The organism is Granulosicoccus antarcticus IMCC3135 (assembly GCF_002215215.1).
Lineage (GTDB): Bacteria > Pseudomonadota > Gammaproteobacteria > Granulosicoccales > Granulosicoccaceae > Granulosicoccus > Granulosicoccus antarcticus.
On record NZ_CP018632.1, the window covers coordinates 5572954 to 6034326 of the forward strand.

Annotated in this window: 385 protein-coding genes, 12 tRNA genes and 2 pseudogenes (2 of these 399 cut by a window edge); 135 read left to right on the forward strand and 264 right to left on the reverse strand. The window is 53.0% G+C overall.

Translation table 11 applies throughout. The features are described from left to right. The 3 genes from IMCC3135_RS24175 to crcB all read right to left on the reverse strand — a co-directional run. On the reverse strand, positions 1 to 1359 hold the 5' portion of the coding sequence (locus IMCC3135_RS24175; RefSeq protein WP_088919927.1) for an AMP-dependent synthetase/ligase. 594 nt of this gene lie to the left of the window's left edge; the window shows 1359 of its 1953 coding nt (coding positions 1-1359); its start codon is at positions 1357 to 1359; its stop codon lies beyond the left edge, outside the window. Positions 1360 to 1382: 23 nt separating this feature from the next. Further along, positions 1383 to 2699: a serine--tRNA ligase gene (serS, locus tag IMCC3135_RS24180; protein WP_088919928.1), complete on the reverse strand. Its 1317-nt coding sequence runs from the start codon at positions 2697 to 2699 to the stop codon at positions 1383 to 1385. Between the two features lie 123 nt (positions 2700 to 2822). Further along, on the reverse strand, positions 2823 to 3218 hold the full coding sequence (gene crcB / locus IMCC3135_RS24185) for a fluoride efflux transporter CrcB (protein WP_157736242.1): 396 nt from the start codon (positions 3216 to 3218) through the stop codon (positions 2823 to 2825). 46 nt (positions 3219 to 3264) lie between these two features. Between crcB and IMCC3135_RS24190 the strand changes: the two genes are divergently transcribed. Beyond that, positions 3265 to 3837 carry a DUF4124 domain-containing protein gene (locus tag IMCC3135_RS24190; RefSeq protein WP_205737699.1) on the forward strand — a complete coding sequence of 191 codons (573 nt, stop codon included), beginning with the start codon at positions 3265 to 3267 and terminating at the stop codon, positions 3835 to 3837. On the opposite strand, the gene IMCC3135_RS24195 is transcribed toward IMCC3135_RS24190, so the two are convergent. Next, the gene (locus IMCC3135_RS24195; RefSeq protein ID WP_088919931.1) at positions 3819 to 4304 is read right to left on the reverse strand and encodes a DUF1249 domain-containing protein; all 486 of its coding nucleotides are present in this window, start codon (positions 4302 to 4304) and stop codon (positions 3819 to 3821) included. The two genes, IMCC3135_RS24190 and IMCC3135_RS24195, sit on opposite strands and share 19 nt — an antisense overlap. Positions 4305 to 4566: 262 nt before the next feature. Here IMCC3135_RS24195 and infA point away from each other — a divergent pair, with 262 nt between their 5' ends. Continuing rightward, positions 4567 to 4785, forward strand: a complete 219-nt coding sequence (gene infA, locus IMCC3135_RS24200) for a translation initiation factor IF-1 (protein WP_088919932.1) — start codon at positions 4567 to 4569, stop codon at positions 4783 to 4785. A gap of 184 nt (positions 4786 to 4969) precedes the next feature. On the opposite strand, the gene clpA is transcribed toward infA, so the two are convergent. The 12 genes from clpA to IMCC3135_RS24260 all read right to left on the reverse strand — a co-directional run bounded on the left by clpA (position 4970) and on the right by IMCC3135_RS24260 (position 20437). Continuing rightward, the gene (gene clpA / locus IMCC3135_RS24205; RefSeq protein ID WP_088919933.1) at positions 4970 to 7255 is read right to left on the reverse strand and encodes an ATP-dependent Clp protease ATP-binding subunit ClpA; all 2286 of its coding nucleotides are present in this window, start codon (positions 7253 to 7255) and stop codon (positions 4970 to 4972) included. 75 nt (positions 7256 to 7330) lie between these two features. Further along, positions 7331 to 7648: an ATP-dependent Clp protease adapter ClpS gene (gene clpS / locus IMCC3135_RS24210; protein WP_088919934.1), complete on the reverse strand. Its 318-nt coding sequence runs from the start codon at positions 7646 to 7648 to the stop codon at positions 7331 to 7333. Between the two features lie 572 nt (positions 7649 to 8220). Next, entirely contained in the window at positions 8221 to 10194 is a 1974-nt protein-coding gene (locus IMCC3135_RS24215; RefSeq protein ID WP_088919935.1) for an O-antigen ligase family protein, read from the reverse strand. Then, a complete protein-coding gene (locus IMCC3135_RS24220) occupies positions 10163 to 10984 on the reverse strand; it encodes a polysaccharide deacetylase family protein (protein WP_088919936.1) in 822 nt (273 codons plus the stop codon). Before IMCC3135_RS24220 ends, IMCC3135_RS24215 begins: the two co-directional genes overlap by 32 nt. Beyond that, positions 10981 to 12126, reverse strand: coding sequence for a glycosyltransferase family 2 protein (locus IMCC3135_RS24225; RefSeq protein WP_088922047.1), 1146 nt, complete (start codon positions 12124 to 12126; stop codon positions 10981 to 10983). The genes IMCC3135_RS24220 and IMCC3135_RS24225 overlap by 4 nt, the downstream gene beginning before the upstream one ends. Before the next feature lie 2 nt (positions 12127 to 12128). Then, the gene (locus IMCC3135_RS24230; RefSeq protein WP_088919937.1) at positions 12129 to 13604 is read right to left on the reverse strand and encodes an oligosaccharide flippase family protein; all 1476 of its coding nucleotides are present in this window, start codon (positions 13602 to 13604) and stop codon (positions 12129 to 12131) included. Between the two features lie 13 nt (positions 13605 to 13617). Continuing rightward, on the reverse strand, positions 13618 to 14553 hold the full coding sequence (locus IMCC3135_RS24235) for a polysaccharide deacetylase family protein (RefSeq protein ID WP_088919938.1): 936 nt from the start codon (positions 14551 to 14553) through the stop codon (positions 13618 to 13620). A gap of 33 nt (positions 14554 to 14586) precedes the next feature. Then, positions 14587 to 15855, reverse strand: coding sequence for a glycosyltransferase family 4 protein (locus IMCC3135_RS24240; protein ID WP_088919939.1), 1269 nt, complete (start codon positions 15853 to 15855; stop codon positions 14587 to 14589). Continuing rightward, positions 15852 to 17270, reverse strand: coding sequence for a porin family protein (locus tag IMCC3135_RS24245; protein WP_088919940.1), 1419 nt, complete (start codon positions 17268 to 17270; stop codon positions 15852 to 15854). Before IMCC3135_RS24245 ends, IMCC3135_RS24240 begins: the two co-directional genes overlap by 4 nt. A gap of 41 nt (positions 17271 to 17311) precedes the next feature. Beyond that, positions 17312 to 18184, reverse strand: a complete 873-nt coding sequence (locus IMCC3135_RS24250; RefSeq protein ID WP_088919941.1) for a CpsD/CapB family tyrosine-protein kinase — start codon at positions 18182 to 18184, stop codon at positions 17312 to 17314. Next, complete coding sequence (locus tag IMCC3135_RS24255; protein ID WP_088919942.1) at positions 18184 to 19755, reverse strand: XrtA system polysaccharide chain length determinant; 1572 nt, start codon at positions 19753 to 19755, stop codon at positions 18184 to 18186. The genes IMCC3135_RS24250 and IMCC3135_RS24255 overlap by 1 nt, the downstream gene beginning before the upstream one ends. Positions 19756 to 19810: 55 nt before the next feature. After that, on the reverse strand, positions 19811 to 20437 hold the full coding sequence (locus tag IMCC3135_RS24260) for an XrtA/PEP-CTERM system exopolysaccharide export protein (RefSeq protein ID WP_088919943.1): 627 nt from the start codon (positions 20435 to 20437) through the stop codon (positions 19811 to 19813). 298 nt (positions 20438 to 20735) lie between these two features. Here IMCC3135_RS24260 and IMCC3135_RS24265 point away from each other — a divergent pair, with 298 nt between their 5' ends. Continuing rightward, entirely contained in the window at positions 20736 to 21377 is a 642-nt protein-coding gene (locus IMCC3135_RS24265) for a J domain-containing protein (RefSeq protein WP_088919944.1), read from the forward strand. 119 nt (positions 21378 to 21496) lie between these two features. Here IMCC3135_RS24265 and IMCC3135_RS24270 read toward each other — a convergent pair whose 3' ends face one another. Continuing rightward, positions 21497 to 22927, reverse strand: a complete 1431-nt coding sequence (locus IMCC3135_RS24270; protein WP_157736244.1) for a TIGR03013 family XrtA/PEP-CTERM system glycosyltransferase — start codon at positions 22925 to 22927, stop codon at positions 21497 to 21499. A 230-nt stretch (positions 22928 to 23157) separates the two neighbouring features. Here IMCC3135_RS24270 and tviB point away from each other — a divergent pair, with 230 nt between their 5' ends. Together tviB and IMCC3135_RS24280 are read left to right on the forward strand one after the other, a co-directional pair. Beyond that, complete coding sequence (tviB, locus tag IMCC3135_RS24275; RefSeq protein ID WP_088919946.1) at positions 23158 to 24438, forward strand: Vi polysaccharide biosynthesis UDP-N-acetylglucosamine C-6 dehydrogenase TviB; 1281 nt, start codon at positions 23158 to 23160, stop codon at positions 24436 to 24438. A gap of 67 nt (positions 24439 to 24505) precedes the next feature. Then, positions 24506 to 25513 (forward strand): NAD-dependent epimerase, encoded by a 1008-nt coding sequence (locus IMCC3135_RS24280; RefSeq protein WP_088919947.1) that lies wholly within the window; start codon positions 24506 to 24508, stop codon positions 25511 to 25513. Between the two features lie 2 nt (positions 25514 to 25515). Here IMCC3135_RS24280 and IMCC3135_RS24285 read toward each other — a convergent pair whose 3' ends face one another. After that, complete coding sequence (locus tag IMCC3135_RS24285; protein ID WP_088919948.1) at positions 25516 to 26334, reverse strand: YdcF family protein; 819 nt, start codon at positions 26332 to 26334, stop codon at positions 25516 to 25518. Between the two features lie 232 nt (positions 26335 to 26566). Here IMCC3135_RS24285 and IMCC3135_RS24290 point away from each other — a divergent pair, with 232 nt between their 5' ends. The 3 genes from IMCC3135_RS24290 to hflD are packed head-to-tail and all read left to right on the forward strand — an operon-like array spanning position 26567 to position 29376. Beyond that, positions 26567 to 27544, forward strand: a complete 978-nt coding sequence (locus IMCC3135_RS24290) for a LysR family transcriptional regulator (RefSeq protein WP_088919949.1) — start codon at positions 26567 to 26569, stop codon at positions 27542 to 27544. A 51-nt stretch (positions 27545 to 27595) separates the two neighbouring features. Then, a complete protein-coding gene (gene mnmA, locus IMCC3135_RS24295) occupies positions 27596 to 28726 on the forward strand; it encodes a tRNA 2-thiouridine(34) synthase MnmA (protein WP_088919950.1) in 1131 nt (376 codons plus the stop codon). Between the two features lie 23 nt (positions 28727 to 28749). After that, complete coding sequence (gene hflD, locus IMCC3135_RS24300; RefSeq protein WP_088919951.1) at positions 28750 to 29376, forward strand: high frequency lysogenization protein HflD; 627 nt, start codon at positions 28750 to 28752, stop codon at positions 29374 to 29376. A 70-nt stretch (positions 29377 to 29446) separates the two neighbouring features. On the opposite strand, the gene acnB is transcribed toward hflD, so the two are convergent. Together acnB and uvrB are read right to left on the reverse strand one after the other, a co-directional pair. Further along, the gene (gene acnB, locus IMCC3135_RS24305; protein ID WP_088919952.1) at positions 29447 to 32053 is read right to left on the reverse strand and encodes a bifunctional aconitate hydratase 2/2-methylisocitrate dehydratase; all 2607 of its coding nucleotides are present in this window, start codon (positions 32051 to 32053) and stop codon (positions 29447 to 29449) included. A 228-nt stretch (positions 32054 to 32281) separates the two neighbouring features. After that, entirely contained in the window at positions 32282 to 34306 is a 2025-nt protein-coding gene (gene uvrB / locus IMCC3135_RS24310) for an excinuclease ABC subunit UvrB (RefSeq protein WP_088919953.1), read from the reverse strand. 116 nt (positions 34307 to 34422) lie between these two features. Here uvrB and IMCC3135_RS24315 point away from each other — a divergent pair. Continuing rightward, positions 34423 to 34498 (forward strand) — tRNA-Asn (locus tag IMCC3135_RS24315). 461 nt (positions 34499 to 34959) lie between these two features. Here IMCC3135_RS24315 and IMCC3135_RS35645 read toward each other — a convergent pair. The 13 genes and pseudogenes from IMCC3135_RS35645 to thrS form a co-directional block, all read right to left on the reverse strand. Continuing rightward, a pseudogene (locus IMCC3135_RS35645) lies at positions 34960 to 35220 on the reverse strand (transposase); the annotation flags it as partial. Between the two features lie 189 nt (positions 35221 to 35409). Further along, a complete protein-coding gene (locus IMCC3135_RS24330) occupies positions 35410 to 37245 on the reverse strand; it encodes a hypothetical protein (RefSeq protein WP_088919956.1) in 1836 nt (611 codons plus the stop codon). An 81-nt stretch (positions 37246 to 37326) separates the two neighbouring features. Continuing rightward, positions 37327 to 37527, reverse strand: a complete 201-nt coding sequence (locus IMCC3135_RS24335; protein ID WP_088919957.1) for a hypothetical protein — start codon at positions 37525 to 37527, stop codon at positions 37327 to 37329. Between the two features lie 328 nt (positions 37528 to 37855). Then, complete coding sequence (locus IMCC3135_RS24340; protein WP_157736245.1) at positions 37856 to 39070, reverse strand: hypothetical protein; 1215 nt, start codon at positions 39068 to 39070, stop codon at positions 37856 to 37858. Positions 39071 to 39132: 62 nt separating this feature from the next. Then, positions 39133 to 39209 (reverse strand) — tRNA-Pro (locus tag IMCC3135_RS24345). 101 nt (positions 39210 to 39310) lie between these two features. Beyond that, a complete protein-coding gene (locus tag IMCC3135_RS24350; protein ID WP_088919959.1) occupies positions 39311 to 39670 on the reverse strand; it encodes a MerR family transcriptional regulator in 360 nt (119 codons plus the stop codon). Further along, positions 39654 to 39950, reverse strand: a complete 297-nt coding sequence (locus IMCC3135_RS24355; RefSeq protein ID WP_088919960.1) for an integration host factor subunit alpha — start codon at positions 39948 to 39950, stop codon at positions 39654 to 39656. The genes IMCC3135_RS24350 and IMCC3135_RS24355 overlap by 17 nt, the downstream gene beginning before the upstream one ends. Before the next feature lies 1 nt (position 39951). After that, a complete protein-coding gene (gene pheT, locus IMCC3135_RS24360) occupies positions 39952 to 42396 on the reverse strand; it encodes a phenylalanine--tRNA ligase subunit beta (protein ID WP_088919961.1) in 2445 nt (814 codons plus the stop codon). A gap of 12 nt (positions 42397 to 42408) precedes the next feature. Beyond that, positions 42409 to 43398 (reverse strand): phenylalanine--tRNA ligase subunit alpha, encoded by a 990-nt coding sequence (gene pheS / locus IMCC3135_RS24365; protein ID WP_088922048.1) that lies wholly within the window; start codon positions 43396 to 43398, stop codon positions 42409 to 42411. A 163-nt stretch (positions 43399 to 43561) separates the two neighbouring features. After that, positions 43562 to 43936, reverse strand: coding sequence for a 50S ribosomal protein L20 (rplT, locus tag IMCC3135_RS24370; protein ID WP_088919962.1), 375 nt, complete (start codon positions 43934 to 43936; stop codon positions 43562 to 43564). An 11-nt stretch (positions 43937 to 43947) separates the two neighbouring features. Beyond that, on the reverse strand, positions 43948 to 44151 hold the full coding sequence (rpmI, locus tag IMCC3135_RS24375; protein ID WP_088919963.1) for a 50S ribosomal protein L35: 204 nt from the start codon (positions 44149 to 44151) through the stop codon (positions 43948 to 43950). Positions 44152 to 44303: 152 nt separating this feature from the next. Then, entirely contained in the window at positions 44304 to 44822 is a 519-nt protein-coding gene (gene infC / locus IMCC3135_RS24380) for a translation initiation factor IF-3 (protein WP_088919964.1), read from the reverse strand. 3 nt (positions 44823 to 44825) lie between these two features. Next, positions 44826 to 46763, reverse strand: coding sequence for a threonine--tRNA ligase (gene thrS / locus IMCC3135_RS24385; protein ID WP_088919965.1), 1938 nt, complete (start codon positions 46761 to 46763; stop codon positions 44826 to 44828). Positions 46764 to 47006: 243 nt separating this feature from the next. On the opposite strand from thrS, the gene IMCC3135_RS24390 reads away from it, so the two are divergent. The 3 genes from IMCC3135_RS24390 (at position 47007) to IMCC3135_RS24400 (ending at position 49800) form a co-directional block, all read left to right on the forward strand. Next, a tRNA-Val gene (locus IMCC3135_RS24390) sits at positions 47007 to 47083 on the forward strand. Between the two features lie 70 nt (positions 47084 to 47153). Continuing rightward, complete coding sequence (gene purB, locus IMCC3135_RS24395; protein WP_088919966.1) at positions 47154 to 48518, forward strand: adenylosuccinate lyase; 1365 nt, start codon at positions 47154 to 47156, stop codon at positions 48516 to 48518. Positions 48519 to 48636: 118 nt separating this feature from the next. Next, on the forward strand, positions 48637 to 49800 hold the full coding sequence (locus IMCC3135_RS24400) for a cupin domain-containing protein (protein WP_088919967.1): 1164 nt from the start codon (positions 48637 to 48639) through the stop codon (positions 49798 to 49800). Positions 49801 to 49845: 45 nt separating this feature from the next. Here IMCC3135_RS24400 and IMCC3135_RS24405 read toward each other — a convergent pair whose 3' ends face one another. The 9 genes from IMCC3135_RS24405 to IMCC3135_RS24445 form a co-directional block, all read right to left on the reverse strand. Next, a complete protein-coding gene (locus tag IMCC3135_RS24405; protein WP_088919968.1) occupies positions 49846 to 50241 on the reverse strand; it encodes a response regulator in 396 nt (131 codons plus the stop codon). A 19-nt stretch (positions 50242 to 50260) separates the two neighbouring features. Next, entirely contained in the window at positions 50261 to 50557 is a 297-nt protein-coding gene (locus IMCC3135_RS24410) for a hypothetical protein (RefSeq protein ID WP_088919969.1), read from the reverse strand. 12 nt (positions 50558 to 50569) lie between these two features. Continuing rightward, positions 50570 to 50935, reverse strand: coding sequence for a response regulator (locus tag IMCC3135_RS24415; protein WP_088919970.1), 366 nt, complete (start codon positions 50933 to 50935; stop codon positions 50570 to 50572). 167 nt (positions 50936 to 51102) lie between these two features. Continuing rightward, positions 51103 to 51885 (reverse strand): 3-deoxy-manno-octulosonate cytidylyltransferase, encoded by a 783-nt coding sequence (kdsB, locus tag IMCC3135_RS24420; RefSeq protein WP_088919971.1) that lies wholly within the window; start codon positions 51883 to 51885, stop codon positions 51103 to 51105. 27 nt (positions 51886 to 51912) lie between these two features. Then, complete coding sequence (lpxK, locus tag IMCC3135_RS24425) at positions 51913 to 52971, reverse strand: tetraacyldisaccharide 4'-kinase (RefSeq protein WP_157736246.1); 1059 nt, start codon at positions 52969 to 52971, stop codon at positions 51913 to 51915. Between the two features lie 73 nt (positions 52972 to 53044). Then, complete coding sequence (gene msbA, locus IMCC3135_RS24430; protein ID WP_335589279.1) at positions 53045 to 54787, reverse strand: lipid A export permease/ATP-binding protein MsbA; 1743 nt, start codon at positions 54785 to 54787, stop codon at positions 53045 to 53047. A 138-nt stretch (positions 54788 to 54925) separates the two neighbouring features. Next, on the reverse strand, positions 54926 to 55342 hold the full coding sequence (locus IMCC3135_RS24435) for an ExbD/TolR family protein (protein WP_088919974.1): 417 nt from the start codon (positions 55340 to 55342) through the stop codon (positions 54926 to 54928). Continuing rightward, positions 55339 to 55968 carry a MotA/TolQ/ExbB proton channel family protein gene (locus IMCC3135_RS24440; protein ID WP_205737700.1) on the reverse strand — a complete coding sequence of 210 codons (630 nt, stop codon included), beginning with the start codon at positions 55966 to 55968 and terminating at the stop codon, positions 55339 to 55341. Before IMCC3135_RS24440 ends, IMCC3135_RS24435 begins: the two co-directional genes overlap by 4 nt. Further along, a complete protein-coding gene (locus IMCC3135_RS24445; RefSeq protein WP_088919975.1) occupies positions 55956 to 58478 on the reverse strand; it encodes a DNA internalization-related competence protein ComEC/Rec2 in 2523 nt (840 codons plus the stop codon). Before IMCC3135_RS24445 ends, IMCC3135_RS24440 begins: the two co-directional genes overlap by 13 nt. Before the next feature lie 107 nt (positions 58479 to 58585). On the opposite strand from IMCC3135_RS24445, the gene IMCC3135_RS24450 reads away from it, so the two are divergent. Continuing rightward, entirely contained in the window at positions 58586 to 59155 is a 570-nt protein-coding gene (locus tag IMCC3135_RS24450) for a DUF2062 domain-containing protein (protein ID WP_088919976.1), read from the forward strand. Between the two features lie 83 nt (positions 59156 to 59238). On the opposite strand, the gene lolD is transcribed toward IMCC3135_RS24450, so the two are convergent. Both lolD and IMCC3135_RS24460 read right to left on the reverse strand, forming a co-directional pair. Continuing rightward, complete coding sequence (gene lolD / locus IMCC3135_RS24455) at positions 59239 to 59937, reverse strand: lipoprotein-releasing ABC transporter ATP-binding protein LolD (protein ID WP_088919977.1); 699 nt, start codon at positions 59935 to 59937, stop codon at positions 59239 to 59241. Continuing rightward, positions 59930 to 61180 (reverse strand): lipoprotein-releasing ABC transporter permease subunit, encoded by a 1251-nt coding sequence (locus IMCC3135_RS24460; protein ID WP_088919978.1) that lies wholly within the window; start codon positions 61178 to 61180, stop codon positions 59930 to 59932. Before IMCC3135_RS24460 ends, lolD begins: the two co-directional genes overlap by 8 nt. Positions 61181 to 61348: 168 nt before the next feature. Here IMCC3135_RS24460 and mfd point away from each other — a divergent pair, with 168 nt between their 5' ends. From mfd to IMCC3135_RS24490, 6 genes are all read left to right on the forward strand, one after another. Further along, on the forward strand, positions 61349 to 64810 hold the full coding sequence (mfd, locus tag IMCC3135_RS24465) for a transcription-repair coupling factor (RefSeq protein WP_088919979.1): 3462 nt from the start codon (positions 61349 to 61351) through the stop codon (positions 64808 to 64810). Positions 64811 to 64847: 37 nt separating this feature from the next. Beyond that, the gene (locus IMCC3135_RS24470) at positions 64848 to 65615 is read left to right on the forward strand and encodes a CsiV family protein (RefSeq protein WP_088919980.1); all 768 of its coding nucleotides are present in this window, start codon (positions 64848 to 64850) and stop codon (positions 65613 to 65615) included. A gap of 153 nt (positions 65616 to 65768) precedes the next feature. Further along, positions 65769 to 66464, forward strand: coding sequence for a glycine zipper 2TM domain-containing protein (locus IMCC3135_RS24475; protein ID WP_157736247.1), 696 nt, complete (start codon positions 65769 to 65771; stop codon positions 66462 to 66464). Between the two features lie 33 nt (positions 66465 to 66497). Further along, entirely contained in the window at positions 66498 to 66785 is a 288-nt protein-coding gene (locus IMCC3135_RS24480; protein WP_088919982.1) for a hypothetical protein, read from the forward strand. A 1-nt stretch (position 66786) separates the two neighbouring features. Further along, positions 66787 to 67524 (forward strand): response regulator transcription factor, encoded by a 738-nt coding sequence (locus IMCC3135_RS24485; protein WP_088919983.1) that lies wholly within the window; start codon positions 66787 to 66789, stop codon positions 67522 to 67524. 39 nt (positions 67525 to 67563) lie between these two features. After that, positions 67564 to 68886, forward strand: a complete 1323-nt coding sequence (locus IMCC3135_RS24490; protein WP_088919984.1) for an ATP-binding protein — start codon at positions 67564 to 67566, stop codon at positions 68884 to 68886. Positions 68887 to 68955: 69 nt separating this feature from the next. On the opposite strand, the gene IMCC3135_RS24495 is transcribed toward IMCC3135_RS24490, so the two are convergent. The 5 genes from IMCC3135_RS24495 to IMCC3135_RS24515 form a co-directional block, all read right to left on the reverse strand. Then, positions 68956 to 69777, reverse strand: a complete 822-nt coding sequence (locus tag IMCC3135_RS24495) for a class I SAM-dependent methyltransferase (protein ID WP_088919985.1) — start codon at positions 69775 to 69777, stop codon at positions 68956 to 68958. A 45-nt stretch (positions 69778 to 69822) separates the two neighbouring features. Further along, the gene (locus tag IMCC3135_RS24500) at positions 69823 to 70599 is read right to left on the reverse strand and encodes an ABC transporter permease (protein WP_205738165.1); all 777 of its coding nucleotides are present in this window, start codon (positions 70597 to 70599) and stop codon (positions 69823 to 69825) included. 86 nt (positions 70600 to 70685) lie between these two features. Beyond that, positions 70686 to 71615, reverse strand: a complete 930-nt coding sequence (locus tag IMCC3135_RS24505) for an ABC transporter ATP-binding protein (protein WP_088922051.1) — start codon at positions 71613 to 71615, stop codon at positions 70686 to 70688. Positions 71616 to 71709: 94 nt separating this feature from the next. Next, complete coding sequence (locus IMCC3135_RS35050; RefSeq protein ID WP_236994839.1) at positions 71710 to 72675, reverse strand: lytic transglycosylase domain-containing protein; 966 nt, start codon at positions 72673 to 72675, stop codon at positions 71710 to 71712. A 194-nt stretch (positions 72676 to 72869) separates the two neighbouring features. Beyond that, the gene (locus tag IMCC3135_RS24515) at positions 72870 to 73436 is read right to left on the reverse strand and encodes a cob(I)yrinic acid a,c-diamide adenosyltransferase (RefSeq protein ID WP_088919986.1); all 567 of its coding nucleotides are present in this window, start codon (positions 73434 to 73436) and stop codon (positions 72870 to 72872) included. A 106-nt stretch (positions 73437 to 73542) separates the two neighbouring features. Between IMCC3135_RS24515 and IMCC3135_RS24520 the strand changes: the two genes are divergently transcribed. From IMCC3135_RS24520 to IMCC3135_RS24535, 4 genes are all read left to right on the forward strand, one after another. Then, entirely contained in the window at positions 73543 to 73899 is a 357-nt protein-coding gene (locus IMCC3135_RS24520; RefSeq protein WP_088919987.1) for an HIT domain-containing protein, read from the forward strand. A 7-nt stretch (positions 73900 to 73906) separates the two neighbouring features. Beyond that, entirely contained in the window at positions 73907 to 74773 is an 867-nt protein-coding gene (locus tag IMCC3135_RS24525) for an AAA family ATPase (RefSeq protein WP_088919988.1), read from the forward strand. Positions 74774 to 74776: 3 nt separating this feature from the next. Next, positions 74777 to 76000 (forward strand): vWA domain-containing protein, encoded by a 1224-nt coding sequence (locus IMCC3135_RS24530; RefSeq protein WP_088919989.1) that lies wholly within the window; start codon positions 74777 to 74779, stop codon positions 75998 to 76000. Positions 76001 to 76166: 166 nt separating this feature from the next. Further along, complete coding sequence (locus tag IMCC3135_RS24535; RefSeq protein WP_157736248.1) at positions 76167 to 77864, forward strand: hypothetical protein; 1698 nt, start codon at positions 76167 to 76169, stop codon at positions 77862 to 77864. A gap of 100 nt (positions 77865 to 77964) precedes the next feature. Here the strand turns inward: IMCC3135_RS24535 and IMCC3135_RS24540 are convergent, their stop codons facing one another. Continuing rightward, positions 77965 to 79674 carry a response regulator gene (locus IMCC3135_RS24540; protein ID WP_088919991.1) on the reverse strand — a complete coding sequence of 570 codons (1710 nt, stop codon included), beginning with the start codon at positions 79672 to 79674 and terminating at the stop codon, positions 77965 to 77967. Positions 79675 to 79847: 173 nt separating this feature from the next. Between IMCC3135_RS24540 and IMCC3135_RS24545 the strand changes: the two genes are divergently transcribed. Further along, complete coding sequence (locus IMCC3135_RS24545; RefSeq protein ID WP_088919992.1) at positions 79848 to 81089, forward strand: cytochrome P450; 1242 nt, start codon at positions 79848 to 79850, stop codon at positions 81087 to 81089. 14 nt (positions 81090 to 81103) lie between these two features. Here the strand turns inward: IMCC3135_RS24545 and moeA (IMCC3135_RS24550) are convergent, their stop codons facing one another. The 3 genes from moeA (IMCC3135_RS24550) to gshA are packed head-to-tail and all read right to left on the reverse strand — an operon-like array spanning position 81104 to position 84617. Continuing rightward, positions 81104 to 82399 (reverse strand): molybdopterin molybdotransferase MoeA, encoded by a 1296-nt coding sequence (moeA, locus tag IMCC3135_RS24550; protein WP_088919993.1) that lies wholly within the window; start codon positions 82397 to 82399, stop codon positions 81104 to 81106. Then, a complete protein-coding gene (gene mobA / locus IMCC3135_RS24555) occupies positions 82396 to 82983 on the reverse strand; it encodes a molybdenum cofactor guanylyltransferase MobA (RefSeq protein WP_088919994.1) in 588 nt (195 codons plus the stop codon). Before mobA ends, moeA (IMCC3135_RS24550) begins: the two co-directional genes overlap by 4 nt. Continuing rightward, entirely contained in the window at positions 82983 to 84617 is a 1635-nt protein-coding gene (gene gshA, locus IMCC3135_RS24560; RefSeq protein ID WP_157736249.1) for a glutamate--cysteine ligase, read from the reverse strand. Before gshA ends, mobA begins: the two co-directional genes overlap by 1 nt. A gap of 51 nt (positions 84618 to 84668) precedes the next feature. On the opposite strand from gshA, the gene IMCC3135_RS24565 reads away from it, so the two are divergent. Genes IMCC3135_RS24565 through sbcB form a run of 3 tightly spaced genes read left to right on the forward strand, consistent with a single transcriptional unit; the run spans position 84669 to position 87446 of the window. Beyond that, positions 84669 to 85442 (forward strand): alpha/beta fold hydrolase, encoded by a 774-nt coding sequence (locus tag IMCC3135_RS24565; protein WP_088922053.1) that lies wholly within the window; start codon positions 84669 to 84671, stop codon positions 85440 to 85442. Then, positions 85435 to 86007, forward strand: coding sequence for a DUF2058 domain-containing protein (locus IMCC3135_RS24570; RefSeq protein WP_088919996.1), 573 nt, complete (start codon positions 85435 to 85437; stop codon positions 86005 to 86007). The genes IMCC3135_RS24565 and IMCC3135_RS24570 overlap by 8 nt, the downstream gene beginning before the upstream one ends. Next, entirely contained in the window at positions 86001 to 87446 is a 1446-nt protein-coding gene (gene sbcB, locus IMCC3135_RS24575; RefSeq protein WP_088919997.1) for an exodeoxyribonuclease I, read from the forward strand. The genes IMCC3135_RS24570 and sbcB overlap by 7 nt, the downstream gene beginning before the upstream one ends. 59 nt (positions 87447 to 87505) lie before the next feature. Here sbcB and IMCC3135_RS24580 read toward each other — a convergent pair whose 3' ends face one another. Then, positions 87506 to 87871: a hypothetical protein gene (locus IMCC3135_RS24580; protein ID WP_157736250.1), complete on the reverse strand. Its 366-nt coding sequence runs from the start codon at positions 87869 to 87871 to the stop codon at positions 87506 to 87508. 275 nt (positions 87872 to 88146) lie between these two features. Between IMCC3135_RS24580 and IMCC3135_RS24585 the strand changes: the two genes are divergently transcribed. After that, a complete protein-coding gene (locus tag IMCC3135_RS24585; RefSeq protein ID WP_088919999.1) occupies positions 88147 to 88854 on the forward strand; it encodes an arginyltransferase in 708 nt (235 codons plus the stop codon). A gap of 79 nt (positions 88855 to 88933) precedes the next feature. Here IMCC3135_RS24585 and IMCC3135_RS24590 read toward each other — a convergent pair whose 3' ends face one another. Both IMCC3135_RS24590 and IMCC3135_RS24595 read right to left on the reverse strand, forming a co-directional pair. Then, positions 88934 to 90214, reverse strand: a complete 1281-nt coding sequence (locus IMCC3135_RS24590) for an adenylate/guanylate cyclase domain-containing protein (protein WP_088920000.1) — start codon at positions 90212 to 90214, stop codon at positions 88934 to 88936. Positions 90215 to 90249: 35 nt separating this feature from the next. Then, positions 90250 to 91068, reverse strand: a complete 819-nt coding sequence (locus IMCC3135_RS24595) for an inositol monophosphatase family protein (protein ID WP_236994649.1) — start codon at positions 91066 to 91068, stop codon at positions 90250 to 90252. 276 nt (positions 91069 to 91344) lie between these two features. Between IMCC3135_RS24595 and IMCC3135_RS24600 the strand changes: the two genes are divergently transcribed. Beyond that, the gene (locus tag IMCC3135_RS24600) at positions 91345 to 93354 is read left to right on the forward strand and encodes a UvrD-helicase domain-containing protein (protein ID WP_088920001.1); all 2010 of its coding nucleotides are present in this window, start codon (positions 91345 to 91347) and stop codon (positions 93352 to 93354) included. A gap of 191 nt (positions 93355 to 93545) precedes the next feature. After that, entirely contained in the window at positions 93546 to 95975 is a 2430-nt protein-coding gene (gene lon / locus IMCC3135_RS24605; RefSeq protein ID WP_088920002.1) for an endopeptidase La, read from the forward strand. A gap of 82 nt (positions 95976 to 96057) precedes the next feature. Here lon (IMCC3135_RS24605) and IMCC3135_RS24610 read toward each other — a convergent pair whose 3' ends face one another. The 3 genes from IMCC3135_RS24610 to xerD form a co-directional block, all read right to left on the reverse strand. Beyond that, positions 96058 to 97104: a DUF3187 family protein gene (locus IMCC3135_RS24610; protein ID WP_157736251.1), complete on the reverse strand. Its 1047-nt coding sequence runs from the start codon at positions 97102 to 97104 to the stop codon at positions 96058 to 96060. Between the two features lie 28 nt (positions 97105 to 97132). After that, on the reverse strand, positions 97133 to 97885 hold the full coding sequence (locus tag IMCC3135_RS24615; RefSeq protein ID WP_088920004.1) for a DsbC family protein: 753 nt from the start codon (positions 97883 to 97885) through the stop codon (positions 97133 to 97135). 151 nt (positions 97886 to 98036) lie between these two features. Then, complete coding sequence (xerD, locus tag IMCC3135_RS24620) at positions 98037 to 98999, reverse strand: site-specific tyrosine recombinase XerD (protein WP_088920005.1); 963 nt, start codon at positions 98997 to 98999, stop codon at positions 98037 to 98039. A gap of 15 nt (positions 99000 to 99014) precedes the next feature. Between xerD and moeA (IMCC3135_RS24625) the strand changes: the two genes are divergently transcribed. Beyond that, positions 99015 to 100268 carry a molybdopterin molybdotransferase MoeA gene (gene moeA / locus IMCC3135_RS24625; RefSeq protein WP_088920006.1) on the forward strand — a complete coding sequence of 418 codons (1254 nt, stop codon included), beginning with the start codon at positions 99015 to 99017 and terminating at the stop codon, positions 100266 to 100268. A gap of 118 nt (positions 100269 to 100386) precedes the next feature. Here moeA (IMCC3135_RS24625) and IMCC3135_RS24630 read toward each other — a convergent pair whose 3' ends face one another. After that, positions 100387 to 100899, reverse strand: coding sequence for a histone H1-like repetitive region-containing protein (locus tag IMCC3135_RS24630; protein WP_088920007.1), 513 nt, complete (start codon positions 100897 to 100899; stop codon positions 100387 to 100389). Between the two features lie 419 nt (positions 100900 to 101318). On the opposite strand from IMCC3135_RS24630, the gene IMCC3135_RS24635 reads away from it, so the two are divergent. Then, a complete protein-coding gene (locus tag IMCC3135_RS24635; RefSeq protein WP_088920008.1) occupies positions 101319 to 101735 on the forward strand; it encodes an RDD family protein in 417 nt (138 codons plus the stop codon). 53 nt (positions 101736 to 101788) lie between these two features. Here IMCC3135_RS24635 and lptG read toward each other — a convergent pair whose 3' ends face one another. Both lptG and lptF read right to left on the reverse strand, forming a co-directional pair. Beyond that, positions 101789 to 102916 (reverse strand): LPS export ABC transporter permease LptG, encoded by a 1128-nt coding sequence (gene lptG, locus IMCC3135_RS24640; protein WP_157736252.1) that lies wholly within the window; start codon positions 102914 to 102916, stop codon positions 101789 to 101791. Next, positions 102916 to 104037, reverse strand: a complete 1122-nt coding sequence (gene lptF / locus IMCC3135_RS24645) for an LPS export ABC transporter permease LptF (protein ID WP_088920010.1) — start codon at positions 104035 to 104037, stop codon at positions 102916 to 102918. Before lptF ends, lptG begins: the two co-directional genes overlap by 1 nt. Before the next feature lie 159 nt (positions 104038 to 104196). On the opposite strand from lptF, the gene IMCC3135_RS24650 reads away from it, so the two are divergent. From IMCC3135_RS24650 to IMCC3135_RS24660, 3 genes are all read left to right on the forward strand, one after another. Continuing rightward, the gene (locus IMCC3135_RS24650; protein WP_088920011.1) at positions 104197 to 105687 is read left to right on the forward strand and encodes a leucyl aminopeptidase; all 1491 of its coding nucleotides are present in this window, start codon (positions 104197 to 104199) and stop codon (positions 105685 to 105687) included. A gap of 4 nt (positions 105688 to 105691) precedes the next feature. Next, a complete protein-coding gene (locus tag IMCC3135_RS24655; protein ID WP_088920012.1) occupies positions 105692 to 106126 on the forward strand; it encodes a DNA polymerase III subunit chi in 435 nt (144 codons plus the stop codon). Between the two features lie 120 nt (positions 106127 to 106246). Beyond that, the gene (locus IMCC3135_RS24660; protein WP_088920013.1) at positions 106247 to 109045 is read left to right on the forward strand and encodes a valine--tRNA ligase; all 2799 of its coding nucleotides are present in this window, start codon (positions 106247 to 106249) and stop codon (positions 109043 to 109045) included. A gap of 113 nt (positions 109046 to 109158) precedes the next feature. On the opposite strand, the gene IMCC3135_RS24665 is transcribed toward IMCC3135_RS24660, so the two are convergent. From IMCC3135_RS24665 to IMCC3135_RS24675, 3 genes are read right to left on the reverse strand one after another with little or no spacing between them, the layout of a single operon-like run. Then, complete coding sequence (locus IMCC3135_RS24665) at positions 109159 to 109413, reverse strand: DUF2970 domain-containing protein (protein WP_088920014.1); 255 nt, start codon at positions 109411 to 109413, stop codon at positions 109159 to 109161. An 18-nt stretch (positions 109414 to 109431) separates the two neighbouring features. Beyond that, a complete protein-coding gene (locus IMCC3135_RS24670; RefSeq protein ID WP_157736253.1) occupies positions 109432 to 110172 on the reverse strand; it encodes a hypothetical protein in 741 nt (246 codons plus the stop codon). A 19-nt stretch (positions 110173 to 110191) separates the two neighbouring features. Continuing rightward, positions 110192 to 112138: an ATP-binding cassette domain-containing protein gene (locus IMCC3135_RS24675; RefSeq protein WP_088922055.1), complete on the reverse strand. Its 1947-nt coding sequence runs from the start codon at positions 112136 to 112138 to the stop codon at positions 110192 to 110194. A gap of 150 nt (positions 112139 to 112288) precedes the next feature. Here IMCC3135_RS24675 and IMCC3135_RS24680 point away from each other — a divergent pair, with 150 nt between their 5' ends. From IMCC3135_RS24680 to IMCC3135_RS24690, 3 genes are read left to right on the forward strand one after another with little or no spacing between them, the layout of a single operon-like run. Beyond that, positions 112289 to 112885, forward strand: a complete 597-nt coding sequence (locus IMCC3135_RS24680) for a LemA family protein (RefSeq protein ID WP_236994650.1) — start codon at positions 112289 to 112291, stop codon at positions 112883 to 112885. 43 nt (positions 112886 to 112928) lie between these two features. Then, positions 112929 to 113858: a TPM domain-containing protein gene (locus tag IMCC3135_RS24685; protein WP_088920017.1), complete on the forward strand. Its 930-nt coding sequence runs from the start codon at positions 112929 to 112931 to the stop codon at positions 113856 to 113858. 2 nt (positions 113859 to 113860) lie between these two features. Next, the gene (locus tag IMCC3135_RS24690; RefSeq protein WP_157736254.1) at positions 113861 to 114514 is read left to right on the forward strand and encodes a TPM domain-containing protein; all 654 of its coding nucleotides are present in this window, start codon (positions 113861 to 113863) and stop codon (positions 114512 to 114514) included. 24 nt (positions 114515 to 114538) lie between these two features. Here the strand turns inward: IMCC3135_RS24690 and IMCC3135_RS24695 are convergent, their stop codons facing one another. Together IMCC3135_RS24695 and galU are read right to left on the reverse strand one after the other, a co-directional pair. Then, a complete protein-coding gene (locus IMCC3135_RS24695; RefSeq protein ID WP_088920019.1) occupies positions 114539 to 115783 on the reverse strand; it encodes an MFS transporter in 1245 nt (414 codons plus the stop codon). 140 nt (positions 115784 to 115923) lie between these two features. Then, complete coding sequence (gene galU / locus IMCC3135_RS24700; RefSeq protein ID WP_088920020.1) at positions 115924 to 116841, reverse strand: UTP--glucose-1-phosphate uridylyltransferase GalU; 918 nt, start codon at positions 116839 to 116841, stop codon at positions 115924 to 115926. 143 nt (positions 116842 to 116984) lie between these two features. On the opposite strand from galU, the gene fdxA reads away from it, so the two are divergent. Continuing rightward, positions 116985 to 117308 (forward strand): ferredoxin FdxA, encoded by a 324-nt coding sequence (fdxA, locus tag IMCC3135_RS24705; RefSeq protein WP_088920021.1) that lies wholly within the window; start codon positions 116985 to 116987, stop codon positions 117306 to 117308. Between the two features lie 195 nt (positions 117309 to 117503). Here the strand turns inward: fdxA and alr are convergent, their stop codons facing one another. The 8 genes from alr to rnr form a co-directional block, all read right to left on the reverse strand. Continuing rightward, positions 117504 to 118685 (reverse strand): alanine racemase, encoded by a 1182-nt coding sequence (gene alr, locus IMCC3135_RS24710; RefSeq protein WP_088920022.1) that lies wholly within the window; start codon positions 118683 to 118685, stop codon positions 117504 to 117506. A gap of 16 nt (positions 118686 to 118701) precedes the next feature. Beyond that, the gene (dnaB, locus tag IMCC3135_RS24715; RefSeq protein WP_088922056.1) at positions 118702 to 120078 is read right to left on the reverse strand and encodes a replicative DNA helicase; all 1377 of its coding nucleotides are present in this window, start codon (positions 120076 to 120078) and stop codon (positions 118702 to 118704) included. A 441-nt stretch (positions 120079 to 120519) separates the two neighbouring features. Next, positions 120520 to 120972, reverse strand: coding sequence for a 50S ribosomal protein L9 (gene rplI, locus IMCC3135_RS24720; RefSeq protein WP_088920023.1), 453 nt, complete (start codon positions 120970 to 120972; stop codon positions 120520 to 120522). Positions 120973 to 120986: 14 nt separating this feature from the next. Beyond that, positions 120987 to 121856 carry a hypothetical protein gene (locus IMCC3135_RS24725; RefSeq protein WP_157736255.1) on the reverse strand — a complete coding sequence of 290 codons (870 nt, stop codon included), beginning with the start codon at positions 121854 to 121856 and terminating at the stop codon, positions 120987 to 120989. Positions 121857 to 122144: 288 nt separating this feature from the next. Continuing rightward, a complete protein-coding gene (gene rpsR / locus IMCC3135_RS24730) occupies positions 122145 to 122369 on the reverse strand; it encodes a 30S ribosomal protein S18 (RefSeq protein WP_088920025.1) in 225 nt (74 codons plus the stop codon). 19 nt (positions 122370 to 122388) lie between these two features. Beyond that, positions 122389 to 122814, reverse strand: a complete 426-nt coding sequence (gene rpsF / locus IMCC3135_RS24735) for a 30S ribosomal protein S6 (protein WP_088920026.1) — start codon at positions 122812 to 122814, stop codon at positions 122389 to 122391. A gap of 134 nt (positions 122815 to 122948) precedes the next feature. Next, positions 122949 to 123701 carry a 23S rRNA (guanosine(2251)-2'-O)-methyltransferase RlmB gene (rlmB, locus tag IMCC3135_RS24740; protein WP_088920027.1) on the reverse strand — a complete coding sequence of 251 codons (753 nt, stop codon included), beginning with the start codon at positions 123699 to 123701 and terminating at the stop codon, positions 122949 to 122951. Between the two features lie 5 nt (positions 123702 to 123706). Next, entirely contained in the window at positions 123707 to 127411 is a 3705-nt protein-coding gene (gene rnr / locus IMCC3135_RS34800) for a ribonuclease R (RefSeq protein WP_088920028.1), read from the reverse strand. 155 nt (positions 127412 to 127566) lie between these two features. Between rnr and IMCC3135_RS24755 the strand changes: the two genes are divergently transcribed. Together IMCC3135_RS24755 and IMCC3135_RS24760 are read left to right on the forward strand one after the other, a co-directional pair. After that, positions 127567 to 127651 (forward strand) — tRNA-Leu (locus tag IMCC3135_RS24755). Positions 127652 to 127877: 226 nt separating this feature from the next. Beyond that, positions 127878 to 128966 (forward strand): hypothetical protein, encoded by a 1089-nt coding sequence (locus IMCC3135_RS24760; RefSeq protein ID WP_088920030.1) that lies wholly within the window; start codon positions 127878 to 127880, stop codon positions 128964 to 128966. 194 nt (positions 128967 to 129160) lie between these two features. On the opposite strand, the gene IMCC3135_RS24765 is transcribed toward IMCC3135_RS24760, so the two are convergent. The 7 genes from IMCC3135_RS24765 to hfq form a co-directional block, all read right to left on the reverse strand. Next, positions 129161 to 130468, reverse strand: coding sequence for an adenylosuccinate synthase (locus tag IMCC3135_RS24765; RefSeq protein WP_088920031.1), 1308 nt, complete (start codon positions 130466 to 130468; stop codon positions 129161 to 129163). A 103-nt stretch (positions 130469 to 130571) separates the two neighbouring features. Continuing rightward, positions 130572 to 131792, reverse strand: coding sequence for an ATP phosphoribosyltransferase regulatory subunit (locus IMCC3135_RS24770; protein WP_236994651.1), 1221 nt, complete (start codon positions 131790 to 131792; stop codon positions 130572 to 130574). A gap of 3 nt (positions 131793 to 131795) precedes the next feature. Further along, positions 131796 to 131981 carry a DUF2065 domain-containing protein gene (locus IMCC3135_RS24775; protein WP_088920032.1) on the reverse strand — a complete coding sequence of 62 codons (186 nt, stop codon included), beginning with the start codon at positions 131979 to 131981 and terminating at the stop codon, positions 131796 to 131798. Between the two features lie 94 nt (positions 131982 to 132075). Further along, the gene (gene hflC, locus IMCC3135_RS24780; protein WP_088920033.1) at positions 132076 to 132957 is read right to left on the reverse strand and encodes a protease modulator HflC; all 882 of its coding nucleotides are present in this window, start codon (positions 132955 to 132957) and stop codon (positions 132076 to 132078) included. After that, positions 132954 to 134159 carry an FtsH protease activity modulator HflK gene (gene hflK, locus IMCC3135_RS24785; protein ID WP_088920034.1) on the reverse strand — a complete coding sequence of 402 codons (1206 nt, stop codon included), beginning with the start codon at positions 134157 to 134159 and terminating at the stop codon, positions 132954 to 132956. Before hflK (IMCC3135_RS24785) ends, hflC (IMCC3135_RS24780) begins: the two co-directional genes overlap by 4 nt. Before the next feature lie 39 nt (positions 134160 to 134198). After that, positions 134199 to 135560 carry a ribosome rescue GTPase HflX gene (gene hflX, locus IMCC3135_RS24790; RefSeq protein WP_088920035.1) on the reverse strand — a complete coding sequence of 454 codons (1362 nt, stop codon included), beginning with the start codon at positions 135558 to 135560 and terminating at the stop codon, positions 134199 to 134201. A gap of 56 nt (positions 135561 to 135616) precedes the next feature. Next, positions 135617 to 135859 (reverse strand): RNA chaperone Hfq, encoded by a 243-nt coding sequence (hfq, locus tag IMCC3135_RS24795; RefSeq protein WP_088920036.1) that lies wholly within the window; start codon positions 135857 to 135859, stop codon positions 135617 to 135619. A gap of 258 nt (positions 135860 to 136117) precedes the next feature. Between hfq and IMCC3135_RS24800 the strand changes: the two genes are divergently transcribed. The 8 genes from IMCC3135_RS24800 (at position 136118) to IMCC3135_RS24835 (ending at position 145903) form a co-directional block, all read left to right on the forward strand. Continuing rightward, the gene (locus tag IMCC3135_RS24800) at positions 136118 to 136966 is read left to right on the forward strand and encodes a choice-of-anchor H family protein (RefSeq protein ID WP_157736256.1); all 849 of its coding nucleotides are present in this window, start codon (positions 136118 to 136120) and stop codon (positions 136964 to 136966) included. A 144-nt stretch (positions 136967 to 137110) separates the two neighbouring features. Further along, positions 137111 to 139012, forward strand: a complete 1902-nt coding sequence (locus IMCC3135_RS24805) for a propionyl-CoA synthetase (RefSeq protein ID WP_088920038.1) — start codon at positions 137111 to 137113, stop codon at positions 139010 to 139012. Continuing rightward, positions 139009 to 140541 carry an acyl-CoA carboxylase subunit beta gene (locus tag IMCC3135_RS24810; protein ID WP_088920039.1) on the forward strand — a complete coding sequence of 511 codons (1533 nt, stop codon included), beginning with the start codon at positions 139009 to 139011 and terminating at the stop codon, positions 140539 to 140541. Before IMCC3135_RS24805 ends, IMCC3135_RS24810 begins: the two co-directional genes overlap by 4 nt. A gap of 8 nt (positions 140542 to 140549) precedes the next feature. Next, positions 140550 to 142568 (forward strand): acetyl-CoA carboxylase biotin carboxylase subunit, encoded by a 2019-nt coding sequence (locus IMCC3135_RS24815; protein ID WP_088922058.1) that lies wholly within the window; start codon positions 140550 to 140552, stop codon positions 142566 to 142568. Positions 142569 to 142581: 13 nt separating this feature from the next. Beyond that, positions 142582 to 142998, forward strand: a complete 417-nt coding sequence (gene mce, locus IMCC3135_RS24820) for a methylmalonyl-CoA epimerase (protein WP_088920040.1) — start codon at positions 142582 to 142584, stop codon at positions 142996 to 142998. A gap of 66 nt (positions 142999 to 143064) precedes the next feature. Then, positions 143065 to 143493, forward strand: a complete 429-nt coding sequence (locus IMCC3135_RS24825) for a VOC family protein (RefSeq protein ID WP_088920041.1) — start codon at positions 143065 to 143067, stop codon at positions 143491 to 143493. Between the two features lie 188 nt (positions 143494 to 143681). Then, complete coding sequence (ccmI, locus tag IMCC3135_RS24830; protein WP_088920042.1) at positions 143682 to 144962, forward strand: c-type cytochrome biogenesis protein CcmI; 1281 nt, start codon at positions 143682 to 143684, stop codon at positions 144960 to 144962. Between the two features lie 95 nt (positions 144963 to 145057). Then, positions 145058 to 145903 (forward strand): DMT family transporter, encoded by an 846-nt coding sequence (locus tag IMCC3135_RS24835; RefSeq protein ID WP_088920043.1) that lies wholly within the window; start codon positions 145058 to 145060, stop codon positions 145901 to 145903. An 86-nt stretch (positions 145904 to 145989) separates the two neighbouring features. Here IMCC3135_RS24835 and IMCC3135_RS24840 read toward each other — a convergent pair whose 3' ends face one another. From IMCC3135_RS24840 to hrcA, 5 genes are all read right to left on the reverse strand, one after another. Further along, entirely contained in the window at positions 145990 to 146868 is an 879-nt protein-coding gene (locus IMCC3135_RS24840) for a carbon-nitrogen hydrolase family protein (protein WP_205737701.1), read from the reverse strand. Between the two features lie 137 nt (positions 146869 to 147005). Continuing rightward, entirely contained in the window at positions 147006 to 148148 is a 1143-nt protein-coding gene (gene dnaJ, locus IMCC3135_RS24845) for a molecular chaperone DnaJ (RefSeq protein ID WP_088920044.1), read from the reverse strand. Between the two features lie 213 nt (positions 148149 to 148361). Further along, positions 148362 to 150296, reverse strand: coding sequence for a molecular chaperone DnaK (gene dnaK, locus IMCC3135_RS24850; RefSeq protein ID WP_088920045.1), 1935 nt, complete (start codon positions 150294 to 150296; stop codon positions 148362 to 148364). A 214-nt stretch (positions 150297 to 150510) separates the two neighbouring features. Next, complete coding sequence (gene grpE / locus IMCC3135_RS24855; RefSeq protein WP_088920046.1) at positions 150511 to 151218, reverse strand: nucleotide exchange factor GrpE; 708 nt, start codon at positions 151216 to 151218, stop codon at positions 150511 to 150513. Positions 151219 to 151269: 51 nt separating this feature from the next. Beyond that, positions 151270 to 152328 (reverse strand): heat-inducible transcriptional repressor HrcA, encoded by a 1059-nt coding sequence (gene hrcA, locus IMCC3135_RS24860; RefSeq protein ID WP_088920047.1) that lies wholly within the window; start codon positions 152326 to 152328, stop codon positions 151270 to 151272. 128 nt (positions 152329 to 152456) lie between these two features. Between hrcA and ispG the strand changes: the two genes are divergently transcribed. From ispG to meaB, 3 genes are all read left to right on the forward strand, one after another. Next, positions 152457 to 153674, forward strand: a complete 1218-nt coding sequence (ispG, locus tag IMCC3135_RS24865) for a flavodoxin-dependent (E)-4-hydroxy-3-methylbut-2-enyl-diphosphate synthase (RefSeq protein WP_088920048.1) — start codon at positions 152457 to 152459, stop codon at positions 153672 to 153674. Positions 153675 to 153761: 87 nt separating this feature from the next. Then, a complete protein-coding gene (gene mnmC1, locus IMCC3135_RS24870) occupies positions 153762 to 155048 on the forward strand; it encodes an FAD-dependent 5-carboxymethylaminomethyl-2-thiouridine(34) oxidoreductase MnmC1 (RefSeq protein WP_088920049.1) in 1287 nt (428 codons plus the stop codon). Further along, positions 155045 to 155872 (forward strand): methylmalonyl Co-A mutase-associated GTPase MeaB, encoded by an 828-nt coding sequence (gene meaB, locus IMCC3135_RS24875; RefSeq protein WP_205737702.1) that lies wholly within the window; start codon positions 155045 to 155047, stop codon positions 155870 to 155872. Before mnmC1 ends, meaB begins: the two co-directional genes overlap by 4 nt. A 115-nt stretch (positions 155873 to 155987) precedes the next feature. On the opposite strand, the gene IMCC3135_RS24880 is transcribed toward meaB, so the two are convergent. Beyond that, a complete protein-coding gene (locus IMCC3135_RS24880; RefSeq protein ID WP_088920050.1) occupies positions 155988 to 156356 on the reverse strand; it encodes a DUF2288 domain-containing protein in 369 nt (122 codons plus the stop codon). 7 nt (positions 156357 to 156363) lie between these two features. Continuing rightward, positions 156364 to 156996 carry a DUF2959 family protein gene (locus tag IMCC3135_RS24885; RefSeq protein ID WP_205737703.1) on the reverse strand — a complete coding sequence of 211 codons (633 nt, stop codon included), beginning with the start codon at positions 156994 to 156996 and terminating at the stop codon, positions 156364 to 156366. 209 nt (positions 156997 to 157205) lie between these two features. Here IMCC3135_RS24885 and IMCC3135_RS24890 point away from each other — a divergent pair, with 209 nt between their 5' ends. Beyond that, the gene (locus IMCC3135_RS24890; protein WP_088920052.1) at positions 157206 to 157733 is read left to right on the forward strand and encodes an adenine phosphoribosyltransferase; all 528 of its coding nucleotides are present in this window, start codon (positions 157206 to 157208) and stop codon (positions 157731 to 157733) included. 55 nt (positions 157734 to 157788) lie between these two features. Here IMCC3135_RS24890 and IMCC3135_RS35650 read toward each other — a convergent pair whose 3' ends face one another. Continuing rightward, positions 157789 to 158367 carry a ComEA family DNA-binding protein gene (locus IMCC3135_RS35650; RefSeq protein WP_418251406.1) on the reverse strand — a complete coding sequence of 193 codons (579 nt, stop codon included), beginning with the start codon at positions 158365 to 158367 and terminating at the stop codon, positions 157789 to 157791. 176 nt (positions 158368 to 158543) lie between these two features. On the opposite strand from IMCC3135_RS35650, the gene IMCC3135_RS24900 reads away from it, so the two are divergent. Next, positions 158544 to 159812, forward strand: a complete 1269-nt coding sequence (locus IMCC3135_RS24900) for an O-acetylhomoserine aminocarboxypropyltransferase/cysteine synthase family protein (RefSeq protein WP_088920053.1) — start codon at positions 158544 to 158546, stop codon at positions 159810 to 159812. A gap of 102 nt (positions 159813 to 159914) precedes the next feature. Here IMCC3135_RS24900 and IMCC3135_RS24905 read toward each other — a convergent pair whose 3' ends face one another. The 4 genes from IMCC3135_RS24905 to IMCC3135_RS24920 form a co-directional block, all read right to left on the reverse strand. Further along, positions 159915 to 162329, reverse strand: a complete 2415-nt coding sequence (locus IMCC3135_RS24905) for a beta-mannosidase (protein ID WP_418251450.1) — start codon at positions 162327 to 162329, stop codon at positions 159915 to 159917. Continuing rightward, on the reverse strand, positions 162326 to 163228 hold the full coding sequence (locus IMCC3135_RS24910) for a phytanoyl-CoA dioxygenase family protein (protein ID WP_088920055.1): 903 nt from the start codon (positions 163226 to 163228) through the stop codon (positions 162326 to 162328). The genes IMCC3135_RS24905 and IMCC3135_RS24910 overlap by 4 nt, the downstream gene beginning before the upstream one ends. 192 nt (positions 163229 to 163420) lie before the next feature. Beyond that, complete coding sequence (locus tag IMCC3135_RS24915) at positions 163421 to 163882, reverse strand: methyltransferase family protein (protein ID WP_088920056.1); 462 nt, start codon at positions 163880 to 163882, stop codon at positions 163421 to 163423. A gap of 62 nt (positions 163883 to 163944) precedes the next feature. Beyond that, on the reverse strand, positions 163945 to 164982 hold the full coding sequence (locus IMCC3135_RS24920) for a COX15/CtaA family protein (protein WP_205737704.1): 1038 nt from the start codon (positions 164980 to 164982) through the stop codon (positions 163945 to 163947). A gap of 216 nt (positions 164983 to 165198) precedes the next feature. Here IMCC3135_RS24920 and IMCC3135_RS24925 point away from each other — a divergent pair, with 216 nt between their 5' ends. The 3 genes from IMCC3135_RS24925 to IMCC3135_RS24935 are packed head-to-tail and all read left to right on the forward strand — an operon-like array spanning position 165199 to position 168872. Further along, positions 165199 to 165852 (forward strand): DUF3047 domain-containing protein, encoded by a 654-nt coding sequence (locus tag IMCC3135_RS24925; RefSeq protein WP_157736257.1) that lies wholly within the window; start codon positions 165199 to 165201, stop codon positions 165850 to 165852. A gap of 45 nt (positions 165853 to 165897) precedes the next feature. Further along, positions 165898 to 166584, forward strand: a complete 687-nt coding sequence (locus tag IMCC3135_RS24930) for a Rieske (2Fe-2S) protein (RefSeq protein ID WP_088920059.1) — start codon at positions 165898 to 165900, stop codon at positions 166582 to 166584. Then, positions 166581 to 168872 (forward strand): cyclic nucleotide-binding domain-containing protein, encoded by a 2292-nt coding sequence (locus tag IMCC3135_RS24935; RefSeq protein ID WP_088920060.1) that lies wholly within the window; start codon positions 166581 to 166583, stop codon positions 168870 to 168872. The genes IMCC3135_RS24930 and IMCC3135_RS24935 overlap by 4 nt, the downstream gene beginning before the upstream one ends. Here the strand turns inward: IMCC3135_RS24935 and IMCC3135_RS24940 are convergent. From IMCC3135_RS24940 to IMCC3135_RS24985, 10 genes are all read right to left on the reverse strand, one after another. Then, positions 168838 to 169665 carry an ankyrin repeat domain-containing protein gene (locus IMCC3135_RS24940; RefSeq protein WP_088920061.1) on the reverse strand — a complete coding sequence of 276 codons (828 nt, stop codon included), beginning with the start codon at positions 169663 to 169665 and terminating at the stop codon, positions 168838 to 168840. The genes IMCC3135_RS24935 and IMCC3135_RS24940 overlap by 35 nt on opposite strands. A gap of 12 nt (positions 169666 to 169677) precedes the next feature. Then, the gene (locus IMCC3135_RS24945; RefSeq protein ID WP_088920062.1) at positions 169678 to 170229 is read right to left on the reverse strand and encodes a hypothetical protein; all 552 of its coding nucleotides are present in this window, start codon (positions 170227 to 170229) and stop codon (positions 169678 to 169680) included. Between the two features lie 166 nt (positions 170230 to 170395). Continuing rightward, positions 170396 to 171553, reverse strand: coding sequence for a formate dehydrogenase subunit gamma (locus IMCC3135_RS24950; RefSeq protein ID WP_236994652.1), 1158 nt, complete (start codon positions 171551 to 171553; stop codon positions 170396 to 170398). A 5-nt stretch (positions 171554 to 171558) separates the two neighbouring features. Further along, positions 171559 to 172149, reverse strand: coding sequence for a formate dehydrogenase FDH3 subunit beta (gene fdh3B, locus IMCC3135_RS24955; protein WP_088920063.1), 591 nt, complete (start codon positions 172147 to 172149; stop codon positions 171559 to 171561). A gap of 13 nt (positions 172150 to 172162) precedes the next feature. Next, positions 172163 to 175078 carry a formate dehydrogenase subunit alpha gene (locus IMCC3135_RS24960; protein ID WP_088920064.1) on the reverse strand — a complete coding sequence of 972 codons (2916 nt, stop codon included), beginning with the start codon at positions 175076 to 175078 and terminating at the stop codon, positions 172163 to 172165. A gap of 33 nt (positions 175079 to 175111) precedes the next feature. Then, positions 175112 to 175342, reverse strand: coding sequence for a twin-arginine translocation signal domain-containing protein (locus tag IMCC3135_RS24965; RefSeq protein WP_088920065.1), 231 nt, complete (start codon positions 175340 to 175342; stop codon positions 175112 to 175114). A gap of 59 nt (positions 175343 to 175401) precedes the next feature. After that, positions 175402 to 176034 (reverse strand): TorD/DmsD family molecular chaperone, encoded by a 633-nt coding sequence (locus IMCC3135_RS24970; RefSeq protein WP_157736258.1) that lies wholly within the window; start codon positions 176032 to 176034, stop codon positions 175402 to 175404. Positions 176035 to 176263: 229 nt separating this feature from the next. Next, positions 176264 to 177919: a 4Fe-4S binding protein gene (locus IMCC3135_RS24975; RefSeq protein ID WP_088920067.1), complete on the reverse strand. Its 1656-nt coding sequence runs from the start codon at positions 177917 to 177919 to the stop codon at positions 176264 to 176266. Continuing rightward, a complete protein-coding gene (locus IMCC3135_RS24980; protein WP_088920068.1) occupies positions 177916 to 178704 on the reverse strand; it encodes a DUF3306 domain-containing protein in 789 nt (262 codons plus the stop codon). Before IMCC3135_RS24980 ends, IMCC3135_RS24975 begins: the two co-directional genes overlap by 4 nt. Positions 178705 to 178735: 31 nt before the next feature. Continuing rightward, on the reverse strand, positions 178736 to 179275 hold the full coding sequence (locus IMCC3135_RS24985; protein WP_088920069.1) for a DUF3305 domain-containing protein: 540 nt from the start codon (positions 179273 to 179275) through the stop codon (positions 178736 to 178738). Positions 179276 to 179497: 222 nt separating this feature from the next. Between IMCC3135_RS24985 and IMCC3135_RS24990 the strand changes: the two genes are divergently transcribed. After that, positions 179498 to 180379 (forward strand): formate dehydrogenase accessory sulfurtransferase FdhD, encoded by an 882-nt coding sequence (locus IMCC3135_RS24990; protein WP_088920070.1) that lies wholly within the window; start codon positions 179498 to 179500, stop codon positions 180377 to 180379. Between the two features lie 12 nt (positions 180380 to 180391). Then, positions 180392 to 181360: a helix-turn-helix transcriptional regulator gene (locus IMCC3135_RS24995; protein ID WP_088920071.1), complete on the forward strand. Its 969-nt coding sequence runs from the start codon at positions 180392 to 180394 to the stop codon at positions 181358 to 181360. Positions 181361 to 181407: 47 nt separating this feature from the next. Here the strand turns inward: IMCC3135_RS24995 and IMCC3135_RS25000 are convergent, their stop codons facing one another. From IMCC3135_RS25000 to nth, 4 genes are all read right to left on the reverse strand, one after another. Further along, on the reverse strand, positions 181408 to 183591 hold the full coding sequence (locus IMCC3135_RS25000) for an HD domain-containing protein (RefSeq protein ID WP_157736259.1): 2184 nt from the start codon (positions 183589 to 183591) through the stop codon (positions 181408 to 181410). A 220-nt stretch (positions 183592 to 183811) separates the two neighbouring features. Further along, entirely contained in the window at positions 183812 to 185947 is a 2136-nt protein-coding gene (locus IMCC3135_RS25005) for a sensor histidine kinase (protein ID WP_088920073.1), read from the reverse strand. Beyond that, the gene (locus IMCC3135_RS25010) at positions 185928 to 187337 is read right to left on the reverse strand and encodes a sigma-54-dependent transcriptional regulator (protein WP_205737705.1); all 1410 of its coding nucleotides are present in this window, start codon (positions 187335 to 187337) and stop codon (positions 185928 to 185930) included. The genes IMCC3135_RS25005 and IMCC3135_RS25010 overlap by 20 nt, the downstream gene beginning before the upstream one ends. Beyond that, positions 187334 to 187987 (reverse strand): endonuclease III, encoded by a 654-nt coding sequence (nth, locus tag IMCC3135_RS25015; protein WP_088920074.1) that lies wholly within the window; start codon positions 187985 to 187987, stop codon positions 187334 to 187336. The genes IMCC3135_RS25010 and nth overlap by 4 nt, the downstream gene beginning before the upstream one ends. A 301-nt stretch (positions 187988 to 188288) precedes the next feature. Here nth and IMCC3135_RS25020 point away from each other — a divergent pair, with 301 nt between their 5' ends. Next, positions 188289 to 189470 (forward strand): hypothetical protein, encoded by a 1182-nt coding sequence (locus tag IMCC3135_RS25020; protein ID WP_157736260.1) that lies wholly within the window; start codon positions 188289 to 188291, stop codon positions 189468 to 189470. Here IMCC3135_RS25020 and IMCC3135_RS25025 read toward each other — a convergent pair. From IMCC3135_RS25025 to lexA, 4 genes are all read right to left on the reverse strand, one after another. Continuing rightward, complete coding sequence (locus tag IMCC3135_RS25025; protein ID WP_088920076.1) at positions 189460 to 189870, reverse strand: hypothetical protein; 411 nt, start codon at positions 189868 to 189870, stop codon at positions 189460 to 189462. The genes IMCC3135_RS25020 and IMCC3135_RS25025 overlap by 11 nt on opposite strands. Positions 189871 to 190073: 203 nt before the next feature. Beyond that, a complete protein-coding gene (locus tag IMCC3135_RS25030; RefSeq protein ID WP_088920077.1) occupies positions 190074 to 190292 on the reverse strand; it encodes a penicillin-binding protein in 219 nt (72 codons plus the stop codon). Continuing rightward, a complete protein-coding gene (locus IMCC3135_RS25035; RefSeq protein WP_088920078.1) occupies positions 190276 to 190692 on the reverse strand; it encodes a DUF427 domain-containing protein in 417 nt (138 codons plus the stop codon). Before IMCC3135_RS25035 ends, IMCC3135_RS25030 begins: the two co-directional genes overlap by 17 nt. Before the next feature lie 20 nt (positions 190693 to 190712). Next, positions 190713 to 191450 (reverse strand): transcriptional repressor LexA, encoded by a 738-nt coding sequence (lexA, locus tag IMCC3135_RS25040; protein ID WP_088920079.1) that lies wholly within the window; start codon positions 191448 to 191450, stop codon positions 190713 to 190715. A gap of 116 nt (positions 191451 to 191566) precedes the next feature. On the opposite strand from lexA, the gene IMCC3135_RS25045 reads away from it, so the two are divergent. Both IMCC3135_RS25045 and queG read left to right on the forward strand, forming a co-directional pair. Then, a complete protein-coding gene (locus IMCC3135_RS25045; RefSeq protein ID WP_088920080.1) occupies positions 191567 to 192382 on the forward strand; it encodes a cupin domain-containing protein in 816 nt (271 codons plus the stop codon). A 3-nt stretch (positions 192383 to 192385) separates the two neighbouring features. Continuing rightward, complete coding sequence (gene queG, locus IMCC3135_RS25050) at positions 192386 to 193456, forward strand: tRNA epoxyqueuosine(34) reductase QueG (RefSeq protein ID WP_088920081.1); 1071 nt, start codon at positions 192386 to 192388, stop codon at positions 193454 to 193456. Here the strand turns inward: queG and IMCC3135_RS25055 are convergent. The 4 genes from IMCC3135_RS25055 to IMCC3135_RS25070 form a co-directional block, all read right to left on the reverse strand. Then, on the reverse strand, positions 193451 to 193957 hold the full coding sequence (locus tag IMCC3135_RS25055; protein ID WP_088920082.1) for a GNAT family N-acetyltransferase: 507 nt from the start codon (positions 193955 to 193957) through the stop codon (positions 193451 to 193453). The genes queG and IMCC3135_RS25055 overlap by 6 nt on opposite strands. Positions 193958 to 194047: 90 nt before the next feature. After that, positions 194048 to 195385 (reverse strand): replication-associated recombination protein A, encoded by a 1338-nt coding sequence (locus IMCC3135_RS25060; protein WP_088920083.1) that lies wholly within the window; start codon positions 195383 to 195385, stop codon positions 194048 to 194050. Then, positions 195375 to 196061 carry an outer membrane lipoprotein periplasmic chaperone LolA gene (gene lolA, locus IMCC3135_RS25065; protein ID WP_088920084.1) on the reverse strand — a complete coding sequence of 229 codons (687 nt, stop codon included), beginning with the start codon at positions 196059 to 196061 and terminating at the stop codon, positions 195375 to 195377. The genes IMCC3135_RS25060 and lolA overlap by 11 nt, the downstream gene beginning before the upstream one ends. A gap of 224 nt (positions 196062 to 196285) precedes the next feature. Continuing rightward, the gene (locus IMCC3135_RS25070; RefSeq protein WP_205737706.1) at positions 196286 to 199309 is read right to left on the reverse strand and encodes a DNA translocase FtsK; all 3024 of its coding nucleotides are present in this window, start codon (positions 199307 to 199309) and stop codon (positions 196286 to 196288) included. A gap of 184 nt (positions 199310 to 199493) precedes the next feature. Here IMCC3135_RS25070 and trxB point away from each other — a divergent pair, with 184 nt between their 5' ends. From trxB to aat, 3 genes are all read left to right on the forward strand, one after another. After that, the gene (trxB, locus tag IMCC3135_RS25075; protein WP_088920085.1) at positions 199494 to 200453 is read left to right on the forward strand and encodes a thioredoxin-disulfide reductase; all 960 of its coding nucleotides are present in this window, start codon (positions 199494 to 199496) and stop codon (positions 200451 to 200453) included. Between the two features lie 105 nt (positions 200454 to 200558). Next, on the forward strand, positions 200559 to 201815 hold the full coding sequence (locus IMCC3135_RS25080) for a GNAT family N-acetyltransferase (protein ID WP_157736261.1): 1257 nt from the start codon (positions 200559 to 200561) through the stop codon (positions 201813 to 201815). 6 nt (positions 201816 to 201821) lie between these two features. After that, entirely contained in the window at positions 201822 to 202523 is a 702-nt protein-coding gene (gene aat, locus IMCC3135_RS25085; protein ID WP_088920087.1) for a leucyl/phenylalanyl-tRNA--protein transferase, read from the forward strand. 75 nt (positions 202524 to 202598) lie between these two features. On the opposite strand, the gene thrC is transcribed toward aat, so the two are convergent. Together thrC and IMCC3135_RS25095 are read right to left on the reverse strand one after the other, a co-directional pair. Continuing rightward, positions 202599 to 203741: a threonine synthase gene (thrC, locus tag IMCC3135_RS25090; protein WP_088920088.1), complete on the reverse strand. Its 1143-nt coding sequence runs from the start codon at positions 203739 to 203741 to the stop codon at positions 202599 to 202601. 103 nt (positions 203742 to 203844) lie between these two features. Next, complete coding sequence (locus IMCC3135_RS25095) at positions 203845 to 205176, reverse strand: homoserine dehydrogenase (protein WP_088920089.1); 1332 nt, start codon at positions 205174 to 205176, stop codon at positions 203845 to 203847. A 68-nt stretch (positions 205177 to 205244) separates the two neighbouring features. On the opposite strand from IMCC3135_RS25095, the gene IMCC3135_RS25100 reads away from it, so the two are divergent. Then, positions 205245 to 205631 (forward strand): Mth938-like domain-containing protein, encoded by a 387-nt coding sequence (locus IMCC3135_RS25100; protein ID WP_088920090.1) that lies wholly within the window; start codon positions 205245 to 205247, stop codon positions 205629 to 205631. Between the two features lie 118 nt (positions 205632 to 205749). On the opposite strand, the gene rpoS is transcribed toward IMCC3135_RS25100, so the two are convergent. From rpoS to surE, 4 genes are all read right to left on the reverse strand, one after another. After that, positions 205750 to 206736 carry an RNA polymerase sigma factor RpoS gene (rpoS, locus tag IMCC3135_RS25105; protein ID WP_088920091.1) on the reverse strand — a complete coding sequence of 329 codons (987 nt, stop codon included), beginning with the start codon at positions 206734 to 206736 and terminating at the stop codon, positions 205750 to 205752. A gap of 144 nt (positions 206737 to 206880) precedes the next feature. Next, positions 206881 to 207885, reverse strand: a complete 1005-nt coding sequence (locus IMCC3135_RS25110; RefSeq protein ID WP_088920092.1) for a peptidoglycan DD-metalloendopeptidase family protein — start codon at positions 207883 to 207885, stop codon at positions 206881 to 206883. Positions 207886 to 207972: 87 nt separating this feature from the next. After that, positions 207973 to 208614, reverse strand: a complete 642-nt coding sequence (locus IMCC3135_RS25115) for a protein-L-isoaspartate(D-aspartate) O-methyltransferase (RefSeq protein WP_472343594.1) — start codon at positions 208612 to 208614, stop codon at positions 207973 to 207975. Positions 208615 to 208640: 26 nt separating this feature from the next. Next, entirely contained in the window at positions 208641 to 209390 is a 750-nt protein-coding gene (surE, locus tag IMCC3135_RS25120) for a 5'/3'-nucleotidase SurE (protein WP_088920093.1), read from the reverse strand. Positions 209391 to 209487: 97 nt separating this feature from the next. Here surE and IMCC3135_RS25125 point away from each other — a divergent pair, with 97 nt between their 5' ends. Beyond that, complete coding sequence (locus IMCC3135_RS25125; protein WP_157736262.1) at positions 209488 to 210444, forward strand: hydrolase; 957 nt, start codon at positions 209488 to 209490, stop codon at positions 210442 to 210444. Here IMCC3135_RS25125 and IMCC3135_RS25130 read toward each other — a convergent pair. Genes IMCC3135_RS25130 through IMCC3135_RS25145 form a run of 4 tightly spaced genes read right to left on the reverse strand, consistent with a single transcriptional unit; the run spans position 210425 to position 213567 of the window. Next, the gene (locus IMCC3135_RS25130) at positions 210425 to 211075 is read right to left on the reverse strand and encodes a histidine phosphatase family protein (RefSeq protein ID WP_157736263.1); all 651 of its coding nucleotides are present in this window, start codon (positions 211073 to 211075) and stop codon (positions 210425 to 210427) included. The genes IMCC3135_RS25125 and IMCC3135_RS25130 overlap by 20 nt on opposite strands. Beyond that, positions 211066 to 211833, reverse strand: a complete 768-nt coding sequence (gene cobS / locus IMCC3135_RS25135) for an adenosylcobinamide-GDP ribazoletransferase (protein WP_088920096.1) — start codon at positions 211831 to 211833, stop codon at positions 211066 to 211068. The genes IMCC3135_RS25130 and cobS overlap by 10 nt, the downstream gene beginning before the upstream one ends. Positions 211834 to 211882: 49 nt before the next feature. Then, on the reverse strand, positions 211883 to 212929 hold the full coding sequence (gene cobT, locus IMCC3135_RS25140) for a nicotinate-nucleotide--dimethylbenzimidazole phosphoribosyltransferase (protein ID WP_088920097.1): 1047 nt from the start codon (positions 212927 to 212929) through the stop codon (positions 211883 to 211885). 5 nt (positions 212930 to 212934) lie between these two features. Then, positions 212935 to 213567, reverse strand: a complete 633-nt coding sequence (locus IMCC3135_RS25145) for a PilZ domain-containing protein (protein WP_088920098.1) — start codon at positions 213565 to 213567, stop codon at positions 212935 to 212937. A gap of 55 nt (positions 213568 to 213622) precedes the next feature. On the opposite strand from IMCC3135_RS25145, the gene IMCC3135_RS25150 reads away from it, so the two are divergent. Beyond that, positions 213623 to 213699, forward strand: a tRNA-Arg gene (locus IMCC3135_RS25150). Positions 213700 to 213780: 81 nt separating this feature from the next. Here the strand turns inward: IMCC3135_RS25150 and IMCC3135_RS25155 are convergent. Further along, entirely contained in the window at positions 213781 to 215031 is a 1251-nt protein-coding gene (locus tag IMCC3135_RS25155) for a M20/M25/M40 family metallo-hydrolase (RefSeq protein ID WP_205737707.1), read from the reverse strand. 112 nt (positions 215032 to 215143) lie between these two features. Further along, positions 215144 to 216058: a DMT family transporter gene (locus IMCC3135_RS25160; protein ID WP_088920100.1), complete on the reverse strand. Its 915-nt coding sequence runs from the start codon at positions 216056 to 216058 to the stop codon at positions 215144 to 215146. A 41-nt stretch (positions 216059 to 216099) separates the two neighbouring features. Between IMCC3135_RS25160 and IMCC3135_RS25165 the strand changes: the two genes are divergently transcribed. The 3 genes from IMCC3135_RS25165 to lpxB all read left to right on the forward strand — a co-directional run bounded on the left by IMCC3135_RS25165 (position 216100) and on the right by lpxB (position 222037). After that, entirely contained in the window at positions 216100 to 218955 is a 2856-nt protein-coding gene (locus IMCC3135_RS25165; RefSeq protein WP_088920101.1) for a family 20 glycosylhydrolase, read from the forward strand. A gap of 381 nt (positions 218956 to 219336) precedes the next feature. Next, complete coding sequence (locus IMCC3135_RS25170) at positions 219337 to 220827, forward strand: M12 family metallopeptidase (RefSeq protein WP_088920102.1); 1491 nt, start codon at positions 219337 to 219339, stop codon at positions 220825 to 220827. Between the two features lie 34 nt (positions 220828 to 220861). After that, positions 220862 to 222037 (forward strand): lipid-A-disaccharide synthase, encoded by a 1176-nt coding sequence (lpxB, locus tag IMCC3135_RS25175; RefSeq protein WP_088920103.1) that lies wholly within the window; start codon positions 220862 to 220864, stop codon positions 222035 to 222037. An 85-nt stretch (positions 222038 to 222122) separates the two neighbouring features. On the opposite strand, the gene lpxA is transcribed toward lpxB, so the two are convergent. The 13 genes from lpxA to rpsB form a co-directional block, all read right to left on the reverse strand. Then, positions 222123 to 222893 (reverse strand): acyl-ACP--UDP-N-acetylglucosamine O-acyltransferase, encoded by a 771-nt coding sequence (gene lpxA, locus IMCC3135_RS25180; protein ID WP_088920104.1) that lies wholly within the window; start codon positions 222891 to 222893, stop codon positions 222123 to 222125. After that, the gene (gene fabZ / locus IMCC3135_RS25185; RefSeq protein ID WP_088920105.1) at positions 222890 to 223333 is read right to left on the reverse strand and encodes a 3-hydroxyacyl-ACP dehydratase FabZ; all 444 of its coding nucleotides are present in this window, start codon (positions 223331 to 223333) and stop codon (positions 222890 to 222892) included. Before fabZ ends, lpxA begins: the two co-directional genes overlap by 4 nt. A gap of 27 nt (positions 223334 to 223360) precedes the next feature. Further along, positions 223361 to 224374, reverse strand: a complete 1014-nt coding sequence (gene lpxD / locus IMCC3135_RS25190) for a UDP-3-O-(3-hydroxymyristoyl)glucosamine N-acyltransferase (RefSeq protein WP_088920106.1) — start codon at positions 224372 to 224374, stop codon at positions 223361 to 223363. Between the two features lie 21 nt (positions 224375 to 224395). Next, positions 224396 to 224929, reverse strand: coding sequence for an OmpH/Skp family outer membrane protein (locus tag IMCC3135_RS25195; RefSeq protein ID WP_157736264.1), 534 nt, complete (start codon positions 224927 to 224929; stop codon positions 224396 to 224398). Between the two features lie 101 nt (positions 224930 to 225030). Beyond that, on the reverse strand, positions 225031 to 227367 hold the full coding sequence (gene bamA / locus IMCC3135_RS25200; protein ID WP_157736265.1) for an outer membrane protein assembly factor BamA: 2337 nt from the start codon (positions 227365 to 227367) through the stop codon (positions 225031 to 225033). Then, positions 227364 to 228734 (reverse strand): RIP metalloprotease RseP, encoded by a 1371-nt coding sequence (rseP, locus tag IMCC3135_RS25205; protein ID WP_088920109.1) that lies wholly within the window; start codon positions 228732 to 228734, stop codon positions 227364 to 227366. Before rseP ends, bamA begins: the two co-directional genes overlap by 4 nt. 31 nt (positions 228735 to 228765) lie before the next feature. Further along, complete coding sequence (gene ispC / locus IMCC3135_RS25210) at positions 228766 to 229950, reverse strand: 1-deoxy-D-xylulose-5-phosphate reductoisomerase (RefSeq protein ID WP_088920110.1); 1185 nt, start codon at positions 229948 to 229950, stop codon at positions 228766 to 228768. Beyond that, entirely contained in the window at positions 229941 to 230759 is an 819-nt protein-coding gene (locus IMCC3135_RS25215) for a phosphatidate cytidylyltransferase (RefSeq protein WP_088920111.1), read from the reverse strand. Before IMCC3135_RS25215 ends, ispC begins: the two co-directional genes overlap by 10 nt. After that, on the reverse strand, positions 230752 to 231492 hold the full coding sequence (gene uppS / locus IMCC3135_RS25220; protein WP_257790395.1) for a polyprenyl diphosphate synthase: 741 nt from the start codon (positions 231490 to 231492) through the stop codon (positions 230752 to 230754). Before uppS ends, IMCC3135_RS25215 begins: the two co-directional genes overlap by 8 nt. A gap of 76 nt (positions 231493 to 231568) precedes the next feature. Further along, positions 231569 to 232126 carry a ribosome recycling factor gene (frr, locus tag IMCC3135_RS25225; RefSeq protein WP_088920113.1) on the reverse strand — a complete coding sequence of 186 codons (558 nt, stop codon included), beginning with the start codon at positions 232124 to 232126 and terminating at the stop codon, positions 231569 to 231571. Positions 232127 to 232143: 17 nt separating this feature from the next. Next, positions 232144 to 232869: a UMP kinase gene (pyrH, locus tag IMCC3135_RS25230; protein ID WP_088920114.1), complete on the reverse strand. Its 726-nt coding sequence runs from the start codon at positions 232867 to 232869 to the stop codon at positions 232144 to 232146. A gap of 219 nt (positions 232870 to 233088) precedes the next feature. After that, on the reverse strand, positions 233089 to 233958 hold the full coding sequence (gene tsf / locus IMCC3135_RS25235) for a translation elongation factor Ts (protein WP_088922065.1): 870 nt from the start codon (positions 233956 to 233958) through the stop codon (positions 233089 to 233091). Positions 233959 to 234122: 164 nt separating this feature from the next. Then, a complete protein-coding gene (rpsB, locus tag IMCC3135_RS25240) occupies positions 234123 to 235013 on the reverse strand; it encodes a 30S ribosomal protein S2 (protein WP_088920115.1) in 891 nt (296 codons plus the stop codon). A gap of 208 nt (positions 235014 to 235221) precedes the next feature. Between rpsB and map (IMCC3135_RS25245) the strand changes: the two genes are divergently transcribed. The 4 genes from map (IMCC3135_RS25245) to IMCC3135_RS25260 all read left to right on the forward strand — a co-directional run bounded on the left by map (IMCC3135_RS25245) (position 235222) and on the right by IMCC3135_RS25260 (position 240759). After that, positions 235222 to 235989 (forward strand): type I methionyl aminopeptidase, encoded by a 768-nt coding sequence (gene map, locus IMCC3135_RS25245; protein WP_088920116.1) that lies wholly within the window; start codon positions 235222 to 235224, stop codon positions 235987 to 235989. Between the two features lie 92 nt (positions 235990 to 236081). Beyond that, complete coding sequence (gene glnD / locus IMCC3135_RS25250) at positions 236082 to 238781, forward strand: [protein-PII] uridylyltransferase (RefSeq protein ID WP_088920117.1); 2700 nt, start codon at positions 236082 to 236084, stop codon at positions 238779 to 238781. Positions 238782 to 238817: 36 nt separating this feature from the next. Then, positions 238818 to 239957, forward strand: a complete 1140-nt coding sequence (gene dapE, locus IMCC3135_RS25255; RefSeq protein WP_088920118.1) for a succinyl-diaminopimelate desuccinylase — start codon at positions 238818 to 238820, stop codon at positions 239955 to 239957. A 16-nt stretch (positions 239958 to 239973) separates the two neighbouring features. Next, entirely contained in the window at positions 239974 to 240759 is a 786-nt protein-coding gene (locus IMCC3135_RS25260; protein WP_088920119.1) for an enoyl-ACP reductase FabI, read from the forward strand. Positions 240760 to 240888: 129 nt separating this feature from the next. On the opposite strand, the gene mscL is transcribed toward IMCC3135_RS25260, so the two are convergent. Further along, positions 240889 to 241275 carry a large-conductance mechanosensitive channel protein MscL gene (mscL, locus tag IMCC3135_RS25265; protein WP_088922066.1) on the reverse strand — a complete coding sequence of 129 codons (387 nt, stop codon included), beginning with the start codon at positions 241273 to 241275 and terminating at the stop codon, positions 240889 to 240891. A 237-nt stretch (positions 241276 to 241512) separates the two neighbouring features. On the opposite strand from mscL, the gene IMCC3135_RS25270 reads away from it, so the two are divergent. Beyond that, the gene (locus IMCC3135_RS25270) at positions 241513 to 241833 is read left to right on the forward strand and encodes a DUF2470 domain-containing protein (protein ID WP_157736266.1); all 321 of its coding nucleotides are present in this window, start codon (positions 241513 to 241515) and stop codon (positions 241831 to 241833) included. An 86-nt stretch (positions 241834 to 241919) separates the two neighbouring features. On the opposite strand, the gene IMCC3135_RS25275 is transcribed toward IMCC3135_RS25270, so the two are convergent. From IMCC3135_RS25275 to IMCC3135_RS25355, 17 genes are all read right to left on the reverse strand, one after another. Beyond that, positions 241920 to 243854: a SurA N-terminal domain-containing protein gene (locus tag IMCC3135_RS25275; protein ID WP_088920121.1), complete on the reverse strand. Its 1935-nt coding sequence runs from the start codon at positions 243852 to 243854 to the stop codon at positions 241920 to 241922. Between the two features lie 180 nt (positions 243855 to 244034). Continuing rightward, positions 244035 to 244111: transfer RNA gene (locus tag IMCC3135_RS25280), tRNA-Asp, on the reverse strand. A 6-nt stretch (positions 244112 to 244117) separates the two neighbouring features. Next, positions 244118 to 244193: transfer RNA gene (locus tag IMCC3135_RS25285), tRNA-Val, on the reverse strand. A 7-nt stretch (positions 244194 to 244200) separates the two neighbouring features. Continuing rightward, positions 244201 to 244473 carry an HU family DNA-binding protein gene (locus IMCC3135_RS25290; RefSeq protein ID WP_088920122.1) on the reverse strand — a complete coding sequence of 91 codons (273 nt, stop codon included), beginning with the start codon at positions 244471 to 244473 and terminating at the stop codon, positions 244201 to 244203. Positions 244474 to 244796: 323 nt separating this feature from the next. Next, complete coding sequence (gene lon / locus IMCC3135_RS25295) at positions 244797 to 247184, reverse strand: endopeptidase La (RefSeq protein ID WP_088922067.1); 2388 nt, start codon at positions 247182 to 247184, stop codon at positions 244797 to 244799. A gap of 365 nt (positions 247185 to 247549) precedes the next feature. Continuing rightward, the gene (clpX, locus tag IMCC3135_RS25300) at positions 247550 to 248845 is read right to left on the reverse strand and encodes an ATP-dependent Clp protease ATP-binding subunit ClpX (RefSeq protein WP_088922068.1); all 1296 of its coding nucleotides are present in this window, start codon (positions 248843 to 248845) and stop codon (positions 247550 to 247552) included. 164 nt (positions 248846 to 249009) lie between these two features. Continuing rightward, complete coding sequence (gene clpP, locus IMCC3135_RS25305) at positions 249010 to 249627, reverse strand: ATP-dependent Clp endopeptidase proteolytic subunit ClpP (protein WP_236994840.1); 618 nt, start codon at positions 249625 to 249627, stop codon at positions 249010 to 249012. Positions 249628 to 249743: 116 nt separating this feature from the next. Beyond that, entirely contained in the window at positions 249744 to 251081 is a 1338-nt protein-coding gene (gene tig / locus IMCC3135_RS25310; RefSeq protein WP_088920124.1) for a trigger factor, read from the reverse strand. Positions 251082 to 251183: 102 nt separating this feature from the next. Next, positions 251184 to 251267, reverse strand: a tRNA-Leu gene (locus tag IMCC3135_RS25315). A 133-nt stretch (positions 251268 to 251400) separates the two neighbouring features. Further along, positions 251401 to 251476: transfer RNA gene (locus IMCC3135_RS25320), tRNA-His, on the reverse strand. A 61-nt stretch (positions 251477 to 251537) separates the two neighbouring features. After that, positions 251538 to 251614: transfer RNA gene (locus IMCC3135_RS25325), tRNA-Arg, on the reverse strand. 38 nt (positions 251615 to 251652) lie between these two features. Then, positions 251653 to 251729 (reverse strand) — tRNA-Pro (locus tag IMCC3135_RS25330). Between the two features lie 154 nt (positions 251730 to 251883). Further along, a complete protein-coding gene (gene iscX / locus IMCC3135_RS25335) occupies positions 251884 to 251991 on the reverse strand; it encodes a Fe-S cluster assembly protein IscX (protein ID WP_205737708.1) in 108 nt (35 codons plus the stop codon). A 149-nt stretch (positions 251992 to 252140) separates the two neighbouring features. Continuing rightward, positions 252141 to 253364, reverse strand: coding sequence for an IscS subfamily cysteine desulfurase (locus IMCC3135_RS25340; protein WP_088920126.1), 1224 nt, complete (start codon positions 253362 to 253364; stop codon positions 252141 to 252143). 131 nt (positions 253365 to 253495) lie between these two features. Then, positions 253496 to 253954 (reverse strand): Fe-S cluster assembly transcriptional regulator IscR, encoded by a 459-nt coding sequence (gene iscR / locus IMCC3135_RS25345; RefSeq protein WP_088920127.1) that lies wholly within the window; start codon positions 253952 to 253954, stop codon positions 253496 to 253498. Positions 253955 to 254066: 112 nt separating this feature from the next. Continuing rightward, the gene (cysE, locus tag IMCC3135_RS25350) at positions 254067 to 254765 is read right to left on the reverse strand and encodes a serine O-acetyltransferase (RefSeq protein WP_088920128.1); all 699 of its coding nucleotides are present in this window, start codon (positions 254763 to 254765) and stop codon (positions 254067 to 254069) included. A 128-nt stretch (positions 254766 to 254893) separates the two neighbouring features. Further along, entirely contained in the window at positions 254894 to 255691 is a 798-nt protein-coding gene (locus IMCC3135_RS25355) for an RNA methyltransferase (RefSeq protein WP_088920129.1), read from the reverse strand. Positions 255692 to 255785: 94 nt separating this feature from the next. Between IMCC3135_RS25355 and IMCC3135_RS25360 the strand changes: the two genes are divergently transcribed. After that, the gene (locus IMCC3135_RS25360; RefSeq protein ID WP_088920130.1) at positions 255786 to 256607 is read left to right on the forward strand and encodes an inositol monophosphatase family protein; all 822 of its coding nucleotides are present in this window, start codon (positions 255786 to 255788) and stop codon (positions 256605 to 256607) included. A 370-nt stretch (positions 256608 to 256977) separates the two neighbouring features. On the opposite strand, the gene secF is transcribed toward IMCC3135_RS25360, so the two are convergent. From secF to aroA, 13 genes are all read right to left on the reverse strand, one after another. Further along, on the reverse strand, positions 256978 to 257916 hold the full coding sequence (gene secF / locus IMCC3135_RS25365) for a protein translocase subunit SecF (RefSeq protein ID WP_088920131.1): 939 nt from the start codon (positions 257914 to 257916) through the stop codon (positions 256978 to 256980). A gap of 106 nt (positions 257917 to 258022) precedes the next feature. After that, on the reverse strand, positions 258023 to 259840 hold the full coding sequence (gene secD, locus IMCC3135_RS25370) for a protein translocase subunit SecD (protein WP_088920132.1): 1818 nt from the start codon (positions 259838 to 259840) through the stop codon (positions 258023 to 258025). A gap of 34 nt (positions 259841 to 259874) precedes the next feature. Beyond that, positions 259875 to 260198 carry a preprotein translocase subunit YajC gene (gene yajC / locus IMCC3135_RS25375; protein ID WP_088920133.1) on the reverse strand — a complete coding sequence of 108 codons (324 nt, stop codon included), beginning with the start codon at positions 260196 to 260198 and terminating at the stop codon, positions 259875 to 259877. A 114-nt stretch (positions 260199 to 260312) separates the two neighbouring features. Beyond that, positions 260313 to 261428: a tRNA guanosine(34) transglycosylase Tgt gene (gene tgt, locus IMCC3135_RS25380; RefSeq protein ID WP_088922069.1), complete on the reverse strand. Its 1116-nt coding sequence runs from the start codon at positions 261426 to 261428 to the stop codon at positions 260313 to 260315. Between the two features lie 23 nt (positions 261429 to 261451). Then, complete coding sequence (gene queA, locus IMCC3135_RS25385) at positions 261452 to 262561, reverse strand: tRNA preQ1(34) S-adenosylmethionine ribosyltransferase-isomerase QueA (RefSeq protein WP_088922070.1); 1110 nt, start codon at positions 262559 to 262561, stop codon at positions 261452 to 261454. Between the two features lie 144 nt (positions 262562 to 262705). After that, a tRNA-Leu gene (locus tag IMCC3135_RS25390) sits at positions 262706 to 262792 on the reverse strand. Between the two features lie 64 nt (positions 262793 to 262856). Then, entirely contained in the window at positions 262857 to 263453 is a 597-nt protein-coding gene (locus IMCC3135_RS25395; RefSeq protein ID WP_088920134.1) for a phosphoribosyltransferase, read from the reverse strand. Next, positions 263450 to 264250: an orotidine-5'-phosphate decarboxylase gene (gene pyrF, locus IMCC3135_RS25400; protein WP_088920135.1), complete on the reverse strand. Its 801-nt coding sequence runs from the start codon at positions 264248 to 264250 to the stop codon at positions 263450 to 263452. Before pyrF ends, IMCC3135_RS25395 begins: the two co-directional genes overlap by 4 nt. After that, positions 264247 to 265416, reverse strand: coding sequence for a tetratricopeptide repeat protein (locus IMCC3135_RS25405; protein ID WP_157736267.1), 1170 nt, complete (start codon positions 265414 to 265416; stop codon positions 264247 to 264249). The genes pyrF and IMCC3135_RS25405 overlap by 4 nt, the downstream gene beginning before the upstream one ends. A 108-nt stretch (positions 265417 to 265524) precedes the next feature. Continuing rightward, positions 265525 to 265860 carry an integration host factor subunit beta gene (locus IMCC3135_RS25410; RefSeq protein WP_088922071.1) on the reverse strand — a complete coding sequence of 112 codons (336 nt, stop codon included), beginning with the start codon at positions 265858 to 265860 and terminating at the stop codon, positions 265525 to 265527. Between the two features lie 181 nt (positions 265861 to 266041). Next, positions 266042 to 267721: a 30S ribosomal protein S1 gene (gene rpsA, locus IMCC3135_RS25415; RefSeq protein ID WP_088920137.1), complete on the reverse strand. Its 1680-nt coding sequence runs from the start codon at positions 267719 to 267721 to the stop codon at positions 266042 to 266044. Positions 267722 to 267908: 187 nt separating this feature from the next. Further along, positions 267909 to 268589 (reverse strand): (d)CMP kinase, encoded by a 681-nt coding sequence (gene cmk, locus IMCC3135_RS25420; RefSeq protein ID WP_088920138.1) that lies wholly within the window; start codon positions 268587 to 268589, stop codon positions 267909 to 267911. 20 nt (positions 268590 to 268609) lie between these two features. Further along, entirely contained in the window at positions 268610 to 269953 is a 1344-nt protein-coding gene (aroA, locus tag IMCC3135_RS25425) for a 3-phosphoshikimate 1-carboxyvinyltransferase (RefSeq protein ID WP_088920139.1), read from the reverse strand. Positions 269954 to 270161: 208 nt separating this feature from the next. Here aroA and fur point away from each other — a divergent pair, with 208 nt between their 5' ends. From fur to IMCC3135_RS34805, 7 genes are all read left to right on the forward strand, one after another. Next, a complete protein-coding gene (gene fur / locus IMCC3135_RS25430; RefSeq protein ID WP_088920140.1) occupies positions 270162 to 270611 on the forward strand; it encodes a ferric iron uptake transcriptional regulator in 450 nt (149 codons plus the stop codon). Positions 270612 to 270794: 183 nt separating this feature from the next. After that, positions 270795 to 271043, forward strand: coding sequence for a (2Fe-2S)-binding protein (locus tag IMCC3135_RS25435; RefSeq protein ID WP_088920141.1), 249 nt, complete (start codon positions 270795 to 270797; stop codon positions 271041 to 271043). A 139-nt stretch (positions 271044 to 271182) separates the two neighbouring features. Beyond that, positions 271183 to 271668: a bacterioferritin gene (gene bfr / locus IMCC3135_RS25440; protein ID WP_088920142.1), complete on the forward strand. Its 486-nt coding sequence runs from the start codon at positions 271183 to 271185 to the stop codon at positions 271666 to 271668. A gap of 105 nt (positions 271669 to 271773) precedes the next feature. Then, positions 271774 to 272520: a MotA/TolQ/ExbB proton channel family protein gene (locus IMCC3135_RS25445; RefSeq protein ID WP_169727525.1), complete on the forward strand. Its 747-nt coding sequence runs from the start codon at positions 271774 to 271776 to the stop codon at positions 272518 to 272520. Then, on the forward strand, positions 272507 to 272911 hold the full coding sequence (locus IMCC3135_RS25450) for an ExbD/TolR family protein (RefSeq protein ID WP_088920143.1): 405 nt from the start codon (positions 272507 to 272509) through the stop codon (positions 272909 to 272911). Before IMCC3135_RS25445 ends, IMCC3135_RS25450 begins: the two co-directional genes overlap by 14 nt. Continuing rightward, positions 272911 to 273396, forward strand: coding sequence for an ExbD/TolR family protein (locus tag IMCC3135_RS25455; RefSeq protein WP_088920144.1), 486 nt, complete (start codon positions 272911 to 272913; stop codon positions 273394 to 273396). The genes IMCC3135_RS25450 and IMCC3135_RS25455 overlap by 1 nt, the downstream gene beginning before the upstream one ends. A 10-nt stretch (positions 273397 to 273406) precedes the next feature. Further along, positions 273407 to 274045 (forward strand): energy transducer TonB family protein, encoded by a 639-nt coding sequence (locus tag IMCC3135_RS34805; protein WP_088920145.1) that lies wholly within the window; start codon positions 273407 to 273409, stop codon positions 274043 to 274045. A 25-nt stretch (positions 274046 to 274070) separates the two neighbouring features. On the opposite strand, the gene IMCC3135_RS25465 is transcribed toward IMCC3135_RS34805, so the two are convergent. Continuing rightward, positions 274071 to 275093 (reverse strand): extracellular catalytic domain type 1 short-chain-length polyhydroxyalkanoate depolymerase, encoded by a 1023-nt coding sequence (locus IMCC3135_RS25465; protein ID WP_088920146.1) that lies wholly within the window; start codon positions 275091 to 275093, stop codon positions 274071 to 274073. A 44-nt stretch (positions 275094 to 275137) separates the two neighbouring features. Next, the gene (locus tag IMCC3135_RS25470; protein WP_169727526.1) at positions 275138 to 275551 is read right to left on the reverse strand and encodes a CopG family transcriptional regulator; all 414 of its coding nucleotides are present in this window, start codon (positions 275549 to 275551) and stop codon (positions 275138 to 275140) included. A 370-nt stretch (positions 275552 to 275921) separates the two neighbouring features. On the opposite strand from IMCC3135_RS25470, the gene IMCC3135_RS25475 reads away from it, so the two are divergent. Beyond that, entirely contained in the window at positions 275922 to 276785 is an 864-nt protein-coding gene (locus IMCC3135_RS25475; protein ID WP_088920148.1) for a ferredoxin--NADP reductase, read from the forward strand. 227 nt (positions 276786 to 277012) lie between these two features. After that, positions 277013 to 278107 carry a hypothetical protein gene (locus IMCC3135_RS25480; RefSeq protein WP_088920149.1) on the forward strand — a complete coding sequence of 365 codons (1095 nt, stop codon included), beginning with the start codon at positions 277013 to 277015 and terminating at the stop codon, positions 278105 to 278107. Between the two features lie 24 nt (positions 278108 to 278131). On the opposite strand, the gene IMCC3135_RS25485 is transcribed toward IMCC3135_RS25480, so the two are convergent. From IMCC3135_RS25485 to IMCC3135_RS35060, 4 genes are read right to left on the reverse strand one after another with little or no spacing between them, the layout of a single operon-like run. Beyond that, positions 278132 to 278815, reverse strand: a complete 684-nt coding sequence (locus tag IMCC3135_RS25485; protein ID WP_088920150.1) for a Fe2+-dependent dioxygenase — start codon at positions 278813 to 278815, stop codon at positions 278132 to 278134. 3 nt (positions 278816 to 278818) lie between these two features. Then, positions 278819 to 279973, reverse strand: a complete 1155-nt coding sequence (locus tag IMCC3135_RS25490) for an alpha-hydroxy acid oxidase (RefSeq protein WP_088920151.1) — start codon at positions 279971 to 279973, stop codon at positions 278819 to 278821. A 4-nt stretch (positions 279974 to 279977) separates the two neighbouring features. After that, positions 279978 to 282419: a TonB-dependent receptor gene (locus IMCC3135_RS25495; RefSeq protein WP_088920152.1), complete on the reverse strand. Its 2442-nt coding sequence runs from the start codon at positions 282417 to 282419 to the stop codon at positions 279978 to 279980. Between the two features lie 14 nt (positions 282420 to 282433). Continuing rightward, entirely contained in the window at positions 282434 to 282844 is a 411-nt protein-coding gene (locus IMCC3135_RS35060; RefSeq protein WP_236994653.1) for an energy transducer TonB, read from the reverse strand. Between IMCC3135_RS35060 and IMCC3135_RS35065 the strand changes: the two genes are divergently transcribed. Beyond that, complete coding sequence (locus IMCC3135_RS35065; RefSeq protein ID WP_236994654.1) at positions 282832 to 283212, forward strand: hypothetical protein; 381 nt, start codon at positions 282832 to 282834, stop codon at positions 283210 to 283212. The genes IMCC3135_RS35060 and IMCC3135_RS35065 overlap by 13 nt on opposite strands. A 198-nt stretch (positions 283213 to 283410) precedes the next feature. On the opposite strand, the gene IMCC3135_RS25505 is transcribed toward IMCC3135_RS35065, so the two are convergent. From IMCC3135_RS25505 to gyrA, 11 genes are all read right to left on the reverse strand, one after another. Continuing rightward, positions 283411 to 283839 (reverse strand): ExbD/TolR family protein, encoded by a 429-nt coding sequence (locus IMCC3135_RS25505; RefSeq protein WP_088920154.1) that lies wholly within the window; start codon positions 283837 to 283839, stop codon positions 283411 to 283413. 2 nt (positions 283840 to 283841) lie between these two features. Next, a complete protein-coding gene (locus tag IMCC3135_RS25510; protein WP_088920155.1) occupies positions 283842 to 284249 on the reverse strand; it encodes an ExbD/TolR family protein in 408 nt (135 codons plus the stop codon). Further along, on the reverse strand, positions 284246 to 285007 hold the full coding sequence (locus IMCC3135_RS25515) for a MotA/TolQ/ExbB proton channel family protein (RefSeq protein ID WP_157736269.1): 762 nt from the start codon (positions 285005 to 285007) through the stop codon (positions 284246 to 284248). Before IMCC3135_RS25515 ends, IMCC3135_RS25510 begins: the two co-directional genes overlap by 4 nt. A 548-nt stretch (positions 285008 to 285555) precedes the next feature. After that, positions 285556 to 287184 (reverse strand): TRAP transporter large permease, encoded by a 1629-nt coding sequence (locus IMCC3135_RS25520; protein WP_088920157.1) that lies wholly within the window; start codon positions 287182 to 287184, stop codon positions 285556 to 285558. Further along, a complete protein-coding gene (locus IMCC3135_RS25525; RefSeq protein ID WP_088920158.1) occupies positions 287184 to 288032 on the reverse strand; it encodes a TRAP transporter small permease subunit in 849 nt (282 codons plus the stop codon). The genes IMCC3135_RS25520 and IMCC3135_RS25525 overlap by 1 nt, the downstream gene beginning before the upstream one ends. A 114-nt stretch (positions 288033 to 288146) precedes the next feature. Then, entirely contained in the window at positions 288147 to 289181 is a 1035-nt protein-coding gene (locus IMCC3135_RS25530; RefSeq protein WP_088920159.1) for a TRAP transporter substrate-binding protein, read from the reverse strand. Positions 289182 to 289319: 138 nt separating this feature from the next. After that, entirely contained in the window at positions 289320 to 290006 is a 687-nt protein-coding gene (locus tag IMCC3135_RS25535) for a FadR/GntR family transcriptional regulator (RefSeq protein ID WP_205737709.1), read from the reverse strand. A 206-nt stretch (positions 290007 to 290212) separates the two neighbouring features. Continuing rightward, positions 290213 to 291061 (reverse strand): prephenate dehydrogenase, encoded by an 849-nt coding sequence (locus IMCC3135_RS25540; protein WP_088920161.1) that lies wholly within the window; start codon positions 291059 to 291061, stop codon positions 290213 to 290215. 36 nt (positions 291062 to 291097) lie between these two features. Then, complete coding sequence (gene pheA, locus IMCC3135_RS25545; protein ID WP_088920162.1) at positions 291098 to 292231, reverse strand: prephenate dehydratase; 1134 nt, start codon at positions 292229 to 292231, stop codon at positions 291098 to 291100. Then, positions 292228 to 293322: a 3-phosphoserine/phosphohydroxythreonine transaminase gene (gene serC, locus IMCC3135_RS25550; protein WP_236994655.1), complete on the reverse strand. Its 1095-nt coding sequence runs from the start codon at positions 293320 to 293322 to the stop codon at positions 292228 to 292230. Before serC ends, pheA begins: the two co-directional genes overlap by 4 nt. A gap of 23 nt (positions 293323 to 293345) precedes the next feature. Further along, complete coding sequence (gene gyrA / locus IMCC3135_RS25555) at positions 293346 to 296039, reverse strand: DNA gyrase subunit A (RefSeq protein ID WP_088920164.1); 2694 nt, start codon at positions 296037 to 296039, stop codon at positions 293346 to 293348. 511 nt (positions 296040 to 296550) lie between these two features. On the opposite strand from gyrA, the gene ubiG reads away from it, so the two are divergent. From ubiG to IMCC3135_RS25610, 10 genes are all read left to right on the forward strand, one after another. Next, positions 296551 to 297279 carry a bifunctional 2-polyprenyl-6-hydroxyphenol methylase/3-demethylubiquinol 3-O-methyltransferase UbiG gene (ubiG, locus tag IMCC3135_RS25560; RefSeq protein ID WP_088922073.1) on the forward strand — a complete coding sequence of 243 codons (729 nt, stop codon included), beginning with the start codon at positions 296551 to 296553 and terminating at the stop codon, positions 297277 to 297279. 30 nt (positions 297280 to 297309) lie between these two features. After that, positions 297310 to 298260 (forward strand): isoprenoid biosynthesis enzyme family protein, encoded by a 951-nt coding sequence (locus IMCC3135_RS34305; RefSeq protein ID WP_157736270.1) that lies wholly within the window; start codon positions 297310 to 297312, stop codon positions 298258 to 298260. 88 nt (positions 298261 to 298348) lie between these two features. Next, complete coding sequence (gene cydD, locus IMCC3135_RS25575) at positions 298349 to 300037, forward strand: thiol reductant ABC exporter subunit CydD (RefSeq protein ID WP_157736271.1); 1689 nt, start codon at positions 298349 to 298351, stop codon at positions 300035 to 300037. Further along, on the forward strand, positions 300034 to 301713 hold the full coding sequence (gene cydC / locus IMCC3135_RS25580) for a thiol reductant ABC exporter subunit CydC (RefSeq protein ID WP_088920168.1): 1680 nt from the start codon (positions 300034 to 300036) through the stop codon (positions 301711 to 301713). Before cydD ends, cydC begins: the two co-directional genes overlap by 4 nt. A gap of 117 nt (positions 301714 to 301830) precedes the next feature. Continuing rightward, positions 301831 to 303456, forward strand: coding sequence for a cytochrome ubiquinol oxidase subunit I (locus IMCC3135_RS25585; RefSeq protein WP_088920169.1), 1626 nt, complete (start codon positions 301831 to 301833; stop codon positions 303454 to 303456). Next, positions 303453 to 304604 carry a cytochrome d ubiquinol oxidase subunit II gene (cydB, locus tag IMCC3135_RS25590; RefSeq protein ID WP_088920170.1) on the forward strand — a complete coding sequence of 384 codons (1152 nt, stop codon included), beginning with the start codon at positions 303453 to 303455 and terminating at the stop codon, positions 304602 to 304604. The genes IMCC3135_RS25585 and cydB overlap by 4 nt, the downstream gene beginning before the upstream one ends. A 54-nt stretch (positions 304605 to 304658) precedes the next feature. Then, complete coding sequence (gene cydX, locus IMCC3135_RS35655; protein ID WP_088920171.1) at positions 304659 to 304817, forward strand: cytochrome bd-I oxidase subunit CydX; 159 nt, start codon at positions 304659 to 304661, stop codon at positions 304815 to 304817. A 128-nt stretch (positions 304818 to 304945) separates the two neighbouring features. Further along, positions 304946 to 305740, forward strand: a complete 795-nt coding sequence (locus tag IMCC3135_RS25600) for an SDR family NAD(P)-dependent oxidoreductase (RefSeq protein ID WP_088920172.1) — start codon at positions 304946 to 304948, stop codon at positions 305738 to 305740. Further along, positions 305737 to 306546, forward strand: coding sequence for a carbon-nitrogen hydrolase family protein (locus IMCC3135_RS25605; RefSeq protein ID WP_088920173.1), 810 nt, complete (start codon positions 305737 to 305739; stop codon positions 306544 to 306546). The genes IMCC3135_RS25600 and IMCC3135_RS25605 overlap by 4 nt, the downstream gene beginning before the upstream one ends. After that, positions 306543 to 308198 (forward strand): flavin monoamine oxidase family protein, encoded by a 1656-nt coding sequence (locus IMCC3135_RS25610; protein ID WP_088920174.1) that lies wholly within the window; start codon positions 306543 to 306545, stop codon positions 308196 to 308198. The genes IMCC3135_RS25605 and IMCC3135_RS25610 overlap by 4 nt, the downstream gene beginning before the upstream one ends. Positions 308199 to 308269: 71 nt before the next feature. Here the strand turns inward: IMCC3135_RS25610 and IMCC3135_RS25615 are convergent, their stop codons facing one another. Both IMCC3135_RS25615 and IMCC3135_RS25620 read right to left on the reverse strand, forming a co-directional pair. Continuing rightward, complete coding sequence (locus tag IMCC3135_RS25615; protein ID WP_088920175.1) at positions 308270 to 309760, reverse strand: S8 family peptidase; 1491 nt, start codon at positions 309758 to 309760, stop codon at positions 308270 to 308272. Beyond that, entirely contained in the window at positions 309760 to 310068 is a 309-nt protein-coding gene (locus IMCC3135_RS25620) for an HlyU family transcriptional regulator (RefSeq protein ID WP_088920176.1), read from the reverse strand. The genes IMCC3135_RS25615 and IMCC3135_RS25620 overlap by 1 nt, the downstream gene beginning before the upstream one ends. 41 nt (positions 310069 to 310109) lie before the next feature. Between IMCC3135_RS25620 and IMCC3135_RS25625 the strand changes: the two genes are divergently transcribed. Continuing rightward, positions 310110 to 310637 (forward strand): methylated-DNA--[protein]-cysteine S-methyltransferase, encoded by a 528-nt coding sequence (locus IMCC3135_RS25625; protein ID WP_088920177.1) that lies wholly within the window; start codon positions 310110 to 310112, stop codon positions 310635 to 310637. Here the strand turns inward: IMCC3135_RS25625 and IMCC3135_RS25630 are convergent. Next, positions 310600 to 311238 (reverse strand): transglycosylase SLT domain-containing protein, encoded by a 639-nt coding sequence (locus IMCC3135_RS25630; RefSeq protein ID WP_205737710.1) that lies wholly within the window; start codon positions 311236 to 311238, stop codon positions 310600 to 310602. The two genes, IMCC3135_RS25625 and IMCC3135_RS25630, sit on opposite strands and share 38 nt — an antisense overlap. A 43-nt stretch (positions 311239 to 311281) precedes the next feature. Between IMCC3135_RS25630 and IMCC3135_RS25635 the strand changes: the two genes are divergently transcribed. The 3 genes from IMCC3135_RS25635 (at position 311282) to IMCC3135_RS25645 (ending at position 313240) form a co-directional block, all read left to right on the forward strand. After that, a complete protein-coding gene (locus IMCC3135_RS25635; protein WP_236994656.1) occupies positions 311282 to 311596 on the forward strand; it encodes a DUF1653 domain-containing protein in 315 nt (104 codons plus the stop codon). Between the two features lie 100 nt (positions 311597 to 311696). Next, positions 311697 to 312326, forward strand: a complete 630-nt coding sequence (locus IMCC3135_RS25640) for a hypothetical protein (RefSeq protein ID WP_088920179.1) — start codon at positions 311697 to 311699, stop codon at positions 312324 to 312326. A 422-nt stretch (positions 312327 to 312748) separates the two neighbouring features. Continuing rightward, a complete protein-coding gene (locus IMCC3135_RS25645) occupies positions 312749 to 313240 on the forward strand; it encodes a hypothetical protein (RefSeq protein WP_088920180.1) in 492 nt (163 codons plus the stop codon). Positions 313241 to 313253: 13 nt separating this feature from the next. Here the strand turns inward: IMCC3135_RS25645 and prmB are convergent, their stop codons facing one another. After that, entirely contained in the window at positions 313254 to 314150 is an 897-nt protein-coding gene (prmB, locus tag IMCC3135_RS25650) for a 50S ribosomal protein L3 N(5)-glutamine methyltransferase (protein WP_236994657.1), read from the reverse strand. Positions 314151 to 314260: 110 nt separating this feature from the next. Between prmB and IMCC3135_RS25655 the strand changes: the two genes are divergently transcribed. Together IMCC3135_RS25655 and asd are read left to right on the forward strand one after the other, a co-directional pair. After that, complete coding sequence (locus tag IMCC3135_RS25655) at positions 314261 to 314950, forward strand: SCO family protein (RefSeq protein ID WP_088920182.1); 690 nt, start codon at positions 314261 to 314263, stop codon at positions 314948 to 314950. 221 nt (positions 314951 to 315171) lie between these two features. Further along, positions 315172 to 315810 (forward strand): annotated as a pseudogene (asd, locus tag IMCC3135_RS25660) (archaetidylserine decarboxylase); the annotation flags it as partial. Here the strand turns inward: asd and IMCC3135_RS35660 are convergent. The 8 genes from IMCC3135_RS35660 to IMCC3135_RS25700 all read right to left on the reverse strand — a co-directional run bounded on the left by IMCC3135_RS35660 (position 315742) and on the right by IMCC3135_RS25700 (position 325446). Then, positions 315742 to 316317, reverse strand: coding sequence for a hypothetical protein (locus IMCC3135_RS35660; protein ID WP_418251407.1), 576 nt, complete (start codon positions 316315 to 316317; stop codon positions 315742 to 315744). The pseudogene asd and the gene IMCC3135_RS35660 sit on opposite strands and share 69 nt — an antisense overlap. Next, the gene (gene epmA, locus IMCC3135_RS25670; RefSeq protein ID WP_088920184.1) at positions 316298 to 317296 is read right to left on the reverse strand and encodes an EF-P lysine aminoacylase EpmA; all 999 of its coding nucleotides are present in this window, start codon (positions 317294 to 317296) and stop codon (positions 316298 to 316300) included. Before epmA ends, IMCC3135_RS35660 begins: the two co-directional genes overlap by 20 nt. 32 nt (positions 317297 to 317328) lie before the next feature. After that, positions 317329 to 317895, reverse strand: coding sequence for an elongation factor P (gene efp, locus IMCC3135_RS25675; RefSeq protein ID WP_088920185.1), 567 nt, complete (start codon positions 317893 to 317895; stop codon positions 317329 to 317331). 104 nt (positions 317896 to 317999) lie between these two features. Further along, a complete protein-coding gene (gene htpX, locus IMCC3135_RS25680) occupies positions 318000 to 318875 on the reverse strand; it encodes a protease HtpX (RefSeq protein ID WP_088920186.1) in 876 nt (291 codons plus the stop codon). 104 nt (positions 318876 to 318979) lie between these two features. After that, on the reverse strand, positions 318980 to 321202 hold the full coding sequence (parC, locus tag IMCC3135_RS25685; protein ID WP_088922075.1) for a DNA topoisomerase IV subunit A: 2223 nt from the start codon (positions 321200 to 321202) through the stop codon (positions 318980 to 318982). A gap of 109 nt (positions 321203 to 321311) precedes the next feature. After that, a complete protein-coding gene (gene pgi / locus IMCC3135_RS25690; protein WP_088920187.1) occupies positions 321312 to 322964 on the reverse strand; it encodes a glucose-6-phosphate isomerase in 1653 nt (550 codons plus the stop codon). A 44-nt stretch (positions 322965 to 323008) separates the two neighbouring features. Next, positions 323009 to 323686: a VOC family protein gene (locus IMCC3135_RS25695; protein ID WP_088920188.1), complete on the reverse strand. Its 678-nt coding sequence runs from the start codon at positions 323684 to 323686 to the stop codon at positions 323009 to 323011. 167 nt (positions 323687 to 323853) lie between these two features. After that, positions 323854 to 325446 (reverse strand): SLC13 family permease, encoded by a 1593-nt coding sequence (locus tag IMCC3135_RS25700; RefSeq protein WP_088920189.1) that lies wholly within the window; start codon positions 325444 to 325446, stop codon positions 323854 to 323856. A gap of 173 nt (positions 325447 to 325619) precedes the next feature. Between IMCC3135_RS25700 and IMCC3135_RS25705 the strand changes: the two genes are divergently transcribed. Next, positions 325620 to 326123, forward strand: coding sequence for a hypothetical protein (locus IMCC3135_RS25705; RefSeq protein ID WP_088920190.1), 504 nt, complete (start codon positions 325620 to 325622; stop codon positions 326121 to 326123). 55 nt (positions 326124 to 326178) lie between these two features. On the opposite strand, the gene IMCC3135_RS25710 is transcribed toward IMCC3135_RS25705, so the two are convergent. Beyond that, the gene (locus IMCC3135_RS25710; protein ID WP_205737711.1) at positions 326179 to 327108 is read right to left on the reverse strand and encodes an AraC family transcriptional regulator; all 930 of its coding nucleotides are present in this window, start codon (positions 327106 to 327108) and stop codon (positions 326179 to 326181) included. 101 nt (positions 327109 to 327209) lie between these two features. Between IMCC3135_RS25710 and IMCC3135_RS25715 the strand changes: the two genes are divergently transcribed. Beyond that, complete coding sequence (locus tag IMCC3135_RS25715; protein ID WP_205737712.1) at positions 327210 to 327767, forward strand: cytochrome P460 family protein; 558 nt, start codon at positions 327210 to 327212, stop codon at positions 327765 to 327767. A 73-nt stretch (positions 327768 to 327840) separates the two neighbouring features. Continuing rightward, positions 327841 to 328407 carry a hypothetical protein gene (locus tag IMCC3135_RS25720; RefSeq protein WP_088920191.1) on the forward strand — a complete coding sequence of 189 codons (567 nt, stop codon included), beginning with the start codon at positions 327841 to 327843 and terminating at the stop codon, positions 328405 to 328407. Between the two features lie 76 nt (positions 328408 to 328483). Here the strand turns inward: IMCC3135_RS25720 and IMCC3135_RS25725 are convergent, their stop codons facing one another. The 10 genes from IMCC3135_RS25725 to IMCC3135_RS25770 form a co-directional block, all read right to left on the reverse strand. After that, positions 328484 to 329476 carry an alcohol dehydrogenase catalytic domain-containing protein gene (locus IMCC3135_RS25725; RefSeq protein WP_088920192.1) on the reverse strand — a complete coding sequence of 331 codons (993 nt, stop codon included), beginning with the start codon at positions 329474 to 329476 and terminating at the stop codon, positions 328484 to 328486. 6 nt (positions 329477 to 329482) lie between these two features. After that, entirely contained in the window at positions 329483 to 330235 is a 753-nt protein-coding gene (locus IMCC3135_RS25730; RefSeq protein WP_088920193.1) for an SDR family NAD(P)-dependent oxidoreductase, read from the reverse strand. Between the two features lie 27 nt (positions 330236 to 330262). After that, positions 330263 to 331387, reverse strand: a complete 1125-nt coding sequence (locus tag IMCC3135_RS25735; RefSeq protein ID WP_088920194.1) for an alpha-hydroxy acid oxidase — start codon at positions 331385 to 331387, stop codon at positions 330263 to 330265. 57 nt (positions 331388 to 331444) lie between these two features. After that, the gene (comE, locus tag IMCC3135_RS25740; protein WP_088920195.1) at positions 331445 to 331999 is read right to left on the reverse strand and encodes a sulfopyruvate decarboxylase subunit beta; all 555 of its coding nucleotides are present in this window, start codon (positions 331997 to 331999) and stop codon (positions 331445 to 331447) included. A gap of 2 nt (positions 332000 to 332001) precedes the next feature. Next, positions 332002 to 332499 (reverse strand): sulfopyruvate decarboxylase subunit alpha, encoded by a 498-nt coding sequence (gene comD / locus IMCC3135_RS25745; protein WP_088920196.1) that lies wholly within the window; start codon positions 332497 to 332499, stop codon positions 332002 to 332004. Positions 332500 to 332546: 47 nt separating this feature from the next. Then, on the reverse strand, positions 332547 to 333848 hold the full coding sequence (gene hisD, locus IMCC3135_RS25750; protein ID WP_088922078.1) for a histidinol dehydrogenase: 1302 nt from the start codon (positions 333846 to 333848) through the stop codon (positions 332547 to 332549). 11 nt (positions 333849 to 333859) lie between these two features. Further along, complete coding sequence (locus IMCC3135_RS25755) at positions 333860 to 335191, reverse strand: TRAP transporter large permease (RefSeq protein ID WP_088920197.1); 1332 nt, start codon at positions 335189 to 335191, stop codon at positions 333860 to 333862. 11 nt (positions 335192 to 335202) lie between these two features. After that, on the reverse strand, positions 335203 to 335718 hold the full coding sequence (locus IMCC3135_RS25760) for a TRAP transporter small permease (protein ID WP_088920198.1): 516 nt from the start codon (positions 335716 to 335718) through the stop codon (positions 335203 to 335205). A 93-nt stretch (positions 335719 to 335811) separates the two neighbouring features. Next, entirely contained in the window at positions 335812 to 336966 is a 1155-nt protein-coding gene (locus IMCC3135_RS25765; RefSeq protein ID WP_088920199.1) for a TRAP transporter substrate-binding protein, read from the reverse strand. Positions 336967 to 336971: 5 nt separating this feature from the next. Then, positions 336972 to 337304 carry a hypothetical protein gene (locus IMCC3135_RS25770; protein ID WP_157736272.1) on the reverse strand — a complete coding sequence of 111 codons (333 nt, stop codon included), beginning with the start codon at positions 337302 to 337304 and terminating at the stop codon, positions 336972 to 336974. An 82-nt stretch (positions 337305 to 337386) separates the two neighbouring features. Here IMCC3135_RS25770 and IMCC3135_RS25775 point away from each other — a divergent pair, with 82 nt between their 5' ends. After that, entirely contained in the window at positions 337387 to 338406 is a 1020-nt protein-coding gene (locus tag IMCC3135_RS25775; protein WP_088920201.1) for a LacI family DNA-binding transcriptional regulator, read from the forward strand. 3 nt (positions 338407 to 338409) lie between these two features. Here IMCC3135_RS25775 and IMCC3135_RS25780 read toward each other — a convergent pair whose 3' ends face one another. From IMCC3135_RS25780 to hflK (IMCC3135_RS25795), 4 genes are all read right to left on the reverse strand, one after another. After that, the gene (locus IMCC3135_RS25780) at positions 338410 to 338592 is read right to left on the reverse strand and encodes a hypothetical protein (protein WP_088920202.1); all 183 of its coding nucleotides are present in this window, start codon (positions 338590 to 338592) and stop codon (positions 338410 to 338412) included. 135 nt (positions 338593 to 338727) lie between these two features. Next, the gene (locus IMCC3135_RS25785) at positions 338728 to 340080 is read right to left on the reverse strand and encodes a TAXI family TRAP transporter solute-binding subunit (RefSeq protein WP_088920203.1); all 1353 of its coding nucleotides are present in this window, start codon (positions 340078 to 340080) and stop codon (positions 338728 to 338730) included. A gap of 12 nt (positions 340081 to 340092) precedes the next feature. After that, positions 340093 to 341070: a protease modulator HflC gene (hflC, locus tag IMCC3135_RS25790; RefSeq protein ID WP_088920204.1), complete on the reverse strand. Its 978-nt coding sequence runs from the start codon at positions 341068 to 341070 to the stop codon at positions 340093 to 340095. Then, positions 341067 to 342128 (reverse strand): FtsH protease activity modulator HflK, encoded by a 1062-nt coding sequence (hflK, locus tag IMCC3135_RS25795; protein ID WP_088920205.1) that lies wholly within the window; start codon positions 342126 to 342128, stop codon positions 341067 to 341069. The genes hflC (IMCC3135_RS25790) and hflK (IMCC3135_RS25795) overlap by 4 nt, the downstream gene beginning before the upstream one ends. A 200-nt stretch (positions 342129 to 342328) precedes the next feature. On the opposite strand from hflK (IMCC3135_RS25795), the gene IMCC3135_RS25800 reads away from it, so the two are divergent. Next, positions 342329 to 343213, forward strand: a complete 885-nt coding sequence (locus IMCC3135_RS25800) for a dienelactone hydrolase family protein (protein ID WP_088920206.1) — start codon at positions 342329 to 342331, stop codon at positions 343211 to 343213. Between the two features lie 49 nt (positions 343214 to 343262). On the opposite strand, the gene IMCC3135_RS25805 is transcribed toward IMCC3135_RS25800, so the two are convergent. Then, a complete protein-coding gene (locus tag IMCC3135_RS25805; RefSeq protein WP_088922079.1) occupies positions 343263 to 343814 on the reverse strand; it encodes a DUF1415 domain-containing protein in 552 nt (183 codons plus the stop codon). A 41-nt stretch (positions 343815 to 343855) separates the two neighbouring features. Here IMCC3135_RS25805 and dapC point away from each other — a divergent pair, with 41 nt between their 5' ends. The 3 genes from dapC to IMCC3135_RS25820 all read left to right on the forward strand — a co-directional run bounded on the left by dapC (position 343856) and on the right by IMCC3135_RS25820 (position 346620). Next, on the forward strand, positions 343856 to 345046 hold the full coding sequence (dapC, locus tag IMCC3135_RS25810) for a succinyldiaminopimelate transaminase (RefSeq protein WP_088920207.1): 1191 nt from the start codon (positions 343856 to 343858) through the stop codon (positions 345044 to 345046). A gap of 61 nt (positions 345047 to 345107) precedes the next feature. After that, positions 345108 to 345941 carry a 2,3,4,5-tetrahydropyridine-2,6-dicarboxylate N-succinyltransferase gene (gene dapD / locus IMCC3135_RS25815; protein ID WP_088920208.1) on the forward strand — a complete coding sequence of 278 codons (834 nt, stop codon included), beginning with the start codon at positions 345108 to 345110 and terminating at the stop codon, positions 345939 to 345941. A 253-nt stretch (positions 345942 to 346194) separates the two neighbouring features. Beyond that, positions 346195 to 346620 (forward strand): rhodanese-like domain-containing protein, encoded by a 426-nt coding sequence (locus tag IMCC3135_RS25820; protein WP_157736273.1) that lies wholly within the window; start codon positions 346195 to 346197, stop codon positions 346618 to 346620. 54 nt (positions 346621 to 346674) lie between these two features. Here the strand turns inward: IMCC3135_RS25820 and IMCC3135_RS25825 are convergent, their stop codons facing one another. Continuing rightward, positions 346675 to 347559 (reverse strand): hydrogen peroxide-inducible genes activator, encoded by an 885-nt coding sequence (locus tag IMCC3135_RS25825; RefSeq protein ID WP_205737714.1) that lies wholly within the window; start codon positions 347557 to 347559, stop codon positions 346675 to 346677. 102 nt (positions 347560 to 347661) lie between these two features. Between IMCC3135_RS25825 and IMCC3135_RS25830 the strand changes: the two genes are divergently transcribed. Further along, positions 347662 to 348105 (forward strand): Dps family protein, encoded by a 444-nt coding sequence (locus IMCC3135_RS25830; RefSeq protein ID WP_088920211.1) that lies wholly within the window; start codon positions 347662 to 347664, stop codon positions 348103 to 348105. Positions 348106 to 348182: 77 nt separating this feature from the next. Here IMCC3135_RS25830 and IMCC3135_RS25835 read toward each other — a convergent pair whose 3' ends face one another. Next, positions 348183 to 349865 carry an acyl-CoA synthetase gene (locus IMCC3135_RS25835; protein ID WP_088920212.1) on the reverse strand — a complete coding sequence of 561 codons (1683 nt, stop codon included), beginning with the start codon at positions 349863 to 349865 and terminating at the stop codon, positions 348183 to 348185. Between the two features lie 141 nt (positions 349866 to 350006). Further along, positions 350007 to 350348 carry a LysR substrate-binding domain-containing protein gene (locus IMCC3135_RS25840; protein ID WP_205737715.1) on the reverse strand — a complete coding sequence of 114 codons (342 nt, stop codon included), beginning with the start codon at positions 350346 to 350348 and terminating at the stop codon, positions 350007 to 350009. A gap of 107 nt (positions 350349 to 350455) precedes the next feature. Between IMCC3135_RS25840 and IMCC3135_RS25845 the strand changes: the two genes are divergently transcribed. Together IMCC3135_RS25845 and IMCC3135_RS25850 are read left to right on the forward strand one after the other, a co-directional pair. Next, positions 350456 to 350695, forward strand: coding sequence for a VOC family protein (locus IMCC3135_RS25845; RefSeq protein ID WP_157736274.1), 240 nt, complete (start codon positions 350456 to 350458; stop codon positions 350693 to 350695). A gap of 207 nt (positions 350696 to 350902) precedes the next feature. After that, positions 350903 to 367246 carry an Ig-like domain-containing protein gene (locus IMCC3135_RS25850; protein WP_169727527.1) on the forward strand — a complete coding sequence of 5448 codons (16344 nt, stop codon included), beginning with the start codon at positions 350903 to 350905 and terminating at the stop codon, positions 367244 to 367246. 301 nt (positions 367247 to 367547) lie between these two features. Here IMCC3135_RS25850 and IMCC3135_RS25855 read toward each other — a convergent pair whose 3' ends face one another. The 6 genes from IMCC3135_RS25855 to IMCC3135_RS25880 form a co-directional block, all read right to left on the reverse strand. Beyond that, a complete protein-coding gene (locus IMCC3135_RS25855; RefSeq protein ID WP_088920216.1) occupies positions 367548 to 369371 on the reverse strand; it encodes a putative bifunctional diguanylate cyclase/phosphodiesterase in 1824 nt (607 codons plus the stop codon). Positions 369372 to 369391: 20 nt separating this feature from the next. Next, a complete protein-coding gene (locus IMCC3135_RS25860; protein ID WP_088920217.1) occupies positions 369392 to 372352 on the reverse strand; it encodes a hybrid sensor histidine kinase/response regulator in 2961 nt (986 codons plus the stop codon). After that, positions 372349 to 386829 carry a DUF4347 domain-containing protein gene (locus IMCC3135_RS25865; RefSeq protein ID WP_088920218.1) on the reverse strand — a complete coding sequence of 4827 codons (14481 nt, stop codon included), beginning with the start codon at positions 386827 to 386829 and terminating at the stop codon, positions 372349 to 372351. Before IMCC3135_RS25865 ends, IMCC3135_RS25860 begins: the two co-directional genes overlap by 4 nt. 12 nt (positions 386830 to 386841) lie before the next feature. After that, positions 386842 to 387687: an efflux RND transporter periplasmic adaptor subunit gene (locus IMCC3135_RS25870; protein ID WP_088920219.1), complete on the reverse strand. Its 846-nt coding sequence runs from the start codon at positions 387685 to 387687 to the stop codon at positions 386842 to 386844. A 73-nt stretch (positions 387688 to 387760) separates the two neighbouring features. After that, positions 387761 to 389986, reverse strand: coding sequence for a hypothetical protein (locus IMCC3135_RS25875; RefSeq protein WP_169727528.1), 2226 nt, complete (start codon positions 389984 to 389986; stop codon positions 387761 to 387763). Next, complete coding sequence (locus IMCC3135_RS25880) at positions 389923 to 391680, reverse strand: efflux RND transporter periplasmic adaptor subunit (RefSeq protein WP_157736276.1); 1758 nt, start codon at positions 391678 to 391680, stop codon at positions 389923 to 389925. The genes IMCC3135_RS25875 and IMCC3135_RS25880 overlap by 64 nt, the downstream gene beginning before the upstream one ends. A gap of 360 nt (positions 391681 to 392040) precedes the next feature. Here IMCC3135_RS25880 and IMCC3135_RS25890 point away from each other — a divergent pair, with 360 nt between their 5' ends. Then, positions 392041 to 392397: an ArsC family reductase gene (locus tag IMCC3135_RS25890; RefSeq protein ID WP_205737716.1), complete on the forward strand. Its 357-nt coding sequence runs from the start codon at positions 392041 to 392043 to the stop codon at positions 392395 to 392397. A 10-nt stretch (positions 392398 to 392407) separates the two neighbouring features. Here the strand turns inward: IMCC3135_RS25890 and IMCC3135_RS25895 are convergent, their stop codons facing one another. Beyond that, entirely contained in the window at positions 392408 to 393118 is a 711-nt protein-coding gene (locus tag IMCC3135_RS25895) for a pirin family protein (protein ID WP_236994658.1), read from the reverse strand. Between the two features lie 122 nt (positions 393119 to 393240). On the opposite strand from IMCC3135_RS25895, the gene IMCC3135_RS25900 reads away from it, so the two are divergent. Further along, positions 393241 to 394161 carry a LysR family transcriptional regulator gene (locus tag IMCC3135_RS25900; protein WP_088920223.1) on the forward strand — a complete coding sequence of 307 codons (921 nt, stop codon included), beginning with the start codon at positions 393241 to 393243 and terminating at the stop codon, positions 394159 to 394161. Positions 394162 to 394172: 11 nt separating this feature from the next. On the opposite strand, the gene tsaB is transcribed toward IMCC3135_RS25900, so the two are convergent. From tsaB to guaB, 6 genes are all read right to left on the reverse strand, one after another. After that, positions 394173 to 394889 (reverse strand): tRNA (adenosine(37)-N6)-threonylcarbamoyltransferase complex dimerization subunit type 1 TsaB, encoded by a 717-nt coding sequence (tsaB, locus tag IMCC3135_RS25905; RefSeq protein WP_088920224.1) that lies wholly within the window; start codon positions 394887 to 394889, stop codon positions 394173 to 394175. After that, complete coding sequence (locus IMCC3135_RS25910) at positions 394886 to 396841, reverse strand: ATP-dependent DNA helicase (RefSeq protein WP_088920225.1); 1956 nt, start codon at positions 396839 to 396841, stop codon at positions 394886 to 394888. The genes tsaB and IMCC3135_RS25910 overlap by 4 nt, the downstream gene beginning before the upstream one ends. Positions 396842 to 396891: 50 nt before the next feature. Then, positions 396892 to 397392, reverse strand: coding sequence for a hypothetical protein (locus tag IMCC3135_RS25915; protein WP_088920226.1), 501 nt, complete (start codon positions 397390 to 397392; stop codon positions 396892 to 396894). Positions 397393 to 397436: 44 nt separating this feature from the next. Then, entirely contained in the window at positions 397437 to 398024 is a 588-nt protein-coding gene (locus IMCC3135_RS25920; RefSeq protein ID WP_088920227.1) for an OmpA family protein, read from the reverse strand. 281 nt (positions 398025 to 398305) lie between these two features. Then, complete coding sequence (guaA, locus tag IMCC3135_RS25925) at positions 398306 to 399880, reverse strand: glutamine-hydrolyzing GMP synthase (RefSeq protein ID WP_088920228.1); 1575 nt, start codon at positions 399878 to 399880, stop codon at positions 398306 to 398308. Positions 399881 to 399885: 5 nt separating this feature from the next. Next, positions 399886 to 401346: an IMP dehydrogenase gene (gene guaB, locus IMCC3135_RS25930; protein WP_088920229.1), complete on the reverse strand. Its 1461-nt coding sequence runs from the start codon at positions 401344 to 401346 to the stop codon at positions 399886 to 399888. Positions 401347 to 401428: 82 nt separating this feature from the next. Between guaB and xseA the strand changes: the two genes are divergently transcribed. The 7 genes from xseA to acs all read left to right on the forward strand — a co-directional run bounded on the left by xseA (position 401429) and on the right by acs (position 411070). Beyond that, positions 401429 to 402766, forward strand: coding sequence for an exodeoxyribonuclease VII large subunit (gene xseA / locus IMCC3135_RS25935; RefSeq protein WP_236994659.1), 1338 nt, complete (start codon positions 401429 to 401431; stop codon positions 402764 to 402766). Positions 402767 to 403222: 456 nt separating this feature from the next. Next, positions 403223 to 403639, forward strand: coding sequence for an RNA polymerase-binding protein DksA (gene dksA / locus IMCC3135_RS25940; RefSeq protein ID WP_236994843.1), 417 nt, complete (start codon positions 403223 to 403225; stop codon positions 403637 to 403639). Positions 403640 to 403650: 11 nt separating this feature from the next. Continuing rightward, positions 403651 to 404541, forward strand: a complete 891-nt coding sequence (gluQRS, locus tag IMCC3135_RS25945; protein ID WP_088920231.1) for a tRNA glutamyl-Q(34) synthetase GluQRS — start codon at positions 403651 to 403653, stop codon at positions 404539 to 404541. Continuing rightward, positions 404538 to 404738 (forward strand): UTP--glucose-1-phosphate uridylyltransferase, encoded by a 201-nt coding sequence (locus IMCC3135_RS25950; RefSeq protein WP_088920232.1) that lies wholly within the window; start codon positions 404538 to 404540, stop codon positions 404736 to 404738. Before gluQRS ends, IMCC3135_RS25950 begins: the two co-directional genes overlap by 4 nt. Next, positions 404728 to 407661, forward strand: a complete 2934-nt coding sequence (locus IMCC3135_RS25955) for a sensor histidine kinase (RefSeq protein ID WP_088920233.1) — start codon at positions 404728 to 404730, stop codon at positions 407659 to 407661. Before IMCC3135_RS25950 ends, IMCC3135_RS25955 begins: the two co-directional genes overlap by 11 nt. Beyond that, positions 407658 to 408980 (forward strand): sigma-54-dependent transcriptional regulator, encoded by a 1323-nt coding sequence (locus tag IMCC3135_RS25960; protein WP_088920234.1) that lies wholly within the window; start codon positions 407658 to 407660, stop codon positions 408978 to 408980. Before IMCC3135_RS25955 ends, IMCC3135_RS25960 begins: the two co-directional genes overlap by 4 nt. A 137-nt stretch (positions 408981 to 409117) precedes the next feature. After that, entirely contained in the window at positions 409118 to 411070 is a 1953-nt protein-coding gene (gene acs, locus IMCC3135_RS25965) for an acetate--CoA ligase (RefSeq protein ID WP_088920235.1), read from the forward strand. Between the two features lie 54 nt (positions 411071 to 411124). On the opposite strand, the gene IMCC3135_RS25970 is transcribed toward acs, so the two are convergent. After that, on the reverse strand, positions 411125 to 411634 hold the full coding sequence (locus IMCC3135_RS25970) for a TlpA family protein disulfide reductase (RefSeq protein WP_157736277.1): 510 nt from the start codon (positions 411632 to 411634) through the stop codon (positions 411125 to 411127). Further along, the gene (gene msrB, locus IMCC3135_RS25975) at positions 411631 to 412032 is read right to left on the reverse strand and encodes a peptide-methionine (R)-S-oxide reductase MsrB (RefSeq protein WP_088920237.1); all 402 of its coding nucleotides are present in this window, start codon (positions 412030 to 412032) and stop codon (positions 411631 to 411633) included. The genes IMCC3135_RS25970 and msrB overlap by 4 nt, the downstream gene beginning before the upstream one ends. Before the next feature lie 51 nt (positions 412033 to 412083). Here msrB and IMCC3135_RS25980 point away from each other — a divergent pair, with 51 nt between their 5' ends. The 5 genes from IMCC3135_RS25980 to rfbG are packed head-to-tail and all read left to right on the forward strand — an operon-like array spanning position 412084 to position 416322. Beyond that, positions 412084 to 412626: a Smr/MutS family protein gene (locus tag IMCC3135_RS25980; RefSeq protein ID WP_236994660.1), complete on the forward strand. Its 543-nt coding sequence runs from the start codon at positions 412084 to 412086 to the stop codon at positions 412624 to 412626. A gap of 3 nt (positions 412627 to 412629) precedes the next feature. Continuing rightward, a complete protein-coding gene (locus IMCC3135_RS25985; protein ID WP_088920238.1) occupies positions 412630 to 413940 on the forward strand; it encodes an NAD(P)H-dependent oxidoreductase in 1311 nt (436 codons plus the stop codon). Between the two features lies 1 nt (position 413941). Further along, positions 413942 to 414715 (forward strand): glucose-1-phosphate cytidylyltransferase, encoded by a 774-nt coding sequence (gene rfbF / locus IMCC3135_RS25990; protein WP_088920239.1) that lies wholly within the window; start codon positions 413942 to 413944, stop codon positions 414713 to 414715. A gap of 3 nt (positions 414716 to 414718) precedes the next feature. Beyond that, positions 414719 to 415243 (forward strand): dTDP-4-dehydrorhamnose 3,5-epimerase, encoded by a 525-nt coding sequence (rfbC, locus tag IMCC3135_RS25995; RefSeq protein ID WP_088920240.1) that lies wholly within the window; start codon positions 414719 to 414721, stop codon positions 415241 to 415243. Positions 415244 to 415254: 11 nt separating this feature from the next. After that, complete coding sequence (gene rfbG / locus IMCC3135_RS26000; RefSeq protein WP_088920241.1) at positions 415255 to 416322, forward strand: CDP-glucose 4,6-dehydratase; 1068 nt, start codon at positions 415255 to 415257, stop codon at positions 416320 to 416322. Positions 416323 to 416337: 15 nt separating this feature from the next. On the opposite strand, the gene IMCC3135_RS26005 is transcribed toward rfbG, so the two are convergent. Beyond that, on the reverse strand, positions 416338 to 417228 hold the full coding sequence (locus tag IMCC3135_RS26005; protein ID WP_088922084.1) for a DMT family transporter: 891 nt from the start codon (positions 417226 to 417228) through the stop codon (positions 416338 to 416340). A gap of 120 nt (positions 417229 to 417348) precedes the next feature. Between IMCC3135_RS26005 and IMCC3135_RS26010 the strand changes: the two genes are divergently transcribed. Continuing rightward, a complete protein-coding gene (locus tag IMCC3135_RS26010) occupies positions 417349 to 417918 on the forward strand; it encodes an exopolysaccharide biosynthesis protein (RefSeq protein WP_088920242.1) in 570 nt (189 codons plus the stop codon). Positions 417919 to 417921: 3 nt separating this feature from the next. Here IMCC3135_RS26010 and IMCC3135_RS26015 read toward each other — a convergent pair whose 3' ends face one another. After that, positions 417922 to 418485 (reverse strand): NADPH-dependent FMN reductase, encoded by a 564-nt coding sequence (locus IMCC3135_RS26015; RefSeq protein ID WP_205737717.1) that lies wholly within the window; start codon positions 418483 to 418485, stop codon positions 417922 to 417924. Positions 418486 to 418555: 70 nt separating this feature from the next. Here IMCC3135_RS26015 and IMCC3135_RS26020 point away from each other — a divergent pair, with 70 nt between their 5' ends. Continuing rightward, positions 418556 to 418951 carry a YkvA family protein gene (locus tag IMCC3135_RS26020; protein ID WP_088920244.1) on the forward strand — a complete coding sequence of 132 codons (396 nt, stop codon included), beginning with the start codon at positions 418556 to 418558 and terminating at the stop codon, positions 418949 to 418951. Positions 418952 to 419030: 79 nt separating this feature from the next. On the opposite strand, the gene IMCC3135_RS26025 is transcribed toward IMCC3135_RS26020, so the two are convergent. The 5 genes from IMCC3135_RS26025 to IMCC3135_RS26045 form a co-directional block, all read right to left on the reverse strand. Beyond that, a complete protein-coding gene (locus IMCC3135_RS26025; protein ID WP_088920245.1) occupies positions 419031 to 420674 on the reverse strand; it encodes an HNH endonuclease signature motif containing protein in 1644 nt (547 codons plus the stop codon). A 136-nt stretch (positions 420675 to 420810) separates the two neighbouring features. Further along, the gene (locus tag IMCC3135_RS35075; RefSeq protein WP_236994661.1) at positions 420811 to 421647 is read right to left on the reverse strand and encodes a hypothetical protein; all 837 of its coding nucleotides are present in this window, start codon (positions 421645 to 421647) and stop codon (positions 420811 to 420813) included. 72 nt (positions 421648 to 421719) lie between these two features. Next, on the reverse strand, positions 421720 to 423708 hold the full coding sequence (gene scpB, locus IMCC3135_RS34810; RefSeq protein WP_236994662.1) for an SMC-Scp complex subunit ScpB: 1989 nt from the start codon (positions 423706 to 423708) through the stop codon (positions 421720 to 421722). Between the two features lie 43 nt (positions 423709 to 423751). Next, on the reverse strand, positions 423752 to 424675 hold the full coding sequence (locus IMCC3135_RS26040) for a segregation and condensation protein A (protein WP_088920246.1): 924 nt from the start codon (positions 424673 to 424675) through the stop codon (positions 423752 to 423754). Between the two features lie 75 nt (positions 424676 to 424750). Continuing rightward, positions 424751 to 425374, reverse strand: coding sequence for an L-threonylcarbamoyladenylate synthase (locus tag IMCC3135_RS26045; RefSeq protein ID WP_088920247.1), 624 nt, complete (start codon positions 425372 to 425374; stop codon positions 424751 to 424753). A 139-nt stretch (positions 425375 to 425513) separates the two neighbouring features. Between IMCC3135_RS26045 and IMCC3135_RS26050 the strand changes: the two genes are divergently transcribed. After that, a complete protein-coding gene (locus IMCC3135_RS26050) occupies positions 425514 to 426389 on the forward strand; it encodes a peptidylprolyl isomerase (RefSeq protein ID WP_088920248.1) in 876 nt (291 codons plus the stop codon). Between the two features lie 12 nt (positions 426390 to 426401). Here IMCC3135_RS26050 and IMCC3135_RS26055 read toward each other — a convergent pair whose 3' ends face one another. Further along, a complete protein-coding gene (locus IMCC3135_RS26055) occupies positions 426402 to 427577 on the reverse strand; it encodes a glycerate kinase type-2 family protein (RefSeq protein ID WP_088920249.1) in 1176 nt (391 codons plus the stop codon). Continuing rightward, complete coding sequence (locus IMCC3135_RS26060) at positions 427574 to 428782, reverse strand: O-succinylhomoserine sulfhydrylase (protein ID WP_205737719.1); 1209 nt, start codon at positions 428780 to 428782, stop codon at positions 427574 to 427576. The genes IMCC3135_RS26055 and IMCC3135_RS26060 overlap by 4 nt, the downstream gene beginning before the upstream one ends. Before the next feature lie 102 nt (positions 428783 to 428884). Here IMCC3135_RS26060 and IMCC3135_RS26065 point away from each other — a divergent pair, with 102 nt between their 5' ends. The 3 genes from IMCC3135_RS26065 (at position 428885) to IMCC3135_RS26075 (ending at position 432346) form a co-directional block, all read left to right on the forward strand. Then, the gene (locus IMCC3135_RS26065; protein ID WP_088920251.1) at positions 428885 to 429694 is read left to right on the forward strand and encodes a hypothetical protein; all 810 of its coding nucleotides are present in this window, start codon (positions 428885 to 428887) and stop codon (positions 429692 to 429694) included. After that, on the forward strand, positions 429691 to 430944 hold the full coding sequence (locus tag IMCC3135_RS26070; protein WP_088920252.1) for a L,D-transpeptidase family protein: 1254 nt from the start codon (positions 429691 to 429693) through the stop codon (positions 430942 to 430944). The genes IMCC3135_RS26065 and IMCC3135_RS26070 overlap by 4 nt, the downstream gene beginning before the upstream one ends. Positions 430945 to 431098: 154 nt before the next feature. Further along, complete coding sequence (locus IMCC3135_RS26075) at positions 431099 to 432346, forward strand: HD-GYP domain-containing protein (protein WP_169727529.1); 1248 nt, start codon at positions 431099 to 431101, stop codon at positions 432344 to 432346. Positions 432347 to 432378: 32 nt separating this feature from the next. Here IMCC3135_RS26075 and purF read toward each other — a convergent pair whose 3' ends face one another. The 15 genes from purF to leuC all read right to left on the reverse strand — a co-directional run bounded on the left by purF (position 432379) and on the right by leuC (position 449304). Further along, entirely contained in the window at positions 432379 to 433878 is a 1500-nt protein-coding gene (gene purF, locus IMCC3135_RS26080) for an amidophosphoribosyltransferase (RefSeq protein WP_088920254.1), read from the reverse strand. Between the two features lie 5 nt (positions 433879 to 433883). Beyond that, positions 433884 to 434393, reverse strand: coding sequence for a CvpA family protein (locus tag IMCC3135_RS26085; protein WP_157736278.1), 510 nt, complete (start codon positions 434391 to 434393; stop codon positions 433884 to 433886). Positions 434394 to 434469: 76 nt separating this feature from the next. Further along, entirely contained in the window at positions 434470 to 435075 is a 606-nt protein-coding gene (locus IMCC3135_RS26090) for an SPOR domain-containing protein (RefSeq protein ID WP_088920256.1), read from the reverse strand. A gap of 22 nt (positions 435076 to 435097) precedes the next feature. Beyond that, positions 435098 to 436369: a bifunctional folylpolyglutamate synthase/dihydrofolate synthase gene (locus IMCC3135_RS26095; protein WP_088920257.1), complete on the reverse strand. Its 1272-nt coding sequence runs from the start codon at positions 436367 to 436369 to the stop codon at positions 435098 to 435100. Then, complete coding sequence (gene accD / locus IMCC3135_RS26100) at positions 436341 to 437234, reverse strand: acetyl-CoA carboxylase, carboxyltransferase subunit beta (protein ID WP_088922085.1); 894 nt, start codon at positions 437232 to 437234, stop codon at positions 436341 to 436343. The genes IMCC3135_RS26095 and accD overlap by 29 nt, the downstream gene beginning before the upstream one ends. A 113-nt stretch (positions 437235 to 437347) precedes the next feature. Then, positions 437348 to 438163, reverse strand: coding sequence for a tryptophan synthase subunit alpha (trpA, locus tag IMCC3135_RS26105; protein WP_088920258.1), 816 nt, complete (start codon positions 438161 to 438163; stop codon positions 437348 to 437350). Next, complete coding sequence (gene trpB, locus IMCC3135_RS26110; protein WP_088920259.1) at positions 438160 to 439389, reverse strand: tryptophan synthase subunit beta; 1230 nt, start codon at positions 439387 to 439389, stop codon at positions 438160 to 438162. The genes trpA and trpB overlap by 4 nt, the downstream gene beginning before the upstream one ends. 24 nt (positions 439390 to 439413) lie before the next feature. Then, the gene (locus IMCC3135_RS26115) at positions 439414 to 440061 is read right to left on the reverse strand and encodes a phosphoribosylanthranilate isomerase (RefSeq protein WP_088922086.1); all 648 of its coding nucleotides are present in this window, start codon (positions 440059 to 440061) and stop codon (positions 439414 to 439416) included. Positions 440062 to 440143: 82 nt separating this feature from the next. Next, positions 440144 to 440941 carry a tRNA pseudouridine(38-40) synthase TruA gene (gene truA / locus IMCC3135_RS26120; RefSeq protein WP_088920260.1) on the reverse strand — a complete coding sequence of 266 codons (798 nt, stop codon included), beginning with the start codon at positions 440939 to 440941 and terminating at the stop codon, positions 440144 to 440146. Between the two features lie 20 nt (positions 440942 to 440961). Continuing rightward, the gene (locus IMCC3135_RS26125) at positions 440962 to 444318 is read right to left on the reverse strand and encodes a motility hub landmark protein FimV (protein ID WP_088920261.1); all 3357 of its coding nucleotides are present in this window, start codon (positions 444316 to 444318) and stop codon (positions 440962 to 440964) included. Between the two features lie 134 nt (positions 444319 to 444452). Beyond that, the gene (locus IMCC3135_RS26130) at positions 444453 to 445475 is read right to left on the reverse strand and encodes an aspartate-semialdehyde dehydrogenase (RefSeq protein WP_088920262.1); all 1023 of its coding nucleotides are present in this window, start codon (positions 445473 to 445475) and stop codon (positions 444453 to 444455) included. Beyond that, positions 445472 to 446572 carry a 3-isopropylmalate dehydrogenase gene (gene leuB, locus IMCC3135_RS26135; protein WP_088920263.1) on the reverse strand — a complete coding sequence of 367 codons (1101 nt, stop codon included), beginning with the start codon at positions 446570 to 446572 and terminating at the stop codon, positions 445472 to 445474. The genes IMCC3135_RS26130 and leuB overlap by 4 nt, the downstream gene beginning before the upstream one ends. A gap of 14 nt (positions 446573 to 446586) precedes the next feature. After that, a complete protein-coding gene (locus IMCC3135_RS26140; RefSeq protein ID WP_205737720.1) occupies positions 446587 to 447246 on the reverse strand; it encodes a glutathione S-transferase family protein in 660 nt (219 codons plus the stop codon). Then, positions 447243 to 447887: a 3-isopropylmalate dehydratase small subunit gene (gene leuD, locus IMCC3135_RS26145; RefSeq protein WP_088920264.1), complete on the reverse strand. Its 645-nt coding sequence runs from the start codon at positions 447885 to 447887 to the stop codon at positions 447243 to 447245. The genes IMCC3135_RS26140 and leuD overlap by 4 nt, the downstream gene beginning before the upstream one ends. Before the next feature lie 13 nt (positions 447888 to 447900). Further along, positions 447901 to 449304 (reverse strand): 3-isopropylmalate dehydratase large subunit, encoded by a 1404-nt coding sequence (gene leuC / locus IMCC3135_RS26150; RefSeq protein ID WP_088920265.1) that lies wholly within the window; start codon positions 449302 to 449304, stop codon positions 447901 to 447903. A gap of 110 nt (positions 449305 to 449414) precedes the next feature. Here leuC and IMCC3135_RS26155 point away from each other — a divergent pair, with 110 nt between their 5' ends. After that, on the forward strand, positions 449415 to 450290 hold the full coding sequence (locus IMCC3135_RS26155) for a LysR family transcriptional regulator (protein ID WP_088920266.1): 876 nt from the start codon (positions 449415 to 449417) through the stop codon (positions 450288 to 450290). Here IMCC3135_RS26155 and map (IMCC3135_RS26160) read toward each other — a convergent pair whose 3' ends face one another. From map (IMCC3135_RS26160) to IMCC3135_RS26180, 5 genes are all read right to left on the reverse strand, one after another. Next, positions 450291 to 451037, reverse strand: a complete 747-nt coding sequence (gene map / locus IMCC3135_RS26160) for a type I methionyl aminopeptidase (RefSeq protein ID WP_088920267.1) — start codon at positions 451035 to 451037, stop codon at positions 450291 to 450293. A 114-nt stretch (positions 451038 to 451151) separates the two neighbouring features. After that, the gene (locus IMCC3135_RS26165) at positions 451152 to 452183 is read right to left on the reverse strand and encodes a GIY-YIG nuclease family protein (protein ID WP_088920268.1); all 1032 of its coding nucleotides are present in this window, start codon (positions 452181 to 452183) and stop codon (positions 451152 to 451154) included. Between the two features lie 352 nt (positions 452184 to 452535). After that, positions 452536 to 454377 (reverse strand): putative bifunctional diguanylate cyclase/phosphodiesterase, encoded by a 1842-nt coding sequence (locus IMCC3135_RS26170; protein WP_088920269.1) that lies wholly within the window; start codon positions 454375 to 454377, stop codon positions 452536 to 452538. Further along, on the reverse strand, positions 454374 to 457334 hold the full coding sequence (locus IMCC3135_RS26175) for an ATP-binding protein (protein ID WP_169727530.1): 2961 nt from the start codon (positions 457332 to 457334) through the stop codon (positions 454374 to 454376). The genes IMCC3135_RS26170 and IMCC3135_RS26175 overlap by 4 nt, the downstream gene beginning before the upstream one ends. Before the next feature lie 2 nt (positions 457335 to 457336). Further along, positions 457337 to 461373, reverse strand: partial view of a cadherin-like domain-containing protein gene (locus IMCC3135_RS26180; RefSeq protein WP_088920271.1) — the end only. The gene runs 5425 nt beyond the window's last position; 4037 of the gene's 9462 nt are visible here — the last part of the coding sequence; its start codon lies beyond the right edge, outside the window; it ends in the stop codon at positions 457337 to 457339.

A 461373-nucleotide genomic window follows, 5' to 3' on the forward strand; every position in this document is an offset into this window, starting at 1 on the left:
TGCATCACCGGTATACACCCAGCCATCCGCGGTCTTGGTCTCGGCCGTGGCTTGTTCATTCTGGTAATAACCCATGAAGACACCTGGCGATCGATACAGCACTTCACCATTATCTGCAATGCGAATCTCGACATCGATGGCAGGTGTTCCGACGGTGTCAGCATCAATCTGACCATCGGGCTGAGCCGTGATGTAGACACTGGCTTCTGTCTGCCCATACAACTGCTTGAGATTGATACCCAGCGAGCGATAGAAACGGAAAATATCCGGGCCAATCGCCTCTCCGGCGGTATAGGCCACCCTGACCTTTGACATGCCCAGTCGGTTCTTGAGCGGTGCGTAAACCATCAGATCACCCAGCGCATAATGCAGACGAGACAGCAACGGCAAACCCACCCCGTTCAGCACGTTTTCCCCATGCCGCTTTGCCACCTTGATGAAATGATCAAACATGACACGCTTGGGTCGGCTTGCATCTTCCATCGCGACCATGATGGTGGTCAACAAGGACTCGAAGACCCTGGGGGGTGCGAAGAAATAGGTTGGCGCAATCTCGCGACGATCAGCCGTAATCGTATCCAGGCTTTCCGGACAGCAGACACAGTATCCAGCCGTTAATGATTGTCCATAGCTGAACACATGATCACCCACCCATGCCAGTGGCAGGTAGGCAATGGTTTCTTCATTGACGTCCAGTTTGTCGAACGTATTCGCATTGATGGATGTCACGATCAGATTGCGATGGGACAGCATGACCCCTTTGGGTCGCCCGGTGGTACCCGAGGTGTACAGCATTACGCACAGCTCATCGCTGACCAGCTTGTCAATCCCGGAACGCCACTCAACAGCCTGGTGTCTATCCCTTTCCAGCGTTTGTTTGCCACGTTTCTGAACCGCATCGATTGACAGAACCTGCTGTGCATCATAGTCACGCATGCCACGCGGCTCATCATAGAAAATCTGTTCCAGCAACGGTAACTGGTCCTGCACAGACAGAACCTTGTCGACCTGCTCCTGATCCTGACAAACGGCAAAACGCACACCGGCATGCTCCAGAACGAAGACCATCTCCTCGGCAACAGCGTCTGCATACATGGGGACCGGGATAGCACCAATGGATTGAATGGCCGCAAATGACCAATACAATCGGGGACGGTTGGCGCCAATAATCGCAACCTTGTCCCCCGGTTGCAGATCCAGGTCTCTGAGACCTAGTGCATAGATCTGGACCTCGGTACAGACGTCGGCCCAGGTCCACTCACGCCAGATACCCAGATCCTTGTGTCGCATTGCCACACGATTGGCGTAATGCTCAGCGTTCCTGAGTAGGTAATGCGGCAAACTGGGCAGTGCGTGCATGGAATATCAGTTATTAACAAACGTCACGGCAAGAGTACCCTAGTGACACCTCCAGTGTAAGCCTGCAGAGCTTCAGGCACCTTTACACTGCCATCTTCCTGCTGATAGTTTTCCATGATGGCAATCAGGGTTCTGCCTACCGCCAGACCTGAGCCATTGAGCGTATGCAGCAATTCTGGCTTGCGTGTTTCCGGATCTCGGTAACGGGCCTGCATTCGTCGGGCCTGGAAATCGGTGCAATTACTGATGGAAGATATCTCTCGGTACGTCTGCTGACTGGGCAGCCATACTTCGATGTCGTGTGTCTTGGCAGCAGCAAAACCGATGTCGCCACCACATAGAATAACCACACGGTACGCCAAGCCCAGTTTCTGGAGAATGGCTTCAGCGTGCCCGGTCATCTGATCCAGCGCTGCGAAGGATTCGTCAGGGTGAACGATCTGCACCATTTCGACCTTCTCGAACTGATGCTGCCGAATGAGGCCACGGGTATCACGCCCATAGGAGCCCGCCTCAGAACGAAAACAGGCACTGTGACAGGTGTAACGCACGGGCAACTCACTGGCCTCCAGAATGGTATCTCGTACGGTATTGGTGACCGGCACTTCTGAAGTAGGAATCAGATAGTAGTCAGATCCCGCAGCGCCTGCCTCTGCCTGTGTTTCAGCATCGCCCCATACCAGCCTGAACAGATCTTCCTCAAACTTGGGAAGCTGGCCGGTGCCTTTGAGCGAATCGGCATTGACCACATACGGCACGTTGATCTCTGTGTAGCCATGCTCACGTGTATGCACATCCAGCATGAATTGAATCAGAGCCCGGTGCAGCATCGCAAGCTCGCCTCGCAGTACCGCAAAGCGTGAACCGGTCAACTTGGTCGCTGTCTCGAAGTCGAGTGCACTGCGGCGCGCACCAATATCAACATGATCCAATGGCGGGTAGCTGAACTCCTGCGGCACACCCACTTTGCGCATTTCCACATTCTCTGATTCGTCACGACCAGGTGGAACGCTGGCATCCACCAGATTGGGCAAGGTCAGCAAAATGGCATCAAAATCGGCCTGAACAATCGCAAGCTCTTTCTTGGCTTGCTCCAGTTCATCGCCCATGCGTGTGTTTTCAGCCAGCAGCGGCGCGATATCCTCGCCCCGCCCCTTTGCCTGACCTATCGATTTGGCTCGCGCATTACGCGTCGCTTGCAACTCCTCACTGTGCTGTTGCAATTGTTTACGTTTTTGATCAAGTACCGAAATCGCATCCTGATCCAGGGTGAAATTACGAACACTGAGTCGTTCAGCAACAGCTGGCAAGTCATTCCGAAGCAGTTTAGGGTCGAGCATGTGGCGATGGATTCTCTCAGAAATGTCGATCTTGAAGGTTCAGCGGAAAAAGCGGCAACGATTCCCGACTACACAGTATATCAGCGCATCCTACAGGCGCCAGCAAGGCGAAATACTCGTCAATCAATTGACCAGCAACCAACGTGTGAGACCCGCTCCGATAAAGACGGCCAACAACGATCCGAGCACATTAACGGTAACGTTCAGTGCCGCCAGCCCCCCATTCCCGCCTTCGAAGAGTCGTAGGGTCTCGACTGAAAAGGCTGAGAACGTGGTGAAGCCTCCCAGAAAACCGACAATCAGCAACAGCTGCAGTGGCGTACCGAACACCCCTCGGCTCCAGAACCAGGTGGCAATGACACCCGCAACGAATGCCCCTAACAGGTTAGCCGTCAAAGTAGCCAACGGAAATCGCACCACCTCCCTGGCGAGCCACAGGCTCAGGGAGTAGCGCAAACAGGCACCCGTCGCGCCTCCTATCCCCACATAAATGAAATTCAGACCTTGATTCATCGGCATCGACTTTGCATTGATAAAGAGGAACTTTAGCGCAAAACCCATGACCATGAATCGTCGAATCAGCCTGTTGTTCTTGCTGGCCAATGTCTCTGTGGTTTTCGCACAACCGCTCTACAAGTGGGTAGAGCAAGACGGGACCATCACGTTTTCACCAACCCCACCTACCGGCGGCACCAACTTCGAAAAAATCGATGTGGTGAACCCGGCCTCCTCTTCTCCGGTGCTTGAAGCCGCACCAACGGCTGCCGCGCAGAGCGCAACACCGCCCCCCATACCCGCGCCTGCCAAGGCAATGCCACGCATGGAGTACGCACCTGGTAATCCACGTGATCTACCCGAAGCGATCAGTCGTAGCCCAGCGACCACAGCCGTTCAGCCGGTAACCTCCGGGATTGCCGTTACCCGACAGCTTGGTGCTACCGCAGTGGATGCCGACACAGATCAGTCAGCCAGTACAAACGCGGCAACCTACAAGCAGAGCCGTTGTCAGGATTTGAAGAAAAGGGTGACATCGCTGGAAAGACGCATGAAGTCTCGCCTATCGCCTGAGGATATGGACAATACGGTTATCTACATGGCGCGCTATCAACGCAGCCACGATCAGTACTGCTCGCAATAGTCGGCAGGCACTTCGATGCTTGCGCTGTGTTCACCAAACTGGTGACCCTGGCGCAGGCAGTAACTCAGCCACTTCTGCAGAAACCGGTTCAACCGTCGCCCCTCTTCCAGGTCACGTCTTCGCCGTATTTCGATACGACCTTCGGGCATCAGCCCGCTCATAACCTCGCATGTTCGCGCATCATGATATAGCCGTATGGCCAGATCAGGCTCGCGCTCGCTCCTGCCACGCAGACTGTTATCCGGAAAACGATAGGTCAGCCTGAACGTCGAGGTGTAGCGGCTATGCTCCAGCTCACCGAGCTCCAGCACCATCGCACCAGGCACTTGGGACAGGAATGATCCATGCCCCATGCTTTTCAATTCTGGCGCAAGCAGGCGCATGAGCATGTAATTTTGCTCGTAGAGATCCATCAGTGAGGCAAAACGGCCACTGTGCCGTGGCTTGTGCAGTAGAGTGGTATACATCAGGCGTATTATGAGAGGCTACTGCCATCAGTTCAAACGAATAATTCGCACTGTCAGCAATCAACTGGAAGCGTTATTGATAGAAATAGAGCTTCCGCGCTTGTAATATTGGAGCTTTGGCAGCATATTACGCGGCTCAGGCGTGGCTTGATTATTGCCAATATACTTCCGCAAGCTTGCAGTGGGCGGTATTTTGGTGATAATGGCCCCCAGCAAATACCCTGTCCACGTCCCTACCTGATGAAGGCAAACCAGAGATTTAATGGCTAAAGAAGAACCCATAGAGATGGAAGGCGTGGTTGTAGACACCCTCCCAAACACCATGTTCCGAGTGGAACTAGAAAACGGACATGTGGTTACAGCTCACATTTCCGGGAAAATGCGCAAGCACTACATCCGCATACTCACCGGCGACAAAGTCACTGTACAAATGACTCCGTACGATCTGAGTAAAGGACGTATCACGTACCGTAGCCGTTAATCCGGCAAAGAACTACCAAGATTCCGGCAAGGCCACCATGGACTGCGTACTGCGCAAGGTGGCCCTGCCTTAACCTGTTCTACTTTCCGGTAACGCTAGTGGCTCTGGGCTACTGTTTCATCTTGTCGATTTGACTGGTGAGATCCGACTGTGCCTGAAAGACACTGCCGGACCTCATACTGCCTCAGGGTGAGACAGGCGTTGCTTCCTTGCTTTCCTTGCTTTCAAATTCAAAGGCAAGATCGCCCTTCTCGTCGAGAATGACGTTCACTCGACCACCGCGACTGAGCTTGCCGAACAGTATTTCGTCCGCCAGGTGCTTCTTCACGTTCTCGCTGATGAGTCGTGCCATGGGACGAGCCCCCATCCGCGCATCGAAGCCATGCTCGGCCAACCAGGCTTTGGCCTCGGGATTGAAGTCGATTGACACGTTCTTCTCTTCAAGCTGGGCTTCCAGCTCGATGATGAATTTGTCTACGACGTTCAGAATGATGCTCTTGTCCAATGGCTTGAACTGGATAATGGAATCCAGGCGGTTACGAAACTCTGGAGAGAATAATTTGTTGACCGCCTCACTGCCGTCTGTAGTGTGATCCTGTTGCGTAAAACCCATCGTGCTTCTGGAAATGGACTCGGCACCCGCATTGGTCGTCATGACCAGAATGATGTTCCGGAAATCTGCCTTGCGGCCATTGTTATCCGTCAATGTTCCGTGATCCATAACTTGCAGCAGCAGGTTGAATACATCCGGATGTGCCTTCTCGATTTCATCCAGCAATACCACCGCATGCGGGTTCTGGATAACGGAATCTGTCAATAATCCGCCCTGATCGAATCCGACATAGCCCGGAGGCGCACCAATCAGACGCGATATCGTGTGTCGCTCCATATACTCGGACATATCGAAACGAATCAGCTCGATACCCATGATTTTCGCCAACTGCTTGGTTACTTCGGTTTTACCAACGCCCGTGGGTCCTGCAAACATGAAACTGCCAATTGGCTTGTCTTCCGGGCCCAGACCTGAGCGTGACATCTTGATGGCGGCACCCAGCGACTCAATGGCCTCATCCTGACCAAAAACTGTCATGCGCAGATCTCGCGCCAGTGTCTTGAGCTTGTCAGTGTCGGTTGAGGAGACGCTTTTTTCCGGAATTCGAGCAATCTTGGCGACAATAGCCTCGATATCCTTGACCGTAATCTGTTTTTTACCTTTGGTTGCCACCCCTTTCACACGGTGATTCGCACCCGCTTCATCGATGACGTCAATTGCCTTGTCCGGCAGAAAACGATCGTTGATGTAGCGACCCGATAATTCGGCAGCCGTCTTCAGAGCATTATTGGAGTACTTGACCTCATGGAACTCCTCATAGCGTGACTTCAGGCCCTTGAGAATTTCGAATGTCTGATCAACTGACGGTTCAACGACATCGATTTTCTGAAAACGACGCGACAAGGCGCGATCCTTTTCGAAGATGCCACGATATTCCTGATAAGTAGTCGAACCGATGCACTTCAACTCGCCCGTCGCCAACATGGGCTTGAGCAGGTTTGAGGCATCCATGACACCACCAGAAGCCGCACCGGCACCGATGATAGTGTGAATTTCATCAATGAACAGGATAGCGCCTGGCTCTTTCTTGAGCTGATTGAGAATGCCCTTGAGGCGCTTCTCAAAATCTCCGCGATACTTGGTGCCAGCAACCAGTGCACCCAGATCGAGTGAATAGATCACCGCATCTGCCAGTACATCCGGCACCTCTCCGTCAACAATTCGCTTGGCCAGACCTTCTGCAATGGCCGTCTTGCCAACACCCGCCTCACCAACCAGCAATGGGTTGTTCTTGCGTCGACGACACAGGACCTGAGAAGCACGCTCGATCTCGTGATCACGACCGATAAGCGGATCGATTTCACCAGCCTGCGCTTTCAGGTTCAGATTGGTTGCAAATTTGTCCAACGGCTTGGAATCGCTTTCACCCTCCTCACCCGAGTACTCCGAATTGCTTTCTTCGGCCTCTTCCGGTTCTTCCTGAGAATTCTTGGCAATTCCGTGCGAGATGTAGTTCACAACATCCAGCCGCGTAATGTTCTGCTTGTTCAGCAAATAAACAGTCTGTGAGTCCTGCTCGCCAAAAATGGCAACCAGAACATTGGCACCGGTCACCTCTTTCTTGCCAGAACTCTGGACATGAAAGACGGCTCGCTGCAAAACTCGCTGAAAACCCAGTGTAGGCTGGGTTTCACGAGTATCGTTCTCATCGAGTAACGGCGTATTGACGTCGACAAAACTATCCAGTTCGTCGCGCAGGGTTTCAAGATCACCGCCACAGGCGCGCAGAACTTGAGCGGCTGTAGGATTGTCAATCAGGGCAAGCAGAAGATGCTCGACAGTCATGAATTCAAAGCGGCGTGCGCGGGCTTCCTTGAACGCGTTGTTGAGGGTGAATTCGAGCTCTTTACTCAGCATTTTTGATCGTCCACTCTTGATACTTCGTTCTGTTGCAGCAACAAGCCATAGCAGTGCCTGGCGCGTTACTAGTAATTACACTTTTTCCATTTCACATAACAAAGGGTGATTTCGCTCCCTTGCCAATTGCGTCACTTGAGCAACCTTCGTTTCGGCAATCTCTCTCGTAAACACCCCACACACACCTTTACCTTTCTGATGAACATGCAACATGACCCGTGTGGCCTGCTCCTTGTCCAGCTTGAAAAACACCTGAAGTACCTCGACAACAAATTCCATCGGCGTGTAGTCATCGTTCAGTAATACCACTTGCCAGAGCGGTGGCTTGGCAAGTTTCGGCTTCGCAGTCTCTACTGCCAATCCGCCATCCTTATCTGTGTCTTCTGTACTCATTTACTAGTTCCACGAGATCGATTCATCTGACTTAAACTCAATAACTTCATCACTGACAGAAAATTTACATCAGGGTTCAGCCATTACGATCACGCTTGAAACAAGGATCGCAATATTCGTACCCCAACAACATGGTGTCTTATAAACGTAACTCAATTGCCACCTTGTTCACGCTTACTTCACTCACAAGTTAACCCGCTGGCAGGTAAAAGTGTAGTCCTGCTGAATGACTCGGAAGTCGAAATAGCTCACGAAACGACCAGGAGTGCCAGACAGCTCAAAGATTCCGACTGTCAAATGACAAGCTATGGACGAAAATGGCAACAAGAAAGAGCCAGATTGGATGCGCCCAATCAAGGGCATCTGGCTAGGAGTGCTCTGGCCCGAGTGTATTGTCAAGGCTGGAGCAGCGATGGATATTGTCATCCGCAGTGCATGGCGACCATGGACGTCCTCATCCACGGTGCGGGGCAGCTCTGGACGTCCTCACTCGCGAGCGGGATGCCCGGCAGCTATAGCATCGCCAGGCGGTATGAATCCATCAAATGGTAGAACCGAACCTCGTTCAGAGCCTAACGCCCAGGCGGTCGCTGTCCGGCACCACGTCGTCGAGCTGCCCGTGGCCTTTTGTCTGCCTCTGGACTATCGGAATCACCATCCACAGTGTCTTTGTCCGAGCCTTCAATGGCCGCCTCTGCAGCCTGAAAGGCTGCGGCTCCGCGCATACCTGTTCTATTCCGGCTTTTTTTGCGACGAAAAAGGCTAAAACTTTCGTCCTCCTTCCCCGCCGTCTCTACCTTGTCCTCCTTCCTGAGACGATCCTTGCGTGAGCCTGAGTCATTCTCGATAAAGGCATTGGTACGAGGTGGCTTGGGATCACGAACATTTTCCGCCGCAATCTGAGCCTCAGTCATTTTCTGCTTGAGCACCTGCATGACTACCAGCATTGCCCAGAAATTGGCTGTGAAATTCAGTGAAACGGCGCGCGAGCCAAAAATGCAAACCACTGCAAAGCAAGCGGTAGCCGATGCACCTCCGATACCTATTGCCTTGATGAACCGGTCGTGTTTGTTTCTGGAATGCAAGCGGCCCAGGTTGAAACTGTAGGCCAGAATCAGCAGAAACAGCGCCAGTGAGGGCAGCCCCATCTGTGAACCAATATACAGATACATGCTGTGCGGATCGCTCTCCACGACAGGAATTTCGGTGTAATCCTCTTTCAGGTAAGGAAATCCCTTGAAGCCCTTGCCCCAGATAGGGTCTTCCAGAATCATCTGGGCACCCGCTCTCCACATCACCAGACGTGTCGATGAGCTCTTGTCCAGTTTTTCCTCTTCAGGCGCCGACGAGCCAGCATCTTCAGAGGTAAGGCTGCCCATACGAGCAACGATGGACTCGGGAATAACACTAGGGAAAATCAGCAAGAAACACAATACGAGCGCCGTCCAGAGGGCCAGGAAACCGCGTCCCTTGTACCATCCGGCCACAAAGCCACCCAGCAACATTGCCAGATAGGCACCACGAGAAAAGGTTGTAATCAACACCTTGACGGCGAGCAGAAAATAAGGCGCCAACAACCAGGCCCGCAGATCCTTGATATAGATGAAAAAGATGGAGACCAGTGGCAATAAGGTATAAGCCACGAAACCACCAAAGTTGTTCGACTGCAGCTGGGGGCCTCCGATACGACTTTTCTCGATAGTCGAACGACCCATCTTCTCAAGCATTTCCGGCACCGCATACAACACCACCAACACCGAAGCGATCAGTATGTACACCACACATCGCTTGGCAGACTCTACATCTCGGACACACATCAACAAGATGAAGTAGAAAATGAACTGATCGACCCAGGCCTTGTAGCTTAAAAGTTCGTTGTAGATGAAAAACGTACGTCCGCCGGGCAAAAAGGTGATCGTGATCGCCGAAAGTGAACTCAAAATGGCAAAAGTGACAACCAGTGCGGTGCCGGGAGGCCAATCACTGAGCTTCTGTCGCAGCGCCGAGGCTCGCAGCATAGCTGCAAACAAACCGAGCAAAATCAGCATGTTAGTACCGTTGACTCCGGGAGCCAGAGGTACAACAAACACCTTTGAAAACGGCAGATAAATGATCATGCAAGCGACCACCAGCTCCACGCCTTTCAGCGCACTCAATCCAACAATCAGCCCCAGACCCACTGCAATAGGGTAAAGGATGGAGGATGGCCAGTTACCACCGGTTATCGTTATGGCCAGAACCAGCAAAGCTGGCATCGCCAGAAAACTGAGCACCGGTATCAAGCCTTCCATGGCGGGCCAGCCTGCAATGGCATCGCCCGCCTCTGCGGCCTTTCGCTCCAACCTCAGCGAGTAACGCGAAGCCTTGCGTTGCACGCGAGAAGACTCGCCAGCCCCACGTCGCCACAAACGTCTGGTTCTACCTTTGCGTGACACCTTCTCGGCACTGTCGGCAGCGACAGCACCAGGCGCGCGAGTTTCTCCGTTGGCGTTCAGGCCATCGGAGAACTCGTCGTCAACGTGCTGAGAGGATTTTGTAAAGGCCATGATAGAGCCGGTTGCCTAATAAGCGTCGTACCAGAAGTTTGATCTGGCCACGCCGCCGGTGACGCCTGAAATAACTCTCATCAGGCCTGGTCATACGTTCAAATTCTTCCAGCGTTGTATTTCTGCGGACAGCAACCCTAGAAATCGGGTTTTGCTGTTGCTGGACCAAAAGTGTCTGTTCATCAATATCAACACTGGGCGTCTCGGGCGAATTGAAACACAACGCCTCGCTTACTGTACCAATCTCGGACCCGAACCATTGTCGGTATCCTGCCGCCTTCAACAAATCCAGTGTTTGCTCATTATATCGGCCACCGGGGAACGATATTGACTGACAGCTCATGCCGGTCAACAACTCCAGGTGCGTGCGACTGTCAACAAGCTCGGTGCGCGATTCATCGACAGTCAGATCGTCAAAAAATTGATGCGTCACGCCATGACTGCCGATACTCATCCCTGGCATCTGCGCCAATCGACGCAACTGCTCGCCACTCATGAATCCGGATCGCTGATCAATGAAATTGCTGGTGATAAAAAAATAGGCACTCATACCACGAGCCTGCAGCAAGGGTGCAGCAATATCCAGATTACTCTGATGGCCATCATCAAAGGTAATGATAATGTCCGGTACAGAAGAATCTGAATCGAACAGACCCACGTTTTTCGCCTTGAGAAGGTCTAGCTGGGCGATGAAATTCGCCTCACTGACTGCATAGGGCAAATCTTCCTGATCAATCGCAGTCGTATCCTCGCCTCGATAAAGCGCGTGGTACATCAGAACAACACTCATGATGTCTTCCACCTGACCGCACTACCTCCCCCCTGTGACGCTCGCCAGGCACCTATAACCGCTGCAACGTTCAACTGCAGGAATATCTTGATGATGCTAGTGAGGCGCGTATCCAACCCCAGAACACCCAGTAAACCCAGAGAGTAGAAACATATTTGCACTAACAACATGGCGCTCAGAAAGGGGGTGTTGCCAGCCACACTGGCAAACAAGGCCAGCATCAGTGCATAGGGCACGAGCAACCTGAACACCTTGTGGGATAGAAACTGCCACCAGATCGGATTGATGCGGGGATCGAACAACCAGCTGTGTCGCGAGAATGACTGAAAATTTCCAGTCAGTGTCCGCACCTTGCGTTTGAACTCTCTGGAAGAATCTGCTTCGGCTTGATCAAAAATCTGTGCAGCCGGCTCCAGCACGGTCCGTTTGCCCAGTTTTAGCAACGAGATCGGTGTATCAAAATCATCCAGCAAAGCATCAGCTGGCAACGGTTGATAATCCGCACGCCGGATAGCGTAAAGAGCCCCCGTGGCGCCAGTGGTCGAAAACAGGTGGCTTTCGTTGTCGCGAATCCACTTTTCATATTTCCAGTAGAGACCCACATTCGCCGCTTCCCGCCCCAGATCATCATGCAACACCAACTCTCCGCTGACGACACCGATGCTCTGTTCCTGAAGACGATTGACCAGCGCACGTATCGCCGCCGGTGCAACTGATTGACGCGCGTCCATGAATACAACGATATCGCCACGAGCACGCGACACTCCAATGTTCAGAGCTGTCGGCTTACCGGCAGCCGCGCCATAGTGATAGAGTTGCCACCGCTCGTGGCTCTCACAGGCATCACTGAAAATATCCACGGTATCGTCGGTGGAACCATCCGATACAAAAATACATTCCAACAGATGCTCCGGGTAATCCAAGGCTTCCAGAGAGGCAATTTTTCCTGGCAAGTTGCCAGCTTCGTTATGAGCCGCAATGATAATGCTGACGCTGGGAAGCTGATCCTCAGAAGGGGGCAGCGGATTATTAGCCTGCCCCAGCACCACCCTCGCTCGATTAGCTCGTAAATGCAGCACAAGCGGAAATCCCAGATAGGTATACAGGCAGAACAACGTAGCAGCCAGAAATATGTAAGTCATGTTCAGGCTCTCCTCAGCCATTTATTCAGATTGAGACTCAGCCATTGCCTGAAGCCAGCATCCACGAACCACAGTAACGCCAGCAGAATGCTGCTACCCAAAACTCCCTTTATCAGGAAATCTGCAACATCAGAGCCGAAAGTCATCGGATTCAGTACCAGAAATACAGCACCGCTTGCTGCCAGAATCTGCAGGGGAATACGCAACTTGATCGCAAAATCTACATGTTTGAATGCCTGACTCCCTACACCCGCCATGAAGATCACATAGGAAATAATCGTCACGATCGCAGCCCCCGTTATCCCGAAACGCGGAATCAACAGAACATTCAGCGACAGGTTGATTACTGTGGCAACCAGGCTCCAGCCCATCAACACCTTGGTGTTCTTGAATATATAAAGACCGGCAGCCAGAAAGTGCATGGTGCCCTCGAGCCAGAAACTGATAGCCACATACGGAATGATGACGGTTCCAGGGCTGTATTTATCACCAGCCAGAAAGCTGAGCAAATGCGGACTGGTCAGTGAGAACATGGCAATAAAGGGTATACCAACAACCATATAGAGATGAAAACCACTGGTCAGAAACTTCTGCGTTGCCACCCTTCCGTCCGACTCCCACAACTGCATATAGGCCGGCTTTACCGCTTGAATCAGAGTTGCCAGAATAATAATATCTATATAAGCAGTCAGGTTATAGGACGCTGAATATTGCCCCAGAGCGCTGACACCCATTATTGATTCGATCAGATATCGATCACTCAACCTGAGCACCAGCCCCAGGGACTCCAGCATCATCAGCGGCAGACCATACATAAGCAGTGCCTTGGCCAGCTTCATGGACACATCCGACATGCGGAATTCAAAATCGGGAAGGTAGTGATATGCCGTATATATTACGCCCACAAGCTCGGCAATCAACAAACAACTGATCACCGACCACGGATCCAGATCGCCAAGTAGCAGCAGCACCAGGATCAAGGACAGATTCAGAAAGCGCGACACACTCTGAGCAATGGCAACGACCCCACTTCGCTGCTGGGCACGCAGAAAATTCATGACGCCGCTACCTAGCAAACGGATGAATACGATAATGGCAGCCAGTGAGAATAATGAGGCAATGTTGTCGTTCTGCAAAACATTGGGCAGGATGACAAAGCCACTGAACAACCACAGAGCAGTCGCCATGGCAGCCAACGCGAAGAACACCATACTGACGGTGCTGTTCATCTGACCAACCGTAAAGCCAATATTGCCGTTTTTTATCTGCGAGAAAAATCGAATCACTGAGTGCTGAACACCCAGCTTGCCAATGGCAATACAGAGCGTAAGACTGGATGTGACCAGGCCCACGACTCCGTAATCCGCCACACTCAGATTACGCGTCAGGATTGGGAAACTCACCAAGCCAACAACCGCAGAAATGATTCCAGCGGTTGCGTAATTTCTCAAATGACGCAACATCCCTACTTCGACCATGTTTTTTACTCAATCAGGCCGTTTGAAATAAATCATTGAGTGCGGACAACGGAACAAACTGCCCGCCCTCCTCTGCACACCATTGCAATGCTGCCTGCATATCGTCAATAAAACGTTTGACGTCATCAGCCGATTGCGGATAAGGCGATGCCTTCTCGATCACTTCCATGGAATGGAACATCATGTTGATCGACAAGACACGCTCATTACGGTGCTTCTTCATTTGATATCTGACAATCTCTTTCATCTGCTCGACAGAGGCAAACCAGGGTCGAAACCATCGAGGATCACGGAACAGACGGGGTTTGACCGTCACGGGTACTTCAAGCAGTCGCCCTGGCGTGCAAGGTCCAGCAGAGGAAATACTGCCAGGCGCCGGGAAATAGGGTTGCTCCGGGGACTTCCGAAAATCCACAACTGCGTTCGGTTCACGCCATCGAATATATGGCGTAACACTGGTGTCTACCTTATAGCCCAGCTTTTGCAGACTGTTGATCGAGTCTGCCGAGGCGCCATAGCGTCCGGCCCTGAAACTGGTCGGAGAATAACCCAGCTGCTGCTCGAACAGGCGCGTCAGGTTGGCCAGTTTCTGATATTCCACATCAGGGGCATAGCTGCACTGGAAATCCGGACTATCTACTCCTGCATAGTCATGGAATTTCTTTTCTGGCTCGATGAACGCTGCATGCAGGTGAGTTCCATATTCGTAATTGCCGGCAAGTTTGCGTAGCGTCTGAACACTCTGTGAGTCCTCCAGCACCTCTACCGTCAACAGATAAGTGGGAATGGCACCAACGGCTTCGAATGCGGGCTGCAGCCTGTTGGGCAGACCCTCGTTGATAGAGTCGAACGCCAACGGGTTTGAGCGTATCCATGCCGGGTCGTGATCACACTCGGTGTCAATAGACACCGATACGACCAGCTTTTCGATTTTACTGCCATTGATCATCGGTAAGCCAGACTCAAGCAATCTGTCCGGCCCCTAAACATGATACAGCTCCGCCAGACTCTCTGTGACGTGATCAAAACCAAAGCGATCCACGATTAGCTGGCGCCCATGAAGCGCGACTGATGCGCGTAAGACTGGCTCATCAATCAGGCGTTGAATCTGCTCTGCCAACATGCCAGCGTCTCCCGGCGGAAACAGCAAACCGGTCACATCCTGCTCCACCAGATCATTGTTACCACCAATATCAGACGCAACTACCGGCCGCTGCTCGACCATCGCTTCCATGACAGAGTTCGGCAATCCTTCTGCAAACGATGGTTGTACATAGATGTCAAGATTCTGAAAGAACGGACCGGTTTCCTCGACAAGTCCCAGCCAATGAATGTTTTCACCGATTCCAAGGGAGTCTGCCTGTTTGAGCAATGCCGCCGACGTTTCGCCACTTCCAGCGATCGATAGCTGCAGTTTTTGATGTGGATTATTTTCGAGTAGCAACGCAAAGGCATCCAGCAAGACATGTACGCCCTTCACTTCTCGCAGACGGCCGCAATAGCCGATAGTCAACACATCGGATGCAAGAGGCTGTACAGGCGGATTACTGGTGTCAATGCCGTTGGGCACAAACTTGATTTGTTCATTCCGAAAACCAGCATCCAGAAGTTTTTCACGAGTCTGATCACTGATTGTCTGAACAAAATCCACCTGCTTCAAGCCCAGGCGAATCAGAAAATTAAGCGGCATGAAGCGCCGTCTCTGATCCAGCACGCCACCTTCAAACTCATAGAAGCCTGAAATTTTGGTTGTCACTGGAAGGCCGGTCCAGCGCCTGGCAAAACCCGCCGAGGCAGCCAGCAAATGAGTAATGTGAATATGCAGTGCATCGAAGCGATGTCGATTGAGGTACAGGTAGCGTGCAAACCACACCATCAGACACAATGAACCGACCCAGCGAATATGGGGATAGTCGACGCGCTTGACGGTAAAGCCATGAAAAGTTTCTTCCAGCGACTGACTCGTCAACACCCTGGGAGTCACAAACTCCACCAGAGCGCCTCGTTCTCGCAATGCAATGGCAAGCTTCAAAGCCTGGTTCTCGGCACCACCGAGCCCGGGAAAACGACTATCGACTGCGAATAACAGACGCAACCCCGCGAAAGGAGCATCAGCCTCTGTCGTATTGTGCGCATCTGCACCGTCAAGCTCTGATGCGATTGCCGCAGCTGCTATTGGAGTTTCCGTTGCTGCTGGCGTGCCGGACCTGTCAACGCCCTCACGCCCGGCAGCATTGTTGGAACCAATCATTGAAGTAGTGACTTTAACTCAACCGTCAAATCCTGACTCGCTCTTGAAGGAGGCGCCCAGCGCAAGCCGATAACGACACGATTTTCTGTGATATCGACATCCTCTTCAACGCCTACTCCGGTGTTGAACCGGGTCAGCACGCCATCTGCAGAATCGTGGATAAGACCCGCCTCAAGCTCAAAACTGGTGGTCAGACTGTAGATAAGCTGAGCCGACGCCAGTATCGAATCAGTCTCATCGACGCGATTGTCATAAGTCTGTCGTTCGTAATTGATTGAAAACTCACTGGTGAGCCGGGAAGACAGCCTGCGAGACAAGGCGGCATAGGCAAAACTCTGCAACTGATCTTCACTATCCGCACTCAAACCCAGCTGCGAATCAACATCAATAAATTGATAATCCTTCTGCGAAACTCCGACGCCAAGATCCAGACTGGTATTTGTCGACTGATAGGCATACCCAACATCCAGGCGAGTCTCTTCAAAGAAACCTGCCGCTTCGGGCTGTACACCCACGCCATCGCTACCACTTGCAATCAGGCTTTCAACGGTGCTGAGTGTCTGATCATTGAGATCACGAGTCAGACTTGCCGAAAAAGAGGTTTTAGGTCCCAGCTGGCGAACCGCTCTCAGCTGTGCATTCAACCCATTCAGTGACTCTTCGTCTGCATCATAACGAGTGACACCCAGCTCTCCGTACAGCTCAAGAAAACCACGCGACCTGCTGGTATAGACGGCAACAGTGGATCGGTTGAAATCTTCCTGTGCACTCAGATTGATATTATCGGTTTCGTCGGACGCTTCCGTAAACACATTCCCGGCACGAATACCCAGATAACTTCCTGGCGTGGTATCACGCTCATAGCTTGCATTGGCCGTATAAAGCGTTTCCAGCACATCGCTGTCTTCTGTCTGATTGACGTAAAGCAACCTTGCACGGGTTCGACTCCAGCCCTCAACGTCATATTCGAAACTGGGTCCTGTAACAAAAACGTTGCGTCGATCAATAGTTGTATCGTCAATCGTCTGGATCGCATTGTCAGCTCGCACACCACCCAGAATATCGCCCACGTACCAGCGCCACGAACGCGGAGTCAGAGCGAATTCAGCGGCCCCCAGAAAGCGGGTTATCGTATCAACTGAGGTATCGTCATCGGTCACGATACGGCGTGTATCAATCTCGCCGGTAAATGCAGCGTCCACCATACGGCTACGCTGCTCGCCATAGACACCGAGCACAACCCCGGTAGTCAGCCCGTCTTCTTCATCAGGGCTATTGACACCGTCAACGTTATCGCTGGACTCAAGTGTTAACAGGCCCTCGAATCCGAGATTGAGAGAATGGGCGGTTGCCGGGTACAGCAAAACCACGAGCACGGCTGGACACCATGCAAGATACTGTTTTCGATCAGACACAGTCTTCCTTTATTTTCGCTGAGGCGTATGAATTGACGCAGTCAGTCTGGTTGGTTGTTGATGACTATGCCCGCAAGTTTGCGTTCATCGATTTCGTCAATGATGGAGTCCAGTGTTCCTGGTGTCACACCACCGTATGGAATGACCAGAACCGTATAGTCACAAATCTCGGACAAGATGCGTGCATCGGCGGATGCCGATATCGACGGACCATCAACTATCACAAAACGGTTGTCGTAACGCTCCTTGATATCCAGCATCAACTGCTTGTAGCGCGCGCTGGTAAAATGCTCTGCACTTATTTCATTATGGTTGCCAATCGGCACGACTCGCATGCGAGGAATACCACTGGGGTTGACAATATGCTCGATACCCAGCTCGGGTCTCTCCAGGTAATCAAGGAGACCATGGGCATCTTCCCGTCCGATCAGTTTCATCAGTTTGTGCAGAATAGGTGTCTGCAGGTTCGCCTCAACCAGCATCGACGTCTTGGCTGTGTCGAACGCAATAGTGGCCGCAAGATTCAAGCTGACAAAACTGCCGCCGCCTTCCGGCAACACAGAAGTGACCAACACACTGAAGTTGGCTTCCGGCTTCAGGCTGTAGAGTTTGGTTCGCAGCTGGCGCATGGCATCTACCATGTCCCGGTTCTTTGAACGCGGATGGATGATGCCAAGCAGATCCAGCTGACGATCACTGAACAGCTTCGCCTCTTCCATATTGGCCAGATCAGCACGCGCACGATCAGCCAGGCCGACTGAATCGTTAGCTGCGCGCAGCTGATTACTGCTGCCCCCTGCGGAGCGGCTCAGCGGAACCATTGAACGGCCGCTCTTGCGGTCACGTCGTTCCGACTTGCCTTGTTGCTGATCCAACATCGACCTGACATTGGCAATTTTTGCACGGTCCGTCATTACAGAGCTCCTCCAGAGGATGCTTCCATTGTGTATTTGATCACAAATACGAGGACATACAGCAGACATACGAATATCACGGTGCTGATGATGACTGCAGGCCGGCTAAAGAACGGTGTCTTTTCGTTCGGCGATGGCATATGCGGAACTGTCGTCAGCAACGGCAACTGCAACAAATCTGTCACTGCAGAGGCTGTTCGTATACGCGGATCCATCTTGAGAAAAACAAACAGATAGAGGAATGGAAGAACGCTGGCCATGGCAATGCCTGCGACCACAATATGAAGGAATCGCAACCCATTAGGACGAGCCGGAAAGTTGGCAGGCTGAGCAATACGATACAGCACGCCTTGCTTCTCGGCACCCAGAGTCATGGTCAGACGTGCATTTTCCTGCTGACTCAAAAGATCCTCATAAAACTTCTTGTTGATTTCATAATCTCGCGTCAGCTGCGAAAGTTCTCGTTCAACCTGAGAACTCTGTGTTGAACGCTCCTTCTCCTTAGTCAGCAGCACATTAAGCTGACGCATGCGTGATTGCTGCGCATCCGCTTCTGCAGATGTACGTGCCAGATCACTGCGCAGTTGCTGATAAACAGGACTCAGATTGGAAGAACCTGTGAAGGAATTCCCACCTACATTGAAAACTGACTGACCACCACTCTGGGAATTGGTTTGTTCACTGCGTCGCTGTGCTTGTGCCTTCACGTCTTCGATCTGTTGCCGTAATCGCACTATGTCCGGATAATCATCCGTATAAGACAGACTCAACACATCGATTTCCGACTGCAAACGACCAATCTGCTCTCGCGTCTGACCTATCTGGTAATCCCGGGCAATTGTTGAGGATTCACTCGACAATTCGGCCTGCAAGGTACGCCTGCGCTGATCTGCCTGGGCAAAAATCAGAGAGGTCTGTTCCAGATCTCGCTGCAATTCGACAATACGAGCGTTGACGTTGCCTTCAGTCGTCGCACTCATACCTGGATGCTGACTACGAAAGCTCTCCAATCGACCCTCTGCATCTTCCAGCTTGTCTCGGTAAGTTGCGACCTGGCTGGTAATGAACTCGAATGCTTCCGTTGTTTCTTCGGTGGAAGAGTTCATGGTTTTCTGCAGGAACAATTCTGCGAACAGACTGGTTGTCTGAAAGGCTATTTTCGGATCATCGTGCCAGTAATCAATTTCCAGCAGCTGATTGTTGCGATTGAATACATTCGTCGCATCAGTCAGATCTTCTCGATATTCCTCGCGCTCGGCAGGAGTTGTGTTTGCATTGGTGAAACCGACCGTATCCAGCACCGTGTCGAGAATATCCAGAGCAAACAGCTCTTCCTTGGCAACATTCGCCTTGTCGCGGTTGACGGTACTGTTGGTACCAATGATAGGGGCAACGATATTGCTATCGTCAACGTAGAGCTGTACGAATGATGTGTATTTCTTCTGCCACATGAAACCGGTCAGCAAGAAGACCAGGCTTATCGCAATGAAAATGGATAGCAACGTGCCACTACGGGCATTTGCTTCCCGCGAAAGCAGTGGCAACATCTCATCAAGAGTTATGTTACTCATAAGGTTCGGTTAATCAAGAGTCGGGCAAGGCTTTGCATAGGTCATTTAAATCAGATCAGAAACGTCGTTCAGGGATGGTGATGACATCACCAGGTACCAATGGGTAGTTGGTCTCCAGAATGCCCTCTGAAAGAATATCTGTCAGATAAACGTTGTAAACTCGTGCTACACCATCGGTCGTACGATAGAGTTTGGCAGAGTTGGGTGATGAGAACTCGTTCACTCCACCAGCTTCCAGAACAAGATCAATCACCGTCATGCCGTCACGATGTGAGATGGATTTGGGTTCTGCCACACCACCCACTACGCGAACTCGATTCTGGAACTCAGCACTGGGTATTTCCTCAACGATGACTGACACCTTGGGTGTGCGAATGAATTTGGTCAACTTGCGCTCCGTCTCTTTCGAGACTTCTGCCGGTGTTCGACCACCAGCCAGTACATCGCCAACCAATGGTACGGATATATAACCGTCAGGCCGAACCGGAACTCTGACCGAAAGGTCAGGATTTTTCCAGACACTGACGCTCAGTACATCACCTGTACCCAGGCGAAATTCTGGCGCAGCACTTGCCTGAATTTCAGGTGGGCGCTCATCTTCGCTCAAAGGTCCGCGAGAAGTCGCACAACTGGCGAGCATATAGGTCAATAAAAGGAGCGTTATGGCACGCGTAGTGTTCATTTAGAAAAGTGCCTCCCGGACACGTCCAGGTTCATGGATTTGACTGTCTTCGACTGAGAAGCCAGCAAGCATCACCATTTACCTGATTTTTGAGTTCTTGATAACTGTTATCGACTGCCGCAGAGATGACTTGACGCGGTACAGCCTTCGTAGTAGCTCAAGTTTATCCGTTAAAACTATCGGCAATGGCAACTCCACCACAAAAGTTACAGAATTTAATGAGTCCAAACGTTCACAACTCGCCAGATTACCTATTTTTCACCGCTGCTCCATATTAAACGACGGTAAGCTTGCTTATATGAACGAACAACAACCCCGTACACGGGATTTCAAGCTCGATTACACTTTGCTGGAACTGGATGATCGCGCGGATTGGGAAATAGTGCGGGCGAATTATCGACGCCTGGTACATATGTGGCATCCTGACCGATATGCGCAGCGCCCACGCGAACGCATACATGCACAGCAACAATTCATTGCACTAACCAAGGCCTATACGCAGCTGCGGACATTCCACAGAGTGCATGGACGGCTTCCATTCGAACCCATCAAGAAAAGCACTTCAGACGAGAACATGACGACCCGCAATACCGTTAAAGAACCCAATAACAAGAATAAAACCAGCAACGCTGCCGATCAGCAACAAAATGCAGAAACGACGGTTGAAGGTGTTGAATCTGGCATGCTCGCACGTGAAGCCAACACTGGCGCCAAGTCTGAAGCAGGCACTTCGGCTCGTGCGATATGGATGCTGGCTGGTTGCGCCATCATGATAGCCACGCTAGGCGTGTTTTTCATTATTGACCGCAAGGCTAATCAGGAAATCATCGAGCAAGGTAGAGAAGCCATTCGCGATGCACCACCTAGCGACTTCATGCCCAGCGCATCTGAAATTCGCAGATCCGAAGCCAAAGGCGCCTTTGTCCAGCCGACAAAATAGAACGGTCAGGCAAACTACACTCTGGCGCTATAGCCGCGACCATACGGCTTCTCCTCAACGAGGATGAAATCGTATAGTCGCCTCGCCCTTCCCTTGACAGGTCCGGATCGACTCTCGTTTCAGCGTGCGCCTTTGCCGAACAGCACGACTTCGGCGGTCTGACACAGAATCAGCATATCCAGAAATATCGTGTGATTCTTGATGTAGTAAAGATCAAACTCCTGCTTCTGAACCGAATCCTTCATGGATGCACCATACGGATAGCAGACCTGCGCCCAACCCGTAATACCCGGCTTGACCGCATGACGCTCGCGATAGTAGGGAATGGTTTCACTTAGCTGTTCGACAAAGTGCGGCCTTTCCGGGCGAGGCCCGACGAAGCTCATATCACCACTAAGTACATTCAGAATCTGCGGTAATTCATCGATGCGCGTCTTGCGCATGAAATTCCCCACCCGAGTGACTCGACTGTCGTTTTTTGTTGCCCATTGCGCCACTCCACCACTCTCGGCGTTAACGCTCATACTGCGAAACTTCAACACCTCAAACGGCTCGCCCAGAAAACCAACGCGGGTTTGCCGATACAGAACCGGTGCATCCATTCCGTCCTCGATCTTGATGGCTATCACGGCAAACAACATGAATGGCCACGTAATAGCCAGAATAAATGCACTGGCAATGAAATCGAATATCCGTTTACTGACATCCCGCACGGCTCCTCGCTGAAAACCGTCCGAATAGATCAGCCAGTCAGGACGCAGAATATCCAGAGGCAGCTTGCCTTGCTCACGCTCGAAAAAACTGAGCAGATCAATGACATCCAGACCATGGAGTTTGCACTCCAGCAATTCTTCCAATGGCAGGCCCGAACGCCTCTCGTCTGCAGCCACCACGATCTCGTCTACATTGTTGGCTATAGCAAAATCCAGCAGGGAACTCCCCTCCAGATCGAGCACGCTAGCACTGTCGACAACAACCATAGCGTCGGTATTCAGCTTGACATAGCCCACCACCCTGAATCCGCGTCTATCGACACGGCGTCGCAATCTGCGGGAAATCGACGCCGCTTTTTCACCAGCACCCAGCACCAGTACTCGAATTTTAAGAATGTCCTTGTCTACGTAGTAGAAGAACATTGGCCTGATTGTTCCAACCACAAAGAATGCGATGAGAATAGCCAAACCAAAAACACCACGGCCAAGATACAAATGCGGTATCAGGTAGTAGAGCAAGGCGAGAATGGCAGCACCACATGCAAAACCAATGACCGAACGCAGAAACACCCCCAGGATGCCGCCGCGAAACCGGCTCTGATACAACCCCATTGCCATCATGGTGACGGGCATAACAAGCCCGAATAGCATGGATGTAGCGAATGGAGAGCGAATACTTGAGACCTCGGTAATCTGAGATCCGTCGAAGCGCACGTAAACTGCAACAAACACGGCAGCCACACAAATGCAGAACTCCATCAGTGCGAGCAGCAAGAATGGAACGCGTAGGTGCATCTTGAAGAATTTGAACGTACCCAAGGTCTTGAACGTGCCCATTAGATGGTGAAGTGTCCCCATTGTAAGGCAGGCATTTGTATTTAGTAGGTAAGGACACAAATTCTCACGAATGAATTATCAACTCCTCAAGTACGCTTGTAACGATGAAGCGGGTCGCAGACATGAAATCAATACAGAGCTGAATTCAGAGTAAAGGTGCAAAACCCGTATAATCCACGCCAAAACCCACTGCGACCGGCGACTAGCCAGCAGCACATCAGGACCCATAAATGTTTCAGATCAGTGACAACGATACGATAGCGGTAATTGGCCTCGGCTACGTTGGACTACCACTTGCCGTCGAATTCGGCAAGAACACACAGACAATCGGATTTGATATCCATGCTGCTCGTATCAAGGAGCTGCAGTCCGGGCACGACCGCACACTGGAGGTCTCTGCTGAAGAAATGCAAGGCTCCCCCAAGCTCTCCTATACCAGCACTCTGGAAGATCTTGCCCAATGCAAGGTTTTCATCGTCACCGTACCCACCCCCATCAACAAGCACAAACAACCCGATCTGACACCCCTCATACGAGCCAGCGAGTCCATCGGCAAGGTTATGCAAAAAGGCTGCGTGGTCATTTATGAATCCACCGTCTATCCCGGTGCAACCGAGGAGGTCTGCGTCCCCATTCTTGAACGCGTCTCGGGCATGACATTCAATACTGATTTTTACGCAGGCTATAGCCCTGAGCGTATCAATCCGGGCGACAAGGAGCATCGTGTCAGCACGATCATGAAAGTGACTTCAGGCTCGACGCCGGAAGTGGCAGAAGCCGTGGACACCCTGTACCAACGCATCATCACTGCCGGCACTCATAAAGCAAGCTCCATCAAAGTGGCGGAAGCTGCCAAAGTAATTGAAAACACGCAACGTGATCTCAACATCGCTTTGATTAACGAACTGGCCCTCATTTTCGATCGACTGGACATTGACACACTGGAAGTTCTGGAGGCCGCTGGTACAAAATGGAATTTCCTGAATTTCCGACCCGGTCTGGTGGGCGGTCACTGCATCAGCGTTGATCCCTACTACCTGACTCACAAAGCTCAGGAGATCGGCTATTACCCGCAAGTCATCCTGTCAGGCCGCCAGATCAATGACGGCATGGGTGCCTTCGTGGCTGAGCGAGTCGTGAAAATGCTGACACAACGACGTATTCATGTAGTCGGCTCCAACATTCTGATACTAGGCCTGGCGTTCAAGGAAAATTGCCCCGACCTTCGCAATACACGCGTTGTCGACATCGTTCAGGAACTGGTTAACTATCACGCCAATGTCGATGTCTATGACCCGTGGGTAGATCCTGCAGAGGCACAACACGAATACGGCATCACACCCATCGAAAGTCCTGCAGAAGGACATTATGATGCGATCATTCTAGCTGTCGCTCACGAGCAATTCGTCGCCCTGGGAAGTGAAGCAATACGCAAGTTCGGCAAGCCTGATAACGTGCTTTACGACATCAAGAGCATCCTTCCCAAGGATTCTGTCGACGCCCGTCTCTAGCCCTGCGCAGCCTTACTAACACCAGCCCAGCCCATCCAGTTAAACGTCAGCAACTTCTGATCTCCTCATGAAAATTCTCATTACAGGCACAGCCGGCTTCATTGGCTCCACCTTGGCTCTGAAACTAATGGAGCGCGGTGACGAGGTCATCGGCGTCGACAACGTCAATGACTACTACGACGTAAACCTTAAACTGGCCCGGCTGGAACGCGTCAAGGCACATGCAGGCTTCACGGAAGTTCGTGGAAACCTGGAAGACGCCGCTCTGATGAGCGAAACCTTTAAAAAGCATCAACCACAACGTGTCGTCAATCTGGCGGCTCAAGCAGGTGTTCGCTATTCACTGGAAAATCCACAAGCTTATATAGATGCCAATATCGTTGGTTTCACCAATATTCTGGAAAACTGCCGCCACAACAAGGTCGAGCATCTGGTCTATGCCTCCAGCAGCTCGGTTTACGGCAATCACACCGATATGCCGTTCTCGATCCACAAGTCAGTTGATCATCCCGTCAGCCTGTACGCTGCCACCAAGAAGGCCAATGAACTCATGGCGCATACTTACAGCCATCTGTTTCAGCTGCCAACCACAGGATTGCGTTTTTTCACCGTCTATGGACCGTGGGGTCGACCTGACATGGCGCTATTTCTGTTCACAAAGAACATCCTGGCCGGCAAGCCTATTGATGTATTCAATTACGGCAAGCACAAGCGCGACTTCACTTTCGTCGAAGACATTGTCGAAGGCGTCATTCGGACACTCGATAATGTAGCGACTCCTGACGAGGCCTGGGACAGCAACAACCCCGATCCGGCAACCAGCTCAGCCCCCTACCGGGTGTACAACATCGGCAACAACAAGCCTGTCGATCTGGAGCACTACATCAGCACACTGGAAGGCTGCCTGAACCGGACCGCCGAGAAAAACCTCCTGCCACTACAGGCTGGTGATGTTCCCGACACCTATGCCGATGTCAGCGACTTGATCAAAGATGTCAACTACAAGCCAAGTACATCAGTTGAAGAAGGCATCGGACGCTTTGTCGACTGGTATCTGGACTACTACAAAGTCTAGACTTATAGCCAGCCCTTCAGCCTATAGGCAAGTAAAGCCACCGCCTCATGCAATAGCAGGTCAAAGCGTGCAATGGCGGTGGATTGAGGCATCAGAGCATAGGCAGGCACAGCTTTGATGGCCTGCACGTCCACACTAACCGGGCAAACCCTGATTCCAGAGGCGGCAAACACGTTTCGAAAGGTGTTCAGTGCTCGCGGCATGTGCATCGCCGAAGTGACCAGACGTACGGGGCCTGTGACTGTTTCATCAACCAGCAATGCAGCGACATTCAGGGCATTCTCTCGTGTATTGGACGATCCGGACTCTTGGGTGATGCGCTCGACGGCCACACCCAGTTGCTGAAGATAGGCTGAAATGACCTCAGCCTCGGCTATCTGTCTGACAGCGCCACCTGCCACGATGATATGCGTATCTGACTCTTTCTGACTCAACAGCATTCGGGCCGCAGCAGTTGCACGCGACAAGGTAGCAGGGCTCATGCGTTCAAATTCGCCAACGTTGCGTATACGCGAATCGACGCCGCCTCCCAGTACGACCATATGGCTCCCAGTCTCGCAACTGACCCCTTCCAGGTAGGGATCTTCCATCAGTGCGATGAGTGGATTCACGATGACAGGAGCTGAGCAGACGAGGAAGACCCCCACCCACAAACCCAGCATCACCAATGGCCAGACGGGTACCTTGCGAGATGATGAAGAGCCGCGACGACTACGCGCCCGACTTCTTGTCTTTATGCTTAGTGCAATCAGCAATACCAGTGAAAACAGAAAAAGTAGCGCCACAGGATCGATGACCCAGGCCCTGAATAAACTGCCCATACGAAAATTCCCGAACGTGAAAACGAAAGAGTGCTACTTGTGCCTCTCTAATCGCGCACATCCTACCCTGTCAATTATTCCTGCTGTCGATTTAATCGATTGCTATCCGAGCACCAATTCAGTGCAAATTGCGGATTAAAAATTGTGCAATGCACAAAAATACGACACAAAGCTTGCTTTTCAAAACAATACTATTCAGTATTATCATTGGTAATTTAAATATTGACTCATCATGGTCAGCGCAGACAGCCCCAATCTCAATCAGCTTCGCCAACTTCGCGCTTTCTGTAATGCCGCACAGACCGGCAGCGTCTCCAAGGCAGCTCAGCGCCTAAAACTGAGCCAGCCATCCGTGTCTTTGCAAATACAGGCACTGGAAAAGGAGTTGGACACCTTACTGTTCGAACGTTGCGGCCCAAAAATCCGCCTGACACCCGCGGGTGAGCTGCTACTGGAAATGGCACAACCTCTGGTGGACGGATTTGCACGGCTTGCCGACAGTTTTTCGGCACGTCTGGGTGACGTCAATGCAGGCCCTCTTGAAATAGCCTCCGGCGAGGCCACCTTGCTCTACATTCTGCCTGAAATCATCAAGTCTTTTTCTGATGACTATCCGCAGATCGATGTGCGGCTCCACAATGTCACCGGACACGATGGCATGGCCCTGCTACGCGCCGACGAGGTGGACTTTGCAGTGGGCTCGATGATTGATGTGCCAGACGATCTGGTGTACCACCCGATCTACGATTACAAACCAGCGCTGATCATGTGTAAAGATCATCCGCTGGCAGACAAAGAACACATTACACTGGAAGACATCAGTCCTTTCGGATTGATTCTGCCACCACGCCATTTGAGCACCTGGAACGTTGTCGATCTGGTGTTCCAACAACACGGAGTCCCCTACACCGTCGCACTGGAAGCCGGTGGCTGGGAAGTCATCAAGCGCTATGTCGAAATCGGAGCGGGTATCAGCATTGTGACCAGCATCTGTCTGCGCGGTTTCGAGAATCTGACCGTCAAGCCCATGGACGAATATTTTCCTAACCGCAGTTATGGCGTGGTCGTCAGGCGTGGCAAATTTCTCTCGCCACAGGCCAAACAGTTTCTGGAACGGATGGATCACGATTTCTTTGCCCGCCATACAGCACCACCGCCCAAACGCAAGACCAGCCAGCGCAGCAACGACACCTTGATCACGAACCTTTGACATCGGTCCGAAACACCTCCAATACCAACCTTCTGCAACTCTCTCAGTACCATGAACCCAACCGTTGACCCCTCGCACCTGGCCGCGCAGTTTCGCCAGGACCGGCAACAAATGCATGTCATCGTCGGCATGTCCGGTGGTGTTGACTCATCAGTGGCCGCTCTACTCCTCAAACAGCAGGGCTACCAGGTATCGGGCATCTTCATGCAGAACTGGGAGGATGATGATGAACACTGCACCGCCAGACAGGATTACCGCGATGCAGCCTCTGTTGCCGCCCGACTGGGCATAAAACTGACGACAGTCAACTTCTCAGATGAATACTGGGAACGCGTGTTTGCCCACTTCCTTGAAGAATATAGCGCCGGTCGCACACCCAATCCCGACATCCTGTGCAACAAGGAAATCAAGTTCAAAGCCTTTCTCGATCATGCAAGAGACCAGGGTGCAGATGCGATTGCAACGGGTCACTACGTTCGCTCAGGTGGCGACAATGAGTCAGTTGCCCTGTTGCGAGGTCTGGATACAAACAAGGATCAAAGCTACTTCCTGTACACACTGAATCAAGAGCAGCTCAGGCCCAGCCTGTTCCCCATCGGTGAAATGGAAAAACCGAAAGTCCGGGAGCTTGCACAGCAAGCAGGTTTTCATGTCCACAGCAAGAAAGACAGCACCGGTATCTGCTTCATCGGCGAACGTAAATTCAGCAGTTTTCTGGCTGAATACCTGCCCGCGCAACCCGGCGATATCGTCAATGACAACGGCGACTTGATGGGTCGTCACAACGGACTGATGTTCTACACACTGGGTCAGCGTCAGGGCCTGGGGATCGGCGGAATGAGCAATTCAGACGAATCCCCCTGGTATGTTCTGGACAAGAATCTAGGCGAAAACCGTTTGGTTGTTGGTCAGGGACACAACCATCCGACTCTGTTTCGTTCAGAGTTGCAGGCACATAACGTACACTGGGTGCATGGACAGCCTTCTGCTTCAAGTTTTCGCTGCACGGCCAAGGTGCGTTATCGACAGCAAGATCAGGCGGCAACAGTGACCGTTCGCGAGGACGGTACGCTGCACATAGACTTCGATGAGGCCGTCAGGGCAGCCACACCCGGCCAATCTCTGGTACTTTACGACCAACAGGTGTGCCTCGGCGGCGCCATTATCAGCGACCTTGCCTGATCGCACGACCTATACTCACAATCATGACATCCTTAGCAACCACTGAAAACCAGACGCTGGCTTTGGCCGGCATCTTCCAATCCGTTCACTTGTGCAAGACACTGGCGACAACCGGCACCGCAGACAAGGACGAGCTGGCGGGAACATTACGTTCCATCTTGACGCTCTCCAGCGATCGCGTCATTGATGCCTATGGTGGCAGTGCCCAGAATATTGCCACCGGCTTGCGAATTTTGAAAAGCCAGCTTGGCGGTAACAACGAGTCTCGTGATCTGGACATTGCCCGATATGCACTAGCGCTTATTCAGCTGGGCACCAATATCCTGCACGACGAAGATACGGTCGAACAGCTTCGCATCGGCATCAGCCGGACGCAGTCCATGGACATGGAAATCGATGACTCGGCCATGATCAGCAATCTGGCCAATCTGTATCGCAGCAGCATCAGCCATCTAAGTCCTCGAATCATGGTCAGCGGCGATCCTGATTTTCTGAACGATAACGAGGTTGCATCAACCATTCGTGCAGCACTTCTTGGCGGAATTCGATCGGTCGTACTGTGGCGTCAATGCGGAGGCTCACGGCCCAAACTGTTGTTCAGCAGAACCCAATACCTGAAAGAAGCCGACTTGCGACTCCAGCGACTGTAGTTCAGATCAAGTTGGTTGTTGGTTGACGACGCTCTCGTAGAAGAGCGTCGCCTGGTTCAGCTCATGATTGTTAGCTGGCCATTTGAATGGATACCGGAATATCCTTGAACTTGACCTTGGCCTCTTCAGCTGAATGCTGAAACTCTGCAATCTCATTGAAGTTGAGGTAACGATAGACCTCATCTCCCATGGCTTCCAGATCCTTGACGTAGCTCATGTACTCCTCCACCGTCGGCAATCGCCCCAGCAGGGCTGCAACGGCTGCCAGCTCTGCTGAACTCAGATAAACGAATGCACCGGCACCCAGACGGTTCGGAAAGTTACGCGTAGAAGTAGACACCACCGTAGCGCCTGGCTTGACCCGAGCCTGATTACCCATACACAGGGAACAGCCTGGAATTTCGAGTCGCGCACCTGCCGCACCAAAAATATTGTAGTAGCCCTCCTCCTTCAGCTGGTGCTCATCCATACGCGTTGGCGGTGCAATCCAGAGAACGGTATCGACATACTGGCCGGACTTTTCAATCAACTTACCCGCAGCCCGGTAATGACCGATATTGGTCATGCATGAACCGATAAACACTTCATCCACTTTCACGCCCTGAACTTCAGACAGCGGCTTCACATCATCTGGATCGTTCGGACAAGCCAGTAAGGGCTCCTTGATTTCATTCAGATCGATTTCAATGATTTCGGCATACTCAGCGTCCGCATCGGCTTCCAGCAGTGTCGGGTTCTCCAACCATTCTTCCATCTTGCGGGCACGACGTTCCAATGTGCGCGCATCCGCGTAGCCGCCGTCAATCATCCAGCGAAGCAAAGTGATATTGGAGGTGATGTATTCCTTCAACGGTTCGATGTCCAGCTTGATCGTACAACCACCAGCTGAACGTTCTGCCGTTGCATCAGCCAGCTCAAAGGCTTGCTCCAGCTTCAGATCCTTCAGACCTTCAATCTCGACACAGGCGCCCGAGAAGACGTTCTTCTTGCCCTTCTTCTCAACCGTCAGCAGGCCACGCTTGAGCGCCGCATAGGGGATGGCGTTGACCAGATCACGCAAAGTAATGCCTGGTTGCATGGTGCCTTTGAAACGCACCAGCACAGACTCAGGCATGTTCAGAGGCATGACACCGACTGCCGAGGCAAAGGCAACCAGTCCGGAACCTGCCGGGAATGAAATACCCATGGGAAAACGGGTGTGCGAATCACCACCGGTACCGACAGTATCAGGCAACAGCATGCGGTTAAGCCAAGAGTGGATGATACCGTCACCGGGACGCAAGGACACACCACCACGAGTCGACATGAAGTCTGGCAGAGTGTGGTGCGTGCTCACATCAATGGGCTTGGGGTAGGCCGCGGTATGACAGAACGACTGCATGACCAGATCAGCTGAAAAACCCAGACAAGCCAGATCTTTCAGTTCGTCACGAGTCATCGGACCCGTCGTATCCTGGGAGCCCACCGTCGTCATCTTTGGCTCACAGTACTGGCCGGGACGAATGCCAGCAACACCACAGGCCTTGCCGACGATTTTTTGGGCCAGTGTGTAGCCTTTGCTGCTTGCCTCGGTCGCGCCAGGACGCTTGAACACCGTACTGACCTCCAGACCCAGAGATTCACGAGCCCGATCTGTCAGACCACGCCCGATAATCAAGGGAATGCGTCCACCGGCCCGCACTTCATCCAGCAACACCTCGTTGCCATACTCGAAAGTGCTGAGCACTTCGTTGCTATCGTGTCGAGTCAGCTTCTGCTCGATCGGATAGATATCGATGACATCGCCCATTTCCATACTGTTTACATCGCACTCAATCGGCAATGCGCCTGCATCTTCAAGTGTGTTGTAGAAGATCGGGGCAATTTTGCTACCCAGTACAAACCCACCATCACGGCGATTGGGAATGAACGGGATATCGTCGCCCATATGCCACAGAACCGAGTTGGTGGCAGACTTGCGCGAAGAGCCGGTACCAACAACATCACCGACATAAGCCAGCGGAAAACCCTTGCCCTTGAGCTCTTCGATAGTTTCCAGCGGCTTGTCAGTAAATCCCTCGCGTTCAAACTTCAACATGGCCTTGGCATGTAGCGGAATATCCGGTCGGCTCCAGGCATCGACTGCTGGCGACAGATCATCGGTATTGGTCTCCCCTGGCACCTTGAAAACCGTCACGGTAATTTTTTCGGGAACATCGTCTTTTGACAGAAACCAATCGGCATCAGCCCAGGATTGCAGCACGCTCTGAGCAGCCGCATTACCATTTTTGGCTTTCTCTTCGACGTCATGAAAGGCATCGAACATAAGCAAGGTATGCGAAAGCGCTTTGGCGGCCGTCTCGGCCAGTTCAGCATCATCCAGCGCCCCGATCAGCGGCTGGATGTTGTAGCCACCCAGCATGGTTCCCAGCAGCTCAACCGCGGAAACTCGACTGATCAATGGCGAACTGGCCTCACCCTTGGCCAGTGCCGCCAGAAAGCCGGCCTTGACGTAAGCCGCCTCATCAACCCCGGCAGGAATACGTTGTACCAGCAGATGCAGCAGAAAATCTGCTTCACCCGCAGGCGGAGATTTCATCAGCTCAACAAGACCAGCAGCCTGCTCTGCATTCAGCGGCTGGGGCACCACGCCTTCAGCCTCACGCTCAGCAACGTGTTTGCGATACGCTTCTAGCATTTTCCAATCTCCTCGATCTGACGGCGATGCGAGCACCGCACAAGACTATGACTGTTGGCAACTCGTGATTGCCGGTTCTTGACAAAAACGTGGCTCAGAAAACCACTTCCTGTGTGTTCCAACCTTAGGGCTGGAGACAGAATAAAATCATATTTCTGTCCCAGCCCTTAGCGACCGCAAGGCTCTGCAGCCGTTGCCTCGCCATTCGATCACCCGAACTCGGTCACATCAGCCTTCCTTGAAAACCACTTCCCTGACCTGCTCAAGTTCATCTCTAAGAGCTGCGGCACGCTCGAATTCCAGATTACGCGCACATTCGTACATTTCCTTTTCCAGCTCCTTTATGCGTTTAGCTGCCTGTGCCGCCGACAAATTCTCGATCTTTGCCACACTGGCCGTCTTCGCACTTTTTCCTGTTGCTGATCTTCCACGCCGCTTGTCTCCCTGCGAGGAACCACCCGCCTCCATCACATCGTTGATGGACTTGGTAATACCCACCGGCGTGATGCCATGATCCAGGTTGTATCGAATCTGAACCTCGCGACGACGATTGGTTTCATCGATAGCGCGCTGCATCGACCCTGTCAGATTATCTGCGTACAGAATCGCTTTGCCGTGCAAGTTACGCGCGGCTCTGCCAATGGTTTGTATCAACGATCGTTCGGAGCGCAGAAAGCCCTCCTTGTCGGCGTCCAGTATTGCCACCAGTGAGACTTCCGGCAGATCGAGTCCCTCGCGCAACAGGTTGATTCCGACGATGACATCGAAAACACCCAATCGCAAATCGCGAATGATTTCGCTGCGCTCGACGGTATCCACGTCGGAATGCAGATAACGCACCTTGACATCATGCTCACCAAGAAAGTCGGTCAGATCCTCTGACATGCGCTTGGTTAGCGTGGTGATCAGCACCCGCTCATGGCGAGAGACTCTGTCATGAATCTCCGACAGCACATCTTCAACCTGAGTCCGGGCCGGACGAATTTCCACATCAGGGTCAATCAGACCCGTTGGCCTGACGACCAGTTCCACTGTCTGGTCTGCATGATCGCGCTCATAGTTGCCAGGAGTTGCCGATACAAAGATTGTCTGCGGTGACAACAACTCCCACTCCTCGAATTTGAGCGGCCGGTTATCCAGTGCCGAGGGCATTCGGAATCCGAAATTGACCAGATTTTCCTTGCGTGAACGATCACCTTTGTACATCGCACCCAACTGCGGCACCGTGACATGACTTTCATCGATGAACAGCAGACTGTCCTCCGGTAGATAGTCGAACAGACACGGCGGTGGCTCACCAGGAAGCCGGCCAGACAGGTAACGTGAATAGTTCTCGATACCAGAGCAGTAGCCCAGCTCGTAGATCATCTCCAGATCGAACTGCGTGCGCTGCTGAAGCCGCTGGGCCTCCACAAGCTTGCCGGCAGCAGTCAGTTGCTCCAGCCGTTCGCGCAATTCATCCTTGATCAGGTCCGTTGCATCCAGCAGGCGCTCTCTTGGCGTGACGTAATGGGTCTTCGGATATATCGTCAGCCGCGGCACCTTCTGCACAACCTCCCCGGTCAGAGGGTCGAAAAAACTCAGAGCCTCGATCTCGTCGTCAAAAAGCTCTACACGGATTGCATTCCTTTCCGAATCTGCCGGGTATACATCGATGATCTCTCCACGTACCCGGTAGGTACCGCGTTTGAGCTCCGTATCATTGCGGGTGTACTGCAACTCGGCGAGGCGTCTGAGTACATCGCGCTGATTGACGATCTCCCCCCTTTTAAGGTGCAGCACCATCTTGTGGTATTGCTGCGGATCTCCGAGGCCGTATATGGACGACACAGTGGCCACGATAACGGTGTCCCGGCGCTCGAACAGCGCCTTCGTTGCCGACAGTCGCATCTGTTCGATATGCTCATTGATGGATGAATCCTTTTCAATGAACGTATCGCTGGCCGGCACATAGGCTTCTGGCTGGTAGTAATCGTAATAGGAGACAAAATACTCAACCGCGTTGTTGGGGAAGAACTCCTTGAACTCACCATACAACTGAGCGGCCAGCGTCTTGTTCGGTGCCAGCACGATCGCAGGGCGCTGCTTTTGCTGGAGAATATTGGCAATCGTGAACGTCTTGCCCGAGCCTGTGACACCCAGCAACGTCTGATAAGCCAGACCGTCATCAATACCAGCAACCAGCTTTTCAATGGCTTCTGGCTGGTGTCCTGCCGGCTTGTAGCTTGTGTGCAGGTCAAATTTGATGGACATGAATCTCCAGAAAGCGCATCAGATCACCAATTGTACCTTCAAGCTGAAGATTGATTGAAAAAATACAAGCCAAACGGTTGACCTACCGAAAAATAGTCTTTACAATTCGACTCGATTCCCTGGTAGCTCAGTTGGTAGAGCAAATGACTGTTAATCATTGGGTCGGCGGTTCGAGCCCGTCCCAGGGAGCCAAGTCAATTGTAAATAGCCCTATTTGTTTAGGGCTTTTTGCTTTCTGGCTTTTGCTAAATCACTATCTTAAAGACTAGCACCTCCCCCGCTCAACAGATTGATAGTGGATTGCACCACGTATCAATCACTGGTGAGCACAGCCTGAGCACACGGCACTGCTTCAGAGGCGCCCGGGAGAATATGCGCCGACGACCACTCGCAAACATCCCAGCACACCTATTGATGATTGGGCGAGCCCACTTCACGTTGGGACAGACTCTATTGGCTGATTTTCATGGCGCTAACGATAGGTGCCTGGGTAGCACGGCAGCAGCCGTCAGGCATGAGCTTGCCACCGGCGAACAAGTCGGATGTGCTTTCCACTCGCAAAAGGCGAGTGAGAGCGTCGCCTGACTGGAGAAGTGGCTCGACAAGAATCCAACGGCAAGTACAGGGGATCGGGCTACCGCCTGGATGAACGGTTAGTTGCTGCCACGATCGGCGGGACTTTGAAGAAAGCCGATAATGTAGGAGGTAGCTATGGGTAACCGTTGCAGTTGTTGTTTTGGCCATAAGGTACGGAAGCCGTGGGACTTTCTCATGGTGAATTTTGGTTTGTTGTTGAAGCCTTCGACCACGCCGCTGGAGAGCTGGCCATTAGCCTTGAACCAGCTCATCAGAAGTGGCCGATGATTGCGCAATGTTTTGGCCATTTTCTCCATCGGTTCGATCTTGAATCGCGCGGCTCGAGTGCACTAGGCAGTGGGCAATGCAAGGTAACCAACGATTAAGGCCTGCGAAAGCTCTGCGCTATACCAAGCGCATCGACAGGCACCAATTTTCTAACATTCATCCTCCCTTCCAGCATCGCATGTCGGCATTGCTGCTCGAGGCTATGAAACGACGATAGCCATCAAGCAGCACACAACCGACTAGGGAAGAAAATCCTCCGCATAGATAAACTCAAGCTCTTTCTCGAACGGATTGTAGGATTGAGCACTCAGCTCTTCACTATCGTAAATACCCTTGCGTGCTAACTGATGTGATACCACTGAACCATCACCTACATACTCATCGACCTGCAGGGTTTGAGCATCGCTGGCGCTATAGTTAAGTACAAATTCACGCCCTTCGTTACCGACCGAGATCGTCGCACCACCGTCTTGAAAATATTGACCGTTGAACCCCGATGCGTAGAACTGCTCACCCTCAACCGTTGTGAGACCGGCCGGGACCAACACCTCAGGAGGCGAGCCATAATAAAATGCAACTCCTGACACAACTGCGGATTCAAATCCATCGGCGTTCATCCTGGACGATGTCAATTCATATTCGCCCGTTGATTCATTGAATGACCTGGCGGCCTGCAACACCCAATCATCAACGATAGACTTGGGGAAACTCGGATAATCAGCTCGCATACCAAGCACAAGCATCGAGTTTTGTTGATCATAGGCCGAATAGTCAAGGGCAGATGCCTCAATCGTTCCAGCTTCATCACGATAATCTACCTGATAGAATGTCACTCCACGTGGAAAATCCTCTTCGTTCAGAGCGCTAAAAGCGCCTGAGAAACTCCGTCCGTTATCCCTACAATCTGCAAAATAGGTGAATTCATCGCGTATCTGCTTACTCGTATAAAAATAACCACCCTCTGGACATTCAAAACGATAATCAAGTAATGAGGGGGCCCACTGGCCTATTGACAAGCCATTGAAGTCTGGAGTGAGTTCCGCTGGACGATCACTGCCATCGCTGGCGTACTTTATATAGTCCAGCTCACCCGCATCTATCTTCTGCAGAACATCAATCGCAAATTTCTCGATTAATTTGAATGGCTTCAAATTCTGCATCGTATAGTACTCATCAACCAGCCCTTCAACATCAATTGACTCTGGAGCAGAGGCCCCGCTGGCGACAGTAACACCGACGAACCTCTCTCCGGTGGTGTGATTGATAACGATGTATTGCCCTGCCTCAGCCATTGTGCATGAACGCCCACCCTCACAATAGGTCGGCGTGCTGTAGATGCCTTGCACTTCATACCAGCCATCATCTGGCCATGAGATAACGTTACCTTCGACTTGAATTCTTGAGGGGTCTCCGTCGGCAACATCGTCTTTAACGACAATATTGTCAAAACGCTCCCCCGTTGTATGATTGATTACCAAGTAGCTTCCCGGACTAACATCACAGCTACTTCCGCCACTGCAGTAGGTCGTCGCACCATCTATCGACTGCACCTGATACCAGCCGTTATCCGGCCAGAAGATTCGGCCATTTCCAGATCGAATATCCGCATCACCAGGCACCTCCTCTCCGATAACGTTGATACCACTGAAACGCTCGCCCGTTGTATGGTTGACTACCAAGTAGCTCCCCGGGTCGACTTGACAACTACTTCCACCATTGCAGTAAGTAGTCGCACCATTTGTCGATTGCACCTGATACCAGCCGTTATCCGGCCAGGTAATAACGTCGCCTACAACCCAAACCCCACCATTGACAGGCACCACTTCACCACCTACGACAACGTCACTGAATGATTCACCCGTGGTGTGATTTATCACCTTATACCTGCCCGCCCCTACCTCACACGAACTTCCGCCATTACAGTAGATTATTGCACCATAGGGGGATTGCACCTGATACCAGCCATCATCCGGCCAGGAAATGATATTACCCACGACTGTAGGCGCCGCATTGACAACCTGTGCAGCAAACAGGACACCTGCAGCAAGCAGCAATTTTCCATGGAATTTTTGCATGAACAAACTAGCCACCACTTTTTAGAATGAACCCACAAGCTACCAGAGTAGGTATGACAAGAGAACGTACCTTCAGCGGTACTAGTACCGACGTACGTTCATGAGCCACTTGATAGTGCGGACTCTGGCTTGCAGTTTGCCGCCGGGGGACATTCGGAGTGAGGAGCGAAGCAGCGGTGTTGTGTCATCGCTTGCCTCGGCATCACTAACCAACTTGATTTGCATGAGACCATCATCGGCGGGGATCACCAGATTCAAGCTCGGCTCAACCAATCGATTCATCTGAAGAGCACGAGACAATAGGTGTTACCAGACATGCTGCCAAGAGAATATGATTAACGCCATCAGGTACTCGCAATATGTCCCTGAAAAGCGTCACTCCCAATCTAACGGATAATTTAGATTATAGGAGCGACTGAACACATCACACAACTCAGAAGACACGGCACGGATGGCTTCTGCATTCGCTTTGTTGCTCAGGAACAACTCTGAGAACCTGCCCCAGAATTTCTTGTGGTTTTTAACGAGAGATTATTCACAGGAAACAAGATATTGAAGCTGGCGGAGCTGGCATTAGACCAGCTCTCGACAACACCCCAGATTCAGCAACTCAGGAGCTACGCGTCTGATTCAATGATTTGAGCAGTTCATCCACGGCATCACGGCGAACTTGATCGTCAGTACGCGCCGAATCGGCCTGCGATGGATTCAAGCCGGGAACCGACTGGCCATTCACACCTTCAACGGCAGGTTGGCGCAGCATGGCTTCGCGCTCACGCAGATAACGATCATAGTGCTCATCGCGCTCTACTTCGGCTTGAGGTTCGGCCTCAGACACTACAGGCCGCTCATCAGCCAACTCGCTGTGCGGCTGCTGAACCTGGACAGGCACTTCAGCTGCAACAACCGGCACCACCTTCTCAGGCACTACCATTTTCTCAGGCACTGCAGCGGCCGTTGTGGCTGGCGCTGGCGTGCTCTTGACCGGCTCCATCAAAATGGCACCGCTTTCCAGTGACAACAGCGCACCTTGGTGCATGGTATCGCTGATGTCCTTGAGATCTTTGTTTGAAAAATTACCCAACGATGCCAGCGTATTGAGGTCATCGAAAATTGGCAGAGACTGAACCACAACGTCAAGATCAATATCCTGATCGGAGTCGATATCAGCCAGAGCGGCAGGGATCGAATCGATAACTGCAAAGACCGCAGCAACACTGTCTTTTTCGCCCGTGAACTGCAGCTCGCGATCTTTCTTGCGCTTGCTACCGATGCTGTCCAGACGAAGATCCATAGCCGGCTTGCGAGCAATACTGGCGCAAGCCGAGTACAGCATGTCGATGCCGTCGATAGCACGTGCAATACGATCTGGGTCAGATGCCCGCTCACCTGCGTCGGTCAGGCGGATATGCAGACGACCTTCGCCTGATTCCAGCGCCTCGGCGCGTGCGGAATCATCCTTGACAGTACCGAGCAACGAAACCATTGCAGGCAGATGACTACTGGCAAACATCACACGACTTGCCAGTCGGACAATTTCAGCTTGTTGTTGACGTGGGTCGTCTACGTTACTCAGCAAATTTTGCCAGTAATCAGTAGAACCCAGGGATTCAAGATGCAGGCAATTGACAACCCGCCTTTCTGACGCCGACATGGCATCAAAGCGATCCAGTATGAGAGCACCAGCATGGCCCAAACGCGCCGCTGCTGCTGTACGCTGGTCACCCTTGGCCGATCGGTATTGATCAACTACCGCCCGGATTTCGGACTTGTTGAGAATATCGACTATTTTACTAACGGCCATGCGCAGATCGTCTGCGTGCATGTTGGACTCCATTGACACCTGACTACCCAAGGTAATCGGCAGACTTTTTGACTCCTGAAGACTGGTCGGGGCGAGAGGATTCGAACCTCCGACCCCCACAACCCCATTGTGGTGCGCTACCAGGCTGCGCCACGCCCCGCCAGAGCCACGAATTCTAACGCATACGAAGACTTATTTGTGAGCTCTGCATGAAATATTCACGACATTGAGAATTATTTTTTCCGCAAGCCTACTGAAAACCTAACCAGTTCTCAAAATTCGTAGCAGATCTTCCAACTCGGAACGTAGCTGTCTGATCATCTGCTGTGATTGAGTATTATCATCCTTGACCAGATCACCCGCCAGATGCTGACGAGCACCACCAATAGTGTAGCCATCCTGATACAGCAGGCTACGTATCTGACGAATCAACATCACATCGTGTCGTTGATAATAGCGACGATTACCACGGCGCTTGACCGGCTCCAGCCCCGGGAACTCCTGCTCCCAGTAGCGCAGCACGTGCGGCTTGACCATACACAAGTCGCTGACCTCACCAATGGTGAAGTAGCGCTTGTTGGGTATGGTCGGGAGTTCGTTATTGTTACTGATTTCCAGCATAAGCTTCTACGCGTGCCTTCAGTTTTTGCCCAGGTCGGAACGTAACCACTCGTCGGGCAGAGATAGGTATCTCCTCACCTGTCTTGGGGTTACGTCCTGGCCGTTGGCTTTTATTACGCAAGACAAAATTGCCGAAACCCGACAATTTGACGTCGTAACCGCTTTCCAGCGCTACCCTGACCTCTTCAAAGAAGTGCTCGACGAACTCCTTGGCCTCACGCTTGTTGAGTCCAAGTTCATCGAACAACATCTCTGCCATTGCTGCCTTTGTTAGCGCCATCTCATACCCTTAGAATCGCCCCGTGTGCGATCTCAAGTGCAGCGACGATCTTGGCGACCACCTGCTCCACTTCCGCGTCTTCTAGAGTGCGCGAAAATCCTTGTAGAATCAAGCCTAAGGCCATGCTTTTCTTACCTTCCGCCACCTTCTCCCCCTGGTAGACATCGAAGACTCTGACGTCTTGCAGTATAGCGGGCGCCTGTTCACGAATAACTTCGATGATGGACTGGCAAGTGACCGACTCGTCCACTAGCAGCGCCAGATCACGGCGAACTTGTGGAAATTTGGACATCGGCTTCGCCTTCGGCACACTTGCCAGAGACAGTGCATGCAGAGACAACTCGAAAACCACGGGCATAACGCTCAGATCGAGTGACTGCTGCAATGCCGGATTCAACGCCCCCACATAACCTACCAGCACACCGTTAACTTCCATACCGGCGCGCTGACCTGGATGCAACATGGCCAGATCAGTAGGCACGTAGGCAATACTGACCCCGTTAGCCTGAGAGAACATTGCCTCAAGATCCGCCTTGATCGAGTAGAAGTCTGCCTCCCTTACCGTTGCGTTCCAGTTTTCGGCAGACAGTCGTCCAACCACCAGTCCCGCGATCATGTTTTGTTGCTGAACACCGGTATCGCTTTGCAGATCCGCACCATGATCTGCGGACAAATAGGCGTCCAGCCCCGCAGTCGATGCCCCCTCATTGTTGGACAAAAAACGCAAACCCGTTTCAAATAATGACATCGAACTGATCTGCCGCGACAAATTGCGCTGCATTGTTGACACCAGACCACCCACAAGCGTGGTACGCATGACGCCCAGCTCGGATGAAATGGGATTAGCCAAGGGCAGTGCTTTCAAATCAGGGCGCAAGAGCTCCTGCCGGGCGGCTTCAACAAAACTGTAAGTGACCACTTCCTGATAGCCACGATTCACCAGCAAGCGTTTGGTTGCCATCGGTGACACTGCGCTTTCGGGCACTGCACGCAAAACAGGTCGATAAGTGGGCGAGGTTCTTGGCAGCGAGTCATAACCAAGAATACGGGCGACCTCTTCAATATAGTCCTCCTCGATAGCCAGGTCATAACGGTAGCTGGGGGCAGATACCTGCCAACCGTCCGCCGTCGTTTCATTGCGAATACCCAGACGCGTGAAAATCATCGAAACAGTGGCAACCTCGGGATTGATACCCAGCACCCTCTGCAAACGTGCTCGGCGCACCAGCACATCCAGACGAGCTGGCATGCGCGCATCATCCTGCCAATCCGTGATCGGACCGGCCTGACCACCGGCGATGGCACGCATCAGCCCCGTGGCATATTCCAGAGCCTCGCGCTGACCAGCAGGGTCCACACCTCGCTCGAACCGATGCGCAGACTCTGTATGACTGGCGTAACGACGTGGCTTGCCGGCAATGATCTCAGGCAAAAACAGCGCACTTTCAAAAAAGATACGCGTGGTTTTCTCGTCTACCGACGTTGATTCTCCCCCCATGATGCCAGCGATACCAATCGGACCACGATCATCAGCAATGATCGTTGTATCCTCATCCAGCGCTACATCCCGACCATCGAGCAACACCAGTCGCTCACCCGCTCGTGCGAGTCGCACCTGGATGCCTCCCTGCAATTTGTCAGCATCAAAGGCATGCATGGGCTGACCCAGCTCTTGCATGACATAGTTGGTGATATCCACGGCAGGACTGATGGCGCGCACACCGGCACGGCGCAAGCGTTCGATCATCCAACCAGGAGTGGCACATCCGGGCGTCAGCTGGGTAAGCATGCGGCCAGTGAAACGCACACAAGCACTTTGCCCATCCACAACGACAGAGTGCTGATCATCCACTTCCACCGGCGTTTCATTGATTTCCCGCACTTGCAGCGCCAGATCGTTCCGCGCACACAGATCCCGAGCGATACCGCGAATACTCAGACAATCACCACGATCCGGGGTCAGGTCGATATCAATGATGGAGTCGTCCAGCTCCAGGTAGGCAACAAGATCAGTACCGGTAACCGCATCATCGGGCAACTCCATGATTCCGTCGCGCTCTTCCGACAAACCCAGCTCGGCCGCCGAACACAACATCCCCATGGAGACCTGCCCACGTAGTTTGGCTTTTTTCAGTTTTGTCCCATCAGGCATTCTGCCACCAACCTGTGCCAGCGCGGTGGTCAGACCTGCACGCGCATTAGGCGCACCACAGATCACTTGAATCAACTCTTCCGCACCGCAATCAACTTCACAGACGCGCAATCGATCGGCATCCGGATGCTGTTGAATATTCACGATGCGGGCAACTACCACCCCCTTGAAGTCAGGCGCAGCCGATACGATTTCATCGACTTCCAGACCCATGAAAGTGAGCTGCTCACCCAGACCCTGTGTATCAACAGGTGGGTTGACCCACTCTCGCAGCCATTTCTCACTGAATTTCATGTGATTTCTCGCTTAATGGAACTGGGAAAGAAAGCGCAGATCGTTCTCGAAGAACTGCCGCAGATCAGTAACGCCATACCTGAGCATGGCAAGTCGCTCAACACCGATACCAAAGGCATAACCGGTGAATTCCTCTGTATCGATACCCACTGAGCGAAACACTGATGGATGCACGATTCCAGAACCCAGCACTTCAATCCATGGACCCTTGTTGATCCTGATATCCACTTCTGCCGATGGCTCCGTGAAAGGAAAATAGGAAGGTCGAAAACGAATTTCACAATCGTCCTGATCGAAGAACAAGGTCAGAAAGGCTTCCAGATGACCCATCAGATCGGTCAATGCAATATCTCGATCAACCAGCAGACCTTCAACCTGGTGAAACATCGGAGAATGCGTCATATCCGAATCACAGCGATAAACCCGCCCTGGCGCTATGACACGAAGTGGCGGCTCCACCGACTTCATATAGCGGATTTGCACAGACGATGTATGCGTGCGCAGCAGTCGGTTGACGTCAAAGTAGAAAGTATCGTGCATGGCCCGCGCCGGATGATGAGCCGGTATGTTCAGTGCCTCAAAGTTATGATAATCATCTTCAACTTCAGGCCCGATGGCGGACTCAAATCCCAACTGGCCAAAAAGTGCCGATACGCGTTCAATTGTCAGCGTAACCGGATGCAATCCCCCAGACAACGATCCGCTGCCCGGCAGCGTGATATCCAGTGCGTCAGCCGCCAGCTTTTCTGCCAGCGCTGCATCGTCAAGAACAAAGCGACGCGCATCTATCAACGCCTGAACAGCCTGCTTGGCTTTGTTGACCGCCTGCCCTGCAGCAGGTTTTTCCTCAACAGGCAGTGCGCCGATTGATTTGAGCACGCCAGTCAGCCTGCCCTTCTTGCCAAGCAGCTCGACGCGTACCGCCTCCAGTGCCTCCAGGGACGCTGCATCGCCGACCATATGGTCAGCCTCGGTTATCAAGCTATCTAGGTCCAGTGACATTGGTTGATTCATCCCGTGTCGTCGTTGGATTGGGAAAGCGGCTCTTGCAAGTCGCCACAAAAAAGGGGAATACCGCACTAAGTCGGCATTCCCCCGGTCGATAAAGCCAGGCTTACAACCACCCTGACTACATTACTGCGTAGTCAGGGCAACCTGAGCTATCTCAGGCAGGCAGATTGACTGCAGGCAAGGCGGCTTTTGCTTTATCGACAATCGCTACAAATGCTGCATCGTCAGAAAAAGCCAAAGCAGCCAGCATCTTTCGATCTACTTCGATACCGGCAATCTTCAGACCCTGCATCAGGCGGCTGTACGTAATGTCGTTAGCACGAGCAGCAGCATTGATTCGTGCAATCCACAAACGACGGAATGTACGCTTCTTTGCTTTACGGTCACGATAAGCATATTGACCTGCTTTCGTAACTGCCTGCTTGGCAACACGAAAGACACGACTGCGTGCACCGCGGTAGCCTTTCGCCTGCTTGAGGATTTTCTTGTGACTTGCGCGCGCCGTGACGCCGCGTTTAACTCTTGGCATTGCTCAGATTCCTAGCGAAGGTTGGGTAACATGCGTTTGATCAGGACCACATCGTTCTGATGAACCATGTCTCCACCACGTAGATGACGCTTACGCTTGGTGCTTTTCTTGGTCATGATATGGCGCATGTGTGAACTCTTGCGCTTGTAACCACCTGAACCTGTGCGCTTGAACCGTTTTGCGGCTCCGGACACGGACTTTTGCTTGTTGGACACTGTTTGACTCCTGAAATTGAAGGGGTACAAAACCCCGAGTGACAAACACCGGTGACGTCGTAGTGTCGGTACGTCAACGCGGTGGAAAAAGGGCCGGATCAGAACTGCACAAAGAGTAAACCCTATATGCCTTCCGAACCCAGCCGCCTATCTTAATGCTTTTTGGGCGCCATTACCATGACCATTTGCCGACCTTCGAGCTTCGGGAACTGCTCGACAGTACCTAATTCGGACAAATCCAGCTCGACACGCTTCAATAGCTTGGCACCAAGTTCACGGTGAGCCATTTCACGACCTCGAAATCGCAGCGTTATCTTGGTCTTATCGCCCTGCTCGAGAAATTTGACAAGGTTACGCAGTTTGACCTGGTAATCGCCATCCTCTGTACCCGGTCGAAACTTTATTTCCTTGAGCTGAGCCGTCTTCTGCTTCTTGCGACCAGCATTCTGCTTCTTGTTAGCTTCGAACTTGAATCGACCGTGATCCATGATCTTGCATACGGGCGGCGAGACGTTTGGCGAAATTTCCACCAGATCCAGATTGGATTCACGCGCCGTTGCCAACGCCCTCTCCAGAGGAACCACTCCCACCTGCTCACCTTCAGCAGATATGAGTCTGACCTCCGACACGTCGATCTCGTCGTTTTTCCTATTTACTTTTTTAGCAGAAATACCTCATCCCTCCTGAGCGGCTGTACCAACAGCTTGGCCGCGATTTACGACTTCTTGTTCAAGCATCAAATTGAGTTCATCCAAAGTTAAAACACCCAGATCTTCGCCGTTACGAGTTCTTACGGCAATAGACCGACTTTCCACTTCCCTGTCTCCAGCTACCAACAAATAAGGCACCCGCTGGAGTGTCCATTCGCGAATCTTGAAGCCGATCTTCTCATTACGGAGATCAGTCTGCACGCGTATCCCACTATTTTGCAACACTTCGGCCACTTCTTCAATGAATTGTGACTGCTTGTCCGTGATATTCATGACAACCGCCTGCACTGGCGCCAGCCATAACGGCAGTCTTCCTTCAAAATTCTCTATAAGAATACCGATAAAGCGCTCGAAGGAGCCCAGTATTGCTCTGTGTAACATCACGGGAACCTGACGGTCTCCGTGTTCGTCAATATAACTGGCATCAAGCCGACCAGGCATTGAGAAATCCACCTGCATCGTGCCGCACTGCCACACCCGACCGATACAATCCTTAAGGGAGAATTCTATCTTGGGACCGTAGAAAGCACCTTCACCGGGCAACTCTTCCCATGGCAGACCTTTGGCATCCAGCGCATCAGCCAATGCTTTTTCTGACTTATCCCATGCCTCATCACTGCCCACACGCTTGGGCGGCCTTGTCGACAGACGATAAATAACATCCGTAAAGCCGAAATCCTCATAAACAGTATGCAGGAAGTCGATGAAATCACCGACCTCTTCCTGAATCTGCGCCTCCGTGCAAAAAATATGTGCATCGTCCTGAGTAAAGGCGCGGACCCGCATGATGCCATGCAGTGCACCTGACATCTCATTGCGATGGCAGGAACCAAACTCTGCCAGTCGCAGCGGCAGGTCACGGTAACTCTTGAGCCCCTGATTGAATACCTGGACATGACAAGGGCAATTCATAGGCTTGACAGCATACCGGCGATCGTCGGTTTCTACCGTAAACATGTCATCACCGAACTTGTCCGCATGCCCACTCTTTTCCCATAGGGAAAAATCAACCACTTGAGGTGTGCGTATTTCCTGGTAGCCATGTGCAATCTGTTGCGCACGCATATAGTTTTCAACCGCCAGGTAGACCGCCCAACCCTTGGGGTGCCAAAAAACCATTCCTGGGGCTTCATCCTGCAGATGAAACAGATCTTGCTGTTTGCCAATCCGGCGATGATCCCGCTTCTCAGCTTCTGCCACGTTGTGCAAATGCGTCTTCAGCTCTTTCGGGTTCGCGAAAGCGGTACCGTAGATTCGTTGCAACATGGTGTTGTTGGAATCACCACGCCAGTAGGCCCCCGCAAGCTTCGTCAGCTTGAATGCCTTGAGATGAGAGGTGTTGGGTACATGCGGACCACGGCAAAGATCAGTGAAATCTCCTTGTGCATATAAAGAGAGGGTTTCACCAGCTGGAATGCTTTCGATGATTTCAGCCTTGTAGTCCTCACCAAGACCTTTGAAATAAGTAATGGCTGCATCACGATCGATCGTTGAGCGTTCAACCGGAAATGCCTTCTCTGCAAGTTCCTTCATGCGCTCTTCGATCGTCACCAGATCTTCTGGCGTAAAGGATCGTTCGTAATCGAAATCGTAATAGAAGCCATCTTCAATGACCGGCCCGATCGACACTTGTGCCGATGGAAACAACTGTTTTACCGCCTGCGCCAGCAGATGAGCGGTGCTATGTCGCAAGAGTGGTAAGGCTTCTTCGCTTTTATTGGTAACAACTGACAAGGTTGCATCACTTGTCATTTGATGACTGGCATCAACCAGCTCACCATTGACGATACCGGCGAGCGTGGCTTTTGCCAGGCCAGGGCCAATATCGGCAGCGACATCCATAACGGATACCGCTTCAGGGTACTGACGAGTACTGCCGTCAGGCAATGTAATAACGGGCATTTGGATCTCCAGTGGTGACCGATACGAGAGGTCACTTAAGTTATCAGTGGTGACCCCTACGCAAGGCCACGTGTGATCGTGAACGGCGATGTTACTGCAATTCGCCAGCCTGGTGGCTGCTTGCCTGTCTGACAGAATGAACAGAAAACTGCGAAATCAGTGAACGTGATGAAAATAAGCAAAATAATATTGCACCAGGTGTTGACCGGAGCGATTCGCTTCCTTACACTACGGCCCAACGGCAGGCGCGTAGCTCAGTTGGTTAGAGCATCACCTTGACATGGTGGGGGTCGTTGGTTCGAATCCAATCGCGCCTACCAATTTTTTTCTTATTATGTTGTGTCTTTTACGTTGTGATTGGCCAACGTATATCACCAAGTTGCAAACTTCGTGTCTCTGAACGAACTTACGGCCGTATCCCCAATCGACGGCCGCTATGCGTCCCGAACCGCCCCTCTCCGAGAATGCTTCAGCGAATTTGCGCTGATTCGAGAACGGGTCCGAGTCGAAGTACGCTGGCTCCAGGCATTGGCCGACAGCCCCGATATTCCCGAACTCCCCCCTATTTCAGAAGAGTCGCGTCAAGCCTTGCTGGCGATTGGCGAGATCAACCTTGAAGATGGCGCTGCGATCAAGACCATTGAGCGCACCACAAATCATGATGTAAAGGCCGTCGAGTATTTCATCAAGCAACAGCTTGAAGCCTTGCCTGAACTGGCCGCCAAAAGCGAATTTGTACATTTTGCCTGCACATCCGAAGACATAAACAACCTCTCTTACGGTTGCATGTTGTCACGCTATCGACAGGACAACCTGCTACCCGCCTGTGATTCGGTAATCACTCTCTTGACGCAATTTGCGCATGAGCACGCTGATATACCGTTGCTGAGCCGAACCCACGGCCAGACTGCCAGCCCCACGACTCTGGGCAAGGAATTTGCCAATGTAGTCGCTCGCCTGCAACGACAGCGCAAGACGATTGCTTCGGTAGAATTACTCGGCAAGATCAACGGTGCCGTCGGCAATTACAATGCTCACATCAGTGCCTATCCTGATCTGGACTGGGCAGCTTTTGCCGAACAGTTCGTCACCAGCCTGGGCCTGGAATTCAATCCTTACACCACTCAGATCGAACCGCACGACTGCGTGGCAGAACTGTTTGATGCTGTATCGCGATTCAATGTCACATTGATAGATCTGTGCCGCGACTGCTGGGGCTATATCTCTCTGGGGTATCTGTCGCAGAAACCAGTTGCTGGCGAAATCGGTTCTTCCACCATGCCACACAAGGTCAACCCGATCGACTTTGAAAATGCCGAAGGCAACTTAGGTCTGGCCAACGCCATGTTTGACCACCTGAGTCGAAAACTGCCTATCTCCAGATGGCAACGGGACCTTACTGACTCGACCGTCTTGCGCAATCTTGGGGTCGGTGCTGGATATACGCAGATTGCCATTGACTCACTACTCAAGGGCATGAGCAAACTTGGCGTAAACCAACAGTCCATTGCAGCCGATCTGGACGCTGCCTGGGAAGTACTGGCCGAGCCGGTTCAGACCGTCATGCGACGTCATGATGTGCCCAACGCCTACGAAGCGCTGAAGGAACTGACCCGTGGTAACGCCATGAATGAGGCCTCCATGCGCCAGTTCATTGAAGGCCTGCAGATACCCGATGCCGATAAACAGCGCCTGCTGTCTCTGACGCCAGCGACTTATACCGGCCTTGCCGCTGAATTAGCTCGCAAAATCTGAGATTGCTTCTGCAGAGCCAGCAATGCTGGCTCTGCTATCTGCTATGCCCGCACAACTGCTCGGATGTGTTCGTCTTCTTCAGGCCAGGCCTGATTGACATCAGCTGGATACCTCGCTCATGCCCTACTCCCACATTCAATGGCCTGAAGGGCTGGATGAAGCACGTTTTCTTGCTGAGTACTGGCAACAAAAACCGCTGTTGATCAGACAAGCCTTACCGGACTTCGAAACACCTCTTCCCGCTGATGAACTGGCTGGCTTGTCGCTTGAACCGGAAACCACACCTCGCCTGATAACACAGGATGGCACGGGTGCCTACCATCTGGAGCACGGCCCGTTTGAGGCAGATCGTTTCGAAACATTAACCGGCAACGACTGGTCATTACTGGTTACCGATGTTGAAAAACATCTGCCAGACATTCTCCATTACTTGCAGCCATTCGGCTTCCTTCCTGGCTGGCGCATAGATGATCTGATGATCAGTTACGCACCGTTGGGAGCTTCGGTGGGCGCACACATCGATGAATACGATGTTTTTCTCTTGCAGGCAAGCGGCGCTCGACGCTGGTCCATAGAAGCACCGGCTGCAGCAAGCTACGAATTGGTGCCGGACTCGGAGCTCAAATTACTCTCATCATTCAAAGCCACTGATACCTGGGAGCTTGAGGCTGGCGATCTTTTGTACCTGCCACCCGGCGTCCCGCATCATGGTGTGGCAAGTGCCGAACCTTGCACAACCTGGTCGATAGGGTTTCGCGCGCCAACAACGGCAGATTTCGTCATGCGCATGGCAGAGATGATCTGCGAAAAACTGCCCAAACAGCGCTACACCGATGCGCCACTGACACCCGCAACACCCGGTGAAATAGACGGTAACGCATTGGCACGCTTTGCTGATATCTGGAACCAGGCAATCGGCTCGAACAAGGAAACTCTGGCCATGATGACCGGACAGTTTCTGACAGAGTCTGCCAACGTAAGTAATACGTCGCGTGTCGATGATGACGAATCACTGGATTCTTTCGCTGATGATTACTGGCAGGCAGCACCGTTCAGTCGTTTTGCCTGGCGATCACTTTCAGATGACAATAGTGACAATGCGACTGTGCAACTATTTGTCGATGGTGAAGCGCATCAATGCAGCCGCCGATTCGCGATCGAGCTGTGTCGTGCTGGCAATAGCATAAACAGTACCGATCATCAGCTATCGACAGACGATGCCACTCTACTGAGACAGCTGGCTTTCGAAGGATCTCTGATGAGGCAAGAAGACGAAGAGTAGAGGCCTGAAGCAAACTCTCAATGTGCCGGTATACTTCACGAACCTCTAAAGGCTCTCAGGCTTTAGCTGCTCGCCATGGTTTGACACTTTCTGGATATAGTCGATCAACTCAATGGATTTGAACGGCTTTTCGAAAAGCTCCAGGGCTCCTGCGGCAATCGCGCTTTCACGAAGGCCTGGTTGCTTGCTGGCAGTCATGATGATTTTCTTGATTGATGCGGTCCGAACATCTTCGGAAAAATGTCCCATCACTTCAAAACCGGTACCGTCTGGCAGGTTGTAGTCAATCAGCGCTAAATCCGGCGGGTTCTCACGGGCGACACGGCATGCCTCTCCCCTGTCATGCGCAACATTGACCTCATAACCTTCAGCTTTCAAGCGTATCTTCAGCGCCAGGGCAATGTACATGTCATCCTCGACAAGAAGGATTCGATTAAGCATTCACTTTTTGCTCGTTTAGCTATGGACTGCGGACAAGCCTGTGCAGCAATTCGGTCAATTTTTCGGACGACAATTGCAGCATGGGGAGACATTGATCAAGGTCTTCTTCGAAAATCTCCTGAACCTTTAATCGAACAGAAGTCTCGTACTTCATGCCATTGATCTCTGCTTGATTACAGTCCATCGGCGTAATGGATTTCAACAGCTCAGTAAGCTCTAGCAGAGACACATGCACCTCATGCTGCAAGCCGCCATGGTTCACCATAGCGGCTCGTACATCATGCAGAAGAATTGCTTTTTGTTCAGCGGTATCCATCAGCCAGACCGATCAGTGAGCCAAACTGTCAATGGCTTCAACCAACTGAGCGGCCTGAAAGGGTTTTTCCAGGTAACGACTATCGTGATAGGTAGACGCCCGTTCACGCATGGCAGGGTCTTTGCTAGCAGTTATGAAGATGATCGGAGTTGAACTCAGAGAAGCAGATGCACGCAAGCGATCGGCAACGACAAAGCCACTACCACCAGGAAGATTGATATCCAGCAGAATGACTTCCGGTTGACACCGTACCGCCGCCTTCATTGCATACACTGCGTCGGCAGCAGAATCGACAAGATAGCCCATGGATTTCAGGCGTAACGATAGAGCCATCGAAATTTTCTTGTCGTCCTCAACCAATAAGATTGTGTTTGTCATATTGTTCTTATTCTTAGCCCAACACAGGTGCGTGATTAGCGCTTGAAAGGGCTAACGGCACACAGACACCTGTCCTGAGCGCAGAATCTGACTGCGTCACGCATTTAGCTCATTGCATGACTACATTCTGGGAGCTGGCTCTCTGAACACGATGAAACCAATCGTCTTCAGTGCATTTCGAATTGTGATGCAAGTAACGGCTCCAGCACAGCGACATCATCAGGGTGATCAATTCCTCGCGCACTACTCGCCTCTACTTCCCCCACATGAATTCGCCCCCCATGATAGAGAACTCGCAGCTGCTCCAGCTGCTCTTCAAGCTCCAGTGTGCAGGCTTTCAACTCATGATAATCCAGCAAATAGCCGCACCGATAAGCATAGAGACCAATATGCAAAAAGGCCGCGGGGAAGCTGTCCGCTGCTCCATCGTCGGTTACTGACAAGTCGCGACGCACTGGAATCGATGCCCTGCTGAAGTACAAAGCCATGTCACGTTTGTCTCGAACGACTTTGACACGATTGGCATCTCGATAATCTTGTACATTCTGAATCGGCATGCACAAAGTCGCCATATCGGCCTCGGCAACCCGCTCCAGATTGCCAGCCAGAAGGTCGAGATGATGGGCAGGCGTTGCCGGCTCATCTCCTTGCAAGCCCACAATCACGCGGCCCTGATCCCAATTTCTGACTCGTGCCACTTCGGCAATGCGATCGGTGCCACTCGGATGATCCGGATCTGTCATCTGGACATCCACTCCGGCCTCGACACAGACGGCCCGTATGCGCTCATCATCAGTTGCAACAATCACCGATTCGGCAGCGGACTCCTGCGCTCTGGCAATGGTATGCAGAATCATCGGTTTACCATTAAGCAGGTGCAACGGTTTGCCCGGAAACCGACTCGAAGCATAGCGTGCAGGTATGACGATCGTATAACTCTGGCCACTCATTGCTCAGAATTCCTCACACAAATGACATCACTCACGCAATGATTGCTCCAGGTTGTCGATTGCCGCGGCAAGTTCAACACTAAGGTTGACTCGTGTTCGCACCTCATGGACAGAATGCGGTAAGTCTGTCAGGCCAGTCAACTTCACAGCGTCCTTGGCAGTCACGAGCACCGGCATATCATCAGAGAAACTCACATCTGCCAGAGTAAACTCATGATGATCAGGCAAGGGATGTGGCTCAACCAGCAACCCCGCGGCCTCCAGACTATTGAAAAACCGCTGGGGATTACCAATGCCTGCAACGGCGTGAACTCTCTGACCACGCAGAGAATCCAGAGTCAGAGAATGACCGGAAACCAGATTAAGCAGCTCTGCTGGCACCAATTGGAAACACTGCTGCGACGAGGCTTGCAAGACGTTTCCCACATCACCCTGTCTCAACGATTGATGCAGATTGCCAACAACCTCATTACCATTTCCAGTAAACGGCAACTGAATGGCGACCAGATCAGCGCTTGCAATTTGTTGCGCTGATTCACGCAAGGGACCCGCTGGTAATAACCAGCCATTACCCAATCCACGTATGCCATCAAAGACCATGATGTCAGCGGTGCGAGCCATCGCCAGATGTTGCAGCCCATCATCGGAAAATATCAGATTGGCGTCTGTATGCTCTGCCAGGTATTCAACGGCCGCAGCCCGGTTCACGCACACGCACACAGGAACACCGGTTTGCCGATACAGCATGACTGGCTCATCACCAGCAGTGGCAGCAGTATCTTCGGCATTGAGCAAATAGGCCTGTTCGTGCCTTGTTCCGCCGTAACCTCGACTGACGATGGCAGGTCTCCAACCGGCGCGCTGAAATCTTTCGACCAGAGTGGCACATAACGGCGTCTTGCCAGTACCCCCTACGGACAGGTTGCCCACCACGATCACCGGCAGCCGCGAATCATGACGCTTGATCAGCCCCCGCTCGTAAGCCAGGCGGCGTAACCGCAGAAGCAAACCATAGACAAGCGATATCGGCCAGAGCAGCCGGGCAAACCAGTCGCGTGTCTGCCAGCTTTGTTCAATTCGACTCACAGGCAAACAGCAGTCCGGGTCCGGGTCCGGGTAGTCGAGAATTTTCTGTTACTCAGGTGAGCAGTCCTCTGCATCACCGAAACTGCAACTGGTGCAACTTGAAGTAGTGCGACTTTCTGGCCAGCAGCTCCTCATGGGTACCCACTTCCACGATCTCACCACGATCCATCACAACAATACGCGTCGCCTGTTCGATCGTGGACAGCCGATGTGCGATGACAAGTGTGGTCCGCCCTTCCATCAGCGCGTCCAGGCCTTGTTGCACCTTTCTCTCCGACTCTGTATCCAGTGCTGAAGTTGCTTCATCAAGAATCAGGATAGGCGCATTCTTCAGTAGTGCTCGCGCTATCGCCACACGCTGCTTCTGACCACCGGACAGCATGACACCGTTCTCACCCACCATGGTGTCGTAGCCTTCGGGCAATCTTGAAATAAAATCATGTGCATGCGCCGCCCTGCAGGCCGCATGCAGAGTTTTTTCGTCAATGGTGTCTCTGCTGCCATAAGCAATATTGCTCGCGATCGTATCGTTGAACAGCATGACATCCTGACTGACTGTCGCAATACGACTGCGCAAAGAGGCCAAGGTATAGTCCTCCACCGAAGCTCCGTTCACCAACACCGCACCACTTTCCAGCTCATACAATCTGGGCAACAGGTTGACCAGTGAGGTCTTGCCACTGCCGGACTCCCCGACAAAGGCCACAGTCTCACCGCTGGCTATGGTCAGATCAATCTTGCTCAGTACTGCCGGCTTGTCTTTCTGATAACGCAGATGAACATTGCGATATTCGATACTAGCAATGTTCTCTTCAAGCTTCTGTGTTCCATGATCATGCTCAGACTCCAGATCCAGTATGGCAAACAGGCTCTCGCCAGCAGCGATGCCTTTCTGAATCTGGCTATTGAGTGAAGTCATGCGCTTGAGTGGAGCGAACAGCAGCAGCATGGCCGTAATGAACGACATGAAACTACCGACCGAAATTCGATCGTCTGCATCGCCACTGGAGGCAATATAGACAATGACAGCCAAAGCCAACGCCACCAGCAGCTGAACAATGGGCTCATTCATGGCCTTGACCATGGTCTCCTTCATGTTGAAGGCGCGATTGCTTTCATTGGCCAGCTCGAACGATTGCATCTCTTCTTGCTGACCACCAAAGATCTTGATGACCCGAGCCCCTTCCACCGCTTCCTGGATGACGTGACTGACATCGCCCATGGAGCCCTGAATACTACGACTGATGGATCGGAACTGCCGACTGACACGAGCGACGATAACGCCGATGATCGGGCCAATGATCAGAAATGCCAGAGATAACTGCCAACTTTGATAGAACATCAGGCCGAACAGACCGATGGCTGTCAGAGTATCGCGAACCATGACCGTCAACGAACTGCTGGCCGCATTGGCAACCATCTGGCTATTGAAGGTAATGCGTGAAATGAGCTCACCTGATGAAGCTCTATCGTAAAAAGAGGTAGGCAAAGTCAGGTACTTTTCGAATATTTCACTGCGAAGCTGCTTGATCACTCGCCAGCCTATCCATGCAATGTAATAGGTAGAGGCGAAGCCTGCGATGCCGCGCACCAGAAATATGCCAATGATCAACAGCGGCACCATCAGAATCGAGCGCTTGTCCTGCTCGACAAAACTGCCATCCAGCATGGGCTTCATGAGCGCCGCAAAGGCAGTATCGGTTACCGCATAGCCAACCATGCCGATAACGGCAATGATGAATTCGCGCCGATAAGGCCGGACGTACGCCAACAGCCGCTTGTAAGTCATGCTGCCTGCTACAGATTCAATTTCCACGACTTATACCGCCAAGGTCAGACCGTGACGTACAAACGTTCCGGTGATTAATATCGTAAGCAAGCGTGGGAAATCTCTGGGCATGACGTTATTTGATTGGCGGGCACTATTGAGTGCCCACTATGCCAGTAAATTAACCTAGTCGGTACTTCGTGATGTCGCAATGGACATCTTGAGCATACCAAGCTGGCCTGCAGCATCCATCGCCGTAACGACAGATTGATGAGGAGCCTGAGCATCAGCACGTATCGTCAATGGAATGTCACGCTTGCCACCTGAGATCTTGTACAGGGCATTTTGCACCGTCGCCACATCCGAGTTGACCAGTTCCTGGTCATTGATGAAATAGTGCCCCGCTGCATTAATCACTATTTCGATTCGATCCTGAGATGATTCGGTTTCAGTATCACTTGCGCGCGGAAGCTGCAGGGATATCTCCGACTCCTTCTGGAAGGTGGTGGATACCATGAAAAATATCAGCAGCAGGAACACCACATCGATCAACGGTGTCAGGTTGAGTTCCAGCTCCTCGCGTGGTTCTCGTTTGAACTTCATCCCTGCGCTACTCTCGCCTGCGACTGTCGCTTCTGCAGAACATCAACCAGTTTCAGCGATTCCTTTTCCATATCCACTACAAGGCCATCGACCTTACGGCGAAAATAACGATGAAACATCAATGCCGGTATGGCCACCATCAGGCCACCAGCCGTGGTAATCAAGGCTTGTGAAATACCGCCAGCCAGCTGCGCCGGATTGCCAACACCCACAGTTGTAATGTTGGTAAACACGCTGATCATGCCGATGACAGTACCCAGCAAACCGAGCAGTGGCGTGACCGCGGCAATGGTACCCAGAGCATTCAGATAACGCTCCAGCTCGTGAGCAACATGCCCGCCTACTTCTTCTATGGATGCCTTCATGACCTCACGATCGTGGCTGCGATTATGCAGTCCAGCCGCCAGCACTCTCCCCAGAGGAGATGCTTGCTGTATCTCGCGAATCTTGTCTTCTGTCAACTGACGAGTACTTGCCATGCGCCAGACATCGGCGACCAGATTGACAGGCAATACTTTGTCATTTCGAAGTGAAAAAAAACGCTCTCCGATAATGGCCAGTGCAATTACCGAACTCGCAACAATCGGCACCATCAACCAACCGCCAGCAGTAACTATTTCCCACACAGTGTCTGTCCCTTATGCGCAAGTGAAAACAAGCGCAACGCTTGAGACTGTTCCGAAAACCTCTCAGAACAGGCTGTATTTACGATTCCGTGCCAGAAGCTACGGTGTGAACGCCACCAGGTTGATGGCGGGTGGTCGACGCCCGACCGGTCAAACGAAAAAGATACTGCACCCTCCGTACCAGTAATGTAGGGCATTGCACCAACTAATTCATAACGTGATTGTACATCGGCATGAGGAAAACCATAACGATTGCCTTGCCCTGATGGAAAAACAATATGTAATGGCCTCAGAGTTTCAAGCAGGTTACTTGTTGAAGACGTATTACTACCATGGTGTGGAGCGACCATGAGATCTATGTTCAATGGCGAAAACGCCGAGCCCGACTGGCCTTGCAACACACTACGCAAGCGTCTGGCCAACTGCGCCTCCCCCGCCGCCTCGATGTCACCAGTGAGCAAGACTCGACTGGCTCCATGATGTACCAGTAACACACAGGAAAGATCGTTATCCGAACCTTTATCCGATGCTGCCGGATGCATCAGGCTGAAAATCGTAGCACCATCCTGCCACTGCATGCCAACCCGACAAGCTTCGCCCTTCAAGTCCGCACGTATGTGACGAATATCTGACGGATCAATCATCGTCGCTAACGGCACGCTGCTGATCAGACGAACATCAGGATAACGATTCAGAACATCGCTGACTCCGAAAGCATGATCTTCATCGCCATGAGAGACAACCAGCGTATCGATACGCCGCCTGCCACGAGAATGCAGGAATGGCACTACGACGGCTTCGAACATACTCAGATCACTTGAGACCTTGCCACCCGTATCAAACAGCAACGTCTGCTGCTCACTGAAAACCAGCACTGCCAGACCTTGCCCGACGTCCAGCACATGAGCCTCGAAGCCGTCCATCGGCGGACGATATACATTGAACAGCAAGGCAGGCATCAGCATGGGTACCGCCAGCCATCGCCACCCTAACCCTCGCGGGGCCAACAATAGCAACAGCCCTGAAAGACACAGCAAGGCAACACTCAGAGATGGCATCACCAAGGTCACTGAGCCTGCCACAAACTCCATTATCCATCGCAGCAACACCAGTAATCCTTCGATGGACCATTGGGCCAGCATCAGCACACTGTTACCCAGCTCCGGAGACAGCAAGCTCCCAAGCAGCGCAAGAAAGCACAAGGGAACTACAATGATGCCGACCCACGGAACAGCCACCAGGTTGGCCAATGGCGCGATCAACGAACCTGTTTGAAAGAACCATGCGGTCACTGGCAACAGCAACAAACCCAACAGGATGTGCATATGCAACGCATGTGGAAGCTGCATCAAGATGCGTTTTCCAAATGTGGTTTCTGTCTCCTGATCCATACTCGGCGCTGCTCTCTGGCGGCCGTGGTGCAAGTAGAACAATGCTGCCACAGTACCGAAAGATAACCAGAAACCGACGGATAGTACTCCCAGTGGATTGTGCAAAAGCACCGCCAGCAGCGCCAGACAAAGACCTGTGGTGGTTCCAAGCACTCTGAACCGCAAGCCTGCAAATACCCATACCGCCAACATGATCACGGCACGCTGTGTCGGTAACCCGAAGCCTGCCAGCAACGCATAGACGATAGCGATACCCAGACTGAACAGCAGGCCAATATCACGTGGGTCCAGGTTCGGAAAACGGAATCGGATAGCAGTAAGGTGGCGCAACATTCGACCACTGATCCATCTTGTCGCCACAAAAACCCAGCCTGCCAGCAAGCTGATGTGCAAGCCGGAAATAGCCAACAGGTGGGCTGTGCCCGTCTGCCTCAGTAAATCCCAGACCTCATCAGTTACTGCGTGCCTCACGCCAAGCGTGAGAGCCTGCACCAGAGCAAGCTGGTCGTTGCCCGCCGGCAATTCGCTCAAGTTATAAGCCAGTTTTTCACGCAAGGCTGCCACACTGCCTGAACTCGCTTCGTGCAGGCGCAACGCCTGTGGAGAATTCCTGACATAGCCTCTCGCATGAATACCTGAAGCCAGAGCCCATTGAACGCGATCAAAGCCACCAGGATTGCGCAAGCCCGTCATGGGCCGAAGTCTGGTCGTGAGCTCCCACGTTTCGCCAGCGTGTAATTCAGACGGAGACCCATACCAACTCAATTGCAGGCGGCGTGGCCCGAGAGGCAAGGTACAGGATCGGCACTGCGTCACAATTGCTTCAAAGCGCAGACGCCGAGCGTCTCGCTGCGGTACGCTAGAGACTTGAACGACCAGACGAACATCCACCCCAAGCTCTTCAAGGCGTAGTTGCCGGACCGAGAGCTCCAGGAAGGTAGCACTGAGCATGAGTATTGCGAACAGACAGCCGAGTATTGCCGCTCTGAAACGTGTGCAATAGAGGAACGTCAGAAACATTGCCAGCGACATCAACACAATCGACATTGGCGTCGGTATCGATCTGAGCCGCAAAATGACAACCACGCCAATCAGACAGGCAACCGCGAACAGGCGCATCAGCGAGTTCCCTCGTTTGCCACAGCCGGCCAAAAATAGCTTAATAATTGCCGAGTTTGGTCGTTACCGTAAGCAATCCTGCCTGATTTCCCACAGGTTCTCCGACGATGACCAGTAACTGGTTGAGAGATCACCTGCCCGATGCCACCTCGGTGCGCCGCAAGCTGCACATGCAGCTGGGCGGCTCCGACACTCATCCAGATGCATGCCGAGCCTGGATAAGGAATACTTTTGCCCAACCGACCGTCTGGCACCTCAATCGTCGTTCGGTAGCCGGGGGCGTTGCGGTGGGTCTGTTTATCAGCTGGATTCCCATCCCGCTGCAAATGCTGCTGGCAGCAGTCATTGCCGCCGTGTTGCGCGTCCATGTGCCTGTCTCCGTGGTCATGGTGTGGTTCACCAATCCTTTGACCTTTGCCCCCCTACTTTATGCAGCCTGGCGCAGCGGGTCAATGATTCTTGGCAAACCGGTTCTTGCTGAACCACTGAGCTTCTCTACCCACAGCCTGCTGATCAGTGCCGGTCAGGCCTGGCCTACCTTGCTGACGGGCATGCTGTTTTGTGCCTGCGTATCCGCGGTACTGGGTTTCACCATAACCATGCTTGTCTGGCGTATCCACGCCCTGCGCCGCTGGCGCCAGAGACCCCATCGTTGGGACAAATCAGGCTCAGACTGACAGTTCTGCCCCAGGACGTGATCCAGAGCAGTGGACCAGAACATCGCTCCGAGACTGGATTTCCTGCTGGACGTAAAACGAGGTTAGTCCAGCGAATGCTCTTGCAAGGTGCCATGGGTCAGCTTCAGAACCCGGTCCATCCGGCCTGCCAATCGACTATCGTGAGTCACCACCAGAAAGCTGGTGCCCAGCTCATGATTGAGCTCTAACATCAATTCATAGACGCGCCCGGCTGTGTCTTCATCCAGGTTGCCGGTCGGCTCATCCGCCAACACAACGTCAGGGCTAGTTACCAAAGCTCGTGCAATGGCGGCCCGTTGACGCTCGCCACCTGACAACTCGGCAGGCTTGTGACGCAAACGCTCTCCCAGACCCACTCTTTCAAGTAGCTGCGCGGCCTGCGCCGAGGCGGCCTTTTTGGTTTCACCACGGATCAATAACGGCATGCTGACATTCTCCAGAGCACTGAATTCCGGCAGCAAATGGTGAAATTGATACACAAAACCCACAGAGCGGTTACGTAATCGTCCCCGCGCCGCCTGCTTGAGCTCTGCGATATTCTGACCTGCCAGGTGAATCGTGCCGGAGGTGGGCGTATCCAGACCGCCAAGCAGATGCAGCAACGTGCTCTTGCCGCTGCCCGAGCTACCGATGATCGCCACCCGTTCAGCACGCCTGATGCTCAGCGATACAGACCGCAAAACATCTACCGAGAGGTCTCCCTGCCGGTAACTATGACTCAGCTCGCAAGCTTCCAGTACGATGTCCGTTTTCTCACTCATAAGCCAGTGCTCGCGCCGGGTCGGTACGTGATGCACGCCACGCCGGGTAGATAGTTGCCAGCAACGACAGACCAAAGGACATGAGCCCCACTTTGATGACATCGGCGCTGCGTAAATCGGATGGCATCTTGTCGATGTAATACACCTCAGGATTAAGCACCGGGCCGGTGAAACGCTCGATAAATGGCACCACTACATCGATATTGCTGGCCAGTGCCACGCCCCCAAGCAGCCCTGCTACCGTACCCAGAACACCAATCAAGGTGCCTTGCACGACAAAAATTGACAAGATACTGGCCGGTGATGCCCCTTGTGTTCTCAGTATGGCGATATCCGCCTGCTTGTCTTGCACCAGCATGACCAGAGTAGAGATGATGTTGAACGCCGCCACTGCGACAATCATTGACAGAATGATGAACATCATGGTTTTTTCCATCTTTACGGCCATGAAATAGTTGGCATTCTGCTGTGTCCAGTCGCTCACGAAATTGTCATAACCAAGCTCACTCTGCAGATCGCGGGAAACCTGAGGGGCAAGACTGGTATCAGACAGCTTCAGACGTACGCCCGAGTACTGATCATTCATCTTGAACAGCTTGGCACTATCCACCGCGTGCATCACCGCCAGATTTCTGTCGAACTGGAACATTCCGAACCGGAAAATACCGGTAACAGTAAAACGTTTGACACGCGGCACGAACCCCATGGGGGTCACGTTGGCTTCAGGCGTGATAACCATGATCTTGTCGCCGACGATAGCTCCCAGATAAGAGGCCAGATCAGCCCCCAGTAGAAGCCCGTACTCACCAGGCTGCAAGGCCACATCCAGAGATTCGACGTACTCCAGCCGATCACCCAGCTCAGATACCTTGCCTTCTTCCTCGGGTAACACGCCGCGAACCAATGCTCCGGTGGAGCGTCCGGCATGCACCAGCATCACCTGACCTTCGACATAAGGGGCTGCACCGATGACTTCCGAGTGCGCGGAGGCGATATCCGCAATTTCCTGCCAGTTTTCCAGAGAGTCACCCAGCCCCGTTACCGTGGCATGGGACGAGGCCCCGACAATTCGTTCACGCATCTCCTTCTCGAAGCCATTCATGACCGAAGTCACAGTAATGAGCGCAGTCACGCCTAGCATGATTCCAAGAATCGATACCAGAGAGATGAATGAAATAAAATGATTTCGCCGTTTGGCTCGCGTATAACGCAGACCGACGAACAGTTCGTATGGTTGAAACATGACCTGTTGGAGCCGCTACCGTAGACAAGGTTCGCGGATAGTGTAGTGAATTGACAGGCAGGCAGGCGTTCCGATTGAGTAAATGACGCCTGCAAGTCCCGAACGGGGTAAATATGGGACAATCAGCCCTGCAACGTTCCCGCCAGACAGACTGATTCCACGAGGTTCATGAGCACTATTGACGAACCGGCACTGCTGCTATCAGCAGACGCCGCACCCAAGTCCCATTGGGGCAGACTATACGGCGCCTCTGAATCACTCGCTATTGCCGAGCACGCCCGACGCTGCGACGATTTGCTGGTAATCATTGCCCCCAGCACCACCGAACTTCTGCATCTGGAGGTGGAGCTGAGGTTTTTCGCAGGCGCCGATCTACCGGTGCACCTGCTCAGCGACTGGGAGACCTTGACGTACGACCGCGTGTCGCCGCATCAGGACATCATTTCCCAGCGCATCCGAACCCTCTACTCCCTGGGTGATGCACGACAAGGCATTTTGCTGCTGACCGCGGCAGCTTTGATGCAGAGACTACCACCGCGAAGTTTCCTCGATCAGCATGCGCTGATCATCAGGAATGGCGACACACTGGCGCTGGACGAATTCCGCTCCAGACTGGTTGATGCCGGCTACCGCCTTGTGACTCAGGTCGAGGAGCATGGGGAATTTGCCGTGCGTGGCTCCATCCTGGATCTGTTCCCGATGAGCAGTAACCTGCCCTATCGTGTTGAGTTCTTCGATGATGAGATAGAAACGATTCGAACCTTCGATGTCGACACCCAGCGCGGTCTGGACAAGGCTCAGGAGATCGAACTATTGCCGGCCCATGAGTTTCCACTCAATGAGGCTGGAATCGCTCTGTTCAGACGCCAGTACCGCAACTCATTTGCCGCCGAGAGCAAAAACACGCCGATCTATCGGGAAGTCAGCGAAGGCCGTGCGCCATCAGGCATCGAGTATTACATGCCGCTGTTTTTCGAAGAGACCTCGCAACTGTTCCACTATTTACCCGAATCTGCCAGCTTCATCATGCTTGATGGTGCGGCCGAGGCCTTTCAGAGCTTCGAAAACAACACGCTCGACCGATACGAACAGCGACGCCACGATGTAGAGCGTCCGATTCTGCCACCTGCAGAGATATATCTCAGCGCTGCGGATATTCATATCGAGCTGAGCAAGCGCAACACGATCAATACGCAACGCTATCAGATCGAGAAGATCGGCAGCGACAGCATCAATCTGGCCACTGAAGCTCCCGGACTCTACCCGCTGGACCCTCGCGGCGAACGCCCCATGGGCGCCTTGCAGGATTTTCTCGGCAAGTTTCCGGGTCGTGTGTTGTTCGTTGCCGAATCCACCGGACGCCGGGAAGCCTTGCTCGACCAACTGGTCGGCAACCGTCTGCAACCTGAAACGGTTGATAGCTGGGATGCTTTTCTGCGCAGCGAACGCACGCTATGCCTGACCACCGCAGCGCTGGATCGAGGACTGCAGTTGCCAGAGGCTCGTGTGGCGATGATTACCGAGTCGCAGCTTGGCTCGGGAAGAATCAAGCGCCGCGAGCGACGCAGACCAACGCGTGACTCCGAAGCCATTATCTCCAACCTGACGGATCTGAACCTGGGTGCACCCGTCGTCCATATTGACAATGGTGTCGGCCGCTACCTTGGCTTGACCTCGTTGACACTGGGAGATGTCACCAACGAATATCTGACCATTCAGTACGCAGGTGATGACAAACTTTATGTGCCTGTTGCCTCTTTGCACCTGATCAGTCGCTATGCCGGCGCCAGCGAAGAGTCGGCTCCCTTGCACAAGCTGGGCACCGACACCTGGCAGAAAGTTCGTCGTAAAGCGGCCGAAAAAGCCTACGATGTCGCAGCCGAGCTACTGGAAATCCATGCTCGCAGGGCGGCGCGTCAAGGCTTTGCCTTTCCAGAAAATTCCGACAACTACACACAATTCAGCCTGGCCTTCCCTTTTGAAGAGACTCCTGATCAGCTTTCGGCGATTGAGGCGGTGGTGGCGGATCTACGCTCGCCGCAACCCACCGATCGCGTTGTCTGTGGCGATGTCGGCTTCGGCAAGACAGAAGTGGCCATGCGTGCTGCCTTTGTTGCTGTAGATGCCGGCAAGCAGGTCGTTGTGCTGGTACCGACCACCTTGCTGGCCCGACAACATCATCAGAATTTCATGGATCGCTTCGCTGACTGGCCGGTGCAGATCGAATCGCTGTCACGTTTCGAGACGGCCAAGGAACAGAAAGCCATTCTGAAAAAGCTCGAAAGTGGCGGTGTTGACATCATCATCGGTACCCACAAACTACTGAGCAAAGACATCAAGTACCAGAATCTGGGCCTGGTCATCATCGACGAGGAGCACCGTTTCGGGGTACGCCACAAGGAACACATGAAGGCGCTGCGTTCAGAAGTGGATATCGTCACCCTGACTGCCACGCCCATTCCGCGCACGCTCAACATGGGCCTGGCGGGCATGCGTGACCTGTCCATCATAGCCACCCCACCCCAGCATCGTCATGCCATCAAGACCTTTGTCGGTGAATGGTCCGATGTGCAGATTCGCGAAGCTTGTGAGCGAGAGCTGGCTCGTGGTGGTCAGATCTATTTTCTGCACAATGAAGTCCAGACCATCGAACGCATTGTCGAAGATCTTGAACGAATTGTCCCCAGTGCTCGTATCAATTTTGCACACGGCCAGATGCGTGAGTCGGACCTGGAACAGGTCATGAGTGACTTCTATCATCAGCGCTTCAATATTCTCGTGGCGACCACCATCATTGAAAGTGGTATCGACATTCCCAGTGCCAATACCATTCTGATCAATCGCGCCGACAAACTGGGACTGGCTCAGCTACATCAGTTGCGCGGCCGCGTCGGGCGCTCACATCATCGCGCCTACGCCTACCTGTTGACACCTCCCAAAGGTTCCATGACGAGCGATGCAGAAAAGCGTCTGCAAGCCATAGAATCACTGGAAGATCTGGGCGTCGGCTTTACCCTGGCAACGCATGATCTGGAAATTCGAGGTGCCGGCGAGCTGCTGGGCGAAGGCCAGAGCGGGCAGATCCAGGAAATCGGTTTCACTCTGTACAGCGAACTGCTGACGCGTGCGGTCAAGGCACTCAAAAGCGGCAAACTGCCAGACTATGACAAACCTCTTGCACATGGAACAGAAGTCGATTTAGGCGTCCCTGCCCTGTTGCCTGAGGATTACGTTCCAGATGTCCATCAGCGTCTGATCATGTACAAACGCATCTCCAATGCAGTCGATAGTGACGCATTACGTGAACTGAAGATCGAATTGATCGATCGCTTCGGCCTTCTGCCACCACAAACCGATAGACTGTTTGATGTCATGCGTCTGCGTCAGCGTTGCGAACAACTGGGCATAGAGAGACTTGAACTGAACGCCGCCGGCGGACGCATCGTCTTTTCACCGGAGCCCAAAATAGATCCAATGGCATTGATACAGACCATCCAGCGCCATAGCAGTACTTACCGATTCGATGGTAAGCAGGTATTGCGCATCATCAAGAGCTTCGAAGAGTCCAGCGAAGCCCAGGCATTCCTGAACGAGCTGCTCGATACACTGGCATTGCCAGAGGCCGCATGATGTTCAGTGTCCACAAACAGAGACCCGATCAGACAGAATGAGAATCACCACTATCACCAGATACCTGCGGCAAGCCGCGCAACTGCTTGTCATCAGCTCCCTGCTCATGACAGGCATCGCGCACGCTCGCGACTACCAGATTGAAGTCGTTCTGTTCGAGAACGTCGATGGACGCGATCTGACCGCCGGCGGTCTGTACTTTCCGAAACTCGGACGCAGCCTGCGTCTGGGCACAGAGGATGCCGTTGCCGCCGGGTTTATCCCACTCGAACAAAATTTGAGTCTTGCAGAAAATGCCAAATCCATCGCAGCTTCACGCCGCTACCGACTGATTCGGCATCTGTCATGGAGACAACCCGGACTGGCTGTGGATGATGCCATTCCCGTACGCATCAGCCTGGGAGAAACAATACCGCTTTATCTGCCTGGATCCATCAGTGAATATCAGGATTTCATCCCAGCCTCCGCAGATACCTCCCCGGAGCGCGAGCGTAAGATAAACACAAGTACCGTCAACGGCAGTATCAAGGTTCATCTTGGCCGCTTTTTGCATATGGACGCACAGCTGGTATTCACGGACATCGAGACCCAGCAGAGTTTCCGTCTGTCACAAAGCCGAAAAATGCGCAGCCGTGAGCTGCACTATATCGACAATCCGCGATTTGGCATTCTGACCCGAATTCTGCCGATTGAAGATCCAGAAGGATCGGTACCAGAGGCTGAGTCCACAGACAATGACGAACCCATCGAATCGGCACCGGAATTTATTGACGAAAACAACCGCGAGCCGGGACCTGAAGAATAACGGTAATGTGAACTCTCTATCAAAATGGTTATCTACCACCACGCTTCACCGGTGTACTAACCGCTATTAAGTCTGGGTTCAGGACCCGGGCGGTATTGTCCGATTCAAGTCGTGACATTGGTGTCAGCGATCAGTCGTCATCAGGAGCAGAGCATGAATCCAGCACTTCCATCCAAGCGGGCAGATAGACTACCCGGCTCAATCAGCACAGCGCGCAAGCTTTTTCTCAGCGCCTTCTTGTCTACCAGTCTGATCGCCATGTCGGCCTCCACGCAGGCCAGTGACCGTCGGGTCGCCACCGAGCGTTTTACCGAGTATGCGCCAGTGGTTGATGTACAGCCCATCTACAAGAAAGTACGGGCCCGAACTCCTCGTCAGGAATGCTGGACCGAGCAACAGCAAGTGCTCGTCGGTTATGAAGATGTCGTCATTCGTGATGGATCCCGATCCGACAATCACCGTTCACAGAATTCAACAGGCAATGTCATTGTTGGCAGCGTCATCGGTGGTGTCATCGGGAATCGGTTAAGTCGTGGACAGAGTAGCCATTCACGTACTGGTGCTACCGTAGCCGGAGCCATCATTGGTGGAGCCATTGGTAACGAGGCCAGCAATGGCGTGTCACGGCATCGAAGCTACGAGCGAGCACGGCATGTAGAGTCACGCCCGATTTATGAAACACGACCGGTGGAACGCTGCAACAACACAGTAAAAGCCCACTCGGAGCAGCAATTGCAGTATTACAACGTCACCTATCGATACAAGGGACGGGAATTCGTGACTCAATTGCCACGCGACCCGGGCGATCGTATTGAATTACAGGTATCTGTTTCTCCGGCTCGTCGATAGAGCCGGCATCCGGTTTCACAGGCCCCACACTCTATGCATCTGCCAACACACATCCTGCCTTCCAAGCAACGGACGAAATCTGTTGTGCTGGCTCTCTGCCTGCTGCTGGTCATGCTGAGTATTTTTCCCGGCACACCCGCTCAGGCAGCAGATGCTGCAAACCGGCAACAAGCCATCGAGATTGCGCGACAGCAAAATGGAGGAGATGGAAAGGTGCTGGGTGTTCAGACCATGTCAGATGGCAATGGCCAGACCATCTTTGCCGTCAAAATCCTGAGCAACGGGCGTGTGCGCGTGTTTCGTATCAGGCAGGCGAAATAGAATGCGTGCACTGATCGTTGAAGATGAAACCACCCTGCGAGAGCAGTTGGTGAACGAGCTACGCACACAGGGTTTCGCCATTGATGAAACCGGTGACGGTGAGGAAGGTCTTTACCTTGCGCTGCATATGCCAATCGATATTGCCATTATCGATCTGGGTCTACCCGGTCGAGATGGTCTGTCCCTGATCAGAGCCTTGCGTCAGCAAGACAGGACCTACCCCGTTCTGATACTGACCGCCCGTGATCGCTGGCAGGACAAGGTTGATGGACTGGAAGCTGGCGCAGATGATTACCTGACCAAACCTTTTCACATCGAAGAACTGTTGGCACGCACTCGCGCCCTGCTGCGACGCACAGGCGGCTGGAGCGACTCGGTCATGCATTTCGAACGCATGAGCATCAACACACGTACCCAGCAGGTGTCCGTTGATGAAAAACTGATAGAACTGACAGCCTACGAATATCGCGTACTGGTCTACCTTGCGACTCAGGATGGCAGTGTCATCAGTAAATCCACACTACTCGATCACCTCTACGACGAAGATACGGACCGTGACCCCAATGTACTGGAGGTCTTCATTCGCAGACTTCGCCAGAAGCTTGATGCCGACAAGACATTGAATCCGATTGAAACCTTGCGTGGTCGCGGCTACCGACTGGCCCTGTCACGCAAGCAGGAACAGTCGTCCGAGACATCGCCTGAGACTTCGCCCGAATCACCATCCGATTCCACTTGAGCTCTTTTCTGTCACAGCCGCTAGCCATATCACCCACTCGTGCAATCCATCACCTCTCGCCTGGTAATCGGCACCAGCCTGGTACTCACCGTATTCGTGGTACTCACGGCGCTGTCGGTTTCCTACTCTGTTCACCAGCGAGCAGAAACCGCCCGCTTTGATCGACTGCAGGGGCTTGTCTACGGCATTCTTGGCGCGACTGAGATCAGCGACAACGCCAGGCTCACCGTCAATTCGTCCGCATTGCCAGACCCACGACTCAATCAGGCGACCAGCGGCCTGTACGCAGAATTGATGAGCATCGATGGAAAGCGACTGTGGCAAAGCACCTCGACTGCCAGCTGGGTACCCGACTTTGTGTCACGTCCTATTGGCGACTGGATGTTTGAAAATGTCGAGCGCCGTGGTTACCCTCCTCTGCATCGCTTACAACTGGCTACCGCCTGGGAGCTGGACAACGGCACAGAGCTACCCTTCACGGTTCATGTCGTGGACGAGGCTGACAATCTCACAAGCCAGCTCAAACGCTTCGATCAGACACTCTGGGTGAGCTTGATGATATCGGCTGTCGCTCTGCTGATTGTTCAGCTGCTGGTTTTACGCCAGTCACTCAAACCGCTACGCAATATCGCAGAAGAGCTCGAACAGATCGAACGCGGAGAGCGAGATGCTCTGAGTGAGTCGGTCCCACGCGAGCTCTCCGCGATGACCTCCGGGCTGAACACACTGCTTCGTACCGAGCGAGAACGTCATGCCCAGTATCGTCACATGCTCGATGACCTGGCTCACAGCCTGAAGACACCCCTGACGGTACTGCGCAACCTGCTCAAACCCTCTCTGGCTGACAGCGACACCATTCAGGACCAGACCCGGCTCATGCAGACATCAATCGAACGGCATGTACAACGCGCCAATCTGCGCAGTCCTCGCTACCTGGCACCAGCGATTCCGCTCCGCCCGGTAATCGAACGCATGGCCGGTTCCCTGAACAAACTCTACGATGCATCAACCGTTAGTTTCGTCATCAAGGTCGACGCCTATTTTCTGGTTCGAATGGACGAAGCCGACTTGTTCGAAATATTTGGCAATATCCTGGAAAACGCCTGTAAATACGGTGCTCACAATATCTTGATTGCCGGTACAGCCGAATCACGCTGTCTGAGCATTGATGACGACGGACCCGGCTTTCCCGATATGGATTTGCAACAACTGGTGCGTCGGGGCGTCAGGGCTGATAGTCAGACGCCGGGAACGGGCATGGGGCTGGCTGCAGCGGCACAGTTAATGGCCAACCACGGCGGCCGACTGGAACCGGGGCACTCTGCCAATGGCGGTGCCAGGATTGAACTATGGTTTGTCTGATCCGCCCTCTGAATAGCTTTTATCAAGAGGGTGTACTGCAGAGTCAGCAGACCCTGCAGTAACGATCAGTCAGGGCTTGGCGATGATATAACCGAGCCAGCAGGCGTAGTCCTCTGCCTCATCGGTGGCCACATACTCATCCAGTGCCTCATCCGTTTCAGCATCGAATTCCTGTCGATAGACGATGGATTCACTGAATCCTGCCTCAGCCAGAATTTCTCGCAGCTCACGAGCACCCCAGACACGCCAGGTATAGCTGAAGGCTTCCTTTAGCTTGGACTTGTCAGGGAAGTGGAAATGTATATGGCACTTCAGCTCGTTGGTGATGGCGTTGAATTCAGCTTGTTCCCAGATGTATTTGAAACCATCCACTTTGCGCTTCTCCTTTTGAGTCTGATAGCACTCAGAGCCACCGAACACATCGAGAAAAAGCAGACCATCTTCATTCAAAGCTTCACGGGTGCGCTTGAAGTAGGCCAGCATGGTGGCCCGCTCCTGAAAGAACCAGTAACTGAAATTGTAGGCCTGCAGCACATCCACTTTTTCCGTGGAAACTCTCAGCACATCATCTTCGATCAGTTCGAGTCTTTGCTGCTGCGCCACAGTCAGCTTCGCAATATTGTTCTTGCGCGACCAGTCAAGGACTTCAGGGTCGATATCGACAGCGATGGCCGTATTGCCACGGCGGCGTTTGACCCACTGACAGGAGGATATGGCCGTACCGGCAAAATCCTCTCGCATTGACTTGGGCTTGCGTCCACGAATCTTCTTGAAAGTATCGTCAATGAAGTCCAGCTCGAAGTCCGGATTCTGAACGGAAGCCTGATAGAGCAGATGGCGATCCGCCTGCTCTGCCATGGTCGGTTGTACTACCTTTTCTGCCTTGGCCATGAATGGGTATCCGAAGGAATGGTTGTTGAGGCTTGTTACGACGAACTAGTGTTTTATACCAATACCGCGGTTGAGCAGCATCATGGCAATGGTACCCAGACTTGCAATGAAGATCAGTATCACGAAAAAGCTTGTCCAGATCGGAATGTCACTGGCACCCAGAATGCCGTAGCGAAAACCGTTGATCATGTACAACATCGGATTGAACATGGACAGGGTTTGCCAGAAAGGCGGCAGCATGCTGATTGAATAGAAAACACCACCGAGATAGGTCAACGGCGTCAGGATGAAATTGGGAACGATGGAAATATCGTCGAAGGACTTCGCAAATACTGCATTGATCAGACCACCGAGTGAGAACATCATGGATGTCAACACTGCCACGACAATCGTGACAAGAGGATGAACCGGGCTGATATCGGAAAAAAACAGGGACACAATGGCGACCAGCGAGCCTACCAGCAGGCCACGTGCCATACCACCGCAGACATAACCGGTAACGATGGTGATATTACTGACCGGCGATACCAGAAGCTCTTCGATGTAGTACTGCATTTTGGAACTGAAGAATGAGCTGACAACATTCGAATAGGAATTGATGATAACCGCCATCATGATAATGCCCGGCACAATGAAATCGATATACCGGAACCCGTCCATATCACTGATACGCGAACCAATCAGACTGCCGAAAATCAACATGTAAAGCACAGCGTTGATTGAAGGTGGAATGATGGTTTGCACCCAGATACGGGCAAAACGCCGGATTTCCTTGCGGACAATTGTCTGAAACGCAATGCGGTTGACCGCTATCAGGTCCAGAGCGTACTTGTCTGTGCCACTCTCGGACTGTCCACCTGATTGATTGCCCACTGCAGAAGCCTGATCTTTGCTACCTGATGATTCACTCACGCGCCTGCCTCCGGTTTACGACTGACCAGGCGCAGGAAAAATTCCTCCAGGCGATTGGTCTTGTTACGCAGGCTCGTCACCTCGATCCCATTGGCGCTCAAGCGACTGAACAGTTCATTGAGAGTATGGCCATGAGGAACATCAACCTCGATTCGGTTCTGATCTCGCAGCCTGACGGTATAGGGTGAAAGATCGGGTGCGACATCCGGATCGTTCTGGATATCCATGACGAACGTCTCCATCATCGAACGGCTCAACAGTTGTGAGACAGCCCCTCTTTCCACAATTTCACCGCCATCAATAATCGCAACATTGCGACACAATGCCTCGGCCTCTTCCAGATAGTGGGTCGTCAGAATAATGGTCGTACCATGCTGCTCATTCAATTCTGTCAGAAAGGACCACATGGAGCGTCGAATCTCAAGATCGACACCCGCAGTCGGTTCATCCAGAATCAGCAATCGGGGTTCGTGCATGAGCGCCCGTGCAATCATCAGGCGTCTTTTCATGCCTCCTGAGAGCTCTCGTGCAGGAGCCTTTCTCTTTTCCCACAGATCCAGCTTCTTTAGGTAGTACTCTGCCCGGGTCAATGCGACACTGCGGCTGATACCATTGTATCCGGCGACATTGAGAACCGTGGGCAACACAGGTTCAAAGACATTGAAGTTGAATTCCTGAGGCACCAGACCGATACTCGCCTTGGCGTATTCGGGCTCTTTGTCGATATCATGACCAAAGACTCGGACGGTTCCCGCAGTCTTGTTGACCAGTGAACTGATGATACCGATAGCGGTAGATTTACCGGCACCGTTAGGGCCCAGCAGAGCGAAGAAATCCCCATCGGGAACATCGAGATCAATCCCTTTCAGGGCATGGACTTTTTCGCCATAGGTCTTGGTCAGACCGGCAATGGACAGGGCATTCATGAGCATCAGGGGATTACGGCTTGAGCAAGACTCAGTTTATCAGCAATAGCTGATGACTCGAATCAGGATGGTGTAACTACACAATGTACCTTTATCAGCGTGATGCGAGCTGAGTTGCCGCCACGTAGCGCCGGTAATGCGCCTGGACCTTCTGGACGTAGGCCTGCGTTTCGGCAAATGGGGGTACACCCTTATATCGACGGACATTACCCGGACCTGCATTATAGGCTGCGAGTGCCAATTCAAGTGTGTCGAACTGTTCTTGCAAGGCGGCGATATAGCGAACGCCGGCGCGCAAATTATCCATCGGATCCAGAGGGTTCTTGACCTTGAGCCATTGCGCTGTATCAGGCATCAGCTGCATCAGGCCCAACGCTCCAACCGGCGACACCGCCTGGCTGTTGAAACACGACTCTTCGGTCACGATCGCCTTGATGAGGCTGACACTGACATCGTATTCAAGGGAGGTTTCCAGTATCAGTGATTCGAAACGATCGGCACGCCTGGCAACCGACTGAGGCGACAAGCCCATGCATCTGACGTGCGCTATGGGTTCTTGCAGCTGGCCTTCCTGCGCGCTGTCACGCCAGGTGATCATCGGGTTCCAGTTTGATACTACATCAGGTGTGAAGCTCACCAGATGTACTTTTTTGTCATGCGTCCTGATATCCGGAAAGCCGACACCATAGAACCGTTCCGGCATCGGGCTTTGCAAATCGGCGAGCACGCGATCTGGAGAATACCGGCCTGGCGACGCCCATTCACGATAACTGACCTCACCCAGCACTGGATCCAGCAGCGCCTCTGTCACGAAGCTTGCCAGTCGACGGACGGGGACAGCAATGAGCGGTTTTGCCGAGACGTTGTTCTGCAGAGCGGTAGGTTCTTTGATGAAAACAACAGGCTGCTCGACTTCCCAGAGCTTGCGGGTAACGCTGGAGTTCCCATCGCCTAGCGGCGCAGGCTTTGAAAAACCCGCCAACGCCATGACAGCCATGCACAGCACGACGTTGCGAATGATCTTCACAGTGTCGGTTTTCTGTCGAAAATTAAATGGCATCGTCACGGCTTGCAGCGTCTTCCTCTTCAATAATATTTGACGGTGCTTGCACCACCCGTCAATGAGGATCGATCGCGAAGGCCAGATGACAAATGGGGTATCTGAAATCGGCTGGACTTCCTCAAGATCGCTATTGTGAACGACTTGAGCATGTAACGCTCAACTAACCTATCCAAACTCTTGTGAAGCGGCTGTCAGCTGCTCAGTTCGATAGGCGAACGATCTTTCTGCCAGAGCACCTCACTGCCGCCCTGATGCCGTGCCAATACTCTAGCGATAACGAATAACAAGTCAGACAGTCGGTTCAGGTACTTGAGACTGAATGGCGGTACGCTCTCCACGCGCTGCAATGATACGACCAGACGTTCAGCCCGACGACACACAGTACGAGCCAGATGGCAGCTGGCGGCTGACTGACTGCCACCGGGTAAAATGAAATCCTTCAGAGCAGGCAGATCAGCGTTGAAATGATCCAGAGTCTGTTCAAGCCAGTCGATGTGGGTTTGCTGGATTGCCTGATGACCCGGGATACACAATTCGCCCCCCAGATCGAACAGATGATGCTGAATTTCATGCAACACCCTGGCAACGATTTCCGGCACATCCTGCGCCAGCACCAGGCCGATTACGGAGTTCAGCTCATCGGTGGTACCGTAGGCATCAACCCGTATGCCATCCTTATCGGTTCGGCTACCATCACCCAGACCGGTCGTCCCGTCATCACCGGTGCGTGTATAGATTTTCGACAGTCTGTTTCCCATGAAATATCTCTGCAGTTGCACAACCGAATTACTCGGGAACGGCGAAGGCCGTTGCGAACACCGCACAGTATAATGCCAAGTGACCCGGCACCTCGAGAATACCCCCATGATTGAAGAAACAATATTCAGCAAGATCATCCGCAAGGAACTGCCCTCCGACATGCTCTATCAGGATGAGCTGGTGACCGCATTTCGTGACATCAACCCGCAACGACCCACACACGTCCTCATTATCCCGAACCGTCACATTCCGACGGTTGACGATGTCACCCCCGAGGATGAAGCTGCGATGGGCCGAATGATCAGCGTGGCGCGCAAGATTGCACGCGATGAAGGCATTGATCAGAAAGGCTATCGCCTGATCATCAACTGTGGTGAGCATGGTCGCCAGGAAGTTCCGCATATCCACATGCATATGCTGGGTGGCGATGATGTCGGCCCCATGCTAAGCCGCAAAGACTGATAAACCGATGAAAGATTCACTACCCAACAACGCAGACAGCACCTATATCACCACCGGTGATCTGCAAGAAGCCATTGATGCCGCCCTGATTCTGGAACGCCCGCTACTGATCAAGGGTGAACCCGGCACGGGCAAAACAGAACTGGCCATTGACGTCGCTCGCCGACTCAACGCTCCCCTGCATACCTGGCATATCAAGTCGACGACCCGCGCGCAACAGGGCTTGTATGAATACGATGCCGTGTCCCGGCTACGAGATTCGCAACTGGGAGACGCCCGAGTCGAAGATATCGGCAACTACATCGTTCGAGGCGTGTTGTGGGATGCCTTTGTCAGCGATGAGCGCTGCGTGGTACTCATTGATGAAATCGACAAGGCCGATATCGAATTTCCCAACGACTTGTTGCAAGAACTGGATCGCATGGCGTTTGAAGTCTACGAGACCCGCGAAACAATAAAAGCCCGTCAGCGACCGCTGATCATCATCACCAGCAACAACGAGAAAGAACTACCTGACGCTTTCCTGCGCCGCTGCTTCTTTCATTACATCAGCTTCCCCGACAGGCAGACCATGCAACGCATAGTCGATTCGCATTTTCCGGACATCAAGCCCGATTTGCTGAGTGCTGCCATGGAAGTATTCTTCGATCTGCGTGAGGTGCCCGGATTGAAGAAGAAGCCGTCCACATCCGAATTACTGGACTGGCTGAAACTGCTGATAGCGGATGATCTGCCTGCCGATGCTCTGGGAGCTGACGACATTCGTACCGTGCTACCCAAAATGCACGGAGCGCTGCTGAAGAATGAGCAGGATGTGCATCTGTTTGAACGCATCATTTTTCTGCACAAGCAGCAGCAAAACAGAAAACGCTGAATCATGTTGCTTGAACTGCACGACCGGCTACGCCAGGCCGGCCTACCCGTCTCCATCGGCGAATGGTTGACCCTGATGCAAGGGCTGCAAGCCGGTGTCGGTACGATGAACATCGACCGGTTCTATTCGTTCGCGCGTCTGTGCCTGATCAAGAATGAAGCTCATTACGATCGTTTCGATCAGGTTTTCTCACAGTACTGGGCCGGCCAGGAACAACAGTTCGAGCAATTGCTGGAATCATTGAAAAGTCCCATTCCCGAAGAATGGCTGCGCCAGATGGATCGCAACAAGCTGAGCGAGGCACAACGTGCCGAAGTGGAAGCACTTGGCGGATGGGATGCCCTGATGGAAACTCTGGCAAAACGCCTGCAGGAACAAAACGAGGAGCATCACGGCGGCAATCGCTGGATTGGTACCGGCGGCACATCCCCCTTTGGTCAGGGAGGCTACAACCCTGAAGGCATTCGCATAGGCAACGATGCACCTCGGCAGGGCCGTGCCGTCAAGGTGTGGGAACAGCGGCGTTATCAAGACCTGGATGGTGATCGCGAAATCGGCACACGTAATTTCAAGATGGCCCTGCGAAAACTCAGACGTCTGGCACGCGATGGAGGCGCCGAACGCCTGGACCTGGACAAGACCATCCGGGCCACGGCCAACAACGCAGGATTGCTGGATATCCATATGCGTGCAGAGCGCCGCAATGCCATCAAGGTGTTGCTGCTGATCGATATCGGCGGCTCAATGGACTACCACGCGCAGCTCTCTGAAACGCTGTTCTCTGCTGCCCGATCGGAATTCAAACGCCTGGATACCTACTGGTTTCATAACTTTGTTTATGAGCGTGTCTGGCAGGACAACGCTCGCCGCCACACAGTGCAAACCTCGACCCTCGAGCTGATTCGCACTTATGGACGTGACCACCGACTGATCATCGTTGGCGATGCCACCATGAGTCCCTACGAAATCATGGTGCCTGGTGGCAGCGTCGAGCACTGGAACGAGGAGCCGGGAGCTATCTGGCTCAAGCGTCTGCAACAGGCTTTTCCACATTGCGTCTGGCTGAATCCGGAAAACCCGGATTGGTGGCATACGACACCTTCAGTACAGATGACTCGGGAGCTCATGGGCGAACGCATGTTTCCCATGACCGTTGACGGACTGCAGGAGGCAATCAATGCGCTGAAAACGCCCATCACGCCCCCTGCCCTCAATCTGCCAGGCTAGGAAGTCTGCGCCGTACAATAAGGAACATTTCTTGCTGTAGTTCAGACCGGGCGAGTCAGGTAACGCTTCGGACAAATCATACAGACGGCTAAAACCGAATACTTGTTTCCGCCGAAGTCACCTGCCTCGCCCATCCTTCATCCTTGACGGTAGCAAGGCTATGCGCATGATGCGATCCATCGACCTGTTGCAAGGGCCGTGCTGGCCCATGCTGTGCTGTGCGCTGCTTCTAGGCGCCTGTGAGCACAGCCAGCAAGACAAACACAACGATCCTTTGTCAGAGCCTGCCCAGGCTTCAGCAAACCCCGATTTGACACCTGCAGCCCTCTCGCCCCTTGAGGATCTGGACGGTGACACTCTTATCCCTCCCAAGCAGCCCGAACTACTGATCTCAGCTCAAGCCGGTGTACTGAACCTGCAATGGCAGCCCATTGACGCTCAGAACAGCGCCCGTCTGTATCTTCACGACCCTTTGAGCGGCGGGGAAACACTCGTCCATGAAATCAACGATCCGACTGTCCGGACCTGGCAATTGCCAAGTGCCACCCACCGCAGAGCCTGGCATCGACAGCAGTACCGGATTGAACTATGCACACCGGACGATTGCCTCAGCTCTCCCAGAATGCCTCTTTCGGGGCTGGCGGCTGAAACAATCAACTCTCTGTCACCCGCCGTTTTCATCAAGGGTGAACGCTATGGAGAAGATATCGCACTTAATCGCGATGCCTCGCTAGCGGTACTGACACTACCGCTTGAGGGAAGCCTCGACATTCAGGCTCGTGTCAAAGAGCAATGGGGGAGCATACAATCAGTCTCACTCGACGCTCTGGATCTATCCGCAAGCCGTACGCTGCAGGTGGCACTATCGGACTCGGGCGATACGGTAGCGGTATTCGTATCCGACAGCGAGAGCTCAGACTCCCAGATCCGAATTCTTGAACGCCTTGGAGAAGCGTGGCAGCAGATTGCCCAATGGTCTCTGGAGCTGCAAAACCTCGACAATATTGCACATCAGGCGCTCACTTTATCCTCAGATGGTGAGCAGCTTCTGCTACATCACGACAACACTTTGGCGATTTTTCGTCAATCAGATATGGGCTGGTCTGCGGTTGCACACACTATCGCAACTAACAATGCCGACGAGCCACCCTCTTCCGGGTCCGGGTCCGGACCAGAACGGTTGATGGCCAGCACGGCAAACACGGATATGTCGCGTGTATTCACCGTCACCGAACATAATCAGTTGCTTTATCTCAACATCTGGACGATGTCCTGGAATATCACGGATTGGATACGCAGCGCTCGTTTCCAACTGCAGAACCTTGATTCAGATTCACAGCTTGCCATTATCAGCAATACCAACGGCTCGACTGTGAGCATTGCCGGCTGGGAAGATAGCGCATTGTCCAGCCCTTCCCTTGTCATGTGGCGATACGCTGTCGACTCCACAGCTGTGGAAGGCTCAGCTGATCCCGCATTCGATCTCAGAGCGACTGACTCTTTGCGTGCGCCACTACGTGTACCACTGCATTCGCCACCTGCCAATCATTCCAATTCCAGACTGATATTTGCAGCTGATGCTGCTCTTGGTATCGTTGCATTGGGATGGCATGCAGTGGACGACTCGGATTCAAGCACCGGCATTACAGCCGATGCGGCGCTGAGTACCTATCTTTTCAACCCCCAGAGCAGACAGTGGCTATCGGCACTGGAGCTGCCAGAAAACCTGCCAACGCTTGCCAAACAATCCTTCGCCACAGCACTTGCTCTATCGGCTGATGGCAGCACCATGATGATGGCTAGCAAAGCTGGCACAACCGACCCGAACCGAAGCCGCGCTGGCGAAGTTCTGATCATGCGTTAAACCAGGCACCTGGAGCAAGCTCAAAAGCGACAACACACGTGCCATGCCTGCATTAAAGGACTGACTTTGCACCCGAGTGGACCCTGCCACTGCAGGCCCTTTATTTTGTAGGATATGCGTTCAGCATGCGTCGCAGATCCATCAACAGAATCTGATCAGGCCCCTTGGAACTGACCAGCTCAACCCCTTTGAATACATGTTTGAGCAGAGTTTCCATCGAGTGCCCCTTTTTGTCGACCAGGCTCAACAAACTACCCGAACAGGTCAAGCCAAGAGTCTTGTCTTCGTGCTCTAGCTCTATGCACAGCTGCATGATTTTTCGTACCAGCAGATACACCTGCGTCTCTTCACGGTGGCGCAACAAAAATCCGAAACGGTTCCCAGTCAGCTTGGCAACATGTGCAGGGCGTTTGTGAATTCCCTGTAGCAACGCCTCCACTCTGGCAAACAGCGCCGGGTACTCATTCGCCTTGTGAATCTGACCCGAGACGTCCTGTACGAAGACGTCCATCACCATCAGGCTGACTCTGTCATCCAGATTTCCGGCATTGCTCAGGTACCACTGCATCTGCCTGATAAAAGGCTTGCTGGAAGGCTCCAGCATCAGTGGATTATTCAACGACTCGGTACCGGGTGCCTGACTGTTACCCACCTTTTTCTCAGCCTTGCCAGCACTGCTTGCGATAGGAATCTGTGCCCGGGCAAAACGCAGCAAACTACGTCCGGCTGGCTGAGTGAGAATATGCTGGTAATCAATGCTGATCGTTTTGCCACCAGGCAAACGCCAATTGGCTGAATGCTGCTCTTCACCGGCACTCTGAGGCCCACCAGTCTCCAGTAGCGCTTCGCACTGTTGCCCTATCAGCAACTTGCGATTGTCCAGATACAATTCTTGCAAACCTGCATCGTTGACATAACTGATGCGATGATCAGAATCTATCACTAGCACAGCACCGGCCATGGTCTCCAGGGCCTCTTCCAGCAAAGCACACTCAGCTTGTAATCCGCGACGCTGACGTACAAAGCGACTGATGGCATCGATTCGGCTCAGAAGCAGCTCACTGGACTCGTTCTTGAACATACATTCCACGGCACCTGCCCGCAGGCTTCGTTTGATGATGTGGTCGCTATAGGTTCCCGTTAGTACCGTGCAGATGATATCGCCGACAGCCTCGCTGGTCACCAACTCGCGACACAACAGGTCTCCCGTCGTTTCAGTCAGATAGAAATCCAGAATGGCAATATCGACAGGCTCGGCAGTCGCTTGCTGTATGGCTTCCACCTGTGTCGCGGCCAGACTGACACGATAGCCCTGCAATTGAAAAAGATCACGCAGTGAGTAACGGATAGTGGCTGAATCGTCCACGATCAATAGATGAATGTCACTGTTGTCGACCCTGCCGGGAAACGCAACCGTATCGTCGGCGTCAATTTCGATCAAACGTTGCAACAGAGCTTCGAGCCTCTGATATTCTTTCCAGGGCAGCACTGCGGTGTGCTCGCGCTCTGCCACCCAGGCACGTGTTTCAGCCCGCATATCGGTTGACATGACAACCACTGGCAGCTCTTTGTAAGCAGACTGCTCCAGCAAGCTGGCCAGCTCATCTGCCTCAATTTGAGGTGCAGTGGGCCAACCAAACAACAAACCGGTGTATTCGGTTCCGAACTGCTGGTATTGCTTGTCTAATGCCTCAACAGCGCCCTTGTAGCTCTCTGTTGCATCCACGACAAATCCCAGCGACTGCGCGTGCTTGTCAAGTACGTAGCGCATGGTGGCAGAAGGCTCTACCAGTAATAGTCGATTCGTCATGAGACTGTTCGTCTGATCATAGGCCTTGAACGATAATCCGCGAAAACGGATTCAACGCCCTGTTTGGCGGGATTACAGCAGGGTTGCAAGATGTGCACTAGGTTACCGATGTTCGGCTGTCGATAATTGCCTTTGCCCGTGATTCAACTCACAGTTTAGCTCTATCATAAGGTATGAACACTCAGCACTCTCCAAAAAATACCATTCGTCAGGATCCTCGTCAGCCTGAATTCGTACAGAACCCCTATTCTCTGTATCAGCAAATGCATGATATGGCTGGTCCGGTTTTCTGGGAAGATTACGGTTTCTGGTGCCTGGCAGACTTCGCATCGGTCAATGCCGTGCTACGTGACCGGCGTTTCGCCCGCTTGCCACCGCCCGATCAACCGCTTGCCCCACTGCCCGAACACATGGCCGAATTCTCGGCCGCAGAAAAGCACTCGTTACTGGCACTGGAGCCCCCCGACCACACACGCCTGCGAAAGCGCGTCAACCGTGCCTTCGTGAACCGGCAGGTTGAGCTAATGACAGCCGATATTGAAGCATCTGCAAATCGTCGCATTGACGCTTTCGAACAAGATGGAAATGTTGAGCTGCTATCTAGCTATGCGACGCCCATTCCACTATCCGTTATCACCCAGCTACTGGGAGTACCTGACTCCGCCGGAGATCGACTGATCGATTGGTCGCATGCCATGGTCAAGGTTTATACACTGACTCAGACTCCTGAAGAAGAACGTCAGGCTAACCAGGCTGCAGGTGAATTCCGGGCATTTTTGCGAACCGTCATCACTGACAAGCGCAGCCAGCCTGGTGAAGACCTGCTTTCACACCTGATTGCACCAGACCCCAAGGGCGAGACACTCAGTGATGATGAAATCATCTCTGTCGCCATTCTGTTGTTGAACGCAGGCCACGAAGCGACGGTACATCAACTGGGTAATGCCGTACACACGCTCACCAGACAATACCCGCTGGGAAAGCCAAGACAGGCACTACTGCAACTACTGGCAGATCCTGCCAGCGCCGATGCCGTGGTCAACGAATGCATGCGATTTGACGCACCATTGCACCTGTTCATGCGTTTTGCCCAAGAGACCATCGAACTGTCTGCCGATGTGACGCTACAAGCTGGTGATCAGGTTGGCCTGCTGCTCGGGGCTGCCAATCGGTGTCCACAACGCTTCAGTCAGGCTGACACGTTCATGCCATTACGACAGGATGCAGGCAATCTGTCATTGGGTGCCGGTATCCACTTTTGTATCGGAGCCCCACTGGCCAGGCTGGAATTGCGTATCGCCCTACAGGTCCTGTTCAGTCGTCTGCCGACACTGATTACGACAGGAACGCACGAATATCTGGATGCCTATCATTTTCATGGGCTCCGTCAACTGGAGCTAAGCTGGCAGGCGTAATTATTTCACGACCTCTAACCAGGCAAAAGACCATGAAACGGCTGTACCTGCACCCGATCGCCAGCTTGCACACCATCAATCTCGCTGGCGATCACAATCAGACAGTTCGCCAGGCTCATTGAACTCAATCGCCCTGCGCCCTGTTTGCCGGTACTTTCAACGACCAGTTCGCCCTGCGAGTCCAGACTCATGACACCTCGCTGGTACTCCACACGCCCGGCAGACTTTCTGAGACTGGACAAACTGCGTGCAGGTAATAGCAACGGATCCAGCTCACTCATGCCCGCCAGGTGCTTCAATGCCGGTTGCACAAACTCCAGAAAGGTCACCATGACCGCGACCGGATTACCCGGCAAGCCGAAAAATGCGGCTGAACCGATCTGTCCGTAAGCCAGAGGTCGCCCCGGACGCATGGCAAGCTTCCAGAAGCTTACCTGCCCGATATCATGGAAGGCGCGAGTCACATAATCTGCCTCACCCGCCGACACACCACCTGAGGTGATGACAACATCGGCTGCTGCCGCAGCATCCAGCATGGCTTGCCGGGTGTCCGCCTCGTTATCTCTGACAATCCCCATATCGATGAAGTCAACATGCAGGCCAGCCAGCAAGGCCGCCATGGTATAGCGGTTGCTATCGAACAACATGCCCGGCTCAAGATCGGTGCCGGCTTCATGTTCCTCAAGAGATCTAAGCTCATCACCTGTTGAGAAAAACGCCACCTTCAATGGCCTGATGACACGAACATGTGCAATTCCCAGCGATGCCAGCACACCGATATCAGCGGCCTGCAGCTTGCGACCTTGTTGCAGGATTACCTGACCACGGGCCACATCTTCACCCGCCTGACGAACATTCTTGCCGGCCACCACATGATGATCAATATCGATAGAACCTGCTTCGGAGTCAGACGCTTGCCGAGCTCTGACGTGCTCCTGTATCACCACGGTGTCACAGCCTTCAGGCATGATGCCACCGGTAAAAATGCGTACCGCCTGGCCGGTTTCTACGCGAGTGTCAAAGGGCTTGCCGGCCCAGGCAGTACCAATGACAGTCAGTGCAGCTTCGCCATTATCGGGAATACTCGTCCGTGAAAGTGCATAGCCGTCCATTGCGGAATTGGCCTGTGGCGGGACATTAACCGCCGAGGTGACATCCTCAGCCAGAACCCGATTCAGCGCTTGTGCAATGTGCAGCTCCAGCGACTCGTCAATCGGTTGCAAGCTGGCAAACAGGCGGCGGCGCGCCTCTTCAACCGGCAATAACGCAGGCTCGAGAACATCATCACAAGATGGCTGTTTTTCAATCATCGCAACATACCCTGTTCTGTAGCCAATCGCTCTTCTTCAGTATTTATATTACGAAACGACTCGATAAAATCACCGGCAGGCACTTCCTGTACTTTCAGTTCATCGAACCAACGATCGATCTTGCGCTGCCCAGAGGCAAGAAACAGATCCAGAGACTCTTTGACACGCCGATGTACGACCACGAAAATAGGCTGTAAACGCTCACCATCGTGCGGTACTGACAGGTCGGCATCTGTTTCAATGCACGCTGACAGAAGCGCCTGGAACAACTCAGCCTGTACGAAGGGTGAATCGCAGGGGCACATGAATACATAGTCGGTATCCAGTGCATCAATACCGGCACTCAAGCCTGCCAGCGGACCAAGGTGTCCCTCCAGCTGATCAGTGATAACAGGCACACCAAACTGGCTATAGACATCCAGATGACGGTTTGCATTGATGACGCAACGATCCACCAGCGGCTGCACAGTTCGCAAGGCGTAGCTGACCATCGGGGACTCTGCCAGCATTACCAGACCTTTATCCTGCCCCCCCATACGCCTGGCAAGACCACCCGCTAGAATGAGTGCGCCGGTGCTTGCCATTATGACTCCCTGATTGTATGTATCTGCCCTAGATAAGCAGCCAGGAAAGTTTCGAAATCACCTTCGCTCTCCGCTTCCATTTCTTCCTGTTTCTGCCGTGATTGCTCAGCCAGATCGAGAAATTGTGCCATCAGAGTTTCATCCTGCTCGGCCCCGTACAGACTCTCATGATGCTTCACCGAGAGCATTTGCGAGTGTTCGAAAAACGAGCCGGTCTGCTTGATCTGGGCAATCATGAGGGCTGAGGGTGTCAAATCCGGGTTATCGAACTTGGCCTGCTGCTCCTGTAGTGCGGCCACATACAGAGGCGTCTCCCGTCCCTGATCCAGCCATTGCGCTATGGGCTGCAAGACCTCCAGTATGGATGCTCCCCATTGCTGAAGACCTACCTCGCCATCCGGGCCCTGCAATTGCAACCCGGGTTGACGCCCATAATGCGCCACCGTCTTTACATTCTCGGAGCAGGCGGCCATCTCTTCGGCTCCCAAGGGCTCCGGGGTTGCTAACCAGGCAAACATCATCAGCATTTCCAGCATCGCAATCTGATGCAGTCCGACTCCGGCAGGGTCCAGCAGATTGACATCAACCGATCGCAGCTCCAGATAGCGGATGCCTCGCTCGCCCAGGGCATGTATGGGCAACTCTCCGGATTTGGCGATCTGCTTGGGCCTGACCGTGCTGTAGAACTCGTTCTCGATCTGCAGCCGGCAAGTGCTCAATTGCTGGAATTCCCCGTCTTCATCACGAACGCCCATCGCCTTGTATGGAGGGTGCTCGGTGGAGACATGACTGATGATGTCTTCGATATAACTTTGTAGGTCCGTATGCCGGACGCTCAGATCAATCGGCTCATCTTCGCGATAGCGATAACCTATCTTGCCCATCCGCAATGAAGTGGCATGCTCACCATAACGCGTCGATCCGTTCCAGACATCCAGCTCATCGCCCTCGCCCTCATCCAGAAAGCTCTGACAGATGGCAGGAGAAGCGCCGAACAGGTAGGGAACAATCCAGCCGATACGCAGCAGATTCTGCATCATCTGGAAATAGCCCTCCGTACGCTGCAGCTGATTGCCAGGCGTCGAATCCGCCGTATCATTGCCTTGCTCGACACTCGTACCGCTCAGCAATGCATCACGCAAGGGCCACGAGGACTCTGGCATGGAGAAATTGAAATGTACCCCGGCAATCGCCTGCATACGACGCCCATATCGCAGACCCAGGCCTCGACGATAAGCATGCTTCATCTGCCCGCTGTGGGAGCTGCCGTATTCACCAATGCGAACACTTGCTCCGCCACGCAGTATGCAAGGCATGCTGGTGTTCCAGATATGCTCCCCTGCTGGCAGGCGATGTACGATGAACTGATGGATAGAGGTCAGAAAATGCAAAGCCTCTTCAGCCGAACCGCACGGTGGTGTTACCATTTCAAGCAACGCCTCGGAAAAATCCGTGGTGATGAACGGATGCGTCAGCGCGTCACCCAATGCCTCTGGATGATCGGCCTGAGATATGCCACCGTTACCCATGACCCTTAATGATTCTTTTTCGAGACCAACCTTGCGCTCAGCCAATACCTCAGGAGTCTGGGTTCGGACAAGCTTGTCAGCTCTTTGTTTAATCTCGGAGTACACAATGAACATCCCACTTTGCCAACGCGGGAGTGTAACCCAGGCTATGACTTTATGAGCGGTTTGAACAGCCAACAAGCTGGACAGGGGCCTGTATTTATCATGCTGCACGGCCTGTTCGGCAGTCTGGACAATTTTCGGTCCGTCTCCTTGCATTTGGAGCGCAGCCTGACAGTGCTGCGCATGGACCTGCCCGGACATGGTCTTTCGCCCTCGCTGCCAACCTTGTCCATTGAGGCCATGGCCGATGCGGTACTGGCAGAAATAGATCAGCTTGGCATCAAGGAATTTCACCTTCTGGGCCACTCGCTGGGAGGCAAGGTTGCGATGTCTGTGGCCGGCAATCCATCTTGCCAGGGCCTGCAAAGCCTGTGCGTGGTGGATATTGCCCCGCGGCAGTACAAACCACATCATCAGCCGATCATCGATGCCTTGCAGGCGCTCGACCTACAGCAGATTACGGATCGTCGCGATGCCGACCTGCAATTACGAAATGCCATACCGGATGCTGGCGTTCGTGCTTTCCTGCTCAAAAGCCTTTACCGCCATGACTCAGGGCATTTCGACTGGCGCTTTGATTTGCAACAACTGGCCACAGATTACCCGTTGATCTGCCGTCCACCGATCGTCAACCGGACCATCGAGCCCCCGACCCTGTTCATCAAGGGCGGCGACAGTGACTATCTTGGTGCGGACGATGAAACCGGTATCAAGGCTGTTTGTGCACACCCCTCTCTCAAGATAATCGTCGGTGCAGGTCATTGGCCACATGCCGAAAAACCCGCACAGTTCACACGTATTTGCCAGGAGTTTTTGAGCCATGTCTGATTCACTTCGCGATCAGCTGATGCAAGCAGGCTTCGATGCTCCCAAGGAGCCTGTCCGATCGAAACGAGCACCATCCGGTAAATCGCCACGGGGCGGCAGTAAATCTGGCAAATCCCAGGGCGGTGCAGATGGCAGGCGACAGAGTAAGCCACGGCCCACTCAAAACCCAGCACACGCTGCCAAGACAAATCGACGCGCTGCCACAACACCGACAGCCGCCGCGCCCGACGCAGAAGCCATTCGACGTAAGGCTATCAAGGCGGAGATCAAGACTCTCATAGAAGCGGCTGCCATCAAGGAGTACCAGGGTGAAAGCGTCTATCGCTTTATTCTGAACAAGCGCATTCGCGAACTGCACGTCAAGGACGATATCCGGCAACAGCTGGTCGCAGGCACATTGATCATCACTCGTCTCAACGGAACCACATGGCTGGTGCCGGATGAGACCTCTACAGCCATACGCGCACTGAACCCCGACTGGGCCGTGGTAACGCCGGCTCCCGACGGACCGGAAGACAACACAGGCTACGAAGATTTTCCAGTGCCTGACGATCTGCAGTGGTGAGCTTCTACTGGTTCGACTACGAGACCTTCGGCACCCAACCAGCCTGGGATCGTCCCTGTCAGTTTGCAGGTGTGAGAACTGATGAGGATCTGAACGTCATCGGCGAACCCATGACGCTCTATTGCCGGCAATCGGAGGACTATCTGCCACAGCCCGCAGCATGCCGTGTAACAGGTATCACGCCACAGCTTGCCAATGAAAAAGGCCTCTGTGAGGCACATTTCATTCAACGCATACTGGATGAAATAGGAGCTCAGGACACCTGCTCGGTCGGCTACAACAGTATCCGTTTTGATGACGAATTCACCCGCCACACGCTCTTCCGCAACCTGCAAGACCCCTACGAACAGGAATGGAAAAACGGCAACTCCCGATGGGACCTGATTGACGTGGTGCGGCTGACTCGAGCCTTGCGCCCTGAAGGTATTCAGTGGCCATTCCATGAAGATGGCTCGGCCAGCAACCGGCTTGAAGACCTGAGCGCCATCAACGGTATTGAGCATGGACAGGCGCACGACGCCATGTCAGATGTCTGGGCAACCATTGGCATGGCAAAGCTGATCAGGGACACCCAGCCTCGCCTGTTCAACCATGTATTTTCACATCGAGGCAAGGCTAGCGTCGCTCAGTTACTGAACCCTCAGGAACGTACCGTCAGGCTTCAGGTTTCTGGGATGGTGGCCGGCAGCAGACACAATGTCGCTGCCATTTTGCCGCTGAGCAAACACCCGGACAATGCCAACGGCGTCATAGTGCTTGATCTGCAAGATGACCCCCGTTATTTGCTGGAACTGGATGCCGACGAGATTGCCCGGCGCCTTTACCAACCAGCCAGCGAGCGCAAGGACACTGATGCACCTCGCCCCGGCTTGCGTACGGTACAAATAAACAAATGTCCCGTGATTGTGCCGCTTTCCACGCTACGCCCTGTCGATGCCGAACGCTTGCAAATAAACCGTGCTCAGATCGATCAGCACGCAGCGTGGGCCCAGGAAGTCTGCAATAACGAGCATGTTCTGGAACAGATCAGACGGGCTCTGAGCCGACAGTGGCAGGATGATTCCAAGATCGATGTGGATGGCACCCTGTATAGCGGAGCATTCCTGTCTTCATCTGACAAGAAGAGCTTGCAAACCATCAGGAAATTGTCTCCTGAAAAGCTGGCACTGAAGCTGGAGCAGGTTTCTGGTCATTTCGATGACAAACGTCTTGACGCAATGGTCTGGCGCTATCTGGCCCGCAGCTTTCCCGATGCGCTGACACCGGAACAATCCTTGCGCTGGCAGCAAGAGTGCGTCACCCGCTTATCTGACAATCACTCAGCCTGGCTGGGTTACGAAAGCTATCAGCAGGCACTGGATGAGATCGAATGGACGCCCGCGGAAAGGGAACTACAACAGGCACTGAACGTCTATTCCCTGCAGCTGCAATCAACCTGAACTGTGCAGGGACTACCGCAGCCCTGCCTTGTTGAAGCTCGATTTGGTATTGATTCGACTTAGTTGGTACGCCGACCACCACCATCCATGAAGTCCGTACCTGAAATCAGCGGACGCATGGTGTTAGTCACGAAAAAAGCGAAAAACAGAAAAAAGAACTTGAATTTGAGAGTTGCGTAATCGGGCCCGATCCAGTGAGCACTAACCATGAATATAACCGCCGCCAACACAAAACCGTAGGCCGAATGGTAATAAAGGTTCATGATTGAATTCGTGATTTCCTGACGATACACCCCGCTCAGCACCATCGACATCATCATGATGAATACAACCGGCACCATCGGCGCCAGCATGCTCTGCACTGAATGACCCAGGCTGACGTACCCGGCCGCCAGAAAGACGCAGCAGAATAGCAATGATTCCACTACAGCTCGGAAAAAGGTAGGAAATCGAACCTGACGAAACGCAGTTCGTTGCACGAAATTTAGAACACTACGTGCACTGATTCTATTTAGACTACTTACGCTCATGGCATTCAATCCCGTCAGAAATAGCGCCAGTAACCACCCCGCGCCTAGGTAGGATGGTGATAATAACACTCTGTTAATGTAACTTTGTAACGCAACGTCACGCAAAGACATATTGTGACGAAGTTCTCGCAATTGAGGGGTTACATGCTGACTCTGCTAGCATCCAAATAATGACGCAACAACGAATAAAGCTGTACCAGGGTTCAGCCAGTCCTTGTAGTTATCTGGACAATCGGCAGGCCGTGAACATCTATGCAGATCCACATCACCCACACCCCAGGGCTGTCTATAACCAGCTGATAAAAAAGGGTTTTCGGCGATCTGGAGAATACGTATACCGCCCTGGATGCACTCACTGCTCGGCCTGTGTACCCGTTCGTATTCGTTGTGAGAACTTCACGCCACGGCGTACCGATCGACGCAATCTGAAACAAAACAACGATCTGAGAGTGGACTATCAGCCAGCTTGCTTTACGGAAGAATATTTTCAGCTTTACAGACGTTATCTTGCAGCCCGTCACACCGATGGCGGTATGGACAATCCCGAGCCTGAAGATTTTGAACGTTTCCTGCTCAACCCCTGGGGAGAAACCCTGTTTGTCGAAGCCAGACTGGATGGGCAAGTAATCGCTGTTGCCGTCACGGATGCCACCTCTGATGGCCTGTCGGCGGTCTATACGTTTTTCGACCCGGACCATGGCCATCGTGGCTTGGGAAGGTACTGCATTCTGCAGCAGATCGAGCTATGCGGATCCATCAACATTCCCTATTTGTACTTAGGGTATTGGGTGGATGGATGCCAGAAAATGCAGTACAAGACTGATTTTCGACCTCAGGAACACTTCGACGGTCAGGAGTGGATAGTCACACCGTCCTGAGAAGTCCCCAGGGACACCGCATTGGCACAACTCAACTCACAAAGTCACGCCACACTGAGCACCGGTGCAGACAAACTGATCAGCCACGCCGGGCCTGCTCGATCCCCCGCAGATAAAGCTCGTACATGCTCTGAGGCCCCCAGTCATCTCGCAGACTGGAAAACAACGACTCCGCAGTGCCCCAGTCTCCGGACTTGCTTGCCGCCATCGCTTTATCATGCCTGACCAGCAGCTGCATGACCTGCTCATTGAGCTGTTCCTGCGAGCCCAGAGGCTGATACATTGTCACCGACTTGCTGCGTCCTTTCACCATCACCGTATCAAGCTCGCGAAACAGCATGCCGGGCAGCTCAGCCACGGTATTGTCACCGACAATGATCGGCACATGATATTTGCGCGTTTGAGCTTCGAGCCGCTGAGCAACGTTGACACTGTCGCCGACCACCGTGTAATCCATCCGGTACTCGGATCCGAGCGGACCGACCATAGCAGGACCCGTACTGATACCGATACCCATGCTTACCTGCGGCAGCTGCCGATCGCGATATCGACCATTCAGTGTATCCAGCTCCGCCTGCATGTCCATGCCAGCGCACAGTGCATCATGAGCATGTGTCTCGCTACGGATACCGCCCCCCCACACCGCCATCACACTGTCTCCCATGTACTTGTCGATAGAGCCCCGATAACGAACCACAATGCGACTGATATAGGTGAAATACAGGTTCAGCCATTCGGTTAATTCGTTAGGCTGCAACTGCTCTGATATGGCAGTGAAGCCGATGACATCGCAAAACAACACACTGATATTGCGCTGCTCTCCGGACAAACTCACCGCCTGAGGATCACGACCGTATTCTCTGGCTAATTCGGCTGGAACATACTGACTCAGCAAGCGGTGAACTCGCTTGCGATCTCGCACTTCACCGATATAACTCAGCAAGACATACATGCCATAGAGTACGAATACCGTCAGCAATTCGAACTCGATAGGAATGCGCGGCACATCCGAACTGAATTTGTAATGTAACAGCCCCACACCCACTGCAGCTGCAATCGCCAGAACCGTTGCAGCTGGCAACCGAAACAAGGGCATCAATGCACATTGCATGATCAGAATCAGCAAGCCGGTCCAGAAGGTGCGGCCAAATGAGCCTGCCTCGAAGAGATTGAAAGACTTCCCACCACGTACATTCAATGCGAACAGCTGGCCAGAATCATTATCACCGGCCAGCCATTCAAAACCAAAATACAGACGAAAGACCCCCAGACCGGTCAACACCAGCAACGTGAGTACCAGCAGCAACAGCAAGGAAAACGACAGGCTGCGAGGACCAGGTCTGTAATAAGGTAGCTTCACGCTATTCAATTCTTACGAGTGTCTAGTCGTCGACACTAGCCGTGCAACAAGTCTAGCGCCTGCTCGTGCAGAGCTACCGAGCAGGCTGCCAGAACCGAAGTTGTTGCCTCGTTAACAGCCTGTCCGTGCATATCCGTGATGATGCCTCCCGCTTCTCTGACAGCGACGGTCAGGGCGGCAATATCCAGGATATTCACATCCGATTCGAGTATCAGGTCTGCCTGACCGCTACACAGCTGATGGTAATGACAGAAGTCACCATAGCCTCTGACGCGGCGCACGCGACCAACAATCTGCGCATAGCGAGACCAGGCGTCCGCATCACGCGCCAGAGTCGTCAGGTTACCGGATGAGAAAAAAGCATCATCGATGGACGTGATGTCATTGCAATGAACCTGTCGTCCGTCCAGCCAGGCTCCCTGCTCATGAACAGCAACCATCTTCTCGCCATAAGCAGGTGCATTCGAGACGCCCAGGCGTAACTCATCGTCCACTTCAAGCGCAATCTGCGTGGAGTAATAACGCGATCCTCGAATAAAACTCTTGGTCCCGTCAATCGGATCAACCAACCATCGCAGCCCTGCCCCTTTCCCAGACTTTTCAGTCGCAGCGCTCTTACCCGTTTCTTCCCCAAAAAAAGCAGCATTGGGCAACGCTTTCGTCAGAACCTGCTTGATTGCCTTCTCGGCCGCCACATCTACTTCAGTCACCGGTGACTGATCCGATTTCAAAGTCACATGCCAGTCGCCACGCGCCAGAAAATCGCTGATGACCTGCTGAGCTGCCTCAACCGCCTCTTCTGCAGCCTTACGCGCTACCGTCATATCCAGTTCCACACTCACTCCATGCATCATTGTTTTGTTACTGCACAGTATACGGTGCCCACGTGTGCCAGATCACGTACTCAGACTCCGCCGAACACAGGTAACTGACTTCCACCTATCGAGCATGAACAATGCCGTAATCGTAATTGACATGAACAGTTTTCAACAAATCTGCCGAGCGCCCCTACAGAACGTATTTAACGATTCGGCAAACAATATTGGCATCGTTACTGTCAAGCCTGAACATTCTTCTCGGAAAGCAGTAGACTTGCCGACCCGTCAATGCCACAAGCACCCTCTTTAAGAATGGGACTGAATCCGCAACAACTGGCAGCCGTCAAACACTTCGAGACACCCTTACTGGTGCTGGCCGGAGCTGGCAGTGGCAAAACCGGTGTTATCACCCAGAAAATAGCCTGGTTGATAGAAAAGCAAGGCTACTCCCCTACATCGATAGTAGCCGTCACCTTTACCAACAAAGCATCCAACGAGATGCGCGCCCGACTCAAGAAGCAACTCGGGCCAGCGCAGATGAAAGGCTTGACCATCTCGACGTTTCACCGCCTGGGCATGGACATACTGCACAAGGATGGTGAAGCCATGGGTTTGCGCAAGGGTTTTACTATCCTTGATCAGGGCGATTCTCTGAGCACAATGCGTGAGCTGATACGTGAGGACAACGCTGGCATTGAGGAGCGAGACCTCCAGAACATCATCTCCAACTGGAAGAATGAGTTCATCACGCCCGCCGGCGCACTAGCCAGTGCCACCGAAGACCAGGATCGCATCGCAGCACTGCTCTATGCAAAGTACAACGAATTGATCAGAGCCTGTAACTCGGTGGATTTTGATGACCTGATCAGTCTGCCAGTTGAGCTGCTGCGTGAGCACACCGAAATACGCGATAAATGGCGCGGCAAGATTCGGCACATGCTGGTCGATGAATACCAGGATACCAATGCGGCACAGTACGAGCTGGTGCGCCTGCTGGTCGACAAGTTCGGCGCACTGACAGCGGTTGGCGACGACGATCAGTCGATCTATTCCTGGCGCGGTGCCAAACCGGAAAACCTGATGAACCTCAAGGTGGATTACCCCAACCTGCGGGTCATCAAGCTGGAGCAGAATTATCGATCCAGCCAACGGATTCTACGTTGTGCCAACGCGGTCATCAGTCACAACCCGCACGAGTTTGAAAAAGCGCTCTGGAGTGATCTGGGCATTGGCGACATGCTGCGTGTTTCCACCTGCAAGCACACCCTTGATGAAGCTGAATGGGTGGCGGCCGAAATTCTCACCAGGCACTACCAGAAAGATACCCGCTGGGGAGACTTTGCCATTTTGTATCGCAGCAACTTCCAGTCGCGCGCATTCGAACAATCCATGCGTGAAAAACAGATCCCCTACACAGTCAGCGGCGGCAGCTCCTTTTTCGACAAACCCGAAATCAAGGACATGCTGGCCTACCTGAAACTGCTGGTGAATCCGGATGATGACACCGCCTTTCTTCGATGCATCAATACCCCACGTCGTGAAATAGGCCCGACAACGCTGGCCAAACTGGGCCAACACGCGCGTAACCGCAACATCAGCATGTTTGCCGCCTGCCACGACATGGGACTGGAGACACAACTGGATGGTCGTCCACTGCATCGACTGCAACGTTTCGCGAACTGGCTGACCCTCAATGCCGACAACGCAGAACGGGGCGATACGCTAGCCGTGGTTAAAGGTGTTTTCGAAGACATCGAGTACAACGACTGGATCCAGACTCAATACGAGACCCCTGGCAAGGCTCAACGGGCCATTGAAAATACGGTGGAACTGTTTGCCTGGATCGAGCGCCTGCTGACCAATAATGAAGATCAGAAAGATCAACCCCTGTCTGATGTGGTTCGCTCTTTGTGCCTGCACGACATGCTGTCACGCCAGGATGATGAATCGGACAGCAACGAAGTACAGATGATGACGCTGCACGCCGCCAAGGGACTGGAGTTTCCGCATGTCTTCATGGTCGGCATGGAAGAGGACCTGCTGCCACATCGCAACAGTATCGAAGGCGAGACCATCGAAGAAGAGCGTCGCCTGGCCTATGTGGGTATGACACGAGCTCGTCACACCCTGACCTTCACCCGTTCTCGTGCACGTCAGCAGTTCGGCGAAACCGGTGCCTGTGAGCCCAGCCGCTTTCTGGATGACTTGCCACCAGAAGATGTCACCTTCATGGGTGAACTGGACAGTGCCACGGCCGAACAGACTCGGGCAGCCGGAAAGAGCGCACTCAAGGGATTGATGGATCTGCTATCGGCCGATTGAATCCCCGATAGCCACATGCGACACTCGTGTAAACGCTAGAACATGGGTAAATGAGGAGTGTCGCTTGAAAATGTCGATCCATGGCATATCTTCTTGGGTACTCCTATGCCTTCTGCCTGCTCCAGCCACTTCTCCGGTGACTAAGCACAGGGCTGCATGTTTTCCGGATCAATCCTCCAAGACGACTATCCATGGCCTCCAAAAAAAGTGACGAACCGCTGATCGTCGAATCCGAGCAGGACGACGCCAACGATACTCGCAGTTCAACCGGCACAGGCCTGGTCTTGCCAGATCAGAACCTGCCCAACAAACTGCTGCTTCTGCCGATTTTCGAACGACCATTCTTCCCCGCCCAGGTACAACCACTGGTCATCGACGAAGAACCCTGGGAAGAAACCTTCACACGTCTGGCCAAGATGGATCACCATCTGTTAGGGCTTTGTTACGCCGGTGACCAGGACGATCAGGCCAGCGCCTCACCCGGAGACTTTGCCGATACTGGCTGTGTGGTCAGATTGCACAATGTCGTACGGGGTAATGGCAAGATCCAGTTCATCGCCCAGGGCATGCAACGCTTTCGCATTGATGGCTGGTTGAACAAGAGCGCCCCGTTTGCGGCTGAAGTGTCCTACCCTTCCGAACGCACTCGTAATACGCCAGAGATCAAGGCCTATGCCATGGCACTGATTCAGGCGATCAAGGAACTGATTCCACTGAATCCCTTGTACAACGAAGAGCTCAAGAATTTTCTCAATCACTTCAATCTGAACGACCCATCACCTCTGGCTGACTTTGCAGCGGCGATCACGACGGCACCTGGCCCTGATCTGCAGCAAATACTGGATACGATCTCACTGCAGAAACGCATGGAACGTGTCCTTATCCTGCTGCACAAGGAACTCGAGGTAGCTCGCCTGCAAGCCGAGATTCGTTCGGAAGTTGAACAGAAGATGTCCAAGCACCAGCGAGAATTCTTTCTGCGTGAGGAGCTGAAGGTCATACAACGAGAGCTTGGCCTGGCAAAGGACGACAGAACGTCTGATATCGATGAATTTCGTGGCCGCATGGAAACGCGAAATCCGCCCGCCCATGTGGAAAAGCGGTTTGATGAAGAAATCAACAAGATGTCGATTCTGGAAACCGGCTCGCCTGAGTATGGGGTAACCAGAAACTACGTAGACTGGCTGAGCTCGGTGCCTTGGGGAAATTACTCCAAGGACAAGCTGTCGCTCCGCAATGCCAAGACTGTACTGAATCGTGATCACGCAGGACTTGATGACATCAAGGAACGCATCCTTGAATTTCTTGCCATGGGTTCGTTTCGAGGCGAGATCAGCGGATCCATTCTCCTGTTTGTTGGCCCACCCGGAGTCGGCAAGACATCCATCGGCAAATCCATCGCAGAATGCCTGGGACGCAAGTTCTATCGTTTCAGTCTGGGTGGCATGCGTGACGAAGCTGAAATCAAGGGGCATCGCCGTACCTATATAGGCGCCATGCCCGGCAAGCTGGTTCAGGCTCTGAAGGAGGTCGATGTCTCCAACCCGGTCATCATGCTGGATGAAATCGACAAGATGGGCAACTCCTACCAGGGTGACCCGGCCTCAGCCATGCTGGAGGTACTGGATCCAGAGCAGAACGGAGAATTCCTCGATCATTATCTGGATCTGCGTGTCGATTTGTCGAAGGTACTGTTCGTCTGCACCGCCAATCAACTCGACACGATTCCTCGACCGCTGCTCGATCGCATGGATGTCATTCGCCTGGGCGGTTACATTGCCAGTGAAAAACTGGATATTGCCCGCCAGCATCTGTGGCCAAGACTGTTGCAACGTAACAACGTCAAACCTTCACAAGTGAAGATCAGCGACTCTGCCATCAAGGCACTGATCGAGGGCTACGCGCGTGAAGCCGGTGTCAGAAGCCTGGAAAAGCTGCTGCACAGAGTGCTGCGAAAATCTATTGTAAAACTGCTGGGCAAGACCAAATCGATCAGTATCAGTAACCGCAATCTGGTTGAATTTGTGGGTGAACCTCCGTTTCGCGTGGAAAAGCAATTGGGTGGCGTTGGGGTCATTACGGGCCTTGCCTGGACAGCGATGGGTGGTGCTACCTTGCCCATCGAGGTGACCAGTGTACATGCGAGTGATCGTGGCCTGAAACTGACAGGCCAGCTGGGTAAAGTCATGAGTGAATCAGCACAGATCGCACACAGCTTCGTCACAACCAACAGCGAACACTACGGTGTCAGCGAAGACTGGTTCATGCAGCACAGTCTGCATTTACATGTTCCCGAAGGCGCCACTCCCAAGGATGGACCCAGTGCTGGTATCAGCATCACCAGTGCCCTGCTTTCTCTGGCACTCAACAAACCGGTCAGAAAATCTTACGCCATGACCGGTGAGATCACACTGACCGGCGAAGTTTTGCCTGTGGGCGGAGTTCGCGAGAAGCTCATTGCTGCCCGACGCATTGGGGTCAAAGAGGTGATCCTGCCCGATGGCAACAGACGGGATGTCTCAGAGCTTCCAAAGCATATCGTTGCGGGGCTGAAGATTCACCATGCCAGTCACTACGATGATGTATTTGCCATTCTGTTCAGCGCCAGCAAACGCAAGTAGCCTCATAACCGAATTGCATAACCTTGTCACAAGGTTGTGCAATTTCGGTGTCCAGAAGAAAATCTGGCGGTTATCAGACGCCTTAGCGGCTCGGGCGAAAAACCCACGCAAGCCTGGCAACAATATCCGGTGCTGTATCGACCGCAATATCCTCTGCGATAGAGAATTCGAACGACTGATTACCTCGCATCAGATAGCGCACGCCACCACTCATGACGACAGTAGCATCACTCAGCTCTGCCAGAGCACTGTCGTAGAACGGCGTATGCCAGTCAACTTGCAGCAAGAGCCGATACCGGTGCTGCAGAATGTACTGTATACCCAACGCACCAAATCCGACTACTGAGCGCTGCGGGGCAAGTCTACTACTCTGCCCGACGGCCAAGAGACCTGCGCTCATGCCTCCACGCCATCGCTCGCCAAGGCTCCAGATCGGCGACTGTATATCCACGTAGGCATCCGGCTTGCCACTACCTCGCAGCTCGCTGAGCGAGCCCGTGGGCAGCTTTATTCCAACTCGTACGATAGCTTCTGAGGCTGTTGAATCTGCAGTCGCCTGACACCCCAGGGAGCGTTGCACAGAGAGTTGGATATCACCCAGACCCGACTCGGGCACATCGACCTGAACTTGCTGACCGGACTCCCCGACGTAGCTATATGTCAGTTCATCGAAAGGGACGTTACTGCGATTAGCATCCGGCAAACCGAAGAACTGGTGCCAGTCATCAATGGCACGATCGAATAGTCCGCCGCTGTGTTGAATGAAGGGTACGAGCAGCTCACCTTGCCAACACGACATTAGTCGTTGTCGATGCCTGAAGGTCAGCTCACTGGTTTCACCATCGAGCCTGAGCTGCTCATTACCAGCCATGCTGCCGATGAACTGATTGGAGTGCTCCAGTGACAATTGCCATTCACGAGACTGCACCGGTCTGGCAGCAGCTCCCGGCAAGCCAAAGATCGCATTAAAGGCATGCTGGGAGTGAATCTGCAGCAGTGGTGAGTCATCACTCTGTTCTGCCTGTACGAAAGTACTGGCACTCAGACAGATCGCCAGAACTGCAACAGGTATCTCCCATCGAGTTCCGGCCTTAGCTGCGAGCCCCCCTCGGCGGAAAAACTCAGGCACCACCGTAGGCCATTACCGTCTGGTCTGTCTAGTTAGTGGTGGTCAGTGGCTTGGAATCATTGACCATTCCCGCCAGTACCGCAGCTTCACGATAGCCAGGAATTTTGACGCCACTATCCGTATAGATCAAAGGCGTGCCGCGCAGTCCCAGGCGCTCTGCCAGGGCAACGTGCATTTCTATGGGGTTGTCGCAAGACTTCGGTTCGACCTTGCCGCCTGATTTAGCATTGGTCATGGCTGCCTGTGGATCATCGGCACACCAGACGCTTTCCAGATCCTTGTGTCCCTGAGAACCCAGGCCTGCGCGAGGAAACAACAGGTAGCGCACCTTCACACCGGCATCGAGCAATGTATCAATTTCACCATGCAGACGACGGCAATAGCCACAGCTGATATCCGTAAAGACGGTTATGGAGCGATTCGACGGTGTTTCTGGTTCGTAGACAAGCATGTTTTCTTCGCCTACCTCATTGATCAGAGCCATCTGAATGCCGCCAAGCCTGGCATCAGTCATGTTCTCTCGATCACTCAGACGGATGAGACTGCCATCTACAAGGTATTCGGCTGATTCATCAACGTAATAGATTTGTCCATCAGTAACCAGTTCGAACAGACCAGGTAGCTCGGACTTGACCAGACTGGTTACCGAGATGCCCGGAAGCTTCTCGGAGATCCTCTCCTTGACTTCGTCAATAGATGACTCTGCCAGAGCATGGGAGCTGATTGCCATGGAAATGACAATGAAGGCGATTAGAGATCTGAATTTTATACGGATGTTCATTGTGAGATATTCGCAGGAAACAGGCCAGTTCACAGGTTTTGATGTCAGATCCGAACTTGCTATCGTCAGATCCTTGCTAATTCTTGATTATTAGTGCCTTGATGATGCCGTAAGTTCCATCTAAAAACACAAAATATTGCGCCGTAGCACATTACCCACGTGGATGATGTGCACGATGCAAGGACTTCAGTCGCTCGCTCGCCACGTGCGTATATATCTGAGTGGTGGACAAGTTACTGTGTCCCAGCAACAACTGAACGACACGAAGATCGGCGTCATGATTCACCAGATGCGTAGCAAAGGCATGTCGTAGAACATGAGGCGAAAGCGGTGTACGAATGCCCGCACTGATCCCATGCGCCCGGATGCGATACCAGAAAGCCTGCCGGGTCATCGCAGCACCACGATTGGATAGAAACAGTACATCAGTGCTATCGCGCATCAATGATGGTCGAGCGACACTCATATAACGTGTTATCCAGTCAATGGATACATCCCCCATAGGGATGAGTCGCTCCTTGCTGCCTTTGCCCCAGACACGCATGACACCCTGATTCAGGTTCACCTGATCAACGGTCAGACCCACAAGCTCTGAGACTCTCAGCCCACAGCCATAAAGTAGTTCCAGCATGGCTCGATCACGTAAACCCAGATCCTCACTAGCGAGAGGCGCCTGAAGAAGTGCCTGCACTTCTGATTCGGTAATCACCTTGGGCAAGGGCCTGCCCATACCGGGGGAGCTGACCAGAGCGGTCGGATTCTCAACAATCAATTTCTCGCGCAAACACCAGGCGTAGAAACGTCGCAATGCAGATAACAGTCGTGCAGCACTACGCGCACTGCTGCCATCGCTGATGCGGCTACTCAGAAAAGCCATGACATCGGCCCGTTGGGCCGCCAGTAATCCGGTGTCACTTGACTGCAAGGCGATGGCAAAGAAACGCAGATCACTGCCATAGGCATTGATCGTATGGGTGCTCAAGCCTTGCTCGACCAACTGGCTGTCGGCAAATCGCAATAACAGATCTGCATCTTGTGCAGGCAGTTCAGGTTTTTTTACACGCCTGCGATCGCGCGCTCCAGTCGACTTGGCGTTAGCATAGGGTTTGCCCATTGAACAAGCATACACATGAAGTTGCCACCACGCCCTATCTGCGATGCAGATCCATCAGCCTTGAGTATCGAGCAGGCGCTGGAACGTATCCAGAATGGATTACCACGCATAACAGAGACGGAGGATATCGACTGCAGCAATGCACTGGGCCGCATCTGTGCACAGGATGTGATCTCCCCCATGTCGGTTCCCTCATTCAGGGCCTCCGCCATGGACGGCTATGCCGTACGAGCTGCCGACTGCGAAAACCCCCTGCGACTGGAAGGCCGGTCGATTGCCGGACACCCAGGCACCGACCACATGCCAGCTCAAAGCTGCCAGCGAATCACAACAGGTGCACGGGTACCCGATGATGCAGATGCAGTTGTTCAACAGGAGAATGTCGAACGTTGCGATGACATGATCGTGGTCAAGGTCGCACCCCACGCTGGACTACACGTACGCAACCCCGGCACCGACAGTCAAGAGGGCGACATACTGCTCAGCAAAGGCAGTCGAATAGGCCCCTCCGAACTTGCACTGCTTGCCGCTCACGGCATCACCCACCTGGTGGTCTTCAGAGTCCTGCGTATCGCTTTGCTCTCGACGGGCGATGAACTCCGAGAACCGGGAAACCTACTTGAACCGGGACAGATCTATGATGCCAACCGCCCGTTGTTGCAGGCGATGCTTGCCAGCAGTGCCGTTGAACTCATTGATCTGGGTATCTGCAAGGACTCAGAAGAAGCACTGGAAGAAACACTGAATGCCGCAAGTGAGGTTGATATCATCATATCCAGCGGCGGCGTATCTGTCGGCGATGCCGACCATGTACGCAGTGTGCTCGAACGTACAGGCCAGGTAGATTTGTGGAAAATCGCCATGAAGCCCGGCAGACCGCTGACATTCGGCTTCAGTCGCCCCGGACAATGCTATTTCGGCTTGCCTGGTAATCCAGTATCGGCTGCCATCACGGCACTGATATTCGTCAATCCCTCAATTCGATACATGCTGGGCCATGAGCTTCCACTGCCTGCGCCATTGAGATTGCCAGTGACCGACTCGCTACGCAAGAATCCTGGACGCGTCGAATATCAGCGAGCCATCATGCAGAAGGACAGTCAGAATAATTGGACGGTGGGTACCACAGGGCTGCAGGATTCACATGTGCTTAGCTCACTGCACAAGGCAAACTGCCTGATTGCACTCGAACTCAACTCAGAGGGTGCTCAGATCGGGGATCAGGTAGAGGTATACCCATTCACTCACTTTTCATCGCCAATACTCTGAAGCATCGGGAAAATTTCCGCACCAGGGAATCCTCAACCGGTTCACTTCCCGCTCAAGATCCAGTCCAATAGCTGTTCAATTTAAAACTGATCAGCTGCTGGACCGGATGATAGCTGGATCAGCTGGCTGAGCTGCTTGCTTTCTTCTTGGTAGCGCGTTTCTTGGTAACAGCCTTTTTCTTGCTTACTGGCTTTTTTGCGACGGCCTTCTTGGCGACAGCTTTTTTTGTTACCGCTTTTTTCGCAACAGCCTTCTTGGCAACAGCCTTTTTTGCGACAGCTTTCTTGGCAACGGCCTTTTTTGCTACCGCCTTCTTGGCCACTGCTTTTTTCTTGCCAGCTGCCTTCTTTTTACTGACAGCCTTTTTGGCAACTGCTTTCTTGGCAACGGCCTTTTTCTTGCCGACTGCCTTCTTCTTGCCAACGGCTTTTTTACTGGTAGCCTTTTTTGCCACAACTTTTTTCTTGGCTACTGCTTTTTTCTTGGCTACAGTCTTTTTCTTGCCTACTGCTTTCTTCTTGCTGGCAACTGTTTCACCGGTTGCTGTTTTCTTGGTAACGCGCTTTTTACTGCTAGCCTTCTTGGCGGCTTTAGCAGGTTTAGCTGCAGCCGGTTTGCTCACTCGAGCCATGGTTCACTCCTGACCTTGAATTAAAAATCAAATAACAAGGAGCCATGACGTCGGACTCCCACTACAGCCAAACAGACTGTCCCTATTCATTCGACTTCGATGTTCACTGCACTCTCAAATGATATTCAAGTGTCATGCTTCATCTCGTTCGAACTTGATACGAAATCTCAAGACTTACGCCTCAAAGCCCCGCAAACTTCAGTTGCAAATCAAAACAACTTATGCCCTATGGGCGCATTGTCCACATAGTGCATTACTATTTCAACTGCAACATACAATTGAATCAAAAATACACATTGCAAAACTTTTGCTAACACCATCTGTTTTGCAAATATCAAGACAAGCACCGCCTGCTTATCGCATATGTTGTGCCTGCTTTATTAACCGACCTTTACCCAGCACATTCACACATTCAATCAATGCAAATGGAAAACGTAAAACCCACCCTATCTCTGATGTTTCGACGCGCCGCATCATTTCTTTACGATGGGCTCTTGTTAATAGCAATTTTTTTTATCATCACGGCCATTGCCATCGCGTTCAATCACGGTCATGCCATTCAGAGTTTCGCCTTCTACCTGTTTCTTTTCATCGTCGCTTTTCTGTTCTTCGACTGGTTCTGGAGGCATGGTGGGCAAACACTCGGCATGCGTGCCTGGCGCCTCAGAGTAGAGGCGTTGGACAGTGAGACAATCACCTTGAAGCAGTCTGTTGCCCGCTACCTGACAGGCTTTCTTCTATTTGGTATTTCGTTACTGTACATGCCTTTTTCAAAGCAAGGACTCGCCTTGCACGACAGCTTAAGCAGAACGAAAATAATCAAGTATTACAAATAGTTATAGGAATATTGCAAGACCGGCTTCAGCCTTGAAACAGAACTCGCAGAGAGTCATGTTGTCCGCTTTATACCTACTAGCGCAATACCCAGAAAGACAATCAATGGCAGCAGCGCACTGAGCAAGGGAGATAGGCCGTTCGCCAGCGCAAGCTGCGTCAGCAGTTTGTTCAAAAGCACATAGATAATGCCAAGCATGATACCGATGAAGATCTTCTGCCCTGCTCCACCAGTGCGCTGCGATGCAAACACGAATGGCAGTGAAAGCATCAACATGACAAGCGTCGACAGCGGACTTGCTATTTTCACCCAAAAAGCAAGTTCAATACGTCTACTGTCCAGTTGATTCTCTTTGAGATACTGAATCTGATCATGCAGATTGTTCGCTGAAAGACTCTCCGTTGACACCGAAATGCTCTTGAGCACATCAGCACTTACCAAGTCCGGCACGTCAGAAATTTTGACATCATCAGCCGTGGTGCCGGCATTTCGACGGACAAACTCCGTCCAGGTGATGCTCTTCAATTGCTCGCTGACAACATCGGACGGGGTCAGTCGAGTCAGTTTGACATCTTCAAGCAACCAATCGTCATCGTCTTGCAATTGAGCTCTGGCAGCACTCATTGACATGCTCAGAGCATTACTATCGAAGCGATGAACGCTGACATCCAGCAGCGTAAAGTCAGGCATGACGGTACCCACATTGACATACTGATCTGCCGATTTCAGCCAAAGCCCCCGACTTCCCTTTACTGACAGGCGTTTTTCAAGTGCCGTCAGCCGAAGCTCTTCAGCTATCTGTTCAGCTCGCGGCATGATCGTCTCACCCAGCAAGGCGATCAACAACATCAGCCCTACGCCTGTAATAACAACAGCCCGAATAATCCTGCCGCCCGAGATTCCGGCAGCCCGCATGACAGTCAATTCGCTATTGGATGCCAGACCTCCGAGCCCCAGCAAACTACCCAGCAACACCGCGGGTGAAAACAACATATAGGCCTTGCCTGGTATCGTCAGGAAAACATACTGCACAGCATCGGTCACTGTATAGCTGCCTTTGCCGACATCATCCAACTCACTGATGAAGGCAAAGATACTGGCCAGAGTGACTAGCGTCATCAGCACCAACAGACTCGTCAGCAGAATTGAACGCCCAATGTAACGGTCCAGAATGCCGAACATCACGCAACTCCTCGAAGAGCAGGGTTTTGATGAATGCGATTTCTGGCGAACAACCACGTCCATCCCACTCTTCTAGCCAGTAGAAATATGATCAGACAAACAACCGCCACATGCACTGGCCAGAGCCCGACCCAGGCAGGTATTGCCCCTGCGGCAATCCATTTACGCATCAGCACTAGCAGATTTGCATAGGGAATATAAATCAGTATGGCGATTGCAATTTTCCCGAAGCGGCCTTCGCGAGGAGACGTATAGCTCAACGGCACAGCCAGTAAAGCCAGCAACAATGCAGCTAGCGGTATGGAAATTCGCCATTGCAACTCAGCCTGATCGGCACGATCACCCGTTCCCCACAACTCTGAAAGGCGTTTGCCTTTAACGATCAGGTGCGGCTCGCCAGGAGTCTCACGAGGCCTGAGGATACCCTGACGCTTGAAATCGGTAATCGTATATTCATCGTCCCCAGGTGTACCGACACTGGTTTGTCCATCAGTAAAAATGAGGTATTCATCACCGCTATCAGGATCCACTTGATAAGAGGCTATACGAGCAGAGTCCACGGCCGGTGGCTTGTCGCCTTTCTGCCGAAACATGAAGACATCGTTGAACTGGGTTTTTTCAGGATTACTCTTACGTGCGAAAAATACGGTATTGCCATCACTGGATTCTATGAACTTACCCGGCGTCACCAGACTCAACGCCGACTGATCGCGGATCGTCTGCTTGAGCTGCTGTTCGTAACGAGCAGCCCAGGGTGAGGCAAAAACAGTCAGCACGCCGATCATCACCACCCCCAGCACACCAATGACAGCAGTCGGTCGGAGCAGATCCATCCAGCCCACACCACAGGCTTGCATGACAGTCATCTCGTTATCCCTGTAGAACCTGCCATGGGCAAGCAGAATACCCAGGTAGAGCCCCAGAGGAATCAAGGTAACCAGAAGACTGATCGATTTTACTCCGACCAGCACCAGCAGCATGTCTGCCTGTATGGCGCCATCGGTCACGCTCGACAAGCTACGCCCCAGCACGTTGCCAATCATGATCACCAGCAGGACGATCAGCACCGCCAGCCAGGTAACCAGCATTTCCTTCATCAGGTAGCGATCAAGTATGCGCATATGAAAACAGGTTATCCATGGACGGGCTATCGACGTTCAGTTTGTCTATATGACTGCCTGACACCGCAGACAAGTGTGCAGTAATGCTTGTCAGTTGCAAGTGTACTTCATAAGCTGAAGTACACTAAGCGCACTAACCATTCAAGGATAATAGACCGAATGCAGATCAACGTTGCCACCCGATTGCCGCGTACAGCGGAGAATGCCTGCCAATTGGTTTTCCTGAATGCCGATGGCAAGCTCAAAGGAGCGGCTCGCAAGATAGACAGTGAGTCTCAGGGCCGTATCAAAGCCTTGTTTGCCAGTGGCGATTTTTCTGGCAAGAACGCAGAGACGCTCATGCTTCATGGCCTTGCAGGCACGCCTGCTTCACGTGTTCTATTGGTGGGCCTGGGCGATCGCGCTGCCGGAGCCGCCTCGCTCTGGCGCACCGCCAGCAAGGCGGCCAGCAAAGCCTTACTGGCAAGCCCTGCCACTCTGGCTATCAGTGATTGTCTCAATACGGTCAGCATGGATGGCATTTCAGCGCCTGCCATGGCAGAGCAACTGGCGATCGATATTGTCGGCTCCAGCTATGTATTCACACTTCACACACGCAGCAACATGCCTGCACAGGCATCGCTGAACGAGGTGATACTGAGCACAGACAAAGCCCGGCTGGAAGCTGTCAGCGAAGCGGTTGATCGCGGTCAGTCCACAGCAGCAGGCATGTCTGTCGCACGAGACCTGGGCAATCTTGCACCTAATACCTGTACGCCGAGTTATCTGGCAGACCAGGCTCTGGCACTGGCCGATGAACATGAGAATCTTGCGACCACCATCGTCAGCGAAGAGGAAATGGAATCGCTTGGAATGGGTGCTTTTCTGGCAGTATCACGCGGCAGCAGACAACCGGGCAAACTCATTGTCATGGAATATCAAGGTCGTCCGAAGGCGGGTAAACCAATCGTATTCATTGGCAAGGGGGTGACATTCGACACCGGCGGCATCTCCATCAAGTCCTCCGAGGGCATGGATGAAATGAAGTACGACATGTGCGGTGCGGCCAGCGTATTCGGTGTGATGAATGCCGTTGCCATGCTCGGCCTGCCCTTGAATGTCATTGGTATCGTGGCGGCTGCTGAAAACATGCCGGACGGCGATGCCTGCAGACCCGGCGATGTCGTGACCTCGATGTCGGGACAGACCATCGAGATACTTAACACCGATGCCGAAGGCCGACTGGTGCTTTGCGATGCCCTGACCTATGCTGAACGCTTCAAGCCAGACACGGTCGTCGACATGGCAACACTCACCGGAGCCTGCATCGTTGCATTGGGCAAAGTTGCCAGCGCCGTGCTTGGAAATGATCAGAACACCATCAACGCCTTGTTATCTGCCGGCGAGCAAACGGGAGATCGATGCTGGTCTCTGCCATTATGGGACGAATACCAATCTCAGCTGGACTCCAACTTTGCCGATATGGCTAATATCGGCGGACGTCCGGCAGGTACCATTACCGCGGCCTGCTTCCTGTCCCGATTTGCCAAACAATTCAACTGGGCGCATCTGGACATTGCCGGTACCGCCTGGAACAGTGGCAAGGAGAAAGGCGCAACAGGTCGACCCGTTCCACTACTGATGCAATTTCTCTACAACCGACTGGATTGATTCAATGACAAGGATCGACTTCTACGTGCTGGCAAATAACGATCCGCTTGCTCGCCTGCAACTTGTCTGCAAGCTGGCTGAAAAGGCGATCGGCCAGAACCAGAAGGTCCTCATCCATAGCGATTCGGATGAGCAGCTGATAACGCTTGATCAAACACTGTGGGATTTCCGGGCATTGAGTTTCATCGCCCATCAATTATTACCCGCAAATCATGTTTTCAGCACATCGGACAACGATCCAGTCCACTTGTCGACGGGTGCACCAGCACCCGATCGAACCTTACTGATCAATCTGGCAGAACAGGTTCCCCCCTTCTTCTCGCGTTTCGAAAGAACCCTGGAAGTCATCAATGAAGAGCCTGACGTGCAGAGCGCGGGCCGCTTGCGCTACCGCTTCTATCAGCAGCGCGGCTATCCGCTACATCATCACAAAATCTAGATCTATACTCATACTCTGGCCATTCCAAACATCTGTCAGGTGGTGACACCTCCTACAGTGAAGTGACTTGTGCCGTTGACACACAGCCCCTAGACGCTACTGAAGAAGTACACTATCAAGATGGATAAGACATACAACCCGAAAGCCATCGAAGAGCGTTGGTACGACATCTGGGAACAGAACGGCTATTTTGCCCCCCAGGGTGAAGGCGAACCCTACTGCATCATGATCCCGCCTCCCAATGTAACCGGCACGCTGCATATGGGGCATGCGTTTCAGGACACCATCATGGATGCCCTGATTCGTTATCACCGCATGCTGGGTGACAAGACACTGTGGCAACCTGGCTGCGATCATGCTGGTATCGCCACACAGATGCTGGTCGAGCGCCAGATCAACAAGGAAGGCAAGACACGCCACGACCTGGGTCGCGAAGCTTTTCTCGAACGCGTCTGGAAATGGAAGGAGGAATCCGGCGGCACCATTACTAAACAGTTACGCCGTCTGGGAGCCTCACCTGACTGGCAAGCCGAACGTTTCACCATGGATGAAGGCATGTCCGCAGCGGTGCAGGATGTTTTTATCCGCCTGCATGATGATGGCCTCATCTATCGTGGCAAACGACTGGTCAACTGGGACCCTGTCTTGCACACAGCCCTCTCCGATCTGGAAGTACTCAGTGAAGAAGAAGATGGCAGTCTCTGGCATTTCCGCTACCCACTCACTGACGGCAGTGGCTCACTGGTCATTGCCACCACACGACCTGAAACACTGCTCGGTGATTCTGCAGTAGCCGTGCACCCAGAAGACGAGCGTTTCAGCCACCTGGTGGGCAAAACCATCACGCTGCCACTGGTTGGTCGTGAGATCCCCATCGTTGCCGATGACTATGTCGATCCCGAATTCGGTTCGGGTTGCGTAAAGATCACACCGGCACATGACTTCAATGACTATGCACTCGGACAGCGCCATAATCTGGAAGTCATTAATATCCTGACCGACGATGCCGCCATGAATGATGTGGTGCCTGAGGAATATCGTGGGCTGGATCGCTTCGAGGCCCGGAAGAAAGTAGTCGCTGCCATGAAAGCGGCCGGCCTGCTGGTCGAGATCAAGCCACACAAGCTGATGGTACCCAGAGGCGATCGTTCAGGTGTCGTGGTTGAACCCTATCTGACCGACCAGTGGTACGTTGATCTGACAAGTGAAAAGCAAGCTGATGGACGGCCCGGTGGACACGCGGCCATTATCCAGCCATCTCTGGATGCGGTCTCGAATGGCAGCATCAACTTCGTGCCGGACAACTGGACTCACACCTACAATCAGTGGCTGGGGAATATCCAGGACTGGTGCATCAGTCGCCAGATCTGGTGGGGACACCGCATTCCTGCCTGGTATGACGAGGCTGGCAACATCTATGTTGCTGAAAACGAAGCTGCTGTACGTACCAAATATTCACTGAGCGATGATCTGGCACTGCGTCAGGACGACGATGTACTGGATACCTGGTTCTCATCAGCTCTCTGGCCTTTTGCCACACTGGGCTGGCCGGAGAAGACCGACAGACTCGAGGAATTCTATCCCGGCTCTGTATTGGTCACCGGTTTCGACATCATTTTCTTCTGGGTTGCCCGCATGGTTATGTTCGGCACCTATTTCATGGATGGCAAGGTGCCCTTCCGCGATGTCTATATGCATGGACTGGTACGCGATGCATCGGGCCAGAAAATGTCCAAGTCCAAAGGTAATGTCCTGGACCCACTGGACATCATTGATGGCATCGAACTGGAAGCTCTGGTAACCAAGCGCACCGCCAACCTGATGCAGGAGCACAAGGCACAGGCCATCGAAGAGCAGACTCGCAAGGAATTTGCCGACGGCATCCCGGGCTACGGTACCGATGCATTGCGCTTCACCTTTGCTTCACTCGCCTCTAATGGCCGAGACATCCGCTTTGACATGAAGCGCGTCGAAGGCTATCGCAACTTCTGTAACAAGCTGTTCAATGCGACCCGCTACGTGCTGATGAACACTGAAGGCCTGATAGCAGACGACGTGCCTGCTACCTTGAATCCGATTGATCGATGGATAACAAGCCAGCTTCAACACACCGAGGCAGCCGTTGCTCACCATATTGCGGAGTACCGCTTTGACCTGGCAGCAACCGCCCTGTACGAGTTCATCTGGAATGAATACTGTGACTGGTATCTGGAAATGGCAAAACCCATTCTGACGGGCAATACCAGCGATGAACAGAAACAGGCAACCCGCGTAACTCTGGTCAGAGTGCTCGAAACCACACTCCGGCTGGCACACCCCTTCATGCCATACATCACTGAAGAACTGTGGCAGCAAGTTGCGCCGTTGGCAGACAAGTCCGGCCCTACAATCTCATTGCAACCTTATCCTCTCAGCGATACACAGCTCATCGACCAGCAATCGCTGGATGAAATCGAGTGGGTCAAACAGGTTGTCATGGGCGTGCGCCGCATCCGCTCGGAAATGAATATCAATCCGGGCAAGCGTTTGCCTCTGATACTTGCAGATTCATCAGCCACAGATATCGAACGGCTGGAGCAGCATCGAGAGTTACTGGTTTTCCTGGCCAGACTGGACACTATCGAATTGCTCGACACCAACACCGAGGCCCCTGATTGCGCTGTTTCTCTGGTGGATCAACTCAAACTGATGATCCCGATGGCAGGCTTGATCGACAAGCAAGCTGAATTGGCGCGATTGACCAAGGAGACAGACCGGTTAACCAAAGAAGTCGCACGTCTGAGCGGCAAACTGGGTAATCCCGGCTTTACGGCCAAGGCACCTGCCAATGTGGTTGAATCAGAGCAGCGCAAACTGGATGATGCCAGAAGCTCTTTGACACAGCTTGAAGAGCAGCGTCAACGTATCGCGGCCATGTAACAGGATTGATCATACCGCCGCCTGAGAAATCGGTCGATTTCTCAGGTTCTGATCTGCCTACTGACTTATAACGTTCGATTGCCGGAGGCGAATCTCCGGCCCTGCAAAGCAGGTTAGCTCGTTGCGAGCAGGTACTGCACGATCAGCCAGACGACAAACAGGAACACGAACGTTCCGATAAAGCCACCAATAATGAAATGCAGTGGTTTTCCCTGAGTGAAATCACGCTCGCGGTTCTTTTTCGACTGAACACCAATTAGCCCAGCCCCAACGCTCTGAACAATGTTCCAGAAGCTTGTTCCGGAACGTTCGCTGACACCACCATCACCATCGGTATGGGAACTGCTTTTTTCTGGACTCTGCGTCATATTGCCTCTTGTACTACTCTAGAAACGTAACCCTGCTTTAGCAGAGTAGGACTGATAATCCCCAGTTTGATCCGCTTCAACGGTTATCGCAACCCCCAGATTGATAGTCAAACCGACATACAGTTTGTTCTGTTCGACCGTTTCCGAATCCAGACCACCCTCGCCGTCAAGCTTGGCTCTTGTCTGCACGATTCCAACGCCTGCAAAAGGTGTCAGCATCACAAAACCCTTTGAGACAGTCAGCTCCAACGCGCCGTTGCTAAGGTCCAGGTCGTCAACCCCTTCCATCTGACTGTAACTGGCACGAACGGCCAGAGACGGAGTCAGGATTCCACCATCGATCAAGCTGTAACGCACTTCCGCACCCACAATGGATATGTCCGTATCAATAGACTTGGTGAGTGAGGCGCCGATATCCAGACCGAAAGGCAGGCCTTTCAAGACCTGAACTCGCGCCAGATTGATCTGACCGCTGTCAAACGAGCCATTGCTGCCAGCATCGAAAAGATTTTCATCAATTTCAGTGCTGGACAATACGACACCAACATCAAAACCCAACAGACCTTGACCCTCACCTGGTGAGACGCCTTTGTAATGAGTGCCTGCACCCAGATTTTCAGTCAGATCGCTGAATTGATCCTGATTCAAGGCACCCAGTGAATCCAGCGTACCTGCCCTTGAAAGAGCGGGCAATAACAGGATACTGGTGGCCACCACAGTGGCACACAATCGGGTGACGTTCGACATTCTGAATTTCATTATTTCTCGGCCTCTTGTTTTAACTTGCCGACTCGAGCGCCTCCATGCTCTCTAGTAGCTTCTCTTCTATGTCGTCCACAGAGCGACGCGCTTCAAGCTCTTCGGCCAGTAATTGCGTCAATTCAGACTTGCGTTCTTCATTGTACAGGCCATCAGCGCCCAATTTCTCTCTGACTTTGGCAAGACGGTCCGTTGCCTTGTCCAGTGCTTTCTCATGCAAGGATACGGCCTTCGTCAACGGTGCCAGGCGGGCTCGACGGTCGGCATCCAGTCGTTTCTGCGCTTTTCGGTCTAACATCCCGTCCATCGGAGCTAACCCGGAGGCGCTCTCGACACCAGCAGCACCACCGTTCATTGCAGATTGTCCAGAATTAGTACTGACATCCCCTGATACCGCTTGGCGCTGTGCTGCCAACCAGCGCGCATATCCATCCAGATCGTCATTGAAAGGAGTCAAAGAACCCTTGGCGACCAGCCACAATTCATCCACCACCGTCCTCAGCATGGTTCGATCATGTGAAATGACAAGCAAGGCACCTTCGAAAGCCACCAAAGCATCTGCCAAAGACTCACGCATGACAATATCCAGATGGTTAGTTGGCTCATCCAGCAACAGCAGATTAGGCTTGGACTGAACAATCAACGCAAGTGCCAGCCTGGCACGCTCGCCCCCCGATAGTGTCTCTGTTATTTGCAATGCTCGATCACCGGCAAAGCCGAACGTTCCCAGGAAGGTTCGCGCCTGCGTTTCGCTCAAAGACGGATCGTGTGTCAGAAGCGCCTGCAATGGCGTCTGATCAGAGCGCAGCTGATCTACCTGATGTTGTGCAAAATAGCCGATACGCAATTTCTGAGCAGGTATCCGACTTCCAGCCTGCAGCTCAAGCGAGCCTACCAGCGCTTTGACCAAAGTCGATTTGCCTGCGCCATTGACACCGAGCAAACCGATACGGTCGCCGCTCTGCACCGTCAGATTCACCTTGTTAAGTATCGTGTTCTCTCCGTATCCCAGATTGGCCTGCTGCAACACCACCAGCGGACTGGGCATGGTATCCGGCGTCTGAAAACTGAAGGTAAAGGGCGATTCGGGACGCACAGCCTGAGTATCACCCAGCCGTTCCAGCATCTTCAAACGACTCTGGGCCTGCCGGGCTTTACTGGCTTTCGCCCGAAAACGATCGACAAAACCCTGAAGCTCCTTGCGTCGGGCCTGAGCCTTTTCGTGCTCTGCTTGCTGATTGCTGAGACGGGCAGATCGCCAACGTTCAAATGCACTGTAATTACCCGTAACCAGAGAAACCGCTTCCGATTCGATATGCATTGTCGTATTGGTCACTGCATCGAGAAACTCACGATCATGCGAGACCAGTATCAGCGTACCTTCTCGCTGGCGCAGCCACGTTTCCAGCCACAGCACGGCATCAAGATCCAGGTGATTGGTAGGCTCATCCAGCAACAGTAATTCATTCGGACTCATCAAGGCCTGGCCGAGATTGAGCCGCATGCGCCAACCACCTGAGAAACGCGAAACCGGCCATTGATGTTGTTCAGTGGAAAAACCGAGACCATTGAGCAGCGATCCAGCTCTGGACTGAATGGTATATCCGCCCGCCTGCTCCAGGTCCGACAGATGAACGGCCAGACGCTCGCCCTCCTGGTCGGAACACTGATCAATGGCTGTCTGTATCAGGCGCAATTTCTGATCACCATCAACAACATAGTCGAGAGCACTTCGTTCCGAGGATTGCGTTTCCTGCGCAACATGCGTTATTCCGACATGTTGCTGCAGGCTGATGCTGCCGGTGTCCGGCTCCAGGGTTCCCTGGATCATTGCAAAAAGGCTGGATTTACCGGTGCCATTGGCACCCGTCAACCCCACCTTCTGGCCAGCATGGATAACGCAATTAACATCGCCAAACAGGCGTTTACCGTCGCGTCTACAGGCGACATCATTAAGACTGAGCATGCGCAGTATTTTACGCTGTCCAAGGACCCAGGCGCTCACTCAATCCATCTACTTACCCCGATAGTTTCCAAATAAGGCGGATCCAGAGTACCAATCAGCCATTCTGGGCGGTTCTGCTATCATCCGCCCCATGAAATCGGAGAACATATCGTGACCAGCAAGCGTTTTCGAATCACTACCACGCTCCTTGCCCTGCTGTTACTCAGCGGATGTGGCATCAATAACATTCCGACTTACGATGAAGCGGTCAACGGGCGCTGGAGTGAAGTACAGAACCAGTACAAGCGCCGTGCCGACCTGGTTCCCAATCTGGTAAACACAGTCGAAGGCTTTGCACAGCAAGAGCGTGACGTGCTGACAGAAGTCACTGAAGCCCGTACTCGCGTTTCTCAAATGAATATCTCGCCTGAAATGCTGACCGATCCGGAAGCTTTCCAACAATTCCAGGCCAATCAGGGCGAACTGACCTCTGCACTGCAGCGTCTCATGGTTGTCGTGGAAGCCTATCCCGACCTGAAGTCCAATGAAAACTTCCTTGCCTTGCAACAGCAACTCGAAGGAACAGAGAATCGCATCAGTGTCGCTCGACGAGACTACATCCAGGCGGTTCAGACCTATAACACGGAGCTGCGAACCATACCCGGACGCTGGTGGCATCGATTCATGTATTCGGACATGCTGACCAAGGAAAATTTTTCGATCAGTGAAGCTGACGCAGCTAATCCGACTGTCGAATTCAAGAACTGATCTTGTCTGCACGAATGCCACTTGCAAACCATGCTGAATATTCATGCTTGATTCACTGATCAACCGCAGATTCTTCTGGCTGTGCAGCCTCTGGCTGGCATTCGTATTTGTCTGTTCAGGCGTTATCCCGAAGGCCTACGCCCAGGACGACCTTCCGGCCTTGACAGGCAGAGTGGTCGACCTGGCCAAGCTGCTCGACAGTGCTCAGGAAACCGCTTTGAGCGCACAGCTGGAAGCCCATGAAAGCCAGACCAGCAATCAATTGGTCGTCGTCACCTTGCCATCACTGAACGGCAACCAGATTGCCGATTACGCCAATCGACTAGGGCGATTCTGGGAAATTGGCAGCGCCGAAGATGACAACGGAGTTTTACTGCTAATCGCCCCCAGTGAGCGCAAGGTTCGCATCGAGGTCGGCTACGGCCTGGAAGGTGCGCTGACCGATTCTTTGTCAAGCATCATCATTCAGCGAGAAATTCTTCCGCCCTTCCGGAGCAATAACTATGCGCTGGGTATTCAGCAAGGGGTGGATGCGATCATCGGCGCCATCGCAGGCGAGTACAAGGCACCGGCCAACTCAGGCTCAGCAAGCAATAACTCTGATCCATTCTCCGAAAAAGTCGGAAACTTCATACCCTTGATTTTCATTGCCATGGTTGCCGTACCAGAACTACTGCGTCGCCGAGGGCTGACCAAAGCGGCAAAAGGGGCTTTTCCGGCAGGCTTTGCGGGACTAATGATATCGGTTGTAACAGGCAATTTTCTCATAGGCCTGGCGGTTGCTGTGGTGGCATTCCTGTTTGTCTATTTCTTTGGCTCTGGCAACGGCAAAGGCGGCGGCGGAACCGGTGGACGGCATTCAGGTGGTTTTGCTGGAGGTGGCCGCATCGGTCGCGGCGGCTTGGGTGGTGGTGGCGGATTTAGTGGTGGCGGCGGCAGCTTCGGCGGCGGCGGTGCTTCGGGAGGATGGTAACCATGTCATTTTTAAGTGAATCCGAGAAAGCCCGACTGATCACCAAGATCAACGAAGCTGAATCAAGAACACACGCCGAAATCGTCACCGTTATTGCACAACAGAGTGATGGTTATCGCTACATCCCCATTCTTTGGGCAGCCTTGCTTGCCCTAAGCGTACCAGGCCTGTATTACGCATGGCTGAACTTCTATGCCAGTGGCTGGTTGCCGGCCGAAGAAACGTTAAGCCACACTTACTGGTTATACCCGATCCAGGTACTGGTTTTTCTCGGTCTGGGCATGGTTTTCCAGATTCCAAAGGCAAGACTATGGATGATTCCGGCGTCCGTCAAACGCCAGCGCGCGGCACGCCATGCCAGAGAACAATTCTTTTTACAAAATCTCCATCAAACCCGTGGTCGTACTGGCGTACTGATTTTTGTGTCAGTAGCAGAGCATTACGTGGAAATCATTGTTGACTCAGCCATTGCCGAGGTGGTGGACAATTCATTGTGGGAAGCAACCGTGCAAGAATTTATCGAACACATCAGCAAAAACGAAATTGCAGCAGGGTTCGAAAACACGATAGAACATTGCAGAGAAGTCCTGTGGGAGCACTTCCCTGCCCCAGATGGTCGTCCGGATGAGCTTCCCAATCATCTGATTGAAGTCTGAGCTCTGTTCTCGTCGCAGCCGCTCTTACGCCTCAGACCGGCTGTCAGGTTCTTTTTTCGTCACCACTTCACCGGCAAGCACGAAGGTCATGAAGGCAACGGGTGCCAGGCAAAGCAGAGCAATTCTCAGCCCGAATACTTCAGACATGAACCCAATCAGCGGCGGGGCAACCAGAAAGGCACTGAATGAGATCATGTTCAATGAGGCAACATTGTCCGCAGGTCGCCCGCCCGGTCTGTTGGCGGCAGCACTGACCGCCAGAGGAAAAACGATGGCGACACCTGCACCGGATAACGCCGCTGCCAGAAATGCCCAAGGCACAGTTGGCGCCAATGCAAATAATACTATTCCGACACACGAGGCAAGTCCTGACACCTGAACAATACGCAAATCACCAAACTGCGTTGCCAGCCTGTCTCCTGCCAGTCGAACTGAGGCCATAACCAGTGAAAATGATGAATAGGCTATCGCGATAACCCATGGCCCGGCTGCCAGCACGTCACGCATGAAAACTGCAGACCAGTCAATGAAGGCACCTTCAACCATCATGATTCCCAATGGCATCATGCACAGCAAGACAATTGCTCTGGAGGGAAGTCTGAACAATTCTGATTGGCCTTCAGCAACAACTTCGCCGCCGCCATCGTCCCCGGACACCTGCAAGCCTTCACCCACAGAGCGCTCCTCATTCAGAATTGCCGCCTTGTTTGTCCGGCGACTCAGTACCGGTAAGGCAGTTGCCGCAAAGTAGCCACAGACGGCAATCACAGGCATGGTTATCAGAAAGTGTGTGGAGACTGATAGCCCGTATTGTGCGACCCCACCACCCAGCAGTGCACCGAACATGGTCCCCAGACTCCAGAAACCGTGACAGCGAGACATGAGTCGTTTGCCGGCGACTTTCTCGATACGAGCCGCCTCGGTATTCATGGCCGTCTCTATCATCCCGACAGCGAAGCCGCTGAATACCAGTGCAATGGCCAGCTGTGTAAAGTCGGTGGCCAACGCGGGACCAAGAAACAACAGTGCCCAGAGCGGCAGAAAGGTTCGACAGGCGTTACGCAAACCCGTCATTTCGATGAGCTTGCCAGCAATGGAAAAACTGACAAGTGTGCCCAAGGGCATCATCAGCAGAGCCAGACCCAGGCTGCCATCGGACAGCCCCAGTGTATTTTTTATGTCAGGAATTCGTGGAATCCATTGTCCGAGGACAGAGGATTCAAAGAAAAACACACTGAATATAGCCCAAGTGGCCTTACTGGATTGCATACGATCAGACGAAAGACAAGACTAGGAAACGGCAGCATAACGCGTTGTCTTTCGACAAGGTGGAGCTCAGGCTCCACCTTGTTATTTACTGGCAGTCGATCATTCTTGCCAGTGGGACAAATTACAGAACAAAGAGCCCGTTATTTGGACTTGTTCATTGAAATGACTTTTTTGTCTTGTGGCGTAGATAAGGTGTTGAGAAACTCACGGAACTCCTCGCCCACTTCCTCGTGCTCAAGTGCAAATTCCACTTGAGCCTTCAGATAGCCCAGCTTGCTTCCACAGTCAAATCGTCGACCCTTGAAGTTGTAAGACAAAACACGTTGCTCTTTCAGTAACTCGGCGATGGCATCGGTCAGCTGGATTTCGTTACCCGCACCGCGTTGTGTGTTTTCCAGCAGGTCGAAGATACGAGGTGTGAGTATGTAACGACCCACTACAGCAAGATTACTGGGTGCTTTATCAACGGCAGGCTTCTCAACGATACCGGACACTTCCATCAAACCGGGTTTCACTTCGGTTCCAGCCACAATTCCATAGGAACTAACATCTTCCTTGGGCACTATTTCAGTACCCAGAACCGAGCAATGCTGGAAGTTGAACACATCGACCATCTGCGACAGGCAAGGCTTTTCGACCTTGCCAGAGTTGATCAGGTCATCGGCCAATATAACGGCGAAAGGTTCATCATTGACTACGGGGCGAGCACACAAAACCGCGTGGCCCAGGCCAAGTGCTTGTGACTGTCGAATGAAAACACAATTGACATGGCTGGGCAGAATATTGCGCAGCACTTCCAGCATCTTGACCTTGGACTTGGCTTCCAGTTCGCGCTCCAGCTCGTAGGCAGTATCAAAATGATCTTCGATAGAACGCTTGTTACGCCCGGTCACAAAGATCAATGTCTCGATACCTGCAGCAACTGCCTCTTCTGCGGCATATTGGATCAGCGGCTTATCGACAACCGGCAACATTTCCTTGGGATTTGCCTTGGTGGCGGGCAGGAAACGTGTACCCATACCAGCTACTGGAAATACTGCCTTCTTAATCGCTTTCATAAGTCCTATATATCCTTGCTCGCGACAGTCATACCTGTCGCTGCGTTATCATCGAGTCAGATGGAACAACTCGCACGTATCATACGAACGTCCGCGAATTTGCTAACATTTGCAACAGTCAAGCCAATAAAAGAGACCTGCTCATGACCTTCGTGGTTACCGAAAACTGCATTAAATGCAAATACACTGATTGTGTGGAAGTCTGCCCTGTCGACTGCTTTCATGAGGGTCCGAACTTTCTGGTCATTGACCCCGATGAATGTATCGACTGCTCATTATGCGAACCTGAATGCCCTATCAACGCCATCGTGGCTGAAGAGGATATGAAGCCCGAAGATGAGCCATATCTCGCTTTGAACGCCGAACTCTCGCTTCTCTGGCCGGTCATAACCATCCAGAAAGATCCTCCTGCGGATGCAAAAGAGTGGGAAAACAAGGAAGACAAGTTACAGTTCCTGGAACGATAGTCGACCAGTACACGTTACAGTAAGGATCATAAGGGCACACCGCTCGGGACATTGTAAAACCTTGTTCCGTTGCGGCAAAGATCGACAGCATCATGAAGCATGATTGACCATCTCTCCGGCTTTATCTTAGGCCATCTGAAGCAGAGATAGCCCGACCTTGCAGAACCGTAAAATTTCAAACTGCCAATCTGGCAGTTATTGATCGATGTAAACGCGTTTGCCACGCACGGATGTCAGCAGTTCGTAGCTGATGGTTCCAGCAGCCTTTGCCAGATCATCGACACTGGCGGTCTCACCAAACAGCTCTACGGGCTCCCCAACCGACACCTCGGGCACCTGCCTTACATCGATAGCAAACGAATCCATGGAGACGCGACCGATAATGGGACAGCGTATGCCACGGACTGCAACCGTGGCTGAGCCATCAAGCACGCGCGGTACACCGTCACGATACCCCATGCCAACATAAGCAACAGATATGTCTTCCGGACAAATCCAGCTCTGTGCATAACCGATCCCTGCGCCTCGTTTCATTGCTTTCACAGAAATCACTGGTGCTTGCACGGTCATGACCGGCGAAAGTACTGTCTCTTGGGGCAGTGATCTGTCCAAGGGGTTACAGCCGTATAGCATGATGCCCGGGCGTGCCCAGTCTGCTCGCGTTTGCGGCCATGCCAGAATCGCGGCGGAATTAGCCAGGCTTCTTTCCAGTGGCAAATCGGTCTGCACGGTGCCAAAGGCTGCCACCTGCTGCTCTGTAAAGGCACTACCAGTCTCATCTGCACAGGCAAAATGCGTCATCAGGCCAGACCAGGTGATACCGTCCTGAGACGCCAGTATTCGGCTGGCCTCTGCCGGCTCAAAACCGAGCCGCCCCATACCCGTATCCACCTTCATCCAGGCTCGCAACTTGTCACGGCTGGTGTGCTGCCTGTACCACTCGTACTGATACGAATCATGAATGACCGGCCAGAGCTGATGACGTAGCATCTGACTAGCAGCGTCAGGAGTTTGCGGCCCCTGTAGAACCAGAATGGGCTGCTTGATACCAGAATGTCGAAGCTCGAGCGCCTCACCCAGCGTGACAACTGCAAAACCGTCAGCCACTGCGTCCATGGGCTGATTATCAGCCGCAATCGGCACCCCATAGCGTCGTTTGATTGTACGAGCCGACAGCGCATGTGCAACTTCTACCGCACCGTGACCATAAGCATCAGCCTTGATCGTTGCGAATTGTCGTGAACCGGCGCTCAGCTCGCGTGCCGTTGCAAGATTCCTGCGTAACGCCCCCAGATTGACTGTGATTGTTACCGAACGGCGATTCTGAGTTGAATGGCCATGCCCCAGTTTTCTGGAAGCAGAAAAAGCTTGTTTCATCGAATACGGTTGTCCATCAGGAGAATTCACCGGTCATCACTTCCGGCGAGTAATTTTCGAATCGTGTGTACTGACCGAGAAAGGTCAGATTGACGGAACCGATAGGTCCGTTACGCTGCTTTCTGATCAGGATCTCTGCCCGTCCCTTACTCGCTTCATCATCGGGATTGTAGACCTCATCCCGGTAGATGAACATGATGACATCAGCATCCTGCTCGATAGCGCCCGACTCACGCAGATCTGACATGACCGGACGTTTGTCAGGTCGTTGCTCAAGACTTCGATTCAGCTGCGACAGTGCAATAACCGGTACCTGGAGTTCTTTGGCCAGCGATTTCAGAGAGCGGGAAATTTCCGAAATCTCATTGGTACGACTCTCGCCACTGTTGGCAACCGTCATCAACTGCAGGTAATCGATAACAATCAGGCTCAAACCATGCTCACGAGCCAGCCTTCGGCACCTGGCGCGCAGATCTGTCGGCGTCAGCCCGGGAGAATCATCAATGTAGACATTACGCTTTTGATTGAGCAACGTGATCGCCGAGGTAATTCTTGGCCAATCCTGCTCACCCAGGCGTCCGGTTCGCAGTTTTTGCAGCTCGACCCGGCCAAGCGATGAAATCATTCGCATACCCAGCTGTTCGGCTGGCATCTCCATACTGAATATGGCAACCGGAGCATCAGCTTCCATCGCCGCGTTTTCAGCGATATTCATGGCGAAAGTGGTTTTTCCCATGGATGGGCGACCCGCCACGATCACCAGATCGGCCTTCTGCAAGCCACTGGTTTTTTCATCAAGCTCTGTGAAGCCGGTGGAAAGACCAGTAATGGCAGCGTCGGATTCAAACAGCAGGTTTATGCGCTCAATGGCTCCCGACAACACACTTTTAATGTCCTGAAATCCACCGGCACCTTTTGCTGTCTGATCGGCAATGGCGAATACTTTTGTTTCCGCCTCATCCAGCAAGTCTTTGGAGGTGCGGCCATCAGCATCATAGGCGCTGTCAGCAATCTCGTTAGCCACGGAAATCAATTGTCGTAATACCGAGCGCTCTCTGACGATCTCGGCGTAGGCTTTGACATTGCTGGCACTGGGAGTGACTTCGACCAGTGCACCGATGTAATTCAGACCACCGGAATCTTCAAGATTTCCATGGGTTTGCAACCAACCCGTAACGGTTACAACGTCCGGATGCCGACCTTCAGTGGCCAGTGCCGATATAGCACGAAATATCAACCGGTGATTGTGCTGGTAGAAGTCAACCTCTCCGACCGTTTCGGCAACCTTGTCGAATGCTTCGCTGGCTTCGAGCATCAGACAGCCAAGAACTGCCTGTTCGGCTTCCAGCGATTGTGGAGGGGCATTATTCCTGCGCTGACCCAGCTTTTCCATCAGCTGCTTGGTGGATTTACCTCGTCCCCGGAATTTACCCTGGCCGCCGCCATGCGAGTCGAAGCCGCCATACTCACTCGCGGGTGCCGTGGCAGGTCCGAAAGCGGCTAGATCAACACCAAAATCCTCTGGGGAGACGTCTATGGGTGCTCCATATTCGTCGAGTTCCATCGCCTCTGGAAAACCGAAATCTTCGGGCGTATGAACCATCTGACAGTCACTCCGACTATGCGCTTAACAGCGTAAGATCTTAACCTGAAGGATTTCCGGCAAGCCAAGTATGCCTGAGAACTTCGAGGAATCTTGAAGTAACATTCGTGCACCAGGTAATGATTCGAGCTGGCGCAACAAAAACGGTATCAGAGAGATACCAAGCACCTGGACATTGCTGTCAAGCGTGTGCCTGAACGACAGATGTCGTCCAGACACACCCAAAGTCAATCAGACTTCTTCGCCAACTACATTAACGATTACATCAGCATTCACTTCCGGATGCAGATGCAGTGTCACTGTGTGCTCACCGACATTGCGCAACGGACCTTCAGACAAGCGGATTTCCTTCTTGTCAACAGCCTGGCCTGCAGCTTCGAAAGCAGCCCGGATCTCGTCAGAACCGATAGATCCAAACAACTTGCCTTCACTACCGGCACGCGATGTGATGCTGACAGTCGTTCCGTCAAGTGCCGCCTTGCGAGAGTTGGCATCTGCCAGAGCTTCAGCTTGTTGCTTCTCAAGCTCGGCACGTCGCTGTTGAAATGCTTCGATATTGTCAGGTGTTGCCATTTCAGCTTTGCCTTGTGGCAGCAGAAAGTTGCGGGCAAAACCGGATTTCACATCTACAAGATCACCCAGCAGGCCTACCTTGTCGATTTTCTCAAGCAGTATGACTTGCATTATAAATTCTCCAATCAAACATTCTTGGTACGCCGGAGGCCGAACAGACAATCTGCCAGACCCAGCGCCGCCAGTAAAAGCAAAGTTTGCGGTAGCAATAACAGCACGTATATTCCGTGCAGCCAGTATCGATGCATACCGCGTAGTTTGACCAACGCGTGAGTCACGGCCAGTCCTTGAACAAAAAATACATAAATCACGATCATCGCTATGGCACTAGCCAAGGACCCGCTCGCGAAGAAACACATCAGAACCACCAACACACCGATGAGAGCTGCATTGAACCCCAGTGAAAGCTCATGGAATTCTTTCTGAAACCCACCCGGATTGAACAAACGTGCCTGCCAGGAGCGTGCAAAAAACAAAGCTCCCAGTGCGATACAAAAAATCGACTCACCGAGCACTCCTGTCAGCATCTGAGCCACAACATCGATGAGTGCCTCTTTCTGCTCGGCACTCAGCGCTGCGGATGATTCGCCCTGCTCCATGACGACAGCACCCAGCACCTTGGATGATTCGCCCTGCTCCAAGGCAGCGGCGCCTGAGCTACCGTACTGAGACTTCCAGAATTCAGCACTGTCGCCGGTTATCATCGTCAATCCAACGACAACGAAGACACAACACAGGCCAATTGACAGAATTGCCTTATCCAATCCGGCATTTCTAGCCAGCACCATCGCTGCCAATATTGTTGCCAATATCGCCGGCAACCAGAGAAGAGTGGGTACCAGTGGTATCAGATTCGTTGATTGATTCAGCACCATGGACACCACAATCAATAGAACCAGACACCCGCCTGCTACCTGCAACACCGCGCTTTCACCTCGTCTTAAAACAACAAAGGCTAGCACTGCAGCACTGGCAACCAGACAGATCATAGTCACAAGACTGCTGAGCACCAAAAGACCTAATGAGAGACCAGCCCCCATAAGGACAGGTAACCACAGTGCAGATAACAATAATGCAGCAGCCAGTCCCGTAGCGATAAAAGGGCCACGATCAGCAATTTTCGCTAGACCTATCAACTGCTCGAACCCCTATCGCAACGTTCTATCAAATTTGCCCCAGACGGGCCAGATTCAGTTCTTGAGAAATATCGACAGCTCACCCTGGAATGGGAGAACTGTCAGAAATGAATTTACCTAGCCTTAATCCGGCAACAAAAAACCTACTCAGTGTTGGTCAGTGTAAGGCAGCAAGGCAACGTAACGTGCCCGCTTGATGGCAGTTGCCAATTGACGCTGGTAACGAGCTTTAGTACCTGTAATACGGCTAGGTACAATCTTTCCAGTTTCAGTGACAAAACCCTTGAGCAGTTCAAGGTCTTTGTAATCGATTTCAGTGATGCCTTCGGCAGTGAAACGGCAATATTTACGACGACGGAAATAACGTGACATTTAAATTCTCCTGGCTAAATCAGTCAGCGGCTGCTGCGGGCGCTGCGGGTGCTGCTGCTGGTTCAGCATCAGAGCTTGAATCATCATCACCCGTGCGGGTACGACGCTCTTCATCACCACGTGACTCATCTTTCTTGATCAGATGCGACGCTTCAACAACTGCATTATCTTGCAGAAGAACCATATGACGAATAACTGCGTCATTAAATTTGAACGCGCTGGTGAGTTCGTCAAGAGCCTGCTGACCACACTCGATATTCAACAGTGTGTAGTGGGCTTTGTAGATCTTGTTGATTGGGTAGGCAAGCTGCCGACGGCCCCAATCTTCCTGACGGTGAATAACACCGTCTTGAGCTTCAATGATGCCACGATATCTTTCGATCATCGCAGGCACCTGCTCACTCTGGTCAGGATGGACCAGAAACACTATTTCGTAATGACGCATTATTGCTCCCTATGGGATTACGCCCGACGATACGCAGTGTTGCGAAAGTCTGGACGAGGAAGTTGGCCTTGCCGATTGACAAAGCCTTTCGAGTATAACTTTATTTTTTAGTTTCGACAATCACCGGCAAAACTTCAATCTCTTTGTCTCACAACCTCAAACAGACTGATTCCGGCGGCCACTGACACATTCAGACTGCTAACCGCCCCTTTCATCGGTAATTTGTAAAGCTGGTCACAACGTTCACGCGTCAGACGCCGCATTCCACGGCCCTCTGCGCCCATGACAAGAGCGACATGCCCGGTCAGATCGAGCTCAAACAGACTTTCACTGGCCTCGCCCGCCGCCCCGTAAACCCAAATTCCAGCATCCTGCAGCTCGCCTAGAGCACGCTGCAAGTTTGTAACCTGAAACAAAGGCACCGTTTCAGCAGCTCCGGAGGCTACTTTGCGCACCACTGGAGTCAGACCGACACTGTTATCGGCAGGAACAACCACCGCATCCACACCTGCCGCATCAGCACTACGCAGGCAAGCGCCCAGGTTATGTGGATCCTGAACCTCATCAAGCACCAGAATCAGCAGATTTTCTGTTCGCGGCCCAGCCAGGAGCTGCTGGACAAACGCCTGCAGATCCTCCCTGACGCCGCTGGAGGTAGTCCGCAACAGAGCAACTACCCCCTGATGCTGCACATCTGAAACCAGCTCATTGAGCATGGATCGATTGACTTCCCGCGTTTCTATGGCGTGCTTACTTGCCAGAGCTTGCAGATCCCGAAGCCGTGTATCGCGCCGATCCTTCTGCACATACAGACACTCGATCTCACTGGCCGAGCTCTTCAACGCAGCCTTGACACTATGCAAGCCACCTACATATGAGCGATTCATGGAAATCAGCTCGAAGAACCGGGCTTCTTACCCGAGCGTTTTTTCGCGGCGACTTTCGACACAGCTGCTTTCTTGGCCGTGACTTTCCTGGCTGTCACTTTTGATACAGCGATTTTTTTGGCGGTTACCTTCGTCACTGCAATCTTTTTAGCGATCGCTTTCTTGCCTACCGATTTTTTGGATATGGACTTGGAGGCCACAGCTTTCTTTGCAATTGCTTTCTTTGCTACTGGCTTGCTGGCGACGGCCTTCTTTGCAACGGCCTTCTTTGCAACGGCTTTCTTTGCAACGGCTTTCTTTGCAACTGGCTTGCTGGCGGCGATCTTCTTACTGCTTACTTTTTTACCGATTGCCTTTTTACTGCTTATCTTGTTGCTGCCTGTTTTTTTCGCTGCAACCTTGCCTGCCGCCGGACGAGTCACTGCTGGTACTGCCGCTGCGATCTTTTTACTCACAACCTTGGTAGCCGTCTTTTTGGCCGCCACTTTTTTCGCCACCGCTTTGCCAACGGCCGCTTTTGGGGCCACTACCCGAGTAGCAGCTACCTTTTTGGCGCTCACTTTTGCAGATGCCTTTTTAGCGACAACCTTGCTGACTACCGCTTTTTTCGCAACAGCTTTCTTTGCTACCGCTTTCTCGGCAACAGCTTTCTTGGCTACCGCTTTCTTCACTATTGCCTTCTTGCTCACCGCCTTTTTGGCAATTGCTTTCTTAGCCAACGCCGGCTTGACAGCAGTCTTGCTTGAAGTGGACGCTATGGTTGCCGCTTTCTTGGCAACTGCTTTCTTGGCTACAGCCTTTTTGGCGACAACCTTGCCAACCGCTGGCTGGCTTACCGACGCCTTCTTGCGAACGATGGCCTTTTTCTTCGCGGCAACCTTGCTGACAACCGGCTCCTGAGCAACCACATCCCTTGCAACAGTCTTGTTGCGCAAGGCTTTGCCGCTCGCAACCTTCTTCACTGCGTCCGAATGATCACCCTTCTTGTCGGTATCCCGCTGGCTCGTTATCACCGGCACAGACGAAGCCTTGTTCGCAACTTTCTTGCGTGCCACCTTCTTCGCCGTCACAGGCTGCTTGTGGGCAGCAGCACCAACGTTTGCAGCATGGTCATCGACCTTGACAACGGTTGGCTCAGAAGCCACCGGCGCCGCAGTAGCATTTCGATTTGCATCATCTGCATGAGCTACATTCTGTGTCGCTGGCTTGCCATTTCTGCGCCTCTTAGACGCTCTCTTGCTGGAATGCTCCGCAGCGAGTTGCGCCTCAACAACCGGTGCTGCTTGCTGTGAGGCTGTCGCTCCAGAAGCTGCTGCGGCTTTCCTTGCAGCTCGCGCTGCCGCCCGCTTTCTATCTCGTTGCTTCTGCTTGCGTCGACGTTTGTCCTGACGTCGCTGCTCAGCAGATTTGACGACATCCTGATTCTGCCCGTTTTGCTGAGGAGCAGCGCTCTCCTGCTCGATCACCGGCTTCACATATTCCGGTGCGCGCGCTTTTCTGGATTTCGCACGCGAGCTATCACTTTCAACTTCATTGAAATCGATCTTGCGATCTTCCAGATTGACGGCAGCTACGCGAACAACAATGGACTCACCGAGACGGTATTTCCGACCGGTACGCTCGCCGATCAAAGCCTGTGCGGCCTGATCGAAACGATAATAATCACGCGACAGATTAGTGATGTGTACCAATCCTTCAACGTGAATACCGGTCAGCTCGACAAACAATCCGAACGATGTCACAGCTGAAATCACGCCTGGAAATTCACTACCGACATGCTCCTGCATGTACTCACACTTGAGCCAGGAGACCACTTCTCTGGACGCCTCCTCAGCCCGCCTTTCGGTCATTGAACAACTCTCGCCCAATGCTTGCATTGCCTCCAGCGAGTAGCGGTAATCCGATGACTTTGCCCGCGTCAGGGCATGTTTAATGGCCCTGTGAACCAGCAGATCCGGATAACGACGAATCGGTGAGGTGAAATGCGCATACTGATCCAGCGCCAAGCCGAAATGACCTTCATTTTTCGGCTGATAAACGGCCTGCTGCATGGAGCGCAACATGACGGTCTGGATGACACTGCGATCTGGAAGATCAACAATCTGCTCTGCCAGCACGGCGTAGTCCAATGCCCCAGGCGCATCACCACCGCCTAACGAAAGACTTCGCAAAGCGAGAAACGCTCTTAAATCTTCAAGGCGATCGGCCTTCGGCCCCGCATGCACTCGATACAACGCCGGTATCTGACGCTCTTCCAGAAAGGCTGCCGCCTCAATGTTTGCCAGAATCATGCATTCTTCGATCAGCTTGTGAGCATCATTGCGCTGAATCGGCACAATCTCGCGAATTTTCTTGTTCTCATCGAAGATGATGTGCGTTTCATTGGAATCAAATTCTATAGCACCACGCTTCTTGCGCTTTTTCGCCAACGCCTTGTAAAGCCTGTGCAACTCCTCAATCATCGGCACCAATGGCTGATGCTTGTTTCTCAAATCAGATTCCGGCTGAGTGAGCATTTCGCTAACCTGATCATAGGTCAGACGAGCATGCGATCGCATGATGCCGTTGTAGAAACGGGTCTTCTTCACAACTGCCTTGTCATCGAGCGTCAGCTCACACAACATGCACAGACGATCTACATCCGGATTCAACGAGCACAGCCCGTTGGAAAGCACTTCGGGCAACATGGGAACAACACGTCCAGGGAAATAAACTGAGGTGCCTCGATCAACCGCTTCCTTGTCCAAAGGAGAATCAGGTGAAACGTAGTGAGCTACGTCAGCGATGGCAACAATAAGGCGCCAGCCGTTCTCCAGTGATTCACACCAGACAGCATCATCGAAATCACGAGCATCTGCGCCATCAATGGTAATCAGGGACAGGTCCCGGACGTCCTTGCGCTCTTTGGCAGCCGTCGGGGCGACTGTGGGTGAGAACGATGCCGCCTGCTCAACAACTTCATCCGGCCATTCTGTTGGTATGCCGTGACTGTGCAAAGCCACATCTATTTCCATCCCTGGTCGCAAATGCTGCCCCAGCACCTCGACGACCCGCCCGACGGGCTGATGGCGACGAGTCGGCTGTTCGGTAATTTCGGCAACCACCATGTCACCATTGACGGCGTTGCCCAATTCACCGTGAGAAATCAGTAAATCCTGGTGAATACGCTTGTTATCAGGCAGAACGACAACCGTGCCACGATCAATTGAAAGACGACCTACCAAGGATTTATTGGCCCTTTCGACCACTTCTACGACTCGACCTTCGCGACGACCGCGCTGATCCGTACCCGTGACACACACCACGACACGATCACCGTGCAGTACTTGACGCATTTGCTTGCCGTTGAGATAAACATCCTTGTCATCGTCATCCGTGATGACAAATCCAAAACCGTCGGGGTGCGCACTGATTCGACCCGCAATCAAGGCTTCGGTGTCTACAGGGATAAGCCCACCTTTGCGATTCTTGATAAGTTGTCCATCTCGCAACATGGCGCCGACACGACGACGCAGAGCTTCGAGGCCGACGTCATCTCCAGTCAAAGAAAGCTTCTCGGCCAAAGCCTCGAAGTCCATCGGGCCTTTCTCTTCTTTCACAACTGTTGTGATGAATTCGCGACTGGCGATCGGCGATTCGTATTTCGATTGTTCGCGCGAGCTGAACGGATCGCCGCTAGCGCCTGATTTTCCGCGTTTTTTTACGCTCATTATTTTTTATTTAATTTCATGATGCGGGGAGAGTACGCCAAAGCGAAGCCCTCAAGGGAGCAGTTTTTATAAATGTTATGTAGAAGTTGTTGACTATCCATTAAAACCTGTGTACATTTCGCGCTTCCCACGAAGTAGTTGGGAACGCACTTCATGCCGAGGTGGCGGAATTGGTAGACGCGCATGCTTCAGGTGCATGTATCTTAGGATGTGGAGGTTCAAGTCCTCTTCTCGGCACCACTTGGTTCTGTGTACAGAACAAGTGAATTCAGGATCAAGAATCCCGATCAGATTTGCCACACCAGTCTCACCATTCAGACTGCACAAGGCGCTACAATCGCAACTCACCAACCGTAAATGTAACCACTTGGCTGCTTCTGCATCCATTCAAGTGTTGCCTCTTGCGGATTTAAAATAGTTGCGAACAAGTTCTCAGTATATATCGACCGAGAACAAAGGTACCCAAATGGCTTCTTACGCGCTGTATCTGTTACCGGCCCTGGCCATCATCATACTAATCGAGGGATCCCACGTTTCGGTCAAGGGCAATCTTGCCTACCGCTCCAGAAAAATCCAGCGACAAATCCGCAACCGGGTGCTGTTCTTTCGCGCTCTGGTCATCTCACTCATATTGGCAACAGTGCTGACCAGGGTAGCGCCCCTCGAATCTCTTTCGCAAATAGCGCAGGGCGTACTTTTCACCATTATCATAATGGCCCCGGTCTGCCTGTTTATCCTCATCAGCAATTGGTGGGAAAAGCGCCACCTCAGACTCGAAGATGAACCCGGGCAACTCGACACCACACCTGCCAACGCAGCCGCTCTTGATTTGCGTGCAGCATCTGCCCCGTCAAAACCGCCGACAGATATTCCAGCTACAGCAACACGACCACCTGCAGCAGCCACAACCCCACAGCCATCCGCAGCCAGAAAAAACACTTCCAGGAAGGCCGAGAAGTTCTCAGCAGCAAACCTGCAAACGCAGCAACCTCCTGCCCCCGAACAGGAGTCCGCACTCGATCAGACACTCAGTGTTGGCGAACAACTAGAAACTCTGGACGAGCTGGTCGATTTTCACGACATTGGCGATAGCCGCTTTGGAGCGCCAGGCGCCGATGAACCAAACTCATGGCTTCTACACAACCCGCTCGAGAAAGCGATCGCCATTGCCCGTGAAGGCATGCTCGAAGAGCCGGGCATACAGGACTACTCTACCGAGAATCTACCCGCCAAGAGCCGCATAGAGCTCTCTGAGATGGTGGTTCGTCTGCGCAATGACAAAATGAAACTGCAAAAGCTGATCATTGCGCAAAAAGCGGTTATCGATTCAGAGAAACAAGCCCACGAACGCACTCGCGTCGTAGTTAAGGATGCAATCTCTGTCATGCGCCATGCCCGCCATGGGCAGCGCATTGCCGAGAAAGTTGCTCGCCGTGAACGCGCACAGCGCCTGCGAGTGGAGAAGGACTACATCAAGGTACGACGCCAGCTGGACAACGCCCTTTCCACATTGAAGCCAGAACAACACGCTCAAGTGGAAAAAGAGAAAGCCTGACCCGGATTCAAGAGCGCCAAGGGCCTCCCCTCGCACTGGCAAAAGACAAGCCAGTCGAGGGGCTTTGATCAGAGCGACTTCACCTCTGCACAGCCCAAATCAAAAAGGCCGGCTGCAACTGCACCTAAAACCCTGAGGCTATAAGTGCCGTCGCTAACCGGCCTTGAACTTCTCTCAATCAAACAAAACCAGACTTACATGGCACCTGGCAGATCGCCATATGGCCACTGGATAACAATGTTCTCGTTTCGCTCCCGGCCCGTTGATACAAGATGCACGGGAACACCCGTAAGCTCAGCCAGACGCGCAATGTAATTTTGAGCAGCAACAGGCAGATCTGACATCTCTGTAGCGCCTTCGGTATCTGACTGCCAACCAGGCATGGATTCGTAGACAGGCACACAACGATCAAAATCATCAGCACCGATCGGTGGATGGTCAATCTGCTCACCGTCCAGCTCATAGGCGATGCAGATCTTGATAGTTGCCAGCGTGTCCATGACATCAAGCTTCGTCAAACACAAACCGGTGATGCCATTCAGGATGGCGGCACGACGCACAGCAACAGCATCAAACCAGCCACAGCGACGCTGCCGCCCAGTGGTTGCTCCGAACTCATTACCGCGCTCGCCAAGCACCTCTCCAACATCATCAAAAAGCTCAGTTGGAAACGGTCCTGCACCGACACGAGTGGTGTAGGTCTTGGTGATTCCCAATACGTAGTCGATCGTGCCGGGACCGCAACCACTACCACTGCAGGCAGCACCTGCCACTGTATTGCTGGACGTCACAAAGGGGTACGTACCATGATCTACATCCAGTAACGTGCCTTGCGCACCTTCAAACATGATGCGGTTACCAGCACGACGGTGTGAATCGATCATACCGGGGATATCAGCAATCAAAGGAGCCAGTCTCTTGGCCTGTGCGCGCGCATCGTGCTTGATGGCTTCTGCGTCCACAGGCTCCATACCATGACCAGTCAAAGTTGCGTTGTGATAGGCACATGCCAGATCAACCTTCGCATCAAATCGGTCCAGAGTGAGCAGATCCTGAACCCGAATAGCTCGTCGAGCGACCTTGTCTTCGTAGGCTGGCCCAATACCACGCCCAGTGGTACCGATCGCCAGCTTGCCAGCCGCAGCTTCACGCGCCTGATCCAGTGCAATGTGGTAAGGCAGAATCAAAGGGCAAGCCCCACTGATACGCAGACGACTCTCCACAGGCACGCCACGCTCAAGCAGCATATCCATTTCCTTGAACAGCGCATCAGGCGATACCACCACGCCATTGCCAATGACACACATGATGTTTTCTCGCAGAACACCGCTGGGCACCAGGTGCAGCACGGTCTTCTCTTCACCGATAACCAGAGTATGGCCAGCGTTATGCCCTCCCTGAAAGCGGACTACCAAAGAGGCTTGTTCGGTCAAGACGTCGACAAATTTGCCTTTGCCTTCGTCGCCCCATTGCGTGCCAAGCACGAGCACACTATTTGCCATAGGTTAATTCTCGGATTTTCAACTGACTGGTGGGGTTGATGAATTAAAAATATTACAGATGTTGGATTTCGTGAACAACAGACCGACTATCGGATAACCGTAGTCAGGATTTCAGGACTTCCACTTTCCAGACACCATCGCGATTCGCAAGCGTGCGGTCGCAATGACAATCCGAGGCGCTCATTGAAGAACCTGGCAACGCTGTCACCACTCGCTCTCCCGATTGCCTCAGCAGACAGATCTGCATCCAAAGCTCGTTATCGATAGCTGAGTCAACCCAGATGCCAACGGCAGCGGGAGCCATACTCTGCTCTATTGAATTTCTTGCCAAAGCCAGACTCACCAGATCACCACTGAAGCCGGTTGCAGGTCTGGCACGACCAAAGGATTCACCGATAGCGTCGTATCGCCCACCACGCGCAAGCTCTGAGCCCGCATCATCATAGAGGGCGAAGACAATACCCGTATGGTACCGATAACCACGTAACTCGGCCAGATCTACATGCACTTTGAGCCCGGGAAAAACCAATCGAACAGAATCGATGACCGACTGCAGGTTATCGAGCGCCTGTGAAACAGCTGGCCCTGCATCGGCAAAACACAACCGGGCACGAGCCAACACCGAATCGGCCTCTCCTGCCAATGCAGTCAGATCAGTAAAATACTGGCAGGCCTGCGGGGATGCACTAGCTTGCTGCAGCAACTCCTGAACCTCTGGCCGGGAACCTCGCAACAGCGCTTGAAAAAGCGCCTCGGAGAGCTCTTCAGAAAACCCTGAATCCAGGATGAGCCCGCGAAACACACCGACATGCCCTACATCAAGCAACAGTTCGGACTCCTGCAATCCTGACAACATGACGTTGTTCAGCATGAGCTGGATGATTTCGGTATCACTGGCCGGCCCTGCATGGCCAAAAAGCTCAGCACCAAACTGCAGGGGCGTACGACTACTGCCAGCACCATCGGAGCGTGTTCGCAACACACTGCCGATATAGAACAAGCGGTTAGGCTGCTCGCTGCGCATGGCGTGAGCATCAATTCTAGCCACCTGCGGCGTCATATCTGCACGAACACCCAGTGAGCGCCCGTTGTGTTGATCAATAAATTTGAATGTCTGCAAGCCCAGCGTCTCGCCAGTACCCGTCAGCAGACTATCCAGGTACTCAATCAGAGGTGGCATGACCAGCTCATAGCCCCATCGGTAGCTACTATCCATGATCAGCCGGCGCAATGACTCAACTCGCCAAGCTTCGGCAGGCATCAATTCATTGACGCCATCAGGCAGTAGCCAGCGTTCAGTACGCGGATCGTTTGTGGTTTTCAAAGGTCAGCGCACTAGTGTTAACAGGACGACACCTGCAATCATACTGCACAAACCTACAATTCGCATGCGACTCTCTGGCATTTCGAGCATGAGCCGAATGGTATTTTTGTAACCGTTAGGATTGAGGAATGGCAACAGCCCTTCAAGAACAAGAACCAGACTAATAGCGGTAAGTATCTCGACAAGCATGCAGGTACGAATTGGTGACGGACAGTCAGGGATGAGTTCGACCGAAAAAGTCGAAGAAAATCAGGAGCCTTCGCAGACTCCTGATACCTTCCTATCAGGGTTTAGGGGCCAGCTCGGGGCCATTGAAGTACTTGAAGAACTCGGAATCCGGCTTGAGCAACAACACGTCGCCGTTACCAGAGAAAGCCGTTCGATAAGCACTCAGACTACGATAGAGACTGTAAAAATCCGGATCCTTGGTATAGGCCTCCGCATAGATACGAGCGGACTCTGCATCACCCAAACCTCGTGTCTGCTCGGACTTGGAGTAGGCTTCAGCCAGCAATTCTTCGCGAATACGATCAGCCGTTGCGCGAATCTTCTTGGCCTCTTCCTCACCCTGAGAACGAATCTCACGAGCAATCTTGGCACGATCCTTTTCCATTCTCTGGAAAACGGACTCACGAACATCACCAGGCAACTCAACCTTCTTGACCCTGACATCGACAATATCGATACCCAGGCTTTCTGCCTGCTTGTCTACCGAAGCCAGAATCTCCTCTCGCAGAGTGGAACGGGCTGAGGAGACAACTTCCTTGATCGTTCTTCGACCGAAAGCATCCTTGACCCCTTCTCGTACAAACTGGGTCAGGCGGCTGTTGGCACGAGACTCGACACCACCAAGACGGGTATAGAATATTCCGGCATCTGCAATTCTCCACTTGATGAAAGAATCGACAATGACGTTCTTCTTCTCATTGGTCAATACGCGTTCGGGCTGCACATCAAGCGTCAGAATCCGGCTATCGAACTTGTAGACACGTTCGACAAAAGGAATCTTGAAATGTAGTCCCGGAGTGTAATCAGACTCGGTAATCTCACCCAGAAACAGCTTGATAGCACGCTCGCGCTCGTCGACCGTAAAGACCATCGAGCTACCCAGCAGCAACAGCAGAGCCAGACCAATGAGCACCAGCGGGTTGTTCAGGCGATTCATCGGACACTCCCACGTTCACGTGAGCGAAGGTCGTCACGATTAGGCTGATTGGCTTCCTGAGGCAGATCGGAAAAACGCGGAGAATCGTTACTGCCGCTATTCAATGGCGAGGAATCATCCAGCCCACCATCGCTAGCCGTGCCCCTGTTCTGATTCATCAGCTGGTCGATAGGCAAATACATCAGACTATTACCACCATCATCATCAATCAGCACCTTGTTGGTCTTGCTCAGCACAGTTTCCATTGCCTCCAGATAGAGACGCTCCCTAGTGACTTCAGGCGCCTTGCTGTATTCAGTCAAGAGAGACAGGAATCGCTCGGACTCACCGATCGCAGCCTGTTCGACTCGAGCCTTGTAGGCTTCTGACTGCTCCAGTGCGCGCTGTGCATCACCTCGTGCTCGTGGCAACACTTCATTGCTGTAAGCCTGAGCTTCATTAACAAACCGTTCTTTGTCTTCTCGCGCCTTGATAGCATCAGAAAACGCATCCTGAACTTCTTCAGGTGGCTGTGCACGCTCCAGGTTGACCGCAGTAATGAAAATACCGGCCTCATAGGAATCCAGCACTTCCTGCAAACTGTCCAGTGTCGTATTCCATACAACATCCCGCCCGGTTGTCAGCACCGACTCGAGAATGGTGGATCCAACAACTTCACGCAAGGCACTTTCAACGACCTCTTCCAATGTACGGTCTGGACCGCGAACATTGAACAGGTAGTCCTCTGCACTATTGATGTTGTACTGAACGGCCAGATCGATATCGACGATGTTTTCGTCTTGCGTAAGAATCAGCTGATTGGTGAGCTTCGCACTGCGAATCTCTTCAACTTCAACTTTCTCGACCGTTTGCAGTGGCCACGGAAGCCGCCAATGTGGTCCGGGAGTCGTGGTTCTTACAAACGCACCAAATTGAGTCACCACACCTGCCTGAGCTGGCTGGATGACGTAGATGCCCGACAGTAACCATACGATGCCAAGAATTCCGGCAATCAGCCCGAGTCCCTTACCACCGATATTTCCGCTCGGAATACCACCACCGCTGCGAGAAGGACCGTTACCGCCCGCCTTTTTACCGGCAACGGATCCGAACCATTTCTTGAGGTTCTTGAATACTTCATCCAGATCGGGCGGCCCGCCAGAATCCTTGTTGCGGTTGCCCCAAGGATCGTTGTCGTTTCCGCCTGGCTCATTCCAAGCCATAAGGGTCTTCGCTCCTAAGCCGGTAACCCGGCGATTGAATTAACCTCGAACACCAGCCACGGATGGCCGGTTATCGGGCACGATAATGTCGTCTGTCAGATGGTGTTCACGAGCTATGCGCGCAAACTCCGTTTTGTCGATATCGAGCAGCAGGTTAACGCTACCGTCCTCTTGAGTTACTTCCTCCAAAACCGCTAGTGCGGCATACAGCTGTGCCCTGAGTCTACCCTGAGAAGGGGAAACCAGCAGCCAGCCGGACATCCTTGCATTGGAGAGTCGATCGCTGATAGCAGCCAACAGCTCCTGCACCCCTTCGCCTCTGGCTGCAGAAAGCCAGACTGCTTGCGCCATTCCGCTTTCAGCCTGCTCTACGAGCACAGAATGCCCAGAAAGATCAATCTTGTTGAACACCATCAGTTGCGGGACCTTATCCGCTCCGATACCCAACAAGACCTTGTCGACATCGTCTCGACGCTGCTCTCTTTCCGGATCACTGTCGTCTACAATATGCAGTAAAAGATCAGCTTCAAGAGTCTCTGTCAAAGTTGATCGAAATGCGTCCACCAACTCGTGCGGAAGATCCCTTATAAAACCGACAGTATCCGCCAGTACTGCACTGACTCCACCAGCAAGATCAAGTCGCCGCAGTGTCGGGTCCAGCGTGGCGAACATCTGATCTGCAGCATAAACTGTTTCCTGCGTGAGTCGGTTGAATAGCGTGGATTTCCCCGCATTCGTATAACCCACCAGCGCCACAGTTGAAATTCCGGACTTGCCGCGCTTGCTACGCCCCTGTTCGCGCTGCTGACGAACCTTCGTCAGGCGCTTCTTGAGCACTCGCACTCTTTCGTTCAACAGGCGACGATCCGTCTCAAGCTGGGTTTCCCCGGGACCACGCAAACCAATTCCACCCTTCTGTCGCTCCAAGTGGGTCCAGCCACGCACCAGTCTTGTTGACAAATGTACCAACTGGGCGAGTTCGACCTGCAATTTGCCCTCAAAGGTTCTGGCGCGCTGGGCAAAAATATCCAGTATCAGACTATTGCGATCAAGAACCCGGACCTTGAGTTCTTGCTCCAGGTTCCTTTCCTGGCTTGGCGAGAGCGTCTGCCCGAACAAGACCACATCAGCCTCGTGCTCAGCCAGCGCCAACTGGATCTCTTCTATCTTGCCCTTGCCGATAAAATGCCGGGCCGAGGGCTTGGAACGACTGCCTGTGATGAGATCGACGACCGTCAAGCCAGCAGATGTCGCAAGCTCGACAAACTCTGAACGCTCATCATCAACGTCAGAAATAGCTTCACGAGGTCCATGACCTGATCGGGCAGCGGCATTACGCCATTGCGCAATGTCAATATGTACGAGGAGCGCTTTGTCTCCACTATCGGGGCGATCAAACAATCCGGGGCTGACTCCTTAAGCCGCCCTGACTGACGTGCAGAGTGGCCTGGTAAATACTAATCGTCGCCGTCTTCTTCGCCCGGCATGGGTATCTTGACCGGTCGGCTTGGCACCACGGTAGAGATAGCGTGTTTGTATACCATCTGATTGACGGTGTTCTTGAGTAGAACGACGAACTGATCAAACGACTCAATTTGACCTTGCAGCTTGATTCCATTAACAAGATAGATCGATACTGGAATGCGTTCTTTACGCAAGGTATTCAGGAACGGTTCCTGAAGAGACTGCCCTTTCGCCATTTCTTATATCCTTACGGGATGTGCTTTGATCGCGCAGCGGCCCACACAGCAAAACAATTGCAGGCGCCAGCGGTTTGGGAACAGAACCCTGATTGTCGCTTGTAAGACTGCATCATGTCAACGTTGTGTGATGAGTCGCCCGTAATTAGTACGACAGAAATGACCGATTCTGGTGCTGCCGACAGGCCCATTAAGTCTCGGTTCAGTCGCTCAACGGTAATCTGGCCGCATGATTCGACTAAGCGAGACAACACGCTCATGCCCACACATCTTGAATTCACCCGCTCAAAACCGACAAACACACACAGGCAGATACCGCAAACCGCCGGCAGAAACCACATCGTACCCTCTCTCAAACTGACACTGATCGGCCTGCTAGCCCTGCTTCCATGGGCTCCGGCACACGCACAATCACTGATTCCAGCGCCAACAGAAGGCATTTATATCAGCACTGAGCAGTCAACACTGCACGCCGACACACTCGCCTCTGCCCTACCTGACATCGAGCGACAGGATCCGGCCCTCCTTCTTCTACAAGACGCAGCCAGCCCCAAAACCGATCTCCGCAATGCCCTCTGGTTTGATGACGATGCCTGGATCACCGAGCTTGGCACATTGCTCTATAACGATGAAGATCGTGACGGCTACCATTCAAGCATCAGCCTGACCATTGATGCCGATACTGTCAGTAATTACATGGAGGTCTATGTAACCATTGACCTGCAGCGCATACCCGGTACACGCGAACGGTTGCACACCAGTGACAATTTTTCGATCTATCAGAGCTCACTGTCTGACGAATACCAGATCGATTTCGACTTACTGCAAAACTACCCGGCAGGTTTCTACAACCTGTTTATCGAGTTACATGACGCCTATGATCAGAGCGTTCTGGATCGTGTCAGCGCGACGGATTTCAGCAATCTATCCAGGCTACCGCTCGAATCCGAAGACCTGGACTACGTTTACGACCCGGCACCCTATGAACCTCAACACCCACCGGCAAATGACGACGTCTATGCAACCGAGTACGCCGGCAGTGCTGGTTTTCTTACGATACTTTGCCTGACGCTGGTTCTGGGCGTGCGCCGAGGCATGCGCAACTGATCGGATCAAGAGCTCAGCTACTTCAATTCCACTGTGATTGATCTTTATCATAAGAAGCGTTTTCAGGTTGTGCCTGTTAGCACTTATACTGATTCCATCGCTGTGTAGTGCAGCCTGTTTCAGTTAGTTGAGGACGCTAATTCGATGACCACTTATCAAGAGGAATTTCAACGCTCTCTGGACGACCCGGCCGCTTACTGGCTTGAACGGGCAAAAGATGTTCATTGGAGCACCCCGCCAAGCCAGGGCATCGACAGTAGCAGATCGCCACTTAACACCTGGTTTGCGGATGGAGAAATCAACGCCTGCTACAACGCTCTGGATGTCCATGTGGAAAACGGGCGTGGAGATCAGCCTGCGCTGATACACGACAGTCCGGTCAGCAGCTCCCAATCCACACTCAGCTACCGGGAGCTACTCGATCAGGTTGCCTTGTTTGCAGGCGTACTCAAAGCCTCGGGAATCGATCGTGGAGATCGAGTCATGGTCTACATGCCAATGATCCCTCAGGCTGTCATCGCCATTCTGGCCTGCGCTCGAATCGGCGCTGTCCACACCGTGGTTTTCGGCGGCTTCGCGGCCAAAGAACTCGCTATTCGCATTGACGATTGCAGCCCCAAGGTCATCGTCAGTGCCTCCTGTGGAATTGAACCTGGCCGCATCGTCGAGTACGAACCGCTGGTTGCCGAAGCCATGCAACTGGCTTCGAACAAGGTCGATTCGTGCATCGTGTTTCAACGCTCGCAATGCCAATGGCCCATTGTCGAGGGGCGAGACCAGGACTGGGACACTTCAATGGCATCTGCCACCCCCAGTGACTGCGTTCCTCTCAGGAGCACTGAACCTCTTTATATTCTGTACACATCGGGCACCACCGGCTCACCCAAGGGTGTCGTCAAGGATATTGGCGGAACAGTGGTCTCTCTTAAATGGACCATGTCGTCCATCTACAACGTCAAACCAGGAGATGTTTACTGGGCGGCCTCTGATATTGGCTGGGTCGTCGGTCACTCCTATATTATTTATGGCCCTCTGTTTCAGGGTTGCACAACGGTTATGTATGAAGGCAAGCCTGTTGGCACTCCGGATGCCGGTGCATTCTGGCGAGTCATCGAACAGCACAAGGTCAAGGTTCTGTTCACGGCTCCGACAGCCTTCCGCGCCATCAAACGGGTAGACCCGAACGGTGAGATGCTGAAGGACTACGATCTCTCAAGTTTGCAAGCTCTCTACCTGGCTGGTGAGCGTTGTGATCCGGACACCCTGCAATGGGCTCAGGACAAGTTAAAGGTCCCGGTCATTGATCACTGGTGGCAAACGGAAACCGGCTACGCTATTTGCGCCAACTGCCAGGGCATCGAAGCGCTGCCCATTATCGCTGGCTCACCCTCAGTCGCGGTACCAGGTTATGACGTGCAGGTCCTGAACAGTGAAGCTGAACGGATGCCAGCCGGAGAAATAGGCTCCATTGTCGTCAAACTTCCCTTGCCACCAGGCACTTTCATCAACTTGTGGGGCGCTGAAGATCGCTTCAAATCAGCCTATTTCGAACGCTTTCCCGGCTACTACGAAACAGGCGATGCCGGCTTCATCGATGAAAACGGCTACGTGTTTGTCATGGCTCGCACCGATGATGTCATCAATGTAGCTGGACATCGACTCTCCACTGGCGCCATGGAAGAAGCCTTGTCCAACCATCCTGATGTCGCCGAATGCGCTGTCATGGGTGTGCACGATGAACTCAAGGGACAGCTACCTGTAGGGCTTGTCATACTCAACGATGGCTGCACCCGGCCTCATGAAGACATTACCGCAGAGCTGATCAAACAAGTACGCAACAGCATTGGTCCTGTTGCAGCCTTCAAGCTGGTTGCCGTCGTCGACAAACTCCCCAAGACTCGTTCAGGAAAGATTCTGCGCGGCACCCTTCGATCCATCGCCGACTCTACAGATTGGAAGATGCCCGCCACCATCGAAGATCCGACGGTGCTTGAAGACATCACGCAAAGCCTGCGCTCTCTCGGACTTGCCAGGGAACCTGCATGAGCACTATTCACACCCGGCTGGAAGACATGCGTTCAGCAGCGCTTGCCGGTGGTGGAGCCAAACGAGTCGATGCACAACACAACAAGGGCAAGCTAACGGCTCGTGAACGACTCGCGGTCCTGTTCGATCCACATACGTTTCGCGAATGGGACATGTTTGTCGAACATGATTGTCACGATTTCGGCATGCAGGACAACCGTGTACCAGGCGATGGTGTTGTCATTGGCTATGGCCAGATAAACGGTCGCTTGTCTTTTGCATTCAGTCAGGACTTCACGGTTCTGGGCGGCTCCCTGTCAGCTGCACATGCCCGCAAGATCTGCAAGCTCATGGATCATGCGATGAAGGTCAAGGCCCCCGTCATCGGCATCAACGATTCGGGGGGGGCACGCATACAGGAAGGCGTGGCATCTCTTGGAGGCTATGCCGATGTTTTCCAGAGAAACATCATGGCCTCGGGCGTCATACCCCAGATCTCTCTGATCATGGGCCCCTGTGCAGGCGGTGCCGTGTACTCACCAGCCATGACCGATTTCATATTCATGGTCAGAGACACCTCTTATATGTTTGTGACGGGACCAGAAGTAGTCAAAACGGTCACCCACGAAGAAGTCACGCAAGAAGAGCTCGGCGGCGCGGGCACACACACCACCAAGAGCAGTGTGGCGGATGCTGCGTTTGACAACGACCTGGAAGCTTTACTACAAGTACGGCGCTTTCTGCATTTTTTACCTGCCAGCAACCGCGAACCGGCACCTCGCCGTGATACCAGCGATGATCCGGGCCGCTTGATCCCTGCGCTGGACAGTCTGATACCCGACAACGCCAACCTGCCCTACGACATTCGAGAGCTGGTAACACGGGTTTGTGACGAAGAGGATTTTTTCGAAGTTCAGGCCGATTTCGCCGCCAATATCGTAATTGGCCTGGGCCGAATGAACGGTGAAACCGTTGGCTTTGTCGCCAATCAGCCGATGATTCTGGCCGGCTGCCTGGATATCAACGCCAGTCGCAAAGCGGCGCGGTTCGTTCGCTTCTGCGATGCCTTTTCTATTCCGATTGTGACTTTCGTCGACGTTCCGGGCTTTCTGCCAGGGAGCGCCCAGGAGTTCGGTGGCATCATCAAGCACGGCGCCAAACTATTGTTTGCCTATGGTGAAGCAACCGTTCCCAAAATCACGATAATCACGCGCAAGGCCTACGGTGGTGCTTACGATGTCATGTCCTCAAAGCATCTGCGCGGCGATGTCAACTATGCCTACCCGACCGCCGAAATAGCCGTTATGGGTCCCAAAGGTGCGGTCGAAATCATTTTCCGGGCAGATCGGAACGATCCGGAACGAATCGAGGCGCGCACCAGCGAATACCGGGAAAAATTTGCCAACCCCTTCGTCGCAGGCAGGCTGGGCTTTATTGACGATGTCATTCGACCGCATAGCACCCGGGCGCATATTTGCAGGGATCTGGACATGCTGCGCAGTAAGCATGTAGAAAATCCCTGGAAAAAACACGACAACATTCCACTGTGATGAATCCCGTGATCAAGAAAATACTCATCGCCAATCGCGGCGAGATTGCCTGTCGCGTCATTCGTACAGCCAAACGCTTGGGCATAGCCACAGTTGCTGTTTACTCTGACGCTGACGCACAGGCCTTGCATGTGCGTCAGGCAGACGAGGCGGTTCATATCGGCGGCAACGCCTCAGCCGACAGCTATCTTCGCATTGATGCCATTGTGGATGCTGCCAGAAAAACGGGAGCCGACGCCGTGCACCCGGGGTTCGGTTTTCTTTCAGAAAACGCAAAATTCGCCAAAGCACTGCATGATGCCGGCATCATTTTCATAGGTCCTGGCATCAAGGCCATCGAAGTGATGGGCGACAAGATAGAGTCGAAGAAGCTGGCTGACGCCGCCGGCGTGAGCACCGTTCCCGGAAGTCCAGAGGCCATGGAGAACGCCGACCAGGCCTTTGAGGTGGCCAGCCAGATTGGCTGCCCGGTCATGCTCAAGGCCTCCGCTGGTGGTGGTGGCAAGGGGATGCGCGTAGCAAATACGCTTGATGAGGTACGCGACGGCTTCATTGCTGCACAGAACGAAGCCCGCAATGCATTCGGTGACGACCGTGTTTTTGTTGAAAAATTCATCGAGCAACCGCGTCATATCGAGATTCAGCTAATTGCCGACTCACATGGCAATTGCATCTACCTGGCCGAACGTGAATGCTCCATCCAGCGGCGTCATCAGAAAGTGATCGAAGAGGCTCCCTCGTCTTTCATCAATGAAGCGACTCGCAAGGCGATGGGTGAGCAGGCAGTAGCACTGGCGGCCGCGGTTGACTATCAGTCAGCTGGCACCGTTGAGTTCATTGTCGATGCCCAGGCGAATTTCTTTTTCCTCGAAATGAACACCCGATTGCAGGTTGAGCACCCGGTCACCGAGTGTATTACTGGGGTGGACCTGGTCGAATTGATGATACAGGTAGCAGCGGGTCAACCGCTTCCGTTAAGCCAGAGCGATGTCAGGATAAACGGTTGGTCTTTCGAGGCACGTGTCTACGCCGAAAATCCGGACAAAGGCTTTCTACCCTCAACTGGACGTATCACGCACTACTCACCACCGGACACACGAGTGCGTAACAACGGCGCTTACACACGTGTGGATACCGGTGTCGATGCTGGTGGCGAAATCTCCATGTTTTACGATCCGATGATCGCCAAACTGGTGACCTGGGCACCCAGTCGAGAAGAGGCAATTGCACACATGCGCAATGCTATCGATGCCTACCGTATTCGCGGAGTTCAAAGCAATCTGCCTTTTCTGGCAGCCCTCTTCGCTCACCCCGCCCTGCTTGCTGGCGATTTGACTACGCGTTTCATCGAAGATCATTTTCCGGACGGATTCGACAGCCATTCCTTTGAAGGCGATGCATTCGAAGCATTACCACTGGTTGCCGCCTGGATCGAATGGCGTACCCGCCTGCGTGATCGCAAAATCGTCAATGCCCCCAAGGTGGCACGCTCATCCGTCATGGCGGCGCTGGGCCAGGATCAGGAAAGCCTGTCAAACAGCAACCGGGGTTCTGATGAGTCCCTGTCGGTTCTACAGGGTGACAGTCGATACGATATTTCCATGAACAGACTGGTGGGAATCGACACTGACTGGCAACCGGGAGACTGGTTGTTTCATGGCACCGTTGACAAGAAAGTGGTCAGTATCGGCGTGGAGCGGGTCGGTAACTGGTGGCGCCTGAGCCAGGGCGGCTCAACTCGTGACTTCATGGTGCTGGACCCACATGTGGCCGACCTGGCTGACTACATGCCAGAGAAGAAAACAAAGGATATGTCTCGCTTCCTGCTGTCACCCATGCCGGGTTTACTCATGAAAATTCTGGTCAGAGAAGGCGACAAGGTTTCCGCAGGTCAGGATCTGGCCATCATCGAGGCCATGAAAATGGAAAATACACTGACGGCGAGTGTCGGCGGAACGGTCTCGAAGATTGTTGCCGCTACCGGTGATAGCCTTGCGGTTGATGCTGTCATCATCGAATTCGAATAGGACTTGAAATAACATGTTGGGAAACCTGAATCACGTAGCCTTGGTCGTCAGCGATCTGAAGCTGGCCTGTCAGAGTTGGCAGAATTTGCTCGGAGCGACCGTGTCTGAGCCACAGGCCCTGCCAGAACACGGTGTCACTGTTGTGTTCATTGATCTGCCCAACACGCGAATCGAGTTGCTGGAACCATTGGGTGACGGCTCGCCAGTCAGCCGGTTTCTGGAGAAACATACCGGTGGTGGCATGCACCATATCTGCATGAATGTCGAAGATATCCTGCTCGCACGAGATGAGCTGATCGCGAAGGGTGCTCGTATTCTCGGTGATGGCGAACCGCGTATCGGTGCGCACGGCAATCCCGTCCTGTTCATGCACCCTGGCGACTTCCATGGAACGCTGATTGAACTTGAAGAGGTAAAACCGGTCAACTAACGGGTAAGCTTTACAACAGACCCCACCCTCCTGTCCATCCAGCTTTCCCTCAGAATCAAACCAGCAATGCGCACAATCAATACCATCAGCCTGTTGGTTCATGATTACGATGAGGCTATCGACTTCTATATCAACAAGCTGGGCTTTCGCTTACTGGAGGACACCGCCTTTCCCGGCTGCGAGAAACGATGGGTGGTCATCAGTCCCTCCAGCCTGTCGCCAGATCAGGGCAGCAGTGACACCCCCATACATAACGCCGGTGTGCAACTGCTCCTGGCGAAAGCCGGCGACGAAAAGCAGAAACAGGCGGTAGGTAATCAGGCCGGTGGCCGCGTCTTTCTCTTTCTGAATACTGATGATTTCTGGCGTGACCACGCGGCCATGAAAAAAGCCGGCGTAACATTCAACGAAGAGCCACGCGAAGAGCCCTACGGTATCGTTGCCGTTTTTCAGGATCTGTACGGAAATCTCTGGGATCTCATACAAGCTCGCTAGAAGACATACACTGCGGACGCCAGAGTGGCTGCAGTCGCCACGGCAGACTGTTACCCTCTAAACCTCAGACAGAACCCGATCAGTGAACCTGCCTTGCAGGTACCCCCATTTGGCTCATTGGCAACGATGCGTACCGTCGTTAATGCCGCAGCCGACCGATCAACTCAAGATATTGCACGGATTTCAGCATGACACTGTTTTTCATATCGGCCGCGTTGCTGGTCGGGCTTTGCCTGTCATGGTTACTGCTTGGCCTGTTCCGCTCCAACCACTCAGATACCGACCAGGAGGCCGTCAATATCACGCTTGCACGTGAGCGACGAGCCACGCTGGACGAAGCTCTGGCGAACGGCTCCATTGACCAGGCAAGCCATGATTATGAACGTGAGCAACTGGAATATGACCTGGCTTCCGAGCTGAAGCTGGAAACTGACCGGCCCACCACCCGCAAGGGCCATATGGCAGTTGCCATCATTGTTGCCATTTTCGTTCCGGTAGCTGCCGGCGCACTGTATCTGCAACTGGGCAACCCCACGGCAATTCTGCAAGCTGACAACCCACCACAGAGCGTAGCAGCAGCCACCGATCAGGCACCGGCACTGGCAGATCTTCTGCCTCAGCTGGAAGCGCGCCTGGCAGCAGCCCCCGACGATGTGAATGGATGGCGGCTTCTGGGTCGCAGCTATCTGTCGGTCAACGAGTTTTCCCGAGCTCGAGGTGCCTTTGAACGGGCACTGGCGCTGGAAGAAAATGATGTCACGACTCTGGCACAGCTTGCGGAGTCCATTGCCATGACAAAGGATGGCGATTTATCCGGGGAATCACTGACTTACCTGGAACGGGCCAATCTGATCGATCCTGACCATGAACACACTCTTTGGCTGCTGGCAATTGCCCGACAGCAGACCGGCGATCACGAAGGGGCATTGCAAGCCTTTGATCGGCTCGCAGCCATGTCTCAGGACAATGCCGAAGCCATCACCACCATCGACCAGATGCGTGCAAGATCACTCGAAGCCATGGCTGGAGCTACTAGTGCTGTGCCCAGTGAGTCAACAGAGTCAGCTGTAAGCGAGCAATCCGATACTGATCAGACCAGTGCAGAACCCGTTGCCGACACCGTAACGTCGGTGCAAGTGAGTGTCTCTCTAAGTGATGCCGCCAAGGCCCAGGTTAGCGATGACAATGCAGTCTTCATCTACGCCCGTGCGAGTGAGGGCCCACCGATGCCATTGGCAGTCAGTCGCCTCAGCGTTCGTGACTTACCCGCTACAATCACCCTGGACGATTCCATGGCAATGATTCCGAACATGACCTTGTCAGCCTACCCCAGTGTCACAATCGGTGCACGAGTCTCCCCTTCTGGCAACCCACTGTCCCAACCCGGAGACTGGTTCAGCGAGCAAAACAATGTCCTTGTCGATGAAACGGACAGTCTCAATCTGATCATTGATACTCAAACACCCTGACCCCAACAATCACCAGCTGATCTGGGCAACACCTGCCATATTGCAGGCGTTCCAGATCAACTAGCCCGCAATCGAACCTTGAGGAAGCATCGCAAATGCGTGGTATCGGTTTGATGATAGTGGCCATTGGCCTGCTATGCACCATGGATGCAGTAGCAAAGGTACTGATGCATCGCGGCATGCCAGTCATACAGATACTCGCCATGCGCAGCCTGGTCATCATGCCGCTCATTCTGCTGGTATTTGCCACCCAGGGAAAACTTGCAACGCTGCGGCCCACCCGCCCCCTGCTTCATGCCTGTCGAAGCCTGGTCGGATTTATCGCACCGCTCACGTTCTTTCTGGGTATCAGGCATTTGCCACTCACAGATGCCGTGACAGTTTCCTTCTCCTCCATCTTCATGATCACACTGCTGTCCATTGTATTTCTGGGAGAAAAAGTGGGCCTGCCGCGCTGGAGCTCGATCATTGCAGGCTTCATTGGCGTGATCATAGTCATTGGCCCGGAAGGTGGCGGTGAACTGGGTGGTTACCTGCTCATACTCATCGGCAGCGCCGCCTATGCCGTCCTGTTTGTCAGCGGACGTTACCTGTCGTCGACTGAATCAGTGGCGTCTCTGGTATTCAGTTTCAATCTGGGTGTTGGTGTTGTCAGCCTGTTATTACTGCCCTGGTACTGGCAGCCGCAGACGCTGGATCAGTACGGCTTGTTATTGTGCCTGGCCCTACTGGCCGTCTGCGGACATTTTCTGTTGACTCTGGCGTTCAGTATCTCGGAGGCATCATTGATTGCACCGTTCGAATACACAGCCGTATTGTGGGCTTTGGGGTTTGATCTGCTGATCTGGCAAATTGCACCGTCGGCAACAACGAGCATCGGGGCCATCATCATCATTTCAAGCGGGCTGTATATCGTCTACAGAGAGCGACTTCACCAATGATGAGCGGGGTGCTCTGCCTGAAAAATCTTAACCACCCTGGCGGCGCTAACGACAGCGATCCTGACCTCGTGTAAAAAGCCAGGCCCTCAAACGCTACGCGGTGATCCCATCACACGCATCTCATACTCGCGTTGATTTTCCAGCGAAGGAATTTGCTGTCTTGCCGCATCCGATTCTGATAAGTCAATATCCACGACAACCGAGCCTACAGGCTCTTTCAAGTCTGTCACTACGACGCCCCAGGGGTTCGCTATCAGTGAATGGCCATAGGTTTGCCGTCCGTCATCATGCTCGCCGCTCTGCGCTGCAGCCACCACGAAACACCCATTCTCGATAGCCCGTGCTCGCAGCAGCACCTCCCAGTGAGCGGCACCGGTGGGCCGTGTGAATGCCGAGGGCACGAACATCAAACGCGCACCTGCTTTGGCATAATCGCGGTAGAGATGGGGAAACCGGAGGTCATAGCAAACGGACAAACCCATACGCCCCCAGGGCGTTTCAGCAACAACCGCCTCTACGCCAGCCTCATACCCGCTGGATTCCAGATAGCAAGTTCCGTCAGCCAGCCGTACATCAAACAAATGAATCTTGTCGTATCGAGCAACAATCTCGCCCTTATCATCTATCAGGCAAGAACGATTGACTGGCAAATCGCCGTGTCCGAGCACAGGAGAGGAGCCATTGTGTAACCACAAACCGTATCGTGCGGCCTGCTCTCGACATGCAGCCAGATAAGGATCTTCGGCCTCCTGGCAAATGATCTGCCGTGCTGCCGAACGATTTCGATTCATCAATCCGGACGCTTCAGGCAGACAAAGCATATTGCAGCCTGCCTCGGCCGCTTGCGCACACAAGCCCTCCAGAGCAGGGATATTGCCTGTGTGGGTGTTTGTGGAACACATCTGCCCCAGCAGAAGACGCAATCGGTCAGAGGGGCGTTCTTCTACACCGGCTTGCTCATTCATGCGCATCTGAAGCTTATCTGGACAGTCAGCTGCAGGATAAAACCTGACTCATTGTGGATGCAAGCTCTAATTCAAGCTTGCTCCATGCCAGTCGCAATGAGTCAGGTTGCCGTTCATCCAACGTTAATGGCCGATCATCAGCCACGCAGGTCGTCGAAGAATTTCTTCACACCACCCAGCCAGCTATGTGCCTGCGGGCTATGTCGCTGAGCATGATCGCCGCTGATTGCCTCGTGAAACTGCATCAGCAAATCACTCTGATCCTTGTTGAGGTTAATCGGTGTTTCCACACGCACCTTAGCCAGAAGATCACCAACAGCACCGCCACGTACCGGCTTCACACCCTTGCCGCGCAAGCGAAACGTCTTCTCTGTTTGCGTACCTGCTGGAACCTTGAGCTTCACCCGACCGTTCAGAGTAGGCACTTCCAACTCACCACCCACAGCCGCCGTAGCGAAATTGATGGGCACGCTGCACAGCAAATCTGCTCCGTCGCGCTGGAATATCGGGTGTGCCTTGACAACGATTGCAACGTACAGATCGCCAGCCGGACCACCACTATCACTTGCCTCGCCTTCACCGGACAAACGAATCTTGTCACCGGTATCCACGCCAGCAGGAATCTTGACCGACAGCGTCTTCTCTTTCTGAGTACGTCCCTGGCCGCGACACTTCGGACACGGATCGGTAATGACCTTGCCCTTGCCACGACAGGAAGGACAGGTTTGCTGTACAGAAAAGAAACCTTGCTGCATACGGACCTGACCCACACCGTGGCAGGTTGAACAGGTAGAAGGTGACGTTCCTCGCTTGGCACCACTACCGTCACAGACGTCGCAGCCAACCATATTCGGAATCTTTATTTCGGTAGATGTACCGGCAACAGCTTCCTCGAGACTGATCTCAAGGTTGTACTGCAAATCATCACCACGGTACACCCGAGGGCCACCACCACCACGGCGACCACCGCCGAAAATATCACCAAAGACATCACCGAAGATGTCGTTGATATCAGCACCGCCGCCGCCACCAAAGCCGCCGCCGCCAGGCTGATTACTGACTCCCGCATGACCAAACTGGTCATAGGCAGCCCGCTTTTCCTTGTTTTTCAGAATTTCGAAAGCCTCTTTGGCCTCCTTGAATTTCTCAATGGCCCCGTCGTCGTCCGTATTGCGATCGGGGTGGTACTTCATCGCAAGACGCCGGTAGGCTTTTTTCAGTTCTGCTTCGGACACGTCCTTGGAAACGCCCAAAACTTCGTAGTAATCCCGCTGCGCCATGAATTATCGACCTGGTGTAACAATGCACGACTACAAGCAGAAGGCCTGCAGTCTTAGAAAAATACAGATTTGAAGAAGTGACAAGGATAAACGACAAAAAGGTCGAAGGTCGTGATCAGTTGTTTCATCAGTGCTTGCGCACACTCTGAAATGCTCCGAACAGACCTTCGACCTTCCCTGTTTCAAGTCACCCTGGAGCGACCTGAAAGTTTATCAGGAAGCTTTGTCTTCCTTGACTTCCTCGAACTCAGCGTCGACAGCATCATCAGCACCATCTTTGGAAGCTGATGCCTGGCCGCTTTCAGCATTTTCAGCTTCGGCTTCCGCATTCTGCTTGGCATAAGCTCGTTCTGCCAATTTGCCAGTCGCCTCACCCAGAGCTGCTGTCTTGGCATCGATAGCTTCTTCATCTTCACCGGCAATTGCTTCACGCAACTCGGCAATCTTGCCTTCGATGTCAGTCTTCTCAGATTCTTCAACCTGGTCAGCCAGATCTGTCAGAGACTTCTGAGCTGCATGCATCAGCTGCTCGGCCTGGTTACGCTTGTCGATCAGGCTACGCAATTTCGCATCTTCAACAGCATGCTCTTCTGCATCCCGCACCATGGTTTCAATCTCTTCGTCCGACAGACCACTGGAGGCCTTGATGACGACAGACTGCTGCTTACCAGTTGCCTTGTCACGAGCCGATACATTCATGATGCCGTTGGCATCGATATCGAAGATAACTTCGATCTGTGGCACACCTCTGGGCGCAGGAGGAATGTCTGCCAGATCAAATCGACCCAATGATTTGTTCGTATTAGCGATTTCACGCTCGCCTTGCAACACATGCACGGTCACGGCAGTCTGATTGTCATCAGCCGTAGAGAATACTTGCTGTGCCTTGGTAGGAATCGTAGTGTTCTTGTCGATCAGCTTGGTCATGACGCCACCCAGAGTCTCGATACCCAGAGACAGAGGAGTTACATCCAGCAGCAATACGTCCTTGACCTGACCGCCCAGTACACCACCCTGGATTGCCGCGCCAACAGCAACAGCTTCGTCCGGGTTGACATCCTTACGGGGTTCTTTACCGAAGAAGTCCTTGACTGTTTCCTGCACTTTAGGCATACGAGTCTGACCACCGACCATGATGACATCATGGATTTCGGAAGCCGACAGGCCTGCATCCTTCAGAGCAAGCTTGCATGGAGCAACGGTACGTTGAATCAGATCTTCAACCAGTGATTCCAGCTTGGCACGTGTCACCTTGATGTTCAGGTGCTTGGGACCAGAGGCATCTGCCGTTACATAAGGCAGGTTCACATCGGTCTGCTGTGTGCTGGAAAGTTCGATCTTCGCTTTTTCAGCAGCTTCCTTCAGACGCTGCAGAGCCAGTGGATCATTATGCAGATCGATACCGGATTCCTTCTTGAATTCTTCCGAGAGATACTCGATCAAACGGTTGTCGAAATCTTCGCCACCCAGGAAGGTGTCACCGTTGGTAGACAGCACTTCAAACTGGTGCTCGCCATCGACTTCGGCAATTTCAATGATAGAGATATCGAAGGTACCGCCACCCAGATCGTAGACCGCTACCGTTTTGTTACCGCGCTGCTTGTCCATGCCATAGGCAAGGGCTGCTGCGGTCGGCTCGTTGATGATGCGCTTTACTTCCAGACCGGCAATCCGTCCTGCATCTTTGGTTGCCTGGCGCTGGGAGTCATTGAAGTAGGCAGGAACCGTAATTACCGCTTCGGTGACCTTTTCGCCCAGATACTCTTCAGCAGTCTGCTTCATTTTCATCAGGATGCGCGCGGCAACTTCCGGCGGCGCCATACCTTTTCCAGCAGCCTCAACCCAAGCGTCACCGTTGTCCGCCTTGACGATCTTGTAGGGGACCAGCTCGATATCCTTCTGGACGGCTTCTTCTTCAAAGCGACGACCAATCAGTCGCTTGACCGCGTAAAGCGTGTTCTGTGGATTTGTAACAGCCTGACGTTTTGCAGGCTGACCGACGATGACTTCGCCGTCGTCTGCAAATGCGACGATGGACGGAGTTGTACGATCGCCTTCTGCGTTCTCGATTACTCGGGGCTTGCCCCCTTCCATGACCGCGACACACGAATTCGTCGTGCCAAGATCGATTCCGATAATGGTACCCATGATTTTAATCCTTTACTTTTAAATCAGATGTTGAAAAGACAGAACCCTCGAAGAGGCATTCTGTTCGTTGCAAAGATGATGTGGCAGTCATGCTGAAATTCAATAGTTGTCAACCATTTTCTGGCGTCAGACAGCCACTCAAGAGGGCATGAACACTGGCATTGTTGCAGCTTTACGAGGAGTGCGAACGATACCAGTGAACGTGGTTGCCGTATTACTTGGCAACCATGACCAGAGCCGGTCGTACCAGCCGCTCGTTCAGGGTGTAGCCCTTCTGCATGACGGAAGCTACTGTATTGGCAGCCTTGCCTTCGATCTCTTGCATGGACATGGCCTGATGAAATTCAGGGTCGAATTTCTCGTCCACTGGATTCACTTCAAGAATGTTATTTTTCTCAAAAACCTGTGCCAGCATTTTCAGGGTAAGTTCGGCACCCTGCACGATCGATCCTGCATCGGCATCATCAGCCTGCGCTGCAGCCAGTCCCATCTCGAGACTGTCCTTGATAGGCAGCAGATCACTGACGATCCCTTCAAGTGCAAACTTACGCGCCTTGGTTACATCGTTCTGAGCTCGCTTGCGCTGGTTTTCCATCTCGGCCTGCAGACGCACCAGGCGATCCCAGTTTTCCGCAGCACGTCCTTCAGCGTCAACCAACTGTGAACGCAGTTGATCCAGCTCACTCAGCGGCTCTTCTTCCTCGCCCATTCGCTGCTCTCCAAACCCTAAAGGGTCATTTTGAGCATCAGCAGAACCTGCGTCCTGACCGGCACCAGAGGTGTTAGCTCCCTGGGCGGTTTGATCTTCCGACGATGCACGTATGTCCTGCTCATCCACCACGTCATAAGACGCGGCATCAAGCGTTATATCGTCAACGGATTCGTTGCGCGCATTGTCAGACGTTTCAGTCTTGTCTGGCATAATTGGTTAGAAACTCTCTGGGATGATTAAATCGCTTCGCGAATATAGGTGCTAATTACGCATGTTCAAGGCGGCACTGAGTAGTTTGGAGGTGACATCCACTACAGGAATGACTTGTGCGTATGACATGCGCTTGGGGCCAACGACCCCCAGCACTCCCAGAAGTTTACCGTTGATTTCATAAGGTGCGGTCACGACGCTACATTCACCAAGCGCATCATAACCGGACTCGCGTCCAATGAAAATCTGCACACCGTCGGCAGAGACGCAACGCTCCAGCAAATGGAAGATATCGCGTTTTTGCTGAAAAGCATTGAAAAGATCCCGCAGCTTGCTGACATCTCCCAGATCGGCATGCCCCAACAGGTTGCTCTCACCCGCCATCAGCATGCTGTCTTCATTGTCTTCAGCCTCATCGGGTCCGAATACCTGGCCTGCGACATCAATCATGCGCTGCATGGAATTCCCCATATCCTCGCGCGTCCGCTCCAGATCCTTGCGCATACGGTCACGCACTTCTGCCAATGGTCGCCCCAGATACACCTCATTGAGTTCGCGAGCAAATTCGGCCAGCTCATCCTTGCTGTAATTGCGCTGTACGTGAATGATGCGATTCTGTACATCATCATCACTGATGATAAGAATGACCAGAACCCGCTGATCGGAAAGTGGCAGAAACTCTACCTGCTGGAGTGGTTTTTCCTCTCGCCTCGGCACGGTCACCATACCGGCCATTCGCGTAAAGTTCGACAGGTAGTTTGACGCTATCTTGACTAGCGCCTGGTCGTTCAAAGAGGGGTCCAACAACGTGCGAATGTGCTCGATGGTTCCTTTTTCAGGCGGCTTGACATCAAGAAGCTTGTCTACGAAGACCCGAAAGGCTGCCGAAGTAGGTACTCGACCCGATGAGGTGTGCGGGGATTTCAACAGCCCCATATGCTCAAGATCACCCATGACATTTCGTACCGAAGCGGCACTGATGTCGATACCGGGCAGCCTCGATAGCGTCCGGGAACCTACAGGTGTGCCCTGTTCGATGTAATGATCAACAAGCAACTTGAGTATATGCTGCTCTCGTTCGGTGAATTCATACACCGGGTTGGCTGTCATGAAATCTGTTTCATTCCGCAATTAATGCCTTATTGAGTGACAATACAGGTAGCAGGAGTCGTCATTGCACTACCAACAACGATAAACTAAGTCTCATTTCGTTTCCAATCAAGCATTTAATTCTCACAATGCCACGTAAAATCACACAATCCGTTCAAGTTGGCCCAGTGACCGTCGGAGGCGCCGCACCGATTGTGGTCCAGTCGATGACTAATACGGACACCGAGGATGCCATTCGTACTGTCGCACAGATTGCTGATCTGGCGCGCGCAGGTTCAGAACTGGTACGTATTACGGTGAACACCGAGGCTGCTGCCAATGCAGTACCCGAAATCCGCGATCGTCTGCTGAAAATGGATCTGGATGTACCTCTGGTTGGAGATTTCCATTTCAATGGTCATAAACTGCTATCGGCAGTGCCGGATTGCGCAACTGCTTTGGCAAAGTACAGGATAAACCCGGGCAACGTAGGGCGTGGCGCGAAACGCGACGAGCAGTTCGCACAAATGATCGAAATTGCGGCCCGCCATGACAAACCGGTACGAATCGGAGCCAACTGGGGCAGCCTGGACCAGGAGCTACTGGCCCGCCTGCTTGATGAAAATGCTTCAAGAACACATCCCAAACCACTGGAACAGATCAACCGCGAAGCTGTGATCAAATCTGCTCTGGATAGCGCGGCACGCGCCGAAGAGTTGGGCCTGTCCAGAAACAAGATCATCCTGTCATGCAAGATGAGCCGTGTGCAAGACCTGGTACAGGTCTACGAATCTCTGGCCTCTCAGTGTGACTACGCCCTGCATCTGGGCCTGACTGAAGCGGGTATGGGCTCCAAGGGAATCGTGGCCTCAACAGCGGCTCTGGCCATACTTCTGCAACAAGGCATCGGCGATACCATTCGTATCTCACTGACGCCGGAGCCCGGTGGCGATCGCACCAAAGAGGTCGTGGTCGGTCAGGAAATTCTGCAAACCATGGGATTACGCTCCTTCACGCCCATGGTTACCGCCTGCCCCGGGTGTGGTCGAACCAGCAGCACCTATTTCCAGGAGCTTGCCAGTCGTATCCAGACCTATCTGCGGGACAGCATGCCGGGCTGGAAAGCGGACCATCCGGGAGTGGCAGACATGTCTGTTGCCGTCATGGGCTGCGTGGTCAATGGTCCCGGGGAAAGCAAGCATGCCAATATCGGTATCAGCCTGCCAGGCACCGGTGAACGACCGATCGCCCCCGTGTACATTGATGGCGAAAAGGCCATGACACTCAAGGGTGATCATATTGCCGAAGAATTTCAGCAGATCGTCGATGAATACGTACAGACGCACTATCGGGCCGAGAGTGCCTGACGTTCGTATTCCCATCGTCCTCATGTCACGCCGACATCACGGCACATTCAGTTTCCATGCGTCGAACTCATTGGCGCTCAGCCCCAGATGAATCTGCCATGGAACAGGTTCGAATCCGCCACGCCACCTCTGACACCGGGTAAACAGTCGCTGACGCTGCCATTCCGGGGCTCGATGAGCACCATTGAGCCCGTTATAATCATCGGTGCAGGTCTGGCGGGCTGCTGGACTGCACGCTTGCTGGCAGAGCATGGCCTGCCGGTACGATTGATCGATTCTCATCAAGGGGTCGCCCATGCGGCATCGGGCAATCCGGCTGGCATCGTCAAACCCTATGTCACACGAACTCCCTGCCTGGCCATGGACTTCCATGTGGCAGCACACCAATATCTGTTGCAGCAACTTCGCTCAAAACCGGACATTCGCCAATCCAGTGCCAACGAAGCCCTTTTCAATGACATCGGTGTTCTGCAGCTGGTCGAGCAGGCATACCCGGAATCAGCACACTATGGCTCTGTAACCCGGACAGAGGCACAAACTCTGGCAGGCCTTGCAATGATGGGCGGAGCATTGCATTTCAAAAACAGTGGCTGGCTGAATCCGGGCGAACTGTGTCGCAGCCTGGTCAAACATCCGGGTATCACACTATCAACCGGATGCACTATCTCGAGCATCAATCGCATCCAGCTGCCACAACTGAAAAACGGCTGGCAGCTAGTCACAGCCGAGGGCAAGCAGTATCGGGCCGTGCGACTGGTACTGGCCTCTGGCAGTGCGTTGAATGGGTTCCAGCAAACACATGCCCTGCCCATTACCGCTGCACGGGGGCAAATCAGTCGATTCGGGCTGCAAGACGACTCACCACGCCCACAGTGTGTCGTCAACGGCAAGCACTACATCATCCCGGACGGTGACACCGTACTGGTGGGAGCCACGTTCGATCGTGACATTGTCGATGAGCGCGTCAACTTGCAGGATCACACCCGCAACCTGTCGGGACTTCGGCAAACAGCCCCCTCATTACGAGTTCATGACACCGCTCTGGCAGGCTATGCGGGTGTGCGAGCAACAACACCTGATCGTCTGCCCATGGTCGGCCCAGCTCCGGATACAGAACAGATCGCTTCAGTTTATGCGGACCTGAAACATGGCAGGCCGCTGCATGAGCTTCCCGCTCTGCCCTGTCACGAAGGACTGTACGTGCTCGGTGGACTCGGCTCCAGAGGCATTGTCAGTGCGCCACTGGCGGCAAACATACTGACCCAGCTACTGATGCACCTCAGCACGGAGTCATGGAAGCAATGGGCTCCCTTGCTGAATCCCGCTCGATTCCAGATTCGGGATATAAAGCGGGGTAAAGTCAGAACATCATGAATCGAAATGAGACACTAGCTCAAGGCGTTCTGGCTCGTGAACCTGCCATGCTCTCGCAAGCCATCACCTTGGCAGAATCCAACCTGGCAGCTCATAGGGCACAGGCACAAGATATACTGCAACGCCTGCTATCGCGAACCGGCAAAGCCATGCGCATCGGCATCAGCGGTGCTCCGGGGGGCGGCAAGAGCAGGCTCATTGAAGCTTTGGGGCTGCGCCTGATCGAACAGGGACACAGGGTTGCAGTACTGGCTATCGATTCAAGCAGCCAACCTGGCGGCGGCAACACCCCGGATGACAAGACTCGCATGGCGCAATTATCACTGCGCGATGAAGCTTATGTACGCCACTCCCTCACAAGCGGGCATCCTGATAGCGATACACGAGTGAGCCGCGAGTCTTTGCTTCTGTGCGAAGCCGCAGGCTTTGATGTCATCCTGGTCGAGACTGTCGGGGTTGCTCAAACAGAAGCAGGGATATCAAAGATGGTTGATTGCTGTCTGCTACTGGTGTCAGGCGCCGATGATGAGCTGCAGAGTATCGAGAAAGGCATGCTGGAGCTGGCAGATATCGTTGCCGTCAACAAGGCCGACGGCAACACGATCAATGACGCCGGACAAGCCCGAGCGACCTCGACCTGTCAACATGCCTTGTCTCTTCTCCAGCCAGCTTCCAGCTGGAAGCCTGTCGCACTTACCTGCAGTGCAACCACAGGCGATGGCCTGGACGAACTCTGGCAAAACGTTCGCACGCACCGACGACAGATGATTGATACCGGAGAACTGGTGGAGCGACGCGAACAACAGCGTATTAGCTGGACGTGATCAATGGTCAGCCAGCGCTTGCTGTCGTCACTGCGTGAAAAACCCGAACTACAACTCCTGGCACACGATACAGACTCGGCAGTACGTCAACAGAAACTGACCGTCCTGCACGTCGCTAATGCAATACGGGCGGCGTGGCATCCAGACTATCTGATTGCATGGATTTCTCCTGAACCAGAACCCAAGGTGCGGTAACCACGCACCAGAATTCTGGCTCACGAGCCGTCCAGTCACGAGCATCATCATCACTGGCCCGCCTCAGGACCCCACTGTCGAGCCACTTTTTGAGCATCTCGACATCATCACGGGTCAGGCATTCTGCTGTCTCAACGAGGTCGAGCTCCACAGAAACATGAATGACGACGCCGCGTGCAAAATGTCTTACCAGCTCCGACCAGGCAATGATCGCTGTTTCACCATTCAAATCGGATGACAGATTTTCATCGCCAGGCTCAAGGGTGCTTTTCTTGTCGTCGTCATTCATGAGTCAATCACTTCATCTGCTTGATGAATTCATCTGATCGAGCGATCGACTGATTCAGACGCTGAATCAGAACACCAATATCGCCTTCCAGATTACTGTATGTACTTTTAAGTGAGCCTACAGCCTGTGCATTCAGGTTGTGCTTGAGATACAGCACATTATCGTGCAATGAGGCCAGTATTGGCTTCATGCTGGCTTCCGCCTGCTTCATGCTTTTAAGCATTTCCTTGTAACGCGCTTCCGTATCAGCAAGCTTGCTCTCACTGTCACGTCGCAACACCTCATCGTTATAGGTCTTGTTTTCCTTGCGCCACTCAGCAAACAGATCCTTGGCTACCTCTTCCGTTTCCTCGATCTGCTCGCTGACCTCTTCGGCGGCATCCTTGCTGCTTTCGTATTCCTTGTCGAGTCGATCATAGGCTTTCTTGAGATTGGTGTTCTCGATGGTCACGATATTGCCGAATCGCTCCAGAGCATCCTGGAATTCTTCCTGCGCATCTTTTTGAGCATTGCGCGTGTCCTTCACATTGCCCACCAGCAAATCGCGCTTGTGAATTCCGACCTTTTCGAGTGTGTTGTACTTCACTGTTGCACAGCTGGTCAGTAGCACTACAGCTACCACCAACATCGCATTCTTCATGAAACGCATATTCTTCGACTGTCTACAGGGTTTGACATCAATAATATCATGACGGTCCGTTCGCCCGTTCAGTGTTGTCGGACCTACAGATGTTATTCTGGAGCCGTGGATTGAAGAGAAACTGTTGATTTATCGCCAATCCATGAGCGATTAATAGCGCTAATGAGCCATTTCACACCAGCATTACAGATAACCTCGGGACATTGACGATGCAAATCCGCGACTCCATACGCACCATTCCCGATTTCCCCAAGCCCGGAATCCAGTTTCGTGATGTCACTACGCTGTTTGGCGATGCCCAGGCGTTTCGCATGGCGATCGATAATCTGCTGCATCCCTATGCAGGTGCCCGAATCGACAAGGTAGCGGCTCTGGAAGCCCGTGGCTTCATCATGGGAGGCGCTATTGCCCATCAGTTGTCCGTAGGCTTTGTGCCCATTCGCAAAGCCGGCAAGCTGCCTGGACCCTGCATGAGTGAGTCCTATAGCCTGGAGTACGGGGAAGCCACCATGGAATTGCACGAAGGGGCTTTCAAACCCGGTGAACGTGTGTTGCTGGTTGATGACCTGATTGCCACAGGTGGCACCTGTGAAGCGGGCATAAAGCTCATCAGACGTGCCGGTGCCATCGTCATCGGCAGTGCATTCATCATCGATCTGCCAGCTTTGGGTGGTCGTGAACGCATTGAGGCACTGGATGTTCCCGTACATATTCTGTGTGAATTCGAAGGTGATTGAAAAGCACCGGACAACCGTTCGAGCTCCAGTCATCCGAACCAGTTGACGACATTACTCATCTGGGCAGATCTGTCAGCCTGAGAGCGTCAGAACGATCCCGCTCTGCCCTGCGGATGACTCTGCCCAACGCCAGAGTCACGGCATCCTCTTCTCGCGATTGCTGACGTAAATGCCGCTTTGTTGAAACCTTGTCAGCGATAAGTACAAATGGCCGAATATTCTCCAGAGTCTTGGGGCCGATTCCTGACACTTCCAGTAACTGCTCGATCGTCTGGAATGGGCCGTTACTCTCGCGCCACTCAACGATGCGTTGCGCCTTGCCAGGGCCAATCCCGGGCAAGGCTGCTGCCAGCTCTTCGACCGATGCGGTATTGATATTGACCATTGCTGGCGGATCTGTCGGCTCATCCGTATTGACAGGCAAGGCATCGGGTAGCTCGAACACAGCTCCGACTCTGGAATAGATATGTCGGCCCGGGCTACTGGCAGCCGGATTATGGCCTGCTCCAGAGCCGCTCATCGAAGCAGCAGGTACTGCCCCCGCCCGGACGATGTCCGGAATCAAGGCCCAGACTGACAGGCAAAACAGCGTCAGAGCGAACAAATAGTGGTTACGGCAATACTGAGTAATCATGGCGACATCCTTGTCAAAAAATCAGTGCTTCCTGAAGTTGATCCTGCCTCTGAATCAACCTGTTGACAACCCATCAAGCCTGTTTTTACTGACAATTCAGACAGTATCCTGTGCCAGACAAACTCTAATTATGGGATGATGCCCTACTGATTTCACCACCCGGAGACCATGCAGACATGAAACCCGAAACGATAGCCCTGCATCACGGCTACACCCCAGATGAACAACATTCAGTTGCCGTGCCCATCCACCAGACCACCGCCTATGCGTTCGACAGCGCACAACACGGTGCAGATCTGTTCGATCTGAAGGTTGCGGGCAATATCTACTCGCGCATCATGAACCCCACCTGCGCTGTGCTTGAACAACGTGTGGCAGCACTCGAAGGCGGCATTGGCGCGCTAGCTGTTGCCTCGGGCATGTCAGCCATTACCTATGCCATCCAGACCATTGCTGAAGCCGGTGACAACATCGTCTCCATCAGCGAACTCTATGGCGGAACCTATAACCTCTTTGCACACACCTTTCCCCGTATGGGACTGACAACCCGGTTTGCTGACAAGGACGATTTCGAAGGCATCGCAAAACTGATCGACGCACGAACCAAAGCGGTGTACTGCGAAAGCATCGGCAACCCTTCCGGCGGGGTAGTCGATATTGCCAGACTGGCGACCCTTGCTCATGAGCATGGCGTTCCGCTCATCGTCGACAATACGGTTGCCAGCCCGACCCTGTGCCGCCCCATCGAACATGGCGCAGATATCGTCGTGCACTCTGCCACAAAGTACATCGGTGGTCATGGTACGACCCTTGGTGGCATCATCGTAGACTCCGGCAATTTCCCCTGGGCCGAGCATGCCGAACGTTTTTCTCTGCTCAATGAACCGGATGTCTCGTACCACGGTGTCAGCTATACCCGAGATGTCGGCGCAGCCGCCTTCATCACTCGTGCGCGTGTTGTGCCACTTCGCAACATGGGCGCGGCCCTCTCAGCCCAGGCAGCCTGGAACCTGATCCAAGGTCTGGAAACGCTGTCATTACGCGTAGAAAGAATCTGCAGCAACAGCTTGGCTGTCGCACAGTTTCTGGACAATCATGACAAGGTCAAATGGGTCAGTTATGCCGGCCTGCCTTCTCACAAGGATCATGCGCTTGCCAGACAATACATGGCTGGGCACGCCTCCGGCATCCTGAGTTTCGGGGTCGAAGGTGGACTTGAGGCTGGTATAACGGTGTATGACGCCCTCAACCTGATCTTGCGACTGGTTAATATTGGCGACTCGAAAACACTGGCATCCATGCCGGCTGCCACCACACACCGTCAATTGAATGATGAAGAGTTGAAGGCTGCAGGTGTAACACCCGATATGGTGCGACTCTCGATAGGTATCGAGCATATCGATGACATCATCGAAGATCTCGAACAAGCTCTGGCAAAAGTCTGACTGACACTCCAGCCGTTGCTCTGGCATAAGCGAGCAACGGCTGGATTTCATTCGAATTCATGGACGGCCTCATTGGAAGCTGGGTTCATCCAATCAGCGGCATCAGGTTTTCAGATATCGTATCGCAGCCGCTGACCTGTCCTTCTCGGCAGCTCTTTTTCGTATTCTGTGCAATCGCTTCGGCACACCTGGCAACAACGTAAATCCGTTGTCCGACCAGACATCGGCTCCACCATGATCATAGGTGACAAACAGAGCCAGAGAGTCGCTCAGCAGTTCAACCTCGTCTCCGTCAAAGCCTGCATCAATTCTTACGCTGATATTGGGCTCGGCAAGTCTGTACTGTTTCGGTCGCAATGGCAGGTAATCGTTTTGCCCGGTATGGTCTGAATTCTCGCCCATCCAACTTAAATGCAATATCTGTCCCCCATCTAAAAGAGCAGCTTGCACGCGACAGACTTCAAGTGCTTGATCGGTAGGCACCACCAGCGACCATTCACCTGCACTCATGGATTTACCCTCAGGTGTCACCGTTGTAATTTCAATGTCAATATTCAACGGCTCTGCTGTGTCATTCACGGCGAGAACGACGATCTCCCCGGTTTTCTCATCCGGCCGGGCACTGACAAGTACTGGGGCAAAGAAACGTCTGGCAAAGTATTGAGTCAGCTTCCAGCTACCGCCGTACTCCAGACTGGACCAACTGGCAACGGGCCAGGTATCGTTCAATTGCCAGTAAAGCGTGCCCATGCATCTGGGCTTGCTACTGCGCCAGAACTCGATGGCAGTCTTCATGGCCAAAGCCTGACTAAGCTGACTTAGCCATGTCATGTCCTCGAACTTATCCGGAAACCTGAAATACCGAACCAGGGTTTCCACAATCCTGCTATTGCCACCCTCGTTGCGTTGATGCACATCCATGACAGAGGAGGAAACATTCCTGTCCTGTGGATCAGTAAAGGTTTCGATCAGCTGATTTGACGGAAAAGACTGAAAGCCGAACTCCGAGCAGAAACGTGGTTTAACGGTTCGATAATGCTCAAAGTCCTTTGATGAGTGCCACACATCCCAAAAGTGCATATCCCCGGCAGTATCATCATGCCAGGCATCGCCAAAGTGAAGTCGGCCCACCGCAGGAGACGATGCCCAGAAGGGAATATCCGATGCCTCCCGCTCCATAGCCTCTTCCAGTGCGTGACTCAACCGGGCATAAACAGCCACATAGTGATCACGGTTTTTACGGGACACTTCAAACCAGCCTAGTGCGCCAATGACCTCATTATCACCACACCACAACGCCAGCGATGCGTGCTGACTCAGGCGGCGTATCTGTTGCCGGGCCTCGATACGTACAGAGTCAAGCCAGACAGAATCTGATGCGGGATACAAGTTGCAGGAAAACATGAAATCCTGCCAGATCATCAGTCCCTTTTCCGAGCACATCTGATAAAACCAGTCAGGTTCATACTGGCCCCCGCCCCACACTCGAAGCATATTCATGTTGGCATCCAGCGCTGAGCACAACAGATCATCCACGAGCTCCGGAGTAACTCTTGCCGGCAATGCATCGGCAGGTATCCAGTTTGCGCCTCGCATGAATATTTCCTTGCCGTTAACTCTGAATGCAAAACGGTTACCGATCTCATCCGCATCGGTAATCAGTTGCACTTCCCGCAAGCCAATTCGATAGTGCCTGGTATCCTCGCCCAACTGCACGGTCACATCGTACATCTCCTGCACACCGTATCCGGCAGGCCACCACAACCGAGGGTTCTTCAACTCGAGCGTCAAGTGAGTCACGCCTGCTCCCGGGTAGGCATCTATTTCACACTCGGTTAGCTCTGCTTCGCAGATGATCTTCGCCTTCAGAGCAGTCGTTGACTGGGCGGTGTAGTGAATATCAACACTCAACGCCACCGAATTATCAGTGTGCTTCTGACGCACCATCACCTCGTCGATGCGTACGGCATCGACTCGTTTCAGGCTAACCGGTCTGTACAAGCCCAGCGGTGACAGGGCAATATTCCAATCCCACCCTGCATGGCATTGCGCCTTGCGCAAGAAATTGAAATGCGCCAGTCGGTTATTCCACTTGATATAGGGAACCGGGAACGGGGCTTCTGCAGCACGTTGAGCAGCCATTGCTGAATTTGACAGGAACTTCACTTGCAAGTGGTTCTTGCCCTGGCGCAGCAAGGTGCCGACTTCAAAATCCCATCGAATGAACTGATTATCGCAGCGTCCGATCAAATGATCGTTCAACTGCACCTCTGCCATGCAGTCAATACTGTCAAACGTAAGCGTCCACAAACCAGGCTGCAACTCATCGAGACAAAAAGATGTTTCCGCAAGCCACTCGCATTCGTGAACCCAGTCCAGACTTGTTTCCGTGTCTCGCCAATAGGGATCCTCTATCTTCCCTGCTGTCAGCAGTGCTGAATGCACATCACCAGGGACCGGTAAAGCAACCTTGTGCTCACCATTGGAGACAATCCAACCTGTATTGATAAAAATCAGATCTTTACCGACTGAGGATGACCCGGCAGATACGCCGCCTGCACATCCTCAGGCAGGTGCTCCAGGGTACTGGCACACAGATAGTCACCAATGGCAGAACCAGTACACCGTGAATCGACGTTTTCTGCACCGCGCTCAGCCCGCAGATCGCCTTCATGCACGACACGAAAATCTATCGAGAAGCGAGTTCGACCTGTGCTGTTGGGAATAGAGGAGTGCAGATGTGCGGCCGAGAATAGAATCATGGCACCTGGTGGCGGAACCAAGACAAGGCTGGGTTCCAACTCCACCTCTTCCTGAGCTTTTGGCTGCGGCCGGGTATCAGTCTTTACATTCTGATCGACCGTGAATCGGCTTGTCGCATTCCACTCCTGGTAGTTGTAGGTCTCGGAACTGTTCTTGACCGGTGCATCAAAATATTTTGGATGGAATGCCATTGCATTACCTGCCTCGATATCGAAGATAGGCAACCACCAGTTGATCTGTGACATGGGTGCCGAGTACCAGGTATCACGGTGCGGATGAAACGCAAAGGCAATACCACTGGTCAGAAAATCATCACTGGTCGAAGTTCGCATGCGCGGCACATCAAAATACATCTGGTCCAGATCACACCCCAGAGATTCGAATAGTCGTGGAATGATTTTCTTGCACTCAGGGTGATGAATGAAGGCAGGCTTCAGTTTCATCAGTATCTGGGCATAGTCTTCGACGGAGTGCTCAAATTGCGCGAGTGCCGGGTCCCCTCCTCCTGGAAAGGCTTCGTGGATCATTTCGCGCGCCAGCTCCACCAATGCCATGGAGTGCTCGTTGGCTGAATAGACAAGAATATCGCCTGCGTAGAGGCGCTCTCGGCGCTTGTCGTCATCTAGAGGTTGGTCAAATAAAATCGCGGTCACTGTCGGGTTCCTGACAATCGTAATAAACGTCACATGAGCGACGAATTTTGCGAATCTTATGCCATTCCGCGATCATTTTGTTGAGATCAAAATGCCATTTTTTAGTTATTTTTATTACAGATTCGACCCGTTCTCAAATACCTCGTCACACTGCCTGCAAACACATCAGAACAACTGCATTAAAATGCAAATTCACAGCCAGCGCCGGACTTTGTTCTGATATTCCGCGTACTCGTCTCCAAATTTTTCCCTCAACACCCGCTCTTCAGGTGCGATCTGAAAGCGGTTCATGTACAGCACGAATAACGGCAACAGGACTATCGGTAACAAGTTGCCCAGAAAGATCAGCCAGGCCACAAGAATCAGTAATATGCCCAGGTACATAGGGTTACGCGTCAAACCGTAAATACCGATTGTAACCAGCACTCTGGTTGCACTTGGTGTCCTGGGGTCTACCGTAGTATGCGCGTGGCGGAAGGCAAAAATGCCTGCGAACCCAGCCACCCCTCCCGTAATAAGCAGCAGAATCGACAATGCTTCTCGCCCCGGCAGGTCAATGGAGAGAAAGGCCATCAATGCGGATAAAAACCACATGCCAATGGCCGTTATCAGCGCCAGAACGGGGGGCTGTATTTTGAGTTCCAGTGCTTTCACGCGGCAGCAGTTCCTGTATCGGTAATCGTTGGACAGAAAGGAAGAATTCCCGGGGCAGGAATCTACACACCGCCAGTCGAAAGACTGGCCATCGATTCATGCTCTCGCAGAGCATTTGCCTTGTCATCTTCCAGAGCATGTCGAAGAACCAACAGAATGGCTAACTGAGTCCCGAATATCAACGATGCCAGCAGTAGATGCAGAGGCTGGGAAAACATTGGCATATGCAGACGATCCATACTCATGCCGATGGCGATGGTGCCCAGCAGAAAAGCTCCCAGAGCAATACTTAGCTGACGCAGTATTCTGGAGTCTGAATGATTGAGCACTGAGACAATCAACCAGCCGTTCAGCCCTACCAGCGCGATGGCGTAGTATTTATGAACGGCAAAGACCAGCGGCAAATTATCTATCCACAAGTGTCGATCCTGGAAATTACTGCTCCGTGCGATAAGGTCTACCGCCTCGCGAACCTGAGTCCCCATGATCAGCTGCAATAGTCCAGCCACCATGGCAACAATAAACAAGGGATAGAACAAGCGCGGCAGTCGATCAATACGGATATCGCGATAGTTCGCACGTCCCGAACGTATCAAAGCGGCAATGAGTACACCAACGATCACTTGCGCAAGCAGCATATGCAGCGTTATCAGCCCAGTGTGAAGATTGGTAGCCACTACTTGCGAGCCCAGCCAGCCCTGCACACCGACCAGTACGAACCCCACCATTGAGAACCAGAATATCCGAGGTTCGCGGCGACGATAGGGTATCGAAAACAATAACGTTGCGAATATCGTCATACCGGTGAAAACGCCCAACAGCCTGTTCAGGTATTCGGTCCACGTCTTGCGAACGTTAAAGGTGGTATCCGCATATCCACGCTCAGCGTAGATCTCCTGATAGTTATCAGGTAACTGGGCCTCACTGGTAGGTGGAACCCACTGCCCAAAACAGGTTGGCCAATCCGGGCACCCCATACCCGCACCGGTCGCTCGCACAATTCCACCGACCAGAATCAGAGAGAAGATCGTGGCAACGGTCAGGGCGGCACACCACCAGAAACGACGTTGAGTTGACTGACTGGGCATATCGGCGGACACGGCAGAAAAACCTTCGGGAAATTTCCTTAATGGTACGCCATACGCGCCTCAACGCGCATTGGTTCTGAAAACGTCAGATTCTCTCTGAACTTTCGTGGCTCAAACCTGATCTTAATCCGTATGAATAGAAACCTTCCTCCCAGACAGATAACCCCTCTCGTGACGCACACCACACACGCAGTAACCCATCATCGAAGAAATCAGTTCGCAGCGTTGATGGCGACAACGATCCTGGGGTTCGGCTGGCTAATGCTGGCTTCCAGTTCCGCTCCTGCCGCGACAGGCCAGATCAGTGGTCTGACGGGCGAATTTTCCAGTGGCTCACTCAGCGGTTGGAAAGAGCGCAGCTTTGCCGGTAACAGCAAATATGAGCTGATCGAAGAGCAAGGCACGCAAGTGCTTCAGGGTAGTACCAATGGCAAAGCCTCCATTCTGTACACGGAACAAAAGGTGGATCTGAAAACCACCCCTCTCATCGAGTGGTCATGGAAAGTAGATCGCACCTACGAGGGTATTGATCAACGCAGCCGCCAGGGTGATGACTTCCCTGCTCGCCTGTATGTCGTGGCTAAGACCGGCTTTCTGCCATGGGACACATTGGCCATCAACTACGTCTGGTCAACGGATGCCCCACTGGATGACTCATGGGCCAACCCGTTTACGGACAAGGCCCACATGGTGGTTGTACAGACAGGCAATCAGCGTGTCGGCTCCTGGGTAACACAGCAACGAAACATCGCTGAGGATTTCAAGACTTATTTCGGTGCAGATATCAAGCAACTGAGTGGCTATGCGGTGATGATTGACGGTGATAATGCCAACAAAGAGGGGATGGCCTGGTTTGGCAAGATTCAGTTCAGCGCCAATTAACAGCAGCCTCGTGACCGCCGGCGCCAAGGGTTCTATACTGCACTCATGGACAGACGGACATTCACTTCTCTCTGCACGGCACTAATTGCCGGTGCAGCCAGCACGCATGCCAACTCGGGGAGCCAGCGGATTCACTATCCGACCAGCAGATTGATCTACGAGGACGACAGTAGCGTTACCCTGGCTTCACTTCAGACTGGCAGAGCCTATATTTTTGGCTACCCTTATTTGACAACTCCGTGCTTTCTCATGCGCCTTGGCAAATCTGCCCCGGCTCGTGGGTCATGGCCTGGGGGCCTCGACACAGATCAATCCGTCGTTGCATTCTCTGCCATCTGCAGCCACAAGATGTCACATCCTGCCAAACCTATCAGTCATATAGCCTATCGCCCCGAACCGATCGTCTTCCATGACAGCAACGGTGAACGTCAAACACGTGACGGACTGGTCAGCTGCTGCTCCGAACGCAGTGTCTATGACCCTGCCGCAGGGGGTGAGGTTTTATCGGGACCTGCCCCCGCTCCTCTGGCAGCCATTGCGCTGTCACATGATGACTCTGGCAATCTGTCGGCAACTGGCAGCTTCGGACCCGACCAGTACGAACAGTTTCTGACAAAATTCGGTTTTCGACTAGCCATGGAATACGGTGTAACCGACGTCCGGCAGCGTGCTGCCGAGCGCATAGTCGTTGTGCCTGCCGAAGAGTTTTCAACGCAGCAGGTGCTCTGTTGAACGACGCTCGCGCAAAAAAGCAACTCAAGAAACTTCCTCTGCTCAAAGGCATAGACGAGTCGCTATGGGATCGATTGATCCCGTTCATATCCTTCACCGACCTGGCTGAAGGTGAAACGCTATTCATGGCTGATCAGGATAGCCAGAACCTGTATCTGGTCGTTGATGGTGAGCTGGGCCTTTACATGCCTTGCGGTAATTCGACAGAAACTTTTTATCTTCAATCTCGTATAAAAGGCGAGACTGCCGGCGACTTCACCGTACTCAACGGTGGCAGACATCTGGTGACAGCCATTGCGGTCAGAAAGTCCTGCATAGCTTTGTTTCCACGTTTCTCCTTTGATCAATTAACCAATATAGACCCCGGAATCCTGGCGCATGTCTACGATGCTGCGGCCCTGCTTTCCAGGCGCGTGACCCTCGCCCGCGCATTCCTCGAGCTGTTTGGCGATGTGAGCAATGCGACCATGGACAAGTTGCTCGAGAAAACCGTCACCCGCCATTATCACAGTGGTGAGGTCTTGTTCCAGGAGAACGAACAGCCAGACGGGCTCTACGTAATCGTCTCGGGAAAACTGATTATCGAAAGTACCGATGCCGAAGGTCAACTAGTTCGCATCGGTGAAGTTCGAGCCCCGGAAACTGTCGGCGAACTGGCTTTGCTGGCAGACAGCACTCGCACCGCCACAGTGACTGCGGCACGTGAATCGACGGTAGCCATGTTGAACCGTGAGGCATTTGATACCCTCGTCGCGCCACGCGCCGACATGATGATTCGGCTGTCACGCTTGATCGTGCGTCGGCATGTAAACAATGTTCAGCTGGAAGATACTCCCAGGACAGATTGTAACTTTGTCATTCTGCCGCTGGATTCACGCCTGCCTCTGCGTCGATTTTCCCATCAGTTGAGAAATGCAATGCGCGAACTCGGCGATTGCATGTCACTTGATTCACGCAGCTTCGATACCCTTTACGGCCGCTCAGGTGCCTCGCAGACAAGTTTTGACAATATTTTCAACTCAGCCATCGCTGAGTGGCTTGATGACAAGGAAAACCGTTTCGACTCCCTGATGTTCATTGCTGATCGCGAATGGACACCCTGGACACAGCGATGCGTCAATCGTGCAGACCGCATCTTGCTGCTGGTTGATGCACTGCCCGAGAACAGCGCCGAGATTCGCGAGCGCGAACAGCAACTGAACAAGCTATTCAGTGAATCGCGCATTCGACCAAAGGTTGATCTTGTATTACTACATCCCAGCAATACACGATTCCCAAAGGATACGGCCCGTTGGCTTAACAAACGAGATCTGGATGCCTTCTATCATGTGCGTATCAATGATCCCCTGCAGTTCTCGCGTCTGGCCCGACGCCTCCAACACAAGGCACGTGGCATTGTATTCAGTGGCGGTGGGGCACGCGGTTACGCTCATCTGGGAGTTCAGCGCCTGATAGAGGAACAATCGGTAAACATCGATTACATCGGCGGATCCAGCATGGGCGGGCTTCTCGGTGCCGCCATGGCCATGGGACGCAGTTACAAGGATATCGAAAGCCTGTCGGCAGCCTTCGCTTGCAAACAGGCTTTGTTCGATTACACCCTGCCCCTGGTCTCATTGATGAAATCTGCCAAGCTCACCCGTTTTTGCAAAGACGTGTATGGCCATACGCTGATCGAGGATCTGTGGACACCCTTTTTCTGCATATCATCAAATCTTGCCGATGGTCGCGAAGTCATTCATGACCAAGGCCCTCTATGGAAAGTAGTTCGCAGCACCATTTCTCTGCCCGGGGTTTTCTCACCGGTTCCGACAACCAATGGTGATCTGTTGATTGACGGTGCTGTACTCAATACTTTTCCGGTCGACGTCATGCACGAACGTCTGGGTGGGCGCGGCAACATCATCGGTGTCAATGTCAGTCACATCCCGGAACAATTTCACTACTACGATTTTGGAACCAGCCTTTCCGGTTGGCAGGTACTGCTCTCACGCCTCAATCCGTTTGCTGACCGTATTCGTATCCCGCGCATTGCAGAAACTCTGTTACGTGCAACCGATATCAAAAGTATTGAGCGCTTGAACGAGGCCAGACGTTCGCTGGAAGTTCTGATTGAACCCAATGTCAGATCCATCTCGCTGCTCGATTTCAAATCCTATGCGCAGACCAGCGAACTGGGGTATCAGGAAGCACGCAAGGTTTTCGCGCGCCATGGCCTGTGCCCTGAGGTTGCTACCGAGACAGTTTCACCCGTCAGTGACGACCTGACAGATGCTCCGCTTTTCTGAGCAAGGACTGCATGTCCGGTTTATCGTCGGCCAGCATGGCGGCCACAGAGCCATTGCGATTGCGTATATTCGTGTCCGCACCGTGCTGCAAGAGCAATTCAACCATTGCTGCATTATCAGCTGATACAGCATGATGCAGTGATGTATTACCGAACTCATCCTGCACATTGACATCGGTATTCGGTAGTTCAAGCAGCACTGAGGCCACCTCATCATGATTATTTTCAACAGCTCGCATCAGAGGTGTAAACCAATAAACATCTCTCAGCTGCGCATCCGCATGTTCAACAATCAGCCATTGCAATAGATCAACATACCCCTTGGCAGCAGCAATGCTCAGCGCGTTCCAACCATTTGATCCGATGACGTGAATATCTGCATTTCGGTTCATCAACCACTGGGCAGTTTTTTTCTGATTACCTAAAACAGCAAACATGAAGGCCGTACCGTTCGTCTGAGTCGTATCGTTTACTCGGGCACCCGCATCAACCAGGGAAATAACCAACGGCAGCTCGCCGAGCTTGGCAGCGACCATCAGCGCACTTTTGCCGTTACTGGCGGTAATTGCCAGTAATTGCGCCGGTTCGTGCAATTCCAGAAGACTCTTCAACCGTGCAGCCTGATCATTCCCAATGGCGCTCATCCACGCCTGCCGCGCCTTGGCATCGACGAGCTGGTAGGTGTTGTTCCTGGTTGCTACGGTAGGCGATTTGTCGAAAGCCTGCGCCACACCATTGAGCGCCAGAAACAGCACGGCGATCAAGGGAATGCAACGGCGCATCGTCTGCAGCATGGTCTTGACGATTTACGATAGCTGCAGCGAGGCAACTACATCACTGAAAACCAGATCTGGATCATAGTGACCTGTCATACGAATGATGGCATCACGCCCCACGGCCTCATCCAGCAACTGACGGAAACCTTTTTGCATGGCTTCGCTGACCGGGATTCGTTGTTTGTAGAGAACCCGACAATATTCATCGCCAATGAACAAGGGTAGCTCGTCTTGCTGGCTGATCAGCTGTAAGGTTTCAAAGTGAGACGGACTATGGCCCGTGATGAATAGCAAGGTGCCACGACTGGGTTCGATCGGGGTAATGATCTCGATGCCGATTTCAATCAGCGTACCTTTTTCATGCTCGTGCAGATCAGCATCGAACTCGACGGTGTAGGGACCACCCAGTAACCGTCCATGAGTCAGACAAGGCGCATCGGCAGGCAGAACGAAGAAGATGGCGGCCTGCCAGTTTCCATCATCGAGTTGGATAGGTACACAACTGACGGTGATATTGGCATTGTGCAGCAGCACGATGACATCATCAGGGAAGCGTTCTTCGGGACGTTGGGCAGCGGACACGTTATTCCTGCAAGCGGATTTCAAGGAACTGACAATACCACTCGATGAGATTCAAGACTGGGGCTCTTTAGCAGTTCCTCCTTATCAACGACTGGCAAAGTCAGATGAGAAAATGCAGAAGGGCCCCAGAGACTGGAGCCCTTCATTCTTGCCGTACTGAAAACTGCTAGCTTCTGGCAGAAACCGTTGCACCTTCATGATCAACGCCCTGTCCCGGCTCAGCACTGGCATCGATTATCTTGCCCTCTGCCTGCACCTGCTCATACCACAGGTCGTGGTGCTGTTTTGCCCACTCAGCGGATACATAGCCGGTCGCCATCCCTTCGAAGGCGCCTTCGGTACCGGCGGTACCGATATAGATATGTCCCACCGCAATCGCAGCCCAGATCAGTGACACGACAGCGTGTATCAGATTAGCTTGCTGCATCTGTTCACGAGTGCCACCTACCAGAGGCAGAAAATCCAGCGCCGCAGGAATGGTGATTCCATAGGAAGGTGCCACCATCAACAAACCTGAGGCGCACACGGCCAAACCTAGAAAAGTCACCGCCCAGAACCAGACCTTCTCACCGCCGTTCATGCGGCCCGCGGATGGATGCCCGTCTCCGACAATGCCTCCCCCTTGTTTGAACCACTTGATGTCAACAGCATTGGGGACGTTGTACCAGATCCACATGACAATCATCAGAACGATACCGATGGAAAAAACCGGACCGATCACGTTGTGAATGGTTATGGACGCCTGAGCCCACAAAGAAAAGCCAGCCTTGCCCAATAAGGGTATCAACACCACTTTGCCAACCAGCATGCTTAGCCCGGTAATGGCCAGTGCGATGAACGATACAGCCGTCACCCAATGCACAGTCCGATCAAGCCAGTTCCAGCGCTTTATCGTTTTACCCGAACGCGGCTCTTCCAGTTTGCTACGACCTTTGATCAAATGAAAGGTCGTTACAATCAACAACATGATCAGAATGCCCCAGGGCGCATAGCTGGCAACAGGTCCGTCGCGTAGTGCCTGCCAGCGAACTCCACCGGGCCCAATCAGCACATTGCTTTCCTGGCCTTTCACCGCAGAATAGCCACTGACACCATCATTCACCGCGCGCCAGTAGTTGGACCGTGGATTGACGCTGGCACCCGTTTCCTGAGCAATGGCTTCGCTGCCCAGAAAATGCAGGGAATAGCTTCCCAGAGGCAAAATGAAAGCCAGAGCCAGAATGGCCAGCAAGCTGTACGTGGTGATCTTCCGCTTTTTGGCAGAACTCATTTTCTGTCGTACCGGCTCACTGGCCGGCACTTCGTTCGGATGGTCCGTGTGCATCAGTTTCAGCCCTCGGTGTAAGCGGTTTCCCAGCCCCATGTCTGTGGTCGGCCACCGCGACGCAATACTCGCTCGCGATAGATGTCCGCAACCTCGTCACCGTCACCGGCAATCAGGGCACGCGTTGAACACATTTCAGCACACAGTGGCAGCTTGCCTTCAGCGATGCGGTTACGACCATACTTTTCGTACTCGGCATCGGACAGATCAACCTCATCCGGGCCACCGGCACAGAAGGTACATTTGTCCATTTTGCCGCGGGCACCAAAGGATGACTGCTGTGGATACTGCGGAGCACCGAACGGACAGGCGTAAAAACAGTAGCCACAGCCAATGCACAGGCTCTTGTCATGCAACACAATGCCATCGTCAGTCGTGTTGAAGCAATCCACCGGGCAAACTGCCTGGCAAGGTGCGTCCGTGCAATGCATGCAGGCCACCGAGATGGATTTCTCACCCGGCTTGCCATCATCCAGTGTCACCACCCGACGACGGTTCACACCCCAAGGCACTTCATGCTCGTTCTTGCAAGCCGTCACACAGCCATTACATTCGATACAACGCTCGGCGTCGCACAAAAATTTCATTCTTGCCATTGTCGTATCCTCCTCAGGCTGCGGTTATCTTGCACAGGGAACACTTGGTTTCCTGCATCTGGGTCACGGAGTCATAGCCGTAGGTCATGGCGGTGTTGTTGGACTCACCACGCACATAGGGAGCAGAGCCTTCCGGATACTTGTCCAGAAGATCCTTGCCTTCATACACACCACCAAAGTGGAACGGTGTGAACACAACACCACGCGCTACGCGATCGGTGACCATGGCCATGATGTGGATCTTTCCACCTTCAGGACCTTCCAGCCAGACCATCTGACCATCCTTGATTTCAATATCGTTCGCGTCAGCCTGATTGATCTCGACAAACATATCCTGCTGCAGTTCGGCCAGCCATGGATTGGAACGGGTCTCCTCACCACCGCCTTCGTATTCAACCAACCGTCCGCTGGTATGAATCAGTGGAAAGTCCTTCGAGTAGTCAACGGCCTGGATAGAACCATAACGGGTCGGCAGACGGAAATGCGACTTGACATCTTCATAGGTCGGGTAGTCGTCGACCAGATCACGACGGGCTGTATAGAGTGGCTCGCGATGAATAGGCACCGCATCTGGAAAAGTCCAGACGACAGCACGTGCCTTGGCGTTGCCGAAGGGCGCACAGCCATGTTCGATGGCAACTCGCTGAATGCCCCCGGACACATCGGTTTTCCAGTTCTTGCCTTCAGCAGCCGCTTTTTCATCGGCAGTGAGATCATCCCACCAGCCCAGAGTCTTCAGCATGTCAGCCGTGAATTCCGGATAACCGTCTTCGATCTCGGCACCCGCTGACCAGGAGTCCTCGGCCAGCAGATTCACACCATCACGTTCAACCCCGAATCTGGCACGAAAATTCAAGCCGCCTTCAGCGACCGGAATGCTGGTGTCGTACAGGTTGGGCGTACCTGGATGCCCCATTTCCGCCGTTCCCCAGCACGGCCATGGCATACCATAGAATTCGCCATCTAGCGGGCCACCCTTGGCTTGTAATGTAACCTCGTCAAAAGTGCCACGATGCTCTTTGTGCGCCTTCATACGCTCAGGACTCTGACCGGTATAGCCGATAGTCCACATGCCTCTGTTGAATTCGCGCGTGATATCTTCTATCAACGGCTCGTCGTCCTTGACCTCGATATGCTTGGTCAGCTCTTCAGCGAAGCCGAATTTTGCGGCAAATTTGTACATAATGGTGTGATCAGGCAACGATTCGAACAAAGGTTCAATAATCTTGTCGCGCCATTGCAGTGACCGGTTGGACGCGGTGACCGAGCCATAGGTTTCGAACTGGGTGGCGGCCGGTAACAGATACATACCGTCCTGGCGATCCGGCAATACAGCCGTGTGCGTGGGGTAAGGATCGACAACAACCAACAGTTCCAGCTTCTCCATGGCCGCTTTCATTTCCGGCCCACGGGTTTGTGAGTTGGGGGCATGTCCCCACAGAACCATGGCGCGGATATTGTCTTTCTGCGCAATGTTTTCCTTGTCTTCCATGACACCGTCTATCCAGCGCGAGACAGGCATGCCTGCGGTGTACATGGCCTGCACGTCCTCATCACCGCTCTTTTCATAAGAACCTTGATCGAAACGGCCCTTGATCCACTCGTAGTCAAGATCCCAGACCTTCGCCCAATGCTTCCAGGAGCCTTCTGCCAGACCGTAGTAGCCGGGTAAGGTATCTGCCAGAACGCCCAGATCGGTCGCACCCTGAACATTGTCATGGCCACGAAAGATATTGGCACCACCACCGGATACACCGATGTTGCCCAGCGCCAGTTGCAGAACGCAGTAGGCGCGCGTGTTGTTATTGCCGATCGTATGTTGAGTTCCGCCCATGCACCAGACGATCGTGCCGGGACGATTTTCAGCCATGGTCTGCGCAGCCTGCTTCAACTGGGCTTCAGGTATGCCGGTAACCCGCTCTGTTTCAGCCGGTGTCCACTTGGCTACCTCTTCGCGAATTTCTTCCATGCCGTAAACACGCTGGCGGATGTATTCCTTGTCTTCCCAGCCGTTTTCGAAAATATGCCAGAGAATGCCCCAGATCACAGGCACGTCGGTGCCAGGTCGCATCTGAATGAATTGATCAGAGTGTGCGGCGGTACGGGTAAAGCGAGGATCAACTACGATCAGCTTGGAGCCGTTCTCTTTAGCCTTGAGAATATGCTGCATGGCCACGGGATGCGCTTCAGCCGCATTGGAGCCGATGAAAAACATGGCCTTGGACTTCTGCATGTCATTGTAGGAGTTGGTCATCGCACCATAACCCCACGTATTGGCGACACCTGCCACCGTTGTGGAATGACAGATACGAGCCTGGTGATCGATGTTATTGGTTCCCCACATAGCCGCGAACTTGCGATACAGGTAAGCCTGTTCGTTACTGTACTTCGCAGAGCCCAGCCAGTACACCGAATCAGGCGAGGACTCTTCGCGAATCTTCAGCATCTGATCGCCGATCTCGTTGATGGCCTGGTCCCAGGAGACACGGGTCCACTTTCCACCAACCAGCTTCATCGGGTATTTCAGACGGCGCTCGCCATGGCCATGCTCACGTACGGATGCACCTTTGGCACAGTGCGCTCCCATATTGATTGGCGAGTCGTAGTCAGGCTCCTGCCCGGTCCACACGCCATTCTGGATTTCCGCGATAACACCACAACCGACAGAGCAATGCGTGCAGATTGAATGCACCTCTGTTGTCGCGATGTCGGCTTTGGCGTAGGTGTCCGCTGCCCGCGCCTTCTTCAGCATGCTGGGGCCGGCACCGATTGCCAGGGCCGCGCCACCTGCCGTCAGGCCGGAGTTCTTGAGGAATGTTCGTCGATTGATGCTACTGCCCAACAGACCTGTGGACGTACGGCCACCAGCTGTTGACAGCTCAGTCACCTGCCCGGCTGACTGGCCGGGGATCTTGCGTTTGAGTTTCATGGATCTCTCCTTCAGATATCGGTTGACCGGATGCTAGATGCGCGCACGTGCGTAATACCTGCTGACGTGCTCGGTCCGCTCATAGCCTTTCTTGCCAGTCGATTTGTCATCAGTAATCTGGACCTGATCGATTGCCTCGACCAGAGACTCACCACCCAAAACAGCGCCACTGGTGACGGCACCACCGGCTACGGCTGCGCCTTGAAGAAACCCGCGTCTTTTGGAATTGATGAATCTGGGTGTTGATGATTGTTTGTCAGTCATACTTTTTGTCCTCTCCTGCCAGACTCTCGGTGGAGTCTTTTTAGATATGGGGTTGTCTGTCAGCTCTGCATGTCCAGCAACTGCTGCTCGAATTCGAAAAAGCTCTCGCCGAAAAATCCGACAGAGCGATAAAAATGCGCCGCACTGGCGTTTTGCATATCATTGAAAAAACGTCCCATCCAGGGAGACAGATGGTCGTTGAAGAACGCCTGCTGCGTTTCAAGAGATATTTCGCTGGGGTGCCGGATGATCAACGCCATCGCATCGCACAATGCAGCCACATGATCTTCGGACTCCACGATGCCGTTCAGCCGCTCGATACCCAGACGCTGCAGATCGCCTCGCAAGACAGCAACCGGCTTTTCCATCAGGAAGCCTGTCATGTACCAGGACCCGAAGGGCATCAATTCGCCACGTCCGACTCCCAGCAACAAGGCAAAATATTCCTCATGCACGGCCGCCAGATCAGTTTTCAGAGCCGCCTGCTTCATGAGCTCCCAGCCCATGGCAATCTTGCCCTCGCTCGGATCTATTTCGCCGATTTGACGCAGTCGTTCGAGAACCTGCTCTTCAGGTTCACGAGCCAGCAGACTGGAAAGCAGCTCATAGACATTGGCACGCACAGCCTGTGCCTGATCCTGAAGAAACTGGTCCTCATTCTTGACAGAAATTACAGGCTTTTCACTGGTCATTACATTCATTCCATCTAGTCTCGGCCAGCGCCGCGACGATCTCAAGGGGTATCAACAAAACGACTCCAGATCCGGCCCAGTCAGGGCAATTGCATCAAATTTTCAGTCGCAGGGCGCAACGGTTCAAAATGTCTCACTCGCCTTCTGTCAAGAAAACGACGAATAACTCTTGCCGACAAGTTATCGGCAGCACATTCTGCAACTAATCAGGGTTTTACCGTGGCAACCTTTAAAGGTTGTGAACATCAATGCCAGCAGCATCTTCTTCGAACATGTCACGCACGCGACAGTCTCCACACAGACGCAAACGACGCACCGCCTTGTCATTCTGAAACATCCAGTGACCTGCAAGCTTCTGCGTCATGTTATCGATCATGGACTGTGTGGCAAACGGTGTATGACAGCGTACGCAGTGAAATGGGGTTTCTTCATGCAGCGTCTCAACCTTGCGTGCAGCTACGCTGTCCCAGATATAACGCGCCTCCAGACTGATGGCAGACTCCGGACAGGCAGACTCACACAAGCCGCACTGCAGGCAGTTGGCCTCGACAAAGCGCAGAGCTGGCGTGTCCTGACCATCTTGCAAGGCCTTTGCAGGACAAGTGGAAACACAGGCCATACACAGCGTACAGGCCGTGGTATCGACGTGTATCTGCCCAAAAGGCGCGCCGCTGGGCAATTTGACGATGGGCTCTGCGGGCCTCAGCTGCTCTGACAACGCATCAAGAGCCAGACGCAGGGTTTGCCGCTTCTCATTGTGGGTAGAAAAGCTCTGTGCTTTCACGTTCTCCAGAGGACTTGCCGGGTCTCGACTGACGGCAAGCTGCTGAAGCCTGGCATCAAGAGCTGTTGAAGCCAGCAATTCGACCGGCACTTCATCGATCCCCAATTCAGCCAGCAAGGGCCCGACCCACTGTAACTGCGCATCCAACGCCTGTCGGCCCGGATCATCAGCGGGCGAATCCGTCACGACAAGGATATGCTGGACCGCCCCTGCCAGCATGCTCAGCCAGTAGTCAGGACCAAAGGCGCTGACCTCCTCGACAAGCAAGGACAGCACCCCTTCTCGGGAGGCGGCTTCATCAACCAGCGACTGCACCTCTTCGGTATGCAGAATAATGGTGTTGGCCTGATTTTCTCGCAGTGACTTGCGACTGCGTTCCAGCGCATCCGATACCCGTGGGTAGGCATAGCTCATGGCGCCACTCGGACAGACGGTTGCACAACTACCGCAGCCCTGACATAAAAACGGATCAACAGAAACACCTTCACCACTGGGAGTAATGGCCTCAGCCGTACAGATGTCGATACATTGATTGCAACCGTCAAGCTCACTGCGGCTGTGGGCGCAGGTACTCTCGTTGTAGTTGAAGTAGCGCGGTTTTTCGAATTCGCCCCGCATATCGTTGAGCGAATCAACCGCCTCATCAATCGCTTCGGCCGTCGTCGCATGCACATACCCGAACGGCGCCAGTCTGACCGGCATGACAGCTTGCGATGACAAATCCAGCACGACATCAAACAAACCCGTTTCACGATAAACGGACACACCCAGATCCAGTTCTTCACCCGCCGCCATGGGCACCACAGCCCGGTAGGCTCCCAGGTAGCCGTTCAACGACAGAGCCGGCACGCTGAACACAGCGATACCATCATCCGTCAGACGCTTGTCGGTTCGAGTGATCTCAGGATCTATCTGCACCACGGTAAACCCGTGCTCGGAAAAGCGTTCACCAGCACTCAGGGCCTGAGCAACCTCACCAATGATCAGGCAATGCCCTTGGGATACGTACTGAATCTGCGAGGTGGCCTCCCCCAATTGCTGACGCTGCACAAAGACTGACAGATCACTCACGACTGCAATCGGACGTTGTTCTTCACTCATTGGGGGGTCTCATCCGGCTGCGACGCTGTCGATTGCGTCAGCTTGTTTGGTGGCTTGTTCGTAGCAGAATCATGATCCTGCATTTGTTCATGTGACAGAACCGCCGCATTTACGGCATCCTCTTCCTCTGTCACCGCGGCATTCGGCTGCTCCTCTGAATGAGTATCCTCAGCCAGGCTTTGCTGCGATGCGAGCTCATCCTCATGCTGCGCTGTCGGTTGCTTCTCGACAGCTGAGGCGTTGTCTTGTGCGACTTCCTCATCAACTCGCATATCACTTGTCAGCGGCACCTGCTCTTCTGCCAGACGCTCGGCCTCCAGCCTGGCTCGCTCCTTACGGGCTGCATGAAATTTCATGTCAGCTGTCACCGTGTCGCCTAGTGGCTCAAAAGAAGTGTAATCGCCGTCGTAGTCGTCTAATCCGTCACGCACGTTGTAACTGGGCTGCCGGAAGACGTGCCGCAAAGCTGCTTTGCGAAGTGCGGAACTGACCCCTTTGCTGAAAAACCCACTCAGATCGCTACCTGAGGTCAGTGTTTCGACCGCTGGCATATCGGCGTCCGTGAGTCGTATTTCTGCAGACTCGATGGACTCGATTTCCTGCGGCGGCTGAATAGCATCGCGATCGGAGGTGTCGGCAATGGAAACAGCTGGTTCTGCTGCATTCGCAAATTCGATATCCGGTCCCAGCACTGCTGCCGGCTCATCAGTTTCTGATCGAGTAGACTGTTGTTTGCGCGCTGACCATCGACCCAGAAAACTGCCGGAGTCTTTCTGATCACTCATATATGTTGCCCGAAAAAATCAGATGTAAACCTCATTGCTGGCCAGATGCCGGGCCCTGGGAAGAATCGTTCGACCACTTGTGCCGTTTGCGCTTCTTGAATTCCTTCGGCTTGTAATGCTGCAAAACAAAAGCTTCCATATGCCGGTACAGCTCTGCCGGAATGGGACCACTGAGCACCAGCTCATCGTTTTCCAGAAAAGCCGCCGCTTCGTCATAATCGATGGTGACCAACACCGGGCGCAAGGCGATGGCATCATCAGCCACATCTTCGATCTCACGACAGACAACATAGACCAGTGGCTTGTCACCGATCAGTGCATGCCAGTAACGCTCGCATGCATCTCTGTAGAGCGTGACCTGAAAACCGGACCAGGCAAAAAGCTCGCCTTTGTCTGTCTGTCCAGCTTGTGCTGCTGAGCCTGCTGCCGAATCCGCTGCCGCCACATGCTCGCCAACTGCGACCGCATGCAAGTACCAGGACGGCATCGACCAGAACGAACGACTGATCATGCGCCGCTCAAGCAGCAGCGTGACCGGCACGCTGAATCTGGTAGGAATGTGGTTTTGCATATGCGGTTACTATTGCACGACTATCGCCAGTATTGGTCATCGTATCCCTGCCACACAGCAGCAAATACGGCGCCCAATCATAGAAATTCAATGCATCCTTGTCAAAATGCGACAATATGTCGCATCGCCCCACTCAAAATTTCAGTTTGTTCCAGTTTGCCCCGTGACTGGAGCAGTTGAGACTCTTAAAGTCAGGCTAGTTACTAACGAGCGCGAACGAAAATGCATGCCCCGTCCCAACAGTTGCCCAGTCTGAGTAATGAATCCCTGATGCCTGCTCATGGCGTCATTGCCATCAATGAGTTTGGTGAATCGGTCGAAGCCTTTATACCCGGCGAGCTGCCTTTGACTATTCAGGTCGATGGCATGGAGGTGGTCACTCTGATGACACTCGGTACTCAGCCAGAGGCTCTGACCCTCGGTTATATCCGTAATCAAAAACTGATCGAAGATGTATCACTGATCAAATCCGTGATCGTGGATTGGGACCGGGAGCTGGTCGAGGTCACCACCCACGCAGGCACAGGTATCGCAGACTGGCAAGAGAAGATGAAGCGACGCATCGTGACCAGTGGTTGCGGGCAAGGCACTATTTTCAGCTGTACCGTCGACAAATTGTACGAGGTAAAGTTGAAAACACCCGCTTTGAAACAATCAGAAATCTATACGCTGATCAAGAACGTCAGCCAGCTTAATGATGTCTACCGCGTGTCCGGAGCCGTACATGGTTGCGGCCTGTGCACAGCGACCAACTCAATCATGCATATCGAGGATGTAGGTCGCCACAATGCCGCCGATGCCATTGCCGGACGAATGTGGCTGGAAAATCTGGACGGTGCTGACAAGATCTTCTACACCACCGGTCGACTGACCTCGGAAATCGTCATGAAAACCGCCTTCATGGGGATTCCGACCCTGCTTTCTCGTTCGGGCGTCACCAATATGGGCCTGGAGTTGGCACAGGAAATCGGCATGACCATCATTGCCAGGGCCAAAGGCAGGCATTTCATGATTTATAACGGCCAGGAGCACATGGAGTTCGATGCCATTCCGGCTGAACGTCGTGTTGCACCTCCCACCAAAGGCATGCGCGATCTGGACTGACACCTCCCGCTGATGAGCTTTCCTGCAGACAAAGTGCTGACAAACGGTTCGGACGAACCGCGCCCGGATCCGAACGCCTCGGCATTCCTGACTGTGCCGCAGCTGGCCGAACTGCTTCATGTCAACGAGAAAAAGATCTACCAGTTAGCGGGGGTCGGTGAAATTCCCGGTACCAAAGTCACAGGCAAGTGGATTTTCCCTCGCCGTTTGATAGAAGACTGGTTACTCGAAAATAGTCACGGTGGCGTCATGCATGATCGCCTGCTGATTAATGGCAGCGATGATCAGCTGGTGTACGGCCTGTGCAATAGAGCAGCACTTGACTGGCAGCAAAGTGCGCTTGTGAGCTACAGCCCGACGGGCACCAGACACGGCTTGCGCATGCTGGATACCGGACGTGCCGATGCCTGCTTCATCAACTGGGGGGCCAGTGAAGCCAGCGCCCGTCGCCACATGGGCCTGTTACGTCGCTATCGCAACCATCAAAGCTGGGTCATCGTGCGCTGCCTGCAACGTGTTCAGGGCTTGATTATCACCCCATCGCTGGAACAAAGACTGGACATGTCTGCAAGCGATACGCTATCAAAGCTGATACTTGATCCGCAATTGCGATGGGCAGTACGGCAGGACGATTCAGGCAGCAAACGCCTGCTGGAGGACTGGTGCGCCATGGAAGGAAAATGCATCACTACCCTCCGCCTTTGCACCCCTTGTGATAGCGAGCGCAGCGCAGCAGCAGCCCTCAACCGGGGCGATGCGGATATCTGCTGCGGCGTCAAGAGCACAGCCCTCGACTTCGGTCTGTCTTTCCAGCCAATCGCCGACATATCGCTGGATCTGGTCATGAGCCGAAAGACATATTTTCGGACACTGATGCAGGACTTCATCACACGCATGCAGGACACCGAAGCACATACCATCGCCAGCAAACTGGGTGGCTATACCATTCTGCCCTCAGCACAGCTGATAACCATCGACTAAGACTCAGTTCCGCTGGACTCAGTTCGGCTGGTTCTTCACCCACTCATTCATTGATTGACCGCTAATTGGGCGTTGACGGCGTGGTCATGCAATTCAGCAAGTGCACCCGATCTACCCGATTTTGCAGTGGATTGCAGGGTTCGGTCATACATGCGCAGCACCTGCTCCTGTCGCAGCGTCAGTGCCGTCAGTTTCTCCGTAGAATCAATGCCCAGCTCGCGACGCATCTCCTGTCTTCGCAAGGCACTGCTCCTGTAGGCAATAAACGTATCCACCTTGCGTGGAGAATCCAGCGTCGCATCTTTGGCATACAGTGTCGTGTAGCCAATGCACGGCAACTCGCCTGCTTCGATGTTCTGATGCAGTTTTTCGTCATCCAGCAAGCCGACAAAGACACGTTCATCGAATTGCTCTTCGTTGACATTTCTATCGAAAAAGAGACTGATCAGTGTTTCCCGTTCGGTTGAGTCCAGCCCGAACTCATGAGCAAGGATGGCCAGATTCTGGGTAGCGTACATATCCTGATACATCAAGACGGTCTCCAGAATGGCGCAACCTGCCTGTAGCCGAACGGCATTGACATGATGAGGCCTGCTTGCGTATTCAGGGTCCGCACTGGTTTTGATCTCAATCAGCAAGCGTTCAACCAACGGCCTTACGATGGAGCCACGATCGCGCTCAGCCCAGTAGATCCGAGCACCACTGTGCCTCCAGTGTCCGGACATGAGTTCAGGATCACGGATGCCTTCCTCGATCGATATAACGGTATCGAGTAATTTGATGACAATCCCGGCTAGCGTATAAGGGACTTCTGCTTCGGTCGCCTTGACGGTCATATCCGTAAAACGTCCGACATTGTATTGAGCCTGAGGCAACAACAGATGCGGTTGCTTCAAGGTCAGGTTTGCCTTGTTGGCACCGGCTGACAGCACGCTCGAATCGGTCAGCTCGGATACCATGGCAGCAATCGGGCCACCAAAGCGGAATTGAATCTTGCGCAAGGAATGACCATAACCCGTGACCCGCATGGAGCCATCTTCCACCACATCGTGCAACATGGCTAAAGTCACGATCAGCGGCTCCAGTGCGCGACCCAGCACCCGCTCTGCAATCGCAGAAATTCGAAAGGCATGAGCCGCCATACTGCTCAGAGACTTGCGACGACCTTTTTCCAGAGAGCGCATCATCTCCAGACTGGCAACATGGACCGCCTCGATGGAGTTGGGAGCTTCTGACACCGCAAAATATTCCATCACCGGCAAGTTGATATGGACTTCGTGTACCGCCTTGCCGCGTCGTCCGGACAAGCGCTCGCGTTTGGCAGGATCACGTAGCGCATCACGTACGGCCATCAGCAGCGTATTGCGCAAGGGCTCACGCAGTGCGTAATGATCCACACCCGGCAACTTGAATGCCTTGATGGTCAGCTTGTAGTGTTTTTCCATCGCCGGACGTTCAGGGAAGTCGGCGCTGCAATCGATGCCCGCAGCCTCCAGTTCCCGGCTCTGATCCCGGTCCATGAAACTGATGACCCTGTCGCCCGCTGCACGTGCAACCAACCGCAGGCGACTTGCCTGGATGGCAGCAACCGCCGTCGCGATTTCCGGACTCGGCGGTTCTGGAATTTCCAGGCCCGCATCGACCGATTCGTTAAACAAAGCCAGATACTCAGCCAGAGTGATCACCAGCTTGCCAACGGTATCGCCAAACCAGGTAAAAACATAGGTGTCGTCCACGATCTCGTGATCGTGCGAAGAAAATGCACTGTAGCGGTGCGACTTGCCGTAGGAATCCTGCAGCATGGTAGCCACGATCAGATCGTGCGTCATGGTGCGCGTGCCGTTCCCGTGGCTGCCGTACAACCGCACGCCAAGCAGCATATTGGCCGCTAGCACTGCCTGGTGAATGATCGGCTCCAGCTTGGGAAGTCGATTGGAATTGATCATGCGGCGCGAACCCGCTATACGAATATCCAGAGTTTCAGGCTTGATGGTTTCGGGATCGATATCCTGCTTCGCAAACAACTCTGCCGCAAGCAAGTCGCGACCGCGTTGAGTCTCGAACAATCGCACCGGCAGGGAGGAAAGGGGGACAAGGTGCTCAACTTCCTTGGCGATCCATTCCCTGGACAAGGTACCGGCCAGCACACGTTCCATATCGGACGTGCCGGCCAGGACACCATAGGCCCTGACGAGTTTGACTAAATCAGTGAGCGGATAAGCACGCGCCACGTTATTGTATTTCCGAAAATGTTCTGGCTTGGTTAAGAATAGCAATACAGCGCCAGTTTGAAACTGAACTTGAACCTGCCAGCCGGACGGTAATGTTCCCGCTATCCAAACAACTGATCAAGCAGCCAGAAAACACTCGATCAGATCACTAAATTATGCCGGATGAAACTAGTAGAGCACGTAATACCAGCTTTACCATGTGTCCTCTGGTTAACTAATGTTAAGTCACATTGCCAACCCCTGGCAGTACTAGTTCGAACGCACTTCCTGCGCCAAGTTCCGAACGAACCTGAATATCGCCTCCAAAGCGTCTTACAATGCCATAACTGACCGACAGACCCAAGCCCGTTCCGCTGGCTTTTCCGCTAGTAAAGAAAGGATCGAACACCCGTGGCAAATCTGCAGGACTGATACCACACCCCGAGTCTCTGACTTCGATACTGACAAGATCGGCCGCCGCGTCGCAAGTGTGTATTGATATCTGTCCGCCCTCGCCTATTGCCTGAATGGCATTGCCAAACAGATTGACCAGAACCTGTTGCAATTCCTGCCGGTCAATCATTGCTGCCAGGCTTGCACGATGATCTTGCGTCACGATGATGCGACGGCCATCCAGCTCATGCGCCAGAACCGTTAATGAGTCTTCCACAATCGAGGGCAATCCAACCGGCACCCGCTTGGGTTGATCAGGCACCGGTTGATATTCATCCGACAGAGCCGTGTGTGGCTGATCAGCGCGAGAATACTGCAGCAGACGGTCGGTAATCGAACGAATACGAAACACCTGCTCGAAAATGAGATCAATCTCGGTTTGTACCTGCTCGCACCCCTCTCCCAGATCAGCGACCAGGACATCCATGTTGCCCAGGATAACGGCTGTCGGATTATTGATTTCATGAGCGACACCCGCTGTTAGTTCACCCAGAGCCGCAAGCTTTTCGGCATTGGCCAGCTGCAAGCGGGTTTGCTGCAACAGATCAATGGAGTTCTGCAACTTCTTGTTCTGCCGTTCCAGTTCTGCGGTACGGTGCTGGACCTTGTCTTCCAGCATGGCGGCATCTTGTTCAATCTGCTGACGGTTCGAGTCCAGCGCATCCAGCATCGAGTCAAACTGGGTGGCCAGCTCGCCAATTTCACTCCCCTGCGAGATGCGTCCAATACGCCGATGCTCCCCGGCTGCCGTTGCCCGCACAACCGACGTCATGGTTTCAATCGGAGTAAAGATACTACGGGCCCCCTGGATAGCAGCGACTCCAGCCAGCAGACTGCCAGCAATCACGAGCACTGAGAGCACCGCAATCGCAGTCAGCAATTCGGATCGTAACGGGGCTTCCAGATAGCCGGCATAGAGCATTCCCACCCGTTGAGCACTGACATCCAGGATTGGCCGGTAGGCAGATATATACCAGTCGTTGACGACGAAGGCTCGATCCACCCATTGTTCACCGCGCGTCAGCACAGCATCGAAAACCTCGCGTGAAACCCGCGTCCCCAGGGCGCGGGTATCATCCATGGAAGGTACATTGGTACTTATCCTGACATCATCGATAAACAGCGTCACGGTACCCCGACTACCCCGCATCAGACTGCCAGGACCATAGACAAGGTCTCGTATTCTGTCGACGAAATCGAAGTTGCGATTAAGTAGTATTCCGCCTTCGAGCACTGCAATTCGCCGCCCTTGCATATCCACCACACGTTGCAGCGTTCGAATAAGCATCGCACGCTCTTCTTCCACCCGGCGGGTCGGCACTGCTCTGGCGGTCGGCACCAGTGGCAGCACGATGCGCGAGGCATCCAGGCCGGATACAAGCTGCCAGTCTTCGGGCTGATACACCTCTATACCAACAACGCCCGCTGGCAACTCGCTGGCGCTCGCAGATGACAGAATCTGCTCACTCGTAGGGCTCTGATGCAACCAAGCCTCTGACCAGCCAGTCGGTGTGAGAAGCTGGCGTCCATCCTCGGACCAGGCTCGCAGGAAGTCGAAACCCGCCTGTTCTTGCTGCTGTTCCAACAGCGCTATGACATCCGGAGCAGAACCTGTCGCCAGCGTATTGGCCAGCACGGCACTGTTTGCCAGGGATAACAGTTCACGCTTTGCATCTTCCTGCAGGCGTTCGAAATTTTCAGCGGACACCTGCAGGTCGGCATGCACTCTGGCAAACAGCTGCTCGTAGGTGTAGTTGCTGGACCACTTGGTCGCCAGCAAGATAACCGTGCCACATAGCAGCAGCAGTGGTACCAGTACCAGAGCCAACAGGCGATATCGCAGCGCATAGAAACGCGGAGTTCTGGAAAAACGCAATATGGCTGCCACCCAGCTCATCAAAACGCTATTTTCCTGTTGCGCCATACCAGAGCGCCTGTTTGCGCTCCAGGGTCTTGCGCGAGACACCCAGCCGACGAGCTGCTGCCGACTTGTTATTGTCGAACGATGCCAGCACCGCTTCAATATGGGCTCGCTCAACCTGCTCCAGACTCCACTCCAATGAGTAACCGGGCCCCACATCAGCAGACTCCTGAAGCGTCTTGTTCAAACTCTCCAATGGCAGTTCACCCAACAGTAAAGTACGCTCGACCAGGTTCCTTAGCTCGCGCACATTACCAGGCCAGTGGTATGCAAATAATTGCTCCCAATCGGTATGCAACAACTGGACAGGTGCCAGGCGCAGCTCAGAGGCCAGCTGCTCCATGAAGTGCTGAACCAATAGCTCTATATCACGACCACGCTCCCGCAAAGGCGGCACATCCAGCGGCATCGCATTGAGGCGATAGAAAAGATCGGTACGAAACGCACCACTTGCACCGAGTTCATCCAGGTCGCATGAAGTCGCCGCAATGATCCGTACATCCACAGGAAACTCCCGCGCACTGCCAACAGGACGGATGACCCCTCGTTCCAGCACACCCAGCATCTTGGCCTGCACCGGTTCGGGCAAACGCCCAATTTCATCAAGAAACAGAGTTCCCTTGTCAGCATGGGCAATCAGTCCATCACGCGTCTGCTCGGCACCGGCAAAGGCTCCCTTGATATGACCGAACAACTCGCTATCAATGCGCTCTTCATTCAGAGTTCCGCAGTTCAGAGAAATGAAGGCACCACTGCGGCGGCTGAGCTGATGCAGTGACTTGGCAACCAGGGCTTTACCAACACCGGTCTCACCCCGGATTAGTACGCTCGTCCGAGTTGTGGCGACCCGTTGTACCAGCGCGAAGACCTTACGCATGGCGGGACTCTCCCCGACCACGCCTTCATCATGCTGCATCTGCTCCACCTGCAGACGTAACAACGAGTTTTCACGCAGAATCTGTCGCCGCATCAAGGTGCGACGCATCGACAACAGAATCTGCTCAGTGCGAAAGGGCTTCATGATGAAATCATCAGCACCGTTTCTCAACGCTGCAATAGCCATATCCAGATCGGCAAAGGCAGTCATATAGATGACGTGTGTTCTGACACCTCGTTCACGCAACTTTTCCATCCATTCCAACCCGGACAATCCGGGTAGACGAATATCCACCATCAGCAAATCAAAGTGATAGCGCAGACGCAAGGCCTCGGCCTCCTCCGCGCTGCCAGCTACTTCAAGCAGGGCGCAGCGATTTTCAAGCGAGCGCTTCAGAAAATTGCGCATGCCAGGCTCATCATCGACCACCAGAATCGCCGCCGAACGCAGCAGACGATTGAATTCCAGCTCAACCGTACCCTCAGCTTTTTGCCCATCGTGCAGCGGCATGATCATGGACGCTCAGACTTTTTCTTCTGTGCCTTGCGGGCAAAGTCGCACAAATCTTCAATCAGGCAACTATCGCACTTTGGCGTTCTGGCTACACACACATAACGGCCATGCAACAGCAACCAATGATGCGCGTCCAGCAAATAGTCTCGCGGCACCATTCGCATCAACTTGCGTTCAACCTCCAATACCGTTTTGCCCGGCGCCAGACCGGTTCGGTTGGATACACGAAAAATATGCGTATCAACCGCCATGGCCAGCTCGCCGAAGGCGGTGTTGAGAACGACATTGGCTGTCTTGCGACCAACCCCAGGCAAAGCCTCGAGTGCTTCTCGCTGACGCGGTACTTCACCCCCATGCTGCTCACACAACATCTGACAGGCAGCGATGACATTGCGTGCTTTCGTATTGAACAACCCGATGGTGCGAATATAGGGCGTGAGGCCTTCCACACCCAGCTGCAGCAGCGTTCCCGGAGTATTGGCAACCGGAAAAAGCAATGCCGTGGCCTTGTTGACACTGACATCGGTAGCCTGCGCAGACAAAATGACGGCGATCAGCAATTCGAACGCAGAGGAATAGTTCAACTCAGTTTGAGGTTTCGGGTTTGCCTCCTTGAAACGCCGGAACATTTCGCTGCGCTTTTCTTGATTCATGATACTTCCGTATTTCGATGTAACAGTGGTGTCAAAGAGTCCGACTGCCCGGGTAACCTATAAAATCTTGCGTGCATTCATGACAAATCAATACGTATTAAGCGGCTATGATGACTTATTCGTGCAGGAGGCGCTGCTGTGAAATTAGTGAATGAATTGCACTACAAGCAACAAGTAGGATCACTTCAACTCTGTCAACGACAGACGGTCACCTTCGGCGACAGTTTACTGTCAATCCGTTGTTCGCTCCTCTTTGCCCAGTGCATTAGCGTGTAGCAAAACATAAGGTAGCCCGTTCGTTATGCAAAAACCGCCAATCCCGCCAGTACCATCTGGCCCAGGATACGAGCGAATAAAGGATGCTTTGGAGAATGTACTGGCTTCAGAGAAATTCCTGTCAGCTCCACAGATGTCCGCATTTCTGCGCTACGTCGTGGTCCAGGCAGCCACGGGTAACAAAAGCAGAATAAAGGCCTACACAGTTGCGGTGGATGCGCTGGGCAAGCCAGAGACATTCGACCCTCAGAATGATCCGGTTGTCAGAGTGCTCGCAGGCCGCCTCAGATCGACGCTGAGCTCATTCTACGAACTGCACCCAGACGCCGACATCATGATAGAGATGAAGCCAGGCTCCTACGTCCCTAACTTCATCCTCAAGGATTCCAACAAGCCGTCGGCGATCGACGAGCAACTATCTGATTCGGGTAATGAGACAAGCTCAACTGTCGAAGGCTCACCCTCCGGAACCACAACGTTATCAGTGGGCCCGGCTCACGCTGCCAACAATCAATGGGCCGCCAATACTGGCAATGAAGACCGGGGGACTGGCAGGCATGCAAACCACGGTTTTCAACAGGCAGGTCTCAGCACGGAACATCAACGCTATGCAGGCTCGACCGGCAGCAGCTTTTTCACACTGCTCTCATTTTTTGGCAAATACCGGAAACTGAGTACCGCAGCGGCACTCGTTTGTGCCGTTCTGATCGGCATGTATATGGGCGACGAGCTGGAAAAAAGCACGGAACCAGCCATGCTGGCAAGCCACCTGCTGCAGGAGCCTGCCAATACTGCAACGGACAACATGCGGCCTCGATCAGACGTCTTGTCCCTGTTTGTCAGCGCCATGGCACCGGCCGAATCACTGGCAAGTCAATTGAATGCCATGATGAGTAGCGTGTTCTCGGAGTCGGACAACGTGCGTGTGTATCGAATGCTGCGCTCGACTCAGACGCAACAGTTCTGGCCCGAGGATTACATCATGTCTTTGAATGTGCTGCCACTGACAGAGGAAACTCAGATAAGCATCCAGCTGGTTGATGCACAGACCGGACGGATCACCCATACCGAAACCGTTCACCTGAGTGCTGATGCGCCCAAAGGTCTGAGCAGTGCAGATCTGAAAATTCTCACTGATTTCTCACGACATCTGATCAGTGCAGACGGGCCCTTGAGCCTGGATTACGAAAGCAAGCTCAAGAACTAATGGGGCATCTGATCGCAGTGTTGGCACTATGTTTCAGAGGCGGCGGTGTAGCCACGTCGATACCGCACTCGCGACTGGCAATTACGGCTGCCATATGCAGCAATCGGGAATCACTGACAAACTGTTCAAACGTTGCACAATCAGTTAGTCCGGGTTCGCCTCTCTGAAGGACAGGCTTGCCACCCAGCTTGACCAGATTTTGGTCAAGTACAGGAGAACCGATCACATGTTCAAGGTAGGTTCGGTACAAATCCATGAAGTTGACCAGACGCATCATGCCCAGATCAGGCTCATGTTCGCACGCCGTTTCAATGATATTCATCATCATGCTGACCACGGTTTTGGCGCTGTTCTCAGACAGGGCAATGGTACCGAGCGTCTCGAAGGTTTCTGTATTCATCAATTAACCACGTTCCCTAGTAAACGGCCAGACTTGCCGCGCGAGCTGAACTGTCTGGCGCCAGCATAGCCAGCTTCAGGCAACTATTGCGCGCGTACAGTCCGATTTCCCTGCTTGTTCACACTCTATCAATCAGCATTCTCTATCACTACTCAAATGTAACTGCTTCGACGGATAACTAGCCAGAAGTCAGTCTCCTCAATTCAATACGACGAGTTATTGGCAAGATCAGGATGAATTTCATCAGCGACCTCATCTGGATCAACCTCGTTCATCAACAGTACTTCACGTACGGCTTCAATGTCAGCCAATATTTGCTGCACCCGTCCCGGGTAATCGAATTCATTGACGTCATTCGCTTTCGGCATGTAACAAAATGCCGTTTTCAGAGCGAGCAGTGCTTGCTCATCCAATTTGCTCATTCACTCCTCCACGCTTTGAGGTGAATATTTCACTGAACTGCTCTGTATCAAAGGCAATCTGTTTACGCAGTAAAGCGAGTTCGTCAGGAGCTTCAGGATAGGCCCATGCACCATCGAGAACAACTTCGCCATTACTCAGGTGCACATCGTAATACCGTGCAGCTCCTTTCCAACGGCAGTTGTACGCGGTATCAGACACCTGCAATGTCGCGCCGGTAATTTCATTAATCGGCACATAGGTCACCGGAGTACGGTCGCCTTCGAGTAATCGAAGGGCATAGTCGGTTTCAATGACCACATGGTTGCCCCACAGAACCTCGACCACATCGTCAATGAAACGTGTGCTCAGATATCTGTCCGCCACGATTACCCGGTAGCTCTCTCGCATTCTGATCGTCATGAACCCTGTCTTGTTGCTAGTTAGTAACTGCGTAGTTGTCCGACCAATACACCCTGGAAACTGACGCGGCTCGCATCATACCGCATGGTTGCCATGGAACTGTTCTCCGGAATGAGCTCCACTATACCGTTACGGGTTTCACCCAGTCGCTTCAGAGTTGCTTCTTGTGCATCAATCAACGCAACCACGATATCTCCGGTCTGCGCTGTGTCCTGTTTTCGCAGAATGACTGTGTCACCGTCAAGGATACCGACATCCATCATCGACTCTCCTGTGACACGTAACGCATAACGGTCGGGGCCGATGAAAAAAGCCGCCAGATCCAGGTAATTCGCATCCTCGATGGCCTCAATCGGCTGACCTGCAGCAATGCGACCCAGCAGAGGAATGACAAAGTCACCACTAGTGAAATCATCTCTTTTCTCAGGTAGATCCATTGGCCCTTCCACATTGGATTCTGGCACCATATGTGTGAGTGATCCTACACTCGGGTTGATCGGCAGATGCTGAACGTTGGAAGGTCGATCCGGCATGGCCAACCCGACGATACGCAGCCCCCTCCAACCGTTACCATGCCGTTCCAGACGACCTTTGGCAATCAGCGACTGAACATACCGATGCACAGTTCCCTTCGACTTCAATCGCAGGTTACCTGCCAGCTCGGCAATGGTCGGTGCAACACCCTCAGCCCTGATATAGCGCTCTATTGCAGCCAGCACCCGTGCTTCAAGATGAGTGAGCGGGTTTGTGGGTTCCATAAACGTTCTCCAAAAGTACTCGGCAAGGATAGAGAACGTTCAGAGAAATTTCAACGGTTGACTGCCTGTTCCGCCGTTAACCTCATCAACAGTTTGCGGTATACAGTGGCGCAACCATGACTCAGCAACAAGATTATCTGAACCGGATCAAACCGGGACTCGAACTACCCTGGTGGTTTACCCGAGAAATACCTGCCTTGAATGAGGATTTCGAGCAACGCGTAGTCAGCTTGCCGCAGCATTCCCGGTGGCGCTCAACCCAGATCGAGGGCGTTGAGCTTCGTGTGCTGGAGTACATACCCGGTAGCAGACCACGCCTGACAGGTCAGATCCGGCTCAATGCCCTGCACTCTCCCGCCCTATTGGGAGATAACCCTGACCTGGAAGTTCTGGTCCAGCGCGGCGAACTGGAATCATCCATGGGTGTCTACCCGGCGGGACTGTATCTGCGTCTGCCTCTGACTGAAGATCACCATTTACAGGAACTGACCATTCGCTGCACAGATGCACCACAGATTTGCAATAGTGGGACATCGGTCGTACCCGAAGCGCTCGAAGATGCTCTGCTGTATGTCGCGGCAGGACAGATGCTGACCAGCGATACGGAGCAACGCCGGATTGCAACTGCCGACCCGACGCGCTGGTTACCCGGGCCTGCCGAGGGCACACGGGTATTGCCATTACATGGTCATGGCACAGGTAACGTCATGTTGATTCAATGGGATGAATCGACCCCTATCAAACCGCGCCTGGACCCGATGGGTGAGGAAGTGCTGGTGCTCAAAGGTAATCTGTATGATGATGAAGGGCATTATCCGGCAGGCAGCTGGATACGCAATCCGGTTGCCACCTGGCAATCCTGGCAGGCAGACAAAGGCACGGTGCTTTATTACAAAAACGGACATTTCACCACACCTGACGATATTCAGTGAGTGATGGCTACTATTACCGAGGCGCCCGCAGAGCTTGCCAGCTTTGTCAAGAAAAGCGCCGCAGAGCTAGGCTTGTCGCATTGCGCGATAACCGATACCCAACTTGACACTCATGAGACCCACCTGCTGAACTGGCTCGATGCCGGCTTCCATGGCGAAATGGACTATATGCAGCGTCATGGGACCCGCCGCTCGCGACCCGCTGACCTGCTACCCGGGACCATACGCATCATATCTGTACGCCTCGATTACTATCCGCCAGATAGTGCAGATGCCGAATCCGTACTGGCAGACCCCTCGCTCGGATACGTTTCGCGCTACGCCCTGGGTCGTGACTACCACAAGGTGCTTCGGAACCGACTGCAAAAGCTTGCACAATTGATCAGTGAGCAATACGGCGCCTTTGGCTATCGGGCATTTGTCGACAGCGCTCCAGTACTTGAAAAGGCGCTGGCAGAAAAAGCCGGCCTGGGCTGGATTGGCAAGCACAGCAATCTGCTTTCCAGCAAAGCAGGGAGCTGGTTTTTTCTGGGAGAGTTGTATACCGACTTGCCTCTACCGATAGATGAGCCACTGCCTCGCTCGCATTGTGGCAGCTGCTCGGCCTGCATTCAGGCCTGTCCAACTGATGCCATTGTTGCGCCTTATCGGGTTGATGCCAGACGCTGCATCTCGTATCTGACCATAGAGCTGAAGGGCACTATTCCGATTGAATTCAGAAAGGCCATGGGCAATCGCATCTACGGCTGCGATGACTGCCAGCTGGTCTGCCCGTTCAACAAATTCAGCAAGGATACTCTTGAGGAGGATTTCAACGTCCGCAACCAGTTGGACAGCCCCTCGTTGACGGCTTTGTTCCGCTGGTCTGAACAGGATTTCAAGTCACGCATGGCTGGCAGCCCGATCTACAGAATTGGCCACGAGAGCTGGATTCGCAATATTGCAATCGCTCTGGGCAATGCGCCTGCGACAACAGATGTCATTGCCGCGCTTGAGTCACGCAGCAACGATCCCTCTGAGATCATTCGTGAACATGTCACTTGGGCACTCCAGCAAACAGCCCTGACCCTATAGTGCTTTTTGCAGAAAGATGGCATGCCCGGTCGATTCATCCAGCGTGTAGGCCGTGAATCCGAAACGCTCATAGGAGCGTCGGGCCAGCTCATTGCCGGTCAGAACTTCAAGAGTGACCTTGCAAGCCCCGCGACTTCGCGCTTCATCTTCAATGAAGGACAACAAGCGCTGGCCAACACCTCGGCCGCGAGCATCAAAGACAACCGACAGATCATGAATATTGATCAGCGGTTTGCAGGCAAACGTGGACAGACTAGTGAAACAATTAGCCAGCGCGACTGGCTTGTCATCCTGCCGTCCAATCACGGAAAAGGCGCCGGGCATGCTGGCCAGAGTTTGCACCAGATTCTGCCGGGCATAATCACTTAATGCGGCCGCACCACCCATGGGGTCACGCGCGTAATCATCCAGTAGATCAATCACCGCTTCACAATCCCTGGCATCTTCCCACTGTGCGACGGAGAACGTGATTCCTTCTGACAGCAATTCGTATTCAGACATTGCAAACCTCTGCGTATGATCGATTCCTGCCAACCACTATAGCGTATGCAGTAAATAGCATTACGCAAATGTTGAACAAGGCTCCTGTGACTAGCGCTTTTTCGCCTGGGCATTGCGACTGCGCAAGTCATTCAAACGCTCACCGATACGAATCTCCAGCCCTCTTTCGACCGGCTCGTAGAACCTGACAGCCTCTATCGTATCTGGAAAATAATGCGCACCAGCAGCAAAGCCGTCAACTTCATCATGTGCATAACGATAGCCATCTCCATGCCCCAGTTCACCCATCAGTTTCGTGGGAGCATTGCGCAAACTCATGGGTACCGGCTGATTGCCGTTTTCCCTGACAAAGGCCATGGCCGATTTAAACGCCTTATAGACCGCGTTGCTCTTGGGTGCGCAGCTCATGAACACAATAGCGTGAGCAATGGCAAGTTCGCCTTCGGGACTGCCCAGCTTGGTGTAGGCATCCCAGGCATATTGAGCGTGCTGAAACGCGCGAGGGTCAGCATTTCCAATATCTTCCGATGCAAAGCGCAACACGCGCCTGGCAATATAACGCGGATCGCAGCCGCCATCGATCATGCGACAGAACCAATACAGAGCCGCGTCCGGATCCGAGCCACGCATCGATTTATGTAGCGCCGAAATCTGATCATAGAAATGATCTCCGCCTTTATCAAACTGACGAAATGAATCTCTGGTGACTTCCCGAATCACCGCCTCGTCAATGATGCGCGCCTCCCCTTCACGTCGCGCGCAATCGGCAGCCAGTTCAAGCAATACCAGTGCATGCCTGGCATCACCGTCAGCGGTGGCAGCAAGCAGGTCCCGGTATTGATCATCCATCTGTATATCAATCGCGCCAAGACCGCGTTCCACATCGCTCAAGGCACGATCGATAACGGCCCTTATATCCGTATTTTCAAGATGCTTCAGTACATACACACGAACTCGTGACAGTAATGCATTGTTGAGTTCGAACGAAGGGTTCTCCGTCGTTGCTCCCACAAAATACAAAGTACCATCCTCGATATGAGGTAAAAACGCGTCTTGCTGTGACTTGTTGAAGCGGTGTACCTCATCCACGAACAGCACACTGCGCTGCCCTTGCGTATCAAGCCGATCGCGGGCTTCCTTGACCTTGTCACGTATATCCTTGACGCCCGAGAGCACTGCAGACAGGCTCATGAAATGGGCGTCACAGTGACTGGCGATCATGCGTGCCAGAGTCGTCTTGCCGGTGCCCGGCGGCCCCCAGAACACCATGGAATGCAATCTGTTGTGTTCCAGCGCCTGCCTCAGAGTGCTATCCGCACTGAGCAGATGGGACTGGCCGGAAAATTCGGCCAGCGTCACTGGCCGCAATCTATCGGCTAACGGTCGTACCGAGTCGTCGGCACTGAACAATTGGCCACTAGTAGTCATTGAGACCTATCACATCGACACCATCGGGTACCTGGAACTCGAACAGGGCATTATCCAGCTTGACGCCTGCCTGAAAATCACTGAAACGTATCTGCGTGGCCTGCCCGAAATTGTCTCGCAACTCCATGGCCGCCAGCCCCGCCTCATTCATGCCAATGAATATTTGCTCAAAGTCGGATGTGTCGGATTTGGGTGTCAGCTCCAGCCAGTTTATGGCCTCGACAGCCCCCAGTTCGACAATATCGAAAGCGTCTTCAAGCGGTGCAGAGCGCATCAGCAAAACCAGTGGCGTGCCGGCGATGCGCTCATCGATAGCATTGACGGTTACCTGTTCCAGGTCCTTGTCATAAAGCCAGATACGTTCGCCATCAGCGACTATCTCTTGCGTCTCGGGAGTGATGTAGGACCAGATGAACCGACCCGGTCGCTTGAGCTTGATGGTGCCCGTACTAGTCTGCAGCGGAACTGAGTCGGCATCGTATTGGGTCTGCTCGAAATCTGCCTGGAAGGTTTCGACATCCTTGATAAAGCTGTCCAGCTGCTCCATGCCAATATCTGCCTGCACAGCGCGCACGGGTAAAAGCAGAATCAGTGTAACAATCACTGTCATCAACACGGCAGGTCGCCGATAGACGGATTGCAACTGACGGCCAAGCATAAAAATTGGGAGGTGCATGTAACAAATCCTGTTCGGGCTGCGCCGTTCGACTTCGGATGGTGAACGCTCAGTCTACCTTGACGACACTAACAGGCGGTTGTTCCCCTACCCGCTCGCCGGTAAGCCTTACCGTCAGCAATAATAGGGCTGATAATCGGCACTGCAAGGGACCATCAATGTCTGAGTCCAGGTGACTGCCCGAGAATAGCGATCGCTGGATCAGCCTATTCCCGGAGGGTCTCTTAGTGGTGACCGTGGGTCGGAGGCGGCGCCAGCACTTCACGAGTACCACTGGACGTTACCTGACTGACAACACCGGCTGACTCCATTTCTTCAACCATTCTGGCAGCCCGGTTATAGCCGATTTTCAAACGTCGCTGCACATAGGAGATGGAGGCCTTGCGAGATTCCAGAACAATACCGACCGCCTGATCGTACAGCGCATCCATTTCATCACCACCACCGTCGCCATCACCACCCGACAAGCCGGGTATCGACACTGTGTTTTCCTGCAGAATTTCTTCGATATAGTTAGGCTCACCCGTCAGTTTGATATGTGCAACGACATTCTGCACCTCGTGATCATCGACAAAGGCGCCATGTACGCGCACGGGCAAAGCCGTACCCGGCGGCAGATAAAGCATGTCTCCATGACCCAACAGAGACTCGGCACCGCCCTGATCAAGGATGGTGCGTGAATCGATTTTGGATGACACCTGAAAGGCAATTCGTGTCGGTACATTCGCCTTGATCAAACCGGTAATGACATCGACCGAAGGGCGCTGAGTGGCCAGTATCAGATGGATACCTGCGGCTCGAGCCTTTTGCGCAATACGGGCAATCAGCTCTTCTGCCTTCTTGCCCACCTGCATCATCATATCGGCAAATTCGTCGACCACCACCACGATAAATGGCATTGGTTCCAGCGTTGGCGGCGCTGCCGACGGTGTCAGTGAAAGCTGCGGATCGTACAAAGGGTCGACAATCGGCGTGCCTGCCTTTATTGCATCATTGACCTTCTTGTTGTAGCCGGCAATGTTACGAACTTTCAGCGCTGCCATGACCGTATAGCGCCGTTCCATCTCGCCCACACACCAACGCAAGGCATTGGCAGCCTCTTTCATATCCGTAACAACCGGTGCCAGCAGATGCGGGATGCCATCATAGACATTCAATTCCAGCATCTTCGGATCAATCAGAATCAGTCGCACATCTTTCGCAGTGGCCTTGTATAGCAGGCTGATCAACATCGCGTTGACCGCTACAGATTTACCAGAACCGGTTGTACCAGCCACCAGCAAATGCGGCATACGCCCCAGATCCGCGGTGACTGATTCGCCACTGATGTCCTTGCCCAGTGCCAGTGTCAGAGGAGATTTCTTTTCGATGTACTGCGGCGATTGCAACATTTCGCTCAGCTGCACAATCTCTCGGTGATCGTTTGGCACCTCGATACCGATAGTAGATTTACCGGCGATGACTTCGACTACTCGCACACTGACCAGCGACATCGAGCGGGCAATATCCTGCGACAGGCCGGTAATGCGGCTCGCCTTGATACCGGGGGCCAACTGCATTTCGAAACGCGTAATGACGGGCCCCGGATGAACGGCAACCACTTCGACGGTAATGCGGAACTCGGCCAGCTTTTGTTCCAGCAAGCGTGACAGCGCTTCCAGGTCTTCTTCGGAAAAACCCGGTTGTTGTGGCTCCGGCGCATCCAGAAGAGATATTGGCGGCAAGTCTGTATCAGGTACATCCAGAAACAGCTTGGTTTGCTTGTGCTCTTCGACACGCGGTTTGATGGCGATTTTTTTCTTGCGCATCGGATCGACGGTGGGCAACACGGTCTCATGAGCAAGTGGTGCTGTTGTTACCGAGGCAACCTTGAGCTGCTCCGGGGTTACCGGTATATCCTCGACTTTCGGGCTTTTTCTGGCTCTGGGCTTGCTCGCAACAGGTGCTTCGGCAACGATCTGCTCTGGCGGGGCCTGATAGACCGGAGGCTCTATTGCATAGGGATCATTCAATAATGGATCAGCTTCACCCAGCAGTGGATCGGCCTCCCCTAACGATCTGTCCAGAGCATCCATGCGAGCACTGTGCGAGGGACCAGCCCTGTTGCTCCGGGCTGCTGCACTCTTGGCAGCTCCAGTAGCCACCTGAGTACCTGCCAGCGCTTTCTCTCGAGCAGTTGCCAATGCTGCCGCCAGACCTGTACGAGGTGGGTTCTCGGCATCGATATCCATCAGTGGATCAAGTTCAGGGACTCGAACCGGACGTTCCGGTGCGCGGCGCTCGGCTCTTTTGCGTTCCGGTGTACTTGCAACAGGTGCTTCTGCGGGCTGAGATCGCCGCCGGCTTGCCAGCGCAGCCTCACGTTCACGATGACGCAGATGCGCTTCGCGTGCACGATCTGCAGACCTGACTCTGGCCTGTTCGGCATGCGACTCCCCCATAGAGCGAAAGCCGCCCTTGAGCCTTTCGAAAAACCCAACGACTGCACCACCGAGCATTTCGATCAATTGCAACCACGAGGTGCCAAAGGCCAGCGTCAGACTGCTGAAAAATATGGCCAGTAGCAGCAAGGTGGTACCCAGATGATGCAGAAACCCCACCAGCCTCCAGGCAACCGCGGTTCCCAGAATGCCGCCGCCAAAGATATTGTCTGGCAAGGCTCCTTCTGGCACACCAAAATGCAAATCGGCCAAGCCACTGGCACTAGCCAGCATCAAAATGACACCGATCAGGCGAACAAAGGCAAAAGGACGGTAGGCATTGAGAACGCGACGCTCATCACGAAACAGTAACCAGCCACTGATACCCAGCACCAACGGCAACAGATACGCCATGTAGCCGAACAAGGATAAAGAGACATCTGCAAACCAGGCCCCTACCCTGCCGACGCTGTTTTGAATGGGCTCACCGCCGCCCGTGTGCGACCAGCCAGGGTCACTGGCATTGAAACTTGTCAGTGCCAGCAAGGCGATGAGGGCGGCAAACACACAGACAATGCCCCCTACCTCACGAAACAACCTGCCCATATGACCCAGTGTCCGGGTATCAGACAGGTGAGCGCTGGCTGCGGCGCGGGTGCTGGCAGCCGTTGGCTTGCCTTTGCCTTCCGCTTGCCCCGCTGTTCGTCGGGTAGCCGTAGCACGACGGCTGGCAACTCGACTTGCACTCTTGCTGCCATTGGCCTTGCGGGCAACGGGCGCTTTTTTGCGACGTGCCACTGCCGCGCGCTTTTTGGTAACTTGTGCCAAAAATACTTGTCCTGACTTTACCGAGAGTGAGGGCGTTGTGAAATCGCGATCCAATACCACATTAATGCTCGCCAGAACCAAAAGTGTAGCAGACGCCCGCGGCCACACCTGCCGCTATCGCTACGTTTACGGGTAGTATTCCCTTCCTGATTTCCTGTAACACTGACAGATAAACCAAAGACTCATGACTCAAACTCGTCATTGCAAACTGCTCATTCTGGGATCGGGACCTGCCGGTTACACCGCTGCCGTCTATGCGGCCAGAGCCAATCTGAATCCCGTACTGGTCGCTGGCATGGAGCCGGGTGGACAATTGACCACCACCACAGACGTCGATAACTGGCCCGCTGATGCACTCGGTGTGCAGGGACCAGAATTAATGGAGCGCTTCAAGCAACATGCCGAACGCTTCGAAACAGAAATCATCAGTGATCATATTCAGTCGGTGGATTTCTCCACCCGACCGTTACAACTAACAGGTGACACTGGTAGCTATACCTGTGATTCGCTGATTATTGCCACTGGTGCCAGTGCCATGTATCTGGGACTCCCATCTGAAGAGGCATTCAAGGGCCGCGGTGTATCAGCTTGCGCAACCTGCGACGGTTTTTTCTACCGCCAGAAGAAGGTGGCGGTAATCGGTGGCGGCAATACGGCGGTGGAAGAGGCCCTCTATTTATCCAATATCTGTAGCGAAGTGGTACTGGTACATCGTCGCGACTCACTGCGCGCAGAAAAAATCCTGCAAGATCGTCTATTCGAAAAAGAGCGTACCGGCAATATCCGCATCGTCTGGGACCATACGCTGGATGAAGTATTGGGTGACCAGTCAGGGGTGACCGGCATGCGTATTCGTCATACGGAGACTGGTGCGACCGAAGATATCGACTTGCTGGGTGTGTTCATTGCCATTGGGCACAGCCCCAATACCAGCCTCTTCACGGATCAGCTTGAAATGCAAGGCGGTTATCTGAGCGTACACGGAGGCAGTTCGGGTAATGCAACAGCGACCAGTGTAGCCGGTGTTTTTGCAGCAGGTGACGTTATGGATCATGTCTATCGCCAGGCAATCACATCTGCCGGTACTGGCTGCATGGCCGCACTGGATGCTGAACGTTTCCTGGAAGCCCTGCAGACAGCTTGAACAAGAACTGAGCTAGTCCGGCTCTCACATGCTGGTAACACTCGCCTCCGGCCGGGTGTTACCAGCACGTGAGTTATGCATGAAAAGCAAGACCCTGGCAAAAGCATGAACCTTCAGATAGAAGTACGCGATTCTTTGGCAGAGATCAGCAGCGAGAAGTGGAACGCTCTGTGTGAGGACGGTAATCCGTTCTTGCGCCACGAGTTTCTGCACACACTCGATGCAAGCGGCTGCCTGGGCGATGCAACCGGCTGGTATCCACGCTATTTTCTGTTGTGGTCCTCTGATGACGAATCGCGTGAACTGCTTGGCGCTGTCCCCGCGTATATCAAAACCAACTCGTATGGCGAGTTTGTCTTTGACTGGGCCTGGGCTGAAGCCTATGAACGCAATCAGATGGATTACTACCCCAAGCTGGTATCCAGCATCCCCTTCACCCCTGCAACCGGTCAACGACTACTGGTCCGTGCAGATCAACCCTATGAGCAAACCGTTCTGCTTATGGCAGGCGCTATACGACAGTTTGCCGAATCACAGCGTTTTTCCGGCGTGCATTACCTGTTTCTCACTGAACGTGAAAGCCGCTTGTTGTCAGCAAGAGAGCCGGCACCTGCCAGCCGTGAGCAAGAAAAACCAGCCGATGATGACACCGTTTCAGCATCGACAAACATCGCCGACGATCATCTGCGTCGCATCGATTGCCAATATCACTGGCACAACGACAGCTACTCGGATTTCGATGACTTTCTGTCTCGATGCACCTCTCGACGACGCAAGACCATTCGCAGAGAAAGACGCCATGTCAGTGATGCGGGCATACGCCTGGAACAACGCTCCGGAAGCTCGCTGAGCGATGCCGAATGGCACTGGGTGCACCAGTTTTATGCCTCTACATTCGATCGAAAATGGGGCAACCCCTCGTTAACGCAAGCATTTTTTGAAACCATCGGCGATAAAATGGGCGATCAGGTACTGATTGTATTTGCCTACGACGACTCGGATGAAGAGCCGGAATGGCCGGTCGCCTGTTCCATCATGTTTGTTGGCACTCATACCTTGTATGGCCGCTTCTGGGGCTGTCGCAAAGAATTCAACTCATTGCATTTTGAAGCCTGTTACTACCAGGGAATCGAATTCTGCATCGCCAGGGGAATTCAGAATTTCGAACCCGGAGCCCAGGGTGAGCACAAGATCACCCGTGGCTTTGTGCCATCCATTACTCACTCTGCACACTACATCCAGCACCCGGCGTTCCGTGATGCCATTGCCGCCTTCTTGTCTGAAGAGCGCCCCCACGTTGAACAAAGATGCGCCGGACTCACCAATTTGTTACCGTTCAAGGCTGAGACCCTCTCCCTGTAGCAACTTATGCCCATTCCGTTCCTGGCCCCGGATGACGATGTAACGCCGTTCCCAGCAACCTGCACCGCGTTAATCGAGCCCAACGGCTTGTTGATGGCGGGCGGCAACCTGAGTGAAAGACGTTTGCTGGCAGCTTATCGTGCGGGCGTATTTCCCTGGTTCGAGGCGGGCGAGCCTATTCTGTGGTGGTCTCCTGATCCACGCTGCGTAATCTGGCCTGACGATATAAAGATTTCGCGAAGCCTGGGCAAGACCATTCGCCAGGGCCGCTATGAAGTGACAGAAAACCTGGCGTACCGGGAAATCATGCGCCGCTGCGGCGCACCTCGCAAAGGCAGCTCAGGAACCTGGATCACCGATGAGATGATGGCTGCCTATTGCCATCTGAATACGCTCGGCATTGCCCATTCACTGGAAGTCTGGATGGGCCACCAACTGGTCGGTGGACTCTATGGAATCAGGATGGGTCGGGTATTTGTAGGCGAGTCCATGTTCTCAACCGAGCGCGATGCCTCCAAGGTGGCTCTCGCCCACCTGGCCACATCGGGCAAGTACAAGCTGATCGACTGTCAGTTGGAAACACCTCACCTGGCCAGCATGGGGGCAACCACCATCAAGCGAGAACATTACCTGCACCTGCTTAACGAGTATGGCGATTTTCCAGCCGAGTCCCACCTGCCTGAATCGCCGCGATCCTCTACGGCCTGATTACAGGCTCTCTCATACACTGCCGATCGCAAAAATACGACCGGCAGTGGCTGTCTGTCAGAGCTGGCCGACGACTCAGATATGCGCCAGAATGGCCGCTTTAACTGCTCCCAGCTCAGCTTCGACAGTCTGCACGGCTTCCTGACCTCGGATGGCAATATCCGGATCCTTGAGGCCATGACCTGTCAACGTACAAGTAATCAGACTGCCGGCTGGTATCAGTCCTGATTTGACATCCCGAAGCGCTCCACACAGCGAGACTGCGGACGCCGGCTCACAAAAAATACCTTCCTTGCGTGCCAGCAGAGCCTGCGTGGCAAGCAGCTCATCATCACTGACCTCGTCAAACCAGCCACCGGATTCATTGACAGCAGCCTGTGCCAAATCCCAGCTTTGCGGGTTACCGATACGGATGGCAGTTGCCAGAGTTTCCGGATTCTCGACGGGGGCACCCCGCATGAAGGGCGCTGAACCGTCAGCCTGGTAACCGACCATCACAGGTCGCTTGTCGGTCATCGCAGTATTCACATAGGGACAATTCTCTGCACCGCTGTAAAGAGTGCAAGAAGCCGTACTTTTTCCGCAAGCTTCGCTGTAACCGATCCAGTAAGCTGAAATATTGCCGGCATTGCCCACTGGAATACAGTGATAGTCAGGCGCACGCCCCAGTGCTTCAACGATTTCGAAGGCGCCGGTTTTCTGCCCCTGCAAACGATACGGGTTGATTGAATTGACAATAGCTACCGGTGCTTCACCCGCGACTTCCTTCACCAGACGCATGCCGTCATCAAAGTTACCCTTGATTTGCAGCACGACTGCACCGTGCGCTATCGCCTGAGCCAGCTTGCCCATTGCAATCTTGCCTTCGGGAATGAGTACGAAGGCAGTCATGCCGGCTCGAGCTGCATAAGCGGCGGCGGCGGCTGAAGTATTGCCCGTAGAGGCGCAAACGATGGCCTTTGCACCCTCCTCTGCAGCTTTGCTCACAGCCATGGTCATGCCACGATCCTTGAACGAGCCTGTCGGGTTCAGCCCTTCGTACTTGACGTAGATCTCGACATCAATACCCAGCTCACGCGGCAGATTGACGAGCCGAATGAGAGGCGTATCGCCTTCATTGAGCGAAATCACGGGCGTTTTGTCGCTGACAGGCAGGCGATCGCGATAGCGATCGATCAGCCCTGTGTAGTGGGCAGCGCGGTTTTGAGTTGCAGACATGATGAGTGACTCTGATACCGGACAGATCCGGTATTTTCTGTGTGAGTGACGATAGTTAGGGTAGCGGCAATATGACGGTTTTCAACGCACCTGCCAAGACAAGTTAGAGAGACTCCACGCGGATGCGGGTGACTGGCTGAGTAATCGTTGAAAGTGCCTCGATTCGCTCAATGGCTGTCTCGATCAAACCTTCTCGCACCCTGCGGGTCAGCAAGATAATCGGCACATTCGGCACCTCGATGGAGTCATCCGACAATTCACCAACCATCTCGGGCTCTTTCTGCAAAATGGCTTCGATACTGATACCCAGCTTGCCGAATATATCGGTAACCGTTGCCAGGACACCGGGTTGATCCAGAGCATGCAAGCGCAGGTAGTAGGCAGACTGATAGTTTGCCGTGTCGAGCATGACATGTGGTGTCAGTGCATCTGGCTGGAAGGCCAGTGTCGGTACACGGTGTGCTGGATCGGCATCCAGGCAGCGAACCGCATCGATAATGTCTGCCACCATGGCTGACCCGGTGGGCTCTGAGCCGGCACCGGCACCATAATACAAAGTGGGGCCGACGGCATCACCGTGCACCACGATCGCATTCATGACGCCATTGACATTGGCAAGCAGACGTCGCTCCGGTATCAGCGTCGGGTGCACACGCAACTCAACCCCTTCCTTGCGACGACGAGCCACTCCCAGATGCTTGATCCGGTATCCCAATTCTTCTGCAAACTCGACATCTTCACGTGTGATCTGACTGATCCCTTCGGTATAAACCGCATCGAACTGCAGAGGCATACCAAACGCAACCGATGCCATGATGGCCAGCTTATGCGCCGCATCGATGCCTTCAACATCAAATGTCGGGTCAGCTTCGGCATATCCCAGTTCTTGAGCTTCTGCCAGTACATCATCAAAGGTGCGTCCTTTTTCTGCCATTTCACTCAGGATGAAGTTACCTGTGCCATTGATGATACCGACCAGCCATTCGATTCGATTGGCTGTCAGACCTTCCCGTAAGGCCTTGATGATCGGTATGCCGCCAGCAACTGCAGATTCGAAGGCAATCGTTACGCCTTTTTCACTGGCAGCCCGGAACAGCTCATTACCATGCACGGCGATCAGCGCCTTGTTGGCCGTAATCACATGTTTGCCATTTGCGATGGCGCTATGCAGCAAAGACAGGGCGGGGTCATCGCCTCCCATGGCCTCGCACACAATATCAATATCCGGATCACTGACCAGGCTTTGAGCATCGGTGGTGATGTCAATACCCAGGTTCAGCGCTTCGGCTTTGGCCTTGTTGCGCACTGCTGCACGCGTCAGGCGAATGGACCGCCCGGTACGTCGCTCAATTTCAGCGGCGTTGCGAGTCAGGATATTGGCCACACCCTGCCCCACCGTGCCCAGTCCTAACAAGCCAATCGTTACCGGTTTCAAGAAAATCTCCTGCCTTTGATTGAGCCTTACAGGTGTTCACCCGGGCTCGGGACGACTATTATAACGTGATGAAAATGCATCTAGAGACTTCTGATCAAAACCTGATCAGCAATTATGGAAAGGGGGTGCTGGGTATCAACGGTCAGGACTTTCGTAGCAACATCCTGATAACCCGCACCCGGATAATAGAGGACTGGTTTTCCGGCGATCTGAAATCACTGACAATCGCTCATTTTGCGCCGATTCTCGACGACGTGGAAGCGGTACGCCCCGAGATTGTTTTACTGGGCTCCGGGCATCTGCACATATTCCCCGATTTTTCTCTGATCAGCGAACTTCGAGAACATGGCATCGCTCTGGAAGTGATGAACACTCGTGCAGCCTGTCGCACCTACAGTGTTCTGGTGAACGAATATCGACCGGTTGCTGCAGCGCTGATTCAGATTGAGGAGTGACTGGCACCCGTCAGACTGACCTGATACAAACAGAAACGGCGCTATAGAGCGCCGTTTTTGCTATCTGTGGAGAGTGCGCCACCGCGTGACCGCTCTTGATCGAGCTTTGCTCAATACATCATGCCAGGAACAGATTTTCAGCAGAATAGCCACTGCCTTCCAGAATACGACGCAAACGTTTCAAGGCTTCCATCTGTATCTGCCTGACGCGCTCACGAGTCACACCCAGCTCCTGTCCGACCTCTTCAAGCGTTGACTTTTCGTGTCCGTGCAGCCCGAATCTACGCACCAGAACCTCGCGCTGCTTGGATTCAAGCTTTAACAGCCACTCGTTGATATGAGAATTGACTGATTCATCTTGTAACACCATGGACGGATCGACATTGTTCTCATCAGGAATGATGTCCAGCAATGGCCGCTCGCCATCCTTGCCAATCGCCACATCCACCGAAGATACCCGGTCTCTCAGGCTCAACAGTCGCATTACATCTTCAACAGGACGCTCAGTCAGGACCGCAATGTCTTCTGCGGTCGGCTCACGATCCAGCGATTGCTGCAGTCGACGCTCTGCCTTGATGTAGACATTCATCTCCTTGACGACATGAATGGGCAGTCGAATGGTGCGTGTCTGATTCATCAGACCCCGTTCGATTGTCTGACGAATCCACCATGTGGCATACGTGGAAAATCGAAAGCCACGTTCCGGATCGAATTTTTCGACCGAATGAATCAGTCCCAGATTGCCCTCTTCAATAAGATCAAGCAAAGCCAGACCGCGATTCATGTAGCGGCGCGCTATCTTCACCACAAGCCGCAAGTTACACTCGATCATCTTGGCGCGAGATTTCTCACAACCTTTCTGAGCCAATCGGGTGTACATTTTTTCTTCATCAGCATTCAACAGCTCTGAATGCTCGATTTCCTTCAGATAGAGCCTGGTGGCATCCATCTCCTTGCGGGAGCCATCACGCAACTTGCTCGCTGTGATCTTCTCGCTCGCGTCGTCATCGTTTGTCGTTGAAGATGAAGCACTGTCAGCTCCGCGTCGGTTCCACCCGTCGCGGTCGTCAGTGGTCATCGTGAAGTTTCCCCAATGTTGTGTCATGAGACACTCTCTTGCCGTTTTTTTTAGATATTAAAGGAACTTAGCTCACTTTGCTAATGCAAATTCACCGGTTTCACGTTTGTTTCATACAGGACACTGTTACTTGACTGACAGACTCGGGAAAGCTTTAAGGCAGATCTAACCTTACCGTACAGACAGGAAGTCCATAGGATTCAGTGAATTACCATTTTGCCGCACCTCGAAACGCAGTACGGACTCCTGTTGTGCATTCCATCCCAGTGTTCCGATGGGATCGCCGGCTCTTACGGTGTCATTTTCGGCAACATACAGGTCTCTGGCGTGAGAATAGGCCGTGAGCAGAGAATCCTCATGCCTGACTATGATGAGATTTCCGGCACCGCTGGGGTCTTTGCCCGAGTACGCCACGGTGCCATCCTTGACTGCCACAACGGGCTGTCCGGGTATGCCGGCAATATCGACACCGTGCCGACCTTCCTGAATCGGTGAAAAACCTCGCGCCACCTGCCCTTCTGTTGGCCAGGTCCAGCGACCAACCAGAGATTGCAGCTGCTCACTGACCACAGCGCTACTGCCCGCACTATCCTGTCCACCGGTATATTCCTCCTCAACAACCTCTCGAGGTGCATACCCAGGCTGTGGGTCGCGTTGCTGCATGTACTCGGCCTCTCTGGCGGGCAGGTCATCGCGTCGGTAGGCTTTACGCGGACTCAGCAAATTGACGTCCGAGACCACGGCACTGACACCTGGAGTGAACACTGAGCGATTGGGCTCCTGTTCGTAACGACGCTCAGGTACCGCTTTGGGCGTTTCAGCCCGTGAAACCACAGCCTCATCCTGGCGAGGAATCTGAACGTCTGGCTTTTCTTCAGGCACTGCCCAGGCCGACTTGGATTGATAGTTCTGCGTAGCCCGGGATGCTGACCGGATATTGATATGCGTGCCCGTGGAAAAGTACCGTCCGACATTCGGATTCAGGGCTGCCAGCTCATTAGGTGACAACTTGTACCTGAATGCGACGGATTCCAATGTGTCACCAGCACGCACGACGTAGGTTTCAGAACCAAGGTCCAGACGATTCAGGCTCTCTTCGACTCGCGGCACGGTGCCACATGCCGTGACAGCAAGAGTCAGAATGGATAAGCAGCAAACTCGTTGCAAAGGCTTCATGGGTCACTCGATAATGCAGTTGTCTTTGCCAGAGCGCCGAGGCGGCTGACAGGGATCTGTTCGCGATTACAGAGTCTAGTTGGCTATTCAGGACTTACCAGAGAGAAAGGGAACAAAATTCACATCGTGCTCCTGGCGTCGACTAAAACCTTGATGGGTTCGCGTAATGATAGTCAAAGACTGCGTACCGCCCTGCTCTCCGACCGGCACGATCATCCGCCCACCAATGGCCAACTGTTCCAGCAGCGGCTCGGGTATGGACTCTGGCGCGGCCGTTACCATGATGCCATCGTATGGACCATGGCCGGACCAACCCCAACCACCGTCACTGTAGCGGGTATGGATATTTCGATATTGCAAAGCGCGAAATCGCCGCCTCGCCCGATCAAGCAGAGTGCGTATTCTCTCGACCGTAAAAACAGCTTCTACCAGTTGTGACAGAACTGCCGCCTGGTAACCTGATCCCGTTCCGACCTCCAGAACTCGCTCAATCGGACCATCCTCCAACAGTATTTCTGTCATGCGTGCGACAGCAAAGGGCTGGGAAATGGTCTGCCCTTCACCGATGGGAAGCGCAACATCATCATAGGCACGGGTCGAGATGGCTTCATCCACAAACAGATGACGCGGCACGGCTGCCATGACCTCCAGCAATTGTTCATTCCTGATGCCACACTCTTTCAAACGCTTCACCATACGCGTCCGGGTTCGCTGAGACGTAAAACCGATACCGGCAATCTGCTCAGCGCTGGCGATCACAACAGACTCTCCAACCACATACCAACAGGCGACACACTGTCAAGACGCGTCAAATCAATCTGCAGTGGCGTGACTGACACATAGCCGTCTCGCACTGCGCCAAAATCAGTGCCCGGGCCATCATCGGCAACGTCTCCGGCAGCACCAATCCAGAAAACGGTTTCACCCCGTGGGCTCAGTTGTTTAATCGATTGCTTGGACGGATGCCGGGTTCCTAATCGTGTCGCACGCAAACCCGCCAGCTCATCAAAGGGAAGATCCGGCACATTGATGTTGAGTATGGTGTCCATCGGCAATGGCACCTCTTTCAAATGAGCAACCAGATTGCGGGCGACCCGCGCGGCAGTTGCATAGTGCTGCGGCTCATGCGAGGCCATCGATATCGCCAGCGCTGGATGCCCCAGATGCCGCCCTTCGATAGCGGCTGCAACTGTCCCTGAATACAAAACATCGTCCCCCATATTGGGCCCGTCATTAATGCCGCTGACGACCATGTCCTGCGACTCGTCCAGCAGACCGCTGAGCGCTATATTCACGCAGTCAGTAGGGGTTCCTTCCAGCGAATAAATATCTGCCTCATGCCGGCGCGCATGCACGGGATGCGATAATGTCAACGAGTTGCTGGCACCACTGCGATTCCTGTCGGGAGCAACAATAGTGGCTATCCCCAGCGTCTTCATCGACTCATGCAGTGCTCGAATACCGGGGGAGAGATATCCGTCGTCGTTCGCAATGAGAATCCGCATGAGAGGGTTTTCTTTACATGTAGTTGTAGTTAATTAACAGTAAATTTAGTCCGCATTGGCATTTAAGCAACTGCGAAATTGCAATAAAATGAAACGCATGTCGATTATCCAAAGCAGTTTTTCCCCTCCGGGCTGGTTAAGCAACCCTCATTTACAGACAATCATTGCCAGTCAGTGCCTCAAGCCAGCGCCGGTCGAATCCGACCATGAGCGCCTTGAGCTACCTGACGGTGACTTTCTGGATATCAATCTGGGCAGGCATCCTGGAGAGCTCGTGGCGATCTTCCATGGCCTGGCCGGCAGCGTGAATAGCAGCTATATCCGCGGCGTCTTCCAGACATTGCAACAAGCCGGATTCCGCCCGGCATTAATGCATTGGCGCGGATGCAGTGGCGAGCCCAACCGTCTGAAACGCGCATACCACTCCGGTGCCAGCGACGATATCGACTGGTTCGTCAACTATCTGTCGCAGCGATTCCCGAATACCCGTCTCTATGGGCTTGGCTATTCCCTAGGTGCCAATGCCTTACTCAAATACCTGGGCGAATCAGGCTCGCACTCACCTCTGTCAGGTGCCATGGCTGTCTCTCCACCTCTGGTATTGCAAGAAGGGGCCAACAAGCTCAATCGGGGAACTGCAAGGCTGTACCAGAGGCATTTGCTCAGGCTGATGCGCAGACAACATGAATACAAGCGTATTCTCTATCCCGATCTGGGGCTACCCGTCGCAAGCGACGCACTTGACAGTCTTTGGAAATTCGATGACGCCATCACCGCGCCTTTGCACGGCTTCAAGGACGCAAATGATTATTACCAGCGCTGCAGTGCTCGTCAGTTTCTACCGGCAATTGACATACCTACGCATATACTGGGGGCGTCGGACGATCCCTTTTTCACGCCAGCAATACTGCCAGAAGCAGATGAGTTAAGTAACAATACAACTATGGAGCTATCGAGTAAAGGCGGCCATGTTGGTTTTCTTGATGGTCGCAAACGCTGGCTGGACTCTCATGTGGCTGGTGTTCTGGACAGCTTCAGACAGTCTGGGAATTGATGGTCCGAACCATCCATTCACCACTCGTCGAATACTCCAGCCTGCAAAGCGTTGCCGGGTCCACGCGAAAATCCATGGCTCGTGACAAAGGCCAGCCCAGACATAGACACATCAGCGCTCGAATACTGCCACCGTGCAGAACCGCCACCGCTGACTGCATGGAATCTCCTGCCAGGCTCGCTTGAACCTCCTGCAGCCAGTTGCCACAGCGTTGCGCCTGTTGGGCGAATGTTTCGCCATTGGGTGGCGATCGGTTGACCCAGTCCTCTCCCCACTCGCGCATTCGCTCTTCATGCTGTTCGTGTACCTGCGACCAGGTAAGACCTTCCCAATCGCCAAAATCAAGTTCCACCAGACGCTCATCAAACATGATATCGGGAAAACCCGAGGCAGCTTCGGGCTTCAAGGATAGTTGCCGTTGACGCAACAGCGCCAAGGTTTCACGGGTCCGCTGCAAAGGGCTGCAATACCAGGCGTCTACGTGCCAGTCAGGACCCAGCCCCTCAGCCAGCAACACAACAGCCTCACCTCCTCTTTCAGATAATGCAATGTCCGATCGACCAGCGACACCACCATTGTCATGCCAGACGGTGTGACCATGGCGTATCAGATCGAGTGTTCTCAATGCCACGACAAGACCCCCAGCACGCTCAGGTAGACCGCTACCTCGACCAACTGGTTGGTCGCACCCAGACAATCACCGGTAATTCCTCCAAAGGTTTTCTCGAAATGCCGTCCGGCCAGCACCGTAACCAGCCAAGCCACTGGCAGTAAAAACAGAATCGCAGGCGACACCCAATATGCCAGCAGGATCAGCAGCAGGGCTGCCAGAAGTGTGCTTTCAACCAGTCGTCGCAGAGTGACGCCTTCTGCCACCACCTTGTTGGCAGCTTCAGGGCGGGCATAGGGCACGAACACCATCAACCAGACACTGCTCCAGCGACTCAGAACATGGGCTGCCACCAGCGCACAGAGACACCATCTGACATCCAGCTGTACCAGCTCCCACAAACTCAGCAGCTTGATCAACACCAGCAAGATCAGCGCAAGCGAACCGTATGTTCCAACCCGGCTATCTCGCATGATCTCAAGCTTGCGATCAATCTGGAAAGCCCCGGCACTGTCAGCCACATCTGCCAGCCCATCTTCATGGAATGCCCCTGTCAGACGTATCGACAGCAGCAACATGAGACCCAAGGCTACTGATGCAGGAAACACCTTGAGCAAGAGCGCCAGGCACGTAGCCAGCAACACGCCGATACCGAAACCCACGACTGGAAAATAACGGCTGGAACGAGCCAGCTCGGCAGGCTCGCCGCTGGCGAGCTTGCCGGTGGGCAGACGCGTAAGAAACATGGTGGCCGTGGCCAGAGCACTTAGCTCCCCCACAACGTTCTGCCTGCCAGTGCAGTGGCTGTCAAAGCCCTTCGACTAATGCTCATTCGGCCGTGGAAACACCTGCATCGGCAAAGCTTGCCATATCGCATAACACGGCGGCAGCACCTCGTAGCAGCGGCAAGGCAAGTGCGGTTGCCGAACCTTCGCCCAAACGCATATCCAGCTGCAACAAAGGCTGCGCAGCCAACTGCCTGAGCGCCAGAGCATGGCCTGTTTCGGCCGATTGGTGAGCAAAGAACAGCACATCACGTACAGAGGGCTTGAGCCGACAAGCTATCAACGCCGCCGATGTCACGATAAAGCCGTCCACAAGCACCGGTAGACGGTGTGCCGGAGCTTCCAGCATCGCCCCGACCAGGGCTGCAATCTCCAACCCACCGGCATTGCGCAAGCATTCCAACGGGTCGTCAGCCAGCAGAGCATGGCGTTGCATGGCATCGGCAACCACTCGCTGCTTGAGCGACAATTGCGAATTATTCAGGCCCGTACCTCGCCCTGTCACCTCTGTTGCGCTGGCTCCGCACATCAAGCCTGTGAGGATGGCAGCAGAGGTGGTATTGCCGATACCCATCTCACCCAGCCCCAGACATTTCTGACCCGCCTCGACGGCGCGTACCACCGCTTCGCGCCCCACCTGCAGAGCACTATCAAGCTCTTCGTGTGTCATGGCAGCTTCCTCAAGCAGATTCCGGCTACCAGCACGTACTTTGGCGTGTACAACTCCCGTCAGCTGTTCAAGATCTGCATTCACACCCACATCAATCACTTCCAGAGACGCTCCCGCCGCAGCCCCCAGGACGCAAACAGCGGCACCACCACTGGCAAAGTTCGCCATCATCTGCGCAGTGACCTCCGCCGGGTAGGCACTGACCCCTGCCGCAGTAATGCCGTGATCGGCAGCAAAAACAATGATACGAGCCGGATCAACCACGGGCACCACGCTCCCTTGCACGGTAGCCAGCTGCACGGCTACGGCCTCAATCTGTCCCAGAGAGCCCGGTGGTTTTGTCTTGTTATCCAGCCGCTTGCGAGCATCGGCTGATATATCTGAAACAGTATCAGCTGTTTCACCTTGAAAATTCAACACGTCTTTTAATCCTCAAACGTTACTCGCATGCCCAGCAATCTCCTGACATGTTCATCCACCGCATCACGATCAGCATCGCTCATGCGTACGAACTGGGCGCGATAAGTAGGCTCATCGCCTCGGGCGACTTCTGGCGCGTCATTACCGGACATGATCACGGCATCGGTACCAATTCGACGACCACTGGGAAACAGTGTCAATGTGATGCCGACCATTTCGCCAGGTTGCAACAAAGTACGGTCCGAGAACCGCAAACCACCGGCGGACAGGCTCACCTTGTGAGTGGGTTTGGCAGAAGCAGGTTCCCCACCCAGCAACAGTTCCCGGATGCGCTCCTCCAGATTATCAATATAACTGGCAACGTCGGGGTAGTCACTTCGGACAACGGCGTAACCCTTGATATCGTACTTGTCACGCTTGCGTACCGGCACCCGTGCCGAGCTGGGGACTGGCTGCCCAGCCGCCGGCATATCGGCCAGACGCTGCACCTGCAGACCAACGGCATCCTGAACTCGCAGGTATTGTCGCCTCTCGGGCGAGGTCCGCGGTGGTGTTTCTACCTGATCTGTCATGTTGACTACCTGTGTTGAAGGATCGCTGTCGGCAAGATTCAAGCTGTTGCCAATAACTCGGAACATCCCGGGTACATCCTTTGATGTCTGGTTTTCGCTATACTGCTGTGCTGTGCCTGCCGTCCCGGTAGCTCAGATGGATAGAGCGGCCCCCTCCTAAGGGGCAGGTCGGGGGTTCGAATCCCTCCCGGGACACCATGCACGGCACCTCTGGCAGAACAATTTGCTGACAGCTTCCTGCCCTTGATCGGGCAGTCCGCCGTTATGAATGATACTGACCTATTTGGTCTTCTTCTTTTCCAGCTTCTCGAAACCCTGATGTGAAATGGTTTCAGTCTGGTCGAGTCGTGGATGTGAGGTTCTGAAGGCCTGATCCAGATTCTTTTCCTTGTCCATGGCCAGCAAAGTTGCCTTCAGCGCATGAATCGCTGCCAACACATCGCCGGTATGTCCAGATTCGGAAATAGTGTGCATATTGCGCGTCGGGAAACCGACTGAGGTTGCCGCACTGTCGACACTGGCCAGTACCGATGCCATGCCATCCGTACCCGTGTCGCGACCACTGACGTCAATTTGCACCGGTATTCCCTCTTTGGCAGCGGCCTTCTTGATGCGGGCATTCAACTGTTCACTGACAATGGCTCCGGTCGTCAATGTGAAGCCCTTACCCATTTCCAGCGGCTGCATGTTGCGATCACCGATACCGGGAGCCGCGACGTAGTCATGGTTGACATCAATCGCAATCAACACATCTGGCGCCATTTCTCCGGCGATCACGCGACTACCAAATCGACCGATTTCTTCATGCGATGCAATGGCATACAGCACTCGAATTTTCTTGGTACCACCGGCTTCTGCCACTAATCGGGCTACTTCAGCCGTCACAAAGCATCCCAATCCGTTATCCAGATAGGCGCCGTAAAAAGTATCCGGGCTGAAACCTCGCTTGATGGGTCGGTTCAGCAAGATCGGATCACCTGGCTGCAATCCCAGTCGCTTGATCTGATCAGCCTTGTTTTCACCGTGAATCTGTAGATCCAGATACAGAGAATTTGGCCGAATACCCTTGTCGCCAGTGCGTTGCGCCGGGTCCGAGAAGTGAATGGCGCCCATGGCTTCGATAGTGCCTCCCGTCAAAGAACGGTACTCACCCGGAGTATCAGGATTTTCACTGAATACTGTTACTTCGTGACCCAGCAAGGTGCAAGGCAGGAATGAATCACTATTGATATAGATCTTGCCATCGCTACCGATTTTTCGTACCTGCATGCGAATCTTGTCTGCATGTCCAACCAGCATGACGCTGAATCGCTCATCCTCGCCGGGATGCGAATCCCAGACGACTCCCGCGTTGCCGACAAACTGATGCATCGCCCAGCTATCCGGCATGAAACTGTCGAAATAGGGCTTGAGAACCCCTAACGTCATTGCCGACTCGAGCCCGACCGGGCTGGGAGCTTTGATAATGTCCCGCATGATCTCAAACTGATCATCCGGCATAGGTTGCAACCAAGGTTTGGCTTTAGGCATGTTATTTGAGATTTCTGATTTCTGATTGGGAGTTCTAACAGTATGGGGCCAGTATACCTAGCGACAAACCCCTGGAATAAGTTGTGGCGTATCAAATACCTTGTCGGCCCGGTCAACCCGTCTGCCGAGGGGTTTTACTGCGTTGCCCCACCGCAATGCCTGCAAGAATCAGCGACAAGGCGATCCACATGGCAACTGTCGGCTGCTGAGACAGAAAAATCCAGCCCCAGAGCATGGCAAACAAAGGAATCAGATACCCCACATTCGACATATAGACCGCCCCGTTTATCTGTACGATCTGGGCGCGCAGCACATAGGCAACGGCGGTAGGCCCCAGCGCCAGCACCAACAGCGCGCTGAGGGTGTCCGAATGCCAGACCTGCTGCCAGGGCGGGTGCAGTACCAGCAATACAGGCACCAGCACAATACAGGCTGCTACCAGGGTACCAGCCACCAACACCAGAATCGGCATACCGGTCAATTGACGAATCAGCAACGACGACATCGAATAGCAGCAAGCTGCCAGAACGACCGCAAGCATGCCCGAAATACTGCCACTGCCCTGTAACAAACCGTGGCCCAGCAATACAATGACACCCGAGAATCCCAACAACAACCCCATGAACTTCTGCCATGTAAACCGGTCATCACTTGTCATGAAATGCGAAAAAAGCAAGGTTGCAAAAGGTGAAGAGGCAAGCAAAATGGCGGTTGTCGCACTATCAATTCGCAATTGCCCCCAGCCGATCAAGGTGAACGGTATTGCGCTGTTGAGAAGACCGATGCCACCCAGCAGAATGAGCGTACGCCGGGTCAGATTCACTCCCAACCCCAACCAGCGGCAAATCAGACAGATAATTATTGCAGCGACAACAATCCTGTAAGCAGCAATCGCAACAGGCGAAAAATCAACCAGCGCGATCTCGTTAAGAAGAAACGAGCCTCCCCATATGGCGGCCGCACCCAGCAAGCGAATATGATCCTGAACCAGCGGTTTTCGGAGACGGTGTTCATTAAGCTCTTGCAAGGTAGGGCGTCAACTCGAAAATCACGGATTGGACAGGCATAATGCCAGTACTATCCCACCGCCACATCATGATGAAAAAAAATTCCCTGAAACTACCTACCGCACTGCTGTTCTCAGCAGTTCTGGCAGCCGGCTGCGGGAGCTCAGACTCCAGCACACCTGACGGTAATGGCGGCACAACTAATCCGACAGATCCAACCAGTCCGACACCCTCAACCGACACCTCTGCCCTGAGTCACGCGGGCAAGCCACTACCGCAGAATTCAGTCAATCCTGCCACCACGGCGTTGTACTCAGATATCGGGCGTGCCAAGGCAGAAGCCTTACCCGACAACCTGGCAGTCGTCTACGAGGTGATCGAGAATCATGGCGGAGACGCATTCCCTTCGGGCAGCGGGACCAGCTGTAGCCAGCTTGCCGCCGAATACAGCTCGTGCAGCGTGACCAATCTACACATCAAGGATGCCGCCGGCGTGCTGAACGATGGCAACTGGAAGCTGTATTTTCACAGCATCCGTCGCATTCTGCGTGTTGATAGTGACGAGTTCAGCGTATCCCTGGTCAACGGTGATCTCAACTACCTGGAACCCACAGAAGCCTTTACAGGTTTTGATGGTAGCGTCAAAACTATCGGCCTGGTCACAGAGTTCAATCACCTGATCGAATCTGACTTCATGCCGCGCTACTGGCTGGTCAGTGATGATGGCACGGTTACCATGATCAACAACACCGATGACGATACTGACGAGTCAGGCTATTCGGTTGCCATTAGCGGCGACAATGCAAAGTCCTACAATGGCGAGCCCACACCCATTGCTTCCGCCAGCACGCGCTTTGAGGCGAATGCCGATGTCGAATCTGCCGCCTCAAACCTGACAGCCCTGGAAATCCAGTCTCGCATCATCCCTCGGCCTGAAAGTGTGGTCGTTGGTACAGGTGCGCTGGATATCGGTAGCGGTTTCTCCTTTGCAGGCACCGACTTGTCAGCCGAATCGGTCGCCGCATTGCAGGCACGCCAGACTCAGTTCATGAGCACCGCAGCCGGTACAGCGCTCAGCGCCACCATCGATGCCTCTCTTGCTGTCAACAGCTACACGCTTGATGTTACAGCTGCCGGCATCGCCATTTCAGGAGCCGATGAAACCGCCCTGTTCAATGGAGCCCAGTCCTTGCTCGCGTTGGTACAACCTGGCCTTGGCACCATCCCTGTACTCAGTGTTCAGGATGCACCCCGTTTCACCTTCCGTGGCATGCATGTGGATGTAGCACGTAATTTCCACTCAGTTGAATCTCTGGAATCACTGATGGATCAGATGGCAGCCTACAAACTGAATAAACTGCACATCCACCTGAGTGATGATGAAGGCTGGCGTCTGGATATCCCATCCTTGCCGGAACTGACCAGTGTCGGCGGTCGTCGAGCGTTTGCTCTTGACGGCGAAGGCAATGTCTCTGAAGCCGCCAGCCTGATGCCGCAACTCGGATCAGGCCCCGGAAGTGACAATCAGGGCAGCGGCTTTTATACCAGCGACCAGTTCGTCTCATTACTTCGCTATGCGGCCGCCCGCAAGATTGACATCATTCCTGAATTTGACATGCCGGCTCATGCCCGCGCTGCCGTTGTGGCAATGCGTGCACGCGCTGTAAATCTGGGCGACGCCGATGACATCAACGTCCGCGTTGATGATCCGGCCGACACTTCTCGTTATCTGACCATCCAGCACTATGATGATGGCATCCTGAATCCGTGTATTCCGGGCACTTACGCCTTTATTGGCACCGTCATCAACGACGTAAAAGCCATGTATGACGAAGCTGGCGTCACCCTCGACATCTTCCACATGGGCGGTGATGAAGCACGCAACGTTTTCACAGGCGGCGGGTTTCAGGATGTAAATGCCAGCGACAAGGTCTCCTACCGCGGTGATATCACTCGAAGTGACTGGGAATTTCCATGGGAAAACTCCCCGGCCTGTAACAGCCTCATCGCTGAAAATGCGGGTATCCAGTCACGTGAAGTGCTGCAACCCTACTTCGTCAAGGAAGTCGCCAAACTTGTCAATGATGCCGGTATTCCTGCCATGTACGCCTATCAGGATATCTATGACGAACTTGACGCCGGTGACCTGGCGACCCAACGTGCCGGCGTCGGCTACTGGGAACGTATTGCAACCGATGCGGGCTACAAGAATATCAATGAATTCGCCAACCGCGGCTATGAGACGGTTGTCTCGGTTCCCGATTTTCTGTACTTCGATTTTCCTCAGGAAGTGAACCCTGAAGAACGTGGCTATTACTGGGCTACTCGCTACACCGATACCCGCAAGGTATTTGGATTTGCCCCAGAGAACCTGCCCCAGAATGCTGAAACATCAGTCAATCGGGAAGGCCTGAGCTGGTCAGCAACCGGAGAAACCAACAGCCCGGCATTTCTTGGCATGCAAGGACAATTGTGGAGCGAAACTGTCCGTACACCGGAACAGTTCGATTACATGCTGTTTCCACGTGTGATTGCCCTGGCCGAACGTGCCTGGTCAAAAGGCTCATGGGAGCTTGACTACGCGCCCGGACAGACTTTTTCTGGCGACACCAACCTGGTTGACAAGAACGCTCTGAACGAAGACTACGCAAGCTTTGCTGCGGCCCTGGCCGAGAAGGAATTAAGCAAGCTTGATGCGGCGGGTATTCAATATCGCATATCAGTACCCGGTGCCAGTACGGCTGCTGGACAACTGTCAATGAACAGCGATTTGCCTGGACTTCCGCTTGAGTACTCAACTGACGGAACCAGCTTCCTGCCATATGAGGCGGGCGCTTCCGCCAATGGTGTTGTTGCCATCCGCGCCCGTTCGGCTGATGGTCAACGGATCGGACGTACTGAAACACTGACTCAGTAAGCTTCTTCCAGGCACTGCAAGCAATGGACCGCCTCTTCGATTTCAGGGGGCGGTCCTCTGATCACCGTTTTCACCTTCTGAACAAGACCCACACCCCCATTTACTCGCCTGCGATCGGCCGTCGGTAAAAGTGGGAGGTTGCACGATTAACAGTTTGTAACCAGGCTTCTGCGAACTCATCGACAGTTACTTCGCAGGTTGCCAAGTACGTCCTGATTTGAATGCCAATTGCCCGCACCTTTGAACCGACTGGCATTCAAGGATCGTCGCAAGTACCGATACAGGTATAGATGGTCGAATCAGGAGCCTGCATGTCAGGCGCAACATTTTGACTCGGCCCGTACGTCACACATAAAAATAATAACAAAGTGAGTCGAGCCCATGTGCCTACCTATTTATCAACGGATCCCTGTGCGCTCGCTTGATCAGCGCCCCTCCAGTGGACCACCCACAGCGTCACGAACTCTGAGCACACTTTGCTGTGCAACCATTCTGGTGCTGGCAGGCTGCGCCAGAGCTGATGATCCGGAGCTATTCAATGCAGACCCTGCCCTACTGAATGATTTCACCGATTCGCTGCCTACCCATGGATCAACTGGCGGCTTCGACTACGCAATCATTCAAGGCCTGGCCATCTTCGAAGGCGATATTCTGCTGGGAACAGTTGACGAAACAGGCTCTATTCCCCAGGGAACGCGCTCTCGTGGACTAGCGAGAAACGATGCCTTCGGTCGCTGGCCAGACGGTATCGTGCCCTACCTTGCCCCGACCCAGAACTCGGAGTTACAACAAGTCAATATCGAGTTTGCCATCCAGCACTGGATGGAGAACACAGGAATCACGTTTGTAGAGCGCACTGATGAGAACGCGGATCAGTACCCTAGCTACCTGCGTTTTGACAACAGCAACAGCTGTGCATCCTATGTGGGCATGCAGGGTGGAGAGCAATCAATCATGGTGTCCGATGGCTGTACTCAGGGAAGCATCATTCATGAGATCGGGCATGCTCTGGGACTGTTTCATGAACACACCCGCTCTGATCGTGACAACTATATCGGTGTTGACTGGAGCCAGATCATTGAAGGCAAGGATATCAACTTCACTGTACAGAATGCCGGTACGCAGAATTACGGCGATTATGATTTTGGCTCCATCATGCATTATGGCGAGTATTTTTTCAGCATCTCAAGCTCACCTACGATCATCGTTCCCGCCGGTATCGAAATAGGTCAACGCGTTGCGCTAAGCGATATCGATGCACTGTCCGTTGATCAGATGTATCAAACCGATCTTGCACTGCTACCGCCCAATGATTCAGGTTCAGGCGACATCCTGGAGTTGGGTATTACCGTACTGAATCAAGGCAAGCTGGGCGCCCATGAGCTGCAGCTGGTCGTGAAGGTCACTGATGATGCGATCTGGCAAAGTGTCTCATCAGACAGCGGCTGGGAGTGCCTGGACTATGACACCGAGCTTCGTTGCACTCGACCGACACTGAGCGAATTTTCTGAATCCCGTTTTACGGTGCAAGTCGACGCGGGCGATGCGACTGTCGACGATGTCATGATGCTTCTGACAGCGCGCACTTATGACCCTGCCCTTGACAACAATCATTACAACGATGATGGCACCCTGAGTAAAGAACCGGCGGACGACAGCGCACAGAATGTCGTGACTGACTCTTCCGAGACCACCTCTGGCGATCAGGATACCGAAAGCACAACATCGCCACCGCCGGTCATAGCGTCTGCACAGACAAGTAATGTTGTCAGCAATGACGCCTCTTCAGGTGGATCAGATAATGGCAGCCTGCTGCTGCTCGCTCTGGGTTTACTCGGCTGGAGACGCTACCGGGCGCATATCGCCCAATAGCGGTAACATGCCCATCATTCACCACTGACAGTGCATGATGACAGCAAGCAAAACCTTATCAGTCATGGTGTCTGCCGGAGAAGCCTCCGGCGACGCTCATGCCGCCCACGCCATTGAAGCGTTGAGAGACCAGGCGGTGCAGGCCACCTGTTTCGGCATGGGAGCCGATGCCCTGCAAAAGGTCGGCGTTGAACTGATCGTTGATTGTCGAGATCTTGCGGTTATTGGCATCGTTGATGTGCTGATCAACTACCCGCGTTTCATGAAGCGATTGGCACTGCTTCGCGAGACAATGCGTCAACGCATGCCAGACATACTGGTAATCGTTGATTATCCGGACTTCAACCTGAAACTTGCACAGACTGCCAAATCACTCGGCATACCGGTGCTTTTCTACATTAGCCCCAAAGTCTGGGCCTGGCGAGCTGGCCGCGTCGAACGGATCAGCAAACTGGTGTCACATATGGCTGTCCTGTTTCCATTTGAGGTGGAAATCTACCAGCAGGCTGGTGTACCGGTCACCTATGTTGGCAACCCGGTTGTCGCAGACGCTGTCTCGGCCTTCACCATTCAGGAGGCACGCCAACATTTCAATTTGCAGACTGACAAGCCGGTTGTGACCTTACTGCCTGGCAGTCGCACAGGGGAAATCATGCGCAACCTGCCTGCCATGCTGGCCACCGCCAGCATCATCGCCAGGCAAGTTCCTGATTGCCAGTTTCTGCTGCCGGTTGCACCCACCCTGTCTGCCAGTTTCATCAACGAGACGATCGGCCAAAGCGACATAGCTTCGTTGAGCGTGGTCACTGGCGACTCCCGACATGCCATGCGTGCAGCTGATGTGGCGCTGGTTGCATCGGGTACTGCAACACTTGAGACAGCCATGGTGGGAACCCCTCTGGTGGTGATGTATATCATCAACCAGATCAATTACGCGATCATGAAACGCCTTATCAAGATTCCGGATATTTCACTAGTCAACATTGTTGCTGGCAAACGTATTGTCCCCGAGTATGTGCAACACGAAGCAACACCTGAGGCCATGGCCAGCGATGTACTCTCACTGATGCATGACGATCAACGCCGCCAGCAGATGCACACAGAATTCAGTCGTCTGAAGGAATTGATGGGAGATGAAGGGGCCTCTACGCGCGTTGCCGAGCTAATCCTGCAATTAACCCGACCTGAGCGGGTCGCAGTGCCTGTCTAACCGCTCTGGCAGGGGCCAACAAAGGCAAAGAGGCTCGAAGAGAGCCTGTACGCCTTGACGCAGAGCAATCCTTGACCTGGTTTTACTATCGAACGACACCACGCTGGCTGTTCTCTACGAAAGAGATCAAGCGCGCCACTTCCTTGTGCTTTGCTGCATCCTCTGCCAGCAGGGCAATGGATTTTTCACGCTCGCCGTGATTCCTGAGCAGGACCATATAGGCACGGTGCAATGCACGGATAGCCTCCTCACTGAACTCGCGACGTCGCAGACCATTCTTGTTGATGCCTTTCCCGGTTGCGTAGTTACCCACAGCCATAGTGAAGGGTGCGACATCCCGATTGGCCACTGAGTTGAGGCCAACGAAAGCATGTTCGCCAATCTCGCAAAATTGGTGAACACAGGCAAAACCCGCCAGAATGGCATAATCATTCACAGTGACATGACCGGCAAGCGATGCACCGTTAGCCATGACGATATGATCGCCGATGATGCAATCGTGGGCCACATGAATATAGGCCATGAACAAGTTGTGATCACCGATGCGTGTCTCACCACCACCACCTTCGGTCCCACGATTGATAGTCGTGAATTCGCGAATGGTGTTGTTGTTACCGATGTGAAGTTCGGTGTGTTCGCCATCGTACTTCAGATCCTGAGGATCCTCACCGATCGAAGCAAACTGAAATATACGGTTCTCGGTACCGATGGTCGTAGGCCCTTTCAGGACGACATGCGGGCCGATACTGGTACCTCGCCCGATGCTCACATCAGGACCCACAATGGAATAGGCTCCGATCTCGCAGTCGTCAGCGATTTTCGCAGAAGGGTCGATTATGGCCGTGGGATGGATCACTCGTCGATCTCGTTCTTTGCGATGAGCACTTCAGCGGAACAGGCCAGAACATCCCCTACATGAGCTTTGGCTTCAAACTTCCAGATGCCGCGCTTTTCCTTGAGCACAGTCACCTCGAAGGTAAGCTGGTCTCCGGGAATGACTTGATGCTTGAAACGGGCCTTGTCGATGCCAACCAGCAGGTACAGGGTTTTCTCACTGGGATATCCGCCCATGCTCTTGAAGGCCAGCAATGCTGAAGCCTGAGCCAATGCTTCCAGAATAAGAACGCCTGGAAAAATGGGAGATTGCGGAAAGTGACCCGTGAAGATCGGTTCGTTATAGGTGACGTTTTTCAGAGCTTTGAGCGATTTGTTTGCTTCAAAGTCAGTGACCCTGTCAACCATGAGAAAGGGGTAACGATGCGGCAGGTACTTCAGTATTTCACGAATATCATCCACAGCTTAAGGCATCCAGTTTGAGCGAGGTCAATCAGCGCTGTCCTGACGTTCCAACTTGCGGATGCGCCGGATCAGTTGGTCGAGCTTGCCTAGAGTAACAAAACTGCGGCGCCACGCCTGCTCCGGCAGCAAAGGCATACCAGAACCATAGCGGCCAGCCTGCTCGATGGAGCGTGACACCAGTGAAGAGGCGTTGACCACCACGTGATCAGCAATCACGATATGACCAACAATATTGCAAGCACCACCAATTTGGCAATGGTGACCTATACGGGTACTGCCGGCAATACCCGTACAACCTGCTATTGCCGTATTTTCCCCGATTTGCACGTTATGCGCTATCTGAATCTGATTATCGAGAATAACGCCATCAGCAATGACTGTGGGATCAATGGCACCACAATCAATCGTTGTATTAGCCCCCACATGAACGCGCTCGCCCACTCGGACACCACCGGTTTGCTGTATCTGGGACCATCCTCCGGACGTCCAGGCATAGCCAAAGCCTTCGCTACCCAGCACCGCACCAGACTGGATCCGGCAGTGTTGCCCGAGCTGTACGTTGTCATACAGCGTTACATTGGCAAACAAAAAGCAGCCTGCGGCAATATGGACATCAGATCCCAGACAGCAGCCAGCATTGATAACGACATGTTCACCTATCGTGGTATTGGCACCGATAACCACACCCGGACCAATATGAGCCGTGCTCGAAATTTGAGCTGATTCATCAACGACTGCACTTTTGTGCATACCAGGCAGTGCCGGTTTAGAGGGTTTCAGCAACCATGAAGCCTGAGCGTAACTGGCGTAGGGGTCGGTACTGACAAGACAATTACCCGGCGCAAGTTCGCTCAGGGCCGCAGGAACGATAACAGCCCCTGCACGAGTCGCCTGCAAGGCACTTTTGTACTTGGCACTGACCACGAAGGCCAGATCGTTTTCACCTGCGGTATCAACAGGCGCAAGCCCGGTGATCGTCTTTGTGGCATCGCCACAGAGCTTGACCTTCAAAGCCTTGGCCAAGTCGTCCAGGTTCATAGCCTTTCCAGAATTCGAGTTTCAGTTAGCGGATTTCAGGCGAGAATTTTCACGCACCAGAGATTCGAGAATACGCTCAGTGACATCAATTCGCTTGTTGGCGAATAGCACGCCATCGCTGACAATCAGATCGTAGTCCTGCTGCTTGCCGAATTGGGCAATAGCTTCGAGAACGAGTATTCGCACGTTCTTGAACTCATTGTTTTTCTGGATGTTCAGTTCTTCGCGAAAATCCTGCTCGTTACGCTTGATGCGTCGTTCCAGACCTCGTGTTTCCCGGTCCAACTGCGTGATTTCTACTTCCTGCAGCTCCAGCGAAGCGTCCGCCAGACGCGCAGTGAGCTCGGCCAGCTGTGCACGCTGCAACTCCAGCTCAGACTGACGCGGGGCAAACTCGGTTTCCAGTCGTTGCTCTGCTTCCAGAGCCTGTGGAGCCCGATCAATCAGATAGGGGATATCCACAAAACCAATGCGAGAAAGTGCAGCCCCCTGTTCATCTGCCAGGGCCGACGTCATACCAGCAAGCATTCCCCACACTTGCATCAGAACTATCATGAGCAACGCCGAACAAGCTGTTGGTCGGCGATTGGTTTTCCGAGTACTGTTCAATGGTTGACCCCATGAGGTTGACCGTTGCGAATGTTCACGAATCATCACTAGAAGATCGAACCGATTGTAAACTGGAATTGCTGTTTCTCATCACCTTCCTGATCGTTATAGGGGTTTGAGAGACTGAATGTCAATGGTCCGACAGGCGACAACCAGACAAATGCAACGCCGTAGGAGCCTCTGAATTCATCAACATCGAAAGCATTCGTATCTTCGAAGACGTTGCCAAAATCGGTGAACAGACTCAGGCGAGTAGCACCAGGCTCTTCGACAAACGGTGGTGGAAAGATGACTTCCACAGTACCCAGTGTTCGGTAATCTCCACCAGCCGCATTATCCTTGCTATCTCTAGGCCCCAGACTACCCGTGTCATAACCACGCAGAGTGCGAACGCCGCCAGCGAAATAACGATTGAAGAAAGGCAGGTTATCGAAGTCACCATAACCATAGCCTGAATCGACACGCAGCGTGCTGGACAGGGTGTAGCGATCGGTCAGGGCCTGAAAGAATTCAAAGCTGTAACCCAGTTTATAATAGGTGTAATCACTGCCGGGAATGGCTGCTTCCAACGACAATCGATGCGCGGTACCGTCAGTTGCAAAGACGGTTCGGTTACGCGTGTCATAGGTAAAACCCAGATTCAGATCGTAGATATTGAAGGTGTCCCCTTCCTCCTCCAGGAAGTTAACGACTTCATCCGAAGATTCTGTGGTCGTACCCAGCTCTGTTCGCTCATACCCCAGGCCGATGCGGAAAGTTGAAAATTCGCTCAGTGGAACGCCGAAACGCACACTGGCTCCACGTGTGCTGGCCAGATAGCGAGAGGTCGAGTCCTGGTCACTGGTATCAGTTTCACGAATGAAAGCACCCACCGTCCGGCTGATACCGTCATCAGTAAAATACGGATTCTGAAACGACAGTGACAACTGTCGAACCGTATCGGAATTGTCGAACGAGAATTGCAGGCTTTCTCCGGTCCCGAACAGATTGTCTTGCTGAAAAGCAAGATTCACGGTTGCACCACCATCGCTGCCGTAACCCAGACCCGCACTGAAAGAGCCAGACTGGCCTTCCTGAACCGTTATTTCCAGATCCACCTGATCGTCGGTGCCCGGTACTCGCGGCGTGCGGATACTGACACCTTGCATGAACGCCAGACGCTGTAAACGGATCCGTGATCGGTTAACCAGTGCAGGTGAAAATCGGCTGCCTTCCAACTGACGCATCTCACGTCGCAGAACCTCATCACGGGTCTTGTACTGCCCGGTAAAGGTAATTCTGCGGACATAGACTCGCTTGCCTGGCGAAATGACAAAAGTCAGCCCGACATCACGCGATTCATCGTTGATATCAGGCAGTACATCCACATCCGCGAAAGCATAGCCGTCCTGACCCAGGCGATCATTGATGGCGTTACTGCTGCTGACAATATCCTTACGTGCGAAAACATCACCTTCCTTGACGGTTATCAGTGATAGCAGCTCTTCTCTGGGGATATCAACTTCACCCTCGAGTTCAATACCGCGCAAGCGATAGCGCTCACCTTCGCGAATATTGATGACGATGAAAATGTCGCGCTTGTCCTGAGAAATGGACACTTGCGTGGAATCGACTTCAAAACGAATGTAGCCACGATCCTGATAATAGGAGCGCAAGGTCTCGATATCCGCTGCCAGCTTGACCTGAGAGTACTCGTCAGCGGAACTGAATGGATTGATTTTCTTTTCGCTGGACTGCAGCAGATTGAGCAGAGTCTTTTCATCAAATGATTCGTTGCCGACAATATTGATGTGCTCGATACGGGCGACTGCACCTTCGGTGATGGTGATATCCAGCGCAACGCGATTTCGCTCCAGCTTCTCGACATTGATGTCGATCTCACTACCGTAGTTTCCGGAACTGAAATATACCCGCCGCAGTTCGCGCTCAACGGTCTCCAGAATCGATCGGTTGTAGACACGACCGAGAGCGATATCTGCCTGCCGCAGCGACTTGGTCAGCTCCTCAGTATCGATCTTCTTGTTGCCGTTGATACTGATACTGCCAATGGCTGGCCGTTCCACGACCTTGACCACCAGAATGTTCGTGCCTCGACGTTTGACAACCACATCGCTGAACAAGCCGGTTTCATATAACGCACGTAGCACTCGAGCGCTGTCCTCACCCGGCACGAAACGATCGCGATTACGAATGGGCAGATAATTGAGAATGGTACCCAGATCGATTCTTTCGTTGCCCTCGATGACAATGTCCGAGACCACAAAACCGCCAGGTTTAGTGGCGCCTCCATCTACTCGCGACACTGGCTCCTGTGCAATGACACTGCCGGCCGGCAGACCGAGCAGGAACAGAAGACCCAGTGACGTTATGAAAGTACGACTCATTGGAACAGTCGCCATAGATCGTTGTAGAAAGCTAGAAACATCAACCCACCCAGTAATGCGATACCTACTTGCTGACCCATTACCTGGACCCGCTCTGATAGAGGTTTACCCCGAATGGCCTCCGCCGCAAAGAACAACAAGTGTCCTCCATCCAGCATCGGGATGGGCAGCAGATTGAGCACCGCCAGACTGATACTGATCAGGGCAATGAAATTGATGTAGTGATCAATGCCGGTACTAGCCGACTGACCCGCATATTGAGCAATACTGATGGGGCCGCTGATATTGTCCAGAGATGCCTGTCCCAGCAAAAGCTTGCCCATCATGCGCAGTGTCAAAGCTGACATGTCCCAGGTCCGGACAAGAGCCTCACCAAAGGCTTCCAGTGGAGGATGCTTGACCACGACCCGCGCCTTCTCGGCAATCCCGGCAGATTGTGTTTCCAGGACACCAATGCGACCCACTGTCTCACTTCCAACCTGTACGGCTTCGGGAGTCAGTTGCAATGGCAGATTTTCGCCGCCTCGTTCGATCACAAGGTTCAGCTGAACTCCGGCGCTGGGTTGTACGATTTCTACCAGTGAGCGCCAGCTGTCCAAGCGCTCACCATTGATGGACAGAATCCGATCACCGGCCAGTAGCCCGGCCCCAGCGGCTGCGCCCTCTGGTGTGACCTCACCGATTATCGGATCGACTTCTGGCCACCAGATACGAAAACCAAGATTGGCCACGGCATCGCCATCAGACTTGAGCATGTCTGCCTGTGAAACAGGTAACTGTCGCACCAGCTGCTCTCCCGACGCACTTTCCACTTCAATGTCCAGTGGCCCGGATGCACTCATGGAGGATTCCAGCAATGCGATGCGGGCATCCGTCCAGGTTGGCGTGTTCTGTCCGTTGACAGAGACGATACGATCCTCGTACTGAAATCCGGCCTTGGCGGCAGCCGAATCCAGAACGGGCGCACCGACCAGCGGCGCTATGCCGCTGATACCGATCATCATGACTATCCAGTACGCCACAATGGCCAGCAGAAAATTGGCAAGTGGCCCGGCAATGACAACCGCGCTACGGGCCCATAGAGGCTGTTGATTGAACGCCCGATGGCGTTCGCCCACAGGCACGCTGCCCTCGCGCTCGTCAAGCATCTTGACGTAGCCGCCCAGCGGAATGGCTGCCAACACGTATTCGGTGTTGTCCACGCGCCCGGTATGCCGGATCAAGGCCTTGCCAAATCCGATGGAATAGCGAAGCACCTTGATACCAACGCGACGGGCCACCCAGAAGTGACCGTACTCGTGTATCGAAATTAGCAGCCCTAATGCTGCCAGGAAAGCCAGCGCGCTGACGACTACGTTACTGAACATGTAAACATCATTGTGGGGGCTTGTTGGAAGGTCAGACGGCTATCTGGGTAATCAGACGTTGAACTGTCTCACGCGCCAGTGAATCTGCCTCAATGATAGTGCTCAAATCGCTGGCGGGGGATATTTTTGAGCATGCCAATGTTTGCTCTACCAACTCACTGAGTTGTAAAAACGCAACACGCTCATTGAGAAAAGCGTCCACAACCACCTCATTGGCAGCGTTGAGGATGGTCGGTGCAGTCCCCCCTTCCCGCTGTGCTTCAAAGGCCAGCCGCAACAATGGAAACCGGATTGTGTCCGGCTCCTCGAAGTGCAAGCCGGACACTTCGAAGAGATTCAGCGGTTGAACCCCTGACGAGATACGTTCGGGCCAGGCCAGCGCATGAGCGATCGGTGTACGCATGTCTGGGCGCCCCATTTGCGCGATGACCGACCCATCTGCGTAACTGACCATGGAGTGAATGATGCTCTCGGGATGCACGACAACCTGCACATCGTCGACGTTGACATCGAACAACTGGCAGGCCTCTATCACTTCCAGCCCCTTGTTCATCATGGTCGCAGAATCGATGGAAATCTTGGGCCCCATCGACCAGTTCGGATGCTTCAAAGCTTGTTGCGGCGTTACAACAGCAAGCTCTTCTTGCGTCAGATTACGTAACGGACCGCCTGATGCTGTGAGTAATATTTTTTCGATTCCGGCGGTGCTAACCCCCTCTTTCGTCGCTGGCAGGCTCTGAAAAATGGCATTGTGCTCACTATCGACCGGCATGATCAACGCACCTGATGCCTTGGCAGCCTGCATAAGCAACTGCCCACTCATGACAAGAGCTTCCTTGTTGGCCAGTAATATTCGCTTGCCTGCCTGAGCAGCAGCCAGTGTCGACAGTAATCCTGCAGCCCCGACAATGGCTGCGACAACCGTATCGACGGCCGTATCTGACGCCACTTGATTCAAGGCATCGGGCCCATGATGTACCTCCACGCTCAAACCGTGCTCTTTGCACAATTTACGCAACTGCCCAGCCGCCTTCTCCGAGCCCAGTACCGCATGGACCGGTCTGTAGGCTACACACTGTTCGAACAGCTCCTGCACGCGCGTATGTGCAGTCAGTGCAAATACCGAATAACGATCAGGGTGGCGGGCGATCACATCCAGCGTACTCAGACCAATAGAACCGGTTGAGCCCAGAACTGCAATCGCTCTCACAGCCATACCCAGACAAAGGCAAAGACAGGAACAGCGGCCAGCACACCATCCAGACGATCAAGAACACCGCCGTGACCCGGCAGAAGCTGGCTACTGTCTTTCATGCCCGCAGAGCGCTTCATTCGACTCTCATACAAGTCTCCCAGCACCGAGGCCGCCGCTGATAACAGGGTAGCCACCAGCAACTTGAAGCCGTGCCCATCCGTCCAGTCTGCCATCAACAGCACCACGATCAACAGCAATGCGGTGGCTGCCAGGCCGCCGTATACGCCCTCCCAGCTCTTTCCCGGACTGATACTGGGTGCCAGCTTGCGATGTCCAAAGCGACGACCACTGAAATAGGCTCCAATATCCATGAACCAGACAACACACAAGGAATAGAGCAGCAACCAGGATGAGGCTTCTGGCGCATGACTACGCAGGTATTGCATCGCAACAGCCGTCAACAGAAACATGAAGGCACCCAACGCCAGCACAGGAATGTCCATGTCTTGCTCTACATGCTGACGAGGTGGGGCCAGGTAGAACAGCACCGGCACCGCCAGCCAGAACAGCAACCCTGCAAGCAAAAACCATTTCATGAGCTGAAGATCAAAAGGGATATACAGCCCTATCAGTGCCAGCACTCCCGCCAGCGCCGCGTACACCAGTTGTCCATTTTCGCAGGACAAGCCGCACATGCGACTCCACTCCCACGCACAAGCTGCGACTACGAAGCCCAGCACCAACGCAAAGACATCAACCGATGTCAGAAAAAGAGCGCCGCTGAAAGCCAGTAGCAGTACAACTGCAGTAATGATTCGAGTCTTAAGCATTGTTACCTGTTACCTGTTCACCGGTAAGACCGAATCTACGTTGACGACTCGCATAGAATTCCAGCGCCTTGGCCAACTCGGCATCGGAAAAATCGGGCCATAACACATCGGTGAAGTAAAGCTCCGTATAGGCCAGATGCCATAACAGATAGTTACTGATTCGCTTTTCTCCCCCCGTCCGTATAAACAGATCAGGCTCTGGCGTGTCTGCCAACGAGACATACCGGGAAAAGGTCTCGATATCGATGGATTCCGGGTCAAGACTGCCATCTCTGGCCTGACGAGCCAGCTCCCGGGCTGCATTGACGATATCCCAGCGACCACCGTAGTTCACCGCAATCGCCAGCTCCAATCCGGTATTTGATTCCGTCAGCTGTTCCGCACGATTCATCTCATCCTGCAGCTTGACCTGAAAAGCAGAACGCTCGCCGATGAAACAAATCCGTACGTTATTCTCGCAAAGCTTGCTCACCTCACTCTTGAGTGCCCGCAGAAACAGGTCCATCAAGAGACCCACTTCCTTCTGGGGGCGATTCCAGTTTTCACTGGAGAAGGCGAACAAGGTCAGTGCATCAATTTTCTGACGGACACAGGCCTCGACAATTCCACGCGTTGCAACGAACCCGGCCTGATGACCCGATGCCCGTGGTCTGCCCCTCTGTCTTGCCCAACGGCCATTTCCATCCATGATGATGGCTACATGACGAGGACGGGTATTTTCGGAAGCTGTCACTGAAGACTCTCGCTGGCAGAACGTAAGCGGCTAGCCCGGCATATTCACGGGCTACAGTTAATGCAGACGTTAAACGTCACACTTCCATCAGATCGGCTTCTTTCTTCGCCAGCACTGCATCTATATTCTTGATGGCGGCATCGGTCAGCTTCTGAACGCCATCCTCACCCTTGCGCAAATCATCCTGGGAAATTTCCTTTTCCTTTTCAAGTTCCTTGAGGTCTCCATTGGCATCACGACGTATATTGCGAATTGCCACACGTGTATTTTCAGTCTCAGCGCGCACCATTTTCACCATGTCCCGACGACGCTCTTCTGTCATGGGTGGTACTGGCACACGAATAACAGTGCCTGCTGTGTTCGGGTTCAATCCCAGATTGGAATTGATGATGGCCTTCTCGACTGCTGCCACCATGGACTGCTCCCAGGGAGTAACCGTGAGCATACGAGCATCCTCGATATTCACGTTTGCAACCTGACTCAACGGAGACTCCGCTCCGTAATAGTCCACTTTGACACTTTCAAGCAAGCTTGGATGAGCTCGGCCCGTGCGCATTCGTGAGAGTTCGCTTTCGAGCGAGTCCGCCGTCTTACCCATACGGATCTTGGCGTCTTTGAGAATATCGTCAATCATGATGGCTACCTGTAAATTCAGTTTGCTTTAACCGTGGTCCCGATATTTTCGCCCATGATCAGGCGCATCAGATCCCCGCTGTTGTTCATGTTGAAAACCTTGACCGGCAGATTGTTCTCGCGACACATCACAATGGCCGTCGTATCCATGACACCCAGTCGCTTCTGCACAGCCTCATCAAAACTTACTGTCTCATACTTGACAGCATCATCAAATTTCATCGGATCCTTGTCGTAGATACCATCCACTTTGGTACCTTTGATCATGACGTCTGCACCTACTTCCACGGCTCGCAGGCTGGCTGCTGAGTCTGTCGTGAAAAAGGGGTTACCTGTGCCGGCAGCAAACAAGACGATACGGCCTTTCTCCAGATGACGGACAGCACGTCGACGAATATAATCTTCGCAGACGGCATTGATTGGAAGTGCCGACATGACGCGGCAATAAGCTCCCAGATTCTCCAATGCATCCTGCATGGAAAGGCAGTTGATGACAGTAGCCAGCATGCCCATATGATCGCCAGTGACGCGATCCATACCGGCTTCCGCCAGGCCCGCACCGCGGAAGATATTTCCGCCACCGATGACCATTGCCACCTCGACACCAATATCACTGATCGCTTTTACTTCGCCGGCCAGACGGCGAATATAGACAGGGTCGATACCATAATCCATGTCCCCCATCAGCGCTTCGCCGCTGAGTTTCAACAGGACTCTTTCGAAGGCTGGACGTGCAGTTTCCATGTGAGCATGACTCGTTTATTTTGCATCGGACCGACGGCAGGTCCGGACACATTGATACAAAAAAGCCGGGACAGGCCCGGCGTCGTCACTACAATTCTAATGCGTAAAAAGCAGAGTGCACAATAAATATTGTTTCATCTGATCAATCGCCGTATTACTTATGGATCAAGTCGGCCCGGATTGAGGTTTTGAGACTTCAATCCGGGCCAAACATTACTGTTAGCTGCCGCGAACCTGCGCCATGACTTCTTCAGCAAAGTTTTCGACTTTCTTCTCGATACCTTCGCCTACTTCCAGACGATGGAAGCTGACAACAGTAGCACCCTTCTCTTTCAGCAACTGAGCGATCGTCTGGTCAGGATTCTTGACGAAAGGCTGACCGACGAGTGTGATTTCTGCCAGATACTTGCGTATACGTCCACCAACCATCTTCTCGACGATTTCTGGCGGCTTTCCACTTTCTGCAGCTTCTGCAGCAAAAATGGCTTTTTCCTTTTCCAGCAATTCTGCTGGCACACCGGTTTCATCCACACAAACTGGACGACTGGCAGCGATGTGCATCGCAATGTCGCGAGCCAGCTCAGCATCACCACCACTGACCTCACACACCACACCGATACGAACACCGTGCAGATATTCACCGAACACACCACCAGAGCTCTTGCCGGAGACACTTCGACGAACCTGAATGTTCTCACCGATCTTTGCGACCAGAGTCTTGCGAGCTTCTTCGACGGGCTGTCCATCGACAACCAGCGTGTCGATAGCTTCAGGCTGTTGTTCCAGCACTGCACTGACCACTTTGTCGGTGAATGCCATGAAATCTTCTGCCTTTGCGGCAAAGTCAGTCTGGCTATTGATCTCGACCATGCCGAAACTGGCACCATCAGCGCTGAGCTTGATGGCAACAACGCCTTCAGCAGCAGTATTTCCTGATTTCTTGTCAGCTTTCGCCAGACCAGAAATTCGCATGGCTTCCACTGCAGCGTCCATGTCGCCGCCAGCTTCAGTCAGTGCTTTCTTGCATTCCATCATGCCGGCGCCGGTGCGCTCACGCAGCTCCTTAACCATGCTTGCCGAAATGGCCATGTACATTCCCCTTCGAATTCTGTTGCCGGTCGTCACGTCAGACGACGGACCCGGGCTTGTGTTGAAAGTCAGTGGATATAACTTGCCATGAGGCAATTATTGTCCAATTCGGAAATACCTGATGGCTCAATCAAGAGCCATCAGGCCGGTCCTGCCTAGTGGCTTCAGGCCGCAGGTGCAGCGTCGTCACTGGCTGCAGGTGCAGCAGCAGCTTCAACAGCAGGTGCAGCTTCAACAGCAGGTGCAGCTTCAACCGGTGCAGCGACAGCAGCTTCTGCTGGTGCAGCTTCAGCGACGGCCGGAGACGTCACTTCAAGAGGCGCCTCGGCTTGAGCGTCTGCAGCAGCAGCCTCTTCCACATCCATCTTGCCTGAAGAGCGCTTGCCATCCTGAATAGCATTGGCAATAGCATCGACATACAACTGGATGGAACGGATAGCGTCGTCATTACCTGGAATTACGTAGTCGATACCATCAGGTGAATTGTTGGTATCTACAACACCAATAACCGGGATTCCCAGCTTTTTGGCTTCAGTAATAGCGATACGCTCATGACCGACATCGACCACAAACAGAGCATCCGGGAGACGTTCCATGTGCTTGATTCCGCCCATGCCACGATCCAGCTTCTCGTATTCACGAGTCAGGCCCAGAGCTTCTTTCTTGCTCAGGCGCTCGAAACTGCCATCTTCACGCATGGCTTCAAGTTCCAGCAAACGCTTGACTGATTGCTTGACTGTCTTGAAGTTAGTCATCATGCCGCCTGACCAGCGACGGTTGACGAAAGGCATGTTGCAAGCTTCAGCAGCTGCACGAACCGGATCACGGGCCGCACGCTTTGTTCCTACGAACAGCACTCGGCCATTCTTGGAAGCAATCTTGCCAGCATAGTTAGTGGCATCGATCAGAGCTGGAAGACTCTTTTCGAGGTTGAAAATATGAATGTTGTTACGTTCACCGTAGATGTATGGAGCCATCTTGGGAGCCCAGTAACGGGTTTGGTGTCCGAAATGCACGCCTGCTTCAAGCATTTGGCGCATGGTTACTTCAGCCATGGAATATCCTCTGGTTGGGTTTGGCCTCCGCAAGCCAACCGCGACAGACCCGTTCAGACTATTCTGAGTAGGCACCCGGTCGGGTTTGAATGACTTGCGTGTGAAATCCGGGAACAGGTAATCCTGCCCCGGTCAGCCCGTCTTTATAACACAATCCGAGCCAGCAATGTACACTAGCAGGCCCAAATCCAAACGGTCACCAAACACTATGTCCATCTCGCTCAAAACGCCAGAGCAAATCGCGAAAATGCGCATTGCAGGCCGTCTCGCTGCCGAGGTTCTGGACATGATCACAGAATACGTAGTGCCAGGCGTCACAACTGAAGAGCTGAACACGCGGTGTCACAACCTTATTGTCGATATTCAGAAAGGCATACCGGCAACCCTGGGTTACAAGGGTTTCACGAAATCCATCTGCACATCCATCAATCAGCAGATCTGCCACGGCATTCCCGGTGACAGAATTCTCAAAAAAGGCGACATTGTGAATATTGATGTCACCGTCATCAAGGATGGCTGGTTCGGTGACACAAGTCGCATGTATTACGTCGGCGAAGTGGCACCCCATGCAAGACGCCTCTGTGACACGGCTTATGAATGTATGGCACGCGGCATTCAGGTGGTCAAACCAGGCGCAACGTTAGGCGATGTAGGCCATGCCATTCAGGAACTCGCAGAAGGCAGACATTACTCAGTAGTACAGGAATACTGTGGGCACGGTATCGGCTCCAGCTTCCACGAAGATCCCCAGGTACTGCATTACGGCAAACCCGGCAAGGGCGTCGAATTGCGCGCTGGCATGACTTTCACCATTGAACCCATGATCAACCAGGGTAAACGCCACGCCAGAGTTCTGGCCGACGGCTGGACAGTCGTAACCAAGGACCGAACACTTTCAGCCCAATGGGAGCATACGGTGCTGGTGACTGAGGATGGCTTCGAGCTACTCACCCTGTCTGACGGGCAGAGCCTCTAGATGTGCCGGCCAGACAATACGATCTCGCCGCACGTCGCATCACGTGACAGCAGAGGCGGCACTGATGCCGCTCCTGCGACTCAGCACCGCTCATGACAACCCTTCCAGGCAGCCCGGCACCACGACCAGCACAATGGGAACAGATAGACTTCCCAACGGTCCGGGACCAGATCATCCGTGCCATTCAAGAACTGATCAACAGCTCCGAGCACTCGACCGATCTCTACAGAAAGGCAATTCAGCTGGGTGGTGATGCCATTCATGAGCAATTTCTGAAAGGCGCGCAAGCCTCCTGCCTGCTCGAATTACGAACCGCCGTCATCGATTACATCCTTCGACACCTCTGGGGTCGACAGGCAGACGCCTTTGATGGCCTGGCACTGGTTGCGGTCGGTGGTTACGGACGCGGGGAATTACACCCTCATTCCGATATCGACATAGCGATACTGCTGCCGAGCCAGCAGAGTGATGAGGACACAGGCGCACGAAATGCCATCCTCAGTGACTGGATCACAGCCCTATGGGATCTGAACCTGGATATAGGCCACAGCGTCCGGACAGTAGCCGACTGCGAGCGAGAGGCCGGTAGCGATATCACTGTCATCACGAACTTGATGGAGGCCAGATTGCTGTGCGGCTGCAATGATCTGTTCAAGGAAATGCAGGAGATCATCCAGCCATCACATATGTGGACTTCTGCCGAATTCTTTGCAGCCAAGGTTGCCGAACAGGAAGAACGACACAAGCGATTCCAGACCAACGCTTATCGCCTGGAACCCAATATCAAAGAGAGCCAGGGCGGGTTGCGCGACTTTCAGACGATCGCCTGGGTGTGTCAGCGACAATTCGGCACCGCTGGCCTCAACGCACTGGTGACACGAGGCCTGCTCGAACCCCAGGAACTGGTCAGGCTCAGAGAAGGCCTTGAGCTTCTGTGGCGCATTCGCTACCTGCTGCATCATGTGAGCAAACGTCGCGAGGATCGACTCCTGTTCGACTACCAGAAGGACATTGCCCATGCCTTTGGCTACCTTGATGACACTGAGAACCGCTCGATAGAGCAACTGATGCAGCGATTTTATCGCTCAGTCATGTCACTGCTGCGCCTCAATGAAATCCTGCTTCAAGGTATCGGCGGCATCATCAGCGGAGTCACGGCAGCATCGGAGATCATTCCGATCAATTCACGCTTCCAGCTCAGGAACGGCTTCCTTGAAGTCACCGGCGACGATGTGTTCATGCACTACCCGCCCGCACTGCTGGAATTGTTCCTGGTCTTTGGCAACACCCCTGAGGCTCTCAATGTCCGCTCGAATACGGTTCGTCTGATCCGGGCCAACCTGCCTTTGATCAATGATCGATTCCGCAGCGACCCCGTGGTGCGCAATCTGTTCGTACAAATCTTCAGCAACCCTCACAAGCTGACACGCACCGTCAGACTCATGAACCGTTATGGAGTGATGGCTGCCTACCTGCCCGCGTTCGACAAGATTGTCGGTCGCATGCAATACGACCTGTTCCATATCTACACGGTCGATGAGCATACCCTCGGTGTCATCCGCAACCTCCGGCGCATGATGCTGCCTCAATTTGCCGATGAAATGCCGCATGGCAGCAGCGTCGCAAAACTGATAAAAAAGCCGTACATACTTTATCTGACCGCACTTTTTCACGACATAGCCAAGGGCCGTGGCGGTGACCATAGTGTCTTGGGCGCCGAAGATGTGAAAGTATTTGCCGCCACTCACGGACTGCCACAGGAAGATGCCGAACTGATGGAGTGGACCGTTCGCAATCACCTGTTAATGTCGATGACCGCACAACGAAAGGATATCGACGATCCTAACGAGCAACTGGAATTCGCTCGCCAGTGCGGTAGCATCGAGCGGCTCAACCACCTCTACCTGCTAACCATTTCCGACATCCGGGCGACCAACCCGGAACTATGGAATTCGTTCAAGCAAAGTCTGCTGCAATCGTTACACCGGCATGCCATGCTGATACTCAAACGTGGCCTCGACAATCCGCTGGATGTGGAAGATGTCATCAATCGCCGGCAGGAACATACTCGAACCCTGCTGGATGACTCACTGGAAAACGATCCTCGCGTCGACATGCTCTGGGCGACCCTGGGAGACGACTACTTCCGGCAGTACCAGGCCGTGGAAATTGCTCGCCATACCGAAATTCTTCTGGCCAACGAGGACACACCGGGACCCCTGGTATCGCTGCGCTACTCCGCCTCTCGCGGCTCAACCGAAATACTCATCTATACCCCTGATGACAAGGCACTGTTCGCACTGATCACGGCAGTCATGGAACGCTTGCAACTGAACATACTGTCAGCAACAATCAATACAACGGCAGGTGGCTTTGCTCTGGATACTTTCCATGTACTGGATGCCACGCAAATGCCCATCGAGGATATCTCGCGTATTGACGAGGTCCGTCAAACGCTAACCTACGAGCTGGGTGTTCCTCGCAACCTGCCAAGACTCGACGTGCAGTATCCATCGCGACGATTGCGCTACTTTTCAGTGTCGACGCAAGTCGAATGCTCCAATGACGAATCAGGCTTCACTGAAGTACATATAACCGCAGCAGACAGACCGGGTATTCTGTCGGGCATTGGCAGAGTACTGATGGGTGCCAACTTCAATGTTCACGCAGCTCGCATCGCCACCCTGGGAGAACGAATCGACGATGTATTCCTGCTATCCAATGAGCACGGAAACTCGCTGACTGCTGCCGAACAACAGACAGTCAGCGAACTACTGCAACAAGAATTGTAGCCCCTCCCCTAAAAGACAGATACGGAGCCCCGACACTTGAACACCACACCCAGCGACACCATCGCCCTTCTGGTTGAGCTTGTCCGACGCAATTCGGTAACACCCGATGACAAGGGTTGCCAGGCAATGATCGGAGAGCGATTGGCTCGACTGGGCTTCGTTCTCGAGTCCATGCCATCTGGAGGGGTCACCAACTTGTGGGCTCGACTGGGAACAGAGGCTCCCCTCTTCGCATTTGCCGGTCATACCGATGTAGTCCCAACGGGCAACGAAGAGGACTGGTCATCACCCCCTTTTGCCGCCGACATCATCGATGATCATCTCGTAGGACGCGGTGCCGCTGACATGAAAGGCGGGGTTGCCGCCATGGTAACCGCGATCGAGCGATTTGTAGAAAGTGGCGCGCACAAGCACGGATCAATCGCCCTGCTCCTCACCAGCGACGAAGAAGGCCCGGCAACGGACGGCACCACAGTGGTCATCAACAAACTCGAGCATCGCAACGAAAAAATCGATTACTGCATAGTTGGCGAACCGACAAGCACCAACAAGCTGGGCGATACCATTCGTCACGGGCGCCGCGGCTCTCTGGGGGCCACTCTGATTATTCGCGGCATCCAGGGACATGTTGCCTATCCGCACCTGGCTGACAATCCGATACACCGTGCCATGCCTGCACTGAATGAACTGACAACGATCGAATGGGACAAGGGTAACGATCATTTCCCACCAACCACACTGCAGATATCCAACTTCAATGCCGGCACCGGGGCCACCAATGTCATCCCCGGTCAGGCGAGTGTTGAATTCAACCTGCGGTACAGTCCAGAAACATCCATCGAGCATATCCAGAGCACTATCAAAGAACTTTGCAGCAGACACCAACTGGATACGACGCTGATCTGGAAAGACAGCGCCAGACCATTCATCACCACACCGGGCACATTGACACAGGCCATGCAACAAGCCATCGTCAGTGAAACCGGCATCACCGCAACTCTGGACACAGGTGGCGGCACATCGGATGGGCGCTTCATAGCACCTACCGGCGCGCAGACTATAGAGTTCGGCCCCATCAACGCAACCATTCATCAAGTGAATGAACGCGTATCCTGCACCGACATCAACTCACTGACTCGCATCTACGAATCAGTGCTGCAACAACTACTGGGCTAACAAGAGGAGTGACAACATGGGCATGCTAGACGGCAAACGATTTATCATATTTGGTATCGCCAGCAAGCGTTCTATCGCATGGGGTATCGCAGAAGCCATGCACAGAGAAGGCGCTACCCTGGCCTTTACCTATCAAAATGATCGCCTCAAGGATCGAGTGATCGACATGGCTGCGGCCTGTGGCTCAACTCTGGTACTGCCTTGCGACGTAGCCGAGGACAGTCAGATCGATGAGCTCATGACATCCATCAAAGCCGAATGGACAGACGGATTTGATGGCCTGGTGCACGCGGTAGCCTTTGCACCACGCGAGGCTCTGGACGGTGATTTTCTGGATTCTGTCACGCGCGAATCTTTTCGTATAGCGCACGATGTAAGCTCGTACAGCTTTGCCGCGATCGCCAAGGCTGCACGCCCACAATTGAGAAAAGGTGGCTCCTTGATCACACTGTCCTACCTCGGAGCAGTAAGAGCCATGCCAAACTACAATGTCATGGGACTTGCCAAGGCCTCTCTGGAAGCAAATACAAGATTCATGGCAAACGCTATGGGACCTGATGGCATTCGTGTCAACGCCATCTCGGCAGGACCTATCAAGACACTGGCTGCAGCCGGCATCAGTGATTTCAAGAAACTGCTGAATCACGTGTCATCTTTATCCCCCATGCGCGAGAACACAACCATCGAACAGGTGGGCGACACTGCAGCATTTCTCGCCTCCTCCATGGCGGCAGGAATCACAGGGCAGATCATCTACGTCGATGGCGGCTTCAATATCGTCTCAATGCCAGATTTGAGCTAGCCATTTGTAGCTGCAAGACAATCTGAGTCAAAGGGCCGTTCGTTCACCCGTTCAGACGGGTCAACGAACAGCCCGATTTCCCGGAGAATGTCGAATTGACCAACCGGAAAATCGGATCAGGCACTGCAATTACCGACCTTGCTTCAACAGGTCACGAATCTCCTCCAGCAGCTTGACGTCTTCAGCAACAACCGCTGGCTCTTCAGTTTTTTCTTCTTCGAACTTCTTCTTCATGCTCGTGATCGCTCTGAGGATAATGAAGATAACAAAAGCAACTATCAGAAAATCGATCATTGACTGAATAAAGGCACCGTACCCAATTGCCGCGTCTCCGACCGTAATTGACAGATCACTGAAGTTTACGCCGCCCATGAACACACCAATGATCGGCATCAGGATGTTCTCCACCAGGGTGCTGACCATCTTGCCGACCGCAGCTCCAATGATGATGCCCACAGCCATATCTATCAGGCTGCCTTTCATGGCGAATTCCTTGAATTCCTGAATCATGCTCATGTTTTTTCTCTTGCTCGACAGAATGTCAGTTAATCCGTTACACGTAACGCGACTGAACCACAGCGCATACGACTCAGGATCCAGCATGTTACGTGCCGACCTGACAAGCAACCGCAAACAAAGGTTTCCCGGCAAGCAAGTATCGATTTTCAACAGTAATACCCGATGAGAGGCGAGTCGCCATGAGGCATGGCTCCCTCGATCACCGGCAAATAAATTAAACGGAGCAGCATGCAGATGACTGAGAACAAGCTCATTCTGGATTCGAAAACAGTTCAATCTGTAGTCGAGCACATGAATAGTGATCATGCGGATGCCTGCCTGTGCATAGTCAGGGCTTTCAGCGAGCATATAGGCGCAATTGATTCACAGCTAATCGACCTGGATAGTACAGGTCTGCTCTTTCATGTATCAACACACACTGACGGCAAGGTACAGAGCTCTCAGAGTGTGAGGATCGATTTCACCAAACCCTTGCGCGAAGAGACACAAATTCGCGGCGCCCTGGTAGGACTAACGCGTATGGCTCGCCAGAAACTAGCGAGCCTGGAATCCTGAGGCTTGTAGCAGACAGGGCAAGTACTGCCCTGCTGCATTTACCCAATCAAACTATAAAGTCTGATTAGTCAGAAAACCGAACGGTATCAGGATGAGGCAGCTGCTTTGATGTCAACGTCTGCATTTTCACGCAGGCTTTCCAGCAAGACTTCAAATTCAGTGCCACCTAATCGAATGTTTGCTCCGGCAGGTTCGGCACCTGGCAACGTTTGAACAGACTCATCAGCCCCTTCAACATCTGCTTCTGGCACTTCGACAGCATCAAGACGCAGAGCAATCAAATCCCCATTGGAGAGCGTCTCAGCAGCGGTTGCAGGAGCCGTATCGGTACCCGGCTGGGGCAGCGAAAATACTCGGGATACCACCCCACCCTCAAGCTCAGTCGATTGACGACCAAGAGCCAACTGCTCAATGCTTGTTGCAAAATCATCACCTTCTGCAATTGCAGCGGCTGTTTCACCCGTTGCAAGCTTTGATAAGGCCGCATCTTGAAGAACTTTCAACATCTCGTTGGCTCGTTCACTTTTCAACGACTCTTCAACTTCATCACGTACATCATCCAGAGTTTTCTGACGCGCTTCCTCGTGCTCCTGAACCCTCAACACGATAACGTGACGATCACCGATTTCGATGACTTCAGAATTCAGTTCTTCTGCCAGAAAATCAGGATTGAATATCGTGGCTACCACTTGCGGATTGGACAATACAACACCGGAATCGGTATCTGAGTCCAGCCAGTCTGAAGTCTTGATTTCAATGCCCGTCACATCACTGACAGGCTCCAGAGAATCCGGATTATCAAATGCCTGTTCAGAGGCTTGTTCACGCAGATCAAAATATTCGCGATCAGCCTCGTCTTTCTGCATATCCGCAATGATCTTGTCTTTCACCTCCTCAAACGGTTCGCCAGATTCTGGCTTGACACTGTCAAGCTTGATCAGATGAACGCCAAACTGACTGACGACCGGCTCGGAAATATCACCTTCGCTACTTAGTGCGAATACGGCTTCTTCGAACTGAGGATCCATACTGCCTGGAGTAACCGCACCCAGGCTTCCACCCAGATCAGCAGTACCGACATCTTCGGAAAATTCCTTGGCCAGATCAGCGAATGACTCGCCTGCTTCTACTCGAACCTTCAATTCGGACAACTTTGTAGAAGCTTCCTCTTCGGAAAGATCATCTGTGGTCAAAAGAATGTGCGACACGGAGCGTTGCTCCGGCAGAACGAAGCTACCTCGATTTTCATCGTAGAAGGTTTTTGCCTGCTCTTCAGTAACCTCAATATCGGCAGCAATAGCAGCACTATCTATTTCAATGTAGCGAATTTTTGCTCGCTCAGGAAACTTGTAACTTTCCTTTTTATCTTCAAAGTAGGCTGCAACCTCCTCTTCAGAGACTTCAATAGTCTTTCTGGCTTTTTCTGCATCGAACCTGACACCTTCCACCGTCCGAACCTGACGAGCCAGTGATGAAAGACGCTCCGCCTCAGAAGGCAGTGTGAAGCTAGTATCACTGATACCGGTTCTGAACTGATTCATGGCTGTATCGTCGCGAAAACTCTGCTCGAATACCGCTACTGACATACCGGATGCACGTAACTGTGTCTGATAGGTCTCGCTGTCAAAGCGACCATCGACCTGGAATGCCGGCAAATTACGTATAGCTCGTCCCAGAGTTGCATCACCGACAGCAAACTTCTGATTGGCAACTTCGCTTTCAAGCACTTGCTGAGAAATCAATTGCTGCAGGGCCTGATCGCGCAAGACAGCCTCATTGGCAAAAGCTTCTGGCAATTGCCCACCAAACATGCGCGCCAGCTGTTGGCGTTGCTGTTGATAGGCTTGTTCCAGTTGTTGTTGATCAATTGACTGGCCATTGACCTCAGCCACTGGAGGTATGGACCCACCACTGAGATAAGAACCAATTCCGACTAGCGCAAACGGGATAATAATGACCGTGATCAACGTGTATTTGATCGGCTTGGAGTTTCTGACCGTTTCTCTTAGATCCAATAACATGATGAATGCAGCGCCCTGTTGATCAATTAACTGTATTGACTGGTAGCAAGTCGTCTTCCAACGAGTTGCATTACTCAAATTTATCCAAAAAAAAAGGGTGCCGAAGCACCCTTTCTATCTCTACCCGAAAACTCGGGAGAGGGGTGTCACTGGCAAAAATCTGCCAGTGACGTCTGGTGTTGGCGGAGCGGACGGGACTCGAACCCGCGACCCCCGGCGTGACAGGCCGGTATTCTAACCAACTGAACTACCGCTCCATAAAATGGTGGGTGCTGACGGGATCGAACCGCCGACCCTCGCCTTGTAAGGGCGATGCTCTACCAGCTGAGCTAAGCACCCAAGAGAACTAGTTTACAGCATCTTTCAAAGCTTTACCAGCTTTAAAGCTAGGAACATTCGAAGCAGCAATCTGAAGAGGCTCACCAGTACGTGGGTTACGACCAGTACGAGCTTCACGCTTACGAACAAGGAATGTGCCAAAGCCAACGAGAGTAATTTGATTGCCTTCTTTCATGGCTTCAGTAACGGCTTCCAATACTGCGTCTACAGCGCTAGAAGCGTCAGCTTTAGTCATGTCGCCCTTAGCGGCAACCGCATCAACAAACTCACCTTTATTCATAATAACGCTTTTCCCGAATCTTTTGTTAGTTTATCGTCAAATAATTATTAAATAATTAAAGACGCTGGTGGATACCCGAAAGCAATGTGCGAATCATACGCGAAAAAAACTCAAAAACCCACCAACCACGCGGGTTTCAGCAAAACTGAGTAACTCTTGCGAGATCGCAATTAACCAGAACAAGGTAATCGCCGACTGAAGCAACGTTGACTGCGCGCATTATCCAACATGTTCGACCGTTTGTGACCGAACAATTGTGAAATAAATGTAAATAAATCGCGCCTGACCATCAAATAGACTGATCAGACGCATTTTACACGTATTTAGTGGGTTCTAACTTCGCCTGCAGCCCCACCTTGCAAATCATCGCCGGATACAGGATCGGCCAACTTCTCGCCATCTGGTCCTGGCGAACTTGCCAAAGCAACCGCAAGCACCTCATCTATCCACTGAACTGGACGTATATCGAGCCCTGATTTTATTTCATCTGGAATCTCGGATAAGTCTTTTTCATTTTCGATGGGAATCAGAACGGTATCGATCCCGCCACGCTGTGCTGCCAGAAGTTTTTCCTTGAGCCCACCGATAGGCAGAACCTCACCACGAAGCGTGATTTCACCTGTCATTGCAACGTTGGCCCTGACAGGAACATTTGTCAGGCACGATACGATAGCAGTACACATTCCTACTCCGGCACTCGGACCATCCTTCGGCGTGGCACCTTCAGGGACATGTAAGTGAATATCGAGCTTTTCATGAAAATCAGCATCGATTCCCAACGATTGAGCTCGGCTACGAACCACCATCATCGCGGCCTGTATGGATTCTTGCATGACCTCACCAAGTTGCCCGGTCGAACTCAACTTGCCTTTACCCGGTACTACGGTTGATTCGATGGTCAGCAACTCGCCGCCAACAGAAGTCCATGCCAGACCCGTCACCTGCCCTACCTGATTTTCTTTCTCTGCACGGCCGTGACGGAAGCGAGCAACACCCAGATAATCGCCAATATTCTCGGCAGTCACTGAAACCAGCTTGTCCTTCGAACTCTGACCACCCTCTTTTTCGGCCAGTTCAAGCTCCATGACTTCGCGAACTACCTTACGACAGATCTTGGCAACTTCACGCTCCAGGTTCCGGACTCCTGCTTCGCGAGTGTAGCTGCGAATAATTGCCATTATTGCATCGTCACTGACCGTCAGCTCTGAAGCATCCAGCCCATTGTCTGTCATCTTGCGCGGCAGCAAATAACGCTCGGCGATATTCGCTTTCTCCATTTCCGTATAGCCCGGAATGCGGATAACCTCCATTCGGTCCAGTAATGGCTCGGGAATATTCATGGTATTTGCAGTTGCCACGAACATCACATCTGACAGATCGTATTCCACCTCGAGATAATGATCGGTGAATGTGTGATTCTGCTCAGGATCAAGAACCTCCAGTAGTGCCGAAGAAGGATCGCCTCGAAAGTCCGTGGACATCTTGTCAATCTCATCCAGCAATATCAGCGGATTGCGGCGTTTGACCTTGGCCAGATTCTGAACGATCTTGCCCGGCATCGAACCGATATAGGTGCGACGATGACCACGTATCTCGGCCTCGTCTCGCACGCCACCCAGCGCCATTCTGCTAAACCTGCGACCCGTTGCCGCGGCGATGGATTTTCCTAACGAGGTTTTACCAACCCCAGGTGGTCCAACAAGGCAAAGGATCGGACCTTTTGCGTGACCTACGCGTTTTTGTACAGCAAGATATTCAAGGATGCGTTCCTTGACCTTCTCCAGACCGTAGTGATCATGCTCAAGTGTTTCTTCCGCCTGCTTCAGCGTATTCTTGAGTTTGGATTTCTTTTTCCACGGAAGGCTGACAAGCGTATCTATATAGTTACGCACCACTGTCGCTTCGGCCGACATGGGTGACATCATTTTCAACTTGTTGAGTTCGGCAGTCGCCTTCTTGCGAGCTTCCTTGGATAGTCCACCCTTGGCAATCTTGCGTGCCAGCTCTTCTGTTTCATTGGGAACCTCATCCATCTCTCCCAATTCTTTCTGAATGGCCTTCATCTGCTCATTCAGATAGTACTCGCGCTGACTTTTCTCCATTTGCTGTTTGACACGTCCGCGAATACGCTTTTCCACCTGCAGCATATCCAACTCGGATTCCATCAATTTCAGTAGGTGCTCCAGGCGTTCGCCCGGATCAAACAATTCGAGAATGGTCTGTTTTTCTTCAACTCGCAAAGACATCTGCGCAGCAATCATGTCCGCCAGACGATCAGCATCATCAACACCGGTCAAGGAGCTGAGTATTTCGGGTGGCACTTTCTTGTTCATCTTGACGTACTGGTCGAACATATTGGTCACCGAACGTACCAGCACATCCAGTTCCTTGCCTTCCAGCTTGTCGCTCTCTTCTGCTTCGACAGCTTCAGGAAAGCTGTAATTAGCCAGAAAATAGCCTTTTTCGGCAGTACTGACATTATCAATCAATGCTCGCTGCCCGCCCTCAACCAATACCTTGATAGTGCCATCAGGTAATTTGAGAAGTTGCAGAATAGTTGCAATGGTACCCACGCGATGAATATCTGCATCTCCGGGCTCATCCACAGCGGCACTGGTTTGCGCTGCCAGCATGATGCGTTTGTCTGAAGACATGGCAGCATCAAGCGCATCAATCGACTTTTCTCGACCGACGAACAGGGGGATAACCATGTGCGGATACACCACTACATCACGCAATGGTAAAACCGGCAGTTGTGCAGACTGCTCGATTGGTAGTTCATTAAGGACTTCTTGATCAGTCACGGTGCTGAGCTCTCCTTGTGTGAGGCTGACTTGTTTAAGTCGAGCATACACGACAAGGTGAGACTCACTTTGGAAAATTCAAGCACGTAACCCGCACTCGAAGGCCATTCTCAGCCGTATTTTCACTAATCAACGCAAGGTCAGCTCCTCAATGGACATCAAATTCCAGACAAAAAAAACCGGCTACTGAGAGCCGGCTTTTTTGTTGCTCAGGAACCCCTGAACTGTACTCACATGGGAATATCAAATCCCTGCGAGCCTCTGACTCACAATCAATCGTCAGAAGCTGCCCGTTTATACATTTCTTCTTCCATTACCTTTTCCTGACCTTCCAGCAAAAGATATGGCTTGGCTTCGCCACGAACCACGGCCGCATCCAGAATCACTTTCTTGACGTTCTCGATACGAGGTAGTTCGTACATGGTATCGAGCAGCACGTTTTCCAGAATAGTTCGCAGACCACGAGCACCAGTCTTGCGTTCCAACGTATTCTTCGCAACTTCGTAGAGTGCATCCTTACGGAATTCGATATCGACCTCTTCCATAGCCAGCAATTTTTGATACTGCTTGGTGATGGCATTCTTTGGTTCTACCAGAATTCTCACCAGGGCTTCCTCGTCCAGCTCTTCCAGAGTCGCAACAACCGGCAAACGGCCGACAAATTCTGGAATCAAACCGAAACTGATCAGATCCTGAGCTTCACAATCCATCAGCAATTTACCAATATGATCGTGTCCTTCTTTTGATTTGACCTCGGCAGCAAAGCCTATTCCACCTTTGTCACTTCGCTTCTGTATGATTTTTTCCAGGCCAGCAAATGCACCACCACAGATAAACAGAATGTTCGAAGTATCGACTTGCAGGAATTCCTGCTGAGGATGCTTGCGGCCACCTTGAGGCGGAACCGAAGCAATTGTGCCCTCGATCAGCTTCAATAGTGCTTGCTGCACACCTTCACCCGAGACATCACGTGTTATTGATGGATTATCGGATTTTCTGGAAATCTTGTCGATTTCATCAATGTAAACAATACCCGTCTGCGCCTTCTCAACATCGTAGTCGCATTTCTGCAGCAGTTTCTGAATGATGTTCTCGACGTCCTCACCCACATAACCAGCTTCGGTCAACGTAGTTGCATCGGCGATCGTGAAAGGTACATTCAAAGTACGAGCTAACGTCTCTGCCAGCAAGGTCTTGCCTGAGCCTGTAGGGCCTATCAGCAATATGTTACTTTTCGACAGTTCAACGTCGCCTTTCTTGTCTTTATACTCAAGTCGCTTGTAATGGTTGTACACCGCAACCGAGAGAATTTTCTTGGCCTTGGCTTGACCGATTACATATTGATCCAGCAATTCGTTGATTTCGTGCGGCTTCGGAAGTGAACTTTCTTCGTCACTAGCCTGTTCCTGCATCTCCTCAGTAATGATGTCATTACAAAGATCAACGCATTCGTCGCAGATAAAAACTGACGGTCCTGCAATCAGCTTGCGAACTTCATGCTGGCTCTTGCCACAAAACGAGCAGTAGAGCAGCTTGCCGTCGTCTTTCTTATCTTCCTGGTCACTCATGTTTTTACAAACCTCTGGCTTCGCACCACATTGCCGTGTTTCCCCTGAACATACAAGCAAGAAACGGTTGCCTTGATCAGGGTTGTTGTGCAGATCACAATGGCGACTCGTTAGAGTCGCCATTTGAGATCTCGTTCAAGTTTACGCCGGACTGGGTGCTCCGGCTAGCTCTTAGTAGTCGGAGTATCCCCGCTAGAGGTAACACTGACTTCTTCTTCACGTGATTTGACAATACGATCAACCAATCCGTAGCTAACTGCATCTTCAGCGGTCAAAAAATTGTCACGCTCTGTATCGCTCGTCACTTTTTCCACGGTCTGGCCTGTATGAAGAGCCATCAATTTGTTCATCTTGGCTTTTATCGACAGAATTTCTCGCGCATGAATGTCGATATCCGTGGCCTGCCCCTGAAATCCGGCAGAAGGCTGGTGAATCATCACGCGAGAGTTCGGTAGAACAAAGCGTTTGCCAGCCTGACCTGCCGTCAGTAGAAAGGCACCCATGCTGGCAGCCTGACCGATGCAAAGCGTACTGACATTTGGCTTGATGAACTGCATGGTGTCGTAAATAGCCATACCAGCAGTCACCGAGCCGCCCGGAGAATTGATGTAGAGAGAAATATCCTTGTCAGGGTTATCCGACTCGAGAAACAACAGCTGCGCCACGATAAGGTTAGCCATGTAATCTTCAACCTGGCCAACCAGAAAAATGACACGTTCCTTTAGTAGACGTGAGTAGATGTCATAGGATCGTTCACCCCGTGACGACTGCTCCACAACCATCGGAACCAGCCCACCGGCAGCGCTCGGGCTGGCAGGCGCGCCTGATGCCGGAGCTGCAAAGCCGTTGTTACCAGTCAGTGAGCCGTTGAAACCCCAAGTAGGACCTGAATTCATCGTTAGCTATTCTCGCTATCTGCCGGAGCCTCAGGCGCCGGCGGGTTCATGATGTCTTTGAATGTAGTTGGTTCATCAACAACTGTTGCGGCCTCAAGAACTGCAGCTGTAACTGCTTCTTCAAGTACCAGGCCTTCAATGTTCTTCAACATTTCCTGATTGCCGTAATAGTAGTCTATGACTTGTTGGGGATCCTGATAGGAAGATGCAAGCTGTTCGACCTGTTCTCTTACTGCAGCAGCATCGGCCTTGATCTCTTTCTGCTGGATAATTTCACCCACAACCAGTCCAAGCTGCACTCGGCGAGTTGCCTGTTCGGTAAATAGTTCGTCAGCCAGCATAGAAGAATCAGACTCCGCTGGCATTTGTTGCATAAGTTGTTCCCGCTGGCGTTTGATCTCTTCAGAAACCAGTGCACTGGGCACATCAATAGGATTTAATTCGACCAATCCGTCCATAACCTGAGTCTTCACCTGGTTATCGATGCGTTGCTTGAGCTCACGCTCCATATTCTTCTGGATATCAGCACGCAGGCTTTCAACCGTGCCATCTTCAATACCAAAGCTCTTGATCAGCTCTTCATTGAACTCAGGCAATTGTGATTCCTTGACTTCGTGAACCGTAATATCGAATTCGGTTTCCTTGCCAGCGAGATGATCAGCCTGGTATTCCTCCGGGAAGGTTACCTGGATGGTTTTTTCGTCGCCCGCCTTCAAACCGATCAGTTGGGATTCGAATCCTGGAATCATTGCATTGGAGCCCAGAACCAGAGGAGCCTTGTCGGCTTTGCCGCCAGGGAACTCTTCACCGTCGATACGTCCGACGAAGTCAATGACGATCTGATCGCCATCAGCAGATTCACGCTCTACAGCTACATATTCAGTGCGCTGCTTGCGAAGATTCTCGAGCATCTCTTCGATATCTGACTCTTCGATGCTAACAACAGGGCGATTGACCTTGATGCCATCATTAAAGACAGGCTCGAACTCTGGATAAACTTCAAATGTCGCAATAAAGCTGAATCCAGCTTCATTGTCGGCACCTTCAGCAGGAGGTGCAGGAACGATATCCGGCTGTCCCGCCGGACGCAGCTTTTCTTGCTGCACTGCATCGAAGTACGAACGATTGATCAATGAGCCCAGAACTTCACTACGAACCTGAGGCTCGTAACGCTTCTTGACAACATTGAAGGGTACCTTGCCCGGGCGAAAACCATTAATACGTGTGGTTTTGCTCAGACTTTGGAGTCTCTCCAGCACTGCGCTGTCGATGTCCTCTGAAGGCAACGCCACGGTCATGCGACGCTCAAGGCCTTGGGTGGTTTCAACGGATACTTGCATGCTTGCCTCTAGTGACCACCGATTGAGTGCCGCGGCCGCTCACGAGCCGATCATGGCCTGTCATCCGAAGGTCAGGTGATGTGTCGCGCACGACACGATATCTGGTGCGAAAGGGGAGACTCGAACTCCCACGTCAATGACACTGGTACCTAAAACCAGCGCGTCTACCAATTCCGCCACTCTCGCAGAGTATTACTGTCAGCCGCTAATTATAGCGAAAAACACGGCTTGGATGCCGATACGTTACGCCCTAATATCAAATTAGTTGGTAACATCGTCCATAAATCCAGACAAGTTGAGGCACTTTGATATAAAAGGGTGGGGTGAACGACGGGATTTGAACCCGCGACCACAGGAATCACAATCCTGCGCTCTACCAACTGAGCTACGCTCACCACAATTACTACCAAATCGTCGTTACAACTAGACTTCAGCTACACGGCCGACAGGCGTTAATGGTGCGCCCGGCAGGATTCGAACCTGCTACCCTCGGCTTAGAAGGCCGATGCTCTATCCACATGAGCTACGGGCGCTCTGCCGATAATCGGGCCGATAACTGAACGAATAAAAGTGGTCGGGGCAGCAGGATTCGAACCTACGACCCTCTGCTCCCAAAGCAGATGCGCTACCAGGCTGCGCCATACCCCGAACTGCTACTCATCCAGCCGCATAATGATAACCATAGACTTAGCAATAGTCAACCTCTGCACGAGAAGTTTGTTCATTATTTTTGAAATAAATCACATTGCCTCCCCTTACCCATCCTGACCTACCCTTCTATAGCGCACTCCTTGATCCCTGTTTAGTCGATCTCATGCCGCCAAGTCATCTGAATAGATTCCAGAATACCTTCCTTCGACTTTTCCGGATCATCGTCAAAACCCTCGCGAGCCACTATCCAGGTGCGCATATCAGTAAGTGAATCGGACAGACAGCGGACCAACATCACTTCAAATACTACGTGGCATCTTCGGTGATGCCCAGATCATTGATCTTGATCTGGAGACGTATGACACCACTACAAACTCAACGACACCGGGCACCTCATCACACGGCCTTCTAGTGAGCTGTCCACTGAATGGAAGCCGGGTCGACTCCGTCTTTGTGCATATCCCATAAAGGTGACAAGTCACGCAGTGACTCTACCGCTTCACGTGTCTTGGCGATTGTAAAATCTATCTCTTCTACAGTTGTGTAACGACCGATCGTGAATCGGATGGAGCTATGTGCCAGCTCATCGTTTCGACCAATGGCACGTAAGACATAGGAAGGCTCCAGACTGGCACTGTCACAGGCAGATCCACTGGAAACCGCGATATCCTTCATTGACAGGATCAGGCTTTCACCTTCCACGAAAGCAAAGCTGATGTTCAGGTTGCCCGGAATACGCTGCTCCAGATCACCATTCAGGTAGATCTCTTCCATATCAGCAACACCGTTCCACAAGCGATCCCGAAGTTCTTTCAAACGCTTGCTTTCCTCTTCCATCTCTTCGTGAGCGATACGGAAGGCCTCACCCATGCCAACGATCTGGTGAGTGGGCAACGTGCCCGAACGCATTCCTCGCTCATGCCCACCACCGTGCATCTGGGCCTCCAGACGTACCCGTGGCTTGCGACGGACATACAGTGCGCCAATGCCTTTGGGACCATAAACCTTGTGAGCACTGAGGGACAGCAGGTCTACATTCATTTCTTCGACATCAATCTTAACCTTACCCGGGCTTTGGGCAGCGTCCACATGCAGGAGGATTCCTCGCTCACGCGTGATCGCACCAATGGCAGCGATATCCTGAATCACACCGATTTCATTGTTGACATGCATAACGGAAACTACCGTCGTGTCATTACGCAATGCTGCCTTGAACACGTCCAGATCCAACAGGCCGTTTTCTAACGGATCAAGGTAGGTGATCTCAAAACCTTCGCGCTCCAATTGACGACAGGTATCAAGAACTGCCTTGTGCTCTGTCTTGACAGTCACTATGTGCTTGCCTTTCTTCACATTGAAGTGGGCAGCACCCTTTATTGCCAGATTGTTTGATTCGGTTGCACCGGATGTCCAGACAATTTCCTTGCTGTTGGCGTTCAGCAGGCTGGCAACATTGTCGCGGGCTTGCTCTACCAGCTCGTGAGCTTGCCGCCCAATAGGGTGAGAACGTGAAGCAGGGTTACCAAAAAACCCCTGCCTGGTCAAACACCGACCCATTTTTTCTGCAACTCGCTCGTCCACGGGAGTCGTGGCCGAATAGTCCATATAGATTGGTAGGTGTAAAGAACTCACTGTGCAAGCCTCAAAAATGTTCGTTGATTTGCCGGCTTGTGCCGCCCTGAATATTCAGGATTTCAAACTACTGCATCATCACCCACTCGTACGAAGCAAGCCAAGCACACTGATCCTCTATCGCATCATTATTATGCGTAGGGACGCTGCACCATGACCTTGTCTTCGCGCAGCGATACACCTTGAACACGATGTCGATCGATCATGTCCTGTAGAGAGACACTGCCCAGAAATTCTTCTATCTGAGCGCTCAACCCTTCCCACAAATCATGCGTCAGGCATCGACCATGACTGTGGCAATTCTCCTTCCCTCCACACTGCGTGGCGTCCACCGATTCGTTGACCGCGACAATGATTTCGGACACGGCCACCTCATGAAGCTGGCGTGCCACCGAATAACCACCACCCGGCCCTCGCGTGCTGACCACCAACCCACTGCGTCGCAACTTGGAAAACAGCTGCTCCAGATAGGACAGGGAGATTTCCTGCCTCACTGAAATTTCAGCCAGAGATACAGGTCCGGAGTTGCCGTGCAACGCCAAATCCAGCATAGCTGTTACTGCATATCGTCCCTTGGTGGTCAATTTCATGACAGCAAAGCGAAGTAGTGATTCATGGCAGAAGGATCACATAACCTAGTATTTTAGTCAAGTATTAGGCTTGATGCATTAAACTCAAGACTCAGCCAGATGAATGTCGGCTTCAGCCTGTTCTCTTGCCAAGCCGATCCAGTTCTGCACGCAACTGGGCAACCTGTATCTGCAACTGCTCAACCGCAGATTCCAGCGGGTCGTCCGTATCTCCTGCAACCCCATAAGCATCGAAGGCCTGTTGCCGTATTGCAGCCTCCTGGTCTTGCACCAGTTCCAGGCATTTCGCGCTTTGATTCTTGCACCGGACTATACGACCCGGAACGCCGACGACAGTAGCACCGGCCGGAACCGCCTCAAGTACAACGGCGTTTGATCCGATTCGAGCATCGTCCGCCACCAGAAAGGGCCCGAGAATCTTGGCACCGGCACCCACTACTACATTGTTTCCCAGCGTCGGATGACGTTTTCCGGCACTGAGTGTGCGCCCACCCAGAGTGACACCTTGATAAAGCGTCACGTCATTGCCGATTTCAGCCGTCTCACCAATGACCACACCGGTACCGTGATCGACAAAAAAACGTCGACCAATGCAGGCACCAGGATGAATTTCGATACCGGTGAGCCAGCGGGCAATGTTGCCCATGAAACGGGCTGGCCAACGCAAGCCTCTCTGCCACAACCAGTGGTTAACGCGGTGGAAAAGGATGGCATGTACGCCCGAGTAACAGGTCAGCACATCAAGAATATTGCGTGCCGCCGGATCCCGTTCGAACACGCAAGTGACGTCCTCTTTAACTAACTGCCACATGCTTGTACCTTCCGCAAGACCTACTTGATTGGTAGGACATTGTAACCGCTAAAGCAAATGCTTCAACCGTACCTTACTGCGAATTGAAAAACGGCACCTGTTACGCCAGTTGCCGCCTCTCGGCCCCGCTATCCGCGCTTGCGCGGGTTTTCCACTGACGAAAGAATGCCGCGAAATATGGCCACTTCACTGCCAGATGGACGATTAGTTTCAAAATAACGCCTGACCCGACGCCGCAGAAGTCGTGGATTCTCAGGGTCCAGGAATCCCGTATTGACCATCACGCGATCCAGGTGTTCGAAGAAATGCTCCATGGACTCACTGGTGGCTGGCAGCTCATCGGGATCCACAGCGACCGGAGAAGCCGCACCCGGCTCTTCTTCAGACCCCTTCCACTTACCCGGTTGGGGCATCGGAGCACCTTGTGGCACCGACTGCAACGCCTGTGACAGCTCATAAGACACAACCTGAACAGCACTGCCCAGGTTCAAAGAAGAAAAATCCGGGTTGCATGGAATTCTGAGCAATCGCGTACACAGATCCAGCGACTCATTACTCAAACCCGAGCGCTCCTGCCCGAAAACGATGGCCACTTTGTAGCCGTCTGGCTGTGCAGCCAACTCACCCAGTCCTTCAGCAATTTTGCGACATGACAAAAGCGGCACTGCCAACTGGCGAGCACGCGCACTGGTTCCCACCACAATACGGCAGTCAGCGATAGCCTCCTGCAGGGAATCAAAGGTCTGCGCCTCCTTCAAGACGTCGTTGGCACCCGAAGAACGGGCCAAAGACTCTGCAGATAAATGCGGACAAGTGTCAACCAGACGCATCTTCATGAAGCCCATGGTTTTCATGGCTCTTGCAGCTGCACCCAGGTTACCGGTGTGGGTCGTGCCCACCATTACAAATACTATTTCTACGCTCATGCGCGAATGATGTCACAACTGATGCCGGAAGCCACAGATCAGAGGTCATTTGGCACTACACTATGAGACCTAGCCCAGACAAGCGAATCCAGACATGCACCCGATGCTCAACATCGGCATCCGCGCTGCCCGCGCAGCCGGAAAAGTCATCACACAAAATGTAGACCGTTTCGATCCCAAGACCATTGAGAAGAAACAGCGAAATGATTTCGTCACCGAAATTGATCGCAAGGCCGAAACTGAAATCGTCAATACGCTACAGCGTTCCTACCCGGATCATGCGTTTCTGTGCGAAGAAAGCGGCCTGATAGGTGATGAGACCGCCGAATATCGTTGGATCATCGATCCTCTCGATGGTACAACCAACTTCATCCACGGCTTACCGCACTTCAGTGTCTCCATTGCACTGATGCAGAAGAACCGTTTGTTTCAGGCTGTCGTCTACGACCCCATGCGGCAGGAACTGTTCACTGCAGGCAAAGGCGAAGGCGCCTTTCTGGACAGCAAACGATTGCGAGTAGGCACCACCAACCATCTGGAAAACGCCTTGCTCAGCTGCGGTTTTCCTTATCGTGACGGTCAGGATCTGGACTTTTTCCAGAGAACGACCCGCCACTACACTGAACGCGCTGGCGGTGTTCGCCGTCTCGGTTCGGCCGCTCTTGACCTTGCCTACGTCGCAGCTGGACGTATCGATGGCTGCTGGCTGACCGGTCTGCAAAGTTGGGATATGGCCGCTGGTGGCCTTATCGTCAGAGAGGCCGGTGGCCTGCTCAACGATTTTGACGGCGGTGACGACTGGATGGACAAGGGCGAAGTGATAGCAGCTTCACCCAAGATTCATCACCAGATGCTCGAAGTCATGAAGCCTCTATCAGCCGCACGCCGGAACTTGCCTGCCCGCAAACCCGTTTAGGCAAGGCAGATCGGCGGAAGCACCGCGTCGGGCGCAGTTGCGTTATATACGCACTGCGCTCGCCTCGTGCAGACGCGACAGGAGCGCGCGCGCGCCCGTATTAGACAGTTCTGAGCCCCTACTGTGCGTACAACGCCGCCTCCTTATCCAATCAAGTCGGGGTTCTTGCATTTCATACAGCAAGTTAATCGCACAATCATGCACTGGATTGGCACCAAGCCGAGATTTTCAGACTCTCCATCAATCAATGCAGGTCCGCTACACAGGACCCACCCTTCCTCATCTCAGAAGCGGCTTGTCAATCCTATTGAGTAGTTGACCCACCCCACCAAAGGTGGTCGGGGGCCAAACTACCCCGGGAAACACCTATTCAGGGCATTGCATCCAGATCAGCGCCTTCTTTTTCAACCGGCATCAGATCTTCTTTGGTAATTCCCATGTGCAATACCGTTGCGCTCGCCACAAAGATGGATGAATAGGTACCAACAAATATTCCGATGATCAACGCCAGTGCAAAGCCACTGATAATCTGACCGCCTAGCAGGAACAGCGCGACCAGAACCATCATGGTGGTGCCAGAGGTAATGATGGTTCGTGACAAGGTCTGATTGATGGAATCGTTCATGACCTGGGCAGGTGTGCCGGTTCGCATGGCCAGAAAATTCTCTCGAATCCGGTCAAATACCACGATCGTGTCATTCAATGAATAGCCGACCACCGCCAGCAATGCCGCCAATATCGTCAGATCAAATTCGATCTGGAACAAGGCAAAAAATCCGACCGTGATGATGACGTCATGGATCAGCGCCAGTACAGAGCCCACTGCGAATTTCTTCTCAAAGCGAAACCAGATATACAGAATGATGCCAAACAATGCCGATAGCACGGCCAGCCCACCCTTTTCACGCAACTCCTCACCCACCTGAGGCCCAACGAACTCTACACGCCGCATGGCTACTTCTGAATCACTGGATTCGGTCAGTACCTTCAGTACCTCACCACTTACCGTTGCGCTATTTGCCCCTTCAGTGGGCGCCATGCGAATCAGCACTTCCGTGCTGCTACCGAAGGTTTGCACTTGAGTGTCTGGAAATTCGGCATCCACCAGAGCGGCGCGAATCTGGTTCAAATCAGGCGCTTGCTCGTAACCCACCTCGATGGTGTAACCACCCGTGAAATCGACTCCCAGGCTCATCCCCCGAATGGCGATGGCCAGAATCGCTATGGCCAGCATCACACCAGACACGATCACAGCGAGTCGATACCGGCCCATGAAATCGAAATTGGTATCGCGAATCAGACTACGCATCGATGAATATCCCGAACGTCACTACACGCGGTAATGAACAATGAAACTAGGTGAGCAACCTGACGAAGCAAAAGCGGCAGGTTGCATGAAAGGTATTGACGGGCAATCAGATAGGTAAAGTGTTCAGTCGACGCCCACCGTACAAGGTATTGACGATGACTCGAGTGCCGAAAATGGCTGTGAACATCGAGGTCAGAATACCTATGCACAAGGTGACCGCAAAACCCTTGATGGGGCCAGTACCCAGACTGAACAACACCACCGCTGCAATCAGCGTCGTGACGTTGGCATCAGCGATAGTCGAGAAGGCTTTATCATAACCAGCAGAAATGGCTGTCTGTACCGCGGTCCCCGACTTGAGTTCTTCTCGTATCCTTTCAAAAATCAGCACGTTTGCATCGACCGCCATACCGACAGTCAAAACAATTCCGGCAATACCCGGCAACGTCAAGGTTGCTGTCAGGGCACCGAGCACTGCAATAATCAAGACGACATTGGTGACCAGTGCCAAGCCGGCAATGATGCCGAAAACACGATAATAGACAGCCATGAAAACCACGACGATAGCCAGACCAACAACCGCCGACATGAAGCCCTGACGGATATTGTCCTTACCCAGGCTTGGACCCACTGTCCGTTCTTCGACAATCTGTACGGGTGCTTTCAACGCACCTGCGCGTAGCAGCAACGCCAGATCCGCCGCTTCCTGAGCACCCAGACCTGTCGTCTGGAATCGATGACTGAGCACATCGCGGATAGTCGCCGCATTGATGACTTCTTCGACCTTGGTAACTTTCTTGACGGTCTCGCCATTGACCTGAATATTGTCAATCCGGTTTTCGATATAGACCACCGCCATCAGGTTGCCCACGTTCTCTTGTGTGACTTCCTGCATGCGTCGTGCGCCGGCATTATCCAGATTAACGAAAACAGCAGCGGTACCGGTTTGCTGATCGATGCCTGAGGAAGCACCCTTGATCTGGTCGCCGGTAACAATGATGTCCCGATCGAGCATGATGGTGGAACCATCTTCACGACGCTTGTAGGGACGTGCATCGGATCGGGTGGAGACCAGTCGATATTCCAGAGTGGCGGTAGCACCGAGAATTTCCTTGGCTCGTGCTGTGTCCTGAACGCCCGGCAACTGCACCACAATACGCTCGAGGCCCTGTTGCTGGATAACTGGCTCGGAAACACCCAGCTCATTGATCCTGTTACGCAACGTGACGATGTTCTGCTGAAGAGCACTACGCTGCTCTTCCTGTATGGCAATTTCAGACAATTTGGCGGTGATATAGGCAAACTCACCTTCTTCAGATGTCTGAAATTCGAGATCCTGAGCCTCTTCCCTGAAGACATCCAGCATCCGGTCTCGCTCTGCGACATCCTTGAAACGCGCGCTCAACTCACCTTTTGAATGCTGGATCGAAGTACCGCGAATCTTGGCCTCACGCACCTCACGCTTCCACGCAGGTATGAAGCGTTCCTCTGCTGAAGCAATCGCCGCTTCCATGTCCACTTCCATGAGAAAGTGCACACCACCGCGTAAATCAAGACCGAGAAACATGGGCTGGGCAATATTGCGCAACCAGGCTGGACTGGCATCAACCAGATTCAGTGCCGTAATATAGCTATTGGGATCCAGCTCTGCAGCCAGCGCATCCCGAGCGCGAAGCTGCTCATCTTCGCTGGTGAAAAGAGCCAGATAACGACCGTCATCTTCCCGGATTTCTGCATCCGTGAAACCGGAATCTGCCAGTATCTTGTTGAACTTGGCGACATCATTTGCTGTCAGCTCGGCGGAACGCGCCGAGATCTGAACAGCAGGATCGCTGCCGAACAAGTTGGGCAGCGCGAACAGCACGCCAATAAGCAAAACGGCTGCAAGCAGCAACGTCTTCCAGAGCGGATTGGTATTGGTCATGCTGAAGTGTCTTGGTTGACTAGATGGGGCCGAATTAGATGTTTTTCAGAGTGCCTGATGGCAACAAGGCAGCAACAGCAGCCTTCTGAACGTTGACTTCAACACCTTCTGAAACTCGAAGTGAAAGGTAAGCATCGCCCACTTTAGTGACGGTACCGCCCAGTCCACCATTGGTAACGACTTCATCGCCCTTTTTCAAGGCTCCGACCATGGACTTATGTTCCTTCATCCGCTTTTGCTGCGGTCGAATCATCAGGAAATAGAATACCGGCAGCATAAGCAGCAGCGGAAGAATACCCATAAGTGAGCCACCTGTACCGGCGCCCTGGGCATATGCATTACTGATAAAAAAATCCATGTCTGTAACTCTTGGAGTGGAGGCGGAATGTAACGCGCAATTATGCCATAGACCACGCGCTCTTCCCGAGGTTTCCTGCGCCTCGAGGCTGCACGTAGGGCACAACCGTCAGGATCAGGCCCCAGTGGCCCGTTGAATTTCGAATTCCCGTGTGAACTGATCCATCTGACCAGCATCCAGCGCTTGCCGAATGTTTTGCATCAGCTGCTGATAATAATGCAGGTTATGGATAGTGTTCAGACGTGAACCCAGAATTTCGCTGCACTTGGATAAATGATAAAGGTAGGCGCGGGAGTAGTTCTGACAGGTATAGCAGCTGCAATCAGAGTCTATCGGCTGTGTATCGGTTCGAAAACGCGCATTGCGCAATCGCAGATCACCCTTGTGCGTATAGATATAGTCGTTGCGCGCGTTACGGGTAGGTAAGACACAGTCGAACATGTCGATCCCCCTGATGACAGAGGCCACGATATCTTCCGGCTTACCGACTCCCATCAGATAACGTGGCCGATTAGCTGGAAGGTGCGGCAACGTGGTGTCCAGCACGGAATCGCGTATCGATTTTTCTTCACCAACCGCCAGACCGCCGACGGCATATCCTGGAAAATCCAGCTCGACCAGCGCATCACAGGACTGCTTGCGCAGATCTTCGTACATGCCTCCCTGCACAATACCGAACAGGGCATTGGGATTCTCCAACTCGGCAAAAGCATCCTTGCAACGTCGCGCCCAGCGCATGGACAGCTCCATGGATGTCGCAGCCTGATCGTGCGTGGCCGGATAAGGTGTGCATTCATCAAATGCCATGACGATATCGGATCCCAGATCGGTCTGGATACGCATGGACTCTTCCGGGCTCAGAAACACCTCAGAGCCATCAATAGGCGAACGGAAACGGACACCTGACTCATCGATCTTGCGAAGCTTGGCTAGGCTGAACACCTGAAAACCACCGGAATCCGTCAGAATCGGGCCAGACCAATGCATGAAATCATGCAAATCACCGTGCAATTTAATGATATCGGTGCCGGGGCGCAGCCACAAATGAAAGGTGTTGCCGAGGATTATTTCAGCACCAACACTGCGAATCTCTTCCGGAGTAACCGATTTGACCGTACCGTAGGTACCCACCGGCATGAAGGCTGGTGTTTCAACCGTGCCACGATCAAAGTGCAGACGCCCACGTCGAGCATTGCCGTCGGTTCCCAACAAATCAAAACTGAAATTCACGTACGCACTCCGAGCTGATTGCTCTACGAAATCTTGGGCCACACCAGCATGGCGTCGCCGTAACTGAAAAACCGATAACGCTCAAGCACCGCCATCCGATAGGCCTGCATGATGGTATCCAGCCCCGTAAAACTGGCTACCAGCATCAACAGCGTTGATTCCGGCAGATGAAAATTAGTCACCATGGCGTCCACGACGTAAAACTTCGCTCCCGGAACCAGGAACAATCGAGTTTCACCATTGAATGGTGCCAGCACTCCTGTTTCAGCAGCTGCAGCCTCCAGCGCACGCACCGAGGTGGTTCCCACCGCAACAATGCGCCCGCCCCTCGCCTTAGCCGCCTGAATCTCTGCCACGGTTGCAGCATCCACCGTAACGCGCTCGGCATGCATGACATGCTCGGCTGGATTCTCGACCCGCACGGGTTGAAATGTACCTGCGCCGACATGCAGTGTAATAAAACTGTGGGTAATACCGGCAGCGGACAAGGCCTGCAGTAGATCTTCGTCAAAATGCAGACCTGCCGTGGGCGCTGCAACGGCACCGGGAGATTTGGCAAATACGGTCTGGTACCGCTCATCGTCAGCGGCATCTGGTGCGCGTTCAATATAGGGAGGCAGTGGAATTTCGCCCTGCGCCTCGATAAAGCGAGTTAATACATCATTGCTGTTATCAACGGCCTCCAACTCGAAGAGGTCATCTTGTCGCCCCACAACCCTCGCCTCACAGTGAGGACAATCTGCTGATTGCGTATCACGACCTGACAATACAATAATGGAACCCGGCTTCGGAGACTTGCTGGCGCGTATCTTGGCAAGCACACTACCCCGACTGGTCACCCGCTCCAGCATCATCTCCAGCTTGCCGCCCGATGCCTTGGCACCATACAGGCGAGCCGGAATAACCCGAGTATTATTGAAAACCAGATGGTCACCCTTCTTCAACAGGCGAGGCAAATCACGCACGCTAAGGTGCTGAACAGCTTGTGATTCGGAGTTTTCAGTGTCCGACGCCTTACCGACACGTCCATCTACAACCATTAGACGACTGTCGCTGCGTGCGGCCAGAGGTGCCTGAGCAATCAGCTCATCGGGTAGATCATAAAAAAAGTCGCTAAGCCTGAAGGCTTCCAGATCGGGTGTCGCGCTCTGCGTATCGGCGCGCTCAATGAGCCTGGAGTTCTGAGCGATATCAGCCTTGTCCACGTATGTGCAATCTAGAAAAGGTGGAAGTTAGGGTTCGTTGTTTCACGAGCCCTTGGGCCGTAGATTTGCGCTTGGTGCCGGAGGCGAGACTTGAACTCGCACTCTGTTTCCAGAACCGGATTTTGAATCCGGCGTGTCTACCAATTCCACCACTCCGGCAGCGCATGCGCAGTGTAGGCAAGTTAAGCCTCCACGACAAGTTTGGGGACGAAATAATTCAGATTTATTTTCGAAGCTTGGCCGGCGTGGCGATTCCTTCCAGTGAATTCATCACCGGCAGCAGGTGTGGCTTGCTGATTTTGATCTCCTCCATCGACAATCCGGCCATCTCATGTGGGAAAACCAGCCAGTCATCGGTCTTGTGTGCGCAGTAATCCGGCTCGAAATTGGTTCGGTTCCTTCCCGGCTTGAAATAAGCCGTGGCCACTCGGACATCATGCGGCAAATTCTTGCGTGCACGCTCACTCATCTTGTCAATGATGGCCTTGACACTCAGACCAGTATCGAAGACATCATCAACGATGAGCATCGAGTCCTCGGCGTTCATCTTTTTCGTCAGATAGCTCAATCCATGCACCCGCACACTGCTACTACGCTTGTCGATTCCCGCATAGCTGGAAGTTCGAATGGATATGTGATCGGTCTCCACGCCGTAGAAATCGAGCAACTCCTGAACCATGATACCCACCGGTGTACCCCCACGCCAGACTCCTACAATGTAATTGGGGCGGAATCCACTGGCCAGGATCTGACGCCCCAGCTCCAGGGAGTCTTCCAACAACTGTTGCGCGGATATATAGACTTTTTCGTCAGTGCTCATGCGTCTGAATGTGCCTGTTGGTCGGAAGGGGTCGTCGATAATTGAGAAGCGGCGATTTGCACTTCCGCATTCAAGGCATGTAACACATCAAGCGGCGACTTCGCCTGCGTGATGGGCCTGCCGATGACCAGAAAATCACTGCCTGCCACAATAGCGTCATAGGGTGTCAGCGTCCGTCGCTGATCATCGGGCTTGCCACCATGGCTGGAAATGACACTCACGGGCGCACTCGACCCCTGATCGGGCCGTACACCAGGTGTTACGGTCAGAAAGTTGCTTTTGGCAATGGCACGAATCCGGGCCACCTCATGCGGCGAACAAACCACACCATCCAGCCCTGCTTGCCGTGCCAGCGTTGCCAAGCGGGTTACCTGGTCCGCAGGCTCAACATCCAAACCCACAGCGGCAAGCTCGTTTCGATCAAGACTCGTCAAGACAGTCACCGCAATAAGACGCGTTCCACCGGCATGTTCAGCACTACGATCGAACTGCTGCACCGCATTTCTGGCGGCCTGCAACATCGCCGGACCACCACTGGCATGCACATTCACCATCCAGACGCCCATGGCCGCTGCCGCCTCGACAGCGCTGGCAACCGTATTGGGAATATCGTGATATTTAAGGTCAAGAAAGACATCAAAACCGGCTTTCTGGCACTCCTCGACAAGGCTTGGACCCGCCAGCGTATACAACTGATTTCCAATCTTCAGGCGCGTCAGAGAAGGATCCAGACGTTCAACCAACGCCCGTGCCTGTGCCGGAGTAGAAAAATCCAGTGCCGTTATGATTCTATTCATTCGCCTTCCACGCCGATGATGGTTGATACGCTATCCCACTGCCCACAACTCGGGCAGCGCCAATGCATCACGTTACCCTGAAACCCGCAAGAATTGCATCGATAGGCGGGTTTATCTTCCACCACCTGATCGAGAAGGCCACAGATCACCTGCACCTTATCCCGCTCGCCAGGTTTGCTGAGGGCAACCTGATCATGAACCCAGTCTCGCAACCCCTTGAGGGAGGGTCGCTTCAGTATCTGGTCCTTGAAAAAACGATCAGCAGCTTCGCTGCTGTGTAACTCTGCAATGACAGCCCGCGTGCTGCGAATGACAGAATAGGCATTCTTCTGCTCATGAATACGCTTGACGAATGCCAACAGTTGCAATGGTTGATTAGCCGCCTTGAGTGCTGCGAAACGAGAATCAATGATTTCAGGCATCAACTCCGGGCGTAACGACTCCACTTGCCCATAAAGAGTCAGTGACAAATCATGATCACCAGCCTCCAGAGCCATGGATGCCTGCATCATCAAGGCCCGGGCACACTGGGGATGATGACGTCGGGCCTTTTCCAGAAACTCTGCAGCGCTCGCTGTCTGCTGCTGTTTTTGCGCCAGTACGGCACGTTCGCAGTAATAGTGCGCAATTCGGGCACGCGCATTGTTTCCGGTGTTTTTCTCAAATTCGATGGCAACAGCAATAGCCTGCTCCCAGTCCTGCTCCTGCTCATGCAATTGCAACAGACTATCGTAGGCATCTCCACGACGATGCTCCGAGCCCAGAAGCTCATGAAGAACGTGCTCCGACCGATCCAGCAGACCCGCTGAACCATAATCTCTGGCCAGTTCGAATCGGGCAGTTTCACGGATATCCTCTGGCAGAGCGACTTTATCAATGACACTCTGGTGCAGCAAGATTGCCCGCTCGACCTCGCCGCGCCGACGATAGAGATTACCCAGGGCTATATGGGTGTCCGCCGTATCACGACTGGTCCCGGACAGGTCATCAAAGAGCTCCAAAGCCTTGCCTTGCTGCTCGGAGAGCAACACATTAAGACCTTGATGAAAATTATTGGTGTAGTCCCAGAACGCATCGGGCCGTTTGGCATCACTACGCTTCGCGGCAAACCAACCCGCTACAGCAGCAACTGGCAGCAACAGCCACAAGAGGTCTGGGATACTCACCAGGAACGGCTCTCAAAGTTCAACGGCGCCAGTATTTCACGATATGTTTTTAACAGGATTCCGGACTGCTCAGAGTGAAACTCCAAACCAGACAACTGGCACACAAGCCTAGTCGTCGTCCTCATCATCTGTGTAGTTTTCTGACGCTTCATTAACTCCGCCAGTCCCATTGTTGACCCGTTCTCGCAATTCCTTGCCGGGCTTGAAATGAGGAACATGCTTGCCTCGCAGGGCTACCGCATCACCCGATTTGGGATTGCGACCTATTCTTGCTTCACGAAAATGCAGACTGAAACTGCCGAAGCCACGAATCTCGATACGCTCGCCACCGGCAAGCTCCTGACTCATCTTTTCAAGCAGACTCTTGACCGCAAGCTCTACATCCTTTGGCGCCAGATGACTCTGGTTACGTGCCAACGAATCAATGAGATCTGATTTTGTCAGACTTTTATCCGTGCGCGAACGTTCGCTCATGTCTCACCTTGTATTTACGTCCGTTTCCAGCGGCCCGGCTTGTCATTCGCCGATACCGGGTCTGAATTGGTTGAAGTTTGCCCCGCCAAGGCAGCCTCTGTACTTGTAGAGACTGCCCGGCAGGACTCACTTTCTAACCGGGATTATGGACTTATTTGTCCAGTTTACCGAACTGCTCCTTCATCAGATCACCCAAAGTGGTGCCTGCTGGCTCCGCTGAAGTGTCGTTGTAGTCACTCATGGCTTCTGCTTCATCAGCATAGTCCTTCGCCTTGATAGACAGGCTCAGCATGCGTGACTTACGATCAGTACCGATGAATTTCGCTTCGATCTCGTCACCTTCCTTCATGTGCTGACGAACATCTTCAACACGCTCACGGGAGATTTCAGAAGCGCGCAATACACCTTCAACACCGTCGCCCAGATCGATGATGGCGTGCTTTGTATCAACTTCCTTGACGATACCTTTCACGATGCTGCCCTTCGGGCTATCAGCAACGAACTGACCGAATGGGTCACGATCGATTTGCTTCACACCCAGAGAGATGCGCTCGCGCTCGGGATCAACGGCCAGAACAACGGCTTCGATCTCGTCACCTTTCTTGTAGTTGTGAACGGCTTCTTCGCCAGTCTCGTTCCAGGACAGGTCAGACAGATGGATAAGACCGTCGATTCCGCCTTCCAGACCGATGAAGATACCAAAGTCAGTGATTGACTTGATAGTACCGGCAACCTTGTCACCCTTGTTGAACGACTCAGAGAAGTCTTCCCATGGGTTCGGCTTACACTGCTTGATACCCAGAGAGATACGACGACGTTCCTGGTCGATATCGAGGATCATGACTTCAACTTCGTCACCCAGTGCAACAACCTTGTTCGGGTTGACGTTGCGGTTGGTCCAATCCATTTCGGATACGTGAACCAGACCTTCAACACCTTCCTCGATCTCTACGAAACAACCGTAGTCAGCAATGTTGGTGACCTTACCGAACAGGCGTGAGCCTTCTGGGTAACGACGAGTCAGATCAACCCATGGATCTTCACCCAGTTGCTTCAGACCCAGTGATACGCGGTTACGCTCGCGATCGAATTTGAGAACCTTGACTTGCATTTCCTGACCGACTTCAACAACCTCCGAAGGATGCTTGACGCGCTTCCACGCCATGTCAGTGATGTGCAACAGACCATCGATACCACCCAGATCAAGGAACGCACCGTAATCGGTGAGGTTCTTGACGATACCCATGATTTCCTGACCTTCTTGCAGATTTTCGAGCAGTTGCTCGCGCTCTGCGCTGTACTCTGACTCAACTACCGCACGTCGTGATACGACGACGTTGTTGCGACGCTGGTCAAGCTTGATAACCTTGAATTCGAGTTCCTTGCCTTCGAGGTAGCTGGTGTCACGTACGGGACGTACGTCAACCAGTGAACCCGGCAGGAATGCGCGGATATCGCAAACTTCAACAGTAAAGCCGCCTTTGACCTTGCCAGTGATGTTGCCTTTGATGATCTCGTCATTTTCCTGGGCTCTTTCGAGGATTGTCCAGGAGCGTGCGCGGCGAGCCTTTTCACGTGAAAGCTTGGTTTCGCCGAAACCATCTTCAACGGAATCGAGTGCAACTTCGACGCTGTCGCCGATTTTTACATCGGTTTCGCCATTTTCGTCTTCAAATTCTTCAATAGGCACTGCGCCTTCGGACTTGAGGCCGGCATTAACGATGACATAGTCACCCGTGATGTCGACAACTGTTCCAGTAAGTATGGAACCGATTTTCATCTGGGAGTTGGAGATGCTCTCTTCGAAGAGCTCCGCAAAAGATTCTGACATTAAGTAGTAAACCTGTTAGGTGAGTGACGCAGCGTCATCATGACAAGGCGATGTGTTAATTGACAAAAAACCCGACCATCATGGTCTGGCAGTACGTTATGCAGGTTGATCAATGCATGACGGGCATGCGTAAAGGACGATATTGAACGAGCCTACGCTCTTGATGCAAGGGACACTCCAGATGATGTTATCCGGCCATGCATGCCTGAGGCAACGCAGAACGTATGCGCGCTACCACCTGCTTGATGGATAAATCACTGGAATCGATGATGAGCGCGTCGTGGGCAGCAACCAACGGCGAATGCTCGCGGGAACTGTCACGTTCGTCGCGCGCACCAATCTCTTGCAGCAAGCTCCCCATTGTAACGTCGATCCCCTTGTCTTTCAACTGCTTAGCCCGTCGCTCCGCGCGTACTTCCACAGATGCAGAAAGAAATACCTTCAAAGTGGCGTCTGGAAACACGACTGTGCCCATATCCCGACCATCAGCAACCAACCCCGGAGAGGTACGAAAACTGCGCTGTTCGTCAAGCACAGACTCACGAACCAGTGGCATCACCGCAACTTTGGACGCCGCATTACCAGTTGTCTCCCGCCGAATGTCATAGGTTACATTTCTCTCATTTAACCAGACTTGTACGCCATCAACGTCCGGAATGAAGGTGGCTTTCATGCTGACAAGAGCGCTCATGACAGAAGACTCAGTATCCAGATCAGCCCCGCAATCCAGCGCATGCAGAGCCGCCGCCCTGTAGACAGCTCCGCTGTCCAGCAGGTGAAAGCACAGTTCGCTGGCCAGTTCGCGGGCAATTGTCCCCTTGCCTGCGCCAGACGGACCATCGATGGTGATGACAGGTATATCGGTCATGAATCAGAAATCTCGGCAGCTCATTTATCGGTATCGTTCACTGATTCCGTCAGATGAAGCCCTGCGTTAGCCGCAATGCTGGCAAATCCTGGAAACGAAGTATTGACATTGTCACAATCCAGTACGGTAATGGACCCGTCGCAAATGAGCGACGCCATCGCGAAAGACATGGCCGTACGGTGATCTCCACAGCTGTCTGCAACACCACCTACCAGTCGCTTACCGACAATTCGGGCGCCATCGGGGGTATCCGTGATATCCGCACCCAGTGCCCGCAGACCATCCGCCATGACTTGAATGCGATCAGTCTCCTTGACGCGCAGCTCTTCAGCCCCCGTCACAATGGTCTCACCATCAGCAGCAGCTGCTGCTACGAAGAGCGCTGGAAACTCGTCGATAGCCAATGACACCAGCTCTTCAGGCACATGGATGCCTTTCAACTTGCCACCCAGCACAACCAGATCAGCAACCGGCTCGCCGCCGGTAACTCTCTCATTGGTTACCTGAATGTTGGCCCCCATCAGCTTCAGAATGGCAATGACACCCGTCCGGCTTGGATTCATGCCGACACCGGTCAGCAGCAAATCAGAACCCGGAGTCATGCTGGCCCCTACCAGAAAGAATGCGGCGGAGGAAATATCACCAGGCACAACCAGAGAAGTCCCCTTCAATTGCTGCCCACCCTGCACCGAGGCGCTCAGACCGCTTACCTGAACATCAACACCAAAACCGCGCAGCATGCGCTCAGTGTGATCTCTGGTAATCGCAGGCTCGTGAACCGTAGTCGTGCCACTGGCGTGCAATCCGGCCAGAAGTATTGCTGATTTGACTTGAGCACTGGCCATTGGGCAGGTGTATTCGATGCCCTTCAACTGAGCGGCGCTCTGAATGACCAATGGTGGGGTGCCACCGTCACCGGTAAGAACTTTTGCGCCCATCTGGCTCAATGGATCAACGATTCTGCGCATGGGCCGGCCGCTCAGGGAGGCATCACCCGTCAATGTGGCAGGAATGTTCATACCAGCCAGCAAACCCGTCAACAAACGCATACCGGTGCCCGAGTTTCCCAGATAAACAGGCCCCTGAGGCGCTTTCAGTGCAGCAACACCCTGACCATACAAGGTCACTTCACCAACACCACCACGCTCGATCCGCACTCCCATGGCCTGGAAAGCTTCCAGTGTATGCAGGCTATCCTCACCTTCGAGAAACCCCTGCACCTGGGTTGTGCCGTGGGCGATACCACCAAACATGATGGAGCGATGCGACATGGATTTGTCACCAGGCACCTTGACCGTACCGGTGAGTTTGGTAGCCGGTTCAAGGTGGAAGGTTCTACCTGAAGGAGATGAAGCCTGATTCACGAGCAGTCCTGGTAAGTTATTGCCAAAATGGTAACACCACGGCTGCCCTCTTTTGCGTTGCGTTAGCCGATGAAACGCACATAGTTGGATATCCGAACATAAAGCTGAACACTCTCTGCCTTATCGAAGGGTTGTCAGCGTCCTGCCCGTGCATATTGTTGTGTACACTTCGAGGCACCAGAATACCCACCAGATTTTTGTGGATACCATGAAAAAAACAACTGCAAACATCGATTTACGCAAAGCGGGACTGAAAGTCACTCTGCCGCGAATCAGTATTCTGGAGATTCTCGAGGAAGCTGAACAGCACCATATGAGTGCAGAGGATGTCTACAAAACACTTCTGAGCAATGGCAACGAGGTCGGTTTAGCGACGGTTTACCGAGTTCTGACGCAATTCGAAGCCGCCGGACTGGTCACGCGCCATCACTTCGATGGAGGCCAGGCCATCTTCGAACTGGATACCGGCGACAATCATGATCACATCGTTTGCCTGAAGACCGGTAAAGTCGCTGAGTTCAAGGATGAGGCCATTGAAACTCGTCTGATGGAAATCGCTGCAGAGCTTGGCTATACGCTAAGCGATCACAAGATCGTGCTCTACGGCGAGGTCAAGGACCCGGATGAGAAGCAGACACGGTTGAAAATAACCAATTAGGCGCTATTCACTCGATAGTTCGTAGACCTCACTGCCCCAACTGCCCCTTTAAAACCCCTTCAATCTGCAAAGCCATTATCAGATTCACAAAAAGAAATGATTCTCATTTGTCTTTTTAATACTATTCAGTTAACCTGCCAATTGCCGCAATTCTTGAAGTACTGAACAGAGAGACACTTCCAGATGATCGTTTGTCATTGCAATCGCCTGACCGCTAACGATATTGGCGACGCCGTCGAATGTCTGAAGTCCAACTGTGCCAATCCCGACCTGTGCCCGGATAATGTCTATGGCGAACTGGGAGCGTGCCCCCGTTGCTGTAACTGCTTCCCATTGGCGGAGGCCACGATTCGTGAGGCCGAACTACGGTTCATTTCCAAGAGTCAGCTGACAAGTCCAACACCCTTGTCCGCGGAAAACCGCATTTCCTAGACTTCCCAGACCGACAGTTATTTGACCGAACGCTGGCTTATTTTCAGCAGCCTCCTTCATGTATCATGCGCAGAAACCCTTCCTGCTCATTGTCAGAGTAGCCTCTTTGGCAAAGGCTAACATCTAGGAATTCCATCGTATGAAAGGTAGCGAAAAAGTCATCGAGCGTTTGAACACAGCGCTCTTCCTCGAACTGGCTGCGGTCAACCAGTTCTGGCTACACTATCGTCTGCTCGACGACTGGGGCCTGACCAAACTGGCGAAGAAAGAGCGTGAGGAATCCATTGAAGAAATGGGTCACGCAGACAAGATCATCGCCAGAATCATTTTCCTGGGTGGTCACCCCAATCTGCAAACTCTCTCAAGCCTGCGAATCGGCCAGGACGTCAAGGAAATACTGGAATGCGATCTGGCCGGCGAGTACGAAGCTCGCGAATCCTACACAGAATCAAGAGACGTCTGTGAAGCGGAGAAAGATTACGTATCCCAGAACCTTTTCGAAGAACTGCTGACCGATGAAGAAGGTCATATCGACTTTCTGGAAACACAACTGGAACTGCTGGAACGCGTCGGCTTGCAAAACTATCAGGCTCTTCAGGCAGACAGTGCTGACACTTTAGGTTGATACTTTCCGTCATTGCTACTCGGCGGTTCAACTCAACAGCTGCTACCTGATCCAGATTTCCTGGATCAGGCGCTGTGATCATTCGCCTCAAGACGATCGGTTGTCATGGACTCTGAAAGCCCTACTTCTGCGCAGCACTCTCTGCTGACAACCATGCTGCAACACCTGCCAGATTCATTTGCTCAGCTGTTGGCACTGGGCGGCACCGTTACTCTGATACTCATCGCCATGTCGATGGTTGCCTTGACCATCGTCATCGTCAAGAGCATTCAGATGTACGCGGAACGAAGCCGCAACAGCTCTGCAATAGACAGAGCACTGTTGCTCTGGCGACAAGATGATCGCACCGGCGCAATCGCATCTATCAGCCATGCTCAGAGCGGTGTTGGCAGGCTTTTGAAAGTGGCGATGCAAGGTTGTGAATCTCCAGGTGTTTCGGAGGCGCATGTCAAGGAGGAGATTCAGAGGCTTGCCAGTGGCGACATGGAAAACTATCGAAGCCATTTACGCTCTCTGGAATTCATTGGAACTGTCAGCCCCCTGCTCGGACTATTCGGCACCGTACTGGGTATGATCGAGGCGTTCAGACAGATGGAACAAGCCGGATCGCAGGTTGATCCCTCTGTGTTGTCGGGTGGAATATGGCAAGCCTTGCTGACAACGGGTGTTGGTCTGGCGGTGGCAATACCAACCATGTTGGCACATCAGTGGCTGGATCGGCGAGCTGAACGACATGCACACCGCATCGAGGATACCGTAACCCGTGTTTTCACCGCGCATGTCCAGCAAGGCAACAAAGCGAATACTGATGACTTGTCACTGACCACCCGCAGATCTCATGCAGCTGGCTGAGTCCGGATCGAGCGGCCGACGTGCAATCAGTCTGACGCCCCTGATTGATGTTGTCTTCATACTCTTGCTGTTCTTCATGCTGAGCACACAATTCAGCCAACAACAAGCCATGCAGCTTACCGTGCCATCGGAAGCTGGCACTGCCCCAGCCGAGGACATCACAGTCCTGAAGTTACGCCTGTCAGTTGATGGCAACATCATTCTGCAAGACAAGGAAAGCATATTGCCCGCTTTGCTTGCATCTCATACGAGTGTACTGAGCGCTATCAGCCAGGCAGTGCCGATCCAACTGGATGCTGATGATGAGGTGTCCTTGCAACAACTCATACTCGTCACTGACCTGCTTGAACAAGCCGGAGCTGGTACCGTCAAGCTGACTGCACTGCGCTAATGAAGCTGCAACCCGGACGTAAAGGATCAGCAGCATCAGACAACAATCTGATTCCGATGATCAACGTCGTGTTTCTGCTACTCATCTTCTTTATGGTCGCCGGTAATATTCGGGTCTCTGACCCTTTGCCACTGCTTGCACCGACGTCAACACAAGACAAGCCGAGCACGGCTCAAACAGTGCTGTACGTTGCAGGCGATGGGACCTTGATGTTTGAACAGCAACTTATAACGCTGGAGAATCTGGGTTCATACCTGAAAACACTCTCATCAGTGAACGAGCCGACTATCGTAAGTCCTGACAAGACGACCCCGCTCCCTTCTGACACCACTCTCAACATATCCTCAAGCGAAGCTCAGCTGGCAATAAAGGCGGATGCTCAAGTACCTGTCGCCCTATTGAGAAACATCATGAATATCGTCAGGGATGCAGGAATTTCTCAGGTTGAATTGCTGACCACCAGGATTCCAGTGGACGCACCTTGAAGCTGCGACCATGAAAAATCGTACCTTGTGGCTGTTTGCAGCCCTGATTTCAGGCTCTTTGCATGCCCTTCTGATCGTGGTGATGGGCATTGAAACTGAAGCACCCACTCCCAACGTGCCGGGCTCAGGAGGGCTCGTACTAGAACTCACCCAACAACAAGCGAACGCCTCGCCAGAACCAGAACCAGAACCAGAACCAGAACCAGAACCAGAACCAGAACCAGAACCAGAACCGACGCCGACACCTGAACCACAATCAACGAATGAGACTAGCGTTGAAGCTGACAGCGCAGCACAAGCAAGCCCAAGTCTTGAAGGTGGAGATATCAATATCCCGTCGAACAATGGTGGCAGTGCGCAGGCAAAACTTGACTATGAAACCAAACTACAACTCTGGTTGCAAAAGCACATCAACTACCCACGCAGACTGAAACGTCGAAAAATAGAAGGGGATGTTCTGGTTAGCTTCACGATCAGTGCTGATGGCAACCTTTTAGAAGCCTCATTAGTGAAGAGTAGCGGCGTTCCAGAACTTGACGAAGCTGCCATGCAATTGCTGGATGCAGCCGCGCCGTTTCCCGCATTACCCGATGATTTCGGCCAATCCCGATATCAGGTAGTAGTCCCTGTGCGATACACGCTGCAATGACTAGTCTTGCAGCCCACACAGTTGATCAATCGGGTTGGCTCGAACACTGGTCAAAGAAATCCAGCAGGGACTGCGAGGCATTCAAGCCTCCTTGCGCAGTATAAGAACCACGCGCATCGCCACCTGACCATTCATGAGCGAGCTCACCCAATTGCCAGTACCTGCAAACAAGCGCTCCCTCAGCATTTCGATATTCATGAAGCTGGACGCTGTGCCCATCGACTGACTCATCGTGACATCGATACACCAGCTTCTCTTCTGGATGATGCTGATAATACTGCCCCAGACAACGTGTCACTATAAGCTCGGCGTTTTTCGGTTGCACGATCTTGTCCTGATCACCATGAATAACCATCGTTGGCCGATACAAAGTGGCAGGGTTTATCGCGGCTGGAGCATTGCCGCCTGCCATGGCCCTCATGGCTTCAGGCACACTGCTAGCCAGCCCGGTTGCCAGACCTGAATGCACGCCGACAGCTGCGTAGTTTTCCGGATATTGTTCCGCCAAAACCAGAGCCATGGCTCCTCCTGCAGACAGACCTGCAACAAACACCCGTGCAGGGTTCAATTTGTATTGTGTGCACACAGACCTTGTCAATGCACTGATGATTGCAGGCTCTCCAGCTCCCCGCTGCTGATGATCCGGTTCGAACCAATTCCAACAGCGATTGGGGTTCGCAGCCGCACTTTGACTGGGGTACAGCACGGTATAACCCGACTCGTGCGCCAGTGCATTCATACCAGTTCCGATCGAAAAATCTGTTGCCTCCTGAGTACAGCCGTGCAACATGACCAGCAAGGCACCATTACTTTGCGCTGCCGGAGGAAGGTACAGCCGGTAATCGATTGATGCACCCGCATGCTCGAACTCGTCAGTTAAAAATTCACCACCTGTTTTTGCATCGGACACCGGCGAAGCTCCAGAAGAGTCCGACATGCCCACGAAGCCTTGCAACCCCTCTTCAAGCGCTCGCGTAGCCTCCTGCAGATTCTCTGCCGGTGTTTGCAATGCCGCATTGCGCATTGCACGAAGTACATCGTATTTCATTCAAACTTCTCCCAACATCTCAAACTCCTGAACATGAGGAGATCTCACTGAATCCTCTCACCCAGCGCATCCCTTACGGCCCGGCTCGCTTGCAAACTACCCAGAACAGTCAGTGATCCAATCGTTGCCAAAGCGAGCTCAGGCGTAACATCTTCAGCAATACGCGCCAGTCCCAGCACCTTTATATGCAAGAGTTCGCCCGCTTCACGCACCGCCTCCAAATCAGAGCGTTGAAAATCACGCAGACCAATTTCCAGGGTATGCCGAGCAATACCTTGCTCCAGTACCTGCGAATGCGTAGTTAGCTGATTACGTATTGCGGTTCGAATGAAATCCGATCGATTGGAATAGAAACCTTCCTTCACCAACAGATCGACACGTCCCAGATCCACATGGCCCAGATTCAATGTGATCTTTTCGCTCTCTCCCCGGCCTTCTCGACTGCGTACGGCGCTCACGATACCCACCTCTCCAGTTATGAATTTCCTTCCTGCTGGATGGTACTTGGATTCCACCACGCATGAATGGCACAATCTTGATGAGAACAGTTATCATTTGCGCCGTACAGAGTACAATATGATAGACATTTTCAGCTAATTCAGACGGTTGTCATTGCACTTTTCCTCGGACAAGCAGTCTCTCTGAGTCTGGGTGCAGCCTATTGCATGGCATACTCTCCAGAGCTACAACCGCCTTGTACTGGCTTGATACGTCACTACTCATTGCGCTAATGGAATTTGCCGAACTCATTCAACGTCAGATTGTGATCGCTTACGACACCTGGTCCGAAACGAACACAACAAACACCAAATCAAACGAAGCAATAAAATGAAACCTGAAAACCCGGGCGCCTCTACGGCGGAATCCTCGAATGAAGAGGCTCCCGTTTCTTCAATTCCACATGGTCAGCGACTAAGCTGCACGGAGGAGCAGGAAAAGGTCCTATCCGTTCATCACTGGACCGATAACTATTTCAGCTTCCGCACGACACGTGATGCCGGATTGCGATTCCAGAACGGGCAATTTGTCATGGTCGGCCTGGAAGTCGATGGAAAACTGTTACGCCGGGCATACTCGATTGCCAGCGCCAACTGGGAAGAAGAACTCGAATTTTTCAGCATCAAGGTTGATAGCGGAGCATTGACCTCGCGTCTGCAACATATAGAAGTAGGCGACTATGTTCATGTGGGCCGCAAGCCTGTCGGCACTTTATTACTGGATGACCTGACACCTGGTAAAACACTGTGGCTACTGTCCACGGGTACGGGAATGGCACCATTTCTGTCGGTCATAAAAGATCCCGAAACCTACGAGCAATATCAAAATGTTGTTCTGGTTCATGGCGTTCGTCATGTTCATGACCTGGCCTATCGCGACATCATCTCTCTGGAACTGCCAGAACATGAATACCTGGGCGAATGCATCAAAAAGCAACTGATATACGCTCCGGTCGTCTCCAGAGACCCCTTCGAACGCAGTGGTCGCATCACTACTCTGTTTGCCGATGGCGAACTGGAACGCAGCGTAAACCTGCCTACCATTGATCCAGAACATGATCGTTTCATGTTGTGCGGCGGCCCTGACATGCTGAAACAGCTGCGCGAATTTCTGGACAGCCGTGGTTTCCCAGTGTCACCGTCTCGCGGTGAACCCGGTGCTTACGTTTTCGAACGCGCATTCGTCGATCGGTAAATCAAAGACAAAATCCAGTAGCTCCCCGGTGAATAAATTCACCGGGGAAGGTAACCAAACTGCCCTGTCAGTATCACCTTGAATTTGTAACACGTTCAAGTTCAGGAGAGGCGCAGTCTGCCGTTACCTCGTCACATGGCATCTCGTTTGCTTGATTGTCTTGTTGTTGAACCAGAGTAATCATCTGGCCAACCGTTGAACAAGCCCCTTTCAGACGAGAAGCTGCCATGATTTCCAGGAACTACGCACTCGCATTCGGCACCATAGCGCTCTGTATGAGCAGTTTCCTGACGACAGTCGTCCGTGCCGAGACACTCGTATTCGAGGCCACAACAGACTTTCCTGTGATTGACGCCGGGGAAGTGCCTTACTATTCAGAAGCTCCAGGGCGTCCATCACTGGCCATCGATGCTGCCATCGAGAGTAATCGCAACCAGTTTGCCAAAGCCTCCATGACTTATGAGGGAGCCTCTGGCTACTTCGATATAACGCTTGTCACACTGGCTGAACTTGATGGCGAAGCGCCTTATCGTGTTCTGATCGACGATGTACTGGTTGGCTCAGCAATCAACCCAGAGGTCATCGTCGACTACACCAGCGTTCGAAACATCTTCGAGAACATTGTAATTCCCCAAGGGGCTACCATTTCAGTTGAATCGCTGGCCAACACCAACGGCAAGATTCCCGAAGGTGACGGTACTGCATTTGCCCGTGGGCGCTGGACAAGCCTGGAGCTTGATAGCAGTGATGCAGGGACTATCGCCGAAGATGAAACAGACCTTGCAGTCGATGTCAGCATTGATGCCAGCCGCCTCGTTGTCGGTGAGTCGAGCACGCTGGTTGTGAATATTGACAACGGTTCAGACAGTGCGGTGGCAACACAACCACTGGTGACTCTGACGCGCCCTCATACACAGCTTGATATCGAGACCGGCCCTCTGGAGAGCTGCACTGAATCAGGCGATGAGATCGTCTGCCACCTGAGTGAAATTCCTGCCGGTGGTAGCCATCAGATGTTCCTGGTATTAACGGCACTGGAAGCTTCTTCATCCGTGCCACTTCAGGTAACGGTCACTGCCGACCAAACCGATTCATATATTGCAGATAACTCCGTGACATTGCCGCTGCAAATCGATGCCCGGTCAGACGCTGAAGGGACAAGCACTGATACGATCGAAAATGGCGGCAATGGCCTGACACCCGATACGACGATGAATGCAACAGAATCGGAGAGTCGCTCAGGTGGCGGCGTCAGTGTTGGCCTGCTCGGCCTATTGCTCATCGCCACATTCGGACTGAAGCGACGTTACCAGTGGAGCTGATTTCACCGCTTCAGCAACAAACAATCATGTCGTTGCCCAGCAACGCATCAGGTTGTGATAAATGCCGGTCAGTCGACTGACCTCTGAATCACCCTGGCCTCTTTCAAGCGTCAGTGTCTGTACGCTCTGATCCAGTTCATACAGGATTTCACGTTGTTGATTGTCTCGAACCAGGCTCTGAATCCAGAAGACTGAGCAGATTCTGGCTCCCTTCAGAACCGGGTTCACCTGATGCAGGCTGGTGGACGGATACAGAACAAGGTCGCCGGCCTCCAGCTTGACCTCCTGTGTTCCGAATTGCGTTTCAACCAATAACTCGCCACCGTCGTAATCATCAGCACGCGACAGAAACAAGGTAGCAGACAGATCAGTCCGCATCTGCCCCATACCTCCTGGCAATGACATGATGGAACTGTCCACATGGGCGCCGTACTGCCCCCCCTCGGTATATCGATTGAACTTGGCAGGCATGATCTTGTTCGGCAAGGCGGCCGAGATGAACTGTGGGTGTGCGTTCAATACCGCAAGGATGCGGCTCCCAATGGACTGGGCGAGTTCAGTTCGATCATCAAGATGCTGATTGGTTTTCACCGTTGCAGCCTGACTGCCTGCTGATAACTTGCCATCGACCCACTGGCTCTGCGCCAGCTGTTGTCGCATCTCCAACGCTTCTTCGACACTGAATACCGATTCAATAGCCAACAACATACTTCAGACCTTCCTCATGGATAGTTCGTTTGAATAACTAGTGGCATCGAACAAGGCCTCTCTGCCTATCCTGGCCAAGCTCGGACAGCCCGCCAGAGCCATGGTGATCTCCAGTTCATCCCGCAGGAGCTTCAGCATATGGGCCACGCCCAGAGCCCCTGCTACTGCCAGGGCAAAAACCTGAGGTCGGCCGATCAGAACCGCATCTGCACCCAGAGCCAGAGCTTTGAACACGTCAGCACCACGGCGAATACCGCCATCCAGTAAAACAGGAAATTCCTTGCCAACGGCTTCTCGAACAAGAGGCAACATCGCCATTGTCGAGGGCACAGTATCCAGACTACGCCCGCCATGATTCGAAACAACTATTCCCTGAAGTCCCAGCTCCTGACAGCGGACAGCATCAGCCGGATGCAAAATGCCTTTGAGTAAAATGGGCATGTCAGTCTGGCTCTTCAACCATTCGATATCCTGCCAGGTAGGTGCTTCACGCATGAGTCCCTGAAATATGATGCTCTCATGAGGCTCCAGTACGATGGGTTCTGGTGCGGATTGATTGGATAGATTGGCAGCGCTGCCCTCTTCCGGCAGTCGAAAACCAGATCGCTGCACCCGATTACGTACTCCATTGACAGGCACATCGACCGTCACAATCAAGGCAGAAAAACCGCAAACTTCTGCGCGTCGAATCAGGTCAAGCGTGCCGTTGCGATCCTTCTGGAAATACAATTGAAACCATTTATTACTTTGTAGCTGGTTGGCAATGCCTTCCATCGGAACCGACGACAGCGTGCTGGCAATCATGCCAGCTTCCATGATTGCTGCTGCCTCTGCCGTAGCCAGCTCTGCATCGGGATGTACCAATCCCTGATGCGCAACCGGCGCCAACAAGATGGGATGACGAAATTTCTCGCCCAGCAACGTCAATTCAGTGCTGCCTTGAGTACAGTCAGTCAGCATCCGGGGAAGAATCTGCCATCGATCAAACGACGATCTATTGCTGGCAAGCGTAAGGTCATCGGCACAACCACTTGCCAGATATTCGTAGACATCGTGCGGCAGGACTTCTCTGGCAAGCCTTTCGTAATCCTCCAGACACACTGTGCCTGGAGGGATCACAGATCCTGACTTCATAGGGCTATCAGGATTCATTCGCATGGAATCAGAACTCGTAGTTGACTGTCAATCGCGTATTCAATGCATCACCCTTGTAGGCAAAAGCACCACTGCGATAGCTAGCCAGATAATAGTCTTTATCCGTCACATTACCCACATTCAGACGTACCGACAACTGCTTGTTGAACTCGTAACTGGAGAACACATCCAACACGGTATAAGCCGGAACCTTATAGGAATACTGACCAATATCAGTATTGTATCCTGCCGCAGAATCTGGCTGTCCGGCATAGGTCTCACTGGAATAAGTGACTGCACCACCAATAACAACTTTAGGTGTGACCTCAACACGCAGCTGAGCGAAAGCACTTTTATCTGCAAAGTTACTTAGCACTCTACCGACAGAATCTTCATCGTATGATTTGAGAATCTCGGAATCCATCACACTGAACCCTGCCACGGCACTGACGGTCTCAGTGAGGTTACCTGCCAGAGAGAACTCAACGCCACGAATTCTGTTCTTGCCCGTATTCAGCGTACCTAAAGTCTCGTAGTCATCTTCACCGATGCTCTCCATGACATCACTCTTGGTCATCTGGAATACAGCGAACGTTGCCAGCAATTTGTCGTCGAACAAGTCCCACTTGGTGCCCAGCTCAAAGTTATGAGAGGTTTCAGGTTCGCTATTTCCAACCTGTGTGTTATCACCACACAAACCACCATAACCACAGTTTCCACCCAAGTCAGATTCACCACCGTTGATATTGGAGGAGCTACTGAAATTGGCGTAAACATTTCCTTCTTCGGCGACTTTCATGACTACACCCAGATGACCATTCCACAAAACGTCGTCATAGGCATATTTGGTTAATGTCGATTCGCCCGTTTCATTGTTAGTACTTTTCAGTGTATTGGTATAGTCAAAACTATCCATTCTCACACCGAAGAAACCTGTCAATCGATCGGTGAAATCAATCGTATCCATAGCGGCCAGCGATACGGTTGAGATCTTGAAATCCGAATCATAATCTCCACGCGTGATTTCACGGCCCATCAGGTTGTTCAGATCATCAACCAGATTTCCACTTGAGTCATACATGCAATAACCCGGACTAGCACCATTCCTGCCCGATGTCACACAATTACTTTCACCGGTGTTGTCAATACTGTAAACACCGTTCTTAACGTTGGTTTTGCTGAATTCTGCACTGAAGACAAACTGATGCAACAGGCTACCGATATCTTTATCTGCAAACAGATTTATCTGATCAGCAAAATAATCTATTTCCTGCCATCCCTGATGCGTACTCAGGCTAACATTGTCACCACCAGGTGCATCCGGATCAGTTTCATCAAGCACGGTACCGCGAGCTCCTGTCATGACGTAGCCATTTTCAGTGGTGCCGTAGCGAAGGGAGTTCTCTATACGAAGATCATCTGTAAATTCATAGTTCGCACGCACGGTGCCGGACTTCACGGTGGATGTCAGAAAATCCTGATTCTGTAGATAAACAGGTAAATTGTCGACGGGACCGCCGCCATCCGGGACAATATAGGTGCCCAGATCAGGCTTGTCATCCGCATCCAGATAGTAGACATCAGCCAGAACCGAGAATCGATCGCCGGTGTCATAAATTCCTGACAATGCAAATCCGGTCCTATCTTCACTGGCAGGATCCCTGTCAGGAACATCCGATGTACCCAAAAGCACATTGGCACGAACCGCTACTTCTTCATTGATCTTCTGATTAGTATCAACCGTCAAACGTCCGTAAGAATCGCTACCGATACCACCTTGCAATTTGGTGAAATCATAATCGGTACTGGCCTGTTTGGTTATGCTGTTAACAGCTCCACCTGTGGATCCACGGCCTGCAAAAGTCGAGCTGGGACCTTTGGTAATTTCCACCTGCTCTACCGCGAAGCTTTCTCGAGTTGTCATGCCTGGATCATGCAGACTATCAACGAAGACATCACTGCGAGCTTCGTGACCACGGATAATATATCGGTCTCCAAAGGCATTGCCGTTTTCACCGGTACCCAACGTAATACCTGGCACTGATGAAAGCTGATCACGAAGATCTGTCTTGCCCGATTCCTGCAATTGGGTCTGAGTAAATACCTGAATGGTCTGAGGTGTTTCAGCCAGATCTTTCACATGTCGTGAGTCACCGGATATCTTGGCCTTGTATGGCGCACCATCTTCCGCATAGGGGTTTGTATCACTGGTTTTATCCTGGAGTTCCAGCTTTTCCAGCACCAGAGTTTCTTCAGTATCAGGCACCGGTTCCGCTTCAGGCACCTGACTCTGCGCCATGGCTAAAGAAGTACACATGAGTGCAGAAACACCGACGGCCAAAGAGCGCCGGTTGAATGTCGAATTTTGCGGGATCTGCGAATATCCCAGTCGCACTGGCTTCCGGACTTCTCTACGTTCAATCTCAGAGCTTGCTCTGGATAACGCATGGCCTACAGCGGTCTTACTCATCTTTCTTTCCGTGGTCAGTTAGAGTTGGTAATCAGTGAATACTCGATCGGTATCACCAGTTTCAGCGTTTCCCGATTCATGAAATCAGGAATGCGAGGCACCGGCGAGGCCTCTGAAAGCAGTTCAAGCGCAGCCCTGTCAAGACGATCATAACCAGAGCTTTTCTCAATGCTGGCGTCCTGAATTTCACCCTCACGATTGATCGTGAACTTCAGATGCACAACACCCTCTTCCTTGCGTTTCTTGGAAGCCAGTGGATACCGATGAAACTGTTTCAACCAGGCATTGATCTTTCCCAGATAAGCATTGGGATCGCCGGTAGTTCCTTCAGCATTCTGATCGCTAGCTGAACCTGTATTCGCAACAGAGGCTGAGGTCTTGGCACCCGTACTCTCATCGGCATCACTAAGCTGTGCACTTTCCACACGTTCAGTTTCCGCCTCAGACGTTGATTCAGGCTCTGGCTCTGGCTCTGGCTCTGGCTCTGGCTCTGGCTCTGGCTCTGGTTCTGGTTCTGGTTCTGGTTCTGGTTCTGGTTCTGGTTCTGGTTCTGGCTCTGGCTCTGGCTCTGGTTCTGGTTCTGGTTCTGGTTCTGGTTCTGGTTCTGGTTCTGGTTCTGGTTCTGGTTCTGGTTCTGGTTCTGGTTCTGGTTCTGGTTCTGGCTCTGGCTCTGGCTCTGGCTCTGGCTCTGGTTCTGGTTCTGGCGTCGGTTCCGGCACTACCGGCTGATCAGCTTCCGGCTCTTCTTCCTGCTCTACAGGCTCGACCGCTTCCTCTTCCTCTTCCTCAGTAACAGCACTTTCCTCCTCGGCTTGTATTGTTTCCACCGAATTGCCCTGTATACCAAGCCCAATACTGATACCCATCTCACCGATCCCCGTCGCCCCATAGTCAGGTTCTGGCTTGTAGACCAGTAGCGCGAAAGCGACCGAAAGATGCAGAAGTAGCGCCAGCGTTGCGGCTGCGATCCAATGAACAAGACTCACAAGATTCAGCTTCCTGACTTTTGCGTTATCAGACGAATACTCAGAACACCGGATGTACGCAGAGCATCCAGCAAAGCACCTAGCTCGTCGGCACGAACATCCTTATCAGCCTTTACCACCAGTTGTTCAGACTCGGCGCGTCCATCCACTTTTAGTACTTCCTGTAGGCGACTAATGGACACTGGATCACCATCGAGCAATATTTCATTACGTCGATTGATTTGCACGTCAACGATTGAAGGCGTGCTGCCATCGGCACTATCAGCGAGTGGCGGTTGAATATCACTGCCATCCTGCGGCTGTATCTGCCCGGCGACCATGAAAAAAATCAACAGCAAAAATACGATATTGATTAGCGGAATCAGATTGCTGTCGCCAGTTGCTTTACGTCGAGCAACCGGCATGAGCTGTTCCTGATGTAAGAAATCAGCCACGACTATCGTGCGTCCTGAGTGCTGGCCAACACATGTCCCAGAGTGACATTGGCAAGTCCTAGCTGGTTCAGACGTTCAATCGATTGCACCATGGTCTGTACATTTGCATCCCCTACTGGCAGCACTGATAATGGCTTCAATGCATCGATTCGACTCAACAAATCTGTATCACTCAACACCTGGCTTCCAGAACCGAGACGCTGCACCAGGTCACCGTTTGCCATCAGCACCACGGATTGAGACTCCTGCGACGCCACACCTGATGAGGCAGGCGTATTGAATTCGAAGTAACCAAATCTATCGAATGAGGATGTCAGCATGAAGAACATCAACAGGATGAATACGACGTCGATCAATGCCGTGAGGCTGATGGGTCGACTGGAACGCCTGACAGTCAATCCAGCACTCATGACACAGCTCGAGCAGTACGCTGTAGTCGTGCGACTTGATGTTGCTCATTCGTTTTTTGCTGTACCAGCGCACTCAGAACATCAATATCGTTCTGTAGAGAGGCTGCCTGTACTTCTACCTTGCGCTCTAACCAGCTATGCGCAATGGATACCGGAATGGCGACGGCAAGACCCACGGCTGTCGTCAGCAGTGCCTGCCAGATGCCTCCAGACAAAATGGCTGGATTAACTTGCGCACCCGCACTCTCCATGGCTCGGAAGGCCTCGATCATGCCCAGGACCGTTCCAAAAAGACCAAGCAATGGGGCCAGCATTGCTATAACTTCCAGAATTCTCAAATGCGATTCCAGCTTGCCCAGGCACAACCGTGAACGGCGCATGGCTTCGTCACGTATTTCCGTGACCGAATACTTGTTCGTACTGATCATATGCAGCGCATGACTCAGCACCTGTGCACGTGGGTTTTTCTGGGCATTGACCAGAGTATTGGCTTCTACCGACTGACCTTCTGCAAGGTAGGCATAGGCTCTGTCCACGGATTTACCGGGGCGCTGACGCAAGGAGAACAACTGCCCGACTTTCACCAGAAAGACTGTCAAGGCCACCAGAGAAAAACACAGCAGTAACCAAACGACAGGACCGCCGGTAATCATCATGCTCACCAGATTGTCCAGAGTGCTGCTAACCGCCGTTTCCAGAGGTAAAACCTCAGTTATCACGTCTGCAGGAATGGATTCGGCGGCAGTTAACGTAGTCAAAATTTGCGCTCACATGTGACAGGTAATGATAACGATTCGCATTCTAATTACTATCATTATTGTCTGTCAATCGATTCACGAACTTACCTGTGAAATAGTTCCGCCTCAATCTTGTGCATAAAACTCATCAATCTTTCCGATAAGCGATAAAATATCGATTTTTCAATCGAAGTGATGCCTAATTCTGGCCCTCTAGAACGGTGAAACGCACGTCCTCATCGGTTTTGCACCGGATATATATGCGATAGGCACGACAAGCGCTGCACCAATCACTGGCACAGAGAGCTGAAGATTTTTGAGAGGGGGCGATCATCGCCGACTGCCCAGAGCAGGCTCAGGTTCTGGATGGCGCGCTAACAGTTGCCATGCGGTCTTGACAAGACGAATCGGGGTAGCGGATAGATCGAGGCGCTATGTCATTCGCGCCGATTATCCCTGGGCTCTATCAAGAACAACAGTCTGGCACTTGATGCCAAAGTGCCAGATCAAACAGCCAGGGCCTTCAGCTTGCGCACTCTACTCCCTGAGTGCGCCAAGCCGGTTTTGCCTTACAGGAAGATCGTTACGATTGAAGGCCATATGAGCAAGACGCTCAACGCCAGTAACTGAAGTCCGATAAAAGGCAGGAATCCACGGAAAATATCGGTCAACGAGATATGTGGAGGTGCCACGGATTTGAGATAGAAAGCAGCCCCGCCAAACGGTGGTGATAGAAAGCTGACCTGCATGTTCATACAGAACAGAACACCAAACCATATTGAGACCTGCGAAGGATCAAGTTGCCCGATAAAACCGATTTCCTCGATGGGCATGGCTTTAACGATAGGCAGGAATACAGGGATGATCAACAGTACGATACCCACCCAATCCATGAATGCGCCCATGAACAGCAAAATCAGCATCATCGTCAGCAGCACCCCGAAGGTAGGCATATTGGCACCAACGATAAGTTCTGCAATATAGGTTGGACCACCCGCCAGCGTATAGGCGCCAGACAAGGCAGCAGCGCCTATCGTGACCCAGATGATGGTACCGGTGGAGCGCAAGGTGCGCATCAGGCTATCCCAGAGAAGCCTGAAAGAGGCTTCACCCCGTAGTAGCGCAATGACCAGAACCGCCAATGCTCCCATACCAGCAGCTTCGGTAATACCAGTGACACCACCATAGATGGAACCGAGAACTATGCCGATAATGGTCACCGGAGCAATCAGACCCTTGCCATGCTGCCAGCCTTTGCTAGCGCGCTCGCGACCAGACACGAAGAAGATCAAACCCAGGCCCACCGCGACAACACCCGCAATGTAAGGAATGTGATAACTCATTCCTAGCCACAACGGGCCATCGTCGACAGAGACTTCTGCGTTGGTACCCAGAAGCGTATACAGAACAACGCGCAGCAGCAGCAAACTGGCCAACCCGGTCACAACGACAGCGAGAAAAGCCAGGAACATATTCCGCTTTTCACTACCCTCTGGGTCATCCGGACCAGGATCTGGCAAAGGTGCCAATGAAGGATTGATCCGTGTTCGAGTGACGATGTAGATGATGATGAAACTTGCCAGCATGAAGCCTGGTAGAAATGCACCGGTGAACAGCGCCTTGATTGATGTCTCGGTAATCAGTCCGTAGATGATGAGAACAATCGAAGGGGGGATCATTGTGCCCAGAGAGCCAGAGGCGCAGATGGTACCGATCGCCAGGTTCTGGTCGTAGCCCAATCTCAGCATCTGAGGTAAGGCAATCAGACCAAGCAGTACGATTTCCCCACCGATGATGCCGGACATGGCGGCAAGTAGAACAGCCATGACAGAGGTGACGATCGCGATTCCACCGCGTACACGGCTAAGCCAGAAATCCAGCGAGTCATACATGGACTTGGCAACACCGGATCGCTCCAGTAATGAGGCCATGAAAATGAAGAGTGGCACTGAAATAAGCACGTATTCGGTTAGAAGATCAAAGATCTTCTGCGCAAGAATATAGAGCGGCCCCGTCCCCGGTCGGCTAGTCAGCAAACCTTCTCCAAAACTGAACGGGTCTGTCAGCAATGTCGGTTCGAACTTCATGATCATGACTAGCAGTGCGAGCACTGCCGATGCCAGACCCAGAGGCATGCCAATTGCCAGGAATATCAACATTCCGACAACCAGCACTAATGAAATGGTTCCGACATCCATCAGACTTTACCTACGCTGCGTTTGATTGCTTCAATTTCCTGCTCATCAATATCGGCCAGTCCACCCCGTTCTTCGGCGGTCAGATTCCAGTCAGAGATGAGGTTGACGGCCGCCTGTATGGCGATCAATGCGACCATGATGAGAATCATCGGTTGAATGGTTGCGGGTATCGGGGGATCAAAGGCGGTGCCAAACATTTCCCACTTGTAGAACTTGGTATAAAACACTTGCTTGTAACTGCCGAATATCAGGAAGAAAGCAAAAAACCAGATAAAGGCAACTGAAATCATGTCGAACAGATGCTGCATCCAGCGAGGCACCGCATCATAGAGTAGAAATATTCTGATATGACAACGCTGCTGCATGGCATAGAGACCCGAGAGCAGGAATACATAGCCTGCAATCCACAAGGTCAGCTCGTTTGCCCAGAGCGTCGGCGCTTCAAAAACATAGCGAAGAAACACTTCGTACAACATGACGCAGGTCAGCGACAGAATAAGAATCATCGTCACTCGACCGATAAACAGGGAAAATCTATCGATGGGACGCCAGTGCTCGTATTCCATCCCGGCGCAGCGAACATTGCGCGCACCCAGAATCAACAGAATGGGAACCAGCACAAGTGCCGCCCAATCAAGAGCATCGGCATAACCGCCGAACAAACCTGGCATATCGGGTGTCACATCCTTGCGATGATGTAGCTCACCCATTTGCTGCACAAGACTGTCACTGGCAGGTGGTAGAAAGTCCAGAATAAACGCTGGCGTATGCCAAGTCGCCCAACCTGCACAAACAACGAAGGCGAATGGAATCACCCACTCCAGAAAACTGCCACTATCATCGTCCATATATAACGTCCAGGTTCATTGCTATCCGGTAGATCATCATCGATGAATAAAAAAGTGACAGGCCCTTTCAGGCACTGCCACCATTGTTCTAAACAATAACGGGGGAGTTCCCTGTTATTCCATTGCACCCAAGTCCCGCAGGAAAGCCATATGACTTTCAAGCAGCTTCTTGGACTCAGGCGTAGTTGCAAATTCTACCCATGCCTTTTGCACAGCGCCACGGTAAACAGCCAGATCTTCATCCGACCAAGTAGAAAGCGTCACACCTTTTTCTGCCAGAACTTTAGCAGTTTCGGCATTCTTCACTTCATTCAAGGTGGCGTTCTTAAGAGCCAGAGCCTGCATACCTACTTTCATGATGGCTTTGTGATGTGCTGGCATTTCGTCCCAGATGTCCTTACGGCAAGCCAGGTGATCGGCTGGCATGGAATGAAAGCCGGGGTAGTTTGTAAACTCGGCAATGTCATAAAGACCCAAGCCAACATTGTTAGTCAGGTTGGCTGCATCAGCACCATCGATAATGCCGGATTCAAGTGCCGTGAAAATTTCGTTGAAATCCATCACGATAGGTGAAGCACCCAGGTTCTTGAATACCAGAGTTTCCATACCTGGAGGCGAACGGAATTTCCAGTTCTTGAGATCTTCTACACCACGAATCGGCTTGGTAGAAGCCAGAGATTCCTGACCCGGTATCCACCAACCGACAAATTCCATCTCATGGGCATTGTAGAGCTCATTGATCTGGTTGTAGCCATCAGCATGAAGCAACCAGGCCATCTGCTGGTAAGGGTTGGAATAACCACCCATCAAATCACCAGTAAACTGGAAAGCCGGGTTCTTGCCGGTCTGATAAGCACCACCTGTCATATCGCAATCCAGGATACCCGTGGCAGCGGCGTCAAATGTCTCAGCCGACTTTACGACAGCAGAAGAGTAGAACATCTCAATCTTTATCTCGCCATTGGACATCGCAGTCACATCTTCGATGAATTCGGCGGCCAGTTCACCCGAGAGAGTTTCTGGCGAGAAATGAGTCTGGATACGTAACTTGGTGTCTTCTGCGCTTGCAGTGCCAGATGCCAGTGTCAGTGCCAATGTGGCAACACTGGATGCAGCTATTGTGGTGACACCTTTAAAATTCTTAAGCATGTTTCTCCTCACTATTAAAATGAAATATTCAGAACCCGAACAACTTCAGTCAAGCCTGATTCGTACTTAGCCTCACGACTAAACTTACTTAAAACCAAGGGCTGCGCCATTGGCGTAATAAACTTTTTTGGCATTTCCTCATGAAGCAAGTGCCGTGGATGCCTTGATGCGGCTGCTGGCATCTTCAATCAGAAACGCCATCTTCAAACTCGCATCAACTTCATTTCCAGCGGCTATCGCATCATGAACATCTCGATGGAACGAGACTATTCTGCGATTGTTGCCCACGTCCGGATTGTGCAATCGGATGATCGATAACAACGATGAATAGATGATTCCAGACAAGGCAAACAGGTACTCGTTATGCGCTGCACGTAAAACAGCGCGATGAAATCTGGCATCAGCTTTCAGAAACAACTCCATATTGGCAACATCCGCAGACATGGCTTCCAACGCACTCAGAATCTCAGCAATGTCAGACGCTGTTGCCCGCTTTGCGGCCCAGGCCGCAGCTTGCGGTTCGAACAACTGTCGTATCTCCATCAACTGCAAGAGCATGGTTGGATCAGCCTGAGCTGAGAGTTGCCAGGCAAGCACATCAAGATCAAATAGCGCCCACTGCTCTCTTGGCTTGACTCGAGTACCAATGCCACGGCGCACCTCCAGAAGACCCTTACCGACAAGCACCTTTACCGCATCACGCACAACCGTTCTGCTGACCCCGTACCGACTGACCAAAGCGGACTCGTCTTCGATCAGGCTGCCCGGCGCATAGTGCCCTGTCGCTATGCATCGACCAATCTGGTGAGCAAGCTCAGATCCCATGCTTCGTGCTAGTACAGATACTGCCGTCAAGTCCTTGAAAGACATTTCATCCATGCAGCGGATTTAAACATATTATGTTTGATTTGCAAACATGTATTCATAGCATTTATGCCTAAGCATAATCAAATGATGAAAAATATGCGACGAAGTTAATCCACTACAGGGTGATGACGATTGCAGGACAGGGCAGAACTGAGACAGATGCCTCAAGTATTGGCATCTCGAGCCTTTCTGGCACGCACAAAAGTGGCTTCTATAGCCTCGCCATCGCTGATATCGATAGCATGTCGCAATTGCTTCAGATGCGCATCCAGATTGTCCATAGACTCCAGAATGGCCTCGCGATTGGTCAGACAGACATCGCGCCACATGATGGCGTCGCTGGATGCTATTCGCGTAAAGTCACGAAAACCACCGGCGGCATACCGAAAGATCTCTTCGGCTTCCTGCTGTGTCGCCAGGGTATCAACTAATGCAAAAGCCAGAACATGTGGCAAGTGGCTGGTAGCGGCAAGCACCCTGTCATGCTGTTCGGGGCCCAATACTTCAACTTCAGCTCCAACCAATTCCCAGAGTTGCTGAACGGTGGCCGTTGCGGCTGCATCTGTCTCTGGAAGTGGGGTCAGCAACACGCGACGATTTTGATACAGACTCGCATCAGCGGCATCAACACCGGTCTTTTCACGACCTGCAATCGGGTGTCCGGGAACCACTCGGGACAAGTCCCCAAAGACATCTCTGGCATCCTTGATGAACGGTGCTTTCACACTACCCGCATCGGTAACGATTGCCGCTGGCTTCAAGTGTTCCTTGATGAGCTGCATCTGTTCGCGCATGCTCAACATGGGTACCGCAAGCATGACTACATCGGCATCACAGATTACATCCGCTGCATTGACGCTGAAGGCATCGATCAGTCCCAGCTCCAGGCCTCGCACACCCGTTGCTTCAGAGCGCACCAGGGCAACAATTTTTCCCGGAAAATTTGCCTGCTTCAAAGCCCCTGCCAAAGAGCCGCCGATCATGCCCAGACCGACAATACATAATGTGTTCATCGGCTGGTACCCGTTGTATTCAAGATTGACAAGACCCTACAGGGCGCGTGGGTATGAACCAATCACCTTGAGAAGTGGTGTCAGTTCACGCAGCTCATCCAGCACCGGAGACAGGTTTGAATCGTGCTGATGACCCGTAACAGCGATAAAGAAGTGATATTCCCACAAGGCAGAACGTGATGGCCTTGATTCGATACGGGTCATGCTGACACCGGCGGTCTCCAACGGTGCCAGGATGTGACGCAAACCGCCTGGCCTGTGCGGCGCTGCAACCATCAGCAGTGTGGCATCGTCACCACTGGGCGGAATGTCCTGATCACCGATGACGAGAAAACGGGTGGTGTTGTTTCTGTCATCCTCGATACCGACAACCAGACTGTTGAGACCATAGAGTTTCCCCGCAGTCTCGCCGGCAATTGCCGCGTATTCAGGGTGTTCCAAAGCCAGTTTGGCGGCCGCCGCATTGCTACTTTCACTGATGCGTTCGGCATTGGGCAAATTCGCATCCAGCCAATGGCGACACTGAGCCAAGGCTTGCGGATGAGCATGCACAGTCTTGATATCATCAAGCGATTCGCTACGGCTGAGCAGGCAATGCTGAATACGCATACTCAACTCACCACAGACGCGCAACGAGGACTGCGTAAGCAGATCCAGCGTCAGGTTGATCGCCCCTTCCGTAGAATTTTCCACAGGCACAACACCAAAACGGACTCGACCTGTTTCCACCGCGTGGAATATATCTGCAATGCTGGACTCGGGAACGCTTTGTACCGCAAATCCAAAATGCCTATCGGCAGCTGCGTGGCTATAGGTGCCTTCCGGCCCAAGGTAGGCCACCCGCATGGGCTCTTCAAGAGCCAGACTGGCGGAAATAATTTCGCGAAAAATACGCTGAACCGCGTAATCGCTCATGGGGCCGCCATTACGAGAGGCAACCTCTTTGAGTATTTGCGCTTCACGCTCTGGTCGATAGAAATCAACCGGCTTTCCTGCAGCTTCTGCCAGCTTGACCTTCGCCACTTTCAACGCGGCAGCTGCCCGTTGATTCAACAATGACTGAATCTGCAGATCCAGAGCATCGATTTCCTTGCGAACCGCAGCCAGATCCAACGGCTTGTCAGTATCGGTCTGTGGCTGATTCTGTGCGTCCGGAATATCAGTGCTCATGCATGCTGTTTCGCGAAGATATCAAGGTAATCGACCAGCTCGTCAACAGACCGGTCAGTGGTGGCATTGTACAAACTGGCCCGCAGGCCTCCGATCGATTTATGCCCCTTCAGTCCGACGAAGTTGCGATCCGAAGCACCCTTCAGAAATTCTGCCGTCAGCGAATCATTCTTCAACTGGAAGGGTATGTTCATGAGTGAGCGGTTCTGCGGATGTATGCGGTTGATGTATAGCTCGTGCTGATCGAGAGCCGAGTACACCCGTCCAGCCTGATTCCGATTGCGCTCAGCCATGGCACTCACTCCACCCTGCTCTAGCAACCACTGAAAAACAAGCCCTGCGGCATACCAGGCAAATGTAGGCGGTGTGTTCAGCATCGAACCCGCCTTGGCCATGGCAGCGTAGCTGAACACGGGCGGCAGCGATCGCTCTGCACTGCGCTCCAGCAATTCATCGCTGACAATGACAAGCGTAATACCCGCCGGACCAATATTCTTCTGTGCACCGGCGTAAATCATGCCGTACTGTTTGATGTCGACAGGCTGCGACAGTATCGAGGAGGACATGTCTGAAATCAGAGGCACGTTGCAGCGCGGTACTTCGTGCAGTCTTATACCATCGATGGTTTCATTGTCAGTCACATGCAGAAAACTGGCTGAATCAGAGCAAGCCCATTGATCTGCATTCGGCACTTTTATCAGTGGCATTTCCTGACAATGTGTCACCTCAATCACACTGCTCAGAGCTCGAGCTGAGTCCATCGCCTTGCCAGCCCAATAACCCGTATTGGCATAAGCAACCTGCCCGCGAACATCCAGATTCTGGACACATAATGAGAACTGGGCACTCGCCCCGCCCTGCATGAAAAGCACAGAATAATCCGAAGGAATATTCAACAACTGCCGAAAGTTGGCTTCGGTGGTTGTAGCGATTTCAGCAAAGTCCGCACTACGATGACTCATCTCGAGAACCGAGAGCCCGCGGCCTCGATAATCCAGCAACTCTGCCTGCATGCGCTCCAACACGGCCTGCGGCATTGCCGCAGGACCTGCATTGAAATTGGCTATCCGCGTCGTGGAATGCTCAGTCAAGTGTCACGGTACTCTGCAATGATTTATTTGGCGTCTTCGTCTGATGCAGCATCATCTTCCGAGTCATCTTCCGAGTCATCTTCCACAGCGTCAGCACTGGCGTCGAGCGCTTCGACATCAGCAACAGCAACAGCAACAGCCTCGCCGTCGATGATCTCGCCGTCTTCATCCAGAACATCCTCGGCACTGATGTCGGACTCATCGATTGGTGTTAACTCCACCAGTGACTCACCCTTGCTCAGTCGAATCAGACGTACACCTTGCGTATTACGTCCAACGCTGGTGACTCCCGAGACTTTGGTACGTACCAATGTGCCACCGTCGGTAATGAGCATGATTTCGTCATCCTCTCCCACCTGTACCGCGCCAATAACCGGACCATTACGCTCAGTGGTCTTGATGTCGATGACACCCATGCCACCACGTCCCTTTGTCGGATAGTCTTCAGGCTTGGTGCGCTTGCCGTAACCATGCTTCGTGGCACTGAGAATGGTTCCCTCTCCCACCACGATAAGACCGATCACGCTGTCCTCTTCCGGCATGCGAATACCGCGAACACCAGCAGCAGTTCTGCCCATGATACGGACAGCATCCTCATTGAAGCGCATGGCACGACCACCACTGGAGAACAGCATGATGTCGCTGTCGCCCGTAGTCAGAGCAACGTCAATCAAGTAATCATCAATACGCAGATCGATGGCGATAATGCCATTGGTCCGTGGTCGTGAGAAATCAGCCAGAGCTGTCTTCTTGACGACACCCTTACTGGTCGCAAACACGATGAATTGTGTTTCGCTGTAGTCACGTACCGTCAGAACCGCATTGACTCGCTCATTCTCTTCAAGCGGCAGCAGGTTGACGATGGGGCGACCACGAGCGCCTCGACTGGCAAGCGGTAGTTCGTAGACACGCTTCCAGTAGACCTTGCCGACACTGGTGAAAAACAGCACCGTGTCGTGCATGCTGGCAACAAACAGCTTGTCGACAAAATCCTGATCCTTCATGGCCGTGGCGGATCGCCCTCGACCACCGCGCTTCTGCGCCTGATAATCAGACAACGGCTGTGCTTTGACATAACCACTGTGCGATAGCGTGACCACCACAGATTCATCAGCGATCAGATCTTCTACGGTCATTTCCGAGTGATCTACCTGGATGACTGTGCGGCGCTGATCACCGTATTTTTCGATGATCGCAACCAGCTCTTCGCGGATGACACTACGCAGTCGTTCAGGGTCAGTCAGGATGTCCAGATAGTCTTCGATCTTCTCGAGAATTTCACGGTACTCGGCAATGATCTTGTCTTGCTCAAGCCCTGTCAGACGGTGCAGACGCAAGTCCAGAATTGCCTGTGCCTGAACTTCGGTCAATTGATAGCGACCGTCGTGCAGACCATACATTTCAGCCAGATTTTCCGGCTTGGAAGCAGCCGCTCCAGCGCGCTCCAGCATGCCGCTGACGATACCCGGCTCCCAAGGCTGAGCAACCAGCTTTTCCTTGGCTTCAGCCGAGTTCTGGGACTCTTTGATGAGCTGGATAATGGGATCGATATTGGCCAGTGCGACAGCCAGACCTTCCAGCACATGGGCTCGGTCACGGGCTTTGCGCAACAGAAACACCGTGCGTCTTGTCACTACTTCGCGACGGTGTCGAATGAATGCATTCAGCACCTGCACCAGATTCATCAGCTTCGGCTGCCCTTCATCCAGGGCGACCATATTGATGCCGAACACCACCTGCAACTGAGTTTGTTTATAGAGCTGGTTAAGCATGACATCGCCGGAATCTCCCCGACGCATCTCGATCACCATGCGCATACCGTCTTTATCAGACTCGTCACGCAACTCTGTGATGCCTTCGATCTTTTTGTCTTTGACCAGCTCGGCGATTTTCTCCAACAAGCGCGCCTTGTTTACCTGATAAGGCAACTCGGTAACGATGATGGTGTCTTTGTTAGTCTTCTCGTTGTACTCAACCGTAGCCAGAGCTCTTACGTACAACTTGCCGCGCCCAGTGCGATAGGCCTCCTTGATACCGCGAGCACCGTTGATAATGCCGCGCGTCGGGAAATCAGGCCCTGGCAGATGCTCCATGAGCTGCTCGACGGTTATGTCAGGCTGGTCGAGCATGGCAATGGTGGCGTTGATGACTTCCGAGATATTGTGTGGCGGGATATTGGTCGCCATACCCACCGCAATACCCGTACCACCATTAACCAGCAGGTTGGGGATGCGTGAAGGCAATACAGCTGGCTCACTTTCCGAACCGTCGTAGTTAGGAATGAAGTCAACCGTTTCCTGATCGATATCGGACAGGAGGTCTTGTGTGATTTTCTCCATGCGCACTTCGGTATAACGCATGGCGGCCGCAGGGTCGCCATCAACCGAGCCAAAGTTACCCTGACCATCTATCAGCATGTAACGCAGACTGAAAGGCTGCGCCATTCGCACCATCGAATCGTAGATGGCCGAGTCACCATGAGGATGGTACTTACCCATGACCTCACCGACGACACGCGCGGATTTGCGATAGGGCCGATTGAACTCGTAGCCTTGCTCATGCATGGCATACAGAATTCTGCGGTGTACCGGTTTAAGCCCATCGCGCACATCCGGCAAGGCACGCGAAACAATTACGCTCATGGCGTAATCGAGGAACGACTGCCTCATCTCGTCTTCGAGATTGATGGGCAGAATTTCTTTGGCGAAATCAGACATGGAGCGAAGGGCCAAACAGGGTGGCGATCGAGTCAGATCAACCCACCGATTCTAGCACATTGATGACTGTGAAAGCCGCATGCGATGGTGCACTTGATGGCGCATGCAATAGCGCTTGCTACGATCAGCTACAAGTGCTTCGCGATCACTCACTAATCATCCATGAAACTGACCACAAAGCAAGTTGCGTGACAACTCGCAGCGTGGGTGTGACAGACTCACTACCATTCGATATGACCAACCGGACCATGTCATCTGAACCGTCCAGTCGGCCACTTCTGACGTAAGGGATCGTGAAATAATTAAGTATCAGTTTTCAGTTGGTCCTGCGCCTGTCCGGCAAGGCGTGAGAAGGGCGAATAGCTGGCTATTCAACCGCCGAACAACGCGGCAGGGCAGGATGCAGGGACGACTGAAAATGATAATTAATTGTTTCACGATCCCTAAGCTTTATAATCAGGGCAGCGGCTACCTGGCCGCCACACATCGTTTCGCCAAAGCAAGGCAGGTCATGAACAGCAAGAACCATAACGTCGACCCCGCAGAACTCGCCAAATTCCAGGATCTGGCAAGTCGCTGGTGGGATGCGAATAGCGAATTCAAACCCCTTCACCAGATCAATCCGCTTCGACTGGGCTGGATCGCCGAACGGGTTGATCTACCGGCCTCCCGCGTACTGGATGTTGGCTGCGGTGGCGGCATCCTGGCAGAGTCCATGTCTCAGGCCGGCGCTGATGTGCTTGGCATTGACCTGGCAGAAGCACCGCTGGCGGTGGCACGCCTGCATGCCAAGGAATCGGGAGCGACACTGGAATACCGTGAAATTTCCGCCGAAAACTGCGCTATCGAAATGCCTGGCAGCTTCGACTGCATTACCTGCCTGGAAATGCTGGAGCACGTACCTGACCCCGCCTCTACCGTTGCCGCCTGCGCAAGCATGGTCAAGCCCGGTGGCCGGGTATTCTTCTCGACCATCAGCCGCAATCCCAAATCCTGGCTGTTCGCCATAGCCGGTGCTGAATACATTCTGCGCCTGCTACCCCGTGGTACTCACGACTGGAACAAATTCATCAAACCCTCCGAACTGGGCACCGCTTGCCGTCAGGCGGGATTGCGTGTCGATGAAATCATTGGTCTGACCTACAACCCGCTCACCAAGAACTACAAGCTGGAGCAGGATGTGGACGTGAACTACATGATTGCCACCACTCGCATCGACCCAGACAGCACCTCAGACTGACAACCCGGCGTCAGATCGGAGCGCACATCCATGACCAACATCAGCGTCGGTTCAACTCTGCACTACAGCCTGCTGTGGACAGAGCCAGCAGCCAGACAACGTTTCATCGAGCGCCTGGAATTGGTGCACGCCCTGGGCACCACACTGGAGGCTGTGCACGAACCGCAGGTGGCTGAACGCAAGATTCACTGGTGGCATGAAGAGCTGCAGCGTATGTCAGAAGGCAGTGCCCGGCATCCCGCAGCACAAGCTTGTCAGAGCAGCCTTGTTCTGAGCAACAATCCGAGCTGGCCTGCAGATCAAAATAACGAGGCAGATCAGACGGCAATTGATGCCCATCCCGCATTGAATGCCTGTTTGAATATTGTATCCGCAGCCTCAACGATGCGATTTACCCCCCCTTCATCCGAGAAAGAGGCCAACGCCTTGCTCGAAAAGAATTATCTGGCTCGCATGGCGCTTTTGGCACATGCGCTGTCAGACAATATCGATGATCTCGATCTGCCTGGACACTCTAGCCTTGCAGCACTTGCTCTAGGTAAATTCGAACAACTAAGTCGCCTGCCACATCTGATTCACCGTGGGCAGGCAGTCTTCAGTGATCAGCTCTACAAACAGCACGCTATCAGGCCCACGGACCTTGCCGGCAAGATTCGTATCGCCCCGGACGCCGAATCGCCATCGACAAAGCAGGCTAGCAGCGGTCTCCACAGCATTCCTCTGACCGTTGAGAAACCCGAAATACAAGCACTGCTCAATGCGGCAATCACCACGGCACATCAGGATTTTCAGCGTGCCATGGCAGATGATGAAACCGTGAGTCGTTACCGACAAGCGCCTCTGCTCCCCTTGTGGCGGCTGATTGTATTACGCGAAAAGCAGCTAGCCATGTGGCAGCGAAATCCACCAAATCTGCTGCGCGAACGCACCACCTTGACGCCTCTGGTCAAGCTGTTCCATGCTTGGCGTAACCGTCGCTGAACTCAAGCACACCAGACTGATCGACCACCTCGATCTCACCAGCCTCCAAGCATCGCGAACAGGCTATCTACACCGGAATACAGATTTCATGGCGCGTACCGCCAACCCAGCCGATGGATACCTTGCCAACCTGACGACACCGGTGCAAGCAGAATTACAACGTGCCAGCGTTTACGCAGTACTGGCAAATCTTTTATGGATCGGACAGGCCGCAGCTGCTGGCAGTGTCATTGCAAGCCTGGTCAACAGTGCTGACGGCGTATTGAACCCATGGTTGGCAGCCTTCATCTTTACCATTATTGGGCTGACACGCAGCTTGCTTGATTATCACGGCACCAGCCTGTGCTTTCAGGCGGCGGACAAGGTCACTCAACAGGCTCGCCGCGCACTGCTGGCTGCAGAGGCATTGCGCTCACCGATGGATAGCAAGCAGCCCTCGTCCGCATCGGTTGCCTCACTGGCCGCTGAAAAACTTGCCGCCCTGCATCCTTATCTGATGCGCTACAAATCGGCCAGTACCCGAGTCATGATTGTGCCACTGGTCATTCTGGTAGCCACACTGCCGCTCTCCTGGGTCGTGACCGTGACTCTGCTGATCGTCGGCCCACTGATTCCGGTATTCATGGCGCTGATCGGCATAGCGGCTGGTGAGGCAAGCGAGAAGCACATGCGCGAGGTCGGAACCTTGAATGCAGGCTTGCTGGAAAACCTGAACGCCCTGGTGGACATCCGGATTCTGGACGCATCCAGCCACACCATCAGTCGCTTCAGGCTCGCAGCCACAGATCTGCACCAACGCACCATGGCCGTATTACGTATCGCATTTCTGTCATCGACCGTACTGGAGCTGTTTGCTGCCATCGGCGTGGCGATGGTTGCCGTCTATGTCGGCTTTGTATTGCTCGGAGAAATCAGATTTGGCACCTGGGGCAACACACTGAGTATTGGCGAGGGGGTATTTTTGCTGATGCTGGCTCCGGAGTACTTTCAGCCTTTGCGTGATCTGGCGACCGCCTGGCACGACAAGGCAACCGCCAAAGCCGTCGCAGCGGAGCTCCACGAGCTATCCCAGCACCAACAGCAAGGCATTCTGGGCCAGGGTGGCGTTGCACAGTCTGGGCAGCTGGGCCAATCATTGTTGAAGACCACTCAGCTAAGCTGGCAAAACCCGACAGGGCAGTTGCTACATTTTCCTGATATAGACATTCGCGCGGGCCAGTCAATTGCCATCATGGGTCCCAGCGGCTCGGGAAAATCAACCTGGCTATCCATGCTTGCCGGACTCGTTGAACCTGCCAACGGCCAGATTACGGCCGCAGGCCTGCCACTGAACCAGGAAAACGCCGACGCCTGGCGCACACACATAGGCTGGATGTCCCAGACACCCTGGTTCATTTCCGGCACGCTGCGCGATAATTTCGCACTTGCCGGCAATGTAGATGATACCGACGCCTTGCAACGAGCATTGCAGCTGGCATCGATCGGAGATCTGCTGGACAGCCTGCCACAGGGCATTGATACCCGCCTGGGCGAAACAGGCAGCGGCGTTTCCGGAGGGGAAGGCCGCAGGCTGATGCTGGCAAGGATGGCGCTGGCTAACCGACCACTGATACTGGCCGACGAGCCGACCAGCGATCTGGATGAAAGCACGGCAGCAGCCGTTGGTGATGCCCTTGTTGAACTGGTTGCAGCAGGTGCCGCACTGATTGTGGCCACACATGACCCGAGACTGACCGCTCGCATGCAAACCCACTTCACTCTGGGAGACCAGGCATGAAGGATCTGCTCGCTATCCTGCGTCTGATCTGGTCGCATGAGCACAAGGCATTGCTGCGCGGATGGTTGCTGGCCACGCTGGTGTTGCTCTCAAGCGTGGCTTTGCTTGGCCTGTCTGGCTGGTTCATCACCGCAGCCGGGGTCGCTGGAGTGTTAGGCGTTGGCGCCACTTTTGATTTCTTCAGACCCAGTGCGGGTGTCCGCTTCCTGGCCATTGGACGAACGCTGACACGCTACGGTGAGCGCCTTCTGACCCATGACGCCACCTTGAAGACACTGGCAACCTTGCGTGTCCGCCTGCTACGATCCATTTTGCAACAACCCTATGAAAAACTGCTTCAGGTTCGTGGCTCACGGTCACTGAACCAGATCACCGCTGATGTTGATGCACTGGACGGACTGACGCTGCGATTGGTCACACCCATAACGGCCGCCCTTGCCAGTCTACTGGTGTCCATGGCATTGCTTGCCTGGCTCACAACGCCTCTCATTGGCATACTCACCGTCGCACCACTCATCATGGGTGCAGCGATTATTCTGCGGATCTCCTCAAAACACGGCATCAATCCGGCCCGACGTGCCGAACAGGCCACTCAGAATCTTCGCACCGGCACCATCGACATGCTCAGGGCACGGACTGATCTTGTCATGTTTGGCGCCATGCAACAGCAGCTCCAGCAACTCTTCACAACCGAGAGCAATGCCCGCGAAGCTCTCGGTCTGGTCGACAGACTGGAACGTCGCTCCGGTCTTGTATTGAGTCTGCTTGCAACCCTGTCCACCAGTACGGCCCTGTTCGCCGGCATCTATCTGGCAACAAACGGGATAAACTCGCCGGCACAGGCAGCATTAGGCTTTTTTGCAACTCTGGCCATGGCCGAGGCAATAGCCCCGATAAAACGCAGCGCTGCGGAGATCGGCCGCATGATGGATGCAGCGGGCCGTATCAACTCGCTCATACAGGCGGAACCCTCAGCCCCGGCAACAGAGATCCTGAGCTCCCCCATTACACGCTCCCAGACAGGCGCAAGCCTGCAACTAAGTCACGTCAGCTATCGCACGACCACCAGCGGACGGGCAGTGCTGGATGATTTTTCGCTAACGCTCCACGCCGGAGAAACCGTTGCGCTTGCCGGACCCAGTGGCAGTGGCAAAAGCACGATATTGCTACTGGCAGCAGGCCTACTGAAGAGCACTGAGGGACTGATAAGCATCAATGGGCAGAGCATTGGCCACCTGACAGAATCCTGCTTGCGCCAACAAGTCTCACTGTTACCACAACGCAGTGCTCTTCTTGGCGGTACCGTTCTGGACACTCTGCGCCTGGCCGATCCGGATGTAGACGAAGAACAGGCCTGGCAGGTACTCGATGCGATTGCTCTTGCCGATGTCATTCACAAGGCAGGTGGTCTGCACTCGCGCCTGCTCGAAGCCGGAGCTGGCCTGTCCGGCGGTGAACGCCGCCGCCTTGCACTTGCTCGCATGCTGCTGCGTCACGCCCCCCTTCTACTATTGGATGAACCTACCGAAGGTCTGGATGGCATCACCTCCAGACGAGTACTCGAAGGTATTGATCGTTACGCTCCCAAGGCAACCAAATTGATTGCAGCTCACCGCGAAATCGAATTGAGCTGGGCCAACCGAATCGAGCATCTTGAACAGACCCTCGTTCATTAGACCTGTGCACTTCGATAGTGACTAAATCACTGACACGATAGCTTTAGAGGCGCATCATGCACCGGTTGATTTGAATTTTCAGTTAGCGCCGCCATCGCAGTGGAGAAAAAATAACCTATGGATCTCGATATCGTTGATCTTTCGAGGCTGCAGTTTGCCTCTACAGTCATGTTCCATTTTCTGTTTGTACCGTTGACCATCGGACTCTCAGTCATCGTCGCCATCATGGAGACGGTCTACGTCATGACGGGGCGCCCGATCTGGCGCCAGATGACAAAATTCTGGGGGATGCTGTTCGGCATCAACTTTGCCATTGGTGTAGCAACCGGTATCACCATGGAATTCCAATTCGGCATGAATTGGGCTTATTTCAGCCACTATGTTGGCGATATCTTCGGTGCACCGCTCGCCATTGAAGGCTTGATGGCCTTCTTCATGGAAGCCACCTTTGTCGGTCTGTTCTTTTTCGGTTGGGACAAACTATCGCGCATCAAGCATTTGATGGTGGCCTGGCTAGTCGCACTGGGTTCCAATTTCTCAGCACTCTGGATTCTCATAGCCAATGGCTGGATGCAGAACCCGGTGGGCAGTGAATTCAACCCGGTCACCATGCGCATGGAGCTGACCAGTTTCTTCGACGTCGTATTCAATGAGGTCGCGCAGGCAAAATTTGTCCATACCGTCTCTGCAGGATATGTCACGGCTTCAGTTTTCGTCCTCGGCGTATCGGCCTTCTACCTGCTGCGCAACCGACATGTCGAGCTGGCACGCCGTTCGATTGCCATCGCGGCAAGTTTCGGTCTGGCCTCGGCCCTGTCCGTTGTCGTACTGGGTGACGAGTCTGGCTATAACGCCTCTCATTCACAGAAAATGAAGCTGGCCGCTATCGAAGCCATGTGGGAAACCCAGCCGGCTCCCGCCTCCTTCACCTTGTTCGGTATACCCGACTCTGAAGCACGCGAGACTCACTACGCCTTTCATATTCCCTACGCCATGGGTCTGATTGGCACCCGCTCATTCAACCAGGTTATCCCCGGTATCAATCAGCTGGAGGCAGAATCTGAGGATCGTATTCGCTCAGGCATCATCGCCTATGACGCCCTGCTCGATATCCGTAGTCAACGCGGCGCAGTGTCGCCAGCAGTGACCGCCCAGTTCGAAGAACACGGTAATGATCTGGGGTACGCCTACCTGCTGAAGCGCTATGTCGAGGATCCACGCGATGCCAGCGAGGCGGATATCAAGCGCGCGGCAACCGACACCATTCCAGGCGTCGGGCCCTTGTTCTGGTCGTTTCGAGTGATGGTGGCCCTGGGCTTTACCTTCATTGCCGTCATGGCCTATTTTTTCTATCGAACATCATTCAAGCGCATGAGTTACCCACGACCCGCACTGTGGCTGGCCGTCATCATTATTCCCACCCCCTGGATTGCAGCCGAACTGGGCTGGATAGTGGCCGAATACGGGCGGCAGCCCTGGACTGTTGACGGCATATTACCCACCGCGCTCTCGGTCAGCCATGTCAGCATTTCCAGTGTCCTGTTTACCCTGGCAGCTTTCATGTTGTTCTATTCAGTACTGTTCATCGTCGAAATGGGGCTTATGCTGAAATACATCGGCAAGGGTCCGACAGAGGATGTTGAGCTGACCAACGCCTGGCTCGAATCGCGCAACTCACGCAAGTCCTCGCGCTCTTCTACTACCGCCCTACCGGGCTCAACCTCCACGGAGCCATCAGCATGATTCTCCATGAACTGATGCAGTTCGATACGCTGCGCATTATCTGGTGGGCTCTGCTCGGCTTTCTTCTTATCGGCTTTGCACTGACTGACGGCTTCGACATGGGGGTGGGTGTCTTACTGCCATTCATCGGCAAGAACGATGTCGAAAGACGCATCGCCATCAACACGATCGGCCCCGTCTGGGAAGGTAATCAGGTCTGGTTCATTCTGGGCGGTGGTACCATTTTCGCCGCCTGGCCACCTCTGTACGCCGTCAGCTTCTCAGGCTTCTACCTGGCCATGTTTCTCGCTCTGGCGGCTCTGATACTGCGTCCCGTTGCTTTCAAGTACCGTTCTAAAAGAGAATCCAAAATCTGGCGCAGCAGCTGGGACTGGGCCTTGTTTGTTGGTAGTCTGGTTCCGGCACTGGTTTTCGGAATCGCAATCGGCAATGTATTGCAGGGCGTACCCTTTCACCTGACCGATGATCTTCGTGCAATCTATGAAGGCAGCTTTCTGGGTCTTCTGAACCCCTTTGCCCTGTCCGTTGGCCTGACATCCGTCGCGATGGTTGTCATGCACGGCGCCGCCTGGCTCGGCGTCAAGGCTGAGGGCGTGATTGCACAGCGTGCCGCACAGTGTGGAGAAAAAGCCGCTCTGGTGGTGATCGCACTCTACGCACTCAACGGGCTTTGGCTGGCGTTCATGGTCGAGGGATTTGCCTTGGTTGACCCTCATGTACCTAACGGTCCGTCAAACCCATTACTGTCCGAAGTCACACAGACATCCAGCTGGTTGCTTGCCTACGCGGAACGCCCATGGATTGCAATTGCACCTGTTCTGGGCTTTGCGGGCGCCATCATGGCAAACCGTGGACTGAAGGCCAGAAGAGAGATCAGTACCTTGCTGGCATCCAAATTATCCATCATAGGCATGATCTCTTCGGTGGGGCTGACCATTTTTCCATTTGTTCTGCCCTCCAATATTGATCCAAAATCATCATTGAGCATCTGGGACAGTTCTTCGTCACACCTCACCTTGTTCGTCATGCTGATCTCGACGGCCATCTTCATGCCGCTGATACTTTGCTATACGGCGTGGGTCTACAAGGTCTTGTGGGGCAAAGTTACTGAAGATGACATCACCAAGCCGGGCAGTACCCACTACTGAGCTCGCTGGCTCACTCATTCCTTCAATTATCAATAAACCGTTCGGAACACGCTAATGTGGTATTTCACCTGGATTCTCGGACTCTCCGTCGCTGTGCTGTTTGCGGTAGTCAATGCCGTCTGGCTTGAAGTTCAAGACGACAACGACTGGCATGATGAGCATTTGCAAAACGATGCTCTGGAAGCACTGAATAACGTCAAGCTCAGTGACTGAGCGCTTACTCGCCAGGGCTTTCATGCCCAGAAGACAAACTGACAGGCAAGCCCCGGCGGGAAAATCCAGCGACTCGTTACACCGGCTCACATAGCAGTCATACCGGTTCATGGCGTACACTTGCGGCCATGCAAAATCCGAATTATCAAGCCGTCACTGACGAGCAGAAACAGTTCTCCTTGCCCGCCGACAGCCTGGCGGGACGCGTCATCATGATCAGCGGTGCCACGGGTGGCATGGGCACTTGCCTGAGCCGGGCTTGTGCCAGTGCTGGCGCCACCGTTGTAGTGGCAGGCCGCAAGATCAAAAAGCTGGAAAAGCTCTACGACGTCCTTGACGACATTGGTCCTGCACAACCTGCCATGATCCCCCTGGAACAGGACAAAGCCGGACCGGCTGAATATATCGAGATCACCGATATGCTGGAGAAGGAATTCGGCAAGATCGATGCGCTGATTCACGCCAGTGCAGATCTGGGCTCTCCGACACCACAGATGGGCATCGAGCACTCCGAATGGGTACGCGTCATGAATGTAAACCTGACCAGCGCCCGCCTGCTATCGCTGTACTGCATGCCTCTGTTGTCACAGTCCGATATGGGAAGCCTCAGCTTCCTGCTTGATCACAAGCCGACCGCCTACTCGGGTGCCTATGGTGTCTCAAAGCAGGCATTGCAGGCATTCATGCATATGCTCGCCGATGAACACGAAAATCATCGAGATGCTCAAGGTAACCCCATAGTCGCTATCAACGGCTATGACCCCGGCCCCATGCGAACACAACTCCGGCGTCACGCCTTTCCAGGTGAACTGGAAGGCGAAAGTGAAACCCCTGACAAACGCCTTGGCCCCCTACTCTCACTGATGGTGCGTACTGATCGCTCTGTGAACGGAGTTGCCCTGGCCATGGATGCCAAGGCGTGAACGCAATACCGGATTTCACACTGGCCGTACATCAGCATGTGCCTACACCTGCGGATGTCGACACCAGTATTGCCCGCATTCAGCAGATTAGCGAACAGGCTGCGGCCTCAGGCGCCGACCTGCTGCTTGTGCCTGAGGCCAGCCTGACGGGCTATAACCTGCCGCTGGATACCGCTCGTACCGTCGCTGTCGAGCGAGACAGCAAGACGACGGCACGCCTGCAGGCCATTTGCCAGCAACATGGGATTGCGCTGAGCTACGGCTATATTGAACGCGATGGAGAACATCTCTTCAATTCGGTCAATGTCATTGATTCTTCAGGCAGCAATATCGCCCACTACAGAAAGACGCATCTGTGGGGTGGTCTGGACCGATCATTGTTTCAGGCAGGCACCGAATACGCCCCAACATTCAAGCTCAATGGCTGGAATCTGGGCCTGTTGATCTGCTACGACATCGAGTTTCCTGAATCAGCCAGACATCTGGCACTGCAGGGCGTCGACATCATACTCGCACCCACGGCCCTGATGACTCCCTGGACTTTCGTTGCAGACCTGGTCACACGGGTGCGCGCCGCAGAAAATCAGGTGTATTTTGCCTATGCAAATTACTGTGGCCCCGAAGCCGACCTCGATTACGTCGGACGAAGCTGCATTATCGGACCCGACGCGCAGGAACTGGCGCGGGCAGATTGCACGCCCCAGTTGCTGTTGGCTACTTTGAATAAACAGGCAATAGACAACGTGCGCAGGGAACTCCCCTACCATGCTGACCGACGTCCTGAGCTGTACGGATCACTCGCATGAACGAACGCAAAGCAGTCACGGTATTCGGCCCGGATTTCCCATTTGCCTATGACAACTGGATTACTCATCCAGACGGCCTAGGTACTCTGGCAGATGGGCAGCATGGCAAGACAGTTGCTGTCATCGGAGCTGGCATGTCCGGCATGGTTGCCGCTTTTGAGCTTATGAAGCTGGGGTTGAAGCCTCTGATTTTCGAAAGTGGCCGAATGGGTGGCAGATTGCGATCAGAGCCCTTTACCAACTCACCACAAAGCATTGCCGAACTGGGAGGCATGCGCTTCCCTGAATCAGCAACCGCATTCAATCACTATGTCGAACTGCTGCAACTGCAACGCCGCCCCTTTCCCAATCCGCTGACCGAGGCTGCAGGCTCGACCGTTATCGACCTGTCCGGCGAACCCAGATTCGCACGCACCATGCAGGACTTGCCGCCGCTATATCAGGAAGTGGCCGATGCCTGGACGCAAGCCTTGAATGACGAGGCGCATTTCAGCGAACTGCAGCAGGCGATCGTCGATCGGGATGTGGCAACCATCAAGCAATACTGGGATGTTCTGGTGCATGAGTGGGATGACCGGACGTTCTATGATTTTGTGGCAACCTCCAAGGCATTCCAGCGTTTGAGCTTCCGACATCGTGAAGTTTTTGGTCAGGTCGGATTTGGTACGGGTGGCTGGGATTCGGATTTTCGCAACACCATGCTCGAAATCCTGCGAGTGGTTCTGACCGAATGTGACGACCACCAACACTATATCGTTGGTGGTGCCGAACAGCTGCCACGCGGTCTATGGACGGCCACTCCTGCTTGCCAGCACTGGCCACAAGGCACCTCTCTGAAGAGCCTGAACAACGGCGCTACTCGCTCGGGCGTCAAGAAAATCCAGCGTGTCGACAACAAGACCCTACGGATTACCGATCAGTACGACAATACCTACGACACACCGGCTGTACTAGCTACCTGCCAGAGCTGGCTACTGACAACCAGTATCGAAACCGACGAGCAATTGTTCTCGCAGGATCACTGGATGGCACTGGACAGAACCAGTTATATGCAGTCATCCAAGACCTTTGTCATGGTTGATCGCCCCTTCTGGAAAGACCTGGACCCTGCAACCGGGCAACCTTGCATGAGTATGACGCTGACTGATCGGCTCACTCGCGGCACTTACCTGTTTGACAATGGAGATGACCAGCCGGGCGTCATCTGCCTGAGTTACGCCTGGATGTCAGATGCCCTGAAGATGCTGCCGCTGCCGGCTGAAGAACGCGCTCGACTGGCGCTGAATGCCTTGCAGAAAATCTACCCGACACTGGATATTCGCAGTCATGTCATCGGCAACCCCATCACGATTTCATGGGAAGCAGACCCCAACTTTCTGGGGGCCTTCAAAGGCGCTCTGCCCGGACACTACCGCTACAACCGTCGCATGTTCACGCACTTCATGCAGGCCGAGATGCAACCCGAACAACAAGGTATCTTCATTGCAGGCGACGATGTTTCCTGGACCCCCGGATGGGCTGAAGGCGCGGTTCAAACCGCACTGAATGCAGTTTGGGGAATCGTTCATCATCTAGGGGGGCACACCCACCCGCAGAACCCCGGTCCCGGTGATGAATTCGAGGCACTGGCACCCGTAGCAATGAGTGAATAACGGCAGGAGGCGTACTGGGAGCTGGTCCGACAATAACTCGTCCGACAATAAACAGAGCCTTTTTACGTCTCCTACTTTTCCACCCGTACAGTCAGGCCAGCCTCAAGGGACACAGTGCGAGCCAGCTCACATTGTGCTGCCTCAAGCGTCCGGTTGCTGCCCGTCGTCCGATCCAGCATCAGATTAGCCTCGCTCTGCACATGAGCTCCCGAATTGCTCAGCACATGAAACAGCTCATGGGCCAGAGCAATATCGCGATCCTGCAATGCCAGCGTCAACCACACAGAGTCTGTCAGCCAGGATCTGCTTCGGGTATTGCCCTTGCCAAAGGCTTCCGCATCGAAGGGCGTACTCATACCCGTGTCACGTGCAAATACAACTGCAACCCTTTTATCGGCACCACTTAAACGCACCGCATCCATCAAGGTTCGTGACGCCCCGGTTTCCAGATCGCGCAGATAATCCGGAGCACTCACCTGTCGTAGCTGAACAGCCGAGAAACGGATGCCACACACTGACAACAGGGTTTCAGCCCGCTCAAGCACTCGACCTACCTCGCTTTGAGTCCAGGCATCGTCCAGTATCATCACATCCAGCGCCAAGCTCATCTGCGCATCGTCCATTGAGCGTGATGACTCCCAGGAATCCACGCTGGTAATCTCGATTTCATGTTCAGGATCGTACCGGGGATCGTAGAGATAACCCGATTTGAGCTGAGCTGGCGCGGCCCCGTTGGCAAAGCGATTACGAATCAGCGTTAGTAACTGCGCGACTGACAAGCTGGGCTTGTCGCGGATCAGACGAGCCGCCAAAGCCGCCACTCGGGGCACCGCATAGCTGCTACCTGAGGCAAACGATGGGCTACCGTCGAAGCGGGTGACAGGCACAAATTCAGCAGGAACCATATAGTCCACACTGCCGCGCCCCCAATTAACACCATCAGCCAGCAGTCCAAAATCATCGGCCGACGTCACGACCAGCATGTTGGGCAGATCCAGTGCTGCAGGATAGACCGGTTGTTGATCGATATCGCGTCCGTTATTGCCTGCAGACACGATGAAAAGCATGTCCGGATGTTCTTGTGCAGCCACTGCGAATGCCTGCCAATCCTCTTGTCGATTGCCGCCCAGTGGCATACCGATGATTCGTACCTGATGCCTGGCGGCATGGTCCAGCAGCTCAGCCATACGCCGCATGTCCGGGCGTGGGTAACGGTAGGGAACCAATTCGACAAACGGGGCTTCACGCAGCAAGACGGAGGCTGTGCGAGTCCCGTGACGCTGCACGCGCCCCTGTGCGTCCGGACTGGCATCATAGGGAAGCTTATCCATATCCCAGAAGTCGTAACCGACCAAAGTACCATCTTCTTGGCGGGCCAGCCGTGCATTGATGGCTGGCAGCTGATAATTCACACCAGAATCCACTAATGTAACCCGTACGCTGCCAGACAGGGTCAGCGGCTCTGCCGGTGGTAATGGCGGATCCTGCGCCCTTGCAAATCCTGCCAGCAAGACACCTGTCGTGACCAGTGCGACTTGCAGGATTTGCAGGGCTTCAGGCATCAGACGTTGTCGCGCTTGAAGATCGCATCGCCCTGTTCATCGACAATCTGTTGTGCCTTGCGCTCAGAATGTGCAACAGCAGATTGCCTATCACTGTTGATATCTGCCCTTACAAACTGGACACTACGCTGCTCTCCATCAATTTCTTTGCTTATCGTGCCTGCTGTACGAAATTGTCCGCCCTCATTGATGGGTGCAGCCGTTATCATGACCCCCTTGTACTCCACAGCTTCTTCGGCAGTCGCAACAGCAGATGCTTTGTTGTCGCCATTACCGAAAATTTTGCCTAGAATTGTTCCCAAACCCATTTGTGTCTCCAGCTCTATGTTTGAAGCATCATAACCCGACCATGTATACCACTACACACGACACCGTCATCGGCACTTTGACGCTGGCTGGAGACCACACCGGGCTGCGCCATCTCATATTTCCGCAAGGCGACCGAGCGTTCCATGTACCGGAACAATGGCAAAGCTGGAGCGAGCCCTTCGACCGGGTTCGTTGGCAACTGGACGAGTACTTCAGCGGCTCCCGACAGAAGTTCTCGGTCACTCTGGCGCCCACTGGCACACTGTTCCAGATGGCTGTCTGGCAAGCTCTGGGCGGTATCAATTACGCCAATACCTGCAGCTATGGACATATTGCCAAAAGCATCGGCAAACCCAAAGCCAGCCGTGCGGTAGGAGCTGCCAATGGCGCCAACCCCATTCCCATCATCATTCCCTGCCACCGGGTTATTGGTGCCAGTGGCAAACTCACAGGCTTCGGCGGCGGCTTGCCGACAAAGCAGTGGCTATTGGTTCACGAAACGGGTGAAGGACAGTTGTTCGGCGTCGACCCTACCATCCAAGAATACGAGCAAAGAAACCAGGCTTGAGCGATCGTTTGCATTGCTCGTACTGTTCACGATATTTCTGCGAGCGAGTCTGAACGCCAATGGCAACCTTTTGCAGCCAGGGTTTACTGCCATGAGTATTTTTAGCAAAGCCCCCAGGGCCTTCGTGGTAGTTCAGGTATAAGCTGTAAGCATCGTTTCTGGAGACGCCATTACGCTTCGATGCCTGGCGTATGTACCACTGAACAAAATCCATCGCATCAGCGAAATCGTGACGTACTCGCCAGTAGTCACCGGTTGAGCGAAGGTACTGATTCCAGGTGCCATCAATGGCCTGTGCGTAGCCGTAAGCGGAACTCAGCCTGCGCCACGGGATGAAACCCATTAACTTGCGCCTGGCAGGTTTGACCTTCGCTCTGAATGTAGACTCCTGATAGATGATAGCCATGGGGATATACATCGGTGCGCCCCATTTTTTCTCAGCCTCTCTGGCAGCCTTGTGCCAGCCGCGCTTCTCCTTGAAAACCGAGCACATATTCTCTGGCTCGCGTGGCTGGGAGGTCGCGCAGGCTTGCAGAAAAACCACAACAAGACATAACAATGCAATTCTCGGCATTCGTCCGAGACCAATAAAACAGTTCATGGTGATAGTGTAGTGAGCGAAATTGAACAGCGGTCAACTTGTAATGAAAATGGAACCTGAAAAATCACTGGCACCAGCGAATGCCCCTGTACCCGGCATCTACAGACATTACAAGGGCTCACAATATCAGGTACTGGGAATGGCACGCCACTCCGAGACTGAAGAATGGCTGGTGGTCTATCAGGCATTGTATGCAGAGCGCGGCTTCTGGCTAAGGCCTCTGTCACTGTGGCTGGAACCCGTCACGGTAAATTCAGATGATTCAAACCATGCTTCGAGGGCTGAAAAACCCACTATACGATTTGAACTAGTCGAGAAAAATGCGAACAGTCTGTCATCCGTTATTGAAACTGGTTAACAGAATACGACGCTGAACACCTGAAGATACCCCCGTTCGACACGGCAGCGGCGCAGATCTTGCGAATTTGCCTGGTAGTCCTGTGATGTGAATCGCCTCCATGCTACCAGTCCGTCTCTTTACTCTCCTGTTCGCCTCCATGCTCTTTTCCAGTGCATGCGCGACCGTCACGCCCGCAGAGTCAGAAGCTGCGCCACTCCAGGAGCCTGCGCTGATCGAGGTGTTGCCGGACACCCTGCAATCGTTCGATTTGCAGGGCTACAAATATTTCCAGGACAGCTCCGGGGGCTATTCGGTTCGCTATGCGAATCTGCCCAAACGCCGTATTGCCGATGTCTACATCTACCCGGTAGCCGATGAAAACATTGAGCTTGCTCATGACCAGCTGGTACTGGGCTCGACCCGCGCCACCATCCAGGCCATCGGCGAAGCTGCTCGTCAGGGACATTATGCCAACTTCAATGTGGTCAATGCCGGCACTCAGGCCTATGGCGTACGTACGGTTGCCCGGGTTCAGGCCACTTATCTGCGTCAGAACCTTGCCTCCATGACCTTGGTCTACCAGACTGAATACAAAGGCACGCTGGTGAAAATACGGGTATCCATGCCTGACAACGAGAGCAACCGTAATAGCCAGGAGTGGGATGACTTTGCCGAGAACATGTTTTCAACCATCATTACCCAGCTGGATGAATCCGCCAGTATCTCATTGACCGCAGTTCAGCAGTAATTCTCAGAAACACCTGATCGATCCGGGACCGGCCAGCCCCACTGACTCGCCCCTGCTCTGCGCCTTTCGCCTTTTCACCAGGGGCTACAAGCGGCTCTACTGAGAGCCGGCTCACAGAGCTTTCACGGCCCACTCATTTAACAAGAACGGGTTCTCGCTTTCAACACAGCAAGAACGGCGCTCCCGTGCGTCACAAAATCCTTCATTAACAACCACTTACGGTACTCATCGCGTCTACGACAATTTAATGACGCCCATGGAAAACTTGTAAACCCATGATTTAGAAGACTATTCAGGTATCCCCTTTGCCATTTGCACATTGCTTAGCGTCCCAGTAGAGTTCGCGGCATGTTGTTGACACAGATCAACGGCAACTCTTTAAAGCTGGCTTCAGATCAGCAAAGAACTCGGGGATACGACCAATGAAAACGAAGATTTTCACGTACATATCAGCAGTTATCATCACCCTCACACTGATGCTGGGCAGCGCCACTGCCAAAGCAGACAACAGCTTTCTGGTGTTGAGCACGCTGTCTTGGCATTTCGAAAACTTCGACGATCGCAATGCCTTCACTCCGGGCGTTGGCTGGGAATATTCGCCCAGCAGCAAAATCGGCTGGCATGCAGGCACCTTGTCCGACAGCTTTGGCTACCAGTCCTATTACGGTGGACTCGTCTATGCCTCAAAGCCCATGGTCTACAGCAAGGTTCGATTGCTCCTGGGCGCCACCGTCGTGCACAAGCAATACAAGAAGAACGCTGAACCAGAGACCAAGCTGCTGCCCTTTCCAGCAGTGGAAATCAAGATAAGCAAGCGCTCGGTCCTGAACATCAGCGGTTCACCAGCTATTGATTATGCCGACCAGAAAAACAATGCGGTGCTGTTCTTCCAATACAAACTGAACATACTCTGATATTCCCTGGCAATCACTTGATGTTGCCAGCCAGCAGCTCTTCTCTTGTCAGCATAAACACGCCGTAGCCACCATTGGCGAACTCTAGCCAGGCAAATTCCAGCGACGGAAACGCAGCCTCCAGAGCTTCGCCACTGTTACCCACCTCAACCACCAGAACGCCCTTCGGCTCCAGGTAGTCAGCAGCGTCTCTGAGCATGATCCGAACCAGATCCAGACCATCGTCACCGGCTTCCAGCCCCATCATGGGTTCGTGCGAGAACTCGGATGCCATGGCCGCAATGTCAGCGGCATCCACGTACGGTGGGTTGGAAATGATCAGTGAGTAGCGATTGCTCACAGGCTCGAACAAGGAGCCTTCCAGCAGCTCTACCCGATCCTGCATTTCATGGAGCTCCACATTCTGTGCAGCCAGCGCCAGGGCATCAGCCGACAGGTCGCTCGCATCAACAATGGCGTCCGTGCGTGCGTATGCACAGGCAATGGCGATACAACCGCCGCCGGTACACAGATCCAGAATGCGCGGTGAGTCGATGCCGTCCAGAGCACCGTAAAAATCGTCCGCAATGAATTCTGCCATCGGTGAGCGCGGCACCAGAGCGCGCTTGTCGGATAGATAGGCTCTGCCGGCGAACCAGCCCTGGCCTGTCAGATAGGCCGCCGGTATGCGTTCCGCAATGCGTCGTTCCAGCAAACTGTTGCAGTCAGCAATCTGCGCCGCTGTGAGCTTCTGTGTGTAATCAGGCTCTATGGCCGGCGACAAGCCAAGTGCATGCAGGACTAACCAGCTTGCCTCATCCAGAGCCGTTTCGGTTCCATGACCATAGTGCAGGTCATTGTCCTCAAATGCCTGCGCCGCACGGCGTATGGCAACTTCTATCGTGTATTCATTGTCAGACAGCAAGACCACAGCAATTCCCTCGAGTCAGTGATTTCTGACAACAGCCAGACAGTATAATACGTGGATCAATCTACAAACCCCTTATCGACTCTTCAAAGAGAGTCTGAGACCGTAATTTCATGCTCAAAAGACAATCTGGCAAGGCTCTGCCCTTCCTTCTTATTGGCGCTGTTGCGCTGGCAGCAGGCATTTTCGTATTCAGTCAGACCCAAAGCGATGGTGACACTGGTAACGCAGTCAGTTCGGGCGACTCGGAACAATTGGTCGCGTTGCAGGAAACACTGAAAACCTCATTGGCCCTGCCACTGGATTTCAGAACGGTTCCTGAATTTGAACTTCAGGATGTCAATGGCGAGCCAATCACTCAAGCTGCACTGGAAGACAAGTGGAGTCTGATGTTCTTTGGCTTCACTCATTGTCCTGATGTCTGCCCGATTACGCTGCAACTCATGAAAACCGTTGTCAGCCAGCTGGAAGAGCAAGGCAAAGAGGCCCCTCAAATCGTATTCGTATCGGTTGATCCTGTCAGAGATACCAGTGAAGTGATGAAGGAATACATTGCCTATTTTGATGAAAGCTTTATCGGCATCACAGGGGATCTCAACAAAGTTCACGAGATGACCAGTTCTCTGGGTATCGTGGCCTCTTTTACCGTAGACAAGGACGACTCGGCGGAATATACCGTCGATCACACCGCATCGCTGCTGCTGATCGATCCACAGCGACGCCTGCGAGCGAAGGTGTCTCCCCCTCTGGACGTACAAAACATCATTTCGGACTACCTGGCCATTACTTCGGCACCCAGCTGAACGGTGCATCTATCCTTACACCAATAGCGCTTTTCAACAACACGGATCACTGATATCGGATGCCTCAAAAAGACGCCAGCCTGATTGACTACCTCAAGACCTATGCCCTGTACCCGCTACCCCAGCACCTGCTAACCAGAGCCATCTACTGGTTGACACGGCAGGAGTCGTCTCTGACGCCAAAGGTCATCCGAAAATTTGCCAGCGCATTCGATGTCGAGATGAATGATGCGGTAGAGCCTGATCTTGCCAGCTATCGTACGTTCAACGAGTTCTTTACCCGCGCTCTGAAGCCTGAAGCTCGTCCCATTGCTTCGGCTCAGAATGCTATTGCATCACCGGCCGATGGCAGAATCTCAGCCGTCGGCAATATCAATGAGGCCCGCGTATTTCAGGCCAAAGGGCGAGACTATTCTTTGCTGTCATTGCTCGGTGGTGATGGTGCGGCGACAGAGCGTCTGGGCAACGGTCGTTTTTCAACCATCTATCTATCACCCAAGGATTATCACCGACTGCACATGCCGCTTACCGGGCGTCTGATTCGTCAGACCTACGTACCAGGCCGACTATTCAGTGTAGGGCCGCATACCGTAAAAACCCTGCCTGATCTGTTCGCACGCAATGAGCGCGTCATCGCACAATTCGAGACCGATCACGGCCTGATGGCGCTGGTGCTGGTAGGGGCCATGAACGTTGCCGCTATCGAAACCATCTGGCATGGGCTCGTCACACCGCCACAGCAAAAAGGCATCAGCCATATCGATTACCCGGCAAATGGCCCAGAGGTGCAACTAGCTCGTGGTGCCGAGATGGGTCGTTTCAACATGGGTTCCACCATCATCGTCCTGCTGGAGAACCCCGCCGCCTGGGGCACGGATCTGCAAGCCGGGGATTCCGTGCGTATGGGACAACTTCTGGGCGAGGTAGTCTAGGGCGTCATCGGCATCATCTTGCAACCAGGCTCTGGTGTTGCCCAGGCGAAAAGAATAGCCCCAGCGATCCATATCCTGGCACATGCGCTGCCAGCCCATATCAGGCACCAGATCTCCCATCAGGATTTGTAGATAACAGACCGCCATCTCTTCGACGGCGCTGCCTTTGGCATCGGTATGCAAGGCAGCGCGTCGTGCCTCACTCATCAATAACCAATGCCCGGCTTCATGCAATACCGAGTGCACGGGTGTATCCAGGCGGGCATACAAGGCATGCTGAATGAGACCCGCCTCCTCGTCTCCCCAATGACTGCCGGGGATGGCACAGCCCTCATCAACCTGACTGATACTCAATCCGGCAGGATTCAGTAGCGCCTCCAGACAAGGCCAACCGACATCGCGAATGCGAAGAACATCAGGCTCGCTGATCGTCAAAACTCAATACCTCACGGATATGTTCGTGCTGAGCCAGCACCATGTGTAATCGCTCCAGACCCAGAGCGATTCCTGCGCAATCCGGTAATCCGGCGCTCAAAGCATCCAGCAGATGCTCATCCACAGGCACCGATGCCACACCCAGGCGCTCGCGCTTGAGCAAATCTGACTCGAAGCGTACTCTCTGTGTAGCGGCATCGCTCAATTCATGAAAACCATTGGCAAGCTCAACCTGCCCGAAATACAGTTCGAAACGTTGTGCCACCTCGCGCCCTTGATCATCCTGTCCCAGACGGGCCAATGCCGATTGCGAGGCGGGATAATCAACCAGTAACGTGAAGGCATCCGGAGCAAATTCAGGCAATACAAACTCATCCATGAACAGATCCAGTGCCGCATCCACATCCGTTGCAATCGCTTCAGGGTAGCTTCGATCAGCTGCGGCGAAATAGTCTGCAATAGTATCGGTACTTGTCATCTGCTCAGGCCAGACACCCAGCAAACGGTGCACCTCTTCACCATAACGGCGACTCTGCACGCCTGGCCATGACTTGCCAAAGGCCTGCCATACAGACTGTAGCAAGGTTTCCAAATCAGCCATCAGCTCGACATGATCCATTCCAACCCGATACCACTCCAGCAGAGTGAACTCTGTGTTGTGGAACCGACCGCTTTCCTCGGCGCGGAACACCGTGGCGATCTGGTACAGGTCAGGTTGCCTCTCCAGGCTGCCAGATTCGGCAATTTCACAAGCATGAGCTGCGAGCAAACGCTTCATCGGAAATTCAGGCGAAGTATGCAAAAAACGGCCAGAGTCGGTACGGATACTCAAAACATGAGGATCCGTAGCCGCTGCGCCAGACAAGGCTGGCGTCTGGACTTCCAGTACACCTTGCAGTTCCATCCATGCATGGATGCTGCGACGTAACAATGCTGCTTCGCGCAGGCTGGACAAGCTGGCCCCCGGGCGCCAATTCATGCGATAACGCCCTGGTAGCCGGATTGTAGCTGTTACTTTACGCGCGAAACATACTCGCCACTGCGAGTATCAATCTTGATTTTTTCACCTTCTTCGATGAACAAAGGTACCTTGACCGTGGCGCCAGTTTCCATATGCGCAGGCTTGGTACCACCGGTAGCCGTGTCGCCACGCAGACCCGGATCAGTTTCCTTGATGACCATTTCGACGAAGTTAGGCGGAGTCACAGCCATTGGCTGACCATTGTAGAGAGTGACTTCACACATGGCCTCATCCATCAGCCACAGGTAAGCATCACCTACCGCAGTCTTGTCGGCGGCCAGTTGCTCGAAAGTCTCAGGGTTCATGAAATGGTAGTGCTCACCATCGGCATACAGGAACTGCATGGGAGTATCCATGACATCAGCAGCCTCAAAAGACTCCCCACCTTTGAACGTGCGCTCGACAACGCGACCCGTCTTCAGGTTACGGACTCGAGTACGGGTGAATGCCTGTCCCTTGCCCGGTTTGACGAACTCGTTACTGACGATGCTGTGCGGATCGCCGTCGAGCATGATCTTGAGTCCGCCCTTGAAATCGTTGGTGCCGTAGTTCGCCATGTAGTTCTCGTTGAAAGTAATGCTGAATGCTTATCTGTGGGCCATTATAGCCATCTGCGGCGGTGCACGGTAATCACTGTGACACCTGTTGTAAGCCTGCTAAATCAGGCTTCAGCTCGCAAACGGGCTATTCGTACATCCAGCGGTGGATGAGTAGAGAGATATTTAGCCAGATGCCCGCCGGTGATTCCAAAAGCCTGTAACTTTTCAGGCAGGGCTGAATTCTGTGTTGTGCCTCGTTTCAGTGCTTCCAGGGCGCCGATCATGTTCTGTCGACCCGCCAGTTTCGCACCACCGGCATCGGCCCGAAATTCACGTTGTCGTGAGAACCAGGCAGCAATCATGCTTGCAAGGAATCCGAAGACGACATTACCGATGATATTGCCCAGGAAAAAACCCATACCGTAACCACCGCCTCCACCACTGCGATTGCCGCGTAACGCGTTATCGATCATACCTCCCAGAATGCGCGAGAACACGATGACAAACGTGTTCAGAACACCCTGAAGCAGCCCCATGGTGACCATATCGCCGTTATACACATGAGCTATTTCATGACCCAGAACAGCCTCAACCTCCTCACGAGACATGTTCTGCAGCAGGCCACTACTGACCGCGACCAGTGCATTGTTCTTGTTCCAGCCTGTGGCAAACGCATTGGGGGATGATTGCTGAAAGATACCCACATCGGGCTCGCCAATACCGGCCTCTTTCGCCTGGGCGTGCACCGTCTGCACCAGCCAGCGCTCAGTTTCGTTGGTCGGTTGCTCGATCAGCTGCACATTCATGGAACGAATAGCCGAGGACTTGCTCATCGCCAGTGAGATGAATGAGCCGACAAAACCGAAACAGGCCGCGTAGATAACCAGCGAGGTCGTACTCTGACCAATCGCCCGGTCCAGGCCGAATAACGATGTGATGATGGAAAACACGACCATGACGGCCATGTTGGTCGCCAGAAACAGCAAAATCCGATTCACGGGGATCTTCCTCCAGGAAGTTGCCAAAACACTGCAGACAAATTGGGGCCATCAGCGGCCAGTACAAGTGAGCGATCATTCGCTCACCTGTCTCAGTACCGGGTTCAGCTTTCTACTTCAACCGCATCCACTTTCTGGAATCCGCGCGGCAATTTGCGACCACGCTGTCCACGCACACCGGTATATTCCTCCAGCTCGCGAAACTTGATGACCGTATGTCGCTTGCCACTGGTGATACGCAGTTTCTGCGTCGGTGCCACGACAACCAGTGCCAGCATCGACTCCTCACCTGTCTTGAACTTGGGTCCGGGGATGTTGTATATCTTGTTGCCCTTACCCTTTGCCATTTCCGGCAGTTCACCGACCGGAAAGCTGAGCAGACTGCCCGTATTACTGATGGCACAGACCTTGTCATCGACCAGCGAACTCACAGCCGCCGCCGGCAAGACTGCGGCACCTGCAGGCAAACTGAGAATACTTTTACCAGCCTTGTTGCGACTGAACAAATCACCCAGACGAGCGACAAATCCATAACCAGCGGTGCTGGAAAACAGGTATCGATCATCATCGTCACCCATGATCACACTCAGAAATTTTGCACCATCAGGTGGCTTCAAGCGACCACTGATCGGTTCGCCCAGACCACGCGCAGACGGAAAACCATGCGCTGGTACACAATAGACCCGTCCCGTGGAATCCAGAAACATGGCATTGCGGTTGGAACGCCCGCGTGCCGCACTTTGAAAACTGTCACCCGCCTTGTAATTCAAAGCCAGCGGATCCAGCTCGAGCCCCTTGCCGGCACGCACCCAGCCACGCTCCGACAGGACAACAGTGACCGGTTCGCTGGGAATCAGATCAGCCTCGGAGATGGCCTGGGCAGGATCACGCTGCACAATCGGTGAACGCCGCTCATCGCCATAGGTATCGATATCTTCCTGCAGTTCGTTTTTAACCAGTGTCTTCATGCGACGCTCGGAGCCCAGAATTGACTGCAGCTTGTCGCGCTCCTTCTCCAGCGCATCCTGCTCGCCGCGGATCTTCATCTCTTCCAGTTGCGCTAGATGCCGCAATTTCAATTCGAGGATCGCTTCTGCCTGCTCGTCACTGATGCCAAAACGCTCCATCAGTACCGGCTTGGGCTCCTCGTTATTCCGGATGATGGCAATAACCTCGTCGATATTGAGGTAGGCGATCATCAGACCTTCGAGTAAGTGCAGACGTTTTTCGACCTTGCTCAAACGCCACTGCAGTCGCTTGCGTACCGTCTCAACACGGAACGTCAGCCACTCGCTCAAAATGCTCACCAGAGACTTGACCTGTGGCCGGCCATTGAGCCCGATCATGTTCATATTGACCCGATAGGTACGTTCCAGGTCAGTCGTGGCGAACAGATGTTGCATGAGACTGTCGGTGTCAACCCGATTACTGCGTGGCGTGATAACCAGACGCGTCGGGTTTTCATGATCTGACTCGTCACGCAGATCTTCCACCATGGGTAGCTTTTTGGCATTCATGTGCTGCGCAATCTGTTCCAGAATCTTGGAACCAGAGACCTGATAAGGCAGAGCGGTGACGATGATGTCGCTGCCTTCAACCTCGTAGATGGCACGCGCTCGCAGGCTGCCATGTCCGGTTTCATACATGGAACGGATATCTTCGGGCGAAGAGATGATCTCAGCCGAACTCGCAAAATCCGGACCTTCGATATATTGCAGAATATCGTCGAGAGTCGCTTTCGGCTTATCCAGCAAATGGATGCAGGCACGACCGATTTCCGTCAGGTTATGCGACGGAATGTCGGTTGCCATACCTACCGCAATGCCCGTCGTGCTGTTGAGCAAAATATGCGGGAGTCGCGATGGCAGCAAAGAAGGCTCGGTCAGAGTGCCGTCAAAATTGGGGGTGAACTCGACCGTTCCCTGCCCCAGCTCCTGCAGCAGAGTCTTGGAGAATTTCGCGAGTCGCGATTCGGTATAGCGCATGGCCGCAAACGATTTGGGATCATCCTGAGACCCCCAGTTACCCTGCCCGTCAACCAGCGTATAGCGATAGGTGAACGGCTGTGCCATCAATACCATGGCCTCATAGCAGGCACTGTCGCCGTGCGGATGAAACTTACCCAACACATCACCCACCGTTCTGGCGGATTTCTTGTGTTTGGATACTGCCGAGAGTCCCAACTCAGACATCGCATAGATAATGCGTCGCTGAACCGGCTTGAGACCATCGCCAATATGCGGCAGTGCTCTATCGAGAATGACGTACATCGAATAATCGAGGTAGGCCTTCTCGGTGAAAGTGCTCAGCGGGAGCTCTTCTACCATCTCCACAATCGGAGCTGCCGCCACACTGCTGCTACGTTTGCTCGACGCGCGTCTGGTGCCGGTTATCTTTTTCTTCTGTGCCATGAGTCAGCGGTTATCAGGTATCGGTTCAGGCGAGAACGTTCTTGAACTTCAAGGCGCGATTGATCAGACCATTAGTGGACGCATCATGGCTTGTCACCGTTTGTGCCTTGTCTATTTGTGCATGTATGGATTTGGCCAGCTGTTTGCCCAGCTCCACACCCCACTGATCAAACGGATTGATGTCCCAGATGGCAGCTTCAACAAACACCTTGTGTTCGTACAGCGCGATCAGAGCACCCAGGGCATGTGGCGTCACTTGTTGTACCAGCAAGGTATTGCTGGGTCGATTGCCGGCAAAAGTGCGATGTCCAGAGAGCCTTTCAATTTCTTCGTCACTGGCACCTGCCGCTCGCATCTCTGTCGCCAGCTCTTCCTTGTTTTTGCCCATCATCAATGCCTCTGACTGAGCAAAACAGTTGGCCATCAACAGGTCCTGATGAATGCCCATGGGATTCAGGCTTTCAATGGCCATGATGAAGTCGGCAGGAATCATATGGGTTCCCTGGTGCAGTAACTGGAAATAGGCGTGCTGACCATTGGTGCCCGGCTCCCCCCAGACAACGGGGCCAGTTGCGCTTTGCACCGGTGAGCCGTCCACATGAACCGACTTACCGTTGCTTTCCATGGTCAATTGCTGCAGATAGGCTGGAAATCGATGCAGGTATTGGTCATAAGGAGCAATCAGATGGCTATGTGCTTGCCAGAAATTGTTGTACCAGACGGTCAGCAGAGCCAGCATTACCGGCATGTTTTCACTCAACGGGGCGGTACGCGCATGGTTGTCCATATCGTACGCGCCTTGCAGAAATTGCTCGAAGCGATCCATGCCGATGGACAGAATCACTGGCAGACCGATGGCCGACCACAGAGAGTAACGTCCACCGACCCAGTCCCAGAAACCGAACATGTTTTGCGTATCGATGCCGAAGGCACTGACAGCATCCGCATTGGTGGACAGAGCGACAAAGTGCTTCGTCACATCCTCTTCGCCGGCGGCACTGTCCAGAAACCAGCGTCGCGCTGAATGCGCATTCGTCAGGGTTTCCTGAGTGCTGAACGTCTTGGAAGCCACAATGAAAAGGGTCGTTTCAGGGTTGATCTTCTTGAGAGTGGAATGCAGATGAGAGCCATCCACATTGGATACAAAATGCAGCGTCAGCCGCTCATGGGCAAAGGGTGCGAGTGCTTCAACCGCCATCAGAGGACCCAGATCGGAGCCACCGATACCGATATTGACCACATCGGTGATAGCTTTGCCGGTAAAGCCTGTCCAACTGCCCTCTCTGACACGTTCAGAGAAAACACGGAGCCGCTCCAGAACTGCCTTGACATCCGGCATGACATCGCGGCCTTCGACCATCACAGGTTCCGGCCCACGATTGCGCAAGGCAGTGTGCAGGGAAGGACGTCCTTCAGTCGGGTTGACGATATCGCCCGTGAACATGCGCTCAAAGTGCCTTTTGACATTCGATTCTTCTGCCAGCTGCAGCAGCAAATCAACCGTCTCACTAGTGATATGGTTTTTGGAATAATCCAGAAACAGACCCGCAGCCTTCAATTGAAAAGTATCGAAGCGTGTGTCATCAGCGGAAAACAAATCGCGCAGCGTGGTGCTGCTGACCGCTGCGTGGTGCGCCGTCAGAGCCTTCCAGGCCTTCGTATCTACTGGATCAGTCATGAGAATGTACCGCCTTCATAAAGTTGGTTACAAAACAGGTAATGTCAGGAATTTACACTGAATGATTGGTTACCCACCGAAAAGTCGGCACGAATCGACGCAGTCCCCTCTTCAATGGTTGCCAGTTCAGCAATACCCAATATTCGCAGACCCGCCTCGATACGCTCGAAATCGGGATGGCTCAGATGAAGAGCCTCGAGACGAACATTCTGGTCCTGCATGCGTGACACCGGGTTGACGCCTTCCGGCCATTCAATAAGGATAGGAAATACACCGTCACAAGCAAGCGAGCCATCGTTCTGCAAGCTCAATCGCCAGCGCATATCGCCGCGAGTCTGCTCTACCGGCTCGCCCGGATTCAGACCAAGCTTGCGAAGCGCGGCCAGTGCGGCATCCAGATTACGTGTGGCGACCACCCAGGTAGTAAGCCGCGGAGCGATCTCAAGCTGCGCCTGATGCGCACCATTATCAAGCGAAAACCAACGCTGCTGTCCGGCACTGAATGCTGGGGCTGGCGCATCTGGATCAATTGCGATCACTTCCAGAAAACTGTCATCCGACAAGGCTGTCAGATGATTATGGGTGGCCATCAGTGGATGCTGACCACCTATTGGCAGCTGTACGCCGCTCAGATCACCGAACCACTCCACGCCCTGAGCCAGATCACGGGCACAGATCACCAGGTGATCGAGCCTACAGCGGTCAGGATTGGATGGATTCATGGCAATAGCCGGCTTTGGGCAAACGGAACGAGGCGAGCCGACAGTATACCCTCAAGACGTTGTAGCCTCGACCGGGAGATACCCTGTTGAAACGGTTGGTTAAAGTTCCCGACGCCTATCGGCATCGGGACTGTGCGTAACTGGAATACTGTCTGTCGCTTAGCGGATTAGTATTTCAAACCGAGAGCCATACCACCGAGGAAATAACAGAATCCGGTAATCAAGGCGATACCCACCAGATTCAGGACAAAACCACCACGCGCCATCTGCGTAATCGTCACAGCCCCTGATCCAAACACAATCGCGTTTGGCGGCGTACCAACGGGCAGCATGAAAGCACAGGTAGCTGCGAACGCTGCCGGAATGAGCAAACTCATGGGATCAGCTCCGATTCCCACAGCGACCCCACCCAGCACAGGAATGAAGGTTGCCGCCGTGGCGGTGTTACTGGTCACCTCTGTCAGGAACAGGATGATGGAGACAACGGCTGCAACGAGCAACACGGCAGGCAATGTACCCAAGCCACTCACCTGAGAGCCAAACCAGCCATCTAACCCACTCGCTGCTACGGCACTGGCCAGACTCAGACCACCACCGAACAACAGCAATACCCCCCAGGGCAGACCATCCTCGGCATCCTTCCAGTTCAATACCATGTCCTGACGACCACGACCGGGAAGAACAAACATGGCAATACCAGCGCTAATCGCTATGGCCGTGTCATTCATCTGTCCAAACCAGCCGAGGCTTTCACCAATACCGGGAAGGCTCACCAGAATCCCGGGCACCACCCAGAGAAAAGCGGCTGAGGCAAACACGATCATCACCATTTTTTCGCCCTGACTGAGGGGCCCGAGCTTGTCGATCTCGTCTTGGATCATCTGCTTGCCGCCGGGTATTTCATCCAGCTTGAAGCGATACAGCACCCGCGTCATGAGCACCCAACCAATGAGGATAAAGACAAGCGCCAAAGGCGTACCCAGCATCATCCACTCGAGAAAACCGATATTGCGACCCAGCTCATCAGCAGCGTAGCCAGCAACGATAGCGTTCGGTGGACTACCCAACAAGGTTCCCAGCCCGCCCATTGAGGCCGACCAGGCGATAGCCAATACCAGACAGATACCGAATTTCTGAATGTTCTCATCAGGATTGAGATCGACGTGACCCGGCTTGTGTGGCGCTGCAGGTGCTGCCCCACTCTTCCCAGAGCGCTCAGAAACCAGAGCCAGTACTGACAAGCCAATTGGCAGCATCATCAAGGTAGTTGCCGTATTGGATACCCACATGGACAGAAATCCGGTTGCGAGCATCATTCCCAGCACGATGCGCGTCGGTTCAATACCCACCTTGCGCAGAGTCAGTAGTGCAACACGTCGATGCAAGTTCCACTTCTCCATGGCGATGGCAATCAGAAAGCCACCGAGGAATAGAAACACGATGGAACTGGCGTAAGGTGACGTTGCTTCACTCACCGTTCGCGCCGTTAACATGGGTATCAACACGATAGGCAGCAGCGAGGTGACAGCCAGTGGAATGGCCTCTGTCATCCACCAGATTGCCATGAGCGTGGCGATGGTGGCGACCCATCTTGCATCGGGTGACAAGCCTTCGGAATTGCCCATAGCCAGCCAGATGGCAAAAGCCCCGGCAAGTCCGGCAAAACGCAATCCCCAGATCAGTTGCGCTGAACGCTGACTGGGGGCAGCCGTATCGGTGTACTCATCGAACTCTCCCTGCTGACGATGATTGTCGGACATTTTCTTTCCCTCTGAATGACCTTGTATTGTAAGTTGGCGCCCGCAGGCAAGCAACGATTAAGAGCGTCAGGAAAGAATATTTTGGATAGGTGATGCCTTAGCGACGTTAGTAAACTCTGCCCAATACCCGCAGATGTGACAACATTAATCGAAGAAAAATGGAATTCTCTGCGATGGCAACATCTAACGCTCAACACTCAGTCAACTCCTCTTATCGTGAGAAATTGATTGAGCATTTGTTCATCAGTGAAATGCTGAAATTGTCATGGATAAAACATGACTGCATGCTGGAAGTTTCAAAGCCTGAAGTCGACAATGCTGGCTACGACGTCCTGATGGAAGTAGGCTCCGTCATTCGCCATATTCAACTGAAAGCATCATTCCGAAACAGCAAGACCTCGAAACAGAACATAAATTTTCGTCTTTCTGAGAAGCCTGCTGGTTGCGTAATCTGGATAATATTCGATAAAAACACTCTTGCTTTTGAGAGCTTCCTTTGGTACGGCTCTGATCCAAACATGCCACTGACAGGGCTATTGGAAGCCCGTGTGGCTAAACACACAAAGGGCGATAGTACAGGGCTTAAGAAAGAGCGAGCGAATATTCGAGTGCTCTCGAAACGGAAATTCGACAAAGTAGATTGTATTGATGGGCTGTTTTATCGTTTGTTTGGATAGCGGCTCTCAATCGTAAAAGCAATGCAACCTGAAATCACTTCAGAAAAAGCAAACATCACTTCTCCCGCCGCAACCCACTAGGCGTTCTTCCATAACGTCGCTGAAACGCCTTGCTCAACGTCCGCGCAGATCCAAACCCGACAGCCTCTGCCACCTGCTCCAATGTCTCGTTGGAATACTTGACCAGGTTGTAGGCTTTCACCAGACGCCAGTTCGTCAGATAAGCGATGGGTGAAAGCCCGACTGAGGCTTCAAATTGACGGATCAATGTGGCACGTGACATGCCGCTTTGCTCTCCCAGGGATGTCAGAGACCAGTCATGCGCAGGCTCTCGATGTATGAGCGTCAGTGCATGCAAGACACGACGATCGCCCAGGGCTGCAAGAAATCCTGTCGCCTCCTTATGCTCAGTAATGTATCGACTCAAGAGTTGCAGCGTCAGGATCTCAGTCAGCTTGTCGACGATACGTCCACCACGACCTCCTGACCTTGCCATCTCCGCATCGATCGACATAACCGTCATCCAGATCGATTCACTGTGATTAATACCACTCAGATGCAATACATCCGGGAAGGTATCGAGTATGGGATGCGCCATTTCAGTATCAAACTGAACCACACCGCACATCAGGCGATTGGTGATCTCCCCTTCCTGAAACAACGGTGTGCCCAGCTCGCAAGCCTCCCCCGCCTGCCTGCTTTCAATCAATGCTCGCCCAGGCAGATCTGCGATCCAGTGCTCCTTGCCGTTGGGCAGCATCACGATATCCATCTCGTTGACGCTGAGGTGTTCGCCCTGATTGGCACACACGACACAGTCACCCGACAGAGAAATGTGAAAGCGCGGCGCACCTGTAGGCTCAAGCTTCATCCCCCAAGGTGCTGCCAGCTCTGAGCGGAAGAATATCGTGCCCCGCAGGCGCATGGTATCCAGCACATCCGCAAGAACATCAAAGTTTGCTTCTTCGTTGAGACTCTCGGGCACTTTACTGATCCTTTCGGTTACCGGGCTAACAGGACGGCTCCCCTATCATTTGAGCGTGAATTCAGACTCACTCAATCAATCACAGGTACGGAGAGTTAACGATGAAGAAGATGCATAAAGCCTGGCTGGGCATGGCTGCAGCCGTATTGTTGGGAAGTCAGATGACAACAACTGCCGCTCAGGAAGAATTCTCAGCCAATGTTGACAGCGAAGGCAACATTTCGTTACCCGACGATTTTCGAATCAACATGGTTCACCTGGGTTCATGGTTCGTGCCTGAAGGCGGAGCCAGCGGTTTTCATGACGTCTACACCGAGAAAGAATCTGCACTAGCGTACCGCGAAACTGGCAAATTTCCCGATGGCGCCACGCTCGTCAAAGAGCTACGCGCTCATGTGACAGGCCCTTACACCACCGGTGAAGGGGTGGGCTATGCAACAGATCTGAAGCAATGGTTTGTGATGGTCAAGGACTCAACCGGTCGTTTCGAAAGCAATCCTGTCTGGGGTGAAGGCTGGGGCTGGGCACTGTTCACCGTCGATGAGCCTGCCAAGAACGCTGCCACTGATTACAAGGTTGATTGCCTGGGATGCCACACCCCTGCTAAAGACAATGACTGGCTTTACACAGAAGCCTACCCAACCCTGTTGCCCAAGTAGTTCATAGAGGACACACCCGCCCGCTAAACTCGGCTACGATACACCCACGCAAACTGCCAAGGAAAGCACTTCAATGCGTTGTATCAAACAGCTCGTTCTTGCGACAACACTCATCGCCTCCTGCACGTCCGTCTTCGGATTCGACGGAAATCGAAAAGGATTCATGATGGGAATCGCGGGTGGGTTCCACAGCACAGAGCTGGATATTCAGCCCACCGGCTCCCCCAGCCAATCTGCCTCTGAATCAGGTGTTCAGTTTCGTCTGATGGTTGGTGCAGGAATCAGCGAAAAGCTCACGATTTACGGCCTGTACGACTTTCAATGGGGAGACGATGCGGCCTACGGATTAGTGGGTCCCGGTGCCACGTTCTACTTCAGCGACCATGGCCCCAGCGCCTATTTGTTCGCAGGACCCGGCTATGCGATGTACACCGAGAAAGACCAACCCAGAAATAATTATATCTACGAAACCGCCACCGGTTTCGGTATGTTGCTCGGGGGCGGCTATGCCTTCACAAAGAACCTGCATCTTGAGGGCAGTCTGACGCACATGAACGTGTCCGATCGCAACAGTTATGCAGACGATATCGACTACGAACTGACAAGCCTGCGAGTCTCGATAGGCTATTCCTGGTTCTAAAGATAGACGACTCGGCCAGATCACAACTGGCCGAGTGGTGGACTTGACCGGATTAGGTTTTGACTCTACCCGGAATTCAAGGCAGCAAGACTATCTTGGGCGCTTCAGTCGAGCTCGTATGAATATCCTTGAAGGCTTGCGCCCCTTCGGACAATGGGCGTGCCTCGACCCAATCCAGCGAGCCCAATGCACCTCTGGCAATAGCGTCAAGTGATGCCTGCAGATCTGTGTGTGTGTAGGTGTAGTTGCCAATGAAGGTTATCTCCTGCAGTGTCAGCCGCCGAATATCGAGCCCCGGCTCGTTATCCTGCAAACCTATATGCGTGATGACTCCGCCTTGGCGTGCGTAACGTGACGCATCTCTGCGAGTCGCTCCTGAACCAACGGCATCCACCACCAGATCAAATCCTGCCGCCTCGGGCAATGAGCTACCCAGCGGATCAAAAACATCGCAACAGCCCACCTTCTCGACGGTGCTCCGACGACTGGCAGAGGTCTCCGACAACATGATGCGAGCCGTCCCCTTCTGCGCCAGAAACAGGGCTGCCAGCAAACCGATGGCACCACCACCGATCACCAGTGCCGAGCATTCGCTCAATGGACGATGCATGACTTTTTCTGCCAGGACAATGCTGTGCAAGGACACCGCAGCCGGCTCCATGAGGCTGGCGTGGATCATGTCCAGTCCATCCGGAATGGCAATGAGATTTTTCTCGGCAATCGTCACATATTGCGCAAACGCTCCTGCATGGCGCATACCGATAATCTCACGCGACGGACATAGATTACTTCTGCCGGCATGACAATCCGCGCACAAGCCACAGGTGACCAACGGGTTTATCACCATACGCTGTCCGGCATATCGACCGTCCATCACGATACCGGCCGCCTCGTGCCCCAGTATCAAAGGCGGAATACGTCGCTCATCATGACCATGGTAGGCGTGCATATCCGAACCACAGATACCACTGGCTTCAACCTTGACTGTGACTTCCTGTTCAGCAGCTACCGGATCGGGTTCATCACGATATTGCAGTTCTTGAGTGGCGGTATAAACAAGTGCTTTCATGGTTGATCACCTCGCTGTGAAGCCACCATCAACTGAGATGGTCTGGCCGGTTATATAGTCAGACGCACTGGATGCGAGAAAGACTGTCACACCATCCAGATCGTCCAGTTTGCCGTTTCGGCCAATCGCTGTACTGTCAGCCAAACGCTGAGTCGTTGCCTCATCCTCGAACAGACGAGCCGTCAGCTCGGTGGGGAAAAAACCGGGCGCAATAGCATTACAGTTGATGCCATCAGCCGACCAGGCCTCCGCCATGGCACGAGTCAGCTGACTGATCCCGCCCTTTGAAGCCCCATAGGCGATGCCATTGGCAAATGCTCGAGTGGACTGTAATGAGGCGATATTGACAATGCGGCCCCAGCCTTTTTTACGCATACCCGGTACCAATTGCTGTGCAAGAAAAAACGGTACAGCCAGATTCAGATCCAGTGTCGTCTTCCACGAATCCATCGTCACATCATCGGCATGCTGTCTCAGGTTCACACCGGCCGTATTGAACAGAATGTCGATATCGCCGTAAAACTCTGCGGCCTGACTTGCAATATTGGCCAGATTGTCATCCATCGCCAGCGCACCTTGCAACGCGCTGACCTCACCTCCAGCCTTGCGAACGCAGGCCACCGTCTCCTCCAGCTGCTCTGCACGTCGCCCCAGAACAACAACCTTCGCTCCCGCTTTTGACAACGCAAGTGCCTGTTGCCGCCCTATTCCGGAAGTGGCGCCGGTCACCAGAGCGACCTTACCAGTTAGCTCAACCATAGTAGTAACTGCCTGTTGTATAGAGTGTCATTTCAATATCCATGGAACCATCGCCTCAGGACGATTTACCAATGAGTCCATTCCAAGCTGTGCCATGGCAATACTGGTTTCATCGGAGAAAACATCCCACATTCTCTCCATGCCCTGCTGTTTTCCGGCCGCCAGTGCGTACAACATGGAGCGCCCGAGCAAGACAAAGTCGGCCCCCATGGCATAGGCTTTCAATACATCCTCGCCAGAACGAATACCCGAATCGAAGAACAAGGGAAATTCCGGACCCACAGCCGCGCGAATATCTCGCAAAGCCAATATCGGATAAGGCGCACTATCCAGTTGCCGGCCACCATGACTGGAAACCTGAATGGCGTCCACACCAGCTGCTTTCAGACGCACCGCATCCGCCACATTCAGCACACCTTTCACGACCAGGTTGCCCTTCCACTGATCTCTGATTCTGTCCAGATCACTCCAGTCTGCTCGCGCCCGGGTCTCTGTCCGGTCGAACGTGCCATGCTCTCCACCAAAGTTGGCCATCTCCGGTCGACCGTTGACCAGCGTTGATAACGACCAGCTGGGGTGCAGGGCAAAATCAATGAACTGAGGAACGCCGATGCGGAAGGGCATCTTGAAGCCTCGTTGCAGCTCTCTCGGCCGACGACCCACTTCTGCAACATCCAGAGTGACAACCAGCGTTCTGTAACCTGCCGCAGCCGCCCGGTCAATCAAGGTATTGACCACCCGTCCATCACCACTGAAATAGAACTGAAACCAGGCATGCCCCTCGGCCACTTCAATCATTTTCTCCAATGGCGTTGAGGCCACCGTCGAGACACCTACGGGTGAACAATAGCGTGCAGCCTGACGGGCCAGCATCAAGTCAGCCCCTGGTGTAGACAAATTGCACATCCCCATGGGACTGACACCAAAAGGACGCCTGGATTCATGATCAAACACACGCACATCCAGAGAGCGGTGTTCGACATTGACCAACACGGCGGGTTGCAGCCGAATATCCCGCATCACCTGACGGTTCTGCGATTCTCCGTAACCTTCACCCGCCGCGCCATCCATATAATCAAAGACCATCCAGGGCAGACGCCTTTTTGCAAGTCTGCGTGCATCCTCACACGAATGTATCTGCCTGGAAAACATCACGAGATCAACTCCTGTATCGACTCTGCCTGTATGGCCCGTTAGAACAAAAAGACGTTATGCCTGAACGGCTTTCATGAAGCGGCTACGAATTTCTACCGGATCCATGGTGATGACCGGAATCTTGATATTGCCGGATTCGCACTTCGACACAATGATAGTCATCTTGTTGCTAGCCAGTGCCGTCTGCAGCACTTCTCTGGTTTCCTCAGCTTTGCACTCAATGACATTCTCGCAGCCACAGGCAAGTGCCACCGCTGTCAACGATGTCTTCTTGCCAGCGTAGGTAGGCTGATCCCCTGTTGAGCCATAACTGCCATTGTCGATGATCAACAGGATGTAGTTGTCAGCAACATTGTTGGCAATCGTAGGCAAGGTTCCGAAGTTGGTCAGCACCGAGCCATCACCATCAATGGAGATGACCTTCTTGTCCTGTGCCAATGCCAGACCCAGTCCGATGGACGAGGACAGGCCCATTGTGCCGAGCATATAAAAATTAGTGGGCTGATCATCAATCGAGTGCAGCTCCTGACTAGGCAGGCCGATGTTGCAAACCACCAGGTGTTCCGATATGACTGGAGCTATATCGCGCAATATCTCAGAGCGAATCATGATCAGTACCCCTTCCAGAAAGTAGCGTCGGTCAGAATGGCAACCGGCTTGTTGCACATGAATGAATGTTTCAGAATGGCATCCAGCTCGTTGACATCATCTTCCTTGTGAAAGTGATAGGTCGGAATAAGAAGCTGGTTCAACAAGGCTTTGGTATGCACAGCCATCTCTACCTGGCAGGCAACCGGCTCACCCAGTTCGCCGCGATAGCTGATGATCATGGGCAAAGGCATTCTGTAGTACTGAGTCAGTGTCACCAGTGTATTAATGGTGACGCCGATTGCCGTGTTCTGCATGATGATGGCTGGACGTTTACCGCCCATGAAGGCACCGGCGCACAAGCCCATGCCTTCGTCTTCCTTGTTCGAAGGGATGTGATAGATGGACTCATTGGCATCGATAGCTTCAATGACGCCAGCAAGCTGCTTGCAAGGGACGGTGGTGACAAAATTGACGCCATTGGCGACAAGGTCAGACACGATTTTTTCATTTACTGACACTGCTGATACTCCTTCAGTTTATTAAACAGGTTGGCGTTGAAACTCGCTCAGAGCGACAGATCAAACGTTTCATCGGGGAAATATTTCTTGAGGCGAACATCAGCCGAACGCGCGTGTCCCTCCATACCTTCGAGCCGTGAGATTCTGGCGGTGGCCCCAGCCACGGACTTGGAACCGTCTCGGGTAGCCTGCTGCCAGGTAACCACTTTCATGTACTTGTGAACAGACAGGCCGCCTGTGTATTTGGCTGAGCGTGATGTTGGCAGAACGTGATTGGTTCCCGACGCCTTGTCACCGAACGACACCGTGGTTTCCTCACCCAGAAACAAGGAGCCGTAGCATTGCAGACGCTCAAGCCACCATGGCAGATCTTCTGCCTGCACGGTCAGATGCTCGGGCGCGTAGTCATCAGAGGTTGCTGCCATCTCTTCACGATCATCACAGACAATCACTTCTGCATAATCACGCCATGCCGCCTCGGCACTCAGCCTGTTGGTTTCAGGCAGATCAGCAATCAAGTCGGGAACCATTTGCATGACTTTCTCAGCCAGAGCTTCGTCGGATGTCACCAGCCAGACCGGCGAGTTGTAACCGTGCTCTGCCTGACTGACCAGATCGGTGGCGACGATAAATGGATCCGCGGTACCGTCTGCCAGAATGAGACTATCCGTAGGGCCTGCAATCATGTCGATACCGACACGGCCATACAGAATACGCTTGGCTTCGGCCACGAACTGGTTCCCGGGACCAACCAGAATATCGGCCTTGGGCAATCCAAACAGACCGAATGTCATCGCGGCAACCCCCTGCACGCCGCCCATGGCCAGTATCTTGTCAGCACCACACAGATTGGCAGCAAAGATGATGGCAGGGGCAATTCCCACACCGGGTCGTGGCGGCGAGCAGGCCACAATATGATCACAACCAGCGACCTTGGCCGTTGTGACCGTCATGATGGCACTGGCAATATGACTATACCGACCCCCAGGTACATAGCAGCCAACCGCACGACATGGAATGACCTTCTGTCCGAGAGTAAACCCTGGCACAACTTCCAGCTCCACGTTCTGCATGGTCTGCTTTTGCACTTCGGCAAACCGGCGAACATTATCATGAGCAAAGATGATGTCCTCTTTCAGTTGTTGAGGCACCGCATCGCTAGCCGCCGCTATCTCCTCTTCAGTGAGTAGAACGTTGCCCTCATAGCGGTCGAACTTTTCGGCATAACGCAAGGCCGCCTCATCGCCACCGGCTTCGATGTCGGAGAGTATCGTCCGCACCGTCTCGCCGACATCGGTGGCATCGCTGGTTGCGGTCTTTGTGGCTTTCTTGAGATATTTCCTGGTCATCGTCATTAATCCTATCCGTATATATCACTTAAAAAAACAGTGGAAACCCATGGCACGAAGGCAATCAGCAATACCACCAGAAGCATGAAAAAGACGAACGGTACGGCCCTGACAGCAATTTTCAGAATGGACTCGCCGGTCAGGCCAGATACCACAAACAGATTTAACCCCAGAGGCGGTGTAATGAAGCCGACTCCCAGGGAGGTAATCATCATGATGCAGAACTGAATTTCGTTCATGCCGATTTCGTTGGCCAGCGGCATGAGTATGGGCGCGAGTATGACGATATTGGGCGTGGTCTCCATGACACAACCTGCCGCGATCAAGATGAAAATCATCAGTAGAATCAGCAGATACGGATTGTCGGTAATCGACGTTACCGCAAATACAAACCCCTGCGGCACACCCATGGCAGCCAGTGTCTGCGCCAACGGCAGCGAGAACGCCACGATAGGCAGAATGACTCCGTTAACTTTTGCCGAACCAATCAGCATCGATGGAAAGTCGGATAGCTTCAAGGTACCCAGAATGAATCCCAAGATGATGGTGACAGTTACTGCCGTGGCGCCCGCCTCCGTCGGAGTCAAGCGACCCGAGAAGATGCCGTAGAAAATAATGCCCGGCACCAGAAAGGCATACCAACCGCCCTTGATGGCTTTCATGAAATTGGTGAACCATTCTCCAAAACTCATCAAGCCACCACCCTCGTAGGCGTAGCGTCTGTTCATGACGATATTGGTTACAAGAATGGACAGCAACACCAGAATGCCTGGGATCAGTGCCGCCTGGAACAAGGTCGATGCTGATATGCCGAGAACCAGACCAATGACAATATAGGCGATGGAGGGCGGAATCAGAATTCCGGTACAGGCACCCGCTGCAACCAGTGCACAGGCATAAGGACGTGGATAACCACTCTCAACCAGGCGGTCGATCGTCATGCGTCCCACGGCTGCGGCACCTGCGGCATCAGACCCGGAAATAGCAGAAAACATCCCGCACACCAGAACCGTCGCAGAACCGAATCCGCCCTTCGCCCAGCAGGTCAATGCCTCTGCCACGTCGAGGAATTTGCGACTAAGCCCGGTTCGCACAAGGGCATCACCCGTCAGAATGAACAGCGGGATAGCCGTTAATGCAAAGGCATCTATGCCTTCGAAAAGTGATTCACCCAATAGTGACATCGGAAGAACATCCGATAACACCAGCATACCGACCGCACAAGCGCCAATGGCTGCCCAGACAGGTATTCCCAGCGCGCAGAAAAGAACGAAGATCAACACCGGACCGTAGAAGGACCAGCTCAGTTCAACCGCTTGATTTTGAAGATTTTGCCAAAGCATGTTGTTGTCTCTCAATCAAACATCTTGTTGCCTTCGAACACAGGTCTGCCTGCCAGCAGATCTCCCATGTCTCGGCGTAAGGATTGCAATAGTCGAAAGACGACGAGGCTGAAGCCTATTGGCACGGCCATCAGAAACCAGACTTTAGACACACGCAGGCCGTGCGTTACCGACCCGAACTTCCAACTCACAGCCACGGTCTCGAAGGACCAGTAGAGTGCCAATGCCGCGATGACCAGCATCACCACATCACCCAACATATAGAGCAAGGCTTTGGTTCTTGGTCCGACATAGTGGTACAGCACATCAATCCGAATATGAGCTCGCTCCTTGACGGCAGCCGCGGCTCCAATCCATGCCAGATAGATGAATGAATAACGCACTATCTCTTCGCCCCAGATCGACGAGTAAGAAAATATTTCTCGACGTAAAACCTCGATAGTCATCGTCGACACCAGCAAGGTATAAAAGACCAGCAATGCCCAGCGCTCGGCATTCTGGTTCAGCTCACGCAATAACCGTCTCATTTGAATCCTCTACCTGCTCGCAAAGTGCCGGGATTGCAGTGCGCAACCCGACTCCGTACCGAATCAATCCGGCCCCTTCATGAACAAATTGAATCAGGCGTCGTGAACGTAGTAACGCCCCAGGGTTCCTGCGCTCTCTTCCAGCTGACTGAACACATCCATTGAGCCGGCAAGCTCAGTCTTGAACTGATCCCACTCACTACGCTGATAGCCACCCGCCGCTTTCCACTCGGCTAGTTGTTCCTCGTTCAGAGAATGGAATTGAACACCGGATTTGATCAGCTCTGCCATTGCGTAAGCACGTGCGGCCGGTACTTTGGCCAGGTTCTGCTGAGTGGTGATTTCTGAGGCAAACTCGATTCCGGCTTGAACATCAGCGGGCAGAGAGTTGAACCATTCCAGGTTGCAGGAGAACACCTGACCATCAGGTACTGCCTGCGTGAAAGTGACATGACTCAAGATATCCTTGAACCCGAATACGAACAACGCACCTACAGAAGGGTCAAGTGCATCGGCAACACCTTGCTTGATGGCAGACGGTGTTTCACCCCATGAGATAGGCGTCGGATTGGCACCGACCATCTTGTAGTACTGCTGCAGCATTTGCGAGCCAGGGACACGAAATTTAATGCCTTCCATATCACCAGGCGTCAGTACGGGACCCGCACCACCTTTGCGAAGTGCAACGACGCGTGGATCAATGACCGCGTAATAGAGAATCTTGAAACCCTTTGCTTCTACTCCGGGGTGAATCTGATCTTTCCATGCTGCGGAGCTGACCAGATTGGCAAACCGCTGATTAGAGCCACAGAAATAAGGCAGGTTGATCAGATCAACGGCAGGCGCAAAGGGTGCAAAGTTGGATAGTGAATGTTGCGCTGCCTGAATGGTACCGCCCTGAACTTTTTGTACCAGTGCATCACCGGTGCCCAACTGGCCTCCGGGTGCCAGTTTCACGTAAACCTTGCCTTGGGTGACGTTCTGAATATTTTCTTTCAAATCCAGTTGCATGATCGGATAACTGCGAGAGGCCCCCAACACATAAGCCGAGGCAATGATCATGGTGTGATCAGCTTCAGACTCGCGTGACTTCTCCTCTTTCGCCGTTTGTGCAACTGCGGCTTCTGAAGACAGCATGCCTGCGGCTCCCAGCACCATGGCAGCTGTAAACGCGCCCGATCCTGTCAGCTTCAGGAAATTACGTCGTTCTGCTGAGGCCTTTTCTGTTTCGGTTTTGATATCGAACATTGGCTCTACTCCAAGGTGTCTGAAAGTTTGTTTTTTGCTGAATTCGCCTTCTCGCGGCGTTCTAATTCAACGATGGCAAAGGTGAAACACACACTCGCAAGAACAAGTGCCAGGACAGCCGCAACATTTGATAAAAACGCGGCTTTCCAGTAAGCCCCAGCAACCACATCCGCAAAATAAATAGCCATAAAACAAGCTGTTAATAGCAACATCAACCGACTACTTTTCAATTGTCTTCTCCGATGCACAACCTGGGAAAGCTTGTCAGAGGTAATTTCCGATTCAGCTTGAAATGCAGTGTAAGCGCTTACATTATCTATTACAACAATTCTTTTCATTTGTGAATTATTGATCATAATATAATTGCGACCCGAGACCCTGTAGCATGCATGCAGCCGCAGTGCCCTGAACCAGACAACCATGAAAAAACCAGTCAACCCGACTCTCGAAGATGTTGCTCGTGTTGCCAATGCTTCAACGGCGACCATATCCCGTGCAATCAACACCCCCGACAAAGTGGCACCGGAAACTCGTCTTCGCATTCTGAACGCCATCAGAGAACTGGGCTACACACCCCACTCCGGCGGTCGGGCACTAGCATCGAATCGCAGCAACACGGTAGGTGCCATCATTCCAACCATGGCTAACGCCATGTTTGCCAGCGGCCTGCAATCATTTCAAGAGGAGCTTGCTATCGCAGGTGTCACCTTATTGGTGGCAAGCACCGGCTATGACGGCAAACATGAATTCAGCCAGATACAGTCACTGATCACTCATGGCGCTGATGGGCTCTTACTGATAGGCGCAGCTCGATTGCCCGAAACCCGAGAGTTTCTAGCGCTTCGCCAAATACCCTACGTCGTCTCCTGGTGCTATAAACCGGACCCGAAAATCCTGTTTGCAGGCTTTGACAACCACAAGGCAGCCTATGGAATGACCATGGAAGTCTTGAGACAGGGCCATCGAAAAATCGCCATGATTGCAGGCATTTCTGAAGGAAATGATCGAGCCAGCAATCGCATCAAAGGTGTAAAGCAGGCAATCAGGGACTTTGGCTCGCCAGCAAAACTGTTGAAAGTCATGCAAACGCCCTATTCTCAAACAAAGGGTGGCGATGCATTCGCCAATTTGATGCACAAGCCGACTGTGCCTACAGCCATTATCTGCGGCAATGATGTACTGGCAGCTGGCGCTATCGTACGAGCCAGACAATTGGGTATAGCCATTCCCCGGGACGTCTCGATCACCGGCTTTGACGATATAGACATTGCAACAACCGTCTACCCCACACTGACGACCGTTCGAGTTCCACAAAGACGCATGGGGCGATCAGCCGCCAGACTCTTGCTGGAACTATTAACGACTGACAACAAACCTGCCAGCATCGAGTTCGAAACAGAGATCATTTTCCGAGAGTCACTTGCTCCGCCACCTTCGTGACAATCAGCTTTCGTGCGGTCCCCGCATCTCATTGATGGCCGTTCGAACAGCGCGCCAACGCTCAGCCTCTTCGCTGTTCCCCGCCTCCTCGAATTGCCTGGCTTTCTGCGCGGCCTCTACTTCAGCCTCGTTACCGTGCCTCTCATAGAGCACGCGCGCATATTCGGCGATCTTCGTCATTTCCATAACCTAGTACCCCCTTGAACTTCTGAGTGCGCAAGCATTTGCTTGCATTTAGCTTATTCGACGAATCTTCAGACTACCACGCTCAGCACAAGACTGAAATGCCCTGCTTCAGAATCCAGGCAATATTCAGGAATATTACGCGCCACGAGCCTGGCGCCGTTCAATCTGCTGTATCAGTAAATCCACATGCTGACGCAGTGCATATAATTCATGCGCGTAACCCAGGGGAACCTCAATTTCTCGTGCCTCATCCTCGATACGCGCAAGCTCAGCCAGACAACGCTTGAGGGCAGCCGGCGAGCTATCCTCCGAGGCGGATTGGTCGATAGCCTGTACCTCTTCATACCAGCGAAACACTTTCTTGCGAACAGTCCAGCGATAGGCTGGCGGTAGCATCCTCGACAATGGCAGCAACAAGGCCAACAGTGGCAGTGCCAGCAGCTTGAGTCGATCCACCAGATTGGCTGCCCAGAAAGGCAGATAGCGTAACAGGAATGGCACGCCATACTTGTAGTACCGCTCAGCATCTGCACTGAGCGGAAAATCCAGAAAATCTGGCGAAGGAAATCTTTCCGCCCTGGAAAACAGTGTATCCCGTTGCGCCACCTTGGCTGCCGCCCGCATCATCAGATCACCCAGAGCAGGATGCAGTTCACTGCTGGCAACCAGTGTGGCGGCAACCGAGATCAGCTGAATGTCTTCCGAAGGCCGATCATCGGCAAGGTCAATAACGCCACGCGGTAGTGTCAGGTGTGAAAACCATTTATTGCGACGCTCATAAGCCTCAGCCCGTGCAACACTCATGAGCTGAATGAGGGGGTCCTGCAACAGTGTCTGGACCATCGGTGCGTTGACTGACGACACCGTCAACACAGCATCAATGCTGCCCTCCGCAAGAGCATCCACGGCACGGCCACCCGACAATGGCAGCAAGGTCACCGCGGGTTCGCGCAAATCATTGTCAGCAAGTAACTGCAAGGCAACGTGCCGAGTACCACTACCCTCAGCCCCCACAGCCACTCGCAGACCGGCAAGCTCACCGATACTGCGCAATCTAGTCTGCTGACTGGAGAACAACCACAAGGGTTCGAAATCGACACTCGCCAGTCCACGCAGTTTCGGATAGTCAGCTGAGTTGGCAATACCGGACTGCAGAAAGGCCACCTGAACCTTATCATCCGAGTCCAGCAATGCCAGGTTCTCAACTGAACCTGCGCTCTCACGCAGCTCAAGAGTGACACCTTCTTTCGAGAACTCATCAGCCAGCTTCAAGGCAAACGCATGATAGGCCCCATCCGGACTACCGCTGGCCATAACCAGCGTGTCCGGCGGTGCCGGTTCAACGAACTGGTAAGTCACCCAGAGGGCGGCAGCCACCAGCAAGGCGGTGCCACCATAAACCCCCAGACTGGGCAGCAAGGTTTTCATTCGACGTTTGAATCGTTTGCGACCGTCAATTTTAGCGGGGTTTTTTTCCTGATTAGACATAGTAACTGTAACTTATGGGCTGTCTTCACCGTCGGCAGGGTTCATCGACTTCAGATACTCAAAGGCTTCGCTGGACGTGGACATGATCAAGGTCGAATTATCATCCAGCACCGTTCGGTACATATCCATGGTCTTCTGGAATTCATAGAAGTCCACAGACTCGTCCGACTGGTTATAGGCCTTGGCATAGATCTCCGTCGCCTTGGCATCGGCATCACCCCGAATCTCCTCGACTTCACGATAGGCTTCCGAACGAATTCGGTTCAGTTCGCGCTCTCTGTTTCCGTTGATGCGAGCTGCCTCACCATTACCTTCAGAACGAAATCGTTCAGCAATCTGCCGCCGCTCACTGATCATCCGATCGTAGATCTTGGGCCGTACGCTTTCGTTGTAATTGACACGCTTGAAGCGAATGTCCGTCAATTCGATACCAAACACTTCAACCTTGGGGGCCGCAGCGGCATAAATTTCTTCCTCAACCAGGGCCCTTCCCTTACTCATGGGTACCAGTCCACCCAGGGTATCCAGGTCGGCTTCGGACAACGAGGCATCCCGTAAAGGCTCTCGCCCCTTGGTGGTCCTGACCAGTTCTATCAACTCATGCCGGGCCACCGCGTTACGTGTCTCACTGCCCAGGATATCGTCGAGTCGTGACTGTGCACTACGTTCATCCCGGAGGCGCAGAAAATACTGCAATGGATCAACAATGCGCCAGCGTGCGAACAGGTCGACCGCAATGTAGAGCTTGTCTTTGGTTGGCATATTGCTCGGCTGGCCATCCCATTCCAGAATGCGCTTGTCGACCGGATTCACTTGCTGGATAAAAGGGATCTTGAACTTCAGACCCGCTTCAGTCTTCGGGTCACCCACCGGCTTGCCGAATTGCGTGATGATGACCTGCTTGGTTTCATCAACGGTATACAGCGCTCCCGAAACAACCAGTAAAGCGGCGACGACAATGATGCCAAGAATGATGGAGGTAATTTTCATTTCAATGACTCCTTGGCCGCGTTCAGATGCATCAGAGGCAGAATCTGCTGCGCCTGTTCATCGACAATGATCTTGCTGTCCAATCCTGGTAATACGTCCTGCAGAGTCTCGATATAGATACGTCGGCGCGTCACTTCAGGCGCTTTGCTGTATTCGACCAGGACCGCGTTGAAGCGTGCAGCATCACCTTCTGCCTCGTTGATTCGCTTGAGGCGATAGCCATCAGCCGCACGAATCCGCTGATCCTTCTCACCTTCTGCCAGCGGTATCACCTTGTTGTATTCACGCCGCGCTGCATTGATCAGACTCTCCTTCTCTTGCTGTGCCTGATTCACTTCATTGAATGATTCCTGCACCGGCTGTGGCGGGTTGATATTCTTCAATTGCACCTGATCGATGCTCACACCGATCTCGTACTGGGCCACCAGCTCCTGCATATTGGTCAGTGCTTCTGATTCTATTTCCTGTCGACCGATGGTAATGACCTCATCCACCGTGCGATCACCCACCACTTCGCGCATCACCGACTCGGACAGATCACGCAGGGTCTCTGCCGGGTTCCTGACATCAAACAAGTATTTGCGTGGTTCGGCAATACGGTATTGCACAACCCATTCGACCAAGGCTGCATTCAGATCACCGGTTACCATCTGTGCCTGAGCGGCCACATCGGGCTGGGATTGACTGGGATTATTGGCCCCGGAACTGGCAAAGCCAAACTCCTGCTTCAGCTGGCGCTTGACCGGCAAAATGGTGACCGAGTCCGCTCCCAGAGGCAATTTGAAATGTAATCCGGGGCTCTGTTCAGCGACATATTTACCAAAACGCTGCACGATGCCAACAGAATCACTGGGCACGGTGTAGGAGGCGGTGAAGGCAATCATGGCCAAGACCATCAGACCAATCACCCCCAGGCCACCGAAGAAACTCCCCTTGCCGCCTCGGCCACTACCAAAGGCTCCACGCGAAACATTGGCGCCACCCGAACCGTTACTACTACTGGCTCGAGCCCCCTTGAGTTGTTTCAGAAAATTGTCCAGTGCGTCATTACCCGCCATAAAAACCCCTCCCGCAACACCCAAGCATAGACGTCTGCGACGAGAATGCTCGCAAATCGGGGAATCTGATTACTTGATGCCGTTGAACTTTCCTGCTTTGTCAGCAACCCTATTAAGGGCCTGTTGTATATTTGTTCGACCAACTTCAGTACGTGACTGGCCAGCAGCCCCTCCAATCAACCTCAGACAGGGATATAGCCATGACAGAACCCGCCAATATCGATAAGCGTATATACGACCTGTACGATGAGTACTGCCACAGCGGCATGACCCGCCGGGACTTTCTGCAAAGAGCCGCAGCCATGACTATCGCTGGTGTATCCGGCCTCGCCATGGCTCAGTCACTCCTGCCCCGCTACGCCCAGGCACAGACTATTTCCTTTACCGACGAACGGATCAAAGCCACCTACGTGGATTACGATTCACCCGGCGGCACCTCCGGTGAAATGCGTGGCTACCTCGTACAACCCAGCACTCCCGGCCCTCATCCCGCGATCATCGTCATTCATGAAAATCGCGGCCTGAACCCTTATATCGAAGATGTTGCACGACGTTTTGCCATTGAAGGATTTCTGGCTCTGGCACCCGATGGTCTGTCACCCGTTGGCGGCTACCCAGGCAACGATGATGACGGCAAGGTGTTACAACAAAGTCTTGATCAGACCAAACTGAAAACCGACATGCTCAACAGTGCCCGCTTCGTGAAGACTCACGAGCAATCCAACGGCAAACTCGGCTCGGTAGGCTTCTGCTGGGGTGGTGGTACCACCAACTTCCTTGCGGTAGAAATGGGCGATGATCTGCAAGCCGGAGTGCCCTACTATGGTGCAGCGCCGGATAGCGACTCCGTTGCCAGCATCAGCGCGCCACTGATGATTCAGTCAGCGGCCGATGATGAACGGATCAATGCCATGTGGCCGGATTTCGAGACCGCGCTGACTCAGGGCGACAAATCCTTTGTCCGCAATCTCTACCCGGAAACCAAACATGGTTTTCATAACAACTCCACGCCTCGCTACAACGAGACTCAAGCCGAACTGGCCCAAACCCGAAGTGTGGAGTTTTTCAAACAGCATCTGGCGTAGATCACCAACTGTCTGTTATCAGTGGTTCTCCGGCAACTTGCCGGGGAGCTCAATCACCGCTATTCAGAATCTGCAGAATACCCGCCAAGCCCAGTTGCTCGAGTTTTTCGACGTTACGCGCCGGAATACCCTCGGGATCCGGATGCGCATCCACCGCGCGCGACACAGCATCCTCTTTCAACAGATGTAATATCGGTAGTGGTGAGCGATTGGTCCAGTTGCTGACATCATCGTAGTCTGTGCCATCGAACTGGTAATCCGGGTGAAAGCTGGCCAACTGCAGAATTCCTTCAAAATCAAGATCTTCCATCAATGCATCGGCCACTGCCAGCAAGTCAAGATAGTCGTCAAAATCCTCAAACCCCCGAGGCAATACAAAAAGCGTAGTGGCATCACCCTCTATTGTTTCCAGCCGATTAGCCTCATCTGCCAGCTGCTGCAGGCATTGTGCCTCACTGTCAGTATCGGCCACTACGATCCTGACCAGCCCCTTGCGACGCGCCGAACTGGCAAACGGACAAAGATTCTGACCAATCACCATGGCATCGAGCCAGTGCTCGATGGCAGCAATCGGATCAACTATTGGTAGGTTGGTGTTCAAGTCAGGCTCGTTGGGTGCAGGTCTGACGGTATAATATCTCAATGACAAATCCTGAACTCGACTTGCTACAACCTTACCCCTTCGAGAAACTGCGGGCCTTGCTCGATGGCATTACGCCAGCCGACGTGCCCCTGGTGTCCTTGTCTGTGGGTGAGCCCAGGCACCCTGCCCCACAATTTGTTCTCGATGCCATGCAGCAAGCTGCACGCACCGTTGAGAATTATCCGAGCACCCGCGGCATTGATGAGCTGCGCCAGGGCATTGCGGCGTGGTTGTGTCAACGCTACGGACTGGACAATCCCGAGAAGCTGGCAGAACAACACATACTGCCCGTCAACGGCACGCGCGAAGGCCTGTACGCCATTGCCCAGTGCGTGCTGGACAGAACCCAGCGCGACCGACTCGTACTGATGCCCAACCCGTTCTATCAGATCTATGAAGGGGCGGCACTACTGGCCGGGTGCACACCTGAATTTTATGCCATCGACGAAAATGCCGATGCCAATATCGACGCTATCACCGATGAACAGTTCGCCCGATGCCAGATGATCTACATCTGCACGCCCGGCAACCCGACCGGTGCAGTCAGCTCCGAAGCCGGCCTGCAGCGGCTTATCGCCAAAGCGCAGGAACATGACTTCATCATCATCAGCGATGAGTGCTACAGCGAAATCTATCGCGAGGCCAGCGGCCCTCCCTGCGGATTGCTGCAAGCCGCAAAATCCATGGGACTGGACAGCTTCGATCGTTGCCTGGTCTTCCACAGCTTATCCAAACGCTCCAACTTGCCCGGACTGCGCTCGGGGTTTGTAGCCGGTGATGCGGAACTGATCAGACGCTTTGTAGAATACCGAACCTATCAAGGCTGTTCCATGTCAGGATTTGTTCAGCATGCAAGCATTGCTGCCTGGAGCGATGAGGAGCATGTACAGGCAAACCGAACAGCCTATGACCAGAAGTATGAGGCTGTGATCGACATTCTCAGCCCTGCCCTGAATGTCAGCACACCACCTGCAGGCTTCTACCTGTGGCCTGAGCTTCCCGTCGACGATCAGATTTTCACACAGCGCCTGTTGGCAGAGTTCAATGTACGGGCCGTTCCCGGCAGCTATCTGGCAAGAGCTCCGGGGCAGGACAACTATAATCCGGGCACCAATCATCTACGTCTGGCACTGGTTGCACCGCTGGACGATTGCATCATCGCGGCACAAAGAATCATTCAGTGCCTTTAGGGATCGTGAAACAATCCCTTAGACCTTTCACCTCTGACCATCACTACCGAGAACCTATTCAATGAGCGAACTTGAAAGCATCATCAATGATGCCTGGGAAAACCGAGCTGACGTCACCACCGCACAAGCCGGTGGCGAAATTGGCAAAGCCGTCGAACAAGCTATCGCACTGCTGGACTCTGGCAAAGAACGGGTAGCCGAGCCACAAGGCGTTGTCGGCCAGTGGAAAGTCAACGAATGGTTGAAGAAGGCGGTACTGTTGTCTTTCCGCCTGCGCGACAATGCACCTATCTCAGCCGGTGGTTTCACACAGTTCTATGACAAGGTCCCCGGCAAATTCACTGACATGAGCGCAGAGGAATTTGCAGCGGGTGGCGTGCGCGTCGTCCCGCCTGCCATGGCCAGAAGAGGCAGTTTCATAGCCCCTAACACGGTACTGATGCCTTCCTATGTCAACATCGGTGCCTATGTAGACTCCGGCACCATGGTTGATACCTGGGCCACCGTCGGTTCTTGCGCGCAGATTGGCAAGAACGTTCATCTGTCTGGTGGTGTTGGTATCGGTGGCGTGCTTGAGCCGCTGCAGGCCTCCCCCACCATCATCGAAGACAACTGTTTTATCGGTGCACGCTCAGAGGTAGTTGAAGGTGTGATCGTTGAAGCAGGCTCTGTGATTTCCATGGGCGTCTATATCGGCCAAAGCACACGCATCTATGATCGTGAGCGTGATGAAGTCACTTATGGTCGCATCCCCGCAGGATCAGTAGTTGTCTCCGGCAATCTGCCTTCAGACAACGGCAAGTACAGCCTGTATTGCGCTGTCATCGTGAAGCGCGTTGACGAGAAGACTCGCAGCAAAACAGGTATCAATGAACTGCTGCGTCTGGCTGACTGAATAAGCAGTAAACCTGCAAGGCACACACTTTATTTTCGCTCCTGCGTTGAAACCGTGTGTGCTTTGCGAGCTATCAGGCCAACAATTTGGCCAAACACTGGCGCCAAAGATACAGGAACGTATCCAAGCACGCTTCGAGGCGGAAGGCATCAAATAGAGTCGATTGCAACTCACCGACTTGTCAAAAAAAGAATCCGCCATTGCTGAACTTTTCACGAGCAACGGTTCAGCACCATCAAAGGAGCGATACAACATGCTTGCAACAAAAACTCGACTCATTCACTGCTTTACCGTATTCCTCTTGTTTTTTGGCAGCATCGCGCATGCTGAGGTTGTCGATATCGATAATGAGGCGCTACAGGCACTGCTCGATCAGGGCATCCCCATTGTTGATATACGACGCGTCGATGAATGGCAGGATACCGGTGTCATAGACAAGAGCCATCTACTGACGTTTTTTGATAAGCGGGGCAACTACAGCTCTGAAAAGTGGCTGAAGAGTCTTGATTCAATCGTAAAATCTGATGAGCCTGTCATTATTATCTGTCGATCAGGCAACAGATCCGAGAAGGTCAGTCAGTGGCTGAGTGAGCAGCAAGGCTATGCTCGCGTCTACAATGTTACCGACGGCATCATTGACTGGAAAGACAAGGGCGGCAAAACCGTCACCCCTGAGTAGCTTTTGCCCAGTGGTTGCCAGATCAGCAACCACTAATCGTCGACGCAGAGGCACTCAAACCGCACTCTGCGCCCCCTTCAGGATCTGCGCGATCGTTCTGAACAGTTGTTTGTGTGGAGAAGTCTTGCGCCAGGCCAGAACGACGGTTCGCGGGCAAGCATCAGGTAGTGGCACCAGATCGATCTGTGCATTCTCAGCCAGGCCTGCCTTGATCGCCAGTTCTGGCAAAAGGGTGACGCCCAGACCTTCTGACACCATGGCTACCAGTGTTGCCAGACTGGTGGCAGCAAAACTCTCATCCAGTGACAGATCTTGCTCGGGAAAGGCCGCCAGAGCATGCCGCTGCAGGCAATGCCCGGTCTCCAGCAACATCAGACTTCGGCCACTGAAAATGGAATCGCGAACCTGTCGGGCAGCCTTTTTGTTCCTCGATTTCGCAATGGCCAGCTGATAACCATCGTTAAACAGTTCAGCGTATTCCAGGTTCGCGATATCAAACGGCAATGCAATCAGCGCCATATCCAATCGCCCTGAACTGACCCCATCAACAAGGCTCTCCGTCATCTCCTCACGCAGGTAAAGGCTGAGATCTGGAAAGCACTTGCGGATCACGGGCAGTGCTGCGGGCACCAGATAGGGACCGACGGTGGGAATGGATCCCAGGGTGAACTTCCCCTCTTCGGGATTTGCATGAGATCTGGCAAGGCTTTCAATCTCACCTGCTCGACCGAGCAAATCCTTGGCCCGTTCCACAATCTCAAGACCAATCGGCGTGAACAATACACTATGCCGAGTGCGCTCAACCAGTGCCACACCCAGCCGCTCTTCCAGCTCCTTGATGCCCGAGCTCAACGTGGGTTGTGTGACGAAAACCAGCTCTGCTGCTCTGGAGAAGTTAAGCGTACCGGCCAGAGCCGTAAGAAATCTGAGTTGCTGCAACGTTATCATTATAGATTAAATCAATTACCAATTAATAAATTATCAATTTCCCTGATTAGTGTTTCTACCATATATTGACCACTCAAACAAAGGGAGAGAGACATGAACAGAACAAATCAGAAGACCATCGAAAACTTGCGGCAGGTGTTGGGACAGACTTTCAGTCTGTATTTTCAAAGCCAGAGCTATCACTGGAACGTTGAAGGAGCCCGGTTCCGTCAGCTGCACGAGATGTTTGAAGAGCAGTACACGGAGTTATCAGAAGCACTGGATGAGATCGCGGAACGCATCCGTGCACTTGGCGCCTACGCCCCGGCATCCGTAGCGCAGATGATGTCCTACGCCGGTGAGGAGGCATCACCAGCGCAATCTGCTGATGACATGGTTTCCAACATCATTGCTTCTCATCAGACGATTGCTGACACGCTTCGACAAGCGATCAGTCAAGCAGCAGAGGAGGCAGACGAGGTGAGCGCAGGCTTGTTGACAGATCGGTTGCAAGTTCACGAAAAGACGCTCTGGATGCTCAAAGCCGGTCAGAAATGAAGCGTTTTTCCCAAACCATGGATTGGTGGGTCAATCAGGAAACAGGCAAATAATCAGCTTGTTTCCCGGTCAGTCAGCTAGAGCTCTTTCGCCCACTCGCGCAGCTGGAATTTCTGGATCTTGCCGGTGGATGTCTTCGGAAGTTCGCGAAAGACGATGCTTTTCGGGCACTTGAAGTGTGCAAGATGCTCACGGCACCAGTCGATCAGATCCTGCTCCGTGGCCTGCTGCCCGTTTTTCAACGTCACGAAGGCGCACGGAGTTTCTCCCCATTTCTCATCGGGTCTGGCAGCAACGGCCGCTTCGAGTACAGAGGGATGAGCGAAAAGAGTGTCCTCGATTTCGATTGATGAAATATTCTCGCCACCCGAGATAATGATGTCCTTGGAGCGATCCAGAATACGCAGGTAGCCATCAGGGTCCATGACGGCCAGATCCCCGCTGTGAAACCAGCCACCTCGGAAAGCCTCTTCATTAGCTTGAGGATTGCGGAAGTAGCCACGCATGACGATATTGCCGCGGAACATGACCTCGCCAATGGTCTTGCCATCTCGTGGTACGGCTTGCATGGTCTCGGGATCTAGAACGTCCAGCTCATCCAGAACCTGATAACGTACCCCTTGACGCGATTTCAGACGCGCACGTTCGGCGTCCGGCAACGCATCCCATTCAGGTTTCCAGGCGCACATGACTGCAGGCCCATAGACCTCTGTCAGTCCGTAGGTATGAGTGACATGGAAGCCGAGTGCCTCGATGCGAGACAACACACTGGCCGGCGGCGGTGCAGCGGCGGTCATGATGTTGACCGTATGCGGCATGGGACGCACCACGGCAGGGTCTGCGTTGATGATGAAATTCAGGATGATCGGCGCGCCGCAAAAGTGCGTTACACCATGGGCATCGATGCTGCCGTAGATTGTCTCTGCGGTTATGTTGCGGGCACAGACACTGGTCCCTGCATTGGCAGCCAGTGACCAGGGAAAGCACCAACCATTGCAATGGAACATCGGCAGTGTCCACAGATAAACCGGGTGTGGCCCCATGTGCCAGCCTGTGATATTGGACAGCGCATTGAGCGTTGCACCTCGATGATGGTAGACAACGCCCTTGGGGTTGCCGGTTGTACCGGAGGTGTAATTCAGCGAGATGGATTGCCATTCGTCGGCGGGCAGACTCCATCGCCAATCAGCGTCGATAGCCGGTAGCTGGTTACTATCGAAGCCGGGATCAATGAACTGTTCGTAGTCAGTAGGGACTATGGGCTCGCCACTCGCCTCGACATCATCGATGGCAATCAGCAAGGGCGGATTGGCTAACCCCATCAATGCCTCGCGGACCAGCGTTGTGGAGTCGCGGTCAACAAACAGTATTCTGGCCCCACCGTGTTCCAGAATCTGCCTCACGGTGGCGGCTTCCAGGCGCGTGTTGATGGCATTGAGAATGCCACCAGCCATGGGAGCAGCAAAATGCAATTCGTACAGTGCCGGAATATTGGGTGCAATAACCGCGACCACGTCGCCAGCTCGGATGCCACAAGCTGCCAGTCGGGCAGCACCATTGACGCTACGCTGATACGTCTCGCTCCAGGTGAGCCGACGTTCGCCATGAATCAAGGCCAGACGCTCCGGATAGACCTCGGCACTGCGCCGAATAAAGCTCAGTGGCGACAGCGGAGTATAATTGGCCCGGTTGGCTGCCAGAGGGGTATCGCCATCGCCTGGCTGAAACGCTGCGGGTACGGTCGGTTGATAATCGGACATCAGACGTATATCTCCAGTGGGTACAGGGAACAGCCAGCCATGGCTCGATCTTATGTCTCGCGGCAAGCGCGGTCAATCAATCAACCTGATAGGAACGCTCTCGAAGTCGAGGTTTTACAAAATCGATGAAGGCCCTGAGCTTCAATGGCACAACCCCCTGATGCGTGTACACCAGATGGATGGGATGGGTTCTGCCAGATCCTCCAGACAGCTCGGGGTTCCCTGTTGTTCCAGATACCGGGGACTGGCGCAAATGAGACGATCAACCTGACCCAGGCGTACCGCCACCAAGCGACTGTCGGGCAGCTCACCAATACGCAAGGCCACATCGACATGATCATCCAGCAGATGCATGACTCGGTCGGCTTGTACCAGACGAATCGAGATGGCTGGGTAGAGCTGCAGGAACTCCACAATGATAGGTAGCAGATGCAAACGACCAAAAACCACGGGGGTGGTAATGACCAGCTCGCCCTGCGGCACCTGGAACTCACCCCGGGCGGTGCGCTCTGCCTGTTCGATGTCATCAAGGATTCTCTGTCGTCGGCGGCAAGCCGGACTACCCGGCTGTATTTGTCAGTGATGGCACCGTGATGATCACCTTGTGGCAGGCGCAGAACGCCGCCACGGCAATCCCTTTTGATCGTCGCGGCAATATCGGACTGCACCATCTGGCGCTGCGCGTCGGATCAGCCGATGCCTTGGCAAGCCTGGCTGCAGAACTGGAAAAGCGTGACGATGTGACGATCGAGTTCGCTCCCGAAGCACTGGGCGAAAGCGGCTTGAGTCACATGATGTGCCATATCCCCGGCAACATTCGCCTGGAATGAACTCCATGAATACCTGTTGAATTCGCTCTACCGTTACACTTTCGTACTTGCTGGAATATGCCTTGCTTTTTCACTGTAATCGAACTACGGCGTCTCCTGATTTGAACAATCGGGATATCGACCAGTGAACCAGAAAGGTAGCACGGTATGTATTTGGATAAGTCTCTCAAAGTTTGGTTAATCGCCTTCTTCTGCTTGATGGGGTATATGAATGCAGCCGATGCCGCTACTCCCAATTTCAAGCTACGTTTGACGATTGGTTCTACCCAGTTGCCGCAGCGAAGCATAGACCTTGACTTCAATGGCGCATCATATTCCGAGTACGCCAGCGTCGATACCTATATAGGCGATCCCTACTACTCTGACGGGTTGTGCCGAGATACGTCATGCACAACAAGTGGAGGGACTGTTACTGAGACCATGCAGATTATCGTCAGTGGCCTGCAGAGCACCACCCAGTGGGAGGTCCGATATGAGGACAGCGGTCTTGGAGGCTCACCTGACGCCACTGACTATACCGATTACCCTGCCTACTCGGGAACTGGAAACGGAACTTTCACGACCAGTTATACGGGAGATTTCATACACACTGAATTCTACATCAGAGTATCGCCAGACCCATTAGTGCTTGAAAGCGCAACACCGACACTTGCTTCACGAACTCTCACACAAGTCGTTGTTGATATAGACGTCGACACGGCCAGCACCGTTTATGCCGTCATGGTACCCGGTGACACAGCGGCGCCAGATGTCCAACAGATCAAAGCCGGTCAAACCGCAACTGGCGACGCAGCGACTGCCAGTACCAGCACAGCCTTTACTGCAGCCCCATTCGCCGGCCAACTGACACTGTCAGGGTTTGCTGCAGCGTGGGGTGATGAGTTTGACGTCTATGTGGTCGCAGAAGATGACGATACTTACTTGAGTGCTGTCTCCCCACCACTTGCCATCGACTACCCCGACATCGATGACGACAATGATGGCGTACCTAATTCCGTCGAAAACCCCAGAGCTTATCAATGGGCCGTCTGGGATAATTTCGGAAGCACGAGAACAGCGACAGGCACAATCGGTGGCGTGCCGTTCACACTGACATCGGATGCAACGTTCAGTCGTTCAACCGGTATTTATCAAGATTATCAATTCCCTGCTGAGTACGGAGTGCCCAACACAGCCTCTATAAAAAACACTCTGATATCGAGTAACACACTGGTACTTGATGAGCCTATTTACGGTATTTCAACGGCATTCGCCTCCGTCGGAAATGGTTCGACAGAGGTGGCAGTACAGTTCGGGACGCCTGTACAGCTAGAATGGGGAAACGCCGCTGTCAATGTGGAAAGCAGTTCTCGGCTATCGGCTCGCGAGGGATTCTGGATCACCAAAGTAACGGGGAATATCGACACGTTCTCTTTTGATTACCTGGCTAACGAAGACTACGCCAATTTCACGTTCGGCGGTTTTCTATACAGTGATCCGGATACCGATCTGGATGGTATTGTTGATAGCCTGGATACCGATAGTGATAACGATGGAATTCCGGATTCTATAGAAAATGCAGGTAGTGGAATAGACCTGGACGCCGATGGTATCGACGATATGTATGACGTCGATTACACCCTGGGTAAGGATGAAGACCAGGACGGTGTTGACGATGATGCGTATACGTTCACCAATGCACAGAATGATGTCGATGGCGACGGCCTTCAGAATCAGGTAGATACCGATTCAGACGGTGACGGCATCGATGACAGTGATGAAGGAACTGTTGATACCGATGGTGACTTGATCCCCAATTACCTGGACACCGATTCAGACGGTGATGGTATTCCAGATGCGACAGAACTCGCTGTCGATACCGACAACGATACAGTGCCTGATTATCTGGACACTGACTCTGACAACGACGGTATTCCCGATGCTACAGAGCTCGCCATCGATACAGACAACGATTCGGTACCCAACTACCAGGACACTGACTCGGATGATGATGGCATTCCCGATGCCACAGAGCTTCTCGCCGATACTGATACCGACACCGTGCCCAACTATCTGGACACTGACTCGGATAACGACGGAATCCCGGATGCGACAGAACTCTCTGTCGATACCGACAACGATTCGATACCTGATTATTTGGACACCGATTCAGATAATGATGGCGTACCGGATTCCGCCGACAGCAACCCTACCCTGTATGGTGCTTCAGACACCGATGCTGACGGCGTACCGGACTACTTTGATCTGGGAGGAGCAGGCTATGCCAGTGGTGTGTATGTCGATGACTCAGGGACCCCGCTGGACGCGGACAATGATGGCATCAATGATTATATAGAAACCTTTCCAGGCCAGAATCAAGCACCCGTTTTCAATCAGATTCAGGCCGTGTTCGATAGATCGGCTATTGACACCGGTATTGCATCACGCGGCATCAAAATAGCTGATATGGATAATGATGGGGACTCGGATGTCGTCGCTGTTAGCCAGGCATCACCTTATACCGTGTTCTGGTATGAAAATGATGGAAACGCCAATTTCACCCAACATGTGATTATCGCTAACAGCGCAATCCAAGATTCATGGGCACTTGACGTTGGCGACATCAATGCAGACGGCTGGCTGGACATTGCCTATGTTGGCCGAGATGTGAATTCCATTGCGTGGGTAATAAGCGATGCTGACAGCGATAGTGATGGCAATCCGTTCGATGGTGCCACCGAGAACATCCGAAGTGTTTCTGCTAGCGCAAGCTCCATCAACGTGGCTCAAGTTGTATTGTCCGACGTAACTAACGATGGGAATCTCGATCTCATTTTCGCACAATATGATGATGGCACCGTACGCTACCTCGCACACGATGGTGATGCCAATCCTTACGACAGTGGCGCAATCGTAAACATCGCTACAGGATTTACAGGCGCAAGGCCGGTAATGGCCGCAGACATAGACCTTGATGGGGACATGGATGTGGTCGCAGGTGGTAATGGTAGTGGAATCAGACTTTATGTGAATAGTGGAACCGGCAACCCATTCGGTACGGTCAATTCCACTGAGGTCATAGTTTCCAGCAGCAATACAGCCACAATCATGTACCTCGCTGTGGCAGATCTGGACGTTGATGGCTACCCGGATATCGTGGCCGCTGATGCTGGGGGCAAACAGATTTCCTACTTTGTATTGGATGACAGCGACATCTACCAGGAAGTCATCATTGCCAGCAACGACATCGCACTTGTGAATGGACCCCACTCCATATCATTTGGCGATATCGATATTGACAGTGATATAGATATTCTCATGACTGACTACCTGACAAATGACATTGTCTGGTTTGAAAACGATGGTACCGGCCAATTCGGAAACAACTCAGCCAACTATGTGTTGGATTTCACTTCGGGTACCGGAACCAATCCGGTTGAGGCTCAACTGGATGACCTGAACGACGATGGCATCAGTGATTTCGTTTCTGGAGAGACGGTTAGTCAGGAAATTGTGCTGTATCTGGGCTCGCTTGAACAAAACATCACGGTCCTCGAAAACACCATCAGCCCTGCCAATGTCAGCGCACGCGACCCCGATGGCGATGATATTACCTACACCCTCAGTGGTAACGACGCCGACAAATTCACTATTGATGACTCCGGCAAGCTCGTCTTTGTTACGCCACCCGACTTTGAAAACCCAACTGACAGCGGCACCGATAATACCTATGAGGTAGATATCACCATCTCCGATGGCAATGAATCATTGGTTGCCACCTACTTCATGACCATCGTCAACGACACCACCCAGGCAGCCTTTATCAACGGTACGCCGGAGGTGACGGCCTTCAGCACTGATTCGGTGACAGTCAATTACGAATCCAATGAATTCGCCAGTATTTCAACGCTGGTTACCAGTAGCGGTGCCACTGCACCCACTGTGGCGCAAGTTATCGCACAAGACACCAGTGGCAATGCAGACTGGCTGAGTGCATCGACTGGCAATACGAATGCGCAAGGCCAGATGTCAACCACGAGTACAGGTTTGAATCAATCTGTTGACGGATTTACCATTGATATCTACTCGGTGGGAATTGACACAGAAGGTAATCAGTCCACCGCGGTCAACAAGTTAGTTACCACTTACATTGACAACGATGCGGACGGTCTGCCTGATAGCTTCGATACTGACGACGATAACGACGGCGTACCAGATACGGTCGACAGCACCCCACTGCTCTATGGTGATACCGACACCGATGGTGACGGTGTACCCGATTACCTGGACCTGGGTGGTGACGGTTTCGTGGCTGGGACTTACGTGGACGCCAGTGGAGAGGCACTGGATACCGATGAAAATGGCTTTATCGACTATTCAGAAACCTTCCCAAGTAGCACTGTCGATACTGATCTTGACGGAATACTCGACATCTTCGATACCGACGACGACAACGATGGTGTGTCCGACGTGCAAGAAGCCAGCGACGATACCGATCCGCTCAATCCGTTGTTATTCAAGGACACGGATTCGGATTGGGTATCTGATGATCAGGAAATGATTGATGGCACCAGCGCAAATGATGCAACTGACTATCTAGACGCGAATAACAATGGCGTACCCGACTCATTGCAAGCACACGTATGCCTGGCAGATGATTTTTCCGCATCAAGCTTGGATAGCAGTTGGAATGTCCTCACTGGTACAACCTATACACCCAATGTTGTCACCCAAGGTGCCACGAAACGATTACGTTTATCATCTGCATCAACGGGTGGTTCTTCGGGAATTTTCAAGGATATAAAAATACCCGCTCAACGTTACTTGATATTCGATTTTATCGCCGCTGCCCATGGCAGCGCAGAACCAGATAATGGCGATGGCATGGCAGTTATTCTGGGCGACTACAGCATTGCACCAACCCTGGGTGCGGGAGGTGGCGCGCTTGGCTATGCTAAATACAATTCCGGCACGCCTGGTTTCAGTGGAGGCTGGTTAGGGATCGGCATAGACGAATTTGGTAATTTCTCAAACAGTGGCATTGGCGACGGAGCATTCGGTGGTTATATTCCAGACGCTATTGCGTTGCGGGGTTCGGGCAATGGTAATAGCGGTTATCAATATATTACCGATAGTGGTTCGTTAACGCCTGAACTGGACGCCAGTAGCTCAGGTAGTCGTTATCGCATAGTGTTTGATAGCAGCAACGCTACCAATAGCTTTGTTACGATTGACCGGAACACCGGTGCTGGGTTTACTAACGTTATCCCGCAACGCGACATATTGCTTGAAAGTGGTCAAGCCAGCTTGCCAGACAACTTCAGGATCGCCTTCTCTGCGGCGACCGGCGGCGCAAAGAATAATCATGATATTGGTGCGCTGAAAGTACTGTCACCCAGTTGTGCCAGTATTTTCACATCGATCTCCGTGATCGACCCGCAATTGAATGCTGATAGCTCAGTGGTGTCTTTTACCATTAATTTGAGCAAACCCGTTGCGACAGGCCAAACGGTCAATGTAGATTACGCGACGGTAGATGGCACTGCTATAGCCGGTGCTGAGTATACTTCACTAAGTGGCACGGCTACCTTTTTAGCTGGCGAACAAAGCCAGGTTGTCGATGTAAACATGACTAGCCTGACGAATGCAGACGATGGCAAAATATTCAGCTTGTCGCTAAGTAACCCAACGCCTGTCGACGGTAACACGTTCATCGGTTCAGGCATTGTTGATGCGGTCCTACACACCATGGATGGTGATGCTGATGGCATCAGAGATGAGTTGGATACCGACGACGACAATGACGGCGTACCCGATACGGTCGACAGCACCCCACTGCTCTATGGTGATACTGACACCGATGGTGACGGTGTACCCGATTACTTTGACACACAAGGTAACAGTGAATACGTCGACACCAACGGCGACCCATCCGACTCGGACAGCGATGGAGTCAGCGACTACACAGAAGCCTTCCCAGGCAGCAACGATGCACCGGTATTTGAAGATTCAGGGCTTCTGTCTTCAATCAATTTCACACCCAATCAATATGCAACGGTAAACAATGCCTCTCTTGACTTGATCGGAGACAAGGTAACGGTTGCCGCCTGGATTAATCCCGACAATACGACCAGTAGTGAAATATTTGTCAAGAACACCAACAGCACCGCATCAAAAGATGTGGACTATGCTCTGAGATATAGGCCAGATGGCGCCGTCATGTTTCATGTTGGCAATGGCACTGACTACTACTATTGCATCTCAGATAATCTATTGGGAACCAACGAGTGGCGCTATCTGGTTGGAACGTTTGAGCGTGGCGTTGGTATGAAACTGTACTTTGACGGTATTGAACAAGCCGTTACTTGTGCAAACGTTGACAAGGTATCTCTGACCTTTGGTACAGCCGGAACAATCAACTTCGCTAGATACCCCTACTCGAGTGATTCAGGCGGTGGACGTCAATACTTCGCAGGCTCGCTGGACGAGTTTGCAGTCTGGGATGACGTACTCACACAAGCAGAAGTCACTTCCATCTTCAACAATGGCGACTATGTCCCTACCCTGTTGAGTGATACGGGTGACTACACCTCCAGCACAGCACTTGAAGGATACTGGCGTTTTGTCGATGAGGGCAGCAACACGCTCACTGATGCGACGGGTAACGGAAACAACGCAACATTGGTAGGCACTCCAACTTTTGAAACTCGCCGTATGGAAGTCTCCATTGGCGAGGGCCTGACTGACGTCGGCCGCTTCCTTGCCACTGACATTGATGGCCAGACCTTGACCTATACCGTCACCGGCACCGACAGCGCCGCATTGAGTATTGATGAAAACGGCGATCTGGTCTTCGATACCGCACCCGATTTCGATGCCCCTGGCGATGACGGTAGCAACAATGGTTACGAGGTAACCTTGCAGGCGAGTGATGGCAGTTTGAGCGCCACTCTCCCCTTGCTGATTACCGTACTAGTCGACAGCGATGCAGATGGCATCCCCGATGCCACCGACACCGATGATGACAACGATGGCGTGCCCGATACCACCGATAGCAGCCCGATTGTCCATGGCGATACCGACACCGATGGTGACGGCATTCCCGACTACTTCGACTTGGGCGGAGCAGGCTATATTGCAGGCGTCTATGTCGATGACACCGGCGCGCCGCTGGATACCGATGGCGATGGCATCAGTGATTACACTGAGGCCTTCCCCGGCGCTAACGACAAACCTGTCTACACCAACATCGAACTTGAACTCAATAGAACCAGCATAGCAACAGGTGATCTACCTCGTGGCACGGCAACCGGAGACATTGACGGCGATGGTGATCAGGATCTCGCCATTGCACTGTGGAATGACAAACGTGTCGACGTCATGTTCAACGATGGCAATGGAAACTTCAGCAACACTATTTCGATTGGAACATCAACGGCAGCTGTTTACCGGCCTCTGATTGTTGACCTGGACGAAGACGGCAACCTGGATGTGCTGGCAAGTTACACAGCTCAAGGCAAGATTGCCTTCATCAAAGGTAATGGAGACGGGACATTCCAACCACAAGTGCTGATTGATTCTGGCAATGGCACCAGAGGTTTTGATGTCGGAGACTTCGATGGCGATAACGATCTGGATATCGTATTGGCGAACTCCAGTTGGGGAGCAGACCTTCCCGGTAATGAAATTGTCTGGCTACAAAACGATGGAAATGAAAATTTCACGGCTATTAGCCTGGAATCTGGCACCACAATATCTGAAGAATCAATGGATGCCAGGTTCGCCGATCTGGACGCTGACGGTGATCTGGATGTCGTTGCCGTTGCCCGGTATTCGGACACACTTTTCTGGGTAGAGAATGTTGACGGAACAGCTGCGACCCGCTCCGTTCATACCATTTCCGCCTCGCTGGATGAAGCATGGGTACTGGATGTTGTCGACATGGATCTGGACGGCGACCTGGATATCGTCACCGCCGCCGTCGCCAACGACAGAGCTGATTCGCCTGCCATACCTAAAGCTGTGTGGTTCGAGAACGACGGTGCTCAGTCTTTCACCGAACACACCATCGCCCTGGATGTTGCCGGCATTCATGCCGTAAGAGCTCTGGATATGGACCAGGACGGCGACGTAGATGTCGTCCTTGGCACGTCTACTCAATCGGTGGTTTACAGCAACGATAGTGATCAGAACTTTACAGAAGGCACCTCGGCAGAAGCCGAGTCAATAATTTATTTCGAAGTAGCTGATATTGATGGCGACGGCGTCTTGGAAGTCGTAGCTGGCTCACAAGACTCAGACACGGTGTCCTTTTACAGTTCATCTAAAGTGAAGCTTGTTTCATTACCTGAAGGTGTGGTTGACGTAACCACCTTGAACGCTACGGATGCTGATGGCGATACCATAACCTTCAGCCTGAACGGTGGCGCAGACGAAACCCTGTTCGCAATTGATAGCAACTCAGGCGCACTCAGATTTTCGAGCGCACCGGATTTCAACTCCCCTACTGACAGCAATGCAGACAACGACTATCTGGTAACCGTGCGAGCTTCTGATGGTTCCTTGAACAATGACGTTGATGTGGTTGTCACCATCCAGCCTGATACGACAGCCCCCACCTTTCAAAACTCCACACCCGCTCTGAATACCATAACTACCAGCGCAGTGTCAGTCGATTATGAAATAGACGAGGCAGGTTCGGTATATATGCTGGTAGGTACGCAAAACGCCACAACCCCATCCGTCAGTGATGTCATCAATGGCAATACAACTGGCGATTCAACCTGGATTGCGGCTGACAATGATACGGTTGATGGCAGTTTGCAAACGCACCTGATAGGCGAAAGCCTGGCACAGGAAGATGGCTCCTTTGTTCTGAAGATATTCTCCGTTGCCCAAGACCTGGAAGGCAATGAGTCTCCTGCAGTCGATGTACAGACGTTCCAATACACCGATACCGACGCCGATGGCATTCCAGACGCTACGGATCCGGACGACGACAATGATGGCGTGCCCGATGCCGACGATAGCACCCCTCTTGCCTACGGCGCTGACGATACCGACAACGATGGCGTACCCGATTACTTTGACCTGGGAGGCGCTGGTTTTATCGCCGGCACCTATGTGGATGCGAACGGCGTCGCTCTCGATATCGATGACGATGGTATCAATGACTATATCGAAGCTTTCCGCGGCAGTGCAGATGCGCCATTTATAACAAGCGACGCAAGTGTTTCCGTCGATGAGAATCAAACGGCCGCTATCACCGTGGTCGCAACCGATGAAGACGGCGACACCTTAGCTTATAGCCTGACTGGAGCAGATGCAGACCTGTTCAACATCAACAGTTCAACGGGCGCCGTCAGCTTCAAAGTGGCCCCTGATTTCGAATCAGCAAGCGATGCAGGCGGTGACAATGTTCATGACATCATCGTCACTGCCACAGATGACAGCACTGGTAACTTGAGTGACAGCCAGGCGATTGCCATCACAGTGCTCAATGTTGATGAAGCTCCTGTAGCTACGCCCCAGTCGCTGAGCACCTTCGAGGATATTCCACTGTCGATTACCTTGAGCGGCAACGATGCAGAGGATGACACGCTCACTTACAGCGTGGTGAATACACCGGAAAACGGGGTTTTAAGTGGTACCGCTCCGAATCTGACCTATACCCCGGGTACGGACTATTCCGGCAATGACGCATTTACTTTCCTGGCAAACGACGGAACTAATGATTCGGCAGAAGCAACGGTCACCCTTATTGTCACTACCGTGAATGATGCACCGGTTGCAGCGAACGATGTTGCCTCGGTTGATGAAGACTCATCCGTATCCATCGATATCCTGAGTAACGATGTCGATGCTGAAAACAGTCTGAACAACGCCAGTGTTCTCATCATTATCGCACCGTTGAACGGCGACATTACCATCAGCCCTTCCACCGGTACCGTATTGTATACACCTGCTGATGACTACTCAGGCAGTGACAACTTTTCCTACCAGGTCAGTGATGGCGCTGGGGAGAGCTCCAATACGGCAACAGCCACCATTACTGTGGCACCCGTCAACGATGCCCCCATGGGTGTCAATGACGTGGTTAGTACTGAGGAAGATATCGCTCTCAGCGCTTACGATCTACTGGCCAATGACACTGATATCGACGATGCACTGACTGCGACGTCGGCTGTGATCGTACAGGCACCCTTGCACGCTGCCAGCTTCAGCATCAACAACGGCCTGCTAAGCTATACACCGCAGGCAGACTATGTCGGTAATGATCAGCTGACTTATACGGTTGAGGATGCCAGTGGTGCATTGAGCAATGAAACCACGGTTTTCATCACGGTCACAGGCATCAACGACCAACCTGTTGCGCTTGATGATAGCGCCACCACTGATGAAGACAGCAGCGTAGTTATTGATATTCTGGCGAATGATATCGATATAGAAGATGGTGTAACTGATCCAGGTACCGTATCGATCGTGAATCAACCGAGTGACGGTTCACTCACCATAGACGCATCGACCGGAGAGGTAACGTATACCCCTGACAGTGATTTCAGTGGCTCGGATACATTCACATATCTGGTAAAAGACAGCGGTCTCTTGTCACCTGAAGAACCGCCGATTGATTCCAATATGGCAACCGTGACCGTGACGGTAAATGCCGTTAACGATGCACCGCTGGCGGGCGCTGACAACGTCACCATGCTTGAAGACAACGAACCGCTGGTCATCAATGTACTGGGCAATGACATCGATGTGGATGGCACCCTGGATATCTCCTCTGTGTCAACAGGAGCAGCTACGAATGGCAGTATCAGTGTCGATTCAGTAACCGGTCGAGTCACCTATACCCCCGCCACTGACTTTTTCGGGAACGACAGCTTCACTTATACCGTGAACGACAACCAGGGCCTGGTGAGTAATACTGCCACGGTGACTATTGGAGTCATGGCCTTCAACGATTCGCCAATTGCTGATGATCAGTCTGTAGATGTGATTGACGACGCCACTGTACTCATCACCTTGACTGCCACTGATATAGAGAATGAATCGCTGACATTCAGCCTTCTGTCACAACCGGAACATGGCACCTTGACAGGCAGCGGCCCGAATCTGAGTTACACCGCCAATCCGAACTATGCAGGATCCGATAGCTTTACGTATACCGCCAATGACGGATCCACAGATTCGAATGTCGCAACGATAAGTATCGCTGTCACACAAACTGATTCGGATGGCGATGGGATTTCAGATGGCCTGGATGCCTTCCCTAATGATCCTGACGAATCAGTAGACACCGACGGTGACGGCGTAGGCGACAACGCTGATGCTTTCCCGAACGATGTGAACGAATCAGTAGATACCGATGGTGATGGCGTAGGCAATAACGCCGATGCTTTCCCGAATGATGCGAACGAATCAGTAGACACCGACGGTGATGGCGTAGGCAATAACGCCGATGCTTTCCCGAATGATGCGAACGAATCAGTAGATACCGACGGTGATGGCGTAGGCAATAACGCCGATGCTTTCCCGAATGATGCGAACGAATCCGTAGACACCGACGGTGACGGCGTAGGCGACAACGTTGATGCTTTCCCGAATGATGCGAACGAATCAGTAGATACCGACGGTGACGGCGTAGGCAATAACGCCGATGCTTTCCCAAATGATGCGAACGAATCCGTAGACACCGACGGTGATGGCGTAGGCAATAACGCCGATGCTTTCCCGAATGATGCGAACGAATCCGTAGACACCGACGGTGACGGCGTAGGCGACAACGTTGATGCTTTCCCGAATGATGCGAACGAATCAGTAGATACCGACGGTGACGGCGTAGGCGACAACGCTGACGCATTCCCCACGGATACGGATGCAGATAGCGATGTGGACGGTGATGGCATCCCCGATGAGCTGGATGCCTTCCCTAACGATGCCAATGAATCCATAGACACTGACGGCGATGGCATTGGTGACAGTACAGACACCGATATCGATGGGGATGGCGTAGTCAATGAAGACGATGCCTTCCCGACCGATGCGTCAGAAACCCTCGACACTGATGGCGATGGCATCGGCGACAACAGTGATCCCGACATGGATGGTGATGGCATTCCTAATGACAGTGACTCACTGCCACTGGATGCGCGCATAGACACAGACGGCGACGGCATCCCTGATGAACTGGATGCCTTCCCCAACGATGCCAATGAATCCACGGATACAGACGGCGATGGTATCGGTGACAGTACTGACACCGATATCGATGGTGATGGCGTAGTCAATGAAGACGATGCCTTCCCGACCGATGCGTCAGAAACCCTCGACACTGATGGCGATGGCATCGGCGACAACACTGATCCCGACATGGATGGTGATGGCATTCCTAATGACAGTGACTCACTGCCACTGGATGCGCGCATAGACACAGACGGCGACGGCATCCCTGATGAACTGGATGCCTTCCCCAACGATGCCAATGAATCCACGGATACAGACGGCGATGGTATCGGTGACAGTACTGACACCGATATCGATGGTGATGGCGTAGTCAATGAAGACGATGCCTTCCCGACCGATGCGTCAGAAACCCTCGACACTGATGGCGATGGCATCGGCGACAACACTGATCCCGACATGGATGGTGATGGCATTCCTAATGACAGTGACTCACTGCCACTGGATGCGCGCATAGACACAGACGGCGACGGCATCCCTGATGAACTGGATGCCTTCCCCAACGATGCCAATGAATCCACAGATACAGACGGCGATGGTGTCGGAGACAATCAGGATGTCGATGCTGACAACGACGGTGTGCTCGATATAAACGACCCCTTCCCGCTTGACTCGACACGCAGCAGCGACATTGACGGCGACGGTATCGACGACGCCAATGATGACGATATCGACGGCGACGGCCTCCCCAATGCGGATGACAGTGATAGCGATGGCAATGGTATTGAGGATGATATTGAAAACAATACCGCGCCTGTTGCAAACAGCGACGTGCTGGATACAACCAGCAATAACCCTGTCACTATCGATGTACTGGCAAACGATACTGATGCCGACAACGACAGCTTGAGTATTGTGACTGCCACAACCAAGGTTGGAGAAGTCAGCATAGAAGCCGGTCAACTTAGTTATGTCGCACCAGAGAATTTTACTGGCGCAACTATCATCAATTACCAGATCACCGACCCGCATCAGGGCACCGCTCGATCTGTGGTTCTGGTTAACATCAGAACGTTTGATGCAGCTGGTCCAGCACCGCTTGTTCTGCCCCCAGAAGATGTGGACGTCAATGCCACCGGCCTGTTTACCAAGGTCGATCTAGGTGTCGCCACCGCCACTGACAGTCAAGGTAATCCCTTGCCAGTCTCTCTGGTGGATGGCATCACTTACTTCAAACCCGGTGTGAATACGGCTTATTGGGAAGCAATTGATGAAAGCGGTCATCGAAGCGTTACGTCACAGGAAGTCAGAGTCCGACCACTCGTATCATTCGGCAAGGATCAAGTAGTGATGGAGGGCAATGAGGCGACCGTTAAGGTACTTCTGAATGGTGCTTCGCCAACCTACCCTCTCTCCATCAACTATACGGTGTCAGGTGACAGCGATGTAACTGACCATACCTTGGTCAGCGGCACCCTTGTCATTGAATCCGGTAACAGCGGATCAGTTCGCTTTGTTACTAATAACGACGCTCTCACCGAACCAGACGAGACGATAACGGTGCAGTTCACTGGTGAACTGAACTCTGTCTCCAATGCCGTTCATCAAATAGTGATTACCGAAACAAAGCAGGCTCCGGAAGTCATACTTACGGCACTGCAAAGCGGTGAGAAACGTTTGAGAGTGGCACGTGATCAGGGAACCGTCAGCCTTCAGGCGATCCTGAACAACACCGCTAAGGGGGATGCTTTCCGATACACCTGGCAGGTAGAAGGATCCATGCAGGATCAGGACAGCATAGAGGCATTCTTTACCTTCGACCCCAGTCTGGTTGACGAGGGCGTGTATCTGATGTCTGTGGACATTGAGTCCATCGACTCTCAGACACCCAGCGTTACTCAATCTATCGAGTTGGCAGTGCTCGACACCCTTGCAACTCTGTCAAGGGATAGCGACACGGACAACGACAACATCCCGGATAACGAGGAAGGCTATCAAGATGCTGATGCAGATGGAATTCCTGACTATGCAGACTCTATTGATGCATCAAACGTCCTGCCGTCGTTCTCTGGCGTTTCCTCAGGGTATCTGGTGGAAGGCGAGCCGGGAGTCAGCTTGAGAATTGGTAAACACAGCATTCTCTCCGAACAGGATGGCGCTCTGGTGTCACAAGCTTCCATTGAAGAAGCAGATCAAAGTGTCACCAATCTAGGTGGGCTATTTGATTTTGAAATCAGAGCACTGCCTGAACCAGGTCAGTCAACCAACATCGTACTGCCACAACAGCGCGCCATTGTGGATAACGCCCTGTTCCGCAAATACTCAGCGGCTAACGGCTGGACGGACTATGTCGTCAATGCCGACAATACACTGTCCAGTACGCTTGGCGAACTTGGATACTGCCCTCCTCCCAATAGCGCTGTTTGGGTCGATGGACTGAATGCCGGTGATTTCTGCATCCGCCTGACAATAGAGGATGGCGGTCCGAATGATGCTGATGGCATCGTCAATGGCAGTATTGTTGATCCCAGTGGAATGGGCATCACAACCACAGACAACACCATTCCTGTCGCTCAGGACGACTCAATTCAAATGCCATACAACACCAGCGTAACCATTGATGTTCTCGCCAATGACAGTGATGCAGACAATGACCCACTGAGTATTGTGAGTGCCAGCAGCGATTTTGGGCAGGCAGACATAGTGTCAGACATGATTGTCTTCACGCCTGTTCAGAACTACTTTGGCACGGTGGCTCTTAACTACGCCATCGACGATGGTTCTGGTGTCTTTGACTACGCCGTGGTCCAGATCGAAATCGTTGTCGATGACGCACCTGCAGGGGCAAACCCGGTCGGCGTCAGTCCCGTTGCCATCAACGACACGGCATCTACCGACGACAGAACGCCGATCACTGTTGATGTCCTGGCAAACGATACCGATGCTGACAATGACAGCCTGACGTTAACGCAGGCAAATGCCAGTTCCGGCACCGTGGTCATCACGAATAACCAACTGGTATTTACCCCCGCCGATGGCAGCAGCGGCTCAGTAGAGATTACCTATACCGTCTCCGATTCTGAAAACCTAACCGCCGAAGGACTCCTGACCGTACAGGTGACACCTTACGAAACCATCTCGGTACGCAACAGCTCCGGAGGATCCATGAGCTTGTACATGGGACTGTTACTGTCAGTCATGTGGATTACAAGGAGGTTGCGCGGTACCACACTGTTAGTATTTCTGACTGCGGGCCTCTGCGCGAACGCCCAGGCAGATAATTCATTGAGCATCCATCAACCAAAGGACAACAGGCTCTATGTCAGCCTTGGGCTGAGTCAGAACATCCACAGTACCTCCAAGTCTGAGCTCTCAAATGAAGTGCTGCGCTACTCCGGTACCTTGACTGAATACGATAACAGTGATGTCGGTGGAAATATTGGATTCAACCTTGTTCTGAGTAATCGCTGGATGTTATTCGGCGGCTATCGAACATTGGGAGAACTGGATAATAACTGGACTATAGACACCCCCGATGCCACCCAGACGATTCAGGATATTCAAGCCGTCATGCCGATCATGGGTGACGGTGTCTATGCAGGATTCGGTTATCGAAAACCCTTTTTCAGACGTTTCTTTGCCCAGATATCCCTGGAGGCCCAGCAGTGGAAACAGGAGTTCAGCACCACCAGCCCCGCCATGGCGAAATTGACTGAGAGTCGGCACGGCGTGTCTCCCGCAGTATCGCTGGGGTTTGGAGCACAGCTTTCTAAAAACATCAATCTGTCTCTTGATGCCCGACAATTTGATTTCAAAGGCGATGACGTGACAAGCTTTGCGCTCAATCTGGAATGGGCACTTTACGGATGGCAGAATCACAACGGCAATAATTCAGACAATTTGACAGCAGCGGCCAATAAACAACGCAACACTGGGACAGCTGTATCGCCGGTCATCGCATCCGCCAATCCAATTTTCACAACTGAATCATTAGTTGAAAAAGCGATCAACACTAACGATAGCTTAAAAGCTGGAACAGTTGCAGTGCAGAATCTCCCGCCCAGTATAACCAAACGCAAAATTCACTTTACTCTGGATAGCAAACGCCTGAATCAAACAGACCTTGATGCCATCAATGAAATCGCAGAAGCCCATCAACCCGGCAACACTATCGCTCTCACTGGCTGGGCAGACGCAAAAATCGCCTCCGGAACCGCACCGGAAGCTGCCAAAGCCTATAACATGGAACTTGCCGAAGCCAGGGCAAAAACAGTTAGAACCGCACTGATGGAACGCGGTATACCTACCCGTTCAATCACAGTATTTGCCCGAGTATCAGCTAATGTTGACAGTCGCTCAAGACGCGTTGAAATTACGATTCAATAACTTGTCTTTTCAAGGAAAATCAGAGTAAGCAACAACTGCCAATATGTATTCCACGAACTTACCTATGATCCAAATACTTGGAATTTCAAGCTGCAAGGTTCAGATATTCATGTAGGCATAGTTTGCTCACTTAAATGAGACATTGACGAGGAACACTCCAGGTCACACTCTCTTTCTCGCTCCTGGCGCTAAAGCTGTGTGTGTGTGTGTGTGTGTGTGTGTGTGTGTGGCTTGTCTCAAAAAAGTAGAAATCCTCCTTGAGTCCCTCAGGCGTTAAGACTGTCGATAATCTTAATCACTACTACTTCGCTTCCTGGCCATGGTAAATTGCACTGAACTCAATGTGCGACACAGGCTTACTAAAGAAGAATCCTTGGTACTCATCACATTTTATTTTATGCAGGTAGTCTCTTTGTTCACTGTCCTCTACTCCCTCTGCGCAAACTGTGAATCCCATTTCATGTCCCAAGTAGGTGATCGCGTAAACCAGTGCCTGATCTTCGCGCGATGTCGTAACATCCCTTATGAAAGCACGATCGATCTTGACCTCGTCAGCTCGAAACATTTTCAGATAGCTTAAAGAGGAGTAGCCGGTGCCGAAATCATCGATGGATATCTGGACTCCAAGTGATCGTAGTTGAGCAAGAATGACAAGTGCGGTTTGGACGTCATCAACAAGAATACTTTCCGTCATTTCAAGAACCAGACGAGATGGTTCGAATTTATGTTCATCGAGTACCGAACGGACTAATGCCACCAGATCTGCCTGGAAAAACTGACGTGCAGAGATATTGACTGACATCTTCAGATCGATACCCTGTTTTCGCCAAGTCATCATCGTATTGCACGCTTCGCGCAACACCCATTCTCCAATCGGTAGAATAAGGCCAGTATCTTCAGCAACAGGAATAAATTCAACGGGAGAAATCAACCCACGGACAGGATCATGCCAGCGAATCAAAGCCTCAGCGCCCACAATTTTCCCACTCTCGAGATTTATCTTAGGTTGTAGTAGCAATTTGAATTCGTCTTCAGCGATAGCTCGTCGTAAGTCGGCCTCCATGCGCATTCGACTTAGCGTTCGCTCATTTATCTCCGTGGAATAGAATTGAAGTTGTCCGCCACCCTGAGCGATTGATTGACTACTTGCTCCCAATGCCACCTTTAGTAACGAGCCGGAGTCATCAGCGTCATCTGGATAGGCAGCCACTCCGATACTCGGCACAAGATAAACTTGAGTGCCGTCTGCATCCAATGGTAGTCGCATTGTTTCGAAAATACGTTTTGCAATCACGCCGGTCTCTGCAACGGCTCCGATTGAAGGCAGCAATAGATTGAAATCCGCACTTCCAAAACGGAAAACTTCGATCTTGTCATTGCATTTTTCCAGCTTACGACGCATTACATCAGCTGCACTAATATTTTCGGTTATTCTCAAAGCTAGCTGTTTTAGTACTTCGTCGCCAACTTTCGGACCAAAGGCATCGGTTACGCGTTTGAAATCATTGAACGCGATATGCAGTAAGGCCAGTTTTCCCTTGTCGCGTGCCGCACGGGATATTGACCAGCCCAATCTATCCTGAAATAAATGATGATTAGGCAGACTAGTCAATGGGTCGTAAAAAGCCAGCTGATCCTGATAAGCCTTGGCTGCTAGCGTATTACGCACACGTAAGGCTAATTCGCTGGGATCAACCGGCTTGGAAAGAAAGTCGGTGGCGCCCAGATCCAGTGCCTTGAGCTTGGTTGCGGCATCAGAAGAGGATGTCAGAATAATCACCGGCAAGTGTGAGAATTCATCCTCTTGGCGCAAGGCCTGGAGGATGTCAAATCCCGACACTTCAGGCATCAGCACATCAAGCAGTAGTATATCCGGCCTGCGTCTACGCAACACATCCATGGCGGTTACCGAATTGTCCACCAGAATGAACTCATGATATCCCGCACTTTCGAGAAACGACTGCAGCACCCGCATGGTTATTGATTCATCATCCACCATCATGATGGTGGCATGCTGCAGATTCACGAAGTCTGCACGTAACCTATAGGCTTGTCCAGGTACTGCCGAACCCGCGACAAGCGTATCCATGTCGGCATCGAACTGCATTGCATGTTCAGAGTTCATTGAAATTGCCACTTCCTGAATCAGCTTTCACTTGCACGAGCAATGTCAATTTGTGAATAGTTATCGGCATTCGATGCTGAAAGCTGAGCACGTGCATTCATGTCTCCGATTTTTTCCAGCAACGCAGGAATTGCATCAACTCTTCTGGCCGCTATCGCAGATTCGAGCTCATCTGCAGGCTCGGTAAACACATCAAACCCCAAGGTCCCACCAGTACCTTTCAACCATCGAGACAGAGTTTCCAGTTTGTCGTAATCCTGTTCTACCCAAGCCTGTTGCATCGCCTGCTCTCTGGTGTTCAGCATGTCCAGAAAATCATCAATCAAGGCTTGCATATTTGCGACCCCTGCAAGTCGTGACACAATGGGTGCCGGCTCAACCACGCCTCTGATAACAGCCTCTGTATTAACCATGCAATCCGCAGTAGGTTCAGCTTCTAAAGATCTTATGCTCCGATTAGAAGCAGATGACTCTATTAGAACAGGTAATTGGCCGACGCCTTGAACACGCGCCGCAGTTTTCCACAATTCATGCATCGAAGCCATGACCAGCGTGGTATCGCCATCAATAGCTGCTGTTTCAAGCTGCCCTGCTGAGTGAGTGAAGCAATCGAATCCTACTGTGCCACCAGTGCCCTTGAGCCAATGTGCAAGATTGGCTAAATCGCGATAGTTCTGCCTATCAAACGCATCACTCATCTCTTGCAACTTATCGCCCAACATATTCGTAAAACTAGTTACCAGCTCAGCAAACTCAGCACTTACTCCGCTCAAAGTAGATACGATTGGTGAGTTTTCTTCCGACATCTCGGTCGATCTGTCGGACCGTGCGATATAGCTGGATCTACTCTTTTTCTCTTTTTCTGCAACAGGCTCCGCCTTGAGAATCGCTGCCAGCTTGGCCGTGAAAATATCAATATCGATTGGCTTGGTGAAATAGTCTGAAAAACCAGCATCCTTACATTCTTTTTCGAAGCCTTTCATGGCGTTTGCTGTAAGCGCAATAACAGGTTTTTGAAACCCTCTGGAGCGCAGTGCCGTGGTGGCTGCAAAACCATCCAGTACCGGCATCTGTACATCCATCAGAATCAGATCGTATTCGGATTCAGCAGCCAGATCGAGAGCAACCTGCCCGTTTTCAGCCTCATCGACAATCATTCCATAGTCTTGCAGTACCAGTTTGACTAGTTGGCGGTTCGCCGGACTATCGTCGACGACCAAAATACGAGCATCTGGAAACATCCAGCCACTGCTACTGTCTACAATCTGGACTGCAGCAGCGTCGAGAACCTGATCACCTTCAACCCAAACAGCTCCTGCAACAGACTCGGCACTCAGATGCACATGGAAGGTACTGCCTTGACCAATCTCGCTTTTGACCGAGATGTCACCACCCATGGCACGCGCAAAATTTCGACTGATAGATAGACCAAGACCCGTACCGCCAAATTGGCGAGTGATTGAGCTGTCAGCTTGTGCAAAAGCATCAAATATTATATCGAGTGCATCAGCAGACATACCGACCCCTGTGTCGACAATATCTATCTCAAACCGAATGCAGTCAGCGGCGCTCTCTGCACGGACACGGACCAGCACCTCGACAACTCCTTCGTCTGTAAACTTGATAGCGTTTCCAACAAGATTGGTTACGATCTGACGAATACGCCCGGGATCGCTGAGTATTCTCACAGGTACACTACCCTGCACCTGTAGTTGGAGTGCCACCCCTTTTTCGTTCGCCTTTACATGCAGCACCCGTACGACTTCCTGAATCACACTGTAAGGGTCGCAATCAATCTGTTCCAGCTCATATTTTCCCGCCTCTACTTTCGACAAATCCAGGATGTCATTGATCAGGTTGAGTAAATGCTTACCGCTTGAATAGACAGTCTCCAGGTGCCGCCTGCTTTCTGCCTCATCCTTGGAAATTCCACGACGCAGCAATTCTGTAAAACCAAGAATCGCATTCATCGGTGTCCGTATCTCGTGACTCATGTTTGCCAGGAACACGCTTTTTGCCTGATTCGCCTCTTCGGCCTGTTGCTTCGATTTAAGTAATTCGATCTCCTGCTCTTCCAGTTTTGTCACATCGTCGAAGCTGATCAGAACGCCCACATGAGTACCACCACCACTGCCGAGCACCGGAGAGCAATTGATCATGAAGGTCAGGTGTGTGCTATCGACAAGTGTAAGACGAATCCGTTGATTGATTTCTGCCAACCCTGACTGTAACGCACGCCGCCAGGGACGTTCCTGCGCCTCCAATAGGCCTCCCTGTGCATCGCACCAGGGAAGACTGCCGATATCGACGCCGAGCAGCTCATCCGGGGTCTTACCCAGCAGTTTTTCAAACGCGCTGTTTGCCAATGCGATCTGTTCTTTCCCATCCAGTACCACCAGACCTTCTGCCATGGTATCGAGAGCCGACCGCACACGCCCCGGTATCGCCTGTGAGGGGTCCAGATGTTTCAGCATTTTTCCCAAATAGAAATAGAACCCTATGAAACTGGAAACACAGACGAACAGGATCAGCTTGATCAGGGGATCGTTCAATATACCCAACCAACCCTCGTGACCCAGTGGCTTGAATCTCAATTCGACATGACCCCATTGAGAAGAACCCGCCCAAATCGGCACCTTGATCTGACTATCAGTTGAATAATCACTATCATCGAGACGCCAGCTATCTCTATGCGAATCAACATCAGCAATCAGTCGACCTTCAATGGTGCGTAATCCCGCAGACAATAAATCGGCATTTCGATCCACGACCAGCTGCAAATCGGCTTCCAGGCGACGAAGATCATATTGCGTGATCAATGCGGAGCTATTTGCAGCAAGCGCCTCAGCGATTGCCGTACGTCCCTCTCTGATACTGGCATTCTGGTCAGGCACCAGTCCAAAAAAACTGGCACCCAGAAGTATACTGATCAGCAGTCCAATTTGACCAAAAGCTATTCGTGAACGAGCGTTGAGCTTCATTGGTCGGACTCCTTGGATCCCGAGGTACTTTGCGAATTTTCGCTGTCATTAGCGAGATCTTTTTCGACATCTGAACCAGCCTCGGAACGATCAGTAATGATGTCTTCGAGCGAATCATCCTGTTCACCACCCTCTTCACTCTCATCGGCATAATTCAATACCGGCAATGGGTCAATGAACTGCCAGGCTGGTAGCGAGGACAATACAGAGCTGAGAAGCACTCCCCCTCTCACCATCCAGGCAACATACCCAACTGAGAGGCCCGTCGTTACCGCAACACTTGAGGCAACTGTGACCTGGCGGAAGAGCTTGGAACTATCGCTATCTTTGCGTATGTCATCAAGGCTCTCGGTGAATTCATAAGATGACAGCAAATTTCCAATTTCCAGACTCAACTGATCAAGCTCGAAAGACGCTGTCAGCAACCCAGGTACAGCCACACTTTGCAACATCTTGATCATGAAATTAATCTGTTCCGAACTAACCGCCTCACTACTACCTTTGGAGTTTTCCGAAACAGGCAAGTAGGCTATGTCATCGCTAGCTGTAAGAGAATCATCCGTTAATTCGTCACCAGACGACGCTTCGATATCACTCATTGAATCGTCCACTACTTCTTCTGGGGGAATACCGGCGCTTTGTATGGTAGTGAAAAGTGAAGAGAATTCGTCATCAGTCGAAGCAGCTATAGATTGAGGAGATAGACCAACAACAGAAGAACTATCAATCGGAAAATCGGTGATGGACTCAGAAAGATCCGTTCGTGGCGGGACTCCTGCTGCAAGTTGAGGCGGTATATAGGTGAATGAGACATCGGCAAAAACAGGACCCTGATTCGATGTTCCGTCACTCACCGTTACGTTGTATGAAGGAGCAACTTCATCACCATCATCAAAAAACACAACGTTGCCAGCGATCAACTGAGTATGAGTAAAGTCACTGATGCTGGTGCCCGGCTCTGTGTTCAATTCGAACTGTCCGCCGCTGACTGCCGACACCATAAAGACCAAGTCCTCGTCATCATTATCGATATCACTGTATGACAACATATCGCCTGTCAATATAACGGTGTCGCCAGAACTCAAAACCATCCAGTTTTCAGTGAGAACTGGACTGTCATTAACTGCCGATACAAAAAGCCTGAAGTCATATGCAACACTGGCCATGCTGTCGTCTATGGCAACTACTCGAATACTGAGTGTACCGCTATCCGAATTCAGCGGCGTACCTGAGAACGTTTGCGAGACTGGATCGAACCTCAACCAAAGTGGTAATTGGCTGGTACCAACTTGGGATACCGAGTATGTCAATCTGTCATCATTGTCAATATCGTGAAACGTTGCCTCTGGAAGCTGAAAATTGAATGCGATGCCTTCAGTTGCGATCTGATCAGCAATAGGATTGAGCAGTCGGGGAACATCATTTTCAGGTGTAACCGTCCAAGCGAACGTATCGGTAGATACGGCTCCGACAGAATCATCGACACTGAAATCGATATTATCACTGGTGGTCTCAGAACCATCGTGATCGTAGGTGATGCGACTATTATCGATGTCATCCTGCGTAAAAGTGTCGTTTTCTACCAGTGCAATACCATTGAGATTGATAAACCCACTCTGCGGTACCGCTGTCACGGTATAGACAGTCTCCACAGCGGTATTGTCCACATCGGTTGTATTGAGCATCGCAGCCGTCACGGTGTTGCCCATACTGCCCTCAGCGACTGTCGCGCCAGCATTGATTGCCACCTCCTGTTCCATATTGGAGACAGGAGCATCTACTTGTAGACTGAAACTGAATTCCGATGTATTACCATTGGAGTCAGTAATCGTTGCAGTTATGTAGTCACCAATGTCCACATTTGCAGACAGAATATGATTGATCGAGGCGTTTCCCGATCTATCAGTAACAAAGTCTACAAAACCGAGAAACGTACTTTCTTCCTGAGCGCTCCCTGAGTTTTTAAAGTACTCGACTCTCAGTGGCTCAAGGCTCAATGTTGCGTCACCATAGGAGCCTGCGATCGTGACGGATGAGCCGCTATTGGTTACAACAGAATCCATATTGACGCTCTGACGGCTTGAGTTGCCGCTAAGCAGATCGATTCCAATACCGCTGTTTGAATGAATCGAATTTCCCAGTATCGCGTTGCCTGTCGATACGACTCCGACAACCTGAACTCCTGGTCCGGTGTTATGAGCGATCAAATTACCTGCACCAGTGAGCGTGCCGCCAATAGTATTGCTCGCCCCACCGATGATATTGATTCCCCCGTGATTGCCATCAGGAGTCGTTCCATCTGTATGCAGACCCAGATAGTTGCCAGTGATCAGGCTGTTGTCGGAATACACGACTATTGCACCCAGCGAGCCCACATCATTGAAGCCTGTGATTGACAGGCCCATGATCGTACTACCGTCACTTCCCTCGTTTAGCACTAACCCGTCAACAACGCCAATGGCTACACTCCCATCAAGCTGAACGACAGGCGTGGCCACAAAACCCGTCTGGGTCGTCGCATCAAGCAAAACGGAGTCCGTAATTGTCGGCAATGCGGCAATTGACATAATCCTGAATTCGCCATTACCGCTGAGATTGTAGTTACTGTCGCTGGTTGGAATGGTAAATTGACTGCTATTCATGCCATGCAACGTATTGTCAATTGAGTTGCTGTTGAACAAGAACTGTCGCAGCGAGCCCTGAATCGAAGATCCGGATGCGACTCCATCGTCACCGGTGTTGCTAATCACATTGAAGCTGAACCCGGCATCGACGCTCGATACGTTGCTACCCGAAACGATCACACGGGTGACATGTTGGGCGCTTGTCAAAGCAGTTGCATTGTCCGAATTTTCGCTCTGCATCCCTCCGTAGAACGCACCTGCCGACGCGCTATATGAATAATTTCCGGTATAAGAAACGCTGCCGGCTCCGCCAAAGGTCTGTTCGGCCCAAGCCTCACCCGATAAATACCCAGCGTTGAAACCAGCATTCGGATCAATCGTAGCTGAATCAACCACAACCCAATAGGTTGCATTACTCAGTCCGGTAAAAACATAATTGCCACTACCGTCGGTGACGCCGGAGGTAACAAAAGAATCGGCAGCATCAATCTGGCCAGCCACGGTTCCATCATCAAGATACAGGCCGACGTCAACCCCATCCGACCCCGTACCATCATCAAGAACGTCACCATCACCATCGATGTCTTCGTATACTGTGCCCGAAATACTCAAACCGACAACTGTCACTTGATGCGCTGGAATTTCGTTTTGCAGATGAGTTCCATCTTTGTCGATTGCCGATGCCAGGATGTTATATGTGAATCCGACTTCGGTGTATGTGTGACTGACTGACGACGGATTTCCTGCGAATGCTTGAATCTCGCCATCGCCCCAGTTGATCGTCCAACTCGTGATGACGTCGTTCCCAGGATCAACTGCGGAAAGACTCAGGGTATAGCTGTTTCCTACGATGACAGAGCCTGTGCCCGTTGTCGTCAGGGTCGGAGCTACGTTTTCGATGATAAGCGTTGTCGTTGATTCGTGAGTGGCGCCTAGATCATCGATAACTTGCAAGCCGATGGTATGGTTTCTACCACCAACATCTCCGTCGTCCAGCCCCATACTGACAAGCGTATTCCAGGTGATCGTGGGGGAATCTGTGACAGAGATGAAATCGTCATAATTCAGATCGTTGTTCAAGTCCCACTTGTACTGAATAATTGAACCATCAGAATCGTTCGACGAACTTGCGTCTAAAGTCAGATCATCGCCTTCACTGATCGTGTAGGACCCACCAGCACTGGAGTGTGGCACGTCGTTAACCGGCGTTACCTCCAGAGTAATCGTACCGTTCAGTGCAGCGCTGGCATCTTCATTACCATCATCAATACTGACACTGATCATCGTATCGATATCATTGTTGGCAACCGGATTGAACTCCAGATTAGCCAACGCCGCATTCACCTCAGCAACCGTACCAGTCTTCGTCCAGATGCCAGTACCCACGATATAACTCGCCCCGTCAGTCGCACTCAAAGAACCCGCTGCGGTATTGGCCACCGTCAACGTCGCTGTGATCTGTTCTGCTGTATCAACATCGCTGACAACAATGTCGGTGATCAAAACGCTGGCCTCGCCTTCTGTGTAGGCGCTGGTGCTGCTCAGATTCGTCGCTGCAGGTGCATCATTGACCGGCGTCACCTCCAGCGTAATCGTTCCAGTGAGAGCACCGCTGGCATCTTCATTACCGTCATCAATACTGACGCTGATCGTCGTATCGACATCATTATTGGCAGCCGGATTGAACTCCAGATTAGCCAGCGCCGTATTCACCTCAGCAACCGTACCAGTCTTCGTCCAGATGCCAGTACCCACGGTATAACTCGCCCCGTCAGTCGCACTCAAAGAACCCGCCGCGGTATTGGCCAGCGTCAACGTCGCTGTGATCTGTTCTGCTGTGTCTACATCGCTGACCACAATATCGGTAATCAAGACGCTAGCATCGCCTTCTGTGTAGGCGCTGGTACTGGTCAGATTCGTCGCTGCAGGCGCATCATTAACCGGCGTCACGTCCAACGTAATCGTACCGTTCAGTGCAGCGCTGGTATCTTCATCACCATCTTCAATGCTGACACTAATGGTCGTGTCTACATCATTATCCGTCATCGGAGAAAACACCAGGCCGGCCAGCGCCGCATTCACCTCAGCAACCGTACCAGTCTTCGTCCAGATGCCAGTACCCACGGTATAACTCGCCCCGTCAGTCGCACTCAAAGAACCCGCCGCGGTATCGGCCAGCGTCATCGTCGCCGTAATCACCTCGCCCTTATCAACGTCACTCACCACAATATCGGTAATCAAGACGCTGGAATCGCCTTCTGTGTAAAGGCTGGTGCTGGTCAGATTCGTCGCTGCAGGCGCATCATTAACTGGCGTCACCTCCAGCGTAATCGTTCCAGTGAGAGCACCGCTGGTATCTTCATCACCATCATCAATGCTGACACTAATGGTCGTATCGACATCATTATTGGCAGCCGGATTGAACTCCAGATTAGCCAGCGCCGCATTCACATCAGCAACCGTGCCGGACATCGACCACACACCGGTGCCCACGGTATAGCTCGCCCCGCCAGTCGCACTCAAGGAACCCGCGGCGGTATTGGCCAGCGTCAACGTTGCCGTAATCTCCTCGCCCGTATCAACGTCACTCACCACGATGTCGGTAATCAAGACGCTGGCATCGCCTTCTGTGTAGGCGCTGGTACTGGTCAGATTTGTCGCTGCAGGTGCATCATTAACCGGCGTTACGTCCAACGTAATCGTACCGTTCAGTGCACCGCTGGCATCTTCATTACCGTCATCAATACTGACGCTGATCGTCGTATCGACATCATTATTGGCAACCGGATTGAACTCCAGATTAGCCAGCGCCGTATTCACCTCAGCAACCGCACCAGTCTTCGTCCAGATGCCAGTACCCACCGCATAACTCGCCCCGTCAGTCTCACTCAAAGAACCCGCTGCGGTATTGGCCAGCGTCAACGTCGCCGTAATCTCCTCGCCCGTATCAACGTCACTCACCACAATATCGATAATCAAGACGCTAGCATCGCCTTCTGTGTAGGCGCTGGTGCTGTTCAGATTTGTCGCTGCAGGCGCATCATTAACCGGCGTCACCTCCAGAGTAATCGTTCCAGTAAGAGCACCGCTGGTATCTTCATCACCATCATCAATGCTGACGCTGATCGTGGTGTCGACATCGTTATTGCTGGTGGGAATAAACACCAGATTAGCCAGCGCCGCATTCACATCAGCAACCGTACCAGTCTTCGTCCAGATGCCAGTACCCACCGCATAACTCGCCCCATCGGTCTCACTCAAAGAGCCCGCTGCGGTATTGGCCAACGTCAACGTCGCCGTAATCTCCTCGCCCGTATCAACGTCACTCACCACAATATCGGTAATCAAGACGCTGGCATCGCCTTCTGTGTAGGCGCTGGTGCTGGTCAGATTTGTCGCTGCAGGCGCATCATTAACCGGCGTCACGTCCAACGTAATCGTACCGTTCAGTGCACCGCTGGCATCTTCATTACCGTCATCAATACTGACGCTGATCGTCGTATCGACATCATTATTGGCAGCCGGATTGAACTCCAGATTAGCCAACGCCGCATTCACCTCAGCAACCGTACCAGTCTTCGTCCAGATGCCAGTACCCACGGTATAACTCGCCCCGTCAGTCTCACTCAAAGAACCCGCTGCGGTATCGGCCAGCGTCAACGTCGCTGTGATCTCCTCGCCCGTATCAACGTCACTCACCACAATATCGGTAATCAAGACGCTAGCATCGCCTTCTGTGTAAAGGCTGGTGCTGGTCAGATTCGTCGCTGCAGGTGCATCATTAACCGGCGTCACCTCCAACGTAATCGTACCGTTCAGTGCAGCGCTGGCATCTTCATCACCATCATCAATGCTGACACTGATGGTCGTGTCAATATCGTTATTGCTGGTGGGAATAAACACCAGATTAGCCAGCGCCGCATTCACATCAGCAACCGTACCAGTCTTCGTCCAGATGCCAGTACCCACGGTATAACTCGCCCCGTCAGTCTCACTCAAAGAGCCGGCGGCGATATTGGCCAGCGTCAACGTCGCCGTAATCTCCTCGCCCGTATCAACGTCACTCACCACAATATCGGTAATCAAGACGCTGGCATCGCCTTCTGTGTAGGCGCTGGTGCTGCTCAGATTCGTCGCTGCAGGTGCATCATTGACCGGCGTCACCTCCAGCGTAATCGTTCCAGTGAGAGCACCGCTGGCATCTTCATTACCGTCATCAATACTGACGCTGATCGTCGTATCGACATCATTATTGGCAACCGGATTGAACTCCAGATTAGCCAGCGCCGCATTCACCTCAGCAACCGTACCAGTCTTCGTCCAGATGCCAGTACCCACCGCATAACTCGCCCCATCGGTCTCACTCAAAGAGCCCGCCGCGGTATCGGCCAGCGTCAACGTCGCCGTAATCACCTCGCCCGTATCAACGTCACTCACCACAATATCGGTAATCAAGACGCTGGCATCGCCTTCTGTGTAGGCGCTGGTGCTGCTCAGATTCGTCGCTGCAGGTGCATCATTGACCGGCGTTACCTCCAGCGTAATCGTTCCAGTGAGAGCACCGCTGGTATCTTCATCACCATCATCAATGCTGACACTAATGGTCGTGTCTACATCATTATCCGTCATCGGAGAAAACACCAGGCCGGCCAGCGCCGTATTCACCTCAGCAACCGTACCAGTCTTCGTCCAGATGCCAGTACCCACCGCATAACTCGCCCCGTCAGTCTCACTCAAAGAACCCGCTGCGGTATTGGCCAGCGTCAACGTCGCCGTAATCTCCTCGCCCGTATCAACGTCACTCACCACAATATCGATAATCAAGACGCTAGCATCGCCTTCTGTGTAGGCGCTGGTGCTGTTCAGATTTGTCGCTGCAGGCGCATCATTAACCGGCGTCACCTCCAGAGTAATCGTTCCAGTAAGAGCACCGCTGGTATCTTCATCACCATCATCAATGCTGACGCTGATCGTGGTGTCGACATCGTTATTGCTGGTGGGAATAAACACCAGATTAGCCAGCGCCGCATTCACATCAGCAACCGTACCAGTCTTCGTCCAGATGCCAGTACCCACCGCATAACTCGCCCCATCGGTCTCACTCAAAGAGCCCGCTGCGGTATTGGCCAACGTCAACGTCGCCGTAATCTCCTCGCCCGTATCAACGTCACTCACCACAATATCGGTAATCAAGACGCTGGCATCGCCTTCTGTGTAGGCGCTGGTGCTGGTCAGATTTGTCGCTGCAGGCGCATCATTAACCGGCGTCACGTCCAACGTAATCGTACCGTTCAGTGCACCGCTGGCATCTTCATTACCGTCATCAATACTGACGCTGATCGTCGTATCGACATCATTATTGGCAGCCGGATTGAACTCCAGATTAGCCAACGCCGCATTCACCTCAGCAACCGTACCAGTCTTCGTCCAGATGCCAGTACCCACGGTATAACTCGCCCCGTCAGTCTCACTCAAAGAACCCGCTGCGGTATCGGCCAGCGTCAACGTCGCTGTGATCTCCTCGCCCGTATCAACGTCACTCACCACAATATCGGTAATCAAGACGCTAGCATCGCCTTCTGTGTAAAGGCTGGTGCTGGTCAGATTCGTCGCTGCAGGTGCATCATTAACCGGCGTCACGTCCAACGTAATCGTACCGTTCAGTGCAGCGCTGGCATCTTCATTACCGTCATCAATACTGACGCTGATCGTCGTATCGACATCATTATTGGCAGCCGGATTGAACTCCAGATTAGCCAGCGCCGTATTCACCTCAGCAACCGTACCAGTCCTCGTCCAGATGCCAGTACCCACGGTATAACTCGCCCCGTCAGTCTCACTCAAAGAACCCGCTGCGGTATTGGCCAGCGTCAACGTCGCTGTGATCTGTTCTGCTGTGTCTACATCGCTGACCACAATATCGGTAGTAATCAAGACGCTAGCATCGCCTTCTGTGTAGGCGCTGGTGCTGGTCAGATTTGTCGCTGCAGGCGCATCATTAACCGGCGTCACGTCCAACGTAATCGTACCGTTCAGTGCAGCGCTGGCATCTTCATTACCGTCATCAATACTGACGCTGATCGTCGTATCGACATCATTATTGGCAGCCGGATTGAACTCCAGATTAGCCAGCGCCGCATTCACATCAGCAACCGTACCAGTCTTCGTCCAGATGCCAGTACCCACGGTATAACTCGCCCCGTCAGTCTCACTCAAAGAACCCGCTGCGGTATTGGCCACCGTCAACGTCGCCGTAATCTCCTCGCCCGTATCAACGTCACTCACCACAATATCGGTAATCAAGACGCTGGCATTGCCTTCTGTGTAGGCGCTGGTACTGGTCAGATTTGTCGCTGCAGGCGCATCATTAACCGGCGTCACGTCCAACGTAATCGTACCGTTCAGTGCAGCGCTGGCATCTTCATTACCGTCATCAATACTGACGTTGATCGTCGTATCGACATCATTATTGGCAGCCGGATTGAACTCCAGATTAGCCAGCGCCGTATTCACCTCAGCAACCGTACCAGTCTTCGTCCAGATGCCAGTACCCACGGTATAACTCGCCCCATCAGTCGCACTCAAAGAACCCGCCGCGATATTGGCCAGCGTCAACGTCGCTGTGATCTCCTCGCCCGTATCAACGTCACTCACCACAATATCGGTAATCAAGACGCTGGAATCGCCTTCTGTGTAAAGGCTGGTGCTGGTCAGGTTCGTCGCTGCAGGCGCATCATTAACCGGCGTCACCTCCAGAGTAATCGTACCGTTCAGTGCAGCGCTGGCATCTTCATTACCGTCATCAATACTGACGCTGATCGTCGTATCGACATCATTATTGGCAGCCGGATTGAACACCAGATTAGCCAGCGCCGCATTCACCTCAGCAACCGTACCAGTCTTCGTCCAGATGCCAGTACCCACGGTATAAATCGCCCCGTCAGTCTCACTCAAAGAACCCGCTGCGGTATTGGCCAGCGTCAACGTCGCTGTGATCTCCTCGCCCGTATCAACGTCACTCACCACAATATCGATAATCAAGACGCTAGCATCGCCTTCTGTGTAGGCGCTGGTGCTGTTCAGATTTGTCGCTGCAGGCGCATCATTAACCGGCGTCACCTCCAAAGTAATCGTTCCAGTAAGAGCACCGCTGGTATCTTCATCACCATCATCAATGCTGACGCTGATCGTGGTGTCGACATCGTTATTGCTGGTGGGAATAAACACCAGATTAGCCAACGCCGTATTCACCTCAGCAACAGAGCCAGACACCGCCCATACACCGGTGGCCGAGTTATAACTCGCCCCATCAGTCGCACTCAGATAGCCGGTTTCAATATTGGCCAGCGTCAACGTCGCGGCAATGAACTCGCCTATATCGTCATCAAGTACGACAATGTCAGCAATCTCAACACTCGTAGCACCTTCAGCATAGGCGTTGGCACTGTTCAGATTGTTGGCCGTCGGGGCTGTATTGGATGCACTAGCATCCCCGACCAGTGCCAATCCATTAATTTCCCCCGGCAAACCTGAATCATCAATCGTCAGACCGATATCGGAACCATCGAACAGAATTTGTGCATTGACATCAGTAACGGCCCCCGTATCCTGCTGCGTTGAATTCACCGTCAGTGCGACTATGTCAGTTTGATTGGCGGATACGGTGGTACCACCCACTGTACCCACAATAATCGGGTCATTGTTATTCGTCGTGAACGATACCAATAAAGCCCCCGCATTTAATACAGTTCCATTTAACGAAACGGTATTCTCTACTAGTTCGATACCCTGAATCTGTTCACTTCCATCGCCCAGAAAATCTACACCGAGCAATAGATCGAGCTGACGATCAGTGTCGTTATATGTCTGAATGTTGGAGTGAATATCAGGATCGGAGGCGGCCAAAATATAGGTACCGGCTGAGAGTGTTGTACCTGAACCTATCGAGGTATTTTGCTCGACTATCGTTATCGCATGAATATTTGCTGGCGTGCTGCCATTAGACTTGAATATCGCATCCTGTAGCAGGATCTCATACTCTCCGGTATCCGGAGAGTAAACCAGCAAGTCGGTATTGTTGACCGCAATCGTTCCAGCACCGATTGTAGGGAGAGTAATAATGGAGCTGTCATCAGCACGCATCGACAGCACAATCTGTCCTACCTGCAAATTGTAGGATCCAGACACACCGCCTACGCGAGTATCAACGGTGACTTCAGTACCTACGTAGTGAACGGCACGAACATTTTCCGGAAACGAATCGGCAATACTGAAGGTACCATCAGTTATTCCGGTAGTACCATCCCCTAATTCAAAATCCGGATTATCAAACAAGGCGATATCGTTTGCGCCGAAGGTCGTCGTATTATTATCTTCCGCTAAACCATTGCTGCTCAGCAATAGATCAGCATAACTTGCTGGGATCACATCGAGCGTAATCGTACCGGTCAATGCGCCACTTGCATCTTCATCGCCATCGTCGACGCTGACCGCAATGCTCGTATCAAGATCATTATTCGTCGCCGGATTGAACACCAGATTAGTGAGGGCAGTATTCACGTCAGCAACCGTACCGGTCATCGTCCAGATGCCGGTGCCCGCGGTATAACTCGCGCCATCAGTCGCACTCAGACTACCGGCTGCGATATTGGCAAGCGTAAGCGTTGCGGTTAGCATCTCGGCTGAATCGACATCGGTCACAACAATGTCGATGATCGCTACACTGGCAGCACCTTCAGTATAGGAGGTGGTTGAAGACAGATTCGTCGCGGTGGGAGGGGTATTTAGCTCGATTGTTGCCGTTGCCAGATTTGAATCAAGACTGCCGTCATTAGCAAGATACGTAAACGTGTCGATACCGGAAAAGCCGTTATCAGGGGTATAGGTAAAAGACCCATCAAACAGCAGATCCGCAACATATATTTCACTGTCGCCATCGCGCGTTGTCTCGAAAACTAATTGTGTGCCATCGGCTGACCAGCTGGGTCCCGCATCATTGAATATACTGTCAGTGAGCTGAATTACATTGCTACCATCCGTATCGATCACAATAATTTCGTTGTCACCGTCGCGGTCAGAGTTGAAGGCAATTCGGGAACCATCAGGGGAAAATCGTGGTGCACGATCATTGCCAGTATCGCTGGTCACTCGGTTCAGATTCGAGCCATCGGCAGCCATGGTGTAGATATTAAAATTACCGTCACGATTCGTTGTAAAAACAATCTGTGAACCGTCGGGTGACCAGTTGGGGTTATTGTCGATTCCAGCATCAGTAGTCAGACGAACCTGATTCGTTCCGTCGGCGTCCATCACATAGATTTCGTTGTCACCGTCCTGGTCAGAGCGAAACACGATTTTTGTTCCATCAGGTGACCAGTTGGGCTCGCGATCGTCGGCGACACCGTTTGTCGTCAATTGAGCCAAGCCGGTTCCGTCGGCGTTGATCGAATAAATTTCGTAGTCACCGTCCTGATTGGAAAAGAACGTAAGCTTGCTGCCATCCGGTGACCAGGATGGCGATCCTGCAACTGCGCCATCAAAAGTTACCTGAAAAACACCGGAACCATCCGCGTTCATCGTGAATATCTCTGTTCCACCATTTCGATCTGATTTAAAAGCGATCTTGCTGCCATCCGGCGAGAACATTGCCTGCTGATCACTGCCGACGTCATTCGTCAGGTTCGACTCGTTGATTGTTCCAATCGGTGCGATGCCCAGAACACCACTGCCTGGACCGGTGACAACATAAGCAGAGAGCGGATCGGTGTCCGAATCCGTATCGTTGGCAAGCAGTCCGGAAGCTGCGATAATGCTCAGTGTCGTGTTCGCTGGAGCCCTGTAGTTGTCGCCCATCGCAGCAGGCGCAGCGTTTGCTGTGGCCCCGAACTCAAAGGCGCCTATATCTGCCAGACCATCACGCAACATTCCTCGTTGGTCGATTGAGGGGGTGCCGGACAAATTAGCCGAATCAATTGCCGCACTTCCTGTCAACAAAGCATGAGTTCTTGTAGGTCCACCATTGTCATTCAAATTAGAATCAAGCAATGGATCGACTATCTGATCACCACTCCCGCTTAACCCTGCAGTACCATCACTGTCGATATTAAACCCACCGGATGTCAATGAACCGCTCGCGTTGACGCCATCCGGATTATGAAGAATCGAGTTCGAAAGGGTTACAATAGTGCTCCCCCCCAAGACATGAATTCCTTCACCGCCACTCACGCCAGAGTTGTGAGCAATGGTCACATTGGTGGCAGTCATGGCTGTTCTCGTCCACAACCCGTCACCACTGTTCGTCGAACTATCGTTGCCACTGATCGTCACATTCGTCAGCGATGCGCCTGCCGCGCCGAAGTTGTAAATGCCGCCACCGTTATTCGACGACGTATTATTGCTGATCGTGCTTTGTTCAATCGTCGCCGACCCACCATCAAGATTGATTCCAGCGCCCCATTTGGCTGTGTTGCCATCAACGGAAACATTGTCAATCGTCAGCGTGCCAACACTGAAGATGCCACCGCCTCCAGCAGTCGTGGTGTTACCTTGCACGTCTAGATTCGACAAATTCGCCGTCGCTCCGGCGTTGAGCACCACGCCACCGCCGGAGCCGCCCCCGGAGTTTCCATCCCTGATGGTGAGATCCTGGATGGTCACATCGCCGCTTTGTATATCAAAGATCCGATCTAATCCTCCACCATTGATGATCGTATCTCCTTGGCCAGCGCCCGTGATTATCAAGTCATGGAGAATATCGAAGTCGCCAGATGCTGAAAAATCCTCGCCGGATCCACCGATCTGGATGTAGAACGTTTCAGCGCCCATCGACTTCAGATCTATCGTATCGATATCCACGTCCTGATTGGCCGCAATAATGGCTTCACGTAGCGAAATTCCGTTGCTACCTGGAGTGTTTATCAAATTGGCGACACTAGAGGTATCCCCACCATCACTAAGGTCATCGTCAACTGTGTCGACGATAATGGTTGCCAGTACACCGGACCAGGCTTGCGGTCCAGACGATGCAAATGCCGCCGTCTCGACAGCCCCCATCTGATACTCCAGCTCCCAGTTACCACCCTGTTCGGCATTACCGGTCTGATCAACTGAGGCTGCAACATCAGCACCGGTCAAGGTACTGATGACATCGACCAGAGCCTGGCCTTCAGCATCATTGGCCAGATCGCAACCGTAGATCAGAATGTCTCCAGATTCAGCCAGCGCTGCCCCCCAATCATTCAACTGATCGTCATAGCTGTCCACGTTGCTGGACGAAAGCGTGCTGCTTCCAAGCTGAACCTGCCCAGCGGCTCCATGTGAAATGATGTGCACCGCATCCAGATCACGATGAGCATTCAAGGCAGTCGTAATCTGCCCTACTCCATCTGTGGCTGAATCGATCAGATAAACCTGGGTAGTAGCAGGGTCAGCGTCGCGTAACAAATCAGACAGCAACTGCTCTCCGTTGGCTACACCTGTGTCGAGAAAAATGATTTCGCGATACAGGGCCTGACTATTATCAAGAGACGAAAGCAGGTCTGTTGCATCCAGACTTTCACTCTCTGGACCAGCCCCGTTCTCACTCAGTGCCTGAAGAGCCGGTGCCACAAGATCACCAGGGGTGGTGTACGCATCTCCACTTCCCGAGTCAGTATCGACAGGGTCAATAGGTTGCGGCCCCCACCAATCAGCCGCAACCGTCTGATCCCAATCGGCCTGATGTTGCCCATCGCGGTCAAGTACGCTGAAATCAACACCCAGTGCATCAGCCGACAGCAATACGCGTGGCTCCATCACCTCCACGAAAATATCGTTATCAGCAGTGATTTTTATGCACTTGCGCCACGAAAACATTAACTATCCATGTTATTTGACTAGCTCCAGATTCTCGAACTCCAAATGCACACGGCACTTGACCCCAGCAGGGATAGCTTCATCAGGGTTGGACAATTCAAGACGGGCACCAAAAGTGCCACTGCCCGCATCACCCATCGGGTCAACAAGAATGACGGTTGCCTTCAGCGCGTTCGCCTGAGACAGTTCGGGGATAATGCTGCCTGACATACCCGCCTTGATCTTGCCAAAAAGACGCATGGGCAGAATCGCCTCAACATGCAGCGGATCCAGCTTTACGATACGTAGCAGTGGTTGATCATCGACGTATTCCCCCGGATCACTCAGACGCGCCGCAACCAGGCCGTCTATCGAGCTACGGATACGGCGACGATCAAGTGCCGTTTTGGCCCGAGACAGTTCGAGTTCATACAGCTCCATGTCATCCCTGGCCTGCAAAACGCGCCATGCCGCCAGATCCGCATCTGCGGTAGCGCTGTCTCGATCATGAACCGAAGCAGCCTTTACAGCGACCAGTGAGGAAAGCCTTTCCTCAGTTCGCTTATCATTCTCAAAAGCGGCCTTGCGCAGACCGACTTCGGTGTAGGTTTCAGCACGCAAGTTGGCAATCGACAGATTGGATTCTTCGAGTCGTGAATCCAGCGATGCCACGATTTGCCCGGCACTCACTCTGTCGCCCCGATCTACCAACACCTCGCGCAACTGACCGGACTCAGGGCTACCCAGATCAACGATCTGTGAAGGCGTCATAACGCAGTCGAAACTGGCAGTTGTCTCTTCAACTGTCCATGCCGTTGTATAGATGACCAGTAGGGCAGCCGTCAGACCACACTGCCCTCCCCTGCGTACTTTGCTCATAGTGCTCACAGTGCTAGTTGGAACTTCACCTAATCTAACGGCGAGACAATCACTTTCTACAGAGAACGAAGTGTTATACGGGATCGAGTTTTTTACTAATCATGCGTTTTACCTCATCAATCCATCGAGGCAGTAGTGGCTGGGAGCTGTGCTGGAACCGCACCGAGGCACGACTGCCCACATAGCGCCCTCGAGCACTGAACGGGATAGTGATATCGAATGCAAATACGCGCTCGAGCACAGTAGTTCCACGCTCATCCCGAGCATCAACCTGAATGGCGCCGCCTGATCTGCTGCCAAGAGCCGCATTGGGTAGCTGATCAGACGCTAACGGGACTTCTCGCAACAATGTTCCGGGCGATATCCGCCCGCTGCGTTCAGCCAGGCGCACCTCGATGTTGCCTGAACCTTCACGAATACGACTGGCATCTTTCTGCGTGGCCACAACCCGTATTACGACATCGGCTTGATTCGCCAGATAAGCCAGCATGTCACCTTGATGGATAAATCGCCCTTCCCGGTCGTGACCAAAAGGTACCTGCAACGTACCCATCCCCGGGCTGCGTACTACTAGTCCAGCCTCACGCTGGCGCAGTTGTAACAGATCCGCTTTTGCCTCTGTCAATCGTTCCGCGTGGATATCGCGAGCCACACGTTGGTCGAAACCTGCCAGATCATGTCGTGTTTGAAGTTCAAACACTCGAGCTTGCAATACATCAATATCAGCTTTCAGGGGCGCGTTAGTCAGCACGAACAGAACATCTCCACGCTCTACTGACGTTTCATCAGCCACTGTCTGGGTTTGCAAAAAACCATCAACTTCGGCACGAACCACGGCATGATCAGGTAGCAGTACCACTCCGTCAACGACGGTACTGGACGGGAAGGAAGCCAACGTCAGCAGCCCGGCAAATACACTAAACCCGCCTGCCAGCAATCCCACGGCTCGAACTCGTCGACCTGTCAGCGCAGGACTGAACATCAGGTAATGAAACTGCCGAACCAGCGGTACCAGCAATTGTATGCTCAAGAGCCAGATGGCCATCAGTGCGCCCAACACCGGCACAGATACCATCAAAAATAGTGCTATACCGATACTGACACCCGTTCGATAGACTAAGGCAGCTACGCCATAGAATGCAAACCAGCGGCGCTCCCTCGTCGTCAGTGAAGCAGGTTTCTGCGTGTCCGCCCCCAGCACATAACGTCTGAATAGATACACATGGTATTGAGAGGCACGACTGGATAGATTGGGGATCTCGATAGCATCCGCCAGGACATAGTAACCATCGAACCGCAGTAACGGATTCCCATTGAAGAGCAAGGTCGACACCCCGCCAATCAACATGATCGCGAATGCTGAGTCCCGTAACAGCCCATCATCAACATGCAGCCAGACAAAGAGAGCCACCGATGCTAAGAACACCTCTACCATGATTCCGGCAGCCCCCACCAGCATGCGTCGGTATTTGTCGGCGAACACCGATGCAGCAGAGGCATCGACATAGGGAACGGGTAGAAAAACCAGCAGCGTTATTCCCATCTCATTAACAGCAGCGCCACCGGATTTGGCGGCAAAGCAATGGCCGAGCTCATGCAATCCCTTGACGATGGGGTACACACAGACCAGTAGCACCCACTGGCCTGGGTCATCAAGACGCTGGGCGCCATACGTCGTTAAAGCATCCCATTGCATCAACGCCTGTGAGCCTGCGTAAAGACTGATTCCCAGCCATACAAACAAAAACAGCGGTTGGAACAACCAGGCAATCCAGGGAAAACTGCGTGTCAGAAATTGATCCGGGTTCAACAAACAGAACCTTGGCGATATCAGACGCATCCATCGTGCAAGTTGCCTGCGTCGACGTTCTTCCTGATGCTGTTCGACAAGTGTTGCGACCTCACGCGGTTTATCTGATTCCACCATTCCGGCGGCCTGAAGCTGGGTTATTGTACTGATGATTTCGTGTTGCCGAATCGGTGTCAGCTCTTGGCTTGTTGTAGACAATGCGCATACCTGCTCCAGTGTGCGCTGTCCGTCCATCTTCTCAAGCAGCTGGAAAACCCCCTGACTCAAACGCAATTGCTGCAGGTTGAAAGCATTGCGCAGCAAGTACGAATTACTTCCACCGTAGTTCAGTGTATCTACTGATACGCAATCGCAAAGAACAAAACGTAGCCCTGCCATACACTGCCACAATGGGTTTGGCAGATCGGTAGAAACAGCGCCATTTTTCACGGCCACAGGCGCCATAGTTGTAAACGCAACCAATCCGTCAAATCGTGCGTCCAGATCCACCAGCGACGATGCTCACCCACGACAATCTTTGCAACGCCCTGCATGCCAGGGCGCAAGCCTAGCAAAGTCTCTTGCAACGCAGCTTCGACCCGGAATGCAGGTTCAATTGTTTCTACTGGCGCCATCGTACTGATGCCACTGACAGTGAACCGAACGGTATCTCTTGGGAGCGCGGACAGCGTCAGTAAGCCCTGCTGCCCCACTTTGACTTCGGCGATATCCTTGTCGCTCACTTTCATTACTATTTGATATTCATCCAGAGGGGCAATCTGGAACAACAAATCGCCGCGCTGGACAGGTACTCCGAGCGAGCGACTCCAGTCCCCTGATATCACCAACCCACCCAGTGGGGCGCGTAATTCCGTACGTGACAATTGGTCCTGCACCAGAGACAATTTTGCTTGAGCCTGCTCAAGTTGTGCCTCGAATATTTTTGCCTTTCCATGATCGAGTGTGGCAACAGCCTGCCGATGCTGCTCGGCTAGCTCGCCTTGCTCGGCACGCAGCCTGCGACGCTCTCCAAGCAGCTCACGATCATCGAGCCGAGCCAGCAGGTCTCCTTCAGCAACCTGTTGTCCTGCCCGCGCTCTGGCATCAAGAATATAGCCCTCAAACGGGGCTATCACGGCCCTTTGCACCGTTCCTTCGAGAGTTGCCGACGCAGGTACCCGATACTCTCCGTCACTTTGTGCAAACAGCACAAGAAGCAACACAAAAACCATCAGACCTATTCGCTTTTGACGCCCATTCACATCCAGCAATTGCTGAATGCCTTCGTGACAAAGAGCCTTGAGTCGATGCAACCAGGGCCGCTTCTGTTCACGATGTAGCTCAAGCAATGGAGCAACGATCGTAGCACCCTCCTCGCATACCGCTCGTCGACTACTCTCATGACTGAATCCGTTGGCAAACTCAAAGCAGATAACCAATGGATTGCACAAACCTTGAAGGATCGGCACACAAAAAACACCGGATAAACTACCGGATTCCACTAACCGGCGCTGTTGAGGAAATTCACCTGTATCGTTATCAGAATTCGAGCAGCTTACGGTGCTTCCATGTTGCAAGGCCTCGGTCATGGCACTCTCGATAGATTTCACACGAGTACTGCGAAAATCCAGTTCACCCAGCTCTGAAATCGTATCCAGTTTCACGCCATTTTCAGTCGAGTACCCTAATGCTACTCGGGTACAGGCAGTACGGACCCGCAACAGTGCTAGTACGACTGTCACTGTATCGCGGTAGTCTTTTTGGGCCATGCCCGTCTGGATCAATCGTTTGTAGCCTTCCGACTCTGGCTCTTCATCGCGCTGCTCTAAAGCAAGATTGAGCCAGGACTCACCCCATTTGAGTAACTGCAGGACTGCAGCCTGTCTATCCGGCGGGGCTTTGACTTCCACAACCAGTGCACCGTCTGCATGCTCGCCCAGCTGCATTGGACAGGCGATACGCAATATCGTCGCACCATCCTCTTTTGAAATACTCGTACCGGTTACCGGCGCGCCAGAGCGTCGCGCCAATTGTGCGGCGAGGGACAGCTCAACTGTTGAGTCCAAATTGTCCGGGTAGCTAACCGTTAGACCACCAGGCAGCACCCCTGCCCCGTGAAGATCGATATAGGCATGCTGCAACCCAGATATCAGTTGGCTCTGTAGAGCAAACCAAGACCTGATGAAGGGTTCGGAAATGATCATGCCAAGGTCATCTTTAGACAGTTGTCTGCACGTGTACGACATCCTGAAGCAGGAAAACAATTCCTACTAAGCGGCTGAATGCAATCTATGTTGAGGGAGTTCGAGTGCGAGTAACACTGAAATAGCGGGTGAGTGTTTGTGCCAATTCAACATCAGGCATGCAAGTAATGCAGCAGCACCTGATCCACGCCCGGATCCAGGTGCAATGGACTCGATTTCTTCGAAACCGTCAGCGACGAAATACTGATCTCCACTGGCAGCAATGATCCTGATTGCAAGAACATTCAGATCAGGCAAAAGGTTACTATTTGGCATGTAAAAATTCTACCTGCACAATAAAAATTATAAATTGAGTGTTTTATGAAGCCATCTACTATCCGGATTTTTGGAATTCCAAACTGCGACACCATAAAAAAAGCTCGCGCATGGCTGAAAGAAAATGAGATCGAATACGAGTTCCACGACTACAAGAAAGCCGGCATCGACGAGGATACGCTGCGCAACTGGATCTTGGTAACAGGCTGGGAAGTACTATTGAATCGCCGAGGTACGACGTGGCGAAAAGTCCCGCAGGAAACCAAAGATAGTATTGACGAAGCCACCGCCATCGAGCTGATGCTGGAGAACCCCAGCATCATCAAACGCCCCGTTCTGACAATGGACAAGCGTATCGAAGTCGGTTTCTCAGCTGATCAATACGCTGCCCTGTTCAAATAGGCCTGCTGCTCTACATCTCGAACAGCAACACCTCGGCTTGCTCGCCACCTTCCAATACCAGCGTGCCGCCCCCGTCAATGGCCACACCATCGCCTTTGACCAGCAACACGTCATTAACCCGAAGCGTTCCGGCTGCCACTTGCAGCCAGGCCTTCTCATGCACGCCCAAGTCATGCTCAATGCGCTGCTCACCATTCAGCGTAGCAGCATGCACGAGAGCCTGAGCCCGTGTCGCCATGGAACCATCGCGCCCATCCGGTGACAGAAAGAGCTTCAACTTTCCGGCTTTGTCCTCCGCATTCACAACCATCGTCTCGTAACGAGGAGTGGCGCCGCGCTCTGAGGGCAGCAACCATACCTGCAGAAAACGAACCCGCTCATCAGCAGATGGGTTGAACTCACTGTGTACAACACCAGAGCCGGCGCTCATGTACTGCACACCGCCCGCACTCACGGTACTGCCATTACCCAGCGAGTCCTTATGCTCCAATGAGCCTTCCAGCACATAGGAGAATATCTCGGCATCCTGATGCTGATGCGGAGGAAAACCGCCGCCCCCTGCTACCTCATCGTCATTGATGACTCGCAATGGACCATATTGCATATGCTCTGGATCATGGTAGTTGGCAAAGCTGAAGGTATGAGCACTCTTCAACCAACCATGGTCAGCCATGCCACGATCAGCAGCGTGTCGAACTGTCATATTCATACGTGTCATCATGCAATCCTCATGTTGTGACTGCCAATCAAGTCGCTCGATTGCGCATGCCCACACAATAGTCCTTGCACTGAGAGTTATAAAGACGGCAAATTCGCAGTGTCTTTTCTGCCAGGGAGAATAATGTGGACCGATTCGAGGACTTACGTACCTTTGTTCGAGTCAGTGAACTAAGCAGTGTCAGTAAGGCAGCGGCAGAACTGCAACGCGCACCCTCAGCGGTGAGCCGACGTCTGAGTGAACTGGAAGCAAGGCTTGGCTCGCAACTGCTGACCCGTACCACCCGCCAGATCGTACTGACCGATGCCGGTGAGCGTTTTCTGGTTCGTGCTCAACAGATTCTTGCGGACCTGGAAGAAGCTGAGGAGTGCGTCGGCGAGGATGTGCAATCACTGACGGGCACCCTGCGCCTGACGGCGCCATTGAGCTTTGGCCTGAAGCACCTGACACCGGCCATCACCGGATTCCTGAAGGCAAATCCTGATCTGCAAATCGATATGGATCTGAACGATCAGCACCGTGATCTGATCAGCAACCGTCTGGATCTGGCCATCCGCATTGGCACCCTGCACGACTCGTCACTGAAATCCCGCCTGTTGGCACCGATCAATCAGATCGTCGCCGCCGCGCCTTCTTTCTGGAAAGAACACGGCAAGCCTGCCTTTGCCGCTGAACTCAGTCGCTACCCCGGCTTGTGCTACTCCAACCTGGCCAGCCCCGGACGCTGGTCCTATACCGATGCTTCAGGCAAGCCTGGCCTCGTGGACATTCACTCGATACGCATGCTGGCCAACAATGGCGACGTACTGCTGTCCTCAGCCATCGACGGCTTGGGCATTCTTCTGGAACCCACATTTCTCATGAATGATGCCATCCTGAATGGCTCACTTGAACCCGTTCTGATGGATCACCACTGGGGCCGCCACGGCTTGCATGCCGTCTATCCGGACACCCGCTTTCTTCCTGCGCGCACCCGCGCCTTCATTGATTATCTGGTGAACAATTTCGGCGACACCCCCCTATGGGATGAGTGTCTGAAACCATAATCAGGCGCTGATCAAGCTTTACGTAGCGCCGCCTGCTCAGCCCTTTCGACCGTCGTCTGGGCAACCTTGTCACGCAGATAAACCGGCATGGCCTGCTCAGGCGATACCAGACCACCTGCACGAGCGATAGCACCACCCAAGGTCAGCAGGTCCTCGGCCATCGGCCAGCAATCTGCCCGAATACGACTAGCATCAACAGCAAAATCACTTGCCAGAAGTTCGCCATAACACTCGGCACCTGATCCCGCCCACTGCCAGTTACGGTCCACTGGCAAATGCGGCATGTCAGCGGGAGGTATGACTTGCTCATCCATCACCGCCTGCATGAGATTAGCCTCATCCAGCACGAAGGCACTGAAATACACCTCACTCATTCTCGCATCCAGACACACAGCCAGTTCAGTATCGCCGTGCTGCCGGAAACACCCTTGAGCCACGGACTGCAAGGTTGATATACCTACAACTCCCACGTCCGCACCCAGTGCAATCCCCTGAGTCAACGCCACGCCAATTCTGACGCCCGTAAAACTTCCCGGGCCTCGGCCAAACACCACGCCATCAAGCTGGGTGGGGGCCAGCCCCGCCTCACTCATCAGCGCATCGATCATCGGTAAAACCAATGCGCCGTGCTGCTGGGGCGCCATGCGATGATCCAGCAGTAATTGCCCATCCAGGGATAGCCCCACCGAACAAGCATCGGTAGAGGTCTCAATCGCAAGCAAATTCATGATTCAACCGGATCCTCATCAAGGCTCTTGCGCGCTTTTTCGTAGAATTGCTGCACTTCGTCCAAACCTCTGGTAATAGGCATCGGTGGCAAACTGGTGATGAATAGCTCACCGTAATCACGCGTACGCATGCGCGGATCACACAACACCAACACACCTCGATCCGTCACATCCCGTATCAAGCGTCCGACACCCTGCTTGAGAGCGATGGCAGCCTGTGGAATCTGAAATTCGTAAAACGGGTTGCCACCGGCTTTTTTCATGTGATCGATACGCGCACTCATGACAGGATCTCCCGGGGATCCGAACGGCAGTTTGTCGATAACGACCAGGGACAAGGCATCACCACGCACATCCACGCCTTCCCAGAAACTGCTGGTACCCAGTAACACTGCATTGCCGGCCTCTTGAAAGGCTTCTATCAATTCACGCTTGGGCATTTGCCCCTGCATCAGTATTGGATATTCAATTCGGCCTTCGAGCAAACGTGCTGCTTCATGCATGGCGCGATAACTGGTAAAAAGCAGAAAAGCTCGTCCTTCACTGGCTTCAAGCACAGGGATGACCGTGTCTACCACCGCCGTCGTATAGCTGGAACGCTGTGGCTCCGGCAATGCCTCGGGCAGATAAAGCAGCGCGTTATGCGTGTAATCGAACGGGCTATCCACCTGCAGCTCACGAATATCTTCCAGCCCCAACTGACCACAGAAATGACCGAAATCGCCGCCCACTGCCAGTGTTGCCGAGGTAAACACCCAACTGGATGTCATGCCCTTCATGGCTCTCTGGAAAGGCCCCGATACGGTCATGGGTGTCATGTTCAGACTGAAGCCGGTACGGTAGGTTTCATACCAGTGCACGTACTCGCCATCGGCTGGGTTATCAACAAACCGCTTCAGAGAGTCTGCGTGTATCACCGCCCGCTTGTGACAGCTTTCCAGTCCCTTGCCACGTGGCGCGGCATCCGCCAACGCCTCTTCCAGTGAGCCCAGCAGAATGGTCAGACGTTCCAGCTCACGGTCGACGGCGGCGGTGTCCCTGACCGAAAACCAGGTATCACGACCAGGCTCGATAGGAAAGGCCAGACGAAAGTGACGAATGCCGGTTTCCAGTTCCTGCGCAAGATCCCGTAGCTCACGCATATCCGGAGCTTCCTGCAACTGCTCACCGACGGTGTCACGAGCCAGATCCAGTAGCTGACGACTGCTGAACTTGCGACCGAAGAACTGTGCAGCGATATCGGGCAGCTGATGTGCCTCATCGATAACAAAGCCATTGGCGCTGGGTAGCAATTCACCGAAGCCCTGCTCCTTGAGTGCCAGATCCGCACACAGCAGATGGTGGTTGACGACGACAATATCTGATTCCTGTGCCTTTTTGCGAGCGTTATGGATATAGCAATCGGCCATATCTTCAAACTCGTGCTTGGAACAGAATTCTTCATTAGACACAATAAAACTCCAGGCCATGGAGTCTTCGGGAACGTTCATCACTTCCGCGATGTCGCCGGTCTTGGTGGAATTTGCCCAACTGGCGATGGTGCGCAGATGTAATTGGTGGCGATCATCCAGCAAGGCTGGATGGCCCATGGCGCGTTTCAGCCGATGCTTGCACAGGTAGTTGGCGCGCCCCTTGAGCAGACTGGTAGTCACTCCGGATGACAATGCCTTCTTGACCAACGGCAGATCGCTGTAGAACAGCTGATCCTGCAGGTGGCGAGTGCCCGTGGAGATGATTATCCGCTGACCGGATAAAATGGCGGGCACCAGATAAGCAAAGGTTTTGCCGGTACCGGTACCGGCCTCCCCGACCAGCACATTGCCCTTCTCGAACGTGCTGAATATGGCCTCAGCCAGATGCTGCTGCTCTTCACGTGGGGCAAAGCCGGACAGGTGCCGCGCTATCGGACCATCAAGGCCCAATACTTCAGTGATCGAATCAATTGCTTCCATGGCCGGTGCCTCCTTGCTCCGGTTGGCAACTGCGCACTGGCAGCTGCTGACTAGCGATATTCGTACTGTTGCACTTTTTTGTGTGCACTTCTCACACCCAGCAGATCACCGCGCATCTTTCGAGCGTGCTCGATGATCAACCAGTTTCGGTATAACAGTGCCTGATCTGCATCAGTGGCAAATGCATTGGATTTGGTCGCGTAACTTTCTGCCAGTGCCGCTTCCAGACCCGTTAACTGTAATTCTGCCGCCCGGCTCCATAGCACGGGGCTGCGTGGATCCAGATCAATTGCCTGGTACAGTATTTCGAGCGCCGCCGAATTCTTGCCCGCAGCTCGAGCTTCCTCTGCAGCAGACCAGAAGCCTGCCACTTTCGCATCGGTGGTATCACCCCGGGCAATACCGCCACCGGGTGCGCCAATAACAGGATCTGGCAAGGTATCGATGTTGATGGCAGGTGGCGTCGTGGCACAAGCGCCTAACAACAATACGGAACACAACACGGCAATTGCGTGTACGGGTCGTTTCTGAGCTGGATTACGGATGATCATGGTGTCCTGGGAGTCTGCAGGCGCATTCTGCCTAGCTTAGTCGGCTACAGCAAGCCTTCAACTATGTTGATCTCGATTCTTCGATTCTGTTCCCGACCAATGGCAGTTGCATTAGCGGCTCGAGGGCGGCTTTCGCCATAACCATAAGGCTTGATTCGGTCCGCTGTAATGCCTTGCGAGACCATATAGCGTACCACTGACAGCACGCGTTGCTTCGAGAGTTCGAGGTTATCTGCAGCGGCGCCACGGTTGTCTGTATGCCCTTCCACCGCAATCACCACCTCAGGGTAACGCAATAGAGCTTCTACCAGCTTGCTCAACGCGGCACGCGAATCGGATGACAGCTCGGTTTTATCAGGACCAAAGTTCAGGCCTTCAATAACGCCCGTGACAATCTCACAACCTGTTGCATCAACCAGTGCTGTGGATGAGGAATCGGCGCATTCGTCTTCGGAATCGGGAATTCCATCCTTGTCAGCATCCTGCGCAAGGCTTTCGTCTACGTCAGCTCTCGTAATGGCAGCGCCGGCTTTACCCAGACCCTCGGTACCGGTTACCGGTGTTCTGCCCGAGGCACACCCGACCAGGACTTGCAGACTGCTCAGCAGTACGACCCATTTGATGATGTTCATGGTGCTTTCTTGCTCTCCTTGTATTGGGTGTTGACCAACGCCTCATCGAAACACAACGAAGCAGCGGTCACGCCGCGAGGAACAGGCCTGTTCCCGGTGCCGATAATGTCTGGGTAGTGAAGGGATCCCGCCCCTGAAGGCTAGCAGAATCACTGCAGACTGCAATCCCTTCATACCGCGCACTTACATGCGTATTCCGGACCAGAATGATACGGAACACGGTATTTAGACATCAAAAGGTTACACATTCATCTCAAAACGAGCACAAGACTTACTCAGCATCACTCCCATTCAATGGTTGCCGGAGGTTTGCTGGATATGTCGTATGTAACCCTTGATATCCGTGTAATCGAATTACAGATAGTGCGCGACACTTCATCCAGAAAATCCCAAGGCAGCTGTGCAGCCCTTGCAGTCATGAAATCAACCGTCTCGACAGCACGTAAGGCAACAACGTAGTCATAGCGTCGACCATCACCCGTGACACCAACCGACTTGATCGGCAGAAACACGGTAAAGGCCTGAGAGACTGTGTGATAGAGATCGTGGCGTAACAAAGCCTCGATGAAAATATTGTCAGCCTCACGCAGGATGTCCGCATATTCCTCTTTGACCTCACCCAGAATCCGCACACCCAGACCAGGACCAGGAAACGGATGGCGCTGCACCATGATGGGCGGCAATCCCAGATCCATACCGATGGTACGAACCTCGTCCTTGAACAACTCTCGTAACGGCTCGACCAGCTTCAACCGCATCTCGCTCGGCAAACCGCCCACATTATGGTGTGACTTGATCAGATGAGCACTGCCCGAAGTACTGGCAGCCGATTCGATCACATCAGGATAAATGGTGCCTTGTGCTAGCCATAAAGCATTCTTCAGCTTGGCGGCCTCTTCCTCGAAAACCTCGATAAAGAGATTGCCAATAACCTTGCGCTTGGCTTCAGGATCAGTCACACCGGCCAGCGCATCCAGAAAACGCTTCTGTGCATTGACCCGAATAACCCGCACACCCATGTTGTCAGCGAAGGTCTTCATGACCTGATCACCTTCATGCAGACGCAACAGACCGTTGTCGACAAACACGCAGGTCAGCTGCTTGCCAATGGCTTTGTGCAACAGTGCTGCCACCACAGATGAATCCACACCACCTGACAGGCCCAGCAAGACTTCATCTTCGCCGACCATTTCCTGCACACGACTCACCGCATCATCAATGATGTTGCCCGGCGTCCATAGACCATCGCACTGACAGATATCCAGTACGAAACGACGCAGGATATCTGCCCCTTTTTTGGTGTGAGTCACTTCGGGATGAAACTGGATACCAAAGCGTTTGGCAGCTTCATTGGACATGATGGCACTAGGGGCATTCGCACTGGTACCTACCAGTGAGAAACCCTCAGGCAAGGTTTCAACACGATCGCCGTGACTCATCCAGACATCCAGCTGGCTCTTGTCTTCCAGACGGTGATCTTCCAGACCATCGAACAAGGCTGAACCACCGTGCACGTTAACGACCGCATGCCCAAACTCGCTGTGCGAGGCCTGCGCCTGCACCTCGCCACCCAGCTGGTGAACCATGGCTTGCATGCCATAGCAAATACCCAATATTGGCGCATCCATATCCAACACTGCCTGTGGAATAACCGGTGAACCCGGCGCAATGACAGACTCAGGCCCGCCAGAGAGAATCACACCACTGGCGTTGAATTCCCGAACCACCTCATCACTGATATCCCAGGGATGAATTTCGCAATAAACACCACTTTCACGCACTCGTCGTGCAATGAGCTGTGTCGTTTGTCCACCAAAATCGAGAACCAGAATTCGCTGGTCATGCAAGTCGGCCATAGGTATCAACTGATCCGGTAGTTAGGAGCTTCTTTGGTCATCTGCACATCGTGCACATGGCTTTCTCGCATGCCGGCGCCCGTCACCCGTACAAAGGTGGCATCGCGACGCATGCTGGCTATATCAGGAGCCCCGCAATAACCCATGCTGGAACGTACGCCGCCGATCATCTGATGAACGATGGCAGACATAGGGCCCTTGTAGGGGACTCGACCTTCAATGCCTTCGGGTACCAGCTTGTCTTCCGCGTCCTCATCGTCCTGAAAATAACGATCGCTGGAGCCGGCGCGCATCGCACCCACGGAACCCATGCCGCGATAGGACTTGTAAGAGCTTCCCTGGTACAACACGACTTCGCCCGGCGCCTCTTCGGTGCCTGCGAACATGCCGCCCACCATGACGGTGGATGCACCGGCAGCAATGGCCTTGGCCATATCGCCCGAGAAGCGAATACCACCATCGGCAATCAACGGCACATCGGTATCCATCAGAGCCTTGGCTACATTGTGGATAGCAGTAATCTGCGGCACACCCACACCCGCAACAATTCGCGTCGTGCAGATTGAACCAGGACCAATGCCGACCTTCACACCATCAGCGCCACGAGCAACCAGATCCAGCGCAGCTTCAGCCGTGGCGATATTGCCGCCGATCACCTGCACGTCAGAGAAATTTTCCTTGATCCAGGCAACGCGATCGAGCACGCCTTGAGAGTGTCCATGTGCGGTGTCGACAATCAGCACATCCACACCTGCATGTACCAGCTGTGCAACTCGCTCATCGGTGTCGGCACCGGTGCCCACGGCGGCCCCGGCCAGCAGGCGAGCCTGACCGTCCTTGCAGGCATTCGGAAAATCCTGTGCCTTGCGAATATCCTTAACGGTGATCATGCCGCGCAGTTCGAAGTCGTCATTGACGATTAGCACCTTTTCGATCCGGTGCTTGTGCAATTGTTCGATAGCTTCACTGCGAGGCGCACTTTCATGCACCGTCACCAGTCGCTCGCGCGGCGTCATGATGGCGGAAACCGGTTGATCCAGACGCGTTTCGAAACGCAGATCACGCTGGGTCACGATGCCGGCCAGTGTCTTGCCTTGCACCACTGGCAATCCGGATATGCCGTGCTGGGCAATCATATCCATGACCTGACGGATGGTGGTATCAGGCGTAATCGTGATGGGTTCGGTCACCACACCACTTTCATGCTTCTTGACGCGTGAGACTTCAGCAGCCTGACGTTCAATGGACAGATTCTTGTGGATGATGCCGATACCACCTTCCTGCGCCAGAGCGATCGCAAGACGTGATTCGGTTACGGTATCCATCGCGGCAGAGAGCAGCGGGATATTCAGTCGCAGGGACCGGGTGAGTTGTGTTGACAGGTCGACATCGCGTGGCAAAACCTGCGAATGCCGAGGTGTCAGCAGAACATCGTCGAAAGTGAGAGCTTCTTGGGTGACGAGCATCGATTAAGACAACCATAGGGGCAGACAGGATGCGGGCGAAGTATACAGTGATTACAGGCCTTGCCGGTGTATGCTTCACACCGTGGATAAAAAGATATTTACAGTCAGCCGCCTGAATCAGGAAGTTCAACGACTTCTGGAAACCGGATTCGGCACACTTTGGCTACAGGGCGAGCTTTCCAACTTCAGCCGACCGGCCAGTGGGCACTTTTATTTCACCCTGAAAGACAGCCAGGCACAAATACGTTGCGCCATGTTCAAAGGTCGCAACCGTTATATCGACTTCCAGCCAGAAAACGGCGAAGCCGTCATTGTGCGCGGCAAATTGGGTCTTTACGCTGCGCGTGGTGATTACCAGCTGATCGTGGAGCACATGGAACCTGCCGGTGCCGGCAAGCTGCAGGCAGCCTTTGAAGCGACCAAGCGCAAGCTGGATGAGCTGGGCTGGTTTTCCCAGGATCTGAAACAGACGGTTCCGGCCCTGCCCCGCACCATCGGCGTGGTGACCTCACCCACCGGTGCAGCACTGCGAGATGTGCTGCAAGTGCTGGCGCGGCGTTATCGTCAGGCCGATATCATCATCTACCCGACCCTGACTCAGGGCGCAGCAGCCGCACCCGCCATCGTCCGAGCTTTGCAACAGGCCAACCGGCGCGCAGAAACCGATGTCCTGCTATTGGTTCGCGGCGGTGGTTCTCTCGAGGACTTATGGGCCTTCAACGAAGTCGCCGTGGCTGAAGCCATCAAGGACAGCGTCATCCCTGTGGTGGCAGGCATCGGCCACGAAGTCGACATCACCATCAGCGATCTGGTTGCAGACCTGCGCGCACCCACGCCCTCGGCGGCCGCAGAACTGGCAACCCCTGACGGCAACAGCCTGCAGCACCGTGTCAGCGCAGCCTCCAAGGCCCTCTATCGGGCGAACCAGGCCCGCCTCGACGACAGTCGCCAGCGCTTGAACCAGCAACTCGCTCGACTACACCTGCGCCACCCCGAGCGTCGCTTGCGAGAACAGGCACAACGTGCCGATGAACTGGAAATGCGTTTGACTCGGGCCTGGGATGCACAGAAACAACGCCGTATGTCGCGCCAGCAGGCCCTCAGAGCCCGCCTGGAAGCGAGTTCACCCGCTGTTCGCCTTGCACGCCATCAAGCTCTCTGGCAGGCTATGGAAGCTCGAATGCGCGTCGCCATCGGTAAACGGCAAGATCGTGCTCGCTCACGTTTCGAAATCATGGCACGAGCGCTGCATGCTGTTAGCCCTCTCGGTGTGCTGGAACGTGGTTATGCACTAGTCAGAAAAGATGGAAATATCGTGTCGCAGGTCAGCAGCTTGCAGCCTGGCGACAAAATTACAACCAGGCTCTCAAATGGTGAATTCAGTGCCATTGTGAGCAGTACAGACTCTTTGAAACCTTGAATATTACCTACACAACTATTGCTTTTTCTTCAAATAACTGGTAAAAAGCGGCGCTGCGAAATTTGTGACTAGAGTAGGTAGTCACATGGCAACAATCACGTCCAAGAGAGCTGCTGGCACTCGTGCCACAAAGCTTCGGGTTCGAACATGAAGACCGGAAGTACACCAGCCGCCGAAAAGGCTTCTACGGAGAATATTGCCTTGTCCCCTACCTCTGAAAACAAGCCCGCCAAGAACAAAGCCAGTAGTAAAAAAACTGCGGCTAAAAATACTGACATAGACAACGACCAAGTCGACGCTGAAGAAGATTCAGCCGGGAAGTCAGCTTCTGCCATCGGTAGTACATCTACCTCAACGAAGGTTTCAAAAAAGAAAGTGCCTGTGTCCAAAACCAAGAAAGTTGCTGCAGCCCCTGTAGTGAACAATGATTATGATGATGATGACGGTGACGATGAGCTGGAGGTCTCCAGCAAATCCACGGTTGTCCCTTACGAGCGCGGCAACGGCCATTACATGACCAACGAGCAGCTGCAGGAATTCAGTCAGAAACTGGCCGAATGGAAGCAGCAGCTGATGGAAGAAGTGGATCGTACTGTGGGGCACATGAAAGATGATGCCACCAACTTTCCTGACCCGAACGATCGTGCCACACAGGAAGAAGAATTCAGTCTGGAACTGCGCACCCGAGATCGGGAAAGAAAGCTGATCAAGAAAATCAACGAAGCCCAGAAGCGCATTGATGACGATGAGTATGGTTACTGCGAAACCTGTGGCATCGAAATAGGCGTCAAACGTCTAACAGCACGCCCCACTGCCGAGCTCTGCATAGATTGCAAGACTCTGGAAGAGATCCGCGAACGTCAGACGGCCTGACACGCTTTTCGATGACAGACGGTCGCTTGGAGACAGCCCCAGCGGCCAGACCGATTGGACGTTTTGCCCCCTCCCCCACAGGGGAGCTTCATTTCGGCTCGCTACTGGCGGCGCTCGCAAGTTACTGCGATGCCCGCCAGCGCAATGGCGTCTGGCAACTACGCATAGACGACATCGATGGCCCCCGATCAGTTCCGGGGTCCGCGGATGCCATTCAGCGTAGCCTGGAGTCTCACGGTTTCCAGTGGGATGGCCCCATTTTGTGGCAAAGTCACAGAATAGAACGCTATCACGCTGCATTGGCAGCTCTGATCGACAAACAGCTTGTCTTTGCCTGCAATTGCAGCCGCCGCTCATTACCTGCCGGCCAGATCTATCCCGGACACTGCCGCAATCAACTCGTGACTCTGACGCCTGTGGCTGACCACGCCCTGAGATTACACATGCTGGGCAAGGTCGAATTTACGGATGCCGTCCAGGGTTTGCAACAATTTGACCTGAGCCTCGATGTTGGCGATAGTATCGTCTGGCGCCGTGATCAACTGGTGTCCTATGCACTGGCATGCGCCGTGGACGATGCGGACAATGTCACTCACGTAGTGAGAGGTGCCGACTTGCTGGAAGGCACTGGAGCTCAATTGGGAATCATCAAGGCACTGGATCTGCGACCACCAGAATATGCACACCTACCGGTGGCAATGGACGTCAACGGCGACAAACTGAGCAAGCATTCAAAGGCACCTCCCATTGATGAATTCGAACCACTGACCACCCTTGCACAGGCCTGGCAAGCGTTGGGACAGATAGACATTGAAGCCAGCAGCGTCACAGAATTCTGGAGCCAGGCTATCAGCCACTGGCAAATGGCGCGCGTACCCAGAGTACGTCGGATCACCGTGTGAACCAAAGTGCACCACCAACAGACCATAGTCTGCTGATCTGCCTGCTGGCATTATTTCTGGTCAACTCGCCGTTCAATCAGTGGTGGTCAACACTCACCCTGCCCTGGTATGCCATGTACCTTCCCTGGCTGCTGATCATCGTACTAGTGGCTATCAACCAGCACAGACTTCAACGGAAGCAAGACGGTGGGGATTGATCTTGCGTTTCTGTTTGCCATCGCCCTCAGCTACCTGGGCCTTCTGTTTGTCATCGCCTGGTGCACCGAACGTGGCTGGCTGCCTGACCGACTCGTTCGTTCACCCCTGGTTTATTCATTATCGCTCGGCGTCTACGCCACCTCCTGGACCTATTACGGTAGCGTTGGCCTGGCCGATCGCAGCGGGTTTGCCTTCCTCAACATCTACCTGGGGCTCACCGGCGCCTTCATCCTGGGACCCTATCTGCTAAGGCCCATTCTGCGATTGTGCCGTGAGCATCAACTCACATCGATTGCCGATCTGCTGGCCTTTCGCTACGGCGGTAGAGCAACGGGTTTTGCAGTCACACTGTTCATGCTCATCGGTATCCTGCCCTATATATCCTTGCAGATCAGAGCTGTCACCGAATCCATACAGATACTCAGTCAGCAAGCTCCACCCAATCTGCTTGCACTGGTTTTCTGCGCCGTCATTACCATATTCGCCATCCTGTTCGGTGCTCGTCACCTGACGCCTCGGGAGAAACATCGTGGCCTGGTCGTGGCCATCGCTTTCGAATCCGCCATCAAACTGATTGCCATGGTCATTGCCGGACTGTTTGCAGTCACTCAGGTATTCGACTCTCCCATGGCCATGAGTCAATGGGCCAGCAAACAACCTGAGATGTTGAATGCACTGTACTCGCCGGCCACCACCGGTCTCTGGCCCACCTTGCTGCTGCTCTCGTTCTGCGCAGCCTTTACGTTGCCACGTCAATATCACATGACGTTTGCCGAGAATGAAACCCCACGGCACCTGAACACCGCCTACTGGCTTTTCCCGCTATATCTGCTGATACTCAACCTGCCGATCATCCCCATTCTGTTTGCCGGACGATTTCTTTCCCTGCCCATGGAATCGGATTTCTATGTACTGGGAATGACCTTGACACTGGGTCGGGAATGGTTGGCCATACTGGTTTTTCTGGGTGGTTTGTCTGCTGCCAGCGCCATGATGATAGTTACCACGCTTGCACTATCATCCATGTGCATGAATCATTTTCTGCTGCCCGCAACGCTGGCCACCAACCGACCTCGGGACTTCTATCGACGCCTGCTCTGGGGCCGTCGCATGATCATTACTGCCATCATCGGGGCCGGCTACGGGTTCTATATCATCATCGAACTACAGGATGGCCTGGCCAGTCTTGGCTTGATATCCTTTGTCGCAGCAGCCCAGCTACTGCCCGGTGTTTTCGGCGTATTGTTCTGGCCACGTGCCACCCAGGCCGGCTTCATTACCGGCCTGACAGCAGGCTCATGCGTGTGGTTCTTGCTGTTGATATTGCCATTGATAGACAGCCGTATCGTGCCAACTGAATGGGTTGCACCTGGCATCGATATCTGGACACTGACCACATTCTGCACCTTGAGTATCAACGCCTTTCTGTTCATTGTTGGCTCACTATTGAGCCAGCCGACCGATGAAGAACTTGCCGCAGCACAGGCCGCCAATGAGCATTCTGCTCTGACAGCATCAGGGGCCACCATTGCACAATCGGTGGTTCACTATCGCTATGCACTGCGCCAGGCACTGGGCGGCAGAGTGGCGCGCGACGAAATCGATCGCGCTCTACAGGAAACCGGCATTCGCAAGGATGAAACACGACGCTCAGAACTGCGCGTTCTGCACGATCGACTGGAGCGAAACCTGACAGGTCTGCTAGGCCCCACCCTGGCACGCGAAATCCTGCGCCGCCAGCCCGGCAGTCACGAAGGCCTGCTCAGCAATACGCTTGATGCCCGCATGCTGGAGCGCCGCCTGCAATCGTCACGCGAGCAGATGCGCGGCCTGACCAAGCAAATCGATGATCTGCGCCAGTACCTGCAGGATGTGCTGCGACAGCTGCCATTGGGGGTGTGTTCCATTTCGGCCAATGGGCAGATCTATATCTGGAACTCGGCCATGCACAAACTGACCGGGATCGACGAACGGGATGCCTACGACAAGCCACTGGATCAACTGCAGGCCCCCTGGGGTCTCTTGTTGTCAAACTTTGCACTCTCGAGCGATAAACACCAGATTCGTCGCAAGGCTTTTCCGGGCGATCGACCAGTCACCATCAACCTTCACAAAGCGGACATTGGTGCTGATATCGGCATGCCGATCGGTCAGGCCGATGCTCTGGTCGGCCAAGTCATCCTGATGGAGGATCGCACCGAACTGGACACACTCGAAGCCGAGCTGGCACACAGTGAACGCCTGGCTTCCATAGGGCGACTGGCTGCAGGTGTCGCCCATGAAATCGGCAACCCACTGACTGGCATCGCAAGTATTGCCCAGAATCTTCATTATGAAGTGTCTGACAATGAATCAGCACCTGTCATACGCGAGCAAACAGACGACATCCTGACTCAGGTTGGCCGAATCAACTCCATTGTCCGCTCACTGTTGACGTTCTCACATGCCGACGCGGTCACCGACACGCCCTATGAAGTAGTGGATGTAACACAACGAGTCAATGAAGCCGTTCGCCTGATCAAACTCTCTCCCGACTTGCGCCGGCTCTCGATTCAGACATCCATGCCCGAGTCGGTATTGGTCTACGGTGATGCCAATCTGCTGATGCAGGTCTTCGTCAATCTTGTCAATAATGCCTGTGATGCCTCACCTGACGGCGCCACCATTCACGTTCAAGGTTTCATACACGATAATGAACTGACCGTAGAGACAATTGACGAAGGCAGTGGGGTCAGCCCTGAAGCCCGTGAACAGATGTTCGAACCCTTTTTTACCACCAAGGCCGTTGGCCAAGGCACCGGACTGGGACTGTCGCTGGCCTACAGCATCGTTGCCAATCACAAGGGTCGCCTGCGAATTGGCGATAGTGAACAAGGCACGCGTATGATTGTCACTCTGCCTTTGTATAACGCCGCCTCATGAAACGCATACTGCTGGTCGAAGACGAGGAAGTCATTCTCAAGGCCTTGCGTCGCCTGCTGGAACGCAACCACTTCCATGTCGAGACAGCCACAACGGTTGAGCAGGCAATAGCCGCACAGCCTCAATCCTTTGATCTGGTATTGGCCGATCTGCGCCTGCCCGGCGCCGAGGGCACCAGCGTCATCCCCCTGGCCGACCCGGTGCCGGTCATCATCATGACCAGCCATGCCAGCGTACGCTCAGCGGTTGACGCCATGCGTCACGGGGCTATTGACTATATTGCCAAACCGTTTGATCACGACGAACTGCTCATGGTCATCAACCGTGCGTTGATGCAAAACCTGATGCAGGCGCAGAATCGGGCTTTACGCCTGGATGTGCAGCGTACCAGCCCCTTGCAACAACACGTTCGAGGTACGGTGCTTGAGGATATGCTCAACTCACTGACCGATCTGCGGGATACGCAACGCTTCCTGCACCTGCACGGAGAGTGGGGAACTGACCGGGAAGGCCTGGCACGGCTCATTCACGCCAATGGCTGCCGGCGAGAAGCCCCTTTCGTGGTTGCCGATATTGGCATCGATACCGCCTCGAGCGATGCGATTGCACTACTGGGCAGCAGCGGAGAGGTTCCGCGCGACGGCTTGCCACCGGGCGGTCTATTGCAGGCAGCACACAATGGCACCCTGGTACTGCGGCATCCCGAACAACTCCAGCCAGAGCTACAACTGCAACTAGCCAGTGTGCTCGTGCAAGGCAGCATCAATCTGCCAGGCACTAGTCGTCAGCGCTCCATCAACGTCAAGATCATCACGATTGCACATGATTCTATCGAACAACTCGAATCCGATAACACCCTGATTCCGGAACTGGCCGAGCTCTTTGTCAACGATCAGTTCTCCGTACCTCCGCTACGGCTAAGGCGCGACGACATATTGCCTCTGGCCTGCCAGCAACTACGCGTCATCGAACGACGTCATGGCTGTCGACGCCTGAAACTATCGGTCGACGCCGAAGCCTCTTTACGCGCCAATGACTGGCCGGGCAACGTCATGGAGCTGGACAATGTCATCACCCGAGCGGTATTCGTAACAAACGGCAATACCATTACCAGCGAGGACCTGGGTTTCTCTCACGGTGCGACCGGCAGTCGCGATCTCAGCCTCGATGAGTACTTCCGCTACTTCGTTCTGCATAACCAGTTAACGTTATCAGAGACAGAACTGGCAGCCCGACTAGGTATCAGCCGGAAGGCTCTCTGGGAGCGTCGCCAGAAAATGAATCTGCTGCGCGAGAGCGCTGAAAGCGTTTCGCCCTGAATGATTTGTCGTATTGCTACAACAATCACAGACTAAAATCAATACTCTCAGAGACTTGGATTTACCACGCTCGTTTGTTTGACTCTAACTTTTGTGAGGGTACACTGCCGTCATCAGCCTCAACTAAAGACATTCGTATGTCGACAGATCATATCTACCCCGTTTCTACCGAATTTGCGGAGTCAGCCTATATCGACGAAGCACGCTACGAGGAGATGTACGCACGCTCAATGGATGATTCCGATGAGTTCTGGGCTGAGCAGGCGGAAGAGTTCATAGATTGGTTCAAGCCCTGGGAAACGGTTCAGGAATGGGATTTTCACACCGGAGATATCAAATGGTTCGATGGCGCCAAGCTCAACGTGTCCTACAACTGCCTTGATCGCCACCTGGAAAAACGTGCTAACCAGACAGCCATCATCTGGGAAGGCGACGATCCCAGTGAGTCCCGCCACATTACCTACGCAGAGCTTCACGACGAGGTTTGCCGATTCTCCAATGCTCTGAAAGGTATCGGTATCAAGAAAGGTGACCGGGTCTGCATTTATATGCCAATGATTCCCGAAGCTGCCGTTGCAATGCTTTCCTGCGCTCGAATCGGTGCCGTTCATTCGATCGTATTTGGTGGCTTTTCACCAGATGCTCTCAAGAATCGCATCAACGACTCGGCCTGCTCTCTCATCATTACGGCTGATCAGGGCATGCGCGGCGGCCGCAAGTTGCCACTCAAAGCCAATGCAGACATTGCCTGTGACAAGGCCGAATCTGTCAAACGTATGGTCGTGGTAAAGCGCGGCGGTGAGGGTGTTGACTGGAAAGACGGGCGCGACCTCTGGTATCACGAACTTATTTCCGGCGCCTCCAACGATTGCCCAGCTGTCGAGATGGACTCAGAAGACCCGCTCTTCATCCTCTACACGTCAGGCTCCACCGGCACTCCCAAGGGGGTTCTGCATACCAGCGGTGGCTACATCCTCTATGCCGCCATGACGCACAAATACGTGTTCGATTACAAGGATGGTGAGGTTTACTGGTGCTCTGCCGATGTGGGCTGGGTCACCGGACACTCCTACATTGTCTATGGGCCTCTGGCCAACGGCGCCACCACCCTCATGTTCGAAGGCATCCCGACCTACCCCACGGTCAGTCGTTTCTGGGAAGTCATCGAAAAGCACAAGGTCAATACGTTCTACACCGCACCCACCGCTATCCGTGCCTTGATGGCTCAAGGTGATGAGCCGGTCACCTCAATCGACAAAAGCTCTCTGCGTTTGCTGGGCAGTGTCGGTGAACCCATCAACCCCGAAGCCTGGGAATGGTATTCAAAAGTTGTTGGTGAATCGCGTTGCCCAGTCATTGATACCTGGTGGCAAACTGAAACCGGCGGCATCCTCATCTCACCCTTGCCAGGAGCGACGCCCCTGAAACCGGGCTCGGTATGCAAACCGTTCTTCGGCGTAGAGCCGGCTTTAGTCGATGAGCAGGGAAATATTCTCGAAGGCCCCAACTCAGGCAACCTTGTCATCACACGCCCCTGGCCCGGTATGATGCGCTCGGTTTATGGTGACCATGACCGGTTCAGGGACACCTACTTTTCCATGTACCCCGGTTACTACTTCACGGGGGACGGCGCACGTCGGGATGAGGATGGCTATTACTGGATAACCGGCAGAGTCGATGACGTATTGAACGTCTCCGGCCATCGCCTTGGCACTGCAGAAATCGAAAGCGCACTGGTGCTGCATGAAGCAGTCGCCGAAGCCGCCGTGGTTGGTTACTCACACCCTGTCAAGGGTCAAGGCATTTATGCCTATGTAACGCTGATGAACAATGCTGAACCCAGCGATGAACTCAAAGCGGACCTGATCCGACATGTCCGTGCTGAAGTGGGCCCGGTTGCCACCCCCGACCTGCTGCAATGGGCACCCGGTTTGCCCAAGACCCGCTCAGGCAAGATCATGCGCCGCATTTTGCGCAAGATTGCCGAGGATGATGTCTCAAGCCTTGGTGATATTTCAACACTGGCAGACCCTGGTGTCGTCGATGGTTTGGTGGAACATCGGGAAAACCAGGCCTGCGAGTCAGCATAAGACAGACTCACGAGCCCGTTAAATCGGGCTCGCTAATCGAGTTACAGAGAAGATCTATTCCTGTAACTCGATAATTTTGGCAAGCAACTCTTCTTCATGCCACTCACGAGGCCCCAGCGCTTCATAGACCACCTGACCCTCGGCATCGACCACGATAGTCGTCGGCAGTGCACTGACTGACCAGTTGGCAAGGCTGTTCCCATCTCCCAGTAAAACCGGGAAGTCGATGGGAATCTTGCCAAGAAAGGTATCGATGGCTTCCCGACCTTCACCGGCATTAATTGCCAGCATGCCCACGCCCTGCTCTTCCAGAACCTGCCATGCCTGATTCATGGATGGAATTTCTTCCACACAGGGTGGGCACCAGGTTGCCCAGAAATTGATGACCCAGACCTTGCCCTTGAGAGTGTCTTTCTGCCACTGCCCGGCATCCACGGAGGCAAGATCGAACTCCGGCAGTGAACGATCCACCTCTGCCAGCCGTGAGTCGGCATGCAACGCCTGACTGCCAAAAAGTAGCTGAGCGACCAGAAGAACGGCAAAACCTTGTCGGATAAAGCTCACTTGCGCTCCTTGAAATCGAGTGATGCAGAATTGATACAGTAACGAAGTCCGGTCTTTTCAGGCGGACCATCTGGAAAGACATGCCCCAGATGTGCACCACAGGCATCGCACATCACCTCGGTTCTGTGCATACCCAGCGTAGTGTCTACTTCTTCGTCAATCACGGTCTCGCTCGCCGGCTTATAGAAACTCGGCCAGCCACAACCAGCATCGAACTTGTGTTCGGACTCAAACAACGGCTCACCACAGCAGACACACACATAAGTGCCATCCTCCGTATGTGCATTGAATTTGCCCGAGAATGGTGCCTCGGTTCCTTTGCCCCGTGCCACTTTCAATTGGGTGGCTGTCAAGGTTTTGGCCCATTCTTCCAGAGTTTTTTCTACCTTACGAGTCACGCTTCTCTCCTCTTTGCTTCCAGCCTACCTTCAGTGCCCGTATAATAGGGTGTGAGTGTCAAAAAAACAGTTAGCGACGATGATATGGCCTTGTTTCGCGAGGCTGTTGGAGAAGTGCGCTCAGTCAACAATGACCGCGTCGAAGCCGAAGCGCCACCTCGTCGCCCAATACTGAGACACTCTGAGGACGATGATCGTTCCGTGATGCGTGCCTTGCTGGATGATCTGAGTGAAACCGATTTCCTGGAAACCGGCGAACACCTGTCTTATACCCAGCCCGGTGTGCAGCGCTCTGTTCTGAAAAAATTGAAAAGTGGCCGCTATTCACTTCAATCCGAGATCGATTTGCATGGCCTGACTGTCAATGAAGCACGCCAGGAACTTTCCGAGTTTCTACATGCAGCACAAGAGCGCAGACATCTATGCGTACGAGTGATTCATGGCAAGGGGCGCAAGACTGCAGAACGCGGGCCGCGGCTCAAGCCTGCGGTGAATCAGTGGCTTCAGCGCAATCGGCAAGTACTGGCCTTCTGTTCTGCCCGGCTCAATGACGGTGGTACAGGAGCTGTCTACGTTTTACTAAAGCGAACCTAAGCCTTGATAATTGTTGATACTGCTTTACAACGCCGAGCCGATGCCGGCAAACCAATCCGAGTAGGAATCGTAGGTGCCGGTGCCATGGCTCGTGGCGTGGCGTTGCAACTTTTGAAGTATTGTCCCGGCTTCTACCTTGCCGGTGTCAGCAACCGACATCTGGACGGCGCTGCGCGCATGTACCGCGAAGCGGGCATCGATGAACCTGTCAGCGTCACTCAACAGCAGCAATTCGACAGTGCCGTTGAACGCGGCGAATACTGCATCATGGAAGACCCCAAACTGCTATGTGCCTGTCCACATCTGGACGTTATCGTCGAGATTACAGGCGCCGTGGAATTTGGTGCACATGTGGTCATGGATGCGATTGCTCACGGCAAGCATGTGGTCATGATGAATGCGGAACTGGACAGTACCATCGGCCCCATTCTCAAGCTCCATGCTGACAAGGCTGGCGTCGTTCTGACCAATGTCGATGGCGACCAGCCCGGCGTGCTGATGAACCTCTATCGCTACGTCAAGGGAATCGGTGTAAAGCCGGTGCTATGCGGCAATATCAAAGGTCTGCAGGACCCGTACCGCACACCCACCACACAGCAGGCGTTTGCCGATCGCTGGAAGCAGAACGCCCCTATGGTGACCTCCTTCGCCGACGGCACCAAAATCTCCTTCGAACAGGCTCTGGTAGCCAATGCTACGAATATGCGCGTCGCCCAGCGTGGCATGTTCGGCCCTACTGTCGACAATGGCGAACACATCGACAACGCGGCAGACTGGTATCCGATCGATCTGACTCAGCACCCGACCGGAATCGTGGACTATGTAGTCGGTGCCACCCCCGGACCCGGAGTATTCGTTCTGGGCACACATGACGACCCTACGCAGAAGCATCTGCTGGAGATGTACAAACTGGGTACCGGCCCGCTCTATTCGTTCTATACGCCCTACCATCTGTGTCACTTCGAAGTACCAACCACGATCGCACGGGCCGCCCTCTTTCAAGACCCGGCCATCACCCCCACATTCGGCCCCTGTGTCGATGTTATTGCCACAGCCAAGAGAGATCTCAAAGAAGGCGAGACGCTCGATGGTATCGGTCATTACATGACTTACGGACAATGCGAAAACGCGGACGTCGTACATGCCGACAAACTCCTGCCAATGGGTCTGGCGGAAGGCTGTGTACTACTACGTGACATTCCCAGAGACAGCACACTGCGGTTGAGCGATGTGCGCTTACCACAGGGCCGTCTGGCAGACAGGCTTCGAGAGGAGCAGAACATCCTATTTTTCAATTCAAAGGCAGGTATCTAAAGTGAAAGCAGTCATTCTCGCCGGTGGTCTGGGCACTCGCATAAGCGAGGAAACCAATATTCGGCCCAAGCCCATGGTGGAGATCGGTGGCATGCCGATCATCTGGCATATCATGAAGACCTACTCACACTTTGGCATCAATGAGTTCGTCGTGCTGTGTGGCTACAAGGGACACGTGATCAAGGACTTCTTTGCCAACTACGCGATGCGCAGTTCTTCAGTCGAAATTGATCTGAGCGAAGGCTCGGTAAAGATACTCGACCCGGCTAAGGAACCCTGGAAAATCACGCTGGTAGACACCGGGGAATCCACAATGACAGGGGGTCGCATCAAGCGTGCAAAACCTTATATTGGCGACGAGACATTCATGCTGACTTACGGCGACGGTGTCAGCAATGTCGACATCAACGCACTACTGGCTACCCACAAGGCAGACAACTCGCTAGTGACTCTCACTGCCGTGCAGCCCCCGGGACGTTTCGGCGCACTGGCGCTCGGCGAATCACAGACGAAGGTCACGCATTTTCTTGAGAAGCCGGATGGCGATGGTGCCTGGATCAACGGCGGCTACTTTGCGGTTGAACCCGAAGCCATCGACTTCATCGACGGTGACGATATATCCTGGGAACAGCAACCGCTAACCGGCATTGCACATCAGGGAAAACTCAGTGCCTACAAACACAAAGGTTTCTGGCAACCTATGGATACCTTGCGTGACAAGCAGTATCTCGAGTCACTGTGGCAAGAGCAAGCCGCGCCCTGGAAGGTCTGGTAGAACATGCAATTCATTGCGACCAAACTCGACGGCGCCTGGATAGTCGAACTCGATCGACTCGAAGATGAGCGTGGCTTTTTCGCCCGCTCATTTTGCCAGAGAGAACTCGACAAAATGGGGATGAACAGCAGTGTTGTGCAATCCAACCTCTCGTTCAATGTCTCCAAAGGAACCTTGCGTGGCATGCACTATCAGGTTGCGCCAGCAGAAGAGACCAAGTTGGTCAGATGCACAAGGGGCTCCATTGTCGACGTCATCGTCGATATGCGTCCGGACTCACCGACCTATCGCGAACACATCGCTGTAGAGCTGAGTGCGGAGAATCATAGATCCTTGTTTGTCCCAGCCAATTTTGCTCACGGCTTTCAGACGCTGGAAGACAATACCGAGATCATGTATATGGTCTCCGGATTCTATACACCTGACTGCGAACGCGGCTTGCGATTCAATGATCCGTCACTGAACATCCAGTGGCCTCTGCCAGTCGACCAGGTATCTGACAAGGATGCACAATGGCCTCTGCTTTGAACGATAACCGCATGAACACAACATTCTGGAAAGGTCGACGAGTCCTGTTGACCGGCCATACCGGGTTCAAGGGCAGCTGGCTGGCACTATGGCTAAACTCCATGGGCGCAAACGTTCATGGCTATGCACTTGCTCCGGACACCGACCCCAGCCTTTATGAACTGGCACGCATCGATGATCTCGTAGAATCATGTATCGGTGACATCAGGGATCGCGACTCACTGGAAGCTGCTGTACAAGCAGCTCAGCCAGAGATAGTCCTGCATCTGGCCGCCCAACCACTGGTCCGTGAATCCTTTAAAGACCCGGTTACCACCTTTGACACCAATGTCATGGGCACCATCAATGTACTCGAAGCCGTTCGACGCTGTGAATCGGTCAAGGCAGTCCTGGTTGTCACCACCGATAAGTGTTATCAGAATCGCGAATGGGATTGGGGCTATCGCGAAAACGAAGCACTGGGCGGACACGACCCCTATAGCGCCAGCAAAGCCTGTACCGAACTGGTTGCCCAATCCTGGCGTCTGTCCTTCATGGGCGCCACCGGTGAAGATGCTCGTCACTGTGCTGTAGCCACGGCACGAGCTGGCAATGTCATTGGCGGTGGCGATTGGGCCAAAGACCGACTCATCCCCGACCTGCTCAATTCGATTGCCAACAACAAGGATGTCGTGCTGCGCAACCCGAATGCCATACGCCCCTGGCAACATGTTCTGGAGCCACTCGCTGGTTACCTGATGCTGGCAGAAAAGCTGTATACCGAAGGTGAGCCCTGGACGCAGGCCTGGAACTTTGGTCCGCACGATGCAGATGCCAGAAGCGTGTCCTGGATAGTCGAGCAATTGATACGTGAATGCGAAAGCAGTGCTGGCTGGCAGCTGGAGTCTGCGGCTCAGCCCCACGAAGCACAACATCTGAAGCTCGATTGCTCCAAGGCACGACAACAGCTTGGCTGGAATCCTGTCTGGAATCTCGAACATTGCCTGAAAGAGATCGCCCGTTGGCATTCAGCCTGGAAAGATGGCGCAGACATGCAGCAGGAGTCTCTGGAGACTATTCAGCGATTCAGCAAACTGTAACTGTCCCCTGCTCTGCTATTGACGTCGCCGCCAAAGCCGCCCGTCAATAGCAGACAGACCCAGCCCGATCAGCGCCATACCGATGAAATGCGATGTAGCCAGTCGTTCATCCAGGAAGAAATATCCCAGAAAAATGGCTGAGACAGGCACCAGGAAAGTGACCAGCAGCAAGTTGGAAGCCCCCGCCGATGCCAGAATTCTGAAGTACAAAATGTAGGCTAGTGCGGTGGAAAACACCGCCAGCGCTGCCATGGAAAACCAGACAGACATTGGGGGCGACTCCAGAGTCCAGGGCTGATCCACTATCAGCACCAATGGCAACAAGATAACGGCAGACAATGTAACCTGCCCTGTTGCTGCCATCACCGGATCAATCTGCATACGCTTGAACCGGCGACCAAAGACACTTGCAAAACCATAGGAAATTGCCGCGCCCATAATGGCCAGTTGCGCCAAGGTATCGCCTCCCAATCCTTGCAAAGCACCCGGACCGATCATCCAGACGGTGCCAATAAAGCCGATGACAACTCCCGTCACCTTGAGCCGAGTCATGCGCTCATCGCTCAGTAACAGTCCCGCTAAAACAACACCAAACAGCGGTGTCGTTGCATTGAGAATGGAGGCCAGACCGGAATCAATTTGAGTTTGCCCCCAGACGATCAGACTAAAGGGGATGACATTGTTGAGTACCCCCATGACCAGCAGCGCCAACCAGCCCGAGCGACTGCCTGGCAATGGCACTCTGAGCAGAATGACGACTAACCAGAGAATCAAAGCGGCCATTGCCACCCTCAAGAACACAATGCTCAGCGGAGGCAGTGCGGACACCGCAACTCCGACAAAAAAGAAGGAGCCTCCCCACAATAGAGACAACACCAGCAACATCAGCCAGTTATGAAGACTCATGGTGGAATTGATTGCTGACGATGATGAAGAATTCATGATGGAGGCATTGGCTCGACTGTACTGTCATTATCATGCAGGCGAATTATTGTATCCTCCTGTTTTGTGGCTTCAAAAACGATCATGCAACTTAGTGAAATTTCCGACACACTAAACGAGCTGGCCTCTGAAAGCGAATCAGTTTCAGTGGGGCATGTCGTTGAAAAACTCGGTAACAGAGGTTATGCCCCCTTTCTGATCGTACCGGCCGCTATCGAAATCAGTCCCATTGGCGGCTTGCCCGGAGTACCCACATTTCTGGCAAGCATCATTCTGGTGGTGGCCAGCCAAATGCTTATCGGTCGCAAGCATTTATGGCTTCCCGAGCTGCTGCGCAAACGTTCACTGACAAGCGATAAAGTGACCGGCGCCCTCAGCAAACTCAAACCCATAATCAGTAAACTGGACTCCTGGTTTTCAAGTGAACGTCTTGCCCGCCTGACGCAAACTCCGGTCACCAATATAGCCGCCTTCACTTGCATGCTGCTGGCACTGACTGTGCCGCCCCTGGAATTCATCCCTTTTGCCAGCACGGCGCCAATGGCAGCGATTGCGCTTATTGGCATCGCCTTGCTGGTCCACGACGGCTGGTTGATGCTGGCAGCACTGAGTATCTCAATGCTGTCTTTCAGCGTTGTAGGTTTACTGTTATAAATCCTACTGCGCCAAGGAGCTTACCAGACGTCCAACCAACGCTTCCAACATCGATGCCGTTTTCTCATCAGTGAGCTTGCCATCATCATCAAACGCCGAAAAAGCACCGGGTAAGGTGACGAACCCCGGAACTGTCACAACACCCAGCTCTGCCAGAAAATCTCGCAGACGAGGAATGACTCGAACGCCACCCATACCACCAGGCGATGCGGCTGCAATTGCCACTTTTTTGCCAGCAAAGACAGCACTAGAGACTTCATCACCTTCCGGACGCGAAGCCCAGTCCAGGGAATTGACTAACAATGGCGGCACACAACCGTTGTATTCAGGGGTCACAATGATCATGCCGTCATGAGAGGCGATTAGAGTTTTCAAATCTCGAATGCTCTGCGGTATACCCTCACCTGCCTCAATGTCACCGTCATAAACCGGCGCTGGATAATCAGCAAGATCAATCAACGTAACCTCGGCTCCTGCTGCACGTGCTGTTTCAGCCGCAACAGCAGCCAACTTCTTGTTGACTGACGCTTTACGAGCACTGCCAGCAAATACAAGTATTTTATTCACAATGAAAGAATCCCGAGGTTTGCACATAGTATGCAGAAGTATACAGATGACAGTAACGTAAAACGCTTACATGAAAACCACCGTCAAAATTCGTCAATGGGCACAGCAACTCAAACAGGATGTAGTTGCAGTCTATTTCGCAGCACGCAATCCTGAAACACCGCTGCTTGTTCGTTGCTTTGCCATTATCATTGCTGCCTATGCACTAAGCCCAATTGATCTGATCCCGGATTTTATTCCAGTTCTCGGATATCTCGACGATTTGCTGATCGTCCCTTTGGGATTGTTTCTCGTCATTCGCCTATTACCGAAAGATATTCTGAACGACGCACGTGAAAAATCCAGAGCTGTATTATCACGCCCACAAAGTCGTGCCGCCGCAATCGTCATTATCGGCATCTGGATTCTTTGTCTTTCACTACTGTTGCTGTGGTTCAGAAATTCCACGTTAACGAATATGGATTGATCAGACTGGCGAGTTTCCATTTTTCACTGATGACTTGCACGATATAGCTTGCAACAGTTGTTTATCTCATGATCACGATTTATGTACAAGCTTCTGCGATCCGGTATTTACCTGCCATCTCAGCAACTCCCGGCCAACTCGAAAAACCTTTACTCTGACTATCTGGATCAAGATCCGAGTCTACATGTGTAGAGTGGAAATCCTTTTCTGCCCCCGCCCTTCTCTCTGCTACACAGGGCTCTTTGAAAAAATCTGAAATATCGCGAATATCCTGCCCTTCCCGATTCACGACGCGAAAACGAAATCGGGTAGGTGACAGCTGGCTCACAAGCTGAAAAGACTCCTGGCTATTACGTAACTGTCTTTCAATTTGATCAAAAGTTTGCGACGTAGCTTGTTGTCGTATGAATTGTTCTTCAAGTCCTTCTTTCGAATCACTCACACGTTCTATTCGATAGCCTCCTTCATGCAGAAGAGAATGATGGTAGGCGCAAATACATACGCCGTTATCTACACAGGTAGACCCACCATCCGCCCAGTGATGAATATGGTGAATCTGTAAATGTCGGGTTTGTGTGCAGCCAGGGTGCTGGCAATGCTGATCCCGGTTCTTGATGGCACGGGCCATTGCAGGTGGCCAGAGACGTGACTTGCGGCCAATATCAACAGGCTCTCCGTGTTTGTGAATGATGGTGGCGATACTGCAATCGCAGGCGATTCTACGGGCCGTCTCTGTAGCGATAGGGCCAGCATTGCGTACGACTGGGCGTTTGGGTGGAGTATTTTCAATCGCCCTGTTTGCATTCAACTCAGAGGCGTCTACTGAGACGATGACCTGATAGCGATCAGCAGTAGCCATGTCGCGTCCAACACTGTGCAAACTGTTTTCCGCCATCAGAACAGCAGCGTCAGCACGACGTTGCTGCATGGAAGCATCATTCTCGTCCAGTTGTGCCAGTGATTGTTCGACGCTATTGAGAAAAGCTTCGGCGACTTCGGGTGGCAAGGATAATTTGATGAGGGTATTGCCGTTACTCACGCCACCCCATGTGAACGATCGTGCTTCAATTTGCTTCAAGCTGCGGAAGTTCTCGCCATTGGCCTCGTCTTCATCAGCATCCTGCTGCCAGCGATATTCAAGACATAGGCGCTCCACATCGGAAACTGAGGCATCAAGCGCCGCATGACACAAAAGTGCCTCATTACTTTCATCAGCGACACGGGATAACAGACGCACGATAGACCAAGTGAGCCTACCGCCTCTAAACAATGCTTTGATGATAGGCAACGTTCGCAGCCTGCGACCGACCCGCAGATACTCCCAACCGAGCTGAAGACTGATTCCCATCTCGCTATTCATCCAGGCAACGCAATGACGAGAACCGGATATTTTCCAACCTTCCAGATCGTCAAAACGCACCAGCAATTCCAGTTGGTCTGCCATACCCGAGGCTATATCCTGACCGACCTGTCTCAGCCGACGAGCTATGGCAGGCGCATCGTCTGGCATGGCTTTATCGGGGGAATCAGATATCGGCGGAATGGCAGAGCCATCTGTGAGCGACATGAAAAGCCGGACATTACGACCGAAGGATTCTCGTGCCTCCGCATCAAAGCATTCTGTTCCCAAAGGCATACGCTGCTTTCGAGAACTTGAATTTTCGCCGTCACGACTTGCATTATCGTCATGAGAAGCGTTTCCCTGATTGCTTGAAATATCCATGATTTCATGCCTTTTTGGATAAATCAATATAGCATCCAAGGCGCAAATAGGCAAATAATTTAACTGTATATAAATACAGCTAAAAATCTTAATTCAGGGAAGTATTAATTTGTGGAAAAGCATCAAGGGAATGCCCTTAGCCTTTCCGCCATTTGAAAACGCGCTTTACCCAACCCACGATTTTTCGTGACCAACGTTTAACGAAGCCGACTTTCGGCTCGGGTTCGCGTTCGATACCGATTTCAAATTCTTCCGCGTCAGCTTCAGCAGGCTCCGCATCCACTTCGGACACGATCAACTCTTGCTCTGTTTCTTTCGTTGGTTCTAGCGGCTCCAGAACAACCAGCTCAGCCACTGTAGAGTGCCCTGTTGCTTCTGTTGCTTCTGTTGCTTCTGTTGCTTCTGTTGCTTCTGTTGCTTCTGTTGCTTCTGGTGCTTCTGGTGCTTCTGGTGCTTCTGGTGCTTCTGGTGCTTCTGGTGCTTCTGGTGCTTCTGGTGCTTCTGGTGCTTCTGGTGCTTCTGGTGCTTCTGGTGCTTCTGGTGCTTCTGGTGCTTCTGGTGCTTCTGGTGCTTCTGGTGCTTCTGGTGCTTCTGGTGCTTCTGGTGCTTCTGGTGCTTCTGGTGCTTCTGGTGCTTCTGGTGCTTCTGGTGCTTCTGGTGCTTCTGGTGCTTCTGGGCTTCTGGACTTCTGGGACTTCTGGGACTTCTGGGACTTCTGGGACTTCTGGGACTTCTGGACTTCTGGGACTTCTGGGACTTCTGGGACTTCTGGGACTTCTGGGACTTCTGGGACTTCTGGGACTTCTGGGACTTCTGGGACTTCTGGGACTTCTGGGACTTCTGTCTGAGCTTCGGCTTGAGCTTCGGCTTCTAATTGGGTGACTACTGATTCATCAACTGTATTTTCTTCAGACGCAGCCATGATGGCAGACAGTTCGTCAGCCAAAGCCTGATTCAGTTCATCGTCCGTCATGCTGGACATATCTGAATCGGTTTCTTCGTGGTTGGTAGCGATCCTTCGCTCTGCGTCGTACTGCCTAGCTAGTCAAGGTTCAGAGTCCCTACCATTTTGACTATTGTCTGTGCCTTCTTCAGGCTTGGCATCGGTTTGATCACCCTTGCTTGCCAGATCATCATTGTCTTGCTGCTGAAGGTGTTCGTCGTCAGACAGATTATCTGGTTCTGAATTTACGTCAGACTGATAGTCAGCCGGTTCAGCTCGGGACGCCCCAAATGCAAAGGGGGAACCGGCAGACTTTGTTGCTGCTGACTCTGACTCTGCTGGAATCGAATCCACACGAGCTTCCGCATTTTCGTCTGCAAGGTTTTCCGCTTCGCCTTCCACACTTTCACTCTGATCGTTCTTGAAGATTCGTGATTCTGATTCAGCCCTGGCCTCAACTTCCTGCCAATGCTCATCGGCAAAATCATCAATTACTTTGCGCAATTGAGATTCAGCATTTCCTGAAATCTCTTCAGCCTGCAACTCAAGCTCTATTGTGTCATCGCTAACAGCATCAGTTGAATCAGTTGAATCAGTTGAATCAGTAGTATTTCGTGGCTTAGGTGGTTGCCACTCTTCAATTACCAGATCATGTGCAGAGACTATTTCAACTGCAACTTCAGGCTCTGCCTCAACAAACTCTTCGACATTCTTTTCATCGGACTCAGAGTGCGAGACTGATTCATCATCATCGCCTTCTGAATCGCCTTCTGAATCGCCTTCTGAATCGCCTTCTGAATCGCCTTCTGAATCGCTTTTTGCTATCGTGCTCTGACTGGCATTTTTACTTGTGCTTTCAGTCAAATCGGCGTTGTCGATTTGAACAACGGGCTCAATCTCAGCATCTGTGGCTTCGCTACCCTGATCAACGTAACTACTTACCAGTGTGCTGAGCTGTTCCTTTTGCGGCGCAATTCCAGCTCCCGGCAGACTCCCAGTCATGGACGACCAAGGGTTATGCGCTTCGTCAGGTTCAGTCGAATCTACTGCGGTGGCGGTGGCTGTATCAGTATCTGCATTGACATCAGTTTCAGCACCAACATCAGAATCGGTGCTAACAGACTTCTCCTCACTGTTCTCGGCAGAGTCTTTTTCATCATCGCCCAGCTTTTCATTGGCAGCTGGATGTTCGAGCTCAGCCCCGGGCTCGGTCCCGGACTCGGTCCCGGACTCGGCTTGCACTTCGATATTGTTATTACCAACAAAACTGCTGACCAAAGCGCTCAGACCTTCTCGAGAGGAGACTGTATTCGCTCCTGGCAAACTGCTCGCCAAAGAAGTCAGCTGATCATCCGCCTCTTCAGTGGCCTCGCCTGACTCAGTGGTCTCGCCTGACTCAGCAGTCTCGCCTGACTCAGCAGTCTCGCCTGACTCAGCAGTCTCGCCTGACTCAGTGGTCTCGCCTGACTCAGTGGTTTCGCCTGACTCGCTTTCATCATTAGCGGCAACGCCTTCGGCTAATGCATCTTCTGCGGCCAGGGCTGCGTCAATTTCATCAAGGTTGCGGGCTTCTGCCAGGGTGGGTAGTTCGTCGAGTCTCTTGAGATTGAAGTAGTCGAGGAATTGTCTGGTCGTTCCCCACAAGGCGGGCTTGCCGGGGACATCTTTGTAACCGATTTCCTTGACCCATTCGCGCTCTTGCAATGTCTTGATGATATTGGAGCTGACGGCCACGCCTCGAACTTCTTCAATTTCTCCACGTGTGATGGGCTGACGATAGGCGATCAATACCAATGTCTCGAGCAGTGCTCGTGAGTAACGTGGGTTCTTTTCCTGGAACAGCCGTCCGACCCAATGCTCCATGGTGGCGCAGGATTGCAGTCTCCAGCCTGATGCAACTTCGACCAGCTCGATTCCGCGACCTTCATATTCTGCCTGCAGTGAGGCGAGGGCATCTTTGATCTGATTTCTGTCGGGTCGATCTGAATCCGACTCGAACAAAGCTTCCAGCTGGCCGATATTCATCGCTTTGCCTGCAACCAGCAGGCAAGCTTCAAGAATATTTCTAGTCTGTTGGGCGTCCATCGTCATTATCGTGGCTCTGATACTTTGGGGCTCTGCAACTCGAGTACGCTCACTCGGATTCAGGCAGTTCGACCTGAGCGGTCGCTTCGTCCGTTGGTTCTACTGATGCAGTTCTGAGCTTTATGTAAATGGTGGCAAAGGTTTCTGCTTGAACGATGTCAATCGTCGACTCCTTGCACAGCTCGAGAATGGCCAGAAACGTGACAACCACGCCAAGTCTTCCTTCTTCCGGTTTGAACAAAGTGGAGAATTCGCAGAACTCCCCAACAACCAGCACTGACAGAACATCTGTCATCCGGGCCCGAACCGATAAGGTCTCCTTGGAGATGTTGTGATGACCGGTCAGATGAGCTCTGTCGGCGACATCGCACAGCGCCTTCATCAACTCCTTCATGCTGATGTCCGGTAACGGCACATCTTTTTCAATGGTAGGAGTGACAACCTGCAACACATGCAGCTCACGCTCCAATCGCGGCAATTCATCCAGTGAAATGGCCGCTTTCTTGATTCGTTCATATTCCTGCAAACGACGAATGAGCTCGGCGCGCGGATCATCCTCGTCGTCACCCAGCTCTTCAATACGCGGCAGCAGCATGCGCGACTTGATCTCGGCAAGCATGGCGGCCATGAGCAAGTACTCACCAGCCAGTTCCAACCGCATGGTTTCCATCAAACCGATGTATTTCATGTACTGAGCGGTGATGTCAGCAATGGGAATGTTCAGAATATCCAGATTCTGGCGTCTGATCAGGTACAACAGCAGATCCAGAGGGCCTTCGAAGGTATCAAGAAAGACTTCCAGCGCGTCAGGCGGGATATAGAGATCCAGCGGCAACTGGGTAAACGGCAAGCCCTGAACTTTCGCAATGGGCACAAGCTCGGCTGCTGCTTGCGCGGCTGCCTGGTTCTGTGCCTGGTCCACCACAACTTCGTTCGGTGAATCCGACTCTGTCGGTGGTGGGTCTGCTTGCATCAAGGGGCTCCCGGTTTCGGGGATTATAACGTGCGGACTTGACTCAAACTCAATCCGTTACCCCTTCCACACCATTCAATCCAGAAAACTGAGGTCTCCGCGACCTTTTCGAAATACCTCGATCTCGCCGTTATCGCCCATTTCCAGTACGGTTGTGGGCTCAAAGCCGCAGTGACCGCCATCGATAATCAGATCAACATGTTTTTCGAGCAGTTCACGAATTTCTTCCGCATCGGTCTCGGGCAATTCCTTGTCCGGCATGATGAGGGTGCTACTCATCATTGGCTCGCCCAGCTCTTCCAGTAATGCCTGGCAAATAGCGTTATCCGGGATGCGAATGCCAATTGTTTTGCGCTTGGGATTCTGCAGACGCCGCGGCACCTCATTGGTAGCCTTGAGGATGAAAGTATAGGGAGCCGGCGTTAGTGATTTGAGCGTCCGGAATGCCATGTTATCTACCCGTGCATAGGTGGATATGTCTGACAAATCACGACAGACCAATGTGAAATTATGTTTCGCATCGGTTTTGCGGATACGTGCAATACGCTCCATGGCCTGCTTGTCACCCACGTGACAACCCAGTGCGTAACAGGAATCTGTAGGATAGACGATCACGCCGCCGTCACGGATAATCGACACGGCCTGACCAATCAGTCTCTTTTGAGGATTATCAGGGTGAATCTCGAAAAACTGGCTCATTATTAGCGCTGGGCACGTAGATCAAGCCCTGATTGTACGCTGATGCGGTGCAGAGCTTGCATCGGCTGCACAAAGTCTAGACTCCATCTCATTTTTTGTTCTGCCTACACACATTTGACCTGAATTAAACGGATCTCACATGCCTACAGTCCAAACTTCTTCATCAGCTCTCACGATCCCCGTGCTGGCACTCACTGCACTATTCTCACTGAGTCCCGTGCATGCTCAGGATGCCACGCAAACCGATGCGAAAGAATCCACTGCGGCAACCTCCACGGCGGCAACAGTTGACTCTGCATTGCCTGAAGGCGCGGCGGCCAGCGTCAATGGTCGGCCTATTCTTGACATGTCTGTTGACAACGTCACCCAGCAGGTGACTGCCGGAGGCCAGCAAGCTGATGAAGCGCGAATTATTGAAGAGCTGATCAACCTCGAAGTACTTGCTCAGGAAGCTGAAAAGCTGAGCCTGGATGAGACCGCAGAAATCTCGGCGGCCTTGCAGCTGCAGTACACACAGATCATGGCAAATGCCTATCTGGCTAAAAAAGGCTCTGAAATGATCTTCAGCGAAGAAGAACTGCAAGCCGAATACAAAGCTCAATCCACCGGTCTTGACCGAGCTGAATATCGTGCCAGCCACATACTGCTTGAAACTCAGGAAGATGCTCAAAGAGTGATTGACGAGTTGGCAGCGGGTAAGACTTTCGAAGAACTGGCACAAGCCGAGTCAATTGACCCGGCGGGTGAAAGCGGTGGCGATCTGGGCTGGTTTCAAGCCAACACCATGGTTCCCGAGTTCACCGCAGCGGTGGCAGAGATGGAAGTTGGAGACACCAGCAAGACTCCCGTTGAATCGGAGTTCGGTTTCCACGTCATCAAGCTGGTTGACCAGCGCGAAGCAGCACTGCCCGACTTTGATTCAGTGAAAACCGGCCTGAAAAATCTGGCTGTACGCAAGGCACTAGCCACTCATGTGGAAGAGCTGCGCGCCGCATCCGATATCAAGACACGCTAAGACTCGTTCCAATCAGCTCTTGTCACCACCGCCAACCAAAGCAATGGCCAGATCCATGACATTGGTACCGGTTGGTCCGGTGGTGACAAGTGCATCCAGTTTCTGCAAACAGTTTCCGGCATCGGCTCTGGCCAGATAGTCGGCAATGTCCAGCCCGGCCTGCCGTGCTTTTTCGAATGTCTCGTTATCGACCATGCCGCCAGCATCACCGGTCGGACCGTCGGTACCATCCGTACCGCACACCAGTATCGAGACTGCTTGCGTTTGCGAGATGACCTCGCTCAGCGCCAAGGCAAGATGCTGATTGCGCCCGCCACGTCCTGGTGATTTTGGCAGTACCAGTGTTGGTTCACCGCCCCATATATAGACGCCGGGCGCCAGGTCCGGATCCTTCAGCACAGCTGCCAGACGCTCTACGACATCGGGCATATCGCCATCCAGATTGCCAGTCGCCTGTCGAACCGTCAATCCGCGTTCGATCGCCGCGTCAGCCACGGCTTTCTGAGCGATTCCCGATGAGGCGATAATATGTGTATCTATACGTTCCCATACCGGTAGTTCAGGTCCCATACCCGTTGCCTCATCCGGAACCAGCAGGCCTGAACCGATATCGCCCGGCTTGTCACCGGGAACATCACTGATAAGCAGTTGCAAAACCTTGCAATTCACCCGCGAGGCCAGCTTTCCACCTTTGATCTGAGAAAGCGTTCGCCGATGTCGATTCATTTCACCAATGGCCGCACCACTGGCCAGTAGCTGATCGGTATCCCGCTTGAGATCGGCCAGATCCAGCCCTTCGTTCAGATGTTCCACCAGTGCCGACGTGCCGCCGGAAACCAGAAAGACCAACAGTTCATCTGCTGGAATGGTATTTACAAATTCGAACAGCCGTCGACCACCTGCCAACGAGGCCGCATCGGGCACTGGATGCCCGGCCTCATGACACTCAATACGACCATCCTGTCGAACCTCTTCACTCAGATGATCATGCTTGGTAACGAGCAGTCCGGACACCAGCTTGTCACCCAGGACACTCAAGGCACCAGCAGCCATGGAGTCGGCGGCCTTGCCCAGCGCTACCAGGTGAATTCTGTCAGGCAGTGGAAACTGTTGCAGACTGCGCGCCGTTGCCTGGCGGCCACCTACGGCGTCAACGCCTGCCTGAAAGAGATCAATTAATAACGTCATACCTTATCCAGTGCTTGTTCCAGATCGTTACGAATGTCATCCAGATCCTCCAGCCCGACTGCCAGTCGAATAAGGCCGTCACCAATACCAGCCAGACTTCGATCTTCGGCAGTCATTCGTCCGTGAGTCGTTGTCGCCGGATGCGTAATGGTCGTTCTGGCATCGCCCAGGTTGCCAGTAATGGAGCACAGTTTGACCGCATCAATGAGACGCCAGGCAGCCGCCTTGTCGCCATCGACTTCCATCGACAGGATGCCACCGGGTAATTTTTGCTGCCGCTTGGCCAGCTCTGCACTGGGGTGAGAATCGAGTCCGGGATAATAGACGTGGCGTATGGCTGGGTGTGATTCAAGAAAAACCGCCAGTTCTGCCGCATTTGCACAATGTTGCTGCATTCTCAAATTCAGGGTCTCTAGTCCCTTTATGAATACCCAGGCGTTAAAGGGGCTCATGCAAGGACCTGCGCTACGCATGAATGATGTCAGTGTATCAATCAGCTCTTGAGAGCCGACCACGGCACCACCCACACAGCGGCCCTGACCATCCAGATATTTGGTCGCCGAATGCACCACGATATCCGCTCCCAGTGCCAACGGCTTTTGCAGCGCTGGCGTACAGAAACAGTTATCTACCGCCAGTACTGCCCCGTGTGCATGCGCCAGATCGGCAAAAGCACGAATATCAGCAAGCTCGGTCAATGGATTGGTCGGTGTTTCTACGTAAAGAAGTTTGGTTTTGGACGTCACCAATGGAACCCAGCTTTCAACATCCAGCCCATCTGCCCAATGTACCGTGATGCCGTAGCGAGGCAAAAAATTCTTGAACAGATTGACCGTGCTACCGAACATGTTACGTGTTGCAACGATTTCATCACCTTGGCGCAAGGTTCCCAGCAACAAGGTCGCTGTTGCGGCCATGCCTGACGCTGCGCCAATGCAGGCCTCGCCGCCTTCAAGAGCCGCCAATCGATGCTCGAATATCTGCACCGTGGGGTTGGTGAAGCGTGAATAGATGGGCCCTGAGGTCTCGCCGCTAAACCGTGCAGCTGCTTCGGCCGCACTGCCATACACGTAACTGGACGTTGCCATGATGGGTTCGCTGTGTTCACCGTACTGTGAACGTTCGAATCCACCGCGAATCGCTAGTGTTTCATCAGCCCATGAATCGGCGCCGGATTTGGATTTCTGACTGTGCTTGTTACTCAACGGATTCAGCCTTCATAGATGGGTTAGTTATACTACTGCATCTGCATTGCCTACGATTGATCCCACCTGCCCTTGCTTACCTTCAAGCCATCATTTTTTTTCATGTCTGCTTTGCTGGTATCAGGCTGGCAGCTGAGTGCTCCTGTCCATGCGCAAACCGCGACAAGCTCTGACACGGTAGTTGAGCCCATGCCCCGAGGACAATGCCTGGTCGAGCTTGATGCCACCGTGTCGTTGTCGACGAACGAAACGGTACGCAACCTGGCAGCTGTTACGGCGGCAGGCTCAATTGCTGCAACCATTGATCGGCCAACCATTGACGCACGACTGGCCGAGCTGGAAACCCTGTGCCCGGATATGCCGCAGCTGGCGCACAACCGCGGCGTGCTGGCCGCCAGAACCAATCGCTGGCCAGAGGCTATCGCTCATTTCGAACGTTCACTGCAGATGGACAACCGAGCGGCCGATACCTATCGACACCTACAGGAAATCTATGAGCACGAGGCTGCAGTTGCCTATGCCAAAGCTCTGGACTCCCCCGTCAATGTTCCCGAACCCATTCTGAACTGGCAGGACTCCGGCGATCTGAATGCCGATGCCAATAAAGCAGGAGCACTGGTCGACTCTCTTCAGTCTGTCAGTACCGTGGAATATGAACTTTTTGCCTGGTGGAATGCCTTACGCGATGAAGATGGCCTGAAAGAACATTATGTTGATGACTTTCCCGCCGCCGCTATCCAGCGTTCACGCCAGTTCTTTGCCACTGGAAAATGGGAAAACATACAACGTGAAATTGCTTTTACAGCCAGTGATGCCGTCGTTATTCTCAAAGACAATCGGCAGAATCGCACGCTTTTATTGCTGCGAATGGTAGGAACTCGCTGGAAAATCTATCAGGAAACCCGTCTGTGAAGCTGATTATCCTGCTGTGCATGACAGTGTTCATGCACGCTCTGTGGGCCGCACCCCATCAGCCACCAAATTCATCACAGGCGCTGGACCGGCAACTGGCTGCCACATTGCAATCGCTGAGTGCAGGCGATATGGCCCAGGCGCGCGTTCTTGCACGCCAGGCTGCCAGAACTTTCCCTAATTCGGAACTGGCTCAATTACTGGCAGCTGAGCTGACTGCCGTCTCAGCACACCAGCGTGTCCGAGCGGCAAAGACGGAGCAGATCAGCCCGGCTCTCAAGGGCTTATTGCAAGAAGCCCGTGTACGCCTGCTAAATCAGTCGAATAGCATGGACTCGCCCATAGAGCAGCAACTTCCCAGTGAAATCATCCAGCTGGGCAAGGATGTGTCCACGTTAGTGGTTGCCGACCTTGCATCCTTCTCGCTCTATCACATCAGTGTCGATCAAGGCCTGCCAACCCTGATGCGGCAACACTATATAGGCGGCGGCAAAGCCGGATTCGGCAAGCGGCTGGAAGGCGACAACAAGACACCACTAGGGCTTTACAACATCGATGGGCAACGCTCGGATGCCTCCCTACCCGACCTGTATGGTGCCGGCGCCCTGACTCTGGACTATCCCAATGCACTCGACCGACTGCTTGGGCGTACCGGTTCAGGCATCTGGCTACACGGCGTACCCCACAACCAGCGCAACCGCGCGCCGCTGTCCAGCGAGGGTTGTGTAACCATGTCCAATGATCACTTCATCACATTACGCCAACGCCTGTCTCTGGAGCAAAACCCGACAACATCATCATCCGTCCCCATGCCAAGTGGACGTCCTATGGTCTTCCTGACTCATGACACCCGCTGGGTTGATGCACAGCAACAGCGTGAAGAACAACTGCGCTTTCAGGCGCTGTTTACCCGCTACAAGCAAGCCTGGGCGCAACAGAGTCTTGCAGAATTGCTGTCGCTCTATGAAACACCCGAGCCGGCACTCGACAGACTGGACAGGCTGGATCAGAACGATCAGGACGACAACGCACTGGTCACACAGCTGAACGCGGTCGAATCTGGCGATATCAGCATCGTTCGTAACCCGTCGATCAGTAGCGATGACAGCGGCGAGCCCCAGCAGGAGTTTGTCATCATGCGTCTGCAGACAGGCAGTTCAAATGAGAACCAGCTTTCAATCTACTGGGCAAAAAGCGACGATGGGAAGTGGCGCGTAGTTACTGAACAATGGAATATTGTGAACAGCTGAAAGGAGGTTAAAGTCTGCCAGCCGCATGCCGCTCACTTGCTCAGGGCACGAGAGTGTTCTCTCTTCAGGCCAGCGACACATCGTCATAGATAATATGCTGTTCAACAGATTCTTCAAAAGCGAGGCAAAAGAACCGGAGAAACCGCGCCCGCGCGTGTCAAAGCCAGTCCGTGAGCGAACTCAACGCTCCCGCAAGCTTCACGAGAAGATGGATGTAAAGGACTTGCGTGTCGGCATGTTCGTCGTTGAATTGGACAAACCCTGGGAAGAGTCCGGCTTCATGTTTCAGGGAGTGGAACTCAAATCCCCTTCCGATGTACTGGCCGTTCAGAAAGAATGCAAGTTTGTCTGGGTCGACTACGATGAATTCAGCTTGCAAAGTAACGATACTGTTTCGGCAGGCTTGTCCACGCCGGGCGCAGGCTCCATTCTGGACAAAGAGCTCCAGATGGAAGAGGAGCTGGATGCCGCCACAGAAGTTCATACCCTTGCCAGTCAGGCGATCTCCACGCTGTTTGAAGAGATTCGGCTAGGCGCCGAACTGGACGGAACCAAGGTCAAACAGGCCGTTAATGGTTGCGTCGACAGCATTCTCAGAAACCCGGATGCATCCGTCTGGCTGACACGTATCCAGGCCAAGAACCAGGCCACTGCTCAGCACTCTCTCAACGTTGCGGCACTGAGCATCGTCATCGCAAAATCGATGTCCATGACCAACCGCGAACTCGAGGATGTCGGTGTCTGCGGCATGCTTCACGATGTAGGGAAAACCAGCGTTTCCGATGAAGTACTGAACAAGGTCGGACCTCTGGACGAGGCTCAATGGGCAGAGATGCGAAAACACACGCGCTATGGCCGGGATATTCTGCTATCGACCAAAACGGTCATGTCCGGTGCCGCCGACGTGGCGCACTCACACCATGAACGACCCGATGGTTCAGGTTACCCGAGAAAGCTGGACGACGACAGCATTCCGCTGTACGCCAAGATCGTATCAATCGCTGAAGCGTATGACACGATGACGGTCAATCAGCCCTATCGCCCCGCTTTTTCACCCTCTGATGCCATTCAAGAGCTCTATGCCAAGCGCGGCAAGCAATTTGATGAAGAGCTGGTCATTCATTTCATTGACGCCATCGGCATTTTTCCACCAGGCAGCATTGTGGAAATGTTCAATGGAGAGGTAGGAATCGTGCTGTCCAATACCAGTGACAAGCTGCGCCCCAGAGTCATCATGATTCTCGATGCCCTGGGTGAGCCCGCCGCGCAACGCATCGTCGACTTGTCACAAATGGATACCGACAACGAAGGCAATATCTACCAGATAAAGACCACTCACTGCGATGGTGCCTATGGCATCGATGTCGGTGACTTCCAACGCGCAGGCCTGCGCGTCGGATAGGGTTTGTCTGAAACGCTCAGTTGATTGTTGCGCTATAGAACGATCAGATCATCGGCCGAGCTTTGCTGACGTTTGGAATTATCAGAACGTAGCTTTTCCAGCGCATCCAGATAATTCTTGTCCACATCACCGGTTATGTATTCACCAGTGAAACAGCTGGTTTCAAAGTCTTCGATGGGGTGCTTGTCATAGCGTACGGCCTCGATCAGATCCTCGATAGTCTGGTAGACCAGCCAGTCAGCACCAATCGCCTTTTCTATTTCTGCGGTGTCTTTATCATGCGCAATGAGCTCTTCTACTGCCGGCATATCAATGCCATAGACATTGGGATGACGCACAGGTGGTGAAGCCGACGCAAAATAGACCTTCTTCGCACCCGCATCGCGAGCCATTTGCACAATCTGACCCGATGTCGTACCTCGGACGATGGAATCATCCACCAGCAATACCGTCTTGCCATTGAACTCAAGATCGATCGGGCTGAGTTTTTGCCGTACGGATTTTTTGCGAAGCTGCTGTCCCGGCATGATGAAGGTCCGACCGATATAGCGATTCTTGATAAATCCTTCGCGATATTTCACACCCAGATTGACTGCGACTTCCAGAGCAGAGGTACGACTGGTGTCCGGTATAGGGATAACCACGTCGATATCATGATCAGGGCGTTCCTGCAGAATCCGGCGTGCCAGTGTCTCACCCATCCGCAAACGGGATTTGTACACTGAGATGTTGTCGATAATGCTGTCAGGCCGGGCCAGATAGACGTATTCAAATATGCAGGGAGACAGTACCGGGTTCTGAGCACATTGCTCTGTGTGCAAATTGCCTTCAACATCGATATAAACGGCTTCACCGGGGGCGATGTCTCGCAGAAGATTGAACCCAAGCCCCTGCAGAGCGACACTCTCGGAGGCTATTGCGTATTCAGTACCGGTTTCACTTTGACGATGTCCGATAACAGCAGGACGAATACCCAAGGGGTCACGAAATGCGAAAACGCCTCGTCCCACAACCATACCGATAACAGCATAGGCACCACGACAGCGTCGATGCACGGCGGCCACGGTAGAAAAGATCATGTCTGCCGTCAGATTGGTGCTCGGCTTGAGATCCTGCAGCTCATGAGCAAATACATTGAGCAGCACTTCGCTGTCTGACTGCGTATTGATGTGTCGCAGATCCGACTCGAACAGCTCACGTTTCAACACATCGGCATTGGTGAGGTTGCCGTTGTGGCCCATGACAATGCCGTAGGGGGAGTTGACATAGAACGGCTGTGATTCAGCCTGCCCTGATGTACCAGCTGTCGGATAGCGCACATGGGCAATACCCATTGTGCCTTCCAGCCGTTGCATATCCCCGGTGCTGAAAACATCGCGCACCAACCCGGCACCACGGCGCAAAATCAGACGCCCTTCATGGCAAGTCGCAATACCAGCTGCGTCCTGGCCGCGGTGTTGCAACAGGGTCAGTCCATCATATAAACGAGGACTGACAGATTCTTGTCCAACAATGCCGATGATGCCACACATGATAATCAGTAACTGGTAGGAGGAAAATCAAAATGCTGACCGATACTATCGGGCAGCCGTGCATGGACAACCTGAGTCACTTCCTGGAACTTGGGCAGAAAGGTGGAACTTTCCCACCAGGGTTCCTGCTTCAGCTCAGGTGCAAGATTGGCTGCCAGAACCAGTAAGGTAACAATGACAAACCCTCGCAACAATCCAAATGCGACGCCAATAATACGATCCGTCGGGCTAAGGGATTTACGAGTCTTGATGCGGTTCAGCATCCAATTGATCAGATTACCCACAAACAGTGTTCCCGCAAAGAGAACCAGAGCACTGATGGTGGTACGCGCTTGCTGGCTATCGACCCGGTCAATGGGCAACAGCGATGCAAAGCGACTGGTGTAGACGAGCGTGATAATCACGGCGCCAAGCCATATCGACAGGCTCATGGCCTCTCGGAAGAATCCACGCATCAAGCTGATCAGCGCGGAAAGGGCAAATATACCCAGGATGACAAGATCGACTTCGGACACGGGAGTTTTCCGCCTGCTGGCATGGAAATACAAGGGCGAATGGTATCAAAACACAGAGCCTCGCAGGGGCCTCAAACTATGGATATGTAAGCACCATAGTTTCAACACCCAGCAACTCAGTGACTCGCCGGCGTGCAGCCTTGGCACTTACTTCACTGATCATGGGCCCAACCAGTACACGAAACGGCTCTGTCTCAACCTCACGGTCACGCACAAACGAGGCAAATCCCCCCTCTCGTAACCGATTTCGTACAGCAACTGCGTTCTCATGATCATTGAAACTACCCGCTTGTATCACCCAGGCGGTCAGCGGCGCCTTGCTGCGCGTTTGCTGCAGAGCTTCCCGTACTTCCTTTTCCGCCTTCATGTAATCCGGTAATTCGTCTTCACCGACTCTGAACTTGTCTCGCAAGTCGCTCGCAATATCACTCGGTTCCTGGAGCGGCACTCCACCCTGCCCCAGGGAACGCATACTGGGAATGGGCTGCACCTCGCTATTACCTTCGGTGTCCACGATGCTCAGTGGCTCCTCACGCAATTTTTCGACGCGCCGGAACTGGCTTTCGCTGCCGGCTCCGTCTAGCAACAGGGGCAAGACAATCACCATGACGGCAATGAATACAGCAGCCCCCCAAAGGCGCTGCCGGATATTGCCACTATCCTCATTTTCGAATGAACTCACTGCCGAACCTTGCAACAAACAGTCATGACGATACGATGCTATGGGTCGCAATAACCTCGTGTATATCAGCAATCGTGTGGAAGGAACCCGCTACCAGTACGGCTTGGGATTCTGCCTCTGCGGCTGAAAAAGCAGCATGCCAGGCTTGCTCTGCACTCGCATGCAAACTAACCGGTTTGCCACTGTTCTTCTGCACCTGGGCTGTCAATGTCGCCACTGGGGTTGCTCGCGGAATGTGTAGCTCAAAGCAGTGCCATTCAGCCGCGATAGGCTCCAGAGCGGCCACTATTCCTGCCAGGTCCTTGTCTGCCAGAGCGGAAAAGACGATGTTCGCAAGCCTGTCTCCGAACGCCTCTTGCCAAGCCTGGCATAACGCCTGCGCACCTGCCGGATTGTGTGCCACGTCCAACACCACATCAAGCCCTGAGTGTGTCAGTCGTTCAAAACGGGCCGTGACATGAATATGCATCAGCTCGCGTTCCAGAGTGGGTTTGCCAACGGGCAACATGGCTTGCAGATTTTCGACAACAGCAACGGCGCAAGCTGCATTGCGGCGTTGATGCGCTCCACGCAATGAGGTTAGCGGCAATCTGTCCGCCGACTGAGCTCCTGTATGCAGAACCGGGATACCGTTTTCAGCAGCAAAGGCGAACAGGGATTCGGGTGGCGTCAGCTCACCGACCACCAGTAATTTTCCAGGCCTGCCAATGGCCGCTTTTTCCGTGGCAATCACAGCAATATCAGAGCCCAGGTAATCTTGATGATCCAGCGCCACGCTGGTCACAACCGAGCAATCTGCATCCCAGAGATTGGTTGCATCCAGCCGCCCGCCAAGACCCACTTCCATGATGTAGACGTCACACTGTGCTTGCAGAAACACGCGCATTGCCGCCAGTGTCGTGTACTCAAAGTAGGTGAGTGTCTGAGGCGCACGTCCTGCCTCTACAAACGCCAGCGCTTCGACGATCGCCTCGGCCGATGCCATTTCGGCATTGATCCGGATCCGTTCTCGAAAGTCTGTGATATGCGGCGAGGTGTAGGTGCCCACGCGATAACCTGCTGCTGTATAGATAGCAGTCAGCATGGCAACCGTAGAGCCTTTACCGTTGGTTCCGCCGACCAGAATCAGTGGACTATCGATCTGACGCAGTCCCAATCGTTCGGCTACCAGGCTGACCCGATCCAGCCCCATGTCAATTGCTACGGGGTGGATGGTTTCCAGCCAGGACAGCCAGGTACTCAGAGGCGCAGTGGTATCAGGAACTTCAGCTGGGAGCGGCAATGTGCGGGTCATCAAATTTCAGAACTGGCTTGTCACTGAGCTTGGCCAGAAGTCTGGCGAGCGTATCGCGCATATCGCGCCGATCACAGATCAGATCGATAGCACCGTGATCGAGCAGAAATTCACTACTCTGGAAGCCTTCCGGCAATTTTTCCCGGACGGTCTGTTCGATAACACGCCGACCGGCAAAACCAATGCGCGCACCAGGCTCGGCAATGATGATATCTCCCAGCATGGCAAGCGATGCGGAAACACCGCCCATGGTTGGATCCGTCAGCACCGAAATATACGGCAGGCCACGATCTGCAAGACGTCTGAGTTGAGCACTGGTTTTGCCCATCTGCAACAGTGAAAACAGAGCTTCCTGCATACGCGCACCGCCACTGGCACTAAAGCAGATGAAAGGAATGCCGCGCTCCAGGCTGCGTTCGCAAGCACGGCTGAAGCGTTCGCCGACTACCGATCCCATGGAGCCTGCCATGAAATTGAAATCGAACACCGCAACCACAACAGGCATACCTTTGAGCTTGCCTTGCAAGACTACCAGTGCATCCTTTTCACCGGAGTCCTTGGTAGCCTGGCTCAGGCGGTCTTTGTAGCGCTTGGAATCCTTGAATTTCAGAATATCCACCGGCTCCACAGAGGCGCCAATTTCCTCCTGTTCACCCGCATCCAGCAACCTCTCCAGACGCTTGCGCGCAGAGATCAGCATGTGATGACCACACTTGATGCAGACATCCTGTGCCCGGTCGAGCTCGGCATGGTAGAGAACGTTGGAACAGCTGTCGCACTTGACCCACAGGCCTTCAGGGACTGTGCCCTTGTCTTCATTGCGAGTTCCGATACGAGCCGGAATCATTCGCTCAAACCAGCTCATGGGGCGAATCGCTGGCAGGAATGGACGTCGGGTACCTTCCTTTTGCTCCTTGCTTGCCTTGGGCTCAATTGCCTCGGCGTTCTCGTCGCCCTTGCCAGTGGTGTCCTCGTTACTCATGCACTGACTCCGGCTCTTTGGTCCATGGCTTTACGCATGCCATTGACGATTTCAAAAATTTTCGCATGAAGGGTGTCCGGGTCATTGCCATGTTCGCCAACCAGAGAAACCAGCACACTACCCACCACCACCGCATCGGCAGTTTCCGATACCGCGGCTGCAGAGTCTGCGTCACGAATACCGAAACCGACAGCAACGGGTATCGAGGCAAACGACTGAATGTTAGCGACCTTCTCGGCCACTTCAACCGTATTCAGGTTGGCAGCTCCGGTGACACCCTTGAGCGACACGTAATAGATATAACCACTGGCCATCTCGCAGACCTGGCTGATGCGTGAATCCGGAGTGGTCGGTGACAGCAGAAAGATACTGTCCAGATTATTCTTTTTCAACTCATCAACCAAAGCACCCGCCTCTTCTGGCGGCATATCGACGGTCAGCACACCATCAACACCAGCAGCACTCGATAATTCAGCAAATCTGGCATAGCCGAGTCGCTCGATCGGATTCAGATAGCCCATCAGCACAACCGCTGTGTCCGTATCTGTTTCACGAAAACGCTTGACGGTTTCCAGCACCTGAATCAGGGATACATTATTTTTCAACGCTCTTTCGCACGCCGCCTGAATGACCGGACCATCTGCCATCGGGTCAGAGAACGGTATGCCCAGTTCGATGACATCAGAACCGGCCTTGACCAGGGTATGCATTAATGCAAGCGTAGTTTCCAGGTCCGGATCACCGGCCGTAATGTACGGAACCAGCAATTTGCGGCCAGAAGCCGTGGCAAAACGAGTGGCGATACGAGTCACAGAGTAATCCCTTCCAGGTCGGCCAGAGTGTTGATGTCCTTGTCACCACGACCTGACAGATTGACAACGATGTTCTTGTCCTTGCCCATGCCCGGTGCAATCTTGATCGCATGAGCCAGAGCGTGAGCAGATTCCAACGCCGGAATGATACCTTCGATCCTGCACAACTTGTGAGTTGCCTCCAGGGCTTCGGTATCGGTTGCAGCTACGTATTGTACCCGCCCTATATCCTTCAACCACGCATGTTCAGGCCCTACACCCGGATAATCCAGGCCTGCCGAAACACTGTGAGTTTCAATGATCTGACCTGCCTCATCTTCCATCAGGTAGGTGCGGTTACCATGCAGCACGCCCGGGCTGCCGGTACTCAGAGGCGCAGCATGTCGTCCGGTTTCCAGACCATCACCGCCAGCCTCTACACCTACCAGCTGTACATCCTTGTCGTTCAGGAATGGATGAAACGCGCCGATGGCGTTCGAACCGCCACCCACACAAGCCACGATCATGTCTGGCAGACGGCCAGTATGCTCCATGGATTGCTCCTTGATTTCCTTGCCGATAACGCTGTTGAAATCTCGCACCATGGTGGGATAAGGATGTGGGCCCGCTGCCGTTCCAATGATATAGAACGTATCGTCGACATTGCCGACCCAGTCGCGCATTGCCTCGTTGAGTGCATCCTTGAGTGTGCGCGAACCTGACGTTACCGGTACGACTTTGGCACCCAGCAACTTCATGCGAAAAACGTTTGGCGCCTGACGTACGATATCTTCCTCGCCCATGTACACGATGCATTCCATGCCCCAGCGAGCACAGACTGTTGCTGTCGCTACGCCGTGCTGACCGGCACCGGTTTCGGCGATAATGCGTTTCTTGCCCATTCGACGAGCCAGCAGAGCCTGACCCACGGTGTTGTTGATCTTGTGAGCGCCCGTGTGATTAAGATCTTCACGCTTCAACCAGATCTGGGCACCACCCAGCTCTTGTGACCAACGGCGCGCATGATAAAGCGGATTGGGTCTGCCGACAAAATTCTTCAGCTCCCACTCGAATTCAGCAATGAATTCGTTGTCCTGGCGACAACGCTCGTAAGCTTCTTGCAGCTCTCTGACCGGATCCATCAGTGTTTCAGCGATAAAACTACCGCCATAAACTCCGAAATGCCCCTTACTGTCGGGGTACTGATCGATCGGTCTGTCCTCTGATGACTCTGATACTGTATTCATTTAAAGCGATTCTCTTCTCTTTATCTATTCCAGGACCTGCTCATCTGCGTGCCGAACTGCCGCCATAAAGGCGTGCATGGCCTCAGAGTCCTTGATTCCCTTAGCTTGCTCCACACCGGAACTGACGTCCACTGCAAATGGGGCAACCTGCTTGATAGCTTGAGCTACATTATGTACGTTCAGCCCGCCCGCAAGTATCAGCGGTTTGTGCATTTTTTCACCAAGACGTGCCCAATCGAACGCATGGCCCGTTCCGCCAAGCTGTCCGGGCTCATTACTATCGAACAGAAAGCCGATGGCTTGTCCGAATGCTCTCAGTTCACTCTCTTCGGGCATAGGCTTGCCGGCTCCAACACCGATAGCTTTTAGATACGGCCTGCCGAACTGATCACAGAATTCACCCGACTCCTGTCCATGAAACTGCGGCACCATGGAGGGCATCAGGTTCAAGGCGTGCTGTACCTCTTCCACTGTCGGATTGAGAAACAATCCTACGGGCGTGACAAAAGGCGACAACTGATTGACGATGACAGCAGCATCCTCAGCGATCACATGCCGGGCACTGGCAGGCACAAATACAAAGCCGAGTGAATCTACACCCAGCTCCTGCGCCAGATGCGCATCCTGCAGGCGTGTGATTCCACAAATTTTGACTCGGGTTCGTCGCGCCATAATAACCATGGACCTTAACAGAAGCAGCATCCGGGCAACAGCACGGCAGCTGCTTACCCAGACAATTCTAGAACAACACCCCTCAAGGGTGCCAGGGATTGGATTTGCTGGACTCGAAGTCCGGCACGCCGAATTCTTCAGGATAACCAGGCTGCAGAAAGCACAGACCATGTGGCGGTGCTGTCACTCCAGCAGCCCTCCGGTCTCGCCCGGCAAGCAGCGTGGCCATCCAGTCCACTGGACGCTCACCTCGACCGATAGCCAGCAGACAACCCGTCAGAATACGTACCATATTATGCAGGAAGCCGTTAGCTGCGACTTCAATAATCACTCGATCCTGTTCGCGCCGGACGCTGATTCGTAACAGGCACCGCCTGGCATGGTTCGCCTGGCACTCGGAGGAACGAAAACTGGAAAAATCATGTTCCCCAATCAGTGCCTGAGCAGCCTCGTGCATTTTCGGTGCATCCAGGGGGATACGCTCCCAGCCCAGCGTACCTGCCTGATAACCAGGTCTGGTTGCACGATTGAGAATAGTGTAACGATAGCTGCGTTGTGTCGCGGAGAAACGCGCGTGGAAATCCGGACGCATTACTGCCGCCCAGTGTACCGAAACACGCTTGTCCAGATGGGAGTTAGCACCAAAGCTCCAGGCGCGAAGCGGGCGATCCAGAGAGGTGTCGAAATGCACGACCTGAGCCGCAGCATGTACGCCGGTATCAGTACGACCGGCACAGTAAACCGTGACAGGCTCCTGAGCTATCCGGCTTAATGCCCGCTCGAGCTCTGCCTGTACAGAGTGGCAATGTGGTTGACGCTGCCAACCGCAAAAACCCCCGCCGTCGTATTCGACAGCGAGGGCGATTCTGGCATTAGACAATGACGGTCACTGGCCTTTGATCATGAAATCTTGCGCAACAGAGTCTCAGCCTCGGTGACCTGCGCCGGGTTGCCGCTCTTGACGATTTCGTCCAACGCACTGCTGGCAGAGTCCTTGTCACCCATATCGATGTAGGCCTTCGCCAGATCCAGCATGGTGTCCATTTCATCAGCGTTGTCACCCATACCGACGTTTTCGTCGAACATGTCGTTATCAACACTCAAATCAGGCAGGTCCAGGTCGGACAAATCAGCATTCATCAACTCAGAACTATCCAGTTCCAAGTCACCCGACAGTTGATCCAGATCCAGAGTCAGATCGTTTACCGAAGCAACGTTATCCAGTTCATCCAGACTTAACCCTTCACCCTCGGTCAGATCTGCGGACAACTCGTTGGTAAGATCACCAGGCATGTCGAGCAGATCTTCACCCGTCAGACCACCTAACGAAACATCACCGCCAGTTGCATCAAAATCGGAGAATTCAATACTGCTGTTTTTCTTCTCGTTCGCCACTTCACTGGCAAGTTCGGAAAAATCGCCCGTCGCTTCCAGGTCACCTTCATCAAAGGCAAACGCTGGATCAAGGCTCTGCTCCATCAGCTCTGATTCATCTGCACTGTCGAAATCCACAGAATCTGAAGCAGAATCAAAGCCGCGATTAATACTGCCGGTGTCATAGTCCTGCGCAGGTAGAAAATCCTCATCCCCCATCGCGGAACCATCAGAATGACCGGCACCAATACGACTTACCGCTTCACGACCTGAAGCGAACAAGGCATCATTGGGTCGCAATTCAGCACCCATGACAGCAATCGCTGGCCATGCCGGATTTTCCTCGCCACCAAAGCGCGCATGGAAATTACTGGCAGTTGCCTGAAAACTGTCAGCATTACCCTGAGCATGATATGTCTGCAGAAGCTTCTGCGCATATTCCTCGTTATTGGGATCGCGCTCTGTCGCTTTGGCAAGCAGCTCTTCAGCCTGACCGTGCAAACCATAGGCAAGATAGACCTCCACTTCGGAGATAGTGTCGTCTTTGTTCAGTACCTCATTGCCCGTTTGCAAATCAGAACCCAACGGGATAGCAGGGACCGTCAGGTCATCAAAGGCATTGTCCTGCTTTTCTTCGCGATCAGAGCCGGCGATTGCAGTGGCTCCGACCGCAGCAGCACCCGCTGCCAGACCAACACCGTTGCCGGACTTGGCCGCTTTGTCAGCCGGTATTCCCGCAGCGTCTTCGTCGTTGGCGAATTCGAGTTCATCACCAATATCCAGCAAATCATCATCACGACGCTTGCGACGGAACAACAAGGTGCCTAGCACACCCAGCAATCCGACCGCACCGACGCCGGCTATTGCCATGCGCTTGGGGTCGCTCATGAAGTCCTGATACCAGGTAGTCTGCTTACGCGGTGGTGGAATCAGCGCCTCTTCGGTGTCGGTGTCTGCCGTCGCATTTTCATCGATCAGCTCAACATCACCCAGCGTCTCCCCTGCCTCCGTTAATGCATTGACGCCTGAGTCTGCAATCTCTTCCACTTCAGCCACAGCGTCGGCACCCGCATCACCAACAGCCGTAACAACGTCCTGGCCTGCCTCGACAACTGTGTCGCCAGCATTGGCAGCAAGCTGTGCAGCGGCTTTAGCCTCAGCCTCAGCTTCGGCGGCGGCTTTCGCTTCGGCAATAGCCTCTGCTTCTCCGGCTTCCGCAGCAGCAATCACTTCTGCTTCGGCGGCTTCTGCCTCCGCTATGGCAGCCGCTTCACGTGCATCTGCCAGTTGGGTTTCCAGTTGGGAAATCTCGTTCTGACGCAAGGAGATCAGTGAATCCAGGTTGTCCGTCGTACCCTTCAGCTCACCGGCTTGTTCCGTTAGCTCGTCAGACTGCACACGCGTTGAAGAAAGCTCTTCGCGAGCCAGTTGCAACTTGCGATTCAATTCACCCAGACGTGTGGCGTCATTGTCTGTGGTCTCATCGGCCGTAGCGCTGGCCGTGGTACTTGTAGGTGCATCATCCGCAACCAGTCGCAGCTCTTCACGATCAAGAATTTCCGATCGAGCATTGTCCAGAATAGCCCGCGCTTCAGCAGAGAGTCCGTCGACCGAGTCTTCCGAGCTCAGCTCTGGATCAAGGGCGGCTGTATCAATGGCTGCAGTATCAGACGGTGCAGTCACTGTTCCGGCTGGCGTCACGTTTGTGTCACCAGAGGCGAGACGGGTTGAACCCGAGCCCAGCAACTGATCGCGATACTCCTGCCACAGCTGGTTTTGCTGACCGATAGCAGACATGGCCTGCCGCTGTGTCAGACGTGTTGCCTCGTCTGTGTCAGGTACTCGCAGTATGGAGCCTGCCCGGACCAGGTTGATGTTCTTGTTGATGAATGAGGATTCGTTGGCAGCCAGCAATGCCATCATCATCTGTTGCACAGAGACACCAGCTGCAGAATTGCTCTTGGCAATTTCAAACAGAGTGTCACCACTGCCAACCGTTACTTCAGCGCTCTGACGGGCTGCTGTCTGAGGCGCTTCTGCTGGTGACAGATCTTCCAGGGATACGATGGTAGACCCATCTTCCCCACCGCCATTGCCAGTTTCACCGATGACGGTGGTATCTGAAACTTCTTCTCCGGCACCAATCAGCTCTACATTGAAGTCGTCTGCAGCGCTTGCTTCCTGCTCACGTTGCTCCAGAGCGTCTTGATTGGGAGCTCCCAGATCTGTAAGGGCGACTATTTCGCCATTACTTCCACTGACAGCCTCATCTCCTGACATGAGCTCAACATCTGGCATGACTTCCAGTAAAACGATTTCACCTACATCTGATGCGGACTGGCTGTCAGCGGGAGCTTCAGCAAGACCACCCAGATCAACTTCAAACCCTTCGTTGCGCTCAATCGGTGTAGGCACAACCAGGGCTTCTGTTCCACGATCCACTAGCGCCGGCTGATCTGAGGTCGTATTACGCTCAGTTGCAGTCGGTGTCATGAAAACTGGCGGATCCAGCAAAACAGTATATTCACGAACCATTCGACCTTGTGGCCAGTCCACTTCCAGCAGGAAGTTCAGGAAAGGCTCAACCACAGGTCGTTGGCTGGAAATGCGAATAACCGGCACCCCCGAGCTCTGGTCGACGGAGAATCGCAAGTCCGTCAACACCGTCGAGCGCTCGATGCCCGCCCTTTCAAAGGCCTCTGCCGACGCAAGTTGCACAATCATGCCTTCCAGCTCACCTGTTTTCACAGAAGTGAGCCGGATTTCGGCATTCATTGGCTGATTCAGCGCCGAGCGCATCTCGATGTCGCCCAGACCAAGTCCGAAGGCGCCACCGGAGGCTAATGCCAGGCTAACTGCTGCAGCCGTTGCTAGTTTTCGCACGTATTAAATCCCGCTCAGACGTTAGACCTGATTGTGCAGTGTCCGTAAACCACCGACACAGGTCAAACGTAGTTAACTGTAACAACGCTTCTCTATAGATCAATTATTGCATCTATTCCGATATAGATCAGCGTTTACAAATAGTCCTGAACGAGACATTCAGCGATCTGAACACTATTCAGCGCTGCACCCTTACGAACGTTGTCGGACACAACCCACAAATTCAGTCCGTTTTCAACGCTGATGTCTTCGCGAATCCGCCCAACAAAGACTGCATCAGTTCCGGCTGACTCAGTCACAGCGGTGGGGTAGCCCCCTGCCTTTCGCTCGTCCATAACTACCACTCCTGGTGCTGACTGGAGCAATTCTCGGGCCTGAATCGCAGTAATTGGTTTACGAGTTTCGATATGGACAGCTTCAGAGTGTCCAAAAAACACCGGGACACGTACACAGGTCGGGTTGACGGCTATAGAACTGTCTTCCATGATCTTGTGGGTTTCCCATACCATCTTCATTTCTTCCTTGGTATAACCGTTTTCCTGAAAGTCATCAATCTGCGGCAAGACATTGAATGCAATCTGTTTTGGATAGACCGAGGCCTCTGCTGGCAAGCCGTTTAATAGCCTTGCTGTCTGGACACTGAGCTCTTCAATTGCTTCCTTGCCAGTACCTGAAACTGCCTGATAGGTACATACATTGATGCGCGTAATCCCGAAAGCATCATGTAACGGCTTCAACGCTACCAGCATCTGAATAGTTGAGCAATTCGGATTTGCAATGATGTTGGTGTCCTTGTAACTAGCAAGGGCATGCGCATTAACCTCAGGGATGATCAGCGGCTTGTCATCGTCATATCGAAACTGTGATGTATTGTCGATCACGACACAGCCGGCAGCTGCCGCCTTGGGAGCATAAATCTTGGAAACAGAGGCGCCTGGTGAAAAAATACCGATTTGCACCGTAGAAAAATCGAATTTTTCCAGATCCTGTACAACCAACAGCTTGTTTCCGAACTCGACTCGCTTACCCGCTGAACGCGAACTCGCCAATGCGTAAACATTGCCTACTGGAAAGTTTCGCTCAGCAAGAATGGACAGGATGGTCTCGCCAACCGCTCCAGTTGCGCCAACGACAGCGACATCATAGGTCTTGCTCATGCATCTACTCCGACTTGCAGGGCCGCTATTACAGCATCACCCATTTCAGTTGTATTGATTACTTTCTCTTCACTCTGGCCCGTCGCTATATCCTGACAACGATAGCCCTGTGCCAACACCTGCGCCACAGCAGCATCAATGGCATCAGCCGCTTCGGCTTCTTTCAGTGTGTAGCGCAGCATCATGGAGACTGACAGAATGGTCGCCAACGGATTGGCTATGCCTTTTCCGGCAATGTCCGGAGCCGATCCGTGGATGGGTTCGTACATCCCCTGCCCGGCCTCATTCAGCGACGCCGATGGCAACATGCCAATGGATCCGGTCAGCATCGCTGCGGCGTCAGATAGAACATCGCCGAACAAGTTACTGGTCACCATGACGTCGAACTGCTTGGGTGCGCGAACCAGCTGCATGGCGGCATTATCAACGAACATATGAGTCAGCTCTACATCCGGGTAATCCTTGCTGACATCGATCATGATTTCTCGCCAAAGCTCTGACACTTCCAACACGTTCATTTTGTCGACCGAACACAGTCGAGAGCCTCGCTGACGGGCAATTTCGAAAGCGCGTATGCCGATTCGTCGAATTTCAGACTCGCTATACACCATGGTATTGAATCCGACTCGCTCACCATTGCGCTCTTCTATGCCGCGTGGCTGACCGAAGTAGATACCCCCGGTCAATTCACGAACGATCATGAGATCAAGCCCTGCAACCAGCTCAGGCTTCAGTGAAGAGGCTGCAGCCAGTTCCGGGTAAAGCAAGGCGGGACGCAGATTGGCAAACAGTCCGAGTTCGGATCGCAGGCCCAGCAGTCCACGCTCAGGGCGTAGCTCACGAGGCGCTTTATCGTATTTCGGCCCACCAATGGCACCCAACAGGATTGCCGCCGAGTCACGACAGGCGTTCAGGGTGCTTTCCGGAAGCGGCGTACCGGTTTCATCATAGGCAGCCCCGCCGAACACACAGGTTTCCATGCTCAGACCGAGGTTGTACTGCTCATTGATTGCATCCAGAACCTTGCGACCCTCTGCAATAATTTCTGGCCCGATTCCATCACCGGGAAGAATGACAATCTTGCGTGCTTGAGACATCAATGGTGTTCCTTTCAGACTTGAATTTCGGATTTTTCGATGACCGCCTTTTCCGCTGCGGCGGCAGCATACCAGTCCTGCATGGGTGGATCACTCAAAGTACGCGAGACATACTGTTGTGACAGATTCGGCAGCGGGATCTGGTAGGTGTTAAGTCGTGACGCAATCGGCGCAAACATCGCATCAGCAACCGTGTAATGAGTGAACAGCCAAGGGCCGCCACTTTGCTGAAGTGCATCTTCAAACAATTGCACAATGCGATTGATGTCGATCTGCACTTCCAGCGTTGGTCGAAACCCTTCAATCTGCCGTCGGCAATTCATGGGCATGGCTTCTCGCAAAGCGGCAAACCCCGAATGCATCTCGGCGCTCATGGCTCTCGCCCGAGCGCGATCGACGGCGCGCTCCGGCCACAGTGAATGGTTAGTAACTTTGTCGGCAATATATTCACAGATTGCCAAGGAGTCCCACAGCACAAGCGGGCCGTCATGCAAGACCGGCACTCGCTTGGCTGGACACAACTTTTCCAGCAGAGCCTCACCTTCTGGGGTAAACAGCGGCACATTCACTTCATCAAACGGTAATTGCGCGTGCTGCATCAATATCCAGGGACGCAATGACCATGATGAATAGTTCTTGTTGCCGATAACCAGTTTGAGGCTGCTGACACTCACGGCGAATCGAACAACCAGGGGGCTGCTTTGCGACGAGCAACTTCGTATTCTTCGATGCGGAAACGTTGTTGCAAGGTCAGTTCGATATCGTCAAAACCGTTGAGCAGGCAGTGCTTGCGAAAGCTGTCGACTTCAAACGGGTAAACATCACCATTGGGCGTTGTAACGGTCTGGGCTTCCAGATCGATATCCAGCTCATAGCCTTCGCTGCTTTCGCATTCTTCGGCCAGCTTTGCGGTGATTTCCTTATCAAGCACGATCGGTAACAATCCGCTTTTGAAGGAATTGTTGTTGAAGATATCGGCGAATCCTGAAGCGATGACAGTTCGGAAACCATAGTCACCCAGTGCCCAGACAGCGTGTTCACGGGATGAGCCACAACCAAAGTTCTCACCGGCGATCAGTACTTGTGCGCCTTTGTAACGCGGCTTGTTCAGGACGAAGTCCGGGTTCGGCTGACGGGTTGATGAATCCTGCCCGGGAAAACCTGCGTCCTTGTAGCGCCATTCGTCAAACAGATTCACACCGAAACCCGATCGTTTGATCGACTTCAGGAACTGCTTGGGAATGATGGCATCGGTATCCACGTTCGAGCGCATCAGTGGAACGGCCAAGCCCTTCATTTTTGTAAAGCTTTGCATGATGTTCTCCTGACTAGAAGTGGCGGACGTCGACGAAATGACCAGCAATAGCAGCCGCTGCGGCCATCGCAGGACTCACCAGGTGGGTACGACCGCCCTGACCTTGCCGACCTTCGAAGTTACGGTTGGAGGTGGATGCACAGCGCTCACCCGGCTCCAGGCGATCCGCATTCATGGCCAGACACATGGAACAGCCCGGCTCACGCCATTCAAAACCTGCATCCAGAAACAATTTGTCCAGCCCTTCTTCTTCGGCCTGCTGTTTTACAAGACCGGAACCTGGCACCACCAAGGCCTGCTTGACCGTGTCTGCCACCTTTCGATCCTTGATGACAGCTGCTGCTGCCCGCAGATCTTCGATGCGCGAGTTGGTGCATGAACCGATGAAGATGCGATCCAGCTGGATGTCAGTGACAGGTGTCGAGGCCTGCAGATCCATGTATTCCAGAGCGCGTTCGAAGCCTTCGCGCTTGCCCGCATTTTCATCTGCGGCAGGGTCTGGCACAAAGCCATTGATGGAGGTAACCATTTCAGGGGATGTCCCCCAGGACACTTGCGGCTCGATTTGTGTGGCATCCAGATGCACCACTTCATCAAAAACGGCATCATCATCGCTTTTCAGATCCTGCCAGGCGGCAACAGCCTGGTCCCAAACGTCTGCTTTGGGCGCGAATGGGCGACCTTTCAGGTAGTCGATGGTGGTTTGATCAACAGCGATCATGCCTGCGCGTGCGCCTGCTTCAATGGCCATATTGCAGACACTCATGCGACCTTCCATGGACAAGGCTCGAATGGCCTCGCCACCGAACTCCAGAGTACAGCCGTTACCACCAGCGGTACCAATCTTGCCGATGATGGCGAGCACGATGTCTTTCGCTGTAACGCCCGGGCCCACTTCGCCGTCAACGCTGATCAGCATGTTGCGCGATTTATTCTGTAAAACCGTCTGTGTGGCCATGACATGCTCCACCTCAGAGGTACCGATACCGAATGCCAGAGCACCGAATGCACCATGTGTGGAGGTGTGAGAATCCCCACAAACCACAGTCATACCTGGCAACGTGGCGCCCTGTTCAGGCCCGATGACATGCACGATGCCTTGTCGCAGGTCGTTCATCTTGAATTCGACGAGGCCGAAAGTCTCGCAGTTTTCGTCCAGCGTATCCACCTGCAGTCGCGAAATGGGATCAGCGATGCCATTGGCACGATCGGTCGTAGGCACATTGTGATCTGCCACCGCCAGCATGGAGCTGGTACGCCAGGGCTTGCGTCCGGCCATTTTCAGGCCTTCAAAAGCCTGTGGGGAGGTCACTTCGTGCACCAGATGCCTGTCTATATAGAGCAGATAGGTGTCTCCTTCCTCTTTGTGGACGACGTGGGCGTCCCACACTTTGTCATACAAGGTCTTGCCAGCCATCTGCCAATGCCCTCTTCATGGATGCTACGGGGATGTGGATTCTATCGGCTACATTCAAATAACTCAAATGCATATTGATTATTCGTTGTATTCCATGTTGGAATACATAGATGGATTTCCCCTCTTTGAAAGCATTTGTCGCGGTAGCCGAGCTGGGCTCCTTCTCCCGTGCGTCAGAAGTATTATTCATGACGCAACCTGCGGTCAGTAAACGCATTGCTGCCCTGGAGGATGATCTGGGGGTGCTGCTGTTTGACCGCCTGGGTCGTCGCATCCAGTTAACCGAAGCGGGGCAAAAATTTCTGACCAGCGCCAAACGCATTCTGGCTGATATTGAAATCAGTCGCGATGAGGTGTTATCGCTAGGGGCTGAGGTAGGAGGACGCTTACGATTGGCGACCAGCCATCATGTGGGGATTCACCGGCTGCCACCAGTGTTGAAAGCCTTTACCCAGACCTACCCCGAGGTGGAGCTGGATTTATTGTTCATGGATTCTGAGCTAGCTTGCCACGAGGTGTTGAACGGGCATATTGAGCTGGCGGTGGTGACACTGCCTGATCAGCTGGAGAGTGCACTGCTCACCGAACTGGTGTGGCCCGATCCGTTGAGCATTGTGTGCGCCTCGGATCACCCATTGCGTGCTGATTTGGCAGCAGGCATTGAGGTGACACCAGCAATCCTGACGAACTACAACGCGGTACTGCCTGCCCGAGGCACAGTCACTCGAACTATTCTGCTGGATGCTTTGCGACCGTTTGATGTGACGGTTGAGACCTCTCTGGAAACCAATTATCTGGAAACCATCAAGATGATGGTCTCCGTTGGACTCGGTTGGAGCGCCCTGCCGAGCAACATGATTGACGAGGGCATTGTGGATGTGCCGGTCACCGGGCTGAGTATGCAACGCAACCTGGGGGCCGTGTGTTTGCGCGGCAGAACGCTATCGAGGGCGGCAACCGCCTTTATGGCGCTATTACGAGGCTGATTAGTGCTGCGTCAGCACGATAGGGTCACTTTTGGTGATAATCATGGTGTGCTCATATTGCGCTGACAGGTTGCCGGGGGCACCTTTGAGCGTCCAGCCATCGGATGCTTCTGTGACTATACGAGTCTTGGTCGAGAAGAATGGCTCGATGGTAATGACCATGCCTTCTTTCAGAACGCGCTTGTCGGCAGGGTCAAAGTAGCCAGCAATGCTGGTAGGCGACTCATGCAATGACCGGCCGATGCCATGGCTACTCAGGTTTTCAATCACTCTGAAGCCGTGTTTTTTAGCCGTGCGCTCGATAGCCGCACCAATCCCATTAATGGGCCGACCCGCACGAGCCTGTTTCATGGCCTGTTGCAGCGCCACCTGCGTGGCATGGCAAAGGCGTGTTTTCTGCGGGTTGGTAGGCGGAATGACACGGGTGCCGCCGGTATCAGAGAAAAAACCGCCCAGCTCAGCCGACACATCGACATTCAGCACATCACCAGGCTGTATGACACGACTGCCCGGAATACCGTGCGCAGCCTCTTCATTGATGCTGATGCAGGTATAACCAGGAAAGTCATAAGTGAGCTTAGGAGCCGAATGCGCGCCCCGCTCCTCCAGCAACTTACCACCCAGGGTATCCAGCTCCAGCGTCGTCATTCCCGGTTCCGCCGCATCCAGCATTTCGTGCAGAACATAAGAGACGATGCTTCCAATAAGCTTGAGAGCGGCTATGTCGGTTTCGGATTCTACGGTCATGGCTGGCTGCGCTATGGGTCTAGAGTGGTCGTGTGTATTCTAGTGGATGTGGAGTAGATTGGCTGGGTGGGGGTTGCCTGAATGGGACTTGTGGCACCTGCCAGTTGATTGAAGCTAGAGGCCGCAGGAAGCAACCACCCAATTATAAATCGGAGTCATTTGCCTGATCTTCTCTTTGAGGTTTTTCTCAATATCACCATCCATACTCACCGGTGTCCAGATTGTGAGGTGAGGAGAAATGTCCTTTTCAACACGTCGCCCATCAGATTTCAGAGTCACCGTCTGCCCCACTTTTCTTTTACGAAAATTGTTCTTTTCGTCAAGACAGGTCAATGCCTCTTTTAAGACGGCCCCCCAATGAGTAGAGTCCAGCTCTGCCAAGCGAACCTCTCCCCCACCCAAGAACTCTTCAACAATATCCAGCCTTGCAGCTCCTTGCCATGCATCGCGAGTAAAACGGATATGAACACTGTCCTTATCTTCCGCCAGAGCCTTCACCTGTTCAATATCAGGCTCTGAGAGAATAAAAGGGGAAATCAACCATTTTCCTGTTTTCTCACTGCCTTCCAGATTCACACCCAACTTGACTTCACCGGTTTCCGGAATGACGGCCAGGTTCCATTGAACCCCTTGATTCCCATCGCTCATTCCAAACATGGGTCTATTCAGCTGACCAAAAGGCCGACCCTTCACCTGTAACAAGGACGAAAATTGTTGTAGTAACTCAGCATATTCAGAATCAATTTTCTTGAAGCTCGCCTTTTCCATTTTAGGCGACGGGGCAGAGTTGGGGCTTGTGGCTATAGATTCGTCTTTTAGCTCAGCTCTCGTTATTTCGCTCTGAGAGTCAAGAATTGAGATCATTGCTTGATAGGCATCATCGGCATTCAGACTAAAGAACTCACGCCCTTTCTGTCTAAGCGGAGACAACTTGGCGTGAATAAGGGACTCCAGTTTTCTACAATCATCAACTGTAACTGAATGAGCTACAGCCCAGATAAAATCACCGGTCGAACTTTTATTGATTTCTGAGCATCGCTTAGAAGGGGTTCGAGTCGTCATTCCGATTTTGCATACAGGCAGTTGTATGTCTTTCACTTCCAAAATATATACATAACCGCTTGTGACGGCCTCAACACTATCCATTGATGGAATCCTTGTTTCTATTATTGTGGTTATCGAAACGATAAAAACAGCATCAACGGTATATTAATATTCGATGTAGCGCGACACTGCAATTTATAGATAGTTTACGACCAAACCAGCCTGTACGTATGCAGAAAAAGCTACCAACCAATCGCATCAGGTTTTCATTTTTCCATACGATCATTTTCACTGTAAAAATTATATGGCATTCAGCCAGCAGTGAGAGGGATTTTTCGCTAAAGACGGAACCGAATTTTTCAGGTTCGGTGTATCACGGATGCGCGCAGACTTCAGAGCCTTCGCCTGCTACGAAGGACTGCGATCGCAAAGTGCTTACATCATTATCGGTCTTTCAAGCCTGCAGGCGATAGTCCGATTCGAGTAAGGTCTGAAACTCTGTGGCAATGACAGGTTTACTGCACAGATAGCCCTGATACTCTTCGCACTTGAGCAGCTGGATACGTTTGAGTTGTTCGGGGGTTTCTATACCCTCTGCCACCACACTCAACCCCAAGTCGTGAGCCAGGGAAATCATTGCCTTGACGATGGGTGCAGGACTGGAATCTGACACTATCTCGCTGATAAAGGAGCGATCTATTTTTAGCTGATCCAGTGGAAATCGTTGCAGGTAACTCAGTGATGAATAGCCGGTGCCAAAATCATCAATGGATATCTTGGCACCCAGGTCATTGAGTTTTTGCAATTTGACTACGTTGGACTCGGCATTTTCCATGATCATGTTTTCTGTCAGTTCTATGATCAGAGACTCTGGCGGTAGCTCGCTGTCGTGCAAAGCGCTTTTGACCGTGCTGATAAAATCCGGCTCGTGCAGCTGCCTGATAGATACATTGACCGCAATCTTGAAGTCTTTGTACCCCATCAGCTGCCAGCGTCTTGCCTGAAAGCAGGATTCACGCAAAACCCACTCACCGATCGAGACGATCATGCCTGAGTCCTCCGCCAGAGGAATGAAGTTGACCGGTGAGATAAGCCCTAATTCCGGATGCAACCAGCGCACCAGAGCTTCAGCGCCAGCGATCTGATTGCTGGCCACGTGAACCTTGGGTTGATAGACCATGAAGATCTCGCCGTTATCTACCGCGGTTCTTAGTCCGTTTTCCAAACTCAACAACTCGCGAGCCTTGGCATCCATGAAGTCCGAATAGATTGCAAAGGTCTTGTCGTTACGACGCTTGGCAAACAACATCGCGGTTTCCGCATTATTGATCAGCGTCTCCACGCTCAAGGTCTTGTCGCTTAACAAGGAGACTCCGACACTGATGCTCAGATAAATGGATTGACCGGATACAACATATGGGGTGTTAAGAGCATTGATCAGCGACTCGGTTAATGATGTCAGTATGTCACTAGGCGCCCCTTGCTCACTCAGCGGCAAGTACGCAACAAACCGATCCCCATCCAGTCGAGAAACGGTTGGTAGCGTGTCATCAGATACATCACTGGAAAACCAGGGCTGTTTGATCCCCTTTCGGTAACACTCAAGCACTGTATTGCTGAACAAGAGCAGCACTTCATCGCCTCGGGCAGGCCCGAGGGAATCGTTAATGGATTTGAAACGATTGATGTTAATCAGTATTAACGCCGAATTGGAGCTCTCAGCACGACAAGCTTCACATTTTTGCCGCAGCATTCGCGTGAACCAGGCCCTGTTAGGCAGATCAGTCAGAGGGTCAACCTCACTCATGCGCTTCTGCCAGGCCACCGCTGTCAGCGTGTTGCTCAAGCGCAAGGCCAGTTCGCTGGCATCGATCGGCTTGGCCAGAAAGTCGGTTGCCCCCAACTTAAGAGCTTTGAGCTTGGTCTGTGCATCATTGGCCGATGTCAGTACGATGACCGGTAGATAGCGTAGCGTTTCATCATCACGAATGGCGGTCAGAATGTCATAGCCAGAGACCTGCGGCATGACGATGTCCAGCAACAGCACATCGGGTAATTCCTCGCGAATACGCTGTAGCGCCTGCGTTGAGTCACTTACGGAGACAAAACGCCGATAGCCCTCCTCCTCCAGATGTATCTGAAGAACCTCCATGTTTATCTCTTCATCATCCACCATCATGATCTTGGCGTCATCAATGATGATGCGAGCCAGCTCATGTTGATCCATCACGCTCCCATCAGCCTGGGTCGCCATTGCCGGCTGATGCCTGTCATTTTTATTCAGGTCATTTCTCATGCCGACTTCCTCTGCGAAGTGGGATCGTTCCAACCCTGCAAAACTCGGTCAGAGTAAATCTGGATGGCGTCAATACTACTGCGTACTTTTTCAGCCGAGCCTGCCTTTGCGTCCTGCTCCAGCTCGGCCGCCAGTGCTGTAAAACCATCGAAGCCGACGCTGCCCCCCGATCCTTTGAGCCAATGGGCAAGCTCTGCCACCTGATTCCAGTCTGCTTGTTCACAAGCAGACACGAGTAGGCTATTTTGTTCTTCAAGCTTTGTAACGAAGCGTTCGACAATGGAATGGAACCTGGGGTTTTGGTCTAACAATAAACTGATAACAGGGGTATCGACTGCAAGCGACTCACTACTTAAATGATCCGGTGTTTGTGTGACCTGCCCCTCATGGGAAGCCTTCTCTTTCTCCAATTCGATCCTTTTTAGTTCATCTGCGCACACTTGCCTGTTTGAATCATCAGATGGATCGGATCGCAGCCGTTCTGACAAGGATTCAATCTGTGTGAGCAGCTCCATGGCCAGCTCCTTGTCATGATCCTTGGCCGATTGTTCCAGATCCTTGGCAGGTTCATACAACTGATCAAACCCTACCGTACCTCCAGAGCCCTTTAGCCAGTGCGCCAGATCTGCCAGCTCCTGCCATCGTTGCGCCTGATGAGCATCTCGCATGGCCTGGAGCTGCGTTTTCAGCTTGCCCAGAAATCGCTCAACAATGGGCTTCATCTTGGGGTTTGAATTCACCAGAGAACTGAACAAATATTGGCATTCACTCACGGTTGCCGGTGCTGCGGTGCTCGATTGCTCCTGTACTATGGGCGTCTCAGCATCCTCTGTCGGACCTGGCTCTGACGGGCCTGCATGCTCGACACCTTTGAGTAGCTTTCCCAGCAATCTGGTGAGCTTATCCAGATCGATCGGCTTGGTTTGATAGTGTGAAAATCCGGCTTGTTTGATCTTCTCTTCATACCCTTTCATGGCATTCGCTGTCAAAGCCACCACCGGCACGGTCACGCCTTTGGCCCGTAGAGCTGCAACCGCTTGATAGCCATCCATCACAGGCATCTGAATATCCATCAGAATAGCTTCGAACTCTTGCGTATCCAGCAGATCTACCGCCTCGCGACCGTTCACAGCAAGTGTCACCTGCAACCCCAGATCCTTGAGTACCAGCGACAACAAGTCACGATTTTCCACCGCATCATCTACCACCAGAACCGATGCTGCCGGAAACACCCAATGCGACTCACCCATTTGAGTATCGATCGAATCGATCATGCTCAGCAATTCGTCAGAGCCATATAGAGGCACGCCCGCAAGATCACCCGTGGGCATTGTTAATGTAAAGGTGGAGCCTTGCCCTGGCACGCTACTAACAGCAATACCTCCGCCCAGAGCTTCGGCAAAATTTCTGCTGATCGACAAGCCAAGCCCAGTACCACCAAAACGTCGATTGATTGAAGAATCAGCCTGCGTAAAAGCCTCGAATATCGAAGCCTGCTGCTCAGGTGTCATGCCAATTCCGGTGTCCGTGATAACCACCGTCATACTGTTGTCCACGGGGGTACAGGATATCGCGATGCTTACACTACCCTGCTCGGTGAATTTGATCGCATTGCCCACCAGATTGGTCATGATCTGCCTCAGGCGCGCCGGATCCGATATGACCGTCTCAGGCAACTCAGTCAGTAACTCAAGCTTGAGCTCTACCTGCTTTTCAGCAGCTTTGACCTGCAACACCTTGATGACATCATGAGCAACCTGGCAAACATTTGCCGGTATGCTTTCAACCTCCATGGCACCACTTTCCACCTTGGACAGATCCAGAACATCATTGATCAACTCCAGCAGATGTTGACCACTGTCAGAGATTGTCTTCAGATGTTTTTGCTGTTCGTCTTTGCTCAGACTCATGCCGCGTTTGAGCACTTCTGTAAAACCCAGAATAGCTGTCATTGGAGTCCTGATTTCATGGCTCATGTTTGACAGAAACTCGCTTTTGGCCAGATTTGCCTCTTCGGCCTCGTGCATGGATTGGCGCAACAGCATCTCTTTTTCTTCCAGCAAGGTGACATCATCCATACTGATCAAGACACCACCAACCCGTCCCTCAGCCCCGGTTACCGGTGAGCAGTTGACCAGAAATTTTCTGACCTGCCCGTCACTGTCGACAAACCCTGTCATGGTATTACGCGTAGGCAATCCCAGATCGAGCGCCTGCTGCCAGGGAAACAAGGTTTTGTCATCACCGAGTATCTGCCAGCCAAGTCTGTTCGCCTGAACACCCAGCAACTTATCGGCACTTTGACCATTCAAGCTTGCAAAGGCCGAGTTGGCCAATACAATATTGCCTTGTCTATCAATGACGATCAACGCCTCAGCAATCGTATCCAACGCGCTGCGCACTCGCCCCGGAACGGCCGATGACGGGTTGAGTTCTTTGAGCATTTTGCCCAGATAAAAGTAGATAGCTGGAAAGCACAACAGAGAAATAAAGCTCAACAAACCAAAAGGCGACTCGCGCCAGCGATCTATCAAGCTCTGTGTCCTTTGTTCGTCAAACTGAAACGTCAGTTCACCCCAAGGCCTGTTACCTCGCATCAGAGGAAACTGGAATGCATTCACAGCTTCATTAATAGGCACACCCAGCGTCACTGTCGATGAGTTCTGCTCGCGTTCGAGAACAATGGATGTCAAGGCAGCTTGACGATCAAGTACAAATTCCAGATGGTCTTTTATGTCTGGCAAACCGCCCCGCCTCAACAAAAGCGAGGTCGAAGAGGCGACTGACTCTGCCAAGGCTAACTGACCTTCTAGTACCGCCGAATTTCGATCGGGTACGAAGCCTGCAAAATTCGCCACCAGCACCATGGTTGTCATAACCGATACCAGACCAACGGTTATATGAAATCGCGCGGGCAGCCTGGGCCGTGCCTTGAACAGCGCCACTAATCGCGACATACTCATCCTCTTCCCCTGCTGGCATCATCGATTGGCGAGGAGTCATGCCCCGGTATATTGTGCGGCGGCACGACGTTTTCATGATTCGCATCTGCGTCCCCGTCCGCATTGACCATGGACTCCAGGGATTCATCATCGTTGTCAACCCCTCCACCCAGTGAATCCAGCACTGGTAACGGATCAACGAATCGCCAGGCTGGCAATGACGACAGAACACTGCCCATCAGGGTGCCGCCTCGGATCAACCACAGTAGATAGCCAGCTGAGAGTCCTGTTGTAACACCAGCGCTTTTACCCATCAGAACCTGCATCAAACTGGCCTGCTCTTCCATGACATCCTTTTGCTTGGTGAAGGCGTCATCGAATAAATCTGATTGCACGGAAAAATTCGACGATGGCAAACGCAGTAGATCAGCCAGATCAAAGGAATCAATATCATTCTCAGTCGTTCGTACAACGGATTCTTTCTCACTGTTGAGGACGTCCTGCCCCAACACTGCGAGCTCTAAAAAACCGGCACGAGGTACTGACTCAATCAGGGCCTGAACATCCACCGTTGGAATAAACGGGCTTTCAACGGCTGACGGATCATCACTGAGTGACTCCTCTGGGCTCTCGACAGCTTGGCTCTCGGTCGATTGACTCTCGTTACTGCTCAATGGCTCTTGCTCAGTGCGCAGCGAAACAATTGGAGCCTGCAGTAATTCAATCTCGGGAAGCGCAGGAACAACTGGCTCCGCAGCGGCTAATGGCGGATCAAATAGCAAAGACATCACCGTTGAGATCTCACCACCACGTCCATCTTCTGCACTAATCAGCACATCCAACTGCTCACTGGCTGCCTCCGCATCTGCCACCGAAAACTGGCGACGTGATTGATCGAAGAGCAGCCATTCTGGCAATGATTTTCCGTCTGCCTGAGTGACGCTCAGGCCCATGAAGTCTCCATCCTGATCGACAAACAGATCAGACGGTAATTGATACCCATCCCCTGCAGTGGGTCCAGGTACAAAGGCAAGCTGTGGTGCATCATTGCGGTCCAGTACATCGATAATTACTTGAACGCTCGTAACAGCACCACGGGAGTCAGTTGCACTTACATTCAGAGTCAAGATCGGCTCACTTTCATGATCCAGACTTTGCTCAGCTTTCAATACCAGCATATTGCCAATAATTTCGAACCTGGCATCGTCAACTGTCAGCACGACAGAATCTCCCATATCGTCATCTGAGACGGACACTGTGCCGAGCGCTGCCCCTGCGATATTTTCCGCAACTGCGTCTACATTAACGCTCAGCTGTGGGACATCGTTTTGTTCACTGATAGCGATATCAATCGTCTGTGCCTGAGCGCTACCGTTTTGATTGAATGCAAGCAACGAGATGGAATCACTGCGTGTCTCACTGCCATCCTGTCGATACAGGACCGCACCGCTTTCGAGTTGGCTCTGTGTAAACGTATCGCCCTCTGATAGTACATTGCCCGACAACTCAAGGGCGCCTTGCTCAGAATTGCCAACCAGCCTGTAGATGAATTCGCTCTGTGCATTATCGCTGTCAGTCGCAGCTACCAGTTGCGTGTCCAGAACAGTCACCCCTCCCTCCTGTACCTGCAACACACTCGAAGGCGCAGACCAAACGGGTGCATCGTCCACCGCTTCGATATCAATATTCAGCGTGACAGAGTTTGATGCCCTAGAGCCATCTGATACGCTCAAAGTGACAGAAGATGTAGCGCTTTCACTGCCATCATGGCGAAAATACAAACTTGCACTAACAAGCTGTTGGTAGGTGAACGTATCACCATCAGACAACAATGTGTCTTGATACTGCAACTGGCCATTATTCTGGGCGCTGACGGTATAGAGGTAGTCGGCGGTTGGATTATCAACGTCATCACTAAGCAACATTGCCTCACTGAGTTCAAACGCCTCACCTTCCTGCACGGTAAACGGTGCGCCGACAATGCTCAGGGTGGGTGCATCATTCACGGGGCTCACCCCCATACTGACAATCTGCTCAACCGTACTGGTTATGCCATCACTTAGCACTACCGTAAAAGAAGCGGCAGTGGTTTCACTACCGTCATGAAGGAACTCCAGCTGAGCACTAGTGAGTTGCTGATAGGTGAACGTATCACCATCAGACAGGAACGTGCCCTGGTATTGCAGCTGTCCATTTTGTTGAGCACTGACGGTATAGAGGTAATCCGCACTCAAATTATCCACATCATCGCTGAGCAAAATTATTTCACTGACTGGAAAGCTCTCTCCTTCCGCTACGTTAAACGGTGCGCCAGCAATACTTAACGTGGGTGCATCATTCACAGGGTCCGCTGCTATGCTGACAATCTGTGCTGCCGTGGTGGCTGTGCCATCACTTAGCTCAACGATAAAAGAGGCTGTTGTGGCTTCACTGCCATCATGTAAAAAAGTCAGTTCACTACTACTGAGCTGCTGGTAGGTAAATGTTTCGCCATCAGACAGTAATGTGCTCTGATACTTCAGCTGACCGTTTTGTTGAGCGCTGACCGTGTAGAGGTAGTCAGTGTTCAGGTTATCAACGTCATCGCTGAGCAATATTGTTTCACTCAGTAGCAGCTCATTGCCTTCCGCTACGTTAAAGGGTGCGCCGACGATACTCAGTGTGGGAGCATCATTCACAGGATCCACCGTGATGCTGACAGTCTGTGCTGCAGTGGTGGCGCTGCCATCGCTTAGCTCAACGATAAAAGAGGCTGCTGTGGTTTCACTGCCATCATGAAGAAAAGTAAATTGACCACTGCTCAGCTGCTGATAGGTAAAGGTTTCGCCATCAGACAGCAATGTGCTCTGATACTTTATCTGACCGTTTTGTTGGGCACTGACGGTGTAGAGGTAATCAGTAGTCAGGTTGTCAACGTCACCGCTAACCAAAACCGATTCGCTCAGTAGCAGCTCATTGCCTTCCGCTACGTTAAACGGTGCACCAACGATACTTAGCGTGGGTACATCATTCACAGGGTTAACCGCAATGCTGACAGTTTGCGCTGTCGTGGTGGCTGTGCCATCGCTTAGCTCAACGATAAAAGAGGCTGTTGTGGCTTCACTGCCATCATGAAGAAAAGTCAGTTCACTACTACTGAGCTGCTGGTAGGTAAATGTTTCGCCATCAGACAGTAATGTGCTCTGATACTTCAGCTGACCGTTTTGTTGAGCGCTGACCGTGTAGAGGTAGTCAGTGTTCAGGTTATCAACGTCATCGCTGAGCAATATTGTTTCACTCAGTAGCAGCTCATTGCCTTCCGCTACGTTAAAGGATGCGCCGACGATACTCAGTGTGGGAGCATCATTCACAGGATCCACCGTGATGCTGACAGTCTGTGCTGCAGTGGTGGCGCTGCCATCGCTTAGCTCAACGATAAAAGAGGCTGCTGTGGTTTCACTGCCATCATGAAGAAAAGTAAATTGACCACTGCTCAGCTGCTGATAGGTAAAGGTTTCGCCATCAGACAGCAATGTGCTCTGATACTTTATCTGACCGTTTTGTTGGGCGCTGACCGTGTAGAGGTAGTCAGTGTTCAGGTTATCAACGTCATCGCTGAGCAATATTGTTTCACTCAGTAGCAGCTCATTGCCTTCCGCTACGTTAAAGGGTGCGCCGACGATACTCAGTGTGGGAGCATCATCCACCGGGTCCACCGTGATGCTGACAGTTTGTGCTGCCGTGGTGGCTGTCCCATCACTCAGTATAATCGTAAAAGAAGCTGTTGTCGTTTCACTGCCATCATGAATAAAAGTCAGTTGACCACTGCTGAGCTGTTGATAGGTAAAGGTTTCGCCATCAGACAGCAATGTGCTCTGATACTTTATCTGACCGTTTTGTTGGGCACTGACGGTGTAGAGGTAATCAGTAGTCAGGTTGTCAACGTCATTGCTGACCAGTACGGTTTCGCCCAGTAGCAACTCATTGCCTTCCGCTACGTTAAACGGTGCGCCAACAATACTTAGCGTGGGTGCATCATTCACAGGGTCCACTGCTATGCTGACAATCTGTGCTG

Coding starts and splice junctions, on each gene's coding strand:
- IMCC3135_RS25860 (WP_088920217.1), bottom strand. CDS start 372,352: ATGAAGCTCAACGCTCGTTCACGAATAGCTTTTGGTCAAATTGGACTG.
- IMCC3135_RS24635 (WP_088920008.1), top strand. CDS start 101,319: ATGCAAATGGAAAACGTAAAACCCACCCTATCTCTGATGTTTCGACGC.
- IMCC3135_RS24415 (WP_088919970.1), bottom strand. CDS start 50,935: ATGACAAACACAATCTTATTGGTTGAGGACGACAAGAAAATTTCGATG.
- lexA (WP_088920079.1), bottom strand. CDS start 191,450: ATGGAACCCACAAACCCGCTCACTCATCTTGAAGCACGGGTGCTGGCT.
- cydX (WP_088920171.1), top strand. CDS start 304,659: ATGTGGTATTTCACCTGGATTCTCGGACTCTCCGTCGCTGTGCTGTTT.
- IMCC3135_RS25635 (WP_236994656.1), top strand. CDS start 311,282: ATGAAAATGGAACCTGAAAAATCACTGGCACCAGCGAATGCCCCTGTA.
- IMCC3135_RS35050 (WP_236994839.1), bottom strand. CDS start 72,675: ATGCCATTTAATTTTCGACAGAAAACCGACACTGTGAAGATCATTCGC.
- IMCC3135_RS24225 (WP_088922047.1), bottom strand. CDS start 12,126: ATGACTTACATATTTCTGGCTGCTACGTTGTTCTGCCTGTATACCTAT.
- hflK (WP_088920205.1), bottom strand. CDS start 342,128: ATGGCGGGTAATGACGCACTGGACAATTTTCTGAAACAACTCAAGGGG.
- IMCC3135_RS26165 (WP_088920268.1), bottom strand. CDS start 452,183: ATGGATAGTGTTGAGGCCGTCACAAGCGGTTATGTATATATTTTGGAA.
- IMCC3135_RS25030 (WP_088920077.1), bottom strand. CDS start 190,292: ATGAGCAAATTGGATGAGCAAGCACTGCTCGCTCTGAAAACGGCATTT.
- IMCC3135_RS24190 (WP_205737699.1), top strand. CDS start 3,265: ATGAATCGTCGAATCAGCCTGTTGTTCTTGCTGGCCAATGTCTCTGTG.
- rplI (WP_088920023.1), bottom strand. CDS start 120,972: ATGCAAGTCATACTGCTTGAGAAAATCGACAAGGTAGGCCTGCTGGGT.
- IMCC3135_RS25785 (WP_088920203.1), bottom strand. CDS start 340,080: ATGTCTAATCAGGAAAAAAACCCCGCTAAAATTGACGGTCGCAAACGA.
- IMCC3135_RS24570 (WP_088919996.1), top strand. CDS start 85,435: ATGTCTGATTCACTTCGCGATCAGCTGATGCAAGCAGGCTTCGATGCT.
- IMCC3135_RS25800 (WP_088920206.1), top strand. CDS start 342,329: ATGACAGAACCCGCCAATATCGATAAGCGTATATACGACCTGTACGAT.
- IMCC3135_RS25165 (WP_088920101.1), top strand. CDS start 216,100: ATGCCAGTACTATCCCACCGCCACATCATGATGAAAAAAAATTCCCTG.
- epmA (WP_088920184.1), bottom strand. CDS start 317,296: ATGAATTGGCGCCCGGGGGCCAGCTTGTCCAGCCTGCGCGAAGCAGCA.
- grpE (WP_088920046.1), bottom strand. CDS start 151,218: ATGCCAGACAAGACTGAAACGTCTGACAATGCGCGCAACGAATCCGTT.
- IMCC3135_RS25275 (WP_088920121.1), bottom strand. CDS start 243,854: ATGTTATTGGATCTAAGAGAAACGGTCAGAAACTCCAAGCCGATCAAA.
- IMCC3135_RS24230 (WP_088919937.1), bottom strand. CDS start 13,604: ATGGTCGAAGTAGGGATGTTGCGTCATTTGAGAAATTACGCAACCGCT.
- thrC (WP_088920088.1), bottom strand. CDS start 203,741: ATGTCTGCAACTCAAAACCGCGCTGCCCACTACACAGGGCTGATCGAT.
- yajC (WP_088920133.1), bottom strand. CDS start 260,198: ATGGATTTTTTTATCAGTAATGCATATGCCCAGGGCGCCGGTACAGGT.
- ispC (WP_088920110.1), bottom strand. CDS start 229,950: ATGGCTGTGAGAGCGATTGCAGTTCTGGGCTCAACCGGTTCTATTGGT.
- IMCC3135_RS26095 (WP_088920257.1), bottom strand. CDS start 436,369: ATGACCCGCACATTGCCGCTCCCAGCTGAAGTTCCTGATACCACTGCG.
- IMCC3135_RS24335 (WP_088919957.1), bottom strand. CDS start 37,527: ATGAATCGATTGGTTGAGCCGAGCTTGAATCTGGTGATCCCCGCCGAT.
- rpoS (WP_088920091.1), bottom strand. CDS start 206,736: ATGACACAACATTGGGGAAACTTCACGATGACCACTGACGACCGCGAC.
- IMCC3135_RS25770 (WP_157736272.1), bottom strand. CDS start 337,304: ATGAAAAGAATTGTTGTAATAGATAATGTAAGCGCTTACACTGCATTT.
- IMCC3135_RS25835 (WP_088920212.1), bottom strand. CDS start 349,865: ATGTCCGATTATCAACCGACCGTACCCGCAGCGTTTCAGCCAGGCGAT.
- lon (WP_088920002.1), top strand. CDS start 93,546: ATGGCCTCCAAAAAAAGTGACGAACCGCTGATCGTCGAATCCGAGCAG.
- IMCC3135_RS24460 (WP_088919978.1), bottom strand. CDS start 61,180: ATGTTTCAACCATACGAACTGTTCGTCGGTCTGCGTTATACGCGAGCC.
- IMCC3135_RS24665 (WP_088920014.1), bottom strand. CDS start 109,413: ATGACGCAGAGTCCAGAAAAAAGCAGTTCCCATACCGATGGTGATGGT.
- IMCC3135_RS24760 (WP_088920030.1), top strand. CDS start 127,878: ATGGCTTCTTACGCGCTGTATCTGTTACCGGCCCTGGCCATCATCATA.
- lpxD (WP_088920106.1), bottom strand. CDS start 224,374: ATGAACCTGGACGACTTGGCCAAGGCTTTGAAGGTCAAGCTCTGTGGC.
- IMCC3135_RS25270 (WP_157736266.1), top strand. CDS start 241,513: ATGACTGAGAACAAGCTCATTCTGGATTCGAAAACAGTTCAATCTGTA.
- surE (WP_088920093.1), bottom strand. CDS start 209,390: ATGCGGATTCTCATTGCGAACGACGACGGATATCTCTCCCCCGGTATT.
- rpsA (WP_088920137.1), bottom strand. CDS start 267,721: ATGTCAGAATCTTTTGCGGAGCTCTTCGAAGAGAGCATCTCCAACTCC.
- IMCC3135_RS25610 (WP_088920174.1), top strand. CDS start 306,543: ATGAACGAACGCAAAGCAGTCACGGTATTCGGCCCGGATTTCCCATTT.
- comE (WP_088920195.1), bottom strand. CDS start 331,999: ATGATTCGCTCTGAGATATTGCGCGATATAGCTCCAGTCATATCGGAA.
- IMCC3135_RS24410 (WP_088919969.1), bottom strand. CDS start 50,557: ATGGATACCGCTGAACAAAAAGCAATTCTTCTGCATGATGTACGAGCC.
- IMCC3135_RS25450 (WP_088920143.1), top strand. CDS start 272,507: ATGCAGCTGGCTGAGTCCGGATCGAGCGGCCGACGTGCAATCAGTCTG.
- IMCC3135_RS25735 (WP_088920194.1), bottom strand. CDS start 331,387: ATGTTTTCCAGGCAGATACATTCGTGTGAGGATGCACGCAGACTTGCA.
- IMCC3135_RS24265 (WP_088919944.1), top strand. CDS start 20,736: ATGAACGAACAACAACCCCGTACACGGGATTTCAAGCTCGATTACACT.
- IMCC3135_RS24950 (WP_236994652.1), bottom strand. CDS start 171,553: ATGCACACGGACCATCCGAACGAAGTGCCGGCCAGTGAGCCGGTACGA.
- leuD (WP_088920264.1), bottom strand. CDS start 447,887: ATGCAAAGCTTTACAAAAATGAAGGGCTTGGCCGTTCCACTGATGCGC.
- IMCC3135_RS25695 (WP_088920188.1), bottom strand. CDS start 323,686: ATGAATCCATCCAATCCTGACCGCTGTAGGCTCGATCACCTGGTGATC.
- IMCC3135_RS34305 (WP_157736270.1), top strand. CDS start 297,310: ATGACCAACATCAGCGTCGGTTCAACTCTGCACTACAGCCTGCTGTGG.
- tviB (WP_088919946.1), top strand. CDS start 23,158: ATGTTTCAGATCAGTGACAACGATACGATAGCGGTAATTGGCCTCGGC.
- IMCC3135_RS25910 (WP_088920225.1), bottom strand. CDS start 396,841: ATGGAAGCAATTGATTCGATCACTGAAGTATTGGGCCTTGATGGTCCG.
- queG (WP_088920081.1), top strand. CDS start 192,386: ATGGCTACTATTACCGAGGCGCCCGCAGAGCTTGCCAGCTTTGTCAAG.
- IMCC3135_RS25830 (WP_088920211.1), top strand. CDS start 347,662: ATGAACAGAACAAATCAGAAGACCATCGAAAACTTGCGGCAGGTGTTG.
- secD (WP_088920132.1), bottom strand. CDS start 259,840: ATGACCAATACCAATCCGCTCTGGAAGACGTTGCTGCTTGCAGCCGTT.
- IMCC3135_RS25455 (WP_088920144.1), top strand. CDS start 272,911: ATGAAGCTGCAACCCGGACGTAAAGGATCAGCAGCATCAGACAACAAT.
- IMCC3135_RS25870 (WP_088920219.1), bottom strand. CDS start 387,687: ATGAGCAAAGTACGCAGGGGAGGGCAGTGTGGTCTGACGGCTGCCCTA.
- IMCC3135_RS25855 (WP_088920216.1), bottom strand. CDS start 369,371: ATGAACTCTGAACATGCAATGCAGTTCGATGCCGACATGGATACGCTT.
- IMCC3135_RS24350 (WP_088919959.1), bottom strand. CDS start 39,670: ATGCTGGAAATCAGTAACAATAACGAACTCCCGACCATACCCAACAAG.
- IMCC3135_RS25820 (WP_157736273.1), top strand. CDS start 346,195: ATGCTTGCAACAAAAACTCGACTCATTCACTGCTTTACCGTATTCCTC.
- IMCC3135_RS24890 (WP_088920052.1), top strand. CDS start 157,206: ATGCAAATCCGCGACTCCATACGCACCATTCCCGATTTCCCCAAGCCC.
- leuC (WP_088920265.1), bottom strand. CDS start 449,304: ATGGCTGGCAAGACCTTGTATGACAAAGTGTGGGACGCCCACGTCGTC.
- IMCC3135_RS24840 (WP_205737701.1), bottom strand. CDS start 146,868: ATGAATGAGCAAGCCGGTGTAGAAGAACGCCCCTCTGACCGATTGCGT.
- IMCC3135_RS25145 (WP_088920098.1), bottom strand. CDS start 213,567: ATGTTCCGAGTTATTGGCAACAGCTTGAATCTTGCCGACAGCGATCCT.
- IMCC3135_RS25045 (WP_088920080.1), top strand. CDS start 191,567: ATGACTCAGCAACAAGATTATCTGAACCGGATCAAACCGGGACTCGAA.
- IMCC3135_RS24355 (WP_088919960.1), bottom strand. CDS start 39,950: ATGGCGCTAACAAAGGCAGCAATGGCAGAGATGTTGTTCGATGAACTT.
- hflC (WP_088920204.1), bottom strand. CDS start 341,070: ATGAAAATTACCTCCATCATTCTTGGCATCATTGTCGTCGCCGCTTTA.
- clpA (WP_088919933.1), bottom strand. CDS start 7,255: ATGCTGAGTAAAGAGCTCGAATTCACCCTCAACAACGCGTTCAAGGAA.
- IMCC3135_RS25055 (WP_088920082.1), bottom strand. CDS start 193,957: ATGTCTGAATACGAATTGCTGTCAGAAGGAATCACGTTCTCCGTCGCA.
- IMCC3135_RS25705 (WP_088920190.1), top strand. CDS start 325,620: ATGGCAACATCTAACGCTCAACACTCAGTCAACTCCTCTTATCGTGAG.
- IMCC3135_RS25260 (WP_088920119.1), top strand. CDS start 239,974: ATGGGCATGCTAGACGGCAAACGATTTATCATATTTGGTATCGCCAGC.
- IMCC3135_RS25005 (WP_088920073.1), bottom strand. CDS start 185,947: ATGGCGCAACAGGAAAATAGCGTTTTGATGAGCTGGGTGGCAGCCATA.
- infA (WP_088919932.1), top strand. CDS start 4,567: ATGGCTAAAGAAGAACCCATAGAGATGGAAGGCGTGGTTGTAGACACC.
- IMCC3135_RS24940 (WP_088920061.1), bottom strand. CDS start 169,665: ATGCTGCAGACGATGCGCCGTTGCATTCCCTTGATCGCCGTGCTGTTT.
- IMCC3135_RS25915 (WP_088920226.1), bottom strand. CDS start 397,392: ATGATCATCCGTAATCCAGCTCAGAAACGACCCGTACACGCAATTGCC.
- IMCC3135_RS24445 (WP_088919975.1), bottom strand. CDS start 58,478: ATGCGCCTGTTCGCGGTTGCCTGTCTGATTGGCGTGGTTGTCATTTTG.
- map (WP_088920267.1), bottom strand. CDS start 451,037: ATGACCGTAGAATCCGAAACCGACATAGCCGCTCTCAAGCTTATTGGA.
- dnaB (WP_088922056.1), bottom strand. CDS start 120,078: ATGGAAAAGCTGGGTCAGCGCAGGAATAATGCCCCTCCACAATCGCTG.
- rpsB (WP_088920115.1), bottom strand. CDS start 235,013: ATGGCTGAAGTAACCATGCGCCAAATGCTTGAAGCAGGCGTGCATTTC.
- IMCC3135_RS35650 (WP_418251406.1), bottom strand. CDS start 158,367: ATGATTACTCAGTATTGCCGTAACCACTATTTGTTCGCTCTGACGCTG.
- IMCC3135_RS25775 (WP_088920201.1), top strand. CDS start 337,387: ATGAAAAAACCAGTCAACCCGACTCTCGAAGATGTTGCTCGTGTTGCC.
- clpX (WP_088922068.1), bottom strand. CDS start 248,845: ATGAGTGACCAGGAAGATAAGAAAGACGACGGCAAGCTGCTCTACTGC.
- IMCC3135_RS24615 (WP_088920004.1), bottom strand. CDS start 97,885: ATGAACATCCGTATAAAATTCAGATCTCTAATCGCCTTCATTGTCATT.
- scpB (WP_236994662.1), bottom strand. CDS start 423,708: ATGACGATGGACGCCCAACAGACTAGAAATATTCTTGAAGCTTGCCTG.
- mnmC1 (WP_088920049.1), top strand. CDS start 153,762: ATGAATCTGCCATGGAACAGGTTCGAATCCGCCACGCCACCTCTGACA.
- IMCC3135_RS25730 (WP_088920193.1), bottom strand. CDS start 330,235: ATGGTTGAGCTAACTGGTAAGGTCGCTCTGGTGACCGGCGCCACTTCC.
- IMCC3135_RS24775 (WP_088920032.1), bottom strand. CDS start 131,981: ATGCTTGTCGAGATACTTACCGCTATTAGTCTGGTTCTTGTTCTTGAA.
- IMCC3135_RS25360 (WP_088920130.1), top strand. CDS start 255,786: ATGCACCCGATGCTCAACATCGGCATCCGCGCTGCCCGCGCAGCCGGA.
- IMCC3135_RS25755 (WP_088920197.1), bottom strand. CDS start 335,191: ATGCTTTGGCAAAATCTTCAAAATCAAGCGGTTGAACTGAGCTGGTCC.
- IMCC3135_RS24805 (WP_088920038.1), top strand. CDS start 137,111: ATGACCACTTATCAAGAGGAATTTCAACGCTCTCTGGACGACCCGGCC.
- pyrF (WP_088920135.1), bottom strand. CDS start 264,250: ATGAATAGAATCATAACGGCACTGGATTTTTCTACTCCGGCACAGGCA.
- IMCC3135_RS25890 (WP_205737716.1), top strand. CDS start 392,041: ATGAAGCCATCTACTATCCGGATTTTTGGAATTCCAAACTGCGACACC.
- IMCC3135_RS24405 (WP_088919968.1), bottom strand. CDS start 50,241: ATGCTTAATCGAATCCTTCTTGTCGAGGATGACATGTACATTGCCCTG.
- IMCC3135_RS24220 (WP_088919936.1), bottom strand. CDS start 10,984: ATGAGTGTTGTTCTGATGTACCACGCGCTTTATCGAGGCGAGGATACG.
- purF (WP_088920254.1), bottom strand. CDS start 433,878: ATGTGTGGCATCATCGGCATTGTTGGACAAGAATCTGTCAGTCCTCGT.
- IMCC3135_RS25630 (WP_205737710.1), bottom strand. CDS start 311,238: ATGAACTGTTTTATTGGTCTCGGACGAATGCCGAGAATTGCATTGTTA.
- IMCC3135_RS24585 (WP_088919999.1), top strand. CDS start 88,147: ATGACGCAACAACGAATAAAGCTGTACCAGGGTTCAGCCAGTCCTTGT.
- IMCC3135_RS24965 (WP_088920065.1), bottom strand. CDS start 175,342: ATGACTGACAAACAATCATCAACACCCAGATTCATCAATTCCAAAAGA.
- acnB (WP_088919952.1), bottom strand. CDS start 32,053: ATGCTAGAAGCGTATCGCAAACACGTTGCTGAGCGTGAGGCTGAAGGC.
- thrS (WP_088919965.1), bottom strand. CDS start 46,763: ATGCCCGTTATTACATTGCCTGACGGCAGTACTCGTCAGTACCCTGAA.
- IMCC3135_RS24535 (WP_157736248.1), top strand. CDS start 76,167: ATGATGCGATCCATCGACCTGTTGCAAGGGCCGTGCTGGCCCATGCTG.
- IMCC3135_RS25395 (WP_088920134.1), bottom strand. CDS start 263,453: ATGAGCACTGACGAAAAAGTCTATATATCCGCGCAACAGTTGTTGGAA.
- cysE (WP_088920128.1), bottom strand. CDS start 254,765: ATGTGGCAGTTAGTTAAAGAGGACGTCACTTGCGTGTTCGAACGGGAT.
- mnmA (WP_088919950.1), top strand. CDS start 27,596: ATGAACCCAACCGTTGACCCCTCGCACCTGGCCGCGCAGTTTCGCCAG.
- IMCC3135_RS25960 (WP_088920234.1), top strand. CDS start 407,658: ATGAAACGCATACTGCTGGTCGAAGACGAGGAAGTCATTCTCAAGGCC.
- IMCC3135_RS25530 (WP_088920159.1), bottom strand. CDS start 289,181: ATGCTTAAGAATTTTAAAGGTGTCACCACAATAGCTGCATCCAGTGTT.
- tsf (WP_088922065.1), bottom strand. CDS start 233,958: ATGGCCATTTCGGCAAGCATGGTTAAGGAGCTGCGTGAGCGCACCGGC.
- IMCC3135_RS25780 (WP_088920202.1), bottom strand. CDS start 338,592: ATGGAAATGACGAAGATCGCCGAATATGCGCGCGTGCTCTATGAGAGG.
- hflC (WP_088920033.1), bottom strand. CDS start 132,957: ATGAATCGCCTGAACAACCCGCTGGTGCTCATTGGTCTGGCTCTGCTG.
- rfbG (WP_088920241.1), top strand. CDS start 415,255: ATGAACACAACATTCTGGAAAGGTCGACGAGTCCTGTTGACCGGCCAT.
- trxB (WP_088920085.1), top strand. CDS start 199,494: ATGACTCAAACTCGTCATTGCAAACTGCTCATTCTGGGATCGGGACCT.
- IMCC3135_RS24925 (WP_157736257.1), top strand. CDS start 165,199: ATGGCGACAACGATCCTGGGGTTCGGCTGGCTAATGCTGGCTTCCAGT.
- ubiG (WP_088922073.1), top strand. CDS start 296,551: ATGAACAGCAAGAACCATAACGTCGACCCCGCAGAACTCGCCAAATTC.
- IMCC3135_RS25110 (WP_088920092.1), bottom strand. CDS start 207,885: ATGAAGCCTTTGCAACGAGTTTGCTGCTTATCCATTCTGACTCTTGCT.
- IMCC3135_RS25125 (WP_157736262.1), top strand. CDS start 209,488: ATGTCGATTATCCAAAGCAGTTTTTCCCCTCCGGGCTGGTTAAGCAAC.
- IMCC3135_RS24595 (WP_236994649.1), bottom strand. CDS start 91,068: ATGATGCATGGAGTGAGTGTGGAACTGGATATGACGGTAGCGCGTAAG.
- guaB (WP_088920229.1), bottom strand. CDS start 401,346: ATGCTCGTCACCCAAGAAGCTCTCACTTTCGACGATGTTCTGCTGACA.
- IMCC3135_RS24675 (WP_088922055.1), bottom strand. CDS start 112,138: ATGCTCAGTCTTAATGATGTCGCCTGTAGACGCGACGGTAAACGCCTG.
- IMCC3135_RS24985 (WP_088920069.1), bottom strand. CDS start 179,275: ATGCAAAACCACATTCCTACCAGATTCAGCGTGCCGGTCACGCTGCTG.
- IMCC3135_RS26050 (WP_088920248.1), top strand. CDS start 425,514: ATGCCTACAGTCCAAACTTCTTCATCAGCTCTCACGATCCCCGTGCTG.
- IMCC3135_RS25920 (WP_088920227.1), bottom strand. CDS start 398,024: ATGAACATCATCAAATGGGTCGTACTGCTGAGCAGTCTGCAAGTCCTG.
- IMCC3135_RS25445 (WP_169727525.1), top strand. CDS start 271,774: ATGGACTCTGAAAGCCCTACTTCTGCGCAGCACTCTCTGCTGACAACC.
- IMCC3135_RS25700 (WP_088920189.1), bottom strand. CDS start 325,446: ATGTCCGACAATCATCGTCAGCAGGGAGAGTTCGATGAGTACACCGAT.
- IMCC3135_RS25895 (WP_236994658.1), bottom strand. CDS start 393,118: ATGATGACACGTATGAATATGACAGTTCGACACGCTGCTGATCGTGGC.
- lolD (WP_088919977.1), bottom strand. CDS start 59,937: ATGAGTGAGAAAACGGACATCGTACTGGAAGCTTGCGAGCTGAGTCAT.
- IMCC3135_RS34805 (WP_088920145.1), top strand. CDS start 273,407: ATGAAAAATCGTACCTTGTGGCTGTTTGCAGCCCTGATTTCAGGCTCT.
- IMCC3135_RS24485 (WP_088919983.1), top strand. CDS start 66,787: ATGCGTGCACTGATCGTTGAAGATGAAACCACCCTGCGAGAGCAGTTG.
- mscL (WP_088922066.1), bottom strand. CDS start 241,275: ATGAGCATGATTCAGGAATTCAAGGAATTCGCCATGAAAGGCAGCCTG.
- rfbC (WP_088920240.1), top strand. CDS start 414,719: ATGCAATTCATTGCGACCAAACTCGACGGCGCCTGGATAGTCGAACTC.
- IMCC3135_RS25615 (WP_088920175.1), bottom strand. CDS start 309,760: ATGCCTGAAGCCCTGCAAATCCTGCAAGTCGCACTGGTCACGACAGGT.
- nth (WP_088920074.1), bottom strand. CDS start 187,987: ATGAATCAAGAAAAGCGCAGCGAAATGTTCCGGCGTTTCAAGGAGGCA.
- IMCC3135_RS25485 (WP_088920150.1), bottom strand. CDS start 278,815: ATGTTGTTGGCTATTGAATCGGTATTCAGTGTCGAAGAAGCGTTGGAG.
- IMCC3135_RS25170 (WP_088920102.1), top strand. CDS start 219,337: ATGTGCCTACCTATTTATCAACGGATCCCTGTGCGCTCGCTTGATCAG.
- hisD (WP_088922078.1), bottom strand. CDS start 333,848: ATGACCAGGAAATATCTCAAGAAAGCCACAAAGACCGCAACCAGCGAT.
- galU (WP_088920020.1), bottom strand. CDS start 116,841: ATGAAAGCGATTAAGAAGGCAGTATTTCCAGTAGCTGGTATGGGTACA.
- fur (WP_088920140.1), top strand. CDS start 270,162: ATGAAAAAAACAACTGCAAACATCGATTTACGCAAAGCGGGACTGAAA.
- IMCC3135_RS24650 (WP_088920011.1), top strand. CDS start 104,197: ATGCAGATCAACGTTGCCACCCGATTGCCGCGTACAGCGGAGAATGCC.
- IMCC3135_RS24290 (WP_088919949.1), top strand. CDS start 26,567: ATGGTCAGCGCAGACAGCCCCAATCTCAATCAGCTTCGCCAACTTCGC.
- gluQRS (WP_088920231.1), top strand. CDS start 403,651: ATGACAGACGGTCGCTTGGAGACAGCCCCAGCGGCCAGACCGATTGGA.
- IMCC3135_RS25080 (WP_157736261.1), top strand. CDS start 200,559: ATGAACCTTCAGATAGAAGTACGCGATTCTTTGGCAGAGATCAGCAGC.
- IMCC3135_RS25010 (WP_205737705.1), bottom strand. CDS start 187,337: ATGATCATGCCGCTGCACGATGGGCAAAAAGCTGAGGGTACGGTTGAG.
- IMCC3135_RS25520 (WP_088920157.1), bottom strand. CDS start 287,184: ATGGATGTCGGAACCATTTCATTAGTGCTGGTTGTCGGAATGTTGATA.
- meaB (WP_205737702.1), top strand. CDS start 155,045: ATGAATCGAAATGAGACACTAGCTCAAGGCGTTCTGGCTCGTGAACCT.
- IMCC3135_RS24470 (WP_088919980.1), top strand. CDS start 64,848: ATGAGAATCACCACTATCACCAGATACCTGCGGCAAGCCGCGCAACTG.
- cydB (WP_088920170.1), top strand. CDS start 303,453: ATGATTCTCCATGAACTGATGCAGTTCGATACGCTGCGCATTATCTGG.
- rpsR (WP_088920025.1), bottom strand. CDS start 122,369: ATGTCACGTTATTTCCGTCGTCGTAAATATTGCCGTTTCACTGCCGAA.
- IMCC3135_RS24825 (WP_088920041.1), top strand. CDS start 143,065: ATGCGCACAATCAATACCATCAGCCTGTTGGTTCATGATTACGATGAG.
- clpP (WP_236994840.1), bottom strand. CDS start 249,627: ATGGTTGTGGAGCAGTCGTCACGGGGTGAACGATCCTATGACATCTAC.
- IMCC3135_RS24930 (WP_088920059.1), top strand. CDS start 165,898: ATGGACAGACGGACATTCACTTCTCTCTGCACGGCACTAATTGCCGGT.
- rnr (WP_088920028.1), bottom strand. CDS start 127,411: ATGAGCGTAAAAAAACGCGGAAAATCAGGCGCTAGCGGCGATCCGTTC.
- cydC (WP_088920168.1), top strand. CDS start 300,034: ATGAAGGATCTGCTCGCTATCCTGCGTCTGATCTGGTCGCATGAGCAC.
- IMCC3135_RS24525 (WP_088919988.1), top strand. CDS start 73,907: ATGAAAGATTCACTACCCAACAACGCAGACAGCACCTATATCACCACC.
- mobA (WP_088919994.1), bottom strand. CDS start 82,983: ATGGCAAGCACCGGCGCACTCATTCTAGCGGGTGGTCTTGCCAGGCGT.
- IMCC3135_RS24670 (WP_157736253.1), bottom strand. CDS start 110,172: ATGAAATTCAGAATGTCGAACGTCACCCGATTGTGTGCCACTGTGGTG.
- IMCC3135_RS25880 (WP_157736276.1), bottom strand. CDS start 391,680: ATGATCATTTCCGAACCCTTCATCAGGTCTTGGTTTGCTCTACAGAGC.
- IMCC3135_RS25490 (WP_088920151.1), bottom strand. CDS start 279,973: ATGCGAATGAATCCTGATAGCCCTATGAAGTCAGGATCTGTGATCCCT.
- lpxB (WP_088920103.1), top strand. CDS start 220,862: ATGATGACAGCAAGCAAAACCTTATCAGTCATGGTGTCTGCCGGAGAA.
- IMCC3135_RS24480 (WP_088919982.1), top strand. CDS start 66,498: ATGCATCTGCCAACACACATCCTGCCTTCCAAGCAACGGACGAAATCT.
- IMCC3135_RS24475 (WP_157736247.1), top strand. CDS start 65,769: ATGAATCCAGCACTTCCATCCAAGCGGGCAGATAGACTACCCGGCTCA.
- IMCC3135_RS24565 (WP_088922053.1), top strand. CDS start 84,669: ATGAGCGGTTTGAACAGCCAACAAGCTGGACAGGGGCCTGTATTTATC.
- serS (WP_088919928.1), bottom strand. CDS start 2,699: ATGCTCGACCCTAAACTGCTTCGGAATGACTTGCCAGCTGTTGCTGAA.
- IMCC3135_RS26045 (WP_088920247.1), bottom strand. CDS start 425,374: ATGAGCCAGTTTTTCGAGATTCACCCTGATAATCCTCAAAAGAGACTG.
- fdh3B (WP_088920063.1), bottom strand. CDS start 172,149: ATGGCAAGAATGAAATTTTTGTGCGACGCCGAGCGTTGTATCGAATGT.
- IMCC3135_RS24520 (WP_088919987.1), top strand. CDS start 73,543: ATGATTGAAGAAACAATATTCAGCAAGATCATCCGCAAGGAACTGCCC.
- IMCC3135_RS24995 (WP_088920071.1), top strand. CDS start 180,392: ATGAGCTTTCCTGCAGACAAAGTGCTGACAAACGGTTCGGACGAACCG.
- map (WP_088920116.1), top strand. CDS start 235,222: ATGTCCATCTCGCTCAAAACGCCAGAGCAAATCGCGAAAATGCGCATT.
- kdsB (WP_088919971.1), bottom strand. CDS start 51,885: ATGAGTGGCCAGAGTTATACGATCGTCATACCTGCACGCTATGCTTCG.
- IMCC3135_RS24540 (WP_088919991.1), bottom strand. CDS start 79,674: ATGACGAATCGACTATTACTGGTAGAGCCTTCTGCCACCATGCGCTAC.
- iscR (WP_088920127.1), bottom strand. CDS start 253,954: ATGAAATTGACCACCAAGGGACGATATGCAGTAACAGCTATGCTGGAT.
- IMCC3135_RS25850 (WP_169727527.1), top strand. CDS start 350,903: ATGAATGCAGCCGATGCCGCTACTCCCAATTTCAAGCTACGTTTGACG.
- rlmB (WP_088920027.1), bottom strand. CDS start 123,701: ATGAATCGCTCATATGTAGGTGGCTTGCATAGTGTCAAGGCTGCGTTG.
- parC (WP_088922075.1), bottom strand. CDS start 321,202: ATGGTAGAAGAGCTCCCGCTGAGCACTTTCACCGAGAAGGCCTACCTC.
- IMCC3135_RS25510 (WP_088920155.1), bottom strand. CDS start 284,249: ATGAGTGCTGGATTGACTGTCAGGCGTTCCAGTCGACCCATCAGCCTC.
- rplT (WP_088919962.1), bottom strand. CDS start 43,936: ATGCCAAGAGTTAAACGCGGCGTCACGGCGCGCGCAAGTCACAAGAAA.
- glnD (WP_088920117.1), top strand. CDS start 236,082: ATGACAACCCTTCCAGGCAGCCCGGCACCACGACCAGCACAATGGGAA.
- secF (WP_088920131.1), bottom strand. CDS start 257,916: ATGCGTAGTCTGATTCGCGATACCAATTTCGATTTCATGGGCCGGTAT.
- IMCC3135_RS24340 (WP_157736245.1), bottom strand. CDS start 39,070: ATGCACGCAGACGATCTGCGCATGGCCGTTAGTAAAATAGTCGATATT.
- IMCC3135_RS24660 (WP_088920013.1), top strand. CDS start 106,247: ATGGATAAGACATACAACCCGAAAGCCATCGAAGAGCGTTGGTACGAC.
- IMCC3135_RS26115 (WP_088922086.1), bottom strand. CDS start 440,061: ATGGCGCGACGAACCCGAGTCAAAATTTGTGGAATCACACGCCTGCAG.
- IMCC3135_RS25645 (WP_088920180.1), top strand. CDS start 312,749: ATGAAAACGAAGATTTTCACGTACATATCAGCAGTTATCATCACCCTC.
- IMCC3135_RS25760 (WP_088920198.1), bottom strand. CDS start 335,718: ATGAGACGGTTATTGCGTGAGCTGAACCAGAATGCCGAGCGCTGGGCA.
- IMCC3135_RS25720 (WP_088920191.1), top strand. CDS start 327,841: ATGCGTTGTATCAAACAGCTCGTTCTTGCGACAACACTCATCGCCTCC.
- IMCC3135_RS24690 (WP_157736254.1), top strand. CDS start 113,861: ATGTCATTTTTAAGTGAATCCGAGAAAGCCCGACTGATCACCAAGATC.
- IMCC3135_RS25475 (WP_088920148.1), top strand. CDS start 275,922: ATGAAACCTGAAAACCCGGGCGCCTCTACGGCGGAATCCTCGAATGAA.
- IMCC3135_RS24400 (WP_088919967.1), top strand. CDS start 48,637: ATGCCCTACTCCCACATTCAATGGCCTGAAGGGCTGGATGAAGCACGT.
- IMCC3135_RS24435 (WP_088919974.1), bottom strand. CDS start 55,342: ATGAAGTTCAAACGAGAACCACGCGAGGAGCTGGAACTCAACCTGACA.
- IMCC3135_RS26010 (WP_088920242.1), top strand. CDS start 417,349: ATGCAACTTAGTGAAATTTCCGACACACTAAACGAGCTGGCCTCTGAA.
- IMCC3135_RS25625 (WP_088920177.1), top strand. CDS start 310,110: ATGTATACCACTACACACGACACCGTCATCGGCACTTTGACGCTGGCT.
- pyrH (WP_088920114.1), bottom strand. CDS start 232,869: ATGGAAACTGCACGTCCAGCCTTCGAAAGAGTCCTGTTGAAACTCAGC.
- crcB (WP_157736242.1), bottom strand. CDS start 3,218: ATGCCGATGAATCAAGGTCTGAATTTCATTTATGTGGGGATAGGAGGC.
- IMCC3135_RS25290 (WP_088920122.1), bottom strand. CDS start 244,473: ATGAATAAAGGTGAGTTTGTTGATGCGGTTGCCGCTAAGGGCGACATG.
- IMCC3135_RS25640 (WP_088920179.1), top strand. CDS start 311,697: ATGCTACCAGTCCGTCTCTTTACTCTCCTGTTCGCCTCCATGCTCTTT.
- IMCC3135_RS25465 (WP_088920146.1), bottom strand. CDS start 275,093: ATGAAATACGATGTACTTCGTGCAATGCGCAATGCGGCATTGCAAACA.
- pgi (WP_088920187.1), bottom strand. CDS start 322,964: ATGACTGATCCAGTAGATACGAAGGCCTGGAAGGCTCTGACGGCGCAC.
- IMCC3135_RS26040 (WP_088920246.1), bottom strand. CDS start 424,675: ATGCAAGCAGACCCACCACCGACAGAGTCGGATTCACCGAACGAAGTT.
- leuB (WP_088920263.1), bottom strand. CDS start 446,572: ATGTCTCAAGCACGCAAGATTGTCATTCTTCCCGGTGATGGAATCGGG.
- IMCC3135_RS25435 (WP_088920141.1), top strand. CDS start 270,795: ATGATCGTTTGTCATTGCAATCGCCTGACCGCTAACGATATTGGCGAC.
- IMCC3135_RS24255 (WP_088919942.1), bottom strand. CDS start 19,755: ATGAGTAACATAACTCTTGATGAGATGTTGCCACTGCTTTCGCGGGAA.
- pheA (WP_088920162.1), bottom strand. CDS start 292,231: ATGAGCACTGATATTCCGGACGCACAGAATCAGCCACAGACCGATACT.
- frr (WP_088920113.1), bottom strand. CDS start 232,126: ATGATTGACGATATTCTCAAAGACGCCAAGATCCGTATGGGTAAGACG.
- IMCC3135_RS24495 (WP_088919985.1), bottom strand. CDS start 69,777: ATGGCCAAGGCAGAAAAGGTAGTACAACCGACCATGGCAGAGCAGGCG.
- IMCC3135_RS25715 (WP_205737712.1), top strand. CDS start 327,210: ATGAAGAAGATGCATAAAGCCTGGCTGGGCATGGCTGCAGCCGTATTG.
- trpB (WP_088920259.1), bottom strand. CDS start 439,389: ATGAATACAGTATCAGAGTCATCAGAGGACAGACCGATCGATCAGTAC.
- IMCC3135_RS24695 (WP_088920019.1), bottom strand. CDS start 115,783: ATGCAATCCAGTAAGGCCACTTGGGCTATATTCAGTGTGTTTTTCTTT.
- IMCC3135_RS25525 (WP_088920158.1), bottom strand. CDS start 288,032: ATGGACGATGATAGTGGCAGTTTTCTGGAGTGGGTGATTCCATTCGCC.
- IMCC3135_RS24655 (WP_088920012.1), top strand. CDS start 105,692: ATGACAAGGATCGACTTCTACGTGCTGGCAAATAACGATCCGCTTGCT.
- mce (WP_088920040.1), top strand. CDS start 142,582: ATGTTGGGAAACCTGAATCACGTAGCCTTGGTCGTCAGCGATCTGAAG.
- lptG (WP_157736252.1), bottom strand. CDS start 102,916: ATGTTCGGCATTCTGGACCGTTACATTGGGCGTTCAATTCTGCTGACG.
- IMCC3135_RS25865 (WP_088920218.1), bottom strand. CDS start 386,829: ATGTTTTCGTGGCGCAAGTGCATAAAAATCACTGCTGATAACGATATT.
- IMCC3135_RS24685 (WP_088920017.1), top strand. CDS start 112,929: ATGCTTGATTCACTGATCAACCGCAGATTCTTCTGGCTGTGCAGCCTC.
- rpsF (WP_088920026.1), bottom strand. CDS start 122,814: ATGCGTCATTACGAAATAGTGTTTCTGGTCCATCCTGACCAGAGTGAG.
- IMCC3135_RS24235 (WP_088919938.1), bottom strand. CDS start 14,553: ATGATCAATGGCAGTAAAATCGAAAAGCTGGTCGTATCGGTGTCTATT.
- IMCC3135_RS24250 (WP_088919941.1), bottom strand. CDS start 18,184: ATGACGGACCGTGCAAAAATTGCCAATGTCAGGTCGATGTTGGATCAG.
- dapC (WP_088920207.1), top strand. CDS start 343,856: ATGACAAATCCTGAACTCGACTTGCTACAACCTTACCCCTTCGAGAAA.
- IMCC3135_RS24960 (WP_088920064.1), bottom strand. CDS start 175,078: ATGAAACTCAAACGCAAGATCCCCGGCCAGTCAGCCGGGCAGGTGACT.
- gyrA (WP_088920164.1), bottom strand. CDS start 296,039: ATGTCTGATTTCGCCAAAGAAATTCTGCCCATCAATCTCGAAGACGAG.
- IMCC3135_RS24285 (WP_088919948.1), bottom strand. CDS start 26,334: ATGGGCAGTTTATTCAGGGCCTGGGTCATCGATCCTGTGGCGCTACTT.
- mfd (WP_088919979.1), top strand. CDS start 61,349: ATGAGCACTATTGACGAACCGGCACTGCTGCTATCAGCAGACGCCGCA.
- rseP (WP_088920109.1), bottom strand. CDS start 228,734: ATGTTCAGTAACGTAGTCGTCAGCGCGCTGGCTTTCCTGGCAGCATTA.
- IMCC3135_RS26055 (WP_088920249.1), bottom strand. CDS start 427,577: ATGACGTTATTAATTGATCTCTTTCAGGCAGGCGTTGACGCCGTAGGT.
- IMCC3135_RS25215 (WP_088920111.1), bottom strand. CDS start 230,759: ATGCTTAAGACTCGAATCATTACTGCAGTTGTACTGCTACTGGCTTTC.
- IMCC3135_RS25765 (WP_088920199.1), bottom strand. CDS start 336,966: ATGTTCGATATCAAAACCGAAACAGAAAAGGCCTCAGCAGAACGACGT.
- hfq (WP_088920036.1), bottom strand. CDS start 135,859: ATGGCGAAAGGGCAGTCTCTTCAGGAACCGTTCCTGAATACCTTGCGT.
- IMCC3135_RS26005 (WP_088922084.1), bottom strand. CDS start 417,228: ATGAGTCTTCATAACTGGCTGATGTTGCTGGTGTTGTCTCTATTGTGG.
- IMCC3135_RS24980 (WP_088920068.1), bottom strand. CDS start 178,704: ATGAGTGATCAGAAAGACTCCGGCAGTTTTCTGGGTCGATGGTCAGCG.
- IMCC3135_RS24505 (WP_088922051.1), bottom strand. CDS start 71,615: ATGAATGCCCTGTCCATTGCCGGTCTGACCAAGACCTATGGCGAAAAA.
- ccmI (WP_088920042.1), top strand. CDS start 143,682: ATGACACTGTTTTTCATATCGGCCGCGTTGCTGGTCGGGCTTTGCCTG.
- cmk (WP_088920138.1), bottom strand. CDS start 268,589: ATGACCGATATACCTGTCATCACCATCGATGGTCCGTCTGGCGCAGGC.
- IMCC3135_RS24835 (WP_088920043.1), top strand. CDS start 145,058: ATGCGTGGTATCGGTTTGATGATAGTGGCCATTGGCCTGCTATGCACC.
- dnaJ (WP_088920044.1), bottom strand. CDS start 148,148: ATGGCGCAGCGGGATTACTACGAAGTTTTGGGCGTTTCCAAGGACGTG.
- IMCC3135_RS26170 (WP_088920269.1), bottom strand. CDS start 454,377: ATGAGAAATGACCTGAATAAAAATGACAGGCATCAGCCGGCAATGGCG.
- uvrB (WP_088919953.1), bottom strand. CDS start 34,306: ATGTCCATCAAATTTGACCTGCACACAAGCTACAAGCCGGCAGGACAC.
- xerD (WP_088920005.1), bottom strand. CDS start 98,999: ATGGGCAAACCCTATGCTAACGCCAAGTCGACTGGAGCGCGCGATCGC.
- IMCC3135_RS24990 (WP_088920070.1), top strand. CDS start 179,498: ATGCATGCCCCGTCCCAACAGTTGCCCAGTCTGAGTAATGAATCCCTG.
- IMCC3135_RS24515 (WP_088919986.1), bottom strand. CDS start 73,436: ATGGGAAACAGACTGTCGAAAATCTATACACGCACCGGTGATGACGGG.
- IMCC3135_RS25585 (WP_088920169.1), top strand. CDS start 301,831: ATGGATCTCGATATCGTTGATCTTTCGAGGCTGCAGTTTGCCTCTACA.
- IMCC3135_RS25655 (WP_088920182.1), top strand. CDS start 314,261: ATGCTCAAAAGACAATCTGGCAAGGCTCTGCCCTTCCTTCTTATTGGC.
- efp (WP_088920185.1), bottom strand. CDS start 317,895: ATGGCGAACTACGGCACCAACGATTTCAAGGGCGGACTCAAGATCATG.
- IMCC3135_RS24330 (WP_088919956.1), bottom strand. CDS start 37,245: ATGCAAAAATTCCATGGAAAATTGCTGCTTGCTGCAGGTGTCCTGTTT.
- IMCC3135_RS25025 (WP_088920076.1), bottom strand. CDS start 189,870: ATGAATACAGAAACCTTCGAGACGCTCGGTACCATTGCCCTGTCTGAG.
- IMCC3135_RS25600 (WP_088920172.1), top strand. CDS start 304,946: ATGCAAAATCCGAATTATCAAGCCGTCACTGACGAGCAGAAACAGTTC.
- acs (WP_088920235.1), top strand. CDS start 409,118: ATGTCGACAGATCATATCTACCCCGTTTCTACCGAATTTGCGGAGTCA.
- iscX (WP_205737708.1), bottom strand. CDS start 251,991: ATGCGCACCTGGATAGTGGCTCGCGAGGGTTTTGACGATGATCCGGAA.
- IMCC3135_RS26025 (WP_088920245.1), bottom strand. CDS start 420,674: ATGGATATTTCAAGCAATCAGGGAAACGCTTCTCATGACGATAATGCA.
- IMCC3135_RS25195 (WP_157736264.1), bottom strand. CDS start 224,929: ATGATAGTTCTGATGCAAGTGTGGGGAATGCTTGCTGGTATGACGTCG.
- dapD (WP_088920208.1), top strand. CDS start 345,108: ATGAGCGAACTTGAAAGCATCATCAATGATGCCTGGGAAAACCGAGCT.
- IMCC3135_RS25480 (WP_088920149.1), top strand. CDS start 277,013: ATGATTTCCAGGAACTACGCACTCGCATTCGGCACCATAGCGCTCTGT.
- IMCC3135_RS26065 (WP_088920251.1), top strand. CDS start 428,885: ATGTCTGCTTTGCTGGTATCAGGCTGGCAGCTGAGTGCTCCTGTCCAT.
- tsaB (WP_088920224.1), bottom strand. CDS start 394,889: ATGAATTTGCTTGCGATTGAGACCTCTACCGATGCTTGTTCGGTGGGG.
- IMCC3135_RS26175 (WP_169727530.1), bottom strand. CDS start 457,334: ATGTCGCGATTAGTGGCGCTGTTCAAGGCACGGCCCAGGCTGCCCGCG.
- alr (WP_088920022.1), bottom strand. CDS start 118,685: ATGAAACAAGCTTTTTCTGCTTCCAGAAAACTGGGGCATGGCCATTCA.
- pheS (WP_088922048.1), bottom strand. CDS start 43,398: ATGTCACTGGACCTAGATAGCTTGATAACCGAGGCTGACCATATGGTC.
- IMCC3135_RS24765 (WP_088920031.1), bottom strand. CDS start 130,468: ATGGCAAATAGTGTGCTCGTGCTTGGCACGCAATGGGGCGACGAAGGC.
- IMCC3135_RS26020 (WP_088920244.1), top strand. CDS start 418,556: ATGAAAACCACCGTCAAAATTCGTCAATGGGCACAGCAACTCAAACAG.
- IMCC3135_RS25100 (WP_088920090.1), top strand. CDS start 205,245: ATGAAAATGCATCTAGAGACTTCTGATCAAAACCTGATCAGCAATTAT.
- bfr (WP_088920142.1), top strand. CDS start 271,183: ATGAAAGGTAGCGAAAAAGTCATCGAGCGTTTGAACACAGCGCTCTTC.
- hrcA (WP_088920047.1), bottom strand. CDS start 152,328: ATGACAGCCAACCCGGTGTATGAATTCACCGAACGAGAGCAGCATATA.
- hflK (WP_088920034.1), bottom strand. CDS start 134,159: ATGGCTTGGAATGAGCCAGGCGGAAACGACAACGATCCTTGGGGCAAC.
- IMCC3135_RS25495 (WP_088920152.1), bottom strand. CDS start 282,419: ATGAGTAAGACCGCTGTAGGCCATGCGTTATCCAGAGCAAGCTCTGAG.
- fdxA (WP_088920021.1), top strand. CDS start 116,985: ATGACCTTCGTGGTTACCGAAAACTGCATTAAATGCAAATACACTGAT.
- dnaK (WP_088920045.1), bottom strand. CDS start 150,296: ATGGGTACCATTATCGGAATCGATCTTGGCACGACGAATTCGTGTGTC.
- lon (WP_088922067.1), bottom strand. CDS start 247,184: ATGGTTATCCCCCTGTTCGTCGGTCGAGAAAAGTCGATTGATGCGCTT.
- IMCC3135_RS25620 (WP_088920176.1), bottom strand. CDS start 310,068: ATGGGTTTGGGAACAATTCTAGGCAAAATTTTCGGTAATGGCGACAAC.
- tig (WP_088920124.1), bottom strand. CDS start 251,081: ATGCAAGTATCCGTTGAAACCACCCAAGGCCTTGAGCGTCGCATGACC.
- IMCC3135_RS25035 (WP_088920078.1), bottom strand. CDS start 190,692: ATGACGATCAGAATGCGAGAGAGCTACCGGGTAATCGTGGCGGACAGA.
- clpS (WP_088919934.1), bottom strand. CDS start 7,648: ATGAGTACAGAAGACACAGATAAGGATGGCGGATTGGCAGTAGAGACT.
- bamA (WP_157736265.1), bottom strand. CDS start 227,367: ATGAGTCGTACTTTCATAACGTCACTGGGTCTTCTGTTCCTGCTCGGT.
- IMCC3135_RS25725 (WP_088920192.1), bottom strand. CDS start 329,476: ATGAAAGCACTTGTTTATACCGCCACTCAAGAACTGCAATATCGTGAT.
- IMCC3135_RS26130 (WP_088920262.1), bottom strand. CDS start 445,475: ATGAGCAAGACCTATGATGTCGCTGTCGTTGGCGCAACTGGAGCGGTT.
- IMCC3135_RS24530 (WP_088919989.1), top strand. CDS start 74,777: ATGTTGCTTGAACTGCACGACCGGCTACGCCAGGCCGGCCTACCCGTC.
- guaA (WP_088920228.1), bottom strand. CDS start 399,880: ATGGCCGACTTGCATGACCAGCGAATTCTGGTTCTCGATTTTGGTGGA.
- IMCC3135_RS26155 (WP_088920266.1), top strand. CDS start 449,415: ATGGATTTCCCCTCTTTGAAAGCATTTGTCGCGGTAGCCGAGCTGGGC.
- lolA (WP_088920084.1), bottom strand. CDS start 196,061: ATGCACCTCCCAATTTTTATGCTTGGCCGTCAGTTGCAATCCGTCTAT.
- IMCC3135_RS24545 (WP_088919992.1), top strand. CDS start 79,848: ATGAACACTCAGCACTCTCCAAAAAATACCATTCGTCAGGATCCTCGT.
- IMCC3135_RS35075 (WP_236994661.1), bottom strand. CDS start 421,647: ATGACGGACGATGAACTGAATCAGGCTTTGGCTGACGAACTGTCTGCC.
- ispG (WP_088920048.1), top strand. CDS start 152,457: ATGCCACGTAAAATCACACAATCCGTTCAAGTTGGCCCAGTGACCGTC.
- IMCC3135_RS24975 (WP_088920067.1), bottom strand. CDS start 177,919: ATGAGTGAAGAACAACGTCCGATTGCAGTCGTGAGTGATCTGTCAGTC.
- IMCC3135_RS25060 (WP_088920083.1), bottom strand. CDS start 195,385: ATGACTACTAGTGGCCAATTGTTCAGTGCCGACGACTCGGTACGACCG.
- pheT (WP_088919961.1), bottom strand. CDS start 42,396: ATGAAATTCAGTGAGAAATGGCTGCGAGAGTGGGTCAACCCACCTGTT.
- IMCC3135_RS24195 (WP_088919931.1), bottom strand. CDS start 4,304: ATGTATACCACTCTACTGCACAAGCCACGGCACAGTGGCCGTTTTGCC.
- IMCC3135_RS25155 (WP_205737707.1), bottom strand. CDS start 215,031: ATGCCTAAAGCCAAACCTTGGTTGCAACCTATGCCGGATGATCAGTTT.
- IMCC3135_RS24270 (WP_157736244.1), bottom strand. CDS start 22,927: ATGGGCACGTTCAAGACCTTGGGTACGTTCAAATTCTTCAAGATGCAC.
- IMCC3135_RS24880 (WP_088920050.1), bottom strand. CDS start 156,356: ATGAATGACGACGACAAGAAAAGCACCCTTGAGCCTGGCGATGAAAAT.
- IMCC3135_RS25355 (WP_088920129.1), bottom strand. CDS start 255,691: ATGAGCGTAGAAATAGTATTTGTAATGGTGGGCACGACCCACACCGGT.
- IMCC3135_RS24215 (WP_088919935.1), bottom strand. CDS start 10,194: ATGGCCTTTACAAAATCCTCTCAGCACGTTGACGACGAGTTCTCCGAT.
- IMCC3135_RS24260 (WP_088919943.1), bottom strand. CDS start 20,437: ATGAACACTACGCGTGCCATAACGCTCCTTTTATTGACCTATATGCTC.
- lptF (WP_088920010.1), bottom strand. CDS start 104,037: ATGCGCATACTTGATCGCTACCTGATGAAGGAAATGCTGGTTACCTGG.
- IMCC3135_RS24800 (WP_157736256.1), top strand. CDS start 136,118: ATGCCCACACATCTTGAATTCACCCGCTCAAAACCGACAAACACACAC.
- IMCC3135_RS25540 (WP_088920161.1), bottom strand. CDS start 291,061: ATGAACACATTATGTATTGTCGGTCTGGGCATGATCGGCGGCTCTTTG.
- IMCC3135_RS24600 (WP_088920001.1), top strand. CDS start 91,345: ATGGGACTGAATCCGCAACAACTGGCAGCCGTCAAACACTTCGAGACA.
- cydD (WP_157736271.1), top strand. CDS start 298,349: ATGGCGCGTACCGCCAACCCAGCCGATGGATACCTTGCCAACCTGACG.
- accD (WP_088922085.1), bottom strand. CDS start 437,234: ATGAGCTGGTTTGAGCGAATGATTCCGGCTCGTATCGGAACTCGCAAT.
- hflD (WP_088919951.1), top strand. CDS start 28,750: ATGACATCCTTAGCAACCACTGAAAACCAGACGCTGGCTTTGGCCGGC.
- moeA (WP_088919993.1), bottom strand. CDS start 82,399: ATGATTGAAAAACAGCCATCTTGTGATGATGTTCTCGAGCCTGCGTTA.
- IMCC3135_RS25535 (WP_205737709.1), bottom strand. CDS start 290,006: ATGGGATCTGAGCTTGCTCACCAGATTGGTCGATGCATAGCGACAGGG.
- IMCC3135_RS24450 (WP_088919976.1), top strand. CDS start 58,586: ATGACCAGTAACTGGTTGAGAGATCACCTGCCCGATGCCACCTCGGTG.
- IMCC3135_RS24280 (WP_088919947.1), top strand. CDS start 24,506: ATGAAAATTCTCATTACAGGCACAGCCGGCTTCATTGGCTCCACCTTG.
- IMCC3135_RS24810 (WP_088920039.1), top strand. CDS start 139,009: ATGAGCACTATTCACACCCGGCTGGAAGACATGCGTTCAGCAGCGCTT.
- IMCC3135_RS24630 (WP_088920007.1), bottom strand. CDS start 100,899: ATGGCTCGAGTGAGCAAACCGGCTGCAGCTAAACCTGCTAAAGCCGCC.
- IMCC3135_RS24900 (WP_088920053.1), top strand. CDS start 158,544: ATGAAACCCGAAACGATAGCCCTGCATCACGGCTACACCCCAGATGAA.
- aat (WP_088920087.1), top strand. CDS start 201,822: ATGCCCATTCCGTTCCTGGCCCCGGATGACGATGTAACGCCGTTCCCA.
- IMCC3135_RS25020 (WP_157736260.1), top strand. CDS start 188,289: ATGCAAAAACCGCCAATCCCGCCAGTACCATCTGGCCCAGGATACGAG.
- IMCC3135_RS24970 (WP_157736258.1), bottom strand. CDS start 176,034: ATGACCAGTGAAAAGCCTGTAATTTCTGTCAAGAATGAGGACCAGTTT.
- moeA (WP_088920006.1), top strand. CDS start 99,015: ATGAAGTTGCCACCACGCCCTATCTGCGATGCAGATCCATCAGCCTTG.
- IMCC3135_RS24240 (WP_088919939.1), bottom strand. CDS start 15,855: ATGATTGGTTCCAACAATGCTGCCGGGCGTGAGGGCGTTGACAGGTCC.
- IMCC3135_RS24885 (WP_205737703.1), bottom strand. CDS start 156,996: ATGAAGAATGCGATGTTGGTGGTAGCTGTAGTGCTACTGACCAGCTGT.